Source organism: Pseudomonas sp. CFBP 8770 (genome assembly GCF_014841705.1).
Classification (GTDB): domain Bacteria; phylum Pseudomonadota; class Gammaproteobacteria; order Pseudomonadales; family Pseudomonadaceae; genus Aquipseudomonas.
Map to the genome: position 1 here is coordinate 1 of NZ_JACYUL010000005.1, position 461,373 is coordinate 461,373.

A 461,373-nucleotide genomic window follows, 5' to 3' on the forward strand; every position below is an offset into this window, starting at 1 on the left:
TGGTAGTGTGGGGTTTCCCCATGTGAGAGTAGGTCATCGTCAAGATTAAATTCCGAAACCCCTATCTGCGCGAGCAGGTAGGGGTTTTGTTTTTGTCTTGAAAAAACCGACAAGCCAAAAAAAACCACCCGGCCGGGTGGTTTTTTTATCGCGCAGATCAGTCGCCGGTGTACTCGCAGCCACTGGTGCAGGTTTCATGGATGCGGATCTTGGAAAGCTCGGGCAACAGCGGCTTGAGCTCCTGCCAGATCCATTTCGCCAGGACCTCGCTGGTTGGATTTTCGAGGCCCGGGATGTCGTTCAGGTAGTTATGATCAAGGCGCTCGTAAAGCGGCTTGAATATCGACTTGATCTCGGAGAAGTCGCGGATCCAGCCGGTATGGGGATCAATGTCGCCTTTCAAATAGACGGCGACCTTGAAGGAATGGCCATGCAAGCGACCGCATTTATGCCCCTCGGGTACGTGAGGAAGCCGATGGGCAGACTCGAAAGTGAATTCCTTGAAAATTTCCACGTGTGTTCCAATGTGTTGATGAGGCAGTGCTGCAGTTTATCAGGTGTCCAAGCTGCATGGTAAGTGGGCTTGGGCAGGCGGGGGCGGCATTGATCCAGCGGGATTGCGCACAGGCAATACAGCGCTGAGATCATCGACAAGCTAGCGTTGTGCCATTAAGTTTGAGTTAAGTCACCTTCGGTATTGTGTCTCTCGTAAAGCCTATATACCCCACACATACCGAAGGTGAACCAAATGAAAACTCTGACTGCTCTGCTGCTCGCTTCTTCCATGAGTTTCGTGGCCATCAGTGCCCAGGCCAAAGATCTGGGACCCGACGAAGCGCTTCGCCTGCGCGATGCTGGTACCATCCAGTCGTTCGAAAAGCTCAATGCTGCGGCACTGGCCAAGCATCCAGGCGGCACTATCCACGAGACCGAGCTGGAAGAGGAATACGGCAAATATATCTATCAAGTCGAGCTGCGCGACAACAAGGGTGTCGAGTGGGATGTGGAACTTGATGCAACCACCGGCCAAGTGCTCAAAGACCATCAGGACACCTAATGAACATATCGCCAGCGGGTCGCGCAATGATGGTCGGGCTGCTGGCGTTCTGCTCATTGGCCGTGGCTCGCGATCTGGACCAGGATGAAGCGCTGCGACTCAGACAGGAAGGTGTGATCCTTCCCCTTGAACAATTGCTCGGTCAGGCCATGGCGCGTTACCCGGGAGCACGTCTGCTGGAGGCCGAGCTGGAAGAGAAGCAACAGAAGCTGGTGTATGAGGTCGAGTTGCTGACTACGGCAGGTGTCGTTCGCGAGATAAAGCTGGATGCGGCCACAGGCGATTTGCTTAAAGACGAGGAAGATGACTGATGCGCTTGCTGTTGGTGGAAGACAACGTCCCCCTGGCCGATGAGCTGAGCGCCAGCCTCAGTCGCCAGGGATACGCTGTGGATTGGCTGGCGGACGGTCGAGATGCGGTGTATCAGGGACAGACCGAACCGTATGATCTGATCATCCTCGATCTTGGACTGCCCGGCCTGCCCGGGCTCGAGGTGCTGGCTCAATGGCGAGCGGCCAACCTTTCTACCCCCGTGCTGATTTTGACCGCGAGGGGCTCATGGGCGGAGCGGATCGAAGGGTTGAAAGCGGGGGCCGACGATTACCTGACCAAGCCCTTCCACCCTGAGGAGCTGCAGTTGCGCGCTCAGGCACTGGTGCGCCGCGCCCGTGGCTTGTCCAACATGCCGCGCCTGGAAGCGTCCGGTCTGCATCTGGATGAGGGTCGCCAGTGCGTGCAGCAGGCCGGGGTCGATATTCAGCTGACGGCTGCCGAGTTTCGCCTGTTGCGCTACTTCATGCTGCATCCGGAGCAGATTCTTTCCAAAGGCCATCTGGCCGAACATTTGTATGACGGCGAAACCGAGCGCGATTCCAATGTGCTGGAAGTTCACGTCAACCATCTGCGACGCAAACTGGGTCGCAGTGTGATCGAAACCCGCCGAGGGCAGGGCTACCGCTTCGCTGGAGTCGTGCAGTGAGATCCATCCAGGCGCGGTTGAGCGTCGGGTTGATCAGTGTTCTGGTGATCGTGGGGCTGGTCCTCGCTCAATTGAGCTTGTGGTTGTTCGAGATGGGCCTGCAGCGCTATCTGGAGGCGGGGTTACGCAACGAAAGCGAGAACCTTCTGGTTGCCATGCAGCGTGGGCCACAAGGTCTGCAGTTGGATCAGCACCGTATTTCTCCCGCCTACGAACGGCCGTTCTCCGGGCACTACTTCCGGATAGACTTTCCCGATGGGCATTGGCGGTCGCGTTCGCTATGGGATCTGGAGCTGCCCGTACCGGATCAGTCAGGGCTGTATTCGGGTTTGAAGCTGGGTCCGGAGGGTCAGTTGCTGCTGGTATTGCGTGCCGATTACCGTCGACTCGGGCAGCCGCTGTCGATCATCGTCGCCCAGGACTACACGCCGGTGCGTACCAGTTTTCAACGGGTACGCCAGATTGGTCTGGGCATGGGGCTGGCTGCGTTGATTGCAGTGCTCGTGCTGCAGCGCATCACGGTCACACGTTCGCTCAAGCCGCTGGAGCGCACGCGCGAACAGATCGCGCAATTGCAGCTCGGTCAACGCTCGCAGCTGGACAGTGCAGTACCGGTGGAGCTTGAGCCTCTGGTCGCGCAGATCAACCATCTGTTGTTGCACACCGAGGATAGCCTCAAGCGCTCACGCAACGCGCTGGGCAATCTGGGGCACGCGCTGAAGACGCCGATGGCTGTGCTGTTGAGCCTGGCCAGCAGTGAGCGGCTTCGGGACCAGCCGGAAGTCAGCCGCCTGTTGCGTGAGCAGTTGGAGCACATCCAGCTGCGGCTGAGTCGTGAACTCAACCGCGCGCGTCTGGCCGGCGACGCGCTGCCCGGTGTTCAGTTCGATTGCTCGGGAGAGATTCCAGGTCTGTTTGCCACGCTGGAAATGATCCATGGCGGCCACTTGAGCCTGAGTTACGAGGTGGCCGCGGATGTTCGCCTGCCGTGGGATCGGGAGGACGTGCTGGAACTGCTCGGCAACCTGCTCGACAACGCCTGCAAGTGGGCTGATGCGCAGGTCTGCCTGACGATCGTCGAGCATGAGCATGGGTACAGCGTCTGGGTGGACGATGACGGTCCGGGTATCCCCGAAGATGCGCGCCAGGCGGTGCTGGATCGCGGCTCTCGGCTTGACGAGCAGGTCGATGGTCACGGCCTCGGGCTGGGGATCGTGCGGGACATCGTCGAAAGCTGGTCTGCGCGCTTGAGCCTGTCGGAAAGCCCTCTGGGTGGGTTGCGCGTCACTGTCGAGTTGGATAAACGCGTCTGACGCGGATTTATCTTGGCGAAGACTAAACTAGCGCGCAGCCGGGAGGACTAATCCACAGAGCCGAATGACGGCTCTGTAGCTCATCGACATGGATCGAACATGAACGAAACCAACCTGCAAAACAAAACGCTGTTGTTACTGTTGATCCTGGTCACCATCGCTTTCATCTGGATTCTTCTGCCTTACTACGGCGCGGTCTTCTGGGCAGTGATTCTGGGTATCGTATTTGCGCCGTTGCAGCGACTGGTCATGAGGAAGTTGAATCGGCGTCGCAACGTCAGTTCGTTGATAACCCTTACCATCACGTTGATCATTGCCATCTTGCCGGTGATCATCATCAGTGCCTTGCTGGTTCAGGAAGGTGCGGTGTTGTACAAGAACATCGAGAACGGCCAGCTCGACGTGGCGGGCTATATCGACCAGTTCAAACAACTGCTTCCGGCGTCCGGGCAGCAACTGCTCGATCGCATGGGCATGGGCAACCTGGAGGGCCTGCGCGACAAGGTCGCCAAAGGTGCCATGCAGGGCAGCCAGTATTTCGCGACACAGGCCTTCAGCTTCGGCCAGGGTACGCTGGATTTCGTGATCAGCTTCGGCATCATGTTGTACCTGCTGTTCTTCTTCCTGCGTGATGGCCCGGACCTGTCGCGCAAGATCCGCACGGCGATCCCGCTGGCCGAGCAGCAGAAGCGCCGTTTGCAGCTCAAGTTCAACCGTGTGGTTCGCGCCACGGTGAAAGGCAATCTGCTGGTTGCGGTCACCCAAGGTGCCCTGGGCGGGATAATCTTCTGGTTCCTGGACATTCCCAGCGCGTTGCTGTGGGCCGTGCTCATGGCGTTCCTGTCGCTGTTGCCTGCTGTCGGAGCAGGTATCGTCTGGGCGCCGGTAGCCGCCTATTTCCTGCTGAGCGGTTACATCTGGCAGGGGGTGACGCTGACGCTGTTCGGCATACTGGTGATCGGTATGGTCGACAACGTGTTGCGCCCACTGCTGGTAGGCAAGGACACCAAGATGCCGGACTATCTGATCCTGGTCTCGACGCTGGGCGGCCTGGCAGTCTTCGGGCTCAACGGTTTCGTTATCGGTCCGTTGATCGCGGCGCTGTTCATGTCCAGCTGGGGCATCTTCGTCAGCACCAAGCGCCAGGTGCGTTTGCCCCAGGATCGCACCTGACGGCAGCACTGTCCGACTCCCTTGGTCAGCCCGGGGGAGCCGGCGCTTGAGGGCAGGGGCCTGCTTGGTTACCATCGGCGCTTTTTCAGAGCGGTCCGCATGCCCCAGCCCATTCCTCTCAAAGATCATGGCAAGGAACAAGGCCTGGTCAACCGTCGGTTGATCGCCTGCGCCTTGCTGGTGCTGGCCCTGAGCATTGCCCTGGTCGGGCGTCTGTACTTCCTGCAGGTCATCGAGTTCACCTACAACTCGACGGTGTCCGAGAACAACCGGGTGCATGTGTTGCCCATCCCGCCAGAGCGCGGTGTGATCTACGACCGCAATGGCGTGGTCTTGGCCGACAATCGACCCAGCTTCAACCTGACCCTCACGCGCGAGCGCGCCGGCAATACTGCGCAGGTGCTCGATGAGGTGGCCAAGGTGCTGGAACTCAGCGATGAGGCGCGCAAACAGTTCGACAAGGACTTAAAGCGTGTACGCCATCCCTTCGAACCCGTCACGTTGATGTATGAACTGAACGAAAACCAGATCGCCAAGATCGCGGTGAATCAATTCCTGCTGCCGGGCGTCGATGTTGAACCGCAGTTCGTGCGCGAATACCCGCGCAAGGAGCACTTTGCCCATTCGGTAGGCTACGTCGGACGGATCAACGAGAAAGAGTCCAAGACGCTGGACCAGACGCAATACCGGGGCACCCAGTCGGTCGGCAAGACCGGTGTCGAACGCTTCTACGAGACCCAGCTGCATGGCCAGGTGGGTTACGAAGAAGTCGAGACCAACGCCCAGGGGCGGGTCATGCGGGTGCTCAACCACCATGACCCGGTGCCGGGCAAGAACATCGTGCTGAGCCTCGACGTGCATCTGCAGGAAGCCGCTGAGAAGGCTCTGGGCGACCGCCGCGGGGCGGTGGTGTGCATCGACCCGGAAACCGGCGATGTGCTGGCAATGGTCAGCAAGCCAAGCTTCGATCCCAATCTGTTCGTGACCGGTATCAGCTTCAAGGAGTACGCGGCGTTGCGCGATTCCATCGACCGGCCGCTGTTCAATCGGGTGCTCAGAGGCTTGTACGCGCCTGGCTCGACGATCAAGCCGGAAGTGGCAATCGCCGGCCTGGACAGCGGTGCAGTCACGCCGCAGACACGTGTGTTCGACCCTGGCTACTACGAGCTGCCCAACTACGATCACAAGTACCGCAACTGGAACCGCAGTGGTGATGGCTGGGTGGACATGGACGCGGCCATCATGCGTTCCAACGACACCTATTTCTACGACCTGGCACACAAACTGGGCGTGGACCGGATGCATGACTACATGACCCGCTTCGGCCTGGGCCAGAAGGTCTCGCTGGACATGTTCGAGGAAGCGCCAGGATTGATGCCGTCCCAGCAGTGGAAGCGTGCCACGCGGCGTCAGGCGTGGTTCCCGGGCGAGACCCTGATCCTGGGCATCGGCCAAGGTTACATGCAGGTCACTCCGCTGCAGTTGGCCCAGGCCACCACGCTGATCGCCAGCAAGGGCGTGTGGCGCCGACCGCACCTGGCCGAGACGGTGGGGGGAGAGGTGCCGGTGGACGACAACCCGATTCCCAATATCGTGCTGCGCGACAACCGCGAGTGGGATCAGGTCAACCACGGCATGCAACTGGTCATGCACGATCCACGCGGCATCGCCCGTCAGGCTGCCGCTGGAGCGCAGTATCGGATCGCTGGCAAGTCGGGTACGGCGCAGGTGGTTGCCATCAAGCAGGGTGAGCGCTACAACCGGCTGAAAACGCTCGAGCGCAACCGCGACAACGCCTTGTTCGTCGGATTCGCGCCGGCCGATCGGCCAAAGATCGTGGTGGCAGTGATGATCGAGAACGGTGAGGCCGGCGGGCGTGTAGCCGGGCCTGTGGTGCGCGAGATCATGGATGCCTGGCTATTGGATAGCGAAGGTCACCTGAAGCCCAAGTACGCGGCGCCGACCAAGGCGCCTGCGGATCCCAAGGTCTGACCGCTTCAGCAGAGGAAACCACCGTCCACGTTCAGCGCTGTGCCCGTGGTGTAGCTGGCAGCCGGGCTGGCCAGGTACAGCACGGCTCCAGCCATTTCGTCGGGCTGGGCGACACGTTTGAGCGGAATCTGCGCCAGCGCCGTCTTGAGGATGGCCTGGTTCTCGACCAGGGCTGACGCGAAACGGGTGTCGGTCAGCCCCGGCAGCAGGGCATTGCAGCGGATGTTGAAGCCGGCGCACTCCTTGGCGAAGGCCTTGGTCATGTTGACCACCGCCGCCTTGGTCATGGAATAGACGCCTTGGAATATGCCGGGTGACACGCCGTTGATGGACGCCACGTTGATGATGCTGCCACCACCGTGTTCGCGCATCAATCTGCCAGCCTCCACCGACATGAAGAAATAGCCGCGGATATTGACGTCCACGGTTTTCTGGAACGCGCCCAGGTCGACGTCCAGCACACTGCCGAACTGAGGGTTGGTGGCGGCGTTGTTGACGAGAATGTCCAGGCGCCCGAACGTTTCGCGGACGGCAGCAAACAGCGCCGTAATCTGCTCCGGTTCGCCGATGTGGCAGGCCATCGCAGTGGCTCGATCGCCGCCGGCGTTGATGCTGTCGGCGACGCGCTGACAGCCTTCCAGTTTGCGGCTGACGACGATGACATGCGCCCCCTGCTGTGCAAGCAAGCGGGCGATGGCCTCGCCAATCCCGCGGCTGGCGCCGGAGACCAGCGCTATCTTGCCATCCAGGTCGAACATCGTGGTCTTGGGCATATCCGCTCCTGCCGTAGCTGAAGGATCACATGTTCGGGTAGGTAGGTCCGCCCGAGCCCTCGGGTGCCACCCAGACGATATTCTGCGAGGGGTCCTTGATGTCGCACGTCTTGCAGTGGACGCAGTTCTGGGCGTTGATCTGGAAGCGCTTGGCGCCGTCCTCCTGGGTGATCACCTCATACACGCCGGCCGGGCAGTAGCGTTGCGCAGGCTCATCGTACAGCGGCAGGTTCTTGCCGATGGGAATGCTCGGGTCCTTGAGCTTGAGGTGGCACGGCTGTTCTTCTTCGTGGTTGGTACCGGAGATGAACACCGAGCTGAGCTTGTCAAAGCTCAGTTTGCCATCAGGCCTGGGGTAGTCGATGCGCTTGCTGTCCGCTGCCAGCTTCATGCAGGCGTAGTCAGGCTTGTTGTCGTGCAAGGTGAAGGGGATCTTGCCCTTAAACAGGTTCTGATCGACGAAGTTGAAGGCGCCACCGACGATGGCTCCCCACTTGTGGATGGCGGCGCCGAAATTGCGGCTGGCGAACAGCTCTTCATACAGCCAGCTGGCCTTGAAACCGGACACGTAGCCGTCGAGCACATCACCGCCCTCCGAGCCCTGGAACAGCGCATCTGCAACCGCTTCAGCGGCGAGCATGCCGGATTTCATGGCGGTGTGGCTGCCCTTGATCTTGGAGAAGTTCATGGTGCCCAGGTCGCAGCCGATCAGGGCGCCGCCGGCGAAGACCATCTTGGGCAGCGAGTTGAAGCCACCCTTGCAGATGGCGCGGGCGCCGTAGCTGACGCGCTTGCCGCCTTCCAGGTACTGCTTGAGGACCGGATGGTGCTTGAGGCGCTGGAACTCGTCGAAAGGCGACAGGAAGGGGTTGGCGTAGGACAGGTCGACGATGAGGCCCACCACCACCTGGTTGTTTTCCAAGTGATAGAGGAACGAGCCGCCGGTGTTCTCGGTGCCCATGACTTCCAGCGGCCAGCCGGCGGTGTGGACGACCAGGCCAGGCTGATGCTTGGCGGGGTCGATGTCCCAGATTTCCTTCAGGCCAATCCCGTAATGCTGCGCGTCGGCATCGCTGTCGAGTTTGAACCGCTCGATCAGTTGCTTGCCGATGTGGCCGCGGCAGCCTTCGGCGAACAGGGTGTATTTGCCACGCAGTTCCATACCGGGTGTGTACAGGCCGTCCTTGGGCTTGCCTTCGCGATCCACGCCCAGGTCACCAGTGATGATGCCGCGTACCACGCCTTGCTCGTCGATCAATGCTTCTTGGGCAGCGAACCCCGGATAGATCTCGACACCCAGGTTTTCCGCCTGCTGAGCCAGCCAGCGGCACAGGTTGCCCAGGGAGATGATGTAGTTGCCTTCGTTGTGCATGGTCTGGGGCACGAAGGCATTGGGGATTTTGGAACCGCTCTCGGCGTTCTTCAGGATGAAGATATCGTCGCGGGTCACCGGGGTGTTCAGCGGCGCACCCAAGGCTTTCCAGTCCGGGAACAGCTCGGTGAGCGCCCGGGGTTCGAAGACCGCGCCGGAGAGGATATGAGCACCGACTTCGGAGCCTTTTTCAACCACGCAGACGCTGATTTCCTGTCCGGCATCGGCGGCTTTCTGCTTCAGTCGGCATGCGGCGGACAGGCCGGCAGGGCCTGCGCCGACGACGACGACGTCGAATTCCATGTATTCGCGTTCCACGGGGTCTCTCCTACTCAGGGCTCATCAGGCCTTTCTAATGGGTGAAGCTGCCGGAACGGTCATCCGGTGTGTAGCGGTCATGCGCGACATTGCGGTGCGGTGATCCGTGCGGGCACTACTGCATCTCGGCAGCTGCAGGCGAGGATATGCTTGTGGGCAGTATATCTACACCACTTGGCAGGTCCAATACAAACGTTTGTTTGAATCCGCTGCAGCCCAGTAAAATCAAGGTGGTCAGGGGGCGTGACCGGTGAGTTCCGCGTATTGACCGGTCAGGGCACAGCGGTCAAGATACGGCCAGCTTCATGTTCGGTGCAGTTGCCGCGCGCAGTACCGGTTGCATCGAATCTCGACCCGATCCCGAGCCGTTTGCATACGCCGGACGCACACGCGGTCGAGTTTACACGTCATACTTGTTGGAGGCTGCCCCGTTTTGCTGGTCAAGGTCTTGAAAAATCAGGTTTTTGCCAGCACTTCGCAACGCTGCAAACGTTTCAATGGTGCCCTTGCGCCCACGTCATCGTCCGGTCTGCCTGGGCGACATTCTTTTCACCGGAGAGTAACGAGGAATCCATGAAGGTTCTTGTAGCTGTCAAACGAGTGGTCGACTATAACGTCAAGGTTCGCGTCAAGGCGGACAACTCTGGCGTCGACCTTGCCAACGTCAAGATGTCGATGAACCCTTTCTGCGAAATCGCTGTTGAAGAAGCCGTGCGCTTGAAAGAGAAGGGCATCGCCAGCGAGATCGTCGTGGTCACCGTTGGCCCGGCCACTGCGCAGGAGCAATTGCGCACTGCGCTGGCCCTGGGCGCCGACCGGGCAATACTGATCGAGCACGCCGAGGAACTGAACGCCCTGGCCGTGGCCAAGCTGCTCAAGGCCGTTGTCGACAAGGAACAGCCGCAGTTGGTGATCCTCGGCAAGCAGGCGATCGACAGCGACAACAACCAGACTGGCCAGATGCTGGCTGCGCTGAGCGGATACGCACAGGGCACCTTCGCCTCCAAGGTGGAAGTGGTTGGCGACAAGCTCAATGTCACGCGTGAGGTCGATGACGGTCTGCAGACCGTTGGCCTGACCCTGCCGGCCATCGTCACCACCGACCTGCGTCTGAACGAGCCGCGCTACGCCTCCCTGCCCAACATCATGAAGGCGAAGAAGAAGCCCCTCGAGTCTTTCACGCCCGAGGCGCTCGGCGTATCCGTGACCTCCACCAACAAGACCCTCAAGGTCGAGGCTCCGGCGACTCGCAGTGCCGGGATCAAGGTCAAGTCGGTTGCCGAACTGGTCGAAAAACTGAAAAACGAAGCGAAGGTAATCTAATGACTATCCTGGTTATCGCCGATTATGTAACCGAAGGTCAGGTAAACACGGGTGTTGCACCTTCGACCCTGAACACCGTGGCCGCTGCGCAGAAGATCGGCGGCGAGATCCACGTACTGGTCGCCGGCGTGCAGGTCGCCAGTGTTGCCGAAGCCGCCGCCAAGATCGCCGGCGTGAGCAAGGTGCTGGTAGCGGACAATGCCGCTTATGCGCATCAGTTGCCCGAGAACGTTGCGCCGCTGATCGTCGAGCTGGCCTCCGGCTACAGCCATGTGCTGTCCGCCGCGACCGCCAACGGCAAGAACATTCTGCCGCGGGTGGCTGCCCAGTTGGACGTCGACCAGATTTCCGAGATCGTCTCGGTTGAATCGCCGGACACCTTCAAGCGTCCGATCTACGCGGGCAACGCCATTGCCACCGTGCAGTCCAGTGCCTCCATCAAGGTCATCACCGTGCGTGCTACCGGTTTCGACGCCGTCGCTGCCGAAGGCGGTTCGGCTACCGTGGAAGCGGTAGGCGCGGCCCACGACGCTGGCAAATCAAGCTTCGTTGGTGAAGAGCTGGCCAAGTCCGATCGTCCCGAGCTGACCGCTGCCAAGATCGTCGTATCCGGCGGTCGCGGCATGCAGAACGGCGACAACTTCAAGCACCTGTACACCTTGGCCGACAAGCTGGGCGCCGCCGTGGGTGCGTCGCGTGCAGCCGTTGACGCTGGCTTCGTGCCCAACGACATGCAGGTCGGGCAGACCGGCAAGATCGTCGCGCCGCAGCTGTACATCGCCGTGGGCATCTCCGGAGCCATCCAGCATCTGGCGGGCATGAAGGATTCCAAGGTGATCGTCGCAATCAACAAGGACGAGGAAGCACCGATTTTCCAGGTCGCTGATTACGGCCTGGTCGCGGACTTGTTCGAAGCGGTCCCCGAGCTCGAGAAGCTGGTCTGACTTAGCGGTTTCGACTGCGGTTGATTCAAGCCTGGTCGCGGTCTGTTGCCCATGGGGCAACGCGCAGCGACCAGGCTTTTTTGTATGTGACAGGGGCGCAAGAGGTTGAGCATGACTGGACAATGCGGTCTTCGCCGTACGGCGCTGTGCGTGGCTGCCGCGCTGCTGCCGCTGGCGGCGCAGGGGGCAGGCAAGTGTGAACGGCTGATTGCCAGCGGCAGTCCCGACGCACCGCCGTATCTGTGGCGGGACCCAGGGGACCCCGAGCGCCTGATCGGCGTCAACGCCGAGCTGCTGCAGCAGGTGGCGACCCAGATCGGCGTCAAAATCGACATCCTCTATGCAGGCAAACGTTCGCAGGCGCTGGAAGAAGTGCGCAGCGGGCGAATGGACCTGTTGGTGGACGCGCCACTGACCGTGAGCGAACTCGAGTCGCTGGATTACGTGCATCCTGCGCAGGTTCCGAACGATTACCTGGTATGGACGCTGCGTTCGGCGCCGTTGCCGTATCGCAGCCTCGCCGACCTGCACGGTCACACCGGGGCCATATCGGCCAAGGCACGGCCGACGCAGGCATTCATGACCCTGGCCGCCGAACACCTGAAACTCGCCACCACCGAGAACCTGCAGCAGTCCTTCGACCGGCTGGTACGTGGTGAGGTCGAATACGTAATCGCCGGACGCTATTCCGGGGCAGCAATGGCTCAGGCACAGGGTGTGGGCGACAAGTTGCAAAGCAGCGAGCTACCCGTTGACCGGCCGGGGTTGTACCTGGCGCTGTCTCACGACTCCGCCTGCAACGATGCCTGGCTGCGCGGACAGCTGGCGAAAAAAATGACAGAATTGACCGCTTCAGGTATCCCGGCCGAGGTGTTCTCGCGCAATGTCGAGCGCTGGAAAGCCCAGCAATCGCCCCCGCCTGCAGCCCCTCAACAGTAGGAATTTTTCGTGAACGTTCAAGCTATGACCGCAGGTTCGCTGCTCTTGCTGCTCGCAGGTTGCGCCAGTGATCCGGCGCCCACGCAGCAATTGCGCCTGGCCGACCAGACCGTAGACCAGGCGCGAGCCGTCGGTGCGACAGAAGAAAACCCGGCCATGCAGCTGGCGGTTGGGAAGCTCGCCGAGGCTCGTGCGCAAATGGCTGACGGCAATTACAAGGGCGCTCGGCTCAACGCCGAACAAGCTGAGCTGGATGCGCGCCTGGCCGAGGATCAGTTGTTGACCGCCAAGGGGCAGGAGCAGCTCAAGGTTCTGGACGCTCGTATCCAGCGCCTGCGTAAACAATTGGGGGACATGCAGTGAAGCAGTTGATGGCAATGCGCGCGGGGCTGTTGCTGGCCGCCGGCTTGATGACAGCGGGTTGCTCCAGCCAGCGCGCCAACAGCGAGGCGGTGCAGCGGGCCGAGACCGCTTTCCAGGCCGTGCGCGATGATTCCAGTGTGCTGCGCAGCGCACCCAAGGATGTCATCCGTGCAGGCGAATCACTGGCCCGTGCCGAGCGACTTGCCAGCTATTGGGGCACCGGCAGCGACGCCCAGCATTATGCCTACTTGAGCCTGCGCTATAGCGAGATCGCTCGCGAGCGAAGCGAGCAGCTGCTTAACCAGCAGCGCCTGACCAAGGCGCAGATGGACCTGCAGCGCCTGCAATTGGCCTTGCGCGACTCCAAGCTGGAAAGCGTGCAGCAGCAGGGTAAATGGCTGGAAGAGCAGATCCTGGCGCTGGCCAACGTCGAGGCGGACCGTGGCCTGGTCATGACCCTGGGCGACGTATTGTTCGATACCGGTGAGGCCCAGCTGAAGCCGCAGGCCAATCGCACGATCCTCAAGCTCGTGCAGTTCCTGCAGCTCAATCCCAAGCGCGTGGTGCGTATCGAAGGCTATACCGATAACACCGGAGAGAAAGCGTTCAACCTGCAGCTCTCGGCCGACCGCGCGCAGTCGGTGGCCGACACGCTGGTCGATCTGGGTATCGACGAATCGCGCATCCAGGTACAGGGCTATGGCGATGCCTACCCGGTGGACGCCAATGCTTCCGAGCGGGGCAGGGCGCAGAATCGTCGGGTCGAGATCGTCTTTTCCAATTCCAAGGGCGAGCTGGCACTGCCCCGCGGTTGAACGCAAGGTTGCAAGTGGCCCGTGCAGTTGCAGGATCAGCTCTGCTATCCTGCCAGCTGTCCCCGTACAGTTCGTATCTGTAGGGGTCTTCTGGCACATCGAAGGTCCGGCCATGACCAACCTCTTGCTCTACCAGCGTATCGCCCAGCAGTTGGCTGATGACATCCGTCGCGGCGTATACCAGCCAGGCGAGCGCGTGCCTTCGGTGCGCAAGATGAGCGCCCAGCTCAATGTCAGCCATGCCACGGTATTGCAGGCCTACGCGAACCTCGAGGATCAGGGGTTGATTCGGGCGCGGCCACAGTCCGGCTACTACGTGCACCAGACCCCGGCGCTGACCGCGCCGACACCCGATATTGCCCGGGTGGAGCGTCCGGGGTTGGTCACCCGCAGCAGTATCATCCAGCAGGTACTCGACGAATCCCGTCGCGAGGGTGTATTTCCGCTGGGGGCCGCGGTGCCCCATGTCGAATTTCTACCGGTACGCGCGCTGCATCAGCAGTTGGCCAAAGTCACCCGTTTCCAAAGCCCGCGTGCCTTCAGCTACATGTTCAGCCCAGGCTTCGAGCCGCTGCGCCGGCAGGTGGCGATCCGCATGCGTGATGCCGGTGTGGTGGTCGATCCCTCGGAGATCGTGATCACTCATGGCTGCGTCGATGCGTTGCAGATGAGCCTGCGCGTGCTCACCCGGCCGGGTGACCTGATCGCGGCCGAGTCACCTACCTACTATGGCTTGTTGCAGCTGGCGGATCTGCTCGGGCTCAAGGTCATCGAGATTCCCAGCGACCCGTCCACCGGCATCAGTCTGGAAGCGCTGCAGTTGGCCGCCAACCAGTGGTCGATCAAGGCGCTGGTACTGACGCCGCGGTTGAGCAATCCGCTGGGTGGAACCATGCCCGAAGAGCGTATGAAACAACTGCTGCGGCTGTCTTCGGATTTCGATATCCAGATCATCGAAGACGATATCTACGGCGAGTTGATGTTCGAACAGGGCAAAAGCAAGGCGCTCAAGGCGTTCGACCGGCTGGGCCATGTCATCTACTGCTCCAGCTTTTCCAAGACCCTGTCGCCCGGCGTGCGCATCGGTTGGATGATTGCCGGCAAATACCAGGCGGAGGTCCAGCGCTTGCAAACGTTCAGCACGCACTCGGCCTGCAGCGTCACGCAAATGGGTGTGGCCAGTTACCTGGAAAATGGTGGCTACGACCGACACTTGCGCTTCATTCGCCAGGAGTACCGCAAGAATCTGAGTGCGTTCCAGCTGGCCGTACAGCAGCACTTCCCTGAAGGTACGCAGATCACGCGGCCTACTGGGGGGTTCATTCTGTGGGTGAGCCTGCCGGGGCGGGTAAACACCCAGGAGCTGCATGTACGTGCACTGGAGCAAGGGATCAGCATTGCGCCTGGGCTGATCTTCAGCAATACAGAGCAGTTCAATCACTGCATTCGTCTCAACTGTGGTGTGCCATGGAACCGTGAGGCCGAGCGGGCACTGGCAACGCTCGGTGTGCTGGCGCGGCAATTGTGCCAGGAGTCTGGAGTTTCCTATTGAAAGCGCTCGAGGGGCTTGTCAGCGCGACGCTGAACAGGGAGCATAGAGGCTCCGTCGTTGTTGTCGTGCCCCTATGAACACCAAGCGCTGTCTCGCATTGCTGGTTTTCTGCTTGAATCTGGGCTGCTTTGCCGTGCCTTTCGTTCATGCCCAGACGCCGGACAGTCCGTCGGCAGCATCACGTCCGACAGAGGCTGCAAAGTCGACCGTCAAGGCCAACGCCGTGGCGAAGAAGGCTGCCGCGAAAAAGCCTGTGGTTCGCAAGAAGGCTGCCAAGAGCCGGTCGCGCAAGGAAGCGGATGTCATTGCCACGCCCGTGCCCAAGCCCAACCTGGACCTGAGCCTGCCCAAGGACATCGTCAAGGACCTCAAGCCGCCGACCCAGCCCGTCAACGCTGCCGTGCATCCTGCGCCGCTGGCCGAGCCTGCACCCAAGCCGATTCTCCCGGCCTTCTTCAGTGACAAGGGCAGCGAAGATTTCCAGCTCAATGGTCGCTTGCTGAACAACGAGATGCAGTTGCAGCGGCGCAGTGACGGCCGTGAAGTCGAGGGCGCCGCCCTGGACTTCAACTTCAAGCAATGAACGACCTTGACCCCTTCAGTCTGCCGTAACGATTCAGGCGACCGAATTATCGACGCAGGCATTTTCAAACGCTCGTTGGGTCACTACCATGGGTGTTCTACAACACTCTGTGCCTGTGAGGTCATGACGTCATGAAATGCCGCGAAGGCTGTGGCGCCTGCTGTATCGCCCCCTCCATCAGTTCGCCTATCCCCGGCATGCCTCTGGGCAAGCCGGCCGGGCAGCGCTGCGTGCAGCTTTCTCTGGACAATCTGTGTGCCTTGTTCGGCCTGCCCGAGCGGCCGGCCGTGTGCTCGGCATTTCATGCCGATCCCGAGGTGTGTGGCGACAGCGACCAGGACGCCGTGCGCATCCTGGGCTGGTGGGAGCAGATGACCGCGTAGGCAAAGGCTCGATCCTCGACAACAAGGAACAACAACAATGAGAGCGATGCATCGTATAGCGCTGGTGGCCCTGCTGGGCAGTGTCCACCTGTCTGCCCACGCCGAGCAGTGGTCGGTGGCCAAGGACGAGGAGGGGATCAAGGTTTCCCTGAGTGAAGTTGCCGGCTCCAAGTACAAGGCCTATCGAGGCGAGACCACTATCAAGGCCAGCGTGGCGAAGCTGCGAGCCATGCAGGAGGACGTTGCCGGGGCCTGTACCTGGATTCATGAGTGCAAGGCGCAGAAGCTGCTCAAGCATCAAGGCGACCAGACCTGGACCTACACCCAATTCAATACGCCATGGCCGGTCACCCCGCGGGACTCGGTGCTGCATATCACCACGGTCGATGGCAGTGACGGCAGCGTCACCCGCAATCTGGCCGGGGCGGCCGACTACGTGCCGCAGGAGAAGGGCTTCGTGCGTGTGGCTCAGGTGGAGGGTTTCTGGAAGATGGTTCCCCAGGGTGCCAATCAGACCCAGGTGATCTACCAGGTCCACACCGAACCGGGTGGCAGCGTGCCCTCCTGGCTTGCCAACAAGTTCGTCGTGGATGCCCCGTTCAATACGCTCAAGGCATTGCGCGCCAAAGCGGAACAGTAACAACGCAAAAGGCCGCTCGGAGGCGGCCTTTCGTTATGGCGCGAAGGCTCAGGTGCGGTCGTCCAGAGCGGTCACGTCGCGGCTTTTCTCGCCGGTGTACAGCTGGCGCGGGCGGCCGATCTTGTAGGGGCTCGACAGCATTTCCTTCCAGTGCGAGATCCAGCCCACGGTACGCGCCAAGGCGAAGATGACCGTGAACATGCTGGTTGGAATGCCGATGGCCTTGAGAATGATGCCCGAATAGAAATCGACGTTCGGGTAGAGCGAGCGCTCGATGAAGTAGGGGTCGGTCAAGGCGATCTCTTCCAGGCGCATGGCCAGTTCGAGTTGCGGATCGTTCTTGATGCCCAGTTCCTTCAACACTTCGTCGCACGTCTGCTTCATCACCGTGGCCCGTGGGTCGCGGTTCTTGTAGACGCGGTGACCGAAGCCCATCAGCTTGAACGGGTCGTTCTTGTCCTTGGCCTTGGCGATGAAGGTGTCGATGTTGGACACATCGCCGATCTCGTCGAGCATGGTCAGCACGGCTTCGTTGGCACCGCCGTGGGCCGGACCCCAGAGTGCTGCAATACCGGCTGCGATGCAGGCGAACGGGTTGGCACCCGACGAGCCTGCCAGGCGCACGGTGGAGGTGGACGCATTCTGTTCGTGATCGGCGTGCAGAATGAAGATGCGATCCATGGCCTTGGCCAGCACCGGGCTGATCGGTTTGATCTCGCAGGGCGTGTTGAACATCATGTGCAGGAAGTTTTCCGCATATGACAGGTCGTTGCGCGGGTACATCATGGGCTGGCCCATGGAGTACTTGTAGACCATGGCGGCCAGGGTCGGCATCTTGGCCACCAGGCGGACTGCAGAGATCTCGCGGTGCTGCGGGTTATTGATGTCGAGCGAGTCGTGGTAGAACGCGGACAGCGCACCGACCACGCCGCACATGATGGCCATCGGGTGGGCATCGCGGCGGAAGCCGTTGAAGAAGGTCTTCAACTGCTCGTGAACCATGGTGTGGTTCTTGATGTTGCAGACGAACTTGGCTTTCTGCTCGGCCGTAGGCAATTCGCCATTAAGCAGCAGGTAGCAGGTTTCGAGGTAGTCGGATTGTTCGGCAAGTTGCTCGATCGGATAGCCGCGGTGCAGCAGGATTCCGGCATCGCCGTCGATGTAGGTGATCTTCGACTCGCACGAGGCGGTCGACATGAAGCCTGGGTCGAAAGTGAAGCGGCCCGTGGCAGTCAAACTCCTGACGTCGATTACATCGGGACCAACGGTGCCGGTTAAAATCGGCAGTTCGACGGGGGCTGCGCCCTCGATGATCAACTGCGCTTTTTTGTCAGCCATGTGGCCTCCTATTAATGCTTGGAATCATCAGACAGACCCCCCACGCAGGGCCCGCACCACTATAGTGAGATAAATTCGAATGTCAATTTGCTTAAAGTAAGGCTCCAGAGCGCCGCGAGCGCGCTTTTTTCGCGAAATTCCGCCCCGTTCAAACCTTTTGCCACGCTTGCGCAATCCGCTGTCCGGGGCCTGTGGTGCGTTGTCATTAGTATCCTAACTGTCTATACTCGGCAGCCGACCGCCGGGGGCTTTTCCGAGCCATTTCGACGGGGTCGTCACTCCCTGGGTGGTGAGTACCTGACCAGTACACTTCCCTACAACTTGCCCTGCTTGCTAGGGGCTCTTCAGTGTGAAAAAAGCCGTGAATAGCCAACGACCTGTAAACCTAGACCTAAGGACCATCAAACTCCCTGTCACTGCTTACACGTCCATTCTCCATCGTATATCCGGTGTCATCCTGTTCCTGGGCATCGCTCTCATGCTGTACGCATTGGGCAAATCCCTGGGTTCGGAGGAAGGCTTCGGCGAGGTGAAGGCGTATATGACCAGCCCGCTGGCCAAGTTCGTGATCTGGGCCCTGCTGTCCGCCTTGCTGTATCACCTGGTGGCCGGTGTGCGCCACCTGATTATGGACATGGGCATCGGCGAGACGCTGGAAGGCGGCAAGCTGGGCTCTAAAATCGTTCTCATCATCTCGGTGGTGCTGATCGTTCTGGCAGGAGTTTGGGTATGGTAACCAACGTTACGAACCTTTCGCGTTCGGGCCTCTATGACTGGATGGCACAGCGTGTGTCTGCGGTCGTTCTCGCGGCTTATTTTCTTTTTCTGATCGGCTACATCGTTGCCAATCCAGGCATCGAATACACCCAATGGCACTCGCTGTTCAGCAGCAACTGGATGCGCATCTTCAGCCTTCTGGCCCTGGTCGCCCTCGGCGCCCACGCCTGGGTCGGCATGTGGACCATTGCCACCGACTACCTGACGCCAATGGCGTTCGGCAAGTCGGCCACGGCTATACGCTTCCTGTTCCAGGCGGTATGCGGCGTCGCGATGTTCGCGTACTTCGTCTGGGGTGTGCAGATTCTTTGGGGTATCTGATTCATGGCTAACATTAGTACGCTTTCCTTCGACGCCATCATCATTGGTGGTGGTGGTGCCGGCATGCGCGCAGCGCTGCAGCTGGCCCAGGGTGGTCACAAGACCGCCGTTGTCACCAAGGTATTCCCGACTCGCTCGCACACCGTGTCGGCGCAGGGCGGCATCACCTGCGCCATCGCCTCGGCCGACCCGAACGATGACTGGCGCTGGCACATGTACGATACCGTCAAGGGTTCCGACTACATCGGCGACCAGGACGCTATCGAGTACATGTGTTCGGTAGGCCCGGAAGCGGTCTTCGAGCTCGAGCACATGGGTCTGCCGTTCTCGCGTACCGAGCAGGGTCGCATCTACCAGCGTCCGTTCGGTGGCCAGTCCAAGGACTTCGGCAAGGGCGGCCAGGCCGCACGTACCTGCGCCGCTGCCGACCGTACCGGCCATGCGCTGCTGCACACCCTGTACCAGGCCAACCTGAAAGCCGGTACCGTGTTCCTGAACGAGTACTACGCGGTCGATCTGGTGAAGAACCAGGACGGCGCGATCGTTGGTGTCATCGCCATCTGCATCGAAACCGGCGAGACCTCGTACATCCGCGCCAACGCCACCGTGTTGGCCACCGGCGGGGCAGGACGTATCTACTCGTCCACCACCAACGCCCTGATCAACACCGGTGACGGCGTGGGCATGGCCTTGCGTGCCGGTGTGCCGGTGCAGGACATCGAGATGTGGCAGTTCCACCCGACCGGCATCGCCGGCGCAGGTGTACTGGTCACCGAGGGTTGCCGCGGTGAAGGCGGCTACCTGATCAACAAGCATGGCGAGCGTTTCATGGAGCGCTACGCGCCGAACGCCAAGGACCTTGCCGGTCGTGACGTGGTTGCGCGGTCGATGGTCAAGGAAATCATCGCCGGCAACGGTTGTGGTCCGGATGGCGATCACGTGATGCTCAAGCTCGATCACCTGGGCGAGGAAGTGCTGCACAGCCGCCTGCCAGGCATCATGGAATTGTCCAAGACCTTTGCCCACGTCGATCCGGCCGTTGCGCCGATTCCTGTCGTGCCAACTTGTCATTACATGATGGGGGGTGTCGCTACCAACATCCACGGTCAGGCAATCACTCAGGACGCCAATGGCAACGACGCCATTATCCCGGGTCTGTTCGCCGTGGGCGAAGTGGCTTGCGTGTCGGTCCATGGCGCCAACCGCCTGGGCGGCAACTCGCTGCTCGACCTGGTGGTGTTCGGCCGTGCCGCAGGCCTGCACCTGGAGCAGGCGCTGAGCGAAGGCATCGAATACCGCCGCGCCAGCGACACCGATCTGGAAGTCGCCCTGGCGCGTCTGGACGGCCTCAATGCGCGCACCACGGGCGAAGATGTTGCCAGCCTGCGCAAAGAGCTGCAGAGCTGCATGCAGAACTACTTCGGTGTGTTCCGCACCGGCGAGTACATGCAGAAAGGTATCGATCAGCTGGCCGGCCTGCGCGAGCGCATCGCCAACGTCAAGATCAACGACAAGAGCCAGGGCTTCAACACCGCCCGGATCGAAGCGCTGGAATTGCAGAACCTGCTGGAAGTGGCGGAAGCCACCGCGATTGCCGCCGAGCATCGCAAAGAGTCCCGCGGCGCTCACGCCCGTGAAGACTTCGAAGATCGCGACGACGAAAATTGGCTGTGCCACACCCTGTACTTCCCGGGTGAAAAACGTGTTGCCAAACGCGCCGTGAACTTCTCGCCGAAAACCGTTCCGACCATGGAACCGAAGATCCGGACTTACTGAGGGTGGCCACCATGTTGCAAGTCAGTGTTTATCGCTACAACCCGGACCAGGACGCAGCGCCGTCCATGCAGGAATTCCAGGTCGACACCGGTGGCAAGGATGTGATGGTGCTGGACGTGCTGGCCTTGATCAAGGAACAGGACGAAGGCTTCTCCTACCGTCGCTCTTGCCGTGAAGGCGTATGCGGTTCCGATGGCATGAACATCAACGGCAAGAACGGCCTGGCGTGCATCACGCCGCTGTCCGCTGTCGTAAAAGGTAACAAGTTGATCGTGCGCCCGCTGCCAGGGTTGCCGGTGATCCGTGACCTGGTCGTGGATATGAGCATCTTCTACAAGCAGTACGAGAAGGTTAAGCCGTTCCTGCAGAACGACACGCCGGCCCCGGCCATCGAGCGTTTGCAGACTCCGGAAGAGCGCGAGAAGCTGGACGGTCTGTACGAGTGCATCCTGTGCGCCTGCTGCTCGACTTCCTGCCCTTCGTTCTGGTGGAACCCCGACAAGTTCCTCGGCCCGGCGGCGCTGCTGCAGGCCTACCGTTTCCTGGCCGACAGCCGTGACACCCGGACCAACGAGCGCCTGGCGTCGATGGATGATCCGTTCAGCGTATTCCGCTGCCGCGGCATCATGAACTGCGTCAGCGTTTGCCCCAAGGGCCTGAACCCCACCAAAGCCATTGGCCACGTGCGGAACATGCTGTTGTCCAACGGCGTCTGATTCATCTGCTACACCGCAAGCCATCACAGCGCTGGACTGATCCTGCGCTGTGATGAAAACCCGAGCGTGGCTGTGTAAGGCTTCGCTTTTACTTTCGAAGAAACAAGACCAGCAGGGGCTCCGGGCTGGTACCCGGACTACCAGCGTACAACTGAGGTGGCTTGCACGGTCGCTGTACATGGACCGCGTCAATGCGCCCAAGGTGTGAGCGCCGGTGGTGTCCCCTAACCGAGGGTGACCAAGCATGCAAGAAAGCGTGATGCAGCGCATGTGGAACAGCGCCCACCTATCCGGTGGTAACGCTGCCTATGTGGAAGAGCTCTATGAGCTTTACCTGCACGACCCTAACGCTGTGCCAGAAGAGTGGCGCACCTACTTTCAGAAGTTGCCTGCCGAAGGCAGCACTGCCACCGACGTTGCACACTCCACCATCCGCGACCATTTCGTCCTGCTGGCCAAAAACCAGCGCCGTGCCCAACCGGTTTCCGCCGGTAGCGTGAGCAGCGAGCACGAAAAGAAGCAGGTGGAAGTGCTGCGATTGATTCAGGCTTACCGGATGCGCGGCCACCAGGCAGCCCAACTGGACCCGTTGGGGCTGTGGCAACGGCCTGCTCCGGCAGACCTGTCAATCAACCATTACGGCATGACCAATGCCGATCTGGATACGACCTTCCGTGCCGGCGACCTGTTCATCGGCAAAGAGGAGGCGAGCCTACGTGAAATTCTCGAGGCTTTGCAGCAGACATATTGCCGCACCATCGGCGCCGAGTTCACCCACATCACCGATTCCGAGCAGCGCAGCTGGTTCCAGCAGCGCCTGGAAAGTGTGCGCGGTCGTCCATCGTTCTCGGCCGAGAGCCGCAGCCACGTGCTCGAGCGCGTCACCGCGGCCGAAGGCCTGGAAAAGTACCTGGGCACCAAGTACCCGGGCACCAAGCGTTTCGGTCTGGAAGGCGGCGAGAGCCTGATTCCGATGCTGGACGAGATGATCCAGCGTTCGGGCTCGTACGGCACCAAGGAAGTCGTGATCGGCATGGCCCACCGTGGCCGTCTCAACGTGCTGGTCAACACCTTCGGCAAGAACCCGCGCGATCTGTTCGACGAATTCGAAGGCAAGAAGAAGGTCGAGCTGGGTTCCGGTGACGTCAAGTATCACCAGGGCTTCTCGTCCAACGTGATGACCGCAGGTGGCGAAGTTCACCTGGCCATGGCGTTCAACCCGTCTCACCTGGAAATCGTATCTCCGGTGGTCGAAGGTTCGGTACGTGCCCGCCAAGACCGTCGCAACGACGCGGTCGGCGACAAGGTGCTGCCGATCTCGCTGCACGGTGATGCTGCATTCGCCGGCCAGGGCGTGGTCATGGAAACCTTCCAGATGTCGCAGACCCGCGGTTTCAAGACCGGCGGCACCGTGCACATCGTGATCAACAACCAGGTCGGTTTCACCATCAGCAACCCGTACGACGCGCGTTCCACCGAATACGCGACCGACGTGGCCAAGATGATCCAGGCGCCGATCCTGCACGTGAATGGCGATGACCCGGAAGCCGTGGTGTTCGTCACCCAGCTGGCGATCGACTACCGCATGCAGTTCAAGCGTGACGTGGTCATCGACCTGGTCTGCTACCGCCGTCGCGGTCACAACGAAGCTGACGAGCCTAGCGGCACCCAGCCACTGATGTACCAGCAGATCGCCAAGCAGCGCACCACGCGCGAGCTGTACGCCGAAAGCCTGATCAAGGCCGGCGTGCTCGACGAAGGCAGCGTGCAGAGTCAGATCGACGAATACCGCAACGCGCTGGACAACGGTCTGCACGTGGTCAAAAGCCTGGTCAAGGAGCCGAACAAGGAATTGTTCGTCGACTGGCGTCCGTACCTGGGCCACGCCTGGACTGCGCGTCACGACACCAGCTTCGACCTCAAGACCTTGCAGGAACTGTCCGCCAAGCTGCTGGAAATCCCGGAAGGCTTCGTGGTTCAGCGTCAGGTTGCGAAGATCTACGAAGACCGGCAGAAGATGCAGGCCGGTGGCTTGCCGATCAACTGGGGCTATGCCGAGACCATGGCCTACGCCACCTTGGCGTTCGAAGGCCATCCGATCCGCATGACCGGCCAGGACATCGGCCGCGGCACCTTCTCGCACCGTCACGCGGTGCTGCACAACCAGAAGGATGCGGCGACCTACATCCCGCTGCAGAACCTCTACAGCGGCCAGCCGCGTTTCGACCTGTACGACTCCTTCCTTTCCGAGGAAGCGGTGCTGGCATTCGAATACGGCTACTCGACCACCTCGCCCAATGCGCTGGTGATCTGGGAAGCCCAGTTCGGCGACTTCGCCAACGGTGCGCAGGTTGTGGTCGACCAGTTCATCACCAGTGGCGAGCACAAGTGGGGCCGTCTGTGCGGCTTGACCATGCTGCTGCCGCACGGTTACGAAGGGCAGGGCCCGGAGCACTCGTCCGCGCGTCTGGAGCGCTACCTGCAATTGTGCGCCGAGCACAACATCCAGGTGTGCGTGCCGACCACCCCGGCGCAGATCTACCATCTGTTGCGTCGCCAGGTGATTCGTCCGCTGCGCAAGCCGCTGATCGTGCTCACGCCCAAGTCGCTGCTGCGGCACAAGCTGGCCGTATCGACCCTCGAAGACCTGGCCGAAGGCTCGTTCCAGACGGTCATTCCGGAAATCGATAACCTGGACGCCGCCAAGGTGACGCGTCTGGTGCTGTGCAGCGGCAAGGTCTACTACGACCTGCTGGAGAAGCGCCGCTCCGAAGGCCGTGAAGATGTAGCCATCGTGCGTATCGAGCAACTGTATCCGTTCCCTGAAGACGACCTGATGGAAGCGATTGCTGCCTACATCAATCTGGAACATGTGGCCTGGTGTCAGGAAGAGCCAATGAACCAGGGTGCCTGGTACAGCAGTCAGCATCACTTGCGCCGCAGCATGAGCAATCACAAGAAGACTCTGGTCCTCGAGTATGCCGGCCGTGACGCATCGGCTGCCCCGGCTTGTGGTTACGCTTCGATGCACGCCGAGCAGCAAGCCAAATTGCTGCAAGATGCCTTCACCGTTTAATGCCAACGCGCACCTGAAACCGAATTTAAGGAAATACTGATAATGGCTATCGAGATCAAAGCCCCTACCTTCCCGGAATCGGTCGCCGACGGCACCGTTGCCACCTGGCACAAGCAGCCGGGCGACGCGGTCAAGCGCGATGACCTGATCGTTGACATCGAGACCGACAAGGTCGTCCTGGAGGTGCTGGCCACCGCCGACGGCGTACTGGGCGCGATCGTCAAGAACGAAGGCGACACCGTTCTGTCGGACGAAGTCCTGGGCTCCATCGAGGCGGGCGGTGCCGCCGCTGCACCTGCTGCCGCACCTCAGGCCGCTGCTGCGCCTCAGGCTGCCGCACCGCAGGCGGCTTCGGCACCTGCCGCTGGCGATGATGACGCCATTGGCGGCCCGGCTGCACGCAAACTGGCCGAAGAAAACGGTATCAACCTGAACAGCGTCAAGGGCACCGGCAAAGACGGTCGCGTGACCAAGGAAGACCTGGTCGCCGCCATCGAAGCCAAGAAGTCTGCCCCGGCCGCCAAGCCTGCCGTGCCGGCCGCTGCCGCTGCCATCGTGCAGAGCGTCGGCGACCGCACTGAAAAGCGTGTGCCGATGACCCGTCTGCGCGCCAAGGTTGCCGAGCGCCTGGTGGAAGCCCAGTCGAACATGGCCATGCTGACCACGTTCAACGAAGTCGACATGACCGAAGTCATGGCCTTGCGCTCCAAGTACAAGGACCTGTTCGAGAAGTCGCACAATGGCGTGCGCCTGGGCTTCATGTCGTTCTTCGTCAAAGCAGCCACCGAGGCGCTGAAGCGCTTCCCGGCGGTCAACGCTTCGATCGACGGTTCGGACATCGTCTATCACGGCTATGCCGACGTCGGTGTGGCGGTTTCCAGTGACCGCGGTCTGGTGGTTCCGGTCCTGCGCAATGCCGAGGCCATGAGCCTGGCCGAGATCGAAGGCGGCATCGCCACCTTCGGCAAGAAGGCGCGCGACGGCAAGCTGTCGATGGACGAAATGACCGGGGGTACCTTTACCATCACCAACGGTGGTACCTTCGGTTCGATGATGTCGACCCCGATCGTCAACCCGCCGCAGGCGGCTATCCTGGGCATGCACAACATTCTGCAGCGCCCGATGGCGATCAACGGTCAAGTGGTCATTCGCCCGATGATGTACCTGGCGCTGTCGTATGACCATCGCCTGATCGATGGCAAGGAAGCCGTGACGTTCCTGGTGACCATCAAGAACCTGCTGGAAGATCCAGCGCGTCTGTTGCTGGATATCTGATAAGGCAGCCACAGGTCCCGGGATCTGCCATCGAGCCCACGCAGCTTGATACGGAACCCGGCACCTGGGCTTCAAGCATGCCGTTAATAGGAATCGTTTTATGACTCAGAAATTCGACGTGGTAGTGATTGGCGCAGGCCCCGGTGGCTACGTCGCTGCCATCAAGGCCGCACAACTGGGCCTCAAGACTGCCTGTATCGAAAAATATCAAGACGGCGAGGGCAAGCTGGCCCTCGGCGGTACCTGCCTGAACGTGGGTTGCATTCCCTCCAAGGCACTGCTGGACAGCTCGTGGAAATTCCACGAAGCACAGGATGGCTTTGCCATCCATGGCATCAACCACGCCGGCGTGACCATTGACGTACCGGCGATGATTGGTCGCAAGTCCAACATCGTCAAGAACCTGACCGGCGGCGTCGCCGGCCTGTTCAAGTCCAACGGCGTGACCGTACTGCAAGGCCACGGCAAGCTGCTGGCCGGCAAGAAAGTCGAAGTCACCGGCCCCAACGGTGTTGAGATCGTCGAGGCCGACAACGTCATCTTGGCATCCGGCTCGCGCCCGATCGACATCCCGCCGGCCCCTGTCGACCAGAAGATCATCGTCGACTCCACCGGCGCGCTGGAATTCCAGCAGGTGCCCAAGCGTCTTGGCGTCATCGGCGCCGGTGTGATCGGCCTGGAGCTGGGTTCGGTATGGTCCCGTCTGGGCTCCGAAGTCACCGTCCTCGAAGCGCTGGACACATTCCTCATGGCTGCCGACACCGCGGTGTCCAAGGAAGCCCTGAAGACCTTCACCAAGCAGGGTCTGGACATCAAGCTGGGCGCGCGCGTGACCGGCTCCGAAGTGCAGGGCGAAGAGGTCCTGGTCAAGTACACCGACGCCAACGGCGAACAGACGATCACCTTCGACAAGCTGATCGTTGCCGTGGGCCGTCGCCCGGTGACCACCGACCTGCTGGCTTCGGACAGCGGCGTGGACATCGACGAACGCGGTTTCATCTATGTCGATGACTATTGCGCCACCAGCGTGCCTGGCGTCTACGCCATCGGCGACGTGGTGCGTGGTTTGATGCTGGCGCACAAGGCGTCCGAGGAAGGCATCATGGTCGTCGAGCGCATCAAGGGCCACAAGGCCGTGATGAACTACGACCTGATTCCCTCGGTCATCTACACCCACCCGGAAATCGCATGGGTCGGCAAGACCGAACAGACGCTGAAGGCCGAAGGTGTTGAGGTCAACGTCGGCAGCTTCCCGTTCGCAGCCAGTGGTCGTGCCATGGCTGCCAATGACACCGGCGGTTTCGTCAAGGTCATCGCCGATGCCAAGACCGACCGCGTACTGGGTGTACACGTGATCGGCCCGAGCGCGGCAGAATTGGTTCAGCAGGGCGCCATCGCCATGGAGTTCGGCACCAGTGCCGAAGACCTGGGCATGATGGTCTTCTCGCATCCGACCCTGTCGGAAGCCTTGCACGAAGCGGCCCTGGCCGTGAATGGCGGCGCCATCCACATTGCCAACCGCAAGAAGCGTTAAACAATAAGAAACCACGGCGGCCTGCCCGTCGCATGTCCTGTCCACAGGGCCTGCCGCGGAACGCCCGCCGGACTCACCTCGCCGGTCAACCGGCGAGTAGCAGTCACAGGTGGCGCGGCACTTCAATCATGAAGCGCAGCGCCGAAAAGCGCAGTACCTAACGAAGACGGTAATAAGCATGAATCTTCACGAGTATCAGGGTAAGCAGCTGTTCGCTGAATACGGCCTGCCAGTATCCAAGGGTTACGCGGTAGACACCCCCGAAGACGCCGCAGAAGCCTGCGACAAGATCGGCGGCAGCGAGTGGGTCGTCAAGGCCCAGGTCCACGCTGGTGGTCGCGGCAAGGCTGGTGGTGTGAAACTGGTTCGCAGCAAGGAAGACGCCAAGGCTTTCGCTCAGCAGTGGCTGGGCAAGCGTCTGGTGACCTACCAGACTGACGCCAACGGTCAGCCCGTCACCAAGATCCTGGTCGAGTCCTGCACCGATATCGCCAAAGAGCTGTATCTGGGTGCCGTAGTGGACCGTTCCAGCCGTCGCATCGTGTTCATGGCTTCCACCGAAGGTGGCGTGGACATCGAGAAGATCGCTCACGACACTCCCGAGAAGATCCTCAAGTCCACCATTGACCCGCTGGTCGGCGCACAGCCGTTCCAGGGCCGTGAGCTGGCATTCCAGCTGGGTCTGGAAGGCAAGCAGGTTGCTCAGTTCGCCAAGATCTTCGTTGGCCTGGCCAAGCTGTTCCAGGACCACGATCTGGCCCTGCTGGAAGTCAACCCATTGGTCATCAAGGCTGATGGCGATCTGCATTGCCTCGATGCCAAGATCAACATCGACGCCAACGCCATGTACCGTCAGCCCAAGCTGAAGGGTTTCCACGACCCATCGCAGGATGACCCGCGTGAGGCGCACGCCGCCAAGTTCGAACTGAACTACGTGGCCCTGGAAGGCAACATTGGCTGCATGGTCAACGGTGCTGGCCTGGCCATGGGTACCATGGACATCGTCAACCTGCATGGCGGCAAGCCAGCCAACTTCCTTGACGTTGGCGGTGGTGCCACCAAGGAACGCGTAACCGAAGCGTTCAAGATCATCCTGTCCGACGCCAATGTCGCGGCCGTACTGGTCAACATCTTCGGCGGCATCGTTCGTTGCGACATGATTGCCGAAGGCATCATTGGCGCAGTGAAGGAAGTCGGCGTGAAAATCCCGGTGGTTGTGCGCCTTGAAGGCAACAACGCTGAACTGGGCGCTAAAGTACTGGCGGAAAGCGGTCTGAACATCATCGCAGCCACCAGCCTGACCGACGCTGCTCAACAAGTTGTCAAAGCTGCGGAGGGCAAGTAATGAGCGTCCTGATCAATAAAGACACCAAGGTCATCTGCCAGGGCTTCACCGGCTCGCAGGGCACTTTCCACTCCGAACAGGCCATCGCCTACGGCACCAAGATGGTCGGCGGCGTGACCCCGGGCAAGGGTGGCACCACTCACCTGAACCTGCCGGTGTTCAACACTGTCCAGGAAGCTGTCGACACCACCGGCGCAACTGCCTCGGTCATCTACGTACCGGCTCCTTTCTGCAAGGATTCCATCCTTGAAGCAGCGTTCGCCGGCATCAAGCTGATCGTGTGCATCACCGAAGGCATTCCTACCCTGGATATGCTGGATGCCAAGGTCAAGTGCGACGAGCTGGGCGTGGTCCTGATCGGCCCGAACTGCCCAGGCGTGATCACTCCGGGCGAATGCAAGATCGGCATCATGCCAGGTCACATTCACCTGCCAGGCAAAGTAGGCATCGTGTCGCGTTCCGGCACACTGACTTACGAAGCTGTGAAGCAAACCACTGATGCCGGTTTCGGTCAGTCGACTTGCGTTGGTATCGGTGGCGACCCGATCCCGGGCTCGAACTTCATCGACATCCTGAAACTGTTCCAGGAAGACCCGAAGACCGAAGCGATCGTGATGATCGGCGAGATCGGCGGTTCGGCTGAAGAAGAAGCGGCTGCCTACATCAAGGCACACGTAACCAAGCCGGTTGTTTCCTACATCGCTGGTGTAACTGCCCCTGCGGGCAAGCGCATGGGCCATGCCGGTGCAATCATCTCCGGCGGCAAAGGTACTGCAGACGAGAAGTTCGCAGCACTGGAAGACGCCGGTGTGAAAACCGTGCGTTCGCTGGCCGACATCGGCAAGGCTTTGGCCGAGCTGACTGGCTGGGCGGTCAAGTAAGCTTCGCTTACCTGTTCGCGTAGTCGCAAAAGCCACCTTCGGGTGGCTTTTGTGTTTTCAGCGCAGGCTAACCTTGCCGAGTCAGCCACTGCTGGCGCGTCAACTCCCAGACCTCTTCCTCCATGCGGCCGCATACGAAGTCCTGTTCCCGCCGAAGAACCACTTGCATGCCTTCGCGCATGGAGATCCGTCGGGACGCCTCGTTCGCCACTGCCTTGGCAACCCTCAAGACGGGTCTATCCAAGGTCTGGAACCAGAAACGAGTCACCACTTCGCATGCTTCGCCAACGAGCCCCTGGTTTTGCCAGGGCTTGGCGAGCCAGAAGCTTCTGTTGTCGTCGCATTCGTCCATCAGGCTGATCACGCCGATCATCGTCTCAGGCGCAGCGTGCAGCCGGAGTGTCCAGTGCCATTCTTCGGCGTCGGCCATGGCCGGTAGCGCATCGTCGCGGATGTAGCGCAGCCCTTCGTCGGCGGGGTAGGGCCACGGCATGTTGGCAGTGATGTAGCGAACCATGTCCCAGTCTGCGATCAGCTGCTGGTAGCGTGGCGCGTCGGCCAGGGTGAGCGGGAGCAGCAGCAGCCTGCGAGTACTGAGTGTGGGTATGAGGGGGGCCGTACAGTCGTTCATCGTGTAATGCTCATGAAAACCGAGGACTTTACTGAGCTTATGTAGTCTCGCATGTAGGAAGTATCATTAAACGATGTAGGGGCTTTCCTTAATTGATATCACCATTTATATCGATTGAGGCAATCGATCACATTGATCTGGTTGCGGGTAGCCACTCTCATGTAATATGTCGACCCGCCATAATGTCGCAGCCCGTGAACGAAAGTTCAGGTTGTGGATTCTGGCCGGCTGCCAGCAGTGACCTTGTGCTGCAAGGCATGCCAAGGTCGATGTCACTGAAGTCGCTGAAGACAATATTCAACAAGAAAGTCAGCACGCTAAGGACATGAATGTGAGGCCGATGCAACGAATTTGGCCTTCTATGCCATTTACACGGTTTGCCGGCGACTCGTTTCGCGGCCCCTTGCGGGCAGCTTGAAACGTCAGCGTTGTCGGATCGAGCCAATGGCGTTCAATCCTAGGAATTTCTGTATGTTGAAGAAAGCGAACACAGCGCTGCTGGGTCTGGCTCTGTCCATCGGGATGGTGTCGGCACAAGCGGCCGAAGCGAAGAAAGTCGACGTCCTGCTGATCGGCGGCGGCGTCATGAGCGCCACGCTGGGCGTGCTGCTCAACGAGCTCGAGCCAAGCTGGTCGATGGAAATGGTCGAGCGCCTGGACGCCGTTGCTGAAGAAAGCTCCAATGGCTGGAACAACGCCGGTACCGGTCACTCTGCCTTGGCCGAGCTGAACTACACCCCGGAAGACAAGGACGGCAAGGTCCAGATCGCCAAGGCGATCGAGATCAACGAAGCCTTCCAGATCTCCCGTCAGTTCTGGGCGCACCAAGTTACTGCCGGTGTTCTGAAGAACCCACGTACGTTCATCAACTCCACGCCGCACATGAGCTTCGTGTGGGGCGACAACAACATCGAGTTCCTCAAGAAGCGCTACGAGGCGCTGAAGGCCAGCCCGCTGTTCGCCGGCATGCAGTTCTCCCAGGATCATGAGCAGATCAAGAAGTGGGTGCCGTTGATGATGGAGGGCCGAGACCCTAATCAGAAACTGGCCGTCACCTGGAGTCCGCTGGGTACCGACATGAACTTCGGCGAGATCACTCGCCAGTACGTCGGCCACCTGAAGGGTCAGAATGGCTTCGATCTGAAGCTGTCCAGCGAAGTGCAAGACATCAAGCGCAACGCCGACGGTTCGTGGCGCGTGAGCTACAAGAACCTGAAAGACGGTACCAAGACCGAAACCGACGCCAAGTTCGTGTTCATCGGCGCTGGTGGTGCCGCGCTGCATCTGCTGCAGGATTCGGGCATTCCCGAGGCCAAGGAATACGGCGGTTTCCCGGTGGGTGGCTCGTTCCTGGTGACCGAGAACCCGACCGTGGCCATGCAGCATATGGCCAAGGCCTACGGTATCGCGTCGACTGGCGCGCCGCCCATGTCCGTTCCGCACCTGGACACCCGCGTCCTGGACGGCAAGCGCGTGGTCTTGTTTGGCCCATTCGCGACCTTCTCGACCAAGTTCCTGAAGAACGGTTCGTACCTGGACCTGCTGACCAGCACCAATCTGCATAACGTATGGCCGATGACCAAAGTTGGTATCGAACAGTACCCACTGATCGAATACCTGGCAGGTCAGGTCATGCTGTCCGACGATGATCGCTATCAGGCACTGAAGCAGTACTTCCCCAACGCCAAGAAAGAAGACTGGCGTCTGTGGCAGGCCGGCCAGCGCGTGCAGATCATCAAGCGCGACGAAGAGAAGGGCGGCGTGCTGAAACTGGGTACCGAAATCGTGGTGTCCAAGGACAACAGCATTGCCGGTTTGCTGGGTGCTTCGCCGGGCGCATCGACTGCGGCACCGATCATGATCAACGTGCTGGAAAAAGCGTTCAAGGACAAGGTTGCCACGCCTGAATGGCAAGCCAAGCTGCGTCAGATCGTGCCTAGCTACGGCACCGCCCTGAACAACTCGCCAGAAGCTGTGCAGAAAGAGTGGAATTACACTGCGAAGATCCTGCAGCTGGCTGTTGCACCGCCCGTGATCGACCAGGCGGCCGCTGCTGCCAACCCGATCGAAGGTCAGGCTGCACCGAAGGCTGAAAGCAATCCAGCGGCCGACATGGCCCTGTAATCCCCAAGCCCTCGGTTTCGGGGGTGAAAGGATTGGCTGTACCGTTTCCGCTGAGTCTTGCACCGATGCGACACACAGGTGCGCTCAGCGGACACTTCGCACTGCAACAGTGCGATGAGCGCGCATTTTCGCTACTCTACGCGCCGTTTTGCCCGGCTTGCCCACAAGGCTGAAGTCCGTGCGCCAGGTCTGGCCTCATCCGGTCGACCGTCTTTCCCTCATCCATGGGGAAAACCTCTCTCAATTCCAATCTATTGACGTGGTTTCCTTCCAATGAAAGTGCTTAAAGGCCAGGATATTCTGGCACTTGGTTTCATGACATTCGCCTTGTTCGTAGGCGCAGGCAATATCATTTTTCCTCCCTTCGTTGGTCTGCAGGCTGGCCCGAACGTATGGATGGCAGCGCTGGGCTTCCTGGTGACTGCAGTGGGTCTGCCGGTAATAACCGTGGTCGCTCTGGCCAGGGTTGGCGGCTCGATGGATGCGTTGAGCAGCCCGATCGGCAAGGTGGCGGGCGGTTTGCTTGCAGCGGTGTGCTATCTGGCCGTAGGTCCGCTGTTCGCCACGCCGCGCACGGCCACCGTGTCGTTCGCCGTGGGGATGGCGCCGCTGACCGGTGAGACGCCGCTGGCGCTGTTTCTCTACAGCGCGGTGTACTTCCTGCTGGTGTTTTTCGTTTCGCTTTATCCGGGGCGTCTGCTCGATACCGTGGGGCGCTTTCTGGCACCGCTGAAAATCATCGCTCTGGCGGTGCTGGGTATTGCAGCGTTTGCCCTGCCAGTGGGCCCCACCGGTGATGCGGTACCCGAGTACGTTGCGGCGCCGTTCTCCCTGGGTTTCATCAATGGCTACCTGACCATGGATACGCTGGGCGCTTTGGTGTTCGGCATTGTCATCGTCAATGCCATCCGCTCCAGAGGCGTTGAATCACCCAAGCTGATTACGCGCTATGCAATCATTGCGGGTCTGATCGCCGGGGTAGGGCTGGCGCTGGTGTATGTCAGTCTGTTCCGTCTGGGATCGGGCAGCCACACCGTGGCTGCCGGTGCTACCAATGGCGCGGCGGTGTTGCATGCTTACGTGCAGCACACCTTCGGTGCCCTGGGCAGTGGTTTCCTGGCCGTGCTGATCTCGCTGGCATGCCTGGTGACTGCGGTGGGCCTGACCTGCGCCTGCGCCGAGTACTTCAGCCGAGTGCTGCCGCTGTCCTACAAGACGCTGGTGCTGTTGCTCGCGCTGTTCTCGCTGCTGGTGTCGAACCTGGGGCTGACCAAGCTGATCGCGTTTTCGATTCCGGTGCTGACGGCCATCTATCCGCCGTGCATCGTGCTGGTGGCTTTGAGCTTCTGTGCGGGGCTGTGGCATTCGCAGTCGCGCATTCTCGGGCCGGTCATGTTCGTGTCGTTGCTGTTCGGCCTGATCGATGCGATCAAGGGTGCGGGGTACTCGCAATGGTTGCCGACATCTCTGCTCGATCTTCCCCTGAGCGAGCAAGGCCTGGCCTGGCTGGTGCCTTCGGTGGCAACCCTGCTGGTGGCGGTGTTGATCGATCGCGTGATGGGCGCAAGGGTTCACGCAGCGGCCTGAGCCGTGCGCCACCCACAAAAAAGCCAGCTCTAGAGCTGGCTTTTTTTTGCAGCGGTGTTCACGACGCTTCGGCTGCGGCCTCGACGTCATGGGCGATCAAGGACACCAGCGCATTCTGCTGTCGATGAGACAACTGACGGAAACGCTGTAAAAGCTCGCGCTCGTGCAACGACAGCTCCGGACTGTCCATCTTCATGCTCAACTCTTCACCCAAGGCACCTTCCTGGATCAGGCTCTGTTCCAGGCGTGCGATGATCTCGGAGTTCATGCTTCGGTGATGGTTACGAGCCACCTCAGCGATCTGCTCACGCATCCCGTCGGGAAGACGTACTACAAATTTGTCAGCCGTGCGGCTGGAGTAAACAGCCTGTTTGAGTGGGCGCATAGTGTTGACCGATAAGTTCAGGGGGAGCGGTTCTCGAAGTAGGCCGCAGGATGTCGGTTAGGACACGCCGATCGGCAAATTGTTCCAGCCTGCCGATGCCACGCTATGATGCCTGAGTTGCGACATAACCTTGACGCCAAATCTGTGACAAATAATGATCCGAATCGTGGCATTTTGCCAGTCCCCAGCGGCATGTATTTTACAAGGCCGGTGGAAATTTGCGATCACCCTGTTCGAAAAAGTCGAAGATTCGTCCGAGAGGTGCTCTGACCCGTCTTGTGCACACCGCGCACAGCACGTGCGAGCTACCCTTGGGCTAGCATAGTAACATTTGGGCCATTTGCTAGTATTGATTTCGGCTGTGTATCAATTGGCTTGAAAATCAATGCAGGTAGGGATCGAATTTGATCCTGCGGCCTTTGACCAGGGCCAACAGAAATGCCATAGCGCTGATGCTGCCCAGCACTTGCAGCGTCGTCCCCAAAGCGGCGTTCTGCTCGAGGGTGAATGCACCCACCCAGCACACGGCGGCCGCCAGCAGGAACGCAAAGGCGTATCTCGACATCGACAACTCCTTAAAACACGTAGCGTTCAGACTGTTGCGTTGTTGCGGTCTCGTTGACGCCCTGCGCAGCCATGACAGCGCGTTCGGGGCTGGAAGCCGCGACGCGGGCAACGGGCGCAGGGATTAGTCGGGCAGCGTCAATGTGCACAAGTGCAGGATCGTTGGCTTGAGTGTGGAACTGAAAGCCAATGAAGGTGACCAATGCCATAATGTTGAGCATGACGAGGACGCTGTTCATTGGGACGCTCCATGGCTGGTTTGGCAAATCAGTGTTCAGCCAGGAATATAGCAGGGCGCGTGCCAACTCGTTGGTTAGCGGAATTCTCAAGGAATTCAGAGCCATACCCAGGAACGAAGGCGCATTGATATTGCATTCTGCATTCCTGTGCTTCTTCACGCATTGCAAAATGCATGACTGTCGGGTTCATCCTTGAACGGCATTTACCACGGATAAAACTGTCGACGTTGCATGACAAACCGGGCGTGGCTGGGTAACATGCACGCCGTTCGTCGTGCCGCCTGGCACGACGCCGTGTGTCTCAGTAGCTCAATTGGATAGAGCATCCCCCTCCTAAGGGGAAGGTTGCAGGTTCGAACCCCGCCTGGGACACCATTCTTACTCGTACTTGCTTCTCGAAATTTCCGGCCAGCCCCCCGTCCAACTGATTCGCATCACCTGCCATGCAGGCTGGGCTGCGCAGCTGTGGCCATGGCAGTCAGCGTTTTCTTTGGTGCCCAGCGTCCATCCAAAGGTCGCCCCCCCCTGCAGCGCCGGGCAAATCGGCAGGACGGCGGGTACGCGATACCGATCACTTAGGCGCCAGCAGCGCTTTCCTCGCGGCCTTTTCGTCTTTCATGGCGGCAAGCTCACGCTGGCAGACCTCGACATCGAATGAGTTGTCCCACTTGGCGATCGCGATGGTGCCGATGCCGTTGCCGATCAGGTTGGTGACAGCCCGAGCCTCGTTGAGGAACCGGTCGATGCCCAGCAGCAGGACGAGGCCGACCAGAGGAATGGAATGGATGGTGGTGAGCGTGGCGGCCAGGGTTACGAACCCGGCGCCTGCCACGCCGGCCGAGCCTTTGGAGGTCAGTAGAAACACAGCCAGCAGAATCATCTGGTCCGCGACCGTCAGCGGGGTGTTGGTTGCCTGGGCAATGAAAATCGCGGCCATGGTCAGGTAGATGCAGGTACCGTCCGCATTGAAGGTATATCCGGTCGGCAGAACCATCCCCACGACCGATTTCTTGCAGCCCAGTTTTTCCAGCTTGACCATCATGCGGGGCAACACGGCTTCGGTGGAACAAGTACCCAAGGTGATGAGGATTTCATCCTTGAAGTAGCGCAGGAATTGCATCAAAGGCATGCCCGACCACCTGGCGACCGTGCCCAGTATCACGACGATGAAAATCAGCGTTGTGATATAGAGCGCGACCAGCAACTGGCCGAGCGAGAGCAGGGTACCGATCCCGTATTTGCCTATGGTGAAGGCCATGCCGGCACCCGCGCCGAGCGGAGCCAGGCGCATGACCATGGCGACGATCTTGAACAGGCCCTGCAGGAACAGATCGATGGTATTGATCAGAGGCTTGCTGGTTTCGCCCAGCTGCACCAAGGCAATGCCCATCAACACCGAGAGCAGTATCACCTGCAGCATCACCCCGTTGGAAAAGGCGCCGATGAACGTGTGCGGGATGATGTTGAGAAAGAACTCGACGGTGCCGCCTTGCTCGCTGGCGGCCTGGCTGTATTTATTGATGGCGCTGGCATCCAGGGCGCTGACGTTGATGTTCATGCCGACACCAGGCTTGACGATGTTGACCACGATCAACCCGACGACCAGCGCAATCGTCGACAGAATCTCGAAGTAGATCAGGGCTTTCACACCGATGCGCCCGACCTCCTTGATGCTGCCCATCTTGGCGATACCGACGACCACCGTGCCGAAGATGATCGGTGCCAGCAGCATTTTGATCAGCTTGATGAAACCGTCGGCAAACGGCTGCAGCTTGGCGCCTATGTTGGGAGCGAAGTATCCAATGGCGGCACCGATGACGATACCGATCAACACTTGCACGTACAGCTGGCCATACCAGCGGGTTCTGGAGATTTCCACGAGAGCACCTCATTTTATTGTTGTGATGGGCATGTGGCGTGACGTCAGTGCCTGACGCCAGCGTTCGCGGCCTGTTTGGCACAGGCCGCAGACGGAGGCGATCAGCCTTCGCCAAGCTCGCGCATGACGGCGTAGAGGGCCGATTTGGCTTCGAAACCGACACCGGGAATCTCCGGCAGGCCGACATAGCCGTTTTCGACCTGGATACCGTCAGCGAAGCCACCGAACGGCTGGAAGACATCCGGGTAGGATTCGTTGCCACCCAGGTGCAGGCCCGCGGCAATGTTCAATGACATTTGGTGGCCGCCGTGTGGGACCACGCGGCGCGATGACCAGCCCATGTCTTCCATTACTTTCAGGGTGCGCATGTACTCGACCAGGCCGTAGGACAACGCGCAGTCGAACTGCAGGTAGTCACGGTCGGGGCGCATACCGCCATGGCGCAACAGATTGCGAGCGTCCTGGTGGGAGAACAGGTTTTCGCCGGTGGCCATGGGCAATTCGTAGTGATTGGCGAGCTCGGCCTGCAGGGCGTAGTCCAGCGGGTCACCGACTTCCTCGTACCAGAAGAGGTTGTACTTCTTGATGGCTTCGGCGTAGGCGATACCTGTCTGCAGGTCGAAGCGACCATTGGCATCGACCGCCAGACGACGACCATCGCCGACCACTTCGAGCACTGCTTCGATACGCCGGATGTCTTCATCGAGCGGCACCGCGCCGATCTTCATCTTGACCACGTCGTAGCCACGATCCAGATAGCTCTGCATTTCGGCCTTGAGCTTGGTCTGGTCCTTGCCAGGGTAGTAATAGCCGCCGGCGGCGTAGACCCAGACCTTGTCGTCCGCCACGCCGTTTCGGTAGCGGTCGGCCAGCAGGCGATACAGTGGTTTGCCTTCTATCTTGGCGACCGCATCCCATACCGCCATGTCGATGGTGCCGACCGCCACCGAGCGCTCGCCGTGGCCTCCAGGCTTTTCGTTGGTCATCAGCGCTTTCCAGATGGCGAACGGGTCGAGGTTGTTGTTTTCATGATCGACGAGGGTATCGGGGTCGGCTTCGGTGATGCGGGCGAGAAAACGGTCGCGCATCAGCGCGCCCTGGCCGTAGCGACCGTTGGAGTTGAAGCCGTAGCCGATGACCGGTTTGCCATCGCGGATCACGTCGGTGATGACCGCCACGACCGAGCAGGTCATCTTGGAAAAGTCGATGTAGGCGTTGGCAATGGGGGAGGCGATGGAAACGGTCTTCTCACGAATGTCGACGATGCGCATGGAGGGATTCCTCTTATGGGTTGTGGCCCCACGTTAGGCTTTGCGAAGTCACCCGCCCAATGCTATTAATGCCCAACCCTATGCACAGAAGGCATGGCCCTTGGAACTCGTCTGGCTTGAAGACCTTTCGGCGCTTGCCGAATACGGCAGCTTCGTGCGCGCGGCCGAAGCCCGCCACATCACCCAGCCGGCTTTCAGCCGCAGGGTTCGCTCGCTGGAAAACTGGATGGGGGTGGAGCTGTTCGTGCGCACGCCCCATGGCGCGACCTTGACTGAGGCGGGCAGGCAGATTCTGCCCGGTGCACAGGAGGCGGCGCGCCACCTGTATCGGCTGCGCAACGAGGCGCAGGAAGTGGCGGGCGTGTCGGCACGCTCACTCAAGTTCGCCGCCACTCACTCGCTGTCGTTCACGTTTTTCCCCAGGTGGCTGCGCAGTTCGGAAACCGGTGCACCCATCGAAGCGGTGCAGCTGCACTCCGACAGCATGGCTGTCTGCGAGCAGATGCTGATACACGGACAGGTCCAGTTTCTGCTCTGCCATCGCCATCCCGATGTTCCGCCGCTGCTGGCGCCCGATCAGTTCATCAGCAAAAAGGTCGGAGAGGACGTGTTGGTACCGCTTGCCAGTGCCTCCTCGCACTTCGACACCTCGCCCGCCACACTGCCTTATCTTGCCTATACCCATGAGTCGGGGTTGGGGCGGATCGTCGCCCACAGGCTGCGGGGCAAGGAGGACTACCTTCACTTGCGCCCGCTGTTCCACAGCCACCTGGCGGCGGTGCTGATGTCCATGGCTCTCGAAAGCAAGGGCGTAGCGTGGTTGCCCAAGAGCCTGACCGAGCAGGAGCTTCACGAGGGACGCTTGGTGAGGGCGCTCGATGAGAGTTGGGACATACCGCTGGAGGTGCACCTGACCCGGCCGAAAGCAAACCTGGGTCAGTCCGCCGAAGCGTTCTGGACGAGGGCGGGCATGGATCTGCCATCTGTCACCTGACGCATCGGGGGTGCGATACGCCGAGTCGGCGTCTCGCCTACCTGGCAGCCGGTGCGCAGGGCCGCGCTGTCCCCGACGTGCCGCCTGCAGCTGCCCGGGTTGCCGCGCGTCCCGCCAGAAAGGCAAGTACCGCTGCCAAGACGAGCAACCCTGCGCTCGTTTCAAAGGTCGCTCGGTAGCCGCTTGCGTCGAATACCAGCCCACCGACGATGGCCCCGGACGCGATGGCCAGTTGGATGATCGCCACCATCAAGCCACCGCCTGCCTCCGCATCGTTCGGAAGGGTTCTTGCCAGCCACGTCCACCATCCCACTGGTGCGGCAGTCGCAACCGCTCCCCAAAGCCCCAGCAGTACCGTAGTGATGACCGTCGAGCTGCCGAATGACAACAGTGCCATGGCGATGGCTGCCATCAGGATCGGAATAACGATCAGCGTTCGATGCAGGCCATTTTTCAGGAAGGCTTCAATCAGGAACGTGCCGGCAAGCCCGGCCAGGCCTAGCACCAGCAGCATCAACGAAAGCATGGAAACACTGACCTGTGTGACCGTTTCCAGAAACGGACGCAGATAGGTGAAGAGCATGAACTGACCCATGAAGAATACGCTTACCGCGACCATGCCCAGCGCGACCGGGGTGCGTTTCATCAGCGTAAGAACGTTGCCGGTACCCGACTCGCTGCGCGCTTTCAGGGTTGGAAGGCTCACCAACAACCATGCACACGCAATCACGGCCACGGGAAGAAGGGCCAGAAAGGCACCGCGCCAGCCGATCAGCGCGCCGAGAAAACTGCCCAGGGGCGCTGCCACGACCGTTGCCAGAGCATTGCCGCCGTTGACGATAGCCATGGCCCGGGTGACCTGGCCATCAGGCACCAGGCGCATGGCGGTCGCTGCCGACAATGACCAGAACCCGCCGATGGCGACGCCGATCAGGGCGCGTGCGCCCATGAATACCCAATAGTTGGGTGCAAAGGCAACGACGGCTGCGGAAACGATCATCAGCAGGGTAAGTGCAACGAGCAGCGGTTTGCGCTCGACCCGAGCGGCCACCGATGCGATCAGCAGGCTGGTGAAAAGCGCGAACAGCCCTGATACGGAGATGCCCTGGCCGGCCTGGCCCTCGGTGATGTGCAGGTCCGCCGCGATGGGTGTGAGCAGGCTGATGGGCATGAATTCCGAGGCCACCAGCACGAAAGCGGCAAGCGACATGGCGAACACGGCGCCCCATGATTCACCGGTGTGGGTGGCGGAGGTCGAAGATTGGTTCATTCGAGAGGTGTTCTCCAGAGATTTATCGATGGCCATTGTCTCGGTCCGATGAGTCTCTCTGTAGCGCATTGGACTGGATTACTTGCCTGATCCTATGAGTCTGCACTGGATGGCGGGACGTACGAGCAGAGGCGAGTTAGAGTTTGTGACACGGGAGCAAGGTGAATATGACGAACGAATTCGACACGAGTGGTCCAGGCTCATCGACGCACGAAACGCTGACGCGGATGATCGCCTCGCACACCAAGGCACCTGGTGATTACCGAACGGACATCGCAGGTCTTGGTTTTTTTCGACGCGACTGCCCGGCGCCGCCCATGACCTGCATGGTGGAGCCCAGCATCATTCTGGTGGTACAGGGCGAGAAACAGCTGTGGGTGGGGGGTGAAGGTTATCGCTACAGCACCTCGAAGTTTCTGATCACGTCGCTGGATCTGCCTGCCAACTCCGAAGTGCTGGTGGCCAGCCACGAGCAGCCATGCCTGGGGCTGACGTTCAAGCTGGATATGCGCATGCTGGCCGAACTGATAGCGCAGGGTGATCTGCCGCCCTCCCGTGATCGCGCCGCGGTCCAAGGTGTCGGTATCGGTTCGATAACGAGGCCATTGCTGGCCTCGTTCGGACGGCTGCTGGCGCTGTTCGATGAGCCACAGTCCATCCCTGTGCTGGCGCCGCTGATCCAGCGCGAAATCCACTATCGCCTGCTGCAAGGCGACCAGGCGGGTCGGCTGCGGCAGATCACCTCGGTGGACGGGCAGGGTTATCGCATAGGCAGAGCGATCGATTGGCTGAAGTTGAATTACACGTCAGCGCTGCGCGTCGACGAACTGGCAGCCAGGGTGCAGATGAGTACCCCGACCTTTCATCATCATTTCCGTCAACTCACCAGGATGAGCCCGTTGCAGTATCAGAAGTGGCTGCGGCTCAATGAGGCAAAGCGGTTGATGCTCAATGAACATCAGGACGTGTCCAGCGCAGCCTTCAAGGTTGGGTATGAAAGTCCGTCGCAGTTCAGTCGCGAGTACAGTCGTCTGTTCGGCGCGCCACCCAAGCGCGACATCGCGGCCTTGCGCGGAAACGGCTAGCCTGCCCGCGTTATCGCATGCCTGGTCGCCTTCACTGAAATAGGCAAGAACGCCACTCGATTGGGCAAGTGGCGTCCCGCAGCCGACTGCATACTGAGTCGCCGGATCGGCGAACGGAGTGACATTTCCCGCAGCGCATGAGCGCCCACGCAGGTTTGAACCCGCTCTGCAAGACACCGGCAAAAACTGCCCTCGTTGCCATGTCGGGCATCGTGCGGGTCGTCAATGGCGTGATTCGCGACACGCTTTGAAACCATAGTGTCTTGTCACCTGACGTACGACCTCAACCAATGGCGTGATCCAGGTGTCTGCACTAGACGCAGCAAGACCGTGATTCGAGACATAAAAAAATAGATGAGGACCGCAACATGACCGATCCGACCGAAAAGATTTCTCCCGATCCAGAGGGTTCCGGTGAGTTGTTCAAGGAACTGACTACGCCCTCGCGGCGCAATTTCCTGCGCACCATGGGTATCTCGGGCATGGCCGCTGCCACCGCTCCGGTGTGGGCCCAGGCCGCCCAGTTGGCGCCTATCGACGACAGTGACAAGCCGCTGGCCAAGGGCGAGCAGCGGATCACGCTCAAGGTCAATGGCCAGCCGCACACGCTCAACGTGCCCGGCAATGCTGTGCTGCTGGACGTGTTGCGCGACCGCCTGATGCTGACCGGCACCAAGAAGGGCTGCGACCATGGCCAGTGCGGGGCCTGCACGCTGCACATCAATGGTCAGCCGGTGAACAGCTGTCTGTCCCTGGCGGCCATGCACCAGGGCGATGACATCACCACCATCGAAGGCCTGGAGCGCAATGGTCAGCTGCACCCCATTCAGGAAGCGTTCTGGGCCCACGACGCTTTCCAGTGCGGTTATTGCACCTCGGGCCAGATGATGACCGCTGCGGCGATCATCAAGGACCCGGACATCGGTGCCGACGACGCCAGCGTTCGCGAGGCCATGAGCGGCAACATCTGCCGATGTGGCGCGTACAAGAACATCCTTGCCGCCGTGCAGGATGCCCGTGGCAAAGTACAGGGAGCCAGCTGATGAGAGCCTTGGAATACACCCGCGCAACCAGCCCCGAACAGGCCGTTGCGACCCATGCCCGCAATGAGGCCACGGCGTTTCTCGCCGGCGGTACGACCCTGCTGGATCTGGTCAAGATCGATATCATGCAGCCCGATCGGGTCATCGACGTGCATACCTTGGCGCTGGATCAGGTCGAAACCTTGAGCGATGGCCGCACCCGTATCGGCGCAATGGTCAGCAACACTCGTCTGGCCAACCATCCGCGTATCAAGAGTGATTACGCAGTGCTGTCCCAGGCGCTGCTGTCCGGGGCGACCACCCAGCTGCGCAACAAGGCAACCACTGGCGGCAATGTCATGCAGCGGGTGCGCTGCAATTATTTCCGCGACGGCGTCTCCGCCTGCAACAAGCGCGTGCCAGGCTCTGGCTGTGCTGCCATCGGCGGGCACAACCGCAGCGTGCACGCGGTACTGGGCACCAGCGACCAGTGCATTGCCACCCATCCTTCGGACATGTGCGTGGCCATGGCGGCCATTGGCGCGACCGTCCAGGTGCAAGGCCCCAACGGCAAACGCGAGATCGACTTCCAGGATTTCCACTTGCTGCCGGGCGCCACGCCGTGGAAGGAGCATGCGCTGCAGCCTGACGAACTGATCACCCACGTCACCCTGAATGCACCATTGGCCAACGGCAAGTCCGCGTACCTGAAGCTGCGTGATCGCGCCTCGTATCAGTTTGCGCTGGCGTCCAGCGCGGTGATTCTGGTCATGGACGGGCAGGTCATTCGCGAGGCCCGCATCGCACTGGGCGGCGTTGGCACCAAGCCGTGGCGTGCGCTGGAAGCCGAGCGCGCACTGCGCGGTGCGGCCGCTACCCCGGAAAACTTCGCCAAGGCCGCAGCCATTGCGCTGCAAGGGGCCAAGCCGTATGCACACAACGCCTACAAGATTCCCCTTGGGCAGCAGGCCATCGTGCGCAACCTCTCCACCCTGAGCACAGGAGCCACGGCATGAGCGAGCCAATCATGGGGGCATCCCCACGCCGCATCGACGGTCGCCTGAAAGTCACCGGCAGCGCGCAGTATGCGGCCGACCATCAGCCCAAGGGCATGGTCTTCGCCTATGGCGTCTACAGCACGGTGGCCAGTGGCTCGATCACATCTTTGGACATCGAGGCGGCGCGCCGCTCGGCTGGCGTGCTGGAAGTTCTGCACCACGGCAACTTTCCCCAGGCGTTCCACACCTCGCCCGTGCCTTTTTCCCTGGCAGGGGTGCTGACAGGCTCGCGTACCGACGAGAAAAGGCTACCGTTCGAGGATAACGTCGTGCGCTATGCCGGGCAGTTCGTGGCGCTGGTGGTTGCCGACACGTTCGAGCACGCGCGCGAAGCGGCCTACAAGGTAAAGGTCAGCTACAGCGAAAGCGCGGCTGCAGCCAATCTGGAGCAGGGTCTGAAGCGCAAGGCAGCTGCCGATGGCGGGCAGGGCCACAAGCGCGGCGATCCAGCCAGCGCCTTCGATGGCGGCGCGCAGACGGTAGACGCCACCTACACGACGCCTGTGGAAACTCACAACCCGATGGAAATGCACGCTACCGTTGCGCTGTGGGACAACGGCCGACTGGTGGTGTATGAATCCACCCAGTCGGTCGTGGTTCACCGCAACACCCTGGCGCAGATCTTCGGCCTGCCCACCGAGCGCGTGGAAGTCCGGGCGCCGTTCATTGGTTCGGGCTTCGGCGGCAAGCTATGGATCTGGCCGCACTCGGTAGCCGCCTGTGCAGCAGCCAAGATCGTCGGCCGACCCGTGCAACTGGTACTTCCGCGAGCGCAGATGTTCACCACGGTAGGGCATCGTCCGGAAACCCGCCAGCGCATGCGCCTGGCGGCCGATGGCAAGGGCAAGCTGGTTTCCCTGCGTCATGAATCGCTCAACACCACCGGGATCGGCGACCAGTATGTCGAGAACTGCGGTGGCATGAGTGCCAGTCTGTACTCGTGTGCCAACGTCGAAGTGACTCATGGCACGGTGCAGGTCAACCGCGGCGCACCGACCTCGATGCGGGCTCCAGGGGCAGCCCCTGGCCTGTTCGCGCTGGAGTCGGCCATCGACGAGCTGGCCGAACGCTGCAAGATGGACCCGCTCGCGTTTCGCCAGTTGAACTGGGCCGAGCAGAACGAGCAGGAAAAATTGCCGTGGTCGGGCAATCATCTGCGTGAAGCACTGGCCCAAGGCGCCGAGCGTTTCGGCTGGGCCAAGCGCACGCCGGGTATCGGCAGCATGCGCGATGGCCATGAGATCGTCGGCTACGGCATGGCGCAGTGCAACTGGGATGCCTTCCGCACGCCGTGCGAAGCGCGGGTCTCGTTGACCTCCGATGGTCGCGCCGTGGTGTACTGCGGTGCTCAGGACATTGGTACCGGGACCTACACGGTGCTTGCCCAGTGCGTCAGTGACATCACCGGTCTGCCGCTGGAGCGGATTACGGTAGAGCTGGGCAACTCTTCCTACCCGCCCGCGCCTGTTTCCGGCGGCTCGTGGATGACCGCCAGTGCCTTGCCGGCCGTGGCAGAGGCCACGCGCGCCGCGCTCACCCAGCTCAAGAGCTTCGCAGCCTCGGAAGAGGGCGGGCTGGCCAATGCCAAGCCAGAAGCGATCACGGTCAGCAACGGGCGCCTGCAGGACGGTTCGACCAGCCTGGGGTTCGCCGAAGTACTCAAGAAGCTGAAGATCGCCAGCGCCGAAGGCGAGGCTCATACCGGTATGGCCGATACCAAGAAGCATGCATTCAGCTCGTTCGGCGCGCATTTCGTCGAGGTGCGCTGGGATCCGGGTATCTCCCGCCTGCGCGTGTCGCGCGTGGTCAGCGCCATTGATGTGGGCAAGATCATCAATGCCAAGACCGCGCGCAATCAGGTCGAAGGCGCCATCGTCATGGCCATCGGCATGGCGCTGTTCGAGTCGACCGACTACGACGAGCGCAACGGCATGCCGGTGAACAACAACTACGCGGAGTATATGGTGCCGGTGCACGCCGATCAGCCGGATATCGATGTGATCCTGCTCGATTACCCTGACTACAACCTCAATGAATACGGTGCACGCGGAGTGGGTGAAATCGGTGTGACCGGGTTGGCGGCTGCGGTGGCCAACGCGGTCTACCATGCTACCGGCAAGCGTGTGCGTGACCTGCCGATCAGCCTGGAAAAACTGATGGATGAGGTGCCGACCTTCAGCGTTTGATCGCTCGTTGCCGCGCCGGGGTTTTCTCGGCGCGGTTGAACGACGCAGGTATCAGCTACTTCAGTGACGCTTCATCCAGCCCCGCATACCACTCTGCATAGTCGGTATTGCGCGCCATGCGTCGGTTGACGTCGGCGCTGCCGTCGTCCCACCAGACTTCCCCGCGTTCGCCCAAAGCCTGCTTGGCGGCATCGACTTGCGCGCGCGCCTGCGTGAGAGCCTCGGGATCTTCCGAGCGCTTGGCGGCCTTGACCGCTCGCCGTGCATCCATGAGTACCTTGACCCAATGCTCGCGCACGGCTTCGGGCAGGGCAGGGTTGCTGCATCGCCAGAGCCGGCCGCGTACGACGAAATAGCGTCCATCGGGTGTGGTGGGATACATCGCGGGATCATCGACAAGGACGGTGTGAGGGGAGGGTGATGCAACCCGGCAAGCGGGCCGTATGTCGCTGCTTGCCGGTGGGTACGGCTTAGCTCAACCAGCTTTCGACAGTGTCGGAACCGTATTCGGCTTTCCATTCCTTCAAGGTCTTGTGGTTGCCGCCTTTGGTTTCGACGACTTCACCCGAGTGGGGGTTCTTGTAGGTTTTCAGCGAGCGCGGCTTGCGCGTGGCTTTTTCAGGCGCTGCGCTGGCCTTGACTGGTTTGCCGCCTTGCTGCGGGTCGAGAATGGAAACGATGTCCCTGAGGCTTTTATTGTATTCGCCCAACAGCGAACGCAACTTGGTCTCGAACTCGATTTCCTGTTCCAGACCCTTGTCGCCTTTCATGGCCTCAAGTGCTGCAAGTTGTTCGGCCAGATGACGTTCGAGTTGACGGTATTCAGCAAGTTTGGACATGAGTATCCCCAGGCATGGATCGTGGATAAAAAAGTAAAGGTATCGAGGCGTGATTCTGGCGCAGTGTGCGCACCGATGCCACAACTAAATAACGTTTATTACAATATGTGGCTACCTTCGTATCCGGTCGAGGACACGGAATGTCGCAGGCTCGATTAAACTTTTCGGCGGCCAGGGGTGTCAGGTCTTAAGTAGGCTGTCGAATCCACGGCAGCAGCCAAGAAATCTGGAGATACGAAATGAGCTTTTTTAGCAGCATCCTCGAGAAACTGGGTATCGGCAAGCACGCTGTTCCGGACGCAGACGCTTCTACACAAACCCCCGTCGCCCCTGCGCCAGGTGCATCGCCCACCACGACCGTCACGAACCAGCCTTCCGCTGCGCCGATCACCCAGGTGGATGTGGCTCAAAAGCTCGAAGCGATGGCAGCCAGCCACGGCGAAACTTTGAACTGGCGTACGTCGATCGTCGACTTGCTCAAATTGCTGGGTCTGGACAGCAGCCTGACCGCGCGCAAGGAACTTGCCGAAGAGTTGCACTACACCGGTTCCACCGATGATTCGGCAGCCATGAACACCTGGTTGCATTCTGCCGTGATGAAGAAGCTCGCTGAAAATGGCGGCACCGTGCCTGCGGAATTGCTGAACTGATATATCGCTCAGCACGCTGCACCGCTTATTAAGAAAGCCCGACCCTGGTCGGGCTTTCTTTCATTTCAAAACCTGGTTTGCTCGCAGCCCAGGCGCCTTTATAGAGCCCATGGGCCAATTCTATAATTTTTGTTAATGAATCGGGCGGAACACCCTCGGCGTGGCGGTACTCAGACCTCTTGAACTTATATTTTCAAAGGAGCACCGAATGTCCACTGCAGCCGATTTCATGGTCAATACCCTCAAGCACGCCGGTGTCAAACGCATCTATGGCGTAGTGGGCGATTCCTTGAATGGTCTGACCGATTCAATGCGTCGGTTGGGCGGGCTGGATTGGATACACATGCGCAACGAAGAAGCCGGGGCTTTTGCCGCTGGCGGCGAGGCGCATCTGACCGGTGAACTGGCTGTCTGTGCAGGCAGTTGCGGACCGGGCAACCTGCATTTGATCAATGGCTTGTTCGACTGTCATCGCAGCGGCGTTCCGGTGCTGGCGATTGCAGCACACATCCCCAGCAGCGAGATCGGCATAGATTACTTTCAGGCGACCCACCCCGAGTCGCTGTTCAAAGACTGCAGCCACTATGTAGAGCTGGTCTCGCGGCCCGAGCAGTTGCCGCAGATTCTGGAGCGGGCCATGCGCGTTGCCATCAGTCGCCGCGGCGTGGCAGTGGTAGTGATTCCAGGCGATGTGGCGCTGAGCCCGCTCGACGCGCCGGTCAGCCAGTGGATTGCACCCCAGGCACCGGTGGTGGTGCCGGCCCCGCTGCAGCTCGATGAGCTCGCCCAGTTTCTCAACGGTGGCAAGCGCGTCACTCTGCTGTGCGGTGCCGGGTGCGCAGGGGCACACAGCGAAGTCGTGGCGCTGGCCAAGCAGCTCAAGGCGCCTATCGTCCACGCCTTGCGCGGCAAGGAGCACCTGGAGTACGACAACCCCTACGACGTGGGCATGACTGGCCTGATCGGTTTTGCTTCCGGCTTCAATGCCATGAAGGAATGCGACACCCTGTTGATGCTCGGCACCAACTTTCCGTACCGGCAGTTCTTTCCGGAGCACTCGCGCATAGCCCAGATCGATTTGCAGCCTGAGGCCCTGGGTAACCGCTGCCCACTGGCTATCGGCCTGATCGGCGACATCAAGCACACCGTGCAGCAGCTGCTGCCACGCCTTGAAGAACGCACCGACACCATGCACCTGAACAAGGCGCTGGCGGACTACGACAGCGCGCGCAAGGGTCTCGACGACCTCGCCGAGAGCGGTCCGAACAGCACGATCATCCACCCGCAATACGTCAGTCGACTGGTCAGTGAGCTGGCCGCCGATGATGCAGTGTTCACCTGTGATGTGGGCACGCCCACGGCCTGGGCCGCGCGCTATCTGAAAATGAACGGCAAGCGGCGGCTGATCGGCTCGTTCAACCATGGCTCGATGGCCAACGCCATGCTGCAGGCCATCGGCGCGCAAGCGGCCTACCCGGACCGCCAGGTCGTGTCGATGTCCGGGGACGGCGGCTTCGCCATGATGATGGGTGACTTCCTGACCCTCAGCCAGGCCAACCTGCCGGTCAAGGTCATCGTCCTCAACAACGGCACCCTGGGTTTCGTCGAAATGGAAATGAAGGCCAGCGGTCTGGTGGATGTGGGCTGCGAGCTGAAGAATCCGAACTTCGCGACGTTCGCACAGGGCATGGGCATCAAGGGCATCCGCGTGGAGAAACCGCAGGATCTGCGTGCCGCCCTGATCGAGGCGTTCGAGCACGATGGGCCGGTGCTGGTGGATGTGGTCAGCGAGCGTCAGGAATTGATCATGCCGCCGGAAATCACCGCCGCCAACGTCAAAGGTTTCGGCTTGTTCATGATGCGCGCAGTACTCGACGGACGGGCCAAGGAGCTGGTCAATCTGGCCAAGAACAACCTGCTGCGTTGAACCCGGACGCTGCAAACCGGTGCGCACCGCACAGCGTCGCACCGGTTTGATGCCCGATCTCGCTGGGAGCGTCTGACCTGCCGGCGTAATCTCTGCCGCTGACGGTTTCTGATCACTTGGACAGCTTTTTGCACGGTCCCGGATCAAACCGATCTCAGTGGAGAAGCCATGGAATCCTTGAATATCGTCATTGCCGGCGCTGGCATGGGTGGCCTCACCGCCGCCGCAGCCCTGCAACAGGCTGGTCACCGGGTTCACGTCTACGAGCGTGCGGCCGAACTGGCGCCGGTCGGCGCAGCCATTTCCATCTGGCCCAACGGTGTGCGGGTGCTGGATGCGCTGGGCCTGGGTGGGTCCATCGAGCACGCGGGCGGCCATATGCAGACCATGAGTTACAGCGACCACCAGGGCCGTCTGCTCACCCGTTTCGATCTGCAACCCTTGTACAGCCATGCTCGGCGGCGGGCGTTTCCGATTGCGCGCGCGCGCCTGCAAAGCATTCTGCTGGAGGCGGTCGGCATGCAGAACGTGACCTTGGGGGTTGCGTGTCTGGACTACGAAGAAAGCCAGACCCATGTGCAGATCATGCTGTCGACGGGTGAAACGGTGACAGCCGACCTGCTGATAGCGGCAAACGGCACCCACTCGGTGCTGCGCGACAAGATTGCCGGCCGACCGATTCCTCGGCGCTATTGCGGCTACGTCAATTGGAATGGTCGGATCCGGTCAGCCGCCGACCTCGCGCCCGCAGACGAATGGGTGCAGTACGTCGGCGAGCACAAGCGGGTGTCACTGATGCCCATGGGTGACGGTGAACTGTATTTCTTTTTCGACGTGCCGCTGCCGGCAGGCACGCCCAACGTTCGTGAAGACTATCGCGCTGAACTCGAGCAGCACTTTGCCGACTGGCCCGAGCCGGTGCAGCGTCTTCTGCAACGGCTGGATCCGGCCAGCGTTGCGCGAGTGGAAATCCATGACACCGAGCGAGTCCCTCGTTTGGTCGGCACGCGGGTTGCGCTGCTTGGCGACGCCGCCCATGCCATGACTCCGAATATAGGACAGGGCGGCTGCCAGGCCATGGAAGATGCGTGGGTGCTGGCCCGCTGCATCGAGCGCGAGCAGACCCCGGCAGCCGCGTTGGCGGCCTATGAGGCTGCACGCGCAGAGCGCGTCGCAGCTCTGGTGGTCAAGGCCCGCGAGAGGGCGGCGATCATCCACGGTGAAGTTCCGGAAGATACCCGCCAATGGTACGCAGCACTGGCGGGCAGCGACGGCAGCGACATTCTGGGTGGCCTGATCAAGACCGACGAGGGCAGCCCGCTGTAGCGCATAGCTGCCCTGTCTGACTAGGGGTGCGGCAAGGTCAGCGTGACCACCGCGCCCTCTGCGTTGCTGCGGTTGAGCACTGCACCGCAGCGCTTGGCCAGCGCGCCGATCAGGCCTTGGCCGCTGAGCTTGGACCCTGATGCACCTGTATTCGACAACTGCGCCGGGGAGAAGCCTGGTCCGCGATCGCTCACCGTCAACTGCAGGTCACCGCTACCCAGACGCTTCAAGGCAAAATGGATGTGGGTGGTGCGCTGGTTGCCGTGATGGATGGCGTTGGCCACCAGCTCGTTGACGATCAAGCCCAGGTCCGAGGCCAGTTTGAATGGGGCGAGGACAGTTTCGGTATCGACAGTCAGGTGAATGCTGTCGTCGCGCTCTGCCTGGATCGATGCCCGCACGAGATGGGGTAGGTAATGCGCCAGATCGACGGTGCCGGACGCGCTGCGATACAGCTCGGCCTGGACCGTGCCCACGCCCTGGATGCGCGCGATGGCGGATTCGAGCAGCTGCCGAGCTTCGTCGCCCTGAGCGCGCAGCTTGGACATCTGCAGGAAAGCGATGATCAGCTGCAGGTTGTTCTTGACCCGATGATTGAGCTCGGAAACCAGAACGTCCTGATGCGCTTCGAGCTCTTTCTGTGCGGTGATATCGGTGCAGCTGCCGAAGTAGCCGGCAAACACTCCCTGCCGATAGAACGGCGCGCCGTGGTCGAGGAACCAACGGTAGCTACCGTCGTGGCGGCGCAGACGATACGGGGTAGTGAAGGACTCGCGGGCGTCGAAGGCCTGTTCGTAATTGCGCGTGCACATCTCCAGGTCATCGGGGTGCACGTCGTCACCCCAGCCATAGCCGCAGAGCTGGTCCTGAGTCTTGCCTGTGAAGTCGAGCCAAGGCTTGTTGAACCAGTCGCACTGTTTGTCGGTACCCGCGCGCCAGATCAATACCGGCGCGTTGTTAGCCAACTCGCGAAACTCGGTTTCACCAAGTCCTGGTCCCATGCCCGGGAGATCTGTGGGTTCACTCATGCTTCTTTCCATATAGGCCGCGCGATTCTGTGAAAAGCTTCAAGGGCACTGGTAGCGGTCGATTCAAGGGTAGTTCACCTTTGACCAGCGAATGCACGATGTGTGCGCTGCGCGACAGGTCATTGGGGCTGTAGGGCTTGGACAGCAAACCCAACGCATAGCCGCTGTTGGCCTTGGCCACGTCGATCTGGCCACTGACGAACAGCGAGTGGATCTTGAATTGCTCGTAGAGCGTCTGCGCCAGGCCTACGCCTTCGTCGTGACCATCCAGATTGATGTCGACGAATGCAACGTCGATGGCATGGTCGTGCGCCAGCGACAGCGCTCCGGCAACGTCATACGCAGGACCGATGATCTCATGGCCATCTTCCTCCAGAGCTATCTCGGCCAGTAGCGCCAGGATTGGATCGTCTTCTATCAGCAGGATACGCATTGAGTTAACTCATTCTCTTCAAGGGCGCTTGCGCTCTTCTTGCAAAGCTTGTTTTAAGAGCGTCAATAAACCAGTGCGTTCAATCTCGCGTCGCCGGCTTCTAACCACATCTTGATTCCACGCTGAAAAATATCCTGAACTGTTCGGCTGCGCGCGCTTCTATCAGTAGACCGTTTTGGTCGTCTACCTCAGAGCTCAGGCTCAACCTATTTCCGGAGTGTTTGATCATGTCTGATCAATCAATGAATGACAGTGCGTCAAGCCAGGAACGTCCCGCCAGCCGTGTCAGCGAGGGCTTGCCGTACCCATTGGGCGCGACCTGGGATGGGTCGGGCGTCAATTTTGCAATCTTTTCCGCCAACGCCACCAAGGTTGAGTTGTGCCTGTTCGACGCCGACGGCGTCGAAGAGATCGAACGCATCGCGCTGCCTGAATTCACCAACGAGATCTGGCACGGTTACCTGCCCGATGCGCGCCCGGGCACATTGTACGGTTACCGCGTGCACGGTCCATATGATCCTGCCAACGGCCACCGTTTCAACGCCAACAAACTGTTGATCGACCCCTACGCCAAGCAGATCTCGGGCGAATTGAAGTGGGACGACGCGCTGTTCGGCTACACCGTGGGCCATGAAGACGGCGACCTGTCGTTCGACGAGCGTGATAGTGCACCGTTCATGCCACGCTGCCGCGTGATCGACCCGGCCTTCACCTGGGGCAACACAGCCAAGCCGAACGTGCCGTGGGAAAAGACCATTTTCTACGAGACCCACGTGCGCGGCTTCACCATGCGCCACCCTTCGGTACGTGAGTCGGAGCGCGGTACCTTTGCGGCCTTCCACGAGAATGACGTGGTCGAATACATCCGTTCCCTGGGTGTCACGTCGGTCGAGCTGATGCCGGTTCACTATTTCCTCGATGACAACCATCTGCTGGAAAAGGGCCTGCACAATTTCTGGGGCTACAACACCCTAGGCTTCTTCGCGCCGCACGCCCGCTTCATGGCCGGCTCGTCGATCGCCGAGTTCAAGGTCATGGTCTCGCGCTTCCACAAGGCCGGACTGGAAGTGATTCTCGACGTGGTCTACAACCACACTGCCGAAGGCAACGAGATGGGCCCGACCCTGTCGCTCAAGGGTATCGACAACGCCAACTACTACCGCTTGATGCCAGACGATGCGCGTTATTACATCAATGACACCGGCACCGGCAACACCCTGAATATGAGCCACCCCTGCGTATTGCAGATGGTCACCGACTCCCTGCGCTACTGGAGTTCGGAAATGGGCGTGGACGGCTTCCGCTTCGACCTCGCGACCATTCTGGGTCGTGAAGCCCATGGCTTCAGCGAAGGCGGCGGTTTCCTCGATGCCTGCCGCCAGGATCCGGTCCTGGCCAAGGTCAAGCTGGTTGCCGAGCCCTGGGATTGCGGCCCGGGCGGCTATCAGGTGGGCAACTTCCCGCCGGGCTGGATGGAATGGAACGACAAGTTCCGCGACATCTCCCGTGCGTTCTGGAAGGGCGACGACGAGATGCTTGGCGATTTCGCGAAAATCTTCCTTGGCTCTGGCGATCAGTTCAACCGTCGTGGTCGCAAGCCGGCGTCTTCGGTCAACTTCATCACCGCGCACGATGGCTTCACCTTGAACGACCTGGTGTCGTACAACGAGAAGCACAACGAAGCCAACGGTGAAGACAACCGCGACGGCCACTCCGACAACCGCTCGTGGAACTGCGGCGTCGAAGGTCCGACCGACGATCCGGAAATCGTCGCGCTGCGCTATCGGCAGATGCGCAACCTGCTAGCGACGCTGTTTCTTGCCCAGGGCACGCCGATGCTGCTGGCTGGCGATGAGTTCGCCCGTACCCAGGGTGGCAGCAACAATGCGTATTGCCAGGACAGCGAAATTGGTTGGGTTGACTGGAACATCAGCGAGCAGAGCAGCGAGCTGCAGGATTTCGTCAAGTACCTGATCGAGTTGCGCAATCGCTACCCGCTGCTGCGCCGCAATCGCTTCTTCACCGGTGCCTATGACGAAAGCCTGGGCATCAAGGATGTCAGCTGGATCCAGCCCAACGGCAGCGAGATGGGCGTCGAGCAGTGGCAGGACGGCAGCAACCGCTGCATGGGCATCCTGCTCGATGGCCGTACCCAGTCCAGCGGTATCCGTCGCGCCGGGGTCGACCATTCGTTGTTGATCGTGGTCAACGCGCACCATGACGTGGTCGGCTTCACCTTGCCGGAAGTGCCGGAAGGCAAGCGTTGGATCCTGCAACTGGACACCAACCAGACCGACTTCGAAGCCGGTGAGTCGTTCGACTTCGGCACCGAGTACGCCGTCACCGGACGTTCGGTACTGATGTTCGAACTGGCCAAGCCAGTGAGCAAGAAGCGTCGCTGATACCGCTGCAATCCGATGCCCCACGTTGGCCAGTCCTGGCCAACGTGGGGCATCTGTCCTTCCATGATGGCGACGAGACGCTGTAGACGCTGAGATGGCAATTTGCTAGCTTGCTCTGCAGGCGCCGGTCAAACCTCCGATTGGCGACCCTGCGTACCGTCGACATCATCCTTTGCTGCCCTTGCGCAGCCACCCATGACGCCCTTCGACGACCCTGAAACTTACTGCCCGTGCATGCTCGTGCGTTGGATATTGCCACGATGTTGATCAGACGCCGCCCATCGCTCGCAGGTTTTATCGGCCTGGCGCTCGGCTTGATCGTGTTTTCGGCGTTCTCGCTGTTGCGGTCCGAAATCCAGCGGCAGGAAACCCGCTTCTCCGAGTATGTGCAGAGCATCGCCGGCACCGTACGCAATCAGCTCGACACCAATGATGCAGTACTGGCGGGTTTTGCGGCTTTCCTGCAGGCGGTCAAACAGAGCGATACCGATGCGGCAGCCCGGTACGGCGCGGCCGTGCTGGCGGCGTACCCGCACATCTACATGCTGGAAGTGGCGCGCAGCGTACCGGTGAACGAGCAATTCGATTTCGCTGCATTGCTGCGGCGCACCTGGCTGCCCGATTTCGAATTGAAGAATTTCGATGCACAGGGCGTCCAGGTGAAGGGGCTCGCGCCAGCGGTCGGCGATTCGCGAACCGCAGCGGAGGCGACCTGGCCCATTCTGTTCATGTCGCCCCAGCTGCCGCAGGCCAGCGTCATTTATGGCGTGCGCCTGGAAACAGTGCCATACCTGGCCAACGCGCTGGCGCGCATTCGTCAGGGCCCGATGCCGGTGGTGTCGCCGGTGTTCGCCCTGCATGAAGGCGGCGACGCCTACATTCTAATGAAGTCGGTGTCGCGCCCCGATGAGGACACCCAGCACGCCTTGCCGAATTTCTTTGGCAGCACCATGGTAGCCATGCTGCTGATCAAGACCGATGCACTGCTGGGCGCCATCGTGCGCCACAACAGTGACTCGCGTGTGGCAGTGAGTGCTCAGCTGCACAGCGATGACAACCCCAGTCAGGTGGTTGCCATGGAGCCGGTGGCCGGGCGTTGGTGGGACGAACTCGCCTTGCCGCGGCTGACCGACAGTGTGTACGTGGACAGCCCTACGCAACCGGTCTCACTCAGCTTTCAGCGACAACTGCGCCTGATGGATGTGCTGGGTCCGGGAAACCTGTTGATTCTGGCCATTCTGATGGCCAGTCTGGTGGTGGTGCCGCTGGTTCTGGTCAGGCATTTCTCGGCCATAGAGGCCGCTGAACTGGAGCATGAACGCTCAGCGTTTCTGGCCACTCACGACGTGCTCACCCAGTTGCCCAACCGCTACCTGCTGGCAGATCGCTTCGCCCAGGCGCTGCAACAATGGACCGAGCAAGGGGTGCCGTTCGCGGTCATGCTGATCGACCTCGATCATTTCAAGCAGATCAATGACGAACACGGCCATGCGGTCGGTGATCAGGTTTTGCAGACCTTGGCCAGACGCATGCGCGAGACGGTGCGCCATTACGACACGGTCGCCCGTTACGGGGGCGATGAGTTCGTGGCGCTGGTGTCCGATCTGGCCAATCCGGACAGCGTGATCCTCAAGGCGCAGCAGCTGCTGGATGCTATCGAGCTGCCAATCACCACCAGCGTCGGCGCGCTTTCACTGTCCGGTAGCGTCGGGATCTCGCTGTGCCCCGTGCACGGTGAAGACCTGGACACGTTGCTCAAGGCGGCTGATCAGGCGATGTATCAGGTCAAGCTGGAAGGTCGGCAGGGCGTGGCAATGGCAGGCGCCGTTTGACAGGCAGTGACTGGGGCTTACGGAGGAAGTGCGGGAAATAGCGTGGAGTTCACAGCGGCCCAGGCAGGGCAGGGGCGCTCGATGAGCGCCCCGACGGGGTTCAGAAGACCAGCTTGAACAGGCCGATGACCACGACCAGGCCGATCAGGAAGATGATACCGACGGTGCTGCCAAGAAACTTCAACATGGGGACGACTCACATCAATGGGTGTTACTGCTCTAGACAGCGGCCCGCAGCGCTCGTTTCATCCAATGTCGATCGGTGATCGTGGCCCGTTACCTTGCAGCAACCAAGGCCGGGCACTGCCCAGCCTTGTTGTGCGGTACCTCAAAGCGCCGGAATGACGCCTGCGGTGGGCTCGACAACCGGCGCTTCGATGGTCGGCTCGCCCGGCGTGAGAATGACCTTGCGGCAGTCTTCCTGCTTTTTGTCGAAGATCTTGTAGCCTTCGGCAGCCTGTTCCAGCGACATGCGGTGGGTGATGATGGTTTCAGGCGTCAGGCGGCCCGCTTCGATGTGCTCGAGCAGCTCCGGTAGATAGCGCTGCACGTGGGTCTGGCCCATGCGGAAGGTCAGGCCCTTGTCGAACGCGTCGCCGAACAGGAAGCCGTGGATGAACCCGGCGTATACGCCCGGCACGCTGACCACGCCGCCGCGACGCACGGCTGCGATGCACTGACGCAGCGCTTTGCCGCTGCTGCCTTCCAGTTTCAGTGCCGCCAACACGGTTTCGGTGGTGCTGCCCTTGGCTTCGAAGCCCACCGCATCCACCACGCCGTCGACACCGCGCGAGCCCGGAGTCTGGCGGATGATGGTATCGGCAGGGTCATCGTCTTCATCGAAATTGATCGGAATCACGCCGTAGGCCTGTTGCGCATACGCCAGGCGGTAGGGGTGGTGATCGACCATGAAGATACGCTCGGCGCCAAGCATCCGCGCCACGGCAGCGCACAGCAGCCCGACGGGACCGGCGCCGTAGATGGCAATGCTTGAGCCCTGGCCGATCTCGGTGTTCTTCACCGCCTGGAAAGCGGTTGGCAGAATGTCGGAAAGAAACAGCACCTTCTCGTCGGCAAGCGTGCCTGGCACCTTGAACGGACCGGTGTTGGCTTTCGGCACGCGCACGTATTCGGCTTGCCCCCCGGGCACGCCGCCGTAGAGGTGGCTGAAACCGAACAATGCCGCCCCTGGTGGAATCGACTTCTTGTTCAGAATCGCCCCTCGGCCGGTATTGGTCGTCTCGCAGGCTGCGAACTGGTCGAGATTGCAGAAGAAACAGCTGCCACAGGCAATCACGAAGGGGATGACGACGCGGTCGCCGGGGCTGACGGCGGTGACGCCGGTACCGACTTCCTCGACCACACCCATGAACTCGTGGCCGAAGATGTCGCCGTGTTCCACCGTGGGTATCTTGCCGCGGTACAGGTGCAGGTCGGAGCCGCAGATGGCGGTGGCCGTGACGCGCAGAATGATGTCGTCGGCATCCTGCAGCTGGGGGTCGGGAACGGTGTCGACCTTGACGTCGTGAGCGCCGTGATAGGTAAGTGCTCTCATGTTCTTCGCAGCCTCTTGATCAGGAGTGGTTATCAGCAGAGGGATACGAAAACCGGGAAGTTCAAGCGGATGTGCTCAGCGGAATCGCGAATCATTGCGAACTGGCCGTTGGATCGCGCTCGCCCTATGCAGCACAGGCATGCCACCGATCACGGCCATCATGCTTGGCGGTATACAGGCAGGCATCGGCCGTGGTGAGCATCTGTGCAGCCGTGACCCAGTGCACGGCCGGTTGCGCAGCGGTGATGCCGGCGCTGACGGTGACGTGTCCCGAAGGGTGGTCCAGGTGCTCGACGGCAAGGTCGCGAATCGCTTGCAGGATGGCCTCGGCGACCACGCCAGCGCCTTCCAGGTCGGTGCCTGGCAGCAACACGGTGAACTCTTCGCCGCCATAGCGCACGGCCAGATCGGTGGGGCGCTTGAGCACCTGCACGATGGCGTCGGCCACCTGCCGCAGACACCGATCCCCGGCGGCATGGCCGTAGCGGTCGTTGTAGCGCTTGAAGTAGTCGACGTCGAGCATGATCAGCGCCAGCCAGCCCCGCTGCCGCCGAGCGCGGCCGATTTCGTCCCCCAGGGTCATGTCCAGTCGACGCCGATTGCCCAGCCCGCTGAGGCTGTCGGTCAGTGCCATGTCGCGCATGGCCTGGTGGGCCTGACGAAGTTCTTCCTCGATGGCGATGCGTTCACGCAATTGTCGGAGAACGATGATGCCGAAGCCGGTCAGCCCGGCAATCAGTACCAGCAGTACCAGGCCGGTCTTGAACAGATCACGACGCCAGGGCCCGATGAAGGATTCGCGGGACAGCCCGGCTTCCACCACCAGCGGGTAGCTGCTCAGGGCCCGGTAGGCATACAGACGGTAGGTATCGTCGACCACGGCTTTGACTTCGGCCACGCCTTCGTCGGCCACCGGCAGGTAGCGTTTGAAGATCTCGCTGTCTTCCAGCGTCTTGCCCAGGGCCGGTGCGAGAAACGGCCGGCGCACCAGGATGCGGCCGTTGCGCAGGGCCAGGACCAGCGCACCGCGGTCGTCGATCTTGAAGTCGCCGTAATAATCGACGAAGTAACTCACCCTGATCGTCCCCAGCAAAACACCGGCAAAGCTGCCATCGGGATTGTTCAGGCGGCGCGAGATCGGCAGGATGTATTCGTCCGTGGAACGGCTGCGCACTACATCGCTGATGCGTACGCTGGGGTCGGTATGGGTGCGGTGGTAGTTGAAGTAGTCGCGGTCGGCGTTGCTGGCGGCTTCCGGGGTACCGGTCTTGTCGGTCACCACCCATTGCCCGCTGGCGTTGTAGATGAACAGGCCGTGCAGCTGCGGCATGATGCGCGCCTGTTGCTGCATCAGGGCGTGAATGCGTGGCACGTTCATGTTATCCAGGCCGTCGCCCTGTACCCGCTCGGCCAGCGCATCGGTCAGCACATCGACCTGGCGGATGGCGTCTTCGGCATGCTGGGCAGTGGCGCGCGCCAGGTTGGTGGCCGAGTCGCGGGCGCTGGCGAAAGCTTGTCGGTAATCACGCCATGCACGCCAACCCTCGACGCTGGTGAACGTGAAGACGACCAGGACGATGAACGTGACGGTGAGACGAAAGAGCGCAGTGTTGCGCCCTGAACGGGGGGAAAGCGGCTCGCCGGTCTTGTCGCGGTCGGCGTGGGTGGGGTCGCGTCCTGGCATTGAAGGCCTCATGGCTGCGCCGTGCTGCGACGCGAGGTGTCCGTGCGCAACATTGTCGACGATGCGGCGCTCGAGCGTGTCAGTGCCAGACTAGCTCAGCCGTATGGAGGACGGAAGAGATGGGGCAGTTCAATGTTCGATGAATGAGCGAGGGCAGGGCGAGGGGGACTGCGGATTGACTGCGGGGGTTGCGTGGGCGACCCCCGGCATGGTCCTGCAACAACGGATGAAACGAAGGCGGCGCAGCGAAGCGGAGATCAGACGGCTCAATGAGCCGTTTCGATTCCCAGTTCTTCACGTGCCTGCTGACCGGACGGTCTCCAGCGCACATCGGTAATACCATACTGCTCGGCCTTGGGCTTGCTGACTTTCTGCACCCGTTCGCGGCCGAACTTGGGGATGACACCGACCCCTGCATCGCAACTCGCCCAATGCCAGGCATCGGCATTGTTCAGGGTCGGTAGACGGATGATGAACGACTTTTCCGCTCCATGGAGCCGGTAGTCAATGATGAACAGTGTTGGGTTCGGCATGGTGATCTCCTGCGTTGACTCATCATTGAGTTGTGATACGCAGGAAAAATTCAGAAAATGTGCAGGACAGCGACGAGTTGTCGCTTGCCTGGCAAGCCCTCTGCAATCAGGTGTGCGAGTCCCATTCCACGGCGGGCATCACTTCCAGTGGAGCATGGGAGCCCTTGCCACGGATTTCGTTGACCGCATACAACACCAGCAGGCGAAACGTGGTGCTGTCCTTGTATTCATGAGGCGCCAGGCTGCGCATCACTTGCGCGGGCACATTGGGGTCGATCAGGGTCAGGTTGAGCAGCCCTTCTTCCATGTGGGTTTCATGTTTCAGGGGCGGGTCGAGCCCTGCAAGTACCGCTTCGATGGAAGCCATGGAGTCACCCTTGACGGTCGATGTCGAGAAGGCGGGGAAACAAACCGGCAGAAATCGCCCGGGGCTGTACAAGCTATAGCCGATGTTGGCCGAAACCGCCTCCCTGCTGCCATTAGTTTTTCACCGCCCGGGCGCAGCCGCCACTTCCATGCTCGAAGACGCCCGGCATGCTTTTTCCTGTGCCCTGGTCGATGCTTTTGAGTAAGCTGGCCGCACGTGCAATGGATGCGACGGAGGCTGGGTACTGATGACGGAAGACCAGGCTAACTACAAGCGGTTGCTGACGCTGATAGAGAGCGCCCAATGGCAGGCATTCGGCAGCGAGGACGGTTTCGCCCTGCGCGCCTTGCTGCTGGTCGGTTACGTGGTGACCACGGTCACCCCAGATAGCCGGACGCGGCTGGCCCTCACGGTGCGCGGCACCCGCTATCTCGAGGAGCTGCGCAGCGAAGTGTGACCGCTGCGAGCCATTTCACCCGCCAATGTGCTCATTGGGCCATCACGAGCGTCAATCCTCCCCGATGGGCCCGAGGCTGGGGCCGCGCTGTTTGCCAGACCCGGAGTGTCACTCGGGTATACCGCTCTTCAAGGATCTGCTCCATGCCGCAACCCTCTGCGCCCCTTCTTCACGTCCGGGGCCGTTTCCACTGGCTGTCTTCAATTGCCATGCCTCGCGCGCCCCGATGGCCCGCCTTGAGTCTGGCAGCCGTATTCGGCGTACCTTCGTGCGCCCTCGCGGCCCAGGTCATGGAGTTGCCGGCTTTCGAGGTCAGCGAGGCCCGCTTGAGCGAGCTGGACGAGGCAGGGCTGGCATTGCGCTCGGTACCGGGCGGTACCAACATCATCGACACCACCACAATCGGACGCGGCCGGCTGGCGGGCAACGAAGACCTGTTCAGGAATCAGGCAGGCATCTATGCCCGATCTGCCAACAACGAAGGTGCGAAAATCTCCATCCGCGGTTCGGGCATCAACCGTGGTCCCGGCGCGCATTCTTCGGGGCTGTACCAGATGTTCGACGGCTTGCCGTTGACTGGCCCCGGCGGCACGCCCTATGAGTTGCTCGAACCGCTGTGGCTGAGTCGTGTCGAGGTGCTGCGCGGTGCCAACGGTTTCGACCGCGGCGCGCTGGCCCTGGGCGGCGCCATCAACTATGTCACGCACACTGGCTACGACGCCGCCAGATTGCAGCTGCGCTACGAAGTGGGCAGCCATGGCTACAGCAAGCGCCAGGTCAGTTCCGGCCAGGTGCTGGGGGATGCCGACTATTATTTCAGCGTGACCGATTCCAGCTACGACGGCTTCCAGGACCAGAGCGCCGGCGGCAGCCGTGGCGCCGCAGGCAACTTCGGCTATCGCTTCAGCCCGCAGTTGGAGACCCGGTTTTTCTTCCGCTATCGCGAGACCGACAACGACACGCCCGGCAGACTGACCCGTGCGCAGATCGCCCACGATCCCCGCGCGGCCAATGGCCTGAACCTGGCGCGTGACTCCAAGCGCATCCAGCCGGGCAGTACCTGGCTGGCCAACAAGACCACCTGGCACCTGGACGACGATGCCCGGCTGGAAGCCGGGCTGGTCTATCACGACTACCCGATGGACCTGCGCGAAGGCACCAATCGCATGAAGGTGGCCTACACCGATGTCAGCGGCACGTTGAACTATGTGCGCCAGGACGTCCTGCTCGGGCATGCCAGCAAGACCACAGTGGGGTGGCGCAGCACCAAGGCGCTGCCCAATTCCGGCGTATCGGAATTCGTCCGCGTGCCGGTCGGCAACACGGCCGGGTACGCACCTGGCACGCGCACCCGCGATTACAGCTACCAGGGTTCCGACCATACGCTGTACTTCAGCAACGAACTGGAGCTGCTGCCGGACCTCTGGCTGACCAGTGGATTGGCCGCCCTGTACACGCGCCGCGAGACGGAAGTCAGCTACCCGGTGACCAATGACCGCGTCAGCCTGCACGCCTGGGACTACGCGCCGCGGCTGGGCCTGCGCTACGACTACAGCCCGCAGTTGCAGGTATTCGGCAACCTCAGCCGTTCGGTGGAACCGCCGCACCCGTGGTCGATGATCTGGGGTTCCAACCGCTACTTCGCGCCGGGCAGCGGTGCCGCCACGGGTTTGCAGAGCAACGGCGTCGAACTCGACAACCAGAGTGCGACCACCCTGGAACTGGGCGGACGAGGGGAGGCCTGGTTCGGTCAATGGGACCTGGCCTGGTATTACTCGCAGGTGCGCCACGAACTGCTCAGCGTCGAGACCCAGGCCGCCACGGCCACGCGCTCGCAGGTGATTGGCGAGGCCAATGCCAGCCCCACGGTGCATCAAGGTGTCGAGCTGGCGTTGGACAGCCTCTTGTGGGACGGCCGCCAGGCCGGTCGCCTGGCACTGCGACAAACCTATACCTACAGCGACTTCCACTACCGGGACGATGCGCGTTTCGGCGACAACCGCCTGCCGGGTTTGCCCGAACATTACTACCAGGCCGAACTGCGCTATGACCACCCCAGCGGCGTATATACCGGTCTCAACGTGCAGCACGCATCGCGCATTGCCGTGGACTACGCCAATTCCTATTACGCGGCGCCGTATACCCTGTTCGGTGCCAGCCTGGGCTATGCCGCGCCGGACGACACCTGGCAGACCTGGCTGGACGTTCGTAACCTGACCAACAAACGCTATGCCAGCACCGTCACTCCGGGCTACGACGATCAGGGCCGTGACGTGGCGCGCTCGACCCCCGGCGACGGCCTGGGTGTCTACGCCGGCATTTCCTGGAGCTTGCGCTAGCCAGGCGATGAGCAGCCGGCCAGGGTCGCGCCGGTTGCGTTAAGATGGTGGCCTACCCGTCTTGGCAGAGAGCAGCAGTGATCCTCAACAGCCTGGTTTTTTTCATCACTCTGGCGGCCATGGAAGGCGTTGCCTACCTGGCCCACAAGTACCTCATGCATGGCTGGGGCTGGGGTTGGCATCGCTCCCATCACGAGCCGCGCACCGGCTGGTTCGAGAAGAACGACCTGTACGCGGTGGTGTTCGCAGGGCTGGCAATCGTGCTGATTGCCCTGGGGACCCAGGGCCTGCATCCGCTGGAGTGGATCGGCGCGGGCATGACTGCCTATGGCGCACTGTATTTCGTGGTTCACGATGGGCTGGTGCACCGGCGCTGGCCTTTCCACCTGGTGCCCCGGCGTGGCTACCTCAAGCGCCTCTACCAGGCGCACTTGATGCACCACGCGGTAGAGGGCAAGGAGCGCTGCGTCTCCTTCGGCTTTCTGTTCGCGCCCTCTACGACGCGTCTGCGTGCTCAGCTTCGCGCGTTGCACCAGGGGCCGCTGCGCAAGGCGGATGAGGCCGACTCCACAGCTGCGCAGGGCGCTGCGGCCACTGCCGCCAGCGAGCGCTGACGGCGCGCCAGCCGCCCTGACTGACGGCCGCCAGCTTTTCCGCCTTCGAGGTTGAGACGCGCGCATCCCACGCGTGGCTGCCCGCTGCAACCACCTTCACGCCGATCTGTCGGTAAACGGCAGCAGCAGTTGCCACGGCCCAGGCCGAGCGCCAGGGCAGGGCAGCCAGTCCCGCCTGGGCGCTGGCATAGTAGGGTTCGGCCAGCTCGACCAGGCGCCGGGCAAGTACCGCCACCGCCGGGCGATGCTGCGGCGCCGCCAGGTCCTGGAGCGGAATGTTCAACTCATCCAGCCACTGTGCCGGCAGATAGCAGCGGCCGACCCGCGCGTCCTCGACGATGTCGCGGGCAATATTGGTCAGCTGAAACGCCAGCCCCAGGTCACAGGCCCGATCCAAGGTACGTGGATCGTCAGTGCCCATCACCCGCGCCATCATCAGGCCGACCACGCCCGCTACGTGATAGCAGTACTGCAGCGTGTCGTCCTGGGTGTGATAGCGGCGGTTCACCACGTCCATTTCAAACCCGGCCAGGTGTTCCATCGCGTTGTGCTCGGGAATGCCGTGCTCGCGCACGACCTCGGCAAACGCGGCAAACGCCGGTTCGCTCGCAGGCTCCCCGGCATACACCGCACGGGTCTGGGCCTGCAGCAGGGCCAGTCGACGCTGTGCCTCCTGCGGGGTGATCGACATCGCGTCGTGACCCGCCTGTTGCCCGTCGATCACGTCGTCGCAGTGGCGGCACCAGGCATACAGCATCACCGCACTGCGCCGCGTGCGTTCGTCGAACAGCTTGGCGGCTGCCGCGAAGCTTTTCGAACCGACGGCGATGCTCTGCTCGGCGTGTTCGCGCAGCGCCGGATCCGGCGCCGACGTGCTCATGGATGCAGGTCCGCGATCATCAGCCCGGCAGTCGCCTTGGCCGAGCCGATCACCCCCGGCACGCCAGCGCCGGGATGGGTGCCGGCGCCCACCAGGTAGACGTTGCTCAACTGCGCATCGCGGTTGTGCGGGCGGAACCAGGCACTCTGCTGCAACACCGGCTCAAGCGAAAATGCCGAGCCCAGGTGCGCATTGAGTTCGGTCTGGAAATCATCCGGGGTGAAGATACGACAGGTGACCAGATCTTCGCGCAAGCCGGGAATGTAGTGCTCTTCCAGGTATTCGAAGATCCGGTCGCGGTACAGCGGACCCTGCACCGACCAGTCGATGGCCGCATTGCCCAGGTGAGGAACCGGCGACAACACGTAGTGGCTCGAACAGCCAGGTGGCGCCAGGCTGGGGTCGGTGACGCAGGGCGCGTGCAGGTAGAGGGAGAAATCCGTGGCGAGCTCGGCGCCGTTGAAAATCTCGTGGATCAGCGCCTGGTAACGCGCACCGAAGCACACCGTATGGTGTTGCAACTGCGGTTGCGGGCGCTTCAGACCGAAATGGATGACGAACAGCGAATTGCTGAAGCGCTTGCCCTTGAGGCGCTTGCCCTCGCGTCGACCGCGCGGGTGTTCGCCCAGCAGGTCGGCGTAGGTATGCACCACGTCGGCGTTGGAAGCCAGGCAGTCGGCGTGCCAGCTGCGACCGTCGCGCGCATGCACTGCCGTGGCCCGATCGTTCTCGACGTCGATCTTCGCCACTTCGGCATTCAATTCCACGGTGCCGCCCAGGTCCTGGAACAGCTTGACCATGCCCTGCACCAGCGCTCCAGTGCCGCCCTTTGGAAACCACACGCCCCATTCGCGTTCCAGGGCATGGATCAGGGTATAGATAGACGAGGTGGCGAACGGGTTGCCGCCCACCAGCAGCGAGTGGAACGAGAACGCCTGGCGCAACTGATCATGCTCGATGAAGCTTGAAACCATCGAGTAGACGCTGCGCCACGCCTGTAACCGGGCCAGTTGCGGGCCCGCCTGGAGCATGTCGCGAAACGACAGGAAAGGCACCGCCCCCAGCTTGAGGTAGCCCTCCTTGAATACCGCCTGCGAGTAAGCCAGAAAGCGCTGGTAGCCGGCGACGTCCAGGGGATTCAGGGCATGGATCTGTCGATCCAGTTCGGCCTGATCGTTGGCATAGTCGAACTTCGTGCCGTCTTCCCAGCACAGCCGGTAGAACGGCTTGACCGGCAGCAGATCGACGTAGTCGGCCATGCGCTTGCCACTCAGGGTGAACAGCTCTTCGATGGCCGAAGGGTCGGTGATCACTGTGGGGCCGGCGTCGAAGGTGAAGCCCTGGTCGCGGTAGACATAGGCTCGGCCTCCGGGCTGGTCACGCTTCTCCAGCAGGGTGGTATGGATGCCTGCGGCCTGCAGACGGATCGCCAGGGCCAGGCCGCCGAAGCCTGCGCCGATGACGATGGCGGTTTTAGCTGGATTCATGGGGGTTCTCGAACTGCCGGGGAGAAGATCTGAGGGCGGCGCGCACGGCCTCGTCGACGGGCACCGGAGGCTTGCCGACGAGAATGCGGGCGCGGTCACGCCAGTGGTTTTGGCCTGCATAGAATCGACTGATCAGCGCAGGCGACAAGCGGTAGAAGCGTTGCATCACCCGCCAGCGATCCTGAGGCTTGCCGGCCAGGAACAACATGCGGTTGAGCAGGCGGTAGAACCCTTGCGCCTGCCATTGCTGGCGAGCGTGTTCGCGGATACCGGTGAACAGTCGATCGGCGTCCATGTCGGTCTGCTCCGCCAGCCACTGGGCCAGCCGCACCGCATGGGGCAGCGAGTAGCCGGTGGTGCAGTGAAACAGGCCAGCGCGCAGGCCGGAAAGGGGCTGGCCGGCGGCTTGCTGCCAGAACGCATCGAAATCGCCGGCCAGGGTGATCGGCAATACGCCCTGTTCTTCGCGCAGGCATTCGGCGATTGTCCAGCCCTGCCAGCGCACGTAGTCGGCGATGTGCTCGCGCAACTGCTCGGTGGTCAAGGTGTGGCGATCGACGTAGTGAGTGTCTTCGACCAGCACCGTATCAGCCGTGAACGGCAACACATAGACGAAGCGATAGCCTTCGCCTTGACTGACCCGCGCGTCCATGATGATGGGTCCCAGCAGGCCGTGGGGGCGTTGCAGACGCAACAGCTGACCGACGAATGCCTGCTGGCCCAGCACCAGGTGGCGACTGGGCTGCACGCCGCGGCCGTCGATCACTGCATGGGCCTGCAGCGTCTCGCCGCTGGCCAGGCGCACGTGTCGCGGACCCAGTTCGGCAATGGTTTCGCCCAGGCGCAGGCTCGAGCCCAGGGCCTGGGTGATGACCTCGGCAAAGCGCTCGCTGGTGATGCTGGCATAGCCGCTGTCGAGCCGCCGCGAGACGTCGGCAAAATGCACCTGGTAGCAAGGCCAGCGTTTGACCACCAGCGGCTCGATCCAGTGATGCTGCTCGGCGCTGAGGTCGCCATCGTGGAACGACCAGGTATGGTTGCCACCCAGGCTCTGCTGCGAATCGATACACAGTACCTTGAGTTCCGGGCGCACCTGGCGCAGTCGCCAGGCAATCAGGCCATTGGCCAGGCCGGCGCCGGCGAGGATCAGGTCGTAGGTCATGACAGGGCTCCGGCCACTACGGGTTGTCGCGTGCGCACCGCGGTTTCGACGATATCCGCCGCCTTGCTGGTGCCGCCCGCGCTGGCCAGTTCTGCCTTCAAGCGGGCAAAGGCCGGTGTCGGCATCTCCAGGACCTCGCGCAGCACCTGGGCGATGCGTGAAGACCGCGCGCGGCGTTGCACCTGACGTCCGAGGCCGTGATGGCGCACCCGCGCCGCCACGCCTGGCTGGTCGAAGGCGATGGGCATCACCAGCATGGGCGTCGAGCTGGCGATGGCATCCATGACCGTATTCAACCCGCCGTGGGTGATCACCGCATCGGCCTGCTCGAGGGCCCACTGCTGCGGGGCGAAATCGGTCACCCAGGTTGCGCCCAGGCGGTGCAGGCGTTGCTCCGCAGCTGGGTCGAGCAGGCCGCAGTGGGCAATCAGCAACTGCCCGTCGAGTCGCCGACAGGCTTTGGCGATCTGCTCGAACATGCCCAGGCGCTGGCCTTGCAGGGTGCCCAGGCTGGCGAAAACGAACGGGCGTTGCGGGTCGATAGGCCAGTGCCCCTGGCCCTGAGTAGCAGCGGCACGCAGCGGGCCAACGGCGTGCAGGTGGGGCGGGGCGTGCTGGCGGGGAAAGTCGAAGCCGGCCAGGGTCTGGCTGATCTGCGCCAGCGGCGAAAGACATTCGTGCAGCGCACTGCGCGGTGCCAGGCCGAGGGTTTTCGCAGCGCTCTGGATGGCGCGCGCATGGGGCTTCATCAACCAGTCGTAGACCTGGGTGCTGCCACGGTACATGTGCAGGCTGCGCTCGTCCGTGGCATAGGCGAAGGGCATTACCGGCAACGGCAGGCCCGGCTCACGGTTGACCGGCAGGGCGCAGGCTATCGAGACGAAGGGGAGCCCCAGGCTCTCTGCAACCAGGCCGCCTGCAGCCTCCATCTGATCGCACAGCAGCGCGTCGACGCCGTGTTGCGCCAAAGCTGCCGGCAGCTCGTCGCAGAACATGCGGGTGGTCGCTGCCAACTGCTCGATGATCTGCCGCAGGCCCCATGGTGTGCCTGGGTTTGCCGCCAGGCGCAGGCTGCGCTGCAGGCTGCCGGGCGGATGGCTGGCCTGGCCCAGCACCGCATAGCCGATGCCGGGAGCCGTGACCCAGCGCGCGGCGTCCCCCTGGTGGAAGAACGTGACACGGTGGCCTCGTCGCATCAGTTCCTCGGCCAACGCCTGCAGCGCGTGAAAATGACTGTAGTAAGCGGGCGCCACGACACCGAAGTGGCTCATCGGGGCGGGGCCTGCGGACCCAGCAGGCGGGCATGGCGCAAGCCCGCCAGATTGGCCGAGCCGGTACAGAAGCAGGCCACGCGCAGTTGGCGGATGACCACCTCGAAGTGTTCGATGACCGCTTCGGTCGACAGCGTTGCGCCTGGCAGCACGGCAGCGGCCTGGCCAACGATGTCCGCGCCCAGGCGAATGGCCTTGGCCGCATCGACGCCATCGCGCACGCCGCCGGAGGCAATCAGGCGGACCTGCGGCAAGGCTTGGCGCACGGTCTGGATGCAGGTCGCCGTGGGGATGCCCCAGCCGGCAAATGCCATGGCCACCGCGCGATCGGCCGCTCGAGTGGCCCGCTCGCCTTCGACTGCGGCCCAACTGGTGCCGCCCGCGCCCGCGACATCAATGACCTGCACGCCGGCCTCGACCAAGGTCTGGGCCACGCTGGCCGAGAGCCCGGCGCCGACTTCCTTGATCACCACCGGGACTTTCAGAACGGTCACTGCACGGGCGATCTGCGCCAGCACGCCGCGCCAGTGCCGGTCGCCTTCAGGCTGAACCGCCTCCTGCAGCGGGTTGAGATGGATGATCAAGCCGTTCGCTTCGAGGGTGTCGACCGCACGATGGGCAAGGTCCATGCCGCCTTTCTCGAGCAACTGCGCCGCACCGATGTTGGCCAGCAGCGGAATGTCCGGGGCGATGCGCCGCAGGTCGCGGGTGAGCCCCTGGTCGTTGCCGGTCTGCAGGCTGACTCGCTGCGAGCCGACACCCATGGCGATGCCCAGGGCTTGCGCTGCTTCGGCCAGGTGACGGTTTATCGCCACGGAACGCTGGGCGCCACCGGTCATGGAACTGATCAGCAGGGGCGCGCGCAGGGCGATGTCGAGCAACGAGCTGCTCAGGTCGATGCCTGCCAAGTCCAGTTCGGGCAGCGCACAGTGTTCGAACTGGACCGCGTCCCAGCCGGCGCCCGCCCGTGTACCGGCCCTGAGCGGGTCCAGAACGATGTCCAGGTGGTCATCCTTGCGTCGGCTCAACTCGTCGTGCTTCATGTCAGCTCCATTGCTCAGGAATCATTTACGGCCGCCTGCGGTCTGTCCATGGTAGAGAGTTGTACGGCGCGCTCATATTCGCATAACGTATGTCCATCTTCACAGGCTCAGGCACCGTCGCTGCGCAGTCGTTCCTTGTTTGCGAACGCAGCTGCCCCCGCCAAGCCATGCCGACACCTCGTCTCCGGCTGCCGCAGGACTCGAAACAAGAACAGAGGGAACGATGACAGCTGATACGTCTGCGACCAGCGATAGCGGTTTCACCGAGCACATGGCCTTGTTGCGCACGACCATCGAAGCGCGCCTGGACGCCTTGCTGCCCATGCCAAGCAACGAGCGCGACCTGGTGGCCACGGCGATGCGCGACGGTGCCCTGGCGCCGGGCAAGCGCATGCGCCCGATCCTGTTGATCCTGGCGTCGAACGGCTTGGGGGCCAGCGACCGGGCGGCGCTGGACCTGGGCTGTGCGGTGGAGATGGTGCATGCCGCGTCGCTGGTGCTCGACGACATGCCCTGCATGGACGACGCCAGGCTGCGCCGGGGCCGTGTCACCACGCATCTGGCATTTGGCGAAGACGTTGCCATTCTGGCTGCAGTGGCGCTGTTGTCGCGGGCCTTCGCCGTGGTGGCGGGCATCGACGGGCTGAAGCCTTCGATTCGTACCCAGTTGGTGGAAATACTGGCCAACGCCATCGGTGCTCAAGGTCTGGCCCGGGGTCAGCTGCAAGACCTGCGCGAAGGCCTGCACCCACGCACCGCAGAGGAAATTGCCGCCACCAACAACCTCAAGACCGGTGTGCTGTTCAGCGCGATCATGGACATGGCCTACCTGATCAGCGATGCACCACCGCCGACACGCGCCGTGCTGCAATGTTTCGCCCTGGAACTGGGGCAGGCCTTCCAGCTGTATGACGATCTTCATGATCACAGCCCAGCCACCGCCAAGGATCAGGGCAAGGACGACGGCAAGTCGACCTTCATGGCGTTGTGCGGTGAGGATGAAGTGAAGCGGCGCCTGCAGGAGCATCTGGACAAGGCGCGCGCCTGTCTGGCTGACGCCTATGCGCAGGATGATCACATCAGCCGCTTCCTGCAGCTGATATTCGTCAAGGCCGCTACCTGCGCGTGACCTTTCGCCTGGCAGCACTGTTTCCTGCCTGAAGCTCTTTTATGAGAAAGGGCATCGAGTACGCTCGATGCCCTTTGCTGCTCGATCGGTTGAAGATCTGCGCTACCTGGTTATCAGGCGTGCGGGTTGCTGCCTTTTTCCGCATCGTGTTTCTTCGCGGCGTCGACGCCGGCGCTGCTCAGCTTGATCGGGTATTCGAGCGCTGGTTCGTGGTCTTCGACCGTCACCGGCTTGCCCTGGATCAGGCCTTTTTCCTGCAGCGTCTTGATCATTCCAGCCACTGCCTTCTCGCCGCGATAATTGTCGAGAATTTCCTTGCCCAGACCGTGCGGATGCGCGTGCAGCAAACGGGTGAGTACTTCGTGCTCAAGTTCGACGTTGCTCATGAATGCCTCTCTGACTGCTGAATGAAAATGCATCGGTTACGCCATTGTGACTCGATCAGGCGCGAGAGATTCCTTGCGTCTGCAATCACACTCACCCAGGCGTCGTAGAAAAAAAACAAACTTTTCCGCGGGCAGGGAAGTCGACTTTGCACGCGTGTCCATTTAGAGGGACGTTTTCGCAAAGCATCTTTGCGCACCTTTTTCTTTGCCAACCTATGGAGATACTCATGGCCAACTATCCAACTCCGCCGTTCGAGCCGCAGCAGCAATCGGTACCTGGCTCGCAGTCGAAGATGAATCCCGTCCCCGACTGTGGCGAAACCAGCTACAAAGGCTCAGGACGGATGGCCAACAAGATCGCCTTGATTACCGGCGGCGACAGCGGCATCGGCCGCGCTGTGGCAATTGCCTACGCCCGCGAAGGCGCCGACGTGGTGATTTCATACCTCGATGAGCATGAAGACGCCAAGGACACCGCGCGTTACGTCGAGGAAGCCGGGCGTCAGTGTCTGCTCCTGCCAGGCGATCTGGCCGAGAAAGAGCAGTGCCTGGCCATCGTGGAGAAGACGGTCGAGCGTTTCGGCCGTATCGACGTTTTGGTCAACAACGCCGCGTTCCAGATGAGCCACGAAACCCTGGACGAGATTCCTGACGAGGAGTGGGTGCGTACCTTCGATATCAACATCACGGCGATGTTTCGCATCTGCAAGGCAGCAGTGCCGCACATGCCGTCGGGTGGTTCGATCATCAACACCAGCTCTGTCAACTCGGACATGCCCAAGCCGACCCTGCTGCCCTATGCGACGACCAAAGGCGCGATTGCCAACTTCACTGCCGGCCTGGCGCAGTTGCTGGGCAAGAAAAACATCCGTGTGAACAGCGTGGCCCCCGGCCCGATCTGGACGCCATTGATTCCAGCGACCATGCCACCGGAAGCGGTGAAGACCTTCGGCGAAGAGACCCCGCTGGGTCGTCCGGGCCAGCCGGTCGAGGTGTCGCCTATCTATGTGTTGCTGGGGTCGGATGAGAGCAGCTATATCTCTGGTTCGCGCTATGCGGTGACAGGGGGCAAGCCGATTCTGTAGGGAATTGGCGACCTCTTCGCGGGCCCTCTGCCCGCGAAGAGGCCTTCAAGCTATACGCAGGGATCAAACCACATGCGCCAACTGCAGCTGCGTCAACGCTTGTACCTTCAATCCTGCCAATAGCGGGTCACGCCGATCCCGCGGCCGTGCCAGCCCAACCTCGATGTCTCTGACTATGCCAGTGCCCCGGTGCCCCATCACCAACACCCGATCGCTCAGATACAGCGCTTCATCCACGTCGTGGGTCACCAGCAACAATGTGATGCCATGGCGCTCCGCCAAATCGAGCAGCAAATCCTGCAGCTTCATTCGGGTGAACGCATCCACTGCACTGAACGGCTCGTCCAGCAGCAACACCTTGGGCCTGGAATAAAGCCCACGGGCGATCGCCACCCGCTGCGCCATGCCGCCAGACAATGCCTTGGGCAGCGCCTCGGCGAAGCCGTCCAGGCCGACTTCGTCTATCAGTTGCCGCACCCAGGCCTGGTCGTAAAGCCCATCATCGTGAAAGCCGATATTGCGTTCTACATCAAGCCAAGGCATCAGCCGCGGTTCTTGAAATACGAACGCCACCGACTGGCCCGCGCTGTCGAGCTCACCGGTGTAGTCCCGATCCAGGCCTGCGGCGATGCGCAGCAGGGTGCTCTTGCCGCAACCACTGGGCCCCAGCAGGCTGACCCGCTCACCGGGTTGCAGCTGTAGTTCCAGGTCCTTGAGCACCACCGCGTCGCCAAATGCCTTGCGCCGGACGCGGAGGCTCAACAGGGCCTCGTTCATGAGCGGCTCCCCGAGGCTTCACCGGTGAATGCATCGCGCCAGCTGACGCAACGCCGTTCGACGGCCGCGAGCACGCCGTCGCTGAGCTTGCCGAGCACCGCCAGGGCCAGGATCGCTGCCAGCACGATGTCCGGCCGCGAGGTTTCGCGTCCGTCGCTGAGCAGGTAACCCAGGCCTTTGGTCGCGGCAATCAATTCGGCGGCGACCAGAAACATCCAGGCCATGCTCAAACCGCTGCGCAGGCCAGTGAACAATCCCGGCATGGCTGCCGGTAACAGGATGCGCACGGTCAGTCGACGGGCATTGAAGCCGTACATCTGGCCGACCTCGACCAGCTTGCGGTCGATGTTGCGAATGGCGGCAACGCCGTTGACGTACACCGGAAAAAACGCGCCGATGGCGATCAGCACGATCTTGGACGTCTCGTCGATGCCCAACCAGAGCAGCAACAAGGGCACCCAGGCCAGGCTCGGTATGGCGCGCAGACCCGCGAAGGTCGGCTCCAGATAGGCTTCGGCTTCTCGGCTCAGGCCCACCCACGCGGCAAATACCAGGGCCAGCGACGCACCGATGACGAAACCCGCGAGCACGCGGCCCACGCTGGCGAGCACGTGCTTGCCCAGCGCGCCCTGCGCCAGTTCGACCAGCGTCAATGCCACATCGCTGGGCGCCGGCATCTGGTAGGCGGGAATCCAACCGGCCCGCACCACGATTTCCAGCACCGCGACGATCACGCAGGGCAGCAGCCAGCCTTTGGCGCTGCGTCGCCAGGCGGTCGAGACGCGTCGAGAGGACGCTGCGGCAACCCTGGACAGGGTTTCTTCCGAGGTGCTCATGGCTTCATTGCTTCCCGATGACGTCAGCGCTGAAGCGCGGCTCGATCAGGCGATCGACCACCTCGTTGACGTCCACGCCTTTGCGCACCAGGCCTTCGGCGGTCAGGATCGGTGCCGCAGCCTTGAGCGCCTCGACCTGCTTGGGGCCTGGCTGTGCATCGCTGAAATCGGTGCGCGAAAGCTGCAGCTTGGCCACATCCAGCGGCAGTCCGGATTCCTTGGCCAGCAGCGCCGCCAGATCATCGGGATGTGCCCGCGCCCAGGTGCGTGCCTGCTCGTAGGCCTTGATGACCTGCTCGACGGTGTTGGCGTGTTCTGCCGCGAATGTTTCGGTGACGCTGATCACCCCGTAGCTGTTGAACTCGATGTTGCGATACAGCAACTGGGAGCCGGCCTGCAGCTGGCTGGCCGCCAGCAGCGGGTCAAGCCCGGCCCAGGCGTCGACATCGCCACGTTCCAAGGCAATGCGGCCGTCGGCATGCTGCAGGTGGACCAGCTCCACGTCATCCTTGCTCAGCCCAGCCTGTTGCAGGCTGCGCAAGGTGAACAGGAAAGGGTCGGTGCCTTTGGTGGCGGCGATCTTCTTGCCTTTGAGATCGGCCACGCTCTTGATCGGCGAGTCCTTGCGCACGGCCAGGGCCGTCCATTCCGGGCGGCTGGCGATGTACACCGTCTTGATCGGGCTGCCATTGGCGCGGCTGAGCACTGCCGCAAGGCCGGCGGTCGAGGCGAAGTCGATACTGCCACCGTTGAGGTATTCCAGGGAGCGGTTGCTGCCTTGGCTGAGCACCCAGTCGACCTTGGTACCGGGCAGGGCTTTCTCCAGCCAGCCGAAATGCCGCAGGACCAGGCTGGTGGGCGAGTAATAGGCATAGTCCAGGCGAACCTCGGCGGGCGCCGCGGCCTGGGCGGTACTGCCGAAGGCGGCCAGCACCACGGCGGCGGCCAGCAGGGGTTTGGACAGGCGTGAGAGCAGGGTCATGGTGATCATTCCTTGGCAGGGGAGAGCCGGCTGGCACGCCGGATCCCAATCCTAAATGATCTAAAAAACCAACTGTAAATACCTTTTGGGTCTTAGCTTAGACTGCCGATCAGTCGTTTGTGAGTCACCCATCCTCAGCGATTGACGGTCTTGGCCGGCAATGCCAGCACCAGCAGGCAACTGAGCAGCAGGCAGGCGGCGAAGATCCACAGGGCGATCTGCGGGCTGTGGAAACGGTCCATCACCACGCCCATCAGCGAGTTGCTGACCAGGCCGGCAATGTTGGCCAGCGAACAGGCCAGGGCAAAACCGGTGGCCGCTGCCGTGCCTTTGAGAAAGGTCGCCGGCAGGCTGAAGAACACCGGCACTGCGCCGATGATGGCCAGCGAAGCCACCGAGAACAGCAGGACGGTGATCGCCACGTTCTGGGTGAAGAAGGTGCTGAGAAACATCGCTGCGGCGCCGACGATGAAAGGCACGATGATGTGCCAGCGCCGCTCGCGGTATCGGTCCGAGCTGGCGCCGATGGCCAGCATGCCGATCAGTCCGGCAAGGCTGGGAATGGCCACCAGCAGGCCGATGTCGCCGGCATTCGCGACGCCGGCATTGCGAATGAAAGTGGGCAGCCAGAACCCCATGGCGTAGGCGCTCAGCAGAATCGAGAAATCGATGCCGCCAAGCATCCACACTTTGATGTCGAAGAAGCCTGCACGAAACGAGTGGCCGCCGCGGTTTTCGCTTTCGTCTTTGGTCAGTACCGCTTGCAACTGCTGTTTCTCGCGCTCGCTCAGCCATTTTGCATCGCCAATGCCATTGGGCAGAATGGCCAGGCAGAGCACGCCCAGTATCACGGTGGGAATGGCTTCGAGGAGGAACAGCCACTGCCAGCTGTGCAGCCCGCCGACACCGTCGAAGCTGGCCATGATCCAGCCCGAGAGAGGGCCGCCGATCAGGCTCGACAGCGGCAGGCCGATCATGAACAGGGCGATGATGCGGCTGCGTCGGTACGACGGAAACCATTGGCTCAGGTAGAACAGCACGCCGGGCAAAAACCCGGCCTCGGCGGCGCCGAGCAGAAACCGCAGGACGTAGAAGTGCCATTGGCTGGTAACGAACATTGTCAGCCCGGACAGCACGCCCCAACTGATCATGATACGTGCGATCCACAGGCGCGCGCCGACCTTCTGCAGTACCAGGTTGCTGGGCACCTCGAACAGGATGTAGCCGACGAAGAACAGGCCCGCGCCCAGGCCGTAGGCGGTTTCGCTCATGTGCAGGGTGTCGAGCATCTGCAGTTTGGCGAAGCCCACGTTGATGCGGTCGAGGTACGAGGCCAAGTAGCAGAAGCACAGGAACGGGATCAACCGCCAGACGATCTTGCGATACGTTTCAGCGCTTGCGTGCTCGGGCAGGCCGGAGATGGATGACATGCAAGAACTCCTGAAGCATTGGAAGAGGGGTAGATGATCCGCCACGAACCTTGTGGGAGCGGCAGCGGCCGCGAATGCCGCACCGCGGTCTGCCTGATACACCGCAGCGCCTGTTTCGCGGCCGATGACCGCTCCCACGGATGACCGCGGACCTTTGTGGGAGCGGTCCGTGGCCGCGAACGCTGTACTGCGGTCTGTCCGATACACCGCAGCGCCTGTTTCGCGGCCGATGACCGCTCCCACGGATGACCGCGGACCTTTGTGGGAGCGGTCCGTGGCCGCGAACGCTGTACTGCGGTCTGCCTGATACACCGCAGCGCCTGTTTCGCGGCCGATGACCGCTCCTACGGATGAACGCGGACCCTTGTGGGAGCGGTCCGTGGCCGCGAACGCCGCACTGCGGTCTGTTCGATACACCGCAGCGCCTGTTTCGCGGCCGATGACCGCTGCCACGGATGAACGCGGACCCTTGTGGGAGCGGTCTGTGGCCGCGAACGCCGCACCGCAGTCTGCCTGATACACCGCAGCGCCTGTTTCGCGGCCGATGACCGCTCCCACGGATGAACGCGGACCCTTGTGGGAGCGGTCCGTGGCCGCGAACGCTGCGCTGCTCATTGCGCGGCGATGATAAACGCTGTGCTCGCTGCATGCAGCAGGGGTGCCAGGGTTGGGTGCAAATAAATCAGGAAGCCCGGAGTGCGGTAGACTGCCGACGTCGGCGAGCGGGTTCGCGCCGCGTCGCTTTCATCCACACGCTCGATCCGGCCAATCGCCGGACGGCATCGGTCCGGGCAAGGCGGAGCATCTTCATGGCGCAGGGCATTTTTTTCTTCGTAGTCGGCCCTAGCGGAGCGGGAAAGGATTCGCTCATCGAGGGCGCTCGTGCCCAATTGGGCAGCACCGGTCGGTACCTGTTCGCCCGGCGCACCATCACCCGCCCAAGCGGCGCGCCCGGAGAAGACCACACAGGTGTGACTGCCGAGCAGTTCCAGGCCAGCGCCGCAGCGGGCGAGTTCCTACTCAGTTGGCACGCCCATGGCTTGAGCTACGGCTTGTCCGCCGATCTGCTGCAGGTATTGGAGGCGGGTGGCCACGTCATCGCCAATGGTTCGCGCCGGATGATCCGCGAGGCCGCCGCACGTGTCCCGCAGTTGGTGGTGATCGAGGTCACTGCCGCGCCAGAGGTGCTCGCCGCGCGCATTCTGGGACGCGGGCGGGAGAACGCCGAGCAGGCCAGTGCGCGGGTGCTGCGACAGGTGGACGCGCTACCCACGGACATCCAGACCCAGCGCGTCGACAACGACGGCACGCTGGCCGAAGGCATCGATCGTTTCATCAATGCCGTTCAGGCCATTGCTCACCGTCATGCCTGCCCGCCGACCAGCCAGCCGTTGTTGGCACGCAAGCTCCAGGGTCACGCGCTGGACGAGATGCAGTACGAGTGGTTGTTGCGCGACATCATCGAGGGCCGCTATGCGGACAGCGAGATCAGCGCCTTCCTGGTGAGCGCCAGCCAGCACCTGTCGGATGCTGAAGTGGTGGCATTGGCCAAGGTGCGCACGCGGTTTTCACCCGTCATGCGCTGGGACCGCCCCATGGTGGTCGACAAGCACTCGATGGGGGGTGTCCCTGGTAGCCGAATCACCCTGATCGTGGTGCCGATCGTCGCGGCGCATGGGTTGGTAATGCCCAAGACCTCGTCACGGGCGATCACGTCGGCGGCCGGCACGGCCGACGCCATGGAAGTTCTGGCCGAGGTTGAATTGACGCCGGATCAGGTGCGCCACTGCGTGGCCGAAACCGGTGCCTGCATTGCATGGAACGGTCGCCTCAACCATTCACATCTCGATGAGGTGATGAACACCATCACACGCCCGCTGCGCATCGACTCCACGCGTTGGGCCGTAGCCTCCATTCTGTCCAAGAAACTGACTGCCGGTTCGACCCATGTCATCGTCGATCTGCCGTTCGGCCCGCGCACCAAGCTTGCGACCCGCGAACAGGCGCAGGCATTGGCCGAGCTGTTCGAGCAGGTCGGTGCGCTGCTGGGCCTGACGGTGGTGGCGCTCGTCACCGATGGATCGCGGCCGGTCGGGCGCGGTATCGGACCCGCGCTTGAAGTACGCGATGTACGCTGGGTGCTCGAAGGCTCCGTGCAGGCACCCGCCGACCTGCGCGAAAAAGCGCTGTTGTTCGCCGCACGCATTCTGGCCTGGGATCCGCAGGTCGGCAGCATCGAAGCGGGTCGGCGACGCGCCGAGCAATTGTTGGACGATGGCTGCGCCCTCGCTGCGTTCGAGCGCATGATCGACGCCCAGGGCCGCAGGACGCCGGTCATGCCCAGCGCGTTGACATGCGCAGTGCGTGCACCCTGCGACGGCCACGTCGCGCAACTCGACGGCTGGCGTCTGGCGGAAATTGCCCGGTGTGCCGGAGCACCCCGGGGCAAGGGCGCCGGCATCGACCTGATGGTAAACAAAGGCGCACTAGTGGCGCAGGGTGACGTGCTTTACGTCATCCATGGCGCGAGCGCAGAGAGCCTCGAATGTGCGGCTCGGCTCGCTCGAGACGGCAGCGGAATTGCATTTGCGGCGCTGCGTTGATCGCCGTTGTGGCAGCCGCGTCGGAGGCGCTGGTTACCGTTCGTCGGCGCAACCTCGACAAATGGAATTCGTAAGCTTTTCCGCTCTCCTAACCTGAGTGTGGGAGTCGCCATCGCGGCGGTTACTTTCCTCAATCAATTCAAGTACACAGAAGGATTTGGCAATGACTGATTCGCCGCGCATCGACGGTGCCTCCAAGGGAGCGAACCTGGTTCTGGTGGTGGAAGACGAAGCGGTGATTCGCGAATTCGTCTGCGAGCTCCTGACCGACGAGGGTTGGAAGGCGGAGGGTGTCGAATCTGCGGATCATGCGCTCGCGTTTCTGAACCAGCATTCCAACGAAGTCGGTTTGTTGCTGACGGACATCTTGATGCCAGGCAGCATGAACGGTGCAGGCCTGGCCAACTATTCGGCGCAGACCTGGCCCGAGATTCCGATCATGATCATGTCGGGTCACGAAACTCCGGAAAGCTCCGGCGTTACCATTCCGGTCAGTTTCGTTCGCAAGCCGTGGACCTTGGGCCAGCTGCTCGACGGTGTCGAGAAGGCCCTGGCCACTGTGCCGCGCGCTGTCAGCTAGGACAACCGCCGCTTCCCTGCGCCCATTGGCGAGCGGTCGTCGCGATCTGTTTCGCCAATTGATCGATCACCCGCTGGTGTGCCACCACCAGGCTGCTCAATTCCACCCCCGCCGTTTCGCGGATCTGACTCGCACAGGTCAATGTACGGCGCGGTTGCGCAGCACCGCGCAAGCCCAGGCTCCACACCACATCGACCAGCGCATATTGCCCCGGCAGCGAGTCGAAGCGGCGCACGTCGGTCTGCAACGACAGCACTGGACGCTGCGCATCCTTGGGTAACCCGGCCAGGTCTCGCGTGCCCAGCTGGCGTTCGAGGCGATCGGTCAGGGCATCGTGAAACTCATCGGCCAACGGCGCGCTCCAACGATCGTTTTCCAGAATGGCGAGGTTGCCCTGATTCTGCCGCACCACCAGTTGTGGCTGATCGACCTGGACCGGCATGCGCACCCCCAGCATCTCGAACTGAAACGACGGTGCGGCCAGGCGGGACGGTACGCTCGGCGCGGTGTCCTGCAGCGTGTAGTAGTGGGTGACCGGCGAGCTGCAGGCACTCAGGCCTATGCTTGCAGCCAGCATCAAGGTACGTTTGATCATCGTTGAGCTTCCGGTTGGATTTCACGTGAAGTATTGCCCGGGCTGCGGAAGGCATCCGGCTCGCCCTGCTTGGTGCGGCCACGGATCAGCGCTTCCGGGTTGCGGCTGAGGAAGTCGGTCAGTACGCGCACCGAGCGTGCGGTGCGCTGAACTTCATCCATGGCCTGGCTCAACTGCTGGCGCTCGGGCGAGTCGTCGGCAAACGTCGAATTCGCCGCGGCGAGGGTCTTCTGAGTTTGTTGCAGGGTGCCGCGCATCTGCGGCAGCACCTCGCCATTGACCTGGCGCAAGGTCTTCTGCATCTCGCTCAGGCTGCCATTGAGGTTGTTGGCGATCTCGTCGAGCGGCAGCTTGCTGATCTTGTCGACCACCCCCTGCAGTTGCTCCTGAACCTTGTCCAGGCTGCCGGGCACCGTAGGGATGCGCAGCGGCCGGGCGGCCATGTCGAAGGCCACTGGGGTGGCGTTGGGTATGAAGCTGAGCGAGATATACAACTGGCCGGTGATCAGGTTGGCGCTGCGAGCCTGAGCGCGCAGGCCTTGCTTGACGAAGGCGGACATCAGCTGAGCCGAACGTTCGTCGTCCTCGGTGCCCATCTGCTTGAGCAGCTTCTCGTGCGCCTTGCCCAGGCGATCCGGGTAGATCACGGCGCCGACCACGCTGGGAAAGCTCTTGGTCTTGGCGTCATAGTCCAGGTTGACCGAGACCACGCGGCCGATATTGACGCCCATGAATTCCACCGGCGCATTGACCGTCAGGCCGCGCAGCGACTGATTGAAGTTCATGCTGATGTAACGTGGATCACCGTCGGGCGGCGCCAGGGCGGTTTCCTGATCACCGAACAGGTCGAAGCGCGAGCGTTCGGTAGCCGGTGTCGCGTTGGGGCTGTACTTGGGCTCGACGAAAGCGACACCGCCGGCAAGGATGGTCGACAACGATTCGGTGTTCACCTTCAGGCCACTGGCACCCACGGTCAGGTCGATGCCGCTGGCGTTCCAGAAGCGCGTGTCGGTGGTGACGAACTTGTCGTTGGGCGCGTGCACGAAGATCTCCACGTCGACACCCTTGCCGTCCTCGGCCAGTTGGTACGACACCACCTGGCCGACCTCGATGCGGCGATAGTAGACCGGCGAGCCGATGTCCAGCGAACCCAGGTCTTCGGTGTGCAGGGTGAAACGCTTGCCTTGCTCGCCATAGGTGATCGGCGGTGGGGTTTCCTTGCCGACGAACTGTTTCTTGCGCTCTTCGGCGCTGCCCGCGTCGGCGCCGATGAAGGCACCGGAGAGCAGGGTGTCGACGCCGGAAATGCCATTGGCGCCGATGCGCGGGCGCACCACCCAGAACACCGAGTCTTCGGCGGTGAAGCCTTCGGCGGACTTGTTCAGGTCAACCTTGGCCACCACATGGCTGCGATCGTCGCTGAGCGCGATGGCGGTCACCTGGCCGATCACTACGTTCTTGTACTTCACCTGGGTCTTGTTCGCTTCCAGGCCCATGGCGGTCTGGAAGCTGATCTCGATCTGCGGCCCGGCATTGAGGCCGTTGCTGATGAGCATCGAGGCGCCCACCACGGCGGCGAGGATCGGCACGATCCACACCAGCGAGACATTGAAACGACGCGTCTTGACCGCCGGCGCAGCGGCAGGGGACGCGGGGGTGGAACCTGGACGATCAGACATCTTCAACCTCTACATCCCAGATGAGCCGGGGATCGAAACTCATGGCGGCAAGCATGGTGAGTACCACCACCAGACCGAAAAACACGATACCCAGCAATGGGTCGATGGAACTCAGCGAACGGAACTGCACCAGTGCGGCCACCAGCGCCACCACCAGCACGTCGAGCATCGACCAATAGCCGATCAACTCGATGAAGCGATACAGCCGGGCCCGCTCGCGCATGGCCCAGTGGCTCTTGCGCTGACAGGTTATCAGCAGCGTGCCCAGGATCAGGAACTTCATGCAGGGAACGACCACGCTGGCGAAAAAGATCAGCACGGCGATGTCCCACGAGCCGCCGTGCCAGAACTCGATGACACCACTCATGATGGTGTTTTCGCTGGCATTGCCGAACATGTTGGTGCGCATCACCGGCAGCAGGTTGGCGGGGATGTACAGGATCAGGGCCGCGATCAGCAGCGCCCAGGTACGACCGATGCTTTCGGGCTTGCGCGCGTGAACTGTGGAGTGGCAACGCGGGCAATGGTGTTCACCTGCCTGGCAGATATGCCCACAGGTATGGCACAGCACCAGGCCCAGTTGTCGGGCGTAGACCGGCTCGCTCATCGCAGCTGTCCTTCCAGGTCATCCCAGAGTCGGCGGATGCCCTTGCCCGAGATCAGGATCAGCAGCACGGTGACCATGCCCAGCGCCCACAGACCGACGCCGGGATGCACATCGAGCATGCCCGCCAGTTTGATAATGGCGACCAGAATGCCCAGCAGGCAGACTTCGAGCATGCTCCATGGGCGCAGGTGTTCGAGGGCTCGCATGCAGGTGCGAAAACCGGGCGCGGCACGTCCTGCCGTGGCGAACCCGAGCAGCCAGCACAACAGGCAGATCTGCAACAGCGGTGCGAGGATGATGGTCAGCCCGGTGACCGCGGCCATGGGCGTGATGCGCCCCTGTGCCAGTGCCTCGACCGAAGCGAGCAGGGTGGCCTGGTTGCTCAGGCCTTCCATGCTGATGCTGATCACTGGAAAGGCATTGGCCAGCAGAAACAGCATGGCTGCGGTCAGCGCGAGGGCGAACAACGCCTGGATGCTCAGGCGATGGCCACGCTCGAGCACCGCGCCACAGCGCGTGCATTCGGCTTTTTGACCATGGGCCAAGGGCACCGATTCGAACAGCGAATCACAATGTTCACAGATGATGCGGCGCGAAGACGTATTCATTCGACAATGGGCATGGGTGAAGGCCTGCGGACGAGGGCGCGCATTTCCCCAGATTCGACACGAGCTGTCTAGTCCAGTGGCGCGGTGCCATGAGTATCTGAGTCATGATAGTGATGTGCGTTCCGTATGGCGATAGCCGGGCACATCAGACCGGTGACGGCCTGTATTTTTCTTGGGTGGTCGCTGTCAGCACCAAATGGCATGACATCTGGAATTATCCTCGCTTGCGACGGGTATTCGCCCGCCTCGATACTTTCGGCACCTCCGTCGTCGAGCACTGTCATGGCCCTGGACTACCGTTTCACCCCAGCCTTCGAAAACCCCACGGGCTCGGCCATACGCGAGCTGTTCAAGTACCTGTCGCTGCCGGGCATGATTTCCTTCGCCGGCGGCTATCCGGCCTCGACGTTCTTCGACCAGTCCGGCCTGCGTGACGCGGCAGACCAGGCAATGCGCGAGACGCCTCTGGACTGCCTGCAATACGCCGCCACCGAGGGCCTGCCGGCCCTGCTCGAGCAACTGGTGCAGCTGATGGCGCGGCGCGGTGCCGTGGTCAAGGCCGAGGACATGGTGGTGACAACCGGCTCGCAGCAAGGCTTCGATTTGTTGCTCAAGGTGTTGCTGGCACCCGACGCCACGGTGTTGGTGGAATGCCCGACCTATCCTGCAGCGCTGCAGGCGTTGCGCCTGGCCGGGGCGCAGGTGCTCAGCGCGGCGACCGATGCCGACGGCCTGGACACCGACGCGTTGGCGCAACAGCTGGCCCAGCGTACGCTTGGCGATGTGGCCATGCTCTATTGCGTTCCGACCTTCGCCAACCCTACCGGCGCCTGCCTGCCTTTGGCGCGGCGCATGGCGTTGCTGAAGCTGGCGGTCGCGCACGATTTTCTGCTGGTCGAAGACGATCCCTACGGTGCGTTGCGTTTCGCCGGTGAGGACGTGCCGTCGTTGCTGGCGCTGAGCCGGCAGGTCGAGGGCGCCGAGGGCAGGGTGATCCATCTGTCCAGTCTGTCCAAGGTGCTGGCGCCGGGGCTGCGGGTGGGTTGGATGGTGGCGCCTGCGGCCATCCGCCAGCGCTGCCTGGTGGCCAAGCAGACCGTGGACCTGTGTACCTCGCCCTGGGCGCAGCGCATCGCGGCCAATTACCTTGCGGCAGGGGCTTTGGAGCAGGCTTTGCCGGGCCTGGCCGAGGGCTACCGGCAGAAATGCGAGCGGATGCTGGCAGGGTTGCAGCCGCTGACGGAATACCTGGAGGTCAGCGCGCCTGCAGGGGGAATGTTCGTCTGGGGCCGCTGCCGCCACGGGCTGGACGCCAAGGCGCTGCTGCCGCGTGCGATCGAGCAGAAGGTGCTGTTCGTGCCGGGCAGCGCGTTCTATGCACAAGACCCTGACCCAAGCAGCATTCGCCTGTCGTTCGCCGCACCGGGGCTGGCCGACATCGACGAAGGCCTCGAACGCCTGCGCCGCGCTTTCCTGTAGCAGCGGCGCAAGCCGCGTCACCGGCGCCGTGGTGTATCGGAAAAACCACGCTGACGCCGGACGCGGCTCCCGCCGCTGCTACAGACATGCCGAGCCATGCGTGGCAAAACTCAGCGCAACGGATCCAGCGACAATGAATCGCGCTCCTCGAAGAAGAACTCGTCGCAGTTATTGCCAGGGCCTTTACGGTCCACCACCAGGAAGTCATCGCCATCGGCCAAGGCCAATATCGGGTGGTGCCAGACGCCCTGATGGTAGTTGATGCCCTGATGGCCGTCGCTACGAAAAGCTCGCACCGCTTCACTGTGCGGCACCTCACCGGCCGGGGCGACCACGATGAGAAACGCCTTGCCCTGCAACGGGATGAACGCCTGGCTGCCCAGCGGATGACGTTCCAGCATGCGCACGGTCAGCGGCATCGGCAGGGTCTGGGCGCGAAAGATGCTGATCACGGCCTGATCCTGCGCGGTGCCAAGCTGCACGTCCGCCAGGCGATCGAAGCGTTGCGTGGAGCCGTTGTTGATCAGGAAGTGCGCGCTGCCCTGGGTTTCGATGACATCGCCGAAGGGGGCGAACGCGGCTTTGCTCAGGGGTTCGATCGTTAATGTACGCATGAAGGGCCTTGTCGTTGATTGACGCTGCCTGGGTGGTCGATCCCCCCAGGCAGGCGAACGGATACCGAGCCGGCTATCTGGCCAGCGTGCCCAGCACGCGCAGACGGCTTACACCCCCGTCGGGGAAAACGTTCAGGCGGATATGGGTGATCGGGCCCAGTGCCTTGATCTGTTCGGCGAAGCTGTGTTCCTGGTGCATCTGCAGCTTCTGGCTGGGCAACAGCTCGCGCCAGAACAGGCTCTGGGTCTCGATCTGGCTGTCTGTACCGCCTTTGACGAACGCGCCCTGGATCGAGCAACTGTCGGGGTAGTTACCCTTGAAGTGCAAGGTGTCGACCACCACCTGCTGCACCACCCCGGCATGACCCAAGGCCACGATGACCCAGTCATTGCCTGGCGTGCGCCGCCGTGCGGTTTCCCAGCCATCACCCATGTTGACCCCGCGGCCCGGGTTGAGCAGGTTGCTCATGCTGCCATAGTGCTCGTCCGAGCAGGCCAGCGCGCGTCCGCCGTTGAGGGCGCTGGCCAGGTCGAGGGTCTCCTCGTCGCTGACGCTCGACCAACTGCGGAACGGGACGCCATACACGCGCAGGCGTGCCACGCCGCCGTCCGGGTAGATGTTGAAGCGCAGATGGCTGAACGCGCTGTCGTTGTCGATGCCATGGTAGTGATGGCTGTTGCCCTGCAGTTCCACCGCGCCGAGGATCTCGACCCACTGCGTCTGCTCGTCGGGCTCGCCTTCGCTGATGAAGCACGCCTCCAGCGACGCCGAGGGCGGGAAGTTGCCGGTGAAGAACGACGTGTCGATGTCCACACCCTTGATCGAGCCCGGCGCGCCCAGGCGGATCACCGCCGTGTCATGACCTTCGAAGCGCTTGCGCCGAGATTCCCAGCCATCCATCCACTTGCCGTTGTCGTCGAACACGCCTTCCTTCCACACCGCCGGGGTAGGCTGGAACAACCGGTTGACGTCGGCAAACCAATCATCGGTCACCGAAATGGCGCGGGTACCGAGGCGGGCATCCGCCAGGTTGACGTATTTCTGAAACGGTGCGGCGTAGGCTTTCATGAATGCGGGTCTGCCTTGAACGGTAGTGAGATGGAAATCGCGCCGGGCGCGATGGCATGGCTGCAGCGGTTACAGCGCTTGCAGGCGAAACAGGGCGATCTTGTCGATTTCGCGCAATGCACAGCTGAATTCGTCCTCGGGAGAATGGCCGATACGCGTTTCGAACGCCGCCAGGATCTGCTGTCGGTCGCTGCCCTTGACGGCCATGATGAACGGGAAGCCGAAACGGGCGCGGTATGCATCGTTGAGCTCGGTGAAGCGCTGGAACTCCTCGGCGGTGCATTGGCTAATGCCGGCACCGGCCTGCTCCTGGGTGCTGGCAGCGGTGAGTTGACCCTGTACCGCAGCCTTGCCGGCCAGATCGGGGTGCGCATTGATCAATGCCATCAGCCTGGCACGGTCGGCGTCGGCCACCACCTGGCCCATGCAGGCATGCACTGTTTCGATATCGTCGCGGCGGTCCACCGGCAGGCGCTCGAAAGCCTGCTCGGCGACCCAGGGCGAGTGCTCGTAGATATCACCGAACGCGGAGATGAAACCGGCGCGGCTCAGCCGTGAGGGTTGCAGGGTACGAAAGTGGCTCATGGGCGAAGGCTGCCTGGGTAGGGATGAACGGTCTGCCAGTGCCGGGCGATGTCCACGCGCCGCGCGCACCACACCTGCTCATGGCTCTGGACATAATCAATGAAGCGCTTGAGCGATGCCAGGCGTCCCGGGCGGCCGATCAGGCGACAGTGCAGGCCTATCGAGAGCATCTTCGGCGCGTCCGCGCCTTCGGCGTACAGCACGTCGAAGGCGTCCTTGAGGTAGTCGAAGAAGTCGTCGCCCTTGTTGAAGCCCTGTACTTGGGTGAAACGCATGTCGTTGGTGTCCAGCGTGTAGGGGATCACCAGATGCCCATGGCGCGCATCGCTGCCCGGTTGCCAGTAGGGCAGGTCGTCGTCGTAGGCGTCGCTGTCGTAGAGGAAACCGCCTTCTTCCATCACCAGGCGCCGGGTATTGGGGCCGGTGCGGCCGGTGTACCAGCCCAGCGGTCGCTGGCCAGTGATGTCGGTGATGATGCGGATGGCTTCGAGCAGGTGTTCGCGCTCCTGCGCTTCATCGACATTCTGGTAGTCGATCCAGCGATAGCCGTGGCTGCAGATTTCATGGCCATCGGCGACCATGGCCCGAATGGCCTCGGGGTGGCGCTGCGCGGCCATGGCCACGGCAAATACGGTCAAGGGAATACCGGCCTGGCGAAACAGCTTGAGCACCCGCCATACGCCGGCGCGGCTGCCGTATTCATAGAGCGATTCCATGCTCATGTTGCGCTGGCCCTGCAACGGCTGAGCCGCGACCATTTCCGACAGGAACGCCTCGGACTCGCTGTCGCCATGCAGCACGTTGCGTTCGCCGCCTTCTTCATAGTTGAGCACGAACGACACTGCAATGCGGGCGTTGCCCGGCCAGTGTGGATGAGGGGGGGTGTCGCCGTAGCCGATCAGGTCGCGGGGGTAATCGGGGCTCACCGCAGACTTCCTTCTGTACGTGGCAGAACGGGCTCGACGACGCACCCGGGAAGGGCCCGCTTCGCGCTTGAATGGAGTGTATACATCGGCATGGGCGATTTGTAAGCTCGCGTCAATCACAGGTAGATGGCTTCATCCTTGCAGAAGCACTTGCCCAGAGTCTTGCAAAAAACCTGCCCGGTCGGTCAGCAATGAGGATCTTCGGCGTTTTTGGCTCGGCTCTTTTGCAGCGTGCCACGCGCCATGCCCCGTTTCGGCGCGAATCGCACGTTCCCGCTCTACCACGGTGCGCGCTGGAAGCACCCCTTCATCAGGTGAACATCGACCATGGGACGCTTGACCACACATGTTTTGGACACCGCACATGGGTGCCCTGGTAACGCCATCCAGGTGCGTCTTTATCGGGTCGAGGGCGAGCAGCTGCAACTGCTGGCAACGGCCGTGACCAATGCCGACGGCCGCTGCGACGTGCCCTTGCTGGAAGGCGAGCATTATCGTTCGGGGGTGTACCAGCTGCACTTTGCCGGCGGCGACTATTACCGTGCCCGTGGCACGCTCATGGCGGCGCCGGCCTTTCTCGACGAGATCGTGCTGCGTTTCGGCATCGATGCCAGCCAGACGCACTACCATGTGCCGCTGCTGCTTTCACCCTACAGCTACTCCACCTACCGCGGCAGCTGATTCATCCAGTGGCGGGGTCGGTGTACGCTCATTTGAGCCCGAGCTTCTTGCGCATCGCAACGGTGATGCTCTGGCGGGTGGTGAAAAAATCCGCCCACGGATCTTCATCCATCTCTGCCAGGCGTTCGAGCACGCTGTCGATGTTCCAATGGTCGCCCCCCTTGATCTGCGCCACCTCGTCACGGGTGACCGGCACTGAAACCGGCAAGCCGTCACGCGCCCGTGCCGCGTAGGCGCAGGCCGTGGTCGCGCCCAGGCCATTGCGCAGATAGTCGATGAAGATCTTTCCGATACGATTTTTCGGGCCGGACACGGCGCTGAAGCGCTCCGGCATCAGCCTGGCCATATGCTCGACCACGGCGCGGCTGAACGCCTTGACCTCGTCCCAGCCTAGCTTGCGGGTGATCGGCACCACCACGTGCATGCCTTTGCCGCCGCTGGTCTTGAGAAACGATGCGAGGCCCAGCTCGTCGAGCAGGGTCTGGGTCAGTTGGGTGGCTTCGACCATGCTTTTCCAGGGCAGCGCCGGATCGGGGTCGAGGTCGAGCACGAACCAGTCGGGGTGTTCGAAATCCTTGGCGGTCGCGTTCCAGGTGTGCAGCTCCAGCGTGCCCATCTGCACCGCGCCGAGCAGCGCCTGGCCGTCGTTGATGACCATGGCGGCCTGGCCTGCCTCTTCCTTGTCGAAGGTGACGATGTGCGGGATCGCCAGGTGGCCTGCGTGCTTCTGGAAGAACAACTCGCCGCCCACCCCATCGGGTGCCCGTACCAGTGCCACCGGACGCTGCTTGAGGTGCGGCAGCAACCAGGGTGAAATGCGTCCGTAGTATTCGGCCAGTTGCATCTTGGTGGTACCGCTGGTGGCGTCGATCACCCGCTCCGGGTGGGTGATGCGCACCTGACCGACCAGGTCTGCGTCGTCTGCCTTGGTAGCCGCCTTGCGAGGTGTCTTCTTCGGCTTCACCGGTTGGGTGGGCGCGCTGATTTTCGCGGCGGGCGCCTCCGACGTGATGTCGCTGGCGGGCTTGTCGCTGCGCAATCCATGAAAAACCGCATGACGGACGGCGCCGTCACGGGTCATTTCGGCATACGCCACTTCAGCCACCAAGGTCGGCTGCAACCAATGCACGCCCCGGGCGTCGGCGCCCTTGGGTGGATTGCCGACTGCCGGGTCGTCGGTTTCCAGCGTCTGCAATTGCGCCAGCAGGGTTCGCAGCGTGGCTTCACTGAAGCCGGTGCCGACCTTGCCGGCATAGCGCAACTCGCCGCTGTCGGCATCATGCAGGCCCAGCAACAAGGCGCCGAATGCGCTGCGGCTGCCCTTGGGCTCGGTGTAACCGACGATCACGAACTCCTGGCGGCGCTTGCACTTGAGCTTGATCCAGTCACTGCTGCGCCGCGACACATAGGGGCTGCCGACACGTTTGCCGATCAGTCCTTCCATGTTCATCTGGCACGCGCTGGCGAGCAGAGATTCGGCCGAGTCGGCAAAGTCGTCGGAGAATTTCAGGGCATCGTCCTCGTTGGCTTCCAGGACCTTGGCCAAGGCACTGCGGCGCTGCTCGACAGGGACTTCGCGCAGGTCCATGCCGTTGAGGTAGGGCAGGTCGAACAGGTAGAAGACGATGTCGCCGCTGTGTTGCTCTTCGAAGGCATTCTGCAGAGCCTGGAAATCCGGCACGCCTTGTTCGTTGGTCACGACCACTTCACCGTCCAGCCAGGCCGATTGCAAGCCCAGGGCCGCAAGTGCCTTGGCCTGGTGCGGCATCCTGGCGGTCCAGTCGTGGCCGTTGCGCGTGAACAGGCTGACCTCGGCGTCTTCGATGCGCGCGACGATACGGTAACCGTCGAACTTGATCTCGTAGCGCCAGTCACCGTCCGGGGCGGTGTCCACCAGGGTCGCCAGCTCGGGCTTGAGGCTGGCCGGCAACGCGGCGGCGCGAGCGCCTTGCAGCTGCACACCTTTGCCAGTGGCTCTGGGGCTGACCGCCGGCTTGGCCACGGATTTGCTGGCTGTTTTGGTCGATCCTTTGCTTTTGTGCTTGCGCGGAACCAGAGTGCGCTCGCTGAGGACGCTATCGGGCTGGGCCTCCAGCACATCGTATTCGGCCAGGGGACGCGCGGCCTCGTCCTTGGACTTTATCAGGAACCACTGCTCACGCTTGCCAGGCATATGGGTCTTGACCAGATTCCACGCGCCAGCCAGTTTCTCGCCCTGCAGCACGAACTTGAGCTTGCCCTTTTCATAGCCCTGGAGTGGGTCGCCCTCGGGGATCCAGGTGCCGCGGTCCCAGACGATCACGTCCCCGGCACCGTAGTGCCCCTCGGGAATGTTGCCTTCGAAGCTGGCGTAATCCAGCGGGTGGTCTTCGACATGCACGGCCAGGCGTCGAGCCTTCGGGTCCAGCGACGGACCCTTGGGCACCGCCCAGCTTTTCAGGGTGCCATCGAGTTCCAGGCGAAAGTCGTAGTGCAAGTGGCTGGCATCATGCTTCTGGATGCAGAACTGCAGGGCCTGCGCGGCCTTGCCGCGCTTGCCGCTGCGTGCGCCGCCCGAAGGCTCCGGGGTGGCCTCGAAGTCACGCTTGCGGTTGTACTCCTCCAGTGCCTTGCTCATGGCGTTCCTCACTCATGATGCGCTTGCGCTGCAGGGCTGTCAGCGCAGGCAGAACAGCGCCACCTGCGGCGCCTCTCCGATCCATTGATCGCTGACTTCCCAGCCGGCCGCAGCGGCCAGTTCGGTAAAGGATTGCACGGTGAACTTGTGCGAGTTCTCGGTGTGCAGCCGTTCGCCCGCCTTGAAGGCGAGCGTGCGTCCCGCCACACGCACCTGTTGCGCCTTGCGGCTGACCAGGTGCATTTCGATCCGTTCGTAGTCGGGGTTCCATAGCGCCAAGTGGTCGAAGGCCTGTTCGTCGAAGTCGGCGTCGAGCTCACGATTCATGCGCGTCAGCAGGTTCTTGTTGAAGCGTGCCGTGACCCCGGCAGCGTCATCATAGGCAGCCTCCAGGGTGGCGATGTCCTTGACCATGTCGACCCCGATGATGAAACGCGCATCGCGCCCCAGCAGCTCGCGGGCCGAACGCAGAAAACGCACGGCTTGCGGACGGGTGAAGTTGCCCAGTGTCGACCCCGGGAAGAAGCCCACGCGCGGATGGCCACGGGTTTCCTCCGGCAGGTGCAGGGCGCGGGTGAAGTCGTCGACCAGCGGGGCGATGCGCAGGACAGGGTAGCGCTGGCGCAGCTGGGTGCCGGCGCGTTCCAGCGCGTTGCTGCAGATATCGATCGGTACGTACAGGCCGATCTGCGGCACGGCATCCAGCAACAGACGTACCTTGTCACAGGCACCGGCGCCGAATTCGACCAGGGCTGCATCTTCGGCGATCAATGCGGCGAGCTGCGGGGCGATTTCGGTCAGCAGGGCAGTTTCCGCACGTGTTGGATAGTACTCGGGCAAGGTGCAGATGGCTTCGAACAGCTGCGAGCCCTGGGTATCGTAGAAATACTTGGGCGAAATCGACTTCTGTGGCGCCGACAGCCCGGTCACTGCATCGCGAGCGAACTCGTCGCTGCCATCGTTGCGCGCGCTGTACGGCGTCACGTCGCGGGCCAGGCGCAGGCCCGAGAACATCCAGCGGCAGGCAGGCCCGAAAAAGTTGCGGTAGGTGGGCCGCGTATGGCCGACCGGGGTGATGCTGGCGCCACCGCGCAGCACCATCTGGTTGATCATGAACTTGCCGTTGTATTCACCCACTGCGCTGACCGCTGGCTGAAAACCAGGGTAGGCGCTGTAGGCGCTCTGCGTCCATTGCCAGGCCACATCGTCGAGCTGTTGCAGCTGCCCGGTGCCAGCGGCAATTTCCCATTCCGCTTCGGTGGGCAGGCGTGCGCCGGCCCATTGGGCGAAGGCCGCCGCCTCGTAGTAGCTGATGTGCACCACAGGGGCGTCGAGCTGCAGGGGTTGCAGTCCGCGCAGGCTCATCTCCAGCCAGTTGCCGGCGTTGTCCTGCTGCCAGTAGAACGGCGCATGCCAGCCTTCGCCCTGCACTGTGGCCCAGCCGTCGGCCAGCCACAGCCCTGCCTGGGTGTAGCCGCCGGCTTCGACGAATTCCAGCCACTCACCGTTGGTGACCAGGCGATCGGCGATCTCGAATGCTTGGGCGAACACCTTGTGCCGCGGGCCCTCATTGTCGAAGGCGAAGCCGTCGCCGGCGTGACCGATCTCCACCAATCCGCCGGCATGGCCGATGAACCGACCACGCTGGCCGCTTGCGTCGACGGGCCATGCCGGGTCGTAGGCCGGTTTGAGCGCCGACAGACTGAACAGATGCAGGATGTCCATCAGCAACAGTTCCTGGTGCTGTTGCTCGTGGGACAGGCCCAGCTCGATCAGCGCGTAAACTTCAGGCGCAAGGTCGCCGCTCAACAGGTCTTGCATGTGCTGGTCGACATGGGCGCGGTAGGCGCGTACCCGGTCGAGCCCCGGACGGGTCATCAGGCCACGTTGTGGACGCGGCTGGCGCGGTCCGACGGCTTCATAGTAGGAGTTGAAGAGGTAACAGAAATCGGGGTCGAAGGCCGTGTAGTGCGGCAGTTGTTCGGCCAGCAGAAACGTCTCGAAGAACCAGGTGGTGTGCGCCAGATGCCACTTGGCCGGGCTCGCATCGGGCATCGATTGCGCGCCCATGTCTTCGGCGCTGAGCGGGCTGGCCAGGTGTTCGCTGTGGCGACGCACCTGGTTGAAGCGTTGCAGCAGGTCGTGCAGGGGAATGACGGGCACGGCGTGCTGGGAAAGACTATTCATCAAGAGGCTGCTCCGACGGCTCCGTCGATGGCGACGATGGGAAACGGGCGCGGGAGCGCTTTTCTATCGCTTTCCGCACGACCGCCGTTGGGCTTCAACGACGGGCTAAAGGGTGTGACTGTGCAACCCCCGGCAGGTTCGCCCGCTCATCGAAAACCCCATCCGCAGTGCCCCTTTCGCGGCCGATGACCGCTCCCACGGGATGAAGGTTGCGGCCGGTTGTGCGACCGGGAAGGCTGTCCCACAATGCATTGTCAACCAAGGAGTGACGATGAACGCTTTCGAAGACATGCGGCTGTTCGTGCAGGTGCTGGAATCGCGCAGCTTCACCGCCGCGGCCGAGCAACTGGGGATTTCCAAGCAGTACATCAGCCGTCGCTTGATGCAACTCGAAAGCCGTCTTGGCGCGCGTTTGCTCAATCGCTCCACCCGACGCCTCGATGTGACCGCGTTGGGCCAGAGCTACTACGACTCGGCCGTGCGCCTGCTGGCGGAAGTGGAACAGATCGAGCAGGGCATAGCAGGGCAGGCTGCCGAACCGCGTGGCATCTTGCGCGTGAGTGCGCCGCTGTCGTTCGCCATGGCGCAACTCAGCCTTCTGATGCCTCGATTCCTCCAGCGCTACCCCCAGGTCCAGGTCGAAATGGATCTCAGCGACCGCCCGGTCGACCTGCTCGGTGAAGGCTACGACCTGGTCTTGCGTATCGGCGTGCTGGAAGACTCATCGCTGATCGCTCGGCGCATTGCCTCCATCGCACGCGTCTACTGTGCAAGTCCCGACTACCTGGCCGCACGCGGCATTCCGGACACCCCCCAGGCGCTGGCGGGCCATGACTGCCTGCCCTACGGGCACGCGCGGCAGGTCCAGTGGCGCTTCCAGGTGGACGGCAAGCCGTTGGTGATCGGTGTGGGCGGGCGCCTGCGTGCCAACAACGGCGAACTGCTCTGCGAGGCTGCCGTGGCCGGCATGGGTATCGCCTACTTGCCTCGATTCATCGTCCAGCAGGCGATCACCTCGGGACAGCTGCAGACCGTGCTGGATGACTTCGTCACCGAGCCGCTGGCCCTTTCGGCGGTGTATCCGCAGCATCGACAGACGTCACGGCCAGTGCAGGTATTGATCGAGTTCCTGCGCGAGCATCTGGGCAATCTCTGAGGACTGCGTTGCGCCCGTGCGCAAGATCAGACGTGGCTCAATGCGATACCGAATGAAACGACGATCATGCAGCACAGAGTCAGGTTGATATTCATCGGTACGAAATCCTTGGCGTGGTAAGGGGACCTATACTGCTGATCCCGCGGCCTGAAGAAAAATTCCGTTTTTCGATAGCCATCATCGACTTCCGTGATGCAGGTAACGGTTCAGCGCGCGCGCCGCGGCCGCGATACCACCGACTCGATGTTCTTGCGGCCGATCAACCGGGTCGGTGGCGCAGGCTCCTCGGCCAGCCACTTGTACATCACCAGGCAATCCACCAGCCCGTGCTGCGCATGCCGATAAGCCCGCGGCAGGCGCCCGACGGTTTCGAACCCCAGCTTGTGCCACAGGGCCACCGCCACTTCGTTGCTGGCTACCACCGAGTTGAACTGCATGGCCAGGAAACCGCTGTCGCGAGCCACCTGCTGCGAGTGCTCGCACATCAGCCGTGCCACGCCTCGACCGCGCGCCGCCTCGGTGACCATGTAGCCGCAGTTGCACACATGATTGCCGGGGCCTGCGGCATTGGCCTTGAGGTAGTAGCTGCCCAACAGCTGGCCTTGTTCATCCTCGGCAACGAAGGTATGCAAGGGCAGTTGCAGCCAGGTGTGCTCGGCGGCCTCGCGAGTCATGGCCGGATCGTAGGCGTAAGTTTGTTGCCCCTGGACCACCGCATTGAAGGTGGGCCAGAAACGTTCGAAATCGGAGGGGGTCATGGGGCGGATGGTGATCATGGGGCGCTCGCTGCGGATCGGGATCGGCTCACCGCAGGCAGCGGCCAGGCAGACATGCCCGACAGCAGCCCCGAGGTGCCTGGATGGCGCCTATCCTACCATCGGCCGGCGACGTTTTTCCCGCGCGACAGCGGCCGTTCCCGGGCTACCGGCGTGCCAGCGTGTCCGGCTGCCAGCCACCGCCCAGTGCCTTGTAGATCGCCACGATGCCGCGATACAACTCGGTTTCGCCCTGGGCCTGGGCGTCTTCGGCGCTCAAACGCTCGCGCTCGGCATCGAGCAGCACCAGGTAATCGGCGGTGCCTTCGCGGTACTGGATCGACGCCAGCGCCGCCGCGGCGCGGCTGGAGTCGCTCTGGCGCATCAGGGCCTGCAGACGCTGCTGGCGCTTGCCGTAGTCACTGAAGGCGTTTTCCGATTCTTCCAGCGCCAGCAACACATCCTGCTCGTAGCTGGCCAGCGCGCCCTCTGCATCGGCGTTGGCCGCACGAATCTGCGCACGCACGCTGCCCAGGTCGAAAGCTGCCCAGGTGATGCTCGGCCCCAGGCCCCAGGCGTTGGCCGCCGACGAACCGATCTGCGAACCACGGGCCGCCGTGAAACCAAGGAAACCGCTGAGGCTGACCCGCGGGAACAGGTCGGCCGTGGCCACGCCGATCTGCGCGGTGGCGGCTGCCAGTCGGCGTTCGGCACTGCGAATGTCCGGACGGCGGCGCAGCAACTGGGTCGGATCACCGATCGGCAGTGCCTTGGCAATGGCCGGCAGCTGCGCCGGGCTCAGGTCCACGCTTAGTTGATCGGGGCGCTGACCGAGCAAGGTGGCGATGCGGTTGCGTGCCCGCACCTGCTCGGCCTGTAGCTGCGGCACGGTCGCTTCGACCGCGGCCAGGCGTGCATCGGCACGCACCACGTCCAGTTGGTTGCCGACACCGGCTTCCTCCAGGCTGCGGGTGATGCCGTGCGAATCCTGCTGGTTCTTCAGGTTGGCCAGGGCGATCTTCTCGCGCAACTGGGCGCCGCGCAGTTGTCCGTAGGCATCCACCAGGTCGGCGATCAACGTCACCTGCAACTGCTGCAGGTTGGCCGCGGCTTCACCCTGCTGGGCGTCACTGACTTCCAACTGACGCTGGATGCGCCCGAACAAGTCGACTTCCCAGGCCATGTCCAGGCCCAGGTCGTAGCGCTCGGTATTGACCCGGTCGTCGGTCTGGCCCGGTATCTGGCTCTTGCCGATCTCGCTGCTGGCGCGGCTGGTCACCACCGGGAAGCGGTCGTTGGCCACGTCGTCGCGGATCGCCCGCGACGCCTTGAGGCGGGCGAAGGCCACGCGCAGCTCGCGGTTGCCCTGCAGCGATTCGTTGACCAGGCGATTGAGCGTCGGGTCGTCGAATTGCTGCCACCACACCGCATCGAACTGCTCGGCGCGGTAATAACGCGCATCCTGGGCGGCCGCCACGGACGCATCCAGCTCCTGCGGCGCGCGGTAGTCAGGGCCCACCGCGCACGCGGCCAGGGCCATCACCAGCAGGCTGGGCAGAAGGGGTTTCAAGCGGTTCATGGTTGTACCTCAAGCTTGAGCGCGCGGTCCGCCTTGCGGGCCTGGCGACGCTCGACATGGCGACGGATCAGCACGAAGAACACCGGGGTCAGCAGCAGGCCGAAGAAGGTCACCCCCAGCATGCCGGAGAACACCGCTACACCCATCGCATGGCGCATCTCGGCACCGGCGCCGGACGACAGCACCAGTGGCACCACGCCCATGATGAACGCGAACGAGGTCATCAGGATCGGCCGCAGCCGCAAGCGGCACGCCTCCAGCACGGCGGCCAGCGGGTCGAGGCCTTCCTCCTGCTTGTCCTTGGCGAATTCGACGATCAGGATCGCGTTCTTGCACGCCAGTCCGACCAGCACGATGAGGCCGATCTGGGTGAAGATATTGTTGTCGCTGCCCGCGATCATCACCCCGGCAATCGCCGAGAGCAGGGTCATGGGCACGATCAGGATCACCGCCAGCGGCAGGCTCCAGCTTTCGTACTGCGCCGCCAGCACCAGGAAGGCCAGCAGCACGCACAGCGGGAACACGAACAGGGCGGTGTTGCCTGCCAGAATCTGCTGGTAGGTCAGCTCGGTCCATTCGTAGGCCATGCCGTTGGGCAGTTCGTCCTTGAGCAGCTTCTCCACCGCCGCCTGGGCCTGGCCCGAACTGTAGCCGGGTGCAGCAGCGCCGTTGATTTCCGCCGTGACGAAGCCGTTGTAGTGCATCACGCGATCAGGCCCTGCGGTATCGCTGACCTTGATGAACGTGGCCAGCGGGATCATCTCGCCGCGATCGTTGCGCACCTTGAGCTGGCCGATCTGCTCGGCCTCCAGGCGGAACTGCTGCTCGGCCTGGACGTTGACCTGATAGGTGCGCCCGAAGCGGTTGAAGTCGTTGGCGTACAGCGAGCCCAGGTACACCTGCAAGGTGTCGAAGATATCGCTGATGGCCACGCCATGGGTCTTGGCCTTTTCCCGATCGATCGAGGCATCCACCTGCGGCACGTTCACTGTGTAGCTGGTGAACAGCCCGGCCAGTTCCGGCACGCTGCGGCTCTTGGCGATGATGTTCTGGGTCTGCTTGTACAACTCGTCATAGCCCAGGTTGCCGCGATCCTGAACCTGCAGGCGGAATCCACCGATGGTGCCCAGGCCCATCACCGGCGGCGGTGGGAAGATCGCCATGTAGGCGTCCTGGATACCGGCGAACTTGCCGTTGAGCTCGGCAGCGATGGCATTGGCCGACAGGCTGGCGTCCTTGCGCTGATCGAAGTCCTTGAGCGCGACGAACACGATGCCGTTGTTCGGGCTGTTGGTGAAGCCGTTGATCGACAGGCCGGGGAAGGCGATGGCGTTCTCCACGCCTGGCTGCTTCAAGGCGATGTCCGACATGCGCTTGATCACATCTTCGGTGCGGTCCAGGCTGGCGGCGTCCGGCAACTGCGCGAACGCCACCAGGTACTGCTTGTCCTGGGAGGGCACGAAGCCGGTCGGGGTGTTGGCGAAACCGAACCAGGTCAGCACCATGAACCCTGCATACACCAGCATGGCGATACCGCTGCTGCGGATCACCCGCGCCACGGTGCCGACATAGCCATGGCTGGCCTTTTCGAAGAAGCGGTTGAATGGTCGGAACAGCCAGCCGCCCAGCAGCTTGTCGAGCAGCCTGGAGAAGCGGTCCTTCGGTGCGTCGTGGGCCTTGAGCAGCACGGCCGCCAGGGCCGGCGACAGGGTCAACGAGTTGAACGCCGAAATGACCGTGGAAATGGCGATGGTCAAGGCGAACTGTTTGTAGAACTGCCCGGTGAGCCCGGAGATGAACGCCGCCGGCACGAACACCGCACACAGCACCAGCGCAGTGGCGATGATCGGCCCGGTCACTTCGCGCATGGCCCGCTCGGTGGCGGCCACCGGTTCCAGCCCCAGCTCGATGTTGCGCTCGACGTTCTCCACCACCACGATGGCGTCGTCCACGACGATACCGATGGCCAGCACCAGTCCGAACAGCGACAACGCGTTGAGCGAAAAGCCGAACATGTGCATGACGGCGAAGGTGCCGATCAGCGACACCGGCACGGCGACCAGCGGAATGATCGAGGCGCGCCAGGTCTGCAGGAACAGGATCACCACCAGCACGACCAGAATCAGCGCTTCGAACAAGGTGTGCACCACCGCCTCGATCGAGCCGCGCACGAAGATGGTCGGGTCGTAGACGATGCTGTAGTCCATGCCTTCAGGGAATGACTGCTTGAGTTCGGCCATTTTCGCCCGAACCTGATTGGACACGTCGATGGCGTTGGAACCAGGCCGCTGGAAGATCGGCAGGGCCACTGCCGGTTGGTTGTTCAGCAGCGAGCGCAACGCGTACTGGCTGGAACCCAGCTCCACGCGGGCAATGTCCTTGAGCCGGGTGATTTCGCCATCGTCGGCGGCGCGCACGACGATGTTTTCGAATTCTTCCTCGGTGACCAAGCGACCCTGGGTGTTGACCGACATCTGGAAGCTGGTGGCGTTGGGCGCGGGCGGCGCGCCCAACTGGCCAGCGGCAACCTGACGGTTCTGCTCACGGATGGCGGTGACCACGTCGGTGGCCGTCAGGTTGCGCGAAGCGGTCTTGTTCGGGTCCAGCCAAACGCGCAATGAATAGTCGCCCATGCCGAACAACTGCACGTCGCCAATGCCATTGAGCCTGGCCAGTTCGTCCTTGATGTTCAAGGTCGCGTAGTTGGACAGATAGAGCATGTCGTAGCGCTGGTCGGGGGAGGTCAGGTGGACCACCATGGTCAAGTCCGGTGAGGCCTTGTCCACGGTAATGCCGATCCGCGTGACTTCTTCGGGCAACTTGGGTTGGGTGCGCGTCACTCGGTTCTGCACCTGCACCTGGGCATTGTCCAGGTCGGTGCCCAAAGCGAAGGTCAGGGTCAAGGTCAGCTTGCCGTCGGCGGTAGACTGCGAGGACATGTACAGCATGTTCTCCACACCGGTGATGGCCTGCTCGAGCGGCGCGGCCACGGTTTCACCGATGACCTTGGGGTTGGCGCCGGGGAAGCTGGCACGCACCACCACGGTCGGCGGAACCACTTCGGGGTACTCGCTGATCGGCAGCTGGAACAGCGAGATGGCGCCGGCGATCAGAATGATCAGCGACAGCACGGCGGCGAAGATCGGCCGCTTGATGAAGAATTGAGAGAAGTTCATCGCAGTGATCTCTTAACCGCGTGGAGTCGAAACGCTGGCAACCTTGACCGCAGCAGCGGGCGTGTTGCTGGCTTCCAGGGCATGGCGCTGTTCGGCCAGGGCGGCGAGGGTGGCAGGGCTGGCCATCTGGGCGACTTCGGGATCGACCTGGGAACCGGGGCGAACGCGCTGCAGGCCGTTGATGACGATGCGCTCATCCTTGTTCAGGCCACTGCGCACGATGCGCAGGCCCTCCAGCTTGGGCCCCAACTCGATGCTGCGGTAGGCCGCCTTGTTGTCCTGATCCATCACCAGCACGAACTTCTTGCCCAGGTCGGTGCCCACCGCCTCGTCCTTGATCAGCACTGCCGAATAGGTGGCGCTGCCCACCAGTTTCAGCCGTGCGTACAGGCCGGGGGTGAAGCTGCCGTCCTTGTTGTCGAACACGGCGCGACCGCGGATGGTGCCGGTCTTGGGATTGACCTGGTTGTCGACGAAATTCATGTGTCCCAGGTGCGGGTTGCCGGCCTCGTTGGACAGCCCCAGGTAGACCGGGGTGGTCTGGCCGCGCTGGCCCTGGCGGGCGAGCTGGGTGTACTTGAGGTACACGCGCTCGTCGGCATCGAAGTAGGCATACACCTTGTCGGTAGAGACCACGCTGGTCAGCGGCGTCACGTCAGCGGTGACGATGTTGCCTGCGGTTATTTCGGCACGGCTGACGCGCCCGGAAATCGGTGCCGTGACGCGGGTGAAGCTCAGGTTCAGCCGGGCCAGGTCAAGCTGTGCCTGGATGCCGGCGAGTGCCGCGCGCGATTCCTGCGCCGCGGTGGCACGGGTCTCGGCCAACTCGGCGGAAATCGCATTGCTCGCTTGCAGGCGCTGGCCGCGTTGCGCTTCGTTGTCGCTGCGCGCAGAACTGGCGCGGGCCTGTTGCAGCTGCGCTTCCAGGCGCCGCACTTCGGCCTGGAACGGCCGCGGATCGATCTGGAACAGCAGGTCGCCCTTGTTCACCAGGGCGCCCTCGGTGAAGGCTACCTGGTCAATCTGGCCCGACACGCGTGGGCGAATCTCGACGGTTTCCGGTGCTTCCAGGCGCCCGGTGAACTCGTCCCATTCATTGACCGGCTGTTCCAGCACCTGGGCCACGGTAACCTTGGGTGCAGCAGGCGCCTGGGCGACATCGGGTGTTTTTCCGCAGGCCGCGATCACCATCAGCGCAAGGGCCGCCAACGGAAAACGCAACGGAGTGAGTGACTGGTGCATGTGCAGATCCGCCAAGTGAAGTAAGAGAGCATCAACGATGGGCGGATCATGCGGCGCAGACGTGACAATCGACGAATCGAATGGTTCGAAGGTAACTATCATCGCGAATGATAAACATCGCTGGAAGTGCTTGATTTTCGGGAAAAATACAAAGCTAGCTAACGATTTATTCATTCCAGCACCTGACGGCAGGGCAAACCTTCGAGGCACAGCCGTACAAGCCTTGAAATACTTTCTCGCTGTAGGAATTAGTACGGCGGGCGGTAGGATCAGATTCCGAAACTACTCAAGACCTCTATGAACCCCGTCACGGAACCTCCCAGTCCCGCGCTTCACGCAATACCCCCCTTCTGCCTGATGAGTACCCTTCCATGGAATGGCTAGCCGACCCCACGGCCTGGCTAGGCCTGGCGACCCTGATCGTCCTGGAACTGGTACTGGGCATCGACAATCTGGTATTCATCGCGATTCTCGCCGACAAGCTGCCGCCGCATCAGCGTGACCGCGCGCGGGTGATCGGCCTGTCGCTGGCGTTGATCATGCGCCTGGGCCTGCTGGCCAGCATTTCCTGGATGGTGACGCTGACCGAGCCGCTGTTCGAGGTGTTCGGCAAGACGTTCTCCGGACGCGACCTGATCATGCTGTTCGGCGGCATCTTCCTGCTGTTCAAGGCCACCATGGAGTTGCATGAAAGGCTCGAAGGGCATGTCGCGCAGCGATCTGGCGTCAAGACTTACGCTCTGTTCTGGCCAATCGTCGCGCAGATCGTCGTGCTGGACGCCGTGTTCTCCCTGGATGCGGTGATCACCGCCGTGGGCATGGTGGACGAATTGTCGATCATGATGATCGCGGTGATCTTCTCCATCGGCCTGATGATCATCGCCAGCAAGCCGCTGACGCGTTTCGTCAACAGCCACCCGACGGTGATCATGCTGTGCCTGGGCTTCTTGATGATGATCGGCTTCGCCCTGACCGCCGAAGGCCTGGGCTTCCACATTCCCAAGGGTTATCTCTACGCCGCGATCGGTTTCTCGATTCTCATCGAGGTGTTCAACCAGATCGCGCGGGCACGGCGCAAGCACAAGCATCAGGATCGGCCGATGCGCGAACGTACCGCCCACGCCGTCTTGCGCCTGCTGGGCGGTCGGCGTCCGGCCAGCGAAGCCATGGACGAGGAAATCGAAGACCTGGTGGGCCAGGAGCAGAGCGAAGCGCTGTTCGATCGGCGTGAGCGGGTGATGATCAGCGGGGTGTTGAACCTGGCCGAAAAACCCATTCGCAGCATCATGACCGTGCGTGCCCAGGTCGATTGCCTGGACCTGGGTGCGTCGCGCGAGGTCACCGAGCAGACCCTGATGCAGTCGTCCTACTCACGCCTGCCATTGATCGCACAAGGCCAAGTGGACGAGCCTCTGGGTTTCGTGCACAAGAAGGAGTTGCTCAAGCAACTGCTGGCGGGCGAGGCAGCGGATCTGGCCAGCTTGGCGCGCCAGCCGATCAACCTGCTCGAGACCTTCAGCATTCTCAACGCCTTGGAGCAGATGCGTGCGCAGTCCACGCACATTGCCTTCGTGGTCAACGAGTTCGGCGGCTTCATCGGCATTCTGACCATGACCGACATTCTCGAGTCGATTGCCGGCGAGCTGCCCGACGCCAGCGAAGTGCAGGCCCCCGATATCGTCGAGCAGGAAGATGGCTATCGCGTGAGTGCAGCGTTGGACCTCAAGCAGCTGCAGACGCGCATCGGCTTCGATGCAGCGCCGACCAATGACTATCAGACCCTGGCGGGCATGGTCATGAGTCTGCTCGACCGTTTGCCCAAGCAAGGCGACACGCTGCAATGGGAACACTGGAGCCTGACCGTGCTGACGGTGGAGGAGCGCCGGGTCAAACAGGTGCTCCTGCGCAAGCAAGCGCTGGAGGTGTAGCGAAAGCGCGCGCAATCATACCGCGCGACGCGAGCGCGCCAGGTGCTTGGCGCCTTCGAACATCAGCACGAGCACCGCCAGCCAGATCGGCAAGTAGGTCAGCCACTGGTCTGGGGCGATGCTCTCGCCCAGCAGCAATGCCACCCCCACCAACAGCACCGGCTCGACGTAGCTGAGCAGCCCGAACAGGCTGAACGGCAACAGACGGCTGGCCATCACGTAGCAGATCAACGCCGATGCACTGATGACGCCAAGAATCGGTATCAGAGCGTACAGCAGCGGTCGCGCCTGCATGTCGGCCGGCGACAGCTGCCCTTGCACGATGAACAGCAGCGCGGCCGGCAGTATCAGGCACATGTCCGTCCACAAACCGCCCAGATGATCATTGCCGCACGCGCGACGCAACACGAAATACACCGGATAGCCGGCAGCCACGAGCAACGTTTCCCAGGCGAAGCGGCCGTGCTGGAACAGCTCGTGGCCTACACCGCAGGCTGCGCAGAACACCGCCAGCTTCTGCAGGTGCGAGAGCTGTTCGCCATACACCAGGCGGCCTGTGAGGACCATGGTCAACGGCAGCAGGAAATACCCCAACGACACTTCCAGGCTGCGCCCGTGCAGCGGCGCCCAGAGGAACAGCCACAGCTGCACGCCCATCAGCGCCGAGGTACCTATCGAGCCCAGCAGCAGCACCGGGCGCTGGGCAATGTTGCGCCACACCCTGGCGACCAGATGCAGATCGGCACTGAGCCACATGAACAGGGTCACGCACGGCAGGGTCAGCAGCATGCGCCAGCCGAACATCTCTTCGCCGCTCAGCGGTGTCAGCAGCGAGGTATAGAAATACATCACGGCGAACAGAGTGGACGCTGTGACGGACGTGATGATGCCTTTGGACACGGGAGCCTCGAAGCGCGAAAAACCTGACTGAGCCGACAATGATCTCAGGCAGGCGGGCAGGGTACAACCACTGCTTTCAGAGACGGCGCAAGGCTTGCTCGAAATCCGCCAGCGGCATCGGCTTGGCAAACAGATAGCCCTGCAGGTACTTCACATGGCGAGCGGCAAGGTAAGCGCGTTGCTCGTCGGTTTCCACGCCTTCGGCGACTACCTGCAGTCCGAGCTTGGCCGACAGCTCGATGATGCTGTCCAGCACGTGTCGCGAAAGCGTATTGACGCCGATCATGGCCACGAAGCTCTGGTCGATCTTGAGAAAGTCGACCTTGAACTGCTGCAGGTAGCTAAGGCTCGACTGTCCGGTGCCGAAGTCGTCGATGGCAATGCTCACGCCCAACCCGCGCAACCGTTCGAACAGCGCGTGAATCTGCGCGCAGGGCTGGATCAGCTCGCGTTCGGTCAATTCCAGGGTCAAGGCGATCCGGTCTTTCGGGAACGCATCGAGGAAGGCCTTGCAGTCATCGAACAGTGCCGAGTCCAGGCAATGCTGGGCGGTGATATTGATGCCGACATGAAAGCCTTGCGGCAGCCGGTCCAGGCAGGTGCCCAGCTGCTGCGCGGTGCGCTTCATCAGCAGGCGGGTCATCGGTACGATCAGCCCGCAGTCCTCGGCGTAGGGAATGAACAGGTCGGGGCGGACCAGGCCTTCGCGGGGATGCTGCCAGCGCATGAGCACTTCGACACCCGCCCAGCGACCGTCCCGGCTGAACACCACCGGTTGAAAGAAAGGTACGAACTCTTCGGCATCCAGGGCACGCTGCAACTCCTGATAGCGCGAGCCGGAACGACTCATCACCCACCGGCACAGCAGGCCGACCACCGCCGAGACAAGCAGCAGCAGGCCGAACATGCCGGCGTACTGCTCGCGTATCAACGTCCAGCGCGCACCTTCCGGGATGCCGCTGACCACGCTGAATGGGTAGCGCGTGGACTGCAGTCGAGTTTGCCCGCCTGCGGCAGGCAGCGGCGTCCCCTGATGAACGTTGCCGCTGGCTTCGATCCAGCTGCGGCCGACGTGCAAGGTGATCGAATGGGTCGAGCCCATCATGCGCAAGGCGTTGGCCAGATGATAACCGTCGACGGTACTGAGCGCGCTGGCCTCGCCACGGACGGCGCGGTAGATCAACAAGCCGCGGTCGGGTGTCACCGAATTGCCGGGCATCAGCCACAGCTGCCCATCGACGTAATCGAGCGGATTCACGTTTTCGCTCACTGCGCCCGACAGGGAGCTGCAGTAAAGTGTGTCGCCCTGGATCAGATTCACCGAGCGCACGAAGGGCCGCCGGGTCACCTGGTCCAGCAGCGCCGGTTGTGCCTGCGCACAGGGTAGTCCGGACAGCGGCAGAACGGCATCCGCGGCAGCCGCCACGTTATCGAGGATGAGCTCGAATTGCTCCACCGCCAACTGGCTGGTGCGCGCCGATGCGAGCTGCAGCGAACGACCGGCCTCCCAGTTCAGCATGACTGCACCGCAGGCCAGCGGTACTGCGGCCGCCAGCCAGGGCAGCAGCAGGCGCGAAAATTTGCGTTTGGAAGCAGCGAGGGTCAGCGGCATGCGGGCGACAGTCCTTGTGCGCAGAAGATGCGAGGGCAAAGCCGCCATCATTTCATGAAAGCGCCTGCGGGGGCAGGCGCCGGGGCTTATTTATCCTTGGACTGATCGGGCTTCTGCATCTGTACCGAGGAAGGGGTACCGTCATTGTTGCCTTTGGTAGTGCTCTTGTCGGCGCTGTCGAAGCAGCCTTGCAACAGTGCCAGGCACAGCACCAGACCGGCGAAGGGGATGATTTTCATGGTGATCTCCGATGTTCAGAACGTGCAGATTGGACTCGACCCTGCCCGATTGGTTGCCTGCGCCGAGCTCGATCCGGATCGGCGCACGCACACGCAGGTGCATCAAACCTGGGCAGTGCCGCGCAGGCGCTCGGCACCTTGACGCAGCAGTCGCTCGGTGGCGGCCCAGCCCAGGCAGCCGTCGGTGACCGACACGCCGTAGCGCATGTGCCCACTGATCGGCTGGCTGCCTTCCTGCAGATGGCTTTCCAGCATGACCGCTACCAACGAACGATCTCCGTCCAGGCGCTGCTGCAGCACGTCGTCGAAGACCGCTGGCTGGCGCAATGGGTCCTTGCCACTGTTGGCATGGCTGCAGTCGACCATGATTCGCGCCTTCACACCCGCTTTGGCCAGATCGTTGTGCACCTGGGCAATGCTCTGCCGGTCATGGTTGGGCCCGCGGTGCCCCCCGCGCAACACCAGGTGGGTGTCGGGATTGCCGGTGGTGTCGATCATGGCCGGGTGCCCCTGCGGATCGATGCCGAAATGGCGATGGGCATGGGCCGCACTGCGCATGGCATCGCACGCGACTGCAACGCCGCCGTCGGTGCCGTTCTTGAAACCGACCGGGATTCCCAGGCCGCTGGCCAGCTCGCGATGGATCTGCGATTCCGTGGTGCGTGCACCGATCGCCACCCAGCTCAACAGGTCGTCGAAGTAGCCTGACGCCATCGGCTGCAACACTTCACTGGCCAGCGGCAGGCCCAGGCGCAGCATTTCGCGCATGAGGTCGCGGCACAGGGTCAGGCCGCCCGCCATGTCGTCGGTACCATCGAGGTAAGGATCGTAAGCCAGGCCTTTCCAGCCCACCGTGGTGCGCGGTTTTTCCACGTAGGCGCGCATCACCAGCAGCATCTCGCCCTCGAGCTCCTGCGCCAGCCGGCTCAAGTTGCGTGCGTACTCCAGCGCAGACTTCGGATCGTGCAGGGAGCAGGGGCCCACTACGACCAGCAGGCGTGGGTCACGGCCTTCGAGAATGGCGCGGATGGCTTGGCGATGGGCTTGGACCTGGGTGCTCAGGTGATCGGCAAGGGGCAGTTGCTGCTTGAGCGCGAAATGCGTGGGCAGACGGTGAGTCGCTGGCGTGTTGGCGGCGTCTTTTGCCGCGGCGGCAGTTGCGGCTGCGCGAGTCTGGACAGCAGGGGTAGGGTGCAAAGTGGTCAGGCTGTTGTTCATGGTCTGGGTCCTGGACAGCGGCGGGGTGCTTGCCCGCATGCGCTGCCCTATCAAGGTGTTCGACAAAGTGCCGGGGAGTCTGGACTACGGGTCATGCCACCCATCAACGACGGGTCGGAGGCGGCAGGCTGGGCCGAACGGAGGTTGCTAAATCGCCAGAGGTTGCGGATGTCGAAACGGTAATAAGTAAAGTTGTTCATGAAGCGTTCCTCGATTTCGTGGCGAAAGTGCCGAATAAACATGAAGCCCTGAAAAGCAAAAACCCCCAGTCGGGAGGCCGACTGGGGGTTGAGAATTCTCTGTCGGCGACCCCTGTGAAATGGGCGCCGATATGGGTATCAGGCGCGCCAGTGGCTAAACCAATACCCAAAATAAACGTTTGCCGGTGCACGGACAGCCGTCATCGCTGCGCAGGTCGCAGGCAAGGATGCAGGGCTGAAGGTGTTGTGCGACATTGATAGTCTCCGGTGGATGGCTGGAGCTTACTTCAGCCATGGCGAAGGATTCAAGCTCATTCTTGACGTGGGGAGGATGCAATGACTTTGTACCTGCGGGCGGCTACCGATCAGGATCTGCGTTTCGCCCGAGACCTCACTCGGCGAGCGATGCTGCCTTACTACGGCCGTCACGATCTGCTGTGGCTGGACGAGGGTTTCGATCAGGCCTGGCATTGGCGCGACAACCGATTGATCTGTCGCGACGCCGTGCTGCTGGGCTACATCAGTCTGTCCAGGGATGCCCATGCACTGTTCATCCGCGAAGTGCATCTGCTGCCGGTGCATCGTGGCCAGGGCGTAGGCCATTGGGTACTCGAGCAGGTGGTGCAGCAAGCGCGCTGCCAACGCTTGCCGCGGGTGCGTCTGATGGTGTTCAAGGACAACCCCGCGCAGCGGCTCTATGGCCGCCACGGTTTCGAGGTGGTGGGGGAGCAGGACAGCTTTCTGCGCATGGAGCGTGTTCTGCCCAGCCCCGACCGTTGACTGCGTGCGCTCAGCGCTGGCCGCCCTCCAGCGCGGCGGTGATGGTGCCCAGCTTCATGCCCAGCAGCACGGCGACTCGGTGGGCTTCGCCACGCCGCCCCTTCTTGCGTCCCGCCAACACCTGGTAGGTGGTGGCAGGGTCCACGCCATTCTCGCGCGCAAACTCTTGTACCGATTTCCCTTGCTGATCGAGCCAGGCTCTGGCTTGTGCGGCAGTCCGTATACCATGCATAGTTCAAGTCCGTTTTAGAGGGTTCAAAGTGGTTTTATTTCGCACCGTTTCGGGTGTTTCGATAAAGGATTATACATTCAAATGACTGGAATCGGTCCCCGACTAAGGGAAGAGCGCGAGCGTCTGGAGCTTACGCAACGCGAGTTTGGCCAAGTGGGCGGTGTCGAACCCAATGCGCAAGGCAAGTACGAAAACGGTGACAGATCACCTCGAGCCGATTACTTGGCTGCTGTTTCGACGATAGGCGTCGACGTTCTCTATGTAGTGCTCGGCAGTCGAACGCCGTTGGCCGAGCAGGCCCTCAGTGGTGGAGAGGAAAAAGTCCTAGAAACATATCGGACTCTTCCTACTTCCGGGCAGGCCGTCTTGAGTAATCTGGCCAACAGCCTTGCAGAGATGGCGGCGAACTATTCCGCGCGCGGTACGGTCCAGAAAAAAATACGGACGAGAAATACCCGGGACTGATTTTCCGCGCCGACGCCCCACGCCATATTCATGACGCTTTCAGCTAGGTCCGAAGCGGCAATGTTTGGTAATGTGGCGCCATTCCCCGAGACCACTATTACGAGGTGTCCGTTTGATTCGGGTTCTAGTAGTCGACGATCACGACCTGGTCCGTACCGGTATCACCCGCATGCTGGCCGATATCGACGACCTGCAGGTCGTGGGGCAGGCCGAATCGGGCGAGGGGGCGCTGCAATATGCTCGCGATCTCAAGCCGGACGTGGTGCTGATGGACGTCAAGATGCCCGGTATCGGTGGTCTCGAGGCGACGCGCAAACTGCTGCGCAGCCATCCCGATATCAAAGTGGTGGCTGTCACCGTCTGCGAGGAAGATCCATTTCCCACGCGCCTGCTGCAAGCCGGTGCCGCCGGGTACCTGACCAAGGGTGCGGGGCTTGCCGAAATGGTCCAGGCGATTCGCCTGGTCTTCGCCGGCCAGCGTTACATCAGCCCGCAGATTGCCCAGCAATTGGCCCTCAAGTCGTTCCAGCCACAGACCAGCAACTCACCGTTCGATCTGTTGTCCGAACGGGAAATCCAGATTGCCCTGATGATCGTCGGCTGCCAGAAAGTCCAGATCATCTCAGATAAGCTGTGCCTGTCGCCCAAGACGGTCAATACCTATCGCTACCGGATCTTCGAGAAACTCTCGGTGACCAGTGACGTGGAGTTGACCCTGCTGGCGGTTCGGCATGGCATGGTAGACACCAACCTTTGACCATGACTGCTGCATTCGATCCCAGTGCCTTTCTTGCCACCTGCAGCGGACGTCCGGGCGTGTACCGGATGTTCGACGACGCCATGCGCCTGCTTTACGTGGGCAAGGCGAAAAACCTCAAGAAGCGCTTGGCCAGCTATTTTCGCAAAACCGGCCAGGCGCCCAAGACCGCTGCCCTGGTGGGCAAGATCCAGCAGATCGAAACCACCATCACGGCCAACGAAACCGAGGCGTTGCTGCTCGAGCAGACCCTCATCAAGGAGTGGCGGCCGCCCTACAACATTCTGCTGCGCGACGACAAATCCTATCCTTATGTGTTTCTTTCCGATGGCGAATTTCCGCGACTGAGCATTCATCGCGGCGCCAAGAAGGCCAAGGGTCGCTACTTTGGTCCCTATCCGAGCGCAGGAGCCATTCGCGAGAGCCTGAGCCTGTTGCAGAAGACCTTCTTCGTTCGCCAGTGCGAGGACAGCTACTTCAGAAACCGCACGCGTCCATGCCTGCAACACCAGATCAAGCGCTGCAAGGCGCCGTGCGTAAGGCTTGTGGAGGCGCCTGAGTATGCCGAAGACGTTCGCCATTCGGTGATGTTCCTGGAAGGGCGCAGCAACCAGTTGACCAACGAGCTTTCCGCCAGCATGGAGAAAGCGGCGATGGACCTGCAGTTCGAAGAGGCAGCGCAGTTGCGCGACCAGATCGGTCTGCTGCGACGCGTGCAGGACCAGCAAAGCATGGAGGGCGGCAGCGGCGACGTCGACGTCATCGCTGCCTTCGTCAACCCGGGCGGCGCCTGTGTACACCTGATCACCGTGCGCGCCGGCAGGGTGCTGGGCAGCAAGAATTTCTTTCCGCAGGTGGGTATCGAAGAAGAAGTCGCCGAAGTCATGTCGGCGTTTCTCTCGCAATACTACCTGGGCAGCTCCGAGCGCGACCTGCCGAGCGAGTTGATCGTCAATGTGATTCCCGAAGACCACGAAGCGTTGCTCGATGCCCTCGATACTTTGCGTGGTCGTGAACTGAGCCTGAGCCATCGCGTGCGCGGCACCCGCGCACGCTGGCAGCAGCTGGCCGTGACCAACGCCGAGCAGGCGCTGGGCGCACGGCTCGCCAATCGCCAGCACGTAGCCGCGCGGTTCGATGCGCTGGCCGAGGTGCTGAACCTGGACGAGCCACCGCAGCGGCTGGAATGCTACGACATCAGTCACTCCAGCGGCGAAGCCACCGTGGCGTCGTGCGTGGTGTTCGGCCCCGAAGGGCCGATCAAGTCGGACTACCGCCGCTACAACATCGAGGGCGTCACCGCAGGCGATGACTATGCGGCCATGCACCAGGCGCTGATGCGCCGCTTCAGCAAGATCAAGGCAGGCGAGGGCAAGCTGCCCGACGTGCTGCTGGTGGACGGCGGCAAGGGCCAGTTGAACATGGCCCGGGAAGTGCTGAACGAACTGGCCATCCCCGACCTCATCCTGCTCGGCGTGGCCAAGGGCACGACCCGCAAGGCCGGCTTCGAAACGCTGTACCTGAACGACGTCGCCCATGAATTCACCCTCAAGGGCGACTCGCCGGCGCTGCACCTGATCCAGCAGATTCGTGACGAAGCCCACCGTTTTGCGATCACCGGTCACCGCGCGCGGCGCGGCAAGACACGTCGCACCTCGACCCTGGAAGGGGTTGCAGGCGTGGGCCCCAAGCGTCGCCGCGAGTTGCTCAAGCATTTCGGCGGGCTACAGGAAATCGCCCGCGCCAGCGTCGAGGAAATCGCCAAGGCACCGGGAATCAGTAAAAAGCTGGCAGAGTCGATTTATGCAAACCTGCACAGCGAGTAGAATGCCATCTCACCTTGCAGCCAGTTGTGCCGATGAATATCCCTAACTTGCTTACCGTACTGCGCGTCCTGCTGATACCGTTCTTCATATTGCTGTTCTATCTGCCCTACCATTGGAGCTATATGGCAGCCAGCACCGTGTTCGCGATAGCGGCGGCAACCGATTGGCTGGACGGCTATCTGGCCCGCCGTTGGGAGCAGAGCACGCCATTCGGTGCGTTCCTCGATCCGGTGGCCGACAAACTCATGGTGGCGGTGGCCCTGGTGCTGCTGGTGCAGGAACATGCCAACTTCTGGCTGACCCTGCCTGCAGCGATCATCATCGGTCGCGAAATCGTCGTCTCGGCGCTGCGCGAGTGGATGGCCGAGATCGGCGCACGCGCCCAGGTCGCAGTGTCCAACATGGGCAAATGGAAAACCGCCGCGCAGATGCTGGCTCTGGTCATCCTGCTGGCCAATCCCAAGGCCGCCACCTTCTGGGTCATCGTGGGCTACGCCCTTTTGCTCGTCGCCGCCGCACTGACCTTGTGGTCCATGCTGCAATACCTGCGCGCCGCCTGGCCGCACTTGCGCATCACAGCCGAGAAGAAATAAAACTATTTTTGAATCAAGGGCTTGACGGGTGTCGCCGATTAGATAGAATGGCGCCCGTCAACACGATGCGGGAATAGCTCAGTTGGTAGAGCACGACCTTGCCAAGGTCGGGGTCGCGAGTTCGAGTCTCGTTTCCCGCTCCAGTTTGTTTGCGTGCAGCAGTTTCTTGCTTCACGTTTGGGGCCGAGTAGCAAAGTGGTTATGCTGCGGATTGCAAATCCGCCTACGCCGGTTCGATTCCGACCTCGGCCTCCATCATCGAGAACCCCGCAGATTAACGTCTGCGGGGTTTTTCTTTGTGCGGTCGAAAAGGCATGTGTTCCAGAACTTCTGGGGATGTGTTCAAAAACTATTCTTCGACAGCTTCGCGATTGCGTTGACTCGTCGGTAGATGTTCTTGGCGATTTCGCGCCGCAGAGGCTTGGCCTCAAGCATCGAATTCAAATCATTGCTGGCACTCGAGAATCTTTATCCGATTCAGAGGTCAGTTACTGCCAATCTATCCTGTGTGTTGCCATGTGCGGCAGACCAACTGATGAAACAAATTGGGAGCTGCTGAGGCATGAGTGAATTAGGTATTTGGCTGGAAGCCATCATTCTGGGGCTGGTCCAGGGACTGACCGAATTCTTGCCGGTATCCTCCAGCGCGCACCTGCGCATTATCGGACCATTGTTACCCTCTGGCGGTGACCCAGGCGCTGCATTCACCGCTATCACTCAACTGGGTACCGAGGCTGCAGTGCTGCTGTACTTTCGAAAGGACATCCTGCGCATTGCCATGGCTTGGATCAAGTCGCTTGGCGACGCCTCTTACCGCAGCCATCCGGACGCCAGAATGGGCTGGCTGATCATCATCGGCACCTTGCCTATCTCGATCCTTGGGCTGCTGTTCAAGGACTACATCGAGGGAAGCCTGCGCAATCTTTACCTGACGGCAACCATGCTCATCGTGTTCGCGCTGATCTTGGCCGCAGCGGACAAGATGGGACGCAAGGAGCGCAAACTCGATCAACTGACCTGGACCCATGGCCTGGTTTTCGGCTTTGCCCAGGCGCTGGCCCTGATTCCGGGCGTATCACGCTCAGGCGGCACCATCACCGCCGGGCTGATCATGGGCTACACGCGTGAGGCTGCAGCGCGTTATTCATTCCTGCTGGCAGTGCCGGCGGTGATTGCTTCGGGCTTCTACCAGTTGTACCGCAGCTGGGGTGAATCCAGCACTTTTTCCGGCGGCCCAACATTGCTGGCTACGATCATTGCGTTTGTCGTCGGCTACGGGGTGATCGTGGTCTTCCTGAAATTGGTTTCGACCAAGAGCTACATGCCATTTGTGTACTACCGCATCGCACTTGGCCTGGGCGTCATCGGGCTTCTGAGCGTGGGCGCGCTCAGCGCAGTGTGACGCGTTGCGGCGCGCAGGATGCGCCCTCGCTTCAAGCTGGCAAAGCTATGTGCTTCAATGGAAAGAAATCAGGAGGATCCGTTATGGGCAAGAATGCCGAAAAGCCTTTCTACATCACCGCTGCCCCATTTATTGCAGTGGGCTGCCTCTTTGCCGCGCTTGGCGCATCGGGTCAGGAAGCGTTCGGATGGACAGCAATCGGGCTGTTTGTGCCCGGCATGGTCTTGCTGATCACAGGTGCCCTGCGCAGGCGTCGAGCTACCTGAGCGGCGGCGGCCTGCTTCGGCGCGAGCAGAGACTTCGCTCGAACGCCCGAAGGCAGGCTGCCAACAGTTCATCGAACAACCCGCGCATTCAAAACGGCGCAGGCACTTGTCAGAAATCCCATCGGGTGGTGATCATCACATTCCGGGGCTCGCCATAGACGGCCGAGTTATAGAAGCCGATGTTGGTGTAGTAGTACTTGTCGAACAGGTTGTTGAGATTGACCGTGGTCGATAACGCCGGGGTGATCTGATACTTGGTCATGAGGTCCACCACCCAGTATTGCTTCTGGGCAAATGTCTCGTAGGTATTGCGTGGCGAATTCCAGATCTCCTGCCACGCCTTGCTCTGCCAGCGTCCACCGCCGCCTACTGTCCACTGGTCGAGCGCACCGGGCAGGTTGTAGGTAGTGAACAAGGTGAACTGGTTTTCCGGCTCGAACGTCGAGATTTTCACGCCGCTGTCGTCGCGTACCACTTTGTGGGTAAAGCCGGCCTGCATTTGCCAGCCTTGCGCAAGTTGGCCGGAGACTTCGAGTTCAAAGCCCTTGGTTTGCGCATCGGTACCCTTGAACGCGTAGTTGGAAGGCGTGGGCGTAAGGTTGTTGTAGTCGTCATCGGGCACTGACCGATTGCTTTCCTTGACTTGAAAGTAGGCCAGGCTGGCGTTCAGCCGGCCTTCGAAAAATTCGCCCTTGATCCCTACTTCGTAGTTCTCGCCTTCGTCGGGCTCGAGCAACTTGCGGTTTCGATCCAGGTTGTAGGAATCCTGCGCCATGAAGATGTCGGTGTAGCTGGCATACACCGACAACTGTTCGTCCAGGTCGTAGACCACCCCTGCATAAGGGATCAGTCGGCCGCTTTCGCGATAGGTGTCGGTATTGCCTGTCACGGTGTAGTTGACCAGGCGCCCGCCGAGAATGAAATGCAGATCGTCGGTCGCGTTCAAGCGCGTGGTCAGGTAGACGCCGGTCTGCCGAACGACATCGTCGCTGATCTGCTGCGCGGTACCCCAGGCCGGTTTGTCGACGTTGCCGTGCCAGTTGAAAAAGTCGAGCTGGTTGCCGTTGGGATAGGTCACGTCCCAGAAGCCCTTGCCATCCCAATGCGCCTTGCTGATCGAACCGCCGAGTACCACCTCGTGTTCGCGGCCCAGGAGCTGGAAGGGACCGCTGACATAGGCATCGGCTGAATCGCTGCTGGTTTCGCCACGGTAGCGCTGGCCATTGAGCCGAGCCGTGCCGTCGGCGGCTGGGGTATCGCCCTGGATCGAGCCCAGTTGTGCGTCATAGCCGTTGATCTTGTGGTCCAGTTGCAACTTGGTTACCCAACCATCGCCGAACTGGTGCTCCAGCATCGCGAATACCGTGCGCGTGTATTGTTTCCAGCTGCTCCAGTCGGCGGCATTGCTGAAGGAGCGCTTGACGTCGTTGCGCTCGCCAGCGGCGTTGAGCAAAGGGAAGCTGCCAGACCAGGTCGAGCCGCGCGGATCGTTGTCCTGGTAGTCGCCGCCCACGGTCAGCAAGGTATCCGGGGAAAGGTCGAACTCGAGAATGCCGTAGTACACCTCGGCCTGGCTGCTGTAGCGGTCCATGAAGGAATTCTTGTCTTGATAGGCCGCCACGGCACGCCCGCGTACGTTGCCGGTCGGCGTCAGCGATCCGCTGACGTCGACTTCGCTGCGGTAGTTGTCCCATGAGCCCGCGCCCAGGCTCAGATGCCCCTGGAAATCGGTGGTGGGCTTCTTGCGGATCAGGTTGATCGTGGCACCCAGCGAGCCTGCACCGACCAGCAGGCCGGGCGACCCCTTGAGCACTTCGATGCGGTCGTAGACCGCCATGTCGCTGAGCGAGTTGCCGGCCGAATAGCCGACATTGCGCACCGCAGATGGAATGCCATCGTACTGAAAGTTGTTGATCGAGAAACCGCGGGCGTAGTAGTTGGAGCGATCGCTGTCATAGGCCGAGACGGTAATGCCTGGGGTGTGCCGCATCACGTCGTCGACATTGTCCAGCGCGAAGTCATCCATGTGCTGGCGGGTGACGACGGTGACCGATTGCGGTGTCTGCCTGGGGCTGAGTACCAGCCGCGTGGCCGTGGCGATCAGGCCGGGGGTGTAGGAGCCGGTGCCTTCGGTGATATTGCCCAGCTGGTTGCCGGTGATCTGGGTGGGCGCCAGGTCGAGCCCGACACCGGCGGTCGTCAGGGCAATCAGGACGAAACCATCGCCCTGTCTGACGGCGCCGATCCCGCTGGCACCCAGAAGCTCCTCGAGGGCTTGGTCAGTACTGAATCGGCCGTGCAGGCCAGCGCTGCGCTTGCTGTCCAGAAGTTGCGGATCGAACACGATGGTCACACCGGTGCTGCGGCTGAGTTCGGTCAGGGCGCTGTCCAGGCTGCCTGGCTGGATATCGATCTGCTGCAGGTCGGCTGCCTGCACCGCAGATGCGGCGATACCGGCAAGGCTCCAGCAGAGCACGGCAGGGAAGACGGTTCGACCTAACAGGCGAGGGCGGAGGCGAGACGGGAGGCGCTGGGTCACTTTGAGGATCTCGAACGGATTGAGTGAGGCATTCAATGAGCTATGCCGTCCCAGATTCGAAATCCCATCACGGCGCCACGTTGTTTCACGCTGCCTTGCCGACGTGGGACCAATAGCGGGTGATCTTTCGCACGTGCAGACCATGCGCACGGGCAATCAGCGCCACCGACTGATCGGCGTGTAAGGTACTGAAGTTACCGCTGACAGGCAGCGCGGCAACGCGTTGCTCCCAGTTCAGGTAACCGACCCGGTAGCGCGACAGTTCGCCGAGCACCCGTGCCAATGGCAGGTTGCGAACGATCAGCATACCGTCGCGCCAGGCACCGTGGTCGCTATCAGGCCCGGGTGTGCGCCGCGCCGCTGACTGGCTGACCAGCCACTGCTCGCCTGCGAGCATCTCGAGCGCTGCGTGCCCGGCACTCGCCTCCAGGCTGACGGTGCCCTCGGCGACTGTCAGGCACGTGTGGTCGCCGAACAGCCTGGCCTCGAAGCGTGCATGAAGCGCATTTACCCGGCAGTGCGGCGTGGTCAACTGCAGGGGCGTGCCGCTGCCCCCTGTTGTCGCACTGATCTCGCCGCGCAACAGCGTGAAGCGTTGCGCGCCTTCGACGTCGGTTTTCACCGCGCTGTCGGTGTTGAGTTCGAGCAGGGTGCCACTGGGGAGTGTCCAGCGGCGGTATTCCCCCGTGTGGGTGCTGTAGTTGGCGAGCAGGCGTTGCCACGGCGCGTATCGTTGGGTGCCGCAGCCAATCGCGGCGGTACATGAACCCAGCACGAGCAGCTTGAGCAATTGACGTCGCTGCAGGCGTTCGGTGGGTAGTCGGTTCAGGGCGCTCATGGCGGTACTGGCGGGCAGCCGCGCGAAGGGCTGGTTGAGACCCTGCAGCCGTTGCCAGGCCAGGGCATGCCGGGCGTCGGCCGCCAGCCAGCGCTGGAAGGCGTCGTGGGTTGCTGCGTCGGCTGTGTTGAAGCTGATCTTGAGCGACCAGTCGATGGCCGCGTCGAGTATCTGCGGCGACACCAGGCTGCATGGCGTGCTCACCGTGTTTCCTGCGCGAAGTTCGCGGTGTAGCAAGCCCGCAGCGCCTGGGCGATGTAACGCTCCACGCTTGGCACGGACACCCCAAGCTCTCGGGCAATGGCGGGACACTTCAAGCCCTCGAGCTGCGCAAGCAGGAAAGCACGACGCACGATGGGGCGCAGGTTGTCCAGGAGGCAGTCGATGGCCACCAGCGCCTCGATCACCAGAAGTCCCGTTTCAGGCGAGGGCGCCTGTTCGCAAGGCAGTTCCGCTACCGTCTCCAGCCAGGCTCTTTCAATATCCCGACGCCGCCACAGGTCGATGACCAGACCACGTGCCACGGTTCGGAGATAGGCACGCGGCTGCTCCATGGTTTGCAGGGTGCGGCGCTGCAGCAGGCGCACGAAGGTGTCCTGCGCCAGATCGGCGGCATCGGCGGTGTTGCGCAATCGGCCATACAACCACGCTCGGAGCCAGGAATGGTGATCCTGATAGAGTCGTTCCAAGCCTGGGCCGGTGTCCGAAAGGTGCATGCAGGATCCCGTGGATCATCAGATGATAAAGGCTCGCATTATCATCTGATGGCCGACGGTTGGAAACCTGCTATTTGAATCATCGGTTTTGATTCCCTCATCCGGCAAAGTCGTTTCCTGGCCAGAGCAGCGGGCGGTGCAGGGGAGAAAGACTGTCCAGCCGATACCGCTGATACGTCATGACGACCGTTCATTCCATTGGCGCCAAACTATTGCCCCACAATAATGGCACTAAGATATCATTGGGCAGTCTAGTAAAATTCTGAATCATATTTTCCGGTGCCTCATGCAAGCCGTTCAAGCTCAACCGGCTCATTCCCCCGAACCGCACACCATGGCATTGGTTGAGCAGGCCATCGCAAGTGGCGTGGGTGGTCTGACGTTCGACCGTGAACTGGAGCGTCGCTACGAGGCCGATACCCAACGTCAGCGGTTGCAGTTCCTGACGTCCACAGGCATCTGCGGGGCAGTCATCTACAACCTGTTCCTGATTAGCGACTGGCTGGCCCTCGAAGATGTGTTCGCCTATGTCGCTGTAGGGCGCCTGCTGCTGATCACTCCCATGATCGTTGCAATCCTGCTGTTGGCCCAGCGCCTGACCTCGCGTCGAGCGCTGGAGACGGTCTCGGCGCTGGCCACGGTATTATCCTCGCTGATGCCGCTGGTGGTGATGATCTACAGCGACAGTCCCTATCGCCTGCACTATCAGTTAGGCATGCTGCTGCTGATGGTGTATTGCACGATGATTCAACAGTTACCGTTTCGCTTCGCGGTCGCTGCCATGGCCAGCATGCTCGGCATCCAGTTGCTGACCACTCACATCGCGGGATTCATGGACCCGGTGACGTGGCGCGCCAATGCCTTCTTGTACGGCTCCACGGTGGTACTGTTGCTGATGGCTTCGTATTTCCTCGAGCGTGCGAGCCGACTCAGCTATCTATTCGCCTTGCGCGGGCGCCTGCTGGAAGTGCAGCTCACCGAGATGGCTCGCACCGACCCACTGACTCAACTGTTCAACCGGCGGCATCAGGGTGATGTAACTGCCCAACTGTGGCAGGCAGCGGTTACCGAAGCGACCTGTGTGACGGCAATCCTCATCGATATCGATCACTTCAAGCTCTACAACGACAGCTATGGCCACCTGCAGGGGGACAGCTGTCTCAAGCAGGTCAGTGCAACCATCAAGGAGTTGTCCAGGCAGTCCAACGCCATGTCGTTCCGTTTCGGTGGCGAGGAGATGCTGGTGCTGCTGGTGGGGGCCGACAGCCAGCAGGCCAGGCAGTTGGGGCAGGACCTGTGCACGGCGGTGGCGGACCTGGGGCTTGCCCATCCGGCCCTGGGTGCTGGAGCGCGGGTAACCATCAGCGTGGGCATAGCGATGGGCATCGCGCCCTATGTCTCGGCGCACAACCTGATAGGGGCTGCCGACAAGGCCCTGTATGCCGCCAAGAACGCCGGGCGCAACTGCCTGCGTCAGGCCCCTTTCGAAGGCAGCGCTGCGGCTTGAAGGGCCACCTGAAGGCTCAATTCTGCAACGCTTGCAGTCGTGCCTCCTTGGCGTCATCGAAAATCATGTAAAGCGCTTCGATATCGGCCGGCTTGAGTTTGCGCGACTGTTCGAGTCCCAGGATCAAGGCAATCTCGAGCGCGCCCTCGCGCTCCACATCCGCCTTGGTGCTGGCGGCATTCAACGCGCGGACCAGGCCATTGACCGAGCCCCGGACGTCTTTGGGCAGTTTCAGTAGATCCAGTCGTTCCTGCGGCATGTGACGCTCTCCAGCAAAATAGGGGTTGTCGGTGGTCATTCCACCTGCGCCTAGCGCGTCAATTCGTGGCCGTACGGTACGCGGAAGCCCGACGCATTGCGATGACCGCCACCGCCGAACTGTTTGGCAACTTCCGAGACATCCATGCCTTCATCGGTGCTGCGCAGCGAAAACGAGCGACCTTTGGGGCCGTCCGAGTAGCAGGCGGCAAACGGCTCGCCCTGGGTCATGATGTTGCCGGCATCGCTGGCAAACAGTGAGGGTATGTTGGCCACTGGCACGTCGTGGCCGCCGATCGACATTCGACGCGCGGTGGCGCGCAGTAGATCGGCCACGGTCTTCTGCCGCTGCCGCTCGATCGCAATGCCGTCCGCCAGCAGCGTCTCCACGGGCGCAGCCAGCAGCGCATCCCACACTACAAAGTCCTGCGGATAACTGAACAGATTGGACAGCACTTCGCGCGTACCCGGCAGGTTGAACCGCCACAGGTCGCGGTCCTCGATGTGATCGATCAGGGCAGGGCGCGGCTGGCCGGCGAAGAAGTAGTCCCAGGCCAGGCCTGCGCCCGAGCGACTCATGTCGAAAAGCGCATGCACATTGCCACCTTCTGCATGTTCGCCGAAGGCTGGAGCCGGCGGTACTTTGAGCAGGTCGGCCTGGGCAGTCTTGTGGTGATCGAGCACGAGGATCGAAACAGCTTGAGCCGCCATCGCCATGAGTGTTTCGTAGTCGTAGGCAAAGTCGACGATGAGCACACGCCTGCCGGTGACATCGGGTGGCGGCTGACCGTGTCCGGCGGCATGAAATTCGACGTCAGGCCCAAGTGCCTTGCGCACTACCCAGGCTGCGCCGAAGCCGTCGGCACAGTTTCCGTGGTAGATGCAAAGCGTAGTGGTGGGGGCTGCGGTCATGTAAGGCTCCGGAATCGACGGGTAGTGCAGGTCGAGCATTCTAAGCGATTGCAGGGCCCGGCGCGTGATTGCCAACGCCAGACAGTCCGTGCTCGGGCGACCGTCCATCGCCACGGCTAAGTATTTCGGCGAAGCCGGCAGTCATTGTCATTGGAACGGACCGAACAAGGACGCTGCACATGGATGGAATGTACGAATACCGTTATCAGACTCATGCCCTGCTGCTGGAGCTGGATGCCTGCAATGCCGGGCTCATGGCACTGGTCGCACGGCAGCAGATCGGCACTGAACAATGGGAAGCCGCTCTGAAGCAACAGCAGGCTGTTTTCAAGTCGTGGCAGGCGCACGCGCGCGGCGGTGCGCAGTGGCATCAGGACAGCGCAGATGGCCCTGGCGTTGCTCCCAATGTCGTACCAATGCGTGCGACGACCTCTGCACGCTGAGCGGGTCGGGTGCCTATCCGGTTGGGGAGGCACCTGGAAGCGGTCTTGGAGCAGGGCATTTCATTGGGGCACTTTATGGTGGAAAGAACCATGTCGATTTCAACGTCCAGCCCGGATCAGCGTCTGCATGCTATCCAGGCGTTGCTAGAGGAATTTTCGGTGCGTGGGGTCGACATGCGCGCGGTTGCCGAAGCGGCGAAGCTCAGGCTGCTGGGCAGCCCGCAGCTTTGCCTGCTGCCTGCCGACTATCGCGTCCAGTGTGCCAAGGCAGTCGACGAGCTGATGGACCAGGCCACTGCCCCGCAACCCTGAACCTTCGCTTTTGCATGGCCGCGTGGCCGTCTGCATGCAGACATCGAACCCTGAGATGACGCCAACCCGAGGTACTTGCAGCCATGGTCGAACTCGCCGATGCCCTCTACCAGCAGATGGTGCAGGCGCCTTATCTGGTACTGACCGGGGCAGGCATCAGCACCGCGTCCGGCATTCCCGATTATCGCGATACCGACGGGGTCCGGCGTGGCAGCGCACCCATCATGCATCAGGACTTCATCGCCAGCGCCGCTACGCGCAAGCGGTACTGGGCGCGCGCTATGGTGGGCTGGCGGGGTGTGCACCAGGCCACGCCAAACCCTGCTCACCAGGCGCTGGCCGCATTGCAGGCACAAGGCCTGATCAGCGGCGTGATCACCCAGAACGTCGATGGGCTGCACGACGCAGCGGGCAGCCGCAACGTGGTCGAACTGCATGGCAACCTGCATCGGGTGGTCTGTCTGGACTGTGGCATGCGACTGCGGCGCGATGATGTGCAGTCGCTGCTCGAAGAACAGAACCCCTACCTGCAGGACGTGCATGCGGTACTTGCGCCTGACGGCGACGCGCAATTGGCAGCACGCTTTCTGGAAGCCTTCCGCATGCCCCATTGTCCTTGCTGCGGCAGCGACCTGCTCAAGCCCGATGTCGTGTTCTTTGGCGGAGGCGTCGAACCGGAGCATGCCCAGGCGGCCTGGAAGGCGGTAGAGGCAGCGCCAGGCATGCTGATCGTCGGCTCATCACTGATGGCCTACTCGAGCTTTCGCCTGTGTCAGGAGATGTCTCGCCAGGGCAAACGCCTCCTGGCGATCAACATGGGCCGCACCCGCGCCGATGGACTGCTCAGCATCAAGGTCACGCAGCCGTGCGAGCAGGTCCTGCCCCAGATCGCGCAAAGGCTGGTCCAAGGCAGTCAGTCGTCAACCTAAGGCGGTGTCCATGAACATCATGACCGCGAACCCCAGCATCAGGCCCAGCGTTGCCGGGGTCTGGTGACCATTGCGGTGGGTCTCCGGAATCACTTCGTGAGACACCACGAAAATCATGGCGCCTGCAGCCAGTCCCATGCTGATCGGGTAGGACAGCGCGAAACCGCTCGACAGCCCAAGGCCCACCATCGCGCCCAGCGGCTCCATCAGACCTGAACCCATCGCCACCAAGGCAGCCTTGCCCGCGCTCAGCCCCGTCGCCCGCAGCGACATGGCCACGGCCAGACCTTCGGGAATGTCCTGCAACAGGATTGCGCTGGTCAGCGGGATGCCGACCGCAAGGTTGCCGTCGGACAGGCTCACGCCGATGGCCATGCCTTCAGGCAGGTTGTGCAAGGTAATGGCCAGAACGAACAGCCACACCCGGTGAATTCGTTCGGAGTTCGGGCCGTGTCTGCCCGCGTTTTCATGCTCGTGGGGAATGACCTTGTCCAGGGCCAGCATCAAGCCCACGCCAAGCCCCAGGCCGAGGATCACCACCAAGGCGGCGACGGCGGGGCTGTCTGTGTGGGTATTGGCGGCTGCCAGGCCTGGCAGCAACAGCGAGAAGGTACTGGCCGCCAGCATCATGCCGCCGGCGAAGCCAAGCATCACGTCCTGTACCTTGGAGGATATTTCCCTCAGTGCCAGGGCGATCAATGCGCCCAGGGCCGTTGCTGCAAAGCCACCGGTACCGCCCAGCAGTGCGTACCAGGCATGTTGACGGTCGGCGTGCAGCAGGGCATTGACGATGCTCCATACCATGACCACCGCACTGACGGCCAGAAGCAGGCCGGTGAGGGTCCATAACCAGGGTTTGTCGCGAAAACGCTGTGGCCAGCTGTCGCTGGTGGCGGTGTTGGAAGGCATAGGGCTCTCTGGAAATTGCTGCGGGCTTAAGCATGGACCCGAATAAGCGGCAGGGGTTGCGCTGCATGTGAATGGGCGCCGTAGGAAAATTCTTTTTTAACTGCTGCATCCAAATGCCTGGCTGATGAGTAGTACCTACAGCAGCTACACAAGGCGCTGCCGGTTCGATCACTCTTATGGAGCTTACGAGATGAACAGCACACACCGTTTCTGCCTGACCAACGTCCTCTTTGCCGCCACCTTTGCACTGGCCACCACTGCCCATGCGCAGATGGATCTGCCAGCTCCGGTTCAGGTTCCGGCAGGCAACAAGGTCGCGATGGAAACCGTCGGCATGGGCGAAATCACTTATGAATGCCGTGACAAGGCCAATGCCGCCGGCCAGACCGAGTGGACGTTCGTCGGCCCCAAGGCCGTTCTCAATGATCGTTCCGGCAAGCAAGTAGGCACTTATTTCGGTCCGCCCGCCACTTGGCAGTCGGCTGACGGCTCCAAGGTAACCGGCACCCAGGTCGCTGTCGCACCCGCCGGTGACGGCAATCTGCCTTACCAGTTGGTCAAGGCCAACCCGGTCGAAGGCAAGGGTGCCATGCAGGGCGTGACCTACATCCAGCGCACCGCGCTCAAGGGCGGCGTAGCCCCCACCAGCGCCTGCACTGCTGCGCAGAAGGGTCAGAAAGAAATCGTCAAATACCAGGCCGACTACATCTTCTGGTCCGCCAAGTAAAAGTCGTATAGACGCGGCGCGCGGAACGGCAAGTCTGCGCGTCTGGTCTACACTGCCGAGCGAGCTTCATTCTTCCACTTGCCATGGCGGTCTTTCTTGTCCTTGCCGGAAAATCCATTCGATTACGAAGTTGCCCTGCAGAACTGTGCCCGTGGCGATCGCCAGGCACTGCACGGCTTGTATCAGCGCGAAGGCGGGCGCCTGTTGGCCGTGGCCTTGCGTATCGTCGGCGATCGAGCGCTGGCCGAGGACATAGTCCACGATGCGTTCCTGCGGATCTGGACGCAAGCCGCCAGTTTCGACGCGCAACGCGGTTCGGCACGTGGGTGGATGTTCACCATCACGCGGCATCTTGCGCTCAACCACATTCGCAGCAGTGCCCGGTTGCGTGCGCTGAACGAGGACGATCTGCAGTCGCTGTTCACCGACGAGACGGCCGATGCGGCACTGGGCAGTGCGCGGATTGACGGGTGTCTGGAGCAGCTCGAGCCGCAGCGGCGTCAGTGCCTGTACCACGCCTATCTGGATGGTTATACCCATGCCGAGATCGCCCAGCGGCTGGAGACGCCGCTGGGCACGGTCAAGGCGTGGATCAAGCGCAGCCTGGCATCAGTGCGTGAGTGCATGGGATGAGCGAACGAAGCGAGACGGTAGAACCCATGAATACTGAAGAACTGGCCAGCGAGTACGTGCTGGGAACGCTCGATGCAGCGCGGCGGGGAGAAGTCGAACGGCGACTGCCCACTGACCTCGAACTGCGCGCGGCCGTCGATGCATGGGAAGCGCGCCTGTTGCCACTGGCTGAACGCGTCACGCCTGTGCAGACGCCGGCGACGCTGTGGCCACGGATCCAGCGCAGCCTCGACGGCGCAGGCGCGCAGCCGATCCCGATTTGGTGGAATCGCCTGGGTGTCTGGCGCGGGTTGGCGGGCGCCGGGCTGGCGGCGACGCTGGTACTGGGCGCCTTGTTGTTCAATGTCCGCGCGCCAGTGTCGGGTCCAGCCTATGTCGTCGTGCTCATCGCGCCGCAGGACAAGGCGCCGGGTTGGGTGGTGCAGGCCAGTGACTCGAGGGAAGTCCAGCTGATTCCATTGAACGATGCGCCGGTGCCGGCCGACCGCGCCCTGCAGTTCTGGACCAAGGCCGACAGCTGGCAAGGCCCCGTCTCGCTGGGTCTGGTGGAACCGGGGCAGAGCGTGCATGTGGCCCTGGACAAGCTTCCGCCGCTGGAGAACAACCAGTTGTTTGAATTGACCCTGGAACCCAAGTCAGGCTCGACGACAGGCAGACCAACCGGCCCCATCCAGTTCATCGGCCGTGCGGTCAAGGTGATCTGACTCGTGATCGGGCTGCCTACGGGCGCATCCGCTCTTCTTGGCAGTCCGGCCCGCCCATGTCGAACTCGCGACAGATCAACGGGCGATTCAGGTAGATACTGCAGCTCATGGAGCGTCGGTCCAGTGCGGCGCACCACCCGTCGTCCAGGCGCGACATGGTTTCCGAGCCCCATTCATCCACCTCGATGAAACGCTCCGGTACGCCGGTGTCGGTGATCAGCATGACTTCCAGACGACAGCACTTGGCGGCGCAGCGGTCACAGCTGATGGAAGGGTCGATGTCGCTGGTTGCAGCGATGTCATGCAGCGCAATCAAGGGCAGTGCCTGGCAGGAAATGATCGGCGCAGCGTACCGGTAGTTGCGCCGTTTCACAAAGCAAGCCGTGCACCTTCAGGCTTCAGGCGACGGATTGCAGGTCAGGCCGCTTTGGAAGGCTTGCGCTTGTTTTTCCACGGCGTCGCGCCTTTGGGCGCAGGACCGCTGATGACCATGCGCAACCCGGCGCAACGCTCCACCAACTTGCTCATCCACGCCGATTGTTTGGCGACGAAGGTTTCCAGCGACATCTCACCGCTCTGCACCATGTCCAGCGCCTGCTCCCAGATGGCAGTGGTGCCTGGGTCGGCGATGGCTCGAGGTACCGCGTCGATCAAACTGAAGGCGGCGGGTGCTGCGGCCAGAGCCTTGCCCTGTTTGGTCAGGTAGCCTCGGTCCAGCAGGCCCTGGATGATGCCCGCACGGGTGGCCTCGGTGCCGATCCCGGTGGTGTCCTTGAGTTTCTGCTTCAGGCGCGGATCTTCGACCAGCTTGGCGACGTTTTTCATCGCCTTGATCAGATCACCTTCCGTGAAGGGCTTGGGTGGTTGGGTCCACAGGTCCTTGAGCTTCACATCGCGTACCACACAGGTCTGGCCCTCGGTCAGCCGCGGCAATGGCTGCGGAGCCGGCGCCTCGCGACCCTTGGTAGCGCCGAGCGCCTGCGGTATGGCGCGTTTCCACCCGGGTTCGACCACCTGCTTGCCGACCGCGCGCAACGCCCGGCCGCTGCAGTCGAAGTCGGCCTGGGTGCGGTCGTATTCGTGGTTGGGCAGAAACTGCGCCAGGTAGCGGGCGCGGATCAGGGTATACACCGCGCGGTACTTGCCCTGCAGTTTGTCGGACGTAGCGGCGACGGTGGTGGGAATGATGCCGTGGTGGGCGCCGACCTTGGCGTCGTTCCATGCGCGTGAGCGCCGCTGCGCATCGAGGTGGGGAAGCAACGCTGCCAGCCCTGGGTCGGCGCGGCCCAGGGCTGCAATGATCGCCCCGGCATCACCGTGCTGGCTGACCGGCAGGTAGCCGCAGTCGCTGCGTGGATAGGTGATGACCTTGTGGGTTTCATACAGCGACTGCGCCACGTCCAGGGTTTCCTGCGCCCCCAGCCCGAGCTTCTTCGAGCAGACCTCCTGCAGGGTGCCCAGGTCGAAGGGCAGGGGAGCGGCTTCCCTCACGCGCTCGGTACGCAGTTTGCTCAGCGTTGCTTGGGCTGCCTGGCTGATCGCTGCAGCAGCCTGCTGCGCCAGCGCCTGGTTGAGGCAGCGCCCTTGGTCGTCACAGCTGTCCGCTGGCGGTATCCACTGCGCCGAGAACTCGGTTTGTTCGCCGAGCAGTTGCACATCGATGGCCCAATAGGCGGCAGGGACGAAATCGGCGATGCTTCGGTCACGGTCCACCACCAGCCGCAGGGTCGGGGTTTGAACTCGCCCCACGGGCAACACGCCCTGGTAACCGGCCTGACGCCCGAGCAGGGTGAACAGACGGCTCATGTTCATGCCGATCAACCAGTCGGCACGCGAACGTCCCAGGGCGCTGTGATAAAGGGAGAATGTCTCGGCGCCCGGCTTGAGAGCCGCCAGGGCCTTGCGAATCGAGGCGTCGTCCAGCGCCGACAGCCACAGGCGCTGCACCGGACCACGGTAGCGACAGTGATCGACGAGCTCGCGGGCGATCATTTCACCTTCGCGGTCGGCGTCCGTTGCGATCACCAGTGCCTGGGCTTCACCCAACAAGCGCTTGACCGCCTTGAACTGGCTGGCCGTCTTGCGTTTCACCTGCATTTTCCATTGCTGCGGGATGATCGGCAGATCCGCCAGCACCCAGCGCTTGTAGCGCGCGTCGTAGGCATCGGGCGGCGCGGTTTCCAGCAGGTGCCCGATGCACCAGGTCACCGTGACGGCATTGCCGATCCAGCAGCCATCGCCGCGGCGCGTGGCGCCCAGCACCTTGGCGATGTCTTTTGCCTGGGAAGGTTTTTCGCAGAGAAACAGCCGCATAGGTACCCTGATGAAGAAGCTGTGCAGAGCCGTAGCATGCCAGACGTGTCAAGACAGGCAAGCTTTATGTGTATGGATGTACAGTTTATGATGTTGCCTCATATGAGCTCGGCCTGCAGTCGCCGCCCCTACTTTCTTCGTCAAAGGCCCGCCGCCGTGACCCCACAACAGGGTTTCATCCTGACCCGACATTGGCGCGACACCGCCGAAGGCACTGAGGTCGAGCTATGGCTGGCGACCGATGCCGGGCCGCGGCTGGTACGCCTGCCGCCCCAGCCCTCGGTCGCCTTCCTGCCCACGGGGCAGCAGGAACAGGCCCGGCGTCTGCTCGAGGACGAGGCCGGCATACAGCTCAAGCCGCTGACGCTGCGCGATTTCGACCAGCAGCCCGTGTCAGGCCTGTATTGCCGGCATTACGGCCAGTTGCAACGGCTGGAAACACTGCTCAGGCAAGCCGGCATAACGGTCTACGAGGCCGACATTCGTCCACCGGAGCGCTACCTGATGGAGCGCTTCATCACGGCGGCCGTGGTCTTCGATGGTCAACTGCAAGCCGACGGCCAATACCATGAGGCCAGGCTCAAGCCGGCGTCGGCCTACCGTCCACAGCTACGGCTGGCGTCGCTGGACATAGAAACCACCGCCCAGGGCGAGCTGTACTGCATCGGCATCGAGGGCTGCGGCCAACGTGACGTGTTCATGCTCGGGCCGCCCAATGGCGATGCGCGCACCCTGGATTTTGCCCTGCATTACCGGCAAAGCCGGGTGGAACTGCTGCAAAGCCTCAATGCCTGGTTCGCCGAACACGACCCGGACGTAATCATCGGCTGGAACGTCGTTCAGTTCGACCTGCGCGTCCTGCACGAACACGCCAGGCGCCTCAACGTGCCCTTGCTGTTGGGCCGCGGGGGCGCAGAGATGACCTGGCGCGAACACGGCAGTGGCAACGATCACTATTTCGCCGGCGCGCCAGGTCGGCTGATCATCGACGGAGTCGAGGCGCTTCGTTCCGCGACCTGGAGCTTTCCCTCCTTCAGTCTCGAAAACGTGTCGCGGACGCTGCTGGGCGAGGGCAAGGACATATCCACGCCGTACCAGCGCATGGACGAAATCAACCGCATGTTCGCCGAGGACAAACCGGCCCTGGCGCGCTACAACATCAAGGATTGCGTCCTGGTCACGCGGATCTTCGCCAAGACCCAACTGCTCACCTTCCTGCTCGAACGCGCCAGCGTCACAGGCCTGCCGGCGGACCGCAGCGGTGGCTCGATTGCGGCCTTCACTCATCTGTATCTGCCGGCGATGCATCGTCAGGGGTTCGTGGCGCCCAATACCGGCCAACGCCCGCCCGAGGCCAGCCCAGGCGGCTTCGTCATGGAATCGCGACCCGGCCTGTACGAGTCGGTGCTGGTGCTGGACTACAAGAGCCTGTATCCGTCGATCATCCGCACGTTCCTTATCGACCCGGTAGGTCTGGCGGAGGGTCTGGCCAACCCCGACGATCAACACTCGGTCGAAGGTTTTCGCGGCGCGCGCTTTTCACGTACCCGGCATTGCCTGCCGGCCATCGTCGCCAGCGTCTGGGATGGCCGCGAGACGGCCAAGGCGCAGGGCAACGCGCCGTTGTCGCAGGCGCTGAAGATCATCATGAACGCGTTCTACGGCGTGCTGGGGTCCAGTGGCTGTCGCTTTTTCGACACACGCCTGGCATCGTCGATCACCCTGCGCGGCCACGAGATCATGCGCCGTACCCGCGAGCTCATCGAGGCGCGCGGTTACCAGGTGATCTACGGCGACACCGACTCGACGTTCGTCTGGCTCAACAGCGCCCACGACGAAGCCGAGGCCAGCCGCGTCGGCAAGGAACTGGTGGCCGAGGTCAACCTTTGGTGGGGTCAGCATCTTCAGCGTGAACATGGACTCAGCAGCGCTTTGGAACTGCAGTTCGAGACCCATTTCCGGCGTTTCCTGATGCCGACCATTCGTGGCGCGGAAGAGGGCAGCAAGAAGCGCTACGCGGGATTGGTCAGGCGCTCCGACGGTCAGGACGAGATGGTCTACAAGGGGCTGGAAAGCGTACGCACCGACTGGTCGCCGCTGGCCCGTGAGTTCCAGAAGGCGCTTTACTCGAGAATCTTCCAGTATCAAGGCTATCAGGCGTATGTCCGCGATTACGTGAAACGAACCCTGGCGGGTGAGCTGGACGACTTGCTGGTCTACCGCAAGCGACTGCGCAGACCCTTGCGCGACTATCAGCGTAACGTGCCGCCTCACGTTCGAGCCGCGCGTATCGCCGATGAACACAACCGCTCTACGGGGCGGCCCCTGCAATATCAGCGCGGCGGCTGGATCAGCTATGTGATGACGGTGGCGGGGCCCGAGCCTCTGGAAGCGCGACATTCAGCCATCGACTACGACCATTACCTGAGCCGACAGCTGCAGCCTGTTGCCGATGCGATCCTGCCGTTCGTCAACGACGATTTCAATACGCTGATCGGCGGCCAGCTTGGTCTGTTCCAGTAGGCTCAGAGGCTCTGGCTGATGAGCTCCATGGCCAGCGCCATGGCCAGGCCAGCTGTCATCCAGCCCCGCAACCCCAGCCCCTGGCGTGCCTTGTGATGCCAGCGGTCGTGGCCCAGCAGCGTCGCTGGGGCGAGCAGTTGGCGCCAGTGCAGCTCGGTGGCATGAAAGGCGGCCAGATGTGCGCCGTCGCTGTCCAGCCAGCGGCGGAAGTCGATGCGCTCGCTGGCGGTGGTCAATGGGCTCTGCAGCTTGACGTACCAGTGAATGGCCATGCTCTGGCCTGTCAGGGCTGGTTTGCAGCAGGCACGCAGTGCGTCCTGCATTCTGGCTTCGATGTCGGCAAGTGTCGTGTGCAGGCGCTGGGCGATGGCGAGGTAGGGGAGTTCGTCGAGACGGCTGTAGAGCAGGACTTGCCGAGTCCGCCTGGGCAGGCTTTGCACCCGTCGATAGAGACGGTCCGGGTGTGGCTGGCCGTTGATGAGGTCTGACAGATCATGCGAGGGCGTGAGCAGTGGGGTCATCGGTGACACCTCCTTTTGCGCGAAACCTGGTCATCTGTAGAGAGAAAGAGAGTTCGGACTTCCGTTTTCCGATGTTCTTTTGATATCATGCCCGCCATCTTTGCAGTGGCGCCTTCAAGTCGGTGAAGTTCGAAGCCGACGGCGTGCAACACTCTTCATTAGCCTGAAGAGCAAAAAAAAGACCCGGCAAAAAGCCGGGTCAAAAACCGTGATTAGCCTGATGAGGAGATAATCTGAAGGTCCGACCTAAGGCCCTTCGGATTATCCAACCGATCTCTCGACCGGTTGAGCTCAATAATAATCGTTATCATTTGCATGTCAAATGATTTGTCTGTGGTTTCTTGTTTTTCTTGTGTGCCCATCCCTCACTCCAGCGGCAGCTCGGTGGTGCGCTTGACTTCGCTCATGGCAATGTTCGAGTAGGCTTCCTGCACATGGGGCTTCTGCAGCAGATGGTCGCGCAAAAAACGCTCGTAGCTGGCTATGTCCTTGGCCACCACCTTGAGCATGAAATCCATGCCGCCTGCCATCGTGTAGCACTCGAGCACCTGCGGGTAGCCGATGATGGCTTCCTCGAATTCGGTCAGGTGCCGCCGGCCGTGCCCGGACAGCTTGATGCTGACGAAGATGGTCATGCTCAGGCCGAGTTTTTTCGGGTTGAGCAGGGCAACCTTGCGCTCGATCAGCCCTTCTTCCTGCATGCGGTGGATGCGTCGCCAGCAGGGTGACTGGGACAGCTCCACACGTTCGGCGACCTGGGCCGCCGAGAGGTCCGCGTCGTGCTGGAGCAGGCGCAGGATGCGCCGATCGATCGGGCTGAGGCTGGTTTGCATGAATGAGTCCGGTTCTTGTGGTTATCGGGTCGACTTCATGCAGAGTATGGCTCGTTTCTGACGATTTGCTCCAGTCACCAGCGCCGATTGGCCCAAGGCAACGCGGCACGCTCAGCCTGCAATATGACCGAACTTGCCCGCCTGATAATCGGCAAACGCCTGCTGGATTTCCTCGCGAGTATTCATCACGAACGGACCGTAGCTGGCCACTGGTTCGCCCAGTGGCGCGCCGTGGCCATAGAGCAGCGTGGCTGGGCCAGTGGCATCGACCGTTACCGTGTCGTGCGTGTCACTGAGTTTGACCAGGTGATGGCATTGCAGCGAGGCCCCGGCGATCTCGGCCTCGCCGTCGACGACGTACAGAAAGACGTTTTCCCCCAGCGGTGCCGGCAGCGAGAGGCGGGCGCCGGGTTGCAGGTGTACGGTCATCAGGCACAGGCCGGTGAGGGACTCGATCGGTCCGCGCCTGGCGCCATGCCCAGGGGAAACATAGTCCCCGGAAATCAGGCGAACCTCGGCCAGAGGCTCGGTGATCGTGGGGATGTCCGCGCCTTGCAGGCCGACATAGGCCGGAGGCGTCATTTTCAAGCGCCCTGGCAGGTTGACCCACAGCTGGAGGATCTCCAGCGGCCCGCCTTCACGCTTGAACGACTGCGGCGACAACTCGGCATGCACCAGCCCCGAACCCGCCGTCATCCACTGCACGCCACCTGCGCCGATGATGCTTTCATGGCCGCCGCTGTCCAGGTGCGACAGCTCGCCCTGAAGGATGAACGTGACCGTCTCGAAGCCACGATGGGGATGCGGTCCGAACGGCAGGCCCTGGTTGTCGGGTGGGTAGGTCTGCGGACCGTGGTGATTGAGAAACAGGAATGGATCGAGCTGCTCGATGCCGGGGCCCGGCAGCGGGCGACGGGTGATCAGGTCACCGATGTCGTCGCGCTGCGCGGGAAACTGCTGGAGGACGTTTCGGGTCATGGGGCCTCGGGGTGCGGATAATCACTGCGGTGCATGACTATGCCGCACAAGCCCGCCGCCTGAATAGCTCAGCGGCGATCAAGCCAGACCGTCTGGGCGTTGCAGAACTCGCGCACCCCGAAGTGCGACAGCTCGCGCCCGAAGCCGCTTTTCTTGATACCACCGAAGCCCACGCGGGCATCCGAGGCACCGTAGCCGTTGATGAAGATCGCACCGGTCTCCAGGCGCTCGGTGAAGTACTCGATCAGTTCGCCATCGGCCGTCCATAACGTCGCCGACAGCCCGAACTCACTGTCATTGGCCAGTGCCAGCGCATGCTGTGCATCGCGCGCCTCAATGATGGATGCCACGGGACCGAACAGTTCCTGATCGAAGGCGGTCATGCCGGGCTGGACGTTACCAAGCACCGTCGGTGCGTAGAAATTGCCATCGCCGGGGAGTTTGTGCCCGCCCAGCAGCAGTTCGGCACCTTGCTCGATGGAGGTCTGGACCTGGCCATCCAGCTCGTCGCGCAGATCGTAACGCGCCATCGGGCCGATGTAGGTGTCGTCGAGCTGCGGATCGCCGACCTTCAGCGCACGGGTGGCGGCCAGGAAGCGCTCGGTGAAGGCCGGCAGAATGCTGGATTCGACGATCAGGCGCTTGGCGGCGGCGCAGACTTGGCCGGTGTTCTGGAAGCGGCCGAGCAGGGCAGCGTTGACCGCTTCGTCCAGGTCGGCATCGGCCAGGACGATGAACGGGTCGCAGCCGCCCAGTTCCAGTACGCACTTCTTCAATGCCGCACCAGCTTGTGCGGCAATCGCCGAGCCTGCACCGACGCTGCCGGTCACGGTCACGGCAGCAACCCTCGGATCGGCAATGGCCCGCGATACACCAGCGGGCTCGACGTTGAGCACACCGAACAGGCCATGGGGCAGGCCCGCCTGGTCGAATGCCTCACGCAGCAGCGTGGCGCTGCCCATCACGTTCGGCGCGTGCTTGAGCAAATAGCCATTGCCGGCCAGGATCACCGGTACGGCTCCGCGCAAGACTTGCCAGAGCGGGAAATTCCACGGCATCACCGCCAGCACCGGGCCCAGCGGACGGTATTCGATGCGCGCTTTCTGGCCGGGCACCTGGGTGGCCTCGGCGGCGAGCATCGCCGGGCCGTGTTCGGCGTACCACTGGCACAGTCCGGCGCATTTCTCGACTTCGGCGCGCGCCTGGGTGATGGGCTTGCCCATTTCCTGGGTGATCATCTGCGCCAGCGGCTCACTCATTTCGCGCAACACGTCTGCCATGCGTGCAATGGCTGCAGCGCGCTCACCGAGCGCAACGTAGCGCCATTGTTCAAAGGCGGCAAAACTGCCGGCGAGGGTGTCCTCGAGTTGCGCCTCGCTGTCGAAGGGGTAGCGTTGCAGCTCGGCGCCGGTGGCCGGGTTCTTGGAGATGGCATGCGTCATGACGTTCACCTGTCGAAGGAAGATGTCAGCCACGATACGGGCATGGTTAAATCATGAAAACTGAATAATAATAACCGAAACCATCTCGTTTGGAGAATGTATGGACCTGACCCAATTGGAGTTGTTTCGCGCTGTGGCCGAGGAAGGCAGTATTGCCGCCGCCGCTCAGCGCGTGCATAGGGTGCCTTCCAACCTCACGACGCGGATCAAGCAACTGGAAAGCGAACTGGGGGTCGATCTGTTCATCCGCGAAAAGCTGCGCTTGCGCCTGTCGCCCAATGGCTGGAGTTTTCTCGACTACACGCGACGCATCCTCGATCTGGTCGAGGAAGCGCGCCAGGCAGTGTCGGGTACCGAGCCGCAAGGCTCGTTCGCACTAGGCTCGCTGGAAAGCACGGCAGCCGTGCGCATCCCACCGTTGCTGGCGGCGTACCATCATCGTTATCCCAAGGTCGAGCTGGACCTGTCCACCGGACCGTCGGGCGACATGCTCGACAGCGTGCTCGGCGGGCGGCTGGCCGCTGCCTTTGTCGACGGCCCGCTGCGTCATCCGCTGCTCGATGGGCGTGTGGTGTACGACGAAGAAATGGTGCTGGTCAGCGCGCGCGGTCACGCGCCTGTGTCCCGAGCCCAGGACGTCAATGGCGAAACCATTTATGCCTTTCGCGCCAACTGCTCCTACCGTCGGCACTTCGAAAACTGGTTCGTCGCCGACGGCGCGGCGCCCGGCAAGATCTTCGAAATGGAGTCCTATCACGGCATGCTCGCCTGCGTCAGTGCCGGCGCCGGCCTGGCCTTGATGCCGCGCAGCATGCTGGAAAGCATGCCCGGCAGCAGCAACGTCAGTGTCTGGACCCTGGCCGAAAAGTTTCGCTGGCTGCACACCTGGCTGATCTGGCGTCGAGGCGCGGGCTCGGCAAACCTGGCGGCGATGCTCGAATTGCTCGACGACAGCGTCCTGGCGACCTCTACCGTCGCCGGGACCTAGGTACCTGTCATTCCACAGGTCTGGTCGCGCAACGCGCAGGGGTTTTCGACGGCCCAGGGTGGCGAAATGTCGCAGGCAAACGTTGACGTTGTCGGCCACGGAAAATAGGCTACGCGCCGACCCAGGGTAAATGTTCGCGGTGCCTGTGCATGCTATAGAATGCACCGCATGTTTTTCGATGCCTGATGAGGGCACGCCAGCCGTTGGCGCCGTCGTGGCGCGCGGCCAGATTTGAAGGAGTACGCATGGCTGTCTACAACTACGACGTAGTGGTGCTGGGTTCCGGCCCCGCCGGAGAAGGGGCGGCAATGAACGCCGCCAAGGCCGGGCGCAAGGTGGCCATGGTCGACAGTCGGCGCCAGGTCGGCGGCAACTGCACCCACCTGGGTACCATTCCTTCCAAGGCCCTGCGCCATTCGGTCAAGCAGATCATCCAGTTCAATACCAACCCGATGTTCCGTGCCATTGGCGAACCGCGCTGGTTTTCGTTCCCGGACGTGCTCAAGAGCGCCGAGCGGGTGATCGCCAAACAGGTGGCTTCGCGCACCAGCTACTACGCGCGCAACCGCGTCGACGTGTTCTTCGGCACCGGCAGTTTCTCCGACGAGCAGACGGTCGAAGTGATCTGCGCCAATGGTGCGCAAGAGAAGCTCATCGCCAAGAGCGTCATTATTGCCACCGGTTCGCGGCCTTACCGGCCCGCCGACATTGACTTCAGCCATTCGCGCATCTACGACAGCGATACCGTGCTGAGCATCACCCATACCCCGCGCAAATTGATCATCTACGGCGCCGGCGTCATCGGTTGCGAGTACGCGTCGATTTTCAGCGGCCTGGGCGTGCTGGTCGAGTTGATCGACAACCGCGAGCAGTTGCTCAGCTTCCTCGACGCGGAAATTTCCCAAGGCTTGAGCTATCACTTCAGCAACAACAACGTGATGGTCAGGCACAACGAGGAATACGAGAAAGTCGAAGGCCTCGAGAACGGCGTCGTGCTGCACCTCAAGTCCGGCAAGAAGATCAAGGCCGATGCCTTGCTCTGGTGCAACGGCCGTACCGGCAACACCGACCGCCTGGGCCTGGAAAACATTGGCATCAAAGTCAACGGTCGCGGCCAGATCAGCGTCGACGAGGCCTACCGCACCTCGGTGCCGACGATCTATGGGGCAGGCGATGTGATCGGCTGGCCGAGCCTGGCCAGTGCTGCCCACGACCAGGGCCGCTCGGCAGCCGGCAGCGTGGTCGACAACGGCAGCTGGCGCTTCGTCAACGACGTGCCGACCGGGATCTACACCATTCCCGAGATCAGTTCGATCGGCAAGAACGAGCACGAACTGACCCAGGCCAAGGTGCCATACGAGGTGGGCAAGGCATTCTTCAAGGGCATGGCCCGCGCACAGATTTCCGGCGAGCCGGTAGGCATGCTGAAGATTCTCTTCCATCGCGAAACCCTGCAGGTGCTGGGCGTGCATTGCTTCGGTGACCAGGCCTCGGAGATCGTGCACATCGGACAGGCGATCATGAACCAGCCCGGCGAGCTCAATACCCTGAAGTACTTCGTCAACACCACCTTCAACTACCCGACCATGGCCGAAGCCTATCGGGTTGCAGCCTACGACGGCCTCAACCGGCTTTTTTGAGCGGCTCCGGCCGGTGGCCTGAGCCGGCCGGGGAGACCGATTTCAGCGATTCTCGAGGGTGGCGCTGGCCAAACCGGGAAAGTCTGTAATCAGGCTGTCCACGCCGAAGTCGGCGAGCCTGCGCATCAGTGCAGGCTCGTTGACCGTCCATACCGACACATGCAGACCCTGGCGCTGGGCCTTGAGCAGGCGCTCGGGTGTGCACAGCGTCCAGTTCAAGGCGAGCAGCTCGCACCCATAACCTTGCGCAACCTTGATCGGGTCCAGCCAGGCGTATTCGGCTACCAACCCGCGGGCCACGTCCGGCGTCAACTCCAGGGCTGCGCGCAGCACTTCCCGTGAGCTGGAGGTAATGGTGATCTTGTCCAGCAGATTCATGCGTTGTGCCAGCTCGCGGATAGCCAGCACGGTAGTGGCGGCGCGCGTACGCGATGCGCTCTTCACTTCCAGCTGCCAGTGATCGAAAGCGCAGTGTTCGAACAGTTCCTCGAGGCGTGGAATGGGGCAGGGTGACACCCATCCCGGCCCACCCTTGCGCGCGTCATAGCTGGTCAGCGCCTGTGCATCGTGCTCGACGACCTTGCCGCCACGGCCGGTGGTGCGCTTGAGGGTCGGGTCATGGATGACCATCAGTTCGCCGTCCCTGGACAGATGCAGGTCCAGCTCGCATCGGCGCACACCGTGTTCCAGGCATTGCTTGAAGCTTGCGAGGGTATTTTCCGGGGCTTCGCCCTTGGCACCGCGATGGCCATAGATAAGCGTCACGTTCGCTCCTTGAATGAGAAGGGTGGGTCAATCGGTGGTCGCGTCTTGCCGCTCACGCGCCTGACGCCGTTGGACTTGCTGCTTGTGCAGGATGTAACGGGCGAGCAGCTGGCGTTGGGCATCACTGATGTCGACGAATTGGGTACCGATCTCGAACTGGTCGTTGCCCACTGCGATGCAGTTGGTGACGCTTGCCTTGAGTGATAGCCCCAGCGCTTGCGGCATCAGCGCGATCCGCAACGCCAGGCGCGTATGCTCCACCATTGGCTGTTGCTGGAAGAACGCCAGGCCGCCTTCGGACAGCACCACTGGCCGGGCCTCGCCGATACGCTCCAGAAGTGTCTGCGCAACCATCTGACTGAGCAGGTCGATGCGCTTGTTCTGGGCCTTGAGCACGGCTTCCACCGCACGGTCGGCTTCGCCGAGCTGGCGCAGCAGATGCTGGGTTTCGAACTCGGCCAGGTGCATTTCGCCAAGCAGGTCGAACAGCGGCGACGCATCCTGCAACATGTCTTCACCCGCCGTCTCGCTGGCCGGGAGTATGGTGATTTCCAGTGCGATGCGGTCATCGATGCGATAGTATTCGCGGCGATCTTCTTCATCTGATGTCGACATGACGAACCCAGGGTAGAGGCGATGGTCCGAGTGTAAAGCTGCTCGTCACGCCCTGCCAGCAGGACGTCTCCTCTTTCACCCGAACAAGCCCCGACATGTTCAGACCTCTTTTCGTTTTCATTGGCGCGCGTTACACCCGTGCCAAGCGGCGCAATCATTTCGTGTCGTTCATCTCCCTCACCTCGATGATCGGCCTCGCCCTGGGCGTGGTCGTGATGATCGTGGTGCTGTCGGTGATGAACGGCTTCGATCACGAGATGCGCACTCGCGTGCTGGGCATGGTGCCCCACGCCACCGTCGAATCCGGCCAGCCCATCGCCGACTGGCCGGCGCTGGCGGCTCAGGTCCGGCAGAACCCGCAGGTGGCGGCAGTCGCGCCGTTCACCCAGATGCAGGGGCTGCTGACCCATGCCGGCCAGGTGCAGAAAATCCTGCTCAATGGCATCGACCCTGCGCAGGAACACAACGTCTCGATCATCGACGCCTTCGTCAAGCAGGGCAGGGTCGATGACCTCAAGGCCGGCGAGTTCGGCCTGATGATCGGCGACAAGGCCGCGACCAAGCTGGGTGTGGGTGTGGGTGACAAGGTTACCTTCGTGGCACCTGAAGTCACGGTCACCCCGGCCGGCATGTTCCCGCGCATGAAGCGCTTCACCGTGACCGGCATCTTTCACGTCGGCGCCGGCGAGCTCGACGGCTACCTGGGCCTGGCCAACCTCGAAGACCTGGGCAAGCTGCACCGCTGGAAAGCGGGCGAGGTTCAGGGGCTGCGCTTGAAGTTCGAAGATCTGTTCCAGGCTCCGCGGGTTTCCTGGCAAATCGCCAAGCAGTTGGGTGACCAGACCTACTATGCGCGCGACTGGACCCGTACCCACGGCAATCTCTACCAGGCCATCGGCATGGAGAAAGCCATGATCGGCCTGCTGTTGCTGCTGATCGTGGCCGTGGCCGCGTTCAACATCATTTCCACATTGGTGATGGTGGTCAACGACAAGAAGGGCGATATCGCCATTCTGCGCACCCTGGGCTCGACGCCCGGGCAGATCATGCGGATCTTCATGGTCCAGGGCACGGTGATCGGCGTGGTCGGCACCTTGATCGGCGCCGTGGTCGGGATTCTGGCGGCCTTGAACGTCAGCGCTGCCATTGCCCTGCTGGAAAAAGCCATCGGCCACAAATTTCTCAATGCCGATGTCTACTTCATCGATTACCTGCCTTCGCAGCTCATGGCCAAGGATGTGTTCATGGTCTGCGGCGCGGCATTGGTCCTGAGTTTCCTCGCCACCTTGTATCCGGCCTGGCGTGCTGCGCGTACCCAGCCGGCGGAGGCGTTACGTTATGAGTGAGTCGGGCATGAGTGAACAAGCAGTATTGAGTTGTCGCAACCTGGGCAAATCCTACGAGGAAGGCCCTGAATCCGTGGTCGTGCTGGACAACCTGCAACTTGAGCTGCACGCCGGTGAGCGCGTGGCTATCGTCGGCAGCTCCGGTTCGGGCAAGAGCACCTTGCTCAACATGCTTGGCGGGCTCGATACGCCCAGCCGCGGCAGCGTGTGGCTGGCGGGTGAAGAGCTTTCGGCGTTGAACGAGCGCGCTCGCGGGCTGCTGCGCAATCGTGCCTTGGGTTTCGTCTACCAGTTTCACCACCTGTTGCCCGAATTCACCGCGCTGGAAAACGTCTGCATGCCGCTGCTGATCGGCAAGACCGCCATCCCCGAGGCCAAACAGCGCGCCACTGCGCTGCTGGAGCGGGTAGGCCTGGGGCATCGGCTGCAGCACAAGCCGGCGGAGCTGTCTGGCGGCGAACGTCAGCGCGTGGCCATCGCCCGCGCCTTGGTGAACACGCCGGGGCTGGTGATGCTCGACGAGCCCACAGGCAACCTCGACAACCACACCGCGCAAGGCATTCAGGACTTGATGCTCGAGCTAAGCGTCTCGCTGCGCACCGCGTTCCTGGTGGTCACCCATGATCTGAGCCTGGCACGACAGATGGACCGCGTACTGCGTCTGGAAGACGGGCGTCTGGTGCCGATCTAGCTTCTTCTTTTCTAACGGGTTACCTCTGCATGTTCAGACCCTTGTCAATTTTCATCGGCTTGCGCTACACCCGCGCCAAGCGACGCAAGAACTTCATTTCGTTCATCTCCATGACCTCGATGATCGGCCTTGCTCTGGGCGTGTTGGCGATGATCGTGGTGCTGTCGGTGATGAACGGCTTCCAGCGCGAAATGAGCTCGCGCATCTTGGGCATGGTGCCCCACGCCATGATCCAGGGCGTGAAGCCGCTGGACGATTGGCGCCCCGTGGCTGCCGCCGCCATGAAAAACCCCGAAGTGCTGGCGGCCGTGCCGTTCACCGAGCTCGATGGCATGCTCTCGTACAAGGGCATGATGCAGCCGATCCAGATCAGCGGTGTCGATCCGGCCCGCGAGGGCGAGGTGTCGATCGTCGCCGACCACATCGTCCAGGGACGCCTGGACGATCTCAAGCCAGGCGAATTCGGCGTCGTCGTCGGTGAAATCACCGCCAGGCGCTTCCGCTTGAATGTGGGCGACAAGATCACCCTCATCGTGCCGGAAGTCAGCACCGCGCCGGGTGGCATCACCCCGCGCATGCAGCGCCTGAACGTGGTCGGCGTGTTCAAGGTCGGCGCCGAACTCGATGGCTCCATGGGCCTGATCAATGCGGCGGATGCGGCCGAAATGCAGCGCTGGCAGCCGGGTCAGGTGCAGAGTGTGCGGCTCAAGCTCAAGGACCTGTACACGGCGCCCGAGGTCAGTGCGGCCATCGTCAAGGACCTGGGCACGGCCTATAAGGCCGACGACTGGACCCACACCCAGGGCAGTCTGTTCAGTGCCATGAAAATGGAGAAGACCATGATTGGCTTGCTGCTGCTGATGATCGTTGCGGTGGCGGCGTTCAACATCATTGCCACCCTGATCATGGTGGTGAACGACAAGGGCGCGGACATCGCCATCTTGCGTACCATCGGCGCCACACCGAGGCAGATCATGGGGATCTTCATGGTCCAGGGTACGGTCATCGGCGTTGCCGGCACCGTGATCGGCGGTGTGCTGGGCGTCATCGCCGCGATCAACGTCAGCGCCATCGTCGGCTGGGTGGAGCGCATCAGCGGCCAGCACATCTTCACCTCGGACGTGTATTTCATCAGCAATCTACCCTCAGAGCTGCAAGGTGGAGATGTCATGCTGATCTGCGGGGCAGGGCTGCTGCTGAGCTTCCTTGCGACCATCTACCCCGCGTATCGAGCCTCACAGATCGAACCGGCGCACGCCTTGCGCTACGAATGATCCATGACGACCACGGTGCGGTCGTGCAGCCGCGCCGTCGTCGCCATGCAGCAACGCGGCAAATTCGCTAAACTGCCGTCGTTCATTCAGTCAGGTTTATTTCATGCATCCCGCAGCCGAACATTCTCCCCTGGGCAAGTCCAGCGAGTACGTTTCCACCTACACCCCCTCGTTGCTGTTCCCCATTCCCCGTGCAGCAAAGTGGGCCGAACTGGGCTTGAGCGCGGAAACCCTGCCCTATACCGGCGTGGACGTGTGGAACTGCTTCGAGCTTTCCTGGTTGCTGCCTTCGGGCAAGCCGGTCGTGGCCATTGGTGAGTTCAGCATTCCTGCGGATTCACCGAACATCATCGAATCCAAGTCGTTCAAGCTGTACCTGAATTCGCTTAACCAGACGTCGTTTGCGTCGATCGATGACCTGCAGACCGTGCTGGTGGCGGACCTTTCCGGGGCTGCCGGCAAGACGGTGGGCGTCAAGGTGCGCCGCTTGGCAGATGTCCAAGCGGAGGGCGTGGTTCAATTGCCCGGGGTGTGCATCGACGAGTTGGACATCACGGTCAGCAGCTACGATCACCCACAGCCTGAGTTGCTGCGTTGCGACCCGAGCTCTATTGTGGAAGAAACCATCCATAGCCATCTGCTGCGGTCCAATTGCCCGGTCACCAGCCAGCCGGACTGGGGCAGCGTGTGTATCGCATACAGAGGCCCGGCGCTGGACCACGCCAGCGTGCTGGCCTATCTGGTCAGCTTTCGTCAGCACTCCGATTTCCACGAGCAGTGTGTCGAGCGGATTTTCACCGATCTGCAGAGGCTCATGCAGCCGGAGAAACTGACTGTGTTCGCGCGCTACGTACGCCGCGGCGGCCTGGACATCAACCCTTACCGCAGCACTGACGCGCTGCCTGTCGCCAATGGCCGGCTGGTTCGCCAGTAAGGGTGCATCCAGCAGCCGCTTGGGCAGGCCGCTGCAGTTGCGCAGTCTTCAGATACCGATGTTGCCGAGCGTCTGCACGATATTGCGCAGTGCGCCGGCCACGCCAGGGTGATCGACTTCGAAGCGTTCGACGGCCAGGTTCACGCTGTCGGCGACCGACGGGTCCGCCGTGGCATTTTCCAGCTCCATGCGCGCCTTGATCTGTTCCATCAGGACGCGCATGTCTTCGCGCTCTTCGAGCGATAGCGTCTGGTTCTTTTCCAGTTGCTCGCGCAGTTCATCGAGTTGTTCCTGCAATTCGCGGGCTGGCATGACGTTCTCCTTGAGTGATAGGCACTTACATGGACCGCGGCACGTGCGCAAAGGTCCGTGTCAGGTCGCATCATTGGAATTCCATACCGTTGGAACGGGGCTGCGAATGAACTCGAGAGCGAGCACGTAGTCTGGCATGGGTATGTCGAGGATTGATCGGCAGCGCTGCGTTTGCCAGTGCACTGCCTAATCCGGCCTGGACACTTTATACTGGGCCATATTTTGTTGGCGGTCGCATGCGACCCAATCGTATCTCAAGGAGTAACACGTATGCGTCTGACCGGTTCAGCTGTCATCGACCGAGTGGCTGGAGCCTGTCTGCTCCTGGGACTTGCCGTGGCGCCCGTGGTAGCACAGGCCGCCGAAGAAGATCCGTGGGAGCCGGTCAATCGTGCGATTTTCCGGGTCAACGATACCTTGGATACCTACGCGCTGAAGCCCATCGCTCAGGGCTACCAGTGGATCACGCCGCAGTTTCTGGAAGACGGCATTCACAACGTATTCAGCAACATCGGCGACGTCGGCAACCTGGCCAACAACGTCATGCAGCTCAAGCCTGCCGCTGCCGGTACCGACACTGCGCGCCTGATCTTCAACACCACGTTCGGCTTGTTCGGCTTCTTCGATGTGGGCACCAAGATGGGCCTGCAGCGCAGCGATGAGGATTTCGGTCAGACCCTGGGCTACTGGGGCGTCAGCAGCGGGCCTTATGTGGTTCTGCCGCTGATGGGACCAAGCACCGTGCGCGATGCGTTCGCCAAGTATCCCGATACCTATACCTCACCGTATCGCTACATCGACCATGTGCCGACCCGCAATACCACGCTGGGCGTGAACCTGGTCGATACACGCGCCAGCCTGTTGTCTGCCGAAAAGCTGATCAACGGCGACAAGTACATCTTCCTGCGTAACGCCTACCTGCAGAACCGCGAATTCCGTGTCAAAGATGGCCAAGTGGAAGACGATTTTTAATTGTTACCAGGCATGAAAAAGGCGACCCGAGGGTCGCCTTTTTCATGCGCGGCGTTCAGTCCATGCTCAATGTGTGCAGGCCTATGATCTGCATACCATCCTGCTTCGAGCTTTCTACACGTATCACTTCCGCCTGGATGTCCAGATCGCTGAGCGTGGGATGGTTGGAAGGCAAATGGACGCCAACCTGATCTCCTACGCTTAATCGAGTCTGGGCTTCCAGCTGCATACCGGTGCTCGAAAGATCCTTGCATACGGCGGGAACGACAACGTCGCCGACCCTGAGGTCGACCTTTGCATCCACGGTCATGCGGATGAAATCACGTTTCTCACTGTAGTCACGATCACTGTGGCTCATGGTTTGTCCTTCGATCTGGTTGCTATTGTTGACGTTTTTATAACCCAAGGTAATAGGCCGGTCGGCCCGCCTTGGCCCGTGTCGCAACACCCTTGAAACGCCTGCCGGATGGGAGTACCGTCTGCGCCTTACAACGCACCTCTGCATCCGAATGCTCAGGGCACCCAGCGCTTGTATTCGCCTCCGCGAGAGGCTAGAAGTAAAGGTAGGCGATGCATTGCTTTGTTCGCCCAGTTTTTACCTTGCTGACCTACTTACGACAACCAATTTCTGGCGCCGTTTGCCCACATGCAGAAAACCAGTGCAACGCTGCTGATCATCGATGACGACGATGTGGTGCGCGCAAGCCTTGCGGCCTACCTCGAAGACAGCAGCTTCAGCGTGCTGCAGGCGAACAATGGCCTGCAGGGCCTTCAGGTATTCGAGCAACAACAGCCCGATCTCGTCATCTGTGACCTGCGCATGCCGCAGGTCGGCGGCCTTGAATTGATTCGCCAGGTAACCGAGCGTTCTCCCGATATCCCGGTGATCGTGCTGTCCGGTGCCGGGGTTATGAATGACGCAGTCGAAGCGTTGCGCCTGGGCGCCGCCGATTACCTGATAAAGCCTCTTGAAGATCTGGCCGTGCTCGAGCATTCGGTTCGCCGGGCCCTGGATCGCTCGCGGCTGCTGCTGGAAAATCGTCGCTACCGCGAGAAGCTGGAAACGGCCAATCGTGAACTGGAAGCCAGCCTGCATCTGCTGCAGGAAGACCAGACTGCCGGCCGGCAAGTGCAGATGAACATGCTGCCGCAGAGTCCCTGGAGCACCGACGGCTTCCGCTTCGAACACCAGATCATCCCGTCGCTGTACCTGTCAGGCGATTTCGTCGACTATTTCCGCGTCGATGAGCACCGCGTGGCGTTCTATCTGGCCGACGTATCCGGCCACGGCGCTTCGTCGGCATTCGTCACGGTGCTGTTGAAATTCATGACCACCCGCCTCATGTTCGAATCAAGGCGCGGTGGTTCGATGCCCGAATTCAAGCCGTCGGACGTGTTGGGCCATATCAACCGGGGTTTGATCAACACCCGCCTGGGCAAGCATGTCACCATGGTTGGCGGGGTGATCGACGAGCACACCGGGCTGTTGACCTACAGCATCGGCGGGCATTTGCCGCTTCCAGTGCTGTACACCCCCGAGCAAACGCAGTACCTGCAGGGGCGCGGCCTGCCGGTGGGTCTGTTCAACGAAGCCACGTATACCGATCACGTCATGGCGTTGCCGGAGCAGTTCAGCCTTACCCTGCTTTCCGATGGGATACTGGACCTGCTGCCGGGCGAAACGCTGAAGGAAAAAGAAGCTGCATTGCCTGAAATCGTCAGTGCAGCGGGCGGCAGCCTGGATGGCTTGCGGCAAAAGTTTGGACTGGCCACACTCGGGGAGATGCCGGATGATATCGCCCTGATGGTGCTGAGCAGGAACCTTGCATGAGTACTGGTAGAATCCAGTTTGCGGAACAAAGCGGCACGTTCGTGTTGAAATTCGTGGGTGAGGTGCGCCTCACGCTATGCTCGGCGCTGGATGCGACAATAGAGCGGATCTTCACCGCTCTGGACTTTTCAGCCATCGTGATCGACCTGACCGAGACCCGCAGCATCGACAGCACCACCTTGGGCTTGCTGGCCAAGTTGTCGATCATGTCTCGTCAAAAAGTCGGACTGCTGCCCACGGTAGTGACGACCCACGAGGACATCACGCGCCTGCTGCAGTCGATGGGTTTCGATCAGGTGTTCAACATCGTCGGTCGCCCGATTCCTTGCCCCGATTGCCTGACGGACCTGCCTTCACAGGATCTGTCCGAAGATGTGGTCAGGGCCAAGGTGCTGGAAGCGCACAAGATTCTCATGGGCTTGAACGAGTCCAACCGCGAAGCCTTCCACGATCTGGTCAACGCGCTCGAACGCAGCTGACGATTTTCGAGCGATTCGCTCGGCTACGAAAAAAGGCGACCTTGCGGTCGCCTTTTTTGTGTACGGCAGTCTGGAATCAGGAAACCTTGGCGGTCAGCAAGGTTTCGAGTTTTTCCTGATCGCGAGCGAATTGACGAATGCCCTCAGCCAGTTTTTCCGTGGCCATCGCGTCTTCGTTCGACGCCCAGCGGAACTGCGCCTCGGTCAAAATCTGCTTGGGTTCGCCGGCATTGCCTGGTTTGAGTTTCTGCTCCAGCGTGCCTTCATCTTCTGCCAGCTTGTGCAGCAGCTCGGGGCTGATGGTCAGGCGATCACAACCGGCCAGTTGCTCGATCTGGTTGATGTTGCGGAAGCTGGCGCCCATGACCACAGTTTTGTAGTCGTTGGCTTTGTAGTAGTTGTAGATGCGGGTCACCGACTGCACGCCTGGATCGTCGGAACCGGTGTATTCCTGGCCGGTGGATTTCTTGTACCAGTCGTAGATGCGACCCACGAACGGCGAGATGAGGAACACACCGGCATCGGCGCACGCTTGCGCCTGGGCGAAGGAGAACAGCAAGGTCAGGTTGCACTGAATGCCTGCCTTTTCCAGCTTCTCGGCGGCACGAATGCCTTCCCAGGTGGAGGCCAGCTTGATCAGCACACGTTCGCGACCGACACCGGCCTTTTCGTACAGGTCGATGATCTGGCTGGCCTTGGCCAGCAGGGCCTGCTCGTCGAAAGACAGGCGCGCGTCCACTTCGGTGGAAATGCGGCCTGGGATGGCCTTGAGGATCCCGGTACCCACGGCGACCGCGAAGGTGTCCGACGCCAAGCCGACATCACCGTTGCTGTCGCTGATGGTCTTGCGCAGCATGTCCTTGTAGGCCTCCAGCGAGGCAGCCTTGAGCAGCAGCGACGGGTTGGTGGTGGCGTCGACCGGCTTGAGCTTGGAGATGGCGTCGAAGTCGCCGGTGTCGGCGACCACGGTGGTCATTTGCTTGAGTTGTTCCAGCTTGGAAGTCATGAGCGTGCTCTGTCCTGTGCGAATGAATGACGTTACCCGAGCGCTGCGTCCGGCTCAAGGGCCAAGGGCGTGCAGCAGGGGGAGGGCGGCGGAAAGACCTACGTTCGAGTGTCGCGCCGCGCGACGGTTCAATGGATCGAGTATGCGCTCCGATCCGGCCAATGATGCATCGTTGGGCGATCAGCGCCCTTCGAGCAATGTCCCGGCCTGATCGAGCAGCGCCAGTGGGTCATCGGCCTTGTGGATGTCCACCGACAGCAGCTGGCGGAATTTGCGCGCGCCGGGAAAGCCCGTACCCAAACCGAGCATGTGCCGGGTAACGTGGTGCATGGCACCGCCTGACGCGATATGTGCGGCGATGTAGGGCCGCATCTGCCGCAGCGCGTCGAAACGGCTGATCACCGGCGCATCGCTGCCGAACAACTGCTGGTCGACCTGCGCCAACAGGTATGGGTTGTGATAGGCCTCGCGTCCCAGCATCACACCATCGAAAGTCTGCAGATGCTCGGCGCAGGCTTCCAGCGTCTTGATGCCGCCGTTGAGTATCACCTCCAGGTCCGGGAAATCCGCCTTCAATCGCTCGGCAATGTCATAGCGCAATGGGGGGATATCACGGTTTTCCTTGGGCGACAGGCCTTCAAGGATGGCGATCCGTGCGTGCACGGTAAAACTGCGGCAGCCAGCTTCGCGCACCTGCCCGACGAAATCACACAACGCCTCATAGCTGTCGCGGCCATTGATACCGATGCGGTGCTTGACCGTGACCGGAATCGACACCGCATCACGCATGGCCTTGACGCAGTCGGCCACCAGCGCAGGGTGCGCCATGAGGCAGGCGCCGATCATGTTGTTCTGCACGCGATCGCTGGGACAGCCCACGTTCAGATTGACCTCGTCGTAACCGTGCGCCTGCGCCATGCGCGCGCACGCGGCTAGATCGTTCGGCGTGCTTCCACCCAACTGCAGCGCGATGGGGTGCTCGGCGTCGTCGTAGCGCAGAAAGCGCTCGTGATCGCCATTGAGCAAGGCGCCAGTGGTGACCATTTCGGTGTAGAGCAGGGTGTGCCGCGAGAGCAGGCGCAGGAAGTAGCGACAGTGGCGGTCGGTCCAATCCATCATGGGCGCCACGCTGAAGCGGCGGGAGGGCTCCAGGCCAGGCGTGACGGGCGTTTCAGCTACATTCTGTACCATTTTACTCTGCGCGTTTTGTACCAGTTTTCGGGCGTTTTCGGACGTTTTCGTGGGGTGAGTAGTAAGTTTTACCACCGTACAATGACCTTAACCACTTTCGCCGGGGCCGTTATTCGAGGACGAAAACGGGCTGGCGAGGTGTTTGCTATGCAGGTCGGCTCCGTAGGAAACGTGACGGGAGACAAGTCTACCAAGACACTCGGTCGTTCGTGCGAAAACAGGTCGCTTATCAAGCGCTGCAGGATGACCTTGAGGATCTGCGTTCTGAACGCCTGGCCATCGAACGTCTGTCTGGCATAGACACTGGCTTGACCTTGAGCCTGGAAGAAATGAGCGCCCGGTTCGAAGAGGCATGTGTGCCGTACACCTGTGTTCTTCGTTTCCAGTGCGTGACAGATACAAAGCCCAAGCTACCAGGCGAACCTGATACCAGCCAAAGAGGCTGGTCGACGTGTGCCTGATCAGCCCTTACCAGCGATAGTTGACCGAACCGATCAGCGCTCGCTCGTCGCCGTAGCGGCACGAGACGTTGCAGAACAGGTACTTCTCGTTGGCGACGTTTTGCGCCTTCATGGCCACGGTCCAGTTCTTGTCGACTTCATAGGTGACTTTCGCGTCGAACAGGGTGTAGGCGGAGACCTTCTCGTTGGCGTCCGAGCTGGACGTACGGCTGGTGCCCATGTAGCGGGCGCCGCCGCCGACCACGACCTGAGGCAGGCCCAAGGCAGTCAAGCGGTAGTCGGCCCACAGGTTGGCCATGTGATACGGCACGCCGTCGATGCGCGTACCTATGCGGGTGGACACCGCATCGTCGGTGATCTTCGCGTCGGTGTAGGTGTATGACGCAGTGGCGCTCAGGTTCGCGGTGATCTCCGCTTTGGCCTCAAGCTCCACACCGCGTGAGCGGGTTTCACCGAACTGCACGGTGTTGCCGGTGAGGTCGGTGCTCAGGGAGTTTTTCTGCTTGAGGTCGTAGACCGCGGCGCTCAGCAGCGCCGTGGTACCGGGCGGGGTGTAGCGCACACCGATCTCGTACTGCTCGCCCTCTGTCGGATCGAACGAGGTGTTGGCGTTGGCGTTGAAGACGTTGGCCGGCAGGAACGACTGGCTCCAGCTGACATAAGGCGCGAGCCCGTTGTCAGCCTGGTAGACCAGGCCGACACGGCCGGTGGCTTTCTTGTCATCGCGCGGCGTGCGAGCGCCAGTGGCGAAGCTGTAGGTTCGGCTTTCGGCCCAATCCTGACGACCGCCCAGCAGTAGAACCCACTTGTCGTCGAACTTGATCTGGTCTTGCAGGTAGACGCCGGTCTGAGCGCTGTGCAGGTCCGAGCCAGTGTTGGCAGTTGTGACGTTGGTCGCAGCGCCGTACACCGGATTGGCCGGACTGAACATGGAGTTGGCGCCAGCGAAGCGATGAGAGTCGTAGGTCTTGTGGTAGTAGTCCACGCCCGCCAGCAGGACGTGCTGCCAGCGGCCGCTGTCGAGGGTCCATTGTACGTTGTTGTCGCTGGTCCAGCCTTCCGAGCGCTCGCGGCGGATGCTAGGTCGGCGCGCCAGCTGGCCTCGGTTGCGCAGGGCGGCGCTGCCGGTATCAGCGATCTGCATGTAGTCCCAGCTCAGGTCCGCCTCGAAGTGGCGTAGCGAATGGCGGATTTTCAAGTCAGGTGTGAAATCGTGTTCGAACAGGTAGCCCAGACTGGTCGAGTAGTTGTTGTAGTGATCGAAGCCGCGCTCGCCGGTGAACAGGTCGCGGTCGACCTTGGGGTAGCGAGTGCTGGACGAGGTGGTCAGGTCGAAATCCAGCGGTGGTGCAAAGCCGGTGCGGGTTTCCTGGTAGTTGGCCAAGACCGTCAGCGAGGTGCTGTCGTTCGGGCGCCAGGTGAAGGCGGGTGCGATGTAGCGGCGGTCGTCGTCGGTATCGGTGGTCTGGGTGCCACTGTCGCGCCAAAGGCCGGTCAGGCGATAGGAGAACTGTCCGGCGTCGTCGATCGGGCCGCCCAGGTCGAAGCTGTACTGTTTGCGCGCATGGCTGCCGTATTCGACATTGACTTCATGCAGGGGCGTGTCGGTCGGGCGCTTGGTGATGGTGTTGAGCAGACCGCCCGGCGACAGTTGGCCGTACAACACAGAAGAAGCACCCTTGACCACTTCCACGCGCTCCAGGCCGTAGGGTTCGATGCCTCCGTCATACACGCTGCCTTGCAGTTTCATCCCGTCGCGCAGAATGCCGCCGGTGCCTGAACCGACGTTGAAGCCACGGATCACGAAGTCGTCGGCTACACGGCTGAACCCGCCTGGCTGCGCGATCACGCCTGGCGTGTAGCTCAAGGCCTCGGCCAAGGTGTCGGTCTTGCGGTTGTCCATCTCGTCGCGGGTGATGACCGAAATCGACTGAGGAATATCCTTGATCGCCGAGTCGGTCTTGCTTGCGCTGGTGCTGCGAGTCGCCACAGGTCCACGGATCCGGCCAGTCGGGTTTTCCAGGGCCTGGGCATCGATGGTGGTTTCCTGCAGCTCCAGGGTGGCGTTGGATATGGCAGCGCTGGCGCTGTCGGCGGCGTAGGTCGTGCTCAGTGGCAGGCCACTGAGTAGCATCGCCAGTGTCAGCGGGTGATAGGCAAAGATTTTTTTTGCCGGCATGGGGACTCCTGTGCGTTAAACGTTGTTTGCCTGAAGGACGAAATCAGGCCGCGCCTCCGTCTCGACGATCAGCACAAGCAGAACTGTAACAAATAGGAATGGTTATTATTCATATTTTGTTGGGAATATCTGTTGGAAAGCTACACCCCTTAGATGCTCGACCCGAGAGCAGGGCGCCTCGCATTGCCCCTCTTGAACTGTCACTACAAGCGCTAGTGGCGATCATGACCGTCAAGTCCGCCACGCAAGAGCGGCCTGACGATCACCGTCTAAGCTTATGTTTATTCAGTATTAATTGGATTGAAAACGGTCGATTACACTCAGCGACCGCAAGCCAGACGCAGGCGCTTTCCGATGTTCGCTTTATCTGTTTCAACACGTCTGGAGGTCAACCGATGACCTTCGACTACGCGTTCGCGTTGTCCACGCTTCCCGCTTTTGCGCGCGCCGTGGGGGTCACTTTGCAAGTCGGCTTGATCGCCATCCTGAGCTCACTCGCCGTCGCGGTGCTCAACGCGGCCATCGCCACGTTCCGGGTCCCGGTGCTGCATCGGCTCGTGCCGCTGTACGTCGAGCTTGCGCGGAATACGCCGCTGCTGATTCAGCTGTTCTTCATCTACTTCGCCTTACCCGCTCTGGGCGTGCGGATTTCCGGTTTCGCGGCGGCGGTCATTGCCATGACGTTCATGGGAGGTGCGTACCTGACCGAAATACTGCGCGCGGGCATCGAAGCGGTGCCCAAGTCGGAGATTGAGTCTGGCCTGTCCATCGGTCTGTCGCGCTGGCAGCTGTTGCGCCATGTAGTGCTGCCCCAGGCAGGCATTCTCAGCTTGCCTGCGCTGTTCGCCAACTTTGTGTTCCTGCTCAAGGAGACCACGGTGGTGTCGGCCGTTGCCGTGTCGGAAATTCTCTACACCACCAAGAGTTACATCGCTCTGTATTACAAGACCTACGAGATGCTGGCAGTGATGACCGGGTTGTGCGTGCTGTTGTTCTTGCCGCTGTCGTTGCTGCTGGGCCTGCTGGAAAGGAGGCTCCAACATGGCCAGTTCGGGTCTTGAGCTGCTCTGGGTATCGGCACCTCAACTGCTGACCGGGGCCGGTCGCACCTTGGGTATTTCCGCGCTTGCGATCCTGTTCAGCAGTGTCGGCGGCCTGTTCTATGGCGTGCTGCGCAGCCTGGGCAAGCGCTGGCTGGACGTGCCGCTGAGGGTCTACCTGGAGCTGTTTCGTGCCATTCCGGTACTGGTCTGGTTGTACCTGTTCTTCTTTGGCCTGCCGATCTTCTTCGGCGTCAGCCTGCCTGCGTTCTGGTGCGCGGTGCTGGTGTTGTCGCTGTGGGGCGCCAGCGAGATTGGCGAAGTCGTGCGTGGCGCGCTGCGCTCCATACCCCGCGGGCAGCGCGAGGCAGGACTGGCCATCGGCCTGGGCCTGGGCCAGTTGTACGGTCGGGTATTGCTGCCCCAGGCGCTCAAGCGCCTCACGCCGCCGGTCATCAACGTCTGCACCCGTTTGCTCAAAACCAGTTCGCTGGCGGTGCTGATCGGCGTTGTCGACATTACCAAGGTGGGCCAGCAGATCATCGAGCGCACCTACGAGTCGGTGCTGATCTACGGCTTTCTGTTTGTCTTCTTTTTTATCGTCTGCTATCCGCTGTCGGCCGCTTCCCGCGTGCTTGAACGGCGCTGGAATCACGCATGAGCGCATTGATCGAACTCGCAAGCTTCAGCAAGAAATTCGCCGATACACCGGTGCTGACTGACATCGATCTGCGGGTGACCGAAGGCGAGGTGGTGGTGATCCTGGGCCCCAGCGGCTGCGGCAAGAGCACCTTGCTGCGCTGCTTGAACGGCCTGGAGCTGGGCCACAGCGGTACCTTCACTTTCGATGGGCAGTTGCTGCCTGCCAATGCGGACTGGCGCCGCGTGCGTCAGCAGATCGGCATGGTGTTTCAGAGCTATCACCTGTTTCCTCACATGACCGTGCTGCAGAACGTGCTGCTGGGGCCGCTGCAAGTGCAGAAGCGCGATGCCCGGGAAGCGCGGCAGCAGGCCGAGGCGCTGCTGGCTCGGGTTGGCCTGGCCGAACGCGCCAACGCCTACCCCCGCGAGCTGTCGGGCGGCCAGCAGCAGCGGATAGCCATTGTGCGGGCACTGTGCATGAACCCCAAGGTCATGCTGTTCGACGAAGTCACCGCTGCGCTGGATCCGGAAATGGTCAAGGAAGTCCTCGAGGTGATCCTCGATCTGGCGCAGGGCGGCATGACCATGCTCATCGTTACCCACGAAATGGCCTTCGCCCGCGCGGTGGCCGACCGCATTCTGTTCATGGACCGCGGCCGTATCGCGGAACAGAACGATCCCGAAACCTTCTTCAGCGCCCCGCAGACCGCACGCGCGCAGCAGTTCCTGGAAAGGTTTTCCTACGTAGAAAACATGCCGAAAAGGAAAGCATCGTGAACTTCAAAACTGCCCTGGTTCTACCCGTACTCGCCCTAGGATTGCTGGCCGGTTGCGACAAACCGGCCGAACCCAAGGCCGCCACCCCAGCCGCGACGGCGAAACCTGCCACCAGCTACCTGGAAACCATCAAGGCCCGCGACAAGCTGATCGTCGGGGTGTTCAGCGACAAACCGCCCTTTGGTTTCGTCAATGAGCAAGGCGAATACGTCGGGTTCGACACCGACCTGGGCAAGCGCTTCGCCAAGGACCTGCTGGGTGACGAGAAGAAAATCGAGTTCGTCAGCGTCGAGCCGGCCAGCCGCATCCCGTTTCTGCAGAGCGACAAGGTCGACCTGATCCTGGCCAACATGACCGTGACACCCGAGCGTAGCCAGGCGGTGGACTTCACCAACCCGAACCTGCGTGTCGCCGTGCAGGCGTTGGTGGCAGACGGCAGCAGCGTACAGAAGCTCGATGACCTGGCCGACAAGACCACCATCGTCACCACCGGCACCACGGCCGATCTGTGGTTGACCAAGAATCATCCTGACTGGAAGCTGCTCAAGTTCGAAAAGAACTCCGAATCACTGCAAGCCCTGGCCAGCGGCCGCGGCGACGCCTATGCCCAGGACAACCTCGTGCTGTTCAACTGGGCCAAACAGAACCCCGGTTACCGCGTACTCGCTCAGAAGCTAGGCGATGAGGCGCCTATCGCACCGGCCGTGAAGAAAGGCAACACCGAGCTGCGCGATTGGGTGAACGACGAATTGGCCAAGCTGGGTGAAGAGAAAGCCCTGCTCAAGCTTTATGACCAGTACGTGCGCAAGGACTTGCCAGCGGACACCGACCCTAATCTGGTCATCGTGGAGGGTGGTCGCTGGAAGCCGTGAAGGCCGATCTTGCGGATCAGTTCTGCCCAAGCTTGAGATGGAAATTCTTCATGAAATTCCACGAATAGGAGGGCGGCGGAGAATAGCAGCCAGGTTGATTGGCGGGCGTGGCGTCACAGCGCACCGTGTAGCCCTTGCTGCCGATCTCGCGACCGCCTTCGCCGGTGCCTCGGTCGCTGTAGGAAGCACAGCCGCTCAGTACCCCCAGGATCAATAGTGCAGACAGTGTTTTCATTCCAGACTCCTTCCGTAGAGCGCGCAGCTTAGCTTCGATCCGCCTTCAAAAGCTATCCACCTGCGAGCATGCCTCCACCGCCGCGAGCCTGATGTGATCAGGCGCGCGGTAGCGTTCAGGTATCGTTGCGCGCTGCCATCAACTGCTTCATTTCCTCGCCGCGCAGCGGCGGGCTGAGCAGGTAGCCCTGGACGAACGGGCAGCCCAATGCCTGCAGCCGGTCCAGCTGGTCCTGGGTTTCCACGCCTTCGGCGACGATGTCGACATCCAGCGCGCTGCCCAAGGACAGGATGCTGGTGACGATGGCGATGGTGCGTCGGTGGGTCATCATGCGCGTGACGAACGAGCGGTCGATCTTGATCGAGTCGATCGGGTAGCGGTCGATGTAGCCCAGCGAGCTGTAGCCGGTGCCGAAGTCATCCAGTGCAATGTGCACGCCCAGCTCGCGCAGGTCGGCGAGGGCGATGGCCACGGTTTCCGGTTCGTTGAGGAAGACCGATTCGGTGATTTCGATCTGCAGGTTGTGGGCGCTGAAGGAGGTGTCCTTCAGTATTTCCGCGACCTTTGCCACGAACCCGACATGGTTGAGCTCGGCACCCGAGACGTTGACATTGAGCTTCAGTGTGGCCGCGTTGGCGTTCCAGCGCTTGAGCTCGGTACAGGCGGTCTGCATGACCCAGCGGCCCATTTCATGAATGATGCCGATGTCTTCCGCCACTGCGATGAACACGTCGGGCGGCACGTTGCCGAGCACGGGGTGCTGCCAGCGGACCAGCGCCTCGACGCCTTCGATGCGGCGCGAGCGGGCGGCGAAGATAGGCTGATAGACCAGGTAGAACTCTTCCCGCGCAAGTGCATGCTTGAGCGCGTTGCGCATCAGCAACAAATCGACCGCCGCCTGGCGCATGGACAGGTCGAACAAGGTCCATTTGCCTTGGCCTCGTTTCTTTGCGGCGTACATGGCGACGTCGGCATCGCGGACCAGATCTTCGGCGCTGGTGTGGGCGGCGTCGAGTGTGACGATGCCGACGCTGCAGGAGGTGAAGATCGCCTGGCCCTCGACGTCGACGGCGACTCCAAGCGCCTGGATGACCCGTTGCGCGGTCTCTATCGCAGCGTGCTTGGAGTCATTGCCGGTGTGGAGGATAGCGAACTCGTCGCCACCGATGCGCGCCAGCACGGCGTTGCCGTTGAGGCAGGACTCCAGCCGCTGCGCCACGATCTGCAGCAGGATGTCACCGGCACGGTGGCCCATGCCGTCGTTGATGTATTTGAAGCGATCCAGGTCCATGTACAGCACCGCCGCTTCGCGCTCGGCATGGTCAAGGTTGAACACTTCCTGAATCTTGGCCATGAAATAAGCGCGGTTCTTCAGCCGGGTCAGGTCGTCATGGAAGGCGGCGTAGGTCAGCTCTTCCTGGATTCTTTCACGCTCCACCAGGCGTGAGCGCAGCGCTACCTGTTCCTCGCGGTCGATCTGAGCTTGCTTGAGGCTTTCTTCGGCTTCCTTGCGCTCGGTGATATCACGCTGCACGGACACCCAGTGGGTGAACCAGCCTTTTTCGTTGGCCACTGGCACGATGCTCAGCTGCACCCAGAAGCGGGTACCGTCACGGCGCGTGTTGATCAGTTCGACTTCGATCGGCTGCCATTTGGACAGGGCGCTGCGGATCTGGTCGAGGGTGCCGCGATCGGTTTCCTCGCACTGCAGGATGCGCGGCGTCTTGCCGACGATTTCTTTCAGGCTGAATCCGGTGGTGGCCAGGAAGGCAGGGTTGCAGTAGACGATCCGCGGGCCGGGCTGGTCGATCGGCTCGGCTTCGGTGATCAGAATCGCATCCTTGGCATGGACGACCACCGATTCGAGCAGGCGTAGACGCTCGATCACCCCTGCAGGGCCGGTACTGGCGGGGACCAGCAGCGACGGTGCAGGGTGATAAAGGGCAACGGAGTGAGTCTTGAGTGCGTAGATCTGGGCGGCGCTGAGCAACTTGAACGGTGGCGTCAGCGCCAGCAGAACGATACCGACGAGCGCGTCGCTGTGGTCTTTGACGGCGATGCATACGCGGTACGTGTCAGCCAGCGAGCCGAGGAAATCCGGGATCGAGTGGATGAAAGGCGAGCCGTCGCCAATGTCGACCACGTCGCCGTAGGACATCAGCATGCGTAGCCAGGACTCGGTGGCGGCGTCGACGGGCACTTCGCGCGTGGTGCCAAAGGCGGCAGTCACGCGCCAGGCGCTGGGTGCGCCTTCGATGAGCAGGCCGCCGCAACAGTGGGTGATGGCCGCCGCCGCCTGAACCAGACCTTTAAGAGCGGTGTGCTTTGTATCTTTTTCAGGGACGACTGCGAGCATGTAAAAGACCCAGACAAGGACGGGAAAAGGCGACCTCCTGTCACTCGATGTCATTTTGACATCATTGTGATAGTGATACCACGCCTTCCGGTCGGACTGCCCCTGAGCCCTTAAAGTGCATCTGTACGCTTCAATATCGGCGCAAGAGAGCAGGGTAGCGATCAACGGTCGTCTACCTGGTTCAAGCGGTAACACAGGCGCGATTCAAGCTCGCTCAGAAGTACTTCAGCCAGCCGATGTCGCGTCGACGCTGCTTGAGTTGCGCGAACCAGCGGGTGGGAAAGTACAGGGCTACGGCCAGTACGGCGGTCCACAGCCAGATTCCGGCCAGACTATCGAAGCCGTAGTACTTACCCTGGTTCAAACCCCAGATCTGCACGGCGAGCAGGTACATCGCCTTGAGCACCAGCAAGTGCAGCACGTAGAAGAACATCGGTGCGCCACCGTAGCGCGACAATACCTCGAGCACTTTCCGGCCTTCGAGGCGCTGGAACAACGCAAGCAGCAGCAAGCCTGCGCCCATGGTCGGCATCAGGTACAGCAGCGACGGCGGATATTTGGTCAGCGACATGAAGCTCATGAAGGTACGCACGTTGTCGTCCAGCACGCTCCAGGGTTTTTCGCCGTAGCCGTTGAGATAGCGAATGGCGATGAAGCCCAGGATCAGGCCGATACCCCAATTGAGCAGCAGACGCTGGCGTCGGGCCGGGTCGGCGCCGCGGGCGAACCAAGGGCCGGCGCAGTAGCCCAGCGCGATCAGGCCGATCCACGGCAGGATGGGGTAGGTAGTGCGGGCGCGGGTGTATTCGGTGATTTCCAGAAACGCGCGCTGGTGCAAGATCGACCAGATTTCGAAAAATGGCGAGTCGGCGGTCAGGATGATGCCGTCCAGCAGATTGTGCCCGGCGACGATGACTGCGCCCATGATCGCCAGGGCGGTGCGCGGCATGTGGATGAGCGCGGCCAGCGCAATCATGCTCAGGCCGATGGCCCATATCACTTGCAGCCACAGGGTGGTCGGAACCAGTGTCGCGTTCCAGGCAAAGTTGACCAGGGTGAGTTCGAGGAAAACCAGGAACAGGCCGCGTTTCAACAGGAAAATCGACACTTCCCGAGGGCTGTGAGACTGCCCGTACAGCCAGGCAGAGAGGCCGGTGAGAAAGACGAACACGGGCGCGCAGACCATGCTGCTGATACGGGTGAAGAACAGTTCGGGAGGGGTGTTCAGCGGGTCCATGGGGTCGCTTACCTGAACATGCAGGAAGAAGGTTTCTCGGACATGGTCTACCAGCATGAACAGCATGACCAAGCCGCGCAAAGCGTCGATCGCGAGCATGCGGGTGCGTGAGGCAGCAGTGACCGTGGCGGTGGAGAGAGTGCCCTGAAAATGGGGGGAAGCAGCGGCGTCGGCCATGGGATGGCATCCGTGAATAGATCGGGATGCGGATGTTACGATATAACATGAAACTTTAGAATGATTATTGCCGCTGCTCACAGTGTGGGAGCGGCATCGGCCGCTAAGGGGGCAGCGCGGCGTGTCAGGTTTATCGGTCGAGGCCCTTCGCGGCCGCGGACCGCTCCCACAGTGAGAGGGCGTACGGCTCGTGGGAGCGGTCATTGGCCGCGAAGGGGGCGCAACGGCTGGCCGGGGGGGTAACGCAGTTAGGCGTTTTCTTCCTGTTGCAGGCGCTTGATCAGCGCTTCGGCGGCGGCTTCGGAGGAAGCCGGGTTCTGGCCCGTAATCAGATGGCCGTCCTCGACCACGTAGCTGCCCCAATCCGGCCCTTTGGAATACTCGCCGCCACTGGCCTTGAGCATATCTTCAACCAGGAACGGCACGACGTCCGTCAAACCGACGGCATCTTCTTCGGAGTTGGTGAAGCCGGTAACCTTCTTGCCCTTGACGATGGAATCGCCATCGGGCGACTTGACGTTCTTGAACACCCCGGGTGCATGGCACACAGCCGCAACAGGTTTGTTGGCGGCGTAGAAGGCTTCGATGATGGTCTTCGAATCGTTGTCTTCGGCCAGGTCCCACAGCGGTCCGTGGCCGCCTGGATAGAACACGGCATCGAAGTCGTAAGGGTCGGCCTCGCCAAGGGGAAAGGTATCAGCCAACATCTTTTGAGCCTGCGTATCCTGGGCGAAGCGGCGGGTGGCATCGGTCTGCGCATCCGGCTCATCGCTCTTGGGGTCCAGCGGTGGCTGGCCACCCTTGGGCGAGACGAGGGTCACTTCGGCGCCGGCATCGACGAAGGCATAGTAGGGTGCGGCGAATTCTTCCAGCCAGAAGCCGGTTTTCTTGCCGGTATCGCCCAGTTGATCGTGGGACGTCAGAACCATCAAGATCTTCATGCAAACTTCTCCTGCAGGTGTAGGGACGCAACGCATCGCATTGCCCGGGTCTGTTTTCAGAAAGCACCTGGCCGCAGACGTTCAAGACAATCCGCGGCGGGTATGCTTGGGGCCGGATGGAACGCTGGCGTATCAGTCCAGTCATTTCCTTCAGGACCGACCCTTTGCGGCCTTCCAGAACGGGCCCGCGCCCACCACCGAGAGGATTTGGCCAATGGCAACTGCAACCGTGCGATACCTGTTCAACGGCGCTCCGCGCAGCTGGACCCCACCGGCCGAGGTCGAACAGAGTCTTCACAGTATCGTGATGCATCTGTTGCAATTACATTTCGGCGACGGCGAAAACAGCTTGGTGATGCCGACTGCAGAGGACACCGACGAGCAGGTTCTCGAGCAGGCGGCGCGGATGGGGCTGACCGACATCGAAGTGGTCTAAGGCGCCGTGCGCTAGGCCCTCACGGCTTGGTACAACGCGCGGATCAGATCGGACTGGGTGATGATGCCGACCAGATGGCGTTCGCTGTCGATGATGGGGATGTGTCGGTGGCCATTTTCCGAGAACACCGGCACCAGCTCGGTCAGCAGCCGGTCCGCGCTGGCTACCCGTACCGAACGGGTCATGATCTGCCCGACGATGCTCGTGGTCGGCTGGTTCCGGCGGGGACGCAGGAGGGCACGCAGGTGCCAGGCGACGCCGTCATGGGCATCCAGATCCAGTTGCTGCATGAAATCGGCCACCGTGACGATGCCCACCAGATGACGCTGTCGGTCGATGACCGGCAGTGCCTTGATCCTGTGCTTGCGCATCAGCGCCCAGGCATCGCGCAGCGGCATTTCCTGGCGAGCGATGATCGGTTCGCGGCTCATGACTTCGACGCAGCGCAGCTCACCCATGTTGCGCTGGTACGCCGATGCCTCGGCGTGCTCGAGCAGTGCCTGCAGGTCATTTCTGTCAACGTCCAGCACCTGGTTGTAGTGCACCAGTGCGGCGTCGAGGTCGGCATGGCTGAAACGGCTGGGGTTGGACGGCGTGCTGGTGGCGGGTACATGGGGCCATGGCCGACGCGTCAGGTTGTTGTAGATCAGCCCGGCGGCGACCAGCAGCAGCGAATCGATCAGCACCGGATTCACCGCATAGGTGAACTGCTCGCAGCCCATAACGACCATGAGCAGCGCCGCCGCGCCGCCGGGTGGGTGCAGGCAGCGGGCAGCGAGCATCAGTGCGATTGCCAGGCCAACCGCGAGGGCCGCGGCCAGCGTTGGGTCGGGGACCCATTTGACGCAAGCAATGCCCACCAGCGCGCTCAGGGTGTTGCCGCCCGCCACCGACCAGGGCTGCGCCAGGGGGCTTGCGGGGAGGGCAAACACGAGCACCGCGCTGGCGCCGATGGGCGCCACGATGGCCAACCCCAATGCGCCGTGTTCGGCGGCCCAGTGACCTTGCAGACCCAGCGCCGCAATGGCGCAGACCACCAGCACGCCCAATGCGGCGCCAATGCAGGCGCGCCATTTTTCTCGAGCGTTGATCGGCTGGCGGCTGGGCCAGAGTGCGCGCAGTCGTGACACTGTCAATGCGGGGCGCGGCGGATGGTCTTCATCAAGTCCTGCGGGCTGATCTGACCGACCACATGGACCCCGCTGCCCGGCAACGGCAGGTCGAGGATATGCCCTTTCATCTTGCCGATCACATGCATCTCGCACGGCTTGCAGTCGAACTTGAGGGTCAACACTTCATCGCCATGAATCAGCTGCATGGGCGCGACCTTGGTTTTCACGCCTGTCACCCCCTTGGCCTGTTTGGGACACAGGTTGAAGGAGAAGCGCAGGCAGTGCTTGGTGATCATCACCGGCACTTCGCCCAGCTCTTCATGGGCCTCGTACGCGGCATCGATCAGCTCGACCCCGTGCCGAAGGTAGAAGTCGCGGGCCTTCTGGTTGTACACGTTGGCCAGGAACGACAGGTGCGATTCCGGATAAACCGGCGGCGGGGTCGTTTCGGCCTTGCGGCTGCCACGAGGATGGGCCTGCACACGCGCGGCGGTCAGCGCCTCGATGGCCTCGCGGCGTAATGCCTTGAGCTGCGAATTGGGAATGAAGAATGCCTGTGGCGCGTCCAGTTCGATGGCTGTCGCATGGTACTGGGTGGTGCCCAGTTGACCCAGCAGGTCATGCAACTGCTCCAGGGCCTGCTCGGGTTTGTTGGCCGGGCCGAACGGGCCTTCCAGCGTGACGTCCACGCGCACGCCTTCCTCGCTGATAGCGGTCAGTTGCAGGCGCTGCTCGGTCAACTGGGCGAGCCAGGCCAGGCCTACGCGCCGCTCGGCGGACGTCTTCTGCAGTGCCTGCTGCCAGTTGTGGTCCAGGTTGCGGTTGAGCGGGTGGTTGGGCCGCAGCTGGAACAGCCCAGCAGGCATCTCATTGGGCTCGACCCGATAGCGGTAGCGCTTGTGGCCATCTTCCTCGAACTCGCTCTTGAGCTCGGCGATGTTGGCGCGAAAACCCACGACTTCGCGCTTGACCAGCACGTTCAGACCATCGCCGTTGGACAGTGGCTGCTCGCTGACCACCAGCATGTCGCGCTTGCCGACTTTCTCCACCAGCCCCACCGGCAGACCGGTGAAAGTCGGCGAGTCGAACGCGCCGATGTCGATCTTGCGTTCGCTGACGAAATAATCGGTGCTGCCGCGGTGAAAAGTCTTGTCCGGATCTGGTACGAAAAAGTGCGCAGTGCGGCCGCTGGAGGCGCGGGCCAGGTCCGGGCGGTCTTCCAATACGTCGTCCAGGCGCTGGCGGTAGTAGGCAGTGATGTTCTTCACATAGCCCATGTCCTTGTAGCGGCCCTCGATCTTGAACGAACGCACGCCGGCTTCGACCAGCGCACGAATATTGGCGCTCTGGTTGTTGTCTTTCATGGACAGTAGGTGTTTTTCATAAGCCACCACGCGACCCTGGTCATCCTTGAGGGTGTAGGGCAGGCGGCAGGCCTGGGAGCAGTCGCCACGGTTGGCGCTGCGCCCGGTGTGTGCATGGGAGATGTTGCATTGACCGGAGAAGGCCACGCACAGGGCGCCGTGAATGAAGAACTCGATGGCCGCGTCGGTTTCTGCGGCAATCGCGCGGATCTCGCTCAGGTCCAGCTCGCGCGCCAGCACCAGTTGGGAGAACCCGGCCTGGTCGAGAAACCTGGCCCGAGCCAGGGTGCGGATGTCGGTCTGGGTGCTGGCGTGCAGCTCGATCGGCGGAATGTCCAGTTCCATCACGCCTAGGTCCTGCACGATCAAGGCGTCCACGCCGGCGTCGTACAGCTGGTGGATCAGCTTGCGGGCCGGCTCCAGTTCGTTGTCGTGCAGGATGGTGTTGAGCGTGGTGAACACCCGCGCATGGTAGCGGCGAGCGAAGGTCACCAACTCGGCGATGTCGCTCAGCTCGTTGCTGGCGTTGTGACGCGCGCCGAAGCTGGGGCCGCCTATGTAGATGGCATCGGCGCCATGCAGGATGGCCTCGCGGGCGATGGCAACGTCGCGTGCGGGGCTGAGCAGTTCGAGGTGGTGCTTGGGCAGGGACATGTTTTTCTGGTCTGAGTCATCACGGTCAAGGCCGCCATTGTAGCGGCGAATGAGCGGGACGGCACGGTCCGCGCGTCGCGGCCCCGTTCGCCCACGCAGACCAATCGAACCGGCGGCCTGGGCTGGCGTCTACCGGGCAGCGCCCGTGCCCCTGGCAATGGAGGATACTGCCGATGAGCAAGCACATCACCGCCCAGGCTCTGGGCATCGACATTCGCGACGAAAACGGCCTGTTCAAATGGCTGCTCGCCAGCTTTCTGATGGGCAAGCGCATCCAGGCGGACATTGCCGTAGAAGCCTATCGTGTGCTGGTCGAAAAGCATGGCCGCGACACGCCACGCAAGTTGGGTAACTGCACGCACCGCGACTTGGTGGCCATGCTGGGCGAGGCGCATTACGTGCGCTATGACGAAAGTACCGCAACGCGCTTGAGCGCCTTGGCGAAAAAGCTGCAAACCGAGTATGGCGGTATGATCGGTGAGATGCGCGCGGCAAGCACGGATCGTCACGACTTCGAACGCAAGCTGGAAGCGTTCGAAGGTGTAGGGCCCAAAACCGTCGAGATTTTCATGCGTGAGGCGGGCGGGGTGCTGTTTTGAACAGTCACTCCATACGGGTAGGCTGCGCCGGCTGGAGCCTGTCACGCGAATATGCCGAGCGCTTCGCGCCTGACGGTACGCATCTGCAGCGCTACGCGTCGAAGTTGTGCTGTGTCGAAATCAACAGTTCGTTCTACCGTCCGCACCGGCCGCAGACCTATGCGCGATGGGCGGCTTCGGTGCCCGATGATTTCCGTTTCTCGGTCAAGGTACCGAAACAGATCACTCATGTTCAACGGCTTGAAAAGTGCGCCGCGGCCTTGGACGAATTCCTGGCGCAGTGCGAACAGCTTGGCGAAAAACTTGGTTGCCTGCTGGTGCAGTTGCCGCCTTCGCTGGTGTTCGACGCTCAGGTTGCCGAGGACTTTTTCACTTGTCTGCGCGAGCGATTTGTCGGGCCGGTGGTGGTCGAACCTCGTCACCCTTCCTGGGTCGAGGCCGAGCCGCTGCTGCAGGCGCAGCGTATTGTGCAGGCGGCTGTCGATCCCTCGCGCATTGCCACCGATAGCACCCCCAGTGGCTGGCGCGGCTTCCGATATTGGCGGCTGCATGGCTCGCCGCGCATCTACCACGACGCGTACGACGCCGAGTATCTGTCACGCTTGCGCGTGCTCCTGGCGGAGGCCGCCGCAGACGCCGAGGTCTGGTGTGTGTTCGACAACACCGCCTCGGGCGCCGCGCTCGCCAATGCGTTGGATACGCGGTGTCCGCCTTAGCGGTGCTGCGGTGTGCATGGTTAAACGCGTTGAAGCCGGACGCGGCTCGCGCCGCTGCTACAGGGGGTGCGTTGGGTGCGGATGCGGCTGCTGTGCGTGTAGCAACGGCGCGAGCCGCGTCGGCGGTGCCTGCGGTGTGTCTGGAGGAATGGGTTGAAGCCGCGTCGGCGATGGCTGCGGTGTGTCTGGGTGAACGCGTCGAGGCCGGACGCGGCTTGCGCCGCTGCTACAGGGGGCGGTTTTGCAGGCTGCGTTCGATGCGGGCGAGGCCTTCGGTCAGCAGTGAGCGCGGGCAGCCGAAATTGAGCCGCACGAACTGTTCCAGGCCTTCGCCGAAATCCGTGCCGGCGCTCAACCCCACGCGCGCCTGCTGAAGGAAAAAGCGATGCGGGTTGTCCAGGCCCAGGGCCGAGCAGTCCAGCCAGGCCAGGTAGGTACTTTGCGGCGCATGGACGACGATGCCCGGCAGACGCGCGCGAATCGTTTCCAGCAGATAGTCGCGGTTGCCCTGCAGGTAGGTTTTCAGCTGTTGCAGCCACTCGCCCGGCTGCGCATACGCGGCGTGGGTGGCCTCCATGCCCAGCGGATTGACGCTGTCGACCATGCCCACCCGCGCGGCATCGAAGCGCGCGCGCAATTCAGGATTCTGGATCACCGCGAAGGCCGTCTTCAACCCAGCCACGTTATACGTCTTGCTGGCTGACATGAGAGTGATGGTGCGCTCGGCGACCTCAGGCGACAATGAGGCCATCGGGACATGACGACGGCCGTCGAACTGCAGGTCGGCATGGATCTCGTCGCTGATGATCAACACATCCTGCGCTACACAGGTTTCGGCGATGGCCTGCAGCTCGTCGCGCGAATAAGTCTTGCCCAGCGGATTGTGTGGGTTGCTGAGGATGAACGCTGCGCTGTCGCCGAGCGCCTGTTGCAGGCGGTGCGGGTCGCAGGACCATTCACTTTGCGCATTGGCGGTCAGCGGAACTTCGATGCTGCGCATCTTCCAGTGCCCGGCCGCCTCGCGCAGCGGTGGGTAGTTTGGCGTATGCACCACCACGCCGGCGCCTTCGGCCACCAGGCCATGCAGGGCCATGTTGACCCCGGGCACCACGCCGGGCAGGACCACGATGTCCTGCGTCTGCACCTGCCAGTCATAGTGATCGCGCAGGTAATCGACCAGCACCTGACGCAACGCTTCGGACGGCATGCTGTAACCCAGAACGGGGTGCGCCAGGCGCGCCTGTAGCCGTTCGATGACTGCTGGTGGCGCGGCGAAATCCATGTCGGCCACCCACATGGGCAATACGTCTTCCGGGTAGCGGCTCCATTTAGTGCTGCTGGTGCCGGTGCGGTCGAACAGCGTGTCCAGGTCTGTGCTCATCATGTGCTCGGGGCTGCAATACGTGAAAATTGAAGGGCTTGTGGCGGCATATTACTCAGCGCAAAGGTGGCAGGCTACCGATGGCAGACGATATGGCACATTCGTACGTAAAAAGATATTCAGGGTTTTTTTCAAACTTTTGCACTTGCGCCTGGGTCATTGCAGTAAGCGGGTGCTTGTACCCGCCCTGCCATTGACCCCAAGGACTACCATCATGATCCGCGATGACCGTATCGCTCCAGACGGCTACACCACCCCGGTCTACCATGACCACGCCACGACCGCGCCGTTGCTCAAGCGAATTTCGTGGAGTGCAATTCTGGCCGGTGTGGTACTGGCCATGGTTGTTTCGCTGTTGTTGAACCTGCTGGGCACGGCCATCGGTACGGCCACCATCGATCCGATGCAGGAAGCCAATCCGCTGTCCGGGATTGGCACCGGTGCCGGCATCTGGGTGGTCGTCAGCGCCGTCATTTCGCTGTTCGTAGGTGGTTGGGCTGCAGGTCGTCTGGCACAGCGCGAAGGCGCGTTCCACGGTCTGCTGGTATGGGCAAGTGTTTCGCTGATCACCGTCTACCTGGTGTCCAGTGCAGTCACCGGCGTCGTCCGTGGCGGCCTGAATCTGGCCGGCAGTGGCATGTCGGCGCTGGGCAGCGGTATCGCCCAAGTGGCTCCAGCACTGGGCGACAAGATCCAGGATCAGCTGCGCGCACAGGGCATCGACTTCAATCTGGACGATATCCAGGGTGAAATCGAGTTGGCCATGCGTCAGACCGGCAAAGCCGAGCTGAACCCGGACAACGTCAAGCAGGAAGCCCAGGCTACTCAGCAGGATGCTCAGAACACTGCTCAGCGCAGCGCCGAGAATCCTCAGCAAGCTGACAATCAGTTGGGTGGTCTGATGGACCGCATCAAGGCCAAGGGTGACCAGGCTTGGGATGCTGCCGACCGTCAAGCACTGGTCAACCTGATCAAGGCTCGTGGTAACAAGACCGACGCTGAAGCCAACCAGATCGTCGATCAGGCTCAGGCCAGCTACCGTCAGGCTTATGCCAAGTATCAAGAGCTGAAAGCTCAGGCCGAGCAGAAAGCCCGTGAAGCTGCCGAAGTGGCCGCCAAGCGTGTTTCGCAAGGCGCCTGGATCCTGCTGATCACCTTGGTGATCTCGGGTCTGGTATCGGCCGGTGCCGGTGTACTGGGTCGTCGCACTCAGCCACCTGCCAAGGTTGTTGCTGCGGTCTAATTGATCTGCGCAAATAATACGGTTGTAGAAAAGCCCACGCTGACCTGGTCAGCGTGGGCTTTTTCTTGGGCTACGAATATGCGATTCGAAGCCGGTAACATTCGACTGAAGAAAGGCTAGCCCAGTAGGCTTTCGTAGGGAATGTTCATCCCGACATGCAGGCGCTTGATCATCGCAAGACTCAATGAGCGTTTGGCGTTCAATACCTCAGACACACGCCCACTCGACCCGATGAAGGGCTCCAGATCGCGCATACTCAGTCCTTGCTGGTCCATTCGAAATTTTATCGCTTCGATAGGATTGGACGGACCGATAGGGTAATGCTGGTCTTCGTATTTCTCGATAAGTATCGCGAGGACTTCCAATTCGTCGGCACTAGCAGTACCGGGCTGCGCACCCCACAGCTCCTCCATGCGAACAAATGCCTTCTGAAGGTCTGTCTCGTTACGGATGGGTTTGAGATTCATCAGATGGTCTCCACGTCGATCTGGTCATACTGGGCATGAGTGCCAACGAACTTTAACCATGCAATCTGGTGGTTCATATCGCACTTTTGTATCGAGCGGCGTTGCATTGTTCACTGCGACCAAACTGCCCAGCCTGCCACGCCACGTGTACCAGGCCGAGCTTCAGTACCAACAGGCCGGAGGCTTCTACGCCCAGCTCAACCTGCGTTCGGCCTCTAGCTATTTCGTCGACTACGCCAACAGTTTCAGCGCACCGTCCTACACCATCCTCGGCGCCCGCGTAGGCTTCGAAGCTCCGAGCAAACGCTGGGACGTGTTCCTGGACATGCGCAACCTGACCGACGAACGCTACGCCACCGCAGCCAACACCACCTACGACGCCCGCGGGCAGGATTCGCCCAATTTCTACCCGGGGGATGCGTTCAATGTCACCACTGGCGTTGCGTTTCGGTTTTGAGTGACCGATTCTGCATGGCGTATCGGGCGCCGAATGGCTAGGGTGCACCACTCAAGCGGACGTTGCGCGGACCGATCCAGGAGGAGGCGATCACATGCAGGAAACGGAATTCAAAGCGGTTGAAATGCAAGCCTGGCAGGGCGAGGCTGTGTTGATAGATGTGCAGACACCGCTGCTGACGCCACGTCTTGAAATACTCGCCCCGAATGTTGCTCTGGCACAGCCCCTGGCGGACGCCCTGAATGCAAGTTACGAAACCCACTGTCTGTTTCTGGTTTGGAGCAGGCCCCGCTGGGAGCTGGCGGATACGCTGGAAACCCTGCAGCGAGCGCAGAGCGATTTCGTCCGCCACGATGCGGAGAAAAAGTTCTTCCTGCTGACTCGCGAGCACCCGCAGCAACTGGTGGGGTGTATCGGCTTCACCCCCAAGCCCGATGGCTCCCACGAAATAGGCTATTGGGCGAACCAATCATTTCAGGGCCGGGGTTTGATGCGCGAAGCATTGACGGCACTGATTGCCCAGTTGCCTGGAACACGTTTGTACCTGACTACGTCTTCGGCCAACACCGCCAGCCGCCAGCTCGCGGATTCGGTCGGGTTTCGCCTGGTTCGTACCTTGGTCGGTGATCGTCGATCCGATGTCTTCGGGGTGTGTGACACGCTGGTGTTCAAGCGTGGCGATGCTGATTGGTTGCAAGGGTCTTCCTGCGCGGCCGATGACTACTCCTGCAGGTAAACATCATTAACGCTAAATGACAGACGTTAATACGGTTCAAGTGTTCATCTCCGGGCAGTCGTCCATCAGCAAGTGTGTGCTGGCAGCCACTTGGCCGCTCTAATGTACGGTTTTAACGAGTTTCAGCCGCTCAATAGCTGGCACGCTCTCTGCTATCACCCTGTTGCCAATAAATAAGCACCGTCTTTTTTCAGGGCGGTGTTATATGAGTCAAGCAGGAGCAGGGAATGAACGGGGAAGTCATTGCAACAACGACGGCACGCAGTCGTTTGCCGTCGGCCATAGGCGCTGGGGCGACATTGCTGTTTGTCGGTCAACTTCATGCCGCACAGGTCAGCGAATCGGCCGAGCAGAAGCCGACCAGTCAACTGAGTACCGTAGTTGTTCAGGGTGCCAGGCTGGACGAGAACCAACGCGCCGAAACGGCTTTGAAGGAAGTGGCAGGCGGGGTCAACTATGTTGATTCAGCGACCGTTGAAAAGGGGCGCGTGTCGACCAGTACCGATATCTTCGCTCTGCAGCCCGGTGTAATCGCCACGCAGGGCGGCGGCAGCAACGACGGCACACGGATTTCCATTCGCGGGTCGGGTATCAACAAGGGCGTGGGTTATTTCCGCGCCGGTATTTTCTACCTGTTCGACGGCCTGCCGGTGTCAGGGCCTGGCGGTACTCCCTACGAACTGTTCGAGCCGCTGGGCCTGAGCCATACCGAAGTGCTGCGCGGCGGCAACGCTTTCGATATCGGCTCGTTGTATCTGGGGGGTGCAATCAACTACGTGACCAAGACCGGCTACGACTCCGCGCCGTTGCAAGTGCGCTACGAAGCCGGTAGTTACGGTTATCAGAAACGTCAGATCAGTTCGGGGCAAGTGCTGGGTCCGCTCGACTATTACGTCAGCCTCACCGACTCGGCGTCGGACGGCTTTCAAGATCAGACCCAAGGCAAGAGCGCCGGTTTTGTCGGCAACTTCGGCTATCAGTTTTCGCCGCAGTTGAAATCCCGTCTGTACTACCGCTACCGAACTACCGACAACGAGACGCCGGGTTATATCACCCGCGCGCAACTCAAGGATGACCCCGAACAAGCCAACCCGGCCAGCGTGAACGTACGCGCCCATCGCAAACAGCCAGGCTCGACCTGGGTCGCCAGCAAGACCCAGTACACCTTCGATGACGATTCCAATCTGGAAGTGGGGCTGGTCTACCACGACTACCCGATCGACGCGCGACAGGGTGTCAATCGCACGGCCTGGGGCTTCAGCGATTACTCCGCCAGTTTGAAATACGACCGCCTGGATACCCTGTTCGGCAAGAACAGCATCACCCGGTTCAACGTGCTGCGGACCGAGCATTTGAATGCTTACGCCAAGACCAAGGTGCGGATTCCTTCCGGTATCACCGCCAACCTGCCGTCCGGGGCATTGGTGCGCAAGGCTGAGTACGAAGGCTCCGACACCGTATTGAGCGCCAGCAATGAAACCGAGTGGATCGACAACACACTGTGGTTGAGCGCAGGCCTTTCCGCCGTGGAGTTCCAGCGCAAGGCAAAGGTGTCGTATCCGGCGGGTGGCGAGGCCGACAACCCGAACAACCCCATCGAAAAGAACGACTGGGGGTTTGCACCCAGGGTGGGTGTGCGTTATCAGATCAACCCCAACTGGCAGTTGTTCGGTAACCTCAGTCGCACGGTCGAGGCGCAGCAATCGTGGGCTTATGTGTCCGGTGCGCAGGTGTTCACATCCGGGCCGGCCACCGGGCTCAATTCCGGTGGACAGAAGCTTGAGCCGCAGATCGCCGATACGTTGGAGTTCGGTACCCGTGGGCAGCTGGGCAACAACACTTGGGACCTGACGTTCTATCGCTCCCATGTGCAGGATGAATTGCTCTCGGTGATCATCAGGGAGGCGACTTCGAGCGCCGATGCACTGACCTCCGAATACAACGCCAGCAAGACCATTCACCAGGGGGTGGAGCTGGGTCTTGATTCTCTGCTGTACCAGAACGACGGCGATGGGTTGCACCTGCGTCAGTCCTACACCTACAGCGACTTCTTCTACCGTGACGACGAGCAGTTCGGCAGCAATCGGTTGCCGGGTATTCCCAAGCACAACTATCAGGCTGAGCTGCGTTATGACTTCAGCAATGGCGTGTATGTGGGGGTGAACACTTACTACGCGTCCAAGACGCCGATGGACTTTGCCAATACCAAGGATGCCGGCTCCTACAACCTGTGGGGCGCGATCCTGGGATGGGACTCGCCGAAGAAGGATTGGAATGTCTATCTGGACCTGCGCAACCTGACGGACGAGAAGTATGCCGCGTCCATCAGTCCGGCGTTCAATGCCGGCGGCAATGATGTGCGGGCAATCATCCCAGGGGATGGGTTCGGCGCATATGCCGGGGTGCAGTACAGTTTCCGGTGATTCAATGCCTGCGCAGGAGCGGTCTTCGGCCGCGAAAAGGGCGCTGCGGTGTGTCAGGCATACCGAATCGCGCCCTTAGCGGCCACGGACCGCTCCTACAGGGTCATTTGCCTATCGTGGTAGGAGCGGTCGTCAGCCGCGAAAAGGGCGCTGCGGTGTGTCTGGTGTATTGCGGGACATTCTTCGCGGGCAGAGCCCGCTCCCACAACGATGATAAGTGTTGCTGGAACAGCAGTCATTAAGCAGTTGCGGCCATTTCAAACATCCAGCCGCTATCTGATATCAATGAAGTTCCTTGTTCAGGGCACTTGGCGATTGGCACGAACACTGCAATCTACAACGTTATCGATGGCGTCGCAGACCTCATCACCGAGTCCGACTATACCAATAGAAGCTCGCCTTATATTCATTGGGTGGGAGCAATACTTTTGAAGTTACATGCCTATACGCCGTCGTTGAACAGTCGGCGCAGTACCGCCTATCGCTATACCGAATTCGCTTCAGGCCTGAGTGCCTGCCTGTTGTTCACTGTCGCTCCTGCCTTCGCCGATACATCAGAGCAACGTTTGCAAACGGTCACTGTTCAGGCCGCGAAGGCGACACCGGTCGAGCAATCCCGTGCGCAGCTCAAGGAAGTGCCCGGGGGCACCAGCCTGGTCGAACAGGCCGAGGTCGACAAAGGGCGCTCCGCCAGCCTCGAAGATACTCTGGCGTACCAGCCTGGCGTATATGCGCAGTCCGCCGGTGGCAACGACGCGGTCAAGATTTCCATCCGCGGCTCCGGCGCCAATGCATCACCGGGCTACTTCCGCGAGGGCACCAAGTTCCTCTTCGACGGATTGGCATTGACCGGCGCCGGCGGTACTCCGTACGAGCTGCTGGACGGGCAGGGCCTGCAGTACACCGAGATCCTGCGTGGCGCCAATGCCTTCGAGTACGGCGCCTTGTCTCTGGGTGGCGGCATCAATTTCATCACCCATACCGGCTACAGCGCGCCGGGCAGCCAGATCAAACTGGAAGGCGGCAGTTTCGGTTGGCAGAAACAGACCCTGCGCACCGGCGGTGTGGTCGGTGATGCAGACTATTTCGTCAGCGTCGACAACGCTCGACGCGATGGTTATCAGGATTACACCTTCAGCAAGTCCAAGGGAGTCGTGGGTAACTTCGGCTACCGGTTCAACCCGAAACTTCAGACTCGTCTGATCGTGCGCTACCGGGAGGAATTTCACGAAAACGCCGGTGCGCTGACGCGCGCCCAGCTCAAGCACGACAGCACCCAGACCAACGCGGCCACGCGCGCCAGCCGCGGCGACTCGACCAAACGCGGCTCTACCTGGGTAGCCAGCAAGACCACCTACACCTTCGACGACGACGCCACCCTGGAATTCGGCGTTGGGTACCACGACTATCCGCAGATCCTGAACCGTCGCAGCACGGTCAACCCCAACTACTGGGACTGGAGCGACATCAACGCATCGCTCAAATACACCCGCTACGACCAGCTGTTCGGCCTCGACAGCACCACCACTCTTGGCCTCACCAGCACCGAGCACTTGAACGCAGGCGCCAAGACCTATCGCGGCGACAAGGACCTTGGCCTCCTGCAGAAAAACGTCAAATACGACGGCTCCTTCGACCATGTGTTCACCGTCGGCAACGACCTGGGCCTGACCGATCGGTTGTACCTGACCACCGGCGTCTCGGCGATTCAGATCAAGCGCGACATCGACGTGTCTTTCAGCGATCGGCCCAATACCAGCGGCTTTCCAACGCGCTACGACTACGACGACTGGTCCCTGGCACCGCGTGCGGGGCTGCGTTTTGAACTGAGCCCAAACTTGCAAGTGTTCGGCAACGTCAGCCGCTCCATCGATCCGCCCAGTTCGTGGTCGATCTCCAACTCCGGGGTAACCAACAACTACATCAAGCCGCTGGTGCCACAAACCGCGAACACCGTGGAATTCGGTATCCGCGGCCAGTCCGAGCGTTTCGACGGCAGCCTGGTGCTGTACCGCTCCTGGGTCAAGAACGAGTTGCTGACGACTCAGATTGCCGCCGCCACCGGCACCAGCGCAGCGATTGTCTCGACATCCAACGCCACCCCGACCATCCATCAAGGTATCGAGGCGGGCCTGACCACAAAGCTCTGGCAGGGCAGCAACGGTGATGTACTCAGCTGGCGCCAGGCCTACACCCTCAACGACTTCTACTACCGCCACGACCCTGCGTTCAGCAAGAACGAACTGCCAGGCTTGCCCAAGCACATCTACCAGGCCGAACTGCAATACCAGTACGCCAGTGGATTCTACGCCGGCGTCAACGTTCGTTCCGCGTCCAGCACCGCGGTGGACTACGCCAACACGTTCAACGCGCCGTCGTACACGATTTTCGGCGCCCGCCTGGGCTACGACGCGCCGAGCAAGAAGTGGCAGGCCTACGTGGACCTGAAAAACCTCGGCGACAAGGATTACGTGACCGCCATCGTACCGGGCTACAACGCTCAGGGGCAGGACACCGCAGCGCTGTATCCGGGGGACGGCTTCGGCGCGTTCACCGGCGTCACCTACAACTTCTGATGGCTGCCCGGCACATGACCTCGACCTTCTTCGGCTGCGCCTTGATCGGCGTGCTGTTCACGCTCTCGGCCTGTTCGCCTGCTGCCGATGCGCCAGCCTCGCCGGTGGCGCAGGCACCGAGCACCGACGGCATCGTCAATGACGATCTGATCAGCTACCCCGCGTCCGACTACCACGAAAAGGAACCGGGCAAGCGCGGCGGAACGCTGCGCGTGACCACGGCCGCCGACACCGGCACCTTCGACGTCCATTCGATTTCCCATGGCAACGTGCAGTGGCTGGGGCGAGTGCTGTACGACTGCCTGGTGTACCAGGACGAGGAGGGCAGGGTCTCGCCCTGGCTGGCGAAATCCTGGGAAGTGTCCGAAGACGGCAGGACCTACACCTTTCACCTGCGCGAGGGCGTAACCTTCAGCGACGGCGAGAAATTCAATGCCCAGGCGGTGAAGATCAACCTGGAACACATGCGCGATCCCGCCACCAAGTCGCCCTTGGCGGCAGCCTATATCGCGCCGTACGACCAGGGTCGGGTGATCGACGAGTACACCTTCCAGGCGACTTTGCGCGAACCCTATTCGCCGTTTCTCGACGTGCTCGCGCAGTCCTGGCTGGGGATGATTTCGCCCAAGCAGATCCTCGAAGCACCCAAGTCGATCGCCGAGCGCCCCGTTGGCTCCGGGCCGTTCGTGCTGCAAAGCTATACCCGCGACCAGGGTGCGGTGTTCACCCGGCGTCAAGGCTACGACTGGTCGCCACCGGTGACTCGCCATCGAGGCGAGGCCTACCTTGATCGCATCGAACTCAGCTTCGTGCCCGAGGCGATGATCCGCTTTACCTCACTGCAGGCTGGGCAGTCGGACCTGACGCTGGATGCGCCGCCGCAGAATGCCAAGGCCATTCGCGCCTCCACCGACCTGACCCTGCGCAGCCGCATTCGCAAGGGCAACCCGTTTCGCAGCCTGACGTTCAACGTCGAGCAGGCGCCGTTCGATGACGTGCGGGTACGTCGCGCGGTAGCCAAGGGCATCGACCGCGAGGGCCTGGCCTGGATCATCGGGTTCGGCGAATACCGGGTGAAGGCGGATTTCCTCGCCGCCAACACGCGCTACTACGACCCCACGTACAAGGACGTGCTGGCTTACGACGTCGAGGCCGCCAACGCCTCGCTCGACGACGCCGGCTGGACTGCACGCGACGCGCAGGGCTATCGCACCCGCAACGGTGAGCGGCTGGGCGCGACCCTGCTGGCAACCGAAAGCGCGAGCTTCTCCAGCAGTGTTGCGGTGGCGATTCAGGCGGACCTGAAGAAGCTCGGTTTCGAGTTGCGCATCGAACTGCTGCCGCTGGCCCAGGTCACCGACCGCCGTTATGCCGGCAACTTCCAGGTCATGGGCGGTGGTTACTGGCACACCAACACCCCGGACGGTCTGTACATCCTGTATCACAGCGATTCCATCACTTCGGAAAAGCGCATCGGCCAGAACGGCGGGCGTTTTCGCGATGCCGAACTGGATCGACTGTTGGCCGCAGCCCGACGCAGCCACGACCCGGCTCGTCTCGAACGACTGTACAGCAAGGCCCAGCAGCGCCTGGCCGAGAAGGTGCCGGTGGTGCCGTCGTTCGAGAGCCATGTGTTGGTCGCCTACTCGAATCGTCTTGCCGGGGTGATTTTCGATACCTCGCACAACACGGTCTTTCTGCCCAGCCTGTGGCTGCAACCGGAGGCGAAATGAACACTGCTCTGCGCAAGGTGCTCTGGCGCCTGCTGGCTGGTATCGGCGTCCTCTGGGGAGCCGCGACCCTGACTTTTCTGGCCATCAACCTGAGTGCCGGTGACCCTGCACTGGCCATTCTCGGCGGTCCGGAATCCATGCCGACTCCGGAGATGATCGTGCGGGTACGCGCCGAGTATGGCCTCGATCAGCCGCTGATCGTGCAGTACGGCCACTACATCGCTCGCTTGGCTCAGGGTGATCTGGGCGAGTCCTACCGCCTGCGCATTCCGGCCACCCGGGCCATCGGCGCACAGATCGGGGCCACCGTGCAGCTGTCGATCTGCGCGGCGCTGGTAGCCGTGATCCTGTCGGTCCTCAGTGCGATCACCACGGCCAAGCGCAGCCCATGGGTACGCTCCCTCGTGTCGGGCACGGAGCTGGTGCTGTCGTCGGCGCCTTCGTTCGTCATCGGCATCCTGTTGCTGCTGGTGTTCGCCTTTCACTGGCACGTGCTGCCGCCTTCGGGCTCGGGCAACTGGCAGTCGCTGATCCTGCCGACCCTGGCGCTGGCCCTGCCGATTGCCGCCGTACTGACCCAGGTGTTGCGCCAGGAGCTGGAAGACATTCTCGACCAGCCTTTCATTGCCATGGCCCATGCCCGCGGCATGTCCGAAACCGGTGTTCGTCTGCGTCACGCCTTGCGCCATGCACTGGTGCCGCTGGTGACCCTGGCCGGTTTCGTCTTCGCCAGCCTGTTGGGTGGTGCGGTCGTTGTGGAGCTGCTGTTCTCCCGCCAGGGCATCGGCCGGCTGATGCTCGACGCCGCCAACGCCAAGGACGTGCCCATGGTGCTGGGCATCACCTTGCTGGCGGCGGCTATCTATGTGGCGGTGAACCTGGTGGTGGACCTGGTGAACCACTGGATCGACCCGCGAGTGAAGCCCGCATGACCCGAATTTTCACGGCTGCCAGGCAGCCCGATGACGCAAGGAAATGACCATGAGTGTTGAACAGCGTACCGGCGGTTTCTCGCTGGCCCCCGACTATGCCCGCCTGCGGGCCCCCTTTGCGGAGATTTTCACGCGCATCGAAGACACCGCCCTGGCCCGCGAACAGCAACGCGAACTGGCCTTCGACGCTGTGAACTGGCTGCGCGAGGCAGGCTTCGGTGCCTTGCGCGTGCCGAGCGAGCAGGGCGGCGCGGGCGCTACCCTGCCGCAGTTGTTCGAGCTGCTGATCGAGTTGGCCGCGGCAGACTCCAACGTGCCGCATATTCTGCGCGCGCATTTCGGCTTCGTCGAAGGTCGCCTGTCCCGTGATGAAGCCGAGTCCCAGGCGTACTGGCTGGCCAAGGTGGTGGCCGGTGACCTGTGGGGCGCGGCCATGGCCGAGCGCACCGACACCAGCAAACAGAGCGTGACCCTGACGGCCGAAAGTGAGCAGAGCTGGCGCCTGGACGGCAAGAAGTTCTACTGCACCGGCACCTTGTACGCCGACTGGATCGCCGTGTCGGCGCTGACCGGTGAAGACTTCGTCAGCGTCTCGGTGCCTACCACCGCACCAGGCGTGAGCCGCGACGACGATTGGGATGGCTTCGGCCAGCGCCTGTCGGGCAGCGGCACCACGCGTTTCGACAACGTGCCGGTGCCGTCCGAGTACGTGTTGCGTCGCTATGCGGCCGGCGAGCAGCGTCCCGAGTCCTACATTTCGGCGTTCTATCAACTGTTTCACCTGGCGACATTGGCCGGCATTGCCCGCGCGGTGCTGCGCGACGCCAGCGAGTTCGTCCAGGGCCGCACCCGTGCCTTTGGTGTGCCGGGCCAGTCCAGTCCCAAGGACGATCCACTGGTGCAGCGTGTCGTCGGCCGCCTGTCGAGCCTGGCCTACGCCGCGCAGACCCAGGTACTGGCGGTGGCGCAGGTGCTGCAGAACGTCCACGACGCCGAACGCGCCGGACAGGCCAGCGAAGCCCACTACACCGAGGCCGAAGTGCGCGCCTTTCAAGCCCAGCAGATCGTCCTGGAGCAGGTACTGGAAGCCACCACGTTGTTGTTCGAAGTGGGCGGTGCGTCGGCCACCAGCCAGTCGCGGCGTCTGGACCGGCACTGGCGCAACGCGCGCACGCTGGCCTCGCACAACCCGGCGATCTACCGCGAACGGGCGCTGGGCAACTACTACCTCAACGGCATCAGCCCGAATGCCGCCTGGCGCGCTTCGCAGGCCGAGCACGCCGCCGCCCAATCCGAGCCGGTCGCTGCTCTGCACGACGAAGCCAGCGCCGTCTGAACCGTCTTCAAGGAACCGCCATGAGCCCCAAACCGCAAATGAGCATCGGCATGAACATCCTCGGCTTCGGCTCGCACTCCGCCGCCTGGCGAATGGGTGAAGTGCCGGCCAATGCCTACCTGGACGCCGAGTACTACTGCAACATCGCGCGCATATCCGAGCGTGGCACGCTGGACGCGATCTTCCTCGCCGACGGTCCGGCATTGGGCGGCGACGTCGCGCAGCACCCGGCCGGGCGCCTCGAACCCACGGTACTGCTGACGGCCGTGGCCCTGGCCACGCAGCGCATCGGCGTCATTGCCACGGCATCGAGCACCTATAACGACCCGTTCAACCTGGCCCGGCGTTTCTCATCGCTGGACCATATCAGCGGCGGCCGAGCGGCCTGGAACGTGGTGACCAACGCTGGCGATGCCGCCGCGCAGAACTTTGGCCTGGCCGGTGCGCCGCTGCACGTGGATCGCTACGCACGCGCCGACGAGTTCATCGACATCGCCCTCAAGCTGTGGGACAGCTGGGAGGACGACGCCATCATCGGCGATGCCGTCAGCGGCCGCTTCGCCGATCCGGCCAAGGTGCACACGCCCGATTTCGTCGGCAAGCACTTTTCGGTCAAGGGGCCGCTCAACCTGCCGCGCTCGCCCCAGGGCCGGCCGGTGCTGGTGCAGGCCGGCTCGTCCGAAGGTGGCAAGGCGCTGGGCTCGCGTTATGCCGATGCGATCTTCACCACCCAGACCACCCTGGAAGACGGTCAGGGCTTCTATCAGGAGATGAAACACCGCGCCCGGCAATGGGGACGCAACCCGGCGCACCTGAAGATCATGCCGGGATTGTCGACGGTGATCGGCAGCACCGAGGCCGAAGCCCATGCACGTTTCGATCGCCTCAACGATTTCTACGGCGAAGAAGGCCTGCTGTATCAGGTGGCCGCGCGGGTGGGGTTGAGCGTCGCCGAACTGGACCCCGATGCACCGTTGCCTTGGGACAGGATCGGCCCCGTGGCGTCCTTCGAGCGCGGCTCGCACGGGTTTCTCGAAGCCCAGCTGAACCTGGCGCGCCGGGAAAACCTGAGCATTCGCCAATTATCGCGGCGCATTCTGGTCGGCCACCGCTTGCTGGTCGGCACCCCGGAGCAGGTCGCCGATACCCTCGAACACTGGTTCCTGGCCGGCGCCGCCGATGGCTTCAATATCATGCCGGACATGTTTCCGTCCGGCGTCGAAATCTTCGTCGATGAAGTGGTGCCGCTGCTGCGCCAGCGCGGGGTGTTCCGCCACGAGTACAGCGGCCACACCCTGCGCAATCACCTGGGCCTGCCGTATCCGGCCAGCCAGTACGCACGCAGCGCCTGAACCTTTTCATGCCCGCAACGGACCTATTCGAACCATGAAATATCGCACCCTTGGCAATACCGATCTCAACGTCAGCCTGCTGGGCCTGGGCACCATGACCTGGGGGCATCAGAACAGCGAGCAGGACGCCCACCGGCAACTGGACCTGGCCCTGGCGCACGGCGTCAATCTGATCGACACCGCAGAGATGTACCCCACCCCGACCCATGCCGAGAGCTGGGGCAGCACCGAGCGCTTCATCGGTACTTGGCTGCAACGCAGCGGGCGCCGTGCCGACATCGTGCTGGCCAGCAAGATCATCGGCCCACCGCGCCAGCCGGGCACCGGCGGGCATATCCGCGACGGCCTGACCCGCCACGACCGCGCCAACATCACCGCAGCACTGGACGGCAGTCTCAAGCGTCTGCAGACCGATTATCTGGACCTCTACCAGCTGCATTGGCCCGACCGCACCACCAATATCTTCGGCCAGCGTGAATACCCTTACGTCGACGACAGTGGCAACGTCGCCATCGAAGAGACCCTGGAGGTGCTCGGCGAACTGGTCAAGGCCGGCAAGATCCGTCACATCGGTGTCTCCAACGAGACCCCTTGGGGCGTTGCGCGCTTTCTGCAGCAGGCCGAGCAACGCGGGCTGCCGCGCATCGCCAGCGTACAGAACCCCTACAGCCTGTTGAACCGGCTGTACGAAGGCGGGCTGTCGGAGTTCAGCCATCGCGAAGGGGTAGGGCTGCTGGCCTATTCGCCGCTGGCGTTCGGCACGCTCACCGGCAAATACCTGAACGGCGCGCGACCACAGGGCTCGCGGCTGACGTCGGTGTATCGCACCTTCAACCGCTACGACAGCGAGTCGGCCAGCCGCGCCATCACCGCCTACGTGCAGTTGGCCAATGACTATGGCTACACCCCCGCGCAATTGGCGCTGGGCTTCGTCGCCCGGCAGCCGTTCGTCAGCAGCGTGCTGACCGGGCAGACCAGCGAAGCGCAGTTGCAGGACAACTTCAGTGCGCTGGACATCGAGTTCACCCCGACCCTGCTGGACAAGATCGCCGAGATCCATCGCGCGACCCCCAACCCGGCGCCTTGATCGGCACTTGTCATACGGAGAATCGCCATGGCAATCAGCTCATCACTCACGGTGCTGGGTCCGGTACCCGCAGGCACGCTGGACGCCGGTATCCGTCATCGTCGCGCTCGCACGCGATTGCGACCCGGCCTGGTGCTGGCCGGTGCTTTCGTCCTGCTGCTGGTAGTGGCGGCGATTGCACCGGGCCTGCTGACCACGGTAGACCCGCTCGACGCCGTGGCACGCCAGGCGTACCGAGCGCCCGACGCCGTGCACTGGCTGGGCACCGACGAAAATGGCCGGGACGTGCTCAGTCGCTTGATTTACGGCGTACGTCCGTCGCTGCTGCTGGGGCTGGCGGCCACGGCCATGGGGTTGGCGCTGGGCACCTTGCTGGGCCTGGTCGCAGGCCTGGGGCCGCGCTGGCTCGACGCCGCAGTGATGCGCGCGGTGGATGTGCTGCTGGCATTTCCGGATCTGTTGCTGGCCTTGGTGATCATCACCTTTTTCGGTCAAGGCACGTTGAACCTGATCATCGCCGTCGGCATCGCCAGCGTGCCGCGCTACGCCCGCCTGGTGCGTGCGCAAACCCAGGTGGTGCGTGGCGCCGGCTACGTGGAAGCGGCGACGACGCTGGGCCTGGGTCGCTCGGCGGTGATCTGGCGACACGTGCTGCCCAATGCGATCAAACCGATTCTGATCCTGGCCACCATCGGTATTGGCGGCAACATCACGGCCGGCGCGGCGTTGAGCTTCCTGGGTTTCGGCGCGCCGCCGCCCGCGCCGGAGTGGGGCACCATGCTCGCCATCGGCCGCAACTTTCTCGCCAACGCGTGGTGGCTGGTGGCGTGGCCGGCGCTGGCGATCACCTTTACCGTCATCTCGATCACCGCCATTGGCCGTGAACTGCTGCGTCGCAGCGAAGGAAAACGCTTATGAATGCCATCGTCCATCCGCCGCAGCCGCTGCTCGACGTGCAAGACCTGCACGTGGCGTTCAGCGCCCACGCGCAACCGGTGATCCGCGGCATCAGCTTTCAGCTGGCCGCCGGTGAGTGCCTGGCGCTGGTGGGCGAGTCCGGCTCGGGCAAGAGCGTCACTTCGCGTACGCTGGCCGGACTCACCGGCGCGCATTCCGAAGTGCAGGCCCGGCGCTTGTCGTTCGCCGGGCGCGACCTGCGCACCTTCAGGGAAAGGGACTGGTTGCAGCTGCGCGGCGCCCAGTTGGGTTTCGTTATGCAGGATGCGCTGGGCTCGCTGGACCCGCTGCGGCGAGTCGGTCAGGAAATCGCCGAGCCGCTGCGTCTTCACACCGATTTGAAGCGCCGCCAGCGCGAGTTGCGCGTCATCGAGCTGTTGCGTTCGGTCGGCGTTCCCGAGCCCGAACTGCGCGCACGCCAGCATCCGGGGCAGTTGTCGGGAGGGCTGCGCCAGCGCGCGTTGATTGCCTCGGCCATCGCCTGCAACCCCCGCTTGCTGATCGCCGACGAACCCACCACGGCATTGGACGCGACCGTTCAGGCGCAGGTCATGAGCCTGCTTGAATCGCTGCGCGGCGAGGACACCGCCATGCTCATCGTCAGCCATGACCTAGCGGTAGTCGCGCGCCTGGCCACACGCATTGCGGTAATGCAGCACGGGGTGATCGTGGAGCAGGGCAGTGTCGACCAGATCCTGCGCGACCCTCGCCATCCCTATACCCAGAGCCTGCTGGCAGCCGGTACCGCGGTGCATTTCCGCCGCGCCTACGGCGACTCGGCACCGGCCGCTGCAACGCCTGCAGCCGGTGAAGTCCTGCTGCGAGCCGAGCACCTGAGCAAGTCTTTCCAAGGCCCGGACGGGCGTGTGCGCACGGTGGTGGCAGATGTTTCCCTGCGCCTGGAGCGCGGTCGTACGCTGGGTATCGTCGGCGAGTCCGGGTCGGGCAAGACCACCCTGACGCGGATGATCCTGGGGCTGGAGCCTCCCGACAGCGGTGACGTGTGGATCGACGGCCAGCGCTGGGCCGATCTGGACAAGACCCAGCGAGCTCGGGTCCGGCACAGCATTCAGGTGGTGTTCCAGGATCCGCTCAGCTCGTTCGATCCGCGCTATACCGTGCAACGGGTCTTGTTCGAAGCGCTGCAAGTGGCGGGGCATCCACGGGCGACGTGGGACGCGCGGGCCGAGCGCTTGCTGGCGCTGGTAAAGCTGGAGGCTGCGGTACTCGATCGGCGGCCCATCGACTTGTCCGGCGGGCAGCGTCAACGCGTTGCGATCGCCCGCGCACTGGCGGCCGAGCCGCAGATTCTGGTGTGCGACGAGCCGGTGTCGGCGCTGGACGTGTCGGTGCAGGCGCAGATTCTGCAATTGCTCGACGATCTCAAACAGCGGCTGGGGCTGGCGTGCCTGTTCATTTCCCATGATCTGGGGGTGATCAACCACGTCAGCGACCATGTGTTGGTGATGAAGGACGGCGAAGTAGTGGAGGCGGGCGCGGTGCGACAGGTTCTCGACCGCCCGCAACACCCTTACACCCAAGCCCTGCTCAGCGCCGTACCGACCTTGCAGACCGGCGCCCTGCGCGCACTCACCTATCTACCCCTGGCGATCTGAGCGTGGATTGGCACACCGTTACCGCTGGCGATCTTCTGTGGGAGCGGTCCGTGGCCGCGAAGCAGACGTCGCGGTGCATCAGTTGATCCGCAGCGTCCTTTTCGCGGCCACTGACCGCTCCCACAAGGTACAAGTACCGCCACTTGGAGACTACCGTTTGAAACCCTCGTACAAGGATCGTCAACATGCCCTGCGCAGCTGGAACATCCAGTCGCTGCCGGACACGCCTTTTGCCTTCGCCCGCTTTTTCGTCGGCCATTTCCGTGGTTGGTACCTGGCCATTCTCCTTTTGCAGGTCGTGGCGGTCACCTGCACGGTGCTGGTGCCCTGGGTGCTGGGGCAGATCACCCGAGTGGTGAGCAACGCCAACGTCGCCGACCTCGACTGGCAGACCCTGGGTCCGCCGCTGATGCTGTTCGCCGGCCTGCTGGTGCTCGAAGTGCTGTGTACCCGCGGCGCCACCGGCGCGCACATCCGGGTCTTGCCACTCCAACGGCGCACCGTGACCCACGCGGTCTACGCCTACCTGCAGCGGCACTCCCATCGCTTCGTCAGCAGCGAGTTCGCTGGCGCCCTGGCACACAAGATCTCCGAAGTCTCCATGGGCGTGGGCCAGGCGCTGGCGCTGTTGCTGTTCGACCTGATTCCGCTGCTGGTCACCCTGACCCTGGCCGTGGCGGTATTGGCAACGGCGTCGATCTGGCTGGCCCTGTTCATGCTCGGCTGGTCGGTGGCGTTCATCACCGTGTGCTATTTCCTGGCCAGGCGCAGCCATCCGTTGTCCCAGCAATACTCGGCGGCGCGCAGCACCAGCAACGGCAAGGTGGTGGATGCGGTGTCCAACCTGACCAACATCCGCCTGTTCGCCCGGCATTCGTTCGAGCATCGCTACCTGGGTGATTACCTGGACCGTGAACTGAAGGCGGCCGGTCGCTCGTTCGGCTACATGGAGAAGATTCGCTGGTTCCAGTCGATCTGCGGGATGTCGCTCAAGGTCGGCATGCTGCTGATCGCCCTGTACCTGTGGCGTTTGGGCAGTATCGACATCGCGACCTTCGTGATGGCTACCAGCCTGTCGCTGTTGATCATCACCGACGTGGCCAACCTGTCGCGGCGCTTCCTGGACTTCTTCGAGGCCACCGGCAACATCGCCAACGGCGTGCGCACTTTGATCCGCCCCCATGAAGTGGTGGACGAGCCCGATGCGCAACCGCTCGCCGCCGTGCGCGGCGCCATCGAGTTTCGCGACGTGAGTTTCGGCTATTCGCCGCAGAAGCCGGTGTTCGAACACCTGCAGTTGTCGATCCCGGCGGGGCAGCGGGTGGGTTTGGTCGGCACGTCCGGTTCGGGCAAATCGTCGTTGCTCAACCTGTTGTTGCGCCTGTATGACGTCAATCAGGGCCAGGTGCTGATCGACGGCCAGGATGTGCGCAGCGTGACCCAGCATTCGCTGCACCAGCAGATCGGCCTGATTCCTCAGGAGCCGGGCCTGTTTCACCGCAGCATTGCCGAAAACATCAACTACGGACGGCTGGATGCCAGCCCGCAGGAACTGGCCCAGGCGATCCATCGCGCCGGTGCCAGCGCGTTCATCGACGGCATGGACCAGGGCGCGGATTCGTTGGTAGGGGAGCGCGGTGTGAAGCTTTCCGGCGGCCAGCGCCAACGTATTGCCATTGCCCGGGTGTTGCTCAAGAACGCGCCGATTCTGGTGATGGACGAAGCGACCTCGGCGCTGGACTCGATCACCGAGCGCTTCATCCAGGAGAAGCTCGACGAAATCATGCAGGACAAGACCGTGATCGTCGTGGCCCACCGGCTCTCGACCATCGCCCACCTGGACCGCATCCTGGTGTTCGAGGACGGCCGCATCATCGAAGACGGCTCCCACGATGACCTGCTGGCACAGCAGGGCCAATACTTCCGCCTATGGAGCCGCCAGGCGCAGAACGCGTACGACGAAGAAGCCGCGTCGGCGTAGCCGGTCTTCTATTTACCGATTCATCCCGGATCTGCAACACAGACAAGGCTCCTGCGCAGCAACTGTCTGCCAGGCAACAGTATTTCAACAAAATGCCTCGTCATTTGCTCCGCAAAAAGCTGGAAAGCCCCAGAACAAGGGCGCGGAGCAGTCGGCATGGCTTGTGCAATCACCCCTTGTGAGCTTCAGCATCGACACAAGGCGCAGCCCGACCCATGCCAGACATTCATCCGCGTTCTCCCGCAACACTCCACGCAGGCATCGCGTGGGCCAGCCTGTTGGCCGTCAGTTTGCTGCTTGGCGGTTGTGACAACCATCGCGCTGCCGCGGCACGCACCGACACTCCCGTCAGCGGCGGTACGTTGATCTATGCCACCGACCGCGAGCCGACCTGCCTGGACCCGCACGTCGCCGGCGACATGCCGCAAGTGTTTCTCGCCCAGCAAGTCCTCGATTCACTGGTGTCGATGGATGCCGAAGGTCATATCGGGCCATGGCTGGCGAAAAGCTGGGAGATTTCGCCCGACGGCCTGACCTACACTTTCCACCTGCGCGACGACGTGCGCTTCACCGACGGTACGCCGTTCAACGCCGCAGCGGTCAAGGCCAACCTCGACCACATGGCCAACCCCAAGACCCAGTCGAGCACCGCGGGCGGTTACATCCGTCAATACCAACGCACCGATGTCCTCGACAACTCCACCGCCCAAGTGCACCTGGCCACACCCTACGCAGCATTTCTGGAAGTGCTGGCGCAAGGTTTCCTCGGTATCGAATCCCCCCAGGCGCTGCTGCGCTCGCGTGATGTGAACTGCGAAAGTCCAGTCGGCACCGGCCCGTTCAAGGTGGTGCGCTGGGACCGTCAAAGCCAAGTGGTGCTTGAACGCAATCCGCACTACAACTCGGCGCCACCCACTGCCCGACACCAGGGGCCAGCCTATCTGGAGCGCATCGTCTGGAAGTTCATCCAGGAGCCATCCGTGCGTTTCGCTTCACTGCAGGCCGGTGAAGTGGACGTGATCGAGGCGCTGCCACCCGAATCCCACGAAGCGGCGCGGCGCAATCCTGACCTGCAGCTGATCATTGCCCAGCGGCCCGGCAACCCCACCAACGGCACCCTGAACATCCGCCGTGCGCCGTTCAGCGATATCAAGGTGCGCGAAGCCTTCGTGCGCAGCGCCGACATCGAAGGTGCCTTGAAAAGCGTCTACTTCGGCGAGTTTCCCCGCGCCGGTGGTCCGCTGAGCAACGCCACGCGCTTCTACAGCCCCGACTTTGAACACGCCCAGGATTACGATCCGGCGCGCGCGGCACAACTGCTCGAGGAAGCCGGCTGGACCCGTCGCGACGAGGACGGCTATCGCCTCAAGGACGGCAAGCGCCTGCAGGTGAGGGTGATCCTCGGCAACCGCACGCCGCCATCGGAATTCACCCTGTGGGAGCAGGTTCAGGCCACCACGCGGCAGGCCGGCATCGAGCTGATCATGGAGCAGATGAGCGATGTGCAGGCGACCAAACGCCAGGCCGATTGGGACTACGACATCCGCGTCGGCTACTGGAATACCAACACCGCCGACGTGCTGCGGATCATCTTCAGCAGCGCGTTCATCCAGCCTGCGGGTGTGGGCGGCTATCACCAGAACACCGCGGGCTTCAGCGATCCGCAGTTCGACGATCTGGTGCAACAGGCCCTGGCCACTCAGGACGCCAGCCAACGCCAGGCGTTGTACCGCCAGGCACAAGCCGTTGCCTCCCGCCAATACCTGCAACTGACCACCTATCCGCAAAGCACCCGGCTGGGCATCTACAAGACGACCCAAGGGGTTCGTCTGGAACCCTCACTGGCCGTGACCTACCTCTATGACGCCTGGGTGAACAAATGACCACGACACGCCTAACCGTCGCGCCGCCGGACCCGCGCCGCCAGCGTTTGCTCCGCCTGGGCCGCCGCGCCGCCGTGCGCCTGGGCGGTGGACTGCTGGTGTTATGGGCAGTCGCGACGCTGACCTTCTTCGCCCTGCGGCTGATGCCGGGCGATCCGGTGCAGGCCATCCTCGGTGGACCCAGCGGCAACCCGACTCCGGAAACCATCGCCGAGGTCACCCGCGAGTACGGCCTTGACCGGCCGCTGGCGGTTCAGTACGGGCTGTATCTGCTGCGCCTGGTGCAAGGCGACCTGGGCGTTTCCTACTCCCAGCACATGCCGGTCACGCGGGTACTGGCCGAGCAGGCCGGAGCGACCCTGGAACTGACGCTCAGCGCGCTGCTGCTGGCGTGGCTGCTGGTGCTGGCCCTGACCGTGTTCAGCGCAGGCCGCCGCAGCTGGGTCGGGCGCCTGGCGTCCCTGGCTGAAACCCTGTGCGCGGCCCTTCCGCATTTCTGGCTGGGCATCGTGCTGCTGGCGATGTTCGCCTTCGGCCTGCGCCTGTTCCCACCGGCAGGCAGCGACGGCTGGCGGACCCTGGTGCTGCCGACGATAGCGCTGGCGGTACCGTTGGCTGGGTTCATCGGCCAGGTCACCCGCGAATCCCTCGAGCTGACCCTGGAGCAACCCTTCGTGCTGACCGCGCGCACCCGTGGCCTGAGTGACGTGGCGGTGCGCTTCAAACACGCGCTGCGCCATGCCGTCTTGCCGGGGGTGTCACTGTCGGGCTGGGCGATCGGTGCGCTGATCAGCGGTGCCGTAGTGATTGAAGTGATCTTTTCGCGCAGGGGCTTGGGCCGTCAGTTGTATCAGGCGGTACAGCTTCAGGACTTGCCGTTGACCATCGGCATCAGCCTGGTGGTAGCCGCCGGTTACGTGCTGGCCAACATTCTCGTCGACCTGGTGTACCAGTGGATCGACCCACGGCAGAAGGAAACCCTGGCATGAGCGATCTGATCCTCAAGAGCCCGGCGCTGCCGCTGCGCAGCCAACGTCGAGCTCTACGAATCCGCTGGGGCGCAAGTCTAGCCATCGGCTTCCTGGCGCTAGTGATCGTGGCCGCAGCGGTACCGCAGCTGTTCGCTCACGGCGACCCGCTGGCCATTGTCCCGCGCGACGCCTTTCATCCGCCCGGTTGGGCGCATTGGTTCGGTACCGACCAATCGGGTCGCGACATCTATTCACGGGTGATCCACGGCGCGCGCCTGTCGCTGTTCGTTGGCCTGGCCGCGACGGCCCTGGCGATGAGCATCGCCATTGTCCTCGGGCTGCTGGGCGGCCTGGGCGGGCTGCGCACCGACCGCGGCGTGGGCTGGTTGCTGGAAGTCCTGTTCGCTTTTCCCAGCCTGGTGCTGGCGTTGCTGTTCGTGGCTATTTTCGGCAGTGGTATCGGCCCGCTGATCATCGCCACCGGCCTGGGCGCTGCACCGGGGTATGCGCGGATGGTCCGTGGCCAGGTGCTGGCGGTGCGCAATGCCGGCTACATCGAAGCGGCGCGCGCCCTGGGCCATCCGACTCGACGCATCATCTGGCGACAGCTGCTGCCCAACGCCATGCGCCCACTGATCGTGACCCTGACCATGGGCGTCGGTCAGGCCATCGTCTGGGCCTCGGCGTTGAGTTTCCTCGGCCTGGGTGCGCGGCCGCCGACGCCGGAGTGGGGCACCATGCTGTCCATGGGCCGCGACTTCATTGCCAACGCCTGGTGGCTGACGTTTTTCCCCGGGCTCTTCATCGTTCTCACCACTTTGTCGACCACCGTTGCCGGTCGCTACCTGCAACAACGCCTGGAGGGTCGCCTGACATGAGCCACAAGACGCTGATCGTCGAAGGCCTGAGCGTGGAGTTCGCCGGGCAGAGTGTGGTGCGTAACCTGTCGTTCACCCTGAAACCGGGCAGGACCCTGGCCTTGGTCGGCGAATCCGGATCGGGCAAGAGCGTCACCGCGCGCAGCCTGATCGGTCTGGCCGGAGAGGGCGCGCAGGTGCGGGCACGCCGCCTGCAATACGGTGATCTCGACCTGCTGGCCTTGAGCGACCGCCAGTGGCGTCGAGTGCGCGGCAAGGACATCGGCTTCGTGCTGCAGGATGCCCTGGTTTCGCTCGACCCGCTGCGGCCGGTCGGCAAGGAAATTCTCGAGGTGCTGCAGACCCATGGTTGGGGCGACCGTGCCTCCCGTGCCGGGCGGGTGCTGCAACTGCTCGAACGGGTCGGCGTACCGGAGCCGGCCCTGCGTGCCCGCCAACGCTCGGGCGAATTGTCCGGCGGCCTGCGCCAGCGTGCGTTGATCGCCAGCGCCCTGGCCCTGGATCCAGGGCTGGTGATCGCCGACGAGCCGACCACCGCGTTGGACGCTACCGTCCAGGCGCAGATTCTCGGTGTACTGCAAGAGATCAAAGCCCAGGGCAGTTCGTTGTTGATCATCAGTCATGATCTGGCGGTGGTGGCGCAATTGGCCGACGAGGTACTGGTGCTGCAGCACGGTGAAGTGGTGGAGCAGGGCAGCATGCATCAGGTGCTGACCGCGCCGCGCCATCCCTATACCCGCAGCCTGCTTGATGCGGTGCCGGCCGAGCATGCGCGTGGCACCCGGCTCAGCCCAGGTGAGCGTACCGCTGCGATCGCCCGCACGCCACGGCTCGATCAGCCAGTGCTGTTGCACGCCCGCGGCCTGGGCAAGCGCTACGTAGGGCCTGATCAACAGGTACGCCAGGTGGTCGACGGCGTCGATTTCGAGCTGCGTGCCGGCCAGACCCTGGGCATTGTCGGCGAATCCGGTTCGGGCAAGACCACCGTGGCGCGCATGGCCCTGGGGCTGCTCGAGACAGACGATGGCCAGGTGCGCTTCCTCGATCAGCCCTGGAACGGCAGCGCCGAGGCACGGGTCGCCGAAAGCCAGCGCCGAGCGCTGCGCCGCGACATCAGCGTGATCTATCAGGACCCGCTCAGTTCGTTCGATCCGCGCTGGAACGTCGGGCAAATTCTTGCCGATGCGTTGGACGTGGCCGGCGTCGTGGCGGCCGAACAAGCGCCGCACATACGCCGCCTGCTACAACAGGTGCGCCTGCCTGCGGAGCTGGCCGCGCGTCGGCCCCTGCAATTGTCCGGTGGGCAGCGCCAGCGAGTAGCGATTGCCCGAGCCATCGCCAGCAACCCCAAGGTGATCGTCTGCGACGAGCCGGTGTCGGCACTGGATGTCTCGGTCCAGGCCCAGGTGCTGGATCTGCTCGCCGACCTGCAAGCCGAACTGGGCCTGGCCTACCTGTTCATTTCCCATGATCTGGGCGTCATCCGCCATGTCAGCGACGAGGTGCTGGTGATGCGCCACGGTCAGGTGGTCGAGCACGCGCCGGTCGAGCAGTTGTTCAAGTCGCCACGGCACCCGTATACCCAACGCTTGCTGGGTGCGGTACCACGGCTGCCCAGCGCTGGCGTGCCGTTGCAGGTGCCCCCGCTGGAGCCGGAAAACGCTGTACTGCTGTTCGATGAATCGCGCTTGTGGAAGATCGCCATTTGAAGGCGTTGCGTTGCTCTTTCTACCTATTTTCAGACAGGAAACTTTCATGACTCAAGCTGCCAAAGTCATCCCTTCCACTGCACCCGAAGCGCCGTTGAGCGTGGCGCAATTGCTGGCACGCGCGGAGCAACTGCTGCCCGCCATCGCTGCCGGCGCCGCGGCGCGCGAACGTGATCGTCAACTGCCTTACGAGGCCGTCGCGCAGATTGCCCAGGCGCTGCTCTACACCCTGCGTATTCCTGCTCGTTACGGCGGCCCTGGCGGCTCGGTCAGGGACGTCATCGGCCTGCTGGTGCGCATCGCGTCGGCAGACTCCAATGTTGCCCAGGCACTGCGCCCCGGCTTCGGTTTCATCGAAGGGCTGCTGGTGTCCCGGGCTGAAGGTGCCGAGCAGGAGCGTCAGCTCTGGTTCGGCCGTTACCTGCAAGGTGTGGTGCTGGGCAACGCCGGCTGGGAGGTCGGCGGTGCCAACGGCGCCATCAGCGCCCGCATCGTGCGCGAAGGCGAGCACTACCGCGCCAACGGCAGCAAGTTCTACAGCACCGGCTCGCTGTACGCCGACTGGATCAGCGCGGTGGCCTTGGACGAGCACGACCAGCCCGTGTCGTTCATCCTGCCCCGTGACCGCGAAGGGCTGGTGCTGCTGGATGACTTCGACGCCATGGGCCAGCGCCTGACGGCGAGCGGCACGACGCGGCTGGACAACGTGCAGGTGTATGCCCATGAAGTACGCGCACGCACGGTGGAAGAGGGCAAGCGTACGCTGGTGACGCCGTTCCTGCAGTTGTTCCTCGCCTCGGTGCAGGCCGGGATCGCGCGCAATGCGCTGAACGACGCGGTGGCGTTTGCGCGCAATTATGCCCGGCCGATCAAGCACAGCAGTGCCGAGCAGTCGGTGGACGATCCTTATGTGGCGTTGAGCGTGGGCGAGATTTCAGCGCGGGCATACACGGCCGAGGCTGTGGTGCTCAAGGCTGCCGAAGCGATCGATCGCGCGTGGGCGGCCGGGCTCGATCCGGTGGCTGTGGACGAGGCCGCGATTGAGGTGGCGCAGGCGCAATACATCGCCGCCGAATGCGCGCTCAAGGCGGCGGAGCGGGTGTTCGATGTGGGCGGTGCCTCCACCACGGGCCGTGGCCACAACCTCGACCGGCATTGGCGCAACGCCCGCACGGTGGCCAACCACAACCCCCGCGACTGGAAGGCCGCGGCGGTGGGCACCTGGCAGCTCAAGGGCACGCCACCCCCGACCTCCGGGCTTTTTTGAGCGCGTACACAACCCCTCTGTGGGAGCGGGTCTCTGCCCGCGAAGAACCCACTGCGGTATTCCTGAAACACCGCAGCGATTTCTTCGCGGGCAGAGCCCCGCTCCCACAGGTTCGCGTCTGCCCAGTCATCCGCTTATCACACGGTCCCTACAAAACCCTCAGATCGACAACCTGAGCGCCCGTACTTCTGGCTGATCACCTACTGCACGGCGCTTGTTCACCGCCAGCTCGCCCATCTTGATCAGCCTGGTGCGGGTCACGTTGCGGCTCAGGCCCAGCAGGTTGGCGGTGTGTACCTGGTTGCAATGGCTGAAGCGATAGGCCGAGCGCAGCAGGGCCTCTTCGACCTTCTCGTGCAGATCGCCGACCTGCTCGTCGAACAGCCGCTGGAACAGCCGATCCAGCGAAGCCTCCACCGAATCGTCCACCGTCGGGCTGTCATCGGCGCGTTCGATGCGCATGTTCGACAGGCGCAGGTCGTCGCGCTCGATCACGCCGTTGCGGCAGATCAACAAGGTGTGGTGAATGACGTTCTCGAGTTCGCGAATATTGCCCGGCCAGCTGTAGTGCAGCAGCTTGTGTTCTGCCTCGGGCGACAGCGTGGCCTGCTTGTAGCCCAGACGCTTGCAGTACACATCGAGGAAGTGTCGGGTCAACGCGATGATATCGCCGGGCCTTTCGCGCAATGGCACCAGCTCCAGGTTGACCACGTCCAGCCGGTAGTAAAGATCCTCGCGGAAGTTGCCGGCATTGATGGCCTTTTCCAGCAGCACATTGGTGGCCGCCAATACCCGTACATCAATGGGAATGCTCTTGCGTGAACCCAGGCGTACCACTTCGCGCTCTTGCAGTACGCGCAGCAACTTGACCTGGATCGGCATCGGCAGGTCGCCGATTTCATCGAGAAACAAGGTTCCGCCATTGGCCTCCTCGAACCATCCGGCTTTGGCTGTCAGCGCGCCGGTGAAGGCGCCCTTTTCGTGGCCGAACAGCTCGGCTTCCACCAGCGACTCGGAAAACGCCCCGCAGTTGACGGCCACGAACGGCTTGTTGCGCCGCCCGCTGAGGTTGTGGATATGGCGCGCGACCAGCTCTTTGCCGGTGCCGGTTTCACCGATGATCAGCACGCTCGCTTCGCTGGGCGCGACTTGCTCCAGATGCGCCAGCAAAGCCTTGGACTTCGGGTCTTCGAACACCTGGGCAGTGGCGCGAATGGAGGTGGCGAGGGCAGGCGATGGGGGGAGTGTCAAAAGCTGCATGGCGACGCCTTCAAAGTGCAGAGTAAAAAGAATGAGTCAATCTAAAGCCACATCTGCGCTGCCTGGGCAGCCACTGCGACACTGAAGGGCATACTAAAGGATATAAAAAACGATCGTTAAATACCTTATGAGCATTAGCTTATGTCGTGACGTACAAAACGTGACGGTCCGTCGATGCACCTGCTCGGCCTGCGAGGCTCTTGTCGGTAAAGCGCAACTGGTTAATTCTGCTGGAGAAATGGATATTTCCCGAATCAACCCGTTGTTGCCTGCGCAACAGCTAAGTTGTTCAGCTGTTCTACAGCCAACAGTTAATTCTACGCGGCAAATCACAAACTTTCCCTTATGCCAGATAGGCAGTTTGGGATAACAAACAATTACTTTTCGAACTCGTCGAGTTTGAACATCATTCGCCCGCCGAAGAGGCCGATTGGACTGGTCTCTTCACGATCAGCCGTCAACAGGAGTAATTGATGAATAACCTCAAGGCCGCCCTGGAGGTGCGGTGGCATCCGGTGCCCGGCGAATTGCTGGACCTGGGCCGGGTGTTCCGCGAGCCCTTGGGCGAGCTGCGTCTGCAACGTGCGCCGAAGCGCATCCTCGGTCGCCGCGAAGGTGTGCTGCTGGGGGTGTTCGCGCTGGTGCTGCATGGAGCGGTGGTCTACTGGATCAGTCAGACTCCGACGCCTGCACTGCCGACGGTGCCGCCAGAAATTCCACCCATGACGATCGAGTTTTCGCAGCCGGCGCCACCGCCGGAGGTAGAGACGCCACCGCCACCGCCCGAACCGGTCGCACCCGTTGTCGAACCGCCACCGCCTGTAGAGGATGAACTGGCGGCCAAGCCAGCACCACCGCCGCCACCCAAGCCCAAACCCAAACCCCAGCCCGTGGTCAAGAAAGCGGTGCCAAAGCCTGCGCCCAAACCGGTTGTGCAACCGCCTGCGCCGCCGCAACCGGTGGCCGCACCGACGCCGCCTGCACCCCCGGCACCTGCTGCGCCGCAAGCGGTGACACCGGCCTCGGCCAATGCCGGCTACCTGCACAATCCGGCACCCGAGTATCCGGCCCTGGCCATGCGTCGCAACTGGGAAGGGACCGTGCTATTGCGCGTTCACGTGCTGGCCAGCGGCAAGCCGAGCGAAATTCAGGTGCAAACCAGCAGCGGTCGCAGTCAGCTCGACGACGCCGCACTGGCGGCAGTGAAGCGCTGGAGTTTCGTTCCGGCCAAACGGGGCGCCGACCCGGTCGACGGCTGGGTCAGTGTGCCGATCGATTTCAAACTGCGCTGATTCACTTTTTTGCTGCATGAAGCGGGCTACCTGACCAAAGGCGCATCGCACCACCCATCGCCTCGCTACAGAGAGCCTCACCATGAATCTTCTGACAGAATCTCCCTTCACTTCCGTCGAGCACTCGGTCATCTGGCTGCTCATCCTGTTCTCCGTTGCCACGTGGGGCCTGGCCTTGCTCAAAGGGCTGCAGTTCGCCCGGCTGAAGGGTCAGGATCGCAAGTTTCACAAGCAGTTCTGGGCCGCTTCCAGCCTTGATTCGGCGGCCCATCTGGCGCAGGAACAACCGGGTGCGGCGGCCCGCGTTGCGCAGTCGGGCTATGCGGCCATCCAGGTCAACGAGCAGGCACAGGCCGACCTGAGCCAATCCATCAATCATCAGGATCGGCTGGAGCGTGCCCTGCGTCAGCAGATCGTGCGTGAGCGGCGTTCGCTGGAGACTGGCCTTGCGGTGCTGGCCAGCATCGGCAGTACCTCGCCTTTCATTGGCTTGTTCGGGACGGTATGGGGAATCATGTCCGCGCTCAAGGGTATCAGCGCAGCCGGCTCGGCCAGTCTGGAAACCGTGGCCGGACCCATTGGCGCAGCCTTGGTGGCGACCGGTGTGGGGATTGCCGTCGCGGTGCCGGCGGTACTGGTCTACAACTATTTTCTGCGGCGCCTGAAGCTGACTGCTGCAGACCTCGACGATTTCGCCCATGACTTCTACAGCCTGGCGCAGAAGCACTCTTTCCGCGTACTGCAACATCCGGCGTTGGCTCGCAGTGGTAGTGCGGCTTCCGGCCACAAAGTGAAGGAGGCGTCCTGACATGGCTTTTTCAACCCAGGACACGGACGAAGTGCTCAGCGAGATCAACGTGACGCCGCTGGTGGATGTGATGCTGGTGCTGTTGGTGGTGTTCATCGTCACCGCGCCGTTGCTGACCAATTCGATCCCGATCAACCTGCCCAAGACCGAAGCGGTGGCGCCTGCCGAGCAGAAGGACCCGCTGGTGGTCAGCATCGACGGGCAGGGGAAACTGTTCATCAATAAGGACGAAATCCAGCCGGACCTGCTTCAAGTCAATCTGCAGAACGCACGGCAGAAGGACCCTGATGTGCGGGTACAGCTGCAGGCCGATGACGGCGTCAACTACGGCGAAGTGGCCCGGGCCATGGCCTCCATCGAAAAGGCGGGCATCACCAAACTGGCGGTGATCACTGCCAAGTAGTGTTATCGCCCTGTACCTGAAACACCGCGGCGCTTGTTCGCGGCCACTGACCGCTCCCACAGGTTGACCGCGATCCATTGTGGGACTGCTATCCCATGCGGGCCCGCGATCCAATGTGGGACTGCTGTCTCATGCGTGCCCGCGATCCAATGTGGGACTGCTGTCTCATGCGTGCCCGCGATCCAATGTGGGAGCGGTCAGCGGCCGCGAAGGGCTCACCGCGCAGTGTCGGCAGGATTACGGTAGGTCTTGCTGTCGATGGATGAGCTTGGGGGAACCTGCCCAGGTAGATCACAGTCCAGATCCCCACGACTCACCCAGGATCTCGACAGTGAAAGTAGGCATCATTTCCGACACCCACGGCCTGTTGCGGCCCGAAGCGATGGCGGCCTTGCAGGGCTGCGAGCGCATCATTCATGCCGGCGACATCGGCAAGGGCGACATCGTCCAGCAACTCTCCGCGATTGCCCCGGTGCAGGTCGTCTCCGGTAACAACGACGTCGGCATGGCCTGGTCCGACTCGCTCGCCGAGGTACTGCATTTCGAGCTCGAAGGCTGGCCCACCTTGCTGGTGCACGACATCGCCGATGTACCGGCGGCACTGCGCGAAGACACCCGCCTGGTCATCACCGGTCACTCGCACAAACCGCTGATCCAGTGGCGCGACGAGTCCTTGTACATCAACCCCGGCAGTGCCGGCCGTCGCCGTTTCAAACTGCCCGTCACGCTGGTCGTGCTCGACGTGCAGCCCGGCGCTGTGCACCCGCAACTGGTCCACCTGCTGCCGTGACGTCTACCGCTCAGCGCACCAGCGAATCCGAACCGATCTCGCTGATCGACTTGGCCCCGGTCAGCACCATGGCCACGCGCATCTCCTTCTCGATCAACTCCAGCAGATTGCTCACACCGGCGCCCCCGGCCACCGCCAGGGCGTAGATGAATGCCCGGCCAAGCAGCACCGTGTCGGCCCCCAGCGCGATCATCCGCACCACGTCCAGCCCACTGCGAATCCCCGAATCGGCCAGGATCGCCAGATCGCCCTTCACCGCGTCGGCAATCGCCGGCAACGCCCGTGCGCTGGACAACACGCCGTCGAGCTGACGCCCGCCATGGTTGGACACCACGATGCCGTCGGCCCCGAAGCTCACCGCGTCGCGGGCATCCTCGGGATCCAGAATGCCCTTGATGATCATCGGCCCGTCCCAGAACTCGCGAATCCATTCCAGGTCCTTCCAGGAAATCGACGGATCGAAATTGCTGCCCAGCCAGCCGATGTAATCGGCAAGCCCGGTCGGGTTGCCGCGGTAAGTGGAAATGTTGCCCAGATCGTGCGGACGACCGTGCAGGCCGACGTCCCAGGCCCACGCCGGGTGCGTGACGGCCTGCCACATGCGCCGCATCGGCCCGTTGGCGCCGCTCATGCCCGAATGCGCATCCCGGTAGCGGGCCCCGGGCACCGGCATGTCCACGGTGAAGATCAGCGTCTTCACCCCGGCGGCGCGGGCCCGCTCCAAGGCGTTCTTCATGAAGCCGCGGTCCTTGAGCACGTACAGCTGAAACCACATCGGCCGGGAAATGGCCGGAGCGACTTCTTCGATCGGGCAGACCGATACCGTCGACAAAGTGAACGGAATGCCCTTGGCATCCGCCGCCTTGGCCGCCTGCACCTCGCCACGACGGGCGAACATGCCGCACAAGCCGATGGGCGCGAGCGCCACCGGCATGGCCAGCGTCTCGCCGAACAGCTGGGTTTCCAGGCTCAGCTCGGACATGTTGCGCAGCACCCGCTGACGCAGAGCGATGTCCGCCAGGTCACTGACGTTGCGTCGCAAGGTGTGCTCGGCGTAGGCGCCACCGTCGATGTAGTGGAACAGAAACGGCGGCAAGCGGCGCTGCGCCGCGGCGCGATAATCGGTAGAGGCAGAAATGATCATGGGCGCGCCATCTCCCGGACGTGAAGAGCGGCGCAGGCTGGACTGTTCGTTGGCATGGGTCGGATTCCCTGATTGTTGTTGGATATCTGCCGGGAGCAAGCTGAATTGGTAATACCAATTTACAATGTGTTGGCTACAGATTAAGAGTGGCGCAGGGCGTCTGTCAATTTGCCCGGCTGTGCAGCGGTAAGGAGAGAGGAACGCTGGCTGCGGTTGTCTATGACCTACCTACTTGAATGCCAGGCTCTTATTCGAATGAACACTCCCCGCATCGGCTTCGCCTGCCAATACCGACACGCGATCCGCGCCCTGACCCTCGCCGAATTGAAGCTCATCGAGGGCGCCTACAACCCTCGCACTACCACCTTGCGCTGGATGAACAGCGTTGCCACGCAGGTCGCTCACGACAAGCTGCAAGAGGTCGTCAGCCACAACCTGCAGGCGCAACTGCAACTACTCGACTATGTGGCGCAACTGCCCGAAGCCATGCGCATGCTGCGTTTGAGCAGCGACCTGCTGCCGTTCTACAGCCACCCGCAGGTTGCGGCGTTCTACCAGCAGCCCGAGCGCCAGGCGTGGCTGGCCGAGCGCTTTGCGGCCATGGGCCAGTTGGCACGCGATTCAGGCATCCGCCTGTCTTTCCATCCCGGCCAGTTCTGCGTGCTGGGATCGGACAAGCCACCGGTGGTGGAAAACAGCCTGGCGGAATTCGAGTACCACGCCGACATGATCCGCATGATGGGCTACGGTGTGCAGTTCCAGGACTTCAAGTGCAACGTGCACATCGCCGGTCGCCTTGGCGCCGAAGGCATCCGCGCGATCTGGCCGCGCTTGTCCAGCGTGGCGCGCCACTGCATCACCTTCGAGAACGAAGAGAAGACCTACGGCGTCGACGACTGCCTGCAGCTCGCCGATCTGGCACCCGTGGTGCTGGATATCCACCACTGCTGGATCAACGAGAACGACTACATCGACCCGCACGATCCCCGCGTGGACCGCATCATCGACAGCTGGCGCGGCGTGCGCCCGGTGATGCATTACTCGCAGCCCCAGGAGCGCCTGCAGGAACTGGGCTTCAGCGCCGAGCAGAAGCTGGAGATGCCAGCGCTGCTGCAGGTGGTGTCCAAGCGCGATCTGTACGGCCACAGCGAGCTTATGTGGAACCACTGGACCAACCTCTACGCGCTGCAGTTTCTCGAGCGCTTCGACATCATGTTCGAGGCCAAGCACAAGAATCAGGCCACCCTGGAGTTCCATCGGCGTTACATGATGTAACCACTGCGCACCCCCCAAGACGCCGAACCTAGAGCCTGTGCATGGGTCTGCATTGAGGACTATCGACGCCTGCACACTCGAGGAATCCTTGCATGACGCTTACGCCGGTTACCGCTCTTGCCCCGTTGCACGCTCGTGGGCCACGCCCATGAAGGATCGCCCGACCCATTCCCTGGCCTTCGACCACTTCGACCTCGACGACGAACAACGTCGTGAAGCGCTGTTCACCTTGGCCAATGGCGTAATCTCGTGGCGCGCCTGTTCGCCCGAGGCCTGCGCCGTGCCACGGCCCGAAGGGCATTACCCCGGCCTGTACCGAGCAGGTTGGTACGACGATGCCGCACGCCAGGTCAACGGCACCACCACCCATACCGCAGCGTTGGTCAACTTGCCCGACCCCTTCGGCTTGACGCTGTCGCTCAATCACCAGCCGTGGTTCGAGCTTGGCCCGGATACCCTGCAGTCCTATCACCAGCATGTCGACATGCAGCGCGGTGTGTTGACCCGTCGGCTGTCGTTGCTGCTGGACGGTGTTCCGGTCGAACTCGTCGAGACCCGTTTCGTCAGCCTCGCCAATGCACAACTGGCAGTGCTGCGCTGGGAGCTGCATGCCGACAAGCCGCTGACCGGCCTGCGCGTGCGTACGACGCTGGACAACAGCCGCGGCAATTACCTGATCGAACGCGACCGCGACTACGAAGGGCGCCGTTTGCACAGCCATCGCTGGGAACACCTGGCAGATGGTCGGGCAGGGGTGGTGGCGACCCTTGAAGACGCTTCGCGCAAAGTAGCGGTGGCCGTGCAGACCGTAGCGCCGTGCCAGTGGCAGGGTCAGGTGGTGGATGATCGCCTGGTGCAGGAGGGTACGGTGGAGTGGCCCGAGCACGGCCCGCTGGTGCTGGAAAAGCGTGTCATCGTTCAAGTCGACGACGAGTTTCACGGACTGTCGAGCAGCATGGCGGCACTGCCCGACGCCAGCCATGCGCAGTTGCTGGCTGCCCATGAGCAGGCCTGGCAGGACACGTGGGCATATGGGCGCATCCGCGTTGCCGATCCGGCCGTCGATCACCCCCTGCAGTTCGCTGGCTGGCATATCCAGCAAACGGTCTCTGCGCTGAGCACAGGCCATGACCTGGGGTTTCCGGCGCGCGGTTGGCAGGAGGGCTACTTCGGCCAGGTGTTCTGGGACGAGCTGTTCGCCTTTCCGTTGTTCGCCACCCACCGTCCCGAGCTGGCCAGCTCGTTGCTCGACTACCGCCATGCGCGTCTGCCGGCAGCGCGGCGCCGAGCCGCTCGGCTGGGCTGTTCCGGCGCAATGTTTCCGTGGCGCAGCGCCCACGACGGCGAGGAACAGACCCCGCCGTTCCAGTACTACCCGATTTCCGGCAACTGGGTGCCTGACCCCACTCACCTGCAGCGACACATCGGCTCGGCCGTGGCCTACGACGCCTGGACGCTATACCTGGCCACTGGCGACGAACAGCAACTGGCCGGAAAGATTGGCGACCTGATCATCGAGGTAGCGCGTTACTGGGCCAGCGTGGCGCGCTTCGACGAGTCCCGGCAGCGCTATGTCATCGAAGGCGTGATCGGCCCCGACGAATACCACAACGCCTACCCCCATGCCGAGCAACCGGGCCTGGACAACAATGCGTACACCAACCTGATGGCGGTGTGGACGCTGTGCCGTGCACTGGACGTGCTGCAGCGATTGCCGACGGCGCTGCGCGAAGACCTGGTCGAACGCCTGGCGCTGCGTCCCGACGAGGCATCGCACTGGGAGCATGTCAGCCGCAACATGTTCTTGCCATTCACCGCCGACGGTGTGCTCGACCAGTTCGAGGGCTTCGAACGATTGCAGCCGGCGCCGGATGAGTGGAAAAGCGAGGACAACCCACGCCTGGACTGGATGCTCGAAGCCCGCGGTGATCATTGCGACCACTATCAGGTCAGCAAGCAGGCCGACACCCTCATGCTGTTCTACCTATTGTCCAATGAGCAGCTACACGCCCTGTTCGCCCGCTTGCGCTACCCGTTCGACGACGACATCGCACGGCGCACCATGGACTATCACCTGGGCCACGTCTTCCACGAATCCAGCCTGTCGAAAACCGTCTGCGCCGGTGCGCTGGCCCATACCGACAGTGATGCCTCGTGGATGTACTACCAGCACTGCCTGCGCACCGACCTGGACGCCAAGCCCGACAGTGGCGTGCGCGAGGGGGTCCACCTGGCAGCCATGTCCGGCTCCCTGGACGTCATGCAGCGACACTACCTGGGTGTGTGTCCGGCCGTGGAAGGGCTGCGGGTGTTCCCGGCGCCACCGCCCGGCCTGGGCGATGTCAGCCTGGCGATGCAGTTTCATGGGCAGTGGGTGGACGTGACGCGCGTCGATGAAGTGATCACTGTGCACTTGCGTGCGCTGTCGACGCAGCCGATTACCTTGATCCATGCGCTGGGCACGGAACAACTCGAGCCGGGTTCGTCGGTCAACGTCAGCGGCTGAGCTGCAGCGGGCAGCGAGGAGGGTGTCAGGACGCTTGGTCAATGGGCGCAATCAGGTCGGCGCCTTGATTGCGCACATTGCCGATGGCCTTGCTCACCGGATGCCATCGGAAATCGGCCACCGGCCGTCCTTCATGCTGGGCGATCTCGATACTTCGCTCGGCACTCAGGTCGGCCTCCAGCCACTCCCGCGCCTGCTCCGGCGCCAGCACCACGGGGCGGCGGTCGTGGATATCGACCATGCCTTCGTTGCTGGCGTCGGTAATGATCACGAAGCCATCGCCTTCACCGGGTTCCAGCCCAGGTGTGACCTGCGCAAGGGCAGCGAAGAACATCGGCGTGTCATTCGCGAGATGAATGAACCACGGCTGCTTCTTCTTCGGATCATCGGCGTCCTTGACCCATTCGTACCAGCCGTTGGCAGGTATCAGTACGCGCCCATTGGGCCACAGTTGCTTGAAGAACTTTCCAGTCGCGACCGTTTCGACCCGGGCGTTGATCGGGGCAGGGCGCTTGCCATGGGCCCAGAACGGCGCCCAGCCCCATTTCACCGAATCGATCAGCAGGCCTTGCTCAATGCCCTGCAACACCATGGCCCGCTGCGTTGGCGCAATGTTGTAGCGCGCCTGCGGCTGTGGGTCGACATAGCTGATGACCTGCTGACGCGGGGCCAACTCGCGCAGATAGACCTCCATCGCTTCGTACATCGAGTAGCGACCACACATGGTGTTCTCCGTCAGATTGTCGCGGTCTTTGGTTGACCTCGGGGTTCTTACAAAGTTAACTGTATATTCGTACAGTATCAATACCAGGCAATCCCATGATCACCATTCTTGGCCCGCTCGCCCAGGGCAGCACCGCGCATCCGCTGTATTCGTTCAAGGTTCCGGCCGGTTTTCCCTCGCCTGCGGCCGACCACATGGAACAGCGCATCTCGCTGGACGAGCTGCTTGAAATCCGCGCACCGCACATCTACCTGGTACGCATCCAGGGCGACAGCATGCAGGGCGCCGGGATTTTCTGCGGCGACCTGGTGATCGTGGATCGCTCGATCGAGGCCGAGCACGGCCATGTCGTCATCGCGGCGGTGAACAGCGAACCGGTGTGCAAGCGCCTGCACAAGCGCGGTCGCGAGGTGATCCTCAAGTCGGCCAATCGCGATTACCCGCCGCGCTACATCATGGAAGGCGACGAATTGCTGATCTGGGGCGTGGTCACCTTCAGCGTACGCGCCCATGAAAAGGAATGAGCCGGTCTTCGCCCTGATCGACTGCAACAGCTTCTACGCCAGCTGCGAGCGGGTGTTTCGCCCGGACCTGGCGAAGACGCCGATCGTGGTCCTGTCCAACAACGATGGCTGCGTGATCGCCCGGTCCGCCGAAGCCAAGGCGCTGGTGAAAATGGCGTCGCCGTATTTCCAGATCAAGGACCTGCTGCGCCAGCATGGCATCGTGGCGTTTTCCTCCAACTATGCGCTGTACGGCGACATCAGCGAACGGGTGATGTGCATCATCGAGTCCATGGTGCCGGCCCTGGAGGTCTACAGCATCGACGAAGCGTTCGCCGACCTCACCGGCATGCATCAGGACCTGGACGCTCTGGGCCGCGACATTCGTGAACAGGTCTACCGGCGCACTGGCATTCCCGTAGGCGTGGGGATTGCCGGCACCAAGACCCTGGCCAAGCTGGCCAATCACGCTGCGAAGAAATGGCATAAACAGCTGGGCGGTGTGCTCGACCTGCGCGAGGCCGGTCGCCGCGATCGCCTGTTAAAGGTCACCCCGGTGAGCGATGTGTGGGGCATCGGGCGCAAGATGAGCGCACACCTGCAGGGTATGAACATCGCCACCGCCTGGGACCTGAGCTGCGCCGACCCTGCGCTGTTGCGCAGCCGGTTCAGTGTGGTGATCGAAAAGACCGCCCGTGAACTGGGCGGCACGCCCTGCCTGGCGCTGGAAGACCCCGATCCGCCCAAGCAGGAAATTTGCTGCAGCCGGATGTTCGGCAAGCGCCTGACCGAGATCGCACCGATCCGCGAGGCGGTGGCCAGCTACGTGATGCGCGCTTCGGAAAAACTGCGGGCACAGCATTCGTTGTGTCGGCAGCTGCGCGTGAGCGTGCGCACCGGCATGCTCAACCCCCTGGAAGCCAAGTACGCCAACGGCGTGGTGGTGCAGCTGCCATACCCCACCGACGATGTACGCCTGTTGACCAAGGCGGCGGTGCAGGGCCTGGAATTCATCTTTCGCAGCGGCTTCACCTACAGCAAGGCGGAAATCCTCCTGCTGGGCCTGTGCCAGCGCGGCGAGTTCACCGACGACCTGTTCGCCAGCGCACAACCGGCCGCCGCCGAGCGGCTGATGCAGGTGCTCGACCAGGTCAATGGTCGTTGGGGCAGGGGCACGCTGCGCCCGGCAGCGGTGCCGACCAACCCGGACTGGGGCATGCGTCGGGAGATGATGAGCCAGAGCTATACCACGCAGCTCGAGCAGTTGTGGACGGTCAGGGGGTGAGCGTCCCATCGTGCCGGTAGCCAGGCGCTGCAAAAGACGCGGCATCCGGCGCGTCGTTCCTACAGGCGCTGAACGCTCACACCAAGCCGTGCCGCAAGCCTTGCCAGATTGGCTCGGTCCAAGCCGAGGCTCTTGGCAGCGGCGGTGACATTGCCTCGATGCTGGATCAGTGCGTTTTCCAGAAGCTCTTTCTTGTAGTCGTCTATGGCGGCCTTGTAGTCGACAGGTACGGACCGAATTGGATCGGGTGAACCAGGAGGCTCTGCTTCCACTGTTTTCGCCGCAACCGGCAGGTCGAAGTCGTCTGCTATCAGGATAAGCATGTCTTTACGGGCTGAACCGGAAACCCGCTTTTTTGTCTTCAATACGGCCCTGGCGATCTGGTGTTCCAGCTCGCGAACATTGCCCGGCCACGCGTATTGCCCAAGCGCCTGTTTGGCGGGAGCGGCGAACCGCACCGGAGGCAGTGCCATGCGGTAGCGATTTTCCTCGGCGAACGCGCCGGCCAGAAGAAGGATGTCCTCCTTGCGCTCTCGCAGCGGCGGCACGCGCAGCGGATACACCGTCAGGCGATGATAGAGGTCGGCGCGAAATCGACCTGTGCGAACCTCTTCGGCCAAGTCGCGGTTGCTCGCGGCCAGCAAACGAATATCCACCACGTGTGAACGGTCGGAGCCCACGCGCTGAACATCACCGCCTTGCAGCACCCGCAGCAGCTTGGCCTGCACCGACAGCGGCAGCTCGCCGATTTCATCAAGGAACAGCGTGCCCCCACTGGCCATTTCGAATTTGCCCAGTCGATTCTCGACGGCGCCTGAGAACGCGCCTTTGACGTGACCGAACAGTTCGCTTTCGACAAGGTGTTCCGGCAAGGCGGCGCAGTTGACGCTGATCATCGGCTTGTCGGCACGGTGAGAGTGGCTGTGGAGCCGACGCGCCACCAGTTCTTTGCCCACGCCCGTTTCACCGGTAATGAGTACGGTCAGCTCGCTGGGCGCCACCAGGTCGATTTCCCCCAGCAACTGTTTGAATGCCTCGCTGGTACCGATCATCCGTTGAGGTCCGCCTTGGTGGGCCAGTCGGTAGGCGTCGGCCCGCTTGCGTTCGCCCTCGAGAGTGCGCATCAGCTCGTCGAAATGCCCGGCGGCCACCACCGTGGCGGCAGCCAGGCGCGCGAAGGTTTCCACCGTCTGCAGATCGCCCTCGGAAAATTGACCCACCTTCAACGCGTCCAGGGTCAGAACACCCCAGATCTTTTCGTTGATGCGCAGGGCGCAGCCCATGCAGTCGTGCACAGGCAATGCGCTGGCGCCGATCAGGCCATCATAGGGGTCCGGATAAGGACAGTCGGGTGCAAACAGTATCGCTCCGGGTGCCTCGACGATCGCTTTCAAACGCGGATGGCTGTCCACCGGGTACCGTCGCGCCATGGCATCCACCGCCAGCCCATGGGCGGCTTCGGGTATCAGCACGTGATCTTCAAGGCGCAGGATGGCGACGGCATCGGTGGGTACCAATTCACGCAGTGCATCGAGCACACGCTGGTAACGGTGTTCTGCACTGATCTCGGCCGTAAGGTCGCTCAGCAGCGGAAGAAGCGCTTGAAGAGCCCGTGATGACTGAGTCGAAATGACCTTGTCTTTCATATTCGAGTCTTTTTAACCGAGTCGGAAAGACTCTTTAAAATAGATGAAGGACTGATTTTATTGGGTTTTTTGTGTGGCATGGCGGTTGCTATGAAGATATCACCCATCTGCATCTGGAGTTTACATGCTCACTCAATCTCAGCGCGACATCATCAAAGCGACCATCCCCCTTCTGGAAACGGGGGGTGAGGCACTGGCTACGCATTTCTATAACATCATGCTGGATGGCCATCCAGAGGTCAGACCATTGTTCAACCAGGCGCATCAGGCGAGCGGATCGCAGCCTCGGGCGCTGGCCAACGGCGTGCTGATGTATGCCCGCAATATCGACCGCCTGGAAAACCTGGGACCGCTGGCAAGCCAGATCGTCAACAAGCATGTCGCTCTGCAGATCCTTCCTGAGCACTACCCGATCGTGGGTGCCTGCCTGTTGCGCGCGATTCGTGAAGTGCTGGGTAAAGAAATCGCCACGGATGAAGTGATAGCCGCGTGGGCGGCAGCCTATCAACAGTTGGCCGACATTTTGATCAGTGCTGAAGAACAGGTGTACGAAAGTGTCGCAGCAGCACCGGGTGGTTGGCGCGGCGGGCGCATGTTCCGGGTCGCCTGCAAAGTGCCTGAAAGCAGCGAGATCACCTCGTTCTATCTGGAACCGGTCGACGGCGAACCCGTGATTGCCCACAAACCGGGCCAGTACATCAGCCTGCGCCTGAACATCGATGGAAACGAGTGTCGGCGCAGTTACTCGCTGTCGGCGCCATCCTCGGGGGTGGGGCTGCGCATCAGTGTGAAGCGCGAGCCCACTGGTGTGGCTTCCAATTATCTGCACGACCATGTCGTCGCCGGATCAGTGCTCGAGCTGTTTCCACCTTCGGGCAACTTCACGCTGGCAGCGGGTACCAGGCCATTGGTGCTGATCAGTGGCGGGGTGGGTATCACGCCGACGATCCCTATGGGTGAAACTGCGCTGCAGGCAGGTGATCGTCCTGTGGTATTCATCCACTATGCGAAAAATGCCCAGGCTCAAGCGTTCAGAGACCAGCTCCGTGAGTGGCAGCAACGTTTCCCGCAGTTCAGGGCCTACATCGTTTACAACGAGGCCAGTGCCGATTCAGCAGCACAACCTGACGCCGTCGGCATGCCTTCGGTAGAGCAGCTGCAGCAATGGCTGCCCGCTGACCGAAACGTGGAAGCCTATTTTCTGGGTCCCAAGCCGTTCATGGCGTTCATTAAGCGAAGCCTGCATGAAATGGGCGTGCCGGACGACCAGGCGCATTATGAGTTTTTCGGACCGGCAGAAGCGTTGGTCTAGCACTGGTCAGGTCGGATCGCTAATCGGCACGACCAATCGAGAGGAGGGATGAGAAATGCCGAAACCCGACATGCTGGCGGAATGGGGAATCACGCATCCGATCGTTCAAGCGCCCATGGTAGGTGTCTCGACGCCGCAATTGGCAGCGGCTGTTTCCAACGCTGGGGCATTGGGCTCCATCGGTCTGGGGGCCAGTACGCCAGAGCAGGGGCGCGAGTTGATCCGGCAGACCAGGGCGCTCACCCACAAGCCCTTCAACGTCAACATGTTCTGCCATCGCCCGGCTGCGTTCGACCACGGCAGAAACGATGCGTGGCTGCAGTACCTTTCGGGTTTCTTTCCAGAGTTCGACGCTGTACCTCCGCCGGTCTTGAGAGAAATCTACAAAAGCTTCGTCGATGATCGAGCCATGCTCGAGATGCTCGTCGAAGAGAGACCGTCTGTCGTCAGCTTTCATTTCGGCGCGCCGCCAGTGCAGTGGATTGATGAGCTCAAGTCGGCGGGTATCTACATCATCGGTTGCGCAACGACGTTGTCCGAAGCGCAGCAACTGGAGCGTGCAGGCGTTCAGGCGATCATTGCGCAAGGGTACGAAGCCGGCGGGCATCGTGGGGTGTTCGATGATGGGTTCGGGCAAGACCAGCAGATGGGCCTGTTCGCGCTGTTGCGCATCATCGGTGAAAGCATGGATCTGCCGGTCATTGCCGCAGGCGGGATCATGGATGGTGCCGGGATAAATGCAGCGATGATGCTCGGCGCAAGTGCCTGTCAGTTGGGAACGGCGTTCATCCTGTGTCCGGAGTCCTGTGCAACTCCAGAGCACCGGCAGGCGCTGAAAAGCGCGCAGGCGAGTCAGACACGGGTTACCAGCTATGTATCGGGCCGACCGGCCCGCGGGATTCCGAATCGTCTGTACCTGGAGTCCGGAACCGACAGCGTTCCCCTGCCAGCCGAGTATCCGTTGGCCTACGATGTTGCCAAAGCCCTGCATGCCGCGGCCAGCGCCAAGGGATGCCACGATTTTGCAGCCCAGTGGGCGGGTCAGGGCGCACCGCTGGCCAGGGAGCTGCCTGCGCAAAGGCTTGTCCAGGTTCTTGTCGAAGAAATGCTGGCCGCCTCTCGCTTCAGTCATTCATGAAAAAACCGGGCAAGTGCCCGGTTCTTTCACTGACGCTTCAAGCCTAGCGAAACGCCGGCACTACTTCATTGATGAACAGTTCCAGCGACTTTTTCTTTTCTGCATGGGGCAGGCTGTTGTCGCACCAGAAGCTGAACTCGTCGACGCCCAGTTCCTGGTAGTACTTGATGCGCGCGATGATTTGTTCGGGCGTACCGATCATGGTGTTCTTGCGGATGTTCTGCAGTTCGAACTCGGGGCGCTCGGCGAACTTGGATTCCGGGCTGGGCTCCAGGAAGCCGTTGACCGGAGTGGTCTTGTTGCCGAACCAGGCGTCGAAGGTGCGGTAGAAGCGCGAGATCGCCGTGGCGCCGACCTTCCAGCCGTCGGGGTCGTCACTGGCGTGAACGTGGGTGTGACGCAGCACCATCAGTTGCGGGCGCGGTACGTCCGGGTTGTTCGCCAACGCCGCTTCGAACTTGTTCTTGAGATCGACCACTTCCTCGTCGCCTTTCATCAACGGCGTGACCATGACGTTGCAGCCGTTGGCAACGGCGAAGTTGTGCGAGTCGGGGTCGCGCGCGGCGATCCACATCGGCGGCGTCTTGACTGGCTTCGGCACGCTGGTGGAGGTGGGAAACTTCCAGATCTCGCCATCATGGGCGTAGTCGCCTTCCCACAGTTTGCGCACCACCGGCACCATTTCGCGCAGGGCGTTGCCGCCGCTGCTGGCCGGCATGCCACCGGCCATGCGGTCGAATTCGACCTGGTAGGCGCCGCGAGCCAGGCCGACTTCCATGCGCCCGTTGCTGATCACATCCAGCAGTGCGCATTCGCCAGCGACCCGCAGCGGGTGCCAGAACGGCGCGATGATGGTGCCTGCGCCCAGGTGGATGGTGGTGGTCTTGCCGGCCAGATAGGCCAGCAGCGGCATGGGGCTCGGGGAGATGGTGTACTCCATGGCGTGGTGCTCGCCGATCCACACCGTGCCGAACCCGCCTTTTTCGGCCATCAGGGTCAGTTCGGTCAGGTCTTCGAACAGTTGCCGGTGGCTGGTCTTGTCATCCCAGCGCTCCATGTGCACGAACAGCGAAAATTTCATCTTGCCTACCTCGGATCTGTTGGCGGTGATTCGTCCCGGCTGGGGGCTTGCCGCAGCCTGGGCATGGGAATGTCAGGCGAACGCGGGAAGGGCGCCCATCTTGCCGCGGCAGTAGACCAACGGGCTTTGCGGGGCACTGGGTACCAGCAGGTTTTTCACCGCGCCAACCATGATTGCGTGGTCACCGCCCTCGTATTCGCGCCACAGTTCGCACTCAATGACCGCAATGGCATTCTTGAGTACCGGATTACCGAGAGCGCTCATGCTCCACTCGATCCCGTCGGCCTTGTTCTTGCCTTTGCTGGCGAAGGCATAGGCTTCGGCCTGCTGGTCGCTGGAAAGCAGATGGATGGCGAAGCGCTTGCTGCGAATCAGGTGGGGGTAGGAGTCGGCTTTGTAGTTGGGGCAGAACAGCACGAGAGCCGGATCGATCGACAGCGAGCTGAAGGCACTGGCGGTCATGCCGACCAGTTGGCCTTCGTCGTCCAGCGTGGTGATCACGGTCACGCCAGAGGGAAACGAGCCCATGACTTGTTTGTAGATTTCGGCATCGATCATCAAAGGCACCTCTCGTTTATTCGAATATTTGTTGGTCTGATGGTATACCAAAGAAATGTTTGTGCAACCCTGAATTTCAGTCGCGAGATACACAACTGGCAACGGCTTGGGGGTTGCGAGGCTAAGCGATCCACTTGCCTTTTCTTGGTATACCGTAATATGGTCTGTCTATCAGAAGCGGGTCGTTGCATCGATCCGGATTCCTACAAGAACAACAACAGACTCGAGTGAAAGACTATGTCCGAGCGTTCATCGCAAGACCCATTGATCGAGAGCTACACCGTCGAGCAGGTCCCCGCCACCGAGCGCCATGGGCGGGCGCGGGACCTGTTCACACTGTGGTTCAGCACCAACATTGCGCCCCTGCCAATCGTGACCGGCGCCATGGTGGTACAGGTGTTCAACCTCAACCTCGCCTGGGGGCTGCTGGCCATTGTGCTCGGGCACTGCCTGGGTGGGCTGGTCATTGCCTTGTCCTCGGCCCAGGGGCCGCGACTGGGCATTCCGCAGATGGTCCAGAGCCGCGGACAGTTCGGCCGTTTCGGCGCGTTGCTGATCGTGTTTTTCGCCGCCTTGATCTATGTCGGCTTCTTCATCTCCAACATCGTGCTGGCTGGCAAGTCGATCCACGCGATGGTCGAGCCGATCTCGTTACCCGTGGGCAGCGTGATCGGCGCCTTGGCCGCCACCGCCATTGGTGTGCTGGGCTACCGGTTCATCCATACCTTGAACAAGATCGGTACCTGGGTGATGGGCGGCGCACTGCTCGCCGGATTCGCTTTCGTGTTCAGCCAGCCCTTGCCAGTCGACTTCCTTAGCCGCGGTGGTTTCACCCTGGCGGGGTTCATCGCCACGGTGTCGCTGGGGGTGATCTGGCAGGTCAGCTTCTCGCCCTACGTATCGGATTACTCACGCTATCTGCCGACCGATATCGGCATCGCCAAGCCATTCTGGGCCACCTATGCCGGTGCCACGTTGGGGACCATCCTGTCGTTCAGTTTCGGCGCGGTGGTGGTGCTCGCAACGCCGCCTGGCACCGAAGCGATGACTGCCGTGGCGCAGGCCACCGGGGCGCTGGGCCCGCTGTTGATGCTGCTGTTCCTGCTCAACATCATCAGCCACAACGCACTGAACCTGTACGGTGCGGTACTGGCCATCGTCACCGCCGTGCAGACCTTCGTGGCCCACTGGACGCCCAGCGTGAAAGTACGCATCGTGCTGTCGGCGCTGGTGTTGAGTGGCTGCTGTCTGGTGGCGGTGGGCGCCTCGGGTGACTTCATCCAGGACTTCATCGGCTTGATCCTGGCACTGCTGCTGGTGTTGGTACCCTGGGCCTCCATCAACCTGATCGACTTCTACCTGATCAAATACGGCAACTACGACATCGAGTCGATCTTCGCCGCCGACGGCGGGCAGTACGGCCGTTTCAACTGGCACGCGATCATCGCCTACGCCTGTGGCATTGCCGTGCAGTTGCCGTTCGCCAACACGGCGTTGTATGTCGGCCCCTATGCCCACCTGGTCGAAGGTGCCGACCTCTCCTGGCTGGTCGGCATCGTGGTGACCTGCCCACTGTTCTACTGCCTGGCCACGCGCAAGCAACAGCGCGCAGAGCGGGTACGCGCCGGATACGCCAAGTAGTTCGAACCGACGGAAACAGCACCTGCAAAAAGGCCCCGATCACTCGGGGCCTTTTGCGTTGCGGGGTTGAAGTTGCGTTGCGGAGTAGAAGGCGCGTTGCAGGCTCAGTGCGCGCCAGCCGCCTTGTTGAGGTCAGCGTCTTCCCACTGGGTGTACACGCAGGCATCCGCCGCAGCCCAACGCACCTGGACCTGCTCACCGGCCTGCAGGGGCATGCCGGCTGCAGACAAGGCCTTGACCGTCATCGGCGTGCCACCCTGGGTCACGACGCTGCAGGTCTGGCTCTCGCCGAGAAACAGCGTCTCGGTGACCGTGGCGGCGATCTGGTTCCAGCCCGGCAGCAGCGGTTGCTCTGCAGCCTGCGCGGCGCTCAATGCCTGGGCTTTCTCGGGACGTACCATCAGCAGGACCTGCTGGCCGGCATTGGCGCCGGGTGTCAGGCGCATGCCCAGGCTGGCGCCTTCGAAGCTGCCGGAACCATTGCTGGCGGTGGTCAGCTTGAGAAAGTTGGAGTTACCCAGAAACGAGGCCACGAAGGCATTGGGCGGGTTCTGGTAGAGGTCGTAGCCGCTGCCCAGTCCGACGATCTTGCCGTGGCTGAAAATGGCGATGCGCTGCGACAGGCGCATGGCCTCTTCCTGATCGTGGGTCACGTAGACGATGGTGATGCCCAGGCGCCGGTGCAACTGGCGCAGCTCATCCTGCAGGTCTTCGCGCAGCTTCTTGTCCAGTGCGCCCAGCGGCTCGTCCATGAGCAGAATGCGCGGCTCGTAGACCAGCGCGCGAGCGATGGCAACGCGCTGCTGCTGGCCACCGGACAGCTGCGAAGGACGACGGTGTGCGAAGGCCTCGAGCTGCACCAGCTTGAGCATCGCATCGACCTTGCGATCACGCTCGGCGCGGCCCAGTTTGCGGATGTCCAGGGGGAAGGCAATGTTGTCGCGCACCGACAGGTGCGGGAACAGCGAATAACGCTGGAACACCATGCCGATACCGCGCTTGTGCGGCGGCACGTTGACCAGCGATTGGCCGCTGACCAGGATCTCGCCGGAACTGGGTGTCTCGAAGCCGGCCAGCATCGACAGGGTGGTGCTCTTGCCCGAGCCACTGGAACCGAGGAAGGTCAGGAACTCGCCGTTCTTGATGTCCAGGTCGATATTGTCGACCGCAGCGAAGTCGCCGTAATGGCGGTTCAGTCCGCGGAGGCTGACCAGGGTGTCGCCGGCCTGCACGGCCTGTTGTTTGATCACAGCACTCATGTCCAGCTCCTAGGCGTTGACGGGGTTACGGCGACGAATGATTTCGGCAGCCACCATGACCAGCACCGACAGGGCGATCAGCAGCGTCGAGGCGACGGCGATCACCGGCGTCAGGTCCTGGCGCAGGGTGGTCCACATTTTCACGGGAAGGGTCTGCAGGGTGGGGCTGGCCATCATCACGCTGAGGACCACTTCATCCCACGAAACCAGGAACGCGAACAGGCCGCCGGCGACCATGCCCGGACGAATGGCCGGGAACGTCACCTTGAAGATCGCCTGCAGGCGCGACGCACCACAGATCACCGCAGCGTCCTCGATGGACTGGTCGAACAGCTTCAGCGAGTTGATGATCGAAATGATGGTGAAGGGCAGGGCGACGATCACGTGGCTGACCACGAACGAGAACACCGTGCCGGTGTAGCCCAGCTTGAGGAACAGCGCATACACGGCCACCGCGATGATCACCACCGGTACGATCATCGGCAGGGTGAACAAGGCATACAGCAACTCGCGGCCCGGAAACTTGCCGCGCACCAGTGCGAAGGCCGTCGGCAGGCCCAGCAGTACCGCGAACACGGTGGTCAGCGCAGCGACTTTCAAGCTCGACCAGGCCGCCGCCATCCACTCAGGGTTGGCGAAGAATTGCAGGTACCACTTGGTGGTCCAGCCCGGTGGCGGAAACACCAGCCACTGGGACGAGCCGAACGACAGCAGCACGATGAAGACGATCGGCAACAGCAGGAACAGGCCGATCGACCCCGTGGTGAGGTACAGGCCCACGCGCAGCCGTCGACTCATGGCATTGGGGGTAAGAAGCATGATGACTTACCTCGAATTGCTGGAGCCGACCGGGGATTCCGGTTGCAGCTTCAGATAGAAATAGAACAGCACCAAGGTAATCAGCACCAACAGTGCGGCAGCCGCGCTCGCCAGTCCCCAGTTGAGGAAGGATTGCACCTGTTGCACGATGAACTCGGGCAGCATCATGTTCTGCGCGCCACCCAACAGCGCCGGAGTGACGTAATAGCCCAGCGACATGACGAACACCATCAAAGCGCCGGAGAACAGTCCCGAGCGGCACAGCGGCAGGAAAACCCGGAAGAAGTTGGTCCACGGACTGGCGCCGCAGATGGCACCGGCCTGCAGCACCATCGGGTCGATGGCCTGCATGGTGGCCTGCAGCGGCAGAACGATGAACGGAATCATGATGTAGCTCATGCCGATCACTACCCCGGTCAGGTTGTGCACCATCTCCAACGGCTGGTCGATGATGCCCAGGGCCATGAGCAGCTTGTTGACCACCCCCGACGCCTGCAGCAGCACCAGCCAGGAGTAGGTGCGCGCCAGCAGGCTGGTCCACATCGACAGCAGCACGATGCTGAAGATCCAGCGGCCCCATCCGCGTGGCACCAGGGTGATAACCCAAGCCAGTGGAAAGCCCAGCAATACGCTGAACAGGGTCACCAGCCCGGCCACCGAAAAGGTGTTGAACAACACCCGCGCATACGCCGAATTGGCGAACAGTTCGCGGTAGTTGTCCAGCCCCGGTGTCGGCTCCAGCACGCCGCGCAACAGCAGGCCAATGAGCGGGGCGAAGAAGAACAGGCCGAGGAACACCAGCGCCGGGATCAGGTTGCTCGACCCGCGCCAGCGTTGGATCAGGCTCGGGCGCGGCTGGGCGGCACGCAGCGCACCGGGGCCGCCGGCGGCGCCCCCGGTGCTGCCGAGGGCGGAGGGCGAGGACAGCTTCACTTGACCAGCCATTCGTTCCACCGTGTCGCGATAGAGGGGCCATTCTTGGCCCAGTAGGCGAAGTCCAGAGTGATCTGGTCGTCAACGTGCGCGGTCGACAGGTTGGGCGCCAGAACCGAATCCAGGCGCTGCACGCTTTCAGTGTTGACCGGGGCGTAGGCCGTCAGATTGGAGAAATCGGCCTGGCCCTTGGCACCGGTGGCGTTGGCCACGAAGCGCATGGCTGCCTCCTTGTTTTTCGAGCCTTTGGGCACGACCAGGAAGTCGGCCATCGCCAGGTTCTGCTTCCAGCTCACGCCCACCGGAGCGCCGTCCTGTTGCAGGGCGTAGACCCGACCGTTCCAGAACTGACCCATGGTGACTTCGCCCGAGGCCAGCAGCTGCTGGGACTGGGCGCCGCCGCCCCACCAGACGATGTCCTTCTTGATCGAATCGAGCTTCTTGAAAGCGCGGTCCAAGTCCAGTGGATAGAGCTTGTCGGCGGCGACGCCGTCGGCCAGCAGGGCGATCTCCAGCACGCCCGGGCTGGGCCACTTGTACAGCGCGCGTTTGCCGGGATAGGCCTTGGTGTCGAACAGCGCGGTCCAGTCCTGGGGTTTGCCGGCGCCGACCTTGCCTTCGTTGAAGCCCAGCACGAAGGAGAAGTAGAACGAGCCCACGCCGTAGTCGGAGACGAAGCGCGGGTCCAGCTTGGTGCGGTCGATGACCTTGAAGTCCATGGGTTCGAGCAGGCCTTCGCTGGCCGCACGCAAGGCGAAATCGGCTTCCACGTCGACCACGTCCCACTGCACGTTGCCGCTCTCGACCATGGCCTTGAGCTTGCCGTAGTCGGTGGGTCCGTCCATGACCACCGCAGTGCCGCTGCTCTTGCTGAACGGATCGGCCCACGACGACTTCTGCGCGTCCTGGGTGGTGCCGCCCCAGCTGACGAAGCTCAGCGTCTCGGCTGCCATGGCAGTGCCTGCAGTGAATGCCAGGGTCGCTGCAGCCAACGCCGCTATCGCACGTTTTTTGAATACCATCTTGTACGCCCTCATTTGTCATTGTTTGAGCGGGCTGTTTCCACACCCGCGTATCGGGAGCAGTCAGGTCGTGGCGACCTGGACGATCGTTTGTTTCAGATGCCGTTGCCGTCCATGGCGGATGCACCCGGTCCGGGTGGCTGGAACGCTATGCTTTCGACCACTTCGAGGTCGTAGCCCGTGAGACCTGCGTACTTGAGCGGCGGGCCCAGGTGACGCAGTTTGCCGACGCCCAGATCCTGGAGGATCTGCGCGCCGGTACCGACTTCCGAATAGATGCGTGTCTGCGTACGCGAATAGGGGCGAACGGGCTGGGTCAGGTGCGGCACGCGCTCGAGCAGGGCCTGGGAAGACTCGTGATTGGCCAGCACCACCACCACGCCCGCACCGTGCTCGGCGACCTTCTGCAGCGCCGCCCACAGCGTCCAGTTGGCGGGACCGGTGTACTCGGCGCCGACCAGGTCGCGCAGCGGGTCGATGACATGGACCCGCACCAGAGTCGGATCTTCACGGCGGATGTCGCCCATGACCATGGCCATGTGCACGCCACCCTGAATGCGGTCTTCGTAACTGACCAGGCGGAACGTGCCATGCACCGTGGGCAACTCGCGCTCGCCCATGCGCGTCACCGTGTGCTCGTTGCTCAAGCGGTAGTGGATCAGGTCGGCGATGCTGCCGATCTTGATGTTGTGGCGGGCAGCGAACAGTTCCAGGTCCGGACGGCGCGCCATGGTGCCGTCGTCTTTCATGACTTCGACGATCACCGCGGCAGGGCTGAAACCGGCCAGCCGCGCCAGGTCGCAGCCGGCTTCGGTATGTCCGGCGCGGGTCAGCACGCCGCCTTCGCGGGCGCGCAGGGGAAAGATGTGGCCCGGTTGCACCAGGTCGGCTGCAACCGCCTGAGGCGCCACTGCGGCGGCAACGGTGCGTGCCCGGTCGGCGGCGGAGATACCGGTGGTGACCCCGCAGGCGGCTTCGATGGACACGGTGAATGCCGTGCCGAAACCGCTGCCGTTGCTGGGGACCATCTGCTCCAGCCCCAACCGTTGGCAGCGTTCCTCGGTGAGGGTGAGACAGATCAATCCGCGTGCTTCGCGGGCCATGAAACTGATGGCCTCGGCTGTGCAGCAGTCGGCGGCGAGCAGCAGGTCACCTTCGTTCTCGCGGTCCTCGTCGTCCACCAGCAAGACCATCTTGCCTTGACGAAAGTCCTCGATGATTTCTTCGATGCTGTTGAACGCCATGCCTGCACTCTCTGGGATGACTGACTGGGATAACCGCCTGAATCGTGGTATACCATAATACGTACATTACCCCCTGTCGAGGTGAAAATGAAGGCTTATTGGATTGCTCATGTAGACGTTACCGATCCCGCGCAGTACGTGCTTTACACGCAGCGCGCGCCGGCGGTTTTCGCCAAGTTCGGGGGTCGCCTGCTGGCCCGTGGGGGGCGCTCGCAAGCCATGGAAGGCAGGGCCACGCCGCAGCGCAGCGTGGTGATCGAGTTCGATTCGTATGGCCAGGCGCAAGCCTGCTATGAATCCAGCGAGTATCAGGAAGCGGCCGCCCTGCGTGCGGGCGTCGCGAAGGCCGAAGTGATCATCGTCGAAGGTTGCGAGACGGTCGCCGGCTAGCGCATGAAGTGGATGCGGCCGGTATCGTCGTTGCCCATGTAGATGCCGTAGGTACCGGTCGCGCGCTCCTGGATGTAGCGCTCCAGAATCTGCCGGATGGCGGGGTAGTAGATGCTGTCCCAGGGAATGTCCTGCGGCGCGAAGAACTGCCGTGCGGCAGTTTCCGGGCCGAATTCGTCGGTGATCTCCAGGGCCATTGCGCGAAAGATGATGTACACCTCGCTGATCCGCGGGACGCTGAAGATCGAGTAGGGCGAGAGGATTTCGGCGCGCACTCCGGCTTCTTCCCACAGCTCGCGCAGGGCACCTTCCTCGGTGGTTTCGCCGCTTTCCATAAAGCCTGCGGGCAGCGTCCAGGTGCCGGGGCGCGGAGGGATTGCGCGCTGGCACAGCAAGTACTTGCCATCGGTTTCGACGATGCAGCCGGTGATGATCTTCGGATTGACGTAATGGATGTGCCCGCAACCGGAGCAAAAGGTCCGCTCATGGGTATCGCCCGCAGGGATTCCAAGGCTCAGGCCACAGGCACCGCATTGGGGGCAAAACCGTGGAGTGGCCATGGCGGTCAGCGTCCGATGCGCGGTTCGTTGAGGGCGATGGGCACTGCGATGTCGCGCACCTTGTGGTCGTCGTTGCGCTGCTGACGCAATGACTCCAGGGCCACTTTCGCGGCGGCGCGGACGTGATCGACGGACGCCTGGTGCGCCGCCATCGGATCGCCGCTCTTGATCGCGGTGACGATGCGTTCCATTTCGTCGTTGCTGACGCCGCGGCGGTTTTCCTGCGACACCGAGGTCGCGCGCAGGTAGCTGATGCGAGCCTGCAACTGGCGCAGCTGGGTCGCGGCGACCTGGTTGCCCGAGCCTTCGAACAGCACGTCGTAGAAGCCCTGGACCGAGCTCAGCACGTCGGACAATGCACGCTCTTCGAGCGCCTTGCGGTTGACCGCCAACGCTTTTTCCAGGGCACGGATGTCCCGGGCCTTGGCATTGAGGGTGAACAGCTGGACGATCAGGCCTTCGAGCACGCAACGCAGCTCATAGATGTCGCGGGCGTCTTCCAGGGTGATGATGGCCACGCGTGGACCCTTGGCGTCGGCGAATTCCACCAGGCCTTCGGATTCCAAGTGTCGCAGCGCCTCGCGCACCGAGGTACGGCTCACGCCCAGGCGCTCGCACAGATCACGCTCGACCAGGCGATCGCCCGGCAGGAGCTGGAAGTTCATGATGGCGCTGCGCAACTTGTCGAGCACGATTTCGCGCAGGGTGACGGGGTTGCGATTGACCTTGAAGCTGTCGTCGAGGGGCAGGCGTTTCATCGGGTCCGCTCTGTTGAAAAGGCAAAAAAACAGCGGCGAGTCTAGCACGCCACCCGGCGTTGCTGCCCAACGGCGACAGGCCAGGCACCCAGGTGCGGCTGGCCGGTTGGGTCAGCGCAGGTCGATCATCCCAGGGTCGGCAATGCGCCCAGTTTGCCGCGGTGGTAGAGCATGGGCGTCAAAGGCTCGCTGGGCAGGATCAGGTTCTTCACAGCACCGACGATGATCGCGTGATCGCCACCGTCGTACTCGCGCCACAGCTCGCACTCGATGATGGCCGTGGCTTTCTCCAGCAGCGGGTTGCCCAGCTCGCTGAGGTGCCAGGCGATGGCCCGCGCCTTGTCCTTGCCCTTGCTGGCAAAGGCGTAGGCCTCGGCCTGCTGGTCTGCGGACAGCAGGTGAATCGCGAAGCGCTTGCTGTCGCGCAGGACCGGGTAGGTGTCCGACTCGTAGTTGGGGCAGAACAGTACCAGCGCCGGGTCGATCGACAGCGCACTGAATGCACTGGCGGTGATGCCGACGATGCCGCCTTCCGGGTCCAGCGTGGTGACGACCGTCACGCCGGATGGGAACGAAGCCATCACTTCTTTGTAGATGCCGGGTTCGATCATTTCAAATTACCTCAACGCATCACGAATGGGTCGGGCATGGGTGCCTGGGACAGGTTGATCCATACCGTCTTGAGTTCTGTGTAGGCCAGTACCGAATCGATGCCGCTCTCGCGGCCATAGCCACTGTTCTTGAAGCCGCCGATCGGCGCCATGGCCGATACCGCGCGGTAGGTGTTGACCCAGATGATACCGGAACGAACGTCACGGGCCAGGCGGTGGGCACGGCCCAGGTCGCGGGTCCAGATGCCGGCGGCGAGGCCGAACTGGGAATCGTTGGCCATGGCCAGCGCTTCTGCTTCGGTGGAGAAGCGGATGACCGACGCCACCGGACCGAAGACTTCCTCCTGCATGATCTTCATGGAGTGGTTGTCGCATTCGAACAGGGTTGGCTGGTAGTACCAACCGTCGCTGTCGGTCTGTGCGCGCTGACCGCCCATGCGCAGGGTAGCGCCTTCTTCCAGCGCCTGCGCGACCAGGCTTTCGACCACGGCCAACTGCTGGGCGGTGGCCATGGGGCCCATTTCGCTGGCTTCGTCCTGGGGGTTGCCGATCTTGATGCGCTTGGCGCGCTCGACCAGACGCTCGACGAATTCGTCGTAGATCTCGTCCTGCACCAGCAAGCGCGAGCCGGCCACGCAGCTCTGCCCGGAGGCGGCATAGATGCCGGCCACCACGCCGTTGATGGCGCTGTCCAGGTCGGCATCGGCGAAAATGATGTTCGGCGACTTGCCGCCCAGCTCCAGGGACAGCTTGGCGAAGTTTTCGGCGCTGCTGCGAACCACGTGGCGCGCGGTGGCGGCACCGCCGGTGAAGGCGATCTTGCGCACCAACGGGTGGCGGGTGAGGGCGGCGCCGGTGCTCGGGCCATAGCCGGTGACGACGTTGACCACGCCCGGCGGAATGCCGGCTTCCAGAGCCAGGCGCGCCAATTCCAGCAAGGTGGCACTGGCATGCTCGGAGGGCTTGAGAACGATGGTGTTGCCGGCCGCCAGGGCCGGCGCCAGCTTGATCGCCGTCAGGTACAGCGGGCTGTTCCAGGGAATGATCCCGGCAACCACGCCGATCGGTTCGTGCACCGTGTAGGCGAACAGGTCGGGCTTGTCGAGCGGCAGTGTGCCGCCCTCCAGTTTGTCCGCTAGGCCTGCGGTGTAGTGGAAAAACTCGGGCAGATAACCCACCTGGCCGCGGGTTTCGCGGATCAGCTTGCCGTTGTCACGGCTCTCGAGCTGGGCCAGCGCTTCCTTGTTCTCGCCGATCAGGTCGCCCAGCCGGCGCAGCAGCTTGCCCCGGGCGGTGGCGGTAAGCCCGCGCCATGCCGGCGCCTCGAACGCCCGCTGTGCGGCCTGCACGGCGCGGTCGACATCGGCCTCGTCGGCGTCGGGCAATAGCGCCCAAGGTTGGGCAAGGGCGGGGTTGTGACTCTCGAAGGTCTTGCCGGACAGCGCATCGACCCACTGGCCGTCGATGCACATCTGAAAGCGTGAAAGGGTCATGCGACGATCCCCTGTGCCTGGTTGTCCAGGCGCTGGGCCCGGGTAAGAAAATCCAACAACATCTGGTTGACCAGCCGGGGTGATTCCACGGGCATCATATGCCGTTGCTCGTGGAGTATCGCGACCTCGGCGTGGGGAATGCGCTCGGCCATTTCCCGTGCCATCTGCGGCGTGGAGCCCGGGTCGAGTTCACCTGTGGCGATCAGCGCCGGCGCCGCGATGCTGCCAAGGTCATCGGCGCGGTACATGTCCTGGGTGGCGAACAGTTCATAGGTGGTCAGGTAGCCCTGCGGATCATTGCTGGCCAGCGTCTCGCGCAGCGCGGCGATCTGCGCCGGGTTGGCCGCCTGGTACTCGCGGCTGAACCAGCGCGACAGCGCCGCCTCGGCGTTCGCGTCCGGGCCATGCTCGGCCGCCTGCCCGGTGCGTGCTATCACCCCGGCGCGCTGTTCGGCGCTGCGGTTGAACACGCTGTTGAGCACCACCAGGGCCTGCAGGCGTTCGGGGTAGTGCAGGGCGAACGCCCGTGCCACCAGCCCGCCCATGGAGAAACCGATGACCGTCGCTGCGGGTACTTGCAAGTGGTCCAGCAGTTCGAGCAATTGGTCGGCGTAACCGAGCAACGCGGTGCCAGGTGCAGGCAACGCACTGGCGCCATGTCCGAGCATGTCGTAGGCGATGACCCGATAGTGCGGCAGCAGCCCGACGAACTGGCCTCCCCACATTTCCTTGTTCAAGCCCACTCCATGGATGAACACCACGGGCGGGCCGTCACCCGCGGCCAGGTAACTGGTACCGGCCGCAGTGCGTTCAGCGGTAAGCCGAATCATGGAGCGCTCCTGAGTCAAGTGAGTCACTGGGCCTTTTCGGCAGCCAGCTCTTCCAGGTCGATGTAGCGGTTGCCGATCCGCGGGTGCAGGCGCCCGCCGTTGGCGCAGCCCAGGACGACGACGATCTCGTCGGCGCGCGGCGAATCCTCGATCTGCATTTCCAGGGTGACGTAGTGGGAGCGCAGGCCTTCGTCGTCCTTGTGCATCATCGGGATCTGAATCGAGGTGCCAGGGCCGCCGCGCTTGTTGGTGAAGCTCAGGTAGCTTTTGGCTTGCACCGCTTCACGGTAATGGTTGCCGAAGCGCAGGGTGTGGATGACGGCCGAGGCGTGCTCGATTTCACCGTCGGCACCGACCACCGCCGCCTTGCCGTAGGCCTCGATCTTGTCCGCGCCACCGATGCTGGCCACCAGGCGCTCGACCATCAGGGCTCCGAGGTCCGAACAGCTGGCCTTGATCTCCGGTTTCAGGTCTTCGACGAAGCCGCGGCCCAGCCACGGGTTCTTCATGACCACCGCCAGGCCGACCATGGTCACGGGAGTGTCGGTGGCCTTGCCGCCTTCGATGAGGGTCTCTTCGGAGTAGGTGACGATTTTGCGGATCTCGAAGCTCATGCCTGTTTCCTTCTTGGAGGGTGTGTATCTGGTATTATGGTATACCAAGAACGAGCTTGGGCAAGTGTTTTTTATCAGGGGATTTCACAGTCCTGTAGCAGCGGCGCGAGCCGCGTCCGGAGTCACCGCGACCCTGCAGGCATACTGCATGTGCCGCCGACGCGGCTTGCGCCGCTGCTACAGAGCGGCGCGGTGCTCCAGAGATGACAGCTTGCGTAGTTGCAGGATTTGCGCAGATCTATGGGTATCATTGCCCACTCACGGGCGAGGTATCCATGTTCGATTGGGAAGATCTGAGGCACTTTGCGGCCTTCGTGCGAGCCGGCTCGCTGGCGTCGGCGGCCAGGGCGCTGGCGGTGGACCATGCCACCGTGGCGCGGCGCATCGCGTCACTGGAAACCGCGCTCAACCTCAAGCTGGTCGATCGCCGCTCGCGTGCCTACGTGCTGACCCACCAGGGACTGCGGATTGCCGAGTTCGCCGAGCAGATGAGCACCTCCTCGTTCGCTCTGGAGCATTACGCTGGCGCCGATCAGCCAGACGTGCAGGGCGAAGTGGTGCTGTCGGCACCGCCCGTATTGCTGGGCAGCCTGATTGCGACCCACGCCGGTACCCTGCTGGCGCAGCATCCGGCGTTGTCGCTGCGCCTGGTGGGTACCAAGTCGCGCACCTCGCTGGCGCGCCGGGAGGCAGACGTCGCAGTCAGCCTGGCCCGGCCGCTGGAGTCGACATTGGTGGCGAGTCTGCTCGGGCACCTGGACTATGCGCTGTACGCCAGCCCTGCCTACCTGGCGCAGGCAGCGAAGCCGCGCTTCATTGGCTACGACGCTTCGCAAGCCAAATCCGTCCAGCATCGCTGGCTGGTCGAACAGGCTGCGGACGGCGGATTCGTGCTGTGCAGCAACGACCTGCGCGTGCAGGCACTGGCTGCTGCAGGCGCAGCGGGTATCGTCTGCCTGCCGGCGTTCATTGCCGCCGAACACGGCCTGCAACGGGTCGACCCGGAAGCGGCCACCTTCAACATCGAGGTCTGGATGGCGTTCCACGAAGACGTGCGCGCAACGCCACGCATCCAGGCGGTCAGCGAATTCGTGCGGCAATGCATGGCAGTGCTGCCACGCTTGTGAATTTCTGCATAGCTCAGGTGCGACGCCTGGGGGTTATGTCCGGTCGGAGTGGGCGCTAAGGTAAAGGCATCGGACCGGCATGTCGCGCGGTCCCCCGCAGGAGCCTCTTCATGAACTACGTCAAGCTGGGCAACACTGGCCTGGACATCTCCCGCCTGTGCCTGGGCTGCATGACCTTCGGCGAGCCGGATGCCGGTACCCACCCCTGGACCTTGGGCGAGGATGCCAGTCGGCCGATCATCAAGCATGCGGTGGAGCAGGGCATCAACTTCTTCGACACGGCCAACAGCTACTCGGCCGGCACCTCCGAAGTCATCGTCGGCAAATTGCTCAAGGAGTTCACCCGTCGCGAAGAAACCGTGATCGCCACCAAGGTGTTCTTTCCGGCCAACATGTGGGAAGGCTCGAAAAAGCCCAATGAGCAGGGCCTGTCGCGCAAGGCGATCATGGCCAGTATCGATGCAAGCCTGCAGCGGTTGGGCACAGACTATGTTGACCTCTATCAGATTCATCGCTGGGACTATCACACGCCGATCGAAGAGACCATGGAAGCCCTGCACGACGTGGTGAAAGCAGGCAAGGCGCGCTACATCGGGGCGTCGTCGATGTACGCCTGGCAATTCGCCAAGGCCCAGCAGGTCGCGGCCAGCAACGGTTGGAGCCGGTTCGTCTCGATGCAGAACTACCTCAACCTCATCTATCGCGAAGAAGAGCGCGAAATGATTCCCCTGTGCCTGGATCAGGGCGTCGGCCTGATGCCCTGGAGCCCGATGGCCCGCGGCCGGCTGACCCGCCCGCACGGGATGCAGACCGAACGCACCCGCACCGACATTTCCGGGCAGTCGTTCTATGCTGCCACCGAGGTCGAGGATGGCAAGGTGATCGACGTGGTCGAGCAAATCGCCAAGGAACGCGGCGTGCCCATGGCGCAGGTAGCGCTGGCCTGGGTGTTGAACAAGCGCGGCGTGTCGGCGCCCATCGTCGGTGCCTCCAAGGCCGCACAGCTGGACGACGCCCTGGCCGCGTTGCAGCTGTCGTTGAGCGAAGAGGAAACGGCGCGGCTCGAAGGCCCCTACGTACCACATGTGGTGACCGGTTTTGCCTGACAGAGCTGGGCGCAGGTGGGTCGCCGAGGAATCGCGCGGATGCTATCTTTGCTCTGCGATCCACTGCCTGAGTTGAACATGACCCACCCGTTTCCCTTTTCCCGAGAGGGCATGAGCGAGAAAGTACGCTGCCACGACTGGGCCGCGACGCCGCTGGGGCCGATCCACAGTTGGCCTGCCGTCCTGCGCATCGCCGTCGATATGCTGCTGGCATCACGCTTCCCCGGCTGTCTGGCCTGGGGAGGCGAGCGCATCACCCTGTACAACGATGCGTTCGAGCCCTTGCTGGCGGGCAAGCCACCGGCGCTCGGAGTGCCGATGCGCATTGTCTGGAGCGAAGTGTGGGACGAGATCGAGCCGATCATGGACCGTGCCTTTGAAGGCGAAGCGACCTTCATCGAGAACTTCCCGCTGGTTATCCAGCGCAACGGCAGGGCCGAGCAGGCGTATTTCACTTTCTGCTACAGCCCTGTACGCGACGAACATGGCAGCATCGTGGGCATGCTCGACACGGTCATCGAAACCACCGCGACATTGCAGGCCAGGGACAAGGCCGAGCAGGCAGCCGAAGGCTTCGAGCGTGAAGCCATGGCGCGTACGGTCGAACGCAACCGGTTCTGGGACCTTTCATCCGACATCATGTTGGTGGCCAGCCGCAGGCTCGAAATCACAGCCATCAATCCGGCCTGGTCGCGGGTGCTGGGCTGGAGCGCCGAGGACCTGGTTGGCCATCACGCCATCGACCTGATCCACCCCGACGATCATGAAGCGGTAGCGGTTGCGATGGTGCCGCTGTATCGCGGCGAACGCCTGCATGACATGACCTGCCGCCTGCGCCACCGCGACGGCAGCTACCGTTGGATTGCCTGGGCAGCGGTGCCTGCCGAAGACTCGTTCCACTCCGTAGGCCGTGACGTGACCGAAGAGCGCGAGCGTGCGCTGATGCTGCAGCAGGTCGAAGAACAACTGCGCCACAGCCTCAAGATGGAAGCGGTCGGGCAGTTGACCGGCGGGCTTGCCCACGACTTCAACAACCTGCTGACCGGCATCAGCGCCAGCCTGGAACTGCTGCGCCAACGTGTCGAACAGGGCCGCATCGGCGAGCTCAAGCGGTACATCGACGCTGCCCAAGGGGCCTCGGCCCGGGCCGCGACCCTGACTCATCGGCTGCTGGCGTTCTCGCGTCGTCAAACCCTGGCGCCACGGGCTGTCGAGCCCAAGGCCCTGATCGCCGACCTCGAAGACCTGGTACGCCAGACGCTGGGCCCGAGCATCGAGTTCAGTGCCCAGGGCGACGACGATGTCTGGTGGGTGCGGGTGGACGCCAACCAGTTGGAAAGCGCGCTGCTCAACCTCTGCATCAACGCTCGTGATGCAATGCCGGGGGGCGGCAGCCTGTGGTTGCGCGCGCGCAATCACCATCAGTTCGCCCGAGCCCGCACCGAGAACGATCTGCAGCCGGGCCAGTACGTGTGCCTGAGTGTGACCGACAGTGGCACGGGCATGGATCCGCAGACCATCGCACGGGTATTCGATCCGTTCTTCACCACCAAGCCACTGGGTCAGGGCACCGGCCTGGGCCTGTCGATGGTGTACGGCTTCGTCCGCCAGTCGGGCGGGCAGATCCGTGTCGATTCCTCACTGGGGCAGGGCACCGCAATGCACCTGTTTCTGCCGCGACACACCGGCGAGATCGGTGCGACGCTGCCGGTAGTGACCGGAGCCCTGCTGGACACTGAAGCCACCGGTGAAACCATCGTGTTGATCGACGACGAGGGAACGTTGCGGCAGATGGTGGGCGAAGCGTTGCGGGAGAAGGGCTACCGAGTGCTGGAAGCGGCCAATGGCGTAGAGGGTTTGTCACTGGTGCAGGGCGGCTTGAAGGCCGACCTGTTGATCACCGACATCGGCCTGCCGGGTGGCCTCGATGGCCGTCAGGTGGCAGATGCCGCCTGGGCGTTGGAGCCCGGGCTGAAAGTGCTGTTCATCACCGGCTATGCGGATCAGACCGCGGCCAGCGACGAGGTACCGGGAGCCATCGCCCATGTGCTCACCAAACCATTCACCCTGGACCACCTGACTCACACCGTGCGCTCGATGTTGGTCAGGCGTTAGGTGATACCGCTATCCGGCGCCGCTGCTGGCGCCCGATTCGCGGTCTTTCTCGATGGTGCGGGTGCGTTTCTCCAGCACCAGGTACACCACGCAGGCAATCGCCAGCGGCAGCAGGAAATACAGCGCACGGTAGGCAATCAATGCGGCCAGCAGCGCACCTTTGGAGTATTGCCCCTGCAGCAGGGTGATGAAGATGGTCTCCAACACACCCAGGCCGGCTGGGATGTGGGTGATCACACCGGCAATGCTGCTGATCAGCAGGATCGCCAGAATGGTCGGATAGCCGACCTTCTCGGGCAGCAGCGACCACACCAGCAAGCCCATCAGGCTCCAGTTCAACGCGCCCAGACAGGCTTGGGTCAGCGCCATCTTGAACGACGGCAGGAGGATCTCCTGCTTGCGTATGGTCCAGGTGCGTTTCTTCGAGAAGCGGCAGGCCGCCAGGTACGCCAGCCCAAGCAGGATGATCACTACGCCGATGATCTGCAGCCCGGTGCTGCCGATCTTGAAGCCTTCGGGAAGCGCCGGCAGCCCCATCGCGAACAGCGTCCCGGCCACGAACAGGTAACCCAGCCAGTTGGTGATCAGGCACAGGCTGAGGATCTTGGTGATGGCCGGCACATCCAAACCCAGCTTGGAGTACAGGCGGTAACGCAGGGCAATCCCGCCGACCCACGAGCCCAGGTTGAGGTTGAACGCATAGCACACGAATGCCAACGGCAGCACCTGCCGACTGGGCACTTCGTGGCCGATGTAACGCTTGGCCAGCAGGTCATAACTGGCGAACGTCAGGTAGCTGGCTGCGACGATGCCGGCACCGATCAGCAAGGTGCTCATCTTGTAGGAGCTCAGCGCATGCTTGACCTCCTGCCAGTCGAGGTTTTTCACCAGCATGAACACCAGCACCGGGACCAGAATGAAGCACAGCACGGTCATGATGCGCTTGGCCCATACCCACTTGCTGGATTTCGGCGAGGCCTTCGGCGCGCTCTGCGATGAAGTCGTCATACCGTCTCCTTGCGGTCCAGGGCAGGCGCCTGGCAATGCTGCGGCTCGACATCGATCAACGGCACCAGCTTGGGCGAGTGCGCTGGAATGAACCCCACCATGGCCGGAAAGTGGCGCAGGAAGTGGAAGGTGAGGAAGATGATCGGCGCGCGCCACCAGTACCCACGCAGAACCCGTTGCAGGCTGATCGACTTGCAGGTGCTTTCGGCCAGTTCCTGCAGGTGATCGTGCAGCCGCTGGTTGAAACGGCGGTCCTTGATGATCAGGTTGCCTTCCAGGTTGAGCGACAGGCTCAGCGGGTCAAGGTTGCTGGAGCCCACGGTCGACCATTCCCGGTCCACCACCGCGACCTTGCCGTGCAGCGGACGCTGGCAGTACTCGCGGATGACCACGCCGTCACGCAGCAGATAGTTGTAGAGCAGGCGCGAGCACAGGCGCACCAGCGGCATGTCGGGCATGCCCTGCAGAATCAGGGTCACGTCGACACCGCGGCGAGCAGCATTGCGCAGCTCGCGCAAGAAACGGTAGCCGGGGAAGAAGTAGGCATTGGCGATGATGATCCGTTCACGCGCACCACGAATCGCCTTGAGGTAGTGGTCCTCGATATCGGTGGTGTGTTCGTTGTTGTCGCGAATGGTCAGCAGCAGCCGCGCGCTCGCACTGTCGGCATCGGGCGACGGGCTGCGCGAGCGCCATGGGGCACGGTCGCGCACAACCTTGCTGGTGCGGTCGAGCAACGCCAGGGTGGCTCGGTGCAGGTCGGCCACGATGGGGCCTCGCACACGCACGGCATAGTCCTGCTTGGCCATCGGGTCGCCGGAGTCGGCCAGGTGGTCGGAACTGTAGTTGATGCCACCGACGAAACCGATCTCGCCATCGATGACCGCGATCTTGCGGTGCAGCCGACGAAACAGGTTGGTGCGTACGCCCATCACCCGCGGCTGCGGGTCGAATGCCAGCAGTTTCACGCCGGCATCGGACAGCTCACGCAGGAACTGCGTGCTCAGTTCCGCCGTGCCGTAACCATCCACCAGCACTTCCACACGCACGCCGCGTTGCGCCGCTTCGATCAGCACCCGCTGCAGATCCTTGCCTACTTCATCTTCGTAGATGATGAAGGTTTCGATCAACACTTCCTCACGAGCCTGGCCGATAGCCTCGAACACTGCCGGGAAGAACTCCTCACCGTTGATCAGCAGCTGGATTTCATTGTTGTCACGCCATTGCTCGCTCATAGGCGAACCTCCACTGCGAGGGGCACATGATCGGAAAGATGGGACCAGGGTTTGCGCGACAGCACCTTGGGCATATGGGCTGTCGCGTTGCGAATGTAGATACGGTCGAGCCTGAGCAGCGGCAGGCGAGCCGGGAACGTCTTGGCATGCCTGCCGAAGGCTTCGACGAACACCTCGGTCATGTTGCAGTCGGCCAAGGCCTCATCGGCGCGCAGGCGCCAGTCGTTGAAGTCGCCGGCGACGATAACGGCAGCCTTCGGATCCAGGCTGTCGAGCAGCCGACACAGCAACTTCAGTTGCTGCTGACGCTGGCTTTCGCCCAGCCCCAGGTGCACGCAGACGGTGTGCACTTCTCCGTGCCCCGGTACTGCCAGCACCGAATGCAGCAGGCCACGCTCCTCGGTGCCATTGACGCTGACATCGAGGTTTTCGTGGCGCACGATGGGAAACTTGGACAGCAGCGCGTTGCCATGGTCGCCGTCCGGGTATACCGCGTTGCGGCCGTAGGCGTACACCGGCCACATGCTGTCGGCGAGGAATTCGTATTGGGGAACGTCCGACCAGTTGTCGTAACGCTGGCCATGGGAGCGATGCATCCCGAGCACTTCCTGCAGGAACACCACATCGGCGCCCAGCGTGCGAACAGCCTCGCGCAACTCGGGCAGCACGAAGCGCCGGTTCAGCGGGCTGAAGCCCTTGTGGGTATTGACCGTCAGAACATGCAGGGAAGTTACCGCCACAGCGTCCTGGGGTAACGGCTGAGGATTGGGGGTGGTCATTCTGAAGCTCCTGAGGGGACGACAGGGGCACTTTGGCCCCTATGGTCCGACTCGGAAGCGATTGTGAAGGTTCAACGGTGCCATCATTGGAGACCAGGCCCATGCCGGAGCGTCCTGATGCTGTAGAAAATGCGTTTCACAGACACGCTAAAATGATCGAGGGTATTTGTGATGTGGCCAGCCGGTTCGCGACTATTGCTCAGGACCTGTATCCGCAGCTCATTACTCAAGACACCTTGCGCATGATCCAGAACCGTATTGATGAGAACGTTGCTCGGCTGCGAGCAACTGTCAGCTGAACCATGAATCACTTGGCAAACAGCTGGCTCATGTCCTTGAAGGCCTTGAACTCCAGCGCGTTGCCGCAGGGGTCGAACAGGAACATGGTGGCCTGCTCGCCGACCTGGCCCTGGAAACGGATGTAGGGTTCGATCACGAACTCGGTTCCGCGCGCCCTCAAGCGCTCTGCCAGGGCCTCCCACTGCGCCCATTCCAGAATGATGCCGAAGTGCGGGACCGGTACGTTGTGGCCGTCCACCGCGTTGCTGTGCACACTTTCCTGCGAAGCCGTCTTGGGGTGCTCATGGATGACCAGCTGATGGCCGTAGAAATCGAAGTCTACCCACTGTGCGCTCGAGCGGCCTTCGGCAAGGCCGAACACCTCACCGTAGAAGTGACGGGTTGCGGCCAGGTCGTACACGGGGATTGCAAGGTGGAAGGGCGAAAGGCTCACGGTCATTTCCTTTGGATGGTTTTGATTTTTATCAATTCTTATCCGGAAATACCTCAAGTAAAAGCGCAAATCTTCGGTTCCGAGCTCCAATTATTCTGATGAATCATACGTTCAGTAAGCCTCATACCGCCTGCAACACGCAGTCTCGAAACAGATTGAACAGCGGTGAATGCTTTTGTCGGTACTTGGATACCAGCACGATTTCTCTGAAAAACGTGAGGTCGTGCAGCTCCAATACTTTCACGTCTTCCGAATGTTCGAGCCATAGACCCGCTTTGGGTACCAACGAAACGCCCAGCCCACTGCGCACCATCTTCACAATCGCATCCAGCTCATCCAATTCCAGGGTTTGGCGAACGTGGATCTTTTGCTCCTTGAGAAACTGGGTGACCAGGCGGCCGCCGAACGATCCGCGGTCATACCGCACGAAGGGCTGTTCTGCGAGAAGCTTCAGCGGATCATCGCCTTCTACATCCGTGGCGGTGATCAGCACGAACGCCTCGCGCGCGATCACTTCGGCCTGCAGATCCTTGGGTAGCGAGAAGGGCGGTTTGATCATGATGGCCAGGTCCAGCTCACCTGCATCCACCTGACTGAGCAGATTCAACGAAACGCCTGGCACCAGGTGGGTTTCGATGAACGGCGCCTGTGCTTTCAAGGCCACCAGTGCCTGCGGCAGGATCCCGGTCTGAACCGTGCCGATGGCGCCGATGCGCAGTGAGCCCTGGAAACCATTGGCACTGTCGGCCGCGCCCATCTGCTCGAACAGGCGCAGGATTTCTTCGGCCATTGGTATGGCGCGTTGGCCTGCCGAATTGAGGGTGGCGGAGCGGCCTGTGCGGTCGAACAGCTTGACGCCGAGTGTTTCCTCGAGACTTCTGATCTGCGCACTGACGGCTGACTGGGTCAGCCCGACCTGCTGGCCGGCGGCGGCGAACGTGCCTCGTTGGGCAACGCAGATGAAGGTCTTTAGCTCTCGGATCATGGGGTGCCTTGGTGTGTTGTCGGATGGTTGCGCGATGACGGGATATCCAGAAACTATCCGGATCCTCGAAAAGCATTGACTGTACTTCTGGTCGGCGATTACAGCCTGAAAAACACCCTGTTGCTCCTAGTTTCGTCCCTCGCTTTCAACGGGTGTACCAGCGTTCGCGAGTGGCGATTTCGGTGGCTTCCACTACCTGCGTTCGGCTTGCCTCACCTTACGGCTCAGTCCAGGCGTTTTGCCGGTAATGCGTTTGAATGCGCGACTGAACGCGGCCTGGGAGGTGTATCCCAAGCGCTGCGCCACCTCTTCGATCGGCAGCCTGTCCAAGGTTAGCCACTGGCTTGCAAGGCGCATTCGCAGTTCGGTCACGTAGCGCAGCGGCGTCATGCCAACCGTTATCTGGAAGCGCTCCGCGAAGGCTGAACGCGAGGTATGGCAGTGCTCGGCCAACTGCGCGACGGTCCAGTCCCGACCCGGTTGTTGATGAAGCGCCAGCAGTGCACCGGCCAGGCGTGGGTCGCGCAAGGCCGCGACGAGCCCAGAGGCATTGCCGCAGGCGCACTCGACCCAGCCTCGAACCACCATGGCAGCTACCACGTCGGCCAACCGCGCAAGGATACCGGCGAAACCGACGCGGGCAGCGCTGACCTCGCGCTCCATGGTGGCCAGAATCGGCACCAGCCCCGGGTAACGCTGGCCGCCGGCATCGATCAGCATCAGGCCCGGCATCAGCCGGCCAAGGCCATGGAGGCTGCCCAGCTCAAACTCCATGCAACCGCTGAACAAGATTGTGCTTGGCGTGGCGCTGGCATCGGTTCCGGTGTCCACCGCGCTTACGGTATCACCGAGCGGTGCGCCGTCCAGAAGGTCGATGTCTTGAACAGGGGCGTCCGGATGAGAAAACAGTTGATGGGCTGCGCCATGGGAGATGAACACGGCATTGCCGGCAGACAGCGCGTAGGTGCTGCCATCCTCCATTTGCAGCACCGCAGTGCCGACGGCGATGAAGTGGAACCAGGCGTGCCCGGACTTTTCCGTGAAGCCCAGACCGAAAGTAGGGCCCGCCTGGATACGCCGGTACTCGACGCCACGCAATCGCATGCCGCGTAACAGTTCGTTGATGAGATCCGAGGAAAGAGCAAACTGATCTGCAGGCATCGTTCAGGTGTTTCAGTCAAAAACCAGAGACTCAGGATCATAGATCATCCAGATCTCGGCGCCTAGACTTCCCTTCGTAATCAAGATTGGGAGATCTGAGCAATGACTGAAGGTGTATGCAACACCGTATCCGACCGCCCTACAGGTATCGGTGCGGACGTAGAGCCTGCGACGCCGGCGTGGATGGCCGTCTTCTCGTTGGCAATGGGGGTGTTCGGATTGCTGACCGCCGAGTACCTTCCGGCCAGTTTGCTGACGCTGATGGCTACCGACCTGGGCGTATCCGAAGCGCTGGCTGGCCAGGCAGTAACAGTAACTGCAGTGGTGGCACTGTTCGCTGGCTTGCTGGTGCCAGGTCTGACCCGCAGCATCGACCGGCGCTGGGTATTACTGGGTTTTTCTACCTTGATGGTCGCCTCCAATCTATTGGTCGCCGTGTCCTCCAGCTTCGCGGTGCTGTTGTCGATGCGCATCCTGTTGGGCGTTGCCCTGGGCGGGTTCTGGAGCATGGCAGCGGCGGTAGCGATGCGCCTGGTGCCAACTGCCTTGTTGCCCCGGGCGCTGTCGATCATTTTCAGCGGCATCGCTATCGGCACGGTCGTTGCGGTGCCGCTGGGCAGCTATCTGGGCGGGCTATACGGCTGGCGCAGCGCGTTCTTTGCTGCGGCGGCGGTGGGCATGGTAACCCTGGCTTTCCAGTCGTTCACTTTGCCGCGCCTGGCGCCGCGGCGGCCGGCAAGACTGCGTACCATTTTCGAGGTGTTGCAGCGTCCGGGCATTGCCATGGGGATGTTCGGTTGCGTGCTGGTGCACAGCGGCCACTTCGCGATGTTCACCTATGTTCGGCCGTTCCTTGAAGGCACGACCGGCATCGGCGCTCAAGGGCTGTCGCTGATGCTGCTAGGCTTTGGTGCGGCGAATTTCGTCGGCACGCTGTTGGCCGGCAAACTGCTGGAACGAAACCCGCTGGCCACCCTGGTACTGATGCCCGCACTGGTCGGCGTTGCAGCACTGGCATTGGTGTTGTTGCCGGCCTCGGTGCCGGGGCAGGCGGTACTGCTGGCAATCTGGGGCTTGGCCTTCGGTGGTGTACCGGTAGCGTGGTCGAACTGGGTGGCCAGCGCGGTACCTGATCAGGCGGAAAGCGCCGGAGGCATGGTCGTGGCTTCCGTGCAATCAGCCATCGCCACCGGCGCCGCCGCTGGCGGTGCAATGTTCAGCCTCGGCGGCAGCTCAGGTGTATTCGTGGCGGCGGCTGTGGTGATGCTGCTGGCTGCGTTGCTGATTGCGCTGCGGGTGCGCGTTCCTTCTCGCCGCGGGGTTGGCCAGCGGGAGCCTGCGCTGCACCTGTGACTCTGATCAGTCGTCCAGCAAGTGCAACCGTACTTCCATGGCGTCATGAAGGAGTCTGACGACCTCGATCACGTCGTCGTTTGCCACACGATAGAACACGATATGGCGGGGGCTTTTCACCGCTCCATGAGTTTGTTTGGCCTGCTGACGTGAATAGATGAGGTGATAGCTGCGAAGGCCTGGAGCAAGCTCATCGCGGTCGTGGCTGCCAACGCGATAAGGCGTGCCGGCAATAGCTTGCAGCGCCGCGAGGATCAGCGCCTGGTAACGCTGGCGTGCTTGATCGCCGAACTGCGTCTGGGAGAGCCTGAGGATGTCGACAATGTCGGCGCGCGCCGCGTTGGAAATCCGATACTGCGACATGCTCAGTGTTTCTCGCGCGCGGGGAGGGTTGCCTCCAGGCTCAAGCCCTCGAGGTAGTGATCCAGATCCCCTTCGTTCAACTGGGTGAAGCGCCCGTGCTCAAGGTCCATGATGCCGATCGAAGTCGCCTGACGCAGGGCCTCAATTTTGGCCGTGTCTTCGGCTACGCGCTGTTCCAATAGACGCAAACCTTCTCGCATCACTTCGCTGGCATTCTGATAACGGCCGGACTGCACCAGGTCTTGGATAACCTGTTCCTGGTGAGGGGTGAGCACAACGTTTCGCGTCGCCATGATGAGCTCCAGCTTTCGATAAGAAGTTTCTTCCGCTCATTGGCATATTATGCCATTTTGCTTGCGAACACATGGCTTGAGGTTTGGAACTGACGAGCTGAGGCGTATGGGGTCACCCGTTGCTTCATGCGCACAACCTCAAAAAAGGATGGCGTAGGGGTGTAGTGAATATTCTGGTCAGTGTGGAGTTGGACCTTCACCACCTGAAACGACTTATGGAATCTTGATACCCAATGCATTCAGCGATGCTGTATCCATCAGGCCGTTTATGGTCAGCCCACTGTCCATCTGAAAGGCCATCAATGCACCACGTGTCGCTTTGCCCATCACCCCATCAATGGGGCCTTGGTAATACTGGCGCACCATGAGCGCAGTCTGCACGCGGGTGACCAAGTCGTTTTTCTGCTCATTGGTCGCGCGGCTTTTTGAAGTGCTCGAAGTTATACTATTGGTAGTGTCAGACGACTGATAAACGCTATTGCGGCTTGGGGCGCTGCTGGAAGCACCCGGCGTGCTGTAGCTTCGAGTGCTGGTAGCGGGTGGGCTGTAATAGCGAGGTGCGCTATAGCCACCCGAGCCGCTGTAGTGAGAGCTGTGCGAACTATGGGATCGGTGAGAACTGTGCGAGCGATGTGCCGCATAGATGTTGACGGCGTCTGGCGCATTGAGCGTATCGGCAAACACCGGGGGCTGTAGCTTGTCGTTGGGTTGCCAATCCGCATCGGCGAGCGATAGATGGCCCGCCTGTGCAAGGGTGATACCTGTCATTGGCAGTAGGCTGATCCCACCGATCAGTACTTTCCAGCGGTCGAGCAATTTCACTGTGCACTCCTTGCATAGGCGCTGAAGGCCTCGGTCGATAGTGATTGTACGCCGCGGCTTTGCCAACGGTCGGTGTGGGATTTGAAGAAACCAGAGCAATGTTTGACGGCAGCGCATTGCTGGCAGGTATCGATGAACAGGTTCTTCCAATCCGAGATGCTCTGGCGGGCGAATCGCGAGAGGTGGGCCGGGATCAGGCACAAGGGCAAGTTATAGATTGAAACCGGTACTCCTCGGTTGAACAGGAAATACACGGCCTGGCTCAACGGTTCTTGATAGTCCAGCGGATCAATCCACAATTCTTCGTAGTTCTTCCTGGCCAGGCCGGTACTTTCGATCCCCATCAGCGCAACATGCCGCACGAAGGGCAGGTTCCTGAACACGTAGTGGGCGAGCTCTGGCAAGCGTGGCGTGGTCAGCCGATTGAGCACCACGCGTATCTCGATGATCTGGTTAGCGCGCGCGAGGTTGTAAAGACCTTGCAAGGTTTCGCTGAACGCGCCTTGAGCTTGCACCACATGGTCATGGTCTTCGGCATTGTCGGCGTACAGCGGGATGCCCCAGCTCAGCTGAGGGTGGCCGATGGCAGAAAGCGCTGCAATCCAGCTCGGATCTTGGAACAGACGCCCGTTGCTGAGCACGTGAACAGATTTCTGCGGCAGAACGGCTTTGCACTTGGCCAGGATTTCTAGCAGGCCGGCGCGATAAAGCGTTGGTTCTCCGCCGCTGATTCCCAGATTTTCCTCGCCGGGGTCCATCAGGTCGATCAGCCGTAAGTTCTCGTCGATATGCCAACGGTCATCGATATCTTTGGGCGGCTGCGAGCACATCAAACAGAGGCTGTTGCAACGATCGGTCATGAACAGCAGGTTGCTGTCTGAACCTCGTCGATAGAGCACTCGCACCAACGCGTTACCTGGTGTGATAGCAATGACATCGCCGGGCTGCACGACATCTGCATCTTTGGGGGTGTGCAGGTGTGGCCGCGCGCTGTCGAAGTCGCCGATCATTGGCTCCGGGATCAGGAAACCACCCACTGGTAATGAGAGCAGATGGGGGCTCCGTCGCCGCTCTTCGTTTGGCAGCCAAAGCAGCAAGTCATCGAACTCAGCCATTCCGGCACAAACAGCCAGGCCTTGCGCGATAAACTCATCCAGAGTGATTACTTTGAACAGTTTGGGCTCATTCAGGTGATGAATTTCGAAGTGGGTATCTTTGCGCAGCATCACCATCAGCCCCGGTAACCGGGGAACCGGACATCGTTGTAAGAGCGCCTGTTCAACCAAGACAGCAGTACTCTCTGTACGTTGTCGTCGCTATCGCCAAGCAGGCCGAAAATATGCTTCAACAGCCCCATGTTCTTCTTGCAGAAGCTGCTGAACACTCGGTGGCCGATCGGGTCAGCTTGGCGGGCATAGTGCTCGATGGGGTCAGCACCACAGTACGGGACAAGTGCGCAGTCGGAGCAGCCCGGCAGCGCTTCTGCTACACCACTGGCGAGCAACGCGTTCATAACAGGCGATGAGAGTAACTCCGACAAGGGTTGCTGCACGGTGCCGAGCCTCAACCCGTCTTCACCCATCTCCAGCAACATTCGGGCTTCGTCCGAGGGATAGACGTAACCGTCATAGTTGTAGACGAGCGCCGCAGTGCCTGCGCCAGCAGGGGAACGCAGGTCTACATAGCCGGAGGAGAAGGGTGTCAGGATATTTTTCAGCAACAGGCTCGCATAACTCTCTGACAGGTATACACCCTGTTGGTTGATATCCAGCAAATAGGCCAGTGCCTTCTTGTAGAAAGCCAGGTATCGCTCAATAGGGTAATCAAGTCGATGGGCACTCTTAGTGGCAAACCCATAAGGGCTAAGAGGACGAAGCGAGATGCTGGAGAAGCCTTGGCTTACATACTCATCGATGATCGCTTCAGGTTGTTCGAGGCTTCTTGAAGTCAGCGTGGTCAGCGCGGAAACTGCATCATGGCCAAGGCGCTGACGGACCCATTGGATGCCTTTTACCGTGCGTTCGTAAGAGTCTCGGGATGGGGTAGGGCGGTTGGCATTGTGCAAGAGCGCTGGCCCATCCAGCGAGGTCGAAAACTGGATGCGATTTAGTTCTGCGAAGTCGAGTATTTCCTCTGTCAGGTGGTGCAGCGTGGTGGTAATGACGAACTGGATATCCCGCTGTTCGACCACGTTGCGTTCAACGACCCATTCGACAATCTTGCGGACGCGCTCGAAGGCCAGAAGCGGTTCGCCACCCTGAAACTCCACAGTCAAGGCGAGAGCGTTCGATTCGAACAGTCGATCGACTGCCGCCTGCGCATCCGCTTCTGATAGGTCATGCCCGGATCCTCCCAGAGGCGCGCGCGATACTTGGCAATACTGGCAGGTGTGATTGCAGCGCAATGTAACCACGAATAAGTGCAGTGCAGGGCCCTGGAAGAGGAAGTCCTTGCGGCTGCGATACTGCGCGGCCATTTCCGGGAAGGGGTCGTGGCGGCCCGGTTCGTAAATGAAATGGCGAGCCAGCAGGTCCTTGTAAAAAGGCGTACTTGGTTGCACGTCGAAGTAACTGAGAGCTCGTAACTGCGCGTCATTCACGTGCATATACTCACCGGTATCGGAAGCAAGCAGGATGTCACGGTCATGTCCCGTGTTCATGCGCATGAATCGAAAAGGCAGCAAGCGGTAATGCTTGGCGTCTGTCGCAATCAACGTCATTGGCAATTCCCACATCCAGCGAGCGCGGCTCGGGCCAGGACCTCGCGCAACCCTACTGTTTCGCGGTGAATATGGTCACGTAGGGCGAAGTCGTTTAGATGCTGGAGGATCAGCGAGTGAGCCTGCTCAGGGGAAAACGTTAGCCTTACCTCAGCGGGGTGGGCAGTGAGGCTTATCTGAGTGGCTTCGATACCGATCTGGATCGAGACAATGTCGGCCAGGGAATAAGCGGTGCGTTGCACAACACTGAGCGGGTAGGCTGCGCTATCTAGTTGCAGCGTGACTTGCCATGTCATCGGAAGCGGTCCTTCAAATCCGTTGAGAACATGTGGATTCTGCCGGTTGCCAGGGCGTTATGCCATCATCTTTTTTTACAATCTCCTGCAGTTGTCGAGCATTGCAGATGGTGCACCCGCTATTTTCAAATCATCCGAACCACGGACCCCAGATGTACCTCATGTGGCAATCCACCAGAATTGCAGTGCCATGGTTTGTGGAAAGCAAAATGATCAGATAAACAGCCGACTCGACGACGCCTAGAGACTATCCGGATCCCCAAAAAACATCTGAATCCGCGACCTCAACCACCGCTCCCCAGGGTCGTTATCCTGTGACCCCCGCCAAGCCAGGTGCAGCTCGAACGACGGCGTGTCCAGCGGCAGCGGCTCGGCGCGGACGCCGCCGGCAGCGGTCAGCGAATCGGCGGTGTAGTCGGGCACGGTGGCGACGATGTCGGTACCGGCGAGCAGGGTGCTCAGGCCGTTGAATTGCGGTACCGCCAACACTACGTGCCGTGTGCGGCCGTGCTTCTTCAACTCTTCGTCGATGAAGCCGCTCAGGTCGCCGGCGAACGACACCAGCGCATGGGGGCGGGCGCAGAACTCGTCGAGAGTGAGGTTGCCGGGCTTGGTGTCGGCGCGCAGCAGCATGGGGCGGTTGCGCCGCAGCACCTTGCGCTTGGCGTTGGCCGGCAGGTCATCGGTGTAGCTGACGCCGATGGAGATTTCCCCGGAGGCGAGCAGGGCGGGCATGAGGATGTAGTTGGCGCGACGGATCACCAGCACGATGCCTGGCGCTTCGGCGCGGATGCGCTTGAGCAGCATGGGCAGCAGGGCGAATTCGACGTCGTCGGACAAGCCGATGCGAAAGACCGCGTTGCTGGTGGCCGGGTCGAAGTCGGCGGCGCGGCTGACGGCGGTGGAGATGGAGTCCAGTGCCGGCGACAGCAGGGCGAAGATCTCCATGGCCCGCGCCGACGGTTCCATGCTGCGCCCGGTGCGCACGAACAGCGGGTCGTCGAACAGGCCGCGCAGGCGTGAAAGGGCGGCACTGATGGCCGGCTGGCCGAGAAAGAGCTTCTCGGCGGCGCGGGTGACACTGCGTTCATGCATCAAGGTTTCGAACACGATCAACAGGTTCAGGTCGACGCGACGCAGGTCGTTACGGTTCATCTATGGGCCCGCTGGAACATGAAGAAGAGGTGCAGGCGTGAATCTTAAGGGCAAAGGCTGCTACCCTGCACCGGAAAATTTCGGTTTGGGTCATCCTCGTGCGGCTGCGCAGAGCGGCCGCAGGGTCGAATCAATGGCAAGCATGTCGACTATTAACAGGCGCTGATAGCTTAAGCGTGAATGCCCAGATAAAGTTCATGGCATTAGAGGTTTACAAGGCGAGGTTTGCGATGTCCCGCACGATCCGTTTTCATAAATTTGGTCCGGCGCAGGTCTTGACCTGCGAAGAGCATGCAGTGGCATCGCCCGCTCCGGGCGAAGTTCAGGTACGTGTCGAGGCGATCGGTATCAGCTGGTACGACGTGCTCTGGCGGCAGAACCTGGCGCCCTCGCAAGCACGCCTGCCGGCGGGCCTCGGTCAGGAAATGGCCGGCGTGGTCACGGCGCTGGGCGAAGGGGTCGAGGGTTTCGCGGTGGGCGACAAGGTCGCCAGCTTTCCCGCAGAAAGCCCCAACGAGTACCCGGTCTATGGCGAGATGATCCTGTTGCCGGCCACGGCCCTCACGCGTTATCCCGACATTCTCTCGCCGCTCGAGGCAGCGGTGCACTACACGCCGTTGCTGATCGCCTACTTTGCCTATGCCGAGCTGGCCCGTGCCAAGCCAGGGCAGACGGCGTTGGTAACCGACGCCAGCCACTGCGCCGGACCTTCGTTCGTGCAGTTGGGCAAGGCCCTTGGCCTGAAGGTAGTCGCCGCCACCCGCAATCCGGCGGAGCGCGATTACCTGCTGTCGCTGGGCGCCGAGAAAGTCGTGGTGACCGAGGAACAGGACCTGCTCATGCAGATCGACAAGTTCACCGGCAATCGCGGCGTCGACATGGTTCTGGATGGTTTGGGCGGGCCGCAGATGTCGGTACTCGGCGACGTCCTGGCACCGCGTGGCAGCTTGATCCTGTATGGCCTGCAGGGCGGCAACCAGACACCGTTTCCCGCGTGTGCCGCGTTCCAGAAGAACATCCAGTTCCATGTGCATTGCCTGGGCAACTTTCTGGGCAAGCCGGAACTGGGGATCGTCCAGGATGCCGAGGCCTTGCAGCGCGCGCTGCGTGATATCAACCAGATGACGGCAGACCGCGTGCTGGTGCCGCAAATCGCCAAGGTGTATCCCTTCGACCAGTTCGTCGAGGCGCACAAGGCCATGGACGAATGCCCCTGCGGGGGTCGCATCGCGCTGCAGCTGTAACCGGCCGACACGGCAAGCAAGGCGTTCCTGCGCGGGACGCCTGTTTTCTGAAGCGTCAGTAGCCCGGATTCACGCAGTTTTGTAGGACCTTTCCACTTCTCTTTCAGACTCATCCGATTGCGCCCGGCGCCGGCGTGAGCGCCTCATGGTGCTCGTGCGGATTTGCCGTGCGCCCGCCAATCTGCATTGTCCGTCGCCCGCTTTCTGTATCTTTTAATTGGGAAACGGCTCTTCATAATGCGCGCTTCATGCCCGTCTCCGGGGCTGTGCGAGCACGTTTCGAAGTGTGGCAGTCGTCCGGCGGGTTCTCGGCCAGTACTCGGAAAGCAGCCATGAGCGCAATGCACCAGCAAGCCATGAATCGCGTTTATCAGCAGGTGTTGTCGCGTTTGCTCGGTTCCTTCTCGCCGGCACGGCGAGTGGCGGTACAGCCACTGATCCAGCGCTTGATGACGGCTGCCGGTGGCGCCCAGCGACTGGGTGGCTATCGAGTCGTTTACAGGCTCTGTGGCAGCACGGCCGGCCATGGCGGTCTGGCGTTGCTGCGGGCAGCGCAACTGACCTTGGCTGCCCGTCATCAACCGACATTCTTCATCCGTGCGGCGGTGAGCAGCCAGGCCCTGCTCGACGACGTCCGCAACGGCAACATCCAGCGGGCCTGCAATGCGCTGTTTGTGCACGACGATCCGCGCATCGAACTGCTGACGTTCGCCGACGATGCCCTGCGGCCGTACGAGTATCGCCTTGCAGGCGTCGACGCCCAGCGCTCGAGCTGTCGCAGCGAATTGTTGAATGCTGCCCACGAATTCGCCCCCTCTGGACCCGCCGAGCTGCAGCATCGGGGCTATCGAACGATTGCGCGGGTTTATCAGCGATTGGTGGGCTACTCGGCCGCGGCCGATGCCATCGTGCTCGACCAACCGGTGTTGCAGCGACGCCATTTCGTTGCGTGGGCAATGCGTGAGCGGCGCCGGGCCAGCGCATCGCCCGTGCCTCGCGGACACTGGCAGGGCAGTGGCTGCCTGCAGGGCTTGGGTGCTGGCGTCGTGGGTATGCCCCGCGGCCAGCGCGGCGATCTACCTGCCAGCGCGCGATTGCTGGGTATGCATGATCTGCTCGGTGAACCGTCGGCGTCTGATGACGCCCTGTGGCAGTTTCTGGGCTGCCAGCCGGTGCTCCCACTGTTTGACCGACACGAAATCCAGCATCCGCAACTGGCCTGGTTCGCCTACCTGTACGGACTGCGCAGCCAGTGGCTGCACGGGGGCAGCTTCGAGCAGGGGCTGGAGGCCTTCCGCAACAGTTTCGGCCGCGCGGGTACGAACCCGACCCGGGCGGCACCTCACCTGTCCAGCGCAGGGGTGGAGGTGGCTGCCGAACAGATGCAGACCCGCCTGTCCACGTGGCACGGGATGGACCCGGCGCAGCTGAGTTGTGCGGTGTACGCCCCGTTCAGCGATCGCGGGGCACGCCTGGAGGCGTTTCTGCAGGCGTGCCATCCGGGTATGCAGGTGGCGCTGCCCCATCTGCACAGCGGGCTGCGGGGTTCCAGAGTTTCAGCGCAGGTCTCGCAGTGGCTGGAATCGGTCAGCGGGCTGCCCTTGCCGACCCTGCAAGGGCTCTACCAGCGACCCAGGCTGCCATGAACGGCGCTGCCAGGGACAAGGCCGGCGCGTTCGCCTATCAGGGTGTGTACCGTTACCTGCTGCGGCTGATCGATGGGATCGAACCAGGGCTGCGCGTCAAGCTGCCATCCCTGCGGGCGCTGGGGCGAACCCTGGATGTTTCGGTCTCCACCGTACAGGCCGCCTACGGGCTGCTCGAAGCCGAAGGACGAATCGAGCCGATCGCCAAGTCGGGTTACTACGCACGGGGCTCCACAGCCTTCGGGCCGGCGCTGGTCAGCCCCGATCTGCTCCAGCAGGTACTTGCCGGCGCCTGCCAGTCCAGTGTGGACGTATTCAGTGGTGCAGCACCACCGCCCCGGGCCGATGCCGTGAAAACCCTGCTCAGGTTCGAAGTCGCGCTGGCCCGGCGCCATCCGGCAGGGCTGAGGAGCATCGCCCAGCCCTGCGGTGAACTGGAGCTTCGCCATGCGCTGGCGGCGCGCTACACCCGCTGCCTGGACCACCACTGGTGCGCCGACGATGTCTACATCGGCGGTGACCTGCTCAGTGTGCTGCACATGACCTGGACCGCCATGCAACTGCAAGGCGCAGTGGTGGTGGTATTGGTGCCGTGCGGCTGGCGCATCTTGCGCACCTTGCAGCAGGCCGGGGCGCGAGTGATCGAGCTGGTGCTCGATGAGCGCGGCCGGGTGCCGATGCAGCGCCTGCGCGAAGTGCTTGCCAGGCGCCAGGTACGCCTGATGGTGCTCGGCGCGTCTTTCCATGGCCCCCACGGCACCTGCATCGGTGACGGCGACAAGCGCACGATTGCCAGCCTGCTGGAGCGGCACGGGGTGTGGGTGGCCGAGGACGACACCGAGGGCGACCTGTGCTTTGAGGCGGTACCGCGCTTTCGCGAACTGGTGGCACCGCAGCGCTTGCTGATCTTCGGCTCGCTGCAACCCCTCATGGGTGCCGAGGCGCCTTTTGCCTACCTGCTTTCGCGGCATTGGCCGAGCCGACTGCAGCAGTACTGCCTGCAACGCGTGACCACTGCGCCACCCTTGCGCCACAAGGCGCTCGCTCGGTTCATCAGCGCAGGCGCCTACGACGATCACCTGAACCTGCAACGACAAGCGCTGCAGCAACAGGTGACGGCCTTCGCCACACTTCTGCACACGCGGCTGGACGAGCGATTGCAATTCACCCGTACCGCCGGTGGCGCCTGTGTATGGGCGCGGGCGCGCTATCCGGTAGACATGCGCGGCGTCCACGAGGACCTGCGCAGGCAGCGCCTGCTGATCGCCCCGGGTGACATCTTCAGCCTGCAGGGCCATTGCCATCAACACCTGCGCCTCAATGGCTGCGGGCACTCCGCGGCGCAGTGGGAACGCTGCGCCGCTGCATTGGCGGCGGCCCTGGAAGAGCACGAGGTGTAGTCCGCCATCGGTCCATTTCCGATTGCTTTGGCTTTTTTCTGTATGTATAAACAGTGGCTTTCATGACACTGGTTTGGCGAAAACGTGGCATTTGCAGCGCTCGAAGACCCTTTCTACTACCTGGCCAATTTCCGGCGCGTGCTGGCGTGGCTGGAGCAACGCTACCTGGACGTGCTGGATGCCGAGGAGCTGAGCTTCATCCAGCGCTTCGACGCGCTGCCGCAGCCGTCCCAGGCGCTCTTGGTGCGCATGATCATGCGCAAGGGCGAAATGTTCCGCGCCAGTCGCCTCGAGTACGCCGAGATCGGCTGTCCAGACGCGGCGGCGCGACCGCTGCTGACCAGCGGTTATCTCACCGATCAAGCCCCGCTGACGCTGCAGCAGGTGGGCGAGGTGTTGCTCAAGCCGGAAATCGTCAGCTGTTTCGCGACCCACCTCGCCAAGCCATCGTTGCCCAAGCCGCAACTGCTGCTGGCCCTTGCCGAACACGACTGGCCCGTGCAGCCGTTTCGGAGCTGGTGTCCAGCGTTGGTCGACACGCTCTACTGCCTGACGGTGCAAGCGCTCTGTGACCGTCTTCGGTTGCTGTTCTTCGGCAATCTGCATCAAGGCTGGACCGAGTTCGTGCTGGCCGACCTGGGGGTGTATCGCTACGAGGCAGTGCAGCTGGCGCCCGAGTCACGGGGGCTGACCCATCGCGACGACGTGGCGGCCGGGCTGGCGCTGCATGCGTGCAGCGAAGCGATAGAAGCCGGGCTGCCGTGCGAAGACATTCACCGCCAGTTGCTGGCCGTCACCACCGACAAATCCTGGTTGCAGAGCCGTCGGCAAAAGTTGCTGTTCCGGCTGGGCTATGCCTGCGAACGTCAGCAGGATCTGCAGCAGGCCCTGGTGGTATATCGCAGCTGCGCGTTCGCTCAGGCCCGTGCGCGGATCATTCGCGTGCTCGAGCTGCTTGGTGAATACAGCCAGGCGCTGGAATTGGCCGAACAAGCCAGTCTGGCCCCGCTCAATCCGGCCGAGGCGCAGCAATTGCCGCGCATGCTGCCGCGCCTGCGCCGGCACTTGGGTTTGCCTGCCCAGCCCAAGCGCCAGGCCGGAAAAGTCGCGCGCCTTGATCTGACACTGGTGCTCTGCGAACAGCGCCTGAGCGTCGAGCGGCGGGTGGCCGCGTCGCTGCACAGTGAAGATGCGCCGGTGCACTATGTCGAGAACACCTTGTTCAACGCCTTGTTCGGCCTGCTGTGCTGGAAGGCGATTTTCGCACCGTTGCCCGGGGCGTTTTTCCACCCGTTCCAGAACGGCCCGGCCGACTTGCATCAGCCCGACTTCCGTCAGCGTCGCAGTGCGCTGTTCGACGCGTGCCTGGGCGAGCTCGACGATGGGCGCTACAAGCACACCATCCGCCAGACCTGGCGGGACAAGCAGGGCGTGCAATCGCCGTTCGTGCACTGGGGCATGCTCGACGAAACCCTGCTCGAACTCGCATTGGGCTGTATTCCCGCGCAGCACCTCAAACACTGTTTCGACCGCGTGCTGGAAGACGTCAAGGCCAACCGTACCGGCATGCCCGACCTCGTCCAGTTCTGGCCCGCCGAAGGCCGCTATCTGATGATCGAGGTCAAGGGGCCCGGCGACCGCTTGCAGGACAATCAACTGCGCTGGCTGGAGTTCTGTGCCCGCCATGCGCTGCCCGTGCAGGTCTGCTACGTGGAGTGGGCAGGACAGCCCGCGTGAGCTACACCGTGGCCGTACGGGCCTTGTGCGAGTTCACGGCCAAGGTGGGTGACCTCGACCTGCGCTTCACACCCTCGCCGTCGGCCCAGGAGGGCATGCTCGGCCATCGCCGGGTGACTCAGGGCCGCGAAGCCGACTACCAGAGCGAAGTCACCCTCAGCGGTCAATACCATGAGTTGCAGGTGCGCGGCCGTGCCGATGGCTATGACCCGGCGCTGAACCGCCTGGAAGAGATCAAGACCCACCGCGGTGACCTCGACCTGCAGCCCGACAATCATCGCCAATTGCACTGGGCCCAGGCCAAGGTCTATGCCTGGCTGATGTGTCAACAGTTGCAGCTGACGCGCATGGACGTTGCCCTGGTGTATTTCGATGTCGATTACGACAAGCAGACAGTGTTCAGCCAGCAGTGCCAGGCGCAGGAGCTTGAGGCACATTTCGAACGGCTGTGTTCGCGCTTCCTGCAATGGGCGCGTCAGGAGCTGGCCCGTAGCGCCGAGCGCGATGCGGCGCTGCGGGCACTGACTTTCCCCCATGCAGCCTTTCGCGTCGGTCAGCGCGAGTTGGCGGAAACCGTCTACAAGGCGGTCAGCACCGGGCGCTGCCTGATGGCCCAGGCCACCACCGGTATCGGCAAGACCCTGGCCACGCTGTTTCCATTGCTCAAGGCGATGGTCCCGCAGCAACTGGACAAGATTTTCTTTCTCAGCGCCAAAAGCCCCGGCCGTGCCCTGGCGCTGGAGGCCGTGGCGCAATTGCATCGCCAGCCAGGCCTGCCGCTTCGCACGTTGGAAATGGTCGCGCGGGACAAGGCCTGTGAGCACCCGGACAAAGCCTGTCACGGTGAATCCTGTCCATTGGCCAAGGGCTTCTACGACCGGCTGCCGGCGGCTCGCGAAGACGCCGTGCGCTTGCAGATCCTGGATCAGGCACAGGTGCGCCAGACCGCCCTGGCGCACCGCATCTGCCCGTATTACCTGAGCCAGGAACTGGCCCGTTGGGCGGACGTGGTCATCGGCGACTACAACTATTATTTCGACCTCAATGCCCTGCTGTTCGGTCTGGCTCAAGAGCGGCAGTGGCGTGTGGCAGTGCTGGTCGACGAGTCGCACAATCTGGTCGAGCGGGCGCGCGGCATGTACAGCGCCACCCTCGACCAGCGCACGCTGCAGGCCGTGCGCGCGGCGCCGCCAAGCAAGCTCAAGAGTCCGCTGCAACGTGTGAATCGGGAGTGGAACGCGCTGCACGCCGAGCAATCGGGGCCATACCAGGCGCACGTGCGTCTGCCGGACAAGTTGATCCTGTCGCTGCTGCGCTGCATCAGTCTGATTGGCGACGAGATGAATGCGCAGCCCCAAGGCATCGACCCGCAACTGCTGGACTTCTATTTCCAGGCGTTGCAGTTCACCCGCGTGGCGGAGCTGTTCGATGAACACTATGTATTCGACGTGACTCGCCGCGATGGTTCGGGCAAGCGCGTGCAGTCGCAGCTGTGCCTGCGCAATATCGTCCCGGCGCCCTTGCTGGGGCCGCGCATCGCCGCAGCACGCAGTGCCATTCTGTTTTCGGCCACACTCAGCCCGCGACGCTACTATGCCGACCTGCTTGGGCTGCCCAAGGACCATGCGTGGATCGACGTGCAGTCGCCGTTCAGTGCCGAGCAGTTGGAAGTGCGCATCGTCGACGACATCTCCACGCGCTTCAACCATCGACAAGCGTCGCTGGGGCCCATTGTGGAACTGATTGCCAAGCAGTATCTGGCGCAGCCGGGTAACTACCTGGCGTTCTTCAGCAGTTTCGATTACTTGCAACAGGTCGAGGCACTGTTGGCCGAGCGCTATCCGAACATCGAGCAATGGGCTCAGGCACGCAAGATGGATGAAGGGGCACGGCGTGACTTTCTCGCCCGCTTTACCTCGACCAGCCAGGGCGTCGGTTTTGCGGTGCTTGGCGGTGCGTTTGGCGAGGGCATCGATTTGCCCGGCAAGCGCTTGATCGGTGCCTTCATCGCTACCCTTGGATTGGCCCAGTTCAATCCGGTCAACGAGCAGATCAAGGGACGCATGAATACCCTGTTCGGTTCGGGGTATGACTACACCTACCTGTATCCCGGTTTGTGCAAGGTGGTGCAGGCGGCAGGACGGGTGATCCGTGGTCAGGATGATCGTGGGGTGGTAGTGCTTATTGATGACCGCTTTGCCGAGGCGCGGGTCAAGAGTCTGTTTCCGCGATGGTGGGCGGTTTAGGTTTCGGCTATGCGGGAGCGGGCTCTGCCCGCGAAGAGGTCGCCACGGATACACAAAAAAACCCGCCGAAGCGGGTTTTTTCATGCAGCCGATCTTCAGCCTTTCACAACCACCGAACCCAACTGGAACCCGGCATGCTGCACCAGCTCCAGCAGCGGTTGCGGGTACACGCCCAGGAGGAAGGCGAGGGCGGCGATGGCCAGCAGCATCACGCCACCGGTGCGCTGTTCCCACTTCAGCGGGGCATCGGTGCGACGCAGGTTCTTTTCCATCAGGAACAAGGTCACCATCACCCGCAGGTAGTAGAAGACGCCGATGGCGCTACCGATCACCAGAGCCCCGGTCAGCCACCACAGTTGCGATTCCACGCCTGTGGCGATGATGTAGAACTTGCCGATGAAACCGGCGGTCAGCGGAATGCCTGCCAGCGACAGCATCATCACGGTCAGCACCGCCGTCAGGTACGGACGGCGCCAGAACAGGCCACGGTACTCGTACAGTGCATCGGCGTCGCGGCCGTTGTACGGCGACGACATCAGGGTGATCACGCCGAACGCACCCAGGCTGGTGATCACGTAGGTCACCAGGTAGACGCCGATGGCTTCCAGGGCCAGGCCCTTGCTAGCTACCAGCGCGATCAGCAGGTAACCGAAGTGGGCGATGGATGAATAACCCAGCAGGCGCTTGAGGTTGCTCTGGGTCACCGCCAGCAGGTTGCCGATCAGGATCGATGCCACCGCAATCACCGCCAGCACATCGCTGAGCACACCGCTGCTGGCTGCCGGCGACAGCTGGAACAAGCGCACTACCACGGCAAACACCGCGACCTTGCTGGCAGTGGCCAGGAACGCAGCGACAGGCGCTGGAGCGCCTTCGTACACGTCGGGTGTCCACAGGTGGAAGGGCACCAGCGACAGCTTGAACGCCAGGCCCACCAGCATCATCGCCAGGCCCAGTTGCGCTAGGGCACTTGGCACGCCGGTGGCGGCCAGGGCCAGGCCGATGCCCGAGAAGCTCAGGCTGCCGGCATCGGCGTACAACAGCGCCATGCCGAACAGCAGGAACGCCGAGCCTGCGGCCGACAGCACCATGTATTTGATGCCGCCTTCCAGCGAGCGCTTGTTGAAGAAGGCGTAGGCGATCAGTCCGTACGTGGGTACCGAGAGCAGTTCCAGGCCGATGAACAGGCCGGCCAGGTGCTGCGCGCAGACCAGTACCAGGCCACCCAGCGCGGCCATCAGGATCAGCAGGTAAAGCTCTTCACGGTTGCCGGGATAGCCGGTGGCGCCATCACCGAGGTAGGCGTGCGCCAGGGTCACGCAGGCCAGCGTGGCAACCAGGATCAGCGCCATGTACAGCGCGGCGAAGTTGTCCACCTGCAACAACGGCGTCACGGTCATGGGCGTGAGCTTGAGCACCGGCAGGATCGACAGCAGCGCCAGGTTCAAGCCCGCACACGAGAGCAGGAAGGTTTGCGAATGGTTGCGCCGCCAGGCGATCGCCAGCATCACCGCTACGACGGTGACGGTGGTGATCAGCAGCGGCGCAAGCGCAATAAAGTGTTGAATCGTCAGGTCCATAGCGCTCTTACCGGGCCGAAGCGAGTTGAGTGAAGGCGGTGCCGAACCACTGCTGCACACCGGTCATGGTGGCGGCGGAGGTGTCGAGGAAAGGCTGCGGGTAGACGCCAAGCAGAATCAGCAGGCCCGCAAGGCCCAGCACCATGATCAGTTCGCGGTTATCCATGCCGGCCAGTACCGCGTCCGACTTGGAGGGGCCGAAGTAGGCTCGGTGAATCATGATCAGCGAGTACACCGAACCGAACACCAGCCCGGAGGTGGCGATGGCGGTGATCCACGGGGCGACGGTGAAGCTGCCCAGCAGGATCAGGAACTCACCGACGAAGTTGCCCGTGCCCGGCAGGCCCAGCGAGGCAGCGGCAAAGAACAGGCTGATGGCCGGCAGGTAGGCAATGCGCGACCACAGCCCGCCCATTTCACGCATGTCGCGAGTGTGCAGGCGCTCGTACAACTGGCCGCTGAGGATGAACAGCGCCGCTGCCGACAGGCCGTGGGCGAGCATCTGGATCACCGCGCCCTGCAGGGCCTGCTGGGTGCCGGAGTAGATACCGATCAGCACGAAGCCCATGTGCGAGACGCTGGAGAAGGCGATCAGGCGCTTGATGTCGCTCTGCGCGAACGCCAGGAAGGCGCCGTAGAAAATGCCCACCAGACCCAGGGTCATGGCGATCGGCGCGAACTCTGCCGAGGCATTGGGGAACAGCGGCAGGGCGAAGCGCAGAATGCCGTAGGCGGCGGTTTTCAGCAGGATACCGGCCAGGTCCACGGAGCCCGCGGTAGGCGCCTGGGCGTGAGCATCGGGCAGCCAGGAGTGGAACGGCACCACCGGCAGCTTCACCGCGAAGGCGATGAAGAAGCCGAGCATCAGCAGGTATTCGACATGCTCCGGCAACTGCGCCTTGAGCAGGTCGCTGTAGTTGAACGTCATCACGCCGGTGTTGCTGTAGTTGAACAGCACCAGGCCCAGGATCGCCACCAGCATGATCAGGCCGCTGGCCTGAGTGAAGATGAAGAACTTGGTGGCGGCGTAGATCCGGGTCTTCTTGCCATCCGAGGAACTGTGACCCCAGAGCGCGATGAGGAAATACATCGGCACCAGCATCATTTCCCAGAAGAAGAAGAACAGGAACAGGTCCAGCGCCAGGAACACACCGACCACACCGCCCAGAATCCACATCAGGTTGAGGTGGAAGAAGCCGACGTGGCGCTGGATCTCTTTCCACGAGCACAGCACGGAGAGGATACCCAGCAGGCCGGTGAGCAGGATCATCAGCAGCGACAGGCCGTCCAGCGCCAGGTGCACGCTGATGCCGAAGCGCTGGATCCAGTTGAGCTTGAACTCGTAGGCCCAGACAGGTTCCGCGCCGGGTGCAGGCGCCAGGGTGTAGTCGCCATTGGCCCACAGCCAGAGGCCAAGCGCGAGTTCCAGGGACATGGTCAGCAATGCGATCCAGCGGGGCAGGGTAGCGCTGCTGCGCTCCGCTACCCAGCACAGAAGGCCGCCGATGAAGGGGATCAGGATCAGCCAGGGCAAAATCATGACGGGCTCGTTTCCTTTCGCAAAGTCACAGGATTCATATCAGACCGCCGCCAGCACGACGGCGCCGAGCACCAGCACGGCGCCAGCGGCCATCGAAGCGGCATACCAGCGCAACTGACCGGTCTCGGTACGGCTCATGGCGTTGTTGCCGCCCTTGGCCGTACGCGGGATCAAGCCAATCACCTGGTCAACCGGGTCCTTGCGCAACAGGTGGCTGATCAGCAGGTAGGGTTTGACGAACAGCTTGTCGTAGATCCAGTCGAAGCCCCAGGCGGCGAACCACCAGGCCGACAGCATCCGGCCGATGCCGCTGTTGGCCACGGCCGTGGCAACGCGCCGCTTGCCTAGGAACAGCATGGCTGCCAGCAGGATACCGGCCAGGGCAATGGCGCCCGAGGCGATCTCCAGGCTGTGCTTGGCCTCGCCTCCGGCATGACCGACGCTCTGCGGCAGCACGCCCGCCAATGGCGGATGGATCCAGGCACCGATGAAGGTCGACAGCACGATGAGCACGCCCAGCGGCAGCCAGTGGGCAACGCCATGGCCGGCGTGCGCGTCGGTCTTGGCTTCGCCATGGAAGGTGATGAAGATCAAGCGGAAGGTGTACAGCGAGGTCATGAACGCACCGACCAGGCCGGCGTACAGCAAGCCATTGTTGCCGCTGGCGAAGGCTTCCCAGAGGATCTCGTCCTTGGAATAGAAGCCGGCCGTCAGCAGCGGCAGAGCCGCGAGGGCAGAGCCGCCGACGATGAAGCTGGCGTAGGCCAATGGCAGTTTCTTCCACAGGCCACCCATCTTGAAGATGTTCTGCTCGTGGTGGCAGGCGACGATCACCGCACCCGAGGCGAGGAACAGCAGCGCCTTGAAGAAGGCGTGGGTCATCAGGTGGAAGATCGCGCCGTCCCAGGCACCGACGCCCAGGGCCAGGAACATGTAGCCGATCTGGCTCATGGTCGAATAGGCCAGGATACGCTTGATGTCGGTCTGCACCAGCGCAGCGAAGCCGGCCAGGACCAGCGTGACACCACCGACCACACCGACCAGATGCAGGATGTCCGGGGCCAGGGCGAACAGGCCGTGGGTCCGGGCGATCAGGTAGACACCGGCGGTCACCATGGTGGCGGCGTGGATCAGTGCCGACACCGGCGTAGGACCGGCCATGGCGTCTGCCAGCCAGGTCTGCAGGGGCAATTGCGCGGACTTGCCGACGGCACCACCGAGCAGCATCAGCGTGGCCAGCACGATCCAGAAGTCACCGACTTTGAAATGCTCCGGCGCCCGCACCAGCAGTTCCTGGATATTCAGCGTACCCAGTTGCTGGAACAGGATGAACAGGCCGATGGCCATGAACACGTCGCCGATACGGGTGACGATGAACGCCTTGAGCGCTGCGTTGCCGTTGTTGCGGTTGCCATAGTAGAAACCGATCAACAGGTACGAGCACAGGCCCACGCCTTCCCAACCGAAGTAGATGAACAGCAGGTTGTCGCCCAGGATCAGGAACAGCATGCTGGCGATGAACAGGTTGGTGTAGGCGAAGAAGCGCGAGTAGCCCTCTTCACCACGCATGTACCAGGAGGCGAACAGGTGGATCAGGAAGCCTACGCCTACCACCACGCCGAGCATGGTGATCGACAGGCCGTCCAGGTACAGGGTGAAGTTGGGTTCGAACCCGTCCACCGCCATCCAGCGCCACAGCAGTTGGGTGTACACGCCACCCTCGGGCGGCGCGACGTTGAACTGCCAGATGACGTAGGCAGCAACCACCGCCGACAGGCCGATGGAGCCGACGCCGATCAGCGCCGAAAGGTTTTCCGAGAAGCGCCCGCGCGAGAACGACAGCAGCAGGAAGCCGATCAGCGGGAATACAAAGGTCAGGAAGATCAGGTTCATCCGCGCATCTCACTGGCAGCGTCGATGTCGAGCGTGTGGAAGCGGCGATACAGTTGCATCAGGATCGCCAGGCCAATGGAGGCCTCGGCCGCTGCCAGGGTGATCACCAGGATGAACATGATCTGTCCATCGGGCTGACCCCAGCGTGCGCCCGCCACGATGAACGCCAGGGCAGAGGCGTTCATCATGATTTCCAGACTCATCAACACGAAAAGAATGTTACGGCGGACCATCAGGCCGACCAGACCAAGGGTGAACAGGATGCCGGCGACAGCCAGGCCATGCTCGAGAGGGATAGCGGGCATCTGTTTACTCCTTTTCCGTGCGGCCGAGGTGGAACGCCGTCACGGCTGCAGCCAGCAGCAGCATCGACGCCAGTTCAACCACCAGCAGGTAGGGACCGAACAGACTGATGCCGACTGCCTTGGCATCGACCGTGGTCTGGCCGATACCGGCAGCGCTGGGGTTGGCGAACAGCACGTACAGCAGTTCGAGCAGCAACAAGGCACCTAGGAACACCGGGCCAGCCCAGATACCCGGCTTGAGCCACACGCGTTCCTGTTGCACCGAGGCCGGGCCCAGGTTGAGCATCATCACCACGAAGACGAACAGCACCATGATGGCACCGGCATAGGCGATCACTTCAAGCACGCCGGCGAACGGCGCACCGAGGGCGAAGAAGGTCATCGCCACGGCGATCAACGAGATGATCAGATAGAGCAGGGCGTGTACGGGGTTGGTATTGGTGATCACCCTGAGGGTGGACACCACCGCGATACCCGACGCGAAATAGAAAGCGAATTCCATCTTTCTTCCTTAAGGGAGCAAGCTCTTCACGTTGATCGGCTGGGCTTCGTTCTGCGCGGCGCCCTTGGGCTTGCCGGCTACGGCCATGCCGGCTACGCGGTAGAAGTTGTAGTCAGGGTTCTTGCCGGGGCCGGAGATCAGCAGATCTTCCTTTTCGTAGACCAGATCCTGACGCTTGAACTCGGCCATCTCGAAGTCCGGCGTGAGCTGGATCGCGGTCGTCGGGCAGGCTTCCTCGCACAGTCCACAGAAAATGCAGCGCGAGAAGTTGATCCGGAAGAAGTCCGGGTACCAGCGACCGTCCTCGGTTTCTGCCTTCTGCAACGAGATGCAACCCACCGGGCAGGCCACGGCGCACAGGTTGCAGGCCACGCAGCGTTCCTCGCCGTCGGGGTCGCGGGTCAACACGATACGGCCGCGATAGCGCGGCGGCAGGTACACCGCCTCCTCGGGGTATTGCAGGGTGTCGCGCTTACGGAAACCGTGGCCGAACACCATGATCAGGCTGCGCAGCTGCGTGCCCGTTCCTTTTACGATGTCACCGATATATTTGAACATGGGTCAATTCCTCACTGAACCGTGCCGGCGGGCGTGTTCAACAACACGATCGCGGCGGTCACCAGCATGTTGATCAGGGTCAGTGGCAGGCAGAACTTCCAGCTGAAATCCATTACCTGGTCGTAGCGAGGGCGCGGGATGGACGCGCGCAGCAGTACGAACAGCATGATGAAGAACGCGGTTTTTAGTGCGAACCAGACGAACGACAGTTGCGGCAGGATTCCGAACGGACCGTGCCAGCCGCCGAAGAACAGCGTCACCAGCAAGGCCGAGATCAGGATGATGCCGATGTATTCACCGACGAAGAACATGCCCCATTTCATGCCGGCGTATTCGATGTGGTAGCCGTCGGCCAGTTCCTGTTCCGCTTCCGGCTGGTCGAACGGATGACGGTGAGTCACCGCCACGCCGGCGACGAAGAAGGTACAGAAGCCGAAGAACTGCGGAATGATGAACCACAGGTTCTGCGCCTGGTACTCGACGATGTCGCGCATGTTGAAGGAGCCCGCCTGGATCACGATACCCATCAGCGACAGGCCCATGAACACTTCGTACGACACGGTCTGCGCGGAGGCCCGCAAGCTGCCCAGCAAGGCATATTTATTGTTGCTGGCCCAGCCGGCGAACAGCACGGCATACACCGACAGGCCGGCCATGGCGAAGAAGAACAGCAGCCCGATGTTCAGGTCGGCCACGCCCCAGGTGGGGGTGATCGGAATGATCGCGAAGGCGATCAGCAAGGCACTCATGGCCACCACCGGCGCCAGGGTGAAGATCACCTTGTCGACGAAGGGCGGGTTCCAGTCTTCCTTGAAGAACATCTTCAGCATGTCGGCGGCAATCTGGAACATGCCGAACGGACCGACCCGGTTCGGACCGTAGCGGTCCTGCCACCAGCCCAGCAGGCGACGCTCGACGAAGCTGAGCAACGCGCCGCAGACGACCACCGCCAGCATGATGACCAGGGCCTTGACCACACCGATGATGATGTCGATCACTTCAGGGGTGAACCAGGTCATTGTGCTGCCTCCTGCAGGCCTTCGACGGATGCGCCGGCAAACGCCGGCGGGATGCCCGCCAGGCCAGCGGGCAGACCCACCAGGCCTGCGCCCAGTTCTTCACTGATGCGCAGCGGCAGGCGCAAGGCCCGACCGGCGACGGTGAGGCTCAACAGCGCGCCATCATTGACGCCCAGACGATCCGCCTCGGATTTGGCCAACGCGACGTAAGGGGCCGGAATCCGCTCCTGCACCGGTGCGGAGCGGGAAGAGTTTTCTTCGCTGCCGAACAGGTGATAGAACGGCACTGCCTGCCAGGTGCCGCGAGCGGGCGAGAAGGCCGCCGGTACGCTGGCGAACCAGCCCAGGCCATCGCCCTGGCTTTCGATCAGGCGTGTGCCTGGATCACCGGCACGCAGGTGGCCACCCACTTCGTCCTGGAACTTGTTCCAGGCCTGTGGCGAGTTCCAGCCTGGCGACCAGGCGAACGGCACCTGCTGGCGCGGCTCGGCCGAGCCCGAGTAGCCTTCCATGGAGAACGAGAAGGCGGTGTCGGTATCCTGCGATGTGCGTGGCTCGTGCACGCTGATGTTGGCGCGCATGGCCGTACGGCCGCTGTAGCGCAACGGTTCGCGGGCCAGTTTCAGGCCCTTGATGCGGAACGAGGCCGACGGCGCGGCGTCGACGATGCGGGCCAGTTGCGCGGTGCTGTTGGCCACTGCAGCGGTCACGTGGTCGAGTTGGGTCCAGTCCACCGGCTGGTTCAGCAGCGTGCTGCGCAGCGCGTGCAGCCAGCGCCAGCCTTCGTGGATCAGAATGCTGGAATCCAGGTAGACCGGATCGAACACCTGGAAGAACCGCTGTGCGCGGCCTTCCTGGCTGACCAGAGTGCCATCGCCTTCGGCGAAGCTGGCGGCCGGCAAGACCAGATGGGCGCGCTCGACGGTGCGGGTGTGCTGGTGATCGGCAACGATGACCACCTTGGCGGCGTTCAGCGCGGCGTCCACCTTGGCGGCATCGACACGGGTGTACAAATCGTTTTCCAGGATCACCAGGGCGTCGGCGTGACCGTCGATCACGGCTTGCAGCGCGTCGTCCACCGACTCGCCACCGAGCATCGCCAGGCCCATGCTGTTGGCTTCCGGCACGATCAGGCTCAGCGAACCGGCCTTGTCGCGACCCTTCAAGGCCTTGGCGATGTTGCCCGCAGCTTCGATCAGGGCGTTGCAGCCCAGCGAAGTGCCGCTGACGACCAGCGGACGCTTGGCGGCCACCAGCGCATCGGCAATGCGCTGGGCCAGCTCGAGGGCTTCGCTGTCCAGGCCGCTGACGGCCGGTGCGCTCGGGTCGATCGCATGGGCCACGGCGAAGCCGATGCGCGCCAGGTCTTCGGGCGCGGCGTGCACGCATTCCTCGGCGACGTCGTCGAGCTTGGTGTCGGTCAGGCTGGCGATGAACAATGGATGCAGCTCATGCTGACCGATGTTCTTCACGGCAGCGTCGAGCCAAGGTTGAACGCGCATGGCCTCGGCCATCGCCTCTGCCTTGCCCTTCACCGATTGACGCAGTGCCAGCGCCATGCGCGCGGCGGTCTGGGTCAAGTCTTCGCCCAACACGAACACCGCGTCGTGGTCTTCGACCTCGCGCAGGCTCGGAATCGGCAACGGGCTGTTCTGCAGCACCTGCAAGGCCAGGCGGATGCGCGACAGCTCGCCGGCTTCGATGCCGCTGTAGAAGTGCTTGGCACCGACCAGTTCCAGCAGGGCGTAGTTGCTTTCCAGGCTGGCCCGTGGCGAGCCGATGCCAACGATGTTGCGGCCGCGCAACAGCTCGGCAGCCTTGTCCAGCGCCTCGTCGAGGCTCAGCTTGCGGTTGCCTTCGGCCAACAGCGGTTGCCGTGGGCGATCGGTGCGGTTGACGTAGCCGTAGCCGAAGCGGCCGCGGTCGCACAGGAAATAGTGGTTCACCGAGCCGTTGTAGCGGTTCTCGATACGGCGCAGCTCACCGTAGCGCTCGCCTGGGCTGATGTTGCAACCGCTCGAGCAGCCATGGCAGATGCTCGGGGCGAACTGCATGTCCCACTTGCGGTTGTAGCGCTCGGAGTGCGTCTTGTCGGTGAACACACCGGTCGGGCAGACCTCGGTGAGGTTGCCGGAAAACTCGCTTTCCAGGGTGCCGTCCTCGACCCGTCCGAAGTAGACGTTGTCGTGGGCGCCGAACACGCCCAGGTCGGTGCCGCCGGCGTAGTCCTTGTAGAAACGCACGCAGCGATAGCAGGCGATGCAGCGGTTCATTTCATGCGCGATGAACGGGCCCAGCTCCTGATTCTGGTGGGTGCGCTTGCTGAAGCGGTAGCGACGCTCGTTGTGACCGGTCATCACAGTCATGTCTTGCAGATGGCAGTGACCGCCTTCTTCGCAGACAGGACAGTCGTGCGGGTGGTTGGTCATCAGCCATTCGACGACACTGGCGCGGAACGCCTTGGATTCGTCGTCTTCGATGGAGATCCAGGTGTTGTCGGTGGCGGGTGTCATGCACGACATGACGATGCGACCACGGGTGTCGTTCTCGTCGGTGTACTGCTTGACTGCGCACTGGCGGCAGGCGCCGACGCTGCCCAGCGCCGGATGCCAGCAGAAATACGGGATGTCGAGGCCCAGCGACAGACAGGCCTGCAACAGGTTGTCTGCGCCATCGACCTCGAGCGCTTTGCCGTCTACGTGGATAGTGGCCATGGTTCAAGTTCTTCGTTGGCCCGTTGTCAGCGGGCGTGGCTAATGGAAATCTTGTCGTTCGCCCGGCGCAGCCGGAAAGGGCGCGTCAACGGGCGATACCGGCGGCACGGGCCGCCGGGCGTGCTGTGAGTCAGGCGCCGGCCATGGTGGGAGTTGCCACCTGGGTCAGGCTGCCCGGCGTGACGGGCTTGATGCCCGCCTCGAACTCGGCACGGAAATATTTGATCGCGCTGCCCAAGGGCTCCACGGCGCCGGGCGCGTGCGCACAGAACGTCTTGCCGGGGCCGAGGAAACCGACCAGGCCCAGCAGGGTTTCGATATCCCCCGGCTGGCCGTTGCCGGTCTCGATGGCGCGCAGCAGCTTGACGCTCCACGGCAGGCCGTCGCGGCAAGGAGTGCAAAAGCCACAGGACTCGCGGGAGAAAAACTCTTCCATGTTGCGCAGCAGCGAGACCATGTTGACGCTGTCGTCCACGGCCATGGCCAGGCCGGTGCCCATGCGGGTACCGACCTTGCCGATGCCGCCGGCGTACATCTGCGCGTCGAGGTGCTCGGGCAGCAGGAAACCGGTACCGGCACCGCCTGGCTGCCAGCACTTGAGCGTGAAGCCGTCGCGCATGCCGCCGGCGTAGTCTTCGAACAACTCCCGAGCGGTGATGCCGAACGGCAGTTCCCACAGGCCGGGGTTCTCGACCTTGCCGGAGAAACCCATCAGCTTGGTGCCGTGGTCTTCACTGCCCGGCATGGCCAGGGCCTTGTACCAGTCGATGCCGTTGCCGACGATGGCCGGCACGTTGCACAGGGTTTCGACGTTGTTCACGCACGTCGGCTTGCCCCACACGCCCACGGCGGCGGGGAAGGGCGGCTTGGAACGCGGGTTGGCGCGGCGGCCTTCCAGCGAGTTGATCAGTGCGGTTTCTTCACCGCAGATGTAGCGACCGGCACCGGTGTGCACGAACAGTTCGAAGTCGAAGCCCGACCCCAGGATGTTCTTGCCCAGCAGGCCGGCGGCTTTCGCTTCCTGTACGGCACGATTCAGGTGCTTGGCGGCGGTGGTGTATTCGCCGCGCAGGAAGATGTAGCCGCGATAGGCTTTCAGCGCGCGCGCGGAAATCAGCATGCCTTCGATCAGCAGATGAGGCTGCTGCTCCATCAGCATGCGGTCTTTCCAGGTGTTGGGCTCCATTTCATCCGCGTTGCACAGCAGGTAGCGGATGTCCATGGATTCGTCTTTGGGCATCAGGCCCCATTTGACGCCGGTGGGGAAACCCGCACCGCCGCGGCCCTTGAGGCCGGAATCCTTCACCGTCTGCACGATGTCGTCCTGCGACATATCGGCAAATGCCTTGCGCGCGGCGCTGTAGCCGTCCTTGGCCTGGTACTCGTCGAGCCAGATCGGCTCGCCGTCGTCACGCAGGCGCCAGGTCAGCGGATGGGTTTCAGCGGCGCGGGCAATGGTGTTGGCCGGGCCGAACGAGGTGAGCTTCATACGTAGCCCTCCAGCAGTTGGGCCACGCCAGCGGGCTGGACATCGCCAAAGGTATCGTCGTCGATCATCAGCGCCGGGGCCTTGTCGCAGTTGCCCAGGCAGCACACCGGCAGCAGGGTGAAGCGGCCGTCGGCGGTGGTCTGGCCCAGGCCTATGCCCAGCTTGCTCTGGATTTCGCTGACCACAGATTCGTGGCCACCGATGTAGCAGACCATCGAGTCGCAGACGCGAATGATGTGGCGGCCCACCGGCTGGCGGAAAATCTGGCTGTAAAAGGTGGCCACGCCTTCGACGTCGCTGGCCGGAATGCCGAGCAGTTCGCCGATCGCGTAAAGCGCGCCATCAGGTACCCAGCCACGTTCCTTCTGGACGATCTTGAGGGCTTCGATGGACGCCGCGCGCGGGTCCTCGTAGTGGTGCAGCTCGTGCTCGATGGCCGAGCGCTCGGTTTCACTCAGGGCGAAACGGTCTGTCTGGATGAGCGTGCTGTTCATGCTTAACGGTCCACGTCGGCCATAACGAAATCGATGCTACCCAGGTACGCGATCAAGTCCGCGACCATGCTGCCCTTGATCACCGAAGGGATCTGCTGCAGGTGCGGGTAGCTCGGGGTGCGTATGCGGGTACGGTAGCTCATGGTGCCGCCGTCGCTCGTCAGGTAATAGCTGTTGATGCCCTTGGTTGCTTCGATCATCTGGAAGGATTCGTTGGCCGGCATCACCGGGCCCCACGAAACCTGCAGGAAGTGCGTGATCAAGGTTTCGATGTGCTGCAGCGTGCGTTCCTTGGGCGGCGGCGTAGTCAGCGGGTGATCCGCCTTGTACGGGCCTTCGGGCATGTTGCGCATGCATTGGTCGATGATGCGGATGCTCTGGCGCATTTCTTCGACGCGAACCATGCAGCGGTCATAGGCATCGCCGTTGTGCGCGAGCGGCACTTCGAACTCGAAGTTCTCGTAGCCCGAATACGGGCGAGCCTTGCGCAGGTCGAAATCGCAACCGGTGGAGCGCAGCCCGGCACCGGTAACGCCCCACTCCAGGGCTTCCTTGGTGTTGTAGGCGGCGACACCGATGGTACGGCCCTTGAGAATGCTGTTCTGCAATGCAGCCTTGGTGTATTCGTCGAGGCGCTTGGGCAGCCATTCGACGAAGTCCTTGACCAGCTTCTCCCAGCCGCGCGGCAGGTCGTGCGCCACACCACCGATGCGGTACCAGGCCGGGTGCAGGCGGAAACCGGTGATGGCTTCGATCACCGTGTAGGCCTTCTGGCGGTCGGTGAAGGTAAAGAACACCGGGGTCATGGCGCCGACGTCCTGGATGTAGGTACCCAGGAACAGCAGGTGGCTGGTGATGCGGAAGAACTCGGCCATCATGATGCGGATGGTGTCGACCTTCTGCGGCACCTTGATGCCGGCCAGCTTCTCGACGGCCAGCACGTAGGGCAGGTTGTTCATCACCCCGCCCAGATAGTCGATGCGGTCGGTGTAGGGGATGAAGCTGTGCCAAGATTGGCGCTCGGCCATTTTCTCGGCGCCACGGTGGTGGTAGCCGATGTCAGGCACGCAGTCGACGATCTCTTCGCCGTCCAGCTGCAGGATGATCCGGAACGCACCGTGCGCCGAAGGGTGGTTCGGGCCCAGGTTGAGGAACATGTAGTCCTCGTTGGTGCCGGAGCGTTTCATGCCCCAGTCCTCGGGCTTGAAGCGCGCGGCTTCCTCCTCGAGCTGCTGCTTGGCCAGGGTCAGGCTGTAGGGGTCGAACTCGGTCGCGCGCGCCGGGTAGTCCTTGCGCAGCGGGTGGCCTTCCCAGGTCGGCGGCATCATGATGCGCGACAGGTGAGGGTGGCCGGCGAAATCGATGCCGAACATGTCCCAGACTTCACGCTCGTACCAGTTGGCGTTGGGCCAGATACCGGTGATGGTCGGCAGGTTCAGGTCGCCTTCGTTCAAGGCCACCTTGAGCATGACGTCGCTGTTACGCTCGACCGACAGCAGGTGGTAGAACACCGTGAAGTCGCCCGCGCCGGGAATGGCGCGGCGATGGGTGCGCAGGCGCTCGTCCACGCCGTGCAGGTCGTAGAGCATGCTGTACGGCTTGGGCACGTTGCGCAGGAACGTGAGGATCTCGACCAGCTTGGCGCGGGCCACCCACAGCACCGGCATGCCGGTACGGGTTCCCTGGGCGAGGAACGCCTCGGGGCCAAAGCGCTGGTTCAGTTCGACGACCACATCTTGGTCGTCAGCCTTGTAGGGCGGGATATACAGAGCGGTGTCCGCTGTTGTCATGGTCTCGGTCGCTATCGGTCAACTACGGTTTGAAGCCAGAGGTTCTCGGCCTGCATCGGCAGGCGTGACAAACGCTGGATCAGACTTCGTCGGGGCTGCGCAGGTGGGTTACCGCAATACGCTGTTCGCGGCGCTGTTCCTTCTGCGAAGGCATCTCGGCGCGGTATACGCCTTGATCACCGACGACCCAGGACAGCGGGCGACGCTCTTGGCCAATCGACTCCTGCAACAGCATCAAGCCTTGCAGGAATGCTTCAGGGCGCGGCGGGCAGCCAGGCACGTAGACGTCCACGGGGAGGAATTTGTCGACCCCCTGGACCACCGAGTAGATGTCGTACATGCCACCCGAGTTGGCGCACGAGCCCATGGAGATGACCCATTTGGGCTCGAGCATCTGCTCGTAGAGGCGCTGGATGATCGGCGCCATCTTGATGAAGCAGGTGCCGGCGATGACCATGAAATCGGCCTGACGCGGCGAAGCCCGGATCACTTCGGCGCCGAAGCGGGCGATGTCGTGGGGCGCCGTGAAGGCCGTGGTCATTTCCACGTAGCAGCACGAGAGACCGAAGTTGTACGGCCACAGGGAGTTCTTGCGACCCCAGTTGACCGCGCCGCTGAGGACGTCTTCGAGTTTGCCCATGAAGATGTTCTTGTGAACCTGATCTTCTAGGGGGTCGGAAACAGTTTCCCTGGTGCCGATGGGATACTGCTCGTTGGGAGCATCGGGGTCGATCCGGGTGAGATTGTATTGCATTGCCAAAGCCTCATTGTTTCAGCTTCGCCTGCCGCTTGCGACGAGCTTCCGGTGCCCAGTCAAGGGCGCCCACTCGGAACAGGTAGACAAGACCTGCCAACAGAATTGCTATGAAAACGAGAGCTTCGACGAATCCGGTCCAGCCGCTTTCGCGGACGGACACAGACCAGGCAAAGAGAAAAAGGGCTTCGATATCGAAGATCACGAACAGCATCGCGACCAGATAGAATTTGGCGGAAAGGCGCAGACGGGCGCTGCCGACCGGCAGCATGCCGGATTCGAAAGGTTCGTTCTTGCTGCGTCCGAAGGCTTTGCTGCCCAGCAGGCTGGAGAGCCCGAGCATGAACGCACACAGACCGGCAACACCGAGAAGGAAGATGGCAAAGCCCCAGTTATGGGCGATGAGTCCTGTCGAATCGGGCATGCTGGTTTCCTTGGCAGGGGCCGGAGCCTCTGGGTTGAATGAAGTGTCGCAGTGACGATATGTCGCAGCAGAATCAATCGCGATGATTTTATGGGTAAAAGCCGGGCAAGTAAATTTCGGATCGCAAATTAATTCGTATCATTACGCACATAGGCTTATTCAATGTAGCTCACTGGCAGGATTTAGGTGGGTGAAAGAAGAAAATATCAAGCAGGGCAAGCTTTTACCGTGAGTAGCTGAATATCTTAATGATAACTAATATCATTTAGCGCGCTGGCTCGACTGTTCGAGTGGGGCTAATTAACCGTGCGGAGTGTTGTACTGGGTTATTCGGTTGCCGGCATTGCGCTGGATCAATCGAACGCATAAAAAAGCCGCCGGCAACTGCATGCGGCGGCTCTGAATTCAACACCCATCCCTGTGGGAGCGATGGCGTCTCTGTGGGAGCGGGTTCTACCCGCGAAGGCCACGCTGCGTTTGGCAAGGACACGCGCCGAAGTCTTCTCGGGCAGAGCCCGCTCCCACAGTTAACTCCGCCGCACAAACACCTCGACCCACAAACGCTGCTCCCTCGTGAGAGCAGCGTGCCTGGGGGATCAGTGGAACTGCTCTTCCTCGGTCGAGCCGGTCAGGGCGGTGACCGACGAGGCGCCGCCCTGGATCACGGTGGTCATGTCGTCGAAGTACCCGGTCCCCACTTCCTGTTGGTGAGCGACGAAGGTGTAGCCCTTTTCGGCATCGGCGAATTCCTGCTCCTGCAGCTTCACATAGGCCGTCATGTCGTTGCGCGCGTAATCGTGCGCGAGACTGAACATGCCGTGCCACATGTTGTGGATCCCGGCGAGGGTGATGAACTGATGCTTGTAGCCCATCGCCGACAGCTCGCGCTGGAATTTGGCGATGGTCGCGTCATCCAGGTTCTTCTTCCAGTTGAAGGAAGGCGAGCAGTTGTAGGAAAGCAGCTGGTCCGGGTACTCGCGCTTGATGGCCTCGGCGAAGCGACGCGCCTCATCCAGGTCCGGCTTGGCGGTTTCGCACCAGATGAGGTCGGCATAGGGCGCGTACGCCAGGCCACGGGCGATTGCCTGATCGAGGCCGGCACGTACCTTGTAGAAGCCTTCGGGTGTGCGGGTGCCGGTCACGAACGGCTGGTCGTAGGGGTCGCAGTCCGATGTCAGCAGGTCTGCAGCGTTCGCATCGGTGCGTGCCAGGATGATCGTCGGTACACCGGCGACATCGGCAGCCAGGCGCGCCGCAGTGAGTTTCTGCACGGCTTCCTGGGTCGGCACCAGCACTTTGCCGCCCATGTGCCCGCATTTCTTCACGGAGGCCAATTGGTCTTCGAAGTGCACGCCGGCAGCGCCTGCTTCGATCATGTTCTTCATCAACTCATAGGCATTGAGCACGCCGCCGAAGCCGGCTTCGGCGTCAGCCACGATTGGCGCGAAGTAGTCGATGTAGCCTTGGTCGCCCGGATTCTTGCCGGCTTTCCATTGGATCTGGTCGGCACGTCGGAACGAGTTGTTGATGCGCTTGACCACGGTCGGCACCGAGTCCACCGGGTACAGCGACTGGTCGGGGTACATCGATTCGGCGGAGTTGTTGTCGGCCGCGACCTGCCAGCCCGACAGGTAGATGGCCTGGATGCCGGCCTTGACCTGCTGCACCGCCTGGCCGCCGGTGAGCGCGCCCATGCAGTTGACGAAATCCTTGTCGGGACGGAATGAAGGCTTGGCGCCCTGGGTCACCAGGTTCCAGAGTTTTTCTGCGCCCAGGCGGGCCAGCGTGTGTTCGGGTTGGACCGAGCCACGCAGGCGCACCACGTCGGCGGGTGAGTAGTTGCGCGTCACACCTTTCCAGCGCGGGTTTTCGGACCAGTCTTTCGCAAGGGCCGCTTCTTGTTGTTCGCGTGTCAGTGCCATGGAGATAAACCTCGTGCATAGGTTCGATGATGGGGTTGCTGCGCCAGGCGCTGCTTGTGCCGAACTGCCGGTCGGCCCTGACCGTACGCCGCGCTTGCCTGGTTGGCAGAGACGCGGACCGGTGAGGGCGAGGCCATCATGCCCCATGGATTTTCTGCACGTCAAACGTTTTGTAGTGGAAATTATAGCGCACTACATATTCGCCGATTCCGCGACTGTAGAGTCAGTTTTCGAGGCTGCGGTCGCCGATTCGCGACAGGGGCAGCGCTGTCGTGGCTTAGACTCAATCAAGAGTGTCGACCTTGACTCGAACGGTCGTGTCGTTACGCCCCTGGGTGCTGTATTGGCGGGCGATGCCCTGTTGGTTGATGCTCGAATGCTCGTTCATGCCGGCCACCGTGATCCACTCGCCGAGCCGGCCGCTGAGGGTCGATTGGGTACTTTGCACGTTGACCACGTCGGCCCGTTCCTGGCTCAATCGGTCGTTGTTTGTAGCGATATTCAGGTGTACTACATCGCCAGTCAGGCTGGCGGTGACGTAGAAGCCCTGGGTGACATCGCGATACTCGGTCTGCGCTTGCAGGCGGCCGTAGGCATCCGTACCGGCGGTGGTCAAGGGTACGCTTTGGCCGATCTGGATGAGTGCCGGGCTGCCTTCGCTGGCTTGTACCTGTTGCACACCGCCGCTGCGGTTGTCGGTGCCGTACTGGACGATGCGCGTAGTGCCTGCGCCGTTGACGCGATAACCGCGCTGGTTGGCGGTATTGCTGTCGCTGGTGTCGACGCTGATCAGCAGGCGTCGCGCCGGCTTGTCCAATTGCTCCAGCAATGCAGTGAGCTCGTCCAGCTTGTCGGGCTCGGCGTTGACCACCAGTTGGTTGCCATAGGCCGCGACGGTGCCTTCACGGCCCACCAGTTGTTGGGCGATGGGGAGGATATCGGCACTTGTGCGATAGTGAAGGGGCATGACCTGGGTAGCCGCTTGGGCACTGGGCATCAGGCATAACAGCAGGCTGGCGAGCAGAAGGTGCAGCGGCATGTCCGTGATCTCCGCATTGGATGTGCGGACAAGTATGGCATGCGCGCTGAATGTACAGGATGCAGCGTATCAGCTGACCCGCGTCGGCCATTTCGCGGCCGCTGACCGCTCCCGCAGGTGCACGCCATTGGTCTGCGGATGACCACCCACAGGTGCACGCCATTGGTCTGCGGATGACCACCCACAGGTGCACGCCATTGGTCTGTGGATGATCACCCACAGGTGAATGCGATCCTCTGTGGGAGCGGTCAGTGGCCGCGAAAAGGGCGCTGCGGTCTCGCAGGCGCACCACGATGCGCCGTTCGGCTCTCACAGAAAGTCAGCTTGGACTGCGAACCATGTCCACATGAGGCAAGCCAGCTTCGAGAAACTCGCCGCTGACGATGCGAAAGCCATGGTGTTCGTAGAACGCCGTGGCGTGCACCTGGGCGCTGAGCTTCTGCTCGTGCAGGCCCAGCGCATTGGCATGGGCGATGACTGCTTGCAGCAACTTGTCGCCCACCCTCAACCCGCGCCAATCCTTGAGCACGGACACCCGACCGATCTCACCGTCGGCGAGCAGGCGGGCAGTGCCTACTGCGTAGTCGCCTTCGACGGCCAGGAAGTGCACGGCGCTCAGATCGTCCTCGTCCCATTCCAGCTCGGCCGGAATCGCCTGCTCGGCGATGAACACCGCCTCGCGAATGCGCCGGATATCTCGATTGTCCTTGTGCCAGTCCGCCACGCGCACGCCAATGCTATTCATCGATGGCGAACCCCAGGCTCCCTTGCTTCACCAGCTCGCAAAGCAGCGCGCGACCTTGTTCGTCGTTCATCCAGGGGCCCAGGTTGTCGATGTGCAAGGCGTCGGCCGCGCAGATCAGCTTCAACAGATCGCGCAGTTCGCCGGGCAGCAGGCGGCTCTGGCCGCTGGCGAACAACAGCAGGTCTTCGTCGACTTCCGACCAGGCCAGGCGAGCGCTAGGGTTACGCACCAGCAGGGCACCCTGCTCAAGTTCGGCGAGCAGATCGGCCTCGGCCATGTCTTCGCCGGCGACCAACTCCGGATAGCGCGGCTCGGTCATGAATTGGCCAAACCAGGTCAGCAGCAGTCGCTCGTCACTCATGTGCTCGGCCAGCAGGCGCTTGAGGCGATCGAGGGCGTCGTGCTGGATCTGGTGCGGGTCGGCCGCAGGCACGGCATCGGCGTCGCTGTAGCGCTCTTCGTCCGGCAGGAACTGGCTGAGGAAGTCGGTGAAGTGGGTCAGCACTTCGGCAGCGCTCGGGGCACGGAAGCCGACCGAATAGGTCATGCAATCGTCCACAGCAACGCCGCAATGGGCCAGGCGCGGCGGCAGATAGAGCATGTCGCCGGGCTCCAGGGTCCACTCTTCGCTCTGCTGGAAGTCGGCCAGGATGCGCAGATCCGGGTGATCGAGCAGCGGGCTCTGCGAATCGCACATCTGTCCGACTTTCCAGTTGCGCTTGCCCAGCCCCTGGAGCAGGAACACATCGTAGTTGTCGAAGTGCGGACCCACGCCGCCGCCTGGTGCGGCAAAGCTGATCATGACGTCATCAATGCGCCAGCTGGGCAGGAAGCGGAAGTGCTCGAGCAGCTCGGCGACTTCCGGAACGAACTGGTCAACAGCCTGGACCAGCAGGGTCCACTCGGTTTCGGGCAGCTTGCTGAATTCATCCTCGGCAAAGGGCCCACGGCGCATCTCCCACGGCTGGGCGCCGTGTTCGATGACGATCCGCGACTCGACTTCTTCCTCGAGCGCCAGGCCGGCGAGTTCATCGGCGCTCAACGGATTTTCGAAATCGGTGAAGGCCTGGCGTACCAGCAGGGGTTTCTTCTGCCAGTAGTCGCGGAGAAATTCAGCGGCAGTCAGGCCGCCCAGTATTTGAAGTGGGGTATTAGCTTTCATGTGTAACCTGCTGAATTATATTGCTTTTGTAACCGGAATAAAAACGCCCGGCGAAGCCGGGCGTCGAAGCGTCGTTGGCGAATGTCAGACGCGCTTGGCCTGAGCAGCCGCATTGCCTATGTAATTGGCCGGCGTCAGTTGCTTGAGCTCGGCTTTGGCCTGGTCAGGCATGTCCAGCCCGTCGATGAAGGTCTGCAGAGCTTGTGGGCCGATGCCCTTGCCGCGGGTCAGCTCCTTGAGCTTCTCGTACGGATTCTCGATGTCGTAGCGGCGCATGACCGTCTGAATCGGCTCGGCGAGCACTTCCCAACAGGCATCCAGATCTTCAGCTATTTTCTGAGTATTGATCTCTAACTTGCTGATTCCCTTGAGACTTGCCTCGTACGCGATGACGCTGTGGGCGAAGCCCACACCCAGGTTGCGCAGTACGGTGGAGTCGGTCAGGTCGCGCTGCCAGCGCGAGATCGGCAGCTTGCTCGCCAGGTGCTGGAACAGCGCGTTGGCAATACCCAGGTTCCCTTCAGAGTTCTCGAAGTCGATCGGGTTGACCTTGTGCGGCATCGTCGAGGAGCCGATTTCGCCAGCGATGGTGCGCTGCTTGAAATAGCCCAGGGAGATATAGCCCCAGATGTCACGATCGAAGTCGATGAGGATGGTGTTGAAGCGCGCGATGGCGTCGAACAGCTCGGCGATGTAGTCGTGCGGCTCGATCTGCGTGGTGTAGGGATTGAAGCCCAGCCCCAGTTCGTCTTCGATGAAGGCGCGGGCATTGGCTTCCCAGTCGATCTGCGGGTAGGCCGACAGGTGCGCATTGTAGTTGCCTACCGCGCCGTTGATCTTGCCCAGCAAAGGCACGGCGGCCACCTGGGCGATCTGCCGCTCCAGGCGGTACACCACGTTCGCCAGTTCCTTGCCCAGGGTCGTCGGCGAAGCCGGCTGGCCATGGGTGCGCGACAGCATCGGCACGTCGGCGAAGCGATGGGCCAGCTCGCGGATCGACCCGGCGATCTGGCGCATCAGTGGCAGCATCACGTCGTCGCGGCCTTCGCGCAGCATCAACGCGTGGGACAGGTTGTTGATGTCCTCGCTGGTGCAGGCGAAATGGATGAACTCGCTGACCTTGGCCAGTTCCGGCAGCTTGGCCGCCTGCTCCTTGAGCAGGTACTCGATGGCCTTGACGTCGTGGTTGGTGGTGCGCTCGATTTCCTTGACGCGCTCGGCGTGCTCCAGGGCGAAATCACTGGCAAGTACATCCAGTATGGCATTGGCCTCTGCCGAGAAAGCCGGTACTTCGGCGATCTGCGGATGCGCCGCCAGGCGCTGCAACCAGCGCACTTCGACCAGGGCGCGGAAGCGAATCAGGCCGTACTCGCTGAAAATGGTGCGAAGGGCCTGGGTTTTGCCGGCGTAGCGGCCGTCTACAGGGGAAACCGCAGTGAGCGAAGAAAGCTGCATGGGTATTCTCGGACAGTCGGGCTTTGAAAAGGGCGCGAATTATACATGAAAAAAGCCGGTTGGGCGGCGCGGGCCAACCCTCCGGTCATTCATCCGCGCATCAGGGGGTACAGCTCGCGCAACAACTTGCGGCGGCTGATCACCAGCTGCCAGCGATGACCGCCCAGCTGTCGCCACAGGCGCGCGGCGCGGATACCGGCCAACAGCAGGGCACGAATCTTCGAAGCATTGTTGGGTTGCTGCAGGTGGCGAGTGTCGCCGTGCACCTGGATGCGCTGGCGCAGAGTGCTCAGGGTGTCCTGGTACAGCGCACCAGTGGCGGCGATGACGTTTTCATGGCCTTGGCCGAAGTGCTCGACCTGGTTCTGGATCTGCGGAATGCGCTTGCCGATGATCTCGAGCATCTCGCCGCGCTTGGCCAGCTGCCGCTCCAGGCCCAGCATCGACAGCGCGTAGCGCAGCGGCTCGCGCTGCAGGCTGCCGGGGTCTCGCTCAAGCGCGCTGGACAGCGCACCATAACCTTCGCGCAGGTGGCTGTCGTCGCCACCGAACACTTCAAGCGTGTTCTGCGGATCGACCACCAGCAGGCTGCCCAGCAGGCAGGCGACGTCGGCCTCGGCGGCGGAACCGGTCTTGGCGATCCGGTCGACCAGCACCGCGGCCTGGAACACCGCGCCCAGTGCTACCAATTGTTCCTGCAGGTTGTTCATGGCTGGCTCCACGGCTCGGCGACTTCGATGACGCCGCCGCCCAGGCAGATCTCGCCGTCGTAGAACACCACGGACTGGCCGGGGGTGACCGCTCGCTGGGCTTCGTCGAACACCGCGCGATAGCCCTCGGCGGTCTGTTCCAGGGTGCACGCCTGGTCGGCTTGCCGGTAGCGCACCTTGGCCGTCAGGCGCCGCGGCTCGGCCAGGTCCACCGGGTTCACCCAGTAAATTTCCGAAGCGAGCAGGGCGCGGGAAAACAGCATCGGGTGCTCATTGCCCTGGCCCACGATCAATTCGTTGGCGACCAGGTCCTTGGCCAGCACATACCACGGGTCGTCACCGGCGTCCTTGAGGCCGCCGATACCCAGCCCCTGGCGCTGGCCGATGGTGTGGTACATCAAGCCGTGGTGACGGCCGATGACCTCGCCGCTGGTGGTCTTGATCTCGCCTGGCTGTGCCGGCAGGTACTGCTTGAGAAAGTCGCTGAAGCGTCGTTCGCCGATGAAGCAGATACCGGTGGAATCCTTTTTCTTCGCGGTCGCCAGACCGTGCATCTCAGCGATCGCGCGCACTTCGGGCTTTTCCAGTTCGCCCACGGGGAACAGCGTACGGGCGATCTGCTCGCCGCCGACGGCGTGCAGGAAGTAGCTCTGGTCCTTGTTCGGGTCCAGGCCCTTGAGCAGTTGGGTCTGCCCGTCGGTGTCGCGGCGACGCACGTAGTGGCCGGTGGCGATCAGGTCGGCGCCGAGCATGAGCGCGTAGTCAAGGAACGCCTTGAACTTGATCTCGCGGTTGCACAGGATGTCCGGGTTCGGCGTGCGGCCGGCCTTGTACTCCTCGAGGAAGTGCTCGAAGACGTTGTCCCAGTATTCTGCCGCGAAGTTGGCGGTGTGCAGCTTGATGCCCAGCTTGTCGCAAACGGCCTGGGCATCCGCCAGGTCCTCGCGCGCCGTGCAGTATTCGGTTCCGTCGTCTTCTTCCCAGTTCTTCATGAACAGGCCTTCCACGTGGTAACCCTGCTCCATCAGCAGAAGGGCGGACACGGACGAGTCGACGCCGCCGGACATGCCGACGATGACGCGCTGCTTTGCACAGTGGCGGGGAGCTGGCTCACGCATAGGAATTCGATGGGGCCTCTGAAAAGGACGCGATTCTAACAGGGTGCGTTGGAAAACGCTCAGGTGCGAATCAGCTCGAGGCTGTGCAGGGGGCGTGTCAGGTAGTCGTCCAGGCACTGCATGACCAACTCGCTGCGCAGTCGATGCCCTTGGGCGGCGAGCTCTTCGCGGTTCAGCCAGGTGGTACCGCTGATGTCTGGATCCAGCTCGCGCTCGGGGTTCAGGTGCAAGGGGCGGGCACTGAAGCAGATGCGCTGGTAGGTCACGCCGTTGCTGGGTGCGGTATACAGGTAAATGCCGACCACGCCGGTCAGCTCGACGTCCCAGGCGGTTTCTTCGAGGGTTTCGCGCAAGGCGGCCTGCATGAGGTTTTCGTCGGGATCCAGATGGCCTGCCGGCTGATTGAGAACCAGCCGGCCGCCTTTCATTTCCTCGACGAACAGAAAGCGTCCGCGATCCTCGACGATGGTGGCGACAGTGATGTGAGGTTGCCAGGTCATGATGGAATCATCCCGTTGATGAACCCCTCGTAGGAGCGGTCCGTGGCCGCGAACCAGGCGCCGCGGTGCATCAGACAATACGCGTTGCCCTGTTCGCGGCCGATGACCGCTCCTGCAAGAGATCGCCTGCGCTGAAAAAGTCAGCCCCGGCACGAGGCCAGGGCTGGGGGTGTTACCGGTTCAAACCTTACACCAGCGAAGCGATCGCGGCGTTCAGGGTTTCGCTTGGGCGCATGGCCTTGCGGGTCAGTTCCGCATTGGCATGGTAATAGCCGCCGATGTCCACCGGTTTGCCCTGAACGGCGTTGAGCTCGGCGACGATCTTCGCCTCGTTCTCGGCCAGGGTCTTGGCCAGCGGCGCGAACTGCGCTTGCAGGGCGGCGTCGTCGTTCTGCTCGGCCAGAGCCTGGGCCCAGTACAGTGCCAGGTAGAAGTGGCTGCCGCGGTTGTCGATGTTGCCGACCTTGCGCGATGGCGACTTGTTGTTGTCCAGGAACTGGCCGGTGGCCTTGTCCAGGGTTGCGGCCAGTACCAGCGCCTTGGGGTTGTCGTAGGTGCTGCCCAGGTGCTCCAGCGAAGCGGCCAGAGCGAGGAACTCACCCAAAGAGTCCCAGCGCAGGAAGTTTTCTTCGACCAGCTGCTGCACGTGCTTGGGCGCCGAACCACCTGCGCCGGTTTCGAACAGGCCACCGCCATTCATCAGCGGGACGATCGAAAGCATCTTGGCGCTGGTGCCCAGTTCCATGATCGGGAACAGGTCGGTCAGGTAGTCGCGCAGCACGTTGCCGGTCACGGAAATGGTGTCTTGCCCGGCACGAATGCGCTTGAGCGAGAAGGCCATGGCATCGACCGGCGACATGATCTGGATGTCCAGGCCATTGGTGTCGTGGTCCTTCAGGTATTTCTGCACCTTGTCGATCATCACTGCGTCATGGGCGCGCGCAGGGTCGAGCCAGAACACCGCAGGGGTGCTGCTGGCGCGGGCGCGATTGACGGCGAGCTTGACCCAGTCCTGGATCGGCGCGTCCTTGGTCTGGCACATGCGGAACACGTCGCCCGCTTCGACCTTCTGCTCCATGAGCACGCGGCCGTTGCTGTCGCTGACGCGGACCACGCCGTCGGCGGCAATCTGGAAGGTCTTGTCGTGCGAGCCGTATTCTTCGGCCTTCTGCGCCATCAGACCAACGTTGGGCACACTGCCCATGGTGGTCGGATCGAATGCGCCGTGCTTCTTGCAGTCTTCGATGGCCGCCTGGTAGATGCTGGCATAGCAACGATCCGGGATCAGTGCCTTGGTATCCTGCAGCACACCCTCAGTGTTCCACATCTTGCCCGAGTCGCGGATCATGGCCGGCATCGAGGCGTCGACGATGACGTCGCTGGGCACGTGCAGGTTGGTGATGCCCTTGTCGGAGTTGACCATGGCCAGGGCAGGGCGAGTGGCGTAGACGGCTTGCACGTCGGCTTCGATCTGCGCCTGCTGCTCGGCGGGCAGCGACTTGATGCGCGCGTACAGGTCGCCGATGCCATTGTTCAGGTTGAAACCGACCTGCTCCAGCACGTCAGCGTGCTTGTCCAGCGCTTCTTGATAGAACTCGGCGACGATCTGGCCGAACATGATCGGATCGGAGACCTTCATCATGGTGGCTTTCAGGTGAACGGAGAACAGCACGCCCTGTTTCTTGGCGTCCTCGATCTCGGCGGCCACGAAGGCGCGCAGGGCATTCTTGCTCAGCGCAGCGCAGTCGATGATCTCGCCGGCCAGGACCTTGGTCTTTTCTTTCAGGACGGTGGTGCTGCCGTCGCTGCCGACCAGCTCGATCTTGACGCTGCCGTCAGCTTCGATCAGGGCGCTCTTCTCGCTGCCGTAGAAATCGCCGCTGCTCATGTGCGCAACGTGTGACTTGGAGTCGGCGGCCCAGGCGCCCATCTTGTGCGGGTGCTTGCGCGCGTAGTTCTTGACCGACAGCGGTGCACGGCGGTCGGAGTTGCCTTCACGCAGTACCGGGTTCACGGCGCTGCCCTTGACCTTGTCGTAGCGGGCGCGGGTGTCCTTGTCGGCATCCGACTCGGCGCTGTCGGGGTAGTCGGGCAGGTCGAAGCCCTGATCCTGCAGCTCTTTGATCGCCGCCTTCAGTTGCGGTACCGAAGCACTGATGTTCGGCAGCTTGATGATGTTGGCTTCAGGCGTGGTGGCCAGGGTGCCCAGCTCGGCGAGATCGTCCGGCACGGGTTTGCCGGCCTGCAGACGCTCGGGGAAGCTTGAAAGAAGGCGTGCCGCCAGGGAGATGTCGCGGGTCTCGACGGCGATGTCCGAAGAAGCGGTGAAGGCTTCGATGATCGGCAGCAGCGAGTAGGTGGCCAGGGCTGGCGCTTCATCGGTGAAGGTATAGATGATCTTTGAGCGGGTGGGCATAATCGAATTAACTCTCTTCTTTGCTGAGCGTGCACAGAATCTCGAGATGCGCAGGATAGGCGCTTTCGCTCGTTGTCATCAATGAGGCGAAAAATCGAGCATTGGTCGCGGTGATGTGGGATGCATCAGTAGAGCGTCAAGCGGTCGACCGGCGACAGCGGCCCTCTCGCGGCTTGCATGGGCAGCGCACGCGGGCGGACCGGTCCGACCAGAGTGACCCTGCGGTCACTGCGGCAGTATACCACTGGTCGCGGCGATGAATACTGTGTAGGGGGCACAAAGCTGGGCGGGTCGGCAGCTGCCGGAAACGAAACAGGCCATCCGTGTGGATGGCCTGTGCAGGTGCAAGTTCGCAGCAATGACGGCGAGCAAGCGCTCACGTTGCCCGGCATGCGCCCGAGGAACGCTTGCTCGCGATCACTGTTCCTGCGCCGCGATCATGCGTTCGCGGACTCTCGGGTCTCGTCACTGGTCGTCGCGACGCTTGCCTGCGTGGCTTCCGCTTGCGTGATTGCGGCCCCTGCTGCCTGGATCTTTACGGCGTGCAGGCCCTTGGGGCCCTGGATAATCTCGAAAGCGACGGCCTGGCCGGCCTTCAGCGTCTTGTAACCCTCCATGGTAATGGCGGAAAAATGGGCGAAAAGATCCTCGGTCTGGCCGTCTTCGATAATGAAGCCGTAGCCCTTGGCATTGTTGAACCACTTGACTTTACCACTGCGCATACCCATATCCCTCTGCAAAGGACTCCAGCTCTGGAGTATCATCCACTTCATGCGCAACACAACCGATTGAAAAAATTTGGTTGACTGCGCGGACCTTTCTTCCCCAATGTGGGTTCTACTGTTTGTAACACCGTTTTGCCGATAGTCAAGGTCATGCGGCGACCGAGTCAAAATTCGGTCACAAGGTCAACCCACCACTTCTATTCGCTCAACGATGAATCTTCTTTCCATGCATGCATTCAGTCAGATTCGACTAACCTTCAATCAAGACCGCCCGCAGTCGCACGAGGACGATTCGGCAGGCATTGCCGTCCAGGAATCCAAGCCTGCGTTGCAGGCACCACCGATGTACAAGGTGGTTTTGTTCAACGACGACTACACCCCGATGGATTTCGTCGTCGAGATCCTCGAGGTTTTTTTCAATCTGAATCGTGAGCTGGCGACCAAGGTCATGCTGGCCGTCCATACAGAAGGACGGGCAGTATGCGGATTGTTTACCCGTGACATCGCCGAAACCAAGGCCATGCAGGTCAACCAGTACGCCAGGGAAAGCCAGCATCCGCTACTCTGTGAAATCGAGAAGGACGGTTAACGCCGACCACTTGGGTATGAGGTGAAGCTATGTTAAACCGCGAGCTCGAAGTCACGCTCAATCTTGCCTTCAAGGAAGCGCGCTCCAAGCGTCATGAGTTCATGACCGTGGAGCACCTTCTTCTGGCGCTATTGGACAACGAGGCAGCCGCCACCGTATTGCGCGCGTGCGGCGCCAATCTCGAAAAACTCAAACACGACCTGCAGGAGTTCATCGACTCCACCACGCCGTTGATCCCCGTGCATGACGAGGACCGTGAGACCCAGCCAACCCTGGGCTTCCAGCGTGTACTGCAGCGCGCCGTGTTCCATGTACAAAGTTCGGGCAAGCGAGAAGTCACCGGGGCCAATGTGCTGGTGGCGATCTTCAGCGAGCAGGAAAGCCAGGCCGTGTTCCTGCTCAAGCAGCAGAGCGTGGCGCGAATCGATGTGGTCAACTACATCGCCCATGGCATTTCCAAGGTCCCTGGCCACGGTGACAGTTCCGAAGGCGAGCAGGAGATGCAGGACGAGGAAGGGGGTGATACGTCTTCCTCGAGCAACCCGCTGGACGCCTATGCCAGCAATCTCAACGAGCTTGCCCGCCAGGGCCGTATCGACCCATTGGTCGGTCGCGAGAGCGAAGTCGAGCGCGTAGCGCAGATTCTCGCCCGTCGCCGCAAGAACAACCCGTTGCTGGTGGGCGAAGCAGGCGTGGGCAAGACAGCCATCGCCGAAGGCCTGGCCAAGCGCATCGTCGACAGCCAGGTACCCGATCTGCTGGCCAACAGTGTCGTGTATTCGCTCGACCTGGGTGCATTGCTGGCCGGTACCAAGTACCGCGGCGATTTCGAGAAGCGCTTCAAGGCGCTGCTCGGCGAGCTGAAGAAACGACCGCAAGCGATCCTGTTCATCGACGAGATCCACACCATCATCGGTGCGGGTGCTGCTTCGGGCGGGGTGATGGATGCGTCCAATCTGCTCAAGCCGCTGCTGTCCTCCGGCGACATTCGTTGCATCGGTTCGACCACTTTCCAGGAATTCCGTGGCATCTTCGAGAAAGACCGCGCCCTGGCACGCCGCTTCCAGAAAGTCGACGTGTCCGAGCCTTCGGTGGAAGACACCATCGGTATCCTGCGTGGACTCAAGGGGCGGTTCGAGCAGCACCACAACATCGAATACAGTGACGAAGCACTGCGTGCGGCCGCCGAGCTGGCGTCGCGCTACATCAATGACCGACACATGCCCGACAAGGCCATCGACGTCATCGACGAGGCAGGTGCCTACCAGCGCCTGCAGCCTGAAGCCAATCGAGTCAAGCGCATCGAAGTGCCTCAGGTCGAAGACATCGTGGCCAAGATCGCGCGGATTCCGCCGAAGCATGTGACCAGTTCCGACAAGGAGCTGCTGCGTAACCTGGAGCGTGACCTCAAGCTCACTGTATTTGGCCAGGACGCTGCCATCGACTCGCTGGCCACGGCAATCAAGCTGTCGCGTGCCGGGTTGAAGGCGCCGGACAAGCCCGTGGGTTCGTTCCTGTTCGCCGGCCCTACCGGTGTCGGCAAGACCGAGGCTGCGCGCCAGCTGGCCAAGGCCCTCGGCGTGGAGCTGGTGCGTTTCGACATGTCCGAGTACATGGAGCGTCACACCGTATCGCGTCTGATCGGTGCGCCGCCGGGTTATGTCGGGTTCGACCAGGGCGGTCTGTTGACCGAAGCCATCACCAAGCAGCCGCATTGTGTGCTGCTGCTCGATGAGATCGAAAAGGCTCACCCGGAGGTCTTCAACCTGCTGCTGCAGGTCATGGATCACGGCACCCTGACCGACAACAACGGACGCAAGGCGGATTTCCGCAACGTGATTCTCATCATGACCACCAACGCCGGTGCCGAAACCGCTGCGCGGGCCTCGATCGGGTTTACCCATCAGGACCACTCATCCGACGCCATGGAAGTGATCAAGAAGAGTTTCACGCCGGAATTCCGCAACCGCCTGGACACCATCATCCAGTTCGGTCGCCTGAGTCACGAAGTCATCAAGAGCGTGGTCGACAAGTTCCTTACCGAACTGCAGGCGCAACTGGAAGACAAGCGTGTGCAGCTTGAAGTCACCGATGCCGCGCGCGGCTGGCTGGCGGCAAGTGGCTACGACGTGCAGATGGGCGCACGCCCCATGGCTCGCCTGATCCAGGACAAGATCAAGCGGCCGTTGGCGGAAGAGATCCTGTTCGGCGAGTTGGCCGAGCATGGCGGGGTGGTCCACATCGACATCAAGGACGGCGAGCTGACCTTCGATTTCGAAACCACGGCTGAGATGGCGTAACGGCTCGACGCGGTTTGCGCCGCTGCTACAGAGGTTTGCGTAACCCCTGTAGCAGCGGCGCAAGCCGCGTCAGCTTTTCGTGTCCAAATCCCACGCACACAAAAACGCCCGGCAATGCCGGGCGTTTTCATGTGTCTCGGTTCAGCGAGCGCGGTAAGTGATGCGCCCTTTGCTCAAATCATAGGGCGTCAGTTCAACACGCACCTTGTCACCGGTCAGAATACGAATGTAGTTCTTGCGCATCTTGCCGGAGATATGCGCGGTTACGACGTGCCCGTTTTCCAACTCCACGCGAAACATGGTGTTGGGCAGGGTGTCGACGACAGTGCCTTCCATTTCGAAGCTGTCTTCTTTCGACATGCAGTAAAACCCTCGGTATCCAGTTGATGGCCCGGTGCAACTGCGCCAGGCAAAAGCGGCGTGCATTGTGCCCGAAAAAGGGGTCTCAAGCCAAGGGGTTCAGTTAAGTGTTACCCATCTCTGGTTGATAAGCAGCTCGATCGGTCGATATTGGGTCTTGTAATTCATCTTTTGGCAGTTCTTTATCCAGTAACCCAGATAGACCGCATCCAGATTCAATCGCCGTGCTTCCTCGATCTGCCACAGGATGGCCAGGCGCCCCAGGCTGCGTCGCTCTTCGGTCGGCTCGTAGAAGGTATACACGGCAGACAGCCCGTTGGGCAGCAGGTCGGTCACGGCCACTGCCAGCAGCCTGCCTTCCAGGCGGAATTCGTAGAAGCGCGAAAACGGCAGGTCTCGGACCAGAAACGTCGAAAACTGATCACGGCTGGGGGGGAACATGTCGCCATCGGCGTGACGCTGTTCGATGTAGCGCTGGTACAGGTCGAAATACTCTTCGCTGAAGCGGGGGGTTGCACTCGTCACCTGGACGTCGTGATTGCGCTTGACGATGCGTTTCTGCTGGCGCGAGGGGGTGAAGCCTGCCGTGGGAATGCGTGCCGGCACACAGGCGTTGCAGCGCTGGCAGTGCGGTCGGTAGAGGTGGTCACCGCTGCGTCGGAAACCCATCTCCGAAAGGTCGGCGTAGACGTTGACGTCCATCGGCTGGCTCGGGTCGAGAAACAAGGTCGTGGCTTGCTCGTCGGGCAGGTAGCTGCACGAATGGGGTTGAGTGGCATAGAACTTCAAGCGCGCCAACTCAGTCATGATGAACCCTCGGAATGAAACCATTGCATCAAGTGTAAGCCAGTGCCGGATAACTCGCCTAGCGCTGCCATGTCGCGCTGTTGGGCTGGTCGAGGTATTGACTCAGGTAACCGGCGAACTGGTTTCGGGCGATGCTTCTTGCGCCCAGGCTGTGCAAGTGCTCGGTGGGCATCTGGCAGTCGATCAGGACGAAGCCGGCCTGCTGCAGATGCTCGACCAGGGTCACGAAGCCGACCTTGGAGGCATTGTCGGCACGGCTGAACATGGATTCGCCGAAAAACAGTTTGCCCATGGCCAGGCCATAGAGGCCGCCGACCAGTGTCTCGCCGTCCCACACCTCGACCGAGTGCGCGTGCCCTTGCTCGTGCAGGGTGAGGTAGGCGCGTTGCATGTCGCCGGTTATCCAGGTGCCGTCGGTGTAGTCGCGCGGCCCGGCGCAGGCAGTGATGACAGCCGCAAAATCCTGATCGAAGGTCACCCTGAAACGTTGCTGGCGCAGCACCTTGCGCAGGCTGCGTGACACATGCAGTTCGGCGGGCATCAGCACCGTACGCGGATCCGGTGACCACCAGAGAATCGGCTGACCGTTTTCAAACCAGGGGAAGCAGCCGTGTCGGTACGCCTGCACCAGGCGCTCGGGGCTCAGATCGCCACCGGCAGCCAGCAGGCCATTGGGCTCGCGCATCGCCTTGCTCAGCGGAGGAAAGACCAGTTCGTTTCGTTTGAGCCAAGTCAGCATGATTGTTCGCTACGGCAGGGGAGGGTGGTATCGGCGGCGATGAGTTCATCCTGCCACGAACCTGTTGGCACGCCAATGCGTGTCGGCAGTGCTGCGCACCGCTGGCAGTAGAGCCTTCATGTAACTTTTCCCGACAACTGCAGTCTCATGGCACTGTTCTTCAAGATCCGCTCGTAAGGTCTTGTCGGATAAGGCAATGCACCACTAAGCCGGCATTCCTGCGTCTTCTGGTTCGGTACTGAACGTCGCAAGGCAGCACGCGCTTATATTGCAGATGCGCGAATTGCCGACAAACCCGTACAATGCGATCTTTGCAGGGCCCGTTGTCCGTCGATAGTGGCCATTTGCTGTATTTTTGTCATTCATCAGTTGCGCGCTCAGACAGGCGCAGGAAATCAAGCGTTTTGAAGAAATCCACTGCCTCGTCCGCTCCCGCATCGGTGCCTGTCTGGCGCCAGCAGATGCATTATCGCCTCAAGGAAGGCGCACTGATCGCCATGGGCGCGCTGTGCCTTTACCTGTGGATGGCGTTGTTGACCTACGACCAGACCGATCCCGGCTGGAGCCACACCAGCAGCAACATGGACCAGGTGCAGAACGCTGCCGGCCGTGCCGGTGCGTTCGCCGCCGATATTCTGTTCATGGTGCTGGGCTATTTCGCCTATATCTTTCCCCTGCTGCTGGCGGTCAAGACCTGGCAGATCTTCCGTCAGCGCCACGAATCCTGGCAGTGGAGTGGCTGGCTGTTTTCCTGGCGCCTCATCGGGCTGGTGTTCCTGATTCTCTCCGGCGCGGCCCTGGCTCATATCCATTTCCATTCCGCCGGCAGCCTGCCGGCGTCCGCCGGCGGCGCGCTGGGCCAAAGCCTCGGCAACCTGGCGCTCAACGCCTTGAACATCCAGGGCAGCACCCTGTTGTTCATCGCACTGTTTCTGTTCGGCCTGACCGTGTTCACCGACCTGTCCTGGTTCAAGGTCATGGACATGACCGGCAAGATCACCCTCGATCTGCTCGAACTGATGCAGGGCTCGGCCAGCCGCTGGTGGGCGGCACGTGCCGAACGCAAGCAACTGGTTGCCCAACTGCGTGAAGTGGACGAACCGGCCTACGCTGCGCCCAGGGTCAGCGAGCCGCGCGATGTTGCGAAGCCCAGGCCGGTGCGGCCTGCGCCGGTGGAACCGACCCTGCAGAGCCGTCCGGTAGCACCCATCGCGCCGGCTGCAATGGCGGCGCCGGTCGCGGCCATTCAGCCCCTGCGGCCTGCGGTCCCGATCAAGCCGTTGAGTGAGGAAAGCACTCAGGGTGCGCCGAACGGCAAGCCGCCTGAGCAAAGCGCGCGGGTGCAGAAGGAGAAGCAGGCGGCGTTGTTCGTCGACAGCGCCGTGCAGGGCACCTTGCCGCCGATTTCCATTCTCGATCCTGCCGAAGAGAAGAAGGTCAACTATTCGCCAGAGTCGCTGGCGGCGGTAGGCCAGTTGCTGGAGGTGAAACTCAAGGAATTCGGCGTGGAAGTGACCGTCGATTCCATTCATCCCGGCCCGGTGATCACCCGTTACGAGATCCAGCCGGCGGCCGGCGTCAAGGTCAGCCGCATCTCCAACCTGGCCAAGGACCTGGCGCGTTCGCTGGCGGTGCTCAGTGTCCGTGTGGTCGAAGTCATTCCCGGCAAGACCACCGTCGGTATCGAGATTCCCAACGAAGACCGGCAGATCGTGCGTTTCTCCGAAGTGCTGTCCTCGCCCCAGTACGACGAGGCCAAGTCGCCTGTCACCATGGCGCTGGGCCACGACATCGGCGGCAAGCCGGTGATCACCGACCTGGCCAAGATGCCTCACCTGCTGGTGGCCGGTACCACCGGTTCCGGCAAGTCGGTGGGGGTCAACGCAATGATCCTGTCGATCCTGTTCAAGTCGGGCCCGGAAGACGCCAAGCTGATCATGATCGACCCGAAAATGCTCGAATTGTCGATCTACGAGGGCATCCCGCACCTGCTTTGCCCCGTGGTCACCGACATGAAGGACGCGGCCAACGCGCTGCGTTGGAGCGTTGCCGAGATGGAGCGTCGCTACAAGCTGATGGCGGCCATGGGCGTGCGCAACCTGGCGGGCTTCAACCGCAAGATCAAGGACGCCGAGGAGGCCGGAACGCCACTGGGCGACCCGCTGTACAAGCGCGAGAGCATTCACGACGAGGCGCCGCTGCTCAAGACCCTGCCGACCATCGTCGTGGTCGTGGACGAATTCGCCGACATGATGATGATCGTCGGCAAGAAGGTCGAAGAGCTCATCGCGCGTATCGCACAGAAGGCCCGTGCCGCCGGTATCCACCTGATCCTCGCCACCCAGCGACCTTCGGTGGACGTCATCACCGGTTTGATCAAGGCCAACATCCCCACGCGCATGGCATTCCAGGTATCGAGCAAGATCGACTCGCGCACCATCATCGACCAGGGCGGCGCCGAACAGCTGCTGGGTCACGGTGACATGCTCTACATGCCGCCGGGCACCAGCCTGCCGATTCGTGTGCACGGCGCCTTCGTTTCCGACGAAGAAGTGCATCGCGTGGTCGAGGCGTGGAAGCAGCGTGGCGTGCCCGACTACAACGAAGACATTCTGGCGGGCGTCGAGGAAGCCGGCAGTGGCTTCGAGGGCAGCAGTGGCGGCGGTGATGGCGACGACAGCGAAAGCGACGCACTCTACGACGAGGCAGTCAACTTCGTGCTGGAAAGTCGTCGCGCGTCCATCTCGGCGGTACAGCGCAAACTCAAGATCGGCTACAACCGCGCGGCGCGCATGATCGAGTCCATGGAAATGGCCGGTGTGGTTACGCCCATGAACACCAATGGCTCGCGCGAAGTGATCGCGCCGGGCCCGATGCGCGACTGATGCAACGCTCGCGCCTTACCCTAGAACGAGGATTCCCATGCGCCTGATTCGCATGCTGTTGGTTTCTGCCCTGGCCTTGTCCAGCCTGTCGGTTCATGCCGACGACAAGGATGTGGCGCGCCTGACGCAACTGCTGGAGAAGTCCCAGACACTGACCGCGCGTTTTTCCCAGCTGACCCTGGACGGCAGCGGTACCCAGTTGCAGGAAACCGCCGGGCAGATGGCCCTGCAGCGCCCTGGCCTGTTCAATTGGCACACCGACGCGCCCCAGGAACAGCTGATGGTCTCCGACGGCAAGAAGGTTTCGCTGTGGGACCCGGACCTGGAGCAGGTCACCATCAAGACCCTCGACCAGCGCTTGACCCAGACCCCAGCGCTGCTGTTGTCCGGTGACGTGTCGAAGATCAGCCAGAGCTTCGACATCAGTGCCAAGGAAGCCGGCGATGTGATCGATTTCGTGCTCAAGCCCAAGACCCGCGACACCTTGTTCGACTCACTGCGCCTGTCGTTCCGCAAGGGTGTGATCAACGATATGCAACTGATCGACAGCGTTGGCCAACGCACCAATATCCTGTTCATGAACGTCAAGGCCAATGAGCCGATCGCCGCGAACAAGTTCAAGTTCGACATCCCCAAAGGGGCGGACGTGATCCAGGAATAACTCGAGGTCGATTGCCGCCCCATGGACCTGTTTCGCAGTGATCCCATTGCCCAGCCGCTGGCCGCGCGCCTGCGGGCCAGCAACCTGGACGAATACGTCGGCCAGGAGCATCTGCTCGCCCGCGGCAAGCCGCTGCGCGAGGCATTGGAGCAGGGCGCCCTGCACTCGATGATCTTCTGGGGGCCACCGGGCGTGGGCAAGACCACCCTGGCACGGCTGCTGGCGAAGGTGTCCGATGCTCACTTCGAAACCGTTTCGGCGGTGCTTGCCGGGGTCAAGGAGATTCGTCAGGCGGTCGAGGTGGCCAAGCAGCAGGCGGGCCAGTATGGCCGTCGCACGATTCTGTTCGTCGATGAAGTGCACCGTTTCAACAAGTCTCAGCAGGACGCGTTCCTGCCCTACGTGGAAGACGGCACGCTGATCTTCATCGGCGCCACCACCGAAAACCCTTCGTTCGAACTCAACAACGCCTTGCTCTCGCGGGCCCGTGTGTATGTGCTCAAAAGCCTCGACGAGGCGGCGTTGCGGCGTCTGGTCGACCGCGCGCTGAACGAGGAACGTGGCCTGGGCAAGCGCCGCCTGCGCCTGGGCGATGAAGCCTTCGCCATGCTCATGGCCGCCGCGGACGGTGATGGACGCAGGATTCTCAACCTGCTGGAGAACGCCTCCGACCTCGCCGAAGACGGCGAGGAAATAGGCACCGAGCTGTTGCAGAGCCTGCTGGGCGATACCCGTCGACGCTTCGACAAGGGCGGCGAGGCGTTCTACGACCAGATATCGGCCTTGCACAAATCCGTGCGCGGCTCCGATCCGGATGCGTCGCTGTACTGGTTCGCACGGATGCTTGATGGTGGTTGCGATCCGCTCTATCTGGCCCGGCGGGTGGTGCGCATGGCCAGCGAGGACATCGGCAACGCCGATCCGCGCGCGCTGCCGCTGTGCCTGTCGGCGTGGGATGTGCAGGAGCGTCTGGGCAGCCCCGAAGGTGAGCTGGCGGTAGCCCAGGCCATCGTTTACCTGGCGTGTGCACCCAAGAGCAATGCCGTTTACATGGGCTTCAAGGCGGCGATGCGCGAAGCGGCCGAACACGGCTCGCTGGAAGTGCCGCTGCATTTGCGCAACGCCCCGACCAAACTGATGAAGCAGCTAGGTTACGGCGACGAGTACCGCTATGCCCACGATGAACCGGACGCCTATGCGGCCGGTGAAGACTACTTCCCCGAGCAGTTGAGTCCACGTCACTACTATCGTCCCGTACCGCGTGGGCTGGAACTGAAGATAGGCGAAAAGCTCAAGCACCTCGCCAGTCTGGACGACAGCAGTCCACGGCGGCGGAGAAAGGCATGATCCCAACCATTGTCGCGGTATCTCTGGGTGGGGTGATCGGCACACTGCTGCGCCTGTTCACCGCGACCTACATCAATGCGAACTGGCCACGTCTGTTCTATACCGGTACGCTGGCCGTCAATATCATCGGGTGCCTGATCATTGGCTACCTGTATGGGCTGTTCATGATTCGCCCGGACATTCCGGTCGAGATTCGTTCGGGATTGATGGTGGGATTCGTGGGTGGCCTTACCACCTTCTCGTCATTTTCGCTGGACACCGTGCGCTTGCTCGAAAGCGGCCAGGGACTGGTTGCCATGGGCTACTGCGCTGTGAGCGTATTCGGCGGCCTGTTGGCCACCTGGGCCGGCCTGGCACTGACTAAAATCTGACCAATACTGATAAACGAGAGACCGACATGCTCGATTCCAAACTGTTACGTAGCCAGCTTCAGGACGTAGCGGATCGCCTTGCCAGCCGTGGCTATGTCCTGGATGTGGCACGCCTCGAGGCGCTGGAAGCCCAGCGCAAGACCGTGCAGACCCGCACCGAACAACTGCAGGCCGAGCGCAATGCGCTGTCCAAGTCCATTGGCCAGGTGATGAAAAGTGGCGGCGATGTCGACGCGCTGAAAGCGCAGGTCGAGTCCATTGCCGAGGAGCTGGGTCGTGGCAAGGCGGAGTTGGAACAGCTGCAGGGCGAGCTCGACGGTATTGCGCTGGGCATTCCCAACCTGCCCCACGAATCGGTGCCGGTCGGCGCGGACGAAGACGGCAACGTCGAGGTCCGCCGCTGGGGAACGCCTACCACGTTCGACTTCCCGGTGCAGGATCACGTTGCCCTGGGTGGCAAGTCGGGTGGCCTGGATTTCGAGACGGCCGCCAAGCTGTCCGGCGCACGCTTTGCCATCATGCGTGGGCCGATTGCCCGCCTGCATCGCGCACTGGCGCAGTTCATGATCAACCTGCACGTCAGCGAGCATGGCTACGAAGAAGCCTACACCCCGTATCTGGTACAGGCGCCGGCCTTGCAGGGTACCGGTCAGTTGCCCAAGTTCGAAGAAGACCTGTTCAAGATCAGCCGTGAAGGTGAAGCCGATCTGTATCTGATCCCCACGGCCGAAGTCTCGCTGACCAACATCGTGGCCGGGGAAATCCTCGATGCCAAGCTGCTGCCCCTCAAGTTCGTTGCCCACACGCCGTGCTTTCGCAGCGAAGCCGGTGCGTCCGGGCGCGATACGCGTGGCATGATCCGCCAGCACCAGTTCGACAAGGTCGAGATGGTCCAGGTGGTCGAACCTTCCAAGTCCATGGAGGCTCTGGAAAGCCTGACCGCCAACGCCGAGCGCATCCTGCAGGCGCTGGAGCTGCCGTACCGGGTCCTGGCCCTGTGCACCGGCGACATGGGCTTCAGCGCGGTGAAAACCTACGATCTGGAAGTCTGGGTGCCGAGCCAGGACAAGTACCGCGAGATTTCCTCGTGTTCCAACACTGGGGATTTCCAGGCGCGGCGCATGCAGGCCCGCTTCCGTAATCCCGAAACAGGCAAACCCGAACTGGTGCATACCTTGAACGGCTCGGGCCTGGCAGTCGGTCGCACCTTGGTGGCCGTGCTGGAGAACTACCAGCAGGCCGACGGCAGCATCCGCGTGCCCGAAGTACTCAAGCCCTATATGGGCGGCATCGAGGTCATCGGCTAAATGGAGTTTCTGCCGCTGTTCCACAAATTGCGCGACAGCCAGGTGCTTGTGGTAGGCGGGGGCGAGATCGCCCTGCGCAAATCGCGCCTGCTGGCCGAGGCTGGCGCGGTGCTGCGCGTGGTCGCTCCGAGCATCGACCCGCAGCTTGCCGATCTGGTGCGCGGCAGCGGCGGGCAGATGCTCGACCGGGGTTACCTGAGCAGCGATCTGGACGGCTGCGTGCTGGTGATCGCCGCCACCGATGACGAACCACTCAACGCCCAGGTGTCGGCCGATGCCCGCGCGCGCTGTGTGCCGGTCAACGTGGTCGATGCGCCAGCACTGTGTACGGTGATCTTTCCGGCCATCGTCGACCGCTCACCCTTGGTGGTGGCGGTGTCCAGTGGCGGCGACGCCCCGGTCCTGGCACGGCTGATCCGCGCCAAGCTGGAAACCTGGATTCCATCCACCTATGGCGAGCTAGCCGGCCTGGCGGCGCGCTTTCGGCAGAAGGTCAAGGCGCTGTACCCGGATGTCACCCAGCGCCGTGCGTTCTGGGAGGAAGTGTTTCAGGGCCCGATCGCCGATCGCCAGTTGGCCGGGCAGGGCGCCGAGGCCGAGCGCATGCTCCAGGCCAAGGTGGACGGCGCGCCGCCCCATGCGCCAGGTGAGGTCTACCTGGTGGGCGCTGGCCCCGGTGACCCGGACCTGCTGACTTTTCGCGCCCTGCGCTTGATGCAGCAGGCCGATGTGGTGCTCTACGACCGCCTCGTCGCGCCGGCCATCCTCGACCTGTGTCGTCGCGACGCCGAACGGGTGTATGTCGGCAAGCGTCGCGCCGAGCATGCCTTGCCGCAGGAACAGATCAACCAGCAACTGGTGGCCTTGGCCAAGCAGGGCAAGCGCGTGCTGCGCCTCAAGGGCGGGGATCCGTTCATATTCGGCCGGGGCGGCGAAGAGATCGAGGAATTGGCGGCCCACGGCATCCCATTCCAGGTGGTACCGGGCATCACTGCAGCCAGCGGCTGTGCCGCGTATGCCGGCATTCCACTGACCCACCGCGACTACGCGCAGTCGGTGCGTTTCGTCACCGGGCACTTGAAGAACAACACCAGTGACCTGCCGTGGCACGATCTGGTGTCTCCAGGGCAGACGCTGGTGTTCTACATGGGCCTGATCGGCCTGCCGATCATCTGTGAAGAGTTGATTCGCCACGGGCGCGCCGCGGATACACCGGCGGCGTTGATCCAGCAAGGCACCACGGTGAACCAGCGGGTGTTCACCGGCACCCTGGCGGACTTGCCGCGGATGGTCGCCGAGCATGAAGTGCATGCACCTACGCTGGTCATCGTTGGCGAAGTGGTGGTGCTGCGCGAGAAACTGGCCTGGTTCGACGGCGCGCAGTACCGCTGACGCGCACAGGCCGGCGCCGGGTGTTGATGATGGACGACAGCCGTTACTTGGGAATGGGCTGGATGTCCTGAATCACAGCATTGCTGCGTCGGACCAGTACGAAGTTGTCGCCGATCTGCACCCACTGGCTGTCCGGATCGGGTTGCTTGAGCCCCGAGGATTTCCACCCGATGAAAGCTGAATCGGGTTGGGCATAGGCTGCCGGAACACGGTCGCCCTTGCCCAGGGACACCAGCTCGGTGGCGTTGCCGGGCGGGCGGAATACTTCGATGGCGAACGTGGCGGGCGATGCGGCCGACAGTAGCGCGCCGGTGACGCACAGCGAAGCGAACAGCATGCGGCTCATGGGTAACTCCTGAACAATACCGTGGGCTGAGCGTACCATTCTCCATCCATTCACCACACGCTGGCCAGTGCGCGTTGCCTGCTGCCGGGTCAGTCTCGCGCCAGAGCCAGGGCTACACCTTGCCCACCGCCAATGCACAGAGTGGCCAAACCCTTGCTGGCATCTCGACGCAGCATCTCATGCAGCAACGTGACCAGTACCCGGCAGCCAGAAGCGCCGATTGGGTGACCCAATGCAATGGCACCGCCGTTGACGTTGACCTTGTCGGCGTCCCAGCCCAGCACTTGGCCAACCGACAGCGCTTGTGCTGCGAAGGCCTCGTTGGCTTCGATCAGGTCCAGTTGCTCCAGGCTCCAGCCGGCCTTCTCCAGGCAGCGGCGGGTCGCCGACACCGGCGCGATGCCCATCACCGCGGGATCCACGCCGGCATTGGCATAGGCGGCAATGCGCGCCAGCACCGGCAGGCCCAACGCCTGGGCCTTGCTCGCACTCATGAGCAGCACGGCCGCAGCGCCATCGTTGAGCGACGACGCATTGCCAGCGGTCACGCTGCCCTCGGCTTTGAAGGCCGGCTTGAGCTTGCCCAGGCTTTGCGCCGTGGTGTCGGCACGGGGCTGCTCGTCTACCGCGAACGGCACAGGTTCGCCTTTGCGCTGGGGCACGGCAATGGGGGTGATTTCATCGACGAAACGACCCGCTTCGATGGCCGCCATGGCCTTTTGCTGGGACTGCGCAGCGAATGCATCCTGGGCTTCGCGGCTGATGCCGTACTGTTCGGCCAGGTTTTCTGCGGTAATGCCCATGTGATAGTCGTTGAAGACATCCCACAGGCCATCCTTGATCATGCTGTCGACCAGCGCTGCATTGCCCATGCGCAGACCGGTACGTGCGGCCGGCAACAGGTAGGGCGCCAGGCTCATGTTTTCCATGCCGCCGGCGATGATCACCTCGGCATCGCCGCAGCGGATGGCCTGGGCGGCCAGGTGCACGGCTTTGAGCCCTGAACCGCAGACCTTGTTCAAGGTCATGGCCGGCACGGCGCTGGGCAGGCCGGCAAACATCGCCGCCTGGCGCGCAGGGTTCTGTCCGGCGCCTGCGGTAAGTACCTGTCCGAGAATGACTTCGTCGACCTGTGCGGGATCCAGACTGGTCTGTGCGATCAGTCGGCGAATCACCGCAGCGCCCAGCTCGACGGCGGGTACGCTCGCCAGTGAACCCTGGAAACTGCCTACGGCAGTGCGTGTGGCGGCAACGATAACGACGTCTTGCATGAAGGAGTCCTCGGTAGGGCGGCCGGTGGCCTTGTTCTTGTAGGAAGCGGATGGCACCGCTTGACGTACCGGACACACAGCGACGGCACAGAGTGATTGTCAGCCCTGTGCACTGATTTGATAAATTGCATTTTCAAACGGGTTCATAAAAAAAGCAGAACAATGTCGAACACCGGCGCCCGCAATCAGCCGCCGGTCATGTTCATGAAACGCACCACCTGCACGTCATCGTCGAGGCGGAAGTTGTGGCTCCACGGCTTGAGCTGCATGGCCTGGATGATCGCCTGTTCGAGCACTTCCGGCTGGCCGGGATGATCACGCAGGACTTGCTTGAGGTCCGCCGAATGCTCGTTGCCCAGGCACAGCAGAAGGCGCCCTTCGACGGTCAGGCGCACGCGGTTGCAGGTCGCACAGAAGTTGTGGCTGTGAGGGGAAATGAAACCGATGCGCGTGCCCGGGGCCTGGGGGATGCGCCAGTAGCGCGATGGGCCCTGGGTGGAGTCGGTTGAGGGCAACAGCTCGTAACGCTCGGCGATGCGCGCGCGCACCTGATCACTCGAGTAGAAGGCTTCGGCGCGGCTGTGCTCGCTGATGGCCCCCAGGGGCATCTCCTCGATGAAGGAAATGTCCAGGCCGCGGTCGATGGCAAAGCTCACCAGGTCGACGACTTCGTCATCGTTGCGACCCTGCATGACCACGCAGTTGAGCTTGGTATGGTGAAATCCGGCCGCGTTGGCGGCGTCGATGCCGGCAATCACCTTGTTCAGGTCGCCGGTACGGGTGAGTTCGCGAAAACGCGCTGGATCGAGGCTGTCCAAGCTGATGTTCAGGCGCTTGACGCCGGCGTCGAACAACGGCTGGGCCAAGCTTTCCAGCCGCGAGCCATTGGTGGTCATGCACAGTTCCTGCAGGCCGGGCAGGGCGGCGATGCGGCGGCACAGGTCGACGATGCCCGAGCGCACCAGGGGCTCACCGCCGGTCAGGCGGATCTTGCGAGTCCCCAGGGCGACGAAGCTTGCGGCCACCTGCTCGAGCTCCTCGAGGCTGAGGATCTGCTGGCGCGGCAGAAACGTCATTTCTTCGGCCATGCAATACACGCAGCGGAAGTCGCAGCGATCGGTGACCGACAACCTCAGGTAATCGACTTTGCGGGCGTAGCCATCGTGCAGTGTGCGCTCAGGGGTGTGCATCGGGGGTACCAGTAAAGGGCATGACCATTTCGACTGCCAACGCCATGCAGGCGTTGCAAAAAAAATGCAGACCTTGAAGGTACGCGCCACACCGGGGTCAAGCCAATCGCTTTTTTCAATGCAGTCATCGACAGGATTGATCGGCCCCCGGTGCACAGCCCGGTCATGGCATCTGCGGCAACTCGTTGGGACGCAGGTCGAATACCAGCACCTCGGCGTCGACCCCGTTGGTCAACTGCAGCACGGTTTCCTCGCGCAGGCGCACGCCATCTCCTTCGTTCAGACGCTGGCCGTTGAGTTCGATGCTGCCCGTGGCGACGTGCACATAGGCGTAGCGGTGGTCCGCCAGCGTCAGCGTGGCCTGTTCCGCGCCGTCGAACAGGCCGGCGTAGACCCGCGCATCCTGGCGCACTTCAAGCGAGCCTTGCGCGCCATCGGGCGAGATGATCAGTTGCAGGCGGCCACGTTTCTGCTCGGCCGAGAAATGCTCCTGCTGGTAGCGAGGCTCGGCGCCTGCTTGCGCGGGCACGATCCAGATCTGCAGGAAGTGCACGGAATCGGCATCGCTGTGGTTGAACTCGCTGTGGGCCACCCCGTGGCCTGCGCTCATCAGCTGCACGTCGCCCGGGCGAATGACCGAGCCGGTACCCAGGGTGTCCTTGTGCGCCAGTGCGCCTTGCAGCACGTAGGAGAAGATCTCCATGTCGCGGTGCGGGTGCTGACCGAAACCCTTGCCGGCGCTGACGCGATCGTCGTTGATCACCAACAGATCGGAGAAGCCCTGCTCCTGCGGATCACGGTAGTGGCCGAAGGAAAAGGTATGGAAGGATTGCAGCCAGCCATGGTTGGCGATACCGCGGTCCGAAGCTTTGCGAAGTGCGAGCATGGTGTTCTCCCGATTCTGGTGAGGCGCAGCGTTGGAGATGCTGTGCGATGGGTAAAGATTATGCGTTCGCAGCGCCGGGATAAATCGCCCCGAGAGCGCAGGACTGTCGCTCTCAGGTTGACAGTCTGGGGGTGTCGCGTTTGCTCCGTATGATCATGTGATGGTTATAAGCTAATGCTGCATAGTTATAATTGGCTATATCAGAAATTGTTATCCTGCCGCCCGGCTACCGCTCCCGCGATGCTGAATCTGATGTGTAGGACGTAAGAATGGACGTAGGTACCTGGGGTTTCACCGTGGCCGGGCTGGTGGTCGGTTTCATCGTCGGCATGACGGGTGTAGGCGGCGGCTCGCTGATGACGCCCATCCTGCTCTGGTTTGGCATCAATCCGGCCACTGCCGTTGGCACTGACCTGTTGTACGCCGCCATCACCAAGGCCAGTGGCGTCTGGGTGCATGGCCGCAACAAGAACATCGACTGGAAGATTACCGGCTGGCTGGCGCTGGGCAGCGTGCCCGCGGCGGCGCTGGTGCTCTGGTATCTGAAAAGCCTGGATGCCGAACCGCAGGCCATGGGCGCGGTGATCAAGCAGGCATTGGCTGCGGTGCTGTTCCTGACCGCGTTCGCCATCCTCTTCAAGAAGCGCCTGCAGGCCTTTGCCAGCCGCCATGCCGGCGACCGCTACAACCTCAGCGCCAGCACCCTCAACGGGCTGACGGTGATCACCGGCGTAGTCCTTGGTGTGATGGTTTCGCTCACGTCCATCGGCGCCGGTGCACTGGGCACCGTGGCCCTGTTCCTGCTGTACCCGTTCCTGGCGACGCGGCGCCTGGTCGGCACCGAGATCGCCCACGCCGTGCCCCTGACCCTGGTGGCGGGCATGGGCCACGCCAGTATGGGCAACATGGACTGGTCGCTGCTCGGCCACTTGCTGCTTGGCTCGCTGCCAGGCATCTGGCTGGGCAGTCATCTGTCCGGGCGAGTATCGGACGACATCCTGCGGCCTTGCCTGGCGGTGATGCTGCTGCTGATAGGTTTCAAGCTTGCTTTCTGAGCCCCTCATACCGGCGCGGGTTATCTCATGTGCGGAGCAGATTCCATGAACGCGGTAGACATTCGCCCCGTGCAATCGAATCAGGTCGCTGCGACCCTGGATTACGTCATGGCTGCGCGGGCCTCGATCTTTCCGCAACTGGATGCCACGCACATGCCGGATGACCTGGCGCGTTTTACCGAGATTTACCTGGGCCCCGCCCAAGGCTGTTTCCTGCTGGCCTGGCAGGCGGGCCAGATCGTTGGCAGCATCGGTTACCTGCCCTACGACCAGCGCTTCAATCAGCTGCAGCTGCCGCTCGAGGCCACCGTCGAGGTCGTCCGGTTGTTCGTTTCGCCCAGCTGCCGTGGTGCCGGCGTGGCCAAGGCGCTGTATGCAGCGCTGCTGGCGCAGGCGCGTGCGGCAGGTGTGCGAACCCTGTACCTGCATACGCACCCGTTCCTGCCCGGAGCCATCGCGTTCTGGCAGAAACAGGGGTTCGAGGTGCTCGACGTCGAGTCAGACCCCGTATGGCAGACGACCCACATGCGCTGCGCCGCTTCAGGCTGAACCAACGGCCAGGGGCGCCGGTCGGTGATAGACATACCGAAAGCCTTGGAGCCGCCAATGAAGCCCTACGTGATCTGTCACATGATGTCCTCCGTCGATGGTCATGCCCTCACCGACGGCTGGGCGCGGCCGTTCAAGAACGCCGCTGGAGAGCTGTACGAGCAGTTGGCCAAGCAGTTCGAGTTCGATGCCTGGGCCTGTGGCCGGGTGACCATGCAGGAGATCGCCCACGACGAGGGTTATCCGTCCGGCCTGGCCACCGGGCCGATTGCGCGTACGCCGTACTTTGCCGATCGCGCCGCGAGCGCCTATGCCATTTCCATCGATCCGAAGGGCAAGGTCGGTTGGAAATCCAACACGGCGCTGGACTCGCACATCGTCGAAGTGCTGACCGAAGGCGTCAGCGACGACTACCTGGCCTACCTGCAATCGATCCAGGTGTCCTACATTTTTGGCGGTCAGGACACCCTCGACCTGCATCGAGTGCTGGATATTCTCGGCCGTGAATTGGGCATCAAGCGCCTGATCGTAGAAGGGGGGCCGCACGTCAGTGGCTCGTTCGTGAATGCGGGACTGGTCGATGAAATCAGTGTCCTGCTGCTGCCTCTGGTGGACGGCCGCGGCGAGCACCCGGCGTCGTTCGAGATCGACGCCGGGCAGTGGCAACAGCCAACCTACCTGTCCCTGGACAGTGCCGAAGTGCAGGAGGGCGGAGCGGTGTGGCTGCGCTACCGGCAGCAGACGCTGCCGGACTAAAGGCCGAACGCTAGGCCAGGGTCTGTGCGGGCACGCGTACCCAGCCTTCCATCAATACCCGCGCGCTGCGGCTCATGATCGCCTTGGTCACTTGCCACTGGCCCGCGACTTCGTCGGCCTGGGCGCCGACGCGCAAGGTGCCCGATGGATGGCCGAAGCACACCGTACTGCGCACGCCACCCCCAGCCGCGCGGTTGACCACGGTGCCGGGTATGGCCGCAGCGGTGCCGATGGCAACCGCCGCAGTGCCCATCATGGCGTGGTGCAGCTTGCCCATCGACAGGGCGCGCACGGTCAGGTCGATATCGGCGGCCGCTACGGGTTTGCCGCTGGAAGCGAGGTAATCGGCCGGTGGCGCGACGAAAGCGACCTTGGGCGTGTGCTGGCGCGTCTGCGCGTCTTCCAGGCGGTTGATCAGACCCATGCGCAGTGCGCCGTGGGCGCGGATGCTCTCGAAGCGGGCCAGCGCCTGCGAGTCCCCGTTGATCGCCTCCTGCAGTTCGCAGCCGCTGTAACCCAGCGCGGCGGCATCGATGAAGATGGTCGGAATGCCCGCGTTGATCATGGTCGCCTCGAAACGACCTACGCTGGGCACGTCCAGCGTGTCGACAAGGTTGCCGGTGGGGAACATCGCACCTGCCGCTCCCTCGGCCTCGGCAGCCGGATCGAGAAACTCCAGTTGCACTTCGGCGGCCGGAAACGTCACGCCGTCGAGTTCGAAGTCACCGGTTTCCTGCACCACACCGCCGCTGATGGGCACATGGGCGATGATCGTCTTGCCGATGTTGGCCTGCCACACGCGAACCACGGCGATGCCGTCGTGGGGAACGCGGGAAGGATCGAGCAGGCCAGTACTGATGGCAAAGGGGCCGACCGCCGCGGACAGGTTGCCGCAGTTGCCGCTCCAGTCGACGAACGCGCTGTCGATGGATACCTGGCCGAACAGATAGTCGACGTCATGCCCCGGCTGGCTGCTCGGGCTGACGATCACCGTCTTGCTGGTGCTCGAAGTGGCGCCACCCATGCCGTCGATCTGCTTGCCGTACGGGTCCGGGCTGCCGATCACCCGCAGCAGCAGGGCGTCACGCAGCGGCCCGGGCTGGCGCGCCGGCTCGGGCAGGTCGGCGAGGTTGAAGAACACGCCTTTGCTGGTGCCGCCGCGCATGTAGGTGGCGGGAATGCGAATCTGCGTCATGGGACTGTCCTCAGTGAGCGCCGGCGGCATGGGGAGCGGGCGCAGTGGCCTGCAGGAAATCCTGGGCGAAGCGCTGCAGCACACCGCCGGCTTCGTAGATCGAGACCTCTTCGGCAGTGTCCAGTCGGCAGGTCACCGGCACCTCCAGGCGCTCGCCATTGCGCCGCTCGATGATCAGCGTCAGCTGCGCCTGTGGCGTCAGTCGGCCAATGACATCGAACACTTCGGTGCCGTCGATACCCAGGGTCTTGCGGTCGGTACCGGCGGCGAACTGCAGCGGCAGCACGCCCATGCCCACCAGATTGGTCCGGTGGATGCGCTCGAAGCCCTCCGCTGCAATCGCCTCGACCCCGGCCAGGCGTACGCCTTTGGCCGCCCAGTCGCGCGAAGAACCCTGGCCGTAGTCGGCCCCGGCAATGATGATCAGCGGCTGCTCGCGCAGCATGTAGGTTTCGATCGCTTCCCACATGCGCATCACCTGGCCTTCGGGTTCCAGGCGGGTCAGCGAGCCTTGGCGGACCTTGCCGTTTTCCATCACCATTTCATTGAACAGTTTGGGGTTGGCGAACGTCGCGCGTTGGGCAGTCAGGTGATCGCCGCGGTGGGTGGCGTAGGAGTTGAAGTCTTCTTCGGGCAGGCCCATTTTGGCCAGGTATTCGCCCGCGGCGCTGTCGAGCATGATCGCGTTGGACGGCGACAAGTGATCGGTGGTGATGTTGTCCGGCAACACGGCCAGGGGTCGCATGCCCTTGAGCGTGCGCTCGCCGGCCAGGGCGCCTTCCCAGTAGGGGGGACGGCGGATGTAGGTGCTCGCCGGGCGCCAGTCGTAGAGGGGCGCGACTTTTGGCCCGGTGTCTTCGTGGATGGCGAACATGGGGATGTACACCTGGCGGAACTGTTCCGGTTTCACCGACGACTTGACCACGGCATTGACTTCTTCGTCACTGGGCCAGATGTCCTTGAGCCGAATGGGTTGGCCCTGCTGATCGTAGCCGAGCACGTCTTTCTCGATGTCGAAGCGGATGGTGCCGGCGATGGCATAGGCGACTACCAAAGGCGGTGAGGCGAGGAACGCCTGACGGGCGTACGGGTGGATGCGCCCGTCGAAGTTGCGATTGCCCGAGAGCACCGCCGTGGCATACAGGTCGCGTTCGATGATCTCTTGCTGGATCACCGGGTCGAGCGCGCCGGACATGCCATTGCAGGTGGTGCAGGCGAACGCGACGATGCCGAAGCCCAAGGTTTCCAGTTCTTCGGTCAGACCGGCTTCGTCCAGGTACAGCGCCACGGTTTTCGAGCCCGGTGCCAGGGATGACTTTACCCACGGTTTGCGGGTCAGGCCCAGGCGGTTGGCGTTGCGCGCCAACAGGCCTGCGGCGATCACGTTGCGTGGGTTGCTGGTGTTGGTGCAACTGGTGATGGCGGCGATGATCACCGCGCCGTCCGGCATCTGCCCAGGCACGTCGGTCCAGGGGCCGGCGATGCCTTGGGCGGCGAGGTCACTGGTCGCCACCCGCGCGTGGGGGTTGCTCGGGCCGGCCATGTTGCGCACCACGCCCGACAGATCGAAGCTCAGGTCGCGCTCATAGACGGCGGCGTCCAGGCTGTCGGCCCACAGGCCGGTGAGGCGGGCGTAGTCCTCGACCAGCTGCACTTGCTGCTCTTCACGACCAGTGAGACGCAGGTAGTCGATGGTCTGCTGGTCGATGGCGAACATCGCCGCCGTGGCACCGTATTCCGGCGCCATGTTGGAGATGGTGGCGCGGTCGCCCAGCGTCAGTTCGCGTGCGCCTTCGCCGAAGAATTCCAAATAGGCTCCGACGACCTTCTGCTGGCGCAGGTATTGGGTCAGGGCCAGCACCATGTCGGTGGCGGTGATGCCGGGTTGCAGCTGCCCGGTCAGTTCGACCCCGACGATCTCGGGCAGGCGCATCCACGAGGCGCGACCGAGCATGACGCTTTCGGCTTCGAGCCCGCCGACACCGATGGCAACCACCCCCAGCGCGTCGACGTGGGGTGTGTGGCTGTCAGTGCCGACACAGGTGTCCGGAAAGGCAACGCCTTCGCGAACCTGGATGACCGGCGACATCTTCTCCAGGTTGATCTGGTGCATGATGCCGTTGCCTGGTGGAATGACGTCGACGTTCTTGAAGGCCTTGCGCGTCCAGTCGATGAAATGGAAGCGGTCTTCGTTGCGGCGGTCTTCGATGGCGCGGTTCTTTTCGAACGCCTGGGGGTCGAAGCCGGCGCTTTCCACCGCCAGCGAGTGATCGACGATCAGTTGGGTCGGCACCACCGGATTCACCAGCGCGGGGTCGCCGCCCTGCGAGGCAATGGCGTCGCGCAGGCCGGCGAGGTCGACCAGCGCGGTCTGGCCGAGAATGTCATGGCACACCACTCGTGCCGGGTACCAGGGGAAGTCCAGATCGCGCTTGCGCTCGATCAGCTGGCGCAGCGAGGCGTCCAAGGTGATCGGGTCGCAGCGTCGCACCAGGTTTTCGGCGAGTACGCGGGAGGTGTAGGGCAGGGTGGCGTAGGCGCCCGGCTGGAGGGCTTCGACGGCTTCTCGGGCGTCGTAATAGTCCAGTGGCGAGTTCGGCAGGGTCTTGCGGTATTGTGTGTTCATCAAGTCGGCTCACGGTGCACGGCATGGTCAGGCGTGGCAAAAGTTCGGCGGGGTGGCCTTCGCGGGCGGCCGTCAAGCCTTCTACCCGCGAAGAGGCCCGCCAGGTCAGCGACGATCCAGAGGCACGAATGCGCGCTGTTCCACGCCGACATACTCCGCGCTGGGCCGGATGATCCGGTTGTTCGCGCGCTGCTCGAATACGTGCGCCGCCCAGCCCGTCACCCGCGAGCAAACGAAGATGGGCGTGAACAGTTCGGTGGCGATGCCCATGAAGTGGTACGCCGAGGCATGGTAGAAGTCGGCGTTGGGAAACAGCTTCTTCTGCTCCCACATGGTCTTGTCGATGGCCTCGGACACCGGGTAGAGCACCTTGTCGCCCGCTTCTTCGCTCAGCTTCTTCGCCCAGCCCTTGATCACTTCGTTGCGCGGATCGTTGTCCTTGTACACGGCATGGCCGAAACCCATGATCTTGTCCTTGCGTTCCAGCATGGCCAAGGTGCCGCGCACCGCTTCCTCGGGTGAGGCGAACTTCTGGATCATCGCCATGGCAGCCTCGTTGGCACCGCCGTGCAGGGGGCCGCGCAAGGAGCCGATGGCGGCGGTCACGCATGAATACATGTCCGACAAGGTCGATGCGCAGACGCGGGCGGTGAAGGTCGAGGCGTTGAATTCGTGCTCGGCGTAGAGAATCAACGAGACGTCCATCACCTTGCTGTGCAATTCACTCGGCGACTTGCCATGCAGCAGGTACAGGAAGTGCCCGGCGAACGTCTCCTCGTCGCTGCGGCAACTGATGCGAACGCCATGGTGGCTGTAGCGGTACCAGTAGCACATCATTGCAGGGAACGCCGCCAGCAGACGGTCGCTCACGTGTTCCTGCTGGTCGAAGTTGCGCTCCGGCTCCAGGGTGCCAAGGAACGAGCAACCGGTGCGCATCACGTCCATCGGATGGGTGCTCGAGGGAATGCGTTCGAGCACTTCCTTCAACGGCTGCGGCAGGTCGCGCAGGCTGCGCAGCTTGCCCTGGTAGGCAGCCAATTCGGCAGGCGTGGGCAGCTCGCCGTGGAGAAGCAGGTAGGCGACTTCTTCGAACAGGGCATGTTCGGCCAGTTCGCGCACATCATAGCCACGATAGGTCAGCCCGGCACCGGGCATGCCGACGGTCGAAAGGGCGGTCTGTCCGGCCACTTGGCCACGCAGGCCAGCGCCACTGAGTACTTTTGCTTCGGCCATGGGTTTTCTCCGATCTTGGATTTGTTATTGGAATGCAGTGATCACTTTTTCTGCGCAAACAGTGCGTCCAGTTTGCGCTCGAAGTCGTGGTAGTCGATTGCCTCGTACAGCTCCATGCGAGTCTGCATGGTGTCGATGACATTTTGCTGAGTGCCATCGCGACGTATCGCGGTGTAGACGTTCTCGGCCGCCTTGTTCATGGCGCGGAACGCCGACAGTGGGTAAAGCACCAGGCCAACGCCAACGCCACCCAGTTGCTCGGTGGTGAACAGCGGTGTGGCGCCGAACTCGGTGATGTTGGCCAGAATCGGCGCTTTCACTCGGCTGGCGAACAGCTGGTACATCTGCAATTCGGTGATGGCTTCGGGAAAGATCATGTCCGCACCCGCCTCGATGCAGGCGGCGGCGCGATCCAGGGCAGACTCCAGGCCTTCCACCGCCAGGGCGTCGGTGCGCGCCATGATCACGAAACTGTCGTCGGTGCGCGCATCCACGGCCGCCTTGATGCGATCGACCATCTCCTGCTGTGAGACGATTTCCTTGTTCGGCCGATGGCCGCAGCGCTTGGCGCCCACCTGGTCCTCGATGTGCATGGCCGCCGCGCCGAACTTGATCATCGACTTGACGGTGCGCGCGACGTTGAACGCCGACGAGCCGAACCCGGTGTCGACATCGACCAGCAACGGCAGCTCGCAGACGTCGGTGATGCGGCGTACGTCGGTCAGTACATCATCCAGCCCGGTGATGCCCAGGTCGGGCAGGCCCAGCGAACCCGCGGCGACGCCGCCTCCTGACAGGTAGATGGCCTTGAATCCAGCCCGCTGCGCGAGCAGTGCGTGGTTGGCGTTGATGGTGCCGACGACCTGCAGGGGTGACTCTTCGGCAAGTGCCTGGCGGAAGCGTTGGCCGGGGCGGGACGGCTGATTCATGGTTGGGCTCCTGGGGTGTTGTTGTGGTTGGGTTCCAGGTAATGGCGCTCGATGTTGCGCTTGGACGCAGCGATGTGCCTGCGCATGAGCAACTCGGCCAGTTCGCCATCACGCTCGGCGATGGCGTCGAGAATACGGTGGTGTTCGGCAAAGGCCTGATGGGGGCGGTTGGGCGTGGCCGAAAACTGGATCCGGTACATGCGCACCAACTGGTAGAGATCGTCACATAGCATCTGCACCAGCGTGCTGTTGCCGCTGCCTTGGATGATCCGGTAGTGGAAGTCAAAATCGCCTTCCTGCTGGTAGTAGCCGACGCCGGCCTGGAAGGCGGCATCGCGCTCATGGGTGGCCAGCACCTCGCGAAGTTCGTCGATCTGTACCTGGCTCATGCGCGTGGCCGCGAGCCGGCAGGCCATGCCTTCGAGCGATTCGCGGATTTCGTAGAGTTCGATGAGTTCGGCGTGGTTGAGCGACACCACCCGTGCGCCCACGTGCGGGATGCGCACCAGTAAGCGTTGACCCTCCAGCCGATGGATGGCTTCGCGCAGGGGACCCCGGCTGATGCCGTAGGTACGTGCCAGTTCGGGTTCGGAAATCTTGCTGCCAGGGGCTATTTCGCCATTGACGATGGCCGCCTGGATACGACGGAAGACGTTTTCCGACAGCGTCTCGGTGTCACTCGGAACACTGGAAACGAGCGAGGCGTCATCGTTGGGCAGGACGTGCAATGAAACGGGAGCGGAAGACATATTGTCGACACCTGGGCAGGTAGTGACCAAAAAATAGCCCTGTTAAAGCAGCTAGTCAATACGCGCCAGGTCAAGTGTCGACAATCTGTTGAAGTGATCGGGGGCGCTGGCCCCCGATACCGTGCTGCTATCACTCGGCTGTGGGGTAGTCCACATAGCCTTCGGGCCCCTGGCTGTACCAGGTTTCCATTACATCCTTGTTCAGCGGCAAGCCTTCGGCGAACCGATGGGGTAGATCGGGGTTGGCCAGGAACGGGCGCCCGAAGGCAATGGCGTCGGCTTCACCTGCGTCCAGCGCAGCCTGCGCTTTCTCTTTGGTGTAATCGGAATTGAGCACCAACGTGCGGCTGAAGGCCTTGCGGATGACCGGATGCACGGGTGGGCGGTCGGCCTTGCCGAAGGTGCCGTCGAAGGGCGGCTCGCGCAGTTCAAGGTAGGCAATGCCTATCTTGTCCAACGCCGCGGCTGCAGCCGAGAACAAGGTTTCCGGATCGCTGTCGTTGACCCCCTGCGAATCACCGTTGGGCGACAAACGCACGCCGGTGCGCTCGGCACCAATAGTGTCGACAACCCGCTGTGTGACCTCGGTCAACAGGCGGATGCGGTTTTCCACCGAGCCGCCGTAGGCGTCCTCGCGGAAATTGCTGTTGTCGCGCAAGAACTGATCGATCAGGTAACCGTTGGCCGCGTGGATCTGCACGCCATCGAAACCGGCGCGCATGGCATTTTTCGCGGCATGCTCGTAATCGTCCAGCAAGCGTGGAATCTCGTGGATCCCCAACGGACGCGCTTGTGTATAGGGCTGCTTGCCATCGTAGGTGTGGGTCTGACCTGGCGCAGTGGTCGCCGACGAGGAAACCGGCTGCGCGCCGCCGAGGAAGCTGGGATGAACGATGCGGCCCATGTGCCACAGTTGCAGGTCGATGCGGCCACCGGCTTCATGCACCGCAGCGGTGATCTTCTTCCAGCCCTCGACCTGCTCGTCGCTCCAGATGCCGGGCGCGTAGGGCCAGCCCAGGCCTTCCTGAGTGATGCCGGTGGCTTCGGTGATGATCAGCCCGGCGCTCGCGCGCTGGGTGTAGTACTCGATCATCAGATCGGTGGGTACATGGTTGCGCGTGGCACGGCCGCGGGTCAGCGGCGCCATCAGGATGCGATGGGGCAGCTTCTGCGCGCCAACCTGGATCGGGTCGAATAAAGAAGGCATCTGGTCTCCCTGGTCTGTGGGTTGAAAGGCGGCTCAGGCAGTGCCGAGGGCTTTGATGATGGCGTCATTGAAGGCCGGGATATCCTTCGGGTTGCGCGAGGTGATCAGGGTCCAGCCGTTGGCACCGCACTGCTTGACCTCTTGATCGACCCAGCCGGAAGCACCGGCGTTGGTCAGGTCGAGGCTGACGCTGGGGTACGAGGTCAGGGTTTTGCCGGGGATCACGCCGGCATTGATCAGCAGCCATGGACCATGGCAGATGGCGGCCACGACCTTGCCGGCATCGGCGAATGCCTTGACCAATTGCTGGGCATCGGTGTCCTGGCGCAGGGTGTCGGCATTCACGGTGCCGCCGGGAATCACCAGGGCGTCGAAGTCGCTGGCGTTCAGGCCCTGGATCTTGCCGTCGGATTCAACGGTACGGTCTTTCTCGGTGTCCTGCTGGAAAGTCTGCACGGTGCCGCCTTCGCTCGAAGCGTGGGTCACGGTAGCGCCTGCTTCGCGCAGCGCTTCGAGGGGCTTGAGCAGTTCGTCGCGTTCGATGCCGGTGTTGGCAGTGATGAACAGGACTTTCTTGCCTTGCAGTTGGGTACTCATGAAGGTCTTCCTCGGCTCAGTGGGTGCCTGGCACGCCAGGCGATCAGGAAATCTGAGCGCGGAGGAAAATGGAAAGTTCAGGCGGATTCTTCTTCGGTGCGGCGGGCGGGCAGGCCCGATTGCAGGCCTGCCTTTGCGTTTGCCGGCTCAGTAGCCTGCGGCAAGACCAGTGTTGCGGCGGGGATCGTTGGCGCCGTAGAAACGGTTGTTGGCCACCGGTTTGGCGCCCAGGGCCGGCGCGCCTACCAGGATCGCAGCCAAGTGGTTGGCATCCTGCGGCTCACCGAACTTGTGCCCCCAGCTTTCGAGAATCTTGCGTGTGTCGGGGCTGATGGCGAAGTTTTCCAGGTTGGTGACGTCGGGCATCCACTGCTGGTGGAAGCGCGGTGCATTGACCGCCTGCTGGATGTCCATGCCGTAGTCGATCACGTTGAGCATGGTCAGCAGGGTGGCAGTGATGATCCTGCTGCCGCCGGGCGTGCCGAGCACCATGACTGGCTTGCCGTCCTTGGTGACGATGGTCGGGCTCATGGACGACAGCGGCGTCTTGTACGGCGCGATGGCGTTGGCCTCGCCCTGGACCAGCCCGTACATGTTGGCCACGCCGACCTTGGAGGTGAAGTCGTCCATTTCGTCGTTGAGCAGGATGCCGGTACCGCTGGCCATCACTCGCGCGCCGAACCAGCCGTTGAGGGTGTAGGTCACCGACACCGCGTTGCCCCATTTGTCGACAATGGAGTAATGGGTGGTATTGCTGCCCTCATGAGGCGCCACACCCGGCTTGATCTCGGCGGAAACGCCGGCCTTGTTCGGTGCGATGCTGTCGCGCAGCTTGGTCGCGTAGTTGGCGTCGAGCAGGTGCGCGATCGGGTTCTTGACGAAATCCGGGTCGCCCAGGTAGCTGTTGCGGTCCACGTAGGCGTGGCGCATGGCTTCGATCTGATAGTGCATGCCCTGCGCCGAGCCATAGCCCAACTCGGCCATCGGATAGCCCTGGAGGATGTTCATGATCTGGCAGATGACCACGCCGCCGGAGCTGGGCGGTGGCGCGGAAACCACATGGTAGCCGCGGTAGTCGCACTCGATCGGGTCCAGTTCGCGGGTCTTGTACTTGTCGAGGTCGGCCTGAGTGATGATGCCTTTGCCTGCCTGACTCGAATCGACGATGGCCTTGGCCACCCAGCCTTGGTAGAACCCGGCGTTACCCTTGTCGGAGATCTCCCGCAGGGTGCGCGCCAGGTCTTTCTGCACCAGCTTTTCGCCGGCCTTGTACGGCTGGCCCTGCTTGAGAAAGATCTTTGCCGAATCCTGGCTGTCCTTGCGGAAGTCCTCGGTGGCGGTTTCCAGCAGATCGACATCGCCCTGGGCCAGGGTGAAACCTTCGTCCGCCAGCTTGATGGCCGGTGCCAGCAGATCGGCGCGTTTGAAGGTGCCGTACTTCTGCAAAGCCAGCTCCATGCCCGACACCGTGCCGGGTATGCCTACCGATAAATGGCCGTCGGTGCTCAGGCCCTCGATGACGTTTCCGGCCTTGTCCAGGTACATGTCGGCGGTGGCGGCCAGTGGCGCCTTCTCGCGGAAGTCGAGGAAGGTCTTGCGGCCGTCGGCCATCTGCAGGGTCATGAAGCCGCCGCCGCCGATGTTGCCCGCAGCCGGGTAGACCACGGCCAGGGCATAGCCTACGGCCACGGCGGCATCGACGGCATTGCCGCCGTCCTTGAGCACATCCACGCCAATGTGGGTGGCCAGTTGCTGCGCGGTGACCACCATGCCGTTCTCGGCAGCGACGGGGGCGGGAGAGGCGGCGAATGTACAGGCGGGCACCAGCGCGAACGCAAGGGCGATCAGCGACTTGGGCAAGGGTTCGAGTTTCAAGAGGTGGCTCTCTTCTTCTGCGGATGGGGAGCAAAAAGGCGAATCGCTTCGCCAATCGCAAGAATAGCCTTGTTTCTCAATGTTGCTGGCGGCCGGCGTTCAACGCTGTCAGCTGCTGGCCGGCAGCATCGAAGTTATCCGCCGCCAGCCACCGCTCGAACGCTGCGCGCAGCGCCGGCCATTCGCTGTCGATGATGGAAAACCAGGCGGTATCGCGGTTGCGGCCCTTGTACACCAGCGCCTGGCGGAAGATGCCCTCGAAGCTGAAGCCCAGCCGCGCTGCGGCCTTGCGCGAGGGCTCGTTGAGGGCGTCGCACTTCCATTCGTAGCGGCGGTAACCCAGTTCGTCGAACACCCGGCGCATCAACAGGTATTGCGCTTCGGTCGACAGCGGTGTGCGTTTCATCAGCGGCGAGAACGTCACATGGCCGACCTCGATGACGCCGTTGGCCGGGTCCATGCGCATCAAGGCCAGGGTGCCCACCGCGCGCTGGGTGCGCAGGTCGATCACGGCCCAGTGTTGCGGATCGTGGCTGGCTGCCGCGTGCTGCAAATGCGTGAGGTAGCTGTCCAGGTCGGCAAACGGTCCGACCGGCAGGTAGGTCCAGTCGCTGCCATCGGTCTGTTGGCAATAGCCACTGAACAGGTCTTCGGCGTGGGCCGCAGCGTTCAGGGGTTCAAGCCGGCAATAGCGCCCCTCGATGATGTCGTGGGCCGGCCGCGTGCGGGCGCTCCACTCGGGGACGGCATGACCTACAGGCTGGTGGTGCTCGTTGCGGCTGTTCTCGTTGCTGGGCATGACGACTCCTGATGACGTAGGCAGGGTTGGGCAAGAAGGTCGCGCCGAACTCAGCGCGGATCCAGCACGATGCCGAAGCCGCTCTTGGCTTCGCTGACGATACGCAGGTGCTGGCGCTCGCCGGGCTGGGCCTGCAGGCGCAGTTCGCGATTCAGGCGGCCTTTGCTGCACAGCAGGCCACCCTGTTTGTCGGTGGTGATGCCAACGATGTGTTCGCCCGGCGGCAGGTGGAAGGTCGCCACTTCACCCACGGCCAGCAGCGCGGCGGGTTCACGGTCGATCAGCAGCGCCACGTAGCAGCCGCCGCCCAGCATGCCGATGTCTCGGTCCACCACCAGTTCGCTCGATGGCGAGAGGGTCTGTTGCCAGGCCGACAGGCGTTCGGCCGGTACGGCTTTCAAATGCTCCGAATCAGCGCGAAACGAGGTACAACCCGACAGGCTTGCCGCGGCCAGCATTATCCAGAACACACGCATCGTTCGATTCCTCAGAGGGCACTGTGCTCACACTCTAGCTCAAGGGTGACGGGCTGCTGAACACTCGCGAGGCGGCCAGCTTCAGAAAAGTTTTGAAACAGGTTCCCGCCAAGGTCCGCGATGGGCAAGAATGGACAGGCTTATCCGTACGGACTGACCTGAACCTGTGGAGGTACCGTGGCACCTAGAGACCTGATGTTGGCCCTGGTCGTGATCGTTGTCTGGGGTTTGAATTTCGTGGTGATCCGCTACGGTCTCGATGGCTTGCCGCCGATGCTGCTGGGCGGCCTGCGCTTCACCCTGGTGGCGATTCCCGCGGTGTTCTTTATCCGCCGGCCGAACCTGCCGCTGCGCTGGCTGATCGCCTATGGCGCGACCATTTCCCTGGGCCAGTTCGCGTTTCTGTTCGAGGCTATGGCCAATGGCATGCCCGCCGGCCTGGCCTCGCTGGTGCTGCAATCGCAGGCCTTCTTCACCTTGTTCTTCGCTGCGCTGTTCATCGGCGAGCGGCTGCGCGCCGCCAGCGTGGTGGGCTTGCTGGTGGCGGCTGGAGGTCTGGCGATGATCGGCCTGGAAAGCGATCAGGCCACGCCGCTGATGGCGGTCTTGCTGACTCTGTGCGCGGCGTCTATGTGGGCAATGGGCAATGTCATCACCCGCCGCTTCGGCAACATCGACCTGGTCGCGCTGGTGATCTGGGGCGCACTGATTCCGCCTTTGCCGTTCTTCGCCCTGTCGCTGTGGCTGGAAGGTCCGGCACTGATCCAGCAGTCGCTGTTGGGCATCGGCTGGAAATCCATCGGTAGCCTGGTCTATCTGGCAGCCGTGGCTACGGTGCTCGGCTACAGCCTGTGGAGCAAGCTGTTGTCGCGTTATCCGGCGGGCAAGGTCGCGCCGTTTTCGTTGCTGGTGCCGGTGGTGGGCTTGAGTTCTTCGGCCTGGATCCTGGGCGAGCGCCTGGGTGCATTGCAGTGGTGGGGCGGGGCGCTGGTCATGGTCGGGCTGTTGATCAACGTGTTCGGCAGCAGCCTGGTCAGCCGGCTGGGCATGGGTCGCACCGAGGCGAAATCTCTGCAATGATGAGGCCATCGATACGTCAAGGAGATGCAGCATGATGACCCGGTCGCTGACCCTCGCCACCCTGTTCGCGTTCGCCGCGCCCTTGCTGGCCGCCGATGGTGACAGCCCCCTGGCCCAGGACCGCGGGAGGGCCCGGCCGCTGGTGGTGATTGCTCCGAGCTCGGTGGATCCCAACCTGCTGAAGCTGCGCAAGGCGCTGGAAGAACCTGCCAACCGCGACGGCTTCAAGCAGCGCGGCATGGTCCTGTACACGGTGATCAATACCATTGGCCAGCGTGACGGCAAGGATCTCGACCCGCAAGCCACCATGTCGCTGATCCGCGACTTGAAGCTGGGTGCCGGGTCCAGCCAGAAGTTCGTGCTGTTGGGCAAGGACGGCGAGAAGAAGCTCGAACAGGCGGGTTACGTCGAGCCCTCACAGCTGTTCAGCACCATTGACCAGTTGCCAGCAACGGAAAAGGACGCCAGTGCGCCCGCAGCCGTGGCGCCTGCTGCCCAGGAACCTGCCAGCAAACCGGGCAAGGTCGCCAAGCCGAGCAAGGCGCCGCAGCCGCTCGACGATTGATCCGTCAGCGGTCTGCGCCGTGTTGCCGGTTCAGACGGTTGCGTTCAAACCATGTTGAGGCGCTGCTTGCGCAGGGGCGGTGGGTAGGCGGCATCCAGCGAGGCTAGATCCGCTTCGTCGAGCTTCACCTGCAAGGCCCCGGCATTCAGCCTTACATGCTCGGGCGTGGAAGCCTTGGGGATCGCGATCACATTGTTGTGGCGCACCACCCAGGCCAGGCATGCCTGGGCCGGCGTGATGCCATGACGCTCGGCTACCTGGCGCAAGGCGGGTTGGTCGAGCAGGCGACCGCCCTGGGCAATCGGACAATAAGCCATCAATGGCATCGCGTGCTTCGCGCACCACGGCAACAGGTCGAACTCGATGCCACGCTCTTCCAGGTTGTACAGCACCTGGTTGGTCGCACAGCGTGTGTCGTCCAGTTCGGTCATGTCATCGACATCGAAATTGGACACGCCCCAACGGCCGATCTTGCCCTGGGCCTGCAGCCGCTCGAAAGCCTCTACGGTTTCGCTCAAGGGATACTGGCCGCGCCAGTGCAGCAGATACAGGTCGATGTGCTCGGTGTTCAGGCGCTGCAGGCTGCGCTCGCACGCCTTGATCACGCCTTGGCTGTTGGCGTTGTGCGGGTAGACCTTACTGACCAGCATGACGTCGTCACGACGGCCCTGAATGGCTTGCCCGACGATCTTCTCGGCGCCGCCTTCGCCGTACATTTCGGCGGTGTCGAGCAGTGTCAGGCCCAGGTCGATACCCTGCTGAAGCGCGGCGATTTCCTGCCGTGCACGGGCCGGATCCTCGCCCATTCGCCAAGTCCCCTGGCCGATTCTCGCGACCGGCCTGCCGGCCAGGCTGATGCTGTTCATCGCAATGCTCCGTGGTTGATAACATGGTAAACGCGCCATCGCTGCAGGGTTGGGCAGTGCGATGAAGCTGCGGTTCAACCCAGCCGGCGCGGGGCAGTGTGTTCCAGCAGTACCTCCATCAACGCGTGCGCGGCGGCCGACAGCTTGTGATCGGGCAGGCGCATCAGGCCGATACGGCGTTCGATGCGCGGTGACTCCAACGGCACGCAGCGTGCGCCCAGCTCGTGCATCTGTTCGATGCACAATGCCGGCACCGCGCTCACCCCCAGGCCGTGGGCAACCATGCGGCCGATGGTGCTCAACTGATGGCTCTCGAATGCCACCGCAAGCTTGCCGTGCTGCTCGCTGATAGCGCTTTCCAGCAGCAGGCGAACCGCAGAAGGGCGCTGCAGGGCAATGAAATCGTGGGCGAGCAGGGTCTCCCAGGTGAGCATCGCCTGCTCGGCCAGCGGCGAATCGGCTGCTACCACCGCCACGAACCGATCGGTATAGAAGGGCGTGAACACCAGGGACGAGGTGCTTTCCGGCTCGAAGCCTATGCCCAGCTCGACCCTGCGATGGCGGACCATCTCCACCACGTGCTCGTTGATCACATCATGCACCGCGACATTGACCCGTGGGTAACGGTCACGAAAGATGCGCAGCGCCGCCGGCAGCAAGTTGCCGGCGAATGACGGCATGGCCGCGATGGACACTTTGCCCAACTGCAGGGTGAAGTGCTGGCGCAGCAGCTCTTCGGTATTGTCCCAATCCGCCAGCAAGCGGCGCGCCAGTGGCACCAGCACCTCACCCTCTGGCGTCAGGCTGACGCTGCGCGTAGTGCGGATCAGCAGCGCGCCGCCCAGGTCTTCTTCCAGGCCCTTGATGGTCAGGCTCAAGGCGGGTTGCGAAAGGTGCAGTTTTTCGCCGGCCTGGGCGAAGCTCAGCGCTTGGGCCACAGCGAGAAAGGCGCGCAATTGTTTGACGTTCATTTATTTGCAAAACCAATCAATCCCCAAGAAAAACAAAATTAACAAATTACCACCGTGGGGAGAAGATACCGTCACGCTTGCCGTTGCCGAAGTGACGGCGCCATAACAAACAAAACAAGGCGAACAATCATGGCTGGACTCGATAAACGAGTGGCAACCTATGCCCAGGCACTCGAAGGCCTGCGCGATGGCATGACCGTACTGGCCGGCGGGTTCGGCCTGTGCGGCATTCCGGAAAACCTCATTGCCGAAATCAAGCGGCTGGGCGTGCGTGAGCTCACGGTGGTGTCGAACAACTGCGGGGTTGATGGTTTTGGCTTGGGCGTGCTGCTCGAAGACCGGCAGATCCGCAAGATGATCGCCTCCTATGTCGGCGAAAACGCTTTGTTCGAGCGGCAGTTGCTCGATGGCGAACTGGAAGTCGAACTGACCCCTCAAGGCACCCTGGCGGAAAAGATGCGCGCCGGCGGCGCCGGCATCCCCGCGTTCTTCACCGCCACCGGCTACGGCACGCCGATTGCGCAAGGCAAGGAAGTGCGTGAATTCAATGGCCGCCAGTACATTCTGGAGCAGGCCATCACCGGTGACTTCGCCATCGTCAAGGGCTGGAAGGCCGACCATTTCGGCAACGTCATCTATCGCCATACTGCACAGAATTTCAACCCGTTGGCGGCGAGCGCCGGGCGCATCACCGTGGTCGAGGTCGAGGAAATCGTCGAACCCGGCGTGCTCTTGCCCGAGCACATCCACACGCCCGGCATCTACGTCGACCGGGTGATTCAGGGCACCTTCGAGAAGCGTATCGAAAAACGTACGCTCAAGGCCTGAGTCTTCCCATCTGCTCTGTTTCACATGAGGTTTCCCAAATGGCACTTACCCGCGAACAGATGGCCCAGCGCGTGGCGCGCGAACTGCAAGACGGTTTCTACGTGAACCTGGGGATCGGCATACCTACCCTGGTGGCCAACTACGTGCCGGCCGGCATCGACGTCATGCTGCAGTCGGAAAACGGTCTGCTGGGCATGGGCGAATTCCCCACCGAGGCCACTGTCGACGCTGACATGATCAATGCCGGCAAACAGACCGTGACGGCCCGTGCAGGCGCGTCCATCTTCGACTCGGCGCAGTCGTTCGCAATGATCCGCGGCGGCCATGTCGACCTCACCGTACTGGGTGCGTTCGAGGTGGACGTGCAGGGCAACATTGCCTCGTGGATGATCCCCGGCAAGCTGGTCAAGGGCATGGGCGGGGCGATGGACCTGGTGGCCGGCGCAGAGAACATCATCGTCACCATGACCCATGCTTCCAAGGATGGCGAGTCGAAGTTGCTGCCCCTGTGCACGCTGCCGCTGACCGGTGCCGGGTGCATTCGCAAGGTGCTCACCGACCTGGCTTACCTGGAGATCGAAGACGGCGCGTTCATTCTCAAGGAGCGTGCCCCTGGCGTCAGTATCGATGAAATCAAGGCGAAGACGGCCGGCAAGCTGATCATTGCCGATGACGTCGTTGAAATGAGCTTCTGAGCACCTGCTGCACCATCCATAGCCGATCTCATACTTATAAGAACAAGGGAAACACGACCATGTCTGCACAACTTGAAGAGAGCCGCTACGCTCGCTTCGCCCTGCGCTGTTCGAGCTGGGCCGAGCGCTGGTTCCCTGACTCCTACGTGTTCGCCGCCGTCGCGGTATTGCTGGTGGCACTGGGGGCGCTGGCCATTGGCGGCACTCCGACCGCGACCGCGACGGCCTTTGGCGACGGATTCTGGAGCTTGATTCCGTTCACCATGCAGATGGCTTTCGTGGTGATCGGCGGCTACGTGGTCGCAAGTTCGCCACCTGCGGTCAAGCTGATCGATCGCCTCGCGCGCATTCCGCGCAATGGTCGCTCGGCCGTGGCCTGGGTGGCGTTGATATCGATGGTCGCTTCGTTGCTCAACTGGGGGCTGTCGCTGGTATTCGGCGGGCTGCTGGTGCGGGCATTGGCACGACGGACCGACCTGCGCATGGACTACCGTGCAGCCGGTGCTGCGGCCTATCTGGGGTTGGGCGCGGTATGGGCGCTCGGGCTGTCGTCGTCGGCGGCGCAGTTGCAGGCCAACCCTGCCAGCCTGCCACCATCGATCCTGTCGATCACGGGCGTGATTCCCTTCACCCAGACGATCTTTCTGTGGCAGTCGGGGGTACTGCTGCTGGCGTTGGTGCTGGTCTCGCTGGTGGTGGCCTACGCCACGGCGCCGGGCCCCAACTCTGCCCGGGACGCCCAGGCCTGCGGCATCGACCCGGCCTTCAGTCTGCCGCCACTGAACAAGCGCAGCCGGCCTGGCGAGTGGCTGGAATACAGCCCGCTGATCACCATCTTTCTGGTGTTGCTGGCTGCGGGGTGGCTGTTCCACGAGTTCTCTACCAAACCGGCGATCACCGCCATCTCCGGGCTCAATACCTATAACTTCCTGTTCATCATGCTGGGCCTGCTGCTGCACTGGCGACCGCGCAGCTTCCTCGACGCCGTGGCGCGGGCTGTGCCGACCACGACAGGCGTGCTGATCCAGTTTCCCCTGTACGGCTCGATCGCCGCCATCATGACCACGGTCAAGGGTGGCGATGCGCAGACCCTGGCCCACCACATCTCCACCTTCTTCGTACAGATCGCCTCGCACGATACCTATGCATTGTTGATGGGAGTCTATTCGGCAGTGCTCGGATTTTTCATTCCGTCGGGCGGTGGCAAGTGGATCATCGAAGCGCCCTATGTCATGCAGGTGGCCAACGAGCTGCAATACCATCTGGGTTGGGCCGTACAGATCTACAACGCTGCCGAGGCCTTGCCGAACTTGATCAACCCGTTCTACATGCTGCCTCTGCTCGGCGTGCTGGGCCTGAAGGCTCGGGATCTGATCGGCTTCTCGTTCGTGCAATTGCTGGTGCACGCGCCGCTGGTGCTGTTCCTGCTCTGGGCGTTGGGAACGACACTGGCCTACGTGCCTCCCGTTGCACCCTGACCCCAGCCCGATCCGCGCACTACGTTGATCGGGAATATGCTCCCGCCGAGCGATTGATTGCATGGTGGCTATTGCGAAATAGCCAGCGCTCGGGGTACACATCTAGGTTGAATGGGATATGGGCTGGATGCCCACCCATCGTGAACCGATGAAGGGAGATCTTGAAATGCTTGATAACGGCGCGGGCAGGGGTCCGGACCAGGGTGAACAGGTCAGTCGGATCATTTTCCAGGAAATACGCAACCTGCATACCGCAGCATCCAGGGACCTGGATCAGGCAGCAGTGCAGATCATAGGCAAGGTCGAGGGGTTCAGGGAGCAGGGCTTGATCAGTTCGGAGGTCGCTCGGCAGCTGATCTTCGACGTGCGCAACGAGCGCAGTCGCATCAGCCGCTGAGCGAACCCTCAGGCGGCGTGGAAGCGCTGATCAGCCGCCTGCAGTGTCGATGTCGGCGTCGGTTTCTTCAGTGCCCACGCTACCAGGATCGACTTCGGGCTCCGATTTGAAATCGGGACTGAAGCGATTCCCCTCCGGGGTGGTGGGATCCCCGGATTCGTCAGGCTTGGGATCGAGCGCTGGATCGTTGGGCAAGCTGCTCTGTGATTTGTCCGTATCACGCTCGACCGGGTTCGGTGCAGGTGTGTGTTCGCTCATGGTGTTCTCCCGCTGTGACTGGATGCGTGGCCGATCAGCGCTTGCCGCCTTCGGAACCGGTACCGTCACCATTGTCCATTGCACCGGACTCAGGCTTGGTCACTGCACCGCCCATGGAGCTGCCTTCAGGGTTGCCGGTGTTCTGCGGCTTGATCTGGGTACTGGTGCCGTCACGCGGGGCGGCCGACCCGTCGGTGTTGCCATTGGGCATGTTGGTACCGGTACCGGTAGGCACACCTACCGCTGAAGGCACTGTGCCCTTGGCGGCTGGGTTGGTCGGCCCGGTGCTGTTGTCGGCCATGGCCGGTAGGGCTGCAGCCGCCAATAGGCCTGCGAGCAATGCTGTGGTGATGTATTTCTGGCTTTTCATGGAGCTCTCCTTGTTCGTGAATGCTTCATGCATTGGGCTATGAGGTACGGTTATAGGTGCCCGCATGCCGACGAACGGCACACTTTGGAAGCCTTGTAGGAGCGGTCATTGGCCGCGAAAAGGACGACGTGGGGTGTCTGATGCACTGCGGTGACTGTTTCGCGGCCACTGACCGCTCCCACAAGTACCGCTCCCACCAGTGCCGCTCTCACATGTCATGGACAAAAAGTGGGAGCGGCCATTGACCGCTCCCACAGGGAATGTACGGGACGTGGGGGGCGGCCGGCGGCCGCCCACAGGGGGAGGGGCTATCAGGCCAGCAATTGCATGCCCAGTTGGAACGCGACCCATACGGCCAGGATGGTGGCGAAGCCCAGCGCGATGTTTTCGAACCAGTTGTTGCGGTATTTGCCGAGCAGCTTCTTCTGGTTGGACATGATCAGCAGGCCAAGGGAAATCACCGGCAAACCAATGATGTTCAGCGCGTTCACGCCGATGGTCAGGGTCACGAAGTCGGGCATGCCTGGCAGCGACCACACCAGTGGCGTGACCAGAATGAACAGCATGAACCATTTGTGCATCGGGTCATGGTGGAATTCCTTGCCGTACTTCTCGCGACGCTCGGGACGGATGTGCTGGAAGGCATCGGTGATCAGCATCGGGAAAGCAGTGGTCTTGCCGGCGATGCTGGCGAACAGTGTGGCGAACACGCCGACGAAGAAGATCAACCAGCCGCCGGTGCCGAAGAACATCTGCAGCGCTGAACCCAGGTCGTCCAGGGTTTTCACTTCGATACCGTTGGGACGCAGGATTTCGGCGCCCACCACCCAGATGGCCAGGTTGATGATGATGCCGACGAACACCGCGAACAGCAGGTCGTTACGCTGGATGCGCTTGTGCTCAGGGCCGACCCAGCCTTTCTGCCGCATCACGTAGGGATGCACGAAGTTGGCGATGGAGCCGGCAACCGCACCGATGACCGATACCGCGACCAGCAGCGCGCCATGCACGCCTTCATCAGGTGGAATGCTGAAGCCGATAGTCCCGGCCAGGATGCCGCCCACGTCCGGTTTGGACATGATCGCCAGCGCCATGAACGCCAGGGTCATCAGGGCCAGCAGACCTTTCATGACGCCTTCGATGAGCGAATAGATGTTGCGCCCCACCAGCAGCCACACACCCAGTACCACGGCAAAGGACGCCAGCAGTGGCTGATTGATGTGGAGCAGGGTAGCCAATGCTTCGCCGGCGCCCTTGATCATGTAGGCGTTGGTCAAGTGGCCCATGATCAATGCGTAGCCCAGCATGAACCAGGCAAAGAACGGGTGCAGTTGTGCATAACCCTGCAGGATGGTCATGCCCTGGTTGTTGCACAGCTGGAAGCGGGCAATGATGTTGACGATCAGGAATCTGAGCAGCAGCGACACCGCCAGCACCCACATCATGGCATAGCCGTAGTTGGCGCCTGCCACGGAGGAGGTGATCAGGTCACCGGCGCCCAGCCATGACAGCACGGCAATGATGCCCGGTCCGATGATCTTGGCGAGGCGTCCCATGCGGGTCGTGGGGGCGGCCGCCTTTTTTTCGATCGAGTGGGTACTCGTCATTGGGTGAATTCCCTTTGTTGTTTTTGTGGATGGATCAGGGGGTCATTCAATCATGAGTTAGGATGTCATATGACCTGACAAGTTGCAAAAAGGTGTAAGAGGATATTTCACATTCCGCCTGCCTCGCCGTCCACAGCATCCGCCTATCGACTGCGCTGAACCAATTACGCCGCAGGCTTTCCGATGAGCCTTACCGCAAAAGGAATGCAGCCATGTCGCAGATCATCGTCGATGACACTCAGACGCCTGCCAGAGCCGACGCGGCAGCCGATGTGCTGATGTTCGGCAGCCCCAAGGACCGCCTGGACTTCTACCGCAAGGAGATCCAGTACGAAACATCCATTCTTTCCAACCGCACCGACGCCTATCTGTCCGCACAGTCGTTCCTGGTCATTGCCTATGCCTCGTCCATGGCCAACCTCAACCCGGAATGGGGCAAGTTATTCACCCTCGTGGTGCCGCCGCTGCTGGCGCTGTTTGGCCTGGTCAGTTCGCTGCATGCCTGGCCGGGCATCCGCTCGGCCTACGACATCATCGACCACTGGCATTTCAAGCAGAGCCAACTGTTGGACAGCGAGCCGGCAATGGGCGCGGCCTATGATGAGTCGCCGTTGTTCAGCGAGCGCGAGTCGAACGAGAAGCGCTGGCGTGGGGCGCTGCTGTTTTCGATGAGATCGCCGTTTCTGTTCAGCGTGCTGTGGGTAATGCTGGGTGTGTTTGCGGTGTATGCGCAATACACCAATCCAGGCGGTTGAAACGAAAAAGGCCCCTGCACGTGCAGGGGCCTTCGGGTCATGCGGGGGTAGATCAGCGCACCGAACTGAAAGCCTCCTGGCGACTGCGCTCATACGCCTGCGAGTCCACTGCAGCAGCGCCTGGCTTGCCCAACTCGTTCAACGGGATGCGATAGGTCTCCTTGGCACAGAACGCTGCCAACGCTGCGATGCAGCACACACCCAAGGCCAGTGAACCGACTACCATGGGGATGTTGGCGGAGCCCGGTGGGGCCATCGCGGCGAACAGCACCGGAAGCATAGCGGTGATCAGCGTGCCGACATTCTGCGAAATGGCCATGGCCGAGACGCGGTAGCGGGTTTCGAAAAGCTCAGGGTAGAAACTTGGAAATACCGCGTTGTAGCCCTGGTAGAACACGCCCCACATCAGGATCGACATGCCGATGGCCAGCGGTACGTTATGCACGCTGATCGCATACAGGTAGAAGAATGACAGGATGCCCGAGCTCAGTGCGCCACCGATGATCAGCGGACGGCGACCGATCCGGTCCGACAGATTGCCCACGAACGGGATCACGCATACCGCCACGATGTTGCCGATGACCGGGATCCACAGGTACACGCTTTTGGCGAAACCGATGCCGTAGGCCGGTTGCACCGCGTAAGCGGCGCCGAAGATGGTCGCGACCACGGGGATCACGTTCATCAGCGCCATGCACATGACCAGACCCATGTTCCGCCAGCTGTGCTTGAAAGCCTCCAGGACCGGCGACTTGGTGATGGTGGCGCGCGCTTCCTGAGTTTCGAAGGCCGGGGTTTCATTGACCTCGCGGCGAATGATGTAGCCGGCGATCAGCACCACGGCACTGAGCAGGAACGGAATACGCCAGCCCCACGAGTTGAACGCTTCGTCGGGCATGAAATAGGCCAGCGGCAGGAAAATCGCTGCGGCGAAGATTTGCCCGGCCTGCACGCCCTGCAAGGTGAAACTGGCGTAGAAACCTCGCCGTCCGAACGGCGCGTGTTCCAGGACCATGGAACTGGCTCCGGATATCTCCCCCGCGACCGCGAAGCCCTGGATCAAGCGCAGTACCACCAGCATGGCCGGTGCCCAGAGGCCGACCTGGCTATAGGTCGGCAGCAGGCCGACGGCCATGGTGGCGAAGCCCATCAGGAACATGCACAACAGCAACACGTTCTTGCGGCCGCGGGTATCGCCCCAGTGACCGAGAAAGAACGCGCCGATGGGGCGTGCAACGTAGCCTACGCCGTAGGTAGCCAGGGAGGCGACGATGGCGACCTTGGGGTCGGTATTGGGGAAGAATATCTGCGGAAAGATCAACGCCGCGGCTTGGGCATAGATGAAGAAGTCGTAGTATTCCAGAGCGGAACCGACCCAACCGCTGGCGGTGGCCTTCTTGGTTTGCTGCGAGCCGTGCGATTCTGACTGAGCATGCGCCATGCTGTGTCTCCGTTGTTTTTATTATGAAGCATTGGAACCGTTGGCTTCGTTTCCACCCTTGCGCAGGCAGGATTGCATGGGCTGGAGTGGGGCAAAACTAACTGGGTAGTTAATGTTTAGCAGTGGTGCCGAAGAGGTGTCAATACAGCCGCATGCCGGGGTTGAGGAGGTCCGTCGCCCAGGCTGCGTGCAAGACTGCCCCAAGTGCGGTCGGGTTTCAACCGACAGTGCCGGAATAGAGCCTTGCAGCGGTGCATGAAACGGGTCACTCGCGGCCGCGATCGGTGCCTAGCTTGCTTGCTATTGTAGCCGCTGATCGCACACATTTGGTTTTGATTCAGCCCGATGTGCAGCGCTCCCGGACGCGGCTTGCGCCGCTGCTACAGGATCCGGGTTCCAGCGCATCCCCCGGTCGGCCAAGACCCCAAATCCCCCGTGGGAGCGGTCATTGGCCGCGAAGAGAGCGCCGCAGTACGTCTGTCAGGCCGAGACCCCAAATCCCCCGTATGAGCGGTCATTGACCGCGAAGAGACCGCCGCAGTACGTCTGTCAGGCCGAGACCCCAAAATCCCCCGTGGGAGCGGTCAGTGGCCGCGAAGAAGGCACCGCGGTACATCTGTCAATGCACGGTGTGTCATGCGCTGCCGCTGGTTGCGCGTGCGGCTCAGGCCAACTCGCGGACCAGATTGCCCAGCGTCTGCATCGCCGCCAGCTGGGCCTTGCCCATCGGTGTGCCGTAATTCAAACGAATGCAGTTGGCAAACCGGCCGCTGGCGGAAAAGATCGGTCCCGGCGCGATGCTGATGCCCTGCGCCAGCGCCAGACGAAACAACTGCAGCGAATCCACCTTCGCCGGCAACTCGAGCCACAGGAAATACCCACCTTCGGGACGACTCACCCGCGTGTCCTCGGGAAAATAGCGGGCGATGGCCGCCATCATTGCGTGCTGCTGACCCTGCAGGGCGTCGCGCAGCCGATGCAGGTGTCGATCATAGCCGCCGTGCTGAAGGTAGTCGGCAATCGCCGCCTGACCCGGCACCGAAGCGCAGATCGAAGTCATGATCTTCAAGCGTTCGACCTTCTGCGCAAAGCGTCCGGCGGCGACCCAGCCGATTCTGTATCCCGGTGCCAGGCTCTTGGCGAACGATCCACAATGCAACACCCAGCCTTCGCTGTCATAAGCCTTGGCCGGGCGCGGCGCGTGCTGGCCGAAGTACAACTCGGCGTACACGTCGTCTTCGATCAAAGGCACTTGGTGTTCATGCAGCAGCGCCACCAATTGGCGCTTGCGCGCCTCCGGCATGCTCGCACCGATCGGATTCTGGAACGTCGGCATGCACCAGCACGCCTTGATCGGCAGGCGCTGCAGCGCGTTGGCCAAGGCATCCACGTCCAACCCGTCGCGCGGATGGGTGGGAATCTCCACTGCCTTGAGCTTGAGCCGCTCCAACACCTGCAGGCAGGCGTAGAACGCCGGTGCCTCGATGGCCACCATGTCGCCCGGCTCGGTCACCGCCTGCAGGCACAGGTTCAGGGCTTCCAGTGCACCGTTGGTGATCAGCAGTTCGTCGACCGGGAGGTTGATTCCGGCGATGTTGTAACGCAAGGCGATCTGCCGGCGCAGCTCGGGGCTGCCCGGCGACAGATCGGTGACCGTTTCGCGCGGGTGCATGGCTCGGCTGGTACTGGCCAGCGAGCGCGCCAGGCGCGGCAGGGGGAACAGGTCAGGGCTGGGAAAGGCGGAGCCCAATGGCACGGTGTTGGGGTCCTTGATCGAATCGAGGATGGAAAACACCAGTTCACTGACGTCGACATCGGTCGATTCAGCCAGCGCCTGCGGTGTCGCCGTAGGTTCCTCGAGTGACCGTTCGGCCAGGGCATTGACGAAATACCCGGAACGCGGCCGGGCGCGGATCATCCCGCGGCGCTCGAGCAGGTAATAGGCCTGGAACACCGTGGAAGGGCTGACGCCCTGAGTCTGGCTGGCATGCCGCACGGAGGGCACGCGCTCGTCCGGCTTCAGTACGCCGGTCCGAATCAGCTCGGCGATGTGGTGGGCAAACTGCTCGTAGCGTTTCATGACCGGCCTGGGTCCATGGGCGAGGGCCGCACTATGCCACAGCCTCACGCCCAGCCGGCAGGCCATGCGCACATGGCCTGCCGGTGACCTCTTGCAGGTTCAGGCCTGGATCGGGGCTGGGTCGATGGGAGGGTCGCCGACCGGGGTCGGCGGCACGGTCGGTTGCACGGGCACACCGTCCGGATCGTCCTGCGGCACCGGCGGCGGCAGGTTCGGTTGGTCGATGTTCGGATCCGGTGTTCCAGGCGGAAGGGGAAGGTTCATGGGACGGCCTCTGGTGGGTAATGGACATATGCCTGTGATAGACACCGGCTACCATCATTTCGGTCCCTCGAAGGGCGTTGCTGGGTGCAAAAGCATATGAACTTTCCCTGCCACCCCGGCTCCGAACCTAAGCGAAAGACAAACCCGGTTCACTTCACCGCTTGCACAAGCACAACAGCGTCCAGGTGACGCACAGGAGCGAGGCTCGATGACGGCTGATCAGACTTTCCAAGCGGACCAGAACGCGACCGACGAACAGACGCCAGACCACGTGCTGAGCCTGTCCCAGGCGTTGCTGTTGCCTCGGATCGTGATCGAAGACACACAGCCAGTCATTGACGGTGGGCAGTTCGCCGTCAAGGCCATCGTCGGCCAGACGGTCACCGTGAGCACCAAGGTCTACGCCGACGGCCACGACAAGCTGGCCGTGGTTCTGCGCTGGCACGAGGCGGGCAGCGACACGTGGCACAGCACCGCCATGCGCGAATTGGGCAACGACAGCTGGGAAGCCGAGCTGGTCGTCGACGGCGTCGGCACCCACGCCTATTGCATCGACGCCTGGATCGATCAGTTCGCCAGCTACCGTTACGAACTGGAAAAGAAATACGCCGCCGGCGTCACCATCGACCTCGAGCTGGAAGAAGGTCGCGTGCACCTCGAACAGGCCGCTGCCCGCAGCCAGGACACCCTGGCGCGGCAGTTGCGCCAGCTGCATGATGAATTGCAGGGGCTCGATCAGGACGCCAAGGTAGCGCTGCTGCTGCAACGTGACACCCAGGCCCTGATGTCCCTGGCGGATCCGCGTGCGTTCCTCTGCTCCAGCATCGAATATGCGCTGGATGTGGAGCGCGAACTGGCGCAGTTCGCCAGCTGGTACGAGTTGTTCCCGCGCTCCATTACCGATGACAAGGCGCGTCACGGCACCTTCAATGACGTGCACAGCCGTCTGCCGATGATTCGCGACATGAACTTCGACGTGCTGTACTTCCCGCCGATCCATCCGATCGGACGCGCTCACCGCAAGGGTCCGAACAACTCCCTGACGGCCGGCCCGGACGATCCCGGCAGCCCCTACGCCATCGGCAGCGCCGAGGGTGGCCACGAGGCCATTCATCCGCAGTTGGGCACACGTGAAGACTTCCGCAGGCTGGTTGCCGCCGCGGCCGAGCACGGCCTGGAGATCGCTCTGGACTTCGCCATCCAGTGTTCCCAGGATCACCTGTGGCTCAAAGAGCATCCAGGCTGGTTCAGCTGGCGCCCGGACGGCACCATCCGCTATGCGGAAAACCCGCCGAAGAAATACCAGGACATCGTCAACGTCGATTTCTACGCTGCCGACGCAGTGCCGGGCCTATGGACCGAGCTGCGCGACGTGGTGTGGGGCTGGGTCGAGGAAGGTGTGAAGATCTTCCGCGTCGACAACCCGCACACCAAGCCGCTGCCGTTCTGGCAATGGCTGATTGCCGATATCCGCAGCAAGGACCCCAGCGTGATGTTCCTTGCCGAGGCGTTCACCAAGCCAGCCATGATGGCGCGCCTGGGCAAGGTCGGCTATTCGCAGAGCTACACCTACTTCACCTGGCGCAACACCAAGCCCGAGCTGACCACCTATTTCACCCAGCTCAATCAGGCACCGTGGGCGCACTGCTACCGACCGAACTTCTTCGTCAACACGCCGGACATCAACCCGTTCTTTCTGCACGACAGCGGCCGTGCCGGTTTCCTCATCCGCGCCGCGCTGGCCACCATGGGCTCGGGTCTGTGGGGGATGTATTCGGGCTTCGAACTGTGTGAATCGGCGCCCATCCCTGGCAAGGAAGAGTACCTGGACTCGGAGAAATACGAGATCCGTCCGCGCGACTTCACCGCCTCCGGCAACATCATTGCCGAGATCGCCCAGCTCAACCGGATTCGCCGTCAGAACCCGGCGCTGCAAACTCATCTGGGCGTCGAGTTCTTTCAGTGCTACAACGACAACGTCCTGTATTTCGGCAAGCGTACCGCTGACCGCAGCAACTACGTATTGGTCGCAGTGAGCCTGGATCCGCACAACGTCCAGGAAGCCCATTTTGAGCTGCCGCTGTGGGAGCTGGGCCTGGACGACGATGCGGCCACCAACGGCGAAGACTTGATGACCGGGCATCGCTGGACGTGGCACGGGAAGAATCAGTTCATGCGCATCGACCCGGCCTACCAACCGTTCGGCATCTGGAGGATCACCCGCGTACAGCCGTAGGCAAGCGCCCGGTCATACGCTCCACACCGTGTTTCACGCGGCACTAAAGGTTGTCCGGCCGTTCCAGAGGCTGCTCACTACAGGGAATCCACAATGGCGAAAAAGCCTCGGTCGCAAGCGTTCATCGATGATCCGCTCTGGTACAAGGATGCGGTTATCTATCAGGTCCACGTCAAGTCGTTCTTCGACTCCGACAACGACGGCATCGGTGACTTTCCGGGGTTGATCGCCAAACTCGATTACATCGCCGATCTGGGCGTCAACACCATCTGGCTGCTGCCGTTCTACCCGTCCCCCCGCCGCGACGATGGGTACGACATCGCCGAGTACAAGGCGGTGCATTCGGACTACGGCACATTGGCCGATGTTCGCCGCTTCATCAGCGAGGCCCACAAGCGCGGTCTGCGGGTGATCACCGAGCTGGTCATCAACCACACCTCCGATCAGCACCCCTGGTTTCAGCGCGCGCGCAAGGCCAAGAAGGGCTCCAAGGCCCGCGATTTCTATGTGTGGTCCGACAGCGACGAGAAATACGACGGAACACGCATCATCTTTCTGGACACCGAGAAGTCCAACTGGACCTGGGACCCGGTCGCAGGCCAATACTTCTGGCACCGTTTCTATTCGCACCAACCGGACTTGAATTTCGACAACCCGCAGGTGATGAAAGCGGTCATCGATGTCATGCGCTATTGGCTGGACATGGGCATTGACGGTCTGCGCCTGGATGCTATCCCGTATTTGATCGAGCGCGACGGTACCAACAACGAGAACCTGCCCGAAACCCATCAGGTGCTCAAGCAGATCCGTGCCGAGATCGACGCAAACTACCCGGACCGCATGCTGCTGGCCGAGGCCAATCAATGGCCCGAGGACACCCAGCTGTACTTCGGCGATGCCCACGGCGACAACGGCGACGAATGCCACATGGCGTTCCATTTCCCGTTGATGCCACGCATGTACATGGCACTGGCGCAGGAAGACCGCTTTCCAGTCACCGACATCCTGCGCCAGACGCCTGCCATCCCAGCCAACTGCCAGTGGGCGATCTTTCTGCGCAACCACGATGAACTGACCCTGGAAATGGTCACTGATCGTGAACGCGACTACCTGTGGAACTACTACGCGGCCGACAGCCGCGCGCGGATCAACCTCGGCATCCGTCGCCGGCTGGCGCCGCTGCTCGAACGTGACCGCCGCCGGGTCGAACTGCTCAACAGTCTGCTGCTGTCCATGCCCGGCACACCGACCTTGTATTACGGTGATGAAATCGGCATGGGCGACAATATCTACCTGGGTGACCGCGACGGTGTGCGCACGCCCATGCAGTGGTCGATCGACCGCAACGGCGGCTTTTCCCGCGCCGACCCGGCCAGCCTGGTACTGCCGCCGATCATGGACCCGCTCTACGGCTACCAGTCGGTCAACGTCGAAACCCAGGCCAACGATCCGCACTCGCTGCTCAACTGGACCCGGCGCATGCTCGCCGTGCGCCGCCAGCAGAAAGCGTTCGGCCGTGGCACCCTGACCATGCTCACGCCGACCAACCGCCGCATTCTGGCGTACGTGCGTGAGTACACCGGCAGCGATGGCAAGACCGAGATCGTGTTGTGCGTAGCCAACGTCTCGCGTGCCGCCCAAGCGGCTGAATTGGATCTGTCCCCGTACGCCGGCATGGTGCCGGTAGAGATGCTCGGCGGCAGCGCCTTCCCACCCATCGGTCAGCTGAATTTTCTGCTGACCTTGCCACCCTACGGCTTCTATTGGTTCCTGCTGGCCAGCGAAACCCAGATGCCGAGTTGGCACGTCGAACCGGCCCAAAGCATGCCTGACTTCCAGACCCTGGTTTTGAAACAACGGATGGAGGAGTTGCTCGACGAGCCGTCGCGCAGCACTCTGGAAAACACCTCTTTGCTGCAGTACCTGCCCAAGCGGCGCTGGTTCGGCGGCAAGGACGTTGCCATCGACAATCTGCGCATCGCTTACGGCGTGCGCTTCGGCACGGCGCAAAGCCCGGTGCTGCTCAGCGAGCTGGAAGTCACAGCCGGAGGGCAGACCAGCCGCTACCAGTTCCCGTTCGGCTTCATTCCCGAGGAGCACAGCGGTTCGCCGCTGCCCTTGCAACTGGCCCTGTCGCGGGTTCGTCGCGGCCGTGAAGTGGGCTTGATCACTGATGCCTTCGTGCTGGAAAACTTCATCCATTCGGTGATCGACGGCCTCCAGGTCGAGAAGACGCTGGCGACTAGCGAAGGCGAGATCCGCTTCCTGGCCACCGAGCACCTCACGGCGCTGAATCTGGACAAGACGTCGGTGATCCGCTACCTGTCCGCCGAGCAGTCCAACAGTTCGGTGGTGGTCGGCGGCAGCCTGGTGCTGAAGATGATTCGCCGTGTCAGCGGCGGCATTCATCCGGAGCTGGAGATGGGTGCCTACCTCACCGCCGCAGGCTACGCCAACATCTCGCCATTGATGGGTTCCGTCAGCCGCGTGGATGCGAATGGCACGCCGCATTTGCTGATGATCGCCCAGGGCTACCTGAACAATCAGGGCGACGCCTGGGAATGGACTCAGAACAACCTCGAGCGCGCCATTCGCGACGAGATGGCCTTCGCCCATTCTGAACAGGGCCAGCGCTACGACGCCTTGGGTGAGCTGGCAGACTTTGCCGGCATGCTCGGCCAGCGTCTCGGCGAGATGCACGTGGCCCTGGCGGCGTCCGGTGCTCAGGCCGATTTCCTGGCCCGCGTCAGCACCCAGCAGGATGCCCAGGGCTGGGCGAAAAGTATCGCCGCCCAGGTCGAGCGGGCGCTGGGCTTGCTCGAACAGCGCCACGCCGAGTTCGCCGAGCAGGATCAGGCTTTGGTAACCGAGCTGCTGGGCCGCCGCGACGAGCTGCTCGCGCAGGTCGAGCACCTCAGCGAGCAGGCCACTGGCGGCCTGATCATGCGCGTCCATGGTGACCTGCACCTGGGCCAGATGCTGGTGGTACAGGGCGATGCCTATTTGATCGACTTCGAGGGCGAGCCTGCGCGGCCACTCGAAGAGCGCCGCGCCAAATACAGTCCTTACAAGGATGTGGGCGGTGTACTGCGTTCGTTCGACTACGCTGCGGCGATGGCGATCCGCAATGTGCAGAGCACCGATGCATCCGAGGAAGCGGCATCTGCGCGCCAGCGCGTGGCCAAGCGTTATCTGGCGGAAGCCCGCCACGCGTTCATCGGCGCCTACGACCTGGCAACCGCGGCCGTGCCACATCAATGGCAGGACCCGGACGGCGCCCGCGCCGCATTGGATTTGTTCAGCCTGGAAAAGGCTGCCTACGAGATCGCTTATGAAGCGGAGAATCGCCCGAGCTGGTTGGCCGTGCCTTTGCACGGACTGTTCGGGCTCTTGAGTACGAGGGAGAATAAGCAATGAGTGCGCACAGCGAACATGGCAAGCGCGATTCCGGCGCGTTGCCGGCAAAAGCCGATATCGAGGCGCTGATCCGTGCCGACCATTCCGATCCGTTCTCGGTTCTGGGTGCCCATAGTGACGGCGGGGCGGGCAGCTACATCCGTGCCTACCTGCCGACTGCCCTGAGCGTGCAGGTATTGGCCAAGGATGGCGGGCATCCACTGACGAACCTCGACCAGGGCGACGTGCCCGGGCTGTTCACCGGCCATATCGAGCAAAGCCAGCCCTACCTGCTGCGCGTACAGTGGGCCGGAGGCGTGCAGGTCAGTGAAGATCCGTACAGCTATGGCAACCTGCTCGGCGACATGGACATCTACCTGTTTGCAGAAGGCAAGCATCGCAACCTGGGCAGCGTCTTCGGTGCCCAGTTCATCGAAATCGAAGGCGTGCAGGGCGTGCGCTTCGCGGTCTGGGCGCCGAACGCCAAGCGCGTGTCGGTGGTCGGTGACTTCAACGTGTGGGATGGCCGTCGTCATCCAATGCGCCAACGCTTCCCGGCCGGCGTCTGGGAGTTGTTCATCCCCGGCCTGCAGCCTGGCGAACCGTATAAATACGAGATTCTTGGCCAGCACGGCATTCTGCCGCTCAAGGCCGACCCCATTGCCCTGTGTACCGAATTGCCACCGTCCACCGCCTCGCGGGTGGCCAAGCCGATGCAGTTCGCCTGGGACGACAACGCCTGGCTGGACATCCGTGCCGAACGCCACGCCTTGAATGCGCCCCAGTCGATCTACGAACTGCATGCCGGTTCATGGATGTGCGAGCTCGACGAAGCCGGTGAAGTGGTTCGCCCCTACAACTGGCACGAGCTGGCTGAACGCCTGATTCCGTACGTGCAGAAAATGGGCTTCACCCACATCGAACTGCTGCCGATCATGGAACACCCATTCGGTGGCTCGTGGGGTTACCAGCCGCTGTCGCAGTTCGCGCCGTCGGCACGCTACGGCACGCCCGAAGACTTCGCAGCGTTCGTCAATGCCTGCCACAAAGCCGAAATCGGCGTGATCCTGGACTGGGTCCCAGCGCATTTCCCCACCGACGAGCACGGCCTGGCGCGCTTCGACGGTACCGCGCTGTATGAATACGACAACCCGCTGGAAGGCTTCCATCAAGACTGGAACACGTTGATCTACAACCTCGGCCGCACCGAGGTCCACGGTTTCATGATCGCTTCGGCCGTGCACTGGCTCAAGCACTTCCACATCGACGGCCTGCGCGTCGATGCCGTGGCGTCGATGCTGTACCGCGATTATTCGCGCAAAGCCGGCGAGTGGATTCCAAACGAATATGGCGGACGCGAGAATCTGGAAACCATCGCCTTCCTGCGCCACCTCAATGACGTGGTGAAACAGGAAGCACCGGGGGCCATGGTGATAGCCGAAGAGTCCACGGCATGGCCGGGCGTGACTCAGCCCACCCAGGAAGGCGGCCTGGGCTTCGACTACAAGTGGAACATGGGCTGGATGCACGACACGCTCAGCTACGTCCAGAACGATCCGATTCACAGGCCGCATCACCACGCGCAGCTCAGTTTCGGTCTGGTGTATGCCTATTCAGAACATTTCGTGCTGCCGATTTCCCACGATGAGGTCGTGCATGGCAAGCACTCGCTGATCGACAAGATGCCCGGTGACCGCTGGCGGAAGTTTGCCAACCTGCGTGCCTACCTGAGCTTCATGTGGACTCATCCGGGCAAGAAGCTGTTGTTCATGGGTTGCGAGTTCGGCCAGTGGCGGGAGTGGAACCACGATCATCAGCTGGACTGGTACCTCACCGAGTACTCTGAACACAAGGGTGTTCAGCAGCTGGTTGCCGACCTCAACCGGCTGTACCGTGACGTACCGGCGCTGCACCAGCTGGACTGCCAGCCCGAAGGCTTCCAGTGGTTGATCGGTGATGACGCCACCAACAGCGTCTTCGCCTGGCTGCGCTGGAGTTCCGACGGCGAGCCGGTGCTGGTGGTTGCCAACTTCACGCCGGTTCCGCGCGAGGCCTACCGTGTAGGCGTGCCGTTCGGTGGCGAGTGGGAAGAGCTGCTCAACAGCGATGCCGAGCAGTACGCTGGCTCCAACCACGGCAACGGCGGCAAGGTGTTCGCCGAAGAGGAGGGCAGCCACGGCCAGCCTCACGCCATCAGCCTCAACCTGCCACCGCTGGGTGTGTTGATCCTGCGTCCTACGCGGGCCGATATCCAGGGCTGACGGCAATGAAAAGGGGCTCCTTCACGGAGCCCCTTTTTTTTCGACTGAGTATCAAGTCTGCGTATTCCAAGGGTCAGCGCAATCCCTCGTGCTGGGCAACGGTCGTCGGCTCGCAGCCCCACAGTTCGAGCAGAAAATCACCCTCCCTGTGTTCCACCAACCGGTGCATGCCCAGTTCCGCGTGCAACTGTTCGTGTACCTGGATGGCCGTCTGCGGCGCCCCTTCTATGCTCGCCAGCCAATGGCAGGCAACCACCTGGCCAGCGGGATTCAGGCAACCACGAGCCTTCTCGATGACCTGGCTCAGGTCGGCGCGACTCAGGTAGTAACCCAGCTCGTTGAGCACGATGAGGTCGAAGCGTTCGCTGGGCCAATCGGCGGGCAGGGCCGCCTGTCGCGCCTGGGCGTGGGCAATGTCATGCAGGCGCGCTTGGGTCAGGCCCACCGCGCGGGTGTTCATGTCGCAACTGAGCAGGGAGTCGCAGCGTGTGGCCAGCGCCAGGCTGGTCTCGCCGTTGGCACAGCCGGGCTCGAAGATCGCGCCATAGCGCTCCTGTGGCAGGCAGGCGAGCAGCAATGCTCGCTTGCGCCGTTCGTACCAGCGATGACGCATGGCCCAGGGGTCGTCGTTACCCTCGTAGAGTTTGTCGAAGTACTGGTTGTCGACGCTTTGTCCGCTCATAGAAAAACCACCTCGAACGGCTGCAGCAGCCGCTCCAGCACATAGGGTGGAAGCACAGCCGCCAGGCCTATCTGCGGATCGCCTTCCAGCTGGCTGGCGAAGGCATGCACCGCATGGCTCTTGCGTGCCACCATGACCTTGTCCAGCGGTAGCTTGCGCGCGCGCGCCCACGGTATCCGATCGTCTTCGGGCTGTGCCCAGTGCCACGTCCAGATCGGCAATTCGTGATGGACCGCGCCGGCAGCCGCAGCGGCCGTTGCACCTGCGCGGCCCACGGCCTCATGGTCGGTGTGGCCATCGTTGCACCAGGTGCTGAACACCACATCGGTGGGTTTCAGGTAGCGCTGGATGAACTGGGTCAGCCGCTGTTCGTCGCGGGCCACTCCGCTGTCGGCAAAGCCCCCTCGAATCCACTGCAGGCTGTGCAGCGGCAGGCCCAGTCGGTGCAGCGCCTCGGCGCTCTCTTGCGGGCGCACGGCACTGAGGCGTTCGGCCGGCCAGGTCTGCGAGCCTGGATGGCTCGCGCTGCCGTCGGTGACGGAGATGATCAGGATCTGCCGGTCCAGGCCTGCCAGCAATTGCAGCAGCCCACCGCAGCCAAGCACCTCGTCGTCTGGATGCGGGGCAATGATGACGGCCCGCGAGCCGACCGGTACCAATGTCTGCGCGTCGATCAACGGCAGTTCGGCCAGGTGTCGCGAGCCGCGCCAGGCCTGCAGGGGCGTGCCCTGGCCTACGATAGGGTTGTCTTTCATAAACTCCAGGTCCGCGTCGTGGGGGCGCCGAGCAATTGCCCCAGCGCGGCGAGATCGCGCTCGGCATGGCTCTGTCGCAGGTACACCGGCAGATCGGCGATCAGCCGGGCAAAATGGGGATCCTTGCAGTACGGGCCGGCGCCCAAGGCCCGGCCGACATGGCTGATGACGGTGTCGGCGGTGTGTTCAGCCACCGCGCGGCACAGTCGCGCCGAATGCTCGAAATGGCCGTCCGGCTGCAGGTCGGCGGCGCTGGCGGCCTGGCGCAGCACAGCGATGCAGGCACCGAGTGCCCGCTCCACTGCGCCCAGGTGCGCCAGTGCATGAGGTTCGGGCCGAGCATGGCAGTGCTGCGCCAGATAGCGCCCAAGCTCACGGGCAGCACCGAACCAGCACGCGGCGATGCCGATGCCGCCCAGCCAGAAACCGGGCCGGTTGAGGTAGCTTCCCGCACTTCCGACGTACCAGCCCTCGGCGTTTTCCAGCAGAATCTCGACGCTGCCGGTGTTGGCCATGCCCACGGCGTTCCAGCCGTCATCGGTGACGCACAGATTGGCTTGGTCCATCGGCACGGCGACCAGTTGTTGCTGGCCATCGTCATCCCAGGCCGTGAGCAGGCCATGGGTGACCACGCTGGCGCCCGAGCACCAGGCCTTGCGGCCGCTGAGCAGCACGCGGTCACCTTCCTGGCGAACCATCACCCGTGCCTGCGGCGGCTCCGAGGCCCAGGTGCCCCAGATCGAGCCCTCTGGCGCAGGGTCGGCGCCCAGTTCCTGCATGATGGCCAAGGCGTCGGTGTGGCCCTCGTACAGTTTGCACAGGCCCAGGTCATGCCCGGCCACGGCAGCCAGGCACTGCCAGCGCTGCAAGGTGTCGCCACCGGCGGGCAGCGGCAGGCTGTCCAGGCCCGAGGCGCACAGCCGCCGCAGTTCCTTGCCCAGTGCCGCGGTGTCGGCGTAACCCTGCGCCGGCCAGGTCAAAGCCTCGGTCAGGGTCGGTTTCATTCTTCGACGTCCCGGTGCAGTTCGAACATCAGCATCGAGCGACCGGTCACCTGAAATTCGCTGCCGAATTCCAGACGCTCGTGCTCACCCAGATCGGGACGGTTGGTGTCGATTCGGCAGTTCCAGTATTCACCTTCCGGTACTTCGGGAAGGGTGAAGTTGACGACGTCATGGTGGGCATTGACGATCAGCAGCAGGGTAGCGTCGGCGCCCGGTTTGCGAATGCCGCTGGGCTGCGCACGGCCATCGAGCATCATCCCCAGGCAGCGGCCATGGGCGTCTTCCCATTGCTCGGCGGTCATCTCGTTGCCCAACGGGTCAAGCCAGGTCACGTCCTTGACGCCGATGGCTTCATTGTAATCGCCCACCAGAAAGCGATTGCGGCGCAGGATCGGGTAGCTGTTGCGCAGCTTGATCAGGCGTTTGACGAAACGCAGCAGGCCCTTGCCGTCTCCGTCGAGCTCCCAGTTGACCCAGCCGATCTCGCTGTCCTGGCAGTAGGCATTGTTGTTGCCACCCTGGGTACGCGAGAACTCGTCGCCGGCGACGATCATCGGCGTGCCCTGGGAGAACAGCAAAGTGGTGAAGAAGTTGCGCATCTGCCGCAGGCGCAGTTCGATGATTTCAGGATCGTCACTGGGGCCCTCGACACCGTGGTTCCAGGAGACGTTGTTGCTGGTGCCGTCCTGGTTGTCTTCCTCGTTGTCTTCGTTGTGCTTGTCGTTGTACGACACCAGGTCGCGCAGGGTGAAGCCATCGTGCGCGGTGATGAAATTCACCGATGAATAGGGGCGGCGACCGCGCTGGTTGAACATGTCACCCGAGCCGGTCATGCGCGCGGCGAAGTCGGCAAGCTGGCCGTCGTCACCTTTCCAGAACGCCCGTACGGTGTCGCGGAAGCGATCGTTCCATTCGGCCCAGCCCGGCGCGAAGCCGCCCACCTGATAACCTCCGGGGCCACAGTCCCACGGCTCGGCGATCAGTTTCACCGAGCGCAGCACTGGGTCCTGACGACAGGCGACGAGAAAACTGTGACGTTCCGAGAAGCCGTCGTGGTAGCGGCCGAGGATGGTTGCCAGGTCGAAGCGGAAGCCGTCGACGTGCATCTCCGAGGCCCAATAGCGCAGCGAATCGGTGACCATCTGCAACACGCAGGGGTGGCTCAGGTCCAGCGTGTTGCCGGTGCCTGAGTCGTTGATGTAATAGCGCTTGTTCTCGGGCATCAGGCGATAGTAGGAGGCGTTGTCGATGCCGCGCATCGACAGCGTCGGGCCCTGCTCGTTACCTTCGGCGGTGTGGTTGTAGACCACGTCGAGAATGACTTCCAGGCCGGCGTCGTGCAGGTGCGCGATCATCTCCTTGAACTCGGCGATCTTGCCGCTGGCGATATAGCGCGAATGCGGCGCGAAGAACGCGATGCTGTTGTAGCCCCAGTAGTTGTTGAGGCCTTTCTGCAACAGGTGCTGGTCGTTGACGAAACCATGGATCGGCAGCAACTCGATCGACGTCACGCCGAGGTTCTTCAGATGGTCGACCACTTCCGGCACGGCGAGGCCGGCGAAGGTCCCGCGCAGCGACTCCGGCACCGCAGGGTGCTGCATGGTCAGGCCGCGCACATGGGCTTCATAGAAGATGGTCTTGTCCCAGGGCACACTGACGCGGTGGTCGCGACCCCAGGTGTAGGCCGGATCGATGACTTTGCTCTTCGGCACGAAGGGGGCGCTGTCGCGTTCGTCGAAGCTGAGGTCACCATCGGGATGGCCGATGGTGTAGCCGAACAGGGCTTCGGACCACTTGAGTTCGCCAACCAGTTGCTTGGCGTAGGGGTCGATCAGCAGCTTGTTGGGGTTGAAGCGGTGACCGTTCTCGGGGTCATAGGGGCCATGCACACGGTAGCCGTAGATCAGCCCTGGATGGGCGTCGGGCAAGTAGCCGTGGTAGATCTCATCGGTGTACTCGGGCAACTCGATGCGCTCGATTTCCTCTTCGCCACTGGCATCGAAGATGCAAAGTTCGACCTTGGTGGCATTGGCGGAAAACAGCGCGAAGTTCACACCCAGGCCGGTCCAAGTGGCGCCAAGCGGGAAGGGCAAGCCTTCGCGAATACGCGACGGTTCGGTCGGTTCTGGCGCGGGTGCAGCTTTCTTGTGCGGACTCATGGTCGATCCTTGCTCTTGGTTTGCACGCATACAGCGCAGGCAGATGTCATAGCATCGTCGGTGTCTTCAGAGTCGGGGGTGTCGAGGCAGGCAACGGGTCAGTGAACGCGCCGTCCGGGTGACGGACGCGTGAAGTTCGGCAACTGCAGTCATCCAGCCCTGAGGCTGGACCGACGAAAAAAAGGGCCCGCGTGCCAGGTAGGAGGGGTACGCGGGCGGGTGTCACTTTGCAGCAGGCTTCTTCGGTGGCCGCGGCTTCTTCGGTGCCGGCGGCTTGGCATCGCCGTCAGTCTTGTCGGCCGGCTGCACCGCTGCTGCGGCCGGGTCGGCAGCCTTGCCTGGGGCCTTGGGTTTGGCGGCGGGGCCTTCGCCAGCTGGCTTGGGCTTGGGCTGAGCGGCTGCCTTCGGCTTGGCTGGCGCCTTGCCTTTGGCCGGCTTGGAAGGCGCCAGTGCTTCGGCTTCGGCCAGTTTTCTCGCCATTTCCCAATGACGCTCATCCTGCCCTTCGGGCTGACCTTCGGATTCCCAGATCTGATAGGCGAATTCGCGGACTCGTTTATCGTCGGCACTCATTTCAACGCTCCTTATTACAGCTCACTTTGTAGGAAGAGATTGACGGGAAACTCTTTCAGCGCAGTGCTCACCAACAATTCCTTCTCTGCTGTGACTGCGTGGTCGGAGAAAAGTCCCTTCAATGTAGCCTCGGATCTTACCGATGGCAAAACGACACGGGTGTCGCCCCAGGCGCTGGCATCGATCAACGGCGTCTGTGCGTCGGCCAAAAGGCCGCTGGCCAGGCGGGGCACGATGACCACTGCCATCGCCCCGTCCAGTATGCGCGCGAATGCGTGAACGCGATCGGCATGCACACCCTGGACGTCGAGCGTCTGGTAGCTGCCGTCACGGAACAGCGCGGGGTGCGCGGCACGGGCTTGAAGCGTGCGCTGGATCATGGCCTGCTTGATGCGACCATCGTGCCAGTTCTGCAGCAACTCGCCGACCGCAGGGCGTGCGTCGAGCGAGCGCTCGCGCGCAGCGTAGTCCACGGGACGCCGGTTATCCGGATCGACCAGGCTGAAATCCCAGTACTCGGCGCCCTGGTACAGATCGGGAATACCAGGCACGGTCATGCGCAGCAGGGTCTGCACCAGACTGTCCAACGCGCCGCTGGGCGCAATGGTACGGCTGGCGGCAGCAATGGCATCGCGCAGTGGACGACCTTGCTCGCTCAACAGCAACTGCTCGAGGAAATCGCGACAGGCTTTCTCGTAGGCTTCGTTAGGCGCACTCCAGCTGCTGATCAGCTTGGCTTCGCGCAACGCCTTTTGCTGCCATTGGTACAGGCGCTCGGCGTAGGCGGTCAGGCCTTCGACGTCGTCACTGTGCAGCTCCAGCGGCCAGCTGCCCAGCAGTGCCTGGTACAGCATCAGTTCGTCGCCACCGCTTGGTGCATGGCCGTCGCCGAAGGCACTGCGCAGGGGCGCAGCCAGCTCCAGCCATTGCTGCACTTGCTCGACGTACCAAGGTGCGCGCTCGCTGAGCACGGCGAGCCGCGTACGGGTGTCTTCGCCTCGCTTGTGGTCGTGCGTGGCCGTGGCCAGCAGATTGTCCGGGAAATGTTCGAGGCGCTGCTGGCAGGCTTCGTCGAAGGCCTGCGGGGTGCCTGCGAACAGTTCGGTTTCGAAACCTACGTCATTGCGCGAAAGCAACACGGCGGAACGGTAGAAGGCGGTGTCTTCGACAGCCTTGGCTGCCGCTGGCGATGTCAGCTGCTGGAAGCGCACGCAGGCATGGCGAATCAGTTTGCGTCGACGTCCGATAGGCAAGGCGCGCCAGCGTTCGCCACCCAGCCAGCGCTGCAGGTAATCGAGTACCGGCCAGTCGGCTTCGCCCAGGGTACCGCGTGCCCCGTCCATGGCCTTCTGGAAGAATGCTTCGTCTTCAGCCGGGCGTCCGCACGGGTTGATGTAGGTACGGTACACCGGGAAGTGCACGATCAGTTCCTGCAGCGCCCGACGGATCGCGCCCAGGGTCAGGTCGCGGCTCATCAGGTCACCGCGCGCCACTTGCAGCAAGGCCTGGGCCACGGATTCGAAATCGCCCGCGAGCGAGCCGTTGAGCACAAGGTTGCGGGCTACGTGGGCCTCCTCGATGAACTCGCTGGGACGTCCGCTGACGCGGCTCCACAGCTCGCCTAGTGGCTGCTCGCCAGCAGGATCGTGTTGCAGCAACGATACCTGGTTCATGAACTCGTAGCCGGTGGTGCCATCGACTTGCCAGTCACGGTGCAGGGTTTCGCCTGCGCCCAGAATCTTCTCGACGTAGATCGGTACATGGTCGATGCGCGCGGACGCCGGGCGCTGCTGCAGCAGAGCATTGACCCTGCGTCGCAGTTTGCGCGAGTAGCCCCGCGGGTCCGCCAGGCCGTCGATGTGGTCGATACGCAAGCCATCCACCAGACCTGCGCCGATCAGTTCGAAGATCTTCGCATGAGTCGCTTCGAACACCGCCGGACGCTCGACACGCAGGCCGCCCAACTCGTTGACATCGAAGAAGCGCCGCCAGTTGATGTCGTCACCGGCGGTGCGCCAGCTGGCCAGTCGATAGGACTGTCGCTCCAGCAGCTCGTGCAGGCGGTTGAAGCCTTCGTCGCTGGTGGCATCGAACTGGGCCAGGGAGGCCTGGATGGCATCGTTCAGGCCGCCGCTGGCGACGCGGTTCGCCAGATCGGCTTGCAGCGCGCGGGCCGCACCGTACGCGTCGTCGCTGCCATGCAGGTTGGCGAAGCGCGCGCCCAGCTCGCTGACTGGCGCATTGCCCGACGCCGCCAGGATGTGCGGGTAGTCGATGGGACAGATCGGGAAACGATGCTCGTAGTGCTCAACGAAAAAGCTGCCTTGTTCGGCGTCGAACTTGAGTACCAGCTCGCCACCTTGCAGGGCGGCACCGTAGTCACTGCCGAGAAACGGCAACAACAGCTGGCCTTCGAGCAATGGGTCGGGCGAGTGCCACTGAATGTCGAAGAACTCCGAATACGGGCTGCGACGCCCCCACTCGAGCAGGTCGAGCCACCACGGGTTGTGCGCACCCCCCACGGCCATGTGGTTGGACACGATGTCCAGGATGAAACCCATGTCGTGCTCGCGCAGCGCTGCGATCAGCCGCTCCAGCGCGGGCTGGCCACCCAGTTCGGGGTTGACCTGGGTGGGGTCGACGACGTCGTAGCCGTGCATCGAGCCCGGTCGGGCCTTGAGAATGGGAGACGCGTACACATGGCTGATGCCGAGCCGGGAAAAGTACGGCACCAGGCGAGCGGCATCATCCAGGGTGAAATCCTTGTGCAACTGCAGCCGAACGCTGGCCGTCATTTTTTTCATCGGTAACGCTCACTGGCTTGTTGTCGGGCGCAGGCCAGCAGCTCTAGGCGTCTGGCAGCGTCTTCATCGTCGAGAAGATTCTGGGCATGGGCGCTGTAGCGGCGGCGCCAATTGGGATGGCTGTCTATGGTGCCCGGCAGGTTGGCCTGTTCCTCGATGCCCAAGGCATCGTCGATCGGCAGCAACACCAGCGGAGCAGGGGTCTGACCGAGGAAACGGGTGCTGGCGTCGATGATTGCATCGATGTCATCGACACCGTCCACCTTGCTCTGCTGCAGCTCGTGCGCGAGCACCTGGCGCAGTGCGCGACGCTCGTGCTCGCGGGTTTCGCGCCAGTGTTTCTCGGTCGCCTCGTCGATCAGCTCGAGGTCGCGGTTCCAGTCGATGTCCCGTCCGCGCCACCAACCGTTGAGGGTCGGCAAATCGTGGGTGGTCGAGGTGGCCAGGGCATTGTCCGGCCACGCCTGATTCTCGATGAATACGCCGTCGTTCTGTTCGAACAACAGCACGCGCATCCCCAACATCTGCCTGGCTGCCAGCTTCTCACGCAGTCCGTCGGGCACCGTGCCGAGGTCTTCGCCGAGCACCACGGCCTGGTGACGATGGGATTCGAGGGCGAGCAGGCGCAGCATGTCGTCGATGGGAAATTGCAGGTAGGCGCCTTCCCCAGGCTTGGCGTCTGCTGGAATTAGCCACAGGCGTTGCAGGCCCATGATGTGGTCGATGCGCAGGCCACCGGCGTGGGCGAAGTTGGCCCGCAGCATCTCGATGAACGCGCGGAAACCATTGCGCTGCAGACCCTCGGGGGAGAATGCCGAGATGCCCCAGCTTTGCCCCGAGCGATTCAGAATGTCGGGTGGTGCGCCCACGGTCAGGTCGGCGAGCAACTCGTCCTGGCGGCTCCAGGCCTGGCTGCCGGCACCGTCTGCACCCACGGCAAGATCGGCGATGAGACCGATCTTCATGCCGCTGGTGCGTGCCGCTTGTTGCACCTTGGCCAGGCAACGGTCGATCAGCCACTGGCAGAACGCGTGAAAGGCGATCTCATCGCCATTGGCTGCCGCGAATTCGGCTACGGCGGTACCGCGAGGGTCGTGCCACTGCTGGGGCCACTGGCGCCAGTCCAGGCTTTCGCCGCGAGCCTTGAAGTCAGCCTGCAGCGCTTCGTAGCGGCAGTGGTTCTCCAGCGCTTCGCCACCGGTGTGGCGGAATGCGCTGAAATCCGCGTTGAGGGCATGTTCGGTCTGGCAAAAGCTGTCGTAGAGCGCGCGCAGCAGGCGCTGTTTGGCGCCGGCAGCCGCTGGCCAATCAACCAACGGCAGGGCTTCCAGGGCCTGCAGGGTATCGCTCAACCCGGACGTTTCGATGGCGGTGCGCACGGCATCCTCACCGAGCACTGCGGCAGGCGCGGCGTACAAACTGTTGAGGAACAGCCGGCTCGAAGGCGAGTAGGGGCTGTAGCGGGTGTTGTCGCTGCTGCTCATGGCGTGCATGGGGCTGATCGCCAAGGCATCGGCGCCGCGTTCGCCGGCACTGCGCACCAACGATTCCAGCGCTTGAGTGTCGCCGAAGCCGCCATCACCGCCGCGACGCACGGCGTACAGCTGAACACCCAGACCCCAGGCGTGGGCCGCGTCCTGGCCATAGGCGTCGGCCACGCTGTAGCAGCGTGACGGCGCCACGGCCAGGGTAAAATGCTGCTGCTCGATGTGCACGTCCTGGTAACCGACAGGCAACAGGCCCGGCAGGGCGCTGTGCTTGTCCAGGCTCACGGACAGCGTGCTGCCGTCCTCCAGATGGACTTCGCACGCCGTACCCGGCTCGAAGAACCGGGCAAGGTCGAGTGGCTCACCGTGTTCGACTGTCAACAACGGGGGCAGGCGATGCGACTGCGCCGTCTTGCGCAACTCGTCCAGGCTCTGCTCGACCTCTTGCGCCGAATCGGCGGGGTGACCCAGACCATGCAGCACCTTGCGCAGCACGCTGTCGGCTACCGTCTGCGGCTTGCCATTGGCATCGGTCCAGTCGACGGCAATGCCGGCGTGTTCGGCCAGGTCGTGTAGTTGGCGTTGTTCAGTCATGCCGCTGTCTCCGTGGCACCCGCCGGAGTCAAGCTGACCAGAGCGGTGAATGCGGGCAGTCCTTGAGTCAGTGCAGCGGTGATGTCGTTCTGGGGCCGGCTGTCGAACAACAGGTATTGGGTCTGCAGTTGTACCGGCACGGTCGTGTCGCTCAGGTTCAGGTCGATGCGCAACACGCTGCCATCCCCCATGCGCCATTTTGCCGTCACCGCTTTGTCGGCCAGCACCTGGGCACCCAGTGACTGGGCGCCGTCCAGGCGGGGGACGATTTCGTCACGGCGCAAGGCCAGCAACTGACGGTACAACTGCACCCAGGCACCGTCCTGGCGGAACTGGAATTCGGCGAAGTCCGGTCGCGATGCCTCGAAGGTGCTGGCCGCGTTCGGATCGGGAATCTTCGCCCGGGTTGCTTCATTGGCAAACGCGTCGAACGCGGCGAACTCGGCGCGACGTCCTTCACGAACCGCTTCGGCCAATTCGCCATGATGGTCGGTGAAGAACAGGAACGGCTCGTCCGCCGCCCACTCGTCACCCATGAACAACATGGGGATCATCGGCGACAGCAACAGCAGGGCGGTAGCGGCGCGCAGCGCCGGTTCGCTGCACAGCAGGCTGAGGCGCTCGCCCATCGCGCGGTTGCCGATCTGGTCATGGTTCTGCAGAAACAGCACGAAGGCCGTGGGCGGCAGATGACCGCTCGGTTCGCCACGCGATTCGCCTTTCTGGTTGGTATCGCCTTGATAGATGAAACCCTGGCTCAGGCAACGCGCCAGCTTGTCGGTCGACTGCTCGCTGAAGTCGGCGTAGTACGCTTCGTCTTCGCCCGTGAGCAGTGCGTGCAGCACGTTATGACCGTCGTCGTTCCACTGCGCGTCGTAGCCCTGCTCGAGCAGATGAGCCTGGTTGTGCTCGTTCTCCAGCATCAGCCAGACGTGTCGATCGGCACCCACCTGCTTGCGCAGGGTGGTGGCCATCTCTTGCAGGAACGTAGGGTCCTGAATCGCATGCACGGCGTCGAAACGCAGGCCGTCGAAACGGTATTCGAGCAGCCACATGGCCGCATTGTCGATGAAGAAGCTTCTGACCTCGTCGCGACGGAAGTCAATGGCATCGCCCCAAGGGGTGTGCTTGTCGTGACGGAAGAAACCCTTGGCGTAACGGCCCAGGTAATTGCCATCTGGACCGAAATGGTTATAGACGACGTCGAGGATCACCATCAGCCCATGACCATGAGCGCAGTCGATCAGGTGCTTGAGTTGTTCAGGGGTGCCGTACGAAGCTTCCGGGGCATACGGCAGCACACCGTCGTACCCCCAGTTGCGTTCGCCTGGAAATTCGGCGATCGGCATCAACTCGATCGCGGTCACGCCCAAGGCTGCGAGGCGTGCAAGGTGCGATTCGACACCGGCGTAACCGCCCAATGCACCCACATGCAGTTCATAGATGACCGCCTGCGACCATGGTCGGCCCAGCCAGCTGGTGTTCTGCCAGCTGTAGGCCAGTGGATCGACCACTATGCTGGGGGAGTGCACATCGTCCTGCTGGGCGCGGGACGCGGGATCGGGCACCGCCATCTCGCCATCTATATCGAAACGGTAAGCTGTACCCGCCGGGCATTTGTGCTCGAGGGTAAACCAGCCATCGTTACCAGCGACCATGGGCAGCGATTCGGCGTCAGCGATCTGCAGCCCTACCGAAAAAGCGTCCGGTGCCCACAGTGCAAAATGGGTGAGCCCGGAGTCCTGCATTACCGCACCGTGGGACCAGGTTTCAGTTTTCCGTGAAGGCATCGATGAAACCTCTTCCATTATTGATTAAGCGCCGTTATTTATGAGTCGCAGAAGTCTTGCTGCCATGCACCAGCGCCTGATAAAGCTCGGCGTAAGGCTCCACAGCCTCGCTCCAGTTGAAGGGCTGAGTCATCGCGCGGCAGCGCATGGCATTCAACAGTTCAGGCTTGGCGAAGACATAGAAGGCGCGCGCCAGGGCGGCCTTGTAGCTTTCGATGGTCGACTCGCCGAACAGGAAGCCGGTCACCCCGTCTTCGATGGTGTCAGCCAGGCCACCGGTGTTGCGCGCCACCGGCAGCGAGCCGAAGCGTTGCGCGTACATCTGACTCAAGCCACAAGGCTCGTAGCGTGAAGGCATCAGCAGGAAGTCGCTGCCGGCGAACATGCGCCGCGCATCGGTTTCGTTGAAGCCGATGCGTACACCCACACGGCCGGGAAAGCGCAAGGCGAGTTCGCGCATGGCCTGCTCTTCCTCGGGCTCGCCGCGGCCGATGATGATCACCTGACCGCCGTTTTCGACGATGAATTGAGTCACGCCTTCGGTGAGGTCCAGGCCTTTCTGATAGACCAGGCGGGACACCACGGCGAACAGCGGGCCATCAGATTCTTCGATTTCGAACAGCTTGCGCACGTGGGCCGCATTGACCGCCTTGCCTTCCCAATCGTTCAGGCTGAACGGGCACACCAGGTGCGGATCGGTGGCCGACTCCCAGCTCGCGTCGATGCCGTTGGGAATGCCGCTGAGCTTGCCCTGCTGCGCCTTGCTGCTGAGAAAGCCTTCCAGCCCGCAACCGAATTCGGGTGTGGTGATCTCTTCGGCGTAGGTGGCGCTCACCGTGGTGATGTGGTTCGCATAGGCCATGCCGGCCTTGAGAAACGACAGCTTGCCGAAAAACTCCATGCCGTCCTGTTGCATGGCATGGTTGGGAACGCCCAGCTCGGGGCAGCAGCCGCGGCTGAACACGCCCTGATAGGCCAGGTTGTGAATGGTGAACAAGGTCGGCGTGCGCAGCCCGCGCCAGTGCATATAGGCCGGCGCAAGGCCCGCTGGCCAATCGTGGGCGTGCACCAGGTCAGGCTTCCAATGGACCATGCCCTGGCCGGCAGCGATGTCGGCAGCTGCCAGGCCCAGGCGGGCGAAGCGAATATGGTTGTCCGGCCAGTCGCGGCCGTTGTTGGCACCGTAGGGGGTGCCATCGCGCTCGTACAGTTCTGGGCACAGCAACACATAGATGACCAGCCCATCGGGCATGTCCATACGGCCGATCTTGCACGGTGGCAGGGCGGCGTGGCCGCTCAATTCACCGACGACATGGATCGGGTTGTCGCTGTTGAGCACCTGCGGGTAGCCGGGAATCAATACCCGAACGTCGTGTACCTGACTCATGGCGCGTGGCAGCGCAGCCGACACGTCACCCAGGCCGCCGGTCTTGACCAGGTCGGCAATTTCCGATGTCACGAAAAGAACTTTTTGTTTGTGAGCGCCAGACGGCGCCTGCAGTGCTTTGCTGGTAGGCGTGGGAACCTGCAAGTGAGCGGGTTCCGCTGCTTGCCTGTTGAAACGCTCTCCGTGGTTTTCGACAGCGGCACTGATCATTGTTCTCTCCCGTGCATTACGTACTTGTATGGCAGATCCTGACTCTAAAAAAAGCGCTGATCGATTAGCGCTTCCCGCTGACACACGCACAGGCGCCGCAGCAAACGGCGTTCCTGCCGCAGGCTGCAATGATTCACGGGATGGCAGGTTTGGCGGACAAGAAACATCAAATAACCTGCTCCCTATCCTGACCTGTCTGATTTGCAAAAAGTTTCGAGCTTTTTTGCATCGGATTTCCAAGCGATACATCGCCTGCGGCCTGAGTGTAGGAGATCCGCCATTTTTTTGGGCCAGGCGCGCGACTGACGGCCGATAATTATTGGCACACCCGTACTACAGCCCTCTGCCAGAAGGCTTTCAGCGCACTTGGCAGTGCGTTGCGGGCCCGCTCGGACAACGATCGAGACCGGCGGCGAAAACCGTTGCGATTTGTGTCCTGTCGCAAGTGCAGGCCCTCATGAAATCGACAAAAAAACCCAAGTTTTGCCCAGCGTCACAATCGACCAAAGGTATACTCGGAAACTTACCGGTATCGTCCGGGACTAACTTGAAGGCTGGTTCGGGCAATACCCGTACACGCTTTCCGGACAACACCGTTCAAGAAATATCTTCTTCAAGCAACATAGAGTGGAGCTCTCGCATGCAACTGGGAATCATTGGGCTGGGCCGCATGGGCGGCAACATCGCCAGAAGGCTGATGCGCGCGGGTCATCAAACGGTGGTCTTCGATCGCAATCAGGATTCAGTGCATGGTCTGGCCGGTGAAGGCGCTGTCGGTGCCGCCGATCTCGCCGATCTGGTGAGCAAGATGGACACCCCGCGCGCGGTCTGGGTCATGCTGCCCGCCGGTGCGCCGACCGAGGCGACCATCGCCCAGCTGGGCGACCTGCTCGAGCCAGATGACGTGATCATCGACGGTGGCAACACCTTCTACAAGGATGACATCCGTCGCGCTCGCGAGCTGGCTGCACGCCAATTGCACTACGTCGACGTTGGCACCTCCGGTGGTGTGTGGGGCCTGGATCGCGGCTATTGCATGATGATCGGTGGCGAGCCGGAAATCTTCGAACGCCTCGACCCGCTGTTCGATTGCCTGGCGCCTGGCATGGGCGACATCCCGCGTACCCGTGATCGCAACAGCTCGGACGATCGTGCCGAGCGTGGCTACATCCATGCAGGTCCGGCCGGTTCCGGGCATTTCGTCAAGATGATCCACAACGGCATCGAGTACGGCATGATGCAGGCCTTCGCCGAGGGCTTCGACATCCTCAAGACCAAATCCAGCAGCGAGCTGCCGGAAGATCAGCGCTTCGACCTCAACCTGGCCGACATCGCCGAAGTCTGGCGTCGCGGCAGCGTGGTTTCGTCCTGGCTGCTGGACTTGACTGCCGATGCGCTGGCCAGTGATCAACAGCTCACCCAGTATTCCGGTGTGGTGTCCGACAGTGGCGAAGGCCGCTGGACAATCGACGCCGCCGTCGAGCAGGCGGTACCGGTACCGGTGCTGTCCAGCGCGTTGTTCGCCCGCTTCCGTTCACGCCAGGACGCCACCTACGGTGACAAGATTCTCTCGGCGATGCGCTTCGGCTTCGGCGGTCACGTCGAGGTTCCCAAATGAGTAGAGCGACCTCGAAAGTAGATGCCGCTCCACCGTCAACCCTGTTTCTGTTCGGCGCCCACGGCGACCTTGTCAAACGCTTGCTGATGCCGGCCTTGTACAACTTGAGCCGGGATGGACTGCTGGACAACGGCCTGCACATCGTCGGGGTCGACCATAACGAGGTGAGCGACGCGGATTTCGCCGCCAAGCTCGAAGCCTTCATCATCGAACAGGCGCGTGCCAAAGGTATAGACGAGCCGGACAAAGTGCTGGACCCGGCGCTCTGGGCCAAGCTGCGCAAGCGCATCAGCTACATTTCCGGTGATTTCCTCGACGATGCGACCTATCAGGCCATCGCCGAGCGCATCGAAGTCAACGGTACTGGCAATGCCATGTTCTACCTGGCCACCTCGCCGCGCTTCTTCAGTGAAGTGGCGCAGCGACTGGGCAGCAGCGGGTTGCTCAAGGAGCAGCCCGACGCCTTTCGCCGGGTGGTGATCGAAAAACCCTTCGGTCACGACCTGGCGTCCGCCGAAGCGCTCAATGCCTGCCTGTTGAGCGTCATGAGCGAGAAGCAGATCTATCGCATCGATCACTACCTGGGCAAGGAGACGGTGCAGAACATTCTGGTCAGCCGTTTCTCCAACGGTATTTTCGAAGCGTTCTGGAACAACCACTACATTGACCATGTGCAGATTACCGCCGCCGAAACGGTCGGGGTCGAGAGCCGTGGCAATTTCTACGACCAGACCGGCGCGTTGCGCGACATGGTCCCCAATCACCTGTTCCAGCTGTTGGCGATGATTGCCATGGAACCGCCGGCGGCGTTCGGCGCCGACGCGGTGCGTGGCGAGAAGGCCAAGGTGATCGGCGCCATCCGCCCCTGGTCCAAGGCCGACGCCTTGAAGAACTCGGTCCGCGGCCAGTACACCGCAGGGCAGGGCGACAAGCCCGGCTATCGCGAGGAGCCCAAGGTCGACCCGCAGAGCACTACTGAAACCTACGTGGCGCTCAAGGTCATGGTCGACAACTGGCGCTGGGTCGGTGTGCCGTTCTATCTGCGTACCGGCAAGCGCATGAGCGTGCGCGACACCGAAATCGCCATCTGCTTCAAGCCTGCGCCCTACGCGCAGTTCCGCGACACCGAAGTGGATCGGCTCAAGTCCAACTACTTGAAGATCCAGATCCAGCCAGACGAGGGCATGTGGTTCGACCTGCAGGCCAAGCGCCCTGGCCCCGCCATGGAGCTGGAAAACGTCAAGCTGGGCTTTGCCTACAAGGATTTCTTCCAGATGCAGCCGTCCACGGGTTACGAGACGCTGATCTACGACTGCCTCATCGGCGACCAGACCCTGTTCCAGCGCGCCGACAACATCGAAAACGGCTGGCGCGCCGTGCAGCCGTTCCTCGACGCATGGCGCGACGGCGGCAGCATTGCCACCTACGCGGCGGGTGAAGACGGTCCGGAAGCAGCCGACGAGTTGCTGGCACGCGATGGCCATCATTGGCATCGACTGGGATGAGTGCGCCCTCGCAACACCTCATCCAGTTCGTCCTCAGCGACATGGACGGCACCTTGCTGATGCCCGATCACAGCCTGAGCCCTGCCGTCATCGAGGCGGTAGCGCAACTGCGCGCCGCCGGGGTGCGGTTTACCCTGGCCAGCAGTCGTCCGCCGCGGGCAATGCGCAAGCAGATCCAGGTGTTGGGCATCGATCTGCCGACTGCTGCATTCAATGGTGGTGTGCTGGTCAATCCTGACGGCAGCGAGCTGCAGTCCCATTGGGTGGAGCGTGAGGCGGTCGATGCCTGTCTGGCGTTGTTCGCCGAGCACCAGTTGGACGTCTGGGTATTCGCCGACGACCAGTGGCTGGCACGTGACCGCCTGGCTCACTACTTCCCGAAGGAGCTGCACGCTCTGGGCTATGAGCCGCTGATCGTCGACGATTTCACGCCCTATCTGGACCGTGTGCACAAGATGGTCGCAACCTCCAGCGACTTCCAATTGCTGATCGATCTGGAAAAGCAGCTGCAGGCACCGTTGAGCGGCAAGGCGATTGCGGCACGCTCGCAGCAGTACTACCTGGATATCACTGCGGTGCTGGCCAACAAAGGCGAAGCCTTGGCAACCCTGGCGGGAAGTCTGGGCATCGACCTTGCCAACACCGCCGTATTGGGCGACGGCGCCAACGACGTAGCCATGTTCAAGCGCGCCGGGTTCTCCGTGGCGATGGGCCAGGGCGAGCAGGCAGTGCGCGAGCAGGCCGATGCGGTTACCTCCAGCAATGCGGCAGATGGCGTAGCGCAAGCCATACACGAGCTGATACTGCCCCGCACTCGACGTTGATGCAGTTTTCCGGCGCGGCTCCGACTCCCGGTTCGCGCCCGTGATCATGAGGGTTCCATGCCGGCGCTGATTGAAGACTATGCCCTGTTGGGCAATTGCCGTACCGCTGCTCTGGTTGACAAGTCGGGTTCGCTGGATTGGCTGTGCTTTCTCCGTTTCGATTCCCCGGCCTGTTTCTCGGCCCTGCTGGGTGACAGCGAAAACGGTCGCTGGCGTATCTGTCCCAGCGATACGTTGACCGGCACCGAGCGCCGCTACCGCGACAGCACCATGACCCTGGAGACGGTGTTCCATACCGAACACGGCAGCGCCATGCTCGTCGACTGGATGCCGGTGGGCGAACAGGACTGCGTGGTGCGCACAGTGGTCGGCCTGAGCGGGAAGGTCGCGTTCGACATGGAACTGGTCATGCGCTTCGACTACGGCAGCAGTGTGCCCTGGGTCGAGCAGGCGCACCCCAGGACGCTGACCGCAGTGGCCGGCCCCGACATGCTGGTGTTGCGCAGTGCATCCGACCTGCATGCGGTGGACCACCGTACCGGCAGCCGCTTCACGGTCGGTGCTGGCGAGCGGCTGTGCTACCGCCTGAGTTTTCAGCCCTCGCACCTGCCATTGCAGCCGCCTTTGGATGCCGACCGTTGCCTGGCCGAAACCGAACGCTACTGGCGTGAATTCGCCGAACGCTGTCCGCACGTAGGGGCCTGGACGCCGCTGGTAAAACGTTCGCTGTTGACCCTCAAGGCCATGACCTATGCCCCCACGGGCGGTATCGTTGCTGCGGTCACCACCTCGCTGCCCGAACAGCTGGGTGGCGAGCGCAACTGGGACTACCGTTACTGCTGGCTGCGCGACGCCACCATGACCCTGCTGGCCTTCATGAACCTGGGCTACTACGAAGAAGCCGCCGCCTGGCGCAAGTGGTTGATGCGTTCGGTTGCCGGCAACCCCGAGCAGATGCAGATCATGTACGGCCTGGCCGGCGAGCGCCGATTGCCCGAACAGACCTTGCCATGGCTCGCGGGTTACGAGGGTTCCGCGCCGGTGCGCATCGGCAACGGCGCCGCGACCCAGCGCCAGCTGGATGTCTATGGCGAAGTGGCCGATGCGATGAGCCAGGCGATCCGCGCCGGGCTGCCGCGACACCCGCGTGGCGCCGCGATCTTCCGCGTCATATTGCCGTACCTGGAGAGCATCTGGGAGCAGCCTGACGAGGGTATCTGGGAGATTCGCGGTGCACCGCAGCACTTCACCCACTCCAAGGTCATGGCCTGGGTGGCTTTCGACCGTGCGGCCAACCTGGCCGAGCCGACCGAGGAAGGCCAGGAGCAGGCCGCGCGTTACCGCGCCGTCGCCGACCGCATTCATGCCCAGGTCTGCAGCCAGGGCATCGACGCGCAGCACGGTCACTTCGTCCAGGCCTACGGCTCGACCCATACCGATGCCAGCCTGCTACAGATCGCCTTGACCGGTTTCCTGCCGCCGGACGATCCGCGGGTGGTGGCGACCGTGGCGCGCATCGAGACCACGCTGATGCGCGACGGTCTGCTGCTGCGTTACGACACGGCGCACGGAGTCGATGGCCTGGACCCCGGCGAAGGGACTTTTCTGGTGTGCTCTTTCTGGCTTGCCGATGTCTATGTGCTGCAAGGCCGCATGGCCGAAGCCGAGCGTCTGTTCGAGCGTCTGGCCGGTCTGTGCAACGACGTTGGCCTACTGGCCGAACAGTACGACCCAAAGGCCGGGCGCATGCTGGGAAACTTTCCCCAGGCGTTCAGCCAACTGGGCATCATCAACACCGCGCTGAACCTGTACCGCGCACAGAACCCGGCCCAGGCCCGCGCTGCCGCCGCCGTGGGCGCGTGCGTGGAATGATCGCGCGGCAGTTGCCAAACGAGGATTTGATTCGATGAGTGAACGCTGGACCACAGCGGTGCTCGATACCGCACAACCCGGTGGCTGGGCCGTTGCCCGCAGCAGTCAGGGCTTTCTCTGCAATGCGCGAGGGGTACTGTTCGAGCGCGATTGGCTCAAGCAGCAATCCGTGGAGGTCCTGACTGAACACGGCATCGGGCATTTTGACGGCCGGTCGGTTTACCTGCTTGAACTGCGCAGCCCTGATACCCCGGACGACTGCTACTGGCAGGGTCTGCGGCAGTTCATGCTCGAAGGCGATTTCCAGGTCTACCGCATGCTCGGCTACGCGGCACAGATCGGCACCTGGGCGCGTGAGCACCGGTTCTGCGGCAGTTGCGGCGGCCCGACATTGCAGGTGCCGGGTGAACGTGCGATGCATTGTGCGTGTTGCGAGTTGCGCAGTTATCCGCGCATCTCACCGAGCATGATCGTACTCGTCACGCGCGGCGATGAAGTATTGCTGGCGCGCTCCCCACGGTTCGTGCCGGGTGTCTACAGCACGTTGGCAGGCTTTGCCGAACCGGGCGAGTCGGCCGAAGACTGCCTGCGCCGTGAGGTGATGGAGGAGGTGCAGGTGAGCGTACGCAACATCCAGTACATCGGCAGCCAATGCTGGCCGTTTCCGCATTCGATGATGCTGGGTTTCCACGCCGAGTACGCTGCCGGCGAGATCGTGCCGCAACTCGACGAGATCGAGGACGCCCAGTGGTTCCGTATCGATGCGTTGCCGGCCCTTCCGGCCGGCCGCTCGATTGCCCGGCATCTCATCGACCTGTATGTAGCACGCCGCTCAGGCCTGCCCGAACCAGTGCTGCCAGGCTAGCCGCACGGTCAGGGCCAGCACGATGGTGATGAATACCGGGCGGATGAACTTGGCGCCGCCGCCAATCGCCGTGCGCGCGCCGAAGAACGCACCGACCGTCACCGCCATGCCCATGCTCAGACCTATCAGCCAATCGACTTGGCCGCTGACGATGAACACCGTGAGGGCGGCGATGTTGCTGACGAAGTTCATGCTGCGCGCCACGCCGCTGGCGCGCACCAGATCCAGGGGGTACAGCAGCAGTGTACTGACGGTCCAGAACGCCCCGGTGCCGGGGCCTGCCACGCCATCGTAGAAACCCAGCGCCAGGCCTTGGGGCAACTGCCATTTGCGCTTGATCGGCGCGTGGCTGTCCAGCGGGGCTTTGGGTGTACCGCCGAACAGCAGGTACAGACCGCAGGCGAAAACGATCACCGGCAGCATCTTGTTCAGCCATTCGGCGGGCATGTAGTGCGCCGCGCCCGCACCGAGAAATCCGCCTACCAGGGTGCCCAGCAGGGCATTCTTCCATTGACCGGGATGAAACAGCTTGCGGCGATAGAACGTGTAGCCCGCGGTAGCGGCGCCGAAGGTCGAGCTGAGCTTGTTGGTGCCCAGCACCAGGTGGGGTGGCAGCCCTGCGGTGAGCAGGGCAGGGGTCGTGAGCAGGCCGCCGCCGCCAGCTATGGCATCGATGAAACCGGCCACGAATGCCACCAGCACGAGAATGAGCAGGACGGTCGGTGTGACGCTGAGATTGGACAGAAGATCGAAAGACATGGGTCGGCTTCATGGCAGGGTGCGTGCGAAAGGCGCACGCGAAGACAACCATTCTAGCCGTTGCACGCCGCTGCGTGCATCCGTAGGAGCGGTCAGCGGCCACGGACCGCTCCCACACAGGCCCCTCATACCGTAGGAGCGGTCAGCGGCCGCGAAAGCAACGCCGCGGAGCCGCAGATGTACCGCGCCGCTCATTTCGCGGCCACGGACCGTTCCCACAGGGTGACGCGGTCAGCCGATCTGCTCTTTGGCCAGCTTCACCACATTTTCCACGGTAAAGCCGAACTTGGCCTGCAACTTGTCGATTGGCGCCGAGGCCCCGAAGCTGTTCATCACCACCTTCGCACCAGTAGCCCCCACGTACCGATCCCAACCCAGCGGCCCGGCCTGTTCGATGGCCACGCGCGCAGTCACGGCGGCCGGCAGTACTTGCTCGCGGTACTGCGCATCCTGCTCCTCGAACAGCTCCCAGCACGGCAGGCTGACCACACGCGCCGCGATACCTTGCTCATGCAACTGCTCATAGGCCTGTACCGCAAGCCCCACTTCACTGCCAGTGGCGATCAGAATCACCTGCGGATCTTCGCTGTCGGCCAACACATAACCGCCACGGGCAACACCTTCGGCACTGCCGAAGCGCTCGCGATCCAGGGTCGCCATGGGCTGACGCGACAGCACGATGCACGACGGTCTATCCGTCTGTGCCAAGGCAATCTTCCACGCCTGGGTGGTTTCGTTGGCGTCGCCTGGGCGCAACGTCAGCAGCCCCGGCGTAGCGCGTAGCTGGGTCAGGTGTTCGATGGGCTGATGGGTAGGGCCGTCCTCACCGACACCGATGGAGTCGTGAGTGAAGACGAACACCACCGGCAGCTCCATGATTGCCGCCAAACGAATCGGCGGTTTCATGTAGTCGCTGAATACCAGAAAAGTCGAGGTGTAAGGACGGATGTAGCACAGCGCCAGGCCATTGGCGATCGCGCCCATGGCGTGCTCGCGGATGCCGAAGTGCAGGTTGCGGCCGCCAGGCTGGGTTGCGGAAAAACTGCCGGCGCCGTCGAACGTCAGGTTGGTCTTGGTCGAGGGCGACAGGTCGGCCGAACCGCCCAGCAGCCAGGGAATCTTCTTCGCGAACGCATTCAGCACCTTGCCGCCTGCGGCACGTGTCGCCACACCCTTGGCGTCGGTGTCGAAGGCTTCCAGCTCGGCCTGCCAACCCTCGGGCATCTCCCCGGCACGCATGCGCCTCAGTTCCTCGGCCAGCTCGGGTTCGCGCTCGGCGAGTGTCTGCAACTGCTGCTGCCACTGCGCATGGCGTTCACCATGGCTGCTCAGCAAGGTGTCACGCAGGTGATGGGCCACGCTGTCAGGCACCGAGAAGCTGCTGTTTTCATCCCAGCCGTAGGCTTTCTTGGCCAGCTTGATCTCATCGTCACCCAGCGCTTCACCATGGGCAGCGGCGGTATTCTGCTTGTTTGGCGCCCCGTAGCCGATCACGCTGTCGACCATGATCAAGGTCGGCGCATCGCGGTTCTGGGTAAACTGCTCGAAGGCCTTGGCCAGTGCTTCGGTATCGTTGGCGTCGGTTACGTGCAAGGTGTTCCAGCCGTAACCCTTGAAGCGGGTCAGCACGTCTTCGCTGAACGCAAGCTCCGTGTGACCCTCGATGCTGATCGTGTTGTTGTCATAGATCCAGCACAGGTTGGCCAGCTTCAAGTGGCCGGCCATTGACGCGGCCTCGCTGCTGACGCCTTCCATCATGTCGCCGTCGCCGCAGATCGCGTAGACGTTGTAGTCGAACAGCTTCAGGTCGTCGCGGTTGAAGCGCGACGCAAGCCAGTGCTGAGCCATGGCCATGCCCACACTGTTGGCGCAACCTTGGCCAAGCGGCCCGGTGGTGGTCTCGACACCGGTGGTGAAACGGTATTCGGGATGCCCCGGGGTCTTCGAGTCCATCTGGCGAAACTGCTTGATGTCGTCGAGGCTGACCGCAGGCTGGCCGGTCTTGGTCCCGTGCTCGTCGATTTCTTCGACGCCGGCCAGGTGCAACAGACCATAGAGCAGCATGGAAGCATGGCCGGCGGAGAGTACGAAACGGTCGCGATTGGGCCAGTCGGGATGCTCGGGGTGGTAGCGCAGGAAACGGCTCCACAGGGTATAGCCCACCGGCGCCAGGGCCATGGGCGTACCGGGATGACCGGAGTTGGCCTTCTGCACGGCATCCATGGCCAGCGTGCGCAAGGTATTGATGCACAGCTGGTCGGTGGCGGTTGAAGAGGCTGGATTGGAAACTTGATTTGGCATGTTGATTCGATCCCACATTGAGTTCGCGAGGAAATCGCGGTGAAGATGTCGTCAGGGTTGACCCTCATGCGGGCGGGTAAGTTGCGTTGCAAGCGCGTGCGCTGCGCTTCGGCCAATTGTTACCCGCCGTGCAAAGCAGCTTTATCGAAATCCGGTTTGCCCGGTGCCCGTGTCCGGGCCTAAGCTTGCGCGTTCGATGCCGTATGCCCTTATCAGTGGAATCCATGATGCCCAGCCAGTTTCCTTCCGCCAGGCCGCGCCGCCTGCGCCGCAACGCCTCTTTCCGCGATCTGTTCCAGGAAGCCGAATTCAATCTTGGCGACCTGGTGCTGCCGATTTTCGTCGAAGAAGAGATCGACGATTTCGTGCCCATCAACAGCATGCCGGGAGTCATGCGCATTCCCGAGTCCAGGCTTGCGGGCGAGATCGAGCGCTACGCGCGTGCCGGCATCAAATCGGTGATGACGTTCGGTGTATCCCACCACCTCGACGCCGATGGCAGCGACACCTGGAACGAAAACGGCCTGGTGGCGCGCATTGCCCGTATCTGCAAGGACACGGTGCCAGAGATGGTGGTCATGGCCGACACCTGTTTCTGCGAGTACACCTCACACGGTCACTGCGGGGTTCTCCACGGTGAGCATGTCGACAACGACGCGACCTTGATTAACCTTGGCAAGCAGGCCGTGGTTGCGGCGCGCGCCGGGGCCGATTTCATTTCGCCGTCGGCGGCCATGGACGGTCAGGTACAGGCAATCCGCAGCGCACTGGACGAGGCCGGTTTCTTCGACACGTCGATCATGGCGTATTCGACCAAATTCGCCTCCTCGTTCTACGGGCCGTTCCGCGAAGCCGGCGGCACGGCACTCAAGGGGGACCGCAAGACCTACCAGATGAACCCCATGAACCGTCGCGAAGCCGTGCGTGAATCGCTGCTCGACGAGCAGGAAGGCGCCGACGCCTTGATGGTCAAGCCTGCAGGGGCGTACCTGGACATCATTCGCGATATTCGCGAGGCATCGCGCCTGCCCCTGGCGGCCTATCAGGTCAGTGGCGAATACGCGATGATCAAGTTCGCAGGCCAGGCGGGCGCAGTCGACGAGCAGCGTATCGTCCGCGAGAGCCTGGGCGCGATCAAGCGCGCCGGTGCCGATCTGATCTTCACCTACTTCGCCATGGACATCGCGCGCGAAGGCATCTGAGCCGTTGGTTCACTGACCCTGGCGCATCGGCATGCGGTCGATGGTACTGAACAACGTCTGCGGATCGACCGGCCCTGGCTGGTCGACCTTGATGCCACCGTCCTTGCCCACCAGCACCACCCGGCCGGCGGCGTCGGCCGTGTGGCCCACCGCGCGCAGCAGCGCCGCGCTGGCCTCTGCGCCTATTGGCTGGCCATTGCGGCTGGCCTGGCCGGCGACGATTTCGTAGAGCACCATCTCGCGTTCAACGAATGCTTCGCGGTTGTCCGGTCTGGCCAGCGCTGCACGCAGGTCGAGCAGCGTGGCATCACGGGCATCAGGGGCGATGACGATCAGTGGACGGTTGTGCCAGCGCTCGGCAGTCAGCGGGTTGCCGTCGCTGGCGTGGGCCAGCGATGCACCCAGCGCCATGGCTGCGATCAGTACTTTCATGTTCAACCTCCGTTCGACGAGCAGGGTTTGGCTCGGCCTTGGCATTTTCGACAATGATATTCCCGGTAGAACTTGGGCATGCGCGATGGGTTCCAAGCCGTATCGCTCCTGCGCAATGGGTAATGCAATGCCACTTAGAATCCAGCATCACGACATCGAACAAACCAACCTGCGCACCGTCAGTGAGATCTGGCTGGCGGGCCCGGCGTGCACGTTCAGTGCTGAAAGCGAGCTCGACACCCTGTGTTTCTGGCGTGGAAGGCCGGCGGTCAGCCACGACATGCTCAGCGAAGGCACCCACGAGCAAAATCTGCAGCGGCTCTGGCTGGTCATTCCTGACATTGCTGATAATTCCGCCGTTGCGGCCGTAGAAGCGAGGCTGCGGACTGCGCTGGATAAGCAGAACATGGAAGGCGAGTTCTATCCTGCGCAGCAGAAAAATACCACCGAGCTTTAGTCAACTTTATTTGCGTTTCCAAACAATGCAGAAAGCCCGGTCAGTCATTGACGGTTCGGGCATATTGCATGAGCCTGCGTCTAGGTTTACATCGTAACTCGATGATTTAAAACGTTATTGTTTTTAGGTGGCGTGGCACGCGTGGTGCAATGTGTTCCCTGCAAGCATTACGTGAGCGATCACACACGTTGAACCTGCTAGGAGCACGACAATAATGATGACCCCTGCTGACCACCTTCCTCCTGCCGCGCTGTCCGCTGCCACGGACAGTTCCAATCACTCTGGTGTTTCCTGGGCCGCGATCTTCGCCGGCGCGGCGGGCGCTGCCGCCTTGTCGATGATCCTGGTGGTGCTGGGCTTCGGCCTTGGATTCTCGGCCATATCACCTTGGGCCGACAAAGGGGTCAGCGCCACGACCCTGGGCGTCTCCACGGTAATCTGGCTGACATTCACGCAAATCGTCGCTTCTGGCATGGGCGGCTATCTGGCCGGTCGGCTGCGGGTGAAATGGGCCAACATGCACGGCGACGAAGTCTACTTTCGCGACACCGCGCACGGGTTCCTGGCCTGGGCAGTGGCCTCGCTGGTCACCGCGATGCTGGTGCTGGGTTCGGTCGGCAGCGCGATCGGCAGCGGCGTGCAGGCCGGCGCCAGCGTCGCCTCCGGTGCCGCCGTGGCAGCCGGCAGTTCCGCGAATGACAATGCCGGCGACCCCTACGGCTATTTCGTCGACATGCTGTTCCGCGACAACCGCCCGGTAGCGGTCAGCGACGACGCGGCCCATGCCGTGGTCACCCGCATCTTCGCCCGTACCGTGAGCAACGATGGTCAGCTCGCCAGCGAAGACCGTGCCTACCTTGCACAACTGGTCAGCCAGCGTACCAACTTGACCCAGGCTCAGGCCGAGCAGCGCGTCGATCAAGTCTACGGTCAGGCATTGAAGTCGGTCGAAGACGCTGAAATGGCCGCCCGCCAGGCAGCCGATACCGCCAAGAAAGTCGCTGCCGCCACTGCGCTGTGGACGTTCGTCGCCTTGCTCTGCGGCGCGTTCTTCGCCAGCTTCGCGGCGACCTTCGGTGGCCGCAGTCGTGATGCCGTGGTCTGGCATGAACGCGATCGCACCCGCACCCACGCACCCACTTCGATTCGCTGATCAAGGAGTACTACCATGCGCTCGATTCTCTTGTTTTTCCTCGGTGTGCCTATCCCGATCATCATTCTGATCGCGCTGTTCATGCACTGATTCATCCAGCAGTCGCCTGACCAAAAACGCCCCCGGCGCAATTCGATTGCCCGGGGGCGTGTCGTTTGGGCGCCGAGGCATGCGATGTCGCTATCGAAGAAATTGTTGTCCTGATGTTTCATTTGTCATCGCTGCCGCCCTGAATCCGCTGGGCTTGGCCATACTGGGGTCTGCCATCTTTGTGGGAAGTGTCTTCCTGAATCGCGGGAAAACCGTAAGGAGCTGCTCCATGCCGACGCGCCGCCAGTTTGTCCAGTACTCCGCCCTGTTGGGCGCTGCCGCGAGCTGGGGCTCGCTCATGTCACCCCTGGCATTTGCCGCACAACCGCTGCTGCAGCGCAAGATTCCTGCGTCGGGCGAACTGCTTCCCGCCATCGGCCTGGGCACCTCGCAAACCTTCAACGTCGACCCCGCCTCAGCCGACATGGCGCCATTGCGCGAAGTCCTGAGGGCCTTTGTCGAGGGTGGCGCTCGCGTCATCGACACAGCACCCAGCTATGGTCGTGCCGAGCAGGTGACTGGCGATCTGGTAAACCAGGCCGGCGTGCGCGACAGGGTGTTTCTTGCGACCAAGGTGTAGTCGACCGGCCGCGAGGCCGGCATGCGCCAGATCGAAGCCAGCTTCAGCGCCCTGCAGACCGACAAGATCGACCTCATTCAGGTCCACAACCTGCAGGACACCCGTACCCAGCTGGCATTGCTGCGAGAACTCAAGGCCCAGGGTCGCATCCGCTACATAGGCGTCACGCATTACGTGGAATCGGCTCACGACGACCTGCTGGCCGTGCTGAAGAAAGAACCGGTCGACTTCGTTCAGGTCAACTACTCGCTGGGGGCGCGCAACGCCGAGCGTACGTTGTTGCCGTACTGCGCCGAGCACGGTATCGCCACCTTGATCAACCGTACGTTCGAAGCCGGCCGGCTGTTCGCCAAGGTCAAGGGCCGCGCCCTGCCCGAGTGGGCTGCGGCCGAGCTGGACGCCAGCTCATGGGCCCAATTGATGCTCAAGTTCGTGCTGGCCAACCCTGCGGTCACCACGGTCATCCCAGCGACCTCGCAGCCGCGCTATGTCCTCGATAACCTGTTGGCCGGCCAGGGCCGTTTGCCCGATGCCAGGCAATTGCAACGCATTGCAGCCGAATTCGCCTGAGGTGCGCCGCCCATGACCGGCGTCGGTGCGCGTCTGCGCCAGGCGATCAATGCCCGACCCGCTGAAGGGCAGGCAGCGCTGGCCGCGTTCGCGCTGTTCTTTTGCCTGTTCTGCGGGTATTTCATGCTCCGGCCGATCCGCGAATCTATGGGCATCCAGGGCGGTGTGGATAACCTGCAATGGCTGTTCACGGCCACCTTCGTGGTCATGCTGGTGGCCGTGCCGCTGTTCGGCTGGCTCAATTCGAGGGTAGCCAGGCTTCACTACATCGACTGGGTATATGGGTTCTTCGCCGCCAATCTTTTGCTGTTTGCTGCCGCCTTCGCCGCTGCCGAGCAGGGCATCTGGCTGGCGCGGGTGTTCTACGTATGGATTTCGGTCTACAACCTGTTCGTCATCTCGGTGGCGTGGAGCCTGATGGCCGATGTGTTCGATGGCGCCCAGGCCAAGCGACTGTTCGCGTTCATTGCTGCCGGGGCCAGTGTCGGCGGCTTGGCAGGCCCGGCCATGAGCGCCCTGATGGTTGGCACCATCGGTGCGAGCGGGCTGTCGATACTGGCCGCGGCACTGCTTGGCGTCGCCATCGTGCTCAAGCACCGACTGATGAGCTGGCGTGCCGAGCACGGGGCAGGGCGGCCGGGTGCCGCCCACGCCGAGAGTCCACGCAAACCGGTGGCCGGCAACCCGTTCAGTGGGCTGACGCGTGTACTGCAATCGGGCTACCTGCTGGGCATCTGCGCTTTCGTTGTGCTGTTGGCCACGGTCAGCACTTTTCTCTATTTCGAGCAGGCACGTCTGGTCGCCGAACGGTTTCCCAGTCGTGAAGAACAGGTGCGGGTTTTCGGAATCATCGATTTCGTGGTCCAGGCCGGTGCGCTTACGGCGCAGCTGTTCATCACCGGGCGGCTGGCCCAGCGGCTGGGCGTGAAGACCTTGCTGGCGCTGGTGCCGGCCCTGGTCTGCCTGGGCTTCGTTGGATTGGCCTTGGCGCCAGGGTTCGCCATGCTCGCGGGGCTGATGATCGCGCGCCGCATCGGCGAATACGCATTCGTGCGCCCTGGTCGCGAAATGCTCTTCGCGCCATTGGACGCGGAAACCAAATACAAGGCGAAAAACTTCATCGACACGGTGGTCTACCGTGGCGGCGATGCGGTCAGCGGCTGGGTGAAAAGCCTGCTTGACCTGCTGGGGCAAGGCGTTGGGCTGATCGCACTGGTAGGCGCCGCGTGCGCTGCGCTGTGGGGGGTGGTGGGCTGGTACCTGGGTGGCAAAGCGGACGCTGCTTCTGCCGAACCTGCCGACCCTCGCAAATAAACCGCCTCGATCATCCACCGTTGGCTACAGTAAAACTGAGTTCGGCCGAAAACTTCTGATTACACCTATACGTTCGGACATGATGTCTACGACCAGACGCTTCACCTGCACCGGCCTGTTCGCGCTGATCAAACGGTTGTGCAGCGTACCTCAAGGCAATTCGCGCCTGCTGGCGGCCCAGTACCAGGCCCTGGCCAGGCAGATTCCCCTGATGTACTTCATTCTGCTGATCAACAGCTGGGCGCTGGCCTTCACTCATATGGCCAGCTCGCCCGTGTGGATGACCGTGCACATACCGTTGGTATTGACCATCATCAGCCTGGTGCGCGCGTTGGCCTGGCGCCGCGGTTGGCAGCAGCAACCCGACGACGTCGAAGTCGCCCAGGCGCTGGCGCGGACCAACCGCATCTGTTGTGTCGTGGCCATCGGGTTCACGGTTTGGGCGCTGGCGCTGTTTCCCTATGGCGACAGCTATGCCAAGGCCCATGTGGCCTTCTACATGGCTATCACGGTGATCGGCTGCATTTTCTGCCTCATGCACCTGCGCTCCGCTGCCCTGATGACCGCAGCCGTGGTCAACGTCGCGTTCATTGCCTTTTTCGCTTCCACCGATAACCCGACATTCATCGCCACCAGCGTCAACGTGATGCTGGTCACGGGCATCATGCTGGTGGTGCTGCAGAACAACTACCGCAACTTCACCGGGCTGGTGAACGCCCAGGCGCACAGCGAGGCGCTGAGCGACGAGAACTTCCTGCTGGCGAACAAGGACAGCCTGACCGGGCTGCCCAATCGTCGATGGTTCTTCAACTGTCTGGACACTTGTCTGACCCAGGCAGGAGAGCAGGGGCAACGGCTGGGCGTAGGCATTCTCGATCTCGACGGCTTCAAACCGGTCAACGACCTCTACGGGCACAGCGTCGGCGACCGCCTGTTGGCCGAAGTCGGTGCGCGCCTGGCTGCCTTGCTGCCGGACGGCGTTCACGTCGCGCGTCTGGGCGGCGACGAGTTCGCATTGATCCTGCCCGATTGCGGCGAGAACCTGCAGATTTCAGCATTTGCCGAGCGCATTTGCGTTGAACTGGGCAAGCCCTACCTGTTGGTCGATGTGCCGATCCAGGTCGGTGCTTCCATGGGCGTGGCCACGTTCCCGGACCTTGCCGCGAATGCGCATGAGCTGTTCGAGTACGCCGATTACGCGCTGTATCACAGCAAGCGCCATGTCGTCGGCCACATGTCGCTGTTCTCGGTGCTGCACAGAAAGCAGTTGCAGAGCGCAATCCTGACCGAGCAGGCGCTGCGTCGCGCCGATCTGGATCGCGAGTTCAGCGTCGCCTTCCAGCCCATCGTCGAGTTGCAGACCGGCGCCACCGTAGCCTTCGAAGCCCTGGCGCGCTGGCAGAGCGCCGAGCTGGGGCCGGTGCCGCCCGGGCAGTTCATTCCGGTCGCCGAACGCAGCGGCATGATCAACCGTCTGACCCTGCCATTGCTGGCCAAGGCGCTGCAGGGCGCGTCCGCCTGGCCGGCGCCGATTCGGCTGTCCTTCAACCTGTCGGCCCACGACTGCGGCTCTCCGGTGGCCGTGCAGGCCATCGTCAAGCTGCTGGCCAGCGGCCTGTTCGACCCCGCCCGGGTCGATCTGGAAATCACCGAAACGGCGACCCTGCAGGATCTGGATCTGGTTCAGGACGCGATCGCGACCCTGCGAGCGCTGGGCTGTGGTATCTCGCTGGACGATTTCGGCACCGGCTATTCCAGCCTCAGCCATTTGCATGCACTGGCCCTGACCAAGCTCAAGGTGGACCGCAGCTTTGTCGCGCGCCTGCACGAGAAACCGGCCAGTTACAAGATCGTCAAATCGCTGCTTGCCCTGACCCAGGATATGGATCTGGATTGCATCTTCGAAGGTGTCGAAACCCGTGAGGAAGCCCATGCGCTGGCCGCGCTGGGTTGCCGGTTCGTCCAGGGCTATTACTTCGCCCGGCCCATGTCTGCACAGGATACCGAGAGCTGGCTGGCGCAGCCCATCCCGCGGTAAGGCCGCCGCTGCCGCCCAGGCGCAGGCGGTGCAGTCGCGCCCAGCACGCAGGCATCGGCGGACCGTTGCTCGAGTAACCCTTTGCTTTCCTTGCACAATCTTGGACAATCACGCCCCTTTTCAAGGCCGGGGCGCTGCCAGCTGCACGTTTTTCCCGCTCCCGGCCATCAGTTGAACACAGGCAAGCGGAGATTCGACCGGATGAACGAGCAGGCCAACAGCCTCGACCCACGATACGCCCAGGCGCCCGCCACCCTGACTCCCTGGAGCCGCCACGACACCACCTGGATGCTGGGCCTGTTCGGCACCGCGATCGGCGCCGGTACCTTGTTTCTGCCGATCAACGCTGGCCTCGGCGGCTTCTGGCCGCTGGTCATCCTTGCCGTGCTGGCTTTCCCGATGACCTACTACGCGCATCAGGGCCTGACCCGCTTCGTGCTTTCCGGCCGCGCCGGTACCGATATCACCGATGTCGTCGAGGAGCACTTCGGCCTCACGGCAGGGGCGTTGATAACCCTGCTCTATTTCTTCGCCATTTTTCCGATTTTGTTGATCTACAGCGTGGGCCTGACCAACACTGTCGGCAGTTTCATGGAGCATCAGTTGCACATGCAGACGCCGCCGCGGGCGGTGCTGGCGCTGGTGCTGATTCTCGGTCTGTTGATCGTGGTGCGCTGCGGTGAACGGTTCATCGTCAAGGCGATGAGCCTGATGGTCTATCCGTTCATCGTCGCGCTGGTGTTGCTGGCGCTGTACCTGATTCCGCATTGGAATGGTGGCATCCTGGCGACCGCCGGGGACTTGCCCGCACCCGGTGCACTGATCCATACCCTGTGGCTGGCGATCCCGGTGATGGTATTTTCCTTCAACCATTCGCCGATCATCTCGGCCTTCGCCGTGGACCAGAAACGCCGCTACGGCGAGCACGCCGACCAGCGCAGCAGCCAGATCCTGGCGCGTGCCCATGGGCTGATGGTGGTGCTGGTGCTGTTCTTCGTGTTCAGTTGCGTGCTGACCCTGTCCCCCGAGCAACTGGCCGAGGCCAAGGCGCAGAACCTGTCGATACTGTCCTACCTGGCCAATCACTTCAGCAATCCGGTGATCGCGTTCGCTGCGCCGCTGATCGCTATCGTGGCCATCGCCAAGTCGTTCCTGGGGCACTACATCGGCGCGAGCGAAGGTATCAAGGGCCTGGTCATGAAGTCCGGCCGTCGGCCCAATGCCAAGACCCTGGATCGTTTTACCGCACTGTTCATGTTGCTGGTCTGCTGGCTTGTGGCCACGCTCAATCCGAACATCGTGCGGATGATCGAGAGCTTCGGCGGGCCGGTGATTGCGGCGTTGCTGTTCCTCATGCCGATGTACGCGATCCGCCGTGTGCCAGCCATGCGCAAGTATGGCGGGCACCTCTCCAACGTATTCGTGACGCTGGTTGGCCTGGTGGCCATTTCGGCCCTGGTCTATTCGCTGAGCGCGTGACCAAGCCTGTTACACTGACCCTCGATGCTCGACCTGCGGCTGCCGATTTACGGCATGCCTAGGGCGGGCGCGCACCGAGGTGGTCGCGATGGACGAAGTACAGCAACTGGCTGACATGCTCAAGGAACACGCCGCAGCCCAGCAACGCCTGCAACAGGCGTTCAAGGACCAATGCCAGCACTGGCAAGACAGCATCCAGGCGCTGTTCGGCCAGATCGAGACCTGGCTGGCGGCCCTTACCGACCGGCAACTGCTGGCGATCGAACGTTCGCCCTGGGTCGCCACCAGCAGCACCTACCCCAGCGAGCACTCGCCTTTCATCAGTGAATCGCTGGCAATCATTCTTGCTCAGCGTCGAGTCGAGCTGGTCCCGCAGGTGATGGGGCAGGGTGGGGCGATGGTAATAGCCGTTGCGGGCCTGACCTCGGATCGCCACGGCAGCATTTCCATCGTCAAGGACTCGGCTGATGGCGCCTGGTACTGGCGCAAGGAACGTGGCACCAAGGAAGCGGAATCCAATGTGCTGGACGCCGGTTTCTTCGCCCAGCAGCTTCAGGGACTGATTCCCAAGCCACGCGACTGAGCGGCCCTGCGCTTTCGACAGCACGCGTTGTAGGGCTTTCGGGATGCTGAAACGCTTCTTTGAAATTTTTGTACAACTATTTTATTTCCATGAATTTCAGCGGGTTGCGCTGAATCTTCGGCAAACTGCAAACTCCCGTTGCACCCGCTCGAGCGCAGGTATATATCTCTAGAACCGCGAACTGTTCTGTAGTCCCGAGGCCTAGTCCGCCGCGGGTAGGACGCCGATCACAGGCTCTACAGGAGATAGACCATGCTTCCCCCCGGACTCAGCGCGCTGGAGCTGCGCAGTATCGTCGAGCAGGCGTTTCTGCCGCAGAAATGCGTGTGCACATTGACCAGCGATCAATCGCTGTGCGTCAAGCTGATGAATCCGCAGACCGACCAAGTCGAGCTTTTCAAGGCGGACATTCCCTTCGATCGAGTCACCAGCGCTCGCGAACGCGCCAGGCTGGTCCTGGAACTGCGAGAGCAGCCACGCCCGGCAACGGGAGAGGTCCACGCCAGAGCCGGTTGAGCGCTGTTTTTGGATCAACCGGATCGTAGCCTGGCCGGAACACTTATTTTCAATCTACGCATAGGCCGTGCGTCACTTTTCATGGTTAACTTTGCCCTTTCTCAATCCCGAAAAAGGACAAGGCTCATGACTCAAGTGACGCACAAAGGCAACGCGATCAACGTCAATGGCAACCTTCCCCAGGTCGGCTCCAAGGCGCCGGACTTTACCCTGGTCGGCGGTGGTCTGGCCGACATCACTTTGCAAAGCCTGGCCGGCAAGCGCAAGGTGCTGAACATTTTCCCAAGCATCGATACCCCGACCTGCGCCACGTCCGTTCGCAAGTTCAACGCCCAGGCCAACGATTTGACCAATACCGCCATCCTCTGCATCTCTGCCGACCTGCCGTTCGCCCAGGCACGTTTCTGTGGCGCCGAAGGCCTGGAAAACGTCCAGAACCTGTCGACTTTCCGCGCCCATGAATTCCATCACGCCTATGGCGTCGACATTGCCGACGGTGCCCTCAAGGGTCTGACCGCACGCGCGGTCGTCGTCCTCGACGAGAACGACAATGTGCTGCACAGCGAACTGGTTCCGGAAATCGGCCAGGAACCGAATTACGCCGACGCCCTCGCTGTTCTGAAGTGATCCGTCGCGGTACCTGACAGCCCGCAGTGACCCCGGACGCGGCTCGCGCCGCTGCTACAGGGGTTGCGATATGCCTGTAGCAGCGGCGCAAGCCACGTTCGGCGCCGCATTGGCCGGCACGCAGGTTGCGATGTACCTGTAGCAGCGGCGCAAGCCGCGTCCGGCGGCACCGTGCGGGGTCAGATTCTCCTGCGTCGGCCTTAAAGCGGCGCGCGCCGCTGCTGAAGGGCGTTTCATTCCCTGCCAAGGTAAATTGCCCGTAAAGGCGCTTTGCTTATGCATGCCGACTCCTTATCGTTCAGCCTCCTCAAAGTAGAAGCCCACCCGCACAATGGTCGATCATTCAATGCAGTCCCCAGGTCCCCGTAAATCGCGTCGCTGGCTGTTCGGCCTGTTGATGGTGCTGGTTGTCGCCGTGTTGTGCTGGTGGTTCTGGCCGACCAAGAAAACCCCGGAAAATGGCGCGGCCTCCACAGCTGCCAGCGCCGGGCGCAACGCAAGCGCTCCGCGGCCCGGCTTCGGTGGCTCGGCCGAGCCCACTCCGGTGCGTGTCGCCGAGGTGATCACCGGCGACTTCCCGGTGTATTACAAAGCCCTGGGTACGGTGACAGCGACCAACACCGTGAATGTGCGCAGCCGTGTCGCAGGCGAACTGATCAAGGTCAACTTCCAGGAAGGGCAGCGAGTCAAGGCCGGCGACCTGCTGGCCGAAATCGACCCGCGCAGCTATGAAATCGCCCTGCAGCAAGCCCAGGGTACTCTGGCGCAGAACCAGGCACAGCTGAAGAACGCGCAGATCGACCTGCAGCGTTACAAGGGCCTGTTCGCCGAAGACAGCATTGCCCGCCAGACCCTGGACACCCAGCAGGCATTGGTCGGCCAATACCAGGGGACGATCCAGACCAACCAGGCGGCGGTCAACGACGCCAAGCTCAACCTGGACTTCACCCGCATCCGCGCGCCCATTGCCGGCCGTCTGGGCTTGCGCCAGCTGGACATCGGCAACCTGGTGGCCGCCAACGACACCAATGCGCTGGTGGTGATCACCCAGGTGCAGCCGATCACCGTGGCCTTCACCCTGCCTGAAAGCCAGCTCACCCCGGTGCTGGCGCGCTATCGCAGCGGCGCGAAACTGGCAGTGGAGGCCTGGGACCGAGGCGACACGCGCAAACAAGCCACCGGTGTGCTCGGCAGCCTGGACAACCAGATCGACACCACCACCGGGACGCTGAAGTTCAAGGCCCGCTTCGAGAACCAGGACGAAGCCCTGTTCCCCAACCAGTTCGTGAACGTGCGGTTGCTGTCCGATACCCTCAAAGGCGTGGTACTGGCGCCCTCGGCGGCCGTTCAGTACGGCGTCGACGGCACCTTCGTCTACGCCATGGATGGCAACGACAAGGTCAAGATCCGTCAGCTCAAGGTGGGCGCCACCGATGGCACCAACACCGTAGTGGAACAAGGCCTGGCGCGTGGCGACCGGGTGGTGCTCGAAGGCACCGACCGCCTGCGCGACGGCAGCCGTGTCGAAGTGGTCGATGACAGCGCCAAGGTACCGACCTCGCCTGGGCAGCATCTGCAGGGGCAGGACGGCGCCGCCGTTCCTGGTGCGACGGGCAAGACCGGGGCATGAATATCTCGCGGCTGTTCATCCTGCGCCCTGTCGCAACGACGCTGACCATGCTCGCCATCGTTCTGGCAGGCGTGCTTGCCTATCGCTTGCTGCCGGTGTCGGCCCTGCCGCAGGTCGATTACCCGACGATCCGGGTGATGACGCTCTATCCCGGCGCCAGCCCGCAGGTGATGACCAGCGCAGTCACCGCGCCGCTCGAACGCCAGTTCGGGCAGATGCCCGGCCTGACCCAGATGGCCTCGACCAGCTCGGGCGGCGCGTCGGTGCTGACCCTGCGTTTCAGCCTGGAAATCAACATGGACGTCGCCGAGCAGCAGGTGCAGGCGGCGATCAATGCGGCGAGCAACCTGTTGCCATCCGATCTGCCCGCGCCGCCGGTGTACAACAAGGTCAACCCGGCCGACACCCCGGTGCTGACCATTGCCATCAGCTCCAAGACGATGCCGCTGCCCAAGCTCAACGACCTGGTCGATACGCGCATGGCGCAGAAGATCGCCCAGATCAGCGGCGTGGGCATGGTCAGCATTGCCGGGGGACAGCGCCAGGCGGTGCGCATCAAGGTCAACCCCGAAGCGCTGGCCGCCAATGGCCTGAACCTGTCCGACGTGCGCACGTTGATCGGCGCCTCCAACGTCAATCAGCCCAAGGGTAACTTCGATGGCCCCACGCGGGTGTCGATGCTCGACGCCAACGACCAGCTGCGCTCCCCCGAGGAGTACGCCAATCTGATCCTCGCGTACAACAACGGCGGTCCGCTGCGCCTGCGCGACGTCGCGCAGATCGTCGATGGCGCCGAGAACGAGCGGCTGGCCGCCTGGGCCAATCAGAACCAGGCCGTATTGCTCAACATCCAGCGCCAGCCGGGCGCCAACGTCATCGACGTGGTCGACCGGATCAAGGCACTGCTGCCGACGATCACCGACACCATGCCGGCCGGGCTCGACGTCACGGTGCTGACCGACCGCACCCAGACCATCCGCGCCTCGGTCACCGACGTGCAGCACGAACTGCTCATCGCCATCGCCCTGGTGGTGATGGTCACCTTCCTGTTCCTGCGTCGCTTCAGCGCCACCTTGATCCCGTCCATCGCCGTGCCGCTGTCGCTGGTGGGCACCTTCGGCGTGATGTACCTGGCCGGGTTCTCGATCAACAACCTGACGCTGATGGCGCTGACCGTGGCCACCGGCTTCGTGGTCGACGACGCCATCGTCATGCTGGAAAACATCTCGCGCCACATCGAAGAAGGCGAGACGCCGATGCAGGCCGCGCTCAAGGGCGCGCGGCAGATCAGCTTCACCCTGTTGTCGCTGACGTTCTCGTTGATCGCGGTGCTGATCCCGCTGCTGTTCATGGCCGATGTGGTAGGGCGGCTGTTCCGCGAATTCGCCATTACCCTGGCGGTGGCCATCCTCATCTCCCTGGTGGTCTCGCTGACCTTGACGCCGATGATGTGCGCGCGCCTGCTCAAGCGCGAACCGAAGGAAGAGGAACAGGGCCGCTTCTACAAGGCCAGCGGTGCCTGGATCGACTGGTTGATCGCGCGCTACGCGGGCGGCCTGCGCTGGGTCCTGCGCCACCAGCCGCTGACCCTGCTGGTGGCGGTGGCCACCCTGGGCCTGACGGTGCTGCTGTACCTGGTGGTGCCCAAGGGGTTTTTCCCGGTGCAGGACACTGGGGTCATCCAGGGCATTTCCGAAGCCCCGCAATCCATTTCCTTCCAGGCCATGAGCGAACGCCAGCAAGCCCTGGCCAAGATCATCCTGCAGGATCCAGCCGTCTCCAGCCTGTCTTCGTACATCGGCGTGGACGGCGACAACGCCACGCTCAACAGCGGCCGGCTGCTGATCAACCTCAAACCCCACGGCGAGCGCGACCTCACGGCCAGTCAGATCATCGCGCGCCTGCAGCCGGAGGTCGACAAACTGCTGGGCATGCGTCTGTTCATGCAGCCCGTGCAGGACCTGACCATCGAAGACCGGGTCAGCCGCACCCAGTACCAGTTCAGCCTGTCGTCGCCGGACGCCGATCTGCTCGCCACCTGGAGCGCACGCCTGGTGGACGCCCTGAAGCAGCGCCCCGAGCTCACCGATGTGGCCAGCGACCTGCAGGACAAAGGCTTGCAGGTGTACCTGGTGATCGACCGCGATGCCGCCAAGCGGGTCGGAGTGGACGTCGCCGATATCACCGATGCGCTGTACGACGCCTTCGGCCAACGGCAGATCTCCACCATCTACACCCAGTCCAGCCAGTACCGAGTGGTGCTGCAGGCCACCGATGCCAGCACTTTGGGGCCGCAGGCGCTGGAGCAGATCTACGTCAAGGCCAGTGTCAACGGCACCGGTACCACCAACCAGACCGCCGACAGCGACACCACGGCGACCAGTGGCACCCAGGTGCGTCTGTCGAGCCTGGCGCACATCGAACAGCGCCAGGCGCAGTTGGCGATCGCGCACATCGGTCAGTTTCCGGCGGTGATGATGTCGTTCAATCTGGCCGAGGGCGTGGCCCTGGGCAAGGCGGTCGACGTGATCGAGCAGGTGCAGCGCGACATCGGCATGCCACTGGGCGTGCAGACCCAGTTCCAGGGTGCGGCGGAGGCTTTCCAGGCGTCGCCGCAGAGCACCTTGCTGCTGGTGCTGGCGGCCATCGTCACCATGTACATCGTGCTGGGTGTGCTCTACGAGAGCTACATCCACCCCATCACGATTCTTTCGACCCTGCCTTCGGCGGCGGTGGGGGCCCTGTTGGCGTTGCTCATCAGCGGTAATGACCTGGGCATGATCGCCATCATCGGCATCATCCTGTTGATCGGCATCGTCAAGAAAAACGCGATCATGATGATCGACTTCGCCCTGGAAGCCGAACGCAACCAGGGCCTGGATCCGGAAACCGCGATCTATCAGGCCGCGCTGCTGCGCTTCCGACCGATCCTGATGACTACCATGGCCGCGCTGTTCGGTGCGGTACCGCTGATGCTGGCCAGCGGCTCGGGTGCGGAGCTGCGTCAGCCACTGGGGCTGGTGATGGTCGGCGGGCTGCTGGTCAGTCAGGTGTTGACGCTGTTCACCACCCCGGTCATTTACCTGTACTTCGACCGTCTGGGGCGGCGTTGGGGACGCCAGCCGGCCGCCGTGGAACAGGCTGAATCATGAACCTGTCCGGACCTTTCATCCGTCGCCCGGTGGCGACCTTCCTGATGAGCGTGGCGATCATGCTGCTGGGCGGGGTCAGCTTCAGCCTGCTGCCGGTGTCGCCGCTGCCCAGCATGGACTTTCCGGTCATCGTGGTCTCGGCCAACCTGTCCGGTGCCAGCCCCGAGGTCATGGCCTCGACCGTGGCCACGCCCCTGGAACGCTCGTTCGGCGCCATCCCGGGCGTGACCACCATGAGCAGCCGGTCGAGCCAGGGTTCGACCCGGGTCATTCTCCAGTTCGACCTCGACCGCGACATCAACGGTGCGGCCCGTGAAGTGCAGGCAGCGATCAACGCCTCGCGCAACCTGTTGCCCAGCGGTATGCGCAGCATGCCGACCTACAAGAAGATCAACCCTTCGCAAGCCCCGGTCATGGTTCTGTCGCTGACCTCCAACGTACTGGAGAAGGGCAAGCTCTATGACCTGGCCTCGACCATCCTGTCGCAGAGCCTGTCCCAGGTGCCTGGGGTAGGAGAGGTGCAGATCGGCGGCAGCTCGCTGCCCGCCGTGCGCATCGAGCTCGAACCGCAGTTGCTTAACCAGTACAACGTCTCGCTCGATGACGTGCGCACGGCCATCGACGGCACCAATGTGCGCCGACCCATCGGTTTCGTCGAGGACGGCGAGCGCCAGTGGCAGGTGCAGGCCAACGATCAACTGGACAAGGCCGACGACTACAAGCCACTGATCATTCGCTATCAGGACGGATCGGTGCTGCGCCTGAGCGATGTGGCCAAGGTCACCGATGGTGTGGAAGATCGCTACAACAGTGGGTTTTACAACGACAACTCCGCCGTGCTGCTGGTGATCAACCGCCAGGCTGGCGCTAACATCATCCAGACCGTCAGCCAGATCAAGGAACAGCTGCCGGCCCTGGAAGCGCTGTTGCCCGAAAGTGTCGAGCTGAACATCGCCATGGATCGTTCGCCGGTGATCACTGCCACCCTGCACGAGGCCGAGATGACGCTGCTCATCGCCGTGGTGCTGGTGGTATTGGTGGTGTTTCTGTTTCTGGGCAATTTTCGCGCCTCGCTGATTCCCACCCTGGCCGTTCCGGTGTCGCTGGTCGGCACGTTCGCGATCATGTACCTGTGGGGTTTCTCGCTCAACAACCTGTCCTTGATGGCCCTGATCCTGGCGACCGGGCTGGTGGTGGACGACGCCATCGTGGTGCTCGAGAACATCTCCCGGCATATCGACGACGGCGTGCCGCCGCTGCGCGCCGCCTACCTGGGCACTCAGGAAGTGGGCTTCACCCTGCTGTCGATGAACGTCTCGCTGGTAGCGGTGTTCCTCTCGATCCTGTTCATCGGCGGCATCATCGAGAGCCTGTTCCGCGAGTTCTCGATCACCCTGGCCGTGGCCATCGTGGTTTCGCTGTTCGTTTCCCTGACCCTGACCCCGATGCTCTGCGCACGCTGGTTGAAGCCGCATCGGCCCGAACACGACAACCGCTTGCAGCGCCTGAGCAACCGCATCAATCAGCGCATGGTGGCCGGCTACGACCGCAGCCTGGGCTGGGTCTTGCGTCATCGTCGACTGACCCTGCTCAGCCTGTTGCTGACCATCGTCGGCAACGTGGCACTGTACGTGGTGGTGCCCAAGACGTTCATGCCGCAGCAGGACACCGGCCAATTGATCGGCTTCGTGCGCGGCGATGATGGCCTGTCGTTCTCGGTCATGCAGCCGAAGATGGAAACCTACCGCCGCGCGTTGCTCGCCGATCCTGCGGTCGACAGCGTGGCCGGTTTCATTGGCGGCAACAACGGCAGCAACAACGCCACCATTCTGGTGCGCCTGAAACCGATCGAAGTGCGCAAGATCAACGCGCAGCAGGTGATCGAACGGCTGCGCAAGGAGCTGCCCAAGGTACCCGGCGGCCGCCTGATGCTGATGGCCGATCAGGACCTGCAGTTCGGCGGCGCACGCGAGCAGAGCACCTCGCAGTATTCGTACATCATCCAGAGCGGTGATCTGTCGGCCTTGCGCACCTGGTACCCGAAAATCGTCGCGGCGTTCCGCGCACTGCCGGAATTGACCGCCATCGATGCGCGTGAAGGGCGCGGTGCCGCGCAGGTGACGCTGATCGTCGACCGCGACAAGGCCAAGCGCCTGGGCATCGACATGAGTACCGTGACTTCGGTGCTCAACAACGCCTACAGCCAGCGGCAGATTTCCACCATCTACGACAGCCTCAACCAGTACAAGGTGGTGATGGAAATCAACCCCAGGTACGCCCAAGACCCGATCACCCTGGAGCAGGTGCAGGTGATCACCATGGACAACAAGCGCGTGCCGCTGTCGAGCATTGCCCACTACGAAAACAGCCTGGCCGATGACAGCGTCAGCCATGAAGGGCAGTTCGCCTCGGAGAGCATCTCCTTCGACCTGGCCAACGGGGTGACCCTGGACGTCGCCACGCCGCTGATCGAGCGGGCCCTGGTGCGGGTCGGCCTGCCCGAGGACATCATCGTCAAGGTCGCCGGCACCGGCGATGCCTTCGCAGCGGCGCAGAAAAGCCAGCCGTTCATGATTCTCGGTGCGCTGGTCGCGGTCTATCTGGTGCTTGGCATCCTGTACGAGAGCTACATTCATCCGCTGACCATTCTTTCGACCTTGCCCTCGGCGGGGGTGGGCGCGCTGCTGAGCATCTACCTCACCGGTGGGCAATTCAGCCTGATCTCGTTGCTGGGCCTGTTCCTGTTGATCGGCGTGGTGAAAAAGAACGCCATCATGATGATCGACCTGGCGCTGCAGCTCGAGCGCAACGAAGGACTGGGCCCGGCCGAGTCGATCCGTCGCGCCTGTCTGCTGCGCCTGCGCCCCATCCTGATGACGACCATGGCGGCCATTCTCGGCGCGCTGCCACTGATGTTCAGCACCGCCGCCGGTGCCGAAATGCGCCGGCCGCTGGGCCTGACCATCATCGGCGGCCTGGTGTTCAGCCAGATCCTCACGCTTTACACCACTCCGGTGGTCTACCTCTATCTGGACCGCCTGCGCCACCGCTTCAACACGTGGCGCGGCGTACGCACCGATGCCGCTCTGGACACTCCGCTATGACCGACTCCGTTTTTCCGCGCGTCTCGCGCCTTGCCAGTCTGGCGCTGTGCAGCCTGATGCTGGGCGCCTGCACCCTGGGCCCGGACTACCAGCGCCCGACGATCGCCACGCCGGTGGCATTCAAGCAGGCCGAGGGCTGGCGTCAGGCCAACCCCAGCGATGCCCTGGCGCGTGGCGCCTGGTGGGAACTGTATGGTGACCGCCAGCTCGATGCGCTGGTGGTCAGGCTCAACCGTTCCAACCAGACCGTCGCCCAGTACGAGGCGCAATACCGGCAGGCGCAGGCGCTGGTCCGCAGCACCCGCGGCGCGCTGTTTCCGACCGTCGATCTGAGCGCCGGCAAGACCCGCTCCAGCCAGGGTACCGGCAGCAGCGGCTCGAGCCTGAGCCAATCGAGCAGTGGTATCCGCGACACTTACAACACGCAACTTGGTGTGAGCTGGGAAGCCGACATCTGGGGCAAGCTGCGCCGCGGGCTGGAAGCCGATCGCGCCAGCGCCCAGGCCAGCCTGGCGGATCTGGCGGCGATGCGCTTGAGCCTGCAGTCGGAACTGGTGCAGAACTACCTGCAGTTGCGCGTGATCGATGAGCAGAAGCGCCTGCTCGAGGCGACTGTCCAGGCGTATCAGCGCTCCCTCGACCTGACTCAAAATCAATACCGCGCGGGTATTTCCGGCAAGGATGCGGTGTTCCTCGCGCAAACCCAGCTGAAGTCGACCCAGGCCGATCTGATCGATCTGGCCTGGCAGCGGGCACAGCTGGAGAACGCCATCGCCGTGCTGATCGGCATGGCGCCCTCCGAATTCAGCCTGGCCGCCAGTACCGACATTCCGCCGTTGCCGGCCATTCCCCTGGCGGTGCCGTCGCAACTGCTGGAGCGACGTCCCGACATCGCCGCCGCCGAGCGCTCGGTGATGGCCGCCAATGCTGAAATCGGCGTGGCCAAAACGGCCTATTTTCCCGACTTGACCCTGAGTCTGGCGGGCGGCTACAGCAGCAGCAGTTTCAGTAATTGGGTATCGTTGCCCAACCGCTTCTGGTCGGTCGGCCCGCAGTTGGCGATGACCCTGTTCGACGGTGGGCAGCGGGCGGCCGAAGTGGACCGCAGCGAGGCCGCCTATGACCAGACCGTCGCGCAGTATCGGCAGACGGTGCTCGATGGCTTTCGCGAAGTGGAAGACTACATGAGCCAGTTGAAAGTCTTCGATGAAGAGGCCTCGGTGCGCAACGAAGCGCTGCAGGCGGCGCGAGAGTCGTTGCGACTGACATCCAACCAATACAAAGCCGGGCTAATTGGCTATCTTGATGTAGTCAACGTGCAGGCCACGGCGTTGAGCAACGAACGCAGCGTATTGACGTTGATGCAGAGTCGGCTGGTCGCCAGTGTGCAGTTGATCGCGGCGCTGGGCGGCGGCTGGCAGGAACCGGCACAATAGCGGGTTTGCCACGCGCCTGCCCGTAGCAGCGCACGCCGCGTCAACGGTGGGCGCCTTTCATCGGATTCACCGCAGCGTCCGTGACGCGGCTTGCGCCGCTGCTACAGGATTGCTGCGCAGTGTCACATCACTCCTGAAACTCCGCACGCCTTGGTCGAGATATCGATGTTGATTGGTACCTATTCTTCCGCTCTTGTCGTCGTATCGCTGTGTGTCGCCATTCTGGCGTCGTACACCGCGCTTGATCTGGTCGGACGTATTGCCACGGCGCAGGGCCGGGCTGTCTATCTATGGATGAGCGGCGGGGCGCTGGCCATGGGCATCGGCGTGTGGTCGATGCATTTCATCGGCATGCTCGCTTTCGAACTGCCGATCCAGCTGGGCTATGACCTCGGCCTCACGGCGGCTTCGCTGCTCATCGCCGTGCTCAGTTCTGGCTTTGCCTTGTGGCTGGTCAGCCAGCCGCAGCTGCCGGGGCCGCAACTGGCCGTTGGCGCCCTGATCATGGGCGCCGGTATCAGCAGCATGCACTACACCGGCATGGCTGCGCTGCAGATGCAGCCAGGCATCGTCTACGACCCTGCGTTGTTCATCGCGTCGCTGGCGATTGCCGCCGGCGCTTCCGGCGCGGCGTTGTGGATCGCCTTCCGCCTGCGCCGCAACCGTCCGAACGTGCGCCTGGCCCGGGCGGGCGCGTCGGTGGTAATGGGCATCGCCATCGTCGGCATGCACTACACCGGCATGGCTGCGGCCGAATTCCCGGCGGGCAGCGTCTGCGGCGGTGCCCTGAACGGCCTGACCGGCGACGGCCTCGACTATTTGGTGCTGGTGACAACCCTGGCGGTGCTGGGGATGACCCTGCTGACGTCGGTACTGGACGCGCGCATGGAGTCGCGTACCTCGGCGCTGGCCAACTCATTGACCCTGGCGAACCAGGAACTGACTCAGCTGGCGCTGCACGACAACCTGACCGGGCTGCCCAACCGCATACTGCTGGCCGATCGCATTGGCCAGGCGATCAGCCAGGTCGATGCCGTCGGCGGCTACCTGGCGGTGATGTTCATCGATCTGGATGGTTTCAAGCCCGTCAACGACGCCTTCGGCCATCACATGGGCGACCAGTTGCTGCGCGCCGTGGGCTCGCGCCTGCGCGGCGGGCTGCATGGCCAGGATACCCTGGCGCGGATCGGCGGCGACGAGTTCGTATTGCTGGTGAGCCTGGAAGAACCGGCCTATGCCAAGGGTATCGCCGCGCAGCAGGTGCATCTTATCGGCCAGTCGTTCGAGGTGGCAGGGCACACATTGCAGATTTCAGCGAGCATCGGTATTGCCCTGTACCCAGGCAACGGAGTCGACCAAAGCGAGTTGCTGATGAATGCCGACGCAGCCATGTACCACGCCAAGAGCATCGGCAAGAACGGCTACAGTTTCTTCGAAAGCTCGATGAACACCAATGCCCGCAAGCAACTGCAGCTGCTGCAGGAACTGCGCATGGCGCTCACCGAGCAGCAGTTGCGCCTGTTCTACCAGCCCAAGTTCGATGCCCGCAGCGGCGAGCCGATCGGCGCCGAGGCGTTGCTGCGCTGGCAGCACCCGCGAATGGGCCTGCTGGCGCCTGCCGCCTTCATCGATCTTGCGGAGAAAACCGGGCTGATCATCGACATCGGCAGCTGGGTGCTCGACGAAGCCTGTCGGCAGATGCGCGAGTGGGTCGACCAGGGCTTTGGGCACTGGCGCATCGCGGTCAATCTTTCCGCCCTGCAGTTCGGCCATGCCGGTCTGGTGCGCGGCGTGGCCAGCACTTTGGATCGGCACGGGCTCGACGCTGCCAACCTGACCCTGGAGATCACCGAGACCACGGCGATGAGCGACGCCGATGCCAGCATGAACGTGCTGCAGCAGCTCTCGGACATGGGGGTCGATCTGTCCATCGACGATTTCGGCACGGGTTATTCGAGCCTCATGTACCTCAAGCGGCTGCCCGCCAACGAGCTGAAGATCGACCGTGGTTTCGTCCGTGACCTGGAGCAGGACAGCGACGACGCCGCCATCGTGTCGGCGATCGTTGCCCTGGGTCAGGCGCTGGGCCTGCGGATCGTGGCCGAGGGGGTGGAGACCAGCAATCAACAGCAGTTTCTGACACGCTTGGGATGTGATTCCCTGCAGGGTTATCTGCTTGGCCATCCGCTTCCGGCCGAGCGTTTCATGCACGACATTCATGCGGCCAGGCATATCAAGAGCGCCAGCCGCGCCTGAACCCGGTCTTGGGAGACTACGGATTTCATGGAAAAAGTCATTGTCATCACAGGCGGCAGTCGGGGCATCGGCGCTGCGACTGCGCTGCTGGCGGCAAGCCAGGGCTATCGTGTCTGCATCAATTACCGCAGCGATGATGCAGCGGCCCGGGATGTGCTGCAGCAAGTGCGGGCGCTGGGCGTGCAGGCCATTGCGGTGCGTGCCGACGTCAGCCGCGAAGATGGCGTGTTCCGTTTGTTCAGTCAGGTGGATGCCGAGTTGGGCCGGGTCACTGCGCTGGTCAACAACGCGGCCACCAACGGGCCCAAGGCGCGGCTGGACGAGATGTCCGAGCAGCGCCTGCTCGGCGTGATGACGACCAACGTGCTGGGCCCCATGTTGTGCGCCAAGCACGCGGTAGGACGGATGTCGCGGCGCCACGGCGGCCAGGGTGGGGTGATCGTCAACGTGTCTTCGATCGCCGCTCGGTTGGGGTCTGCAGACGAGTACATCGACTACGCGGCGTCCAAGGGGGCCATCGACAGCTTCACCATCGGATTGGCCAAAGAAGTGGCCGGGGAGGGCATACGGGTCAACGCGGTTCGCCCCGGGATGATTTTCACCGACTTCCATGCCCTGTGCGGCGAGCCCGGAAGGGTCACCCGCAAGGAAGGTGCCGTGCCCATGGGCCGCGGTGGTCAGCCCGAGGAAATCGCGCAGGCAATCATGTGGTTGGTGAGCGACCAGGCCAGCTACACCACCGGCGCCCTGTTGGATGTCGGCGGCGGCCTGTAATCCCTCCTGTGGGAGCGGTCATCGGCCGCGAAGGGGCTGGCGCCGTACGCCTGACACACCGCAGTGTCTGGTTCGCGGCCACGGACCGCTCCTACGGAGATTGCGCTTACCCCTCCTGTGGGAGCGGTCATCGGCCGCGAAGGGGCTGGCACCGTATACCTGACACACCGCGGCGCCTGGTTCGCGGCCACGGACCGCTCCTACAGAGATTGCGCTGGAGCGGTCATCGCGGCGGCCGGCAAGGACGCAAAGGGGATTGCGACACAAAGATTTGCCGTAAACGTCAGGGCCGTTCGCGGGGCTTGCCATTAGATGGCCATAAGCTCGAAGATGTACGCCGTTGGTTTTCTGGCATGGAGCGTCTATGAGTTCCGATTCCCCGACCTTTGCCGCGCTTGGCAAGGGCTCCACGCCCATGCTCGAGGCAGCATCGCTGGAAGCGATTCTGCAGCAGGCCCGTGAATGGCCCCACAGCACTGCGTGGGCGTGGTACCGGGCGGGCGAGCAGCTGCATCTCGAAGGCCAGGGCGACCTGCAGCGGCACTGGCCCCTGGTGCTGGCCAACCATGAGCTGCAGCGCTTCTGTGAAAGCTGCGGCCTGCAGCTATGGCCCACCGGCCAGGGCGAAGCGGTACTTGGCTGGCTGATGGCCCCTGTGCACGTCTCCCATGATGGCGCCCTGGCCGACCTCGCCGCCGCTATCGGCCTTCAGGTGCAAACCGACGCTCTGGCCCGCGCGCAGATCACCCAACGCGTACTCTACGAAATCACCTACCTGGCCAGCTCCACTCGCGATCGCGGGATTTTCCTGGTGGGTGTGCACAAGCTCCTGGCCACCCTGATCGATGCCGAGAACTTCTACCTGGCGCTCTACGATGCGCAAAGCGGCAAGATCACCTATCCCTATTACGTGGACGTGATTGACGTAGAGGCGCTGGAAGCAGAGAACTACGAGTACCTGACTCCCGAGCATTTGTCCCTGACCGGCCAGGTACTGACCAGCGGCCAGCCACTGCTGATCGACGCCAAGGGTATCGCCCTGGCGGGGCGGCAGGGGCGTTTTCATTGCGTAGGGCACATTCCAGAATTCTGGATGGGTTCGCCCCTCAAGAACGCCCGCGACGAAGTGTTCGGCATGATCGCCATGCAGGTCTACGACGTCCAGCGGGCGTACAGCGCTGAAGACCGGGCGCTGTTCCTGGTCGTCGCCCGCCACGTTGCCATGGCGCTGGACCGTATCCTGCATCGTGCCGACCTGGAGGAAACGGTGTCGCGCCGTACCCAGGAATTGTCCCAGCTCAACGCCGCCCTGCGCCTGGAAGTCTCCGAGCGCAAGCGTGCCGAGCACCTGCAGGTCGCGCTGTTCCAGATCGCCGAGCTGTCGAGCAAGCCGGGCGAAATCGACGGCCTCTATCACAGCCTGCACGTCATCGTCGGCGACTTGCTGTACGCACGCAATTTCTACATTGCGATCTTCGACGGGGACAGCGGCGAAGTCAGCTTTCCCTATTACGTCGATGAACAGCTCGCCGGTCGCCCGCAGCCGCGCCGCGGTCGGCGTGGCCTGACCGAGTTCGTGATTCGCCAGCGCTGCGCCTGCCTGATCGACTTCGACGCTGCGACGCGGCTGATGATCCAGGGTGAAATCGAAGACAGCCGCGAGCCGATCCGCTCGCAATCCTGGCTCGGCGTTCCGCTGTTCGACGATGATCGCGTGCGCGGCGTACTGGTGGTGCAGAGCTACGCCAGCGACGTGCACTACACCCTGCGCGACCAGGACCTGCTGACGTTCGTCTCGCGCCACATCGACACCGCGCTGTCGCGCCGCAGCGCCGCCGAGGCCATCTATGAAGCGAACCTGCGGCTGGAAGCGCGGGTCCAGAGTAGAACCCGCGAGCTTGACCATGCCAACGCCAAGCTGCAGTACGAAAATGCCCACGATGCACTGACTGGGCTGCCCAATCGCATTCACCTGCAACAGCGTCTGGCCCAGGCTTGGGACCAGTACTGCACCGATGGCCGTGAACTGGTGGTGATGTTCATCGACCTGGACCGTTTCAAGATGGTCAACGACAGTTTTGGCCACCACTTCGGCGACCAGTTGCTCAGGGAAGCCGGCGCTCGTCTGCGCGGCTGCCTGCGTGAGCACGACCTGCTGGCCCGCCTGGGTGGCGACGAGTTCGCCGTGCTGGCGCCGGATTCGAACCTGGAAGCTGCGGTGGAGATGGCCGAGCGCATTCTGGTGGCATTTGACCGGCCTTTTTTCATCAATGCCCACGAAGTGTTTTCCTCGTGCAGCATCGGTATCGTCGGCGCCGACAGTCAGTTCCACAGCGAGCCGGCCGATCTGCTGCGTGACGCCGACAAAGCGATGTACCGGGTGAAGAATGCCGGTCGCGACAGCTATGCGGTGTTCAACCAGGCATTGCGCCGCGAAGTCTCCGACCAGGTAGAGCAGGAGGGCGCCCTGCGCAACGCGCTAAAGCGCAGCGATGAACTGTTACCGTATTTCCAGCCCATCGTCGATGTACAGACCGGCGAGGTGCAGGCGCTGGAGGCCTTGATTCGCTGGCACCAGCCGGACGGGCGCATCGTTGCACCCGGACACTTCCTGCCCGCGCTAGAAGGCCTGCGGCTGATCGGTCGTCTCGACCTCTACATGTTGACGTGTGTGGCCGAGATTCTTGCGCAGCCCGCGCATGCGCACTGGCCCCCCGTGCATGTCAATTGCTCCAGCTACAGCATCACCCGCAGCGGGTTCGCCGACGAAGTGCTGGCCGTGCTCGCGCGCCATCAGGTAGCCGCCTCGCGAATCTGCCTGGAGCTGACCGAGGGCGCGCTGGTGGCCGAGCCGGCCATGGCGCAGCGAACCATGCAGCAGTTGGCCGAACACGGCATGAGCGTGGTGCTCGATGACTTCGGTGCAGGTTTCTCGTCGCTCAGCTACGTTCACCAATACCAATTCAACGGCTTGAAGATCGACAAGTCGTTCATTCTCGAGTTGACCAGCAGTGCTCGCAGCCGGGCCATCGTCCGTGCCATCGTGCGCATGGCCGAATCGCTAGGTTTGACGGTCGTCGCCGAAGGGGTAGAGGACCTTGCCACCTTGCAATTGTTACGCGAGATGGGCGCCTCTCAGGCCCAGGGCTATTACTTCGCCCGGCCCGCCGCGCTCCAGGACCTTGATCTGGCGGCGTGTCGCGGTGTGGTGACAGCGTCGTAGCGGCCGGGTGCTTCGCATGACGTATGATCGGCGAAATCGTTTCGAGAGATCACCCATGACCGATGTTGTTTCCAGGCACGCCGATGTAGTGATCATCGGTGGCGGCTTGAGCGGGACCCTGCTGGCGGTGCAGTTGCTCAGACAACCTCATGCACGGCAGATCGTCGTCATCGAGCCGCGCCCTGAACTGGGCCGCGGCGAGGCTTACAGTGCCACCGAGTTGGGGCATACCCTCAATGGCAACGCGGCGCGCATGAGCGTCGACCCCGACAATGCCGACGACTTGACCGAATGGCTCGCCGAGTTCATCGACAACGGCGGCTGGCCGCGTTCGTCCGAGCAGGCCCTGCCGGTGGCCGAGCTGTTCCCGCCGCGTGGCATCTTCGGGCTCTATGCCCAGCAACGCCTGGCCGAGGCGCGTGCCTTGGGTGCGCGGCACGGGTCCACGGCAGCGCATGTGCGCGCGCAGGCGATCGATCTGCAGACCCACGGCGAGCAGGTCGAGATCACCCTGGATAACGGGCAAACGTGGTACGGCCGGCAGGCAGTGCTCGCCACTGGCATGTTCCCCGCCGCGCGCACCGCCTTGAAAGCCCCAGGCGGGCTGAACGCTGCGGCTGTCGATCCGTGGGACGTGCAGGCCATGCGTGGCCTCGATCGCCAGGCCCGAGTGCTGATCATCGGCTCGGGACTGACCATGGTCGATGCCGTGGTCTCGCTCGAGCAGGCCGGCCATCGCGGGCCAATCACGGTGATTTCGCGGCACGGTCTGTGGCCTCATGTTCGTCGTCAGCCGCCGAGCTGGCCGGATTTCCTCGCGACCGCCGACGACTTGCGAAGCCCGCGTCAGCTCATGGCCGAGGTGCGCAGGCAATGCCGTCACGCGTTGCAGCAAGGCATCGACTGGCAGGCGCCGCTGGACACCGTGCGCGCGCACATAGCGCGGCTCTGGAGCCAGGCCAGCGAGCGCCAGAAGCGCCAGTTCGTGCGCCATGTACGGCCCTGGTGGGAGAGCCACCACCATCGGTCGCCACCGCCCAGCGACGCGCTGGTGCAGAGGCTGATCGGCGAGGGCCGACTGACCCTGCAGGCAGCCTGCTACCAGCGCACCGAAGGCACGACCCTGACGATCCGCCGCCGGGGCGAGCCGGAGTCGGTGCAACTGCACGGTGATGCGTTGATCAATTCCAGTGGCATCGAGTATGACTGGCGGCGAGTCGACAAGCCGTTGCCGCGCCAGCTTCTGGCACGTGGCTTGATCCGGCCGGGACCTTTGGCATTGGGTATAGAGGCCGACGTCGACGGGGCTGTGGTCGACACCCAGGGCCATGTCGCCGAACGACTGTTTGCCATGGGCCCGCCGTTGCGCGGCATGTGGTGGGAAAGTACCGCAGTCACTGACGTCGCCGCCCAGGCCAAACGCCTGGCGATGACGTTGATCGAGCGCAGCTGAAGCTGCATTGCACCGCCACACCGCGGCGCGCCCTTCGCGGCCGATGACCGCTCCCACAGGGATTGCGCTTACCCCCTTGTGGGAGCGGTCATCGGCCGCGAAGGGGCTGGCACCTTGCACCGGACACACCGCGGCGGCTGGTTCGCGGCCACGGACCGCTCCCACAGGGATTGCGCTTACCCCCTTGTGGGAGCGGTCATCGGCCGCGAAGCAGGCGCTGCGGTTTTGCAGACAGGCCAGTGCGTCATTCAGTCGTTGGGTTCGGTGGTATTGACGTACGGCGGCACCTTGGCCAGTGGCAGCGTGCGCGCTTGATCAGGCTGGATGCCTGGGCGCGATGGCAACGGCTCGAGCTTCTGTATCTCGCCGGTCTGCAGCGAGCGCTCGATGGCGGCCAGCACCCGCACGTCACGCCAACCTTCATCGCCATCCGCTTCGGGCTGGCGGTCTTCGAGGATGCACTGAGAGAAGTACTCCGTCTCGCCGCCGAACTGATCGACCACCGGGAAGGTATGAGCCTGCGTTTCGCCGTCGATGATCGCGCGATAGGCAATGGCGACGCCTTCACCGAAACCGAAGCAAGGCGATGCCTCGAACTCCCCCTTGGTACCGATCAACTGGAACCGCTCGGTTGCCGGCAGGCTGTAGCTGACGGTGAACGTAGCCTGACGCTGCTCGGAGAACCGCAGAGTCACACTGACGGTGTCTGGCGTGTTGATCGGCCGTCCGGGTGTCTGCGCGCCTACAGCATGCACTTCCAGCGGCTCGCCGCCGAACAGGTTGCGCACGGCATTGAGCGGGTAGGGCCCCATGTCCGCCGCTGGGCCCGCCCAGAAGCCGCTTTTCATCCGGTGGTTCTCGGCATCGGTATGTTGCGTGAAGGTGGCGGTAAACAGCCGTGGCTCACCGATATCGCCGCGGCGCACGCGCTGGACCATGTCCACGGTGCCCGGCTCGCAATGCAGACGGTAGGCGATCATCAGCTTGGCGTTGCCACGCTCGGCAGCCGCATTGATTGCCAAGCAGTCTTCCTCGCTGGCAGCCATGGGCTTTTCCAGCAGCACATGGATACCGGCTTCGAGCGCCGGGACGGCGAATTCGCGATGACGGAAGTTGGGCGTGGCCAGGTAAATCGCATCGATCTCGCCCGACGCCAGCAGTTCGGGAAACTGCTCGTAGCTGTAGCTCTTGAGGTCATACATCGCAGCCAGTTCATCGGCCTTGATCGGGTCGCCGGTCACCAGTGCAGTCATCACCGAATTGCTGGTCTGGTCCACACCGGGCATGAACGCACCTTGCGAAATCCAGCCACCGGCAACCACGGCGTAACGAATTTTTCCCTGAGCATCAGGCATGGGTCGGGCCTCCTTGTGTCACCAGGCGAAATGCGTGGCGTATAGGAAGTCGGCAAGCTGAGAGGGCAGGAGTTCCCGAAGATTGGGAAGAGGGGGGAGAAATCGAGATGGTGCGAGGTGCGGGAATCGAACCCGCACAACCAAAGGTCGTCAGATTTTAAGTCTGATGCGTCTACCAATTTCGCCAACCTCGCATAGTCGCGCATCATACTGATTAGGCTGAGAAATGTCATGCGCTAATGGTTCGATGGCGCGGCCTGCAAAACATGCACCCGCAGTGGCTAAAATCAATTTGCCATTAATGAACGTAAAGCCTACATGGCGCGTCCTAATTTGCTAAGGTGGTAGCCGATTGTAAGTTTTTCACATGCCACGGTTGGCGACCATGCAATGGCTTGCAGCACCGCGCTGATAGGCCGCCAGGAGATCCACTGTGACATCACGCGAGACTTCGGTCCTGCTCGCCGCTGCCATCGAGCAGTGCGCGAGCGAGCCCATACGTACGCCGGGCAGCATCCAGCCGCAGGGTTTCATGCTGGTGCTCGACGCCGCCGCCCAGCGTGTGCTGCAGGTCAGCGACAACGTCCGCCATTGGCTGCAGCTCGAGCCTGCGCACCTGCTGGAAACGCCGGTCGCCGACCTGATCGAGCGAGGTGCGGCGCTGTCGGCGCGCCTGGCCGCCTGGTCCGGGGAAGAACAGCAGCCATTTCATTTCGCCGATGTGCGCTTCGCCCAGGGCAGCCGTCGCCAGATTGCCACGGCGATGATGGTGCACCGCGTCGACGGGGTGATCGTCGCCGAGTTCGAGCCCGCTGCCGATGAGGCGGATGCCTATGGCGCCTTGTACCCAATGGTGCGGACGTTCATTGGCCAGTTGCACAACGCCCGGGACATTCTCGAGTTGTGCGAGCGCTCGGTGGTCGAGGTGAAGCGCGTGACCGGCTTCGGTCGGGTCAAGGCCTACAGTTTCGACGAGACGGGCAACGGCACCGTGCTGGCCGAGGCACGGGACGAGGGCTACCCCAGCTACCTGGGGCTATGCTTCCCGGCGTCCGATATTCCGCGTCAGGCCAGGGAGCTGTACTGCATCAACCGCATCCGGGTGATCGAAGATGCCAACTACCAGGCATCGCCGCTGATGCCGGCCGACAATCCCCTGACCGGCGAGCCGTTGGACCTCAGTCATGCAGCACTGCGCAGCGTTTCACCCGTGCACGTGCAGTACATGCGCAACATGCAGACGATGGCGTCGATGTCGATTTCCATCGTGGTCGACGGTCGGCTCTGGGGTCTGATCTCCTGTCACCACGACCAGCCTCATGCGGTCGGTTTTCAGACCCGTACCGCCTGTGAGCTGCTGGGCAGCGTCCTGTCGTTGCAGATCGAAACCAAAGCCATCCATGCGCAGCATGAGCGCATGTTGGAACTGCGTCGGCAGATCGTCCAGCTGCTTTCCGCCATGGCCGACAGCGACAGCGTGCGTGCCGGCCTGCTGGCGCTGCCCGATACCTTTCTGGGTTTCGCCCGCGCCAGTGGTGCGGCGATCATCGCCGAGGCGCGCTGTGAATTGCTGGGTGACACGCCCCCGCAGGCGCTGGTCGATGCGTTGGCAGTGTGGCTGGCCGAGCGCGGCGGGCAGGAGATATTCCACAGCGACAACGTCGGTCGAGACCTGCCCGAGCTGCCCGAACTGGCGCGTTACTGCGGCGGTGTGCTGGCCGTGGCCATTTCCGAGATCCATTCCCACTACCTGATCTGGTTCAAGCCCGAGCAAGCGCACACGGTGACCTGGGCGGGACGGGCAGAAAAAAGCCTGGACAGCGCCGGTGTGCTCAATCCACGCGCCAGCTTCGACAGCTGGAAACAGGAAGTCAGCGGCTTTTCCAGCCCCTGGGATGCACTCGAGATCGAAGGCGTTCACGAACTGCGCACTGCCGTGCTCGGCATCGTCCTGCGCAAGGCCGAAGAACTGGCGCAGTTGGCCGGCGAACTGAAGAAATCCAACAAGGAGCTCGAGGCGTTCTCGTACAGCGTGTCCCATGACCTGCGCGCACCGTTGCGCCACATTGCCGGGTACGCCGAACTGCTGACCGACTTCGATGGCCCCAAGCTGTCCGAGCGAGGCTTGCGTTTTCTCGAACACATCGGCGAGTCTGCGCGGTTTGCTGGCACCCTGGTCGACAACCTGCTGAGCTTTTCCCAGATGGGGCGTTCGGCCCTGCGTTTCACCGACGTCGACCTCAACGCGCTGGTCGAGTCCATCCGCCTGGAGATGCAGCCCGATTACGAAGGTCGCGATCTGCAATGGCAGGTGGCAGCACTGCCGCGCCTGGTGGCCGACGCCGCGTTCGTGCACCTGGCGCTGCGCAACCTGGTGTCCAATGCCATCAAGTACAGCCGCACCCGCGAGCATGCGGTGATCGAAGTCGGCGCCTACCAGCAGGACGCCGAGACGATCATCTTCGTGCGTGACAATGGTGTGGGCTTCGACATGGCCTACGCCGGCAAGCTGTTCGGGGTGTTCCAGCGCCTGCACCGCATGGAAGAGTTCGAAGGCACCGGCATTGGCCTGGCCAGTGTGCGCCGCATCATCGAACGACACGACGGCCGGGTGTGGGCCGAAGGCGCCCTGGATCAGGGCGCCACTTTCTACATGGCGTTGCCGCGACGTACACATTCCGCCGGCACGAATCTACCGAGGTAAGCGATGCTCAAACCTATTCTTCTGGTCGAGGACAATCCCAAAGACCTGGAGCTGACACTGGTGGCGCTGGAGCGCAGCCAACTGGCGAACGAAGTCATCGTCATGCGTGACGGTGCCGAAGCGCTCGACTATCTGCTGCGCCGTGGCAGTCATGCGGCGCGTGACGCGGGCAACCCGGCGGTGCTGCTGCTGGATCTCAAGCTGCCCAAGGTCGACGGGCTGGAAGTGCTCAAGGTGGTCCGCGAAACCGAACAGTTGCGCAGTATTCCCACGGTCATGCTGACCTCATCCAGGGAAGAACCGGATCTTGAACGGGCTTACTCACTTGGAGTGAACGCTTACGTGGTCAAGCCGGTCGAATTCAAGGAATTCGTGTCAGCCATTTCCGACCTGGGTATTTTCTGGGCGGTCTTGAACGAGCCGCCACCGGGTTCGTCACGAATCGTTCGTCGTCCCGGCTCCTGAGTCCTGCTCGCGCTGTGTGACGGTCGAGACCCAACCACACCCAGCGTGCCCCACCCAATGGCGCACGGATGGCGCAAAGCGCGCCACACTCCAGTCACGTATTCGGATCTCTATGCCGCCCAAGCCTTTGCAACTGCTGTTCGTGGAAGACAGCCCCCTCGATGCCGAACTGGCGCTGATGACCCTGGAGCGCGCAGGCGTGGCCGTCGAGTCGACCCTGGTGTTCAATCACCAGGGTGTGGAGCAGGCGCTGGCGGACGGTGCGTTCGACCTGATTCTGTGTGACTACATGCTGCCAGGCTCATCCGGCCCGCTGGTGCTGCAGGCAGCGCAGCGCCTAGCGCCAGTGACGCCGTTCATCTTCCTGTCAGGGGTCTACGGCGAAGAGCATGCGGTCGAAATGATGCGCCAAGGCGCCATCGACTATGTGCTCAAACAGAACCTGAGCCTGTTGCCTCGTGCCATCCAGCGCGCCATGGACGAAGTCCACGAGCGCCACCGTCGGCGCGACGCAGAGCGTTCCCTGCAGCACGCCGAAGTGCGCGCGCACATTGCCACCAATGCGGCGCGCATGGGTGTCTGGGACTATGCGCCGCCCAGCGACACGCTGTTGTGGGACGAACGCTGCCGGGCACTGTACGAGCTCGACCCCGCCACCGAGGTGAACCTGGCGCTGTTTCTCGACTACTGCCACGGCGAAGACCTGCCCGTGGTTCAGGAACGCATGACCGCGGCCCTGACGGTCGACGATGGGCGGTTGTTTCACATCGAGTATCGCGTGCGTTTGGCCAGCGGTACCCTGCGCTGGATTGCCAGCCATGGGCAGGCCTTCTTCGAAGACGGCGTGTGCGTGCGTTTCACCGGTGTCATCCAGGACATCACCGAGCAGAAGCAAGCGACCCAGGCCCTGGAACAACTCAACGAGATGCTCGGGGAGCGGGTGGTCAAGCGCACCCGTGAGCGCGACCGCACCTGGGAGCTGTCCCGCGAGTTGCTGGGGGTGATGCGCTTCGACATGTCGCCGGTGTCGCTCAACCCCGCATGGGAATCCACACTGGGCTGGACCCGTGAGCATCTGGGCAGCATCCAGCTGTGGGAGCTCATTCATCCCGACGATCTCGCCGCAACCCGCCGCGAGACCGAGAACATCGCCAACGGCAATGTCTCGACCCGCTTCGTCAACCGCATGCGCCATGCCAACGGAAACTACCGCTGGTTGTCCTGGACCATCGTCCCGGACGAAGGGCTGATGTATACCGCCGTGCGCGACATCACCGGTGAGCGTGAGGTGCTGGACGAACTGGCCGGTGCCAACCACCAGCTGCGCGAGCAGATCGACGAGCGCCAGCGCATCGAGGCCACGCTGCACCAGCTGCAGCGCCTGGAAGCGGTCGGCCAGCTGACGGCGGGTGTGGCGCACGACTTCAACAACCTGCTGACGGTGATCCTGGCCAGTACCACCTTCATCGCCCGCGATTTCGAGAAGGGCCGGACCGAACGTATCCAGGGTCGCCTGCAGAACATCAAGGAGGCGGGCGAGCGCGGCGCCAAGCTTACCGGTCAGTTACTGTCGTTCTCGCGCCGTCAGCGCCTCGAGCCGGTTGCAGTCAACCTCAACGGTACCGTCGAAGGCATGATCGAGCTGTTGCAGCGCACCCTGGGTGGCAGCATCTGGATCGAAACCGACACCGCCCCCGACCTGTGGAATGCGTTGGTGGATCCGACCCAGACCGAGATGATCATTCTCAACCTGGCGATCAACTCACGCGATGCCATGCCCGGGGGCGGCACCTTGCGCCTGTCCACGGCCAACGAAACAGTGAGCATGGCCGCGCAGCGTCCGGAAGACCCGGAGCCAGGCAACTACGTGGTGCTGTCGATCCAGGATTCGGGTACTGGCATGAGCCAGCAGGTGGTGGCCAAGGCCTTCGAGCCGTTCTTCACCACCAAGGAAGTGGGCAAGGGGTCAGGCTTGGGTCTGGCCCAGGTATTCGGCTTTGCCAAACAGTCGGGCGGTGGTGTGGCCATCATGACCTCGCCAGGCTACGGCACCACGGTAAAGGTCTACTTGCCGGGCGTTCCGGATCACCCCGTGGCGCACGCAGACGAGCCCGCCTATGTCGCTGCCGCTCATGACGAAAACGAGCGCCAGACCATCCTGCTGGTAGACGATGATCACGACGTGCGCGAAGTGACGGCGACCATGTTGCAGGGCCTCGGCTACAGTGTGATCGAGGCCGACAGTGCCGAGCAGGCGCTGAACAAGCTGGACCCCAGTGTCGACCTGGTGCTGACCGACTTCGCCATGCCAGGTACCAACGGCGGCGAGCTCGCGCATATGATCCGCCGCCGTCATCCGAGGTTGCCGATCGTGTTCGTGACCGGTTATGCCGAGCTCGAAGGTCTCGACGCCGAGCATTATCCCTTGGTACAGAAACCTTTTCGCGAGCAGGACCTGGCGAGCAAGCTCAGCGCTGCTTTCCGCGCCTAGCAACGCATAACGGATGCCGGCCGAATCAGCGGCCGGCCGTTTTGGGTACCATCGGCACGCCTGCCTTGATCCGCTCGTAGATCTCCTGGCGATGCACGGCCACATCCCGTGGCGCATCAATGCCCAGGCGAACCTGGCCGCCCTTGACGTCGATGATGGTGATACGAATATTGTCTTCGATAACGATGCTTTCGTCGGTATTGCGCGTCAATATCAGCATGATGAAATCCTTGCAATCGAGGGCTTTCGTTCAAGGCATCTTTGATTAGTGACGTGTGGCGTGCAGGAATAATTCCCTTCGATGCGCATTTGTCGTCGGCGACATTTCCTACCGCTGGGTTGTACTGAACCACGGCGCTTGTAGAAGGTCGGTTATATAAGGCATCGCCTTGATTACCCACAAGAGGTAGGCATATGACAGACGTAGAATTGGAAACCACCAAGCAGTTCATGGAATGGGAAGACTCGTCAGCGAATTATCTGGACGAGCAGGTTCGCCATGAGGAAACGCTCAAGAACGGCTGCCGTATCGTGGTGCGTGCGCGCAAGATCGGCGAAGACAAAATCTCGGTGTTCTTTGGCACCTACGGCGTGGATGGCCGGGTGATCAAGGAACAGACCGAAATACGCGATGGATTGACATGTGCCAAGGATGCACTGGCGTTCGCCACGGACAAGGCGAAGCGGCATGCGGGCGGTGGGGCAGGGGCTCCAGACGACAATCATCACCAGGCAACACCTGTCTGACCGTGTAAGCGGTGACTTCGCGCCGCTGTGCAGCCTGGCTGAAGCCAGCTGCATGGCGGCGTTCGAAGGACCGCGGCAGGTGGCCGATCAGGCCTGGCCATCTCCCTTTTCCGGTGCAGGGCTGCCTGCCTGGATACGCTTGAAGATTTCTTCGCGATGGACCTGTACATCCTTCGGCGCATCGATGCCGATTCGCACCTGCATCCCTTTCACGCCAAGGATAGTGATCTTGATGTCGTCATGAATGACGATGCTTTCGCCTACCTTGCGGGTGAGTATCAGCATGAACGGCTCCTTGATTCCTTTGCTTAGAATTTATCCGGTGTTTGAAGGGTGTCGATTGCTACCTGAATACGGACGCAACGTGACAAATTTAATTCCCTCGAAGCGCCCTGTTTGTGGATACGCGGCAGTCATGGCACAACGAGTGGCACTAGGCGCCAGTATGGCGTGGTTCTGTACAGGCGCCTAGCAGATTGGCATTACGTTTGGTTTATCGGGGCGATAGTGGCACTCTTGCCATCATTGCTGGAACGAAACCCTAGGGTTGCCACTGGGTACGCTGGCCACTCAGCTTCCTGTCAAGAAAGCTGGCGGCGCTGATCAGTGCCAGATGGCTCAATCCCTGGGGGGTATTGCCGAGATGATGGCCATGCCGATCAAACTCTTCGGCGAACAGACCCAGCGGGTTGGCATAGCGCAGCAACTGCTGGAATTCCAGATGTGCCTTTTCCACCTGGCCAGCCCGCGCCAGGCATTCCACATACCAGAACGAGCAGGCGGTGAACGCACCTTCGTCGCCGGGCAGGCCATCATCCTGGCGGTAGCGGTAGACCATGCCGTCACGCACCAGCGTGCGCTCGATTGCCTCGAGTGTGCTCAGCCATTGCGGGTCGCTGGCACCCACGAAACGCACCAGTGGCATCAACAGCATGGAACCGTCGAGCTCGACGCTGCCCAGCTTCTGGACGAAATGCCCAGCATCGGCGTTCCAGAAATTATTCCAGATGTCGTCGTGGATCGCCTGGCGTTCCTTGTCCCAGCGCTCGAATGGAGCTGGCAGCGAACGCTTCTCGGCCAGACGCAGGGCCCGATCGAGGGCAACCCAGCACATCAGGCGTGAGTGCAGGTAATGCTCGGGCGGGTTGCGCATTTCCCAGATGCCGACGTCTTTCTGATGCCAGCTGCTGCACACTTTGTCGACGATGTGGGTGACGTGTTTCCAGCCTTGGTGGGAGATCGCCTCGCCGTACTTGTTGGCCAGGTACACGGCGTCCAGCAGTTCGCCGTAGATATCCAGCTGAACCTGATCATGGGCGCCGTTGCCCACCAGCACCGGCTTGGCACCGCCATGCCCGCTCAAGTGATCGAGCTCGGACTCTGGCAGCTCTTCGCGTCCGTCCAGGCCATACACCACGCCCAACCGGGCTGGCTCGTCGCAGCATTCGCCCACGCGATCGCGCACCCAGCGCATGTAGTCGTTGGCCTCGGTGGTGAAACCCAGGCGCATGAAGGCGTACACGGTGAACGATGCATCGCGGATCCAGGTATACCGATAGTCCCAGTTGCGCACGCCGCCGGGGGCCTCGGGAAGGCCGAACGTGGCGGCGGCAATGATCCCGCCATGACGGCGCGACGTCAGCAGTTTCAAGGCCAGTGCGGAGCGGTCGACCATTTCACGCCAGCGACCCTTGTAGTTGGAATGGCCGATCCAGTTGCGCCAGAACGCCAGGGTTTCGTCCAGGCAGGCCTGGCCGGCGCCGGCGCGCACCATGGGATCTTCTTCGGCACCCAGGATGAATTCGGCGCATTCGCCTTCCTTGAGTTCGAACACGGCGATGGCGCTGTGTGCCTCGATGCGCAAAGCCTGGGTCGACGACAACCGCAAGGTGGGCTGTCCTTCGGCGCTGAAGCAGACGTCCTCGCCACTGGCACGAGCCTGGGTGTCGGCGCGGCTGTAGTCATGCCGAACCCGGCAGCGCAAACGGATGGTAGCAGTACCGTTGCGCACCTCTATGCGGCGGATCAGCCGGGGCAGGGCGTCGGCCTCTGCGGCGACCGGCATCAGATCGGTGACCTCGACCACCGCGTCATGGTCGATCCAGCGGGTTTGCAACACGTTGCTGTCGGGCAGGTAGATCTGCTGGCGGCGCGCGCCGGGCAGGTCCGGGGCGAGTTCGAACACGCCCGCACGGTCGCAGTCCAGCAGGGCGGTGAATATGGAAGGGCTGTCGAATTCGGGCCAGCAGCAGAAGTCGATACTGCCGTTGTCCGCGACCAGCGCGGCGCTGCGCATGTCACCGATGATGCCGTGGGCCTCGATCGGGCTTTGCAGGGTGCTGCAGACGTCTTCAGCCATTGTTTCGGAACCCCGGATACAAGCTCATGCCACCATCGATGAACAGCGTGGTGCCGTGCACGTAGTCACTCAGATCGGACGCCAGCCAGACGACTGCGTTAGCGACGTCATCTACCTCGCCGACCCGACCGTAGGGAATCAATTCGAGCAGTTTCTTCTCGGCATCGCCCTGGGTGTTTTCTTCGTTGATGGCGGTGCGAATCGCGCCGGGGGCGATCGAGTTGACGCGAATGCGCTGCTCGCCGACTTCCTGGGCGATGCTGCGCATCAGCAGATCGATGCCGCCTTTGGAGGCCGCGTAGTTGACATGGCCGGCCCAGGGTATCAACTGATGCACCGAGCTCATGTGGATGATCTTGCCGGCCGCTCGCGACAGCCAGGATCGCGGGCCTTGCTTCTGGAACTGTCGCAGGGCGGCGCGCGCGCAGAGGAATTGGCCGGTGAGGTTGACCTCGATCACCTTGTTCCAGTCGGCCAGAGTCATGTCGACCGTGGCGGCATCGCGCTGCAGGCCCGAATTGGCGACCAGAATGTCCAGCGCGCCGTAGGTGTCGATGGTGGCGGCGAAGAGTCGCTCGACGTCGTCTTCCTTCGAAACGTCTGCGCCCACCGCGATGGCTTTGCCGCCCCCCTCGCGAATCTCTGCAACCAGTCGTTCGGCAGGCTCGGCGTGGGAATTGTAGTTGACGACCACGGCGGCCCCGGCGGCGGCCAGTGCCTTGGCGGCAGCGGCACCCAGGCCGGAGCTGGCGCCGGTCACCAGGGCAACCTGTTTGTCCAATGAAATCTGCATCCGGGATGATCCTCCGATAATGGCGTTTCAATGCTGACTGACGATGCAGTGCGGGAGTTCAGCGCGGAAACGTTTGGGCACGAATCCCGAAGGCAGCTGCCTAAATCAAGTACCGGCTCGCTGAGCCGTCCAGCCCCTGCCAGGAGAGACACCGTGGACAAAGAATCCAAGCGTGAAGACCTCGACCACAAGCCGGAAAATGCCGGCAAGGTCGGCGAGGAACACAAGCGCGCCAACCAACAGGGCGAAAAGGCCCGCAACCCGTCCGACGAAGGCCAGAGCAAGCCGGTCGGTTGATGTAACCCCTGGGCAGCCCCGCGTGCCGGGGCTGCTGCCATGGCGGCTTGATGGACAGCCGCTATGCAGGTTCCGCCAGTGCGCTTTGCAGATAGGCTGCAGTGCGGCTGGCGCTGACTTTCGCCACATCTTCCGGGCGTCCGGCCGCCACCACCTTGCCGCCTTGGTCACCGGCCTTCGGCCCGATGTCGATCACCCAGTCCGCCTGCGCCACCACACGCATGTCGTGTTCCACCACGATCACGCTGTTGCCGGCGTCCACAAGATGATTGAGTTGCTGCATCAGCCGATCGACGTCGCTGGGATGCAGCCCCGTGGTCGGCTCATCGAGCACGTACAGGGTGGCGCCGCGTTGATTGCGCTGCAGCTCGGTGGCCAGTTTGATGCGCTGTGCTTCACCACCGGAGAGTTCGGTGGCCGGTTGACCCAGGCGCAGGTAACCCAGGCCGATATCACGCAGCACGGTCAGGGGACGCAGCACGGCCGGTTGCTCGGCGAACACCTCGCACGCCTGGTGGACAGTGAGCTGCAACACCTCGGCGATACTGCGGCCTTGCCATTTCACCGCCAGGGTCTTGGGGCTGTAGCGTGCGCCGTGGCAGGTCGGGCAGGGGCTGAACACGCTGGGCATGAACAGCAGCTCGACGCTGACGAAACCTTCGCCTTCACACTCGGGGCAGCGCCCCTTGGCCACGTTGAAGGAAAACTGCCCGGCGTCGAAGCCTTGTCGCCGCGCATCGGCCGTGGCCGCGAACAGCTTGCGCACCGCGTCGAACAGCCCGGTATAGGTCGCCAGGTTGGAACGCGGCGTGCGGCCGATCGGTTTCTGATCGACCTGCACCAGGCGCTTGATGCTGTGCATGCCTTCGACGATATGCCCCGATTCGGTCTGCGGCACGGCGTCTTCGAGCACGTCCTCGACGTCTTCTCGGGCCTGGCCCAGATGCTCGCCCACCAGTTCCAGCAACACCTGGCTGACCAGGCTCGATTTGCCCGAACCGGAGATACCCGTCACGGCCGTGAAGCATTGCAAAGGGAAAGCCGCGGCGACCTTGCGCAGGTTGTTGCGACTGACATTGGCCAGCTTAAGCCAGCTCGCGGTCGGCCGACGCGGGCGCGGCAGTGGTACGGCGCTGCCGTACAGGTAGGCACGGGTCTGCGACCCTTCGACCTGGGCCAATCCGTTGGGCGGCCCGCTGTACAGCACCTGGCCACCTTGCTCGCCGGCCAGTGGTCCGACATCTACTACCCAGTCGGCACGGCTCATGGTGTCCAGGTCGTGTTCGACCACGAACAGTGAATTGCCAGCGGCTTTCAGGCCTTGCAGGGCTGCGTGCAACGATTCGCCATCGGCCGGGTGCAGCCCTGCGGTGGGCTCGTCCAGCACATAGACCACGCCGAACAGCTGCGAGCCCAGTTGGGTGGCCAGGCGCAGGCGTTGCAGCTCGCCCGAGGACAGGGTGGGCGTGCTCCGCTCCAGTGCCAGATAGCCCAGGCCAAGGTCGATCAGGGTATTCAGGCGACCCAGCAGGTTCTGCGCAAGCTGTTCGGCGGCCAGGCGTTTTTCTTCACTGAGCTTTTTGCCGACCTGCTTGCCCTCGGCCACCGGTTTGAGTTTCTGCGCCAACTGGGTGAGCGGCAGTCGCGAAAACTCACCGATGTCCAGTCCGGCAAAAGTCACGCCCAGCGCTTCAGGCTTGAGCCGCTTGCCGGCGCAGACCTCGCACGCGGCACCGATCATGAACTGACTGACGCGCTTTTTCATCAGCGCGCTTTGCGAGTGGGTGAAGGTGTGCAGCACATAGCGCCGTGCGCCGGTGAACGTGCCTTGATAGCTAGGCTCCAACTTGCGCTTGAGCGCGTCGCGGGTCTGCGCCGGGGTCATTCCACCGTACACCGGCACCGTCGGTGTTTCCTCGGTGAAGAGAATCCAGTCGCGTTGCTTTTTCGGCAGGTCACGCCACGGCACGTCGACGTCGTAGCCCAGCGTCACGAGGATGTCCCGCTGATTCTGCCCCTGCCAGGCTGGCGGCCAGGACGCGACCGCACGCTGGCGAATGGTCAGGCTGTCATCGGGCACCATGGTTTTTTCGGTGACCTCGTACACCCGGCCCAGACCGTGGCAATGCGGACAGGCCCCCTGGGGCGTATTGGCCGAGAAATCTTCGGCGTAGAGCATGGCCTGGCCAGGTGGATAGGCGCCGGCCCGCGAATAGAGCATCCGCACCAGGCTGCCCAGGGTGGTAACGCTGCCTACCGAGGAGCGCGTGCTTGGCGTGCCGCGTTGCTGCTGCAGGGCCACCGCCGGCGGCAGCCCCTCGATACTGTCGACGTCGGGTACGCCCACCTGATCGATCAGGCGCCGGGCGTAGGGCGCCACCGATTCGAAATAGCGCCGCTGGGCTTCGGCGTAAAGGGTGCCGAACGCGAGAGACGACTTGCCCGAGCCCGACACCCCGGTGAATACCACCAGGGCATCGCGGGGGATATCGACATCGACGTTCTTGAGGTTGTGTTCGCGCGCGCCGCGCACCTGGACGTAGCCGCTGGGAGCGGTAGGTTTCATGAAAAGCCTTGAAATGTATGAGCGTTGCTATAACCGACCGCAGTGGGCACGCACAATTCCAGCAGGCCTTGCAGCAGTCGCTCAGGCCACAGCTACCAGTCGTTCCAGAAACGTCGCCAGTGCCACTTCTTCCAGGCGCAGCCCCTTGCGCTGACGCGGTTTGGGCAACTTGGCCAGCTCGCCCATGACGAAATGCTCCAGCACCTTGGGGTGGATGTAGCACTTGCGGCACACCGTGGGGGTGTTGCCCAGCTGCCTGGCCACTGCCTTGACCATGTCGACGATGTGCTGCTTGGCATCGGGTTCGGGCTGCCAGTGCAGCTCGCGCAGCATGGCCAGCGCCAGCGCGCTGCCGGCCCAGGTGCGGTAGTCCTTGGCCGTGAAATGGGCGCCGGTGATCTGGTGCAGGTAGGCGTTCACGTCATGGGAGCTGACGCTGTGGCGTTCACCGTTCTCGTCCAGGTACTGGAACAGGTTCTGTCCAGGCAGCTCCATGCAGCGCTTGACGATGGTGGCCAGGCGACGGTCCTTGACCGTCACCGCGTGTTCGACACCACTTTTGCCGCGAAACTGGAACGCGATGGTATGCCCCTTGACCTCCACATGCTTGTTGCGCAGCGTGGTCAGCCCATAGGACTTGTTGTCCCGGGCGTACTGGCTGTTGCCCACTCGAATCAATGTGTTGTCGAGCAGCGAGACCACCGCGGCCATCACCTTGTTGCGATCCAGGCCCGGCGCGGCGAGATGGGCTTCCAGCTGTCGGCGCACCTTGGGCAGCATCTTGCCGAACTCGATCATGCGCGAATACTTGTCTTCGTCGCGCACTTCGCGCCAGCGTGGGTGATAGCGGTACTGCTTGCGGCCACGGGCATCACGGCCGGTCGCCTGCAAGTGGCCCTGCGGGTCGGCGCAGATCCACACGTCGGTGTAGGCCGGTGGAATCACCAGGGCATTGATGCGCTTGATTTCAGCCTCGTCGCGAATGCGCTCGCCACGGCTGTCGAAGTAGGCAAATTTGCCGCGCAGGGTCTTGCGGCGCAACCCCGGCTGGTTGTCGTCCACATAATGCAGGTCAGGCGGCAGTACAACAGTCTGAAGGTCATCTTCGATGTCAGGCATGGTTTGGCTCGGTGAGGTGCATAGCCTTGTAGACCGTGGGAATTCTCTACCGTGCAGTCTGACCGATCGCTCGATCGGTCAGACTGATCGCGCTTCAGGTCAGACCGGTCCGACAGCCAAGCCTGCAGGGTTTCAGGACAATACGGCCCATCGCGTTGAACGTCCTCAGTCATCCCTGAGCGTCCAATCCGATCCACCGTCCGACTGTCCAAGCTGGAGAAGTACCGATGAAAACAATCTACGCCGCGTTCCCATTGGCCTGTTGTCTGGCCAGCCCGGTCTGGGCTGCCGATTTGATCGAAAAGCAGGTCACAGTGACCGCGACGGTGCCGACCGCCGCCTTCTTCGTCGAGCCCATCGGCGGTAACTGGATGAACGACCCGCAGGACATGGCCTACAACTCGTTCACCAAGACCTTTGCCCCGATCCGCAAACAGCTGCAAGCCAAGAACACCGCCGCCGGTGGTATCAGCGCCAAGCTGATGCGCCCGGCGGTGATCGTCAGCGGCGCGGATCAGATTCCGCTCACCGTGTCGGTGGGCGGCAAGGACCTCAATCACACCACCGCGCAGTTGGTGGTCAATCAGGCCGATGCTCAGGCCGGCAACGGCGCTGTGGTGGACTTTCAGATCGCCTCGGCGCTGGTGGCAGGCACCGCGCCCAAACCAGGCAACTACCAGGGCGAGGTGAACATGATGTTCGAGCCCGGTCCAATCGTCGCTCGCTGATCAGGACAAGCCCCTTCACCCACGCGCTCCCGATCCTGCACCTGGCCTGGTTCGGGCCGCGCGTCAATGAATAGACCTGCATGTTCAAGACTCCTTCACTGGCCAACGCCATCGGCCTGGCGCTAGGCGTGGGCTGCGTTCTGCTCGGACCTGTGTCGACGCACGCCGCGAACACACCTCCCGTCATGGCCATCCTCAGCCAGGCGCAAGGCCTGCCGGAGGATTTCGTCGAACACTTTTTCGACGTGCCCCTGGCAGTGCGGGTCGATCTGGACGGCCGTTTGCTGGGCGAGGCATTGGTGGTGCTGGGACGTGACGAAACGCTGCAGTGGCTCGAATACACCGACACCAGCGAGAGCCGGGAGACGCCGGCAGTGCGCCAGCGCTGGGCACAACGGCTGAGCGAGGGTGTGAACCTGGGCAATTGCACGGCAGCGTGTACGGAGGGTCTGGTGGCCGTGCATTACAGCCTGGTCAACTCGCAGGTTTCGTTGCTGACCCGTGCCGTCGAACAGGCTGACGACGCGCAGCGCTACCACGCCTTGCCCGAGCAGGCCGCCCACGGTCTGATCCTGCGCAACCAGCTCAACCTCAGCCAGACCGGCTCCGAGACGGTGGGCCGGTACGCGGTGCAGGGGGTCGGCAGTGTGGGCGAGTGGAACACTCAGACCAACGTGCAGATGGACAAGACCGGTCTTCATGGCCTGCGCCACCGCGTGGACCAGCTGTATGCAGAACGCATCGAGCGTGACCGATTTCTGCGTCTGGGCTATTTCGACCCGGTCGCCCAAGGCCTCATCCGTCAACCCAGGTTGCTGGGCAGCGCTGCGCAAACTGCCCTGGGCGTCATGCTCGGCAGCAGCGACACCCTGTTTATCGACACCGGGGCTACCAGTACCACGCCCATTTATGTAACGCCCAGCCGGCCCGGTACGGTGGAAATCTACCGCAACGGCCAGTTGATCAACAGCCAGGCGGTACAGCCTGGCCTGCAGACGCTGGACACGCGCGTGTTGCCCGGCGGCATCTACGAGGTGGAAGTACGCCTGCTCGAGGATGGCCAGGTGACGTCCCGCAGCAACGAATTCGTCTACAAGCCCAGCGCCTGGCGCAACCCCGAACAGCGTTGGCGCTACAACGCCTATGTGGGCCAGCAAACGACCCTGCTGAGCAACTGGGAAGATGACCGCACAAGCGCGCTGGCGGGCGGGGTCATGAGCAACTATCTGCTGCACCCACGTGCCATCGTCGGGCTGTCCGCCCAGCGTGTCGACGAGCAGATGCAATATGCCACGTCCCTGGACTGGGATGCCTTCGACCGGCTCAAGCTGTATGGCAATCTCCATCACACCAACGAGCGCGGCAACGGCTACGACCTGCAGGGCGTATGGAGTCACGCGTCGGGCAATGTCGTGCTCAATCACAATCGGGCCTGGCTGTATCCGCAGCGCGAGCGCGGCCCCCGCGACGCGGTTGAGCGCCGCGAGCCCAGCAGGCTGACCACGCAAGCCTCGTTGTCGGTGAGCCATCGACTCACGCAGAACAGCTCCGTCACCGCCCGGTTCAGCCGAACCGAGGGCGTTGCTGCGGGCAACGCGCTGGACCTGGGCTGGGCTCGTTACGGTCAGCTCATGGGGACGGCCGTGAACTGGCGGGTTTCGGCATTCGACCGTCCCGGTACCCGAAGCACCGATGAGCGGCGCAATCGAGGCATCAGCCTGAGCCTTGGCATGGCGCTGGGAGGACCTGGCAAGCGACTGTCCGCCAGCCTGGGCAGCCGCACGGGGCGCGACGGCCAGCGTGACCGGAACGCTTCGCTCAGCTATCAGCAGGACATGGGGCAGGGCACTTTGCGCACGCTGGGCGGTACCCTCAACGCCGACCGCTACGGCTCCGGCCTGGGCGTCAATGCAGGCTTCCAGAATCGGGCCCTGTACGGTGACGCTTTCGCGCTGAGCTCATCCTACAACGGCGAGCTGTCCGCCGGCCTGAACCTGGAAAGCACACTTGCGTGGGGGGGTGGCCATATGGCCTTCAGCGGCCAGGGCATGCCCCATGATGCCAGCCTGATCGTCGATCTGGATTCCGACATTCCAGCGCTGCAACTGCGTGCCGATGATGAACTTGGCAACGCCGTGCTGCTGCGCCCGGGACGCAATGTGCTGCCTGTAGGCGCCTATCGCGCCGGCCAGGTGCAGCTGGGTTTCGAGAAGCAGGAGCATCTGGCGGCCAGCATCCAGCCGGCCACCCTGGATTACCACCTCAATCGAGGTTCGGTGCAATACCGCCAGCTCAAGGTCGTGCGCACCGTCACCGTACTGGGTCGGGTCATCGACCGCCATGGCCTGGCCCTCAAGGGCGCGCAGGTGATAAATCACGCCAGCCGCAGCGTGACCGAAGCCGATGGTTTCTTTGCCCTGGAAATGAGCGAAAGCAACCCCACCCTGGAGGTCCGTCAGGGCGGCATTCAACGCTGTCTGCTCACCCTGGACACCCAGGCCGGCACGCGCGAGCAGGACGTCATGCTGTTCGGCGATCTTTCATGTGCCGAAGACGGCGTGGCCGCCGTTCAGGCGAACGAACCGATAGGGGAGGCCGGATGAGCGACATGGCTGGAAAAGGATGGAAACGTCCACTGTCGACGTTGATCGCGGTGGCCATGGCCGGCCCTGCAGTGGCTGCCGATGTGGTGCTTTCGGCTGAATTCACGCCCACCTCGCAGGGCTTCGTGCACACCACCGCCAATCTCTCCATCTGCGCGGATTTCGCGATGTTCTGCAACATGAAAGGCATGGGCTCGGCCGATCTGCCCATCAGCTACCGCAAGGGCACCGAACACTCTGCCGCGGACCCGCGTGACCAGTTCTACGTGGGCATGCCGTCCCCCGTGACCGTGCAGGTCCGCAACCAAGCGGGTGACACCCACAACGTGGTGTTCAGGATCACCTACGTCACCCACCGCACCGATACCCTGCCAGACGGTCCGCCCAACACCACACCGCACAGCAGGGCCTGCACCCAGTCGGCCGCCAGGACGGGTGTCACCTACGCAAGTGTACTGTGGTGGCTGCGCAACCCGGCCAGCGGGGCGCCTTGCCATTCGAGCAGTCACCAGGGCAGCGCGGGCGACCTGCGCAGCAGCCAGGTCAGCCAGTTCGGCGTGCTGTACACACTGGACACGCCCTCGCCCTGGAGAATGAAGAACGGGCGCTATACCGGCGAGGTGATGTTCACGGTGGGCAGTGGCGGGCAGATCGATCTGGGCAATCAAGTCAGCGAGCTCAACGACGACACGCTCACGCTCAAGTTCCAACTGGACGTGCAGCACCCCTTTATCGTGGAAACGCCGCCGGGTTCCGAACTCGCCGTGCTTGAGCCGCAGGGCGGCTGGCTGGATTGGGCCAATCGTTCATACCCGCCACCGCGCCTGTATCGCGATCATCCGTTGCGGCTCTGGTCCGCCGGGCCGTTCAAGGTGCACACCCAGTGCGAGTTTCCCGACGGCGGCCACTGCGCGATCCGCAATCCAGGTGACGGCCATCAGGTGCCGGTCGAGGTCGCTCTGTCCCTGCCCAGCGGCGCTGAACAGGCGGGCACCCCCGCGCTGCGAATACCTCTGCCCGTGGACTCGGCCAACGCACTGACATTCGACAGTCACCTCCCGGTGCTCAACCGCCCCGGCATGTTGCACTACCAGGTGGTGCAGCCCTACGTCTCGCAAATGATGCAGCGCGCCGGTGCGCGCTACGAAGGCTGGGTTCGAATCGTGTTCGATGCCCAGCTGTAGACAGGAGCCTCATCCCATGTTCAAGACCCTGGGCGCAATTGCCCTGATGCTGGCCAGCAACACCACACAGGCTGGGCCCGCGCTCAATATCGGCGCTTTCTACGATTACCTCGAAGGCCCTCGCAGTACCTTCGTCAAACGCCTGCGCAATAGCGGTGACGCCACGGCATTCGTCAAAGTCGAGGTGGTCGGAGAAATTCACCGTCCCGGCCAGCCTGCGCTGGAGCGTGCACTGGACGGCCTGCCGGTGGCGGATCGCCCGCTCATCGCCAGTCCCGCCCGTCTGATCGTGCCCGCCAAAGGCATGCAGAACGTACGCCTGCTGTACCGCGGTGATCGCAGCAAGGAACGCTACTTCCGCGTGCGCTTCATGCCGGTCATGCCCAGCAGCAACGACGAATTTGCTATTACCGAGCAGGAAGCCGAGCACTATCGCGAATCTCTGCGGGCCGGTGTGCAGGTGCTCTCCGGCTACGGCGCGTTGCTCTTCGTCCAGCCCCAGAACACCCGCTATGCCACCCACGTCGGCGAAACGTCCGACAACATCACCGTGCGCAACGACGGTAACGCCACGGTCGTGATGGATCATTACAACGACTGCGACCGCAGTGGCAAAAGCTGTGCAACCGCCACGGTGCATCATGTACTGCCAGGCCTGGAAAGGCGCTTCGAAAAAAAACCGGGGCGCACCTACAGCTTCGAGCTGATAGAGGGTCAGGCGCGGCGCAAAGTGATCAGTGAAGGGCAGCGCTCATAGCATCAGAAATGTCCTACTCGCCTGGGTGAACTCGCCTACATCCATAGCGGAAAAGGTTGAGTATGCGCCGTTGGCCGGTGCGCTATATAACCTTCGTTCAGACCAAGGAGGTGAATCATGCTCAAGGCGTTGATCGTGGACGACCATCCGTTTCTTCGCGCCAGTGTCAGGACGCTGCTGGCCCATGAGCTCCAATACGACGTGATCGAAAGCGCCACCAGCACCGAAGCGGTGCTGCTGCATCGCAGCGAGCAGCCCGACCTGGTCGTTCTCGACCTGTCGATGCCCGGCCTCGACGGTTTCGATGTGCTCAGGCGCATGAAGGCGTCGGCTTCGTCCGGCAAGATCATCGTGCTCACCTCCATGCCCTCCAGCTATTACTCGATGCGCAGCATGAAGGCCGGTGCGGCTGCCTTCGTGTCCAAGTCCGATGCACTCGACCAGCTGCGCAAGGCGATCAGTGCCGTGCAGTGCGGATACACCTATTTCCCGGACTGCACTGACGTGTCGGCGGGCCGCAGCGACAGTGACATCACCGAAGCCGCACGCATTGCCATCCTCACAGAACGAGAAATCCTGGTGCTGGTCAACCTCGCCAGGGGCCTGTGCAATCAGGACATTGCGCGTGCGATGTTGCTCAGCCACAAGACCGTCAGCACCTACAAGATGCGCATGATGCGCAAGCTGCGGATCAGCTCGTTGATGGAAATGACGGACCTGGCCAGGCGCCACGCCTTGATCTGAGGACAAACGCTGACGTTCGCAGCGCGTCGGTAGGATATTTCGCCTAAAGCTTGGGAATTGTCCGGCTTCCATGTCGGTTCGGTACGGCGATACTGCCGCCGCCGGCCTACGGAGGCTTCGTGAGCATCTGCATCCTACAAAGCAAGGGAAAGTTTCATTCAAGGGTTCAGGAATCTTCCCATAGCGAACTCGGAATGCGGCGACCGACGCCGGACGGAATTCACCGAATACTCCTACGTTAGATGGCCTCGTCTGCGCTTGACAGCTGTCCCCTGATCCAAAACCAACAGAGTCGATGCAGAACGCTGCAAAGGAAGCCCGTGCCGGGCCTGCAGGCGCCGTCCGGCGCTCGCGCACTCAGGAGAAAGACATGCGTACAGCACTGATAATCGACGATCACCCGTTCATCCGTTCCAGCGTCAAGCTGTTGCTCAAACAGGAACGGTTCAGCGTGGTGGCCGAGGCACAGGATGGCGTCGATGGAGTCTTGATGGCAAAGACCCACAAGCCAGACCTGATCGTCCTGGACATCTCCCTGCCTGGACTGGACGGCATGGAGGCCATTGCGAGGATCAAAGAACTGGGGACCCACAGCCGGATCGTGATCCTCACGTCCCAGGCCGCCGAGCATTTTTCCCTGCGCTGCATGAAGCTGGGCGCCATGGGCTATGTCTCCAAGCGTGACGACCTCAACGAACTGCGCAAGGCGGTGACGGCAATAGGCTCAGGGTTTACCTATTTTCCGGTAGTGGCGTTCAGCTCGGTGCGCAGCAGTGATGGCCTGGGCAGCGAAACGGAGTGCATCGCACGCCTGACCAATCGCGAGCTGACCATCCTCCAGCATCTGGCTCGCGGACTCAGCAACAAGGCCATCGGCGAATTGATGCTGCTGAGCAACAAGACCGTCAGCACCTACAAGTTCCGGCTGATGGACAAGCTGCAGATGAGCTCGCTGGTGGAGCTCGCCGAGCTCGCCAAGCGTAACTTTCTGGTGTGAAGAGCCTGACAGGGAGGGTCGTGCGCAGCGTTCGCTGGGTGCTCGTGTGGCTGGCCGGGACGGCGCTGGCCCATGCCCAGGTGCTGCCCTTGCACGGCAGGTCGCAGCCCGAACCCGCCTGGTTCGAGCGGTTGCACATGCAGCTGGCCGACCGCGACCGACAGTGGCTGCGCGCAAGGCGCGTATTGCGTGTCGCCGTGAGCCGCCCGGACTACGGGCCGTTCGACCTTTCCGCCAACGGCGGCAGCTATGAAGGGATCAGCGCCGACTACCTGGCCCTGCTGGCTCGGCTGCTCGAACTGGATGTCGAGATGCAGGCCTATCCTTCCCGCGAGCTTGCGGTTGCCGCGCTCAAGGCGGGCGAGGTTCAGGTGCTGGGCACTACCAGTCGCCGTGAGGCATTGCGCCACGGGCTGCTGCTTTCCGCCCCCTACATACAGGATCAGCCCGTACTGGCGATGCGTCCCGGCCAGTCGCTCGACGCAGATCCACCGATGCGTATTGCCCTGGTGCGCGATCACGTCGCGGCCAGCGAGGTCCGCGAGCGCTTCCCCGAGGCTCAGCTGCAGTTGCATCCGACACCCTCGAACGCGATGGCAGCGGTGGCCTATCACCAGGCCGATCTGTTCGTCGGCGGGGCGCTGGCGGTGTTCCATCAGGCCGACGGCAGCCAGTTGCCCGGCCTGCGCCTGCAATCGGCCGAGGGCATCGAGGGCAATGCATTCGGCTTCGCCGTGAACGTGCGCGATGCGCGTCTGCTACGGCTGCTCGACAAGGCCCTGGCGGTGGTGCCCGATGAGGCCCGCGCGGCCATCGCACGGCGCTGGAGCGTCGAGCGTCCGGACGTGGCAGTACCCGCTGCACTGCCGTTGACGGCCATACAGCGTCAATGGCTGGCCGGGCGCACCGACCTGCGGGTGCTGATGGATCCGCGCTTCGTGCCGGTCAGCTACCGTGACGATCAGGGCCGCTTCGCCGGTGTGGCCGCCGATGTGCTGCAACAGATCGCTCGGCGCACCGGGCTCGCCATCGAGGTGATCGAGAGCACCTCGCTCACGCGCATGAGCGAAATGATCGAGCGCGGCGAGGCCGATCTGATCGCCGCGATGATCCCGAGCCCGGAGCGCCAGACCCGCCTGGCCTTCAGCCGTGGCTACCTGAGCAGTTCAGCGGTACTGGTCACGCGCGAGGGCGGGCGCGAGCCGGTCTCGCTGGAACAGTCGACGGGCAAGCGGGTGGTGCTGGTCGAGGGCAGCCGGCTGCAGGCGTGGCTGCAGGAACAGTACCCCTCGATCAACCGGTTGCACGCGGCAAGCTCCGCCCAGGCCCTGGCCATGCTCGACCGCGGTCAGGCCGACGCGGCGGTGCTGCCGTTGATCGCTGCACGTTACATGATCGCGCGACAGTACCGTGGTCGGCTGCGCGTCAGCGCAGCGCTGCCGCTGGCCCCGGTACATTTCGCGTTCGCCGTCTCGCCCCGTGCCCAGGTGCTGCAGTCGATCCTCGACAGCGCCCTGCAGGACATTCCGCCGCCGCACATGAGCGAGCTGACGCGCCATTGGCGCACTGAAATGATCGTTGCCGACGGTCTTTGGCAGCGCTACCGCTCGGCCATCATGCAAGGGTTCGCGGCGGCTTCCCTCTTGCTGCTGCTGGCACTGGGTTGGGTCAGCTATCTCAAGCGTCTGGTCCGCCAGCGGGTCGACGCCGAGCGTGCTCTGACCACACAGCTGGAGTTCATGCGGGTAATGATCGACGGTACACCCCATCCGATCTACATCCGTGATCGCCAGGCACGCCTGATCAACTGCAACACCAGCTACCTGCAAGCCCTGGGTGTCACACGGGAGGCCATCCTGAACAAGCCGCTAACCGGCTATGGCCTGCTCGTGGAACAGCACGCCCGGATGGCCCAGGACACCTATCTGCAGGCCATGGAGCACGGCGAGCCGGTGGTCGAGGACCGTACGCTCACCTTGCCGTCGGGCGAGGTGCTGACCATTCACCACTGGATGCTGCCTTACCGTGGCGACGACGGACAGATCCAGGGCCTGATCGCCGGCTGGGTCGACATCACCGAGCGTCAGCGTCTTTGCCAGGCATACCGTGACGCACAGGCGCAGGCCGAAGCGGCCAATCAGGCCAAGACCACCTTTCTGGCGACCATGAGTCATGAAATCCGTACGCCGATGAACGCCGTGCTGGGCATGCTCGAGCTGGCGCTGAAGAAAGCCGAGCAAGGCATGCTCGACAAGCCTGCGCTGGAGGTGGCTTCGCAGGCGGCCAACGGTCTGCTGGCACTGATCGGCGATATCCTCGATGTCACGCGCATCGAGGCCGGTCGCCTGGAGCTGCTGCCGGCGCCGTGCCAGCTGGGGCAACTGGCAGGTGAAACCGTCGGGCTGTTCCAGGCCCAGGCGCGGGAGAAATACCTGCGGCTCAAGCTGGAGGTGCTGGGCGCGCCGGACACCTGGCTCAGCGTCGACCCGGTGCGCTTCAAGCAGATCATTGCCAACCTGCTGAGCAATGCCATCAAGTTCACCCGCGAGGGCCAGGTCTCGGTGGTGCTCGGAGTCTGGCCGCAAGCGCGGGGCGCGCGGGTCGAACTCAGTGTCGAGGACAGCGGGCAGGGCATTGCCCAGGCCGACCTGGTGCGCCTGGGCGCGCCTTATCGACAGGCGGCCGGGGGGCGCGGCAGCCGCGTGGGTGCCGGCCTTGGCTTGAGTATCTGCCGCAGCCTTGCCGACCTGATGGGTGGCAGGCTGGAACTGCACAGCGTGCTGGGATGCGGCACTCGGGTGCAGGTGCAGTTCGACGCCGTGCCTGGCGCGAATGCACCGCAGAAAGCCGCTCGCGAGCCTGTGCGCAGCGACCTGCCGGCGCTGCAGGTGCTGGTGGTCGACGACTACCCGGCCAATCGCGTGCTGCTGGAGCGCCAACTGACGTTCCTCGGCCACCGCGTAACGGTCGCCGAGCACGGTGCCGCCGGGCTGCGCGCCTGGCTGCGCGGCGCCTACGACGTGGTCATCAGTGACTGCAACATGCCTGGCATCAATGGTTATCAGTTGGTCAAGGCCGTGCGCGAGCACGAGCGGCGCAAGCATCGGGAGCCGTGCCTGTTCCTCGGCTGTACGGCGAATGCCCAGATCAGCGAGCGCCGCCGGTGCCTGCAGCAAGGCATGGATGACTGTCTGTTCAAGCCATTGAGTCTGGAAACCCTGTCGCTGCATCTGGATCCGCATCGCGCCCGCTGTGGACTCGCGACTCAGGACGACGTCGATCTGGGCAGTCTCGATCAGCTTACCGGCGGCGACGCGAGCCTGATGCAGCGCCTGCTCGATGATCTGGCGGACAGCAACCTGCATGACCTCGAGCGTCTGCATTCGCTGTCTCAGCCCTACCTGACCGGCGAGGTCGCCGACCTGGTGCACCGGATCAAGGGCGGGGCCCGGATCGTTCGTGCGCGGCGCCTGCTGGCCGCCTGCGAAGCACTGGAGCAGGCCTGCACGGCAAGCCCGTCGGCCGAACGGATGCGGCGTGGCGTCGACGATCTGGCCGCTGCCATGGTTGGCCTTGACGAGTACCTGGCACGGCACGATAGATCCGGCAAGCCGTAGGAATTTTCCCATGTTTGTTAGGAAATTGCCTGCATCCCGGGCATTGCACGGAGTTGAACATAGGCATCAAGAAACAGGGGAAGTGATCGTGTCAGACATCAAACCAACGGTGTTACTCGTCGAAAGTCATGGGTTCCAGCGTGCGATCGCGGTGCAGATGCTCAGCCAGTTGGGTTGCTCGTGCGTGTATCAGGCGCAGACCAGCGAGCAGGCTGTGCAGTTGCTGCGCGAGCACCAACCCATTGATGTGCTGGTGTGCAATGTCGACGTGCTGGGCGTGGGGGCGTTGCGCATCATCGAGGAAGCGGTCACTCGCAAGCGGGTGCGCGCCGTGCTGATCGGCGGCGGGATAGAGCCGGAAGTGCGCACAGGGCTGTACCAGTGGGTGTCGATGCTGGGCCTGGAATACCTCGTGGACGCAGGCAGCCCGTTGGATTTCGACCGCTTGCAACGATTCTTCGAGGCGTTGAACAAGCCCCGTGACGCGCTCGTGCCGACACTTGCGAAGGCGCGTATCGGACGCGTCGAGGTGCAGGCGGGAATCGCTGCCGGTCAGTTCGAGGTCTGCTTTCTACCACGCTGCACGGTGGCCGACGGGCGCATCCGCAGCGTCGATGCGCAGTTGAGCTGGCAGCATCCACGGCATGGCCCGCTGGCTATGCCGCAGTTCTGCGCAGCAGTGGAGCGGGCCGGGCTGGGCAATGCGTTGCTGCTGTACATGGCCCAGCAGGCGGTCGAAGTTCAGCAGCGGCTTGCGCGAGAAGGGTTGCCGGTGGGCTTGAGCCTGGGGGTGAGGCTCGAGCAACTCGGTCACCCACCGTTGATGAACGAGTTGCTGGGCATATTGCGTGGGCATCTGACCGGCAAGCACCGCGTGGCACTGGAACTCAGCCATGTCGGTCTGGCCCGGCCCAAGGCTCAATACCTGGAAACCCTGCTACGCGTTCGGTTGATGGGCTGTGATCTGGGCATGCAGGGGTTCGGTTTCGGCGGTGCCTCGCTGCAGCGCCTGTGTCAATGGCCGATCAACCAGCTGCGTTTGGCTTCACCCTTCCTGCTCGAAGCCCCGCACCAGTCGCGGCATCTGGCGGTGGTTCAGCACATGTCGGTGGCCGCGCGCACCCTGGGCATCGAACTGACGGTGACCGGGGTGCAGAGCGCGGTGCATCACCTGCTGTTGTTCGATCTGGGTTGCCTGCGCGGACAAGGCGACTACTTCGCCAGGCCGCTGAGCGCCGACGCGCTGCGCGAACGCCTCCAGCAACCGAAAACGCTGCAACCGATCCGCCGTGAGTAGCCGCGTCCGGGGGCGCTGCGGGGTGTCAGGTGGATTGCACGCGCCGATGACGCGGCTCGCGCCGCTGCTACAGGGGATCGCGGTCTGTAGCAGCGGTCCAAGCCGCGTCCGGGGGCGCTGCGGAGTATCAGGCGGATTGGGTGCGCCGATGACGCGGCTCGTGCCGCTGCTACAGGGGATCGCGGTCTGTAGCCGCGGCGCAAGCCGCGTCCGGGGGCGCTGCGGGGTGTCAGGTGGCCGGCATGCGCCGATGACGCGGCTCGCGCCGCTGCTACAGGGGATCGCGGTCTGTAGCAGCGGCGCAAGCCGCGTCCGGGGGCGCTGCGGAGTGTCAGGTGGATAGCATGCGCCGATGACGCGGCTCGCGCCGCTACTACAGGGGATCGCGTTCTGTAGCAGCGGCGCAAGCCGCGTCCGCGTGCGCTGCGGAGTGTCAGGTGGATGGCATGCGCCGATGACGCGGCTCGCGCCGCTGCTACAGGGGATCGCGGTCTGTAGCAGCGGCGCAAGCCGCGTCCGGGGGCGCTGCGGTGTTCAGGCCAATACCGCCACGGCCTTGATCTGCGCCCAGGCTCGCAAACCGGCCGCTACGCCCAACTGGTCCGCGGAATAGCGGGTGATTCGTGCCAGGATCAATGTCTCGCCGGCGCGCAGACTGAGCTGCACATGGGCCGGATTGTGCGCTGCCGACACCTGCTCGACGGTGACGGCGAAACGATTGAGAATGCTGCTGGCGTCGTCCGGGCTCAAGCTGAGGCTGACATCGCGGGCCTGTATCTTGATCCGCAAGCGGTCGCCGGCTGCCCGAGGGGCATGGGCGACGCGCAGAGGTTCGACGACGCCCGGCAATTGCAGGGACAGCAGTTGATAGATCGGATCGTAGTCCCGGACCCTGGCCTGCACCACCACACCCGCGTCGGCTTCGCGCGCCATGGGCAGATCGAGGCGCTCCAGCGTCGGCCCCAGCGGCCCGCTGCCCAGCACGCGGCCGTGCCGCAGCACCACCAGATGGTCGGCCAGCCGCGCGACCTCGTCCTGGGCATGGCTGACATACACCACGGGAATGTCCAGCTCGTCATGCAACCGTTCCAGATAGGGCAGGATCTCGGCCTTGCGGCGGCTGTCGAGCGCCGCCAGCGGCTCGTCCATCAGCAGCAGCCCAGGGCTGGTCAGCAGCGCGCGTGCGATGCCGACGCGCTGCCGTTCGCCGCCGGACAGGTTAGCCGGCTGGCGTTCCAGCAAATGCTCGATGCCCAGCAGGTTGCACGCCTGATCGAGCGCGACCTTGCGTTGGCCGGGTTTGATCCGCCGCCAGCCGTACTCAAGATTTCCACGCACCGAGAGGTGCTCGAACAGGCTGGCCTCCTGGAACACATAGCCGAGCGCCCGCTTGTGGGGCGCGAGAAAGATACCCTTGGCGCTGTCCTGCCAGACCTCGCCATTGACTTCGATGCAGGCATTGGGCGCCTTCGCCAATCCGGCCAGGCAGCGCAGGCAGGTGGTCTTGCCCGATCCGGAATCGCCGAACAGCGCGCTGACCCCGCGTCCGGGCAGTTGCAGGTCGACGTCCAGCGAGAACGCCCCATACGTCATATTGATACGGGCACGGATCATTCCATCAACTCCACGACGAACGCGGCTGGCGGCCGCGGTGCAACAACAGCAGCACGGCGAAGGAAAACACCAGCATGGCCCCGGCGAGCCAGTGCGCCTGGGCGTATTCCATGGCTTCGACATGATCGAAGATCTGCACCGACACCACCCGCGTCTTGTCCGGTATGTTGCCGCCAATCATCAGTACCACGCCGAATTCACCCACGGTATGGGCAAAGCCCAGAATGCTGGCGGTGACGAAACCCGGCTTGGCCTGCGGTAGCACCACGCTGAAGAAGCAGTCCCAAGGGCTGGCGCGCAAGGTCGCCGCCACTTCCAGCGGGCGCTCGCCGATGGCCTTGAAAGCGTTCTGCAACGGCTGGACCACGAAAGGCATGGAGTAGATCACCGAACCGATCACCAGCCCGGTGAAGCTGAACACCACCGAGCCCAGACCCAGCGCTTGCGTTGCCTGGCCGATGAAGCCGTGGGGGCCCAGCACCAGCAACAGGTAGAAACCGATGACCGTCGGCGGCAACACCAGGGGCAGGGCAACCACCGCGCCCACGGCGCCCCTCCAAGGCGACGCGGTACGCGCCAGCCACCATGCGATGGGCGTGCCGATCAGCAGCAGAATCACCGTGGTCAGGCTGGCCAGCTTGGCCGTCAGCCAGATCGCGCTCAGGTCGCTGGCGTCCAGCGGCATCAGATCTGGTAGCCGTACGACTTGATGATGGCGGCGGCGGCCGGGCCTTTCAGGTATTGCATCAGCGCCTTGGCGGCGTCGCTGTCACGGCCCTTGTTGAGAATCACCGCATCCTGCTTGATCGGATCATGCAAGGCCGCCGGCACGATCCAGGCCGAGCCTTGTTCGACTTTGCCATCCTTGAAAATCTGCGACAGTGCGACGAAACCCAATTCGGCATTGCCGGTGGAGACGAACTGGAAAGCCTGGGTGATGTTCTGACCTTCGACCAGTTTGGGCTGGGTGGCCTGGGTGAGGTTCATCTTCGCCAGCACCTGGGTCGCTGCCAACCCGTAGGGTGCCGCCTTGGGGTTGGCGATGGACAGGTGCTGATAGCTGTTGCCTTTGAGCACGGCGCCTTCGGCGTCGACGTAGCCAGGCTTGGCCGACCACAGCGCCAGGGTGCCCGTGGCGTAGGTGAAGCGTGAGCCGGGAACGGTTTCCTGCTCGCTTTCCAGTTTGGCCGGCGTGCTGTCGTCGGCGGCCAGGAACACTTCGAACGGCGCGCCGTTCTTGATCTGGGTATAGAACTGACCGGTCGAGCCATAGGCGGCGACGAGCTTGTGCCCGGTGTCGGCCTCGAACGCCTTGGCGATGGCCTGTATGGGCGCGGTGAAGTTGGCGGCAACAGCCACCTGTACCTCATCGGCGTATGCACTGTTGAGGGCCATTGCGGCGCCGAGGGCAAGCAGGCTGGTGGTGAACTTCATTGGACAGCGCTCTGTGGAAAAAAAGACTACCGTCATATAGCAAAATATATAGCGCTTTGCCAGTCTTGCACGCTGTTTCCCGAACCTGTGCAGAGCTCAACGACGAGGCCAGCGTCATGGCATGTCAGGCTCGCGCTCGCGCGCGAGCAGTTCGCGCTTGCGCTCGACACCCCAGCGGTATCCGGAAAGCCCACCGTCGGTGCGTACCACTCGATGACAGGGCACCGCCACGGCCAGGGCGTTCGCCGCGCAGGCCCCGGCCACGGCGCGCACTGCGTTCGGCGCGCCGATACTGGCTGCGACCTCAGCGTAGCTGGCCGTGGTTCCAGGCTCGATCCTGGCCAGTGCCTGCCATACCCGTTGCTGGAAAGCCGTACCGCGGATGTCCAGAGGCAAGTCCAGACCTGCCCTCGGCGCCTCGATGAAGCCCAGCACCTTGGCCACGATCGCTTCGAAGTCTGAGTCGGCGCCTATCAGTGCTGCCTTTGGGAAGCGCCGTTGCAGATCCTCGAGCAAGGCTTGCGGCTCGTCACCGAGCAGGATCGCGCACACACCGCGCTCGCTGCAGGCCACCAGCACCGCGCCCAGGCTGCATTGGGCAAGGGCGAAATGGATCGAGGCATTGCTGCCCCCTTGGCGGAAAGCCGCCGGGGCCATGCCGAGCATGCCGTTGGCGGCCTCGTAGAACCGCCCGGATGAATTGAAGCCGCTGGCGTACAGCGTTTCGGTCACGGATTTGCCCTGATGAAGCTGTTCACGGACTTTTTCCGCCCGCCGAGCACTGGCGTAGCTGCGCGGCGTGACACCCGTCACGGCCTTGAACACCCGGTGGAAATGCCAAGGGCTCAAGCCGGCGCGTTCGGCCAGTTCGCTGAGTTCGGGCAGTTCGTCGCTGGCCTCGATCTGGCGGCAGGCGGCCGCGACCAGTCGGCTGTGGTGGGTAGTGGGCATGGCGCGATTCCGTGGATCGTCGAGGTGGCCATGTTAGCCGCTGCTGCCGGCGCTGACACTCCGCTGCTTGCGCTCAGCCAGCCTTGCGCAGGGTGAAGTTGATCCGTTGCGGCCCCATCACCGGGTGCACGCCTTCCTTGAGCGGCAGCACCCCGTGAAAGCGCAGGCGGTCGACCCCGCCCCAGACCATCACATCGCCGTGCAGCAGGGGCACGCGGATCGGCCGATCGCTGCGCTGCAGACCGCCGAGCTGGAACATCGCCGCAAGCCCGAGGGACACCGAGACGATGGGCGCGGTGTAATCGCGCTCGTTGCGGTCCTGATGCAGGGACATCCTGGCACCGGGCACGTAGCGGTTGAGCAGGCAGGCATCGGGTATGAAATCCTCGAAACCGGCCGCTGCCGCTGCTTCCCGAGCCAGCGTGCGAAGCACCTCGGGCAGCACTGGCCACGGGCGGCCGCTGAGAGGATCGTCGCTGACGTAGCGATAGCCCCGCGCATCGGTGCTCCATCCGAACTGCCCGCAGTTGCTCAACGCTACCGACATGGTGTGGCCGCCTGGCGTTTCCATGCGGCGGAAGGGGGCTGCCTTGAGCACTACGCGCAGGGCCGGCAGGATGTCGTCCAGCCAGGGCAGGGCGAAGCCACGCAGGACGAAGGTCTGCTCGCCCAGAGCTTCGCGGCGACTGGGTTGTTGGGGTTCGTCGAACAGTGAGGACTGCACTGCAATCAGCCTTGCGCGCGTTGCCAGATGCCGCGGCCGACCAGGCGCTCACGGTCATGGGCAGCGTTGAAATCCTGCGCTGGCCCTTTGGGCACGATAGCGGTCGGGTTGATGGTCGGATGGCTGGTGTAGTAATGGCCCTTGATGTGTTCGAAGTCCACCGTCTGGGCGATGCCTGGCCACTGGTACAGCTCGCGCAACCAGTTCGACAGGTTCGGGTAGTCGGCGATGCGCCGCAGGTTGCACTTGAAGTGTCCGTGGTACACCGCGTCGAAACGGATCAGGCTGGTGAACAGGCGCCAGTCGGCTTCGGTGAGGTATTCCCCGGTCACGTAGCGCTGGGTATCCAGAATCGTTTCGAGACGGTCGAGTTCGGCGAACACATCGTCGAAAGCGCTGGCGTAAGCCTGTTGCGAAGTGGCGAAGCCGGCGCGGTAGACGCCGTTGTTCACGTTCGGGTAAACCGCGTCGTTGACGCGCTCGATGGCTGTGCGCAGGGGCTCGGGATAGAGGTCCAGGCAATTGCCGGTGAGGGCATCGAAGGCGCTGTTGAACATGCGAATGATCTCGGCCGACTCGTTGCTGACGATGCGGCTCTGCTGTTTGTCCCACAGCACCGGTACCGTCACCCGGCCGGTGTAGTGCGGGTCGTCGCGGGTGTAGCGCTCGTGCAGGTAGCGCAACGGTTCCAGGTGGTCACCGCTCGAGCCTGTCTGGCTGTCGAACGTCCATCCGTGCTCGCCCATGTGCCAGCTCACCACCGACACGTCGATCGAGTGTTCCAGCCCTTTGAGGCTGCGCACGATCAGGGTGCGATGGGCCCACGGGCATGCCAGCGAGACGTACAGATGGTAGCGACCGGCTTCGGCCTTGAAGCCGCCCTGGCCGCTGGGGCCGGCTTGGCCGTCGGCCGTGACCCAATGGCGGCGCTGCGAGGCCTCGCGCTGGAACGCGCCGTCTTCACTGCTTTCGTACCACTGGTCGTGCCAGCGTCCTTCGATCAGCAAACCCATGTTTGTCTCCCGAGTGCGTATCGGCAAACTGTATCACGCTGTTCCGTTGCTGCGGCGCACACCGCGTGTACCGCCGACGCGGCTTGCGCCGCTGCTACACGCGTAAGGCGGGCACCCCGCGCGTACCGCCGACGCGGCTCGCGCCGCTGCTACACGCGTAAGCCGGGCACCCCGCGTGTACCGCCGACCGCTACTACATACGCCCCGCGATTCTCCGTGGGAGCGGTCAGTGGCCGCGAAACTGGCGCCGCGGTGGATCAGGCAATCTGCGGGGCCTAGTCCGCGGCCACTGACCGCTCCCACACAGGGCGCTGTCAGCTCTTCTTCGTGCAGGCCCCCAGGTCGCGTGCCGCCCAAAGCGTGCGGGCTTCGTCGAAGGCCTGCTCGCGAGAGCTGCCCAGCCCGCGCAGGGCGAGCGCGATGGTGGAGATCAAGGCCAGTTCGCCGTAGCTGTCCTGGCGCTCACCCTGCCAGAACTCGACCAGATGACCGACGTCAAGGCTCGGCGGCTTCACATGGCGCTGGGCGGCCAGGGCAGGCCATTCCTCATCCCAGGGCAGGTGGTCGCGGGTGCCATAGAGATGGCTGGCGCTGTCCGGGTTGATCTCGATTTCGCCACCGTCGCCTTTGACCACGATCGCCGTGTCGCCGAGCAGGCCGCTGGCATCGCGATGCACCGCCTGGTAGCCCGGGTGGAAGATGCTCTGCAGGCCACAGCGGGCCCCAAGCGGGTTGAGAATCCGCGCCAGGGAATGAATGGGCGAGCGCAGGCCCAAGGTATTGCGCAGGTCGATCATGCGTTGCAGGGGCGCTGCCCAGTCCATCAGCGGGGAAAACGCCAGGCCCTGTTCATCGAGCGCCTGGCCAACGGCATGCCAGTCCCGACACAGCGCAATGTTCAAGGTGCCGAGCAATTGTTCGCTGTACAGCCGCCCGGCGGTATGGGCGCCCGCGCCGTGCATGAATATGCGCCGACCGCTGCCGCCCAGGCATTTGGCCGCCAGCAGGTACCATGGCAGATGGCGCTTCTTGCCCGCGTAGGTTGGCCAGTCCAGATCGACCGCCAGTGCCGGCGCCTGCAGGCGTTCGCGCAAGGCGAGGGTGAAACCGGCGAGTTCCTCGGCGCTTTCCTCCTTGTGCCGCAGCAGCATGAGGAAGGCGCCCAGCTGCGCGTCTTCCACCCGCCCATCGAGCAGCATGCCCATGGCCTCGCGGGCCTCTTCACCGGTGAGGTTGCGTGCACCGCGCTTGCCCTTGCCCAGGGCTCGCACGAATTGGGCGAATGGGTGTTCTTCGGGGGTTTCCAGCATCAGTGCAGGGTAGTCGGTCATATGCAATTGGTCGGTTTGGGCAGGCCCGCCAGCTTGGCAGCGAGTTTGGCAGGAGTGCCGTTGAACAGGCGATTGAGGTGCAGGCTGTTGCCTCTGTCAGCGCCCAGCTGCTGCGCGACGTACTTGATCAGCGGCCGCGTCGCGGGCGATAGCTGGTACTGGGCATGAAAGCGGCGCAGCAGTTCGATGATCTGCCAGTGGTCGGGCGTCAGCTGCAGACCCTCGGCGGCCGCCAGAGCCTGAGCGACTTGCGGACTCCAGTCGGCCAGCGACTGCAGGTAGCCGTCCGGATCCAGCGCGATGGTGCGCCCGTCGACGATGAGTGTTGTCATAGCCAGCTATTGACCTTTTCATAGGCCAGGGTCAGCTCGACGAACGCCGGGTAGTCGAGCAGCTCGACCCCGGGGTTGTTCGGCAAAGCGCGTGCCTGAGCGTCTTCGGCCAGGGCGAACACGGCGATGCCGGCGCTCGCCAGCGCTGCCCAGGGCTCGCTGCCGGGCGCCAAAGCGTAGACCGCATCGCCGCTGAGCAGAATGGCGTCGTCGTTGCCCAGCAGACGCAGGCAACTGTGCAGGCGCTGGTCGCTGAACGGCGAATGTGACAGTACGTGAAGGGTACTCATTACAAGGTCACCACAAGGTCGAAGCGCGCCAGCAGCTCGCGCAGCTGCGCTTCTGCAAGCGCCTGCGCGGGCAGGGCCAGCCCTGAGTCGGCCAGGCCACGTCGTGCCAGGCTGGCGCTGCAGACGAACACCTCCTCGACACCGAACAGCGGCAGCGCCTGCAGGTTGGCCGCAAGATTCTTGTGCTGCACGGCATCCGGCGCCTGGTCATCCAGCAGCTGGTAGACGCCGTCATCGAGAAACAGCATGGCTATCGGCAGGTCGTAGGCACCGCCGGCCAGGGCGATGTCCAGCGCCTCGCGTGCGGCAGGGCCTGCCCAGGGGGCTTGACGGCTGATGATCAGCATGGACTTGGCCATGTCAATGGCCTCCAAAGCTGACGAGCCGATCGGCCTGCTGGGCGGCTTCGTGCAATTGCCCCAACCCGGACAGCTGCCAGGGTTCGCTCAGGTTGGCGGCCGGGCGCTGGTAGCGACGTGCTTCTTCGTCGTCGAGCACACCGCGCCGCAGGGCGGCGGCGATGCACACCACCGCGTCTATCTGATGTTCGACGACAAAGGCGCGCCACTGTGCGGCCGTGTCGGTTTCATCCTGCGCGGTAACGATGTTGCTGGACGCCGTGTGCACGCCGTCCTGGTAGAAGAACACCCGCAGCAGTTGGTGGCCTTGAGCCAGGACCGCTCGGGCGAACAGCAGCGCGCGCCGCGAGGCCGGCGAGTGGGCGGGCGAATAGACAGCGATGGCAAACTTCATGGTCGGCTCTGGTATGGAACTGTGGCCATGATAAAGGCTGCCTTCGCAAAAAGCCTAGCGTGAAGCGCCGCGTGGGAAATCAATGCCCGCACGCTTCCCGTAGGAGCGGTCAGCGGCCGCGAAAAGGGCGCCGCCGATGGGCTGATACACCGCGGCGCCCGGTTCGCGGCCACGGACCGCTCCCACAGAGGTTGTCCATGGTTGCCAAGGATGCGTTTCCCGTGGGAGCGGTCAGCGGCCGCGAAAAGGGCGCCACCAATGGGCTGATACACTGCGGCGCCCGGTTCGCGGCCACGGGCCGCTCCCACAGGAGGCCGGTCGTGGCCGGTGTGACAGCGTGCCGCAGCGACGCCGTGCGCCGCTCTGGGCCGCGTGTCTGCGCAGACGTGCGGGCGGGGTTGTCATACATCTGCGCCTCAGTGCGGTTTACAGCGCCCAAGCAGCTGCCTAAAATTCACCCCAAGCGTCGGGACTCAACCAGTCGACAGCACGCTACCTATAAAAAAAGCCCGTCCAAGACGGGCTTTTTGCGTTTCCGGCTCGCCATTTTCCAGGCCGCCGCCCGCACACCGCCACCCACCGAGGCCTTTTTTCCATGTTGCGCCTGTTTTTGCTGTTGCTGTCCTATTGCTACAAACGCGTCACCACCAGCCTGGCCTCCATGCGCGATCAGCGCATCGACAGCGCCTACTCGACCTATGAAGAAGCCGAGGAGGGCGGCCGCTGGTCGTGGCTGACGCTGCTGACCATCGCCGTACTCAGCTTCTATATTCTCGGCAGCCTGGGCTTCTACGCCAAAGTGCATATCTGGGACGCGCTGTCCGAAGATCAGAAAAGCATGGTCATCGAGTCCATGGCCGCCAACCAGCAGATGCTCTGAACCTGCCTTGCACTAGACCACCAGCGGTTGCAGCGGATAGACCCTGTTGCGGCCCGAGCTCTTGGCTCGATAAAGCGCCTGGTCCGCGGCCTCCACCAGGCTCTGCGCGCGCACGTCCGGGTCGCTGTTGCGCCACACGTGAACACCGGCGCTGATGGTCACGATCCCCAGGTCGCTGCCTGCGTGGGCGATGGCCAGCGCGCGCACCGCCAGCAGCACCTTCTCCGCGACCTGCCAGGCACCGGCCTCGTCACTCTCGGGCAGCAGCACCAGAATTTCCTCGCCGCCGTAGCGCACCACCAGGTCTCCCGAGCGGCCCACACAGCTCAGCACCGCCTGGCCCACGGCCTTGATGCACTCATCTCCTGCGGGATGCCCGTACAGGTCGTTGAAGCGCTTGAAATGGTCGATGTCGAGCATGATCACACCCAGCGGCCGGGCGTTGCGCCGCGCCCGACCGATCTCGTCGGGCAGCGCCGCGTCCAGCTGGCGGCGGTTGGCCAGGCCGGTCAGGCCGTCCTGCATCGCCAGTTTCTGCAGCGCGGCGTGGGCATTGCGCAGCTCCGCCTCGGTGCGCAGGCCATGGCGGATCTGCCGGATCAGTGTCATCGCGCACAGGCCCAACGCCACCCCGACCACCAGCACGAAGGCTGCCGACCGCAGCAGATTCTCGTACCAGCTGGCCAGCAGCGATGCCTTGGACTCGGCGGTTTCCAGCACCAGCGGGTAATTGCGCAGCGCCTGGTAGCTGTACATGCGCTCGACATCGTCCACCAGCGAGCGCTGCATCAAGGTGCCGTGGCTGGCCTGGGGCAACATCTCGCTGAAGATCTTGCCCTTGGCCATGCTGCTGCCGATCACGTTCTCATCGAACGGGCGGCGCAGCAGGATGGTGCCGTCGTTGAGCAGCAGGGCGATCACCCCACGCTCGTCCAGGTCGAAACCGGCGTAGAACTGGTTGAAATACTCCACTTTCAGGGTCGCCAGCACCACGCCGGCAAACTTGCCGTCGGCACCGCTCAGGCGCCGGGATACCGGAATCACCAGTGCGTTGGTGGAGCGGCTGCGAATGACCGGCCCGACGTGCACCCCGGGGTCGGGATTGTCCAAGTGGTGGCGGAAGTATTCACGGTCGGCGTTGTTCAGCCCCGACGGGTCCACGGCGTTGGAACTGGCCACCCAGCGCCCTTGGCTGTCATAGATGAACAACCCCTGCAACTGCTCCATCGAGCGCGTCCAGCCCTGCATCAGGTTACGCAGGCGCTGCACCTCGGCAGGCGCCGTGCCGTCGACCTGAATGCGCTCGATCAGGCCCAGCAGTACCGTGTCCGATTGCTTGATGGTGTCTTCGGCATGCTGGGCCAGCGAGCGGGCCAGGTTGGACGTGGTGATCTCGCTGACACGCATGGCCTGCGCCCGTGCGGTGAGGGTCTGCCATACATCCAGCACGATCAGCGAGACGACCACCAGCGCCACGAAGAGGATAGCCATGCGCTGAGCCGAACTGTCGGACTTCAAGGCGGGTCGATACTGTGCGTCGTCTGGCATCAGGGGCTTCTTGGTCGGCAGGTAGGTGCAGTCTAGTGGGTTACGCCCAGCATACAACTGCCGTCTGCGATGCAGGCATGCGTGGTTGTAATCACATTGGGGCAGGTTGTACGATGACCTTGGTCGTCCATCATACGGGCTGCGTGGCGTCGTTGCGCCATGCCTTGCTTCGATAATAAATCCAACGATGCAAACAGGAGGTTTCATGACACAGCCATCGACCCGCGACGTTCCCGTCTTGATCATCGGCGCACTGCTGCCCAGCCTGCAGGAGGCCGTGGAAACCCACTTCGACGCCACCCGCTTCTGGGAACTGCCCGATCAGGACGCCTGGCTGGCGCAGCACGGCGATCGAATCAAGGCGATCGTCACCTCGGGTGCCCTGGGCGCGAGCAGCGAGGTGATCGCCAGGCTGCCCAAGCTCGAAGCCATCTTCAGCTTCGGCGTCGGCTACGATTCGATCGCCGTCGATGCTGCCCGTGACCGCGGCATCGTTGTGACCAACACTCCGGCGGTGCTGGACGATTGCGTCGCCGATACGGCCATGGCGCTGACCCTGGACGTGATGCGCCGCTACAGCGAGGCCGACCGCTTCGTGCGGGCGGGCAAGTGGACCCAGGGCAAGTTTCCGCTCGCCAGCAAGATCGGCGGCAAGAAGATCGGCATCGTCGGCCTGGGCAACATCGGCGAGTCCATCGCCAGGCGCGCTGCGGCGTTCGACATGCAGGTGCTCTACCACAACCGTAAACCCAAGGCGGGCGTCGCCTACCAGTACTACGCCGACCTGGATGCGATGATCACCGACTGCGACGTGCTGGTGCTGGCAGTGCCTGGGGGCAAGTCCACCGAAGGCCTGATCGATGCCAAGCGCATCGGCCTGTTGGGCAGCAAGGGGTTCCTGGTCAATATCGCCCGCGGCAGTGTGGTCGACCAACCGGCGCTGATCGAGGCGCTGCGCGAGGGCCATATCGCCGGCGCGGGCCTGGATGTCTATGAGGACGAGCCTAACGTTCCGCAGGCGCTCATCGACCTGCACAACGTTGTGCTGCTGCCGCACCTGGCCAGCGGTACTCACGAGACCCGCCAGGCCATGGGCGACCTGGTGTGGAGCAATATTCAGGGTTATTTTCACGACGAGCGCAAAGTACTGACGCCCGTTGGCTGATACCGAGGTGAATGCTGCCCGCGCAATGCGGGCATTGTGAGGGTGGCTCCGTAGAGCGGGCGCCGGTCACCCTCAACAAGTGCCCGGCGCAGGCCATCCGCTCAGGCGGCGCCGGCCGTCTCGGCCGGCTTGCTGGCAGCGCGACGCAAGGCAATGGGCGCGCTGGGCAGGTGGATGTCGGGGTTCGCCACGCCGCTGGGCGACAACTCATGGGTCATCTCGAACTCCGCGCGCACCGACCAGCCGCAGATCTCGTTCGTACACTGCAGGTAGGCCACGCGCAGGAATACATGCGTGCCTTCGCTGGTGCGGATGCGCATTCTGTTCTTGCAGTGAGGGCAAACCATCTTGTATGTGCTCATTCTTCAAACCTTATGATCCGCACCGCGCTCGTACCACCGAGACGCCGGGATCAACTACAAAATTTTAAGTAAGTCTTCCGTGAGTGAACTGCTGGCGCTACCTGCGTCTTGCCTTTGCACAATGGGCGGCTAAATGCATTGGGTCTAATTAGCCGCGTCATGTAGGAAATTTCTTTATGATGTATGTAAGTTGTAGGGTTGCATCACGGATATCCTTGATTTATGAACTAGGGTTAATATTTATCTGCAATTCGAATAAATTAATATACTCAAATTGAGTGGGTCAAGCGGAAGTTCCCAACGTGTGTACCTCTGAAACAACCGAAGTGCTGAATCGGCTCAAGCATTTGCTGGCGGCTTCCAACGACGCAGCGCTTGCCAAGGCCCTGGGCATCAGCCCGCAAACCCTGGCCAGCTGGCGTGCTCGCTGCAGCATTCCGTACGCGTTGTGCATGGACCTGGCGCGCACCGATGGCATTTCCCTCGAGTGGTTGCTGTTGGGTCGCGGTGCCATGCTTGTCGAACCGCAGACCTTGCTCGCCGACGATGCGGTGGTTGCTGTGCTGGCCACTCTGCAAGGGCTTTGTGCCAAGGATCTGGAGTATGTTCATCAGGTTGCGCACGAGCGCAAACGGCTGCGTGAACTGGAACGGGAAGTTGCCAGCCTGCGGCGCTCTAACTGACGAACTCAAGAACCTCTGAAACGGCGCAGAATATCCTCGATGTCCAGCCGCCGAACCCAGTCTCGCAACTTCACGCTCAGCGGAATGACCAGCAGTGCGCAGCCGAATGCAGCGATGCCTCCGGTAAGTTGCGGTATCTGGTCCTGCGCCATGGGTGCGAAGAGCAGACCGACGCCGGCAGACAGCAGCAGGTTGGTCAACTTGCGTGCGCAGCTCGCGACCTGCTGTCGACTGATCACCAGGCAGGCGCCCAACACTGCGCCGAGCAGGTTATCGAAGGCTGGCCAGGATGCGGAGGCGCCCAGTGCCAAGGCCGATACCCCGGCGACGCCAGCGGTCAGCGTGTCCTGGTTCATGATCCGGCCCCTGAGGCCGGAGACCCGTCGCAATGGCACGATCCGTATTGTTCAAGCACTTGGCACCTCGCCTCGGGTCTGGAGCCGCAACCAGCGGCACTGGACCCATCCTGGCCCCGCGACTCTCAAGGCTCAAGGACGCAGCCTTGTAGGAAAGCCGGACAGAGGTACCCTGCCTGAACGGCGCAGACGAACTCAACCGATGGTGACGGCGGCGTGAGCCTTTTCCAGCAGGCGCTGGTTGCGCGAGGACAGTTGGCGCAGCTGCAGTTGCTTGCCGAACTTGCTGTAGCGGGCGGCCAGGTTTTCCATGGTGGCGATGGCCGAGTGATCCACCAGGTGCAGATGACGGCAATCGATGTAGACCTGGTCCGGGTCGTTCTGCGGATCGAACAGTGCCTGGAAATGCGTGGTCGAGGCGAAGAACAATGTGCCGTGCGGGGTATAGACGCGTGCCTCGTCGCTGTCGTGGACATCGCTGCGCATGTCGCGCGAATGCTGCCAGGCGAAGGCCAGCGCCGCGATTAGAATGCCGCAGAGCACGGCAGTGGCCAGGTCGGTGAACACGGTGATGATGGTCACTGCGATGATCACCACGGCATCGTTGGCGGGCACCTTGCCCAGTACCCGCACCGAACCCCAGGCAAAGGTCTGCTGCGCGACCACGAACATCACCCCGGCCAGTGCGGCCAGCGGGATGCGCTCGATCAGCGGCGACAGGAACAGGATGAACAGCAGGATCATCACCCCACTGACGATCCCGGACAGGCGCCCGCGGCCCCCCGAGCTCAGATTGATCACGGTCTGCCCGATCATCGCACAACCGCCCATGCCGCCGAACAGACCCGAGGTGATGTTGGCCACACCCAGCGCCACGCATTCGCGGTTGGGCTGACCGCGGGTCTCGGTGATCTCATCGGTGAGGTTGAAGGTCAGCAAGGTTTCCAGCAATCCGACCATGGCCATCAGCAGGGCATAGGGGGCGATGATCTTCAAGGTCGCCAGGTCCAGCGCAACGCTGGGCCACTCGAAGCTGGGCAGGCCGCCGGCGATGGTTGCCATGTCGGCCAGGGTGCGCGTGGGCAGATGCAGCCATTGCACCAACACACTGACGCCGATGATCGCCACCAGCGCACCGGGTACGGCCTTGGTCAGGCGCGGCAGCAGGTAGACCACGGCCATGGTCAGTGCCACCAGCCCGGTCATGATGCCCAGTTCAGCGAACGGCAGCCACTGACCGTCATGGGTCTTGAAGTGTTCGAGCTGCGACATGGCAATGACGATCGCCAGCCCGTTGACGAAGCCCAGCATGACCGGGTGCGGCACCATGCGTACCAGCTTGCCGAGCCGCAGCACGCCGAAGATCGCCATGATCAGGCCACTGAGTACCACCGTGGCCAACAGATATTGCACGCCGTGCTGTACCACCAGCGCAACGATGACCACGGCCATCGACCCGGCAGCGCCGGAAATCATCGCCGGGCGGCCGCCCAGCAACGCGGTGAGAGTACAGATGATGAAGGCGCCATATAAACCCATCAACGGGTTGACCTGGGCCACCAGGGCAAAGGCGATGCATTCGGGCACCAGCGCGAAGGAGGACGTCAGGCCAGCCAGTACGTTACGGCGTATATCGGTCAAGGACATGCAATACCTATCAGCACAAACACCCCGCGGCTTGGTAGCCGTGGGGTGTGTCTAGCGTTGTTTTGGGAGACGATCAGTTTAACAGGTGTTGCGGGGTGTGTCTGTCGAGCGCCCGTGTCAGGCGCCCATGTCGAAGGTGTCGGGGTTGGGGCCCAGGCGGCCGGTCTGCGGGATGTGGGCAATGGCCTGCATGTCCTGCAGGTCCAACTCGAAATCAAACACGTCGAGGTTCTGCGCGATGCGCTCCGGGTTGCTCGAACGTGGGATGACCACATGCTGGTTCTGGATATGCCAGCGCAGGATGACTTGGGCGGCGCTCTTGCCATGCTTCTCGGCGATCTGCGACAGCACTGGCTGGGAGAGCAGGGCACCGCCCTGGCCCAGGGGGCTCCACGACTCGGTGACGATGTTCAGGCCCTTGCAGAATTCGACCAGTTCGACCTGGGAAAAATCGGGGTGCAGTTCGATCTGGTTCACCGATGGCGTCACACCGGTATCGGCAATGATGTGCTGCAGGTGTTCGGGATGAAAGTTGGATACGCCGATGGAGCGCACGCGGCCTTCTTCCTGGAGCCGCACGAAGGCTTTCCAGGTGTCGCGGTAGGCGGCCTTCTTGGGCAGTGCCCAGTGTATGAGGTACAGGTCGAGCTGCTCCAGGCCCAGCTTGGCCATGCTCGCGTCGAAGGCGCGCAGGGTGCTGTCGTAGCCCTGGTCGGTGTTCCACAGTTTGGTGGTGATGAAGATCTCGTCGCGCGCCAGTCCGCTTTCGGCCACTGCGCGGCCGACGCCGGCCTCGTTGCCGTAGATCATGGCGGTGTCGATGTGCCGGTACCCGGCCTTGAGGGCGGCCACGCTCGACGCGTAGGCCTGATCGTCATCGAGCTGCCAGACGCCCAGACCCAGTTGCGGGATCTGGATGCCGTCGTTGAGGGTGATCAAGGGTGCGTGTGGCATGGGAAGTTGCTCCTGATGGCGGTGAGTCGATGGGGATGTCGACCCGCCGCTACCCGGCATAGTTCACGACAATGGCGCTAGACGAAAAGCATCGCAGGCTGTTCCAGCAGGCGCTTGACCGCCTGGATGAAGCGCGCCGCGTCCATGCCGTCGACCACGCGGTGATCGAACGAGCTGGAGAGGTTCATCATCTGTCGAATCGCGATCTGGCCATTGATCACCATGGGTCGTTCCACCACGCGGTTGACGCCGACGATGGCCACCTCGGGCCGGTTGATCACCGGTGTCGACGCAATACCGCCCAGGGCACCCAGGCTGGTCAGGGTGATGGTCGAGCCGGACAGCTCGTTGCGCGCGGCCTTGCCACTGCGCGCAGCATGGGCCAGGCGGTTTATTTCCCCCGCCGTGAACCACAGGTCGGCAGCCTCGGCATGGCGCAGCACCGGCACCATCAAGCCATTCTCGCTCTGGGTGGCAATGCCCATGTGCACGGCGCCGTGGCGAGTGATGACCTGCTGTTGGTCGTCATAGTGCGCGTTGATCTGCGGAAACTCGCGCAGCGCCACGACCAGCGCGCGAATCAACAACGGCAGCAGGGTCAGCTTGCCGCGGCTCTCACCGAACTGCGCGTTGAGGTCGGCGCGCAGCGACAGCAGCGCGGTGACGTCGATCTCCTCGACATAGCTGAAATGCGCCACTTGCCGCGTGGCTTCCTGCATGCGCTGAGCGATCTTGCGACGCAGGCCGATGACAGGGATGCGTTCTTCGTCGATTCTCGGCGTGCCGGTTGCGGCCTGTTGCGCGGTGCGGCTGCAGCTCAGGAACGCGTCCAGGTCGGCGTGGCGAATGCGCCCGGCGGGGCCAGTGCCACGCAACCCTGCCAGGTCGATGCCTTCATCGCGCGCACGTTGACGCACGGCTGGCGAAGCCAGAGGGCGCGCGGTCGTTTCGGTGGCGGGTTTGCCCGGCGCGGCCGTGGCCACTGGAGCAGCTGGTGTTGGCGCGCTGGCCGACACCGTCGCCGGGGCCACCACGACGTCGTCGCTTTCGTCCACGGCTACCGGGGTCTGGGCCTCGTGATGATTGCCGGTGCCCTGGACCTCGATGCGGATCAACTCGGCCCCTACCGCCATGACTTCACCCGGCACGCCCCCCAGGGCGACCACGGTGCCGGCCACCGAGCTGGGAATTTCCACGGTCGCCTTGTCGGTCATCACATCGGCCAATACCTGGTCTTCACTGACGGTGTCGCCGACCTTGACGAACCATTCCACCAGCTCGACCTGGGCGATGCCTTCGCCGATGTCCGGCATACGGATTACATGCGTGCCCATTCAGACCTCCATCACACGTTGCAAGGCAGCGCCGACACGCGCAGGGCCTGGGAAATAGGCCCATTCCTGGGCGTGCGGGTACGGCGTGTCCCAGCCGGTGACGCGTTCGATGGGCGCCTCCAGATGGTGGAAGCAATGTTCCTGCACCAGCGCCACCAGCTCGGCGCCGAAGCCGCAGGTGCGCGTGGCTTCGTGGACCACCACGCAGCGTCCGGTTTTCTGCACCGAGGCAACGATGGTGTCCAGGTCCAGCGGCCACAGGCTGCGCAGGTCGATCACCTCGGCGTCGATCCCGGTTTCCTCGGCAGCGGTGACCGCCACGTAGACGGTGGTGCCGTAGGTCAGCACCGTGACCTCGCTGCCTGGTCGGACGATGGCGGCGCTGTCCAGCGGCACGGTGTAATAGCCTTCGGGCACCGCGCTGGCGGCGTGCTTGGACCACGGCGTCACGGGCCGGTCGTGGTGACCGTCGAAGGGGCCGTTGTAGAGTCGCTTGGGCTCCAGGAAAATCACCGGATCATCGTTCTCGATCGCGGCAATCAGCAGTCCCTTGGCGTCGTAGGGGTTGGACGGCATGACCGTGCGCAGGCCGCAGACCTGGGTGAAGATCGCTTCCGGGCTCTGGCTGTGCGTCTGGCCGCCGTAGATACCGCCGCCGCAGGGCATGCGCACGGTCATCGGCGCGCTGAACTGGCCAGCCGAGCGAAAACGCAGGCGCGCAGCCTCCGACGCCAGTTGATCGTAGGCCGGGTAGACGTAGTCGGCGAACTGGATCTCGGCCACCGGCCGCAGGCCATAGGCGCCCATGCCGACCGCGATGCCGACGATGCCGCTCTCGGAAATCGGCGTGTCGAACACCCGCGAGCGCCCGTACTTGGCCTGCAGCCCTTCGGTGCAGCGGAAAACGCCCCCGAAGTAGCCGATGTCCTGGCCGAAGGCGACCACGTTGGGGTCGCGGTCGAGCATGACGTCCATCGCCGAGCGGATGGCCTGGACCATGCTCATGATGGCCGTGCTGTTTGTTTTCTCGACCCGTGTTTCTGTAGGCATGTTCATGATGTCAGGCTCCCATCTGCTGACGTTGCCGGCGCAGATGCTCGGGCATGTCCTTGTACACGTCTTCGAAAATGGTCGCCGCACTGGCGACCCGGCCACTGACCAGCGTGCCGAATTGTTCGGCCGCCTTCAGTGCGGCAATGACCTGCGCCTCGATCTCGCTTTCCAGCGCGGCGTGGCGTTCTTCGCTCCAGACGCCAGTGACGATCAGGTGCTGCTTGAGCCGGGCGATCGGATCGCCCAGCGGAAAGTGCTGCCAATCGTCGGCAGGACGGTATTTGGAGGGGTCGTCGGAGGTCGAGTGGGGACCGGAGCGGTAGGTGACCCATTCGATCATGGTCGGTCCGTGGTTGCGTCGGGCACGCTCTGCGGCCCAACGCGAGGCGGCGAACACCGCGAGGAAATCGTTGCCGTCGACGCGCAGCGAGGCAATCCCGCAGCCCACGCCACGTCCGGCGAAGGTCGTGGCTTCACCACCGGCGATCCCCTGGAACGACGAGATCGCCCACTGGTTGTTGACCACGTTGAGAATGACCGGCGCGCGATAGACGTGGGCGAACGTCAAGGCCGTGTGGAAGTCGGCCTCGGCAGTGGAACCGTCACCGATCCACGCCGATGCGATCCGCGTGTCGCCCTGGATGGCCGAGGCCATGGCCCAACCCACCGCCTGAACGAACTGGGTGGCCAGGTTGCCGGAGATGCTGAAGAAGCCTTCGTCCTTGTACGAGTACATGACCGGCAACTGGCGGCCCTTGAGCGGGTCTTTCTCGTTGGAGAACAGCTGGCAGATCATGTCCACCAGCGGCAGCTTGCGCGCCATCAGGATGCTCTGCTGGCGGTAGGTGGGAAAGCACATGTCATCGGCGCGCAGCGCCAGCGCATGGGCGCTGCCAATCGCTTCTTCGCCCAGGCTCTGTATATAGAAGGACATTTTCTTCTGGCGCTGGGCAATCACCATCCGCGTATCGTAGATGCGGGTGGTCAGCATGGCGCGCAAGCCGTCGTGCAGCACCTGTTCGGGAATGTCCTCGGCCCACGGTCCCTGCGCCTGGCCGTGTTCGTCGAGCACCCGGACCAGGCTTGCGGCCAGGTCGGCGGTTGCCTGCGGGTCGACGTCGACGGCGGGCTTGCGCACGGTGCCTGCGGCGCTCAGCTGCAGATAGGAGAAGTCGGTCTTGCAGCCTGGACGGCCGCTGGGTTCAGGCACATGAAGCCTGAGGGGAAGATAGTCGTTCACGTCGTCACTACCCTTGATCTTGTTGTTGTGGGTGCAGCGTCAGGGTTGAGTCTAGTCGGCCTTCATCGGCGGCTCGGAACTTATGCTACGGCCCGGCGCGGGCGAAATTTTGCCGAAAACCAGGCGTGGCGCTGACTGCGGTGCATGAATCATGCGCCAAGACAGCGAAATCACGGCCGTTCATGCAGCTTCGCAATGGCGGATTTGCACGACCCTGAAACGCAAAAACCCGCCGAGGCGGGTTCTTGTGATTGCAGCGTTGAGCGTGTCAGCCCAGGACGGCTTCGGCGCCCGTGAACAGCGGCTGTGCAGCCGAGCGGCCAGTCACCAGGGACAGGTCCTCAACCAGGATGCGTGTGCCCCGGCGTTGTTGCAGAACGATGTCCAGCGCGCGGCTAGGCTGCAGATCGACGTCGTCGAAGGTGATCATCTGGCCCGGTTCGACGGCGCGCTTCATGACCGCGTGGCTCATCAGGCCGATCGGTACGTGGTCTTCGTGACGGTCGATGATCACGCTCTCGCCGCGCAGCTGGAAACCGCCGATGCCACGGCTGATCAGCTCGCCTGCCGGCATGGCATGCTTGGCGATGGCAGCGACGCCAACGGTGGGGTTGGTCGAGTTGTTCAGCAGAATTCCGCCGCCGTTGAGTACGCGACGCAGCGTCTTGCCGACTTCCAGCGAACACAGGTGGAAAGGACGCAGCAGGGCATAGTAGGGGCCCGCACCCAGTTTCAGGTACTGCAGCGCCTGGCTTTGCACGCGGTCATGCCGACCGACCAGGAACACGCCGCCGGCAGCGTAGCCGCTGGGGATCACGTAGTCGACGATCGACTGGCCCAGGCCGTCGGCGAGAGCGCCCAGTATGGCCGAGCTTTCATCGAGGTTGGTCGAAGGCAGGCCTTCCATGCCCTGACGGGTAATGGTCGCGCCGAAACCGTTGGCCACCAGCGCCTGTTCGATCTGCACCTTGGTGCCATCGGTGAACGAGGTGGTCTGCTCGATGCTGATGCCCTGGCGGGACGACCAGTAGGCCATGTCCTCGTGGCTCGGGTTGTGGTTCAGGTAACCCTTCATGTTGCCGTACACCAGCGGTTCGAAGCCCATCATGATGGCCTCTTCACGCAGTGCCGCCAGCGAGCCAGGCTGATCGCCTTCGGCTTCGGTGATGAAACCCTTGCCTGCCAGGTACGAACCGGTGGTCACCTGCAGCTCGGCGTTGACGGTGATGACCCGCAGACCTGCACTGAAAGCGCGCTCGATCACCACGGTGCCATGGCACACATCGCCGCTGCACTCGATGATCAGATCACTGTGGTCGATCAAGTCATCGAGCGAGTTGGTGAGTACGCCGTCCAACGGAAAATTCGCCAACTCCCGCACCGGGCGACGGGTCAGGACCCGCGTCACCTGTACATCCTTGTAATGTTTGGCCAGAAGCAGAACCAGCGCGCGTGCAATCATGCCGGTACCGCTAACACCAATTCTGGTAACAGTCGTTTTGTCCATGGGGCGCACTCTCGAAAAGTTGAACAGCAGGAAACAGCTAGGCACAGCAGGCCGTCCGCGATCCTTGGTCAGGGACGGCGCCTGGGTTGTGCAGGTCCATCAGGGCAAAGCAAAATCGGGGTGGAACATCATCAGCGCAGCGGGAACGTCGAACTCATGCCCAGCTTCGAGTTCTCGCCGTCGTGAATGGCCCGCTGCAGCAGCGCCAGGCGATCCTGGGCGTTGCGGCGACGAGCGAAGTAAGTCAGCAGCGAATTGAAAATCTTGCGGTTCAGGCGGTACATCAGCGGCGATGCCAGCCACACGTGTTTGTCGAACCAGGCCTGGTTGCGCGCCGAGTAGTAGGCGCGGAAGTCCGAGTTGCCCAGCAGGAACGATTCATAGATGTTGCGAGTGTTGGCCTTGTTGTTCCAGGAGTCCTCGAGCTCGTCGATGACCGCCTCGGTGAGCAGATAGAGGTGCCCGCCGTTGGCCGTGATACGCCGGGTGTATTCGGTATCGTCCACATACAGGACCAATTCGCGGCGCGGCACGCCGATGCTTTCGTACAGGCTGCGATGGCCGAGCATGCCGCCATAGGGTGCGAAGGGCAGGCTGAGCATGGCCGCCGGTTTGCTGCGACGCTTGCCCCAGGGCCGACGGCGCCACAACTTGTAGGGTATCTGCGCAACGTGGAAACCGAAGTAGCTCGAAGGCCTTTGCGTGGCGAAACGCAGGGGCACGCCCTGGGCGATGTCTTCCTGCTGGCCGGGACGGAAGCCCAGCACCGCAACCTGACTGCTGCCGTGCACGCCTTCCAGGCGCTTGAGCTCTGCATGCAGCAACTCCACAGCGGCCGGCGTCGGCGTGTTGTCGTCGTCCATCATCCAGATGTATTCGGCGCCATTGGCCAGCGCGGCTTCTATGCCGACTGCGTAACCGTTGGCCGAGCCGCTGTTTTCCGCCAGCTGTATGACGCGCACGCGTCCGGGCCAGCGTTCGGCGAGCTCATCCACCGGCGCGGTCGCGGCGTTGCTGACGATCAGCACTTCGTCGATTTCGGCAAAGCTCAAGGCATCGCCGACCAATTGTTCGAGGTAACCCAGGCGATCGCCATAGGTGACGGTGACGATGGTCGTCCCCTCTTTGGGGCTCTTTTGCGTACCCGAGAACACTTCGAGGTAGGAGTAGCCGTCGATGAGGATTGTCGAGTGTTGTTGCCGAGTATCGACCATGTGGCTGCCTTCGCTTGAAAAGAGGAGGGGGTTTGCACCGCCTATTGGTTAATGCTGTTTTCCGCATGCTGCAGCGGAGCGCATTGGAACGAATTTCAAACGAGGCGAAAACTCTGCATGTTCTGTACTTGTGCTCGACATTCTTGTGCCCCATTCCATTTCGAGTTCAACTCTGTCAGTCCGGGTCCGTCAATCAGAATCCGTCAATCAGAAGTTAAAGCTACCGCCGGTCCATGCAACGCAGTGGGCGTGGTCTTTCAATTATTTGAATGGCGCTTTCGCCGGAACCGGCTAGACGCGCTTCTTGCCTTCGGAAAGTCTCTGGAACGAGGTTTCATGGGCGTTGAAGCGAATTTAAGGTGGTGCTGGCATGTAAGTCAATGCAGCGAATCATGATTTTTGACAAAAATTTTACATTTGCCCTGTGTTTCGCATAAGTCATTGATTTATATAGCAGTCAATGTTCTGTCGTGGCCATATGTCAAGAATCCGTGCGCCAAATCAGGCGCGTCAAAAAACTAATTGGCTGTATTTCAACGGCTTTAACAGGGCCGCGTGCGATAAGAACTATCTTCGTGGGGTAAGACTTGCGCGGCGCGTAAGTTTGCGACACTCTTCTTTCCGTTCGTCAGGGGCACTGAACTTTCTTCATGCCCTGTTAAAAGTATCGTTTTCCTACCGTCCCTTTTCATGACTCTGCCATTTGCCAGACATGAACGTGGGGCGTCTGGCCGTGTGCGCATCTGGACGACCGCTTGTTTCGAAAAGACTTTTCAATGTCGCGCCACGCGTGGGGTATTACCGATGTTGTTCAACTCGATGGTATTTATCGCTGGATTTCTGCCGGTGGTCTTGCTGGGTTTCTTTCTGCTTGCCGGAACGGGGCGCAAGCGCCTGGCAGCCATATGGCTGACCCTGGCGTCGCTGGTGTTCTACGGCTGGTGGAACCCGGCCAACGTGCCTTTGCTGTTGGGCAGCATCGCCTTCAACTATGTGCTGGCCGGGCAACTGCTGCGTACGCGGTCCAAGGCACTGTTGATCATCGGTGTCGCCGCCAACCTGGGGTTGCTGCTGTATTTCAAATACACCGGTTTTCTGTTTGGCAACATCAACGAAGCGTTCGGTCTGGGCTGGACACTGCAGAACATCACCCTGCCGCTGGCCATCTCGTTCTTTACCTTCCAGCAGATTGCCTATCTGGTCGATACCCATGACGGCGAAGTGGTTGAACATGACTTCGTCAATTACTGCCTGTTCATCACTTTTTTCCCGCATCTGATTGCGGGCCCCATCACGCATCATCGGGAAATGCTCGAGCAGTTTCGTCATGGCGACAACTTCCGCCCGCAGTTGGTCAACCTGTCCATTGGCGCCAGTATCTTTCTGATGGGTCTGTTCAAGAAAGTCATCATGGCCGACCCCATGGGTGAAAAGGCCGCTCCGGTATTCGCCCTGGCCGCAGACGGAACCGTCCCGGCCCTGCACGAGGCCTGGATCGGCGCACTGAGTTACACCCTGCAGATCTACTTCGACTTTTCCGGCTACACCGACATGGCCATCGGCCTGGGCCTGCTGTTCGGCATCAGTCTGCCAGCCAACTTCAACAGCCCGTTCAAGGCACGCAACGTCATCGACTACTGGTCGCGCTGGCACATGACCCTGACCCGTTTTCTCACCAGCTACATCTACAACCCGATCGTGCTGCGTATGGCCCGTCGGCGCATGGCGGCAGGATTGCCGATGCCCAAGCGCGGCAAGATGAGCCTGGGTACGTTCTGCATGGTGGTGGCCTATCCGACCGTGCTGACCATGTTTATTTCCGGCGTGTGGCACGGCGCAGGCTGGCAGTTCGTAGCCTTTGGCCTGGTGCACGGCTTCTACCTGGTGGTGGCGCACGGCTGGCGCGCCTGGAAGGCTCGCCGGGGCTGGGCGGTGGAAAGTGACCGCTGGCTGCACCGGATACCGGCGGTGCTGCTGACCTTCACCTGCGTCGTGGTGGCCATGGTGTTCTTCCGCGCGCCGACCCTGGCCAGTGCCCTGGCCATACTCGGCGGCATGCTGGGCTTGAGCGAGCTGCCGACGCAGTTGGCGGCCAACCATCTGCGCAGCTTGATCATGATCGCGGCGCTGCTGGCGTTCGTCTGGACGCTACCGAACATCCAGCAGTGGATGGGCCATTTCCGCACCGCCCTCAACGCCCGGCCCGAGCTTCACTGGCTGCAGCGTCGGGTGCCGGCCAGTGCCTGGCAACCCAGCGCCGCCGTAGGCATGGGCATCGGCGTGCTGGGCTTCTTCGCGCTGGCCACGGCGTTCTCGGTTGCCCCCAGTGAATTCCTCTATTTCCAGTTCTGATCAATCACCCCGTTCTGATCAATCAAAAGGTGCCGACCATGGAACAGCTAGCCTGGCTTGCCCAACACCCCGACCTGGGTGCGGCGATCTCTCACGCCAAGTCGCTGAGCGATCCTCTGGAGCGTTTGCGCGAAACGGCGAGGCTGGCCGCCTACCGCCGCGATTTCACCCAGACGCTGCGTCTGGATCGCCTGGCGCAGCGGGGTATCGAGCTGCTTGCCGGCGAAGGTGAACAAGCGGTACCGGGCTTCACTGCGTTGCGCATGGCCGTGCTGGCGTCGCATACCGTCGACCATCTGCTCCCGGCTATCCGCGTCGCCGCGCTGCAGCGTGAGGTGGGCGTGTCGGTGTACCTGGCCCCCTACGGCCAGTATCGCCAGGCCCTGCTCGCGGATGACCCCGCCTTGAAGGCATTTGCCCCGCAGGTCATTGTGCTCGCCCTGGACGCCATGGATTCGCCACCCAGCTGCGCCCTGCATGCCAGTGCCGAAGAGGCCGAAAACGCGGTGCAGGCGCGGGTGGAAGAACTGCGCCTGCTGTGGCGCCAGGCCCGTGCGCGCTACGCTGCGCAGGTCATCCAGCAAACCCTGGTGCCCGCCGCCCCGGCGTTGTTCGGTCACTTCGACGCGCTGGTGCCCGGTTCGCCGCGCGCCTTGCTCGAACGGCTCAACAACGAGATCCGTCGTGCCGCCCGTGAAGACGGCGTGTTGCTCATGGACCTGGCCTGGAGTGCGGCCGGCGGCCAGTACGGTGACGGTCTGGCCAACCCGGTTCGCTGGCATCAGGCCAAGCAACTGGTGAGCCCGATCTGGGCTCCGCTGTACGGCGACCAATTGGCGCGCATCGCTGCGGCGGTGGTCGGTCGCTCGCGCAAGTGCCTGGTCCTGGACCTGGACAACACCTTGTGGGGTGGCGTGGTGGGTGACGACGGCGTCGACGGCCTGTACCTGGGGCAGGGCAGTGCCACCGGTGAAGCCTTCCTTGCCTTTCAGCACTACGCAGTACAGCTGGCGCGCCGCGGTGTGATCCTGGCGGTGTGCAGCAAAAACGACATGCGCGTGGCCGAAGCGGCGTTCGATCATCCGGAAATGGCTCTGAAGCGCAGCGACATCGCCGCCTTCGTGGCCAACTGGGAAGACAAGGCGAGCAATCTGCGGCGCATCGCCGAGCAGTTGAACATTGGCCTGGACAGCCTGGTGTTCGTCGACGACAACCCTGCCGAACGCGACATCGTGCGCCGCGAATTGCCCCAGGTGGCAGTGCCGGAGCTGCCCGATGATGTCGCCGACTACCCGGCGCGAGTGGCCGCAGCGGGTTACTTCGAGGCCATCGCCTTCACCGCCGATGACGGCGCCCGTGTCCAGACGTACCGGGCCAACGGCGAGCGGCAGGCGGCGATGGGCCAGGCCACCGACATGGACGGTTACCTCAAGGGCCTGGAAATGGTCATGCAGGCGCGGCCCATAGGCGCGGCGGAGCTGGCGCGAGCGACGCAACTGATCAACAAGACTAACCAATTCAACCTCAGCACGCGGCGCTATAGCGAGGTGCAGGTGCAGCAGATGGCCGACACCCCGGGCGCAGTCGCCTTGAGCCTGCGCCTGACCGACAAATTCGGCGACAACGGTCTGATCAGCGTGGTGCTGGCGCGCCCCGACACGAGCTGCGCCGACGACGAGCTGTTCATCGACACCTGGCTGATGAGCTGCCGCGTGCTGGGGCGTCAGGCCGAACAGGCGGCCCTGCAGGTACTTGCCCAACACGCCGCTACCGCCGGCTACAGCGCATTGATCGGCGAATACCGCCCCAGCGAGCGCAACGCAATGGTCGCCGACCATTATCCGCAACTGGGCTTCGTCCACGCACCGAATCCCGAGGTCGGTTCGCCTGCCACGCTGTGGCGTTACCCACTGACCGCGTCTTCCACCTTCAACCACCATATCGAGATCCGCCATGACTGAAACCACCACCGTGTTGCACGAACTGACCGACCTGTTCCGTGACCTGTTCGATGACGAAAGTCTGCTGCTGAGCAACGACACCACGGCCGATCAGGTCGAGGGTTGGGACAGCCAGATGCACGTGACGCTGATCGTTGCCGCCGAGCAGCGCTTCGGCATCAAGTTCCGCACGGCGGAGCTGGAGTCGTTGCGCAACGTCGGCCAATTCACCCAATTGATCGAAAGCAAACTTTCCGGGAGTTGACCGATGCAACCGACCGCACAGCCACACGCATCGCCGCCTGCGGGCGCCGCGATGGGCCCTGCCTACCTGATCTGGATGGGTGTCGGGCTGTTCGGCAGTCTGGCGCTGTTTGCCGGCTTGATTCTAGGGCTGCGCGCCACGGGCAACCTGCCGCCACCGGCGTTTTCCAACAGCCTGTGTGCGGACGAAAAGCTTTCGTTCATGCGTGAGCATCCCGCGCAGACGCCGAACCTGCTGGTGGTAGGCTCGTCGGTCGCATGGCGGCATTTCGACGGCCAGACCGTTGCCAACAAGGCACCTGGGATACGGCCGCTCAATGGTGCGTTCTGCGGACTGCGCGCCAATCAGGCGGTGTACGTCGCCAACTGGCTGCTGGACCGTGAAACCACCGTCGAGCAAGTGCTGATGATCGTCGACCCACTGGACTTTGCGGGTTGCAGCACGGCTGCCGCGGCCGTGTTCGACCGCCGCGATGCCGATGCCTACGTGTATGGACAGGGTTCGGCCTGGCTTCCCTACATGCGCTATTTCACCCCCGGCTCGCTGCTGCGCAACGCGCGTACGGTCAAGGCGCAGCGGGCCGGGCAGGTCGAGTTCGATCCGCTGGTCTTCAACCGCTACGGGGACGGGCCGCTGGATACCCGCAACTCGCGCGCGCTGCTGTACGGAAAGCCCGACGCGCTCGACCCGACCTGCTTCGCAGCGCTCGACAGCCTGGCGCAGCGCCTCCAGCGCGAAGGGCGCCCGCTGACCGTGGTCGCAACACCACTGCATCCGCAGTGGAAGGCCGAACACGATGGCGACGGTCGCCTGCTGGCCGCGTTCGACAGCGCGCTGCGCCGGACCCTGGAGCGCAGTGGCGCGCGGTTGTGGAACGCCGACACCGAATACCGGGTCGGCGAAGCGGCCTTCGTCGATGCCATCCACCTGCGCTGGAGCGCGGCGCAGACGCTGTCCATCGACCTTGCGGCGCACCTGGCACCGGTCGCGGAGGTGGCGGTGGTGCAACGCCAGTAGCAGTCGCCGCCGGCCGCTGGAAGGGTCTCGAACGCTGAAAATAATCGTTCGAATACCTCGTAAACGTTAAAAACCTGTCAGCTCCAAGCCCTGTTAGTCTGCCCGTAAGCACCTCACGGACAGCCGCACCATGAAGGCTTGGGTCGTTCCCCTGATCGCGCTGTGCTGCAGCGCTTCGCTCGACGCTGCGACGCTGGCGTTGACCGAGGGCGAGCGCGCCTGGATTCGTGACCACCCGGTGGTGGAGTATGCGGTGGATCCCTACTGGCCCATCGAGTACGTGGAAAATGGCCAGCACCAGGGGCTGACCCGTGACTACATCGATCATATCCAGCGCACCACCGGCCTGCGTCTGGTCCGCGTGCCCAGCCCCGACTGGCAGACGACGCAGCAGGCCCTGGCCAGCGGCCGACTGATGCTGGCCTCGGCAGTGTCCGAGCGCTTGCTCGACGCACAGCCTCGCAGCCAGTTGCTGTTGAGCCAGCCGTATTTCTTTGGCGCGACGGTGGCGATCACCCGCGCCGGCAAGCCGATGCTGTTCACTGCCAGCCGGCTGACGGGACAGACCGTGGCGGTGAAAGGCGGTGGCGGCTATGAACACTACCTTCGCCAGCACCATCCCGGCGTTCGCCTGCTGTTGCTCGGTGATGCTGAACAGGCCCTGGCCGCAGTGGCCGAACAACGCGCCGACGTGGCAATCGGTCTGGACGTCGTGCTGCAACCGGTGCTGCGCCGCAAGTACGCCGGTCGCCTGCACCTGGCCGGCGTGGTGGCCGACATGCCAGTGGTGCTGGCCATGGGCGTGACACCCAGCGAGCCGCTGTTGCGCGCCATCGTCGACAAGGCGCTGGGCAGCCTCACCTCCAAGGCCACCGATGACATCTATGACCGTTGGCTGGCGCAGACCGATTTCGGCGCACCCACCTGGCAGACCCTGGCGCAGTATTACTGGCTGGAAATCGTCGCCGGACTCGGGCTGTTGCTGCTGCTCGCCACCCTGGTCCGCCTCGCCCGCGTGGCGCAGCGCCGCGCGCAACGCAGCGAACGGCGCATGGCGCGTTTCCTGGCCATGCTCGGCCACGAGATTCGCACGCCGATGAATGCAGTGCTGTCGGCCATCGAGCTGCTTTCCCGCAGCCAGCTGGGTGTCCGTGAACAGCAGTGGGTCAGCCTGGCCAACGATTCGGCGGTGAATCTGTTGGAGCTGCTCGACGACATTCTGGAGATCACCCGCCTGGATGCCGGCGCGGTGCAGCTGCACCTGCAGCCCACCGACGTGGCCGCGTTGGGCCGCAGTGTCGCCGAGCTGTACCGCCTGGAAGCCGAGCGTAAGGGATTGACCCTGGATTACCGCGCGCTGGGGTTCGATCACAGGCTGCTCAGGATCGATCGCCTGCGGGTGCGGCAGATTCTCACCAATCTGCTCTCCAATGCGGTCAAGTTCACCCACCATGGCCAGGTCAGCCTGGCCCTCGAATGCCGCCCCACGGCCAGTGGCGCAGGCGGGTGGCTGGAGATCCGCGTTAGCGACAGTGGTGTCGGCATCGCGCCGGATCGCCACAACGCTGTGTTCGAAGCATTCACCCAGGCCAATGGCAGCACGACCGAGCGCTACGGGGGCAGCGGCTTGGGTCTGGCCATCTGCCGCGAGCTGATCCAGCTCATGGGTGGCAGCATCGCCCTGCGCAGCGAAGTGGGCAACGGCACCGAAATCAGCTGCCGGTTGCCGGTGGCGCTGCAAGCGTCGCCGCCGACACTGGCTGCCGCATCGCCTCCCGCTTCGGCGGAAACATCGGTGGCGCTGCGCAAGACGGTGCTGGTGGTCGAAGACCATGTGCTCAACCAGCGCGTCATCGTCCAGCAACTGGATATGCTGGGCTACCGCTGCGAGGTGGTCGGGAGCGCGACCCAGGCCTTGCGCGCAATCAGTGTGCATCACGGTCTGGGGCTGGTACTGCTGGATTGCCAGTTGCCGGACCTCGATGGCTACGCATTGGCCCGAAAGATCCGGCAAATGCCGGGCAGCCATGGGCACGTTCCCATCGTTGCCATTTCCGCCGCCAGTGATCCCGAGCACGTACAGCGCTGCTATGCCAGCGGCATGAACGATGTGCTGCTCAAGCCCTTGCAGCTGTCGGCACTGACACGGGTCTGCGGCCAATTCCTGAGGGTTGCCGAGCGATCGGTGGGGTCGCTTGCGCCGGCACTCGATGCGGCGACCCGGCGAACGCTCGAGCAGCTTCTGGTAACGACCTGCCGAGACGATTTGCGCGAGCTGACCCAGGCGTTGCACGAGCAGCGCTTGCAGGCGGCCGTGGGCCTGGCCCATCGCATGGAAGGGGCTGCGCGCATGGCCGGCGCACTGCCGCTGGCCGAAGCCGCAGAGCGCCTGCAGCAGCGCCTGGAGGCAGGGCCGCTGCCGCGCGACGACTGGCAGCCTTGGGTGGATGAGGTGTACCGGGCACTGGAGGACGTCGAGAAGCTGCCATCGCCCTGAGCGTGTCCGAACCTGATGCTCGCGAATTGATTCTACAGACCTATAAGTGTTAACATTGGCTCTGTAGATCAAAAAAGGGCCTGACCATGACTGCCTCGCTGCAAACCGCCGAGTTCACCCGCGACCAATGCGTGACCGGTCTGCGCACCGCCTTGCGCATTCTGGACAAATGGAACGCGTCGGGCGAGCAGGCCTGCAAGATCCTGCGTATCTCGCGCAGCACCTACAGCCGTGGCCGGCAGGGCGATGCCCACTGGTCCGTGAGCCTGGACATGGACCAGATGCATCGCATCAGCTTCGTGCTCAACATTCATGCCGCCTTGCGCACGATTTTCGACAACCCGGAAAACGTCTATGGCTTTGCCAACATGGAGAACGCCAATGCCTTCTTCAACGGCCGTAAACCGCTCGAGGTGATGGCCCAGGGCGATTTCATCTCGCTCTACGAAACCTTTCGCCGCGTGGATGCGTTGCGTGGCGCGCAATGGTGACGGCGGCTCGATTGCCTACCGTAGCCGGCGCCGCCGTGCAGGCCTATCGCCTGGTGAACTCGCGGTTTCCGCCCATCGCGCTGTTCGACGATGTCGCCGATGCCGACGAGTTCGACATGCTCTATCGGCTTCAGGCACTGACCAACCCCAGGCTGCAGAACGAGGTCGGCGCGCTGCAGTTGATTGCCCTGGACCAGATTCCGTTCGGTATCGTGGGTTGTTCCTACGCCACGGCGCCGTTCACCCATGTGAATGCCGATGGCTCGCGCTTCAGTGATGGCAGCTATGGGGTGCTGTACCTGGCCGATACGGTGGAGACGGCGATTGCCGAGGTGCACCACCATCAAAACCGCTACTGGGCAAAGGTAGCCGGCTTGAACTACGAGCGTTTCGTCTTCCGCAGCCTGGTCTGCGCTTTCAATGATGCCGCCTGCCGCGATGCCACCGGGCTGTCGTTGCAAGATCCGGTTTACGCCCCGGACGACTACAGCGCCGCCAATGTGCTGGGTGCGCAAGTTCGGCAACTGGGCGCCACGGGCCTGCTCTACCATTCGGTACGCTCGCTGGGCAACCATTGCTGGGCGTTGATGACGCCCAGGCCTGTTGCCTCGATCATTCAGGCGGGGCACTACGAAATGATCTGGAACGGCGGGATTACCAGCGTCAACCGGATCTCCAATCCCTAGCGGTCTACCGCTCGCCCGTCATTGCGCCCAGTCAAGTTGAACCCGTGCTGCGCTACCGGGCTCTGAACAGACACAGTTTTCAATCCCACGGGTGATGCATGATCCAGATCAACAGCTATACCACCGTCAAGCGTCGACCACGGGTGCCGCACGACATATTCGCCCACTACTGGCGAGACGTGCACGGTCCGCTGTGCGCGCGGCTGCCGGGGTTGGGCCTGTATATCCAGCACCATCTGTCCCGCGAGCAGGATGCCCATCTGTGGCCGCTGGCCGAAGGCATCCAGGAAATCATCGACTACGAACTCGACGGCGGCGTGGAAATCGGCTTCCTGTCTGCGGCTGACCAGAAGCAGTTCCAGGACGCCAGCTCGCTGTTGTTCAGCGATGAACAGAACATGTTCGAGGAAACCCTGGCCTATGACCTGCCCGAGGGCTCGATCAATCTGCTCAACCGCACCGGCGATGAGGTGATGAATGGCCTGGATCAGGCCGATCGCATTCACCTGCACCTGAGTCCGCGCGGCACCCTGGAAAGCCTGCATCAGTACCTGCGCGACGAACTGGGCCCGCTGCTCGCAGCCAGTGATGCGGTGCTCAAGGTGCGCCTGCACCTGTGTGCGCCGTTCGACAACGACGGCATGCATCCGCCTGCCCCGGATGTGGCGCACAAGGCGACGCCGGTGCGGGAACAGCTGGCCGTGCTGGAGATCGCGTTCCTCAGCCCGCTGGCGCGTCGACAGTTTTTCCAGAGTGACGAGTTCCAGCAGTCGCAGGCCGAGCAGGCTCGGCACATTGCCCAGCTCAAGGCGTTCGCCGTGTCGGGGGTGTACACGTACGTCCATGACGGCAAGATCACCACCGCAGGCCTGCGGGGCAGCCGTGCGGCGGAACTGATCGACTACCTGGGCGCTACCAACCAGTTGACTGCGGATGTAAGCGCGTTGTTCGTACAGCATTCGAGCTGATAACCCGAACCCCGGATGCACAAACGCTCCCCCTCGGCCACACGCCGGGAGGAGCGTTTTTTTTGCCTTACTTGTTGGCCAGGGCCGAGTAGCTGTTCATCAGGTTGCGGTAGTTGGGAATGCGCTGGGACAGCAGGTTGCCCAGGCCTTCGATATCGTTGCGCCAGTCACGGTGCAGCTCGCACGCCACCGAAAACCAGTTCATCAACTGTGCGCCCGCTGCCGACATCCGTGCCCAGGAGGCCTGTTGCACGGTGTGGTTGAAGGTGCCGGACGCATCGGTGACGACGAACACCTCGAAGCCTTCGGCCAGCGCCGACAGGGTCGGGAACGCAACGCACACATCGGTGACTACGCCTGCGATGATGATCTGCCGGCGGCCGGTGGCCTTGATGGCAGCGACGAAGTCTTCGTTGTCCCAGGCGTTGATCTGGCCGGGACGCGCAATGTAGGGCGCGTCCGGGAACATCTCCTTGAGCTCTGGCACCAGCGGCCCGTTCGGGCCTTGTTCGAAGCTGGTGGTGAGGATGGTCGGCAGCTCGAAGAACTTGGCCAGGTCGGCCAAGGCAAGGACGTTGTTCTTGAACTCGTTCGGCGTAAAGTCCTGCACCAACGAAATCAAGCCGGTTTGATGGTCGACGAGCAGAACTACGGCATCGTCTTTGTTCAGGCGGTTGTAGGTCGTGTGGGTCATGGTCGGGTCCTCTCGGTTCGCTGGGGGTGTGTTGGAACTGAGGCTAGACTAGCTTCGACCCTGGAGAGGATAAATCGGGTGGACAGCGTTTCACTGTCCACTACCGGGTGACAATCAGCTGATCGAGCCATTCTCCGGGGCGGGGCTGGCTTCGCCCTTTTCGTTGATCAGCAACATGCTTTGTGGCGCCGACAGCGCTACGCCCATGGTGCGCAGGCGGTCAAGGATGGTGAACAGCAGGTCGCTGCGCGCCGTTCCCACCGAACGCGGGCTGTTGACGAAGCCGCTGACGCTGATCAGCAGGCCGGCGCTGGTCAGGTCCTTGAAGGTTACCGACGGTGCCGGTTCGGCCAGGACCGCTTCATGCTCGGCGTAGGCGGTCATCAGCAGCTCGCGGATCTTCAGCACGTCGGTGTCCAGTGGCAGGGTGAGGGTGATGCCCACCACGCCCAACGCGTTGCCCATGGTCACGTTGCGCACGTTCTGGGTAATGAACTGCGAGTTGGGAACGATCACCGTCGAACGGTCGCCCATCTGGATTTCCGTGGCGCGCACGTTGATGCGGCGAATATCCCCCTCCACACCCGCCAGGCTGACCCAGTCGCCCACCTTGACCGGCCGCTCGGTGAGCAGGATCAGCCCGGAGATGAAGTTCTGCACGATCGCCTGCAAGCCAAAGCCGATACCGACCGACAGCGCGCTGACCACCCAGGTCAGGTTGGTCAGGCTGATGCGCAGCGTCGACAGCACCGCGATACCCAACAGCACGAAGCCGATGTAGCCGACCAGGGTCACCAGCGAGGCGCGCATGCCGGCGTCCATGTTGGTTTCCGGCAGCAGGCGGTCACCCAGCCAGTTCTTCAGGACACGGATGCTGAACAGACCGCCGACCAGCAGCAGCACCGCAATGAGGATATCGCCCGGCACGATGTTGAAGGCGCCGAGGGATTTGCTGCCCACGTCCAGCCGGGCGAAGCTGGCCAGCAGTTCGCTGGGGTTCGATCCCGACGGCATGAAGGCCAGAATCAGCGCAACGCACAGCAGCAAGGTTCGGCCCACGCCGGCCAGCAGGGTACTGGCCTGGGCCTGATGCCGTGGCGACAGCCCGAGCATGGCGCCCAGGGCCTGGCCGCCGGACTGCTTGGGCGAGAGCAGGGTTTCGCAGATGTCGACGAAGAACACCGTCAACAGGTACGCGGTCGAGGTAACCAGGCTGATCCACAGCAACTTGACGGTCAGTACATAGGCCAGCGTCAGGTAACCGCTCAACAGCCCGAGCACGATGATGCCGATCCACACCGAGAGGATGAACGGAATAAGGCCGACGAAGCCTGCGGTGCGCTCGAGGGCGAAGCGGCGACGCGTCTGGCGCACACGCACCAGGCCGTAGACGAAGATCGACGCCACCAGCAGCGCGGTCAGGCCGTTGACCGCGACCGACAGCGCCAGGCTGCTGGCGATCACGCTGTTGATCCGTTCGAAGGTGCCGGTGAACATCAGTGCGAGTGCAAGCACGGCTGGCAGGTTGCCAATGGCGCTGGCGATCGGGTCGGGAATGTTGGGCAGGCGCCAGGACGGGTTGGGCAGCATCAGCAGGGCGCGGCCCATGCCGACGATGAAGGCGCAGAACAGGATCAGCGTCTGCACCTGTTCGATCAGGTTCAACACATTGGCGCTGGGTTGCGAATGGCTGACGATGCCCCACTGCAGCAGAGAGGTCGCCGCGCTGATGGTCAGCACCGTGGTCAGCCCGGTGGCCAGGGCCAGGGTACTGCGGCGCAGCCGACCTTCGGGGAACCAGCGGATCATGGCCCGCACCAGCAGCCGCTCGATCAGCCGTCGGGCCACCACCCATACCAGCAGGGCGCCCAGCACGATCGTGATGAACGTGCCGCGCGAGCCGGGTGCCAGGGCGCTGTCGAAGACCTGAGAGACGTCCTGCCACAGGCTGCCCAGCTTTCTGACGTCGTCATCGGTGGGCTGGATCAGGCTGGACCAGAACGCGGAACTCAACGGGCTGGCGGACCGGGTGCTGATCTGGGTGTCCAGCAGGTTGCGCCGCAGGTTGAGAATCTGGATCGCCAGGTCACCGGCCGAGGTACTCAGCGCCGTGGTGTCGGCCTGGTCGGTGGTCAAGGCCTTCTTCTGGTTGGTCAGCGTGCGGCGCTGGGCCGTCAAGGTCTGCGGCTCGTCGGGTTGGGCAGCGCCGAGCACGTTGAGCTGGTCATCCAGGTGCCCCATGTCCACGCCCTGGCGCGCCAGCAACGCATCGGCCTGACGCTGCACTTGCAACGCTGCCTGGCGCAGGCTGGCCAGCAGGTCGTCGTTGGCGGCAGTCGACACCTTCTGGCGAATCTGGTCGAGCTGGTCGCTGAGCTGCGCGGGCGTGGCCAGCACTTCGACCGGCGCGCTGGCGGTACTGGCCGGCGGTGCCGGGGCAGGCTCGGCATGGACGGGCAGGGTGGCCCACAGGCACAGGGCCAGCAAGCCCATGCACCAACGATTGATCATGGAATGCCGCATGTTCGGATTCTCTTTGAGCGGTTGCCAGCTGCGGCGAGCAACCAGGCGTAGAAATGATGGAGGCCTGAGCCAGGACAACAGGCATTGCCCGCGCTGGCGCCGGGCGAGGTTACAACAACTCGATGAGATTTACGCACTCGTCATCCGCGAACGGGTCACTGCCGGTCGTCGGATTCATCAAACCGTAACAAAAGCTGTGCACAGTTCCGTTGCCCTTTATCTCAGTGAGTTCCTTAGATGAAAAGTTTGATGAAGTCTGCCGCGCTCGCCGTTGCCGTTTCGCTCAGCGCCAGCTCCATGGCCTTCGCTGCCGAAAGCGTGCGGCTGACCGGCTCCGGCGCCAGCTTTCCGGCCCCGATCTACCTCACCTGGTTCAAGGACTTCAGCAAGAAAACCGCTGGCGTTACCGTTGACTACCAGTCCAAGGGGAGCGGTGCAGGCGTACAGGACTTTTTGAACAAGACCGTCGATTTCGCTGCCAGCGACTCGGCCATGAAAGATGAAGACATCGCCAAGGTTGCCGAAGGCGCGCAACTGCTGCCGATGACCGCGGGCGAAATCGTCCTGGCCTACAACCTGCCGGGCAGCCCCAAGGGCCTGAAACTGCCGCGTGAAGTCTACTCCAACATCTTCCTGGGCAAGATCACCAAGTGGAACGATCCGCAGATCGTCGCTGCCAACCCGGATCTGAAACTCACCGACATGCCCATCACCGTGGTCGTGCGCGCCGACTCCAGTGGCACCACCGCAGTGTTCACCAAGCACCTGGCAACCATCAACCCGGCGTTCAAGCAGACCCTGGGCGAGGGCAACACCGTCAACTGGCCTGCCAGTGACAAGTTCATCAAGTCGCCCAAGAACGACGGCGTGACCGCCACCGTTCGCCAGACCCCTGGCGCGATCGGCTACATCGAGTATGGCTTCGCCAAACTGGCCAAGGTCGACTTCGCCGAACTGCAGAACAAGGCCGGCAAATACGTAGTGCCGAATGCCGAAAGCGGTGCCGAGGCCCTGGCCGCGGTCAAGATGCCGGAAAACCTGGTGGCCTGGCTGCCGGATCCAGAAGGTGAGAAGTCCTACCCGATCACCACCTACACCTGGATGATCTTCCGCAAGCAGAACGAAGATCCGGCCAAGGCCAAGGCCATGCGCGACATGATCGAGTACAGCCTGACCGAAGGCCAGAAGATCGCCGATTCGATGGGCTACATCCCGCTGCCGCCCTCGGTTGTGGAGCAGGTTCGCAAAGCCAGCGCCAATATCCAGTGACATGCGCGAGACCTCTCCCGTCCTGGCTTCGCTGCCGGGTCGGGCGAGGTCTACTTCCACACCCCGGAATTAATCAATGAACAGCCCTTTCGTTGTACCGGATAACCCGGACTCAGCCTGCCAGCCGCCTTCGACGAAGGATTTCCTGGTCGATCGCACGTTCCGTGCGCTTGCGCGCGTCGGTGTGGTGCTGATTCTGGCCGTGGTATTTGCCCTGATATTCGAAGTAGGGCGCAAGGCACTGCCCGGCATGGAAAAACACGGTTTCGATGTGCTGTTCGGCACCGTGTGGGATGTCAACCAAGGCAAGTACGGCATTCTCCCGGCCATCTGGGGCACGCTGTACAGCGCCCTGATCGCCCTGATCATCGCTGGCTTCTTCGGTATCAGCATGGCGATCTTCCTGACCCAGGATTTTCTCCCCGCCAAGCTGGCAGCGGTGTTTCGTACCATCGTCGAACTGCTCGCGGCCATTCCAAGCGTCGTCTACGGCCTGTGGGGCATCTATGTGGTGATTCCGGCCATACGCCCGCTGACCACCTGGCTGCACACCGAACTGAGCTGGATTCCCATTTTCGGCACATCACTGAGCGGGCCCGGGCTGCTGCCGGCTGCGCTGGTGCTGGCCATCATGATTTTGCCAACCATCGCCGCCGTGTCCCAGGACGCGCTGACCGCTGTGCCGATGAAAACCAAGCAAGCGGCCTACGGCATGGGCACCACGCACTGGGAAGCGATCCTGAAGGTCATGGTGCCCTCGGCTGCGACCGGTATTTTCGGTTCGCTGGTACTGGGCCTGGGTCGAGCCCTGGGTGAAACCATGGCCCTGGCGATGCTGGTGGGCAACGCCAACAACATCTCGCTGTCGCTGTTCGCACCGGCCAACACCCTGGCAGCGCTGCTGGCACTGAACTTCCCGGAGGCCGGGCCCAACGAGATCGAAGTGCTGATGTACGCGGCACTGGTATTGATGCTGATCACCCTGATCGTCAACCTCATCGGCTCGATGCTCATGGTCTACGCGCAACGGGGTAGCAAATAATGACAAGCCTGAGTACGCCTACCGCTGCGCTGCCCAGCCTGCAGCGCAAGTTCGAAGGCCGCGCCCTGCGCAGCCTGGTATTGACCACGCTGGTCTGGAGCGGCGCGCTGATCGCCAGCGTGCCGCTGCTGTCGGTGCTGTACATGTTGATCACCCGCGGCGGTGCGCGGCTGAGCCTGGAAGTGTTCACCGAGCTGCCACCGACCGGTTTCGAAACCGGCGGCGGCTTCGGCAATGCCATGGCCGGCACCTTCGTGATGGTCGGCATCGCGGCGGCAATCGCGGTACCTGTGGGCATCATGGCAGCGGTGTTCCTCGCCGAACTGGGGCCGGACAGCAAGCTGGCCAACGCCGCGCGTTTCGCGGCGAAAATGCTCACCGGCCTGCCGTCGATCCTGGCCGGGGTGTTCGCCTATGCGCTGGTGGTCATGACCACCGGCACCTATTCCGCACCGGCGGGCGGGGTGGCCCTGGCCGTGCTGATGCTGCCGATCGTGGTGCTGACCGCCGAAGAGTCCATGAAGATGGTCCCCAAGGTGATGAAGGACGCGGCCTATGGCATGGGTTGCACGCGCTCGCAGGTGATCTGGAAGATCATCCTGCCCACCGGCATGCCGGCGATTCTCACCGGGGTCATGCTCGCCGTGGCGCGGGCTGCAGGTGAAACCGCTCCGCTGTTGTTCACCGCGCTGTTCAGCAACTACTGGATCTACCACGAAGGCAGCCTGGCGGTCATGAACCCCACCGCGTCGCTGGCCGTGCTGATCTACAACTTTTCCGGCATGCCCTTCGACAACCAGTTGGAGCTCGCCTGGGCGGCCTCCCTCGTGTTGGTGATGATCGTGCTGTTTGTGAACATTGTCAGTCGTGTTTTCGGCAAGCCCAAGTTCTGAGAATGGGAGCACCTATATTGTGAGTGTACTATCCGTGCAAAAAGCCGTCCCGTTCGCGACCCAGGCACCTGTGGTCATGGACTGCAAGCTCGACAAGATCTTCTACGGCAACTTCATGGCCGTGCGCGACAGCCACGTACCGATCGAGAAGAACAAGATCACCGGCTTCATCGGTCCCTCGGGTTGCGGCAAGAGCACCGTGCTGCGCAGCCTGAACCGCATGAACGACCTGGTGAAGGGCTTCCGCTTCGAAGGCCACGTGCATTTTCTCGGCCAGGACGTGTATGGCAAGGGCGTGGATCCGGTGGTGGTGCGCCGTTACATCGGCATGGTCTTCCAGCAGCCCAACCCGTTTTCCATGAGCATCTTCGACAACGTTGCTTTCGGCCTGCGTCTGAACCGCTACAAGGGTGACCTTGGCGACCGGGTCAAGCATGCGCTGCAGGGCGCGGCGCTGTGGGACGAGGTCAAGGACAAGCTCAAGGTCAGCGGCCTGTCGCTGTCCGGCGGCCAGCAGCAACGCCTGTGCATTGCCCGCGCGATCGCCACCGAGCCTGAAGTGCTGCTGCTCGACGAACCCTGCTCGGCCCTCGATCCGATCGCGACGCGCCGCGTCGAAGAGCTGATGGTGGAGCTCAAGAAGGACTACACCATCGCGCTGGTCACCCATAACATGCAGCAGGCCATACGCGTCGCCGACACCACCGCGTTCTTTTCGGTGGACATTTCCCAGGGGACCCGCACCGGCTACCTGGTGGAGATGGGCCCGACTGCGCAGATCTTCGAAAACCCGCGCGAACAGATGACTGGCGACTACATCAGCGGCAAGTTCAGCTAGCCAGCGGCAGGATGCCGTTTCACCCATCGAGTCCAGGAATATTCATGTCTGCAACGCGTCGTCTTGATCTGCCCGCCATCGAAGAAGCCCTGCGCGAAGTGCAGGGCCGCTTCGCCGAGCTCAGCGAGCACTTCACCGAGCAGCGTGATCCGTTGACGGACGAGGTCGTGGAGAACGTCCTGGCCGGCTATGCCCTGGTCGACGAATACGTGGCAGCAGGGGTTGACCTGTTCGACCTGCAACAGGTCAACCTGATGCTGGAAATCAATGCCACGGTGCTGTGCGGGCGTGACCCGGCGCGGCGTGTGGAATTTGCCCAGCACCTGGCCGCCACCGAAGAGCATTTCTTCAACAACACCGAAGGTGGCATCAAGGATCTGTACAACTGGTACTGCACGTACCGCAGCGAGTCGGTGTGGAAGCGCGCCGCCGGCGTCTACGTGCGCATCCTCAGCAAGCCGCAGCTGTTCATCGAAGGCAACAACCGCACCGGTTCGCTGATCGTCAGCTATCTGCTGATCCGCGCCGGGCTACCGCCTTTCGTGCTGTCGTTGGATAATGCGCAGGGTTATTTCAACCCTTCGTCGGTGATCCGCAACTCCGCCAAGCATGGCGTCAAGGCGCTCTACGAATTGCCCAAGATCAAGAAGAAATACGCCGCCTTCCTCGAAGAGCAGGCACCGGACCCGAAGAAATTCTTCCTCAGCCACAAGCAGCTGGCGTTGCACGAGGGCAGGGGTCGATGAACCAGACACACCGCGCTGACCGATGCGAGCACAGCGCTTCAACTCAACCGTGGCCCAAAACGATGTGGCAAGCGATCACAGGTCTTACTCCGATGAATCCGTTCAACCGTCCGCGCGTGCGTATCTCATTCGACATCGACGACACCCTGGCCTGCCTGCCCCATCACAGCGAAGCCGAACAGAGCTGGCTGCCGGGCTTCGTGCACCGCTGGCTGGGCGAGCCGCTGCGCATCGGTACCCGCTCGCTGACGCGGGAACTGCGTCGTCAGGGTTGCAGCATCTGGGTGTACACCTCTTCCGGGCGCACACCGGCCTATATCAAACGCTGGCTGCTGTTGCATGGCATCCGCGTGGACGGCGTGGTCAACAGCGAAGTCCACAGCCGCGCCCTGGCCAGCCATGGCATGAGCCTCTCGCCGTCGAAGTTTCCGCCGGCCTTCGACATCGACCTGCACGTCGACGACTCCGAGGGTGTGCAGAGCGAAGGCCACGAGCATGGTTTTCGCGTGGTCGTGGTGCGCCCGGATGACCAGAGCTGGACGCACCGCGTGCTCGAGGCGGTCGCCGCGGTCCAGGCGCAGCTGGCGCGACAGCAGACGCTGCGCCACAAACAGCCGGTGGGGCAGGTTTCCCAAGCCTACTCCTGAGCTCTGCCAGCGCCGCGACCTGGCGCTAGGCAGATGCATCCTGCGACCCGCACAGACGGGTCAGCGCGAATGCATCCGGCTCCAGGTCCTGGTACTTCTTCATGCGCCGCCACAGCGTGGTGGTGCTGATCTGCAACAGGCGGGCGGCCTGTTCGCGGTTGCCCCGCACGCTGTGCAACGCCTCGAGCAGGACCTGCCGTTCGCTGCGGATCAGCGTTGGCGGCTGGGACGTGAGCTGGACGGGCGAGGGCAGGTCTTCCAGCGCTTCTTCCACCCACGCCCCGGTCATTTCGCGGCCCTGGCCCATGACCGCCAGGCGCTCGACGATGTTGCCCAGCTGGCGAATGTTGCCTGGCCACTCATGCTCGCTCAGCCGCGCCAGCAGGGCCGCTCCGGGGGCGGCGGCTGGCATGCCGAAGCCGGCCAGCAAATGGGTCACCAGTTCGGGAATGTCCTGGCGCCGTTCGCGCAGGGCAGGCAGTTGCAGCTTGAGTACGCAGATGCGGTAGAAGAAATCCTCGCGGAACAGCCCCTGCGCCACCAACTGCGGCAAGCGTTTGTTGCTGGCCGTGATGATGCGAATATCCACTGGCGTGACCTTGTCGTCGCCGATACGCACCACCTTGCGCTCCTGCAGCGTGCGCAGCAGCTTGAGCTGGATTTCCGCCGAGGTTTCGCTGATCTCGTCGAGAAAGATCGTGCCGGTGTGGGCCAGCTCGAACACGCCGGCCTTGCCCTCGGTCAAGGCGCCGGTGAACGCCCCCTTCACGTAGCCGAACAGCTCGCTCTCCAGCACGCCGGGGGCGAAGGCCGCGCAGTTGATCGCCACGAAGGGGCCGTGACGCCGCTTCGAGGCGTTGTGGATACTCTGGGCGAACAACTCCTTGCCGGTGCCGGTTTCGCCTTCGATCATCACCGTGCTGTCCACTGCCGCGAAGGTCTGCGCCAGGCGCTTGGCCTTGGCCAGTGCCGGGCTGCTGCCGATGATCGACGCGAAGGTATTCTCGGCGACGTGCTGGCGCGCCAGCTGACGGCGCATTTTCTGCTCGATGGCCTTGATTTCGGTCTGCTTCTGCAGGGTCGCGACGGCGCCGATCACCTGGTCGCCCAGGGTGATGGGCGCGATGCTCAGGGTCAGTGACAGGCGCCCCAGGTTGATCAAGGCACCGCGCACCGCCTCGGCCTTGCCCAGCACGCGGCCGAAGTAGTCCTGTGCCAGCAGGCCGGCCACGTTGTCGCCGCAGCGCACGCTGCCCAGGTAGTGGGTGGCGACGCTGTTCATGTTGGTGATCACGCCGTGGCTGTCGATGCTGAAGATGCCCTCGGAGACACAGTCGAGAATGGACCGGATCATCTCGTAGCGGCCCTGCAGCTCCAGACGCTTGTGCAGTCGCTCCTGCTCGATGCGCAGCAGGTGCAGGGCTTCGTCGATGGCATCGAAGGCGGCGTCGGCATCGGCGTCGGACATGATGTAGTGCAGGCCGCGGCCTTTGACGGCCTGCTCCAGGGACAGGCCGCCGATAGCCACCTGGATGCCCTGTTCCTGCAAGCGGTCGAGTTGCGCGTCGGTGCTTTGCGCGCTGCCGAAAGGGTCGATCGGGCAGATGGTGACGCTTGGCATGAACGGCCTTGCCTTCGCAAGGATCGCGGCATAGCCGTCGGAGGTGGCCAGGAACGCGATGCGGTCCGACACCACCAAGGCTTTGTGGTAGGCATTGATGCAGTCGAAGAACGTGTGGCGCACCTCCACGACAGGCACCTGAAAGTGCTCGCGCAGCACGCTGGCGGTCTTGCCACGGCTGATCAGGACGCTGGCACCTTCGTCGATCGCCCGTTGCGCCATCAGTACCGCCTGATGTTGCGCGGCTTCCACCACGGCCACGTGCAGTCCACGTTTCTCCAGCACCTGATTCATCACCGCGGTGAGGGTTGTGGAAGGAGAAATGACAGCCAGTTTGCCGAGCATGGAATCGCTCCTGGTGGATGGGCAGTTGTTGGAGCGTAGTCATTGCACGCTAAAGGCTGATGAAAGGCTTTGCAATGAAATGCAATGGATTTGCAATCCGATGGTTAAACAGTGTTCGCGCTTTGTTTCTGCAAGTCATTGATTGCACTGTGTAAAAGGGTTCTCCTCAGAAATTGGCACAGGCCTTGCTCCAGCCCCATCAATAACAATACAAACAAGGAACACGCTGATGGAACTGCTTTTCATCGGGTTTGGCGAAGCGGCCTACCACCTTGCCACCGGCTTGCGCACCCAAGGCGACCTGCAGATTGGCGCCTTCGATGCCCAAGCAGATGACCCCCAGCGCGGCGCGACGATTCGCCAGCGCGCCGAGCACACTTACGTCACCCTCTTCGATTCGCTGGAAAGCGCCTGCCAGGGCGCCCGTTTCGTGGCCTGCCTGACCAGTGCCAGCAGCGCACTGGCCGTGGCCGAGCGCGTGCTGCCGCTGCTGGTGGCCGGGCAGACCTATGTCGACATGAACTCGGCCGCGCCCACCGTCAAGCAAGCCATCGCCGCGCTGCCCAGGGCCCCCGGCGTGGTCTTCTGCGACGCTGCGGTGATGGGCACGGTGCCTGGCAACAACCATCGTGTACCCATGCTGCTGGCCGGCGACGGTGCCCGTGCGTTCGCCGACGCGTTCACCCCCTATGGCATGCAACTGACCGTGCTGGACGCCGAGGCCGGCGCCGCTTCGGCGATCAAGATGCTCAAAAGCGTGGTGATGAAAGGCCTGCCGCAACTACTGCTCGAAGCCTTCCAGGCAGGGGAGAAGTTCGGTGTGCTCGACACGCTGGTCGATTCGCTGGGCGAATCGCTCAACGGCAAGACCGTCGAGCAACTGGCCAACACCTTCACTGCGCGCACGCTGATCCACGCCAAACGGCGCAGCGCCGAGATGGACGACGTGGTCACCACCCTCGAAGACGCCGGGGTCGACGCCACCATGTCTAGGGCCAGCCACCAGCAGCTGGAAAAGCTCGCCGCCACCGACTGGCAAACCCTGCTGGGTGCCGATGGCAGCGATCTCGATTACCGCGACGCCATTCGCCAGCTGGTCAAACATTCCTGAGGAAGACGCCATGAATACCGAACACTACCTGCCCCTGCCCGAGCTGATTTCCCAGGACCTGCTCGACCGATTCCGCAAGCTCAGCCCCGCACAGTTGTGCGATGGCATGGCCAAGCTTGGCATTGCCCGCAACGGCGCGATGGACGCCGATCTGATGCCGCTGGACGATCGCAAGGTCATGCTCGGCACCGCCTACACCGTGGACACCGAAGATGGCGACAACTTTCCGATTCACGTGGCGGTGTACCAGGGGCAGCCGGGCTATGTCCTGGTGGTCGCGGGCAAGGGCTATCCGGGGCGCGCGTACATCGGTGACCTGATGGCGGGGGCGGCGCAGGCCGTTGGCCTCGCCGGGCTGGTCATCGATGGTTGCGTGCGTGACAAGCTGCCGCTGGCCGAGCTCGACATTCCCGTGTACGCCAAGGGTTTCATGCAGCGCAGCCCCGGCAAGCAGGGGCCAGGCAAGATCAACACCACCGTTACCTGCGCCGGTGTGGAGGTGGCCGCCGGTGACCTGGTGTTCGGTGACTACGACGGTGTCACCGTGGTACCGCGCGCGCGGCTGCTGGAAGTGCTGGAAGCGTCGGAAAAGAAAAGTATCTATGAAGAACAGCGTCGCGAGGTGATCGACCAGTACGTCCGCTGCCGCGACAACGGCGAGCCACTGCCGGAGCTGGCCCCTGACTGGGTCACCCGGTTGCTGCAGGGCCAGTAGGGCCCCGCAGGCTCGGTGGCCAAGACCGAGCCTGCGCAACAGACGCTGCCTCTCTCGATAAAAATAATATGTGGAGACGTTCGGATGCTGACCATTCTGGGCTATACGTTGATCACCTCGTTCCTGCTGCTGGTGATCAAGCAAAAACTTTCGCCCTTTACCGGCCTGATCGTGGTTTCGCTGGCGGTCGGCGTGCTGGTCTGCCTGCTCAGCGGCGTGCCGCTGGACATGATCATCAAGTGGATCAAGGAAGGCCTGTTCTATTCCCAGGGAGCGGACGGCAAGATCTCCCTGGGGACCGTGAACCCCACAGTGATGATTCTGTTCGCGGTGCTGTACTTCAGCCTGATGATGAACGTGGGGCTGTTCGATCCGTTGTGTACCTACCTGATCCGCAAGGCCAACGGCGACCCGCTGAAGATCATTCTGGTGACCGCGTTCACCTCGTCGGTAGTGACCTTGGACGGTGACGGCACCACGACCATCCTGATCATCACCACCGCCTTTCTGCCGTTGTACAAACAGATGGGCATGAAGCTGTCCAACCTGGCCATGCTGATCATCCTGCCCTGTGGGCTGGGCAACTGCCTGCCGTGGGGTGGGCCGCTGGCGCGTGCTGCCGCGGTGCTCAACCTTGAGGTGAACACGCTGTTCGTGGCGATCCTGCCGATTCTCGGGGTGTCGTTCATCTATGTGTTCGGCATGGCGTACCTGATGGGCATCAAGGAGCGCAAGCGCCTGGGCTTCGTCGCCGGCGAGAAAGTCATCGTTACGCCGCAACAGATTGCCGACATGGTCACGGTCATCGAAGACCACGACAAAGAGCTCAAGCGGCCCAAGCTGTTTCTCTTCAACCTGGCGCTGACGGTGGGCATGCTGGTGATCCTGATCGCCGGCTGGGCCAGTGGCGCGGTGGTGTTCATGCTGGGCACGGCGCTGGCGCTGACCGTCAACTACACCGCGGTGGAACAGCGTGAGCGGATCACTGCCAATGGCGGCGATGCGGTGGCGGTGGCGTCGATCATTCTGGCGGCAGGGTGCTTTCTGGGCATCTTCAACGGCAGCGGGATGGCCGCTGCGGTGGCCGAGCACATGGCCAGCCTGATTCCCGAGTCGATGGGCAGCCATACGGCATTGATCTTTGCTTTCCTCGGCGCGCTGGCCTGCTATGCGTTGCCGGTGGACGCCTATTACTTCGGTATCCTGCCGGTGGTTGCGCCCATTGCCTACAGCTTCGGCATCACGCCCACTGAAATCGGCGTCGCCTCGTTCATGGGCCAGGCGCTGCGCTACGCCAGCCCTACGGTGGCCTGGCTGTTCCTGCTGATGAACCGCACCGAAATGACCTTCGGCGAATACCAGAAGGAGTTCTTCAAGTGGTCGTTGCCGATGTTCGGGATCTTCCTGGTCACGGCCATCGTCACCGGTCAATTGCCAATCGGTTGAGGGTGCCCATGGACGTTCACCGCGCCGACGGTGAACGTCGATCAAACGGCTGTGGTGGGCGATGGTCTATTCGTAGACATCAAGTGCAGGGATGTCCTCTGCGCTCGCGCAGGAGAAAAGCCGTGAGTCATGCATTGGAGCGAGTGAGTTTCCTGGGGTTCGACGTGTTCGGCACGGTTGTCGATTGGCGTACCAGCGTTGCGCGCATCGCCGAGCCGTTTCTGGCCAGGTATGCAGTGCAGGTCGATCCATTGCAGTTCGCCAGCGACTGGCGCGGGTGCTATCAGCCTTCGATGGAAACCATCAGGTCGGGTCAACGTGAATACGTAACGCTGGATGTGCTCAATCGCGAAAACCTCGTCACCGTGCTGGCTGCTCACGGTGCCGACCCGGACCGGATACCCGCGCAGGAACTCGACGAACTGACCAGGGCCTGGGAGCGGCTCGATCCCTGGCCCGATTCGGTAGAAGGGCTCAGCCGACTCAAGCGCCGGTTTGCCATCGGCGCGCTATCCAATGGTCACATCGCGGGCATGCTCAACCTGGCTCGCTACGCCGGGTTGCCGTGGGACGTGATCGGCGGTGCGGAACTGAGCCGCTCGTACAAACCGCAGGCAGCGACCTACCAGCGAACCATCGCCGCCGTGGGGCGCCTGCCGCAGGAGACGGCCATGGTCGCTGCGCACAACGACGATTTGCTAGCAGCACGGGAAAATGGCATGCGTACGGTGTTCGTCTGCCGGCCCACCGAGTACGGTAGTGGACAGACCAAAGACCTCGCACCGGCTCGGGATTGGGATATCGTCGTCAGCTCCCTGACTGAAGCCGCTGACGCGCTCGGTTGCTGAGTGCAGGTACCGTAAACGCAAGGGGCCCTAGATGATCGATCACCTTGACCACATCGTCCTCACCACTATTGATCTGGAGGCTTGCAAGGGTTTCTACATCGACGTGCTGGGCATGCAACTGGAAAGCTTTGGGGAAGGGCGCGTGGCGTTTCGCTTCGGCCATCAGAAAATCAACGTGCATGTGCGGGGGCATGAGTTCGAGCCCAAGGCGCACTTGCCTGTGCCAGGTGCACTGGATTTGTGTTTCATTGCCAGTTGCAGCCTGGAGCAGGTGATCGAACGCCTTGAGGGTCACCCATGGCCCATCCTCGACGGACCGGTCAAACGTACCGGTGCCACCGGGCCCATTCGCTCGGTGTACGTCCGCGATCCGGACCTGAACCTCGTCGAGATATCCGAATACCTTCCAGCGCCTTGAGCCTGATACACCGCGTCGTCCTTTTCGCGGCCGCGGACCGCTCCCACATGAACACCGCGCATGCCCCCCGTGGGCATGCCTCCTTGTAGGAGCGGTCCGTGGCCGCGAAGGACGCACCACGGTCTACCTGACACACTTCTCAACGCGACAGCAGCTGCTCAACTTCGTCGCGGCTTGGCGCATAGGCCCCGGCATTGGCGCAGGACACCGAGGCACAAGCCGCCGCAAACGCCAGCCGTGCCTGGGGGGCTTCGATACCCAGCAGGCTCGACGCCAGCCAGCCGGCCATGCTCGCATCTCCCGCCCCGACCGTGTCAGCTACCTCCACGGCAATGGCTGCTTGCTCGACCTTGCCCTCAAGCGTAAACAACACCATTCCCTGCGCCCCACGGGTAAACAGAACCTGTGCCTCTTGATTCATCTCGCGCAACTGCTGCAAGGCCTGCTCTTCGCTCAAGCCAGGATAGATCTGCCGCAGATCCTCATCGGACAGCTTGATGATGTCCGCCAGTGCGACCATCGCGGGGAACGTCACTTCGCGGTATCGAGCATCCATCAGGTTGCGCCAGTTGGGGTCATAGCTGATCAGCTTGTCGTGCTGCTTAACCTGCCGAGCGACCTCGACCAGCCTGTCACCCAGGGGTTGTCGGGCCAGGCTGATGCAGCTGAAATGACACAACTGCGCAGCCGCCAGCCACCCCGAGGGCAGCAGCTGCACATCGAAATGCAGATCGGCCTCACCGGCGAAAAAATAGCGGGGAGGGTGGCTGGAAGGCACGATCGCCACCAGTGGATCGGCCTCGACGCGCTGCAGGTAGCGCAGGTCCAGCCCGGCAGCTTCGGACTGTCGGTACAGCTCATCGCCCAGCGAATCGGTACTGATCGACCCCGCGAACGCCGTCGGCACCCCGAGGCGGCTCATCGCCCGCGCCACGTTCCACGGCGCGCCGCCCGGATAGCCTTGCCAGCGACCGGGCGTGGTCTGGACCAGATCGGTGAGTGCTTCACCGAACACGACAACCGTGGGCAACTGCATGTTCATCCGTTCTCCTCTGAGGGGCTTGTTGGCCGGAATGACCTGTCGATTCCACAGGTTCGGAAACCCCGACGGGCGATAGGCCTTTATCGCGCACTCATGGTTGGATCTACAAGTCGGTAAGAGCAACCTTACTCCGGACAATGTCCGGGTCGATAGCCCGCCAGATACATCGCCCCGATACTTTTTTGCCCTCGGCCCATGCTGCTCTGGGGCCACATGCGAACAGTACCAGGCCCGCCGTTGGCGAGTATCAGTGCTGCACGCTTGTCTGGTTTCGCACCGACAACGGCGTTCATCTCCTCAAAAGGTATACGCCACGCCCGCCTGAACCGTACGCGGTGCGCCAGGATACGCGTACGTGTTGAACGCGCCTTCGTCGTAGCCCTTGTTGAACACATTCTGCAGTTCCAGGTTCAGGCGAACGTGATCGTTCACCTGATAGAAGCTCAGCAGATCGACCACGCTGTAGCGGTCCATGGTGTAGGTCTGGGCTGCGGTCTGTCCGGCGCGGTCATCGATGTATTTCAAACCTACGCCCAGGCCCAGGCCTTTGGCTGCGCCGTCCTGGAACTCGTAGGTGTTGAGCAGGCTGAAGCTGTTGCGCGGAATGTTGGCAAGGCGGGTGCCGTTGGGTAGGTTGTTGTCGTCGGTCACCCGCGCATCGACGTAGGCGTAGCCGCCGATCATCCGCCATTGTGGCGTGAGGTTGCCGGCGATGGTGATGTCCAGGCCCCGGCTGGTGACTTCGCCGGCCGCAACGCTGTAGGTCGGGTCGACCGGATCACGGGTGAGCACGTTTTCCTTGACGATGTGATAGACGGCAGCGTCGATGCTCAACTGCTGATCGAGGGCTTCCCACTTCATGCCCAGCTCGTAGGACTTGCCTTCTTCCGGGTCAAACCCGTTGCCATCGCGGCTGGCACCGCTATTGGGTTTGAACGACCGCGCGGTGTTGGCGTACAGCGCCAGTGTATCGGTAAGGTCGTAGATCAAACCCAGCCGTGGTGTTGCCGAGGTCTGCGCGGCCTTCCAGTCCACAGAGCCTGGCAAGCGGTTGTCGTAGTCCTGTTCGAATCGCTCCATACGCACGCCTGCGAGCACTTTGAAGCGCTCGGTCAAGGCGACCTGGTCTTGAATGAACGCGGCCCAGGTTTTCAGGTTTTCCGTGTCGTGGGTGGTGGTGCGGGTGAGGGCCGGGCGTGGCTGACCGAGCACAGGGTTGTAGAGGTCGATGGGGTAGGTGCCGGTCGCCGCGGACGAGCGCTGGATGATCGAGCGGTAGTCGTAATCTTCATACTCCACGCCGGCCAGCAAGGTGTGGGAAAACCCTGCGGTATCGAAATGGCCGGTAAGGTTCAGCTGATAGTCGCGGTCGGTCCATTCCAGTTTGCGGTAGTTGAAGTTGCGCTGCAGGGTACGTCCATCCAGCGGCGCTGCGTTGGCCTCGACCGCATTGCCCTTGAGGCTGCCGTCGAGCCACTGCATCCCGCCGGCCAGGGTCCAGTCGTCATCGAGGCGGTGCTCGAACCTCAGTTGGGCCATGTCGTTGTCGTTGTGCAGCAGGTTGTCACGGCCGTGCTCCCAGACATTGGTGTCGCGCGAAGCGCTGCCCCGCTGAGTGGCGTAGCGCGTCAGGCCGCGATCGAGCGGATGGTTGTTGCGCATGAAATCGCCTTCGAAGACGATTTTGGTAGCGTCGCTGGCTTGCCAGCTGAGCACGGGCGCGATGTCGTAGCGTTCGGTTTCCACATGGTCACGAAAGCTCTCGCCGCCTTCGCCCAACACGTTCAGCCGATAAGCCAAACGTCCGTCCTCGCTGAGCGGCCCACCGGCATCCAGGGTGGCACGGTGCATACCCTGATCGTTCAGCTGGCTGCCAATCGTCACCTTGCGCTCGGCCAGCGGCTGCTTGCTGACGACATTGAAAGTGCCGCCCGGATCACCGCGCCCATACAGGCTCGTCGCCGGGCCGCGGATCACTTCCAGGCGTTCCACGGTATTGGCGTCCGGGGCATTGGGGTAGCCGCGGTTGATCGGAAAGCCGTTGCGGTAGAACTCGCCGGTGGTGAAGCCGCGCACGGTGAAAGTGGTCAGGCCCTGCCCACCGAAGTTGTTGGCGCGGCCGACACCCCCTGCGTAATCCAGCGCGTCCTGCACGCGAGTGGAGGCGGTGTCTTCCAATACGTCACGGGGCACGACGCTGATCGACTGAGGCGTCTCGTGCAGGGCCGTGTCGGTGCGCGTCGCACTCATCGAGCGGGTGGCTTTGTAACCCGTGACCGGACCGTCCGCGCGTTCATAGTCACTGTCGGCCTCGATGTTCACCGCTTCGAGCTGGAGGCTTCCGCTGGCTTCGACGGGTTCAGAGGCCCAGGCAGACACTGGGGCAGCTTGCAGCAGGCACAGCGAAAGTAACGTGCGACGCATGGGTTCATCGTTCCAGGCAGGGGAGGCTAGCGAAATGGCAGCGGATTCTATCCGCAAACGATTCGCATTGACAGTTGCTGAAGTCGAAGCCTTGCCTCAGACAGCCGCCAGTATTTCCGCCAGCCGGGTGTGCTCCCAGGTACTCAGAAGCTCGATAGGGTCGGTGCCGTAGTGCTGGGATGAATCGAAGAGGTAGGTGCGGCCGTTCGGGCTTTCACAACGCTCGCAATGAAAGCGCCCGTTTTCATGGTTGTGAAAGGTGATGATCCAGCCGTCGGCGCCAACGGTCATCGCTGTGCCGTTGGCATCGGCCCAATCCGTCTCGTCGAGACGGTGCAAGGTGCGAATACCTAGAGCGACGTCACGAAGCAGTTGGCAAGTTTCTCGTGCAGAGAGGGCGGCGGCGGACACTTGAAGAGCCTGATCAAAGTGAAGAGCAGCTTTATAGGCGATGCAGAAGGGGCCGGCAACCTCGTTGAATTAACCGTAAAACCATAGATAACATCATGACGTGCCGTGGCAGATGCTTTCCTCCGTGGACCTTCCGCAAAGGTGATCAGTAAGGAGCAGCAAGCTGCTTTACTGCGTTCATTACGATGCCTTCAGTTATAAACAATAACATCATGACAGGTCGCTGCTACAAGTTGCTTTCATTTCCGTATTATCAACCCGGTAATCACCAAGCGGGGTAGGGTGCCAAGCGCAAGTCTTAACTTAACGTGGCAAAGTTGGAAGGGATGCGAAGGATGGGCTGAGTAAAAACCTCGATCATATCATGATGTTATTAATATACAGCTTGGCGTCAGCTTACCTTGCTGGCTAGCTGGCTATTAGCATCAAACGCCTAGCCCTCTTCAACTGACTTCTTCTGCAGAGGCCCATAAACCCGATGCTTATCTTTGTAACGATAGAGATTCATTGCCTCCACATAGGGCTCATCCTCCAGCAACGCAAGGCGGGTGTTCTTGCGGATCACAACTTTGGGTTCGTAACTTGAGAGCGGCTTGATCTTGGGCGGTGCGATACCCGTTTCATACACGAAGGGCACTGGCGCGATGATGGGTTTGACCTTCGAGTCGCCGTTCCTGACGCGTGCGCGGATATGAGGCTGAACCAGGCGGCGAATGGCAACTTGTTCCTGCGGGTCGAGCTTGCCTAGCATGTCGATGCCGTAGAGCAGGGCGTTCTCGGCAGCGGTTTCCAAGGAGTGGTGCACCGTCGCCTGTTTGTCATGGTATTGATCAAGCAGCTCGTGCCACTCTTGCAGCAGATCACCGGCCATCTTGCGGGCGCCGGACGAGCCAGTGTCATCCCAGTAGAAATTGATGTTCGACGGCGCAGTAAGCACCTTCGTCAACCGCAGCGCTTGCTTGGGCACGATACCGTTGCCGCTGCCCTTGAAGCGGTTCCATACGTTGCGGCGGTCGTTGGTTTTGTCGATGGCACCGATCAACTTGCCCAGTTCGACACGCGTCGCGTTGGTCTGGAGAATCTTCTCGATGACAGTACGGGGCAGGGCGATGGCACCTGGCACACGCAAAGTTTCCCGCGGATGCTGACCCACCTTGACCCAGATACTGGTCAAGGCCTCGAATGCCGCCTGTACCGCCTCGTCACCCTGTAATACACGCACTTCTATCGGCTCGTTGCGCACTGCGTCCTCAGGCCGAAAATCCAGACTAAACATGGCATCGACACGTACGTGGTCAGCTGCAGCGCGCAATACCTCGCCCAAATCGGTCAGTTCGGCCTGTAGCCTGTTGACCATGGCAATAGCTGCGCTGGTCTGGCTGAGATGAAGATCCATACGTATGTCCGGATAGTGGGCAGGTGCGCTATTCTAGCTGAGCACTGTATCTTTATACAGCTCTGTCGACCGGCTACCCAGCTAGTCCGTGAACGTTGCCATGGAGAGGGTCGTGAAGAAAAGTGAGCTACCAATAAAGCACTGCTTGACCTGCGGTCTTCCCTTCACCTGGCGCAAGAAATGGGCGCGCTGTTGGGACGAGGTCCGCTACTGCTCGGAACGTTGCAGGCGGCAGAAGAAGCCGATTTCCGGTGGTTGAATATTCCAATGCGTGTGGCTGTCATCCACCAGCGATAGCACCATCGGGCACGCTAGCGGTGCTCTGCCGAATCACCAGGCTGTGGGGCAGCGTCAGGTGGCGCACTTCAAGGGGGCGCTTCTCGATCAAACCGATCAGCATGTCCACCGCGTGCTGGCCGAAGCACTCGGCTGGCTGGGCAATGGTCGTCAGCGGTGGGTCGCAATAGGCAGCCAGTTCAACATCGTCGAAACCGGCCAGCGAAACGTCCTGGGGAACCCGCAGGCCCATTTCCTTGATGCGCTTCAAGGCGCCAATGGCCATCTCATCGCTTTCACAGAACAATGCAGTAGGGCGCTCGGGCATGCCGAGCAACTGCAGTGCTCCGTTATAGCCTGCTTTCAGGCTGAAATCCCCTGGGCAAACCAACTTCTCATCGGGTGTGATGCCCGCTGCACGCAAGGCTGCCTCGTAGCCCGCACGCCGATCACGGGTCAACGGGCTGGTGGCAGGCCCGTTGATTAAACCTACACGTCGGTGACCCAGGGCAAGCAGGTGTTCTGTGACCGCTCGCGCAGCGCCATGGTTATCCAGACTGACGGTGGGATGACGGCCCCCCTCGAGTATTTCGCAGGCGTTGACGATAGGGGGCAGGTCGGCTGCGTCGGTAGTCGACGCGAATGGATCGTAGGCGCGCAGCTGCAGCACACCGTCGGCTTGATGGGCGTGCACCAGGTCGGCATATTCACGCTCGGTCGCTTCGCAGCCCAATGTGTCGCACAGCAATACGCGATACCCCGCCGACTGGGCAGCTTTCTGCGCCCCGCTGATGACACGAGCAAAAAAACTGTTGGCAATATGCGGCACGAGGATGACCAGGTTGAACGTGCGTTGCGAACGGAACTGCACGGCCATCAGGTTTGGCCGGTAACCGGCCTGTTCCACCGCAGCATTGATCCGCTGGCGCGTTGCGAGCAGTACCCGTTCGGGCGACTTCAGCGCCCGCGATACCGTAGCCACCGAAACGCCGGCCAGCCGCGCCACTTCACGAATATTCGACACGCCTACCTCGTTCCCGGTAATCCCGACGCAGAGCTTACCTCAGTTTGCCACTGCCTCCGGTACCGCGATGATCCGCCCGATGGTGTTTGACAGGGGACGCGTTGACGCCTAGATTCCTTGAATAAATGTAACCGGTTACATCGCTAGGTCATTGATTGCTGATCTGACCAGCGCTGAGCCGACAAGGATCTAGAGGCTGGATGTTATGCAAAAAACCAGAATGGGTTTCGTCGGTGGCGGGGAAGGGTCGTTCATTGCCCGGGCACATCGGCAGGCGGCAGCGCTGGATGGGCGATTCGATCTGGTGTGCGGTGCTTTCAGCCGCGATTCGCTGAACAATCAGCGTACTGGAAACGCGCTGGGGCTCGCGCCACAGCGTATCTATGGCGACTGGCGGGAGATGATCGAGGCCGAAGCGCGCCTCCCCGAAGACCAGCGCATGCAGTTGCTGGTCAACGTCACGCCCAATCATCTGCATGCGCCCGTCGCACAGCGCGCGATCCAGGCAGGCTTCCATGTGTTCAGCGAAAAGCCCGCCGCTTTGAATCTGGCTGAGCTGCAGGCGCTGGACCAAACCCTGGCCGGCAGTGACCAGTTGTATGGCCTGGCTCACGTGTACCTGGGCTACCCCATGGTCTGGGAAGCCCGCGAGCTGGTGCGTAATGGCCTCATCGGTGCCGTGCGCAAAGTCATCGTCGAATACCCGCAAGGCTGGCTCAGCCAGGACATTGCCAGCGAGGGCAACAAGCAGGCCGACTGGCGCGACAATCCGGAGCAATCCGGCATTGGCGGCTGCATCGGTGACATCGGCACCCATGCGTTTTGCTTGGCAGAGTTCATCGCCGACCAGCAGGTGCATTGCCTCAGCGCTCTGTTGGGTTCTCATGTCGCCGGTCGCCAACTGGACGACGACGTCAGTGTGCTGATCAAGATGAGCGGCGGGGCCAGCGGAGTTCTGATCGCCAGCCAGGTCTGCGCCGGCGAAGAGAATCCGTTGAAGATCCGCGTCTATGGCGAGTTGGGCGGGCTGGAATGGCGGCAGGAAGAACCGTCCAGCCTGATCCACCGTTCGCTTGACCAACCCATGCGCATCCTGCGTTCCGGTCTTGGCCAACCTTGGCTCAGCGACGCCGCCACACGCCGGATGCGTTTGCCCGCAGGGCATCCCGAAGGTTACCTGGAGGCGATGGCCAATCTGTACGTGGACTTTGCCGACGCCATCCAGGCGGGCGGGGCCGGCAACCAGGTGCCAGGCGTACCCGGCATGGACATCGGCCTGCGTGGGATGGCCTTCATCGAAGCCGCACTCATCAACCACCGCGGCGACGCCAAGTGGACCGAACTGATCTGCCCATCTTCCTCACGGAGTACCGCACAATGAACCTTCCTGTCGAGACGGGGCTGCGTGGCCCGGGTATATTCCTGGCGCAGTTCATGTCGTCCGAAGCGCCGTTCGACAACCTGGCCAACATCGCTGGCTGGGCTGCGTCCCAAGGTTACACGTCGATCCAGCTGCCCACGCTCGGCACCCGCTACATCGACCTGGAGCGCGCAGCGCAAAGCCAGGCGTATTGCGATGAGCTGAACGCGGTGTGCGCCAAAGCCGGTGTGCAGATCAGCGAGCTGTCGACCCACCTCCAAGGTCAACTGGTCGCCGTGCATCCTGCTTTCGACGCGGTGTTCGACGAGTTCGCGCCAGCCCACCTGCGCAATGCTCCACAAGCCCGCACCGAGTGGGCCGTCGACCAACTCAAGCTTGCCGCACGGGCCAGCCAACGCCTGGGCCTGACGGCGCATGCCACGTTCTCCGGCGCCTTGCTCTGGCCCTATGTCTACCCGTGGCCGCAGCGGCCCAGTGGTCTGGTCGAGCAGGGGTTTGCCGAGCTGGCCAGGCGCTGGTTGCCGATTCTGGATTGTTTCGAAGAAGCCGGTGTCGACCTGTGCTACGAGATTCACCCTGGTGAGGATCTGCACGACGGCGCCTCGTTCGAGCGCTTCCTGCAGGCAGTCGACCACCATCCGCGCGCCGCCATCCTGTATGACCCCAGCCACCTGCTGCTGCAGCAGATGGACTACCTGGGTTTCATCGACCGTTACCACGCGCGCATCCGCATGTTCCACGTCAAGGACGCCGAGTTCCGTCCCGATGCCCGCTCCGGCGTGTATGGCGGCTACCAGGACTGGGTCGATCGGCCGGGCCGCTTCCGCTCGCTGGGTGACGGCCAGGTGGACTTCAAATCGATCTTCAGCAAGTTGACCCAGTACGGCTTCAACGGTTGGGCCGTGCTCGAGTGGGAATGCTGCCTGAAGGATTCGGCGCAAGGCGCAGGTGAGGGTGCTTCCTTCATCGAGCGACACATGATCAAGCGCACGCAACGCGCTTTCGATGATTTCGCCGGCGTGTCCGCCGACGTGCAATCCAACCGAAGATTATTGGGCTTGCCCGAAGACTGAACCGCCCAAGCTTTCGACCGACACCTGCCATAACAATAAAACGGTGAGCGCAATGAAAACGATGAACGCCCGACTGAGCGTGATGATGTTCCTGCAGTTCTTCATCTGGGGTGGCTGGTTCGTCACCCTGGGAACATTCCTGGCGACGGGCCTGGGCGCCAGCGGCAGCCAGATCGGGCTGGCATTCTCGACGCAATCCTGGGGAGCGATCATTGCGCCCTTCGTCATCGGTCTGATCGCCGACCGCTGGTTCAACGCCGAACGTATCCTTGCCGTGCTGCACTTGCTGGGCGCGGTGCTGTTGTATCAACTCTATCGAGCAGCGGATTTCGCCGCGTTCTATCCCTACGTCCTGGCCTACATGGTGGCCTACATGCCGACCCTGGCCTTGGTGAACTCGGTTGCCTTCCGCCAGATGAAAGAGCCGGCTCGCGAGTTTTCCCGCATCCGGGTATGGGGCACCATCGGCTGGATCGTTGCCGGCGTGGTGATCAGCATGGTTTTCGCCTGGGATTCTGCCCAAGGTATCGCCGGTGGCGCACTGCGCAATACTTTCCTGATGTCGGCCGTCGCTTCGCTGCTCCTGGGGCTTTACAGCTTCACCCTGCCCAGCACGGCACCTTTGCAGGCCACCAGCGAGCGCAAGGGACTGAGTCAAGTGCTGGGCCTGGATGCTTTGGGGCTTCTGAAGGATCGCAGCTACCTGATCTTCTTCCTGGCCTCGATCCTGATCTGCATACCACTGGCTTTCTACTACCAGAATGCCAACCCGTTCCTGGCCGAGATCGGCATCGCCAATCCCACCGCGAAGATGGCCATCGGGCAAGTGTCCGAAGTGCTGTTCATGCTGTTGCTGCCGCTGTTCATTGCCCGCTTCGGCATCAAGATCGCGCTGCTGGTCGGCATGTTCGCCTGGGTGCTGCGCTACGTGCTGTTCGCCTATGGCAGCGGCGGGGAAGAAGTCGCCATGCTGCTGATCGGCATCGCGTTGCATGGTGTCTGCTACGACTTTTTTTTCGTCTGCGGGCAGATCTACACCGACGCCAAGACGCCTGAACGATTCCGCAGCTCGGCACAGGGCCTGATCACCCTGGCCACCTATGGGTTGGGCATGTTGATTGGCTTCTGGGTAGCGGGGCAGGTGACCGATCACTATGCCACGGGCATGCAACATGACTGGAAAAGTATCTGGCTGTTCCCGGCCGGGTTCGCTGCGGTGGTGTTGGTAGGGTTTGCGTTGACCTTCAAAGCCAGACGCACGGAGCAGGCCGCAGGGTAATCGGCATACTGTTAGTCGGTCATCTGCGCTCACAGTCCTGCTTCATCTGCGGTACCACCAGCGGGGCGTTAGGCGACGGCCGTCCGCGCCCACTCCACGCAGATGAACTCCAGCCACCTCTGGCCGTCTGCTAGCCATGGTGCGCTGTTGTATCATTACTGGCAGCGCTTTACCCATGCCACCGCATTTAAACCGTATCTCCATCGTTACGTGATCAATGAATCTTCCATTATTCGTTTCTCTCGACGGGCCCAAGGGCACCGGAAAAACCACGCTGTTGGAGGCCGTAACTAAACTATTGAGGGCCGACGACAAGAAAGTGATCCGGTTATGCGAGCGCAAGAGCGATCCCTTCAGGGCTGAAACCATGATTCTGGTCAACCAACTTGCGAGAAGTCCCCGTCAAGACCTGGAGTGGGAGATCTGTGAGCGTTTCGCCCAGAGCCGGGCCTGGATCTCCCAGAACGTGCTGACCCAGCAGCCACGCGACAGCATCATCCTGATCGATCGCTGGTACCCGTCGGAGGCCGCGTTTCGCCGGATGGTCCCATTCGCAGACATTCTGCAGCTGAACATCGATC

Annotated in this window: 402 protein-coding genes, 4 tRNA genes and 2 pseudogenes (1 of these 408 only partly in view); 205 read left to right on the top strand and 203 right to left on the bottom strand. The window is 62.6% G+C overall.

Annotation, left to right across the window (positions count from 1 at the left end; translation table 11 throughout):
- Window positions 1–157: 157 nt before the first annotated feature.
- Window positions 158–514 (bottom strand): 6-carboxytetrahydropterin synthase QueD, encoded by a 357-nt coding sequence (gene queD / locus IFT98_RS12145; protein ID WP_122796356.1) that lies wholly within the window; start codon window positions 512–514, stop codon window positions 158–160.
- A 234-nt stretch (window positions 515–748) separates the two neighbouring features.
- Here queD and IFT98_RS12150 point away from each other — a divergent pair, with 234 nt between their 5' ends.
- The 6 genes from IFT98_RS12150 to mrdA all read left to right on the top strand — a co-directional run bounded on the left by IFT98_RS12150 (window position 749) and on the right by mrdA (window position 6,514).
- Complete coding sequence (locus tag IFT98_RS12150) at window positions 749–1,057, top strand: PepSY domain-containing protein (RefSeq protein WP_122715797.1); 309 nt, start codon at window positions 749–751, stop codon at window positions 1,055–1,057.
- The gene (locus IFT98_RS12155) at window positions 1,057–1,368 is read left to right on the top strand and encodes a PepSY domain-containing protein (protein ID WP_122477271.1); all 312 of its coding nucleotides are present in this window, start codon (window positions 1,057–1,059) and stop codon (window positions 1,366–1,368) included. The genes IFT98_RS12150 and IFT98_RS12155 overlap by 1 nt, the downstream gene beginning before the upstream one ends.
- On the top strand, window positions 1,368–2,036 hold the full coding sequence (locus IFT98_RS12160; protein WP_122477273.1) for a response regulator transcription factor: 669 nt from the start codon (window positions 1,368–1,370) through the stop codon (window positions 2,034–2,036). The genes IFT98_RS12155 and IFT98_RS12160 overlap by 1 nt, the downstream gene beginning before the upstream one ends.
- Window positions 2,033–3,349 carry an ATP-binding protein gene (locus IFT98_RS12165; protein ID WP_122796357.1) on the top strand — a complete coding sequence of 439 codons (1,317 nt, stop codon included), beginning with the start codon at window positions 2,033–2,035 and terminating at the stop codon, window positions 3,347–3,349. Before IFT98_RS12160 ends, IFT98_RS12165 begins: the two co-directional genes overlap by 4 nt.
- A 99-nt stretch (window positions 3,350–3,448) precedes the next feature.
- Window positions 3,449–4,522: an AI-2E family transporter gene (locus IFT98_RS12170; RefSeq protein WP_192048896.1), complete on the top strand. Its 1,074-nt coding sequence runs from the start codon at window positions 3,449–3,451 to the stop codon at window positions 4,520–4,522.
- 99 nt (window positions 4,523–4,621) lie between these two features.
- Complete coding sequence (mrdA, locus tag IFT98_RS12175; RefSeq protein ID WP_192048898.1) at window positions 4,622–6,514, top strand: penicillin-binding protein 2; 1,893 nt, start codon at window positions 4,622–4,624, stop codon at window positions 6,512–6,514.
- Between the two features lie 5 nt (window positions 6,515–6,519).
- Here mrdA and IFT98_RS12180 read toward each other — a convergent pair whose 3' ends face one another.
- Both IFT98_RS12180 and IFT98_RS12185 read right to left on the bottom strand, forming a co-directional pair.
- A complete protein-coding gene (locus IFT98_RS12180) occupies window positions 6,520–7,287 on the bottom strand; it encodes an SDR family oxidoreductase (protein WP_122796359.1) in 768 nt (255 codons plus the stop codon).
- Between the two features lie 25 nt (window positions 7,288–7,312).
- Window positions 7,313–8,977 carry a 4Fe-4S dicluster domain-containing protein gene (locus IFT98_RS12185; protein ID WP_192048900.1) on the bottom strand — a complete coding sequence of 555 codons (1,665 nt, stop codon included), beginning with the start codon at window positions 8,975–8,977 and terminating at the stop codon, window positions 7,313–7,315.
- A gap of 573 nt (window positions 8,978–9,550) precedes the next feature.
- Here IFT98_RS12185 and IFT98_RS12190 point away from each other — a divergent pair.
- The 9 genes from IFT98_RS12190 (at window position 9,551) to IFT98_RS12230 (ending at window position 16,519) form a co-directional block, all read left to right on the top strand.
- Window positions 9,551–10,300, top strand: coding sequence for an electron transfer flavoprotein subunit beta/FixA family protein (locus tag IFT98_RS12190; RefSeq protein WP_122477283.1), 750 nt, complete (start codon window positions 9,551–9,553; stop codon window positions 10,298–10,300).
- On the top strand, window positions 10,300–11,244 hold the full coding sequence (locus IFT98_RS12195; protein WP_122796362.1) for an electron transfer flavoprotein subunit alpha/FixB family protein: 945 nt from the start codon (window positions 10,300–10,302) through the stop codon (window positions 11,242–11,244). The genes IFT98_RS12190 and IFT98_RS12195 overlap by 1 nt, the downstream gene beginning before the upstream one ends.
- Before the next feature lie 111 nt (window positions 11,245–11,355).
- Complete coding sequence (locus IFT98_RS12200; RefSeq protein ID WP_192048902.1) at window positions 11,356–12,183, top strand: substrate-binding periplasmic protein; 828 nt, start codon at window positions 11,356–11,358, stop codon at window positions 12,181–12,183.
- 9 nt (window positions 12,184–12,192) lie between these two features.
- Complete coding sequence (locus IFT98_RS12205; RefSeq protein ID WP_446730831.1) at window positions 12,193–12,546, top strand: DUF4398 domain-containing protein; 354 nt, start codon at window positions 12,193–12,195, stop codon at window positions 12,544–12,546.
- Between the two features lie 8 nt (window positions 12,547–12,554).
- Window positions 12,555–13,361 carry an OmpA family protein gene (locus IFT98_RS12210; protein ID WP_192049429.1) on the top strand — a complete coding sequence of 269 codons (807 nt, stop codon included), beginning with the start codon at window positions 12,555–12,557 and terminating at the stop codon, window positions 13,359–13,361.
- Between the two features lie 112 nt (window positions 13,362–13,473).
- Entirely contained in the window at window positions 13,474–14,913 is a 1,440-nt protein-coding gene (locus IFT98_RS12215; RefSeq protein ID WP_122477290.1) for an aminotransferase-like domain-containing protein, read from the top strand.
- Window positions 14,914–14,986: 73 nt separating this feature from the next.
- Entirely contained in the window at window positions 14,987–15,496 is a 510-nt protein-coding gene (locus IFT98_RS12220) for a translation initiation factor 2 (RefSeq protein ID WP_192048904.1), read from the top strand.
- Window positions 15,497–15,627: 131 nt separating this feature from the next.
- A complete protein-coding gene (locus IFT98_RS12225) occupies window positions 15,628–15,879 on the top strand; it encodes a YkgJ family cysteine cluster protein (protein WP_122477294.1) in 252 nt (83 codons plus the stop codon).
- Between the two features lie 37 nt (window positions 15,880–15,916).
- Window positions 15,917–16,519, top strand: coding sequence for an START domain-containing protein (locus tag IFT98_RS12230; RefSeq protein ID WP_122477295.1), 603 nt, complete (start codon window positions 15,917–15,919; stop codon window positions 16,517–16,519).
- A gap of 48 nt (window positions 16,520–16,567) precedes the next feature.
- Here IFT98_RS12230 and gltA read toward each other — a convergent pair whose 3' ends face one another.
- The gene (gene gltA / locus IFT98_RS12235) at window positions 16,568–17,857 is read right to left on the bottom strand and encodes a citrate synthase (protein WP_192048906.1); all 1,290 of its coding nucleotides are present in this window, start codon (window positions 17,855–17,857) and stop codon (window positions 16,568–16,570) included.
- Between the two features lie 349 nt (window positions 17,858–18,206).
- Between gltA and sdhC the strand changes: the two genes are divergently transcribed.
- The 9 genes from sdhC to sucD all read left to right on the top strand — a co-directional run bounded on the left by sdhC (window position 18,207) and on the right by sucD (window position 29,558).
- Entirely contained in the window at window positions 18,207–18,593 is a 387-nt protein-coding gene (gene sdhC / locus IFT98_RS12240; RefSeq protein WP_185793015.1) for a succinate dehydrogenase, cytochrome b556 subunit, read from the top strand.
- Entirely contained in the window at window positions 18,587–18,955 is a 369-nt protein-coding gene (sdhD, locus tag IFT98_RS12245) for a succinate dehydrogenase, hydrophobic membrane anchor protein (RefSeq protein ID WP_043190640.1), read from the top strand. Before sdhC ends, sdhD begins: the two co-directional genes overlap by 7 nt.
- A 3-nt stretch (window positions 18,956–18,958) precedes the next feature.
- The gene (gene sdhA / locus IFT98_RS12250) at window positions 18,959–20,731 is read left to right on the top strand and encodes a succinate dehydrogenase flavoprotein subunit (protein WP_122477298.1); all 1,773 of its coding nucleotides are present in this window, start codon (window positions 18,959–18,961) and stop codon (window positions 20,729–20,731) included.
- An 11-nt stretch (window positions 20,732–20,742) separates the two neighbouring features.
- Complete coding sequence (locus tag IFT98_RS12255) at window positions 20,743–21,447, top strand: succinate dehydrogenase iron-sulfur subunit (protein ID WP_192048909.1); 705 nt, start codon at window positions 20,743–20,745, stop codon at window positions 21,445–21,447.
- A gap of 244 nt (window positions 21,448–21,691) precedes the next feature.
- Window positions 21,692–24,523 carry a 2-oxoglutarate dehydrogenase E1 component gene (locus IFT98_RS12260; protein ID WP_192048911.1) on the top strand — a complete coding sequence of 944 codons (2,832 nt, stop codon included), beginning with the start codon at window positions 21,692–21,694 and terminating at the stop codon, window positions 24,521–24,523.
- A 42-nt stretch (window positions 24,524–24,565) separates the two neighbouring features.
- Window positions 24,566–25,798, top strand: coding sequence for a 2-oxoglutarate dehydrogenase complex dihydrolipoyllysine-residue succinyltransferase (odhB, locus tag IFT98_RS12265; protein ID WP_122715782.1), 1,233 nt, complete (start codon window positions 24,566–24,568; stop codon window positions 25,796–25,798).
- Between the two features lie 100 nt (window positions 25,799–25,898).
- Window positions 25,899–27,332, top strand: coding sequence for a dihydrolipoyl dehydrogenase (gene lpdA / locus IFT98_RS12270; RefSeq protein WP_122796368.1), 1,434 nt, complete (start codon window positions 25,899–25,901; stop codon window positions 27,330–27,332).
- 178 nt (window positions 27,333–27,510) lie between these two features.
- Complete coding sequence (gene sucC / locus IFT98_RS12275; RefSeq protein WP_122796369.1) at window positions 27,511–28,677, top strand: ADP-forming succinate--CoA ligase subunit beta; 1,167 nt, start codon at window positions 27,511–27,513, stop codon at window positions 28,675–28,677.
- Window positions 28,677–29,558 (top strand): succinate--CoA ligase subunit alpha, encoded by an 882-nt coding sequence (gene sucD / locus IFT98_RS12280; protein WP_122796370.1) that lies wholly within the window; start codon window positions 28,677–28,679, stop codon window positions 29,556–29,558. The genes sucC and sucD overlap by 1 nt, the downstream gene beginning before the upstream one ends.
- Before the next feature lie 67 nt (window positions 29,559–29,625).
- Here sucD and IFT98_RS12285 read toward each other — a convergent pair whose 3' ends face one another.
- Window positions 29,626–30,189: a GNAT family N-acetyltransferase gene (locus IFT98_RS12285; RefSeq protein WP_192048913.1), complete on the bottom strand. Its 564-nt coding sequence runs from the start codon at window positions 30,187–30,189 to the stop codon at window positions 29,626–29,628.
- Between the two features lie 471 nt (window positions 30,190–30,660).
- On the opposite strand from IFT98_RS12285, the gene mqo reads away from it, so the two are divergent.
- Complete coding sequence (gene mqo, locus IFT98_RS12290; protein ID WP_192048915.1) at window positions 30,661–32,313, top strand: malate dehydrogenase (quinone); 1,653 nt, start codon at window positions 30,661–30,663, stop codon at window positions 32,311–32,313.
- A 273-nt stretch (window positions 32,314–32,586) separates the two neighbouring features.
- Window positions 32,587–33,900, top strand: a complete 1,314-nt coding sequence (brnQ, locus tag IFT98_RS12295; protein WP_192048917.1) for a branched-chain amino acid transport system II carrier protein — start codon at window positions 32,587–32,589, stop codon at window positions 33,898–33,900.
- A gap of 58 nt (window positions 33,901–33,958) precedes the next feature.
- Here brnQ and IFT98_RS12300 read toward each other — a convergent pair whose 3' ends face one another.
- From IFT98_RS12300 to IFT98_RS12310, 3 genes are all read right to left on the bottom strand, one after another.
- A complete protein-coding gene (locus IFT98_RS12300) occupies window positions 33,959–34,285 on the bottom strand; it encodes an Arc family DNA-binding protein (protein ID WP_043190613.1) in 327 nt (108 codons plus the stop codon).
- A 382-nt stretch (window positions 34,286–34,667) separates the two neighbouring features.
- Window positions 34,668–34,850 (bottom strand): PA3371 family protein, encoded by a 183-nt coding sequence (locus tag IFT98_RS12305; RefSeq protein ID WP_192048919.1) that lies wholly within the window; start codon window positions 34,848–34,850, stop codon window positions 34,668–34,670.
- Window positions 34,851–34,860: 10 nt separating this feature from the next.
- A complete protein-coding gene (locus tag IFT98_RS12310; protein ID WP_192048921.1) occupies window positions 34,861–35,088 on the bottom strand; it encodes a hypothetical protein in 228 nt (75 codons plus the stop codon).
- A 298-nt stretch (window positions 35,089–35,386) separates the two neighbouring features.
- On the opposite strand from IFT98_RS12310, the gene IFT98_RS12315 reads away from it, so the two are divergent.
- Window positions 35,387–35,463: transfer RNA gene (locus IFT98_RS12315), tRNA-Arg, on the top strand.
- A gap of 196 nt (window positions 35,464–35,659) precedes the next feature.
- Here the strand turns inward: IFT98_RS12315 and dctA are convergent.
- Window positions 35,660–36,967 carry a C4-dicarboxylate transporter DctA gene (gene dctA, locus IFT98_RS12320; protein WP_192048923.1) on the bottom strand — a complete coding sequence of 436 codons (1,308 nt, stop codon included), beginning with the start codon at window positions 36,965–36,967 and terminating at the stop codon, window positions 35,660–35,662.
- A 101-nt stretch (window positions 36,968–37,068) separates the two neighbouring features.
- Window positions 37,069–38,238, bottom strand: coding sequence for a mandelate racemase/muconate lactonizing enzyme family protein (locus IFT98_RS12325; RefSeq protein WP_192048925.1), 1,170 nt, complete (start codon window positions 38,236–38,238; stop codon window positions 37,069–37,071).
- 100 nt (window positions 38,239–38,338) lie between these two features.
- Between IFT98_RS12325 and IFT98_RS12330 the strand changes: the two genes are divergently transcribed.
- On the top strand, window positions 38,339–39,232 hold the full coding sequence (locus IFT98_RS12330; RefSeq protein ID WP_192048927.1) for a LysR family transcriptional regulator: 894 nt from the start codon (window positions 38,339–38,341) through the stop codon (window positions 39,230–39,232).
- A 37-nt stretch (window positions 39,233–39,269) separates the two neighbouring features.
- Here the strand turns inward: IFT98_RS12330 and IFT98_RS12335 are convergent, their stop codons facing one another.
- Window positions 39,270–40,502 (bottom strand): MFS transporter, encoded by a 1,233-nt coding sequence (locus IFT98_RS12335; RefSeq protein WP_244650947.1) that lies wholly within the window; start codon window positions 40,500–40,502, stop codon window positions 39,270–39,272.
- Window positions 40,503–40,729: 227 nt separating this feature from the next.
- On the opposite strand from IFT98_RS12335, the gene IFT98_RS12340 reads away from it, so the two are divergent.
- The 4 genes from IFT98_RS12340 (at window position 40,730) to IFT98_RS12355 (ending at window position 45,853) form a co-directional block, all read left to right on the top strand.
- Window positions 40,730–41,587: an AraC family transcriptional regulator N-terminal domain-containing protein gene (locus IFT98_RS12340; RefSeq protein ID WP_446730834.1), complete on the top strand. Its 858-nt coding sequence runs from the start codon at window positions 40,730–40,732 to the stop codon at window positions 41,585–41,587.
- 467 nt (window positions 41,588–42,054) lie between these two features.
- The gene (locus tag IFT98_RS12345) at window positions 42,055–42,630 is read left to right on the top strand and encodes a (2Fe-2S)-binding protein (protein WP_244647987.1); all 576 of its coding nucleotides are present in this window, start codon (window positions 42,055–42,057) and stop codon (window positions 42,628–42,630) included.
- On the top strand, window positions 42,630–43,625 hold the full coding sequence (locus IFT98_RS12350; RefSeq protein WP_192048932.1) for an FAD binding domain-containing protein: 996 nt from the start codon (window positions 42,630–42,632) through the stop codon (window positions 43,623–43,625). The genes IFT98_RS12345 and IFT98_RS12350 overlap by 1 nt, the downstream gene beginning before the upstream one ends.
- Window positions 43,622–45,853, top strand: a complete 2,232-nt coding sequence (locus IFT98_RS12355) for a xanthine dehydrogenase family protein molybdopterin-binding subunit (RefSeq protein WP_192048935.1) — start codon at window positions 43,622–43,624, stop codon at window positions 45,851–45,853. The genes IFT98_RS12350 and IFT98_RS12355 overlap by 4 nt, the downstream gene beginning before the upstream one ends.
- Before the next feature lie 55 nt (window positions 45,854–45,908).
- On the opposite strand, the gene IFT98_RS12360 is transcribed toward IFT98_RS12355, so the two are convergent.
- Both IFT98_RS12360 and IFT98_RS12365 read right to left on the bottom strand, forming a co-directional pair.
- Window positions 45,909–46,235 carry a hypothetical protein gene (locus IFT98_RS12360; RefSeq protein ID WP_192048937.1) on the bottom strand — a complete coding sequence of 109 codons (327 nt, stop codon included), beginning with the start codon at window positions 46,233–46,235 and terminating at the stop codon, window positions 45,909–45,911.
- Between the two features lie 88 nt (window positions 46,236–46,323).
- Window positions 46,324–46,692, bottom strand: a complete 369-nt coding sequence (locus IFT98_RS12365; RefSeq protein WP_122477336.1) for a histone-like nucleoid-structuring protein, MvaT/MvaU family — start codon at window positions 46,690–46,692, stop codon at window positions 46,324–46,326.
- Window positions 46,693–46,931: 239 nt separating this feature from the next.
- Between IFT98_RS12365 and IFT98_RS12370 the strand changes: the two genes are divergently transcribed.
- The 3 genes from IFT98_RS12370 to hpxO all read left to right on the top strand — a co-directional run bounded on the left by IFT98_RS12370 (window position 46,932) and on the right by hpxO (window position 50,595).
- Complete coding sequence (locus tag IFT98_RS12370) at window positions 46,932–47,342, top strand: DUF3597 domain-containing protein (RefSeq protein ID WP_122477338.1); 411 nt, start codon at window positions 46,932–46,934, stop codon at window positions 47,340–47,342.
- Between the two features lie 208 nt (window positions 47,343–47,550).
- Window positions 47,551–49,269 (top strand): ubiquinone-dependent pyruvate dehydrogenase, encoded by a 1,719-nt coding sequence (gene poxB / locus IFT98_RS12375; protein WP_192048938.1) that lies wholly within the window; start codon window positions 47,551–47,553, stop codon window positions 49,267–49,269.
- 168 nt (window positions 49,270–49,437) lie between these two features.
- Window positions 49,438–50,595 carry an FAD-dependent urate hydroxylase HpxO gene (gene hpxO / locus IFT98_RS12380; protein WP_192048940.1) on the top strand — a complete coding sequence of 386 codons (1,158 nt, stop codon included), beginning with the start codon at window positions 49,438–49,440 and terminating at the stop codon, window positions 50,593–50,595.
- A 20-nt stretch (window positions 50,596–50,615) separates the two neighbouring features.
- On the opposite strand, the gene IFT98_RS12385 is transcribed toward hpxO, so the two are convergent.
- Both IFT98_RS12385 and IFT98_RS12390 read right to left on the bottom strand, forming a co-directional pair.
- Window positions 50,616–51,623 (bottom strand): sensor histidine kinase, encoded by a 1,008-nt coding sequence (locus IFT98_RS12385; protein WP_192048942.1) that lies wholly within the window; start codon window positions 51,621–51,623, stop codon window positions 50,616–50,618.
- Window positions 51,616–52,056: a response regulator gene (locus IFT98_RS12390; protein ID WP_122796387.1), complete on the bottom strand. Its 441-nt coding sequence runs from the start codon at window positions 52,054–52,056 to the stop codon at window positions 51,616–51,618. The genes IFT98_RS12385 and IFT98_RS12390 overlap by 8 nt, the downstream gene beginning before the upstream one ends.
- A gap of 227 nt (window positions 52,057–52,283) precedes the next feature.
- Here IFT98_RS12390 and glgX (IFT98_RS12395) point away from each other — a divergent pair, with 227 nt between their 5' ends.
- Together glgX (IFT98_RS12395) and IFT98_RS12400 are read left to right on the top strand one after the other, a co-directional pair.
- Window positions 52,284–54,458 (top strand): glycogen debranching protein GlgX, encoded by a 2,175-nt coding sequence (gene glgX / locus IFT98_RS12395; protein ID WP_240998755.1) that lies wholly within the window; start codon window positions 52,284–52,286, stop codon window positions 54,456–54,458.
- A gap of 260 nt (window positions 54,459–54,718) precedes the next feature.
- Window positions 54,719–56,290, top strand: coding sequence for a GGDEF domain-containing protein (locus IFT98_RS12400; protein WP_192048943.1), 1,572 nt, complete (start codon window positions 54,719–54,721; stop codon window positions 56,288–56,290).
- Between the two features lie 100 nt (window positions 56,291–56,390).
- Here IFT98_RS12400 and IFT98_RS21250 read toward each other — a convergent pair whose 3' ends face one another.
- The 5 genes from IFT98_RS21250 to IFT98_RS12420 form a co-directional block, all read right to left on the bottom strand.
- Window positions 56,391–56,477: a hypothetical protein gene (locus IFT98_RS21250; RefSeq protein WP_442962755.1), complete on the bottom strand. Its 87-nt coding sequence runs from the start codon at window positions 56,475–56,477 to the stop codon at window positions 56,391–56,393.
- Between the two features lie 141 nt (window positions 56,478–56,618).
- Entirely contained in the window at window positions 56,619–57,845 is a 1,227-nt protein-coding gene (locus tag IFT98_RS12405) for a zinc-dependent alcohol dehydrogenase (protein ID WP_122477348.1), read from the bottom strand.
- 124 nt (window positions 57,846–57,969) lie between these two features.
- Entirely contained in the window at window positions 57,970–59,529 is a 1,560-nt protein-coding gene (locus IFT98_RS12410) for a sensor domain-containing diguanylate cyclase (protein ID WP_192048945.1), read from the bottom strand.
- A 266-nt stretch (window positions 59,530–59,795) separates the two neighbouring features.
- Window positions 59,796–60,062: a DUF6555 family protein gene (locus IFT98_RS12415; RefSeq protein WP_122477350.1), complete on the bottom strand. Its 267-nt coding sequence runs from the start codon at window positions 60,060–60,062 to the stop codon at window positions 59,796–59,798.
- Between the two features lie 106 nt (window positions 60,063–60,168).
- Entirely contained in the window at window positions 60,169–60,429 is a 261-nt protein-coding gene (locus tag IFT98_RS12420) for a hypothetical protein (protein WP_192048947.1), read from the bottom strand.
- Window positions 60,430–60,676: 247 nt separating this feature from the next.
- Here IFT98_RS12420 and IFT98_RS12425 point away from each other — a divergent pair, with 247 nt between their 5' ends.
- The 3 genes from IFT98_RS12425 to IFT98_RS12435 all read left to right on the top strand — a co-directional run bounded on the left by IFT98_RS12425 (window position 60,677) and on the right by IFT98_RS12435 (window position 63,839).
- A complete protein-coding gene (locus IFT98_RS12425; protein ID WP_122477353.1) occupies window positions 60,677–60,886 on the top strand; it encodes a hypothetical protein in 210 nt (69 codons plus the stop codon).
- A gap of 209 nt (window positions 60,887–61,095) precedes the next feature.
- Entirely contained in the window at window positions 61,096–63,225 is a 2,130-nt protein-coding gene (locus tag IFT98_RS12430) for a TonB-dependent receptor domain-containing protein (RefSeq protein ID WP_192049433.1), read from the top strand.
- A 44-nt stretch (window positions 63,226–63,269) separates the two neighbouring features.
- A complete protein-coding gene (locus IFT98_RS12435; protein WP_122715754.1) occupies window positions 63,270–63,839 on the top strand; it encodes a sterol desaturase family protein in 570 nt (189 codons plus the stop codon).
- Here the strand turns inward: IFT98_RS12435 and IFT98_RS12440 are convergent.
- From IFT98_RS12440 to fni, 5 genes are read right to left on the bottom strand one after another with little or no spacing between them, the layout of a single operon-like run.
- Window positions 63,721–64,719, bottom strand: a complete 999-nt coding sequence (locus IFT98_RS12440; protein WP_192048949.1) for a phytoene/squalene synthase family protein — start codon at window positions 64,717–64,719, stop codon at window positions 63,721–63,723. The genes IFT98_RS12435 and IFT98_RS12440 overlap by 119 nt on opposite strands.
- A complete protein-coding gene (locus IFT98_RS12445; RefSeq protein WP_192048951.1) occupies window positions 64,716–66,206 on the bottom strand; it encodes a phytoene desaturase in 1,491 nt (496 codons plus the stop codon). The genes IFT98_RS12440 and IFT98_RS12445 overlap by 4 nt, the downstream gene beginning before the upstream one ends.
- Entirely contained in the window at window positions 66,193–67,368 is a 1,176-nt protein-coding gene (gene crtY / locus IFT98_RS12450) for a lycopene beta-cyclase CrtY (RefSeq protein WP_192048953.1), read from the bottom strand. The genes IFT98_RS12445 and crtY overlap by 14 nt, the downstream gene beginning before the upstream one ends.
- Window positions 67,365–68,639 carry a glycosyltransferase gene (locus IFT98_RS12455; protein ID WP_192048955.1) on the bottom strand — a complete coding sequence of 425 codons (1,275 nt, stop codon included), beginning with the start codon at window positions 68,637–68,639 and terminating at the stop codon, window positions 67,365–67,367. The genes crtY and IFT98_RS12455 overlap by 4 nt, the downstream gene beginning before the upstream one ends.
- Window positions 68,636–69,682 (bottom strand): type 2 isopentenyl-diphosphate Delta-isomerase, encoded by a 1,047-nt coding sequence (gene fni / locus IFT98_RS12460; protein WP_192048957.1) that lies wholly within the window; start codon window positions 69,680–69,682, stop codon window positions 68,636–68,638. The genes IFT98_RS12455 and fni overlap by 4 nt, the downstream gene beginning before the upstream one ends.
- 223 nt (window positions 69,683–69,905) lie before the next feature.
- Here fni and IFT98_RS12465 point away from each other — a divergent pair, with 223 nt between their 5' ends.
- The gene (locus tag IFT98_RS12465; protein ID WP_192048959.1) at window positions 69,906–70,811 is read left to right on the top strand and encodes a polyprenyl synthetase family protein; all 906 of its coding nucleotides are present in this window, start codon (window positions 69,906–69,908) and stop codon (window positions 70,809–70,811) included.
- A 113-nt stretch (window positions 70,812–70,924) separates the two neighbouring features.
- Here IFT98_RS12465 and IFT98_RS12470 read toward each other — a convergent pair whose 3' ends face one another.
- Window positions 70,925–71,197 (bottom strand): hypothetical protein, encoded by a 273-nt coding sequence (locus IFT98_RS12470; RefSeq protein WP_122477368.1) that lies wholly within the window; start codon window positions 71,195–71,197, stop codon window positions 70,925–70,927.
- A 227-nt stretch (window positions 71,198–71,424) separates the two neighbouring features.
- On the opposite strand from IFT98_RS12470, the gene IFT98_RS12475 reads away from it, so the two are divergent.
- Window positions 71,425–72,282 carry an SDR family oxidoreductase gene (locus IFT98_RS12475; RefSeq protein WP_122715747.1) on the top strand — a complete coding sequence of 286 codons (858 nt, stop codon included), beginning with the start codon at window positions 71,425–71,427 and terminating at the stop codon, window positions 72,280–72,282.
- 63 nt (window positions 72,283–72,345) lie between these two features.
- Here IFT98_RS12475 and IFT98_RS12480 read toward each other — a convergent pair whose 3' ends face one another.
- The 4 genes from IFT98_RS12480 to IFT98_RS12495 all read right to left on the bottom strand — a co-directional run bounded on the left by IFT98_RS12480 (window position 72,346) and on the right by IFT98_RS12495 (window position 76,307).
- Window positions 72,346–73,059 (bottom strand): ABC transporter ATP-binding protein, encoded by a 714-nt coding sequence (locus IFT98_RS12480; protein ID WP_192048960.1) that lies wholly within the window; start codon window positions 73,057–73,059, stop codon window positions 72,346–72,348.
- Window positions 73,056–73,895, bottom strand: a complete 840-nt coding sequence (locus tag IFT98_RS12485; RefSeq protein ID WP_192048961.1) for an ABC transporter permease — start codon at window positions 73,893–73,895, stop codon at window positions 73,056–73,058. The genes IFT98_RS12480 and IFT98_RS12485 overlap by 4 nt, the downstream gene beginning before the upstream one ends.
- Window positions 73,896–73,899: 4 nt before the next feature.
- A complete protein-coding gene (locus tag IFT98_RS12490; RefSeq protein WP_244650948.1) occupies window positions 73,900–74,877 on the bottom strand; it encodes an aliphatic sulfonate ABC transporter substrate-binding protein in 978 nt (325 codons plus the stop codon).
- A gap of 134 nt (window positions 74,878–75,011) precedes the next feature.
- Window positions 75,012–76,307, bottom strand: a complete 1,296-nt coding sequence (locus IFT98_RS12495) for an MFS transporter (protein WP_192048963.1) — start codon at window positions 76,305–76,307, stop codon at window positions 75,012–75,014.
- An 809-nt stretch (window positions 76,308–77,116) separates the two neighbouring features.
- On the opposite strand from IFT98_RS12495, the gene phnN reads away from it, so the two are divergent.
- The gene (gene phnN, locus IFT98_RS12500; protein WP_192048964.1) at window positions 77,117–78,910 is read left to right on the top strand and encodes a phosphonate metabolism protein/1,5-bisphosphokinase (PRPP-forming) PhnN; all 1,794 of its coding nucleotides are present in this window, start codon (window positions 77,117–77,119) and stop codon (window positions 78,908–78,910) included.
- A gap of 163 nt (window positions 78,911–79,073) precedes the next feature.
- On the top strand, window positions 79,074–79,490 hold the full coding sequence (locus tag IFT98_RS12505; protein WP_122715741.1) for a response regulator: 417 nt from the start codon (window positions 79,074–79,076) through the stop codon (window positions 79,488–79,490).
- Here the strand turns inward: IFT98_RS12505 and IFT98_RS12510 are convergent.
- The 4 genes from IFT98_RS12510 to IFT98_RS12525 are packed head-to-tail and all read right to left on the bottom strand — an operon-like array spanning window position 79,483 to window position 82,979.
- On the bottom strand, window positions 79,483–80,085 hold the full coding sequence (locus IFT98_RS12510; protein WP_192048965.1) for a PqiC family protein: 603 nt from the start codon (window positions 80,083–80,085) through the stop codon (window positions 79,483–79,485). The genes IFT98_RS12505 and IFT98_RS12510 overlap by 8 nt on opposite strands.
- Entirely contained in the window at window positions 80,082–81,764 is a 1,683-nt protein-coding gene (locus tag IFT98_RS12515; RefSeq protein WP_192048966.1) for a PqiB family protein, read from the bottom strand. Before IFT98_RS12515 ends, IFT98_RS12510 begins: the two co-directional genes overlap by 4 nt.
- The gene (locus IFT98_RS12520) at window positions 81,757–82,371 is read right to left on the bottom strand and encodes a paraquat-inducible protein A (RefSeq protein ID WP_192048967.1); all 615 of its coding nucleotides are present in this window, start codon (window positions 82,369–82,371) and stop codon (window positions 81,757–81,759) included. Before IFT98_RS12520 ends, IFT98_RS12515 begins: the two co-directional genes overlap by 8 nt.
- Window positions 82,368–82,979 carry a paraquat-inducible protein A gene (locus IFT98_RS12525; protein WP_192048968.1) on the bottom strand — a complete coding sequence of 204 codons (612 nt, stop codon included), beginning with the start codon at window positions 82,977–82,979 and terminating at the stop codon, window positions 82,368–82,370. The genes IFT98_RS12520 and IFT98_RS12525 overlap by 4 nt, the downstream gene beginning before the upstream one ends.
- Window positions 82,980–83,261: 282 nt before the next feature.
- Here IFT98_RS12525 and IFT98_RS12530 point away from each other — a divergent pair, with 282 nt between their 5' ends.
- Entirely contained in the window at window positions 83,262–84,458 is a 1,197-nt protein-coding gene (locus IFT98_RS12530; RefSeq protein WP_192048969.1) for an aminotransferase-like domain-containing protein, read from the top strand.
- A 110-nt stretch (window positions 84,459–84,568) separates the two neighbouring features.
- Here IFT98_RS12530 and IFT98_RS12535 read toward each other — a convergent pair whose 3' ends face one another.
- The 4 genes from IFT98_RS12535 to puuE form a co-directional block, all read right to left on the bottom strand.
- Window positions 84,569–85,072, bottom strand: coding sequence for an ureidoglycolate lyase (locus tag IFT98_RS12535; protein WP_192048970.1), 504 nt, complete (start codon window positions 85,070–85,072; stop codon window positions 84,569–84,571).
- Between the two features lie 73 nt (window positions 85,073–85,145).
- Complete coding sequence (alc, locus tag IFT98_RS12540; RefSeq protein WP_192048971.1) at window positions 85,146–86,141, bottom strand: allantoicase; 996 nt, start codon at window positions 86,139–86,141, stop codon at window positions 85,146–85,148.
- A 69-nt stretch (window positions 86,142–86,210) separates the two neighbouring features.
- Window positions 86,211–86,726, bottom strand: a complete 516-nt coding sequence (gene uraD / locus IFT98_RS12545) for a 2-oxo-4-hydroxy-4-carboxy-5-ureidoimidazoline decarboxylase (RefSeq protein ID WP_192048972.1) — start codon at window positions 86,724–86,726, stop codon at window positions 86,211–86,213.
- Window positions 86,723–87,652, bottom strand: coding sequence for an allantoinase PuuE (gene puuE, locus IFT98_RS12550; protein WP_192048973.1), 930 nt, complete (start codon window positions 87,650–87,652; stop codon window positions 86,723–86,725). The genes uraD and puuE overlap by 4 nt, the downstream gene beginning before the upstream one ends.
- Before the next feature lie 327 nt (window positions 87,653–87,979).
- Between puuE and uraH the strand changes: the two genes are divergently transcribed.
- Entirely contained in the window at window positions 87,980–88,333 is a 354-nt protein-coding gene (uraH, locus tag IFT98_RS12555) for a hydroxyisourate hydrolase (protein WP_192048974.1), read from the top strand.
- A gap of 28 nt (window positions 88,334–88,361) precedes the next feature.
- Here uraH and ligD read toward each other — a convergent pair whose 3' ends face one another.
- Window positions 88,362–90,950, bottom strand: a complete 2,589-nt coding sequence (gene ligD / locus IFT98_RS12560) for a DNA ligase D (RefSeq protein WP_192048975.1) — start codon at window positions 90,948–90,950, stop codon at window positions 88,362–88,364.
- Window positions 90,951–90,989: 39 nt separating this feature from the next.
- Window positions 90,990–93,137 carry an ergothioneine biosynthesis protein EgtB gene (gene egtB / locus IFT98_RS12565; protein WP_192048976.1) on the bottom strand — a complete coding sequence of 716 codons (2,148 nt, stop codon included), beginning with the start codon at window positions 93,135–93,137 and terminating at the stop codon, window positions 90,990–90,992.
- Window positions 93,138–93,408: 271 nt separating this feature from the next.
- On the opposite strand from egtB, the gene IFT98_RS12570 reads away from it, so the two are divergent.
- Entirely contained in the window at window positions 93,409–94,293 is an 885-nt protein-coding gene (locus tag IFT98_RS12570; protein WP_192048977.1) for a LysR family transcriptional regulator, read from the top strand.
- Window positions 94,294–94,499: 206 nt separating this feature from the next.
- Here the strand turns inward: IFT98_RS12570 and IFT98_RS12575 are convergent, their stop codons facing one another.
- The 4 genes from IFT98_RS12575 to mexE all read right to left on the bottom strand — a co-directional run bounded on the left by IFT98_RS12575 (window position 94,500) and on the right by mexE (window position 101,045).
- On the bottom strand, window positions 94,500–95,069 hold the full coding sequence (locus tag IFT98_RS12575) for a GNAT family N-acetyltransferase (RefSeq protein WP_192048978.1): 570 nt from the start codon (window positions 95,067–95,069) through the stop codon (window positions 94,500–94,502).
- A 145-nt stretch (window positions 95,070–95,214) separates the two neighbouring features.
- Window positions 95,215–96,627, bottom strand: a complete 1,413-nt coding sequence (locus tag IFT98_RS12580) for an efflux transporter outer membrane subunit (protein WP_192048979.1) — start codon at window positions 96,625–96,627, stop codon at window positions 95,215–95,217.
- A complete protein-coding gene (locus tag IFT98_RS12585) occupies window positions 96,624–99,803 on the bottom strand; it encodes an efflux RND transporter permease subunit (protein ID WP_192048981.1) in 3,180 nt (1,059 codons plus the stop codon). Before IFT98_RS12585 ends, IFT98_RS12580 begins: the two co-directional genes overlap by 4 nt.
- 12 nt (window positions 99,804–99,815) lie before the next feature.
- Entirely contained in the window at window positions 99,816–101,045 is a 1,230-nt protein-coding gene (mexE, locus tag IFT98_RS12590) for a multidrug efflux RND transporter periplasmic adaptor subunit MexE (protein ID WP_122715847.1), read from the bottom strand.
- A gap of 371 nt (window positions 101,046–101,416) precedes the next feature.
- On the opposite strand from mexE, the gene IFT98_RS12595 reads away from it, so the two are divergent.
- A complete protein-coding gene (locus IFT98_RS12595; RefSeq protein ID WP_192048983.1) occupies window positions 101,417–102,973 on the top strand; it encodes a TerC family protein in 1,557 nt (518 codons plus the stop codon).
- Window positions 102,974–102,988: 15 nt separating this feature from the next.
- Here IFT98_RS12595 and rarD read toward each other — a convergent pair whose 3' ends face one another.
- The 4 genes from rarD to IFT98_RS12615 all read right to left on the bottom strand — a co-directional run bounded on the left by rarD (window position 102,989) and on the right by IFT98_RS12615 (window position 106,942).
- Window positions 102,989–103,873: an EamA family transporter RarD gene (gene rarD, locus IFT98_RS12600; RefSeq protein WP_192048985.1), complete on the bottom strand. Its 885-nt coding sequence runs from the start codon at window positions 103,871–103,873 to the stop codon at window positions 102,989–102,991.
- A 76-nt stretch (window positions 103,874–103,949) separates the two neighbouring features.
- Entirely contained in the window at window positions 103,950–105,485 is a 1,536-nt protein-coding gene (locus tag IFT98_RS12605) for an EAL domain-containing protein (RefSeq protein ID WP_192048987.1), read from the bottom strand.
- 86 nt (window positions 105,486–105,571) lie between these two features.
- Window positions 105,572–105,724, bottom strand: a complete 153-nt coding sequence (locus tag IFT98_RS12610; protein WP_192048989.1) for a hypothetical protein — start codon at window positions 105,722–105,724, stop codon at window positions 105,572–105,574.
- A 102-nt stretch (window positions 105,725–105,826) separates the two neighbouring features.
- The gene (locus tag IFT98_RS12615; RefSeq protein WP_192048991.1) at window positions 105,827–106,942 is read right to left on the bottom strand and encodes a 3-deoxy-7-phosphoheptulonate synthase; all 1,116 of its coding nucleotides are present in this window, start codon (window positions 106,940–106,942) and stop codon (window positions 105,827–105,829) included.
- A 536-nt stretch (window positions 106,943–107,478) separates the two neighbouring features.
- Between IFT98_RS12615 and IFT98_RS12620 the strand changes: the two genes are divergently transcribed.
- On the top strand, window positions 107,479–107,922 hold the full coding sequence (locus IFT98_RS12620; protein ID WP_192048993.1) for a GNAT family N-acetyltransferase: 444 nt from the start codon (window positions 107,479–107,481) through the stop codon (window positions 107,920–107,922).
- Between the two features lie 10 nt (window positions 107,923–107,932).
- Here the strand turns inward: IFT98_RS12620 and IFT98_RS12625 are convergent, their stop codons facing one another.
- Window positions 107,933–108,154 carry a DNA-binding protein gene (locus IFT98_RS12625; RefSeq protein ID WP_122796425.1) on the bottom strand — a complete coding sequence of 74 codons (222 nt, stop codon included), beginning with the start codon at window positions 108,152–108,154 and terminating at the stop codon, window positions 107,933–107,935.
- A gap of 81 nt (window positions 108,155–108,235) precedes the next feature.
- Between IFT98_RS12625 and IFT98_RS12630 the strand changes: the two genes are divergently transcribed.
- The 8 genes from IFT98_RS12630 (at window position 108,236) to IFT98_RS12665 (ending at window position 113,463) form a co-directional block, all read left to right on the top strand.
- A complete protein-coding gene (locus IFT98_RS12630) occupies window positions 108,236–108,619 on the top strand; it encodes a helix-turn-helix domain-containing protein (protein WP_122796426.1) in 384 nt (127 codons plus the stop codon).
- A gap of 112 nt (window positions 108,620–108,731) precedes the next feature.
- The gene (gacA, locus tag IFT98_RS12635; protein WP_122477418.1) at window positions 108,732–109,376 is read left to right on the top strand and encodes a response regulator transcription factor GacA; all 645 of its coding nucleotides are present in this window, start codon (window positions 108,732–108,734) and stop codon (window positions 109,374–109,376) included.
- 2 nt (window positions 109,377–109,378) lie between these two features.
- On the top strand, window positions 109,379–111,202 hold the full coding sequence (gene uvrC / locus IFT98_RS12640) for an excinuclease ABC subunit UvrC (RefSeq protein WP_122715717.1): 1,824 nt from the start codon (window positions 109,379–109,381) through the stop codon (window positions 111,200–111,202).
- 32 nt (window positions 111,203–111,234) lie between these two features.
- Window positions 111,235–111,795, top strand: coding sequence for a CDP-diacylglycerol--glycerol-3-phosphate 3-phosphatidyltransferase (pgsA, locus tag IFT98_RS12645; RefSeq protein WP_122715716.1), 561 nt, complete (start codon window positions 111,235–111,237; stop codon window positions 111,793–111,795).
- A gap of 67 nt (window positions 111,796–111,862) precedes the next feature.
- A tRNA-Gly gene (locus IFT98_RS12650) sits at window positions 111,863–111,938 on the top strand.
- A 38-nt stretch (window positions 111,939–111,976) separates the two neighbouring features.
- Window positions 111,977–112,050, top strand: a tRNA-Cys gene (locus IFT98_RS12655).
- Window positions 112,051–112,357: 307 nt separating this feature from the next.
- On the top strand, window positions 112,358–113,197 hold the full coding sequence (locus IFT98_RS12660; protein ID WP_192048995.1) for an undecaprenyl-diphosphate phosphatase: 840 nt from the start codon (window positions 112,358–112,360) through the stop codon (window positions 113,195–113,197).
- Window positions 113,198–113,280: 83 nt separating this feature from the next.
- Entirely contained in the window at window positions 113,281–113,463 is a 183-nt protein-coding gene (locus tag IFT98_RS12665) for a hypothetical protein (protein ID WP_192048997.1), read from the top strand.
- Window positions 113,464–113,572: 109 nt separating this feature from the next.
- Here IFT98_RS12665 and IFT98_RS12670 read toward each other — a convergent pair whose 3' ends face one another.
- The 3 genes from IFT98_RS12670 to IFT98_RS12680 all read right to left on the bottom strand — a co-directional run bounded on the left by IFT98_RS12670 (window position 113,573) and on the right by IFT98_RS12680 (window position 117,556).
- Window positions 113,573–115,939: a TonB-dependent siderophore receptor gene (locus IFT98_RS12670; protein WP_446730832.1), complete on the bottom strand. Its 2,367-nt coding sequence runs from the start codon at window positions 115,937–115,939 to the stop codon at window positions 113,573–113,575.
- A gap of 148 nt (window positions 115,940–116,087) precedes the next feature.
- Window positions 116,088–117,044 carry a FecR domain-containing protein gene (locus tag IFT98_RS12675; RefSeq protein WP_192048998.1) on the bottom strand — a complete coding sequence of 319 codons (957 nt, stop codon included), beginning with the start codon at window positions 117,042–117,044 and terminating at the stop codon, window positions 116,088–116,090.
- Window positions 117,041–117,556: a sigma-70 family RNA polymerase sigma factor gene (locus tag IFT98_RS12680; RefSeq protein WP_192049000.1), complete on the bottom strand. Its 516-nt coding sequence runs from the start codon at window positions 117,554–117,556 to the stop codon at window positions 117,041–117,043. Before IFT98_RS12680 ends, IFT98_RS12675 begins: the two co-directional genes overlap by 4 nt.
- A 286-nt stretch (window positions 117,557–117,842) precedes the next feature.
- Between IFT98_RS12680 and IFT98_RS12685 the strand changes: the two genes are divergently transcribed.
- A complete protein-coding gene (locus IFT98_RS12685) occupies window positions 117,843–119,063 on the top strand; it encodes a GGDEF domain-containing protein (protein ID WP_192049002.1) in 1,221 nt (406 codons plus the stop codon).
- A 16-nt stretch (window positions 119,064–119,079) separates the two neighbouring features.
- Here IFT98_RS12685 and IFT98_RS12690 read toward each other — a convergent pair whose 3' ends face one another.
- Both IFT98_RS12690 and IFT98_RS12695 read right to left on the bottom strand, forming a co-directional pair.
- Window positions 119,080–119,361 (bottom strand): hypothetical protein, encoded by a 282-nt coding sequence (locus IFT98_RS12690; RefSeq protein ID WP_446731008.1) that lies wholly within the window; start codon window positions 119,359–119,361, stop codon window positions 119,080–119,082.
- Between the two features lie 11 nt (window positions 119,362–119,372).
- The gene (locus IFT98_RS12695) at window positions 119,373–120,233 is read right to left on the bottom strand and encodes a DHH family phosphoesterase (protein ID WP_192049004.1); all 861 of its coding nucleotides are present in this window, start codon (window positions 120,231–120,233) and stop codon (window positions 119,373–119,375) included.
- Between the two features lie 179 nt (window positions 120,234–120,412).
- Between IFT98_RS12695 and IFT98_RS12700 the strand changes: the two genes are divergently transcribed.
- The 3 genes from IFT98_RS12700 to IFT98_RS12710 all read left to right on the top strand — a co-directional run bounded on the left by IFT98_RS12700 (window position 120,413) and on the right by IFT98_RS12710 (window position 121,917).
- On the top strand, window positions 120,413–120,676 hold the full coding sequence (locus IFT98_RS12700; protein ID WP_192049006.1) for a hypothetical protein: 264 nt from the start codon (window positions 120,413–120,415) through the stop codon (window positions 120,674–120,676).
- 90 nt (window positions 120,677–120,766) lie between these two features.
- The gene (locus IFT98_RS12705; RefSeq protein ID WP_192049008.1) at window positions 120,767–120,988 is read left to right on the top strand and encodes a hypothetical protein; all 222 of its coding nucleotides are present in this window, start codon (window positions 120,767–120,769) and stop codon (window positions 120,986–120,988) included.
- An 83-nt stretch (window positions 120,989–121,071) separates the two neighbouring features.
- A complete protein-coding gene (locus tag IFT98_RS12710; protein ID WP_122797120.1) occupies window positions 121,072–121,917 on the top strand; it encodes an NAD-dependent protein deacetylase in 846 nt (281 codons plus the stop codon).
- On the opposite strand, the gene IFT98_RS12715 is transcribed toward IFT98_RS12710, so the two are convergent.
- Complete coding sequence (locus tag IFT98_RS12715; RefSeq protein ID WP_192049010.1) at window positions 121,909–122,826, bottom strand: ZIP family metal transporter; 918 nt, start codon at window positions 122,824–122,826, stop codon at window positions 121,909–121,911. The genes IFT98_RS12710 and IFT98_RS12715 overlap by 9 nt on opposite strands.
- A 190-nt stretch (window positions 122,827–123,016) precedes the next feature.
- Here IFT98_RS12715 and IFT98_RS12720 point away from each other — a divergent pair, with 190 nt between their 5' ends.
- From IFT98_RS12720 to IFT98_RS12730, 3 genes are all read left to right on the top strand, one after another.
- On the top strand, window positions 123,017–123,553 hold the full coding sequence (locus tag IFT98_RS12720; RefSeq protein WP_192049012.1) for a DUF3455 domain-containing protein: 537 nt from the start codon (window positions 123,017–123,019) through the stop codon (window positions 123,551–123,553).
- A 96-nt stretch (window positions 123,554–123,649) separates the two neighbouring features.
- Complete coding sequence (locus tag IFT98_RS12725) at window positions 123,650–124,186, top strand: sigma-70 family RNA polymerase sigma factor (protein ID WP_192049013.1); 537 nt, start codon at window positions 123,650–123,652, stop codon at window positions 124,184–124,186.
- 26 nt (window positions 124,187–124,212) lie between these two features.
- A complete protein-coding gene (locus tag IFT98_RS12730; protein WP_192049015.1) occupies window positions 124,213–124,890 on the top strand; it encodes an anti-sigma factor in 678 nt (225 codons plus the stop codon).
- A gap of 16 nt (window positions 124,891–124,906) precedes the next feature.
- Here IFT98_RS12730 and IFT98_RS12735 read toward each other — a convergent pair whose 3' ends face one another.
- Together IFT98_RS12735 and IFT98_RS12740 are read right to left on the bottom strand one after the other, a co-directional pair.
- Window positions 124,907–125,197, bottom strand: a complete 291-nt coding sequence (locus IFT98_RS12735) for a YkgJ family cysteine cluster protein (RefSeq protein ID WP_244650962.1) — start codon at window positions 125,195–125,197, stop codon at window positions 124,907–124,909.
- 110 nt (window positions 125,198–125,307) lie between these two features.
- Entirely contained in the window at window positions 125,308–127,203 is a 1,896-nt protein-coding gene (locus IFT98_RS12740) for a DNA topoisomerase III (protein ID WP_192049017.1), read from the bottom strand.
- A 156-nt stretch (window positions 127,204–127,359) separates the two neighbouring features.
- On the opposite strand from IFT98_RS12740, the gene IFT98_RS12745 reads away from it, so the two are divergent.
- The gene (locus IFT98_RS12745; protein ID WP_192049019.1) at window positions 127,360–129,726 is read left to right on the top strand and encodes a DNA polymerase II; all 2,367 of its coding nucleotides are present in this window, start codon (window positions 127,360–127,362) and stop codon (window positions 129,724–129,726) included.
- A 2-nt stretch (window positions 129,727–129,728) separates the two neighbouring features.
- Here the strand turns inward: IFT98_RS12745 and IFT98_RS12750 are convergent, their stop codons facing one another.
- From IFT98_RS12750 to IFT98_RS12765, 4 genes are all read right to left on the bottom strand, one after another.
- Window positions 129,729–130,247, bottom strand: a complete 519-nt coding sequence (locus IFT98_RS12750; RefSeq protein WP_192049021.1) for a DUF4880 domain-containing protein — start codon at window positions 130,245–130,247, stop codon at window positions 129,729–129,731.
- 365 nt (window positions 130,248–130,612) lie between these two features.
- Entirely contained in the window at window positions 130,613–131,080 is a 468-nt protein-coding gene (locus IFT98_RS12755) for an Lrp/AsnC family transcriptional regulator (protein WP_122477453.1), read from the bottom strand.
- Window positions 131,081–131,191: 111 nt separating this feature from the next.
- Window positions 131,192–132,058 carry a pirin family protein gene (locus tag IFT98_RS12760; RefSeq protein ID WP_192049023.1) on the bottom strand — a complete coding sequence of 289 codons (867 nt, stop codon included), beginning with the start codon at window positions 132,056–132,058 and terminating at the stop codon, window positions 131,192–131,194.
- 68 nt (window positions 132,059–132,126) lie between these two features.
- Window positions 132,127–133,500 (bottom strand): aldehyde dehydrogenase family protein, encoded by a 1,374-nt coding sequence (locus tag IFT98_RS12765; protein ID WP_192049025.1) that lies wholly within the window; start codon window positions 133,498–133,500, stop codon window positions 132,127–132,129.
- A gap of 100 nt (window positions 133,501–133,600) precedes the next feature.
- Between IFT98_RS12765 and ptrR the strand changes: the two genes are divergently transcribed.
- Together ptrR and sthA are read left to right on the top strand one after the other, a co-directional pair.
- A complete protein-coding gene (gene ptrR / locus IFT98_RS12770) occupies window positions 133,601–134,488 on the top strand; it encodes a putrescine utilization regulator PtrR (protein ID WP_192049026.1) in 888 nt (295 codons plus the stop codon).
- A 245-nt stretch (window positions 134,489–134,733) separates the two neighbouring features.
- The gene (gene sthA, locus IFT98_RS12775; RefSeq protein ID WP_049859964.1) at window positions 134,734–136,128 is read left to right on the top strand and encodes a Si-specific NAD(P)(+) transhydrogenase; all 1,395 of its coding nucleotides are present in this window, start codon (window positions 134,734–134,736) and stop codon (window positions 136,126–136,128) included.
- A 42-nt stretch (window positions 136,129–136,170) separates the two neighbouring features.
- On the opposite strand, the gene IFT98_RS12780 is transcribed toward sthA, so the two are convergent.
- Both IFT98_RS12780 and IFT98_RS12785 read right to left on the bottom strand, forming a co-directional pair.
- Window positions 136,171–136,893, bottom strand: a complete 723-nt coding sequence (locus IFT98_RS12780) for a glycerophosphodiester phosphodiesterase (protein WP_192049028.1) — start codon at window positions 136,891–136,893, stop codon at window positions 136,171–136,173.
- A gap of 27 nt (window positions 136,894–136,920) precedes the next feature.
- Window positions 136,921–137,508: a PilZ domain-containing protein gene (locus IFT98_RS12785; protein WP_192049030.1), complete on the bottom strand. Its 588-nt coding sequence runs from the start codon at window positions 137,506–137,508 to the stop codon at window positions 136,921–136,923.
- 95 nt (window positions 137,509–137,603) lie between these two features.
- On the opposite strand from IFT98_RS12785, the gene IFT98_RS12790 reads away from it, so the two are divergent.
- The 4 genes from IFT98_RS12790 to queF all read left to right on the top strand — a co-directional run bounded on the left by IFT98_RS12790 (window position 137,604) and on the right by queF (window position 141,753).
- Complete coding sequence (locus IFT98_RS12790; RefSeq protein ID WP_192049032.1) at window positions 137,604–138,854, top strand: lipoprotein-releasing ABC transporter permease subunit; 1,251 nt, start codon at window positions 137,604–137,606, stop codon at window positions 138,852–138,854.
- A 7-nt stretch (window positions 138,855–138,861) separates the two neighbouring features.
- Window positions 138,862–139,545 (top strand): lipoprotein-releasing ABC transporter ATP-binding protein LolD, encoded by a 684-nt coding sequence (lolD, locus tag IFT98_RS12795; RefSeq protein WP_192049034.1) that lies wholly within the window; start codon window positions 138,862–138,864, stop codon window positions 139,543–139,545.
- Between the two features lie 29 nt (window positions 139,546–139,574).
- Window positions 139,575–140,819, top strand: a complete 1,245-nt coding sequence (locus IFT98_RS12800) for a lipoprotein-releasing ABC transporter permease subunit (RefSeq protein WP_192049035.1) — start codon at window positions 139,575–139,577, stop codon at window positions 140,817–140,819.
- 103 nt (window positions 140,820–140,922) lie between these two features.
- Complete coding sequence (queF, locus tag IFT98_RS12805) at window positions 140,923–141,753, top strand: NADPH-dependent 7-cyano-7-deazaguanine reductase QueF (RefSeq protein WP_192049037.1); 831 nt, start codon at window positions 140,923–140,925, stop codon at window positions 141,751–141,753.
- Between the two features lie 48 nt (window positions 141,754–141,801).
- Here queF and IFT98_RS12810 read toward each other — a convergent pair whose 3' ends face one another.
- Window positions 141,802–142,065 carry a DUF4404 family protein gene (locus tag IFT98_RS12810; protein WP_122477471.1) on the bottom strand — a complete coding sequence of 88 codons (264 nt, stop codon included), beginning with the start codon at window positions 142,063–142,065 and terminating at the stop codon, window positions 141,802–141,804.
- Between the two features lie 270 nt (window positions 142,066–142,335).
- On the opposite strand from IFT98_RS12810, the gene IFT98_RS12815 reads away from it, so the two are divergent.
- On the top strand, window positions 142,336–143,037 hold the full coding sequence (locus tag IFT98_RS12815) for an MlaA family lipoprotein (protein ID WP_122477473.1): 702 nt from the start codon (window positions 142,336–142,338) through the stop codon (window positions 143,035–143,037).
- A gap of 55 nt (window positions 143,038–143,092) precedes the next feature.
- Here the strand turns inward: IFT98_RS12815 and IFT98_RS12820 are convergent, their stop codons facing one another.
- Complete coding sequence (locus IFT98_RS12820) at window positions 143,093–143,395, bottom strand: PilZ domain-containing protein (RefSeq protein ID WP_192049039.1); 303 nt, start codon at window positions 143,393–143,395, stop codon at window positions 143,093–143,095.
- Between the two features lie 288 nt (window positions 143,396–143,683).
- Between IFT98_RS12820 and rssB the strand changes: the two genes are divergently transcribed.
- Both rssB and rssC read left to right on the top strand, forming a co-directional pair.
- Window positions 143,684–144,868, top strand: coding sequence for a two-component system response regulator RssB (gene rssB, locus IFT98_RS12825; RefSeq protein ID WP_192049041.1), 1,185 nt, complete (start codon window positions 143,684–143,686; stop codon window positions 144,866–144,868).
- Entirely contained in the window at window positions 144,865–145,347 is a 483-nt protein-coding gene (gene rssC / locus IFT98_RS12830; RefSeq protein WP_122477478.1) for an anti-sigma factor antagonist RssC, read from the top strand. The genes rssB and rssC overlap by 4 nt, the downstream gene beginning before the upstream one ends.
- Before the next feature lie 76 nt (window positions 145,348–145,423).
- On the opposite strand, the gene tal is transcribed toward rssC, so the two are convergent.
- From tal to IFT98_RS12845, 3 genes are all read right to left on the bottom strand, one after another.
- Window positions 145,424–146,353, bottom strand: coding sequence for a transaldolase (gene tal / locus IFT98_RS12835; protein WP_122477480.1), 930 nt, complete (start codon window positions 146,351–146,353; stop codon window positions 145,424–145,426).
- A 180-nt stretch (window positions 146,354–146,533) separates the two neighbouring features.
- Window positions 146,534–147,544, bottom strand: a complete 1,011-nt coding sequence (gene dusA, locus IFT98_RS12840) for a tRNA dihydrouridine(20/20a) synthase DusA (protein ID WP_192049043.1) — start codon at window positions 147,542–147,544, stop codon at window positions 146,534–146,536.
- 468 nt (window positions 147,545–148,012) lie between these two features.
- Window positions 148,013–150,184, bottom strand: coding sequence for a TonB-dependent siderophore receptor (locus IFT98_RS12845; protein WP_192049045.1), 2,172 nt, complete (start codon window positions 150,182–150,184; stop codon window positions 148,013–148,015).
- A gap of 395 nt (window positions 150,185–150,579) precedes the next feature.
- On the opposite strand from IFT98_RS12845, the gene IFT98_RS12850 reads away from it, so the two are divergent.
- Genes IFT98_RS12850 through IFT98_RS12865 form a run of 4 tightly spaced genes read left to right on the top strand, consistent with a single transcriptional unit; the run spans window position 150,580 to window position 153,515 of the window.
- A complete protein-coding gene (locus IFT98_RS12850) occupies window positions 150,580–151,245 on the top strand; it encodes an amino acid ABC transporter permease (RefSeq protein ID WP_192049439.1) in 666 nt (221 codons plus the stop codon).
- Complete coding sequence (locus IFT98_RS12855; protein WP_122715629.1) at window positions 151,226–151,885, top strand: amino acid ABC transporter permease; 660 nt, start codon at window positions 151,226–151,228, stop codon at window positions 151,883–151,885. Before IFT98_RS12850 ends, IFT98_RS12855 begins: the two co-directional genes overlap by 20 nt.
- A complete protein-coding gene (locus tag IFT98_RS12860) occupies window positions 151,882–152,643 on the top strand; it encodes an amino acid ABC transporter ATP-binding protein (protein WP_122797098.1) in 762 nt (253 codons plus the stop codon). Before IFT98_RS12855 ends, IFT98_RS12860 begins: the two co-directional genes overlap by 4 nt.
- Window positions 152,640–153,515 carry a transporter substrate-binding domain-containing protein gene (locus IFT98_RS12865; protein WP_122477588.1) on the top strand — a complete coding sequence of 292 codons (876 nt, stop codon included), beginning with the start codon at window positions 152,640–152,642 and terminating at the stop codon, window positions 153,513–153,515. Before IFT98_RS12860 ends, IFT98_RS12865 begins: the two co-directional genes overlap by 4 nt.
- 16 nt (window positions 153,516–153,531) lie before the next feature.
- Here the strand turns inward: IFT98_RS12865 and IFT98_RS12870 are convergent, their stop codons facing one another.
- From IFT98_RS12870 to IFT98_RS12885, 4 genes are all read right to left on the bottom strand, one after another.
- Window positions 153,532–153,750, bottom strand: a complete 219-nt coding sequence (locus tag IFT98_RS12870; RefSeq protein ID WP_122477590.1) for a hypothetical protein — start codon at window positions 153,748–153,750, stop codon at window positions 153,532–153,534.
- A gap of 115 nt (window positions 153,751–153,865) precedes the next feature.
- Window positions 153,866–156,106, bottom strand: coding sequence for a putative bifunctional diguanylate cyclase/phosphodiesterase (locus IFT98_RS12875; protein ID WP_192049047.1), 2,241 nt, complete (start codon window positions 156,104–156,106; stop codon window positions 153,866–153,868).
- A gap of 214 nt (window positions 156,107–156,320) precedes the next feature.
- Window positions 156,321–157,520 carry a DUF1624 domain-containing protein gene (locus IFT98_RS12880; protein WP_192049049.1) on the bottom strand — a complete coding sequence of 400 codons (1,200 nt, stop codon included), beginning with the start codon at window positions 157,518–157,520 and terminating at the stop codon, window positions 156,321–156,323.
- Window positions 157,521–157,768: 248 nt separating this feature from the next.
- Window positions 157,769–158,461 (bottom strand): type 1 glutamine amidotransferase domain-containing protein, encoded by a 693-nt coding sequence (locus IFT98_RS12885; RefSeq protein ID WP_192049050.1) that lies wholly within the window; start codon window positions 158,459–158,461, stop codon window positions 157,769–157,771.
- A 214-nt stretch (window positions 158,462–158,675) separates the two neighbouring features.
- Here IFT98_RS12885 and IFT98_RS12890 point away from each other — a divergent pair, with 214 nt between their 5' ends.
- Window positions 158,676–158,897, top strand: coding sequence for a hypothetical protein (locus IFT98_RS12890; RefSeq protein ID WP_192049052.1), 222 nt, complete (start codon window positions 158,676–158,678; stop codon window positions 158,895–158,897).
- 11 nt (window positions 158,898–158,908) lie between these two features.
- Here IFT98_RS12890 and IFT98_RS12895 read toward each other — a convergent pair whose 3' ends face one another.
- Both IFT98_RS12895 and IFT98_RS12900 read right to left on the bottom strand, forming a co-directional pair.
- On the bottom strand, window positions 158,909–160,027 hold the full coding sequence (locus IFT98_RS12895) for an HPP family protein (protein ID WP_342214164.1): 1,119 nt from the start codon (window positions 160,025–160,027) through the stop codon (window positions 158,909–158,911).
- 2 nt (window positions 160,028–160,029) lie between these two features.
- A complete protein-coding gene (locus tag IFT98_RS12900) occupies window positions 160,030–162,027 on the bottom strand; it encodes a peptidase U32 family protein (protein WP_192049056.1) in 1,998 nt (665 codons plus the stop codon).
- Window positions 162,028–162,200: 173 nt separating this feature from the next.
- On the opposite strand from IFT98_RS12900, the gene IFT98_RS12905 reads away from it, so the two are divergent.
- On the top strand, window positions 162,201–162,626 hold the full coding sequence (locus IFT98_RS12905; RefSeq protein ID WP_192049058.1) for a DNA methylase: 426 nt from the start codon (window positions 162,201–162,203) through the stop codon (window positions 162,624–162,626).
- Window positions 162,623–163,342: a DUF72 domain-containing protein gene (locus IFT98_RS12910; RefSeq protein ID WP_192049060.1), complete on the top strand. Its 720-nt coding sequence runs from the start codon at window positions 162,623–162,625 to the stop codon at window positions 163,340–163,342. The genes IFT98_RS12905 and IFT98_RS12910 overlap by 4 nt, the downstream gene beginning before the upstream one ends.
- Window positions 163,343–163,568: 226 nt before the next feature.
- On the opposite strand, the gene IFT98_RS12915 is transcribed toward IFT98_RS12910, so the two are convergent.
- Entirely contained in the window at window positions 163,569–164,723 is a 1,155-nt protein-coding gene (locus tag IFT98_RS12915) for a MalY/PatB family protein (protein ID WP_192049062.1), read from the bottom strand.
- A 214-nt stretch (window positions 164,724–164,937) separates the two neighbouring features.
- On the opposite strand from IFT98_RS12915, the gene IFT98_RS12920 reads away from it, so the two are divergent.
- Window positions 164,938–165,966: a hypothetical protein gene (locus IFT98_RS12920; RefSeq protein ID WP_122715619.1), complete on the top strand. Its 1,029-nt coding sequence runs from the start codon at window positions 164,938–164,940 to the stop codon at window positions 165,964–165,966.
- Window positions 165,967–166,082: 116 nt separating this feature from the next.
- On the opposite strand, the gene IFT98_RS12925 is transcribed toward IFT98_RS12920, so the two are convergent.
- Window positions 166,083–166,433 (bottom strand): helix-turn-helix domain-containing protein, encoded by a 351-nt coding sequence (locus tag IFT98_RS12925; protein ID WP_122477607.1) that lies wholly within the window; start codon window positions 166,431–166,433, stop codon window positions 166,083–166,085.
- Between the two features lie 106 nt (window positions 166,434–166,539).
- On the opposite strand from IFT98_RS12925, the gene IFT98_RS12930 reads away from it, so the two are divergent.
- The 17 genes from IFT98_RS12930 (at window position 166,540) to IFT98_RS13010 (ending at window position 190,327) form a co-directional block, all read left to right on the top strand.
- A complete protein-coding gene (locus IFT98_RS12930; RefSeq protein WP_244650949.1) occupies window positions 166,540–166,890 on the top strand; it encodes a TonB-dependent receptor domain-containing protein in 351 nt (116 codons plus the stop codon).
- Window positions 166,891–166,984: 94 nt separating this feature from the next.
- Entirely contained in the window at window positions 166,985–167,626 is a 642-nt protein-coding gene (locus IFT98_RS12935) for a GNAT family N-acetyltransferase (protein WP_192049065.1), read from the top strand.
- 227 nt (window positions 167,627–167,853) lie between these two features.
- The gene (locus tag IFT98_RS12940) at window positions 167,854–170,049 is read left to right on the top strand and encodes a TonB-dependent receptor family protein (RefSeq protein WP_192049067.1); all 2,196 of its coding nucleotides are present in this window, start codon (window positions 167,854–167,856) and stop codon (window positions 170,047–170,049) included.
- 428 nt (window positions 170,050–170,477) lie between these two features.
- Window positions 170,478–172,625 (top strand): TonB-dependent receptor family protein, encoded by a 2,148-nt coding sequence (locus IFT98_RS12945; protein ID WP_244650950.1) that lies wholly within the window; start codon window positions 170,478–170,480, stop codon window positions 172,623–172,625.
- A gap of 14 nt (window positions 172,626–172,639) precedes the next feature.
- The gene (locus IFT98_RS12950; protein WP_192049069.1) at window positions 172,640–174,358 is read left to right on the top strand and encodes an ABC transporter substrate-binding protein; all 1,719 of its coding nucleotides are present in this window, start codon (window positions 172,640–172,642) and stop codon (window positions 174,356–174,358) included.
- Window positions 174,355–175,290 carry an ABC transporter permease gene (locus tag IFT98_RS12955; protein ID WP_192049071.1) on the top strand — a complete coding sequence of 312 codons (936 nt, stop codon included), beginning with the start codon at window positions 174,355–174,357 and terminating at the stop codon, window positions 175,288–175,290. The genes IFT98_RS12950 and IFT98_RS12955 overlap by 4 nt, the downstream gene beginning before the upstream one ends.
- 49 nt (window positions 175,291–175,339) lie before the next feature.
- Window positions 175,340–176,626: an acyl-CoA dehydrogenase family protein gene (locus IFT98_RS12960; protein WP_192049073.1), complete on the top strand. Its 1,287-nt coding sequence runs from the start codon at window positions 175,340–175,342 to the stop codon at window positions 176,624–176,626.
- Window positions 176,627–176,646: 20 nt separating this feature from the next.
- Window positions 176,647–177,978, top strand: a complete 1,332-nt coding sequence (locus IFT98_RS12965) for an LLM class flavin-dependent oxidoreductase (RefSeq protein ID WP_192049075.1) — start codon at window positions 176,647–176,649, stop codon at window positions 177,976–177,978.
- 34 nt (window positions 177,979–178,012) lie between these two features.
- Window positions 178,013–179,065, top strand: coding sequence for an NADP(H)-dependent aldo-keto reductase (locus IFT98_RS12970; protein WP_192049077.1), 1,053 nt, complete (start codon window positions 178,013–178,015; stop codon window positions 179,063–179,065).
- 27 nt (window positions 179,066–179,092) lie between these two features.
- Window positions 179,093–179,983 (top strand): ABC transporter permease, encoded by an 891-nt coding sequence (locus tag IFT98_RS12975; protein ID WP_192049079.1) that lies wholly within the window; start codon window positions 179,093–179,095, stop codon window positions 179,981–179,983.
- Window positions 179,980–181,638, top strand: coding sequence for a dipeptide ABC transporter ATP-binding protein (locus IFT98_RS12980; protein ID WP_192049081.1), 1,659 nt, complete (start codon window positions 179,980–179,982; stop codon window positions 181,636–181,638). Before IFT98_RS12975 ends, IFT98_RS12980 begins: the two co-directional genes overlap by 4 nt.
- Window positions 181,639–181,795: 157 nt before the next feature.
- Window positions 181,796–183,619, top strand: coding sequence for an ABC transporter ATP-binding protein (locus IFT98_RS12985; RefSeq protein ID WP_244650951.1), 1,824 nt, complete (start codon window positions 181,796–181,798; stop codon window positions 183,617–183,619).
- A 215-nt stretch (window positions 183,620–183,834) separates the two neighbouring features.
- A complete protein-coding gene (locus IFT98_RS12990) occupies window positions 183,835–185,502 on the top strand; it encodes an ABC transporter substrate-binding protein (RefSeq protein WP_192049083.1) in 1,668 nt (555 codons plus the stop codon).
- The gene (locus tag IFT98_RS12995) at window positions 185,499–186,491 is read left to right on the top strand and encodes an ABC transporter permease (RefSeq protein WP_192049085.1); all 993 of its coding nucleotides are present in this window, start codon (window positions 185,499–185,501) and stop codon (window positions 186,489–186,491) included. The genes IFT98_RS12990 and IFT98_RS12995 overlap by 4 nt, the downstream gene beginning before the upstream one ends.
- Window positions 186,488–187,351, top strand: coding sequence for an ABC transporter permease (locus IFT98_RS13000; protein WP_192049087.1), 864 nt, complete (start codon window positions 186,488–186,490; stop codon window positions 187,349–187,351). Before IFT98_RS12995 ends, IFT98_RS13000 begins: the two co-directional genes overlap by 4 nt.
- Window positions 187,348–189,060 carry a dipeptide ABC transporter ATP-binding protein gene (locus tag IFT98_RS13005; protein WP_192049089.1) on the top strand — a complete coding sequence of 571 codons (1,713 nt, stop codon included), beginning with the start codon at window positions 187,348–187,350 and terminating at the stop codon, window positions 189,058–189,060. Before IFT98_RS13000 ends, IFT98_RS13005 begins: the two co-directional genes overlap by 4 nt.
- A gap of 46 nt (window positions 189,061–189,106) precedes the next feature.
- A complete protein-coding gene (locus tag IFT98_RS13010) occupies window positions 189,107–190,327 on the top strand; it encodes an acyl-CoA dehydrogenase family protein (RefSeq protein ID WP_192049091.1) in 1,221 nt (406 codons plus the stop codon).
- A gap of 159 nt (window positions 190,328–190,486) precedes the next feature.
- Here the strand turns inward: IFT98_RS13010 and IFT98_RS13015 are convergent, their stop codons facing one another.
- Window positions 190,487–191,587 carry a sigma-54 interaction domain-containing protein gene (locus IFT98_RS13015; protein ID WP_122715602.1) on the bottom strand — a complete coding sequence of 367 codons (1,101 nt, stop codon included), beginning with the start codon at window positions 191,585–191,587 and terminating at the stop codon, window positions 190,487–190,489.
- Window positions 191,588–192,060: 473 nt separating this feature from the next.
- On the opposite strand from IFT98_RS13015, the gene IFT98_RS13020 reads away from it, so the two are divergent.
- The 4 genes from IFT98_RS13020 (at window position 192,061) to IFT98_RS13035 (ending at window position 194,880) form a co-directional block, all read left to right on the top strand.
- On the top strand, window positions 192,061–192,879 hold the full coding sequence (locus IFT98_RS13020) for an energy transducer TonB (RefSeq protein WP_192049093.1): 819 nt from the start codon (window positions 192,061–192,063) through the stop codon (window positions 192,877–192,879).
- An 82-nt stretch (window positions 192,880–192,961) separates the two neighbouring features.
- Complete coding sequence (locus IFT98_RS13025) at window positions 192,962–193,687, top strand: MotA/TolQ/ExbB proton channel family protein (protein WP_192049095.1); 726 nt, start codon at window positions 192,962–192,964, stop codon at window positions 193,685–193,687.
- 1 nt (window position 193,688) lies between these two features.
- Window positions 193,689–194,090, top strand: coding sequence for an ExbD/TolR family protein (locus tag IFT98_RS13030; protein WP_122477651.1), 402 nt, complete (start codon window positions 193,689–193,691; stop codon window positions 194,088–194,090).
- A gap of 331 nt (window positions 194,091–194,421) precedes the next feature.
- A complete protein-coding gene (locus tag IFT98_RS13035; RefSeq protein WP_192049097.1) occupies window positions 194,422–194,880 on the top strand; it encodes a YfcE family phosphodiesterase in 459 nt (152 codons plus the stop codon).
- Window positions 194,881–194,890: 10 nt separating this feature from the next.
- On the opposite strand, the gene lldD is transcribed toward IFT98_RS13035, so the two are convergent.
- Complete coding sequence (gene lldD / locus IFT98_RS13040; RefSeq protein ID WP_192049099.1) at window positions 194,891–196,024, bottom strand: FMN-dependent L-lactate dehydrogenase LldD; 1,134 nt, start codon at window positions 196,022–196,024, stop codon at window positions 194,891–194,893.
- Between the two features lie 255 nt (window positions 196,025–196,279).
- Here lldD and uvsE point away from each other — a divergent pair, with 255 nt between their 5' ends.
- The gene (gene uvsE / locus IFT98_RS13045; RefSeq protein ID WP_192049101.1) at window positions 196,280–197,299 is read left to right on the top strand and encodes a UV DNA damage repair endonuclease UvsE; all 1,020 of its coding nucleotides are present in this window, start codon (window positions 196,280–196,282) and stop codon (window positions 197,297–197,299) included.
- Window positions 197,300–197,447: 148 nt separating this feature from the next.
- Window positions 197,448–199,805, top strand: coding sequence for a glycoside hydrolase family 65 protein (locus IFT98_RS13050; RefSeq protein WP_192049103.1), 2,358 nt, complete (start codon window positions 197,448–197,450; stop codon window positions 199,803–199,805).
- Between the two features lie 25 nt (window positions 199,806–199,830).
- On the opposite strand, the gene IFT98_RS13055 is transcribed toward IFT98_RS13050, so the two are convergent.
- Window positions 199,831–200,529: an SOS response-associated peptidase family protein gene (locus IFT98_RS13055; RefSeq protein ID WP_192049105.1), complete on the bottom strand. Its 699-nt coding sequence runs from the start codon at window positions 200,527–200,529 to the stop codon at window positions 199,831–199,833.
- Between the two features lie 95 nt (window positions 200,530–200,624).
- Between IFT98_RS13055 and IFT98_RS13060 the strand changes: the two genes are divergently transcribed.
- Both IFT98_RS13060 and umuC read left to right on the top strand, forming a co-directional pair.
- Complete coding sequence (locus tag IFT98_RS13060; protein WP_122477662.1) at window positions 200,625–201,053, top strand: LexA family protein; 429 nt, start codon at window positions 200,625–200,627, stop codon at window positions 201,051–201,053.
- Window positions 201,040–202,317, top strand: coding sequence for a translesion error-prone DNA polymerase V subunit UmuC (gene umuC, locus IFT98_RS13065; RefSeq protein WP_122715595.1), 1,278 nt, complete (start codon window positions 201,040–201,042; stop codon window positions 202,315–202,317). The genes IFT98_RS13060 and umuC overlap by 14 nt, the downstream gene beginning before the upstream one ends.
- Before the next feature lie 59 nt (window positions 202,318–202,376).
- Here the strand turns inward: umuC and norR are convergent, their stop codons facing one another.
- Window positions 202,377–203,963 carry a nitric oxide reductase transcriptional regulator NorR gene (norR, locus tag IFT98_RS13070; RefSeq protein WP_192049107.1) on the bottom strand — a complete coding sequence of 529 codons (1,587 nt, stop codon included), beginning with the start codon at window positions 203,961–203,963 and terminating at the stop codon, window positions 202,377–202,379.
- A 124-nt stretch (window positions 203,964–204,087) separates the two neighbouring features.
- Between norR and hmpA the strand changes: the two genes are divergently transcribed.
- Together hmpA and IFT98_RS13080 are read left to right on the top strand one after the other, a co-directional pair.
- The gene (gene hmpA / locus IFT98_RS13075) at window positions 204,088–205,275 is read left to right on the top strand and encodes an NO-inducible flavohemoprotein (RefSeq protein ID WP_192049108.1); all 1,188 of its coding nucleotides are present in this window, start codon (window positions 204,088–204,090) and stop codon (window positions 205,273–205,275) included.
- A 70-nt stretch (window positions 205,276–205,345) separates the two neighbouring features.
- Complete coding sequence (locus tag IFT98_RS13080; protein WP_244650952.1) at window positions 205,346–206,413, top strand: NAD(P)H-dependent flavin oxidoreductase; 1,068 nt, start codon at window positions 205,346–205,348, stop codon at window positions 206,411–206,413.
- A gap of 43 nt (window positions 206,414–206,456) precedes the next feature.
- Here IFT98_RS13080 and IFT98_RS13085 read toward each other — a convergent pair whose 3' ends face one another.
- Together IFT98_RS13085 and IFT98_RS13090 are read right to left on the bottom strand one after the other, a co-directional pair.
- Window positions 206,457–207,494 carry an LLM class flavin-dependent oxidoreductase gene (locus IFT98_RS13085; RefSeq protein WP_192049112.1) on the bottom strand — a complete coding sequence of 346 codons (1,038 nt, stop codon included), beginning with the start codon at window positions 207,492–207,494 and terminating at the stop codon, window positions 206,457–206,459.
- 72 nt (window positions 207,495–207,566) lie between these two features.
- On the bottom strand, window positions 207,567–208,052 hold the full coding sequence (locus IFT98_RS13090; protein ID WP_122477673.1) for a flavin reductase family protein: 486 nt from the start codon (window positions 208,050–208,052) through the stop codon (window positions 207,567–207,569).
- Window positions 208,053–208,289: 237 nt separating this feature from the next.
- Here IFT98_RS13090 and IFT98_RS13095 point away from each other — a divergent pair, with 237 nt between their 5' ends.
- Complete coding sequence (locus IFT98_RS13095; RefSeq protein WP_192049114.1) at window positions 208,290–209,693, top strand: purine-cytosine permease family protein; 1,404 nt, start codon at window positions 208,290–208,292, stop codon at window positions 209,691–209,693.
- A gap of 104 nt (window positions 209,694–209,797) precedes the next feature.
- Here IFT98_RS13095 and IFT98_RS13100 read toward each other — a convergent pair whose 3' ends face one another.
- The 5 genes from IFT98_RS13100 to ribBA all read right to left on the bottom strand — a co-directional run bounded on the left by IFT98_RS13100 (window position 209,798) and on the right by ribBA (window position 214,970).
- A complete protein-coding gene (locus IFT98_RS13100; protein ID WP_192049116.1) occupies window positions 209,798–210,952 on the bottom strand; it encodes an ABC transporter ATP-binding protein in 1,155 nt (384 codons plus the stop codon).
- Between the two features lie 9 nt (window positions 210,953–210,961).
- The gene (locus IFT98_RS13105; RefSeq protein WP_122477679.1) at window positions 210,962–211,771 is read right to left on the bottom strand and encodes an ABC transporter permease; all 810 of its coding nucleotides are present in this window, start codon (window positions 211,769–211,771) and stop codon (window positions 210,962–210,964) included.
- Between the two features lie 6 nt (window positions 211,772–211,777).
- Window positions 211,778–212,716, bottom strand: a complete 939-nt coding sequence (locus IFT98_RS13110; RefSeq protein WP_122477681.1) for an ABC transporter permease — start codon at window positions 212,714–212,716, stop codon at window positions 211,778–211,780.
- On the bottom strand, window positions 212,701–213,726 hold the full coding sequence (locus tag IFT98_RS13115; protein ID WP_122715588.1) for an ABC transporter substrate-binding protein: 1,026 nt from the start codon (window positions 213,724–213,726) through the stop codon (window positions 212,701–212,703). The genes IFT98_RS13110 and IFT98_RS13115 overlap by 16 nt, the downstream gene beginning before the upstream one ends.
- Before the next feature lie 95 nt (window positions 213,727–213,821).
- Entirely contained in the window at window positions 213,822–214,970 is a 1,149-nt protein-coding gene (ribBA, locus tag IFT98_RS13120; RefSeq protein ID WP_192049118.1) for a bifunctional 3,4-dihydroxy-2-butanone-4-phosphate synthase/GTP cyclohydrolase II, read from the bottom strand.
- Window positions 214,971–215,057: 87 nt separating this feature from the next.
- On the opposite strand from ribBA, the gene IFT98_RS13125 reads away from it, so the two are divergent.
- Window positions 215,058–215,360: a DUF1330 domain-containing protein gene (locus IFT98_RS13125; RefSeq protein ID WP_192049119.1), complete on the top strand. Its 303-nt coding sequence runs from the start codon at window positions 215,058–215,060 to the stop codon at window positions 215,358–215,360.
- Here the strand turns inward: IFT98_RS13125 and IFT98_RS13130 are convergent.
- From IFT98_RS13130 to IFT98_RS13155, 6 genes are all read right to left on the bottom strand, one after another.
- Window positions 215,357–215,920, bottom strand: coding sequence for an NUDIX hydrolase (locus IFT98_RS13130; protein WP_122797055.1), 564 nt, complete (start codon window positions 215,918–215,920; stop codon window positions 215,357–215,359). The genes IFT98_RS13125 and IFT98_RS13130 overlap by 4 nt on opposite strands.
- A 5-nt stretch (window positions 215,921–215,925) precedes the next feature.
- Complete coding sequence (locus IFT98_RS13135) at window positions 215,926–216,678, bottom strand: GntR family transcriptional regulator (RefSeq protein WP_122715584.1); 753 nt, start codon at window positions 216,676–216,678, stop codon at window positions 215,926–215,928.
- A 125-nt stretch (window positions 216,679–216,803) separates the two neighbouring features.
- Complete coding sequence (locus IFT98_RS13140; protein ID WP_122477692.1) at window positions 216,804–217,289, bottom strand: flavin reductase family protein; 486 nt, start codon at window positions 217,287–217,289, stop codon at window positions 216,804–216,806.
- A gap of 11 nt (window positions 217,290–217,300) precedes the next feature.
- Entirely contained in the window at window positions 217,301–218,782 is a 1,482-nt protein-coding gene (locus IFT98_RS13145; RefSeq protein ID WP_122477694.1) for an aldehyde dehydrogenase, read from the bottom strand.
- Window positions 218,779–219,612, bottom strand: a complete 834-nt coding sequence (locus tag IFT98_RS13150) for an alpha/beta fold hydrolase (RefSeq protein WP_192049121.1) — start codon at window positions 219,610–219,612, stop codon at window positions 218,779–218,781. Before IFT98_RS13150 ends, IFT98_RS13145 begins: the two co-directional genes overlap by 4 nt.
- A 23-nt stretch (window positions 219,613–219,635) precedes the next feature.
- The gene (locus IFT98_RS13155) at window positions 219,636–220,226 is read right to left on the bottom strand and encodes an amino acid synthesis family protein (protein ID WP_192049123.1); all 591 of its coding nucleotides are present in this window, start codon (window positions 220,224–220,226) and stop codon (window positions 219,636–219,638) included.
- A gap of 275 nt (window positions 220,227–220,501) precedes the next feature.
- Here IFT98_RS13155 and IFT98_RS13160 point away from each other — a divergent pair, with 275 nt between their 5' ends.
- From IFT98_RS13160 to IFT98_RS13170, 3 genes are all read left to right on the top strand, one after another.
- On the top strand, window positions 220,502–221,353 hold the full coding sequence (locus IFT98_RS13160; protein ID WP_192049125.1) for a LysR family transcriptional regulator: 852 nt from the start codon (window positions 220,502–220,504) through the stop codon (window positions 221,351–221,353).
- A gap of 110 nt (window positions 221,354–221,463) precedes the next feature.
- The gene (locus tag IFT98_RS13165; RefSeq protein WP_192049127.1) at window positions 221,464–222,459 is read left to right on the top strand and encodes an aldo/keto reductase; all 996 of its coding nucleotides are present in this window, start codon (window positions 221,464–221,466) and stop codon (window positions 222,457–222,459) included.
- A 111-nt stretch (window positions 222,460–222,570) separates the two neighbouring features.
- Window positions 222,571–224,574 (top strand): hybrid sensor histidine kinase/response regulator, encoded by a 2,004-nt coding sequence (locus tag IFT98_RS13170; RefSeq protein ID WP_192049128.1) that lies wholly within the window; start codon window positions 222,571–222,573, stop codon window positions 224,572–224,574.
- Between the two features lie 9 nt (window positions 224,575–224,583).
- On the opposite strand, the gene IFT98_RS13175 is transcribed toward IFT98_RS13170, so the two are convergent.
- Genes IFT98_RS13175 through IFT98_RS13185 form a run of 3 tightly spaced genes read right to left on the bottom strand, consistent with a single transcriptional unit; the run spans window position 224,584 to window position 227,596 of the window.
- Window positions 224,584–225,582 carry a lysylphosphatidylglycerol synthase domain-containing protein gene (locus tag IFT98_RS13175; RefSeq protein WP_185793189.1) on the bottom strand — a complete coding sequence of 333 codons (999 nt, stop codon included), beginning with the start codon at window positions 225,580–225,582 and terminating at the stop codon, window positions 224,584–224,586.
- A complete protein-coding gene (clsB, locus tag IFT98_RS13180; RefSeq protein WP_122715573.1) occupies window positions 225,579–226,817 on the bottom strand; it encodes a cardiolipin synthase ClsB in 1,239 nt (412 codons plus the stop codon). The genes IFT98_RS13175 and clsB overlap by 4 nt, the downstream gene beginning before the upstream one ends.
- Window positions 226,814–227,596, bottom strand: coding sequence for an endonuclease/exonuclease/phosphatase family protein (locus tag IFT98_RS13185; RefSeq protein ID WP_192049130.1), 783 nt, complete (start codon window positions 227,594–227,596; stop codon window positions 226,814–226,816). The genes clsB and IFT98_RS13185 overlap by 4 nt, the downstream gene beginning before the upstream one ends.
- A gap of 152 nt (window positions 227,597–227,748) precedes the next feature.
- Here IFT98_RS13185 and IFT98_RS13190 point away from each other — a divergent pair.
- Window positions 227,749–227,895, top strand: a pseudogene (locus IFT98_RS13190) (type II toxin-antitoxin system HipA family toxin); the annotation flags it as partial.
- 8 nt (window positions 227,896–227,903) lie between these two features.
- On the opposite strand, the gene IFT98_RS13195 reads toward IFT98_RS13190, so the two are convergent.
- The 3 genes from IFT98_RS13195 to IFT98_RS13205 form a co-directional block, all read right to left on the bottom strand.
- Window positions 227,904–228,329: a VOC family protein gene (locus IFT98_RS13195; RefSeq protein WP_122477711.1), complete on the bottom strand. Its 426-nt coding sequence runs from the start codon at window positions 228,327–228,329 to the stop codon at window positions 227,904–227,906.
- A 121-nt stretch (window positions 228,330–228,450) separates the two neighbouring features.
- A complete protein-coding gene (locus IFT98_RS13200) occupies window positions 228,451–229,314 on the bottom strand; it encodes a LysR family transcriptional regulator (RefSeq protein WP_192049132.1) in 864 nt (287 codons plus the stop codon).
- A 192-nt stretch (window positions 229,315–229,506) separates the two neighbouring features.
- The gene (locus IFT98_RS13205) at window positions 229,507–230,475 is read right to left on the bottom strand and encodes an AraC family transcriptional regulator (protein WP_192049134.1); all 969 of its coding nucleotides are present in this window, start codon (window positions 230,473–230,475) and stop codon (window positions 229,507–229,509) included.
- 102 nt (window positions 230,476–230,577) lie between these two features.
- On the opposite strand from IFT98_RS13205, the gene IFT98_RS13210 reads away from it, so the two are divergent.
- Entirely contained in the window at window positions 230,578–231,828 is a 1,251-nt protein-coding gene (locus tag IFT98_RS13210) for an MFS transporter (protein WP_192049136.1), read from the top strand.
- 6 nt (window positions 231,829–231,834) lie between these two features.
- Here IFT98_RS13210 and IFT98_RS13215 read toward each other — a convergent pair whose 3' ends face one another.
- The 7 genes from IFT98_RS13215 to IFT98_RS13245 all read right to left on the bottom strand — a co-directional run bounded on the left by IFT98_RS13215 (window position 231,835) and on the right by IFT98_RS13245 (window position 237,476).
- Complete coding sequence (locus tag IFT98_RS13215) at window positions 231,835–232,191, bottom strand: type II toxin-antitoxin system RelE/ParE family toxin (protein WP_192049138.1); 357 nt, start codon at window positions 232,189–232,191, stop codon at window positions 231,835–231,837.
- A 2-nt stretch (window positions 232,192–232,193) separates the two neighbouring features.
- Window positions 232,194–232,484 (bottom strand): type II toxin-antitoxin system ParD family antitoxin, encoded by a 291-nt coding sequence (locus IFT98_RS13220; RefSeq protein WP_192049140.1) that lies wholly within the window; start codon window positions 232,482–232,484, stop codon window positions 232,194–232,196.
- A 213-nt stretch (window positions 232,485–232,697) separates the two neighbouring features.
- Window positions 232,698–233,306: a His-Xaa-Ser repeat protein HxsA gene (hxsA, locus tag IFT98_RS13225; protein ID WP_192049142.1), complete on the bottom strand. Its 609-nt coding sequence runs from the start codon at window positions 233,304–233,306 to the stop codon at window positions 232,698–232,700.
- On the bottom strand, window positions 233,303–234,538 hold the full coding sequence (gene hxsC, locus IFT98_RS13230) for a His-Xaa-Ser system radical SAM maturase HxsC (RefSeq protein ID WP_192049144.1): 1,236 nt from the start codon (window positions 234,536–234,538) through the stop codon (window positions 233,303–233,305). Before hxsC ends, hxsA begins: the two co-directional genes overlap by 4 nt.
- A complete protein-coding gene (gene hxsB, locus IFT98_RS13235; protein WP_192049145.1) occupies window positions 234,538–236,025 on the bottom strand; it encodes a His-Xaa-Ser system radical SAM maturase HxsB in 1,488 nt (495 codons plus the stop codon). Before hxsB ends, hxsC begins: the two co-directional genes overlap by 1 nt.
- Window positions 236,022–236,321: a His-Xaa-Ser system protein HxsD gene (gene hxsD, locus IFT98_RS13240; RefSeq protein ID WP_192049147.1), complete on the bottom strand. Its 300-nt coding sequence runs from the start codon at window positions 236,319–236,321 to the stop codon at window positions 236,022–236,024. The genes hxsB and hxsD overlap by 4 nt, the downstream gene beginning before the upstream one ends.
- Window positions 236,322–236,561: 240 nt before the next feature.
- Entirely contained in the window at window positions 236,562–237,476 is a 915-nt protein-coding gene (locus tag IFT98_RS13245; RefSeq protein WP_122477722.1) for a LysR family transcriptional regulator, read from the bottom strand.
- 230 nt (window positions 237,477–237,706) lie between these two features.
- Between IFT98_RS13245 and IFT98_RS13250 the strand changes: the two genes are divergently transcribed.
- The 5 genes from IFT98_RS13250 to IFT98_RS13270 all read left to right on the top strand — a co-directional run bounded on the left by IFT98_RS13250 (window position 237,707) and on the right by IFT98_RS13270 (window position 245,749).
- Window positions 237,707–238,720: a zinc-dependent alcohol dehydrogenase family protein gene (locus IFT98_RS13250; protein WP_122715562.1), complete on the top strand. Its 1,014-nt coding sequence runs from the start codon at window positions 237,707–237,709 to the stop codon at window positions 238,718–238,720.
- 332 nt (window positions 238,721–239,052) lie between these two features.
- Complete coding sequence (locus tag IFT98_RS13255; RefSeq protein ID WP_192049149.1) at window positions 239,053–240,366, top strand: hypothetical protein; 1,314 nt, start codon at window positions 239,053–239,055, stop codon at window positions 240,364–240,366.
- A complete protein-coding gene (locus IFT98_RS13260) occupies window positions 240,363–241,766 on the top strand; it encodes an aminotransferase-like domain-containing protein (protein ID WP_192049151.1) in 1,404 nt (467 codons plus the stop codon). Before IFT98_RS13255 ends, IFT98_RS13260 begins: the two co-directional genes overlap by 4 nt.
- An 84-nt stretch (window positions 241,767–241,850) precedes the next feature.
- Window positions 241,851–243,503 (top strand): VRR-NUC domain-containing protein, encoded by a 1,653-nt coding sequence (locus IFT98_RS13265; protein WP_192049153.1) that lies wholly within the window; start codon window positions 241,851–241,853, stop codon window positions 243,501–243,503.
- Window positions 243,500–245,749, top strand: a complete 2,250-nt coding sequence (locus IFT98_RS13270; RefSeq protein ID WP_192049155.1) for an ATP-dependent DNA helicase — start codon at window positions 243,500–243,502, stop codon at window positions 245,747–245,749. Before IFT98_RS13265 ends, IFT98_RS13270 begins: the two co-directional genes overlap by 4 nt.
- 95 nt (window positions 245,750–245,844) lie before the next feature.
- Here the strand turns inward: IFT98_RS13270 and nuoN are convergent, their stop codons facing one another.
- The 23 genes from nuoN to cspD all read right to left on the bottom strand — a co-directional run bounded on the left by nuoN (window position 245,845) and on the right by cspD (window position 272,606).
- Window positions 245,845–247,329 (bottom strand): NADH-quinone oxidoreductase subunit NuoN, encoded by a 1,485-nt coding sequence (gene nuoN, locus IFT98_RS13275; protein ID WP_122477733.1) that lies wholly within the window; start codon window positions 247,327–247,329, stop codon window positions 245,845–245,847.
- 7 nt (window positions 247,330–247,336) lie between these two features.
- Complete coding sequence (nuoM, locus tag IFT98_RS13280) at window positions 247,337–248,869, bottom strand: NADH-quinone oxidoreductase subunit M (protein WP_185793200.1); 1,533 nt, start codon at window positions 248,867–248,869, stop codon at window positions 247,337–247,339.
- A gap of 39 nt (window positions 248,870–248,908) precedes the next feature.
- Window positions 248,909–250,762 (bottom strand): NADH-quinone oxidoreductase subunit L, encoded by a 1,854-nt coding sequence (nuoL, locus tag IFT98_RS13285; protein ID WP_192049157.1) that lies wholly within the window; start codon window positions 250,760–250,762, stop codon window positions 248,909–248,911.
- Window positions 250,759–251,067, bottom strand: coding sequence for an NADH-quinone oxidoreductase subunit NuoK (gene nuoK, locus IFT98_RS13290; RefSeq protein ID WP_043190115.1), 309 nt, complete (start codon window positions 251,065–251,067; stop codon window positions 250,759–250,761). Before nuoK ends, nuoL begins: the two co-directional genes overlap by 4 nt.
- A gap of 4 nt (window positions 251,068–251,071) precedes the next feature.
- Window positions 251,072–251,569: an NADH-quinone oxidoreductase subunit J gene (gene nuoJ, locus IFT98_RS13295; protein WP_049860090.1), complete on the bottom strand. Its 498-nt coding sequence runs from the start codon at window positions 251,567–251,569 to the stop codon at window positions 251,072–251,074.
- 9 nt (window positions 251,570–251,578) lie between these two features.
- Complete coding sequence (gene nuoI / locus IFT98_RS13300; RefSeq protein ID WP_122477739.1) at window positions 251,579–252,127, bottom strand: NADH-quinone oxidoreductase subunit NuoI; 549 nt, start codon at window positions 252,125–252,127, stop codon at window positions 251,579–251,581.
- A gap of 11 nt (window positions 252,128–252,138) precedes the next feature.
- Window positions 252,139–253,146: an NADH-quinone oxidoreductase subunit NuoH gene (gene nuoH, locus IFT98_RS13305; RefSeq protein WP_122477741.1), complete on the bottom strand. Its 1,008-nt coding sequence runs from the start codon at window positions 253,144–253,146 to the stop codon at window positions 252,139–252,141.
- Complete coding sequence (gene nuoG, locus IFT98_RS13310; protein WP_192049159.1) at window positions 253,143–255,860, bottom strand: NADH-quinone oxidoreductase subunit NuoG; 2,718 nt, start codon at window positions 255,858–255,860, stop codon at window positions 253,143–253,145. The genes nuoH and nuoG overlap by 4 nt, the downstream gene beginning before the upstream one ends.
- Before the next feature lie 130 nt (window positions 255,861–255,990).
- Window positions 255,991–257,349: an NADH-quinone oxidoreductase subunit NuoF gene (gene nuoF / locus IFT98_RS13315; protein WP_192049161.1), complete on the bottom strand. Its 1,359-nt coding sequence runs from the start codon at window positions 257,347–257,349 to the stop codon at window positions 255,991–255,993.
- The gene (nuoE, locus tag IFT98_RS13320) at window positions 257,346–257,843 is read right to left on the bottom strand and encodes an NADH-quinone oxidoreductase subunit NuoE (protein ID WP_122477746.1); all 498 of its coding nucleotides are present in this window, start codon (window positions 257,841–257,843) and stop codon (window positions 257,346–257,348) included. Before nuoE ends, nuoF begins: the two co-directional genes overlap by 4 nt.
- A gap of 2 nt (window positions 257,844–257,845) precedes the next feature.
- A complete protein-coding gene (gene nuoC / locus IFT98_RS13325; RefSeq protein WP_192049163.1) occupies window positions 257,846–259,633 on the bottom strand; it encodes an NADH-quinone oxidoreductase subunit C/D in 1,788 nt (595 codons plus the stop codon).
- Between the two features lie 79 nt (window positions 259,634–259,712).
- Complete coding sequence (locus IFT98_RS13330; RefSeq protein WP_122477749.1) at window positions 259,713–260,387, bottom strand: NuoB/complex I 20 kDa subunit family protein; 675 nt, start codon at window positions 260,385–260,387, stop codon at window positions 259,713–259,715.
- A gap of 10 nt (window positions 260,388–260,397) precedes the next feature.
- Window positions 260,398–260,811 (bottom strand): NADH-quinone oxidoreductase subunit A, encoded by a 414-nt coding sequence (locus IFT98_RS13335; protein WP_043190089.1) that lies wholly within the window; start codon window positions 260,809–260,811, stop codon window positions 260,398–260,400.
- Between the two features lie 596 nt (window positions 260,812–261,407).
- Window positions 261,408–262,733: an isocitrate lyase gene (gene aceA, locus IFT98_RS13340; protein ID WP_122715554.1), complete on the bottom strand. Its 1,326-nt coding sequence runs from the start codon at window positions 262,731–262,733 to the stop codon at window positions 261,408–261,410.
- 283 nt (window positions 262,734–263,016) lie between these two features.
- Entirely contained in the window at window positions 263,017–263,772 is a 756-nt protein-coding gene (locus IFT98_RS13345) for a secretin N-terminal domain-containing protein (RefSeq protein ID WP_192049164.1), read from the bottom strand.
- 319 nt (window positions 263,773–264,091) lie between these two features.
- Window positions 264,092–264,517: a GNAT family N-acetyltransferase gene (locus IFT98_RS13350; protein WP_192049166.1), complete on the bottom strand. Its 426-nt coding sequence runs from the start codon at window positions 264,515–264,517 to the stop codon at window positions 264,092–264,094.
- On the bottom strand, window positions 264,510–265,679 hold the full coding sequence (locus tag IFT98_RS13355; protein ID WP_192049168.1) for a ribosomal protein uL16 3-hydroxylase: 1,170 nt from the start codon (window positions 265,677–265,679) through the stop codon (window positions 264,510–264,512). The genes IFT98_RS13350 and IFT98_RS13355 overlap by 8 nt, the downstream gene beginning before the upstream one ends.
- Before the next feature lie 84 nt (window positions 265,680–265,763).
- Window positions 265,764–267,134 carry an adenylosuccinate lyase gene (gene purB, locus IFT98_RS13360; RefSeq protein WP_192049170.1) on the bottom strand — a complete coding sequence of 457 codons (1,371 nt, stop codon included), beginning with the start codon at window positions 267,132–267,134 and terminating at the stop codon, window positions 265,764–265,766.
- A gap of 89 nt (window positions 267,135–267,223) precedes the next feature.
- On the bottom strand, window positions 267,224–267,844 hold the full coding sequence (hflD, locus tag IFT98_RS13365) for a high frequency lysogenization protein HflD (protein ID WP_122477760.1): 621 nt from the start codon (window positions 267,842–267,844) through the stop codon (window positions 267,224–267,226).
- Window positions 267,841–268,962, bottom strand: a complete 1,122-nt coding sequence (gene mnmA, locus IFT98_RS13370; RefSeq protein WP_192049172.1) for a tRNA 2-thiouridine(34) synthase MnmA — start codon at window positions 268,960–268,962, stop codon at window positions 267,841–267,843. Before mnmA ends, hflD begins: the two co-directional genes overlap by 4 nt.
- A gap of 59 nt (window positions 268,963–269,021) precedes the next feature.
- On the bottom strand, window positions 269,022–269,462 hold the full coding sequence (locus tag IFT98_RS13375) for an NUDIX hydrolase (RefSeq protein WP_192049174.1): 441 nt from the start codon (window positions 269,460–269,462) through the stop codon (window positions 269,022–269,024).
- 187 nt (window positions 269,463–269,649) lie between these two features.
- A complete protein-coding gene (locus IFT98_RS13380) occupies window positions 269,650–271,878 on the bottom strand; it encodes an NADP-dependent isocitrate dehydrogenase (protein ID WP_192049176.1) in 2,229 nt (742 codons plus the stop codon).
- Between the two features lie 437 nt (window positions 271,879–272,315).
- Window positions 272,316–272,606 (bottom strand): cold shock domain-containing protein CspD, encoded by a 291-nt coding sequence (gene cspD / locus IFT98_RS21080; protein ID WP_274603763.1) that lies wholly within the window; start codon window positions 272,604–272,606, stop codon window positions 272,316–272,318.
- Between the two features lie 223 nt (window positions 272,607–272,829).
- Here cspD and clpS point away from each other — a divergent pair, with 223 nt between their 5' ends.
- Complete coding sequence (clpS, locus tag IFT98_RS13390; protein WP_043190060.1) at window positions 272,830–273,192, top strand: ATP-dependent Clp protease adapter ClpS; 363 nt, start codon at window positions 272,830–272,832, stop codon at window positions 273,190–273,192.
- 29 nt (window positions 273,193–273,221) lie between these two features.
- A complete protein-coding gene (gene clpA, locus IFT98_RS13395; RefSeq protein ID WP_122477768.1) occupies window positions 273,222–275,492 on the top strand; it encodes an ATP-dependent Clp protease ATP-binding subunit ClpA in 2,271 nt (756 codons plus the stop codon).
- A gap of 141 nt (window positions 275,493–275,633) precedes the next feature.
- On the opposite strand, the gene infA is transcribed toward clpA, so the two are convergent.
- From infA to aat, 3 genes are all read right to left on the bottom strand, one after another.
- Window positions 275,634–275,852 (bottom strand): translation initiation factor IF-1, encoded by a 219-nt coding sequence (infA, locus tag IFT98_RS13400; protein WP_002553999.1) that lies wholly within the window; start codon window positions 275,850–275,852, stop codon window positions 275,634–275,636.
- A 99-nt stretch (window positions 275,853–275,951) separates the two neighbouring features.
- Window positions 275,952–276,659 carry an arginyltransferase gene (locus IFT98_RS13405; RefSeq protein ID WP_122715546.1) on the bottom strand — a complete coding sequence of 236 codons (708 nt, stop codon included), beginning with the start codon at window positions 276,657–276,659 and terminating at the stop codon, window positions 275,952–275,954.
- Window positions 276,660–276,717: 58 nt separating this feature from the next.
- Entirely contained in the window at window positions 276,718–277,398 is a 681-nt protein-coding gene (gene aat / locus IFT98_RS13410; protein WP_192049180.1) for a leucyl/phenylalanyl-tRNA--protein transferase, read from the bottom strand.
- 404 nt (window positions 277,399–277,802) lie between these two features.
- On the opposite strand from aat, the gene IFT98_RS13415 reads away from it, so the two are divergent.
- Genes IFT98_RS13415 through cysG form a run of 6 tightly spaced genes read left to right on the top strand, consistent with a single transcriptional unit; the run spans window position 277,803 to window position 285,361 of the window.
- Window positions 277,803–280,283, top strand: a complete 2,481-nt coding sequence (locus IFT98_RS13415) for a DNA translocase FtsK (RefSeq protein WP_244650953.1) — start codon at window positions 277,803–277,805, stop codon at window positions 280,281–280,283.
- Window positions 280,284–280,320: 37 nt separating this feature from the next.
- Entirely contained in the window at window positions 280,321–280,944 is a 624-nt protein-coding gene (gene lolA / locus IFT98_RS13420; RefSeq protein ID WP_122797024.1) for an outer membrane lipoprotein chaperone LolA, read from the top strand.
- A 21-nt stretch (window positions 280,945–280,965) separates the two neighbouring features.
- Window positions 280,966–282,291 (top strand): replication-associated recombination protein A, encoded by a 1,326-nt coding sequence (locus tag IFT98_RS13425; protein ID WP_192049184.1) that lies wholly within the window; start codon window positions 280,966–280,968, stop codon window positions 282,289–282,291.
- Window positions 282,288–282,662, top strand: coding sequence for a fluoride efflux transporter CrcB (gene crcB, locus IFT98_RS13430; RefSeq protein WP_122715541.1), 375 nt, complete (start codon window positions 282,288–282,290; stop codon window positions 282,660–282,662). The genes IFT98_RS13425 and crcB overlap by 4 nt, the downstream gene beginning before the upstream one ends.
- Before the next feature lie 26 nt (window positions 282,663–282,688).
- Complete coding sequence (serS, locus tag IFT98_RS13435; RefSeq protein ID WP_192049186.1) at window positions 282,689–283,969, top strand: serine--tRNA ligase; 1,281 nt, start codon at window positions 282,689–282,691, stop codon at window positions 283,967–283,969.
- On the top strand, window positions 283,970–285,361 hold the full coding sequence (gene cysG / locus IFT98_RS13440; RefSeq protein ID WP_192049188.1) for a siroheme synthase CysG: 1,392 nt from the start codon (window positions 283,970–283,972) through the stop codon (window positions 285,359–285,361).
- A gap of 43 nt (window positions 285,362–285,404) precedes the next feature.
- On the opposite strand, the gene IFT98_RS13445 is transcribed toward cysG, so the two are convergent.
- The 4 genes from IFT98_RS13445 to IFT98_RS13460 all read right to left on the bottom strand — a co-directional run bounded on the left by IFT98_RS13445 (window position 285,405) and on the right by IFT98_RS13460 (window position 289,054).
- Complete coding sequence (locus IFT98_RS13445; protein WP_192049190.1) at window positions 285,405–285,707, bottom strand: RcnB family protein; 303 nt, start codon at window positions 285,705–285,707, stop codon at window positions 285,405–285,407.
- A gap of 89 nt (window positions 285,708–285,796) precedes the next feature.
- The gene (locus IFT98_RS13450) at window positions 285,797–286,978 is read right to left on the bottom strand and encodes an acetyl-CoA C-acetyltransferase (protein WP_192049192.1); all 1,182 of its coding nucleotides are present in this window, start codon (window positions 286,976–286,978) and stop codon (window positions 285,797–285,799) included.
- A 185-nt stretch (window positions 286,979–287,163) separates the two neighbouring features.
- Entirely contained in the window at window positions 287,164–288,168 is a 1,005-nt protein-coding gene (moaA, locus tag IFT98_RS13455) for a GTP 3',8-cyclase MoaA (protein ID WP_192049194.1), read from the bottom strand.
- A gap of 163 nt (window positions 288,169–288,331) precedes the next feature.
- A complete protein-coding gene (locus IFT98_RS13460) occupies window positions 288,332–289,054 on the bottom strand; it encodes a pirin family protein (protein WP_192049196.1) in 723 nt (240 codons plus the stop codon).
- Window positions 289,055–289,323: 269 nt separating this feature from the next.
- Between IFT98_RS13460 and IFT98_RS13465 the strand changes: the two genes are divergently transcribed.
- The 3 genes from IFT98_RS13465 to IFT98_RS13475 are packed head-to-tail and all read left to right on the top strand — an operon-like array spanning window position 289,324 to window position 291,414.
- Window positions 289,324–290,109: a sulfite exporter TauE/SafE family protein gene (locus IFT98_RS13465; RefSeq protein WP_122477789.1), complete on the top strand. Its 786-nt coding sequence runs from the start codon at window positions 289,324–289,326 to the stop codon at window positions 290,107–290,109.
- 45 nt (window positions 290,110–290,154) lie between these two features.
- Entirely contained in the window at window positions 290,155–290,658 is a 504-nt protein-coding gene (locus IFT98_RS13470; protein ID WP_192049198.1) for a GNAT family N-acetyltransferase, read from the top strand.
- A 57-nt stretch (window positions 290,659–290,715) separates the two neighbouring features.
- On the top strand, window positions 290,716–291,414 hold the full coding sequence (locus IFT98_RS13475; protein WP_192049200.1) for a dihydrofolate reductase family protein: 699 nt from the start codon (window positions 290,716–290,718) through the stop codon (window positions 291,412–291,414).
- Between the two features lie 10 nt (window positions 291,415–291,424).
- Here IFT98_RS13475 and prpF read toward each other — a convergent pair whose 3' ends face one another.
- From prpF to IFT98_RS13525, 10 genes are all read right to left on the bottom strand, one after another.
- On the bottom strand, window positions 291,425–292,609 hold the full coding sequence (prpF, locus tag IFT98_RS13480; RefSeq protein WP_192049202.1) for a 2-methylaconitate cis-trans isomerase PrpF: 1,185 nt from the start codon (window positions 292,607–292,609) through the stop codon (window positions 291,425–291,427).
- A 10-nt stretch (window positions 292,610–292,619) separates the two neighbouring features.
- The gene (gene acnD, locus IFT98_RS13485; RefSeq protein WP_192049204.1) at window positions 292,620–295,235 is read right to left on the bottom strand and encodes a Fe/S-dependent 2-methylisocitrate dehydratase AcnD; all 2,616 of its coding nucleotides are present in this window, start codon (window positions 295,233–295,235) and stop codon (window positions 292,620–292,622) included.
- 105 nt (window positions 295,236–295,340) lie between these two features.
- Window positions 295,341–296,468 (bottom strand): bifunctional 2-methylcitrate synthase/citrate synthase, encoded by a 1,128-nt coding sequence (gene prpC / locus IFT98_RS13490; RefSeq protein ID WP_192049206.1) that lies wholly within the window; start codon window positions 296,466–296,468, stop codon window positions 295,341–295,343.
- A gap of 41 nt (window positions 296,469–296,509) precedes the next feature.
- Window positions 296,510–297,397, bottom strand: coding sequence for a methylisocitrate lyase (gene prpB, locus IFT98_RS13495; protein WP_192049208.1), 888 nt, complete (start codon window positions 297,395–297,397; stop codon window positions 296,510–296,512).
- Window positions 297,394–298,146: a GntR family transcriptional regulator gene (locus IFT98_RS13500; RefSeq protein WP_244650954.1), complete on the bottom strand. Its 753-nt coding sequence runs from the start codon at window positions 298,144–298,146 to the stop codon at window positions 297,394–297,396. The genes prpB and IFT98_RS13500 overlap by 4 nt, the downstream gene beginning before the upstream one ends.
- A 130-nt stretch (window positions 298,147–298,276) precedes the next feature.
- The gene (locus tag IFT98_RS13505) at window positions 298,277–299,353 is read right to left on the bottom strand and encodes an alkene reductase (protein WP_192049210.1); all 1,077 of its coding nucleotides are present in this window, start codon (window positions 299,351–299,353) and stop codon (window positions 298,277–298,279) included.
- 33 nt (window positions 299,354–299,386) lie between these two features.
- Window positions 299,387–299,950: a type 1 glutamine amidotransferase domain-containing protein gene (locus tag IFT98_RS13510; RefSeq protein WP_192049211.1), complete on the bottom strand. Its 564-nt coding sequence runs from the start codon at window positions 299,948–299,950 to the stop codon at window positions 299,387–299,389.
- 147 nt (window positions 299,951–300,097) lie between these two features.
- Window positions 300,098–301,825: a gamma-glutamyltransferase gene (gene ggt / locus IFT98_RS13515; protein WP_192049213.1), complete on the bottom strand. Its 1,728-nt coding sequence runs from the start codon at window positions 301,823–301,825 to the stop codon at window positions 300,098–300,100.
- A 76-nt stretch (window positions 301,826–301,901) separates the two neighbouring features.
- Window positions 301,902–302,624, bottom strand: coding sequence for a GNAT family N-acetyltransferase (locus tag IFT98_RS13520; protein WP_192049215.1), 723 nt, complete (start codon window positions 302,622–302,624; stop codon window positions 301,902–301,904).
- Between the two features lie 50 nt (window positions 302,625–302,674).
- A complete protein-coding gene (locus tag IFT98_RS13525; protein ID WP_122715525.1) occupies window positions 302,675–303,100 on the bottom strand; it encodes a 3-isopropylmalate dehydratase in 426 nt (141 codons plus the stop codon).
- A 195-nt stretch (window positions 303,101–303,295) separates the two neighbouring features.
- Between IFT98_RS13525 and IFT98_RS13530 the strand changes: the two genes are divergently transcribed.
- Window positions 303,296–304,180 (top strand): EamA family transporter, encoded by an 885-nt coding sequence (locus IFT98_RS13530; protein WP_197976660.1) that lies wholly within the window; start codon window positions 303,296–303,298, stop codon window positions 304,178–304,180.
- Window positions 304,181–304,211: 31 nt separating this feature from the next.
- Complete coding sequence (locus IFT98_RS13535; RefSeq protein ID WP_192049219.1) at window positions 304,212–304,745, top strand: DUF4174 domain-containing protein; 534 nt, start codon at window positions 304,212–304,214, stop codon at window positions 304,743–304,745.
- A 44-nt stretch (window positions 304,746–304,789) separates the two neighbouring features.
- Here the strand turns inward: IFT98_RS13535 and IFT98_RS13540 are convergent, their stop codons facing one another.
- Together IFT98_RS13540 and IFT98_RS13545 are read right to left on the bottom strand one after the other, a co-directional pair.
- On the bottom strand, window positions 304,790–305,611 hold the full coding sequence (locus IFT98_RS13540) for an aldo/keto reductase (protein WP_192049221.1): 822 nt from the start codon (window positions 305,609–305,611) through the stop codon (window positions 304,790–304,792).
- A 74-nt stretch (window positions 305,612–305,685) separates the two neighbouring features.
- Complete coding sequence (locus IFT98_RS13545) at window positions 305,686–306,582, bottom strand: LysR family transcriptional regulator (RefSeq protein ID WP_192049223.1); 897 nt, start codon at window positions 306,580–306,582, stop codon at window positions 305,686–305,688.
- A 129-nt stretch (window positions 306,583–306,711) separates the two neighbouring features.
- Here IFT98_RS13545 and IFT98_RS13550 point away from each other — a divergent pair, with 129 nt between their 5' ends.
- From IFT98_RS13550 to IFT98_RS13565, 4 genes are all read left to right on the top strand, one after another.
- On the top strand, window positions 306,712–307,410 hold the full coding sequence (locus IFT98_RS13550; RefSeq protein ID WP_192049225.1) for a CoA transferase subunit A: 699 nt from the start codon (window positions 306,712–306,714) through the stop codon (window positions 307,408–307,410).
- A gap of 38 nt (window positions 307,411–307,448) precedes the next feature.
- Complete coding sequence (locus tag IFT98_RS13555) at window positions 307,449–308,105, top strand: 3-oxoacid CoA-transferase subunit B (RefSeq protein ID WP_185793227.1); 657 nt, start codon at window positions 307,449–307,451, stop codon at window positions 308,103–308,105.
- Between the two features lie 59 nt (window positions 308,106–308,164).
- The gene (locus tag IFT98_RS13560; protein WP_192049226.1) at window positions 308,165–309,583 is read left to right on the top strand and encodes a short-chain fatty acid transporter; all 1,419 of its coding nucleotides are present in this window, start codon (window positions 308,165–308,167) and stop codon (window positions 309,581–309,583) included.
- Between the two features lie 166 nt (window positions 309,584–309,749).
- The gene (locus IFT98_RS13565) at window positions 309,750–309,980 is read left to right on the top strand and encodes a hypothetical protein (RefSeq protein ID WP_192049228.1); all 231 of its coding nucleotides are present in this window, start codon (window positions 309,750–309,752) and stop codon (window positions 309,978–309,980) included.
- Window positions 309,981–310,010: 30 nt separating this feature from the next.
- Here IFT98_RS13565 and IFT98_RS13570 read toward each other — a convergent pair whose 3' ends face one another.
- The 3 genes from IFT98_RS13570 to IFT98_RS13580 form a co-directional block, all read right to left on the bottom strand.
- Window positions 310,011–310,238, bottom strand: coding sequence for a hypothetical protein (locus IFT98_RS13570; protein WP_192049452.1), 228 nt, complete (start codon window positions 310,236–310,238; stop codon window positions 310,011–310,013).
- A 34-nt stretch (window positions 310,239–310,272) separates the two neighbouring features.
- Window positions 310,273–310,608: a hypothetical protein gene (locus IFT98_RS13575; protein WP_192049230.1), complete on the bottom strand. Its 336-nt coding sequence runs from the start codon at window positions 310,606–310,608 to the stop codon at window positions 310,273–310,275.
- Between the two features lie 311 nt (window positions 310,609–310,919).
- Complete coding sequence (locus IFT98_RS13580; protein ID WP_122796999.1) at window positions 310,920–312,215, bottom strand: Nramp family divalent metal transporter; 1,296 nt, start codon at window positions 312,213–312,215, stop codon at window positions 310,920–310,922.
- Window positions 312,216–312,427: 212 nt separating this feature from the next.
- Between IFT98_RS13580 and IFT98_RS13585 the strand changes: the two genes are divergently transcribed.
- Window positions 312,428–312,970, top strand: a complete 543-nt coding sequence (locus IFT98_RS13585; RefSeq protein WP_446730833.1) for a hypothetical protein — start codon at window positions 312,428–312,430, stop codon at window positions 312,968–312,970.
- Window positions 312,971–313,022: 52 nt separating this feature from the next.
- Here the strand turns inward: IFT98_RS13585 and IFT98_RS13590 are convergent, their stop codons facing one another.
- The 3 genes from IFT98_RS13590 to IFT98_RS13600 form a co-directional block, all read right to left on the bottom strand.
- Window positions 313,023–314,411, bottom strand: a complete 1,389-nt coding sequence (locus IFT98_RS13590) for an MFS transporter (RefSeq protein WP_192049231.1) — start codon at window positions 314,409–314,411, stop codon at window positions 313,023–313,025.
- Window positions 314,412–315,075: 664 nt separating this feature from the next.
- Window positions 315,076–316,491, bottom strand: a complete 1,416-nt coding sequence (mapR, locus tag IFT98_RS13595) for a GntR family transcriptional regulator MpaR (RefSeq protein WP_192049233.1) — start codon at window positions 316,489–316,491, stop codon at window positions 315,076–315,078.
- A gap of 99 nt (window positions 316,492–316,590) precedes the next feature.
- Window positions 316,591–316,755, bottom strand: a complete 165-nt coding sequence (locus tag IFT98_RS13600; RefSeq protein ID WP_192049235.1) for a hypothetical protein — start codon at window positions 316,753–316,755, stop codon at window positions 316,591–316,593.
- Window positions 316,756–316,963: 208 nt separating this feature from the next.
- Here IFT98_RS13600 and IFT98_RS13605 point away from each other — a divergent pair, with 208 nt between their 5' ends.
- The 3 genes from IFT98_RS13605 (at window position 316,964) to glgB (ending at window position 324,648) form a co-directional block, all read left to right on the top strand.
- Window positions 316,964–318,991: an alpha-1,4-glucan--maltose-1-phosphate maltosyltransferase gene (locus IFT98_RS13605; RefSeq protein WP_192049237.1), complete on the top strand. Its 2,028-nt coding sequence runs from the start codon at window positions 316,964–316,966 to the stop codon at window positions 318,989–318,991.
- Window positions 318,992–319,084: 93 nt separating this feature from the next.
- The gene (gene treS, locus IFT98_RS13610; protein WP_192049239.1) at window positions 319,085–322,408 is read left to right on the top strand and encodes a maltose alpha-D-glucosyltransferase; all 3,324 of its coding nucleotides are present in this window, start codon (window positions 319,085–319,087) and stop codon (window positions 322,406–322,408) included.
- The gene (glgB, locus tag IFT98_RS13615; RefSeq protein ID WP_192049240.1) at window positions 322,405–324,648 is read left to right on the top strand and encodes a 1,4-alpha-glucan branching protein GlgB; all 2,244 of its coding nucleotides are present in this window, start codon (window positions 322,405–322,407) and stop codon (window positions 324,646–324,648) included. The genes treS and glgB overlap by 4 nt, the downstream gene beginning before the upstream one ends.
- Window positions 324,649–324,721: 73 nt before the next feature.
- Here glgB and IFT98_RS13620 read toward each other — a convergent pair whose 3' ends face one another.
- From IFT98_RS13620 to glgA, 9 genes are all read right to left on the bottom strand, one after another.
- Window positions 324,722–325,330: a class I SAM-dependent methyltransferase gene (locus tag IFT98_RS13620; RefSeq protein ID WP_192049242.1), complete on the bottom strand. Its 609-nt coding sequence runs from the start codon at window positions 325,328–325,330 to the stop codon at window positions 324,722–324,724.
- Entirely contained in the window at window positions 325,327–326,085 is a 759-nt protein-coding gene (locus IFT98_RS13625) for a PIG-L deacetylase family protein (protein WP_192049244.1), read from the bottom strand. Before IFT98_RS13625 ends, IFT98_RS13620 begins: the two co-directional genes overlap by 4 nt.
- Entirely contained in the window at window positions 326,082–327,089 is a 1,008-nt protein-coding gene (locus tag IFT98_RS13630) for an acyl-CoA dehydrogenase family protein (protein ID WP_192049246.1), read from the bottom strand. Before IFT98_RS13630 ends, IFT98_RS13625 begins: the two co-directional genes overlap by 4 nt.
- Complete coding sequence (gene glgX, locus IFT98_RS13635) at window positions 327,086–329,248, bottom strand: glycogen debranching protein GlgX (protein WP_192049248.1); 2,163 nt, start codon at window positions 329,246–329,248, stop codon at window positions 327,086–327,088. The genes IFT98_RS13630 and glgX (IFT98_RS13635) overlap by 4 nt, the downstream gene beginning before the upstream one ends.
- Window positions 329,249–329,470: 222 nt before the next feature.
- Window positions 329,471–329,821, bottom strand: coding sequence for a DUF2934 domain-containing protein (locus IFT98_RS13640; RefSeq protein WP_192049251.1), 351 nt, complete (start codon window positions 329,819–329,821; stop codon window positions 329,471–329,473).
- 14 nt (window positions 329,822–329,835) lie between these two features.
- On the bottom strand, window positions 329,836–332,625 hold the full coding sequence (locus IFT98_RS13645) for a malto-oligosyltrehalose synthase (RefSeq protein WP_192049252.1): 2,790 nt from the start codon (window positions 332,623–332,625) through the stop codon (window positions 329,836–329,838).
- The gene (malQ, locus tag IFT98_RS13650) at window positions 332,622–334,706 is read right to left on the bottom strand and encodes a 4-alpha-glucanotransferase (RefSeq protein ID WP_192049254.1); all 2,085 of its coding nucleotides are present in this window, start codon (window positions 334,704–334,706) and stop codon (window positions 332,622–332,624) included. Before malQ ends, IFT98_RS13645 begins: the two co-directional genes overlap by 4 nt.
- Window positions 334,703–336,496, bottom strand: coding sequence for a malto-oligosyltrehalose trehalohydrolase (gene treZ / locus IFT98_RS13655; RefSeq protein ID WP_192049256.1), 1,794 nt, complete (start codon window positions 336,494–336,496; stop codon window positions 334,703–334,705). Before treZ ends, malQ begins: the two co-directional genes overlap by 4 nt.
- Window positions 336,497–336,530: 34 nt before the next feature.
- The gene (glgA, locus tag IFT98_RS13660) at window positions 336,531–338,093 is read right to left on the bottom strand and encodes a glycogen synthase GlgA (RefSeq protein ID WP_192049258.1); all 1,563 of its coding nucleotides are present in this window, start codon (window positions 338,091–338,093) and stop codon (window positions 336,531–336,533) included.
- A gap of 640 nt (window positions 338,094–338,733) precedes the next feature.
- On the opposite strand from glgA, the gene gnd reads away from it, so the two are divergent.
- Genes gnd through nudC form a run of 5 tightly spaced genes read left to right on the top strand, consistent with a single transcriptional unit; the run spans window position 338,734 to window position 344,777 of the window.
- On the top strand, window positions 338,734–339,711 hold the full coding sequence (gene gnd, locus IFT98_RS13665; RefSeq protein ID WP_122796985.1) for a phosphogluconate dehydrogenase (NAD(+)-dependent, decarboxylating): 978 nt from the start codon (window positions 338,734–338,736) through the stop codon (window positions 339,709–339,711).
- Window positions 339,708–341,216, top strand: a complete 1,509-nt coding sequence (gene zwf / locus IFT98_RS13670; RefSeq protein WP_192049260.1) for a glucose-6-phosphate dehydrogenase — start codon at window positions 339,708–339,710, stop codon at window positions 341,214–341,216. Before gnd ends, zwf begins: the two co-directional genes overlap by 4 nt.
- A complete protein-coding gene (locus IFT98_RS13675) occupies window positions 341,213–342,040 on the top strand; it encodes a Cof-type HAD-IIB family hydrolase (protein ID WP_192049262.1) in 828 nt (275 codons plus the stop codon). The genes zwf and IFT98_RS13675 overlap by 4 nt, the downstream gene beginning before the upstream one ends.
- A 57-nt stretch (window positions 342,041–342,097) precedes the next feature.
- Window positions 342,098–343,912, top strand: coding sequence for a glycoside hydrolase family 15 protein (locus tag IFT98_RS13680; protein WP_192049263.1), 1,815 nt, complete (start codon window positions 342,098–342,100; stop codon window positions 343,910–343,912).
- A 34-nt stretch (window positions 343,913–343,946) separates the two neighbouring features.
- A complete protein-coding gene (gene nudC / locus IFT98_RS13685) occupies window positions 343,947–344,777 on the top strand; it encodes an NAD(+) diphosphatase (protein ID WP_192049265.1) in 831 nt (276 codons plus the stop codon).
- On the opposite strand, the gene IFT98_RS13690 is transcribed toward nudC, so the two are convergent.
- On the bottom strand, window positions 344,745–345,536 hold the full coding sequence (locus IFT98_RS13690; RefSeq protein WP_192049267.1) for a TSUP family transporter: 792 nt from the start codon (window positions 345,534–345,536) through the stop codon (window positions 344,745–344,747). The two genes, nudC and IFT98_RS13690, sit on opposite strands and share 33 nt — an antisense overlap.
- Window positions 345,537–345,767: 231 nt before the next feature.
- Complete coding sequence (tkt, locus tag IFT98_RS13695) at window positions 345,768–347,837, bottom strand: transketolase (protein WP_192049269.1); 2,070 nt, start codon at window positions 347,835–347,837, stop codon at window positions 345,768–345,770.
- A 227-nt stretch (window positions 347,838–348,064) separates the two neighbouring features.
- On the opposite strand from tkt, the gene hemB reads away from it, so the two are divergent.
- Window positions 348,065–349,039: a porphobilinogen synthase gene (gene hemB / locus IFT98_RS13700; protein WP_192049271.1), complete on the top strand. Its 975-nt coding sequence runs from the start codon at window positions 348,065–348,067 to the stop codon at window positions 349,037–349,039.
- A 9-nt stretch (window positions 349,040–349,048) separates the two neighbouring features.
- On the opposite strand, the gene IFT98_RS13705 is transcribed toward hemB, so the two are convergent.
- Window positions 349,049–349,471, bottom strand: a complete 423-nt coding sequence (locus tag IFT98_RS13705) for a DUF4174 domain-containing protein (RefSeq protein WP_192049273.1) — start codon at window positions 349,469–349,471, stop codon at window positions 349,049–349,051.
- Here IFT98_RS13705 and IFT98_RS13710 point away from each other — a divergent pair.
- The 17 genes and pseudogenes from IFT98_RS13710 (at window position 349,470) to IFT98_RS13790 (ending at window position 375,906) form a co-directional block, all read left to right on the top strand.
- A complete protein-coding gene (locus IFT98_RS13710) occupies window positions 349,470–349,928 on the top strand; it encodes a hypothetical protein (protein ID WP_244650955.1) in 459 nt (152 codons plus the stop codon). The two genes, IFT98_RS13705 and IFT98_RS13710, sit on opposite strands and share 2 nt — an antisense overlap.
- A 214-nt stretch (window positions 349,929–350,142) precedes the next feature.
- Window positions 350,143–351,081, top strand: coding sequence for a hypothetical protein (locus IFT98_RS13715; RefSeq protein ID WP_192049275.1), 939 nt, complete (start codon window positions 350,143–350,145; stop codon window positions 351,079–351,081).
- A gap of 319 nt (window positions 351,082–351,400) precedes the next feature.
- Window positions 351,401–352,321, top strand: a pseudogene (locus IFT98_RS13720) (aldo/keto reductase).
- A 12-nt stretch (window positions 352,322–352,333) separates the two neighbouring features.
- The gene (locus IFT98_RS13725; protein WP_192049277.1) at window positions 352,334–353,635 is read left to right on the top strand and encodes an NTP/NDP exchange transporter; all 1,302 of its coding nucleotides are present in this window, start codon (window positions 352,334–352,336) and stop codon (window positions 353,633–353,635) included.
- A gap of 82 nt (window positions 353,636–353,717) precedes the next feature.
- Window positions 353,718–355,673 (top strand): putative bifunctional diguanylate cyclase/phosphodiesterase, encoded by a 1,956-nt coding sequence (locus IFT98_RS13730; RefSeq protein ID WP_192049278.1) that lies wholly within the window; start codon window positions 353,718–353,720, stop codon window positions 355,671–355,673.
- A gap of 201 nt (window positions 355,674–355,874) precedes the next feature.
- Window positions 355,875–357,152, top strand: coding sequence for a serine/threonine transporter (locus IFT98_RS13735; protein ID WP_192049281.1), 1,278 nt, complete (start codon window positions 355,875–355,877; stop codon window positions 357,150–357,152).
- Between the two features lie 88 nt (window positions 357,153–357,240).
- On the top strand, window positions 357,241–357,735 hold the full coding sequence (locus IFT98_RS13740; protein WP_122715485.1) for a hypothetical protein: 495 nt from the start codon (window positions 357,241–357,243) through the stop codon (window positions 357,733–357,735).
- 252 nt (window positions 357,736–357,987) lie between these two features.
- Window positions 357,988–358,251, top strand: a complete 264-nt coding sequence (locus IFT98_RS13745) for a DUF1652 domain-containing protein (protein WP_122715484.1) — start codon at window positions 357,988–357,990, stop codon at window positions 358,249–358,251.
- A 126-nt stretch (window positions 358,252–358,377) separates the two neighbouring features.
- On the top strand, window positions 358,378–358,878 hold the full coding sequence (gene tpx / locus IFT98_RS13750; protein ID WP_192049283.1) for a thiol peroxidase: 501 nt from the start codon (window positions 358,378–358,380) through the stop codon (window positions 358,876–358,878).
- A gap of 331 nt (window positions 358,879–359,209) precedes the next feature.
- Window positions 359,210–360,508 carry an MdtA/MuxA family multidrug efflux RND transporter periplasmic adaptor subunit gene (locus IFT98_RS13755; RefSeq protein WP_192049284.1) on the top strand — a complete coding sequence of 433 codons (1,299 nt, stop codon included), beginning with the start codon at window positions 359,210–359,212 and terminating at the stop codon, window positions 360,506–360,508.
- The gene (locus IFT98_RS13760) at window positions 360,505–363,660 is read left to right on the top strand and encodes an MdtB/MuxB family multidrug efflux RND transporter permease subunit (RefSeq protein ID WP_192049286.1); all 3,156 of its coding nucleotides are present in this window, start codon (window positions 360,505–360,507) and stop codon (window positions 363,658–363,660) included. Before IFT98_RS13755 ends, IFT98_RS13760 begins: the two co-directional genes overlap by 4 nt.
- Window positions 363,657–366,764, top strand: a complete 3,108-nt coding sequence (locus IFT98_RS13765; RefSeq protein WP_192049288.1) for an efflux RND transporter permease subunit — start codon at window positions 363,657–363,659, stop codon at window positions 366,762–366,764. Before IFT98_RS13760 ends, IFT98_RS13765 begins: the two co-directional genes overlap by 4 nt.
- Complete coding sequence (locus IFT98_RS13770; protein ID WP_192049290.1) at window positions 366,761–368,200, top strand: efflux transporter outer membrane subunit; 1,440 nt, start codon at window positions 366,761–366,763, stop codon at window positions 368,198–368,200. The genes IFT98_RS13765 and IFT98_RS13770 overlap by 4 nt, the downstream gene beginning before the upstream one ends.
- A 165-nt stretch (window positions 368,201–368,365) precedes the next feature.
- Window positions 368,366–370,456, top strand: a complete 2,091-nt coding sequence (locus tag IFT98_RS13775; RefSeq protein ID WP_192049292.1) for a putative bifunctional diguanylate cyclase/phosphodiesterase — start codon at window positions 368,366–368,368, stop codon at window positions 370,454–370,456.
- A gap of 27 nt (window positions 370,457–370,483) precedes the next feature.
- The gene (locus tag IFT98_RS13780; protein WP_122796968.1) at window positions 370,484–371,230 is read left to right on the top strand and encodes an SDR family oxidoreductase; all 747 of its coding nucleotides are present in this window, start codon (window positions 370,484–370,486) and stop codon (window positions 371,228–371,230) included.
- A 415-nt stretch (window positions 371,231–371,645) separates the two neighbouring features.
- Window positions 371,646–374,453, top strand: a complete 2,808-nt coding sequence (locus IFT98_RS13785) for a bifunctional diguanylate cyclase/phosphodiesterase (protein WP_244650968.1) — start codon at window positions 371,646–371,648, stop codon at window positions 374,451–374,453.
- 55 nt (window positions 374,454–374,508) lie between these two features.
- The gene (locus tag IFT98_RS13790; RefSeq protein WP_192049296.1) at window positions 374,509–375,906 is read left to right on the top strand and encodes an FAD/NAD(P)-binding protein; all 1,398 of its coding nucleotides are present in this window, start codon (window positions 374,509–374,511) and stop codon (window positions 375,904–375,906) included.
- A gap of 248 nt (window positions 375,907–376,154) precedes the next feature.
- Here IFT98_RS13790 and IFT98_RS13795 read toward each other — a convergent pair whose 3' ends face one another.
- Complete coding sequence (locus IFT98_RS13795) at window positions 376,155–377,261, bottom strand: Gfo/Idh/MocA family protein (RefSeq protein ID WP_192049298.1); 1,107 nt, start codon at window positions 377,259–377,261, stop codon at window positions 376,155–376,157.
- 108 nt (window positions 377,262–377,369) lie between these two features.
- A tRNA-Leu gene (locus tag IFT98_RS13800) sits at window positions 377,370–377,455 on the bottom strand.
- Window positions 377,456–377,694: 239 nt separating this feature from the next.
- On the opposite strand from IFT98_RS13800, the gene IFT98_RS13805 reads away from it, so the two are divergent.
- The 3 genes from IFT98_RS13805 (at window position 377,695) to IFT98_RS13815 (ending at window position 382,921) form a co-directional block, all read left to right on the top strand.
- Window positions 377,695–379,965, top strand: a complete 2,271-nt coding sequence (locus tag IFT98_RS13805) for an ATP-binding protein (protein WP_192049300.1) — start codon at window positions 377,695–377,697, stop codon at window positions 379,963–379,965.
- A gap of 3 nt (window positions 379,966–379,968) precedes the next feature.
- The gene (locus IFT98_RS13810; RefSeq protein ID WP_122477893.1) at window positions 379,969–380,430 is read left to right on the top strand and encodes a response regulator; all 462 of its coding nucleotides are present in this window, start codon (window positions 379,969–379,971) and stop codon (window positions 380,428–380,430) included.
- A gap of 112 nt (window positions 380,431–380,542) precedes the next feature.
- On the top strand, window positions 380,543–382,921 hold the full coding sequence (locus IFT98_RS13815; protein ID WP_192049302.1) for a hybrid sensor histidine kinase/response regulator: 2,379 nt from the start codon (window positions 380,543–380,545) through the stop codon (window positions 382,919–382,921).
- A gap of 25 nt (window positions 382,922–382,946) precedes the next feature.
- Here the strand turns inward: IFT98_RS13815 and csrA (IFT98_RS13820) are convergent, their stop codons facing one another.
- A complete protein-coding gene (gene csrA / locus IFT98_RS13820; RefSeq protein ID WP_192049304.1) occupies window positions 382,947–383,141 on the bottom strand; it encodes a carbon storage regulator CsrA in 195 nt (64 codons plus the stop codon).
- Between the two features lie 194 nt (window positions 383,142–383,335).
- Between csrA (IFT98_RS13820) and IFT98_RS13825 the strand changes: the two genes are divergently transcribed.
- A complete protein-coding gene (locus IFT98_RS13825) occupies window positions 383,336–383,668 on the top strand; it encodes a hypothetical protein (RefSeq protein ID WP_122477898.1) in 333 nt (110 codons plus the stop codon).
- An 87-nt stretch (window positions 383,669–383,755) separates the two neighbouring features.
- Here the strand turns inward: IFT98_RS13825 and csrA (IFT98_RS13830) are convergent, their stop codons facing one another.
- The 3 genes from csrA (IFT98_RS13830) to IFT98_RS13840 all read right to left on the bottom strand — a co-directional run bounded on the left by csrA (IFT98_RS13830) (window position 383,756) and on the right by IFT98_RS13840 (window position 386,820).
- A complete protein-coding gene (gene csrA, locus IFT98_RS13830) occupies window positions 383,756–383,953 on the bottom strand; it encodes a carbon storage regulator CsrA (protein WP_122477900.1) in 198 nt (65 codons plus the stop codon).
- 256 nt (window positions 383,954–384,209) lie between these two features.
- A complete protein-coding gene (locus IFT98_RS13835) occupies window positions 384,210–386,027 on the bottom strand; it encodes a glycoside hydrolase family 15 protein (protein ID WP_192049306.1) in 1,818 nt (605 codons plus the stop codon).
- Complete coding sequence (locus IFT98_RS13840) at window positions 386,020–386,820, bottom strand: glucose 1-dehydrogenase (protein WP_192049308.1); 801 nt, start codon at window positions 386,818–386,820, stop codon at window positions 386,020–386,022. Before IFT98_RS13840 ends, IFT98_RS13835 begins: the two co-directional genes overlap by 8 nt.
- Before the next feature lie 153 nt (window positions 386,821–386,973).
- On the opposite strand from IFT98_RS13840, the gene IFT98_RS13845 reads away from it, so the two are divergent.
- On the top strand, window positions 386,974–387,117 hold the full coding sequence (locus IFT98_RS13845; RefSeq protein ID WP_192049310.1) for a hypothetical protein: 144 nt from the start codon (window positions 386,974–386,976) through the stop codon (window positions 387,115–387,117).
- Window positions 387,118–387,178: 61 nt separating this feature from the next.
- Here IFT98_RS13845 and IFT98_RS13850 read toward each other — a convergent pair whose 3' ends face one another.
- Both IFT98_RS13850 and IFT98_RS13855 read right to left on the bottom strand, forming a co-directional pair.
- Complete coding sequence (locus IFT98_RS13850; protein ID WP_192049312.1) at window positions 387,179–389,683, bottom strand: excinuclease ABC subunit UvrA; 2,505 nt, start codon at window positions 389,681–389,683, stop codon at window positions 387,179–387,181.
- An 81-nt stretch (window positions 389,684–389,764) separates the two neighbouring features.
- Window positions 389,765–390,802 carry a DNA topoisomerase IB gene (locus IFT98_RS13855; RefSeq protein WP_192049314.1) on the bottom strand — a complete coding sequence of 346 codons (1,038 nt, stop codon included), beginning with the start codon at window positions 390,800–390,802 and terminating at the stop codon, window positions 389,765–389,767.
- Between the two features lie 227 nt (window positions 390,803–391,029).
- Between IFT98_RS13855 and IFT98_RS13860 the strand changes: the two genes are divergently transcribed.
- The 8 genes from IFT98_RS13860 (at window position 391,030) to IFT98_RS13895 (ending at window position 402,729) form a co-directional block, all read left to right on the top strand.
- Window positions 391,030–391,530 carry a CS1 type fimbrial major subunit gene (locus IFT98_RS13860; RefSeq protein ID WP_192049316.1) on the top strand — a complete coding sequence of 167 codons (501 nt, stop codon included), beginning with the start codon at window positions 391,030–391,032 and terminating at the stop codon, window positions 391,528–391,530.
- 80 nt (window positions 391,531–391,610) lie between these two features.
- Entirely contained in the window at window positions 391,611–394,133 is a 2,523-nt protein-coding gene (locus IFT98_RS13865) for a TcfC E-set like domain-containing protein (protein WP_244650956.1), read from the top strand.
- A gap of 5 nt (window positions 394,134–394,138) precedes the next feature.
- On the top strand, window positions 394,139–395,317 hold the full coding sequence (locus IFT98_RS13870; protein ID WP_192049317.1) for a hypothetical protein: 1,179 nt from the start codon (window positions 394,139–394,141) through the stop codon (window positions 395,315–395,317).
- A 16-nt stretch (window positions 395,318–395,333) separates the two neighbouring features.
- Window positions 395,334–396,074: a molecular chaperone gene (locus IFT98_RS13875; RefSeq protein WP_192049319.1), complete on the top strand. Its 741-nt coding sequence runs from the start codon at window positions 395,334–395,336 to the stop codon at window positions 396,072–396,074.
- Between the two features lie 117 nt (window positions 396,075–396,191).
- Window positions 396,192–396,818: a response regulator transcription factor gene (locus IFT98_RS13880; RefSeq protein WP_192049321.1), complete on the top strand. Its 627-nt coding sequence runs from the start codon at window positions 396,192–396,194 to the stop codon at window positions 396,816–396,818.
- A 370-nt stretch (window positions 396,819–397,188) separates the two neighbouring features.
- Window positions 397,189–397,815, top strand: coding sequence for a response regulator transcription factor (locus tag IFT98_RS13885; protein ID WP_192049323.1), 627 nt, complete (start codon window positions 397,189–397,191; stop codon window positions 397,813–397,815).
- A gap of 20 nt (window positions 397,816–397,835) precedes the next feature.
- Entirely contained in the window at window positions 397,836–401,432 is a 3,597-nt protein-coding gene (locus IFT98_RS13890; protein ID WP_192049325.1) for a transporter substrate-binding domain-containing protein, read from the top strand.
- An 88-nt stretch (window positions 401,433–401,520) separates the two neighbouring features.
- Window positions 401,521–402,729 carry an EAL domain-containing protein gene (locus IFT98_RS13895; protein ID WP_192049327.1) on the top strand — a complete coding sequence of 403 codons (1,209 nt, stop codon included), beginning with the start codon at window positions 401,521–401,523 and terminating at the stop codon, window positions 402,727–402,729.
- Between the two features lie 534 nt (window positions 402,730–403,263).
- On the opposite strand, the gene modC is transcribed toward IFT98_RS13895, so the two are convergent.
- The 11 genes from modC to tusD all read right to left on the bottom strand — a co-directional run bounded on the left by modC (window position 403,264) and on the right by tusD (window position 411,171).
- Window positions 403,264–404,343 carry a molybdenum ABC transporter ATP-binding protein gene (gene modC / locus IFT98_RS13900; RefSeq protein ID WP_192049329.1) on the bottom strand — a complete coding sequence of 360 codons (1,080 nt, stop codon included), beginning with the start codon at window positions 404,341–404,343 and terminating at the stop codon, window positions 403,264–403,266.
- A 4-nt stretch (window positions 404,344–404,347) separates the two neighbouring features.
- Window positions 404,348–405,028, bottom strand: coding sequence for a molybdate ABC transporter permease subunit (gene modB, locus IFT98_RS13905; protein WP_192049331.1), 681 nt, complete (start codon window positions 405,026–405,028; stop codon window positions 404,348–404,350).
- Window positions 405,028–405,777: a molybdate ABC transporter substrate-binding protein gene (gene modA, locus IFT98_RS13910; RefSeq protein WP_122797488.1), complete on the bottom strand. Its 750-nt coding sequence runs from the start codon at window positions 405,775–405,777 to the stop codon at window positions 405,028–405,030. The genes modB and modA overlap by 1 nt, the downstream gene beginning before the upstream one ends.
- A gap of 114 nt (window positions 405,778–405,891) precedes the next feature.
- Window positions 405,892–406,728: a bifunctional DNA-binding transcriptional regulator/O6-methylguanine-DNA methyltransferase Ada gene (gene ada, locus IFT98_RS13915; protein WP_192049333.1), complete on the bottom strand. Its 837-nt coding sequence runs from the start codon at window positions 406,726–406,728 to the stop codon at window positions 405,892–405,894.
- Between the two features lie 73 nt (window positions 406,729–406,801).
- Window positions 406,802–407,452, bottom strand: a complete 651-nt coding sequence (alkB, locus tag IFT98_RS13920; protein WP_192049335.1) for a DNA oxidative demethylase AlkB — start codon at window positions 407,450–407,452, stop codon at window positions 406,802–406,804.
- A gap of 5 nt (window positions 407,453–407,457) precedes the next feature.
- The gene (locus tag IFT98_RS13925) at window positions 407,458–408,465 is read right to left on the bottom strand and encodes a glutathione S-transferase family protein (protein ID WP_192049337.1); all 1,008 of its coding nucleotides are present in this window, start codon (window positions 408,463–408,465) and stop codon (window positions 407,458–407,460) included.
- 314 nt (window positions 408,466–408,779) lie between these two features.
- Complete coding sequence (locus IFT98_RS13930) at window positions 408,780–409,796, bottom strand: glycosyl transferase family protein (protein WP_192049339.1); 1,017 nt, start codon at window positions 409,794–409,796, stop codon at window positions 408,780–408,782.
- On the bottom strand, window positions 409,793–410,128 hold the full coding sequence (locus IFT98_RS13935) for a TusE/DsrC/DsvC family sulfur relay protein (protein WP_192049341.1): 336 nt from the start codon (window positions 410,126–410,128) through the stop codon (window positions 409,793–409,795). The genes IFT98_RS13930 and IFT98_RS13935 overlap by 4 nt, the downstream gene beginning before the upstream one ends.
- The gene (gene tusB, locus IFT98_RS13940) at window positions 410,125–410,418 is read right to left on the bottom strand and encodes a sulfurtransferase complex subunit TusB (protein ID WP_192049343.1); all 294 of its coding nucleotides are present in this window, start codon (window positions 410,416–410,418) and stop codon (window positions 410,125–410,127) included. The genes IFT98_RS13935 and tusB overlap by 4 nt, the downstream gene beginning before the upstream one ends.
- Window positions 410,418–410,777, bottom strand: coding sequence for a sulfurtransferase complex subunit TusC (gene tusC, locus IFT98_RS13945; protein ID WP_192049345.1), 360 nt, complete (start codon window positions 410,775–410,777; stop codon window positions 410,418–410,420). The genes tusB and tusC overlap by 1 nt, the downstream gene beginning before the upstream one ends.
- Before the next feature lies 1 nt (window position 410,778).
- Window positions 410,779–411,171 carry a sulfurtransferase complex subunit TusD gene (gene tusD / locus IFT98_RS13950; RefSeq protein WP_192049347.1) on the bottom strand — a complete coding sequence of 131 codons (393 nt, stop codon included), beginning with the start codon at window positions 411,169–411,171 and terminating at the stop codon, window positions 410,779–410,781.
- A gap of 595 nt (window positions 411,172–411,766) precedes the next feature.
- On the opposite strand from tusD, the gene IFT98_RS13955 reads away from it, so the two are divergent.
- Window positions 411,767–412,051, top strand: coding sequence for a hypothetical protein (locus tag IFT98_RS13955; RefSeq protein WP_122797496.1), 285 nt, complete (start codon window positions 411,767–411,769; stop codon window positions 412,049–412,051).
- Window positions 412,052–412,063: 12 nt separating this feature from the next.
- Here the strand turns inward: IFT98_RS13955 and IFT98_RS13960 are convergent, their stop codons facing one another.
- A complete protein-coding gene (locus IFT98_RS13960) occupies window positions 412,064–413,599 on the bottom strand; it encodes a sensor domain-containing diguanylate cyclase (RefSeq protein ID WP_192049349.1) in 1,536 nt (511 codons plus the stop codon).
- 205 nt (window positions 413,600–413,804) lie between these two features.
- Between IFT98_RS13960 and IFT98_RS13965 the strand changes: the two genes are divergently transcribed.
- A complete protein-coding gene (locus IFT98_RS13965; protein WP_192049351.1) occupies window positions 413,805–414,764 on the top strand; it encodes a 2-hydroxyacid dehydrogenase in 960 nt (319 codons plus the stop codon).
- Window positions 414,765–414,865: 101 nt separating this feature from the next.
- On the opposite strand, the gene IFT98_RS13970 is transcribed toward IFT98_RS13965, so the two are convergent.
- A complete protein-coding gene (locus tag IFT98_RS13970; RefSeq protein ID WP_122477941.1) occupies window positions 414,866–415,126 on the bottom strand; it encodes an ogr/Delta-like zinc finger family protein in 261 nt (86 codons plus the stop codon).
- 302 nt (window positions 415,127–415,428) lie between these two features.
- Between IFT98_RS13970 and IFT98_RS13975 the strand changes: the two genes are divergently transcribed.
- On the top strand, window positions 415,429–415,809 hold the full coding sequence (locus tag IFT98_RS13975) for a helix-turn-helix domain-containing protein (protein ID WP_192049353.1): 381 nt from the start codon (window positions 415,429–415,431) through the stop codon (window positions 415,807–415,809).
- A gap of 5 nt (window positions 415,810–415,814) precedes the next feature.
- Here IFT98_RS13975 and IFT98_RS13980 read toward each other — a convergent pair whose 3' ends face one another.
- The 8 genes from IFT98_RS13980 to IFT98_RS14015 form a co-directional block, all read right to left on the bottom strand.
- Window positions 415,815–416,165: a putative holin gene (locus IFT98_RS13980; RefSeq protein ID WP_192049354.1), complete on the bottom strand. Its 351-nt coding sequence runs from the start codon at window positions 416,163–416,165 to the stop codon at window positions 415,815–415,817.
- Window positions 416,166–416,360: 195 nt separating this feature from the next.
- Window positions 416,361–417,812 carry a SulP family inorganic anion transporter gene (locus IFT98_RS13985; RefSeq protein ID WP_192049356.1) on the bottom strand — a complete coding sequence of 484 codons (1,452 nt, stop codon included), beginning with the start codon at window positions 417,810–417,812 and terminating at the stop codon, window positions 416,361–416,363.
- Between the two features lie 117 nt (window positions 417,813–417,929).
- Window positions 417,930–418,766: an aldo/keto reductase gene (locus tag IFT98_RS13990; protein ID WP_192049358.1), complete on the bottom strand. Its 837-nt coding sequence runs from the start codon at window positions 418,764–418,766 to the stop codon at window positions 417,930–417,932.
- Window positions 418,767–418,843: 77 nt separating this feature from the next.
- On the bottom strand, window positions 418,844–420,100 hold the full coding sequence (locus tag IFT98_RS13995) for a dihydrolipoamide acetyltransferase family protein (protein ID WP_192049360.1): 1,257 nt from the start codon (window positions 420,098–420,100) through the stop codon (window positions 418,844–418,846).
- Window positions 420,101–421,150: an alpha-ketoacid dehydrogenase subunit beta gene (locus IFT98_RS14000; RefSeq protein WP_192049447.1), complete on the bottom strand. Its 1,050-nt coding sequence runs from the start codon at window positions 421,148–421,150 to the stop codon at window positions 420,101–420,103.
- 10 nt (window positions 421,151–421,160) lie between these two features.
- Entirely contained in the window at window positions 421,161–422,393 is a 1,233-nt protein-coding gene (locus tag IFT98_RS14005) for a thiamine pyrophosphate-dependent enzyme (protein ID WP_192049362.1), read from the bottom strand.
- A gap of 268 nt (window positions 422,394–422,661) precedes the next feature.
- A complete protein-coding gene (locus tag IFT98_RS14010) occupies window positions 422,662–423,855 on the bottom strand; it encodes an NAD(P)-dependent oxidoreductase (protein WP_244650957.1) in 1,194 nt (397 codons plus the stop codon).
- A gap of 176 nt (window positions 423,856–424,031) precedes the next feature.
- Window positions 424,032–425,114 (bottom strand): glycosyltransferase, encoded by a 1,083-nt coding sequence (locus tag IFT98_RS14015; RefSeq protein ID WP_192049364.1) that lies wholly within the window; start codon window positions 425,112–425,114, stop codon window positions 424,032–424,034.
- Window positions 425,115–425,918: 804 nt separating this feature from the next.
- On the opposite strand from IFT98_RS14015, the gene IFT98_RS14020 reads away from it, so the two are divergent.
- From IFT98_RS14020 to IFT98_RS14055, 8 genes are all read left to right on the top strand, one after another.
- Complete coding sequence (locus tag IFT98_RS14020) at window positions 425,919–427,466, top strand: MBOAT family O-acyltransferase (protein WP_192049366.1); 1,548 nt, start codon at window positions 425,919–425,921, stop codon at window positions 427,464–427,466.
- Between the two features lie 38 nt (window positions 427,467–427,504).
- Window positions 427,505–429,427 (top strand): HAD-IIIC family phosphatase, encoded by a 1,923-nt coding sequence (locus IFT98_RS14025; RefSeq protein ID WP_192049368.1) that lies wholly within the window; start codon window positions 427,505–427,507, stop codon window positions 429,425–429,427.
- Window positions 429,420–429,671, top strand: coding sequence for an acyl carrier protein (locus IFT98_RS14030; RefSeq protein WP_122797508.1), 252 nt, complete (start codon window positions 429,420–429,422; stop codon window positions 429,669–429,671). The genes IFT98_RS14025 and IFT98_RS14030 overlap by 8 nt, the downstream gene beginning before the upstream one ends.
- A 3-nt stretch (window positions 429,672–429,674) precedes the next feature.
- Entirely contained in the window at window positions 429,675–430,688 is a 1,014-nt protein-coding gene (locus IFT98_RS14035) for a hypothetical protein (RefSeq protein WP_192049370.1), read from the top strand.
- 130 nt (window positions 430,689–430,818) lie between these two features.
- Window positions 430,819–433,185: an ATP-binding protein gene (locus IFT98_RS14040; protein ID WP_192049372.1), complete on the top strand. Its 2,367-nt coding sequence runs from the start codon at window positions 430,819–430,821 to the stop codon at window positions 433,183–433,185.
- Between the two features lie 86 nt (window positions 433,186–433,271).
- On the top strand, window positions 433,272–433,676 hold the full coding sequence (locus IFT98_RS14045; protein WP_192049374.1) for an antitoxin Xre-like helix-turn-helix domain-containing protein: 405 nt from the start codon (window positions 433,272–433,274) through the stop codon (window positions 433,674–433,676).
- Window positions 433,670–434,362, top strand: a complete 693-nt coding sequence (locus IFT98_RS14050) for an RES family NAD+ phosphorylase (RefSeq protein WP_192049376.1) — start codon at window positions 433,670–433,672, stop codon at window positions 434,360–434,362. The genes IFT98_RS14045 and IFT98_RS14050 overlap by 7 nt, the downstream gene beginning before the upstream one ends.
- A gap of 98 nt (window positions 434,363–434,460) precedes the next feature.
- Window positions 434,461–435,330, top strand: a complete 870-nt coding sequence (locus IFT98_RS14055) for a hypothetical protein (protein WP_192049378.1) — start codon at window positions 434,461–434,463, stop codon at window positions 435,328–435,330.
- Window positions 435,331–435,397: 67 nt separating this feature from the next.
- Here IFT98_RS14055 and ycaC read toward each other — a convergent pair whose 3' ends face one another.
- Complete coding sequence (gene ycaC, locus IFT98_RS14060; RefSeq protein WP_122477968.1) at window positions 435,398–436,024, bottom strand: isochorismate family cysteine hydrolase YcaC; 627 nt, start codon at window positions 436,022–436,024, stop codon at window positions 435,398–435,400.
- A 114-nt stretch (window positions 436,025–436,138) separates the two neighbouring features.
- Complete coding sequence (locus IFT98_RS14065; protein WP_192049380.1) at window positions 436,139–438,547, bottom strand: DUF3772 domain-containing protein; 2,409 nt, start codon at window positions 438,545–438,547, stop codon at window positions 436,139–436,141.
- A gap of 237 nt (window positions 438,548–438,784) precedes the next feature.
- On the opposite strand from IFT98_RS14065, the gene pstS reads away from it, so the two are divergent.
- The 6 genes from pstS to IFT98_RS14095 all read left to right on the top strand — a co-directional run bounded on the left by pstS (window position 438,785) and on the right by IFT98_RS14095 (window position 443,982).
- Window positions 438,785–439,816 (top strand): phosphate ABC transporter substrate-binding protein PstS, encoded by a 1,032-nt coding sequence (gene pstS / locus IFT98_RS14070; RefSeq protein ID WP_122477972.1) that lies wholly within the window; start codon window positions 438,785–438,787, stop codon window positions 439,814–439,816.
- Window positions 439,817–439,892: 76 nt separating this feature from the next.
- Window positions 439,893–440,858, top strand: coding sequence for a phosphate ABC transporter permease subunit PstC (pstC, locus tag IFT98_RS14075; protein ID WP_192049382.1), 966 nt, complete (start codon window positions 439,893–439,895; stop codon window positions 440,856–440,858).
- Window positions 440,858–441,751 (top strand): phosphate ABC transporter permease PstA, encoded by an 894-nt coding sequence (gene pstA, locus IFT98_RS14080; RefSeq protein ID WP_122797515.1) that lies wholly within the window; start codon window positions 440,858–440,860, stop codon window positions 441,749–441,751. The genes pstC and pstA overlap by 1 nt, the downstream gene beginning before the upstream one ends.
- A 76-nt stretch (window positions 441,752–441,827) precedes the next feature.
- Entirely contained in the window at window positions 441,828–442,589 is a 762-nt protein-coding gene (pstB, locus tag IFT98_RS14085) for a phosphate ABC transporter ATP-binding protein PstB (RefSeq protein ID WP_010210300.1), read from the top strand.
- 44 nt (window positions 442,590–442,633) lie between these two features.
- Window positions 442,634–443,335, top strand: a complete 702-nt coding sequence (locus tag IFT98_RS14090) for a hypothetical protein (protein WP_192049384.1) — start codon at window positions 442,634–442,636, stop codon at window positions 443,333–443,335.
- 92 nt (window positions 443,336–443,427) lie between these two features.
- Entirely contained in the window at window positions 443,428–443,982 is a 555-nt protein-coding gene (locus IFT98_RS14095; RefSeq protein WP_244650958.1) for a hypothetical protein, read from the top strand.
- A 25-nt stretch (window positions 443,983–444,007) separates the two neighbouring features.
- On the opposite strand, the gene IFT98_RS14100 is transcribed toward IFT98_RS14095, so the two are convergent.
- The gene (locus IFT98_RS14100; protein WP_192049386.1) at window positions 444,008–445,948 is read right to left on the bottom strand and encodes a sigma 54-interacting transcriptional regulator; all 1,941 of its coding nucleotides are present in this window, start codon (window positions 445,946–445,948) and stop codon (window positions 444,008–444,010) included.
- A 229-nt stretch (window positions 445,949–446,177) separates the two neighbouring features.
- On the opposite strand from IFT98_RS14100, the gene IFT98_RS14105 reads away from it, so the two are divergent.
- From IFT98_RS14105 to IFT98_RS14125, 5 genes are all read left to right on the top strand, one after another.
- Window positions 446,178–447,059, top strand: coding sequence for a DUF1932 domain-containing protein (locus tag IFT98_RS14105; RefSeq protein ID WP_192049388.1), 882 nt, complete (start codon window positions 446,178–446,180; stop codon window positions 447,057–447,059).
- Between the two features lie 10 nt (window positions 447,060–447,069).
- Window positions 447,070–447,774 (top strand): RraA family protein, encoded by a 705-nt coding sequence (locus tag IFT98_RS14110; protein ID WP_122800885.1) that lies wholly within the window; start codon window positions 447,070–447,072, stop codon window positions 447,772–447,774.
- An 84-nt stretch (window positions 447,775–447,858) separates the two neighbouring features.
- A complete protein-coding gene (locus IFT98_RS14115) occupies window positions 447,859–449,220 on the top strand; it encodes a CitMHS family transporter (RefSeq protein WP_185793307.1) in 1,362 nt (453 codons plus the stop codon).
- Between the two features lie 122 nt (window positions 449,221–449,342).
- Window positions 449,343–450,068 (top strand): haloacid dehalogenase type II, encoded by a 726-nt coding sequence (locus tag IFT98_RS14120; protein ID WP_342214165.1) that lies wholly within the window; start codon window positions 449,343–449,345, stop codon window positions 450,066–450,068.
- A gap of 31 nt (window positions 450,069–450,099) precedes the next feature.
- Window positions 450,100–450,486 carry a VOC family protein gene (locus tag IFT98_RS14125; RefSeq protein WP_192049390.1) on the top strand — a complete coding sequence of 129 codons (387 nt, stop codon included), beginning with the start codon at window positions 450,100–450,102 and terminating at the stop codon, window positions 450,484–450,486.
- 139 nt (window positions 450,487–450,625) lie between these two features.
- Here the strand turns inward: IFT98_RS14125 and IFT98_RS14130 are convergent, their stop codons facing one another.
- From IFT98_RS14130 to IFT98_RS14145, 4 genes are all read right to left on the bottom strand, one after another.
- A complete protein-coding gene (locus tag IFT98_RS14130; RefSeq protein WP_192049448.1) occupies window positions 450,626–451,522 on the bottom strand; it encodes a carbohydrate kinase family protein in 897 nt (298 codons plus the stop codon).
- A gap of 303 nt (window positions 451,523–451,825) precedes the next feature.
- On the bottom strand, window positions 451,826–453,952 hold the full coding sequence (locus IFT98_RS14135; protein ID WP_192049392.1) for a TonB-dependent siderophore receptor: 2,127 nt from the start codon (window positions 453,950–453,952) through the stop codon (window positions 451,826–451,828).
- 96 nt (window positions 453,953–454,048) lie between these two features.
- Window positions 454,049–454,363, bottom strand: coding sequence for a DUF7693 family protein (locus tag IFT98_RS14140; protein ID WP_192049394.1), 315 nt, complete (start codon window positions 454,361–454,363; stop codon window positions 454,049–454,051).
- A 433-nt stretch (window positions 454,364–454,796) separates the two neighbouring features.
- A complete protein-coding gene (locus IFT98_RS14145; RefSeq protein WP_192049395.1) occupies window positions 454,797–455,759 on the bottom strand; it encodes a DNA replication terminus site-binding protein in 963 nt (320 codons plus the stop codon).
- 112 nt (window positions 455,760–455,871) lie between these two features.
- Between IFT98_RS14145 and IFT98_RS14150 the strand changes: the two genes are divergently transcribed.
- Entirely contained in the window at window positions 455,872–456,018 is a 147-nt protein-coding gene (locus IFT98_RS14150) for a DUF2256 domain-containing protein (RefSeq protein WP_192049397.1), read from the top strand.
- Between the two features lie 21 nt (window positions 456,019–456,039).
- On the opposite strand, the gene IFT98_RS14155 is transcribed toward IFT98_RS14150, so the two are convergent.
- A complete protein-coding gene (locus tag IFT98_RS14155) occupies window positions 456,040–457,059 on the bottom strand; it encodes a substrate-binding domain-containing protein (protein WP_192049399.1) in 1,020 nt (339 codons plus the stop codon).
- A 205-nt stretch (window positions 457,060–457,264) separates the two neighbouring features.
- Between IFT98_RS14155 and IFT98_RS14160 the strand changes: the two genes are divergently transcribed.
- From IFT98_RS14160 to IFT98_RS14175, 4 genes are all read left to right on the top strand, one after another.
- Complete coding sequence (locus IFT98_RS14160; protein WP_244650959.1) at window positions 457,265–458,440, top strand: Gfo/Idh/MocA family protein; 1,176 nt, start codon at window positions 457,265–457,267, stop codon at window positions 458,438–458,440.
- Entirely contained in the window at window positions 458,437–459,513 is a 1,077-nt protein-coding gene (locus tag IFT98_RS14165; RefSeq protein ID WP_192049401.1) for a sugar phosphate isomerase/epimerase family protein, read from the top strand. The genes IFT98_RS14160 and IFT98_RS14165 overlap by 4 nt, the downstream gene beginning before the upstream one ends.
- A gap of 52 nt (window positions 459,514–459,565) precedes the next feature.
- A complete protein-coding gene (locus tag IFT98_RS14170) occupies window positions 459,566–460,792 on the top strand; it encodes a nucleoside permease (protein ID WP_192049403.1) in 1,227 nt (408 codons plus the stop codon).
- 217 nt (window positions 460,793–461,009) lie between these two features.
- On the top strand, window positions 461,010–461,373 hold the 5' portion of the coding sequence (locus tag IFT98_RS14175) for a dTMP kinase (protein ID WP_192049405.1). The gene runs 269 nt beyond the window's last position; the window shows 364 of its 633 coding nt (coding positions 1–364); it begins with the start codon at window positions 461,010–461,012; the stop codon falls past the right edge of the window.

Coding starts and splice junctions, on each gene's coding strand:
- IFT98_RS12470 (WP_122477368.1), bottom strand. CDS start 71,197: ATGAGCAACGTCGAACTTGAGCACGAAGTACTCACCCGTTTGCTGCAC.
- poxB (WP_192048938.1), top strand. CDS start 47,551: ATGTCCACTGCAGCCGATTTCATGGTCAATACCCTCAAGCACGCCGGT.
- IFT98_RS13445 (WP_192049190.1), bottom strand. CDS start 285,707: ATGAGCCGCATGCTGTTCGCTTCGCTGTGCGTCACCGGCGCGCTACTG.
- nuoH (WP_122477741.1), bottom strand. CDS start 253,146: ATGACCTGGTTCACCCCTGAAGTGATCGACATCATCATCGGTGTGGTC.
- IFT98_RS14145 (WP_192049395.1), bottom strand. CDS start 455,759: ATGGATCTTCATCTCAGCCAGACCAGCGCAGCTATTGCCATGGTCAAC.
- hxsB (WP_192049145.1), bottom strand. CDS start 236,025: ATGACGTTGATTGCGACAGACGCCAAGCATTACCGCTTGCTGCCTTTT.
- IFT98_RS13625 (WP_192049244.1), bottom strand. CDS start 326,085: ATGAAAGACAACCCTATCGTAGGCCAGGGCACGCCCCTGCAGGCCTGG.
- IFT98_RS12465 (WP_192048959.1), top strand. CDS start 69,906: ATGACAGCTGATACGTCTGCGACCAGCGATAGCGGTTTCACCGAGCAC.
- IFT98_RS13590 (WP_192049231.1), bottom strand. CDS start 314,411: ATGGCGCATGCTCAGTCAGAATCGCACGGCTCGCAGCAAACCAAGAAG.
- moaA (WP_192049194.1), bottom strand. CDS start 288,168: ATGCACACCCCTGAGCGCACACTGCACGATGGCTACGCCCGCAAAGTC.
- IFT98_RS13815 (WP_192049302.1), top strand. CDS start 380,543: ATGCCGCCCAAGCCTTTGCAACTGCTGTTCGTGGAAGACAGCCCCCTC.
- IFT98_RS13375 (WP_192049174.1), bottom strand. CDS start 269,462: ATGACCTGGCAACCTCACATCACTGTCGCCACCATCGTCGAGGATCGC.
- lldD (WP_192049099.1), bottom strand. CDS start 196,024: ATGATCATTTCTGCCTCTACCGATTATCGCGCCGCGGCGCAGCGCCGC.
- IFT98_RS13205 (WP_192049134.1), bottom strand. CDS start 230,475: ATGCCTGCAGATCAGTTTGCTCTTTCCTCGGATCTCATCAACGAACTG.
- nuoC (WP_192049163.1), bottom strand. CDS start 259,633: ATGACAACAGCGGACACCGCTCTGTATATCCCGCCCTACAAGGCTGAC.
- IFT98_RS13000 (WP_192049087.1), top strand. CDS start 186,488: ATGAGCGATCTGATCCTCAAGAGCCCGGCGCTGCCGCTGCGCAGCCAA.
- IFT98_RS13840 (WP_192049308.1), bottom strand. CDS start 386,820: ATGCAGATTTCATTGGACAAACAGGTTGCCCTGGTGACCGGCGCCAGC.
- IFT98_RS12760 (WP_192049023.1), bottom strand. CDS start 132,058: ATGACCCGAAACGTCCTCCAGCAGTTTCCCGCGCAGCGCGACGACATC.
- nuoN (WP_122477733.1), bottom strand. CDS start 247,329: ATGGACCTGACGATTCAACACTTTATTGCGCTTGCGCCGCTGCTGATC.
- IFT98_RS13810 (WP_122477893.1), top strand. CDS start 379,969: ATGCTCAAACCTATTCTTCTGGTCGAGGACAATCCCAAAGACCTGGAG.
- IFT98_RS14030 (WP_122797508.1), top strand. CDS start 429,420: ATGACTGAAACCACCACCGTGTTGCACGAACTGACCGACCTGTTCCGT.
- IFT98_RS14100 (WP_192049386.1), bottom strand. CDS start 445,948: ATGCTCGGCAAACTGGCTGTCATTTCTCCTTCCACAACCCTCACCGCG.
- tusD (WP_192049347.1), bottom strand. CDS start 411,171: ATGAAGTTTGCCATCGCTGTCTATTCGCCCGCCCACTCGCCGGCCTCG.
- IFT98_RS13860 (WP_192049316.1), top strand. CDS start 391,030: ATGAAAACAATCTACGCCGCGTTCCCATTGGCCTGTTGTCTGGCCAGC.
- acnD (WP_192049204.1), bottom strand. CDS start 295,235: ATGAACACACAATACCGCAAGACCCTGCCGAACTCGCCACTGGACTAT.
- IFT98_RS13130 (WP_122797055.1), bottom strand. CDS start 215,920: ATGGCCACTCCACGGTTTTGCCCCCAATGCGGTGCCTGTGGCCTGAGC.
- zwf (WP_192049260.1), top strand. CDS start 339,708: ATGAGTAGAGCGACCTCGAAAGTAGATGCCGCTCCACCGTCAACCCTG.
- IFT98_RS12210 (WP_192049429.1), top strand. CDS start 12,555: ATGGCAATGCGCGCGGGGCTGTTGCTGGCCGCCGGCTTGATGACAGCG.
- IFT98_RS12570 (WP_192048977.1), top strand. CDS start 93,409: ATGAACGCTTTCGAAGACATGCGGCTGTTCGTGCAGGTGCTGGAATCG.
- IFT98_RS12495 (WP_192048963.1), bottom strand. CDS start 76,307: ATGTCATCCATCTCCGGCCTGCCCGAGCACGCAAGCGCTGAAACGTAT.
- IFT98_RS12430 (WP_192049433.1), top strand. CDS start 61,096: ATGCCTCGCGCGCCCCGATGGCCCGCCTTGAGTCTGGCAGCCGTATTC.
- IFT98_RS13675 (WP_192049262.1), top strand. CDS start 341,213: ATGAGTGCGCCCTCGCAACACCTCATCCAGTTCGTCCTCAGCGACATG.
- IFT98_RS12960 (WP_192049073.1), top strand. CDS start 175,340: ATGAGTGTTGAACAGCGTACCGGCGGTTTCTCGCTGGCCCCCGACTAT.
- IFT98_RS13380 (WP_192049176.1), bottom strand. CDS start 271,878: ATGCCCACCCGCTCAAAGATCATCTATACCTTCACCGATGAAGCGCCA.
- IFT98_RS13520 (WP_192049215.1), bottom strand. CDS start 302,624: ATGCCCAGCAACGAGAACAGCCGCAACGAGCACCACCAGCCTGTAGGT.
- IFT98_RS13825 (WP_122477898.1), top strand. CDS start 383,336: ATGACAGACGTAGAATTGGAAACCACCAAGCAGTTCATGGAATGGGAA.
- IFT98_RS13335 (WP_043190089.1), bottom strand. CDS start 260,811: ATGCCCGATTCGACAGGACTCATCGCCCATAACTGGGGCTTTGCCATC.
- IFT98_RS14040 (WP_192049372.1), top strand. CDS start 430,819: ATGAAGGCTTGGGTCGTTCCCCTGATCGCGCTGTGCTGCAGCGCTTCG.
- IFT98_RS13115 (WP_122715588.1), bottom strand. CDS start 213,726: ATGGTATTCAAAAAACGTGCGATAGCGGCGTTGGCTGCAGCGACCCTG.
- nuoL (WP_192049157.1), bottom strand. CDS start 250,762: ATGAACCTGATCTTCCTGACCTTTGTATTCCCGCTGATCGGCTTCCTG.
- IFT98_RS13870 (WP_192049317.1), top strand. CDS start 394,139: ATGGCTGGAAAAGGATGGAAACGTCCACTGTCGACGTTGATCGCGGTG.
- uvrC (WP_122715717.1), top strand. CDS start 109,379: ATGACTGCTGCATTCGATCCCAGTGCCTTTCTTGCCACCTGCAGCGGA.
- IFT98_RS12530 (WP_192048969.1), top strand. CDS start 83,262: ATGGCCCTGGACTACCGTTTCACCCCAGCCTTCGAAAACCCCACGGGC.
- IFT98_RS12690 (WP_446731008.1), bottom strand. CDS start 119,361: ATGACCACCGACAACCCCTATTTTGCTGGAGAGCGTCACATGCCGCAG.
- IFT98_RS13145 (WP_122477694.1), bottom strand. CDS start 218,782: ATGACCCTTTCACGCTTTCAGATGTGCATCGACGGCCAGTGGGTCGAT.
- IFT98_RS12740 (WP_192049017.1), bottom strand. CDS start 127,203: ATGCGGCTGTTTCTCTGCGAAAAACCTTCCCAGGCAAAAGACATCGCC.
- nuoM (WP_185793200.1), bottom strand. CDS start 248,869: ATGATTTTGCCCTGGCTGATCCTGATCCCCTTCATCGGCGGCCTTCTG.
- mrdA (WP_192048898.1), top strand. CDS start 4,622: ATGCCCCAGCCCATTCCTCTCAAAGATCATGGCAAGGAACAAGGCCTG.
- IFT98_RS12230 (WP_122477295.1), top strand. CDS start 15,917: ATGAGAGCGATGCATCGTATAGCGCTGGTGGCCCTGCTGGGCAGTGTC.
- IFT98_RS13100 (WP_192049116.1), bottom strand. CDS start 210,952: ATGAGTGCTGTGATCAAACAACAGGCCGTGCAGGCCGGCGACACCCTG.
- IFT98_RS13965 (WP_192049351.1), top strand. CDS start 413,805: ATGACACAGCCATCGACCCGCGACGTTCCCGTCTTGATCATCGGCGCA.
- IFT98_RS13630 (WP_192049246.1), bottom strand. CDS start 327,089: ATGAAACCGACCCTGACCGAGGCTTTGACCTGGCCGGCGCAGGGTTAC.
- IFT98_RS13090 (WP_122477673.1), bottom strand. CDS start 208,052: ATGATCGATGCCGAAATCTACAAACAAGTCATGGGCTCGTTTCCCTCT.
- pstA (WP_122797515.1), top strand. CDS start 440,858: ATGACAAGCCTGAGTACGCCTACCGCTGCGCTGCCCAGCCTGCAGCGC.
- IFT98_RS14000 (WP_192049447.1), bottom strand. CDS start 421,150: ATGCCTACAGAAACACGGGTCGAGAAAACAAACAGCACGGCCATCATG.
- egtB (WP_192048976.1), bottom strand. CDS start 93,137: ATGAATAGTCTTTCCCAGCACGCCGTGCCCGTCATTCCCCTGCACGAC.
- IFT98_RS14160 (WP_244650959.1), top strand. CDS start 457,265: ATGCAAAAAACCAGAATGGGTTTCGTCGGTGGCGGGGAAGGGTCGTTC.
- uraH (WP_192048974.1), top strand. CDS start 87,980: ATGGGACGCTTGACCACACATGTTTTGGACACCGCACATGGGTGCCCT.
- IFT98_RS12510 (WP_192048965.1), bottom strand. CDS start 80,085: ATGATCAAACGTACCTTGATGCTGGCTGCAAGCATAGGCCTGAGTGCC.
- IFT98_RS12535 (WP_192048970.1), bottom strand. CDS start 85,072: ATGCGTACATTAACGATCGAACCCCTGAGCAAAGCCGCGTTCGCCCCC.
- IFT98_RS13770 (WP_192049290.1), top strand. CDS start 366,761: ATGACCGACTCCGTTTTTCCGCGCGTCTCGCGCCTTGCCAGTCTGGCG.
- IFT98_RS13055 (WP_192049105.1), bottom strand. CDS start 200,529: ATGTGTGGTCGCTACTCGATGTACGAAGCGATGGAGGTCTATCTGCGC.
- IFT98_RS12665 (WP_192048997.1), top strand. CDS start 113,281: ATGGGCAAGAATGCCGAAAAGCCTTTCTACATCACCGCTGCCCCATTT.
- IFT98_RS12220 (WP_192048904.1), top strand. CDS start 14,987: ATGAACACCAAGCGCTGTCTCGCATTGCTGGTTTTCTGCTTGAATCTG.
- clsB (WP_122715573.1), bottom strand. CDS start 226,817: ATGAGCGAGCAATGGCGTGACAACAATGAAATCCAGCTGCTGATCAAC.
- IFT98_RS14095 (WP_244650958.1), top strand. CDS start 443,428: ATGAATCCGTTCAACCGTCCGCGCGTGCGTATCTCATTCGACATCGAC.
- IFT98_RS12755 (WP_122477453.1), bottom strand. CDS start 131,080: ATGCAAACCAGCCTCAGCCCGATCGATCGGCGCATCCTGCGCCTGCTC.
- treZ (WP_192049256.1), bottom strand. CDS start 336,496: ATGCCTTCACGGAAAACTGAAACCTGGTCCCACGGTGCGGTAATGCAG.
- IFT98_RS13185 (WP_192049130.1), bottom strand. CDS start 227,596: ATGACCACCCCCAATCCTCAGCCGTTACCCCAGGACGCTGTGGCGGTA.
- IFT98_RS13095 (WP_192049114.1), top strand. CDS start 208,290: ATGTCCGAGCGTTCATCGCAAGACCCATTGATCGAGAGCTACACCGTC.
- tpx (WP_192049283.1), top strand. CDS start 358,378: ATGACTCAAGTGACGCACAAAGGCAACGCGATCAACGTCAATGGCAAC.
- sdhD (WP_043190640.1), top strand. CDS start 18,587: ATGGTAACCAACGTTACGAACCTTTCGCGTTCGGGCCTCTATGACTGG.
- IFT98_RS13970 (WP_122477941.1), bottom strand. CDS start 415,126: ATGAGCACATACAAGATGGTTTGCCCTCACTGCAAGAACAGAATGCGC.
- IFT98_RS13165 (WP_192049127.1), top strand. CDS start 221,464: ATGAACTACGTCAAGCTGGGCAACACTGGCCTGGACATCTCCCGCCTG.
- IFT98_RS12340 (WP_446730834.1), top strand. CDS start 40,730: ATGATCGCCTCGCACACCAAGGCACCTGGTGATTACCGAACGGACATC.
- IFT98_RS14115 (WP_185793307.1), top strand. CDS start 447,859: ATGCTGACCATTCTGGGCTATACGTTGATCACCTCGTTCCTGCTGCTG.
- IFT98_RS13880 (WP_192049321.1), top strand. CDS start 396,192: ATGCTCAAGGCGTTGATCGTGGACGACCATCCGTTTCTTCGCGCCAGT.
- ycaC (WP_122477968.1), bottom strand. CDS start 436,024: ATGACCCACACGACCTACAACCGCCTGAACAAAGACGATGCCGTAGTT.
- IFT98_RS13450 (WP_192049192.1), bottom strand. CDS start 286,978: ATGCAAGACGTCGTTATCGTTGCCGCCACACGCACTGCCGTAGGCAGT.
- IFT98_RS12515 (WP_192048966.1), bottom strand. CDS start 81,764: ATGTCTGATCGTCCAGGTTCCACCCCCGCGTCCCCTGCCGCTGCGCCG.
- IFT98_RS12370 (WP_122477338.1), top strand. CDS start 46,932: ATGAGCTTTTTTAGCAGCATCCTCGAGAAACTGGGTATCGGCAAGCAC.
- IFT98_RS12365 (WP_122477336.1), bottom strand. CDS start 46,692: ATGTCCAAACTTGCTGAATACCGTCAACTCGAACGTCATCTGGCCGAA.
- IFT98_RS13765 (WP_192049288.1), top strand. CDS start 363,657: ATGAACCTGTCCGGACCTTTCATCCGTCGCCCGGTGGCGACCTTCCTG.
- uraD (WP_192048972.1), bottom strand. CDS start 86,726: ATGAGCCACTTTCGTACCCTGCAACCCTCACGGCTGAGCCGCGCCGGT.
- IFT98_RS12335 (WP_244650947.1), bottom strand. CDS start 40,502: ATGAACCAATCTTCGACCTCCGCCACCCACACCGGTGAATCATGGGGC.
- IFT98_RS13140 (WP_122477692.1), bottom strand. CDS start 217,289: ATGATCGAACCCGGCATCTACAAAGAAGTGATGGCTTCGTTCCCATCC.
- IFT98_RS13755 (WP_192049284.1), top strand. CDS start 359,210: ATGGTCGATCATTCAATGCAGTCCCCAGGTCCCCGTAAATCGCGTCGC.
- pstB (WP_010210300.1), top strand. CDS start 441,828: ATGGACTGCAAGCTCGACAAGATCTTCTACGGCAACTTCATGGCCGTG.
- pgsA (WP_122715716.1), top strand. CDS start 111,235: ATGAATATCCCTAACTTGCTTACCGTACTGCGCGTCCTGCTGATACCG.
- IFT98_RS12705 (WP_192049008.1), top strand. CDS start 120,767: ATGTCGATTTCAACGTCCAGCCCGGATCAGCGTCTGCATGCTATCCAG.
- IFT98_RS13030 (WP_122477651.1), top strand. CDS start 193,689: ATGGCTTTTTCAACCCAGGACACGGACGAAGTGCTCAGCGAGATCAAC.
- IFT98_RS13350 (WP_192049166.1), bottom strand. CDS start 264,517: ATGAATAGCATTGGCGTGCGCGTGGCGGACTGGCACAAGGACAATCGA.
- IFT98_RS13005 (WP_192049089.1), top strand. CDS start 187,348: ATGAGCCACAAGACGCTGATCGTCGAAGGCCTGAGCGTGGAGTTCGCC.
- IFT98_RS12950 (WP_192049069.1), top strand. CDS start 172,640: ATGACCTCGACCTTCTTCGGCTGCGCCTTGATCGGCGTGCTGTTCACG.
- IFT98_RS13330 (WP_122477749.1), bottom strand. CDS start 260,387: ATGCAATACAATCTCACCCGGATCGACCCCGATGCTCCCAACGAGCAG.
- IFT98_RS12715 (WP_192049010.1), bottom strand. CDS start 122,826: ATGCCTTCCAACACCGCCACCAGCGACAGCTGGCCACAGCGTTTTCGC.
- IFT98_RS13020 (WP_192049093.1), top strand. CDS start 192,061: ATGAATAACCTCAAGGCCGCCCTGGAGGTGCGGTGGCATCCGGTGCCC.
- malQ (WP_192049254.1), bottom strand. CDS start 334,706: ATGACTGAACAACGCCAACTACACGACCTGGCCGAACACGCCGGCATT.
- IFT98_RS13550 (WP_192049225.1), top strand. CDS start 306,712: ATGGCTGGACTCGATAAACGAGTGGCAACCTATGCCCAGGCACTCGAA.
- clpS (WP_043190060.1), top strand. CDS start 272,830: ATGCATGCATTCAGTCAGATTCGACTAACCTTCAATCAAGACCGCCCG.
- IFT98_RS12730 (WP_192049015.1), top strand. CDS start 124,213: ATGAATACTGAAGAACTGGCCAGCGAGTACGTGCTGGGAACGCTCGAT.
- IFT98_RS12505 (WP_122715741.1), top strand. CDS start 79,074: ATGACTGATTCGCCGCGCATCGACGGTGCCTCCAAGGGAGCGAACCTG.
- tal (WP_122477480.1), bottom strand. CDS start 146,353: ATGACTTCCAAGCTGGAACAACTCAAGCAAATGACCACCGTGGTCGCC.
- IFT98_RS12610 (WP_192048989.1), bottom strand. CDS start 105,724: ATGAAAATCATCCCCTTCGCCGGTCTGGTGCTGTGCCTGGCACTGTTG.
- umuC (WP_122715595.1), top strand. CDS start 201,040: ATGAAAAGGAATGAGCCGGTCTTCGCCCTGATCGACTGCAACAGCTTC.
- IFT98_RS13865 (WP_244650956.1), top strand. CDS start 391,611: ATGTTCAAGACTCCTTCACTGGCCAACGCCATCGGCCTGGCGCTAGGC.
- IFT98_RS13050 (WP_192049103.1), top strand. CDS start 197,448: ATGAAGGATCGCCCGACCCATTCCCTGGCCTTCGACCACTTCGACCTC.
- sucD (WP_122796370.1), top strand. CDS start 28,677: ATGAGCGTCCTGATCAATAAAGACACCAAGGTCATCTGCCAGGGCTTC.
- hflD (WP_122477760.1), bottom strand. CDS start 267,844: ATGAACAACCTGCAGGAACAATTGGTAGCACTGGGCGCGGTGTTCCAG.
- queF (WP_192049037.1), top strand. CDS start 140,923: ATGCATCCCGCAGCCGAACATTCTCCCCTGGGCAAGTCCAGCGAGTAC.
- IFT98_RS12975 (WP_192049079.1), top strand. CDS start 179,093: ATGGCAATCAGCTCATCACTCACGGTGCTGGGTCCGGTACCCGCAGGC.
- IFT98_RS12440 (WP_192048949.1), bottom strand. CDS start 64,719: ATGAGCACGTCGGCGCCGGATCCGGCGCTGCGCGAACACGCCGAGCAG.
- tkt (WP_192049269.1), bottom strand. CDS start 347,837: ATGCCAAATCAAGTTTCCAATCCAGCCTCTTCAACCGCCACCGACCAG.
- IFT98_RS13510 (WP_192049211.1), bottom strand. CDS start 299,950: ATGAGTACCCAACTGCAAGGCAAGAAAGTCCTGTTCATCACTGCCAAC.
- IFT98_RS12890 (WP_192049052.1), top strand. CDS start 158,676: ATGGCAACTGCAACCGTGCGATACCTGTTCAACGGCGCTCCGCGCAGC.
- rssC (WP_122477478.1), top strand. CDS start 144,865: ATGAGTACTGGTAGAATCCAGTTTGCGGAACAAAGCGGCACGTTCGTG.
- clpA (WP_122477768.1), top strand. CDS start 273,222: ATGTTAAACCGCGAGCTCGAAGTCACGCTCAATCTTGCCTTCAAGGAA.
- rssB (WP_192049041.1), top strand. CDS start 143,684: ATGCAGAAAACCAGTGCAACGCTGCTGATCATCGATGACGACGATGTG.
- IFT98_RS13715 (WP_192049275.1), top strand. CDS start 350,143: ATGATGACCCCTGCTGACCACCTTCCTCCTGCCGCGCTGTCCGCTGCC.
- IFT98_RS12350 (WP_192048932.1), top strand. CDS start 42,630: ATGAGAGCCTTGGAATACACCCGCGCAACCAGCCCCGAACAGGCCGTT.
- IFT98_RS13155 (WP_192049123.1), bottom strand. CDS start 220,226: ATGAGCTTCGAGATCCGCAAAATCGTCACCTACTCCGAAGAGACCCTC.
- IFT98_RS13150 (WP_192049121.1), bottom strand. CDS start 219,612: ATGATTCGGCTTACCGCTGAACGCACTGCGGCCGGTACCAGTTACCTG.
- glgA (WP_192049258.1), bottom strand. CDS start 338,093: ATGATCAGTGCCGCTGTCGAAAACCACGGAGAGCGTTTCAACAGGCAA.
- IFT98_RS13585 (WP_446730833.1), top strand. CDS start 312,428: ATGTCGCAGATCATCGTCGATGACACTCAGACGCCTGCCAGAGCCGAC.
- hemB (WP_192049271.1), top strand. CDS start 348,065: ATGCCCAGCCAGTTTCCTTCCGCCAGGCCGCGCCGCCTGCGCCGCAAC.
- IFT98_RS13465 (WP_122477789.1), top strand. CDS start 289,324: ATGGACGTAGGTACCTGGGGTTTCACCGTGGCCGGGCTGGTGGTCGGT.
- nuoJ (WP_049860090.1), bottom strand. CDS start 251,569: ATGGAATTCGCTTTCTATTTCGCGTCGGGTATCGCGGTGGTGTCCACC.
- IFT98_RS13105 (WP_122477679.1), bottom strand. CDS start 211,771: ATGCTTCTTACCCCCAATGCCATGAGTCGACGGCTGCGCGTGGGCCTG.
- IFT98_RS12305 (WP_192048919.1), bottom strand. CDS start 34,850: ATGTCGAGATACGCCTTTGCGTTCCTGCTGGCGGCCGCCGTGTGCTGG.
- odhB (WP_122715782.1), top strand. CDS start 24,566: ATGGCTATCGAGATCAAAGCCCCTACCTTCCCGGAATCGGTCGCCGAC.
- IFT98_RS12750 (WP_192049021.1), bottom strand. CDS start 130,247: ATGACCCCACTGCTCACGCCCTCGCATGATCTGTCAGACCTCATCAAC.
- IFT98_RS14055 (WP_192049378.1), top strand. CDS start 434,461: ATGATCCAGATCAACAGCTATACCACCGTCAAGCGTCGACCACGGGTG.
- IFT98_RS13215 (WP_192049138.1), bottom strand. CDS start 232,191: ATGTCGCAGTATCGGATTTCCAACGCGGCGCGCGCCGACATTGTCGAC.
- IFT98_RS12300 (WP_043190613.1), bottom strand. CDS start 34,285: ATGCGCCCACTCAAACAGGCTGTTTACTCCAGCCGCACGGCTGACAAA.
- IFT98_RS12955 (WP_192049071.1), top strand. CDS start 174,355: ATGAACACTGCTCTGCGCAAGGTGCTCTGGCGCCTGCTGGCTGGTATC.
- IFT98_RS12485 (WP_192048961.1), bottom strand. CDS start 73,895: ATGAGCACCTCGGAAGAAACCCTGTCCAGGGTTGCCGCAGCGTCCTCT.
- IFT98_RS12155 (WP_122477271.1), top strand. CDS start 1,057: ATGAACATATCGCCAGCGGGTCGCGCAATGATGGTCGGGCTGCTGGCG.
- sucC (WP_122796369.1), top strand. CDS start 27,511: ATGAATCTTCACGAGTATCAGGGTAAGCAGCTGTTCGCTGAATACGGC.
- hxsC (WP_192049144.1), bottom strand. CDS start 234,538: ATGGTGATGCTGCGCAAAGATACCCACTTCGAAATTCATCACCTGAAT.
- IFT98_RS13985 (WP_192049356.1), bottom strand. CDS start 417,812: ATGTCCTTGACCGATATACGCCGTAACGTACTGGCTGGCCTGACGTCC.
- IFT98_RS13535 (WP_192049219.1), top strand. CDS start 304,212: ATGATGACCCGGTCGCTGACCCTCGCCACCCTGTTCGCGTTCGCCGCG.
- IFT98_RS12595 (WP_192048983.1), top strand. CDS start 101,417: ATGGAATGGCTAGCCGACCCCACGGCCTGGCTAGGCCTGGCGACCCTG.
- IFT98_RS13790 (WP_192049296.1), top strand. CDS start 374,509: ATGACCGATGTTGTTTCCAGGCACGCCGATGTAGTGATCATCGGTGGC.
- pstS (WP_122477972.1), top strand. CDS start 438,785: ATGAAAAGTTTGATGAAGTCTGCCGCGCTCGCCGTTGCCGTTTCGCTC.
- IFT98_RS13200 (WP_192049132.1), bottom strand. CDS start 229,314: ATGATCCGAGAGCTAAAGACCTTCATCTGCGTTGCCCAACGAGGCACG.
- IFT98_RS13760 (WP_192049286.1), top strand. CDS start 360,505: ATGAATATCTCGCGGCTGTTCATCCTGCGCCCTGTCGCAACGACGCTG.
- IFT98_RS14050 (WP_192049376.1), top strand. CDS start 433,670: ATGGTGACGGCGGCTCGATTGCCTACCGTAGCCGGCGCCGCCGTGCAG.
- IFT98_RS14110 (WP_122800885.1), top strand. CDS start 447,070: ATGAATACCGAACACTACCTGCCCCTGCCCGAGCTGATTTCCCAGGAC.
- IFT98_RS13525 (WP_122715525.1), bottom strand. CDS start 303,100: ATGCGTGTGTTCTGGATAATGCTGGCCGCGGCAAGCCTGTCGGGTTGT.
- mexE (WP_122715847.1), bottom strand. CDS start 101,045: ATGCACCAGTCACTCACTCCGTTGCGTTTTCCGTTGGCGGCCCTTGCG.
- IFT98_RS12995 (WP_192049085.1), top strand. CDS start 185,499: ATGACCACGACACGCCTAACCGTCGCGCCGCCGGACCCGCGCCGCCAG.
- IFT98_RS12310 (WP_192048921.1), bottom strand. CDS start 35,088: ATGAACAGCGTCCTCGTCATGCTCAACATTATGGCATTGGTCACCTTC.
- IFT98_RS14105 (WP_192049388.1), top strand. CDS start 446,178: ATGGAACTGCTTTTCATCGGGTTTGGCGAAGCGGCCTACCACCTTGCC.
- IFT98_RS13475 (WP_192049200.1), top strand. CDS start 290,716: ATGAAGCCCTACGTGATCTGTCACATGATGTCCTCCGTCGATGGTCAT.
- IFT98_RS12200 (WP_192048902.1), top strand. CDS start 11,356: ATGACTGGACAATGCGGTCTTCGCCGTACGGCGCTGTGCGTGGCTGCC.
- IFT98_RS13405 (WP_122715546.1), bottom strand. CDS start 276,659: ATGACTGAGTTGGCGCGCTTGAAGTTCTATGCCACTCAACCCCATTCG.
- pstC (WP_192049382.1), top strand. CDS start 439,893: ATGAACAGCCCTTTCGTTGTACCGGATAACCCGGACTCAGCCTGCCAG.
- IFT98_RS12680 (WP_192049000.1), bottom strand. CDS start 117,556: ATGCACCTTTCGGACACCGGCCCAGGCTTGGAACGACTCTATCAGGAT.
- uvsE (WP_192049101.1), top strand. CDS start 196,280: ATGAACACTCCCCGCATCGGCTTCGCCTGCCAATACCGACACGCGATC.
- IFT98_RS12620 (WP_192048993.1), top strand. CDS start 107,479: ATGACTTTGTACCTGCGGGCGGCTACCGATCAGGATCTGCGTTTCGCC.
- IFT98_RS13015 (WP_122715602.1), bottom strand. CDS start 191,587: ATGCAGCTTTTGACACTCCCCCCATCGCCTGCCCTCGCCACCTCCATT.
- glgB (WP_192049240.1), top strand. CDS start 322,405: ATGAGTGCGCACAGCGAACATGGCAAGCGCGATTCCGGCGCGTTGCCG.
- IFT98_RS12700 (WP_192049006.1), top strand. CDS start 120,413: ATGGATGGAATGTACGAATACCGTTATCAGACTCATGCCCTGCTGCTG.
- IFT98_RS12980 (WP_192049081.1), top strand. CDS start 179,980: ATGAATGCCATCGTCCATCCGCCGCAGCCGCTGCTCGACGTGCAAGAC.
- IFT98_RS13560 (WP_192049226.1), top strand. CDS start 308,165: ATGTCTGCACAACTTGAAGAGAGCCGCTACGCTCGCTTCGCCCTGCGC.
- gltA (WP_192048906.1), bottom strand. CDS start 17,857: ATGGCTGACAAAAAAGCGCAGTTGATCATCGAGGGCGCAGCCCCCGTC.
- IFT98_RS12900 (WP_192049056.1), bottom strand. CDS start 162,027: ATGTCCCTGCCCAAGCACCACCTCGAACTGCTCAGCCCCGCACGCGAC.
- IFT98_RS13680 (WP_192049263.1), top strand. CDS start 342,098: ATGCCGGCGCTGATTGAAGACTATGCCCTGTTGGGCAATTGCCGTACC.
- brnQ (WP_192048917.1), top strand. CDS start 32,587: ATGAAAGTGCTTAAAGGCCAGGATATTCTGGCACTTGGTTTCATGACA.
- IFT98_RS13705 (WP_192049273.1), bottom strand. CDS start 349,471: ATGAAAGTACTGATCGCAGCCATGGCGCTGGGTGCATCGCTGGCCCAC.
- IFT98_RS14125 (WP_192049390.1), top strand. CDS start 450,100: ATGATCGATCACCTTGACCACATCGTCCTCACCACTATTGATCTGGAG.
- IFT98_RS12695 (WP_192049004.1), bottom strand. CDS start 120,233: ATGACCGCAGCCCCCACCACTACGCTTTGCATCTACCACGGAAACTGT.
- IFT98_RS13425 (WP_192049184.1), top strand. CDS start 280,966: ATGGACCTGTTTCGCAGTGATCCCATTGCCCAGCCGCTGGCCGCGCGC.
- IFT98_RS13995 (WP_192049360.1), bottom strand. CDS start 420,100: ATGGGCACGCATGTAATCCGTATGCCGGACATCGGCGAAGGCATCGCC.
- IFT98_RS12425 (WP_122477353.1), top strand. CDS start 60,677: ATGACGGAAGACCAGGCTAACTACAAGCGGTTGCTGACGCTGATAGAG.
- modC (WP_192049329.1), bottom strand. CDS start 404,343: ATGATCCGTGCCCGTATCAATATGACGTATGGGGCGTTCTCGCTGGAC.
- hpxO (WP_192048940.1), top strand. CDS start 49,438: ATGGAATCCTTGAATATCGTCATTGCCGGCGCTGGCATGGGTGGCCTC.
- IFT98_RS13795 (WP_192049298.1), bottom strand. CDS start 377,261: ATGCCTGATGCTCAGGGAAAAATTCGTTACGCCGTGGTTGCCGGTGGC.
- IFT98_RS14015 (WP_192049364.1), bottom strand. CDS start 425,114: ATGGTCGATACTCGGCAACAACACTCGACAATCCTCATCGACGGCTAC.
- IFT98_RS13775 (WP_192049292.1), top strand. CDS start 368,366: ATGTTGATTGGTACCTATTCTTCCGCTCTTGTCGTCGTATCGCTGTGT.
- IFT98_RS12630 (WP_122796426.1), top strand. CDS start 108,236: ATGACTGGAATCGGTCCCCGACTAAGGGAAGAGCGCGAGCGTCTGGAG.
- IFT98_RS13530 (WP_197976660.1), top strand. CDS start 303,296: ATGTTGGCCCTGGTCGTGATCGTTGTCTGGGGTTTGAATTTCGTGGTG.
- IFT98_RS13175 (WP_185793189.1), bottom strand. CDS start 225,582: ATGACGACTTCATCGCAGAGCGCGCCGAAGGCCTCGCCGAAATCCAGC.
- IFT98_RS13545 (WP_192049223.1), bottom strand. CDS start 306,582: ATGAACGTCAAACAATTGCGCGCCTTTCTCGCTGTGGCCCAAGCGCTG.
- gnd (WP_122796985.1), top strand. CDS start 338,734: ATGCAACTGGGAATCATTGGGCTGGGCCGCATGGGCGGCAACATCGCC.
- serS (WP_192049186.1), top strand. CDS start 282,689: ATGCTCGATTCCAAACTGTTACGTAGCCAGCTTCAGGACGTAGCGGAT.
- IFT98_RS12345 (WP_244647987.1), top strand. CDS start 42,055: ATGGGTATCTCGGGCATGGCCGCTGCCACCGCTCCGGTGTGGGCCCAG.
- IFT98_RS13575 (WP_192049230.1), bottom strand. CDS start 310,608: ATGAAAAGCCAGAAATACATCACCACAGCATTGCTCGCAGGCCTATTG.
- IFT98_RS12160 (WP_122477273.1), top strand. CDS start 1,368: ATGCGCTTGCTGTTGGTGGAAGACAACGTCCCCCTGGCCGATGAGCTG.
- nuoK (WP_043190115.1), bottom strand. CDS start 251,067: ATGCCCGCTATCCCTCTCGAGCATGGCCTGGCTGTCGCCGGCATCCTG.
- IFT98_RS13990 (WP_192049358.1), bottom strand. CDS start 418,766: ATGCCACACGCACCCTTGATCACCCTCAACGACGGCATCCAGATCCCG.
- IFT98_RS12925 (WP_122477607.1), bottom strand. CDS start 166,433: ATGAATCTCAAACCCATCCGTAACGAGACAGACCTTCAGAAGGCATTT.
- IFT98_RS13710 (WP_244650955.1), top strand. CDS start 349,470: ATGTTCAACCTCCGTTCGACGAGCAGGGTTTGGCTCGGCCTTGGCATT.
- IFT98_RS12190 (WP_122477283.1), top strand. CDS start 9,551: ATGAAGGTTCTTGTAGCTGTCAAACGAGTGGTCGACTATAACGTCAAG.
- mapR (WP_192049233.1), bottom strand. CDS start 316,491: ATGAAACGCTACGAGCAGTTTGCCCACCACATCGCCGAGCTGATTCGG.
- IFT98_RS13260 (WP_192049151.1), top strand. CDS start 240,363: ATGAACGGCGCTGCCAGGGACAAGGCCGGCGCGTTCGCCTATCAGGGT.
- IFT98_RS12285 (WP_192048913.1), bottom strand. CDS start 30,189: ATGAACGACTGTACGGCCCCCCTCATACCCACACTCAGTACTCGCAGG.
- infA (WP_002553999.1), bottom strand. CDS start 275,852: ATGTCGAAAGAAGACAGCTTCGAAATGGAAGGCACTGTCGTCGACACC.
- IFT98_RS13085 (WP_192049112.1), bottom strand. CDS start 207,494: ATGAAATTTTCGCTGTTCGTGCACATGGAGCGCTGGGATGACAAGACC.
- IFT98_RS13135 (WP_122715584.1), bottom strand. CDS start 216,678: ATGAAACGCCTGCCCCTCGACGACAGCTTCAAGGTCAATCGCAACCCC.
- IFT98_RS14165 (WP_192049401.1), top strand. CDS start 458,437: ATGAACCTTCCTGTCGAGACGGGGCTGCGTGGCCCGGGTATATTCCTG.
- IFT98_RS13730 (WP_192049278.1), top strand. CDS start 353,718: ATGTCTACGACCAGACGCTTCACCTGCACCGGCCTGTTCGCGCTGATC.
- IFT98_RS13080 (WP_244650952.1), top strand. CDS start 205,346: ATGCTGGCGGAATGGGGAATCACGCATCCGATCGTTCAAGCGCCCATG.
- mnmA (WP_192049172.1), bottom strand. CDS start 268,962: ATGCGTGAGCCAGCTCCCCGCCACTGTGCAAAGCAGCGCGTCATCGTC.
- cysG (WP_192049188.1), top strand. CDS start 283,970: ATGGAGTTTCTGCCGCTGTTCCACAAATTGCGCGACAGCCAGGTGCTT.
- IFT98_RS12445 (WP_192048951.1), bottom strand. CDS start 66,206: ATGAATCCAGCTAAAACCGCCATCGTCATCGGCGCAGGCTTCGGCGGC.
- IFT98_RS12385 (WP_192048942.1), bottom strand. CDS start 51,623: ATGAGTGAACCCACAGATCTCCCGGGCATGGGACCAGGACTTGGTGAA.
- IFT98_RS13565 (WP_192049228.1), top strand. CDS start 309,750: ATGCTTGATAACGGCGCGGGCAGGGGTCCGGACCAGGGTGAACAGGTC.
- IFT98_RS12940 (WP_192049067.1), top strand. CDS start 167,854: ATGAACGGGGAAGTCATTGCAACAACGACGGCACGCAGTCGTTTGCCG.
- IFT98_RS12420 (WP_192048947.1), bottom strand. CDS start 60,429: ATGGCTTCCATCGAAGCGGTACTTGCAGGGCTCGACCCGCCCCTGAAA.
- dusA (WP_192049043.1), bottom strand. CDS start 147,544: ATGGTACAGAATGTAGCTGAAACGCCCGTCACGCCTGGCCTGGAGCCC.
- aceA (WP_122715554.1), bottom strand. CDS start 262,733: ATGGCACTGACACGCGAACAACAAGAAGCGGCCCTTGCGAAAGACTGG.
- aat (WP_192049180.1), bottom strand. CDS start 277,398: ATGCTGACTTGGCTCAAACGAAACGAACTGGTCTTTCCTCCGCTGAGC.
- IFT98_RS12720 (WP_192049012.1), top strand. CDS start 123,017: ATGAACAGCACACACCGTTTCTGCCTGACCAACGTCCTCTTTGCCGCC.
- IFT98_RS13930 (WP_192049339.1), bottom strand. CDS start 409,796: ATGACCGACTACCCTGCACTGATGCTGGAAACCCCCGAAGAACACCCA.
- tusB (WP_192049343.1), bottom strand. CDS start 410,418: ATGAGTACCCTTCACGTACTGTCACATTCGCCGTTCAGCGACCAGCGC.
- IFT98_RS13640 (WP_192049251.1), bottom strand. CDS start 329,821: ATGAGTGCCGACGATAAACGAGTCCGCGAATTCGCCTATCAGATCTGG.
- IFT98_RS12790 (WP_192049032.1), top strand. CDS start 137,604: ATGTTCAGACCTCTTTTCGTTTTCATTGGCGCGCGTTACACCCGTGCC.
- IFT98_RS13555 (WP_185793227.1), top strand. CDS start 307,449: ATGGCACTTACCCGCGAACAGATGGCCCAGCGCGTGGCGCGCGAACTG.
- IFT98_RS13645 (WP_192049252.1), bottom strand. CDS start 332,625: ATGAAAAAAATGACGGCCAGCGTTCGGCTGCAGTTGCACAAGGATTTC.
- IFT98_RS12845 (WP_192049045.1), bottom strand. CDS start 150,184: ATGCCGGCAAAAAAAATCTTTGCCTATCACCCGCTGACACTGGCGATG.
- IFT98_RS12710 (WP_122797120.1), top strand. CDS start 121,072: ATGGTCGAACTCGCCGATGCCCTCTACCAGCAGATGGTGCAGGCGCCT.
- IFT98_RS12855 (WP_122715629.1), top strand. CDS start 151,226: ATGGCCAGTTCGGGTCTTGAGCTGCTCTGGGTATCGGCACCTCAACTG.
- IFT98_RS13500 (WP_244650954.1), bottom strand. CDS start 298,146: ATGTCTTCCGCTCCCGTTTCATTGCACGTCCTGCCCAACGATGACGCC.
- sthA (WP_049859964.1), top strand. CDS start 134,734: ATGGCTGTCTACAACTACGACGTAGTGGTGCTGGGTTCCGGCCCCGCC.
- nuoI (WP_122477739.1), bottom strand. CDS start 252,127: ATGTTCAAATATATCGGTGACATCGTAAAAGGAACGGGCACGCAGCTG.
- IFT98_RS12455 (WP_192048955.1), bottom strand. CDS start 68,639: ATGAGCCACTTCGGTGTCGTGGCGCCCGCTTACTACAGTCATTTTCAC.
- modB (WP_192049331.1), bottom strand. CDS start 405,028: ATGCCGCTGGACGCCAGCGACCTGAGCGCGATCTGGCTGACGGCCAAG.
- IFT98_RS13960 (WP_192049349.1), bottom strand. CDS start 413,599: ATGCCAGACGACGCACAGTATCGACCCGCCTTGAAGTCCGACAGTTCG.
- IFT98_RS12215 (WP_122477290.1), top strand. CDS start 13,474: ATGACCAACCTCTTGCTCTACCAGCGTATCGCCCAGCAGTTGGCTGAT.
- IFT98_RS12915 (WP_192049062.1), bottom strand. CDS start 164,723: ATGAGCACAGACCTGGACACGCTGTTCGACCGCACCGGCACCAGCAGC.
- prpF (WP_192049202.1), bottom strand. CDS start 292,609: ATGACGCAGATTCGCATTCCCGCCACCTACATGCGCGGCGGCACCAGC.
- IFT98_RS13690 (WP_192049267.1), bottom strand. CDS start 345,536: ATGTCTTTCGATCTTCTGTCCAATCTCAGCGTCACACCGACCGTCCTG.
- IFT98_RS12765 (WP_192049025.1), bottom strand. CDS start 133,500: ATGACGCATGCCATCTCCAAGAACCCGGCCACCGGCGCCGAGCTGCAA.
- IFT98_RS13850 (WP_192049312.1), bottom strand. CDS start 389,683: ATGAAACCTACCGCTCCCAGCGGCTACGTCCAGGTGCGCGGCGCGCGC.
- IFT98_RS13745 (WP_122715484.1), top strand. CDS start 357,988: ATGCTTCCCCCCGGACTCAGCGCGCTGGAGCTGCGCAGTATCGTCGAG.
- IFT98_RS13540 (WP_192049221.1), bottom strand. CDS start 305,611: ATGAACAGCATCAGCCTGGCCGGCAGGCCGGTCGCGAGAATCGGCCAG.
- IFT98_RS12920 (WP_122715619.1), top strand. CDS start 164,938: ATGATCCGCGATGACCGTATCGCTCCAGACGGCTACACCACCCCGGTC.
- IFT98_RS14010 (WP_244650957.1), bottom strand. CDS start 423,855: ATGATTGCACGCGCGCTGGTTCTGCTTCTGGCCAAACATTACAAGGAT.
- IFT98_RS12850 (WP_192049439.1), top strand. CDS start 150,580: ATGACCTTCGACTACGCGTTCGCGTTGTCCACGCTTCCCGCTTTTGCG.
- IFT98_RS13355 (WP_192049168.1), bottom strand. CDS start 265,679: ATGAAAGCTAATACCCCACTTCAAATACTGGGCGGCCTGACTGCCGCT.
- IFT98_RS13580 (WP_122796999.1), bottom strand. CDS start 312,215: ATGACGAGTACCCACTCGATCGAAAAAAAGGCGGCCGCCCCCACGACC.
- IFT98_RS13735 (WP_192049281.1), top strand. CDS start 355,875: ATGAACGAGCAGGCCAACAGCCTCGACCCACGATACGCCCAGGCGCCC.
- ptrR (WP_192049026.1), top strand. CDS start 133,601: ATGGACCTGACCCAATTGGAGTTGTTTCGCGCTGTGGCCGAGGAAGGC.
- IFT98_RS12475 (WP_122715747.1), top strand. CDS start 71,425: ATGGCCAACTATCCAACTCCGCCGTTCGAGCCGCAGCAGCAATCGGTA.
- alc (WP_192048971.1), bottom strand. CDS start 86,141: ATGAAAGCCTACGCCGCACCGTTTCAGAAATACGTCAACCTGGCGGAT.
- IFT98_RS13220 (WP_192049140.1), bottom strand. CDS start 232,484: ATGGCGACGCGAAACGTTGTGCTCACCCCTCACCAGGAACAGGTTATC.
- IFT98_RS12580 (WP_192048979.1), bottom strand. CDS start 96,627: ATGAACCGCTTGAAACCCCTTCTGCCCAGCCTGCTGGTGATGGCCCTG.
- glgX (WP_240998755.1), top strand. CDS start 52,284: ATGTCTGATCAATCAATGAATGACAGTGCGTCAAGCCAGGAACGTCCC.
- IFT98_RS13600 (WP_192049235.1), bottom strand. CDS start 316,755: ATGAACCTTCCCCTTCCGCCTGGAACACCGGATCCGAACATCGACCAA.
- IFT98_RS13160 (WP_192049125.1), top strand. CDS start 220,502: ATGTTCGATTGGGAAGATCTGAGGCACTTTGCGGCCTTCGTGCGAGCC.
- IFT98_RS12935 (WP_192049065.1), top strand. CDS start 166,985: ATGCAGGAAACGGAATTCAAAGCGGTTGAAATGCAAGCCTGGCAGGGC.
- IFT98_RS13025 (WP_192049095.1), top strand. CDS start 192,962: ATGAATCTTCTGACAGAATCTCCCTTCACTTCCGTCGAGCACTCGGTC.
- IFT98_RS14025 (WP_192049368.1), top strand. CDS start 427,505: ATGGAACAGCTAGCCTGGCTTGCCCAACACCCCGACCTGGGTGCGGCG.
- crtY (WP_192048953.1), bottom strand. CDS start 67,368: ATGACCTACGACCTGATCCTCGCCGGCGCCGGCCTGGCCAATGGCCTG.
- IFT98_RS13245 (WP_122477722.1), bottom strand. CDS start 237,476: ATGAACCGTAACGACCTGCGTCGCGTCGACCTGAACCTGTTGATCGTG.
- IFT98_RS13980 (WP_192049354.1), bottom strand. CDS start 416,165: ATGAACCAGGACACGCTGACCGCTGGCGTCGCCGGGGTATCGGCCTTG.
- IFT98_RS13125 (WP_192049119.1), top strand. CDS start 215,058: ATGAAGGCTTATTGGATTGCTCATGTAGACGTTACCGATCCCGCGCAG.
- IFT98_RS13605 (WP_192049237.1), top strand. CDS start 316,964: ATGACGGCTGATCAGACTTTCCAAGCGGACCAGAACGCGACCGACGAA.
- ada (WP_192049333.1), bottom strand. CDS start 406,728: ATGCCCACTACCCACCACAGCCGACTGGTCGCGGCCGCCTGCCGCCAG.
- IFT98_RS12685 (WP_192049002.1), top strand. CDS start 117,843: ATGCAAGCCGTTCAAGCTCAACCGGCTCATTCCCCCGAACCGCACACC.
- IFT98_RS13060 (WP_122477662.1), top strand. CDS start 200,625: ATGATCACCATTCTTGGCCCGCTCGCCCAGGGCAGCACCGCGCATCCG.
- sdhA (WP_122477298.1), top strand. CDS start 18,959: ATGGCTAACATTAGTACGCTTTCCTTCGACGCCATCATCATTGGTGGT.
- IFT98_RS12875 (WP_192049047.1), bottom strand. CDS start 156,106: ATGCTCGCAGTCGTCCCTGAAAAAGATACAAAGCACACCGCTCTTAAA.
- IFT98_RS12520 (WP_192048967.1), bottom strand. CDS start 82,371: ATGAGCGAGCCGGTCTACGCCCGACAACTGGGCCTGGTGCTGTGCCAT.
- IFT98_RS12575 (WP_192048978.1), bottom strand. CDS start 95,069: ATGATCACCATCCGCCCCATGACCCCCTCCGATTTCGAACGTTTCTGG.
- IFT98_RS12255 (WP_192048909.1), top strand. CDS start 20,743: ATGTTGCAAGTCAGTGTTTATCGCTACAACCCGGACCAGGACGCAGCG.
- IFT98_RS12990 (WP_192049083.1), top strand. CDS start 183,835: ATGCCAGACATTCATCCGCGTTCTCCCGCAACACTCCACGCAGGCATC.
- IFT98_RS12605 (WP_192048987.1), bottom strand. CDS start 105,485: ATGCCGCTGACCCTCGCTGCTTCCAAACGCAAATTTTCGCGCCTGCTG.
- IFT98_RS13470 (WP_192049198.1), top strand. CDS start 290,155: ATGAACGCGGTAGACATTCGCCCCGTGCAATCGAATCAGGTCGCTGCG.
- IFT98_RS12815 (WP_122477473.1), top strand. CDS start 142,336: ATGCGTCTGACCGGTTCAGCTGTCATCGACCGAGTGGCTGGAGCCTGT.
- IFT98_RS12585 (WP_192048981.1), bottom strand. CDS start 99,803: ATGAACTTCTCTCAATTCTTCATCAAGCGGCCGATCTTCGCCGCCGTG.
- lpdA (WP_122796368.1), top strand. CDS start 25,899: ATGACTCAGAAATTCGACGTGGTAGTGATTGGCGCAGGCCCCGGTGGC.
- IFT98_RS13725 (WP_192049277.1), top strand. CDS start 352,334: ATGACCGGCGTCGGTGCGCGTCTGCGCCAGGCGATCAATGCCCGACCC.
- prpB (WP_192049208.1), bottom strand. CDS start 297,397: ATGAATCAGCCGTCCCGCCCCGGCCAACGCTTCCGCCAGGCACTTGCC.
- cspD (WP_274603763.1), bottom strand. CDS start 272,606: ATGGGTATGCGCAGTGGTAAAGTCAAGTGGTTCAACAATGCCAAGGGC.
- IFT98_RS13955 (WP_122797496.1), top strand. CDS start 411,767: ATGTTGCGCCTGTTTTTGCTGTTGCTGTCCTATTGCTACAAACGCGTC.
- IFT98_RS13110 (WP_122477681.1), bottom strand. CDS start 212,716: ATGGCTGGTCAAGTGAAGCTGTCCTCGCCCTCCGCCCTCGGCAGCACC.
- IFT98_RS12870 (WP_122477590.1), bottom strand. CDS start 153,750: ATGAAAACACTGTCTGCACTATTGATCCTGGGGGTACTGAGCGGCTGT.
- crcB (WP_122715541.1), top strand. CDS start 282,288: ATGATCCCAACCATTGTCGCGGTATCTCTGGGTGGGGTGATCGGCACA.
- IFT98_RS13620 (WP_192049242.1), bottom strand. CDS start 325,330: ATGAGCGGACAAAGCGTCGACAACCAGTACTTCGACAAACTCTACGAG.
- IFT98_RS12785 (WP_192049030.1), bottom strand. CDS start 137,508: ATGTCGACATCAGATGAAGAAGATCGCCGCGAATACTATCGCATCGAT.
- IFT98_RS12905 (WP_192049058.1), top strand. CDS start 162,201: ATGAGCAAGCACATCACCGCCCAGGCTCTGGGCATCGACATTCGCGAC.
- IFT98_RS21250 (WP_442962755.1), bottom strand. CDS start 56,477: ATGTTGAAGTTTCTTGGCAGCACCGTCGGTATCATCTTCCTGATCGGC.
- IFT98_RS13255 (WP_192049149.1), top strand. CDS start 239,053: ATGAGCGCAATGCACCAGCAAGCCATGAATCGCGTTTATCAGCAGGTG.
- IFT98_RS12885 (WP_192049050.1), bottom strand. CDS start 158,461: ATGAAGATCTTGATGGTTCTGACGTCCCACGATCAACTGGGCGATACC.
- IFT98_RS13785 (WP_244650968.1), top strand. CDS start 371,646: ATGCTCGAGGCAGCATCGCTGGAAGCGATTCTGCAGCAGGCCCGTGAA.
- IFT98_RS13855 (WP_192049314.1), bottom strand. CDS start 390,802: ATGCCTGACATCGAAGATGACCTTCAGACTGTTGTACTGCCGCCTGAC.
- phnN (WP_192048964.1), top strand. CDS start 77,117: ATGGCGCAGGGCATTTTTTTCTTCGTAGTCGGCCCTAGCGGAGCGGGA.
- IFT98_RS14090 (WP_192049384.1), top strand. CDS start 442,634: ATGTCTGCAACGCGTCGTCTTGATCTGCCCGCCATCGAAGAAGCCCTG.
- csrA (WP_122477900.1), bottom strand. CDS start 383,953: ATGCTGATACTCACCCGCAAGGTAGGCGAAAGCATCGTCATTCATGAC.
- IFT98_RS14035 (WP_192049370.1), top strand. CDS start 429,675: ATGCAACCGACCGCACAGCCACACGCATCGCCGCCTGCGGGCGCCGCG.
- IFT98_RS14170 (WP_192049403.1), top strand. CDS start 459,566: ATGAAAACGATGAACGCCCGACTGAGCGTGATGATGTTCCTGCAGTTC.
- IFT98_RS13740 (WP_122715485.1), top strand. CDS start 357,241: ATGGACGAAGTACAGCAACTGGCTGACATGCTCAAGGAACACGCCGCA.
- IFT98_RS12490 (WP_244650948.1), bottom strand. CDS start 74,877: ATGACCCTGCTCTCACGCCTGTCCAAACCCCTGCTGGCCGCCGCCGTG.
- purB (WP_192049170.1), bottom strand. CDS start 267,134: ATGCAGCTTTCTTCGCTCACTGCGGTTTCCCCTGTAGACGGCCGCTAC.
- IFT98_RS12400 (WP_192048943.1), top strand. CDS start 54,719: ATGTTGATCAGACGCCGCCCATCGCTCGCAGGTTTTATCGGCCTGGCG.
- nudC (WP_192049265.1), top strand. CDS start 343,947: ATGAGTGAACGCTGGACCACAGCGGTGCTCGATACCGCACAACCCGGT.
- IFT98_RS13345 (WP_192049164.1), bottom strand. CDS start 263,772: ATGCCGCTGCACCTTCTGCTCGCCAGCCTGCTGTTATGCCTGATGCCC.
- IFT98_RS12480 (WP_192048960.1), bottom strand. CDS start 73,059: ATGAACGAGGCCCTGTTGAGCCTCCGCGTCCGGCGCAAGGCATTTGGC.
- IFT98_RS12410 (WP_192048945.1), bottom strand. CDS start 59,529: ATGCCAGGACGCGACCCCACCCACGCCGACCGCGACAAGACCGGCGAG.
- IFT98_RS12800 (WP_192049035.1), top strand. CDS start 139,575: ATGTTCAGACCCTTGTCAATTTTCATCGGCTTGCGCTACACCCGCGCC.
- mqo (WP_192048915.1), top strand. CDS start 30,661: ATGTTGAAGAAAGCGAACACAGCGCTGCTGGGTCTGGCTCTGTCCATC.
- IFT98_RS13170 (WP_192049128.1), top strand. CDS start 222,571: ATGAGCGAGAAAGTACGCTGCCACGACTGGGCCGCGACGCCGCTGGGG.
- ligD (WP_192048975.1), bottom strand. CDS start 90,950: ATGAGCAAGGCACTGGAGGAGTACAACCGCAAGCGTGACTTCGAGGCC.
- lolA (WP_122797024.1), top strand. CDS start 280,321: ATGCGCCTGATTCGCATGCTGTTGGTTTCTGCCCTGGCCTTGTCCAGC.
- IFT98_RS14020 (WP_192049366.1), top strand. CDS start 425,919: ATGTTGTTCAACTCGATGGTATTTATCGCTGGATTTCTGCCGGTGGTC.
- IFT98_RS12260 (WP_192048911.1), top strand. CDS start 21,692: ATGCAAGAAAGCGTGATGCAGCGCATGTGGAACAGCGCCCACCTATCC.
- IFT98_RS12660 (WP_192048995.1), top strand. CDS start 112,358: ATGAGTGAATTAGGTATTTGGCTGGAAGCCATCATTCTGGGGCTGGTC.
- nuoE (WP_122477746.1), bottom strand. CDS start 257,843: ATGAACAGCACGCTCATCCAGACAGACCGTTTCGCCCTGAGTGAAACC.
- IFT98_RS12170 (WP_192048896.1), top strand. CDS start 3,449: ATGAACGAAACCAACCTGCAAAACAAAACGCTGTTGTTACTGTTGATC.
- IFT98_RS12810 (WP_122477471.1), bottom strand. CDS start 142,065: ATGCCAGCCCGCGAATTGCAGGAACAACTCGATGAACTGCGCGAGCAA.
- IFT98_RS12360 (WP_192048937.1), bottom strand. CDS start 46,235: ATGTATCCCACCACACCCGATGGACGCTATTTCGTCGTACGCGGCCGG.
- IFT98_RS12195 (WP_122796362.1), top strand. CDS start 10,300: ATGACTATCCTGGTTATCGCCGATTATGTAACCGAAGGTCAGGTAAAC.
- IFT98_RS13460 (WP_192049196.1), bottom strand. CDS start 289,054: ATGCTCGCACTTCGCAAAGCTTCGGACCGCGGTATCGCCAACCATGGC.
- IFT98_RS12965 (WP_192049075.1), top strand. CDS start 176,647: ATGAGCCCCAAACCGCAAATGAGCATCGGCATGAACATCCTCGGCTTC.
- IFT98_RS13925 (WP_192049337.1), bottom strand. CDS start 408,465: ATGGGTTTGCTGATCGAAGGACGCTGGCACGACCAGTGGTACGAAAGC.
- IFT98_RS12225 (WP_122477294.1), top strand. CDS start 15,628: ATGAAATGCCGCGAAGGCTGTGGCGCCTGCTGTATCGCCCCCTCCATC.
- IFT98_RS14045 (WP_192049374.1), top strand. CDS start 433,272: ATGACTGCCTCGCTGCAAACCGCCGAGTTCACCCGCGACCAATGCGTG.
- tusC (WP_192049345.1), bottom strand. CDS start 410,777: ATGGCCAAGTCCATGCTGATCATCAGCCGTCAAGCCCCCTGGGCAGGC.
- IFT98_RS13780 (WP_122796968.1), top strand. CDS start 370,484: ATGGAAAAAGTCATTGTCATCACAGGCGGCAGTCGGGGCATCGGCGCT.
- IFT98_RS13935 (WP_192049341.1), bottom strand. CDS start 410,128: ATGACAACACTCATCGTCGACGGGCGCACCATCGCGCTGGATCCGGAC.
- IFT98_RS13835 (WP_192049306.1), bottom strand. CDS start 386,027: ATGGCTGAAGACGTCTGCAGCACCCTGCAAAGCCCGATCGAGGCCCAC.
- IFT98_RS12150 (WP_122715797.1), top strand. CDS start 749: ATGAAAACTCTGACTGCTCTGCTGCTCGCTTCTTCCATGAGTTTCGTG.
- IFT98_RS12525 (WP_192048968.1), bottom strand. CDS start 82,979: ATGAATACGTCTTCGCGCCGCATCATCTGTGAACATTGTGATTCGCTG.
- IFT98_RS14065 (WP_192049380.1), bottom strand. CDS start 438,547: ATGCGGCATTCCATGATCAATCGTTGGTGCATGGGCTTGCTGGCCCTG.
- IFT98_RS13250 (WP_122715562.1), top strand. CDS start 237,707: ATGTCCCGCACGATCCGTTTTCATAAATTTGGTCCGGCGCAGGTCTTG.
- modA (WP_122797488.1), bottom strand. CDS start 405,777: ATGAAGTTCACCACCAGCCTGCTTGCCCTCGGCGCCGCAATGGCCCTC.
- IFT98_RS12180 (WP_122796359.1), bottom strand. CDS start 7,287: ATGCCCAAGACCACGATGTTCGACCTGGATGGCAAGATAGCGCTGGTC.
- IFT98_RS12415 (WP_122477350.1), bottom strand. CDS start 60,062: ATGCCGAACCCAACACTGTTCATCATTGACTACCGGCTCCATGGAGCG.
- hxsD (WP_192049147.1), bottom strand. CDS start 236,321: ATGACATGGCAAGTCACGCTGCAACTAGATAGCGCAGCCTACCCGCTC.
- IFT98_RS13210 (WP_192049136.1), top strand. CDS start 230,578: ATGACTGAAGGTGTATGCAACACCGTATCCGACCGCCCTACAGGTATC.
- IFT98_RS12390 (WP_122796387.1), bottom strand. CDS start 52,056: ATGCGTATCCTGCTGATAGAAGACGATCCAATCCTGGCGCTACTGGCC.
- fni (WP_192048957.1), bottom strand. CDS start 69,682: ATGAAGCACGACGAGTTGAGCCGACGCAAGGATGACCACCTGGACATC.
- glgX (WP_192049248.1), bottom strand. CDS start 329,248: ATGAGTCCGCACAAGAAAGCTGCACCCGCGCCAGAACCGACCGAACCG.
- IFT98_RS13885 (WP_192049323.1), top strand. CDS start 397,189: ATGCGTACAGCACTGATAATCGACGATCACCCGTTCATCCGTTCCAGC.
- csrA (WP_192049304.1), bottom strand. CDS start 383,141: ATGCTGATATTGACGCGCAATACCGACGAAAGCATCGTTATCGAAGAC.
- IFT98_RS12860 (WP_122797098.1), top strand. CDS start 151,882: ATGAGCGCATTGATCGAACTCGCAAGCTTCAGCAAGAAATTCGCCGAT.
- IFT98_RS14135 (WP_192049392.1), bottom strand. CDS start 453,952: ATGCGTCGCACGTTACTTTCGCTGTGCCTGCTGCAAGCTGCCCCAGTG.
- nuoF (WP_192049161.1), bottom strand. CDS start 257,349: ATGAAGCTCACCTCGTTCGGCCCGGCCAACACCATTGCCCGCGCCGCT.
- nuoG (WP_192049159.1), bottom strand. CDS start 255,860: ATGGCCACTATCCACGTAGACGGCAAAGCGCTCGAGGTCGATGGCGCA.
- IFT98_RS12820 (WP_192049039.1), bottom strand. CDS start 143,395: ATGAGCCACAGTGATCGTGACTACAGTGAGAAACGTGATTTCATCCGC.
- norR (WP_192049107.1), bottom strand. CDS start 203,963: ATGAAAGACAAGGTCATTTCGACTCAGTCATCACGGGCTCTTCAAGCG.
- IFT98_RS12880 (WP_192049049.1), bottom strand. CDS start 157,520: ATGGCCGACGCCGCTGCTTCCCCCCATTTTCAGGGCACTCTCTCCACC.
- IFT98_RS13010 (WP_192049091.1), top strand. CDS start 189,107: ATGACTCAAGCTGCCAAAGTCATCCCTTCCACTGCACCCGAAGCGCCG.
- IFT98_RS12435 (WP_122715754.1), top strand. CDS start 63,270: ATGGTGGCCTACCCGTCTTGGCAGAGAGCAGCAGTGATCCTCAACAGC.
- hmpA (WP_192049108.1), top strand. CDS start 204,088: ATGCTCACTCAATCTCAGCGCGACATCATCAAAGCGACCATCCCCCTT.
- ribBA (WP_192049118.1), bottom strand. CDS start 214,970: ATGGCGTTCAACAGCATCGAAGAAATCATCGAGGACTTTCGTCAAGGC.
- IFT98_RS12625 (WP_122796425.1), bottom strand. CDS start 108,154: ATGCATGGTATACGGACTGCCGCACAAGCCAGAGCCTGGCTCGATCAG.
- IFT98_RS13570 (WP_192049452.1), bottom strand. CDS start 310,238: ATGAGCGAACACACACCTGCACCGAACCCGGTCGAGCGTGATACGGAC.
- IFT98_RS13875 (WP_192049319.1), top strand. CDS start 395,334: ATGTTCAAGACCCTGGGCGCAATTGCCCTGATGCTGGCCAGCAACACC.
- IFT98_RS14130 (WP_192049448.1), bottom strand. CDS start 451,522: ATGCAGTTGCCCACGGTTGTCGTGTTCGGTGAAGCACTCACCGATCTG.
- prpC (WP_192049206.1), bottom strand. CDS start 296,468: ATGGCCGAAGCAAAAGTACTCAGTGGCGCTGGCCTGCGTGGCCAAGTG.
- IFT98_RS12970 (WP_192049077.1), top strand. CDS start 178,013: ATGAAATATCGCACCCTTGGCAATACCGATCTCAACGTCAGCCTGCTG.
- IFT98_RS12615 (WP_192048991.1), bottom strand. CDS start 106,942: ATGAACAACAGCCTGACCACTTTGCACCCTACCCCTGCTGTCCAGACT.
- IFT98_RS12355 (WP_192048935.1), top strand. CDS start 43,622: ATGAGCGAGCCAATCATGGGGGCATCCCCACGCCGCATCGACGGTCGC.
- lolD (WP_192049034.1), top strand. CDS start 138,862: ATGAGTGAACAAGCAGTATTGAGTTGTCGCAACCTGGGCAAATCCTAC.
- IFT98_RS12325 (WP_192048925.1), bottom strand. CDS start 38,238: ATGCGCATCGTCGACATTCGTGAGAAGACCGTTTCCATCGCCTCCCCC.
- IFT98_RS13505 (WP_192049210.1), bottom strand. CDS start 299,353: ATGCCTTCTTTATTCGACCCGATCCAGGTTGGCGCGCAGAAGCTGCCC.
- treS (WP_192049239.1), top strand. CDS start 319,085: ATGGCGAAAAAGCCTCGGTCGCAAGCGTTCATCGATGATCCGCTCTGG.
- IFT98_RS12405 (WP_122477348.1), bottom strand. CDS start 57,845: ATGAGAGCACTTACCTATCACGGCGCTCACGACGTCAAGGTCGACACC.